The organism is Halomicrobium mukohataei DSM 12286 (assembly GCF_000023965.1).
Lineage (GTDB): Archaea > Halobacteriota > Halobacteria > Halobacteriales > Haloarculaceae > Halomicrobium > Halomicrobium mukohataei.
On the sequence record NC_013202.1, the window covers coordinates 170840 to 612011 of the forward strand.

The window sequence follows — 441172 nt, forward strand, 5'->3', positions numbered from 1 at the left end:
GGCTGGACGAACTCGCCGACGGCCTCGACGACCACGACGCGTTCTCGGTCGCACTGGGCGCGCCAGACGAGACGGAACCGCCTGACGAGTGAGTCACGTGGCTCCGGTCTCGTCTGAGCCGTCGACACCGTTGGCGCTCTCGTCTGAGAGCACCTCGACCGAAGGAGTTCCCAGCGGGTCGTCGACGAATCTGAGCTTCCCGTTCGTCGTCCCGACGTAGACGATCTCCGTCGCGCAGTCGCCGTCGACATCTGCCGTCGTCAGTGGCGCTTTCATCGCACTCACGCCAGTGAGGCGTTCGGTCCCGCCACCGCTCGCTTTGCGGTTGATCAGGATTTCGTTGCTCCCGTCGACCAGGACCACTGCTGGCGTGCCGTCGCCGTCGGCGCGGGAGTCTGTTGGTCAGCCAGGCCGAACAGGAACGTCCCCGCCGCCGCGACCAGCAGGACGACGATCGCGACCACCGCTGAGACGCTCCGGTCGCCGATCCCAGAGAGTCGTGGGTCGCCAATCTCGTACAGGGTAGAGACTCGAACGGCAAAGAAGTCAGTGTTACCTCCGGTCCGGAGAGCGATCAGACCGCTTCCAGCGCGTCCAGCAGATTGCACTTGCGACAGCGATCCCGGCCCGTCGGAGCCCCACAGTTCTCGCACTCGCCGAAGTCGGCGTCGCGGTCGTCTTCGCTACGGTAGGCCTCGGCGGCCAGCGCGGCGAGTTTCTCGTAGCCGGCCATGATCGAGTGGCGCGTGCCGGGGTGGTTCTCTTCGAGGCCGAGCATGAGGTCCTGTATCTCGCCGCGATAGGCCTCCTCGGCGTGGGGACACTCGGTGATGTGGGCCGGCAGCTCCTCGAAGCGAGCGTACAGAGCGACCTCCTTTTCTGGGATGTCACGGAGTGGTTTGGCCCGCGGGATGTGCTGGTCGGTCTCGGGACGCTCTCGGTCGGCGGGTCCGTCGCCGTCGGCGTCGAACGGTCCCAGCGACGAGTCGAAGTGCTGGGCGATCTGGGTCACGTCGCCTTCGAGGACGTTCATCAGCGCGGTCTCGGCCTCGTCGTCGAGGTTGTGGCCCGTCAGCAGCTTGTCGGCGTCGAGTTCGTCGGCGTACTTCGAGAGGAGATCCCGACGAAAGACGCCACAGTACGCACAGGCGGCCATCCCCTCGGGATCGTCCTCGACGACCTCGTCCATGCGCACGTCGAACTCCTCGTCGTAGCTGACGACCTCGTGGCGGATGCCCAGGTCGTCGGTCAGCGTCACCGAGGCGTCGAGGCTCTCGTCGCGGTACCCCTCGATTCCCTCGTGGATCGACAGCGCGACGAGTTCGATCCGCGGGTCCTCGGCGAACACGTCCTGTAAGATCTGCGTGAGGACGACGCTGTCTTTGCCGCCCGAGAGCCCGATCACCCACGTCTCCGGGTCCTCCGGCGTGGCGTCGCGAGGCACCAGCCCGTCCTCGCGGATACGGCGACGGACGCGCTTCTCGACGGTCCGACAGAAGTGCTCTTCGCACATGTGCAGCCCCGAGTAGGCCGCGTGCATCACCGCCGGTGCGCCACACTTGTCACACTCCATCGGGTGTCCGTAGCGGACGTGGCAGGGTCAGGGTTTCGTTACGAGACGACCGCGTCCCGTCCCCGTTCGAGCGCCGACAGCAGCGTCGGGACGTGTTCGTCGCGAGACCGCGAGGAGAACAGTTCGTGGCCGCCGTCGTACAGCACCGTCCGGGCTGCGGGCATCCGCTGGCCGATCGCGCGCGTCGAGACCACGCGATCGGTCAGCGAGCAGAAGACGACCGCCTCGTCGTCGCTCTCGGGGAGCGTTCGGTGCGCCCGTTTCGTCGCCCGGAGGAAGGCCGGCGAGACGCGATCCGGACCGTCGGCCAACTGCTCGTCGGTCGCGTGCTCGCCGATGAGCGATCGATCGCTGACCCCGCTGGGGAGGAGCTTGGCGTTGCCGGGAATCGAGGCGAAGAGATCGACGATCGGCCCCTGACGCGACGGCGGGTCGCCCCACCACGGACTGAGATACGTCGTCGTCACCGCGTCGAGGTCGGCGTGGGCGACGGTGAGACCGCCGGCACTGTGGGCCAGTACGGCGGGATCGTCGAGGTCGGCGGCGTAGGACTCGACCGGTCGGACCCACTGCTCGGACACGTCGGTGACGTGTGGCGGCAGGGTCGCAGTGTGGACTTGCCAGCCGTCGGCGGCGATTCGATCGATCAGCCAGCGGACCGGTTCGTGTGCCGGGCGATTCCCCCAGCCCAGGACGAACAGACAGTCTGGGTCGGACGCCTCCCCGAAGGTGTGAAACTCCATGGACAGACGACGGCCGCCACGGTCAAAAAGCCGGCCGGAGCCCACGGCGAAGCCGTTGTCGGCCGTTTACCGGTCGCCGTCGGCGTGCCACTCGATCCACTGTCCGTGGGGGTGATATCGAGCCAGTCGGTCGGTCGTGAGTGTCCCTGCGACCGAGCGGTGCCAGCGGAGATCGAGTCCGTCGCCCGGATCGTCGAAGGCACCACTACCGGTGAGCCAGTGGAGTTGCCGCTCCCGGGCACGGGTGGCGATCAGGTCCCGGAGGTTCGCTCTGACCTCGTCGGGCAGCTGGTAGAGCACGAGCGTGCTGTAGACGACGACCGGCACGTCTGCCGGGATCGTGTCGAGGATTCTGGGGAGCTCGTCGATTGCGTCTCCCTCAATCAGCCGTGGTGGATCGCGCCGAGCGACCGCGACGGCATCGGAGAGGGCGGCGCGCCGCTGGTCGTGTTCGGGCCAAGTCAACGCCCCGAGCCACTCGACGTCGGCCTCGTCGGTCACGTCCATCGGATTCAGATCGACGCCGACGCGAGAGTGGACACCGGGGGGATCGACCGGCAACGGCGGAGTCCCCTCCTCGACGGTGGCTCGAATCGTCACCGGCGCGTCGGACCGTCCGACCCGGCGAACGTCCTCGTCGAGATCCCTGCCACGGAACGCGTAGCCGTAGCGGTCCAGCGCGAGGTTCAGCCCAGCACTCGGACCGATCTCGACGAGCGCGATCTGGCCCTCAGTCTGGGCTGTGACGTGTGCGATCGCCGGATAGAGGACCGCACAGCGGCCCACCTCGTTCGTCTGTGTCCGACGGTCAGTGAGAAGCGGACGCAGTGCCCCCGCGTACGTCCGGCAGAAATCCCGCAGCGCCGGTCCGAGATCCCCGTCGGGCGGGCGCGGATCGTCGGTCACGCTGGAGTAGTAATTGGCCAGTGGATGGTCGACGCCGCGCCGGACCACACAGTGGACGGCGGCGAGAAAGACGTTCGCGACGGCTCGGTCCGCGGGAACCGTCTCGGCGAGCGTGAGGAGTTCGGGTTCGTCGGCGACAATTCGACAGAGCCGTTCGTACAGCGGCGAAGTGTCGGCAGTCCACTCGGCCAGGTCGAGGAACGGCTCTCGAAGGTCCGTCATACGGGTCGTTCCAGTGGGCCGGACAAGACAGTTGCCGTCGGGTGGGAACGAGCACCACAGCCGTCACTCCTCGCGGACGCGTGGCAGCGTGATCGTGACGGTCGTGCCGTCGTCGACGGTGACCGCGATGGTGCCATCGAGCCACTCGACGACCCACTTGACGACCCACAGCCCGAGGCCCGAACCGTGGTCGGTCGGCGTCTCGACGAACGACTCGGTGAGGACTCGCCGCTCTACGTCGGGCAAACCGGGGCCGTCGTCGTCGACCGTAATCGAGACCCTCTCGGGCGTCGTGGTCACGTCGATCGACACCGTCGGCTCCGCACAGTCGTGGATGATCGCGTTGCGGATCAGTTCGTCGGCGACGACGCTGACGAGGTCCCCGTCGGGGACGAGGGCGGTCTCGGAGGACGACTCCGTCGCGACGGTCGCGTCGGGGTACTCGGCCCGGAGGTCTGCGACCGTCTCCTCGACCAGCGGTCCGATCGGTCTGGGCGGGGACTCCGAGCGGTCCGTCCGGAGCGACGTCTCGACGATCCGTGCGTGATCGGCGAGCTTCAACAGCGACTCGCCGCGGCGTTTGATGAGAGTCGCGTCCTCGATCAGGCGCTCCTCTTCGGCAGACTCCTCGATGCGAGCGGCCGTCCCGGAGACGACCGTCATGGCGTTGCGGAGGTTGTGTCTGAGCACGCGGTTGAGCACCGTCACCTCGACGCGGCGACGCGCCAGGGTCTCGCTGAGCTCGTTGAAGTGTTTGGCGACGTTGGTCCACTCGGTCGGCCCCGACAGGGAGACCGTCGTGCCGTACTCGCCGGCCACCAGCGCGTTCAGCCCGCCCTGGAGACGCTCGAAGTTGGCGACGTACTCCCGATAGAGCCACCACCCGAACACCGACAGCGACGCGAGGACGAGCCCCAGCGTCCCGAGGCCAAGCAGCGTGATCGACTGGAGCTCCGACCGAACGGCGCTCTCGGTCCGTGTCGTCGACACGGTCCAGTCGGTCCGGTCGACGGTCGCGTTGGCGACGGCGACCGCACCCTCGTCGCCCGGCTGTGGGCCCCGCTGGTACAGCGTCGTGCCGTTGGCCGCGACGAGGACGCCGCTCGCGGTGCTTTGCTCCTGGCGGATCGGCGCGAGGAAGTCACCCCGACGAACGTGAAACGCCGCGTTGAACGTCCCGACGATCGACCCATCGGAGTGGATCGGGGCACTGATCGTGACGATCCGGTTGCCACTCTCCGCGGAGACCGGTTCGCTGACGTACGTCTCGCCGGCCATCGCCCGCTGGAAGTACTCCCGGTTGCCAAACTGCTGGCCGACGAGGGCGCGCGACTGAGCAGGCGCAGTTCCCTCGGAGTACAGCGCCGTCATCGTCCCGTTGGCGGCGATGACTGACGCGCCGCTAAAGGAGGTCGACAGGACGAACGACCGGACCGACTCCGCCTGTTCCTGTGAGTGGTGGTCGGCCAGCGCCGGGGTTTCGGTCCACAGACCGACCGTCTGGCCCTTCTCGGTGAGGAGAACGTCGAGCTGGGAGGCCATCGTCTCGCTGACTCGTTCGAGGGCGGCCTCCTCCTGTGCGATCGTCGCATCGCGATACAGCGTGAAGCCGGCCAGCGAGAGCACCGAGAGCACCACCGTCAACACCAGGAACGCGACGAGGAAGCGTCGCCGAAGTCGCATTGTCGGCAGTTTCGCCACGGAACACATAAAGAGTGGGGCCACGACGGCAGACATATTTCCCTGTGACCGGTAGGGTCGGGCGATGAGCGAACTCGCGCGCGAGGCGGCGATCGATCGAGCCGTCGAGATCGTCGACGCCGTCGCCGAGCAGACCATGCCGGTACCGGTACGAGAGGTCTGGGTGTACGGCGACGTGGCACTCGGACTCGATCCGATCGATCGACTCGACGTGTATCTGACGAAGGACATCCTGCTGCGCGACGACGCAGACCGAGAGCCCGAGTTTCGCGAACGACTGGGCGTCGAGGGCGTCGGCAAGACCGTCCGGGCGGCGTGGGCCGACGAGTACCCCGAGTACGTCCGTGCGAACGCCTCGGGCCACGCCGCACCCGAGCAGTGCCTGGCCGCACACCTACTGGAGGCGTCCGAACCGATCCACCTCGAAGTGTGCAACGCCTCGTTCGAGGACAACGTCACCCAGCGCCTGAAGGGTGCCCGCGCACGCGGAAACTACAAACAGCTGCTCGATCCCCGCGGCGTCTGTCTGTGGGCCGAGGGCCAGCGCAGCGACTCGGCCGTCCGCAAGCTCCGAGAGAGCGAACTCGCATTTCCCACGCTGTCTGGCGCACTCGAAACGCTGGGTATGGACCCCGCGGAAGCCGACGAGGCCGCCGACGCCGTCCGAGAGTACCGGGAACGGCAGGACGGACGAACGGTGCGGGGCGACGTGGTCTGATACGGACACACGACCGAGAGATCCCAACAGCAGGTGGCGACAGCCACAGTCGGGCGGTGTTCAGATGAGAGAGAGTAGCGTCATTCAGGCACGGAAAGCCCTCGGCCCGCTAGCCCGATCTGTGGCGGATATTCTCTCTCCGGTCGAATAGTGCCGCCGCAGATCGGGCTACCGAGCCTCGCCCTTCCATCCGCCAGGATTCGGCTGCCTCACAGTCTGAACCCTGGCGGATGAAAGGGCGAGCGGCGTCCGCGGCGCTTGCGCCGCGGGCTCGGAAGAGCGTGCTCTTCCGGCGCTCGATCCCTCCCGGGCGACGGTGAGCCGAGCGGAGCGAAGCGAACGTCGGGAGAGCTTGCTCTCCCGGAACAAGCACGCGAACGTAGTGAGCGCGCGCAGCGAGCCCCGGAGCGGTCGAGCGACGCGAGGGCTTTCGGTGTCTGCAACTCAGCAAGCGCGGTCGCTTCTCTGAACACCACCCACAGTCGACGCCACAGCTATTTTGCGCCGGGCCGTGAACCGCCGACGATGAGTCAGTCCCTCCACCTCGCGATCCGAACCGTCCACGTCCTCGCGATGGCGCTGCTGGTCGGCGGCGCGGCCGGGCTCTGGGCCGCGGCCCGACGGCGCGTCGACGACCTCCACGTGCTGGCGAAACGCTACGAGTGGCTCTTCTGGGCCGCGCTGGGCGTGCTGGTCCTCACGGGCGTCGGCAATCTCGGTGCGCTCGGTGCGCCCGGCCCCGGCACTCGCTGGGGGCAGACGCTGCTCGCGAAGCTCGTGGTCGTCGCTCTGTTCGTCCTCGGCTCGGCCGTCCGAACGCTGGCCCTCACCCGGACCGACCGCTCGACGCCACTCGCCGCCTGGAGTCGGCGGGCGTACGGGCTGACGACGGTGACACTGCTCGCGCTCGTCGTCCTGGCGGAGGTGCTGGCCCATGGCTGAGACCGCGGCCGCGTCCCGGCGCACACGCGAGACGATCGGACGACCGACGACGACGCTCACCGCGTGGACGCTCGCGACCACGAACACGGTGGGATTCGTCCTCGCCGTGCTGGTCCCCGCCTACGCCAGCGGCGGGCTCTCGGACGTGTTACCCTCGCTGAACACGGCGGTCGGCGTCGCGGGGTTTCTCGCGCTCTGGCTGGTCGTCGGAGCGACGACCCACTGGCTGCTGGGCCACGTCGACCCGTCCAGTGACTCCCCGGTTCGGCTGACGCTGTGGGCCGGGAGCTGCGGGGCCCTCGCTGGCATCGTCTTCCTGGTCGGGATCGTCGTCGGTCTCGGTGTCCCGGCGGCAGTCGTCGGCTCGTTCGGACTGCAGACGGTCGTCCTGCTGGCGGCCACCGGGACGCCGGTCGCCGCCATCGTCGGGGCCGTCGTCGGCATCGCGGCGGGACTGCTGGACGTGGTCTTGCTCCGGATCGCCGACCGGGTCACTCCCCCGTCAGACCGACAGTGACGAAGAAGGGGACCGTCTCGGTCCGCTCGTACTCGCCGGCACCCATCTGATCGATCACGTCCCGACCCATCGACCGCCAGGCGTCCCGGAGCCGATCGAACTCGTCGTCGGGGACCGACGCGGCCAGCACGTCGGCCCGGTCTGCCAGCCCCGCGCCCGTCGCCTTTCGCTGTGCCGCGGTGAGTGCGGCCTCCGAGTACGGCGGCGTGACAGTGAGTCGCTGATCGTACCGCCGCGTCGAGACCACGTCCAGCCCGGCGTCGGGAAAGAGATCGGCCGCGCGCGCTCCGAGCGCCACGTCGGTGTCGACGCCGTCGAGGTAGAGCCGGCGCGCCCGTCGGGCCAGCGTCGGTTCGGCGTCGACCGTCGACTCGACGCTGACGGCGCTGTTGTCCGGTTCGATGACGGCGACGCGGTCGCTGGCGACTCTGGCGAACTCCGCGAGTGCCACCGCGGGCTCCGGGAGGTTGATCAGGAGTGCCTGACACACCACGATGTCGACGGCGTCGTCCGCGACTGGCAACCGCGTGGCGTCGCCACGAACGACCGGCTGGGGGACGGTCGACAGCAGCGTCTCGTCGGCGTCGACGCCGATCACGTCGCCGGGCGACTCCTCGCGGAGCACCGCGGTGAGTTCGCCGCTGCCACAGCCGACATCGAGCACTCGCTGAGCGGTGTCGAGTTCGAGATCGGCGAGTGCCTCGCGGGAGTCACCCCACATGCCCCGGCGCGTGCGTTCGAGGTAGTCGGCGTCGAATCTGCGCACGGCCGGGGTTGTCGTGCGACCGGCAAAAGGAGCCCGGTCACGCGCGTCGGAGCGACAGCCGTTCGGCGGCCACGTCCTCCAAAACGGCGTGGGGGCCACCGATCCACTGACGGCCGTCGTCCTCGACGAGGATGGAGTTCTCGATTGGCAGTGAGGAAGACGCGGGATACACCATCCGCTGGTGGACGTTCAGGACGCGACCGTCGACGGTGCGTTTGGCACCGGTCTCCGGATCTCGGCCCGTCGCACGGCATCGGATCGCCACCTCGTCCCGGAGGCACAGCGCGACGTTCGTCACGGCGTGTCGGATGCCGTCGTACGCCACGGGGAGTTCCGGCACTGCCCTGGCGTGGATCTCCGACGCGAACATCCAGAAGTTCGTGACGAAGTCCCGGTAGAGACCATGTGCGACCTCCTGAAAGTCGAACGTGGTGGCGACATCGTCAGAACCGTCGTCGGTGATCGAGGAGCCGTTGCCGATCAGTCCGCGTTCGTTGTCGACACAGCAGAACACGGGCGCGATGTCCTGTGACCTGCGTGCGACCGTCGACCGGCCAGCGAGCGACGGCAGTTCGTGTTTCGAGCGCTCGTCGTGTGGCGGGTCCCAGACCAACACGAGGACGAGCAATCCGCGATCGACGGCCGCCGAGAGCGTCGCATCGAGCTCCGGCAACACCGTGTGGGGCACCGAGAGAGCGACTTCCGACACCGCACTGTCGGCCAGCTCTCGAACCCGGTCGAGAATGGCGTCGCGCTCGAACACCTCGGTGTCGACAGTCATCACCGACAACTGGTACCAGATGCCGATAAAACCACCTATGACCGAGAGTGATAGAGCACACGTTTTTATCGCTTGGATCCGGCAGTTCCCGCATGGACGAGGGGACGACGGTGCTGTACGTGGGGGGGTACGGTAGCACCGAGCCACGAGACCACCTCGAAGCCGCGGGGTTCGAGGTCGAAAGCGTCGTCGGAGCAGCCGACGCGCGGGCCGCCGTCCGAGAGAATCGATCGATCGAGGTCTGTGTCACCAGATACGAGGTCCCGCGGGCCGACGGGATCGAGTTCCAGGGCGGGCTCGCGGTCGTCGACGCGGTCGAGGCCGAGCGGCCCTCGCTCCCGGTGATCCTCTTTACCCGGATGGCCAACCGAGACGTGGCACGCGAGGTCTCTGGACGGGACCTGTTCGACTACATACCGATCCAGTCGGGCGACGCACCCTACGATCGTCTGGTCCGGCGCACTCGAACGGCCGCGAGTCGGTACCGAACCGACCGGCGCGTCGAACAGCTGTCGCGGATCAACGAGATCGTCCGAGACGTGAACCGCGAACTCGTCCGGGCCGACGACCGCGCAGGCGTCGAGCGAGCGGTCTGTGAGGAACTCACACAGCGGGGTGCCTACGAGTTCGCCCGGTTCGAAGGCGGCGAGGAGACCACGGCCCACGGCGACGAGGCGGACGGCGAGACGGTCGACCCGGACGCCCTCGCGAACCACCTCGGGGCGAGCGGGCCGGGCGTCGTCGATCTGGACGAGCGCTGGCAGCCCTACACCGCGGGCATCGTCGTCCCGGTCGCCATAGACGGGGTCGAATACGGCCGGGTGTTGCTGTGTACGACTCGCCCGGACGCCCTCGACGAGACCGAGCAGGAAGTGCTCGGAGAGCTGGGCGAGACGATCGCCGACGCGCTCGACGCCATCGAGACCCAGCAACAGCTGGCCGTCCGCGAGCGGGAGCTCGCAGAGCAGAACCGCCGGCTCGAACGGTTCGCTTCGATCGCCAGCCACGACCTCCGGAACCCCCTCCAGGTCGCCGACGGCTACGTCCAGCAGCTCCGAGAGGAGTCCGACGACGAGCGCCTCGACGAGATCAGCCAGGCGCTGGGACGCATCGGCACCATCATCGACGACGTGCTCGCGCTGGCCCGGACTGGGGACGGTGCGATGACGAAGACGGCTGTCGATCTGACGGCGGCCGTCGAGCGGGCCTGGGAGACGGTCGATACCGGTGGCGCGACCCTGGAGTGTGCGGTGTCGGGGACGGTCCGGGCCGACGAGGACCGCCTCGCGCGGCTCTTCGAGAACCTGTTTCGCAACGCCATGGAGCACGGCTTCACGGCGTCGGCGACCCAGAATCGGCGAGACGGCGAAAGTAGCAGGGATCTGACCGTCCGCGTCGTCCCGACCGAGAACGGCTTCGCGGTCGAGGACGACGGCGTCGGCATCCCGCGAGAGAAGCGAGAGTCCGTCGTCGAGCTGGGCCACTCGGAGGGCGGCGGGACGGGGCTCGGGCTGGCGATCGTGGCCCGAATCGCCGAGGCACACGACTGGACGGTCACTGTCGAGGAGAGCGATGCCGGCGGTGCCCGGTTCGTCTTCGCCGTCGGCGAGCCGGTGTCCGGCGCGTAGGCGTCGGCCGAGCGCACCCCGTCGCGGCTCTCTTCTGTAGTAACAATTGAAACGATTTACACACCGATCGCACTGCAGTCGTGCGATCGGGTGTGCATTGATTTTCAATGGCTACTATAGCAGTGTCAGGCGTTCCCCAGCTCTCTGGCGCGTTCGATGTTCCACTCGAAGCCCCGGCCGTCCTCGGTCGGGGTCTCCAGAACGAAGGGAACGTCTTCGAGGGCTTCGTGGGTCAACAGCGCGGCCATCCCCTCCTCGCCGATGTACCCCTCGCCGAGGTGGGCGTGTTCGTCCTTGTTGGTGCCACACTCGTGTTTCGAGTCGTTGAGGTGGATGCAAGCGAGGTTGTCGAGTCCGACCACGTCGTCGAACTCGGCGATAGTCTCGGCGACGCCGTCGGCCGTCGAGATGTCGTAGCCCGCCGCGAAGGCGTGGGCCGTGTCGACACAGACTTCGAGGTCCTGCTCGGAGCGGTCGAGCACCTCGGCGAGGTGTTCGAACTCGCCGCCGAGTTTCGTCCCGCTGCCGGCGTCGGACTCGACGAGCACCGTGACGCCGTCGGGAATCGTCAGTTCGTCCAGCGCGCTCGCGGCGTTGTCGAGACCGCCCTCGACACCGGCTCCCGTGTGCGCACCGAGGTGGACGTTGACGTACTCGACGCCGAGTGTGTCGGCGGCGTCGACCTCCTTTTGCATCGAGTCGATCGACTTCGCCCGGAGGTCGTCTTTGGGGGTACAGAGGTTGACGAGGTACGACGAGTGGATGACCCACGGGCCGACGCCGTGTTCGTCGCTGCGTTCGCGGAACTGTTCGGCCTCCTCGTCCTCGATGTTCGGGTCCTGCCAGACCTGTGGCGAGTGGCTGAAGATCTGGCCGCAGTTCCCACCGTAGTCGACCTGTTCGTCGACGGCGTTGTACGCTCCGCCGGCGATCGAGGTGTGTGCTCCGACGCGCATACCGGTGGATACGGACGGTCGATCAAAGCACTTCCGAAGGCACCGCCGGGAGTTTTCAACTCGGGGTCCCAAGGTCGAGTGTGCCAGCAGACGCGCTCCCGCCGGACGTGTACGCCGTCCTCGACCAGTTGCTCACCGAGGCCAGTCGAGCGGTCGCCAGCGGCGACCACGAGACCGCGTCCAGCGCCGTCGACAGCGCGGCGACGGTGACCGAGAACAAGGTGCCACCCGGCCCACAGCGGCGGCTGCTCGACCACTGCTGTGAGACGGTGACCGACCTGCTCGAAGCCGAGGACACCGACGCGGCGCTGATCCGAGAGTACCTGCGAGCGACGAGCGAGCGACTCGTCGTCGAGGCCGGCGGCTCCTGATACTGCCGGCTGTAACTTCGTTCAGATATTCCCCTCCCCGAGGTGGCGAAATCCGTGACAGATTTACAGCCGGTAGTATGAGGCTGTCAGGCCGTCGGGTCCGTCCGCTCGTGGGTCCAGGCGTCCGTCTCGAATTTCTCGCTCGCGCGCTCGCGCGCACGCGAACTGATCTCCTCTGGCCACGACGTTTCCGCGACGGTCCCACCGAGCGTCGTCTCGACCCACTCGCGGAGTGTGTCACGGAGCGTCGCGACGGCCGCCGATCGGGAACGGTCGACGTACTCCTCGATACCGCCGACCCGGTCGGCGAACGCGTCCGGTTCCGGCTCGCCGGTGAAACAGGCACAGTGGCGCGCCGGGGTCGTCTCGAAGGTGAGCGAGCCGTGTTGCACGACGGCGTCTCGCTGTCGATACTGGGCGTTGCCGCTGATCTTGCGGCCGTCCGGGCCGACCACGTCGTGTGCCGGGTGTAACGCCCGGAGGTAACAGGCGGGCTGGTACACGGCCGGTCGCTCGTCGGTCGCGAAAGCGGCGTCGACCCCAATTCCCTCGAAGGCATCAAGGATCGGCTCACAGAGCAGTTCGTAACACGCCAGCAGGTCGCCCGGAACGGCGTCGCCCGGCACGACGATCGAGTACGAGATGTCGCCGTCGGTGTCGTGGTAGATCGCACCCCCGCCCGTGGGTCGGCGCGTGACAGTGATCCCCTGGCGCTCACAGTAGTCCCAGTCGATCGTCGCCGGATCCTGGTTGTAGCCAAGCGAGAGCGTGCTGGGCTCCCAGCGGTAGAGCCGAACCGTCGCCAGCCCGCCGTCGGCGACCATCTCGGCGGTGACCTCGTCCAACGCCATGTTCGTCGCCCCGTCGTGTGCGCGTTCGTCGACGAAGCGCCACGACAGGTCCCCTAGGTCGGTCATGGGACGGCCTACGGCCGGAGCCCCGAAAGCGGTTGTGGGCGGCGTCGGCGGCGCACATAAATCGGCCTCGCAATCGAGGCACAACGCCGAGGCCGGTCCCCGGCGTACCGCTCGACATGCAACGAGCCACGAGAGCATCCACAGAGCCGCTGTCGGTGCTCCCCGAGTCAGCCGTCGTCGGAACGGAGGACCACGAGAACGCGCCAGCGATCGTCGTCCGCGCGGACGCCGTCGAGTCGGTCCTCTCGACGCTGAAGACGGAGGCGGGCTACGACCACTGCGCCTGCGTCACGGCACAGGAGTACGGCGATCGCTTCGAGACGATCTATCACCTCCGGACGTACGACGACCCGACCGACGAACTCTCGGTGGTCGTCCCGACGTTGCACGACGACCCCCACTCCGAGAGCGGGGCGGGCGTCTACGAAACGGCGGCGTGGCACGAGCGCGAAGCGTACGATCTGCTCGGCATTACCTACGAAGGACATCCGGATCTGCGACGGATTCTACTGCCCGAGACCTGGCAGGGCCATCCGCTCCGGGAGTCGTACAACCAGGACAAGCCACAGATCGTCCCGTTTCGCGAACACGAGCGCATTCTGGAGGACCGCCGTTCCGGACCGGACACGATGCACCTCAACATGGGGCCACACCACCCCTCGACCCACGGCGTCTTGCACCTGCGCGTGACGCTCGACGGCGAGACCGTCGCGGACGTAACTCCCGAGATCGGGTTCATCCACCGCTGTGAAGAGCAGCTGTGTCAGCAGGGAACTTACCGCCACCAGATCATGCCCTACCCCGACCGGTGGGACTGGAGCGGTGCCGGGCTGCTCAACGAGTGGGCCTACGCGCGCGCCGCGGAGGACCTGATCGGCGTCGACGTGCCCGAGTACGCGCAGGTGATCAGGACGATGAGCGCGGAGCTGTCGCGGATCCTCTCGCACTTCCTGGCGATCGCGGCCTACGGGCTGGACGTGATCTCGGAGTTCACCGCCGTGTTCCAGTACGGCATCCGCGACCGAGAGATCGTCCAGGACATCCTGGAAGACCTCACCGGCCAGCGGCTGATGTTCAACTACTTCCGGCTGGGCGGCGTCGCCTGGGACCTGCCCGAGCCCCGCGAGACGTTCTGCGAGACCGTTCGGTCGTTCCTCGACGACCTGCCCCAGAAGCTCGAAGAGTACCACGACCTGCTCACCGGCAACGAGATCCTCCAGATGCGGACCGTCGACACCGGCGTGCTCCCACCAGAGACGGCCAAGGCATACGGCTGTACGGGGCCGGTCGCGCGTGGCTCCGGCGTCGATTGCGACCTGCGCCGGGACGATCCGTACGGCTACTACGACGAACTCGACTGGGACGTGGTCACCGAAGACGGATGTGACAACTTCTCGCGTGTGCTCGTGCGCCTGCGCGAGATCGAGGAGTCGGCCAAGATCATCGAGCAGTGTGTCGACCTGCTCGAAGAGTGGCCCGAAGACGACCGCACGATTCAGGGCAACGTCCCCAGAACCGTCCGCCCCGACCGCGACGCCGAGATCTATCGGGCAGTCGAGGCCGCCAAGGGGGAACTGGGCATCTACATCCGCTCGGACGGCACCGACACACCAGCACGGTTCAAGATCAGAGGCCCCTCGTTCTCGAACCTCCAATCACTCCCGGAGATGGCAGAAGGCGAGTACATCCCCGATCTGGTCGCCTCCATCGGAAGCCTCGACACGATCATGGGCGAAGTCGACCGGTGAGAGTCCGCGGCAGTCGGCTCGTGCCGCTGCACTCGAACAGTCGGTCGTCGATCACGCCCGCCCGTCGCAACACGCCCAGTCGCACGCCGTTCGGCACCCGGTCGGGTACCGCCAAGTCGGCCGCGTCCAGCAGTTTCTGGAACTTCCGGGACTGGCCGGCCACTTTGCCCGCCAAACTCCCACCGCCGCTCGCCGCCGCCGGCAGGATCGTCCCCGCGCTGTAGCCGAGCGACCACCCCGCCGCGAACTCTGCAAAGTACTGCTCACCCCTGTCGAACGGGTTCCGGTCGGCCTGTTGCTCCCGTATCTGCTGGGCCATCATCGCCGGAATCTGGGCGAGGATCTCCGGCCGTTCGAGGATGGCCTCGCCGAGCTGGACCATCTGGTCGACGAAGCCCAGCGGACACACAGGTTTTGTATCCATAGCACGTACCGGAGAGCGATGAGTGAACCACAGACTGCCACGGTTGCCGGTGGCTGTTTCTGGTGTACCGAGGCCGTGTTCAAACAGATCGAGGGCGTCGAGTCCATCACGTCGGGCTACGCCGGTGGCCACGTCGCGGACCCGAGTTACGACGCCGTCTGTTCGGGCGAGACCGGCCACGCCGAGTGCGTTCAGGTCGAGTACGACCCGGACGTGATCGACTACGGGGACGTGTTGACCGTCTTCTTCGCGACGCACGATCCGACGACGAAGAACCGACAGGGCCCCGACGTGGGCAGCCAGTACCGCTCGGCGGTCTTCTACCACGACGAGGCCCAGCGCGAGACCGTCGAAGCGATGATCGACGACCTCGGCGACCAGTATTCGGATCCGATCGTCACGGAGGTCGAGCCCCTAGAGACGTTCTATCCCGCAGAGCAGTACCACCAGGACTACTACGAGCGCAACCCGGATCAGGGGTACTGCGCGGTCAACATCGATCCGAAGCTCGAAAAGCTCAACGAGCAGTTCCGGGAGCTACTGGCATGAGCTTCGAGTTCACGACGACGGTCGACGTGCGGTACAACGACCTGGACACGTACGGTCACGTCAACAACGCGCTCTACGGGACCTACGTCGAGGAGGCCCGCGTCGACTACCTCGAAACCGTCGTCGGCGGCGCGGCGGCCGATATCACCGGGAGCGGCGAGGAGACCGGGATGGTCGTCGCGAACCTCCAACTGGACTTCGAGCGCCCGATCCGACTGGCAGACGAGGTCACGGTCGGCGTCCGCGTCCCGCGCCTCGGCGAGAAGAGCTTCCCCTTCGAGTACGAGATCCGGACCGCCGACGGCGAGGTGGCCGCGACCGGAGAGACGACGATGGTCGCCTACGACCGCGGGCAGGGTTCGTCGGTCCCGATCCCCGACAGCTGGCGCGAATCGATCGGCGAGTTCGAGGGGCTCTAGGGTTCGAGGACGCGCTCGGTGCCGTCCGTCCCGTGGATGGTCACCGCGTGGTTCGTGTGTCTGACGTGAGTGTGGGCCCACCGCTTTGCCCCACCTTCTTCGATCCGTTCGACCGTCTCCGGACAGTGGCGACACTCGACGCGCCACGTCGCGACGCCGTCGGGGAAGTGGCCGGTGTGATGGCGATGGTCCAGCGCGAACTGCTCGAAGGCCTGGTTGCCGACGGCGTCCAGTTCCTCGCCGAGGTCCCATTCGCGGCCACACCGCCGGCAGCTGATCGTCGGGTCGTTCGACGGCGGTTCGGTGTCGTCGGGTCCGTTCACGGGCCGCCGTTCGGCGGGTAGCGTCATCAACCCCCCGCTCCGGGACCGACGGGGACATGGGGACGGAGCGCGTTGTCGGCGTATGGACGAGCGGTCGAGTCGCTTTCGGGTCTATCGGGTCGTCGAGGCAGTCCCCCACATCAACCTCTTCGACACCGACGGGACGCGACTCTACACGACCTACCAGCAGGGATACGGGGAACGACAGCCCGCGATCGACGGGCTCGAAACGGGCGACCTGATCGAAGGGAGGGTCGCCGGAGATCCCACGGACGAGGAGGAGGCCTGGACGCTGCGCGAGTTCGATCGGATCGACGGCGTCGATATGGGGTTCGCCACCGACGTGGAGCTTCCCCAGATCGCCAGAGAGACCTGGGACACGCAGAGCCGTGGGCCGGCACACAGCGTGATCGAAGCGGACGGGCAGCCGGTCGGGGAGTGCTGGGTGCAGCCCCGCAGTCCACTGCCCGGCGGGAGTTTCGTGCCGTCGGTACTGGCCGGGCTGCTCCCGATGGAAGAGAAGCTGACGACCGTCGTGAGCGCCGACGCGCCGACGACCGACGCCGTCTTCCTCGACCCCGATCCGGTCGACGCCGCGTCGTTCAGCCAGCCCTACGGCGTCTTGCTCCTGTTCTCCGAACGGGCCGGCGCGCGTCGAGAGCGGTATCGCGAGCGCTTCGACTGCCCGCGCGGGACCGACAGCCGGCCCGAATACGACCCGTACGATCCCTCTACCGGCGGTTTCGGGCCGTAACGCGACGCCGCAGAGAAGAGCTCATCGGCTCGCTCCGAGCCGTTCAGAGGACCGCCGGAGATACTGCGGAAACCGGTAGATACACACCCTTAACAGAGAGAGGTTGTACTGACTAGTATGGACAGCACCAACGGCAGAGATATCCTCGGACACGTGCTGGTACCGGTCGCTACCGACGACGACGCGTTGGCGACGGCGAGAGCGCTCGAACCGTACGATCCAGACGACGTGACGGCGCTGCACGTCGTGGAGAAAGGTGATGGTGTGCCGGACAAGACGTCCGTCGAACAGTCCGAAGAGGTGGCCGAAGCGTCGTACGCCGCCGTCCGGTCGGTGTTCCCCGACGCCGACGAGCACACTGCCTACGGACGGGACGTGGTCCAAGCGATCTTCGCGGCCGCCGACGAGGTCGATGCCACCTCGATCGCCTATCGGTCCCGGGGCGGAAACCGACTCATGCAGTTTCTCTCCGGCGATGTGTCGCTGAAGCTGGTGACGAAGGCGACACGTCCCGTCATCGCCCTGCCACACAACGATGAGTGAGGAAGAACTCGCCAAAGACCTCGGACCGCTGGCCGCCCTGACGATCGGCGTCGGGACGATGATCGGCGCGGGCATCTTCGTGCTCCCCGGAGAGGCGATTCTCAAGTCCGGGTCGCTCGCGCCGGTCGCGTTCGTTTTGGGCGGTGTCATCGCGATGTTTACGGCGCTGTCGGCGAGTGAACTCGGCACCGCGATGCCCCGATCCGGCGGGGCCTACTACTACGTCAACCACGCCCTCGGTCCGCTGTTCGGCTCGGTCGCCGGCTGGGCGAACTGGCTCGGGCTCGCCTTCGCCAGCGCGTTCTACATGGTCGGCTTCGGGCGGTACATCGCTCGCATCTTCGGACTCTCGGGCAGCGTCGGCGTCGGTCCGGTCTCGATCACCGTCGTCAAGCTGACCGCGCTGGCCGGTGGTGCGTTCTTCATCCTGATCAACTACGTCGGTGCCAAGGAGACCGGCAGGCTACAGAACGTCATCGTCGTCTTGCTCATCGGAATCCTCACCGTGTTCACGTTTCTGGGAACGCTCCGGGCCGAGCCGTCGAATCTCCCGGCCGCGACCGACGTGGTCACCACACTGGAGACGACGGGTCTCATCTTCGTCTCGTATCTCGGCTTCGTCCAGATCACCAGCGTGGCCGAGGAGATCAAAGACCCCGGAAAGAACCTTCCCCGGGCAGTCATCGGCAGCGTCGTCATCGTGACCGTCATCTATGCACTGGTGTTGGTGATCATGAGCGCGGCCGTCCCACAGGGGTTCATCGCGGACATCATCAGCTCCGACGCCGAGAATCCCATCGCCGTCGTCGAGGTCGGCAACTACATTCAGGGGGCCCTGATGGGCGGGGCACTGCTGTTCGGTGGCCTGCTCGCGACCGCCTCCAGCGCGAACGCGTCGATCCTCGCGTCGTCGCGTATCAACTTCGCCATGGGCCGTGATCGAATCGTCACGCCGGCACTCAACGAGATACACCCACGGTACGGAACGCCATACAGGGCGATCAGCATCACCGGGGGACTCATTCTGCTGTTCATCGTGATCGGCGACATAACGCTGCTGTCGGGTGCCGCGTCCGGACTGCACCTCATCATCTACGGACTGCTGAACCTCGCGCTGATCGTGATGCGCTACGTGAATCCAGAAGAGTACACCCCGGAGTTCGTGGTGCCGCTGTACCCCCTCTTACCGATCCTCGGTGTCGTGTTCTCCTTTGCGTTGCTGGTGTTCGTCGCCGAGGACGCGCTGTTGCTCTCCTTTGGCATCGCCGCGGCAGCGGTCCTGTGGTACGGGCTCTACGCCCGTTCACGCACGGAAAAGCAGGGGATACTCTCGAAGCACATCATTTCGCGCTCCGACGAGATGCCCGACGCGGCAGTCAGTGCAGCCGTCGGGGTCCAACCCGACGGTGGCCAGTACCGCGTGATGGTGCCCCTGGCCAATCCCGAGAACGAGCAAGACCTCATCACCCTCGCGAGCGCGATCGCAAAGCAGCGCGGGGGCACCGTGGTTGCCACGCACATCGTTACCGTTCCCAGCCAGACGGCGCTCGCGGCCGCTGCCGACCGGTCCGACGAGATCGACAAGACATCGGAGCGTCTGCTCGCAAACGCTCGGGAGGACGCCGAGACGTTCGGCGTCGACGTCGAGACCAACACGATCGTCTCGCACAAGTCCTACGAGGCTATCTTCGACGCCGCTCGCTCACAGACCGCGGATCTCGTCGTGATGGGATGGGGCCCGGACGCACACGGTTCGCCGGGGCGGGCCGAGTCAGCCATGGACGAACTCACCGAGTCGGTCCCCTGTGACTTCCTGGTCTTCCGTGACCGCGGGTTCGATCCGTCGCGCATTCTGCTCCCGACAGCTGGCGGTCCGGACTCCGAGCTGTCGGCGACCGTCGCAAAGTTGCTGCAGGCGGAGTACGACTCCGAAGTGACGTTGCTCAACGTCGACGAAAATCGGGAAGCGGGAGCGCAGTTCCTCGAAGAGTGGGCAGTCGAACACGGGTTGACGGACGCCGAACGCCTCGTCAAATCCGGCGACATCGAGACGGCCATCCGCAACGCTGCCGACGACGCGACGCTCCTCCTCATCGGTGCGACCGAGGAAGGCCTACTGCGTCGGCTCGTCTCCAAGTCACTCGTGCTGGACGTTGTCGACGACGTGGAGTGTTCGGTCCTCCTCGCGGAGACCCACCGGGACCGGGGGCTGCTCGAACGGCTGTTCTAAAGGAGTTGGGGGCACAGTAGTTCTCTCGGCCCTCGGACGCTGTCTGCGGTGACTGATACAGCGAGTGATCCGGTTCACAGAACGTCGAAAGTCGTGATACTGCCGACTGTCCATCTGTAACGAATCTCGCGATACGTGATCGCGACTCTCTTGAAACAGTGACAGCCAGCAGTATGAGTCGCCCGGTCCGAGAGCGAGGTTGGAGACGCCACAGTGGTCCAGCCGGCGAGGCCCCGCCGTGGCGTCGACGGCGCGTCTGGTGCCGGAGACCGATAGAGACGAGACGTTGCCCGGTCGTCCAGAAGCAATCTCCTCGAACCGACACTGGTCGTCGAGTGCTCAGTTGCCAGTACGGCAATTCCATATAGCGCTATCTGATTTATTGCCGACTGCACGCCCGACGCGCCGAACTTATACGAGTCGGACGATTACGGGGCGCTAATGGTCCAGAACGTCGCACGCGAGATGGCAGATCTCGAACCCGAGGACTTTCACCTCCTCTCGGGCGTCGAGCAGGGGATGCGCTTCTCGGAGTACGTCGACCGCGAGAAGCTCCCGCAGTTCTCGCGACTGACCGCCGAAGACGTGGACTACCGACTGGACCGCTGTGAAGACCGGGGCTTCCTGGAGCGCAAGACCATGCAGTACGAGGGGTTCAAGCTCACGTTCGAGGGGTACGACGCCCTCGCACTGCACGCGCTGGTCGAGCGGGGGACGATCGAGGGGTTCGGTGCCCCGCTGGGGGTCGGCAAGGAGAGCGACGTGTTCGAAGTCAGCTCCTACAAGCCCATGGCCCTGAAGTTCCACCGCGAGGGGTACACCCAGTTTCGGGAAGTCAACAAGGAACGGGAGTACACCGCCGACCGCGATCACGTCTCCTGGCAGTACACCGCACGGAAGGCCGCCGAGCGCGAGTACGACGCACTGGAGACGCTGTACCCGGACGTACGCGTTCCCCAGCCCATCGACACCAACCGCCACGCGATCGTCATGGAGAAGATCGACGGCGTCGAGCTCTCTCGAACGAAACTCGACGACCAGCAGGTGCGACCCGTGCTGGAACTGATCCTCACAGAGATGGGGACGGCCTACGACGACGGGTACGTCCACGCGGACATGAGCGAGTACAACGTGTTCGTCGGCACCGACGGAATCACGATCTTCGACTGGCCCCAGGCCGTGCCGGCCGACCACGCGAACGCCGACGAGTTGCTGGCCCGCGACGTGGAGAACATCCTCGGGTACTTCCAGCGGAAATACCCCCGGTTCGTCGACGACATCGAGGTCGACGCCGTCGCCGACGCGTTGCTCGCAGGCGAGTTCGAGTCGCTGTCTGACCACGACTGATACGGACGGTTGTAGGCGTTTACCCAGTCGACCGCACGACGGCGTGCGGTCGATCTGGTAAAGACCTACAACTTTCCGTATGAACGACGGATTTCTGCCAGATTGAGACGACGGCCGAGCGAAATCGGAGCGACGGGTGAGGGTAGCGGGCACAGATAAACCACATACCGCGATAGAGAACTAGCCGTTCGGAGAATGACCGGACGGACAGACGGCTATTCAGTCTGTTCCGGAACCTCGGATGAAAGCCTTCGTCGCCGGCACGACGGGTACGGCAAGCGACTGGTCGGGCTGTGCACCGCGCACGGCCACCGTAGTCAGTTTGCCCCGAGCGAGGCGACAAAATCGTGGGAGCCGCCGCCGTCCAGACCGCACGACCGAATCGGCCGCCGATGCGGAGAACACCGCGGTGGCGCTGAACGGGGGTCAGGAAGCCGTCCCACGCCGTCGACGAGCGGTCACGCTGGCCGACTTCCTCGAACCGTTCTCGACCACCTCGACGCCGAACAGCCAGTCGGATGGCCGGCTGGGAGCCCGAGTATCCGACGTACGAAGACGGTCTCGACGCCGTCGCTACCGGTTTCGGGGAGACGAGCAGAGACGCGAACGCTCGCTACCGCGAGCCCGAGACCAGGAACTCGATCAGATTCCCGATCAACACTTCGTTGTCGGCAGTGTAGGCGTAGTCCGTGCCGAGCAACGATCGATCGCCCAGCGCGACGGCGTTGCCCTGGCGGGCGAGCACCGAGTACCGCGCCTGGCGACGGGTCGTCGAGAGCGCGGTCGATTCGTTGGTGTCGAGCAGCGAGGAGCCACCGACGACCGGGCGAGCGGTGTACGCCGTGACTCGGTCGACACCCTCCGTCAGCGCCGTCTCGCTCGCTGGGGTCGCGTAGACGGCCCGGTGGTTGGTGTCGTACTCGCGCAGATCGTAGAGGTAGCCGCCGTCGAATCCGAGCCCGAAGACTCCGGCGAGATTCGTCATCGGGGTCGACGCGGTGGCCCCGCGAGCGGCCTGTCGCGGGGGTTCGTTGACCAGCAGCACGCGACCGCCGTCCTCGGCGAACTGCTCGACGCGACGCCGTTCGCTCTCGTTGTACTGGTCGTTCGGAGCGATCACGACGAACGCGTCGGCATCCGAGAGCGTCTCGCCGAGGGACTGGCGGTCGGCCATCGCGTCGGTGTAGAACTGCACGTCGTGACCGGCCGCCGTCAGGCTCGTGACGAGCGGGCTGATGTCGCCGGGCGCGACGCTGTTGTTGTGGCTCTGGTCGATGACGACGGTCTTCTCGCTCGCGGTCGCGTCGGGCTCGATCTCGCCGGCTTCGGCCGACGAGTCCGCGAGGATCGCCTCGGGCTGATGGCTCTGGACGGTCAGGGGCGCGGTCTCGTTCCCGTCGACCGGGACGGGGATCGATCCGAGCCCGGTCAGGGTGGCGACGACCAGGAACACGGCGACGAAGACGCCGGCTTTGAGCGCCGCGTCACGCAGCTCCACTGGCACGCACCTCCCGAGCGGACGTGTTCAGATCGCCCCAGAGCATCAGGTACTGGGGGCGTTCGATGCCACGCGTCGTCAACAGCGACGCGCGATCGACCTGGCCGGCGTCGGTGCTGTTGGCGTCCGATCCGAGCAGCAAAGAGAGCACGCCGGGCGTCGTCGAGCGGTACACCACGTCGTAGGAGTCGAGGCCCGCCTTCTCCGCCGCGGCGGCGATGGCCGTCTCCAGCCCGCCGATCTCGTCGGCGAGTCCGTTGTCGACGGCGGCCGCGCCGGAGTACACCTTCGCGTTCGTCAGCTCCGTGCGCGACAGGGAGAGTCGATCGCCGCGTTCGGCGTACACCGAATCGACGAACGAGCGTTTGAGCGTCTCGACCTGGCCACGGATGTCGTCACCGGTGAGCCCGCCGGCCTTGTCGGGACCGGTCGTCACGGAGCGGGGGACGCCGTCGGGCTGGGGAATCAGGGCGCGTACCCCGACGCTCCCGACCAGTCCGCCCGGCGTCGCGTAGATCTCGTCGCTGGGCAGGGCCGTGTAGTACGCACCCGAGGCCGCGACGCCCCGGACGCTCGTGACGACCGGTTTCTCGCGGGCGAGTCGCTTGACCGCCCGGTACTGTGCTTCACTCGCCGCGACGCTCCCACCGCCGCTGTCGATGCGAAGGACCACGGCGTCGATCGAATCGTCCGTCCGGAGCGTTCGGAGTTGCCGAGTCACCTCGTCGGCGGTGGGGCCGCTGATCGGTCCCTGGATGGTCACGGCGGCTATCGTTCCCTCGTCGTCGCTCTGGAACAGCGCCGACGAGACGGCGGGGCCGACCGCGGCACCGATCAGGAGGGCGACGACGATGATGACCGTGTAGGAGGTCAACAGCGTCTTGACGTAGTTGTCGATCGGATTCGCCATTCGCTAGGGTCGTTGGCGTGCTCGGATAAAAAGCCACGACGACGAGGACGATCAGAGCCAGTCGAGATCAGGGTCGATTCGGTTCGGCGGCGTCTCGCCGTCCAGCGCGGCCGCGACGTTGCGAGCCACGGTCTCGTTGAGCTCCTCGCGCGCCTCGACGGAGTACCAGCCGGCGTGTGGCGTCAGGATGCAGTTGTCGAGCGCGCGCAGCGGGCTGTCGTCGGCCGGGGGCTCGCGGCGGGACACGTCGAGCCCGGCAGCGCCGATCGCGCCGTCCGCGAGTGCGTCGGTCAGCGCCGCCTCGTCGATCAGACCGCCGCGGGCCGTGTTGACGACGATCGCGTGGTCCCGCATGGCCCCGAGCGCGTCGGCGTCGATCAGCCCCTCGGTCTCGTCGGTCAGGGGCGCGTGCAGGGAGACGTGATCCGCCCGCGCGAGCAGCTCCTCGAAGGAGACTCCCTCTACGTCGGCCGCGGCCATCTCCTCGGGATCGACGTAGGGGTCGTACGCGATCACGTCGAGATCGAACCCTCGAACGCGTTCGCGGAGTCGGCGCGCGATCGGGCCGAAGGAGACGAGCCCGAGCGTCGTGTCGGGGAACCGGTGGACCGGCCGCCCGTCCTCCCAGGCCCACTCGCCGGCCGCGGTCGCGCGGTCGTACTCGGCGATCTTTCGCACGCAGTCCAACAGGAGCGCCAGCCCGTGGGTCGCGACCTCGTCGGTACAGTACTCCGGGACGTTGGTGACGACCACGTCGTGTTCGGCCGCGGCCTCGACGTCGACGTTCTCGAAGCCGACGCCCGCGCGAGCGACGATCTGGAGTGCGGGCAGTTGCTCGAAGACGCCCGCGGGCACCGGCGTGTTCACGTCGACCACCAGCGCCGCGGCGTCGCGAGCGGCCTCGACGATCGCGTGCTCGTCGGGCAGCGGTTCGGTTCGGATGGTCGCGTCGGGCAACGCGTCGGCGAGCGCGCTAGGATCGAGCATCGGGTCGTCGCTGACGAGAACTTCGCTCATACCGGCACTGGGGCTCAAGAACGGTAAAAAACCCCGATCGCGTTCCGGGACCGCGATAACGGCGGGTGGCAGGACCGCCGCGGGGTCGGCCGGATAAACCGAGATGCGCGATATCGAATCGCAGATCGCGTGAGACTTCTCGGAGGGGCGGAGTTACGACGGTCGCTCGTGTACGTCGTCGAGATCGTCGACCGTCGGAGCGTTGACGATGCGGACCCGACTTCCAGAGCGAGTGACTCGGAAGGCGTCCCCGAAGGCGTCGGAGTCGGGAACCCGGTAGACGGTCTCGGTCGGTCGCGCCGCGCCCTTGTCGTCGAGAATCGACGTGTAAGCCGCCTCGAACTCCCTGGCGTCGCCCGGCGAGTCCCACTCGATGGTCCAGACGTAGCCGTAGCCACCCGATCCGTCACGGTAGGGGACGATCGAGTCCCCGCCCCAGCCCGCGGAGGCGTCGCTGCGGTACCGGAACCACTGCTCGGGTTCGACGGCGTCGTTGGTGTACAGCATCGCGAAGATCGACGCTTCACCGGCGGTGTCCGCGACCGGCTCGTGGTCGAACCGCTCCCACTCGTCGCTACTGCGGTCGGGGACGGTCACGTTCACCGGCTCCTCGTCGGGGTACCGGTCCGGGTGGATCACCTGCTCGGTGCTGTCGGGCGGGTTCTCGTACAGTCGTTCGACGCCGTCCCAGCGGTTCCGGCCGTACTGCTGGTCGATCAGTCCCGGCCCGGTCGCGTAGGGCTGGTAGATCGTCACGAAGACGCCGTCGGTCGGCGCGCCCCCGCCGGAGCTCTCGCCGCTGCCGTCGCCGCCGGGCGGAGAGAGACACTGCCAGCGGTTCTCACAGCGGTCCTCGTATGTCCACTGGACGTAGTTGGCCTCGCCCTCGGTGACGCTTTGCTGTGCGAGCTGGCGATCCTGGGTCTCCGGGGACGACTCCAGGTTGTCGTACTGGTCTTGCAAGGCGTGGACCAGCTCGTGAGACAGCGTCGAGCGATCGATGGTCGGCGTCGGCGAGTCGCTGACGATCGTGATGTTGTCCGAGGCCGGACTGTAGTACCCCTGGACCGAGGAGTTGTAGGTCTCGCCCATGGCCTCGCTGGTGCCCGAGTCCTCGCCGACCAGCAGCAGTGCTTCCCACACCTGATCGTTCCAGGGATCGTCCGGTCCGGTCCCGCCGGGACCACGCGACTGGTTGCGGTACTCGGCGCGGCTGATCACCTCGACGCTGACGTTGCCGTCGAACTCCCGGTCGCGAATCCGCTCGACGCGGGCCTTGCTCCGGGCCAGGACCGCCGCCCGTTCGCTGGCGTTGAGACCGTCCGCGGTGGTCACCGACACGCTGTCGTCGTACCAGTAGCCGTCTTCCCAGCCGATCTGGTCCTCGTCGGCCTGGCGGTCGCGGTCGGCGGGGTTCAGGTCGTTCACGGCACCGAGACAGCCCGCGAGGACGACCAGCAGGGCGAGAGCTGCGACCCTACGCATCGTGTACCGCCTCCAATGCCGCCGCGTCGGGCGCGTCGACGACCGTCACCGTCGCGCCGGAGCGTTCGATCCTGACGGCGTCGGTGAAGGGACTGTCCTCGCCGATCGTCCAGACGTTCTCCTCGGTTTCCTCGCCGCCCCAGTGGCGGACGACCGCGCTCCAGGTGCTTGCGAACTCGGCCGCCTCGCTCTCGTTGGTCCAGCGGGTCCGCCAGACGTAGCCCGACCGCTCGCCGTTCTCGTAGACGAACAGTTTGCCGCCGGCCCAGCCGCGGGCGGCCGGCACGTCGTAGTTGTACGGATCGTCCCCGTCGACTTTGCCGTCGGCCTCGAAGTTGATCACGTCGCGGGCCCGCACCACGCTGGCGTCTTCGTAGTCGTCGGTAACGGTGTAGGCGAGCGACGCCGCGATGGCGGACTGGCCGACGACGGCGTAGTCGGCGCGTCCCGGCGGTCGGACCCGCTCCCACTCGTCGTTACTGCGGTCGGGCAGGGAGACGGTCGCCGGCTCCCACTCGGGGTACTGTTCGGGGTAGATCACTTCCGTCGCACCGTCGGGCCGGTCCGCGAACGCGGCGTCGACGGCCGCCCAGCCGCCGGCCTCGTAGCGATGCTCGACGAAGCCGGGACCGTCGCTGTAGGGGAAGAACTGGAGGAAGTTCAGCCCGAAGTGACTGTCACCGCCGCCGCTTTGCGTGCTGTCGGCCGAGTCGAGACAGGACCAGGTGGCGCCGCAGTTGGCGGTGTAGCGCCGCTCGACGAAGGAGGCGTCGCCCTCGACGATCCCGTTGCGGCCCTGATAGGCGTCGCGGGTCGTCACGGTCCCGTTGGTCAGGTCGAACTGCTGGTCTTGCAAGGCGTGGACCAGTTCGTGGGCGAGCGTCGCCTCGCCGTCGAGCTGTGGCGTCTCGCTGTCGGCGACGATGACGATCTCGTCGCGGGCCGGACTGTAGTAGCCGAGCACGCTCTGGCTCAGCGCGGCGTTCTGTGCCGCCAGCGCGTCCCTGTCCTCGCCGATCAGGAACAAAGCCTCGAACTTGCCGTTGTCGAAGCGCGCGCTCGTCGCGTTCGACGCGGGGGTAGAGCGGTTCCGGTACGTCGACCGGTCGATCACGCTGACCGGGACCGTCTCGTCGAACTCGCGTTCTCGGACCGACTCGACGCGGGCCATCGAGCGGGCGACGACGGCCTCGCGTTCGCTCTCGTTGAGGCCGTCGCTGTTGGTCACGTCCAGCGATTCGTTGTGCCAGTATCCGTTCTCCCAGCCGATCCGATCCGTCTCGGGATCCGGCGGGCCGTCGTCAGTGTCGACAGATGTGGGCGTGGCCGTCGGCTCGGGGGCGTCGGTCCCCGTCGTCTCGTGTACGGGGGACGCCGCCGACGGGCCGGCCGACGGAGCCTGACAGCCGGCAAGAACGAGCAGCGCAGCGAGCAGGGCGGCGCGATACATGTACCGGAGGCAAGGGCCGCGGCGTGAAAAATGACGCGCAGTACGAGCCACAACACTTTGGGCCGGCCGGTCGTAGCGTCCGCCATGGAGTTCGAGCCAGCACGAACCGCACTCGTCGTCGTCGACATGCAAAACGGCTTCTGTCACCCGGACGGGGCGCTGTACGCGCCCGACAGCGAGGCGGCCATCGAGCCCTGCCGCGAGCTGGTCGAGCGCGCACGCGAGGCCGGTGCCAGCGTCGTCTTCACCCGCGACGTACACCCGCCCGAACAGTTCGAAGACGCACACTACTACGACGAGTTCGACCGCTGGGGCGAGCACGTCATCGAGGGGTCCTGGGAGACGGAGCTGGTCGCACAGCTCGAACCGGCCGAAGACGACCTCGTCGTCGTCAAACACACCTACGACGCCTTCTACGAGACCCAGCTGGAGGGGTGGCTCGACGCCCACGGGATCGACGACCTCGTCGTCTGCGGCACGCTCGCGAACGTTTGCGTGTTGCACACGGCCTCCAGCGCCGGCCTGCGCGACTTCCGCCCGGTGCTGGTCGAAGACGCCATCGGCGCGATCGAGGACGACCACCGCGAGTACGCACTGGACCACGCGGACTGGCTGTTCGGCGAGGTGACCGAGCGCGGCGAGATCACCTTCGCTTGATCACCGGCACTCGACGGTCACGTCCTCGCCCTCTTGGAAGTCGACGCCGTCGCCGACGAGTTTGACGCCGAACCGGTCGCGGGCACAGAACAGCGCCAGCCCGGTGATCGGATCGCCGTTTGCGAGCACCGTCACGTCGTCCCACGCGACGGTCCGGCCCGTCGCCGTCCCGACCGGCGCGCCGGCCACGACGACCGCCCGCTCGGTCGCATCGGACGGCGAGTGCCCGAGTAATCCACCCGCGTCGTAGTGAGCGAGTCCGCCGTCGACGACACCACCTCTCCCGTCATCCGGCCCCCCGTTGGCCAGTCCGACGAAGCGCTCGCCGGGCGCTGGATGGGCCGGTGCGTCGAGTCGAGCCCACGTCGCCCCCGTATCGACGACGGTGCCGGTGCCGTCCCAGGGGAGTGGCTCGACGTCGACCGCGACGGCGAGCGGCTCCGAGCCGTCTGCCCGATACGGATTCGTCTCGTGGTCGCGGTACTCCAGGTGGACGTGATCGGGCACCCACGGCGCGAAAAAGCCCGCTCGCACCGTCTCGCCCAGCGGATCGCCGACGCCCACCTCGTCGCCGGGCACGACGGACGGCTCGACGTGCAGCAGACGAGCCATCCACTCGCCCGTGTCGATCAGGAGGAGATAGTCGTGCTCGGCAGCGTAGGGCTGGGGCGGCGCACGCACCTGCTTCGTCTCGACGACGGTGCCCGCGACCGGCGACGGTGCGACCGCGCCGGAGGGGTAGAGGTCGATCGCGCGGCCGTCGTCGTGGGCCACGAACGGGGAGTTGTACAGCGAGAAGCGGTCGTACTGGTGGCACACGTCGGCGGGCAGTGTGACGGCCATCACCAGCCAGTTGGCGTCGATGGATATGTGCCTGTTGCACGGGTTCGAGAGCCATGAGGGGCCCCAGTACGTGATCCGATAGCCGCTGCGGCGGGATACGCGGAAGTGTGACACGCCCCATCGCGACGCGGTCGCGTTTGCGACTCGCGTTCCGAAGTGCCAATCAGGTTTTAGAAGGCCGCGAAAGCGGAATGTGCCGTTCTATCCCTCCATCCCACTGAACGAGAGTCCCCCCTCTATGTAGCGCTGTGCGAACAGGTAGACGAGCATGATCGGCGTTGCGAACGTCAGTGCGAACGCCGAGAAGCGCGCCCACGGGATTGAGTACTCGTCGATCAGCGCGTACAGGCCAACCGGGAGCGTGTAGTTTTCCGTCGTCAGCAGTGTCTGTGCGACGACGAACTCCGTCCAGCCGGTCAGGAACGTGAAGATCAACACCGTCGCCAGGCCGGCCGTTGAGAGCGGGATGATGACCTCCGTCACGACACGCCACGGCGGCGCGCCGTCGACGACGGCGGCCTCCTCGTACGAGACCGGAATCCCGTCCATGTAGGTCTTCAGCAGCCACGTGTTGAACGGGACGGCTGTCGCCGCGTAGTACACCGCGAGCGCGAGCTTGCTGTCGTTGAGCCCGAACTGGACGTAGATGGCGTACAACCCGATTAGCAGTGCGATACCGAGCCCTCCACCGACCTGCGTCATCAGTACGTAGAGGAACAGGATCTTTCGCCGGAAGATAAACTCCCGCCGCGAGAGGGCGTAGGCCGCCGGCACGATCAGACACATCGAGATGATCACCGTCGGTATCGCGACTGTAACGCTGTTCCAGAGGAAGTGCTTGAACTGGGACGGTCGATCGACTCCGTGGGCCGACGCGTCCAGGAACGTGAGCTCGGGGGTACTGAACACGAGCGACTGTCCGGTCAGCGGGATGTCCACCGTGACGTTGTAGGCGGGAACGACGAGGTCACCGATCACCCAGATGAACGGCTGGAGCGTCGGATCTTCGGGCAACAGCGAGAGCCCATTCGAGGAGTACAGCGACGCACCGGTGCCCGACAGCGCCGCTTGCAGGATCCAGTACACGGGAAACAGTAGTAGCAGGACCAGCAGCAGGGCCCCGACCGTCGCGCCGACCGTCTTCAGGGGGTCCGTTGGTGGGATCTCACCGTTCCGCACACCACGTACCGTATACCTGATGTCTCGGGCCGCCTCGACGGGGGTGAGGAGGACGTTTCTCGTGTCCTCGACGAGCTTCCGGCCGACCGTCGACAGGAGGCTCATTCGTCAGACACCCCGTCAGCGAGCTTGCCACGTTTGACGTTGATCCACATGAACACGCCGATGAAGACGACCGCAATGAGGCTGATCGCTGCCCCGCGGCCGTACTGGGAGAAGGAGAGGGCCTCTCTGTACCCGTAGACGACGATGAGTTCGTTCGCTCGCGCCGGTCCACCCTGGTTGAACACGAAAGGGATCAGGAACTGCTGGAACGACGCGGCGGCCGTCAGAATCGCTGCGAACAGCACTGGCCGCTTGATCGATGGCAGCGTGACGTGGATGAATCGGGCGAGAAAGCCCGCGCCGTCGACCGTCGCCGCCTCGTGCAACTCTTCGGGTACGTCCTGCAGGGCACTAACTGTGATGATTACCATGAACGGGTACGCCAGCCACATCTCCGTGACGTTGTACGCGAAAAAGGCCGGCCATCGGGTCGAGAGCCACGCAACGGGCTCGGCACCGAACTGTTCGAAGAGCTGATTGATCAGTCCGAAATCGGCAGAACTGAACATCGATCGCCAGACGGTGATCGTAAAGATCGCTGGCAGTCCCATCGGGAGGATGATGAGTGACCGCATGATTCGCCGTCCGCGCACCCGATCGCTGGTGACGACCATCGCGACGCTGATGCTCAAGCCGAGTTTCAGGGCGACGCTCGTGGCCACGTACAGCCACGTCACCCCGAAGGAGTTCCAGAACTCGGGATCGGCGAGCACGTCGGTATAGTTCTTGAGTCCGACAAAGGTCGCCTCACCGAAGGTCAACACCGCGAACGACCCCTCACCGGCGAAGAGGTTCGCTGGCGCCGCATCGGTAAACGAGAGGCCGACGAGGTACAGGACGGGGAACAGCATGAACGCTGCGAACACGAACAACCCCGGGAGCACGAACAGGAGCGAGTAGTCCTCCTGCTCGATGAAGGGGATCCGCTCGACTCGTTGTGTGAGGCGTGACACTGTTCTCATTCGTCGAATTACTCCCAGTTACTTCGAGCCTCGTCGGCGGCCCCGGCAAGTGCTTGTGCTGGGCTCTGACTTCCGTTGAAAATCTGGACGACTGGTTCCTCCAGCGCTGCGAACACGTCGCTCATACGAGGATCCGTCGGCATCGGGATACCCTGATCGACGGCCTCCGAGTAGGCCCGGACTGGGCCGGGGAGATCGTCGCTGCCGGCGAGCGACGAGAGGACTGGAATGTGGCCCTGTTCTTCGGCTCTGGTGAGTAGGTGGTCCTCGTTGGTCACGAACCACTCGATGAACTCGCGTCCTGCCGTCGCGTCGACATCTCCCTCTTCCATTGCCTTCGAGAAGTACCACATCTTGATCCCGCTCAGTGGAGTGAACTCACCGCCGTCCATCGACGGGAAGGTCGTCACCTCGTAGTTGATGTCGCTGTCGTTGAGTGTGGCAAGATACCACGGACCGTTGACTGCGAAGGCCGCGTTGCCCTCTGCGAACGTTGCCTGCTGGGGTTCGAAGCCTGGGTCGTTCGGCATATATGGGACGAGATTGTCGAGCATAAACTCGAATCCACGGACCGTCTCCTCAGAATCGAGACCAACCACTGGGTCGCTTTCGGGATCGAAGTAGCGGCCGCCAAACGCCTGTGCGATCCCGCTGATAAAGTAGGGGTTGAACGGCATGGCTAGCCCGTACTTCCCGTTGGCCGAATCGTGGTACGCTTCCATACTTGCTGCCATTTCCTCGAACGTCTCCGGTGGTTTGTCCACGATGTCTGCGTTGTAGATTAGCGTCACCGTCTCCGCCGAAAAGGGGAGCCCGACGATCGCATCGTCGGTCTGGACGGCACCAGCCGCTGCACTGGTGAACTGGTCGAGGTCGACGGACAGCTCGTCACTCTGGTCGACGACGAACCCGCGTTCGTAGTAATCACCGACCCAGTCGTGGGCCCACTGGAACGTTTCCGGTCCCTGTCCGGCAGGGATCGCGCTCGTCGTCCGGTCTTGCATCTCGGCGATATTCCCTCCCTTGATCGTGTGGCTGGACTCCTCGTTGAATGCCGCGATGATGTCTTCGCGGAGTTCGAGCTCCGTGTCGGAGAGGCCGTACCAGGCCGTTGCCGATCCGGCGGGCTCCTCTGTTGTACTGTCGGTACCGTTGCTGCTCTCGCCCCCGCCGGCATCAGCATCTGTTCCCTGTTCCTCGACGCCAACACAGCCGCCGACTGCTGCGATCGTTCCCGTTGCACCAATGTGCTTCAACAGTGTTCTCCGATCGAATCCCATGGATATACGATTGATGAAATAGTCGTACATTCCTTAATGCTTTGCATTCGCCACGAACAAACGTTTAGGTTTCGGGCCGTGGGATACCGGTAGACCCGTGAAACATGGCGGCCGGCCGCCTGCCAGACGACGACAGACGGAGGATCGAACCGGCGTATCAGTCTCGATGCTCCACAAACAAAATCATTATGAAATTGTACCTCATTATTTCCAAAAGGGTTATTATTCGGTCTACCGATCTTCAGTGCATGGCTACGCTTCGCGTGGACTCTCTGCGCAAAGAGTTCGACAACGGTCGTATCGTCGCCGTCAACGACCTCTCTCTGGACGTGGCAGACGGAGAGTTCGTCACGGTCGTCGGCCCGTCGGGATGTGGCAAGTCGACGACCCTACGGATGCTGGCTGGCCTCGAACAGCCGACTGACGGCAAGATCTTCATCGACGGCGAGGACATCACAGACGTGCATGCGCGCAGCCGAGACGTCGCGATGGTGTTCCAGAACTACGCGCTGTACCCGCACAAGACGGTCCGCCAGAACATGGCATTCGGCCTCCGGATGAGCACGGATCTCTCGTCGGACCAGCGCGAGGAGAAGGTCCGTGAGACAGCCGCGATGATGGATATCGAGGAACTACTGGACGACAAGCCCAATGCGCTCTCGGGGGGACAGAAACAGCGCGTCGCGCTCGGCCGTGCCATCGTGCGCGAGCCCGACGTGTTCCTGTTCGACGAACCACTCAGCAACCTCGACGCGAAGCTCCGGACGACGATGCGAACGGAGATTCAGCGACTCCAGGACGAACTGGGAACGACCTCGATCTACGTCACACACGATCAGGAAGAAGCGATGACGATGGGTGACCGGATCGCAATCCTCGACAACGGAATCCTCCAGCAGGTGGGATCACCAAAGCACGTCTACCAGAACCCGGTCAACGAGTTCGTCGGGACGTTCGTGGGCTCCCCGGCGATGAACATGCTCGACGTGAGCGTCAGTACGGGCGACAGCGTATGCTTGACTAACGGCGATCGCTTTGCCTATTCTCTCGACGGGCCCGTTGCACAGGCGGTCGCAGACGCCGAGGTCGACAGCGCTCGGCTCGGGATCCGTCCGGAAGACGTCGCCGTCAGCCGAGAGCCCGCAGAGAGCGACATCCGGGCGGTCGTCGAGGTCGTCGAACCGATCGGAAGCGACAACTACCTCTATCTCGATCTGGGCGAGTCGTTCATCGCGCGCGTCGCCGCCGATATCGAACCGACACGGGGCGACACTGTCGGCGTTCAGTTCGACGAGTCCGATATCCATCTGTTCGATACGTATGGGTTCTCGATTCTCTCCGAGAAAGAGACCGAACGATCCCCCGTCACGGCCTGAGGACACGGTATGGCGGACGCGACCACATCGTCCAGACCAAGAGTCTCCGCTTCGGCCGCTCTCGTCCGTCAGGGCGTACCGCCAAGAGTATTTTTGATGTATTATGTTTTCTCATATCTAAAAGTTGGTTGAGATCCAGAGCGAGACGCGACAGCGCCGGTTTAGTGTTTGGATCCTCGTTCGATTCCTGAGGTTAATTAAGTGAGCAGTGGGTGTGTGCACCTATGGACGACTCGACACTCTCCGAACGGTTAATGCAACTTGGACTGTCCGAAAAGGAAGTAGACACCTATCTCACGGTGCTCGAACAGGGGGAGCTGACGGCAAGCGAGATATCCGACGTGACAGGCGTCTCGAAACGGTACGTGTACAGCATCAGCGAGTCCCTCGAAGAGCGTGGCTTCGTCGACGTCGACGACCACGTCGTCCCGACGAAAGTCCGTGCTCGCAATCCCAGCGAGGTCATCGAGCTCCTCACCGACGAACTGACCGAGATGGAGCCTGCGCTCTCTGAGCGTCACTCGCAGACGGAGCGCAATCTCCAGCGGTTCGACGTCCTTAAATCCCGGCAAACGATGATCAAGCGGATTCGATCGTACATCGCCGACGCCAGTAACGAGATCACCCTCTCGATCTCGTACGAACAGCTCCCGGAGGTCGAAGACGAGCTTCGGGCCGCCGTCGATCGCGGGGTGCTCGCGATGGTACTGGTCACTGGCGTACCGGCGAACTCACTCGAAGCAGCCGCGTTCGACGGGATCGCGACACTGGTCCGGACCTGGGATCAGATTACGCCCCTGACGTTGACTGTCGACCAACAGTACAGCGTCCTCGCGCCAGTCGACATGATGGTCCGTTCGAACTCCGAACTGCGTGCCATCTCGCTCGTACAGCGTCAGCTCGTCCCGATACTAACTGGCTCGTTTTTCGGCAACTACTGGCCGATCGCCGCCGAAGTGTATGTCGATGATCCGCGCTCTTTGCCGGCCGAATATGGGTGTTTCCGCCACGCCGTTCTGGACGCGACGCTCCATCTCCGTGACGACCGTCCGATCAGCATCGACACTGCCGTCACACCCTGTCGAGACACGGAGGATCGACAGTCGATCGAGGGGACCGTGATCGGCACACATCAGGGGCTCGTCGAACCGGCGACGAACGACTTCCCGGTCGAGAATTCGCTCGTCGTGAAAACGAACAACCGGCGCGTCACTGTCGGCGGTCCCGGTGCGATGCTCGAGGACTTCGAGGCGAAAGACACAGTGACGCTGACCGCAGACTGACTGTCGCCACACAGTCTGTTTCGAGAGAACGAACGCATCCCCCGCCAGACAATACTTATGAAGTAATTATTCAAAACACTTTTTGAGGGACGCGGTACCACAACAGATGATGCGAACAGACGAACCAACGCGATCCAGCGCAGCAGAGAGAGTGTGGTGCAGATGACGGTCTGTCGGGAGGCGATTACCCATCGGCCCAAGAGTAACTTCGCGTATGCAGTCGACGAGGAGACCATCCAGCTCCGTCTCCGGAGCAAACGCGGTGATCTCGACGACTGTCAGGTGCTCGTCGCCGACAAGTTCGACTGGCCGAACCGCGAGCGCCTCGATATGCAACTGGTCCGACGCGACGAACGGTTCGACTACTGGCAAGTGGAGGTCGAACCGGAACATCGACGGCTGTGCTACGCGTTCCTGCTCACGGCCGGAGACGAAACTCTCTGGTTCACTGAATGGGGGTTCGAGTCGGCCGACAAGAACGAACTACCGACCGCAGGGACGGACCGATCGCTCCACTACTTCGAGTATCCGTTTCTCCACGCTGGCGACGTGATCGACCCGCCAGACTGGGTGTCAGATGCCGTCTTCTACCAGATATTTCCCGAGCGATTCGCGAATGGAGACCCGGAGATCGATCCCGATGGTGTCGAGGAATGGGGCGGCCGGCCGGCCCACGACTCATTTTTCGGCGGCGACCTGGAGGGTATCATCGACACTCTCGATTACCTCGCGGACCTGGGGATCACGGCGCTCTATCTGACACCGGTGTTTGAGTCCCTGTCGAACCACAAGTACAACACCGCCGACTACGAACAGATCGATCCACATTTCGGTGATACGGAGACGCTCTCGCGACTCGTCGACGCCGCACACGACCGGGGTATTCGCGTGATGCTCGACGCAGTGTTCAACCACTGTGGCCGACAGTTCGAACCGTTTCAGGACGTCATCGAGCACGGCCGGGAGTCGGAGTACGTCGACTGGTTCCACATCCACGAGTTTCCGATCCAGTTCGAACCACGGCCGTCCTACGACACGTTCGGGTTCGAGAGCTATATGCCGAAGCTCAACACCGAGAACCCCGAGGTCCAGTCGTACCTGATCGACGTTGCGACGCACTGGATCGAAGAGACGGATATCGACGGGTGGCGACTCGACGTTGCCGACGAGGTCGATCACCAGTTCTGGCGGGCGTTCCGGCAGGCTGTCAAGGACGTCAAACCCGACGCCTATATTCTCGGTGAGATCTGGCACGACTCTCGGCCGTGGCTCCGCGGTGATCAGTTCGACGCCGTGATGAACTACCCGTTCATGTACGCGGTCGACGGATTCCTGAGTGACGGATCACTCGACGCTGCGACGTTCGCAGACAAGAGCAACCGGTTTCTCGCCCGGTACCCCGACCAGATCAACGAAGTGCTGTTCAATCTGCTGGGGAGCCACGACACGGCCCGTCTCCGCTATCGGTACGACGGGGACGAGCACACCGTTCGACTCGCGCTGTTGCTCCTGTTGACGTTCCGCGGGACGCCCTGTCTCTACTACGGCGACGAGATCGGGATGACTGGTGGCGACGATCCGGACTGCCGGCGACCGATGATCTGGGACGAGGCCCGACAGGACCGAGAACTTCACCAGTACGTGTCTGATCTCATCGGTCTTCGGGCGGATCACCGGCCACTCCGTCGTGGTTCGCTCACTTTTTCACGAGACCGTTGCGGTGACGGTGTCGTCGTCTACCGCCGGTCGGACGAGTCGTCAGACGACTCGCTTACCGTCGCGATCAACCGCGGCGACGCACCGATCTCAGTGCCAATAGCCGGAGACGGCGAGGCGGGGACGGTACTCTTCACCACCGATGGGGACGTGACGGTCGGAGAGAGCGAGATCGAACTCACCGGACAGTCTGGCGCAGTCTGGCGATAGTTCGGTCTATCGGGATCTCCTCACTTACGATCCGTCAAAAATGGTGTCTCTTCCGGTGTCTCTGGTCGCCCTCGGTTGGTCTAGCTTTGCCAGTAGTAGAGCGGCGTATCTTCGGTCTCGGTCGAATCCGTGGGTGACGTGAAGGTCCGGTTGCTCCCGCTTTCCCAGGTCACGTTGTCGCTCTCGTCGATCTTGACGAATTTGAACTCGAAGGTCGTGTCCTTTGGCACGCTCACTGGGAGGAACCACTCCGGATAGTCCGGGTTCATGAAGGATTCGCTGCCCGACAGGGCATCCCAGCTACCCAGTTCCGGTGGATCACCGACGACGTGGATCGTCTCGCCGGGTTCGGTCTCGGCCTCGACGTGGAAGATCACCTGTACCGGCTCGTCCGTGAGGATGTCGTATTTCGCGGCGTTGCTCGTCTGGCCGTTCTTTTCGACGACCACGTCGACGAGTCCGGCGGGCCCATCGGGGACTGTCGCCGTCATACGGGTCGCGCTGTTGGACACGACGTTCGCGGGCGTACCGCCGAACGTGACTGACACGTCGCCGTCGAGACCTGATCCGTAGATGTGGACGGAGTCGCCGGCCTGTCCCATCGTGCTGACCGTCGTTCCGATCTTCGGCGCATTCCCCAGGTCGGGGCTCGCTGTCCAGACGCTGACCTCTCCACCGCCCAACGTGAAGGAGTCCAGTGCACCGCTGTCGACCGAGATGCCCTGTCCGTAGAGGTCCCCCGAGAGGTAGTCGCCGTAACTACCGTCCGGCAGGCTCGTACCGACCGACGGGACGCTCTCGGACTGGTCGGGCTGTCGATTGATCGCCGTCACGACCACGTGATCGTAGAAGGTCCGCTCGTAGACGATCACGTCGTCTGTCGAGTGGAGAATACTCGTCTGACCGTACGCGAGCGCGAGGTTGTCACGCCGGAGCTGTGCGAGGTCGCTGATCAACTGATAGGCCGTGGTCGACGTGTCGAAATCGCTGTCGGTTTGCATGAACAGCCGACCTGCGTTCGCACCGCTCGATCCGGGATTCATGTACTGCTCGGTCCCGTAGTAGATCTTCGGCGTTCCGCGGCAGGTCATCAACGCGGCGATCGCCGCGTGGTACGGCTTGTCGTTTGGCTGGATGTACCGGAACCGAGTGAGGTCGTGATTGTCGACGGCAGTGATCGTCTGGTGTTCGTGCGTGTAGTCGCCGTGGGTCTTGATCAGCATGTCTCCGAAGTCGGACATCGTCTCGGAGAAGTCGCCGAACGCGTTCGTCGCCGCCCGGTTGAACTCGAAGTCGAGGTTGTTGATGCCGGTTCTGTCGGGAAACGTCCGGTACTCCTCGTATTTCGGGTCGGGTCGGCTGATGAAGAACTCCCCGAAGTGCGTGATCGGACCGCCTTGCGAACTGTCGGTCGCGGTCTTGAGGTTCTTTGCGAATGCCGGGTTCATGTGCAACGTTGCGTCGTGACGAATTCCGTCGATCCCTTTCGACTTCCAGAACTGCGTCGCTCGTTCGAGGTGGTCGACGACCCCCCCGTTTTCGTGTGCGAAGTCGGCCAGCGAGCCCAGTTCCTTGTGGCGATAGCCGAACTTCGACGAGTCCCCGTCACGGTCACCCAGTCCGTGGAACCAGCCGTTCACATCGTCGTGTGGATCTGCCAGCAAGTTCTCACCGACGGCGTCCCCGTTCTCGTCGAAGACGTAATTGCCGTCTGCATCCGTGTCCGGTTCGTAGAGTTCTCCTTCCTCGGGCTCGTTGTTCTTCGTCGGATTCCGCCAGCGGCTCGTGTGGTTCGAGACGAAGTCGATGACGAGTTTGATGCCGTTGTTGTGCAACGCGTCGCGCATCGCGTAGAAGTCCTGCATCCCGCCGAAAAACCGGTGGGTCCGGAAGTAGTTGCGCGCGTGGTAGCCGTGATAACTGGTCCAGACGTCGACCGTACCGTCGTCCTGGTAGTCTTCGATCTTGCTCTCTCGGTTGTCGTAGGGTGCGGAAATCCAGACCGCTGTCACACCCATCTCCTCGAGATACGGTATCTTGTCGATGATCCCCTGCCAGTCACCGCCCTGGTACAGCTTGAGGTCCTCTCCACTGCCGTCGTAGAGTGAGGAATCGAAATCCTCGAAGTCGTTGTTGCTCGTGTCGCCGTCGTAGAATCGATCTGTCAGGATCTGATACACCGTATCACGTGGTGTGACCGGACCCAGACGGTTGTCTTCGGTAGCCAGTGTATGATATCCGTTGATCTCTGCCTCGACACTCCGGCTCATTCCGAAGGCCGCTGCAGCGGTCCCAAGCGTTTTCATCCAACTCCGCCGCGTTGTCGAACCCATGCTACTAGTCCTGTTGTTATCTTTCATCGCAGCTATCTAATCGAGACGATATGAAAAAAGTATTTTGTATGGTTGTAGTATATTTACAACATAGTTCGAGAGTGGTGGCACGATAGCTGTCGACCGTCATCACCGATGTTGAACGCGTCTCTGGCCGTTTATACCCTGTTCTCGATATTGACCCGGCAAAATCCGAAAACCGGCGTTGCTCGTCGAGTGATGGCCCCGCCCTTTGGGAGACAGATGGCAGTACGGTCTGGCCGATTGTCGTTGCTTTCACTGCCCGGAGAACTATGTCTGTCCAGCCCGTTTCTCGATCCATGCGAGTCCTCTGTGGCCGTGCCGTCGATCCCGACGCTGACATCGAGCGGACCCGGCGGTTGGCCGACGAGGTCGCCGACAGTCGCGTCCCCGCCCTGCGCGTCTGGCGGCCACACCGACAGGTCGCCTTCGGTCGCCGTGACGCCCGCGAGGACGGCTACGAGCGGGCCCGCGAGATTGCCACGAAACGTGGCTACGCCGTCCTCGAACGCGCGGTCGGCGGGCGAGCGGTCGCGTACACCGGTCGGACCGTCGCGGTCGCGCTCGCGGTGCCGACCGACGGCGGTCGCTCGGGTATCCAGCGTCGTTACGACGCCGCCAGCGACCGGTTCCGAGCGGCTCTCGACACGCTCGGCGTCGACGCCAGCGAGGGAGAGCCACCGGAATCGTTCTGCCCCGGCTCTCACTCCTTGCAAGCGGCGGGAAAGGTCGTCGGCATCGCCCAGCGAGTCCGCCAGCGCGTCGCCGTCGTCGCGGCGATCGTCATCGTGGCTGACCACGGCGAGGTCGCCGACGTGCTCGCGCCGATCTACGACGCGCTCGACGTGTCGTTCGATCCGGACAGCGTCGGCAGCGTCGCCCGTGCAGGCGGGCCGAGCGAGCCCGACAGGGTGATCGACGCCGTCGTCGAGACGTTCGCGGACGGCCACGACACCACCGTCGAGCGCGTGGACTCGACGAGCGGACTCCGAGACACTTAGGGACGGCCACAGCGGAGAGTGGGTATGCTCATTCGGAACGCGACGCTCGCGGACGGACGGACTCGGGACGTGCGCGTCCGCGGAGAGACGATCGACGCCGTGGACGAGGATCTCGACCCGGCGGACGAGGACACCGTCGACGCGGCAGACAGACTGCTCTTGCCCGGAGCGATCGACGCCCACGTCCACTTCCGCCAGCCCGGCTACGGCCACAAGGAGAGCTGGGCCAGCGGTTCGCGGTCGGCCGCGGCCGGCGGCGTCACGACCGTCGTCGACCAGCCCAACACCGACCCGCCGACGGTCGACGGGGCCGCCTTCGATCAGAAGGCCGAGCTGGCCGGCGAATCACTCGTCGACTTCGGCATCAACGGCGGCGTCACGGGCGAGTGGGAGCCCGCGGAACTACTTGACCGGCCCCTGTTCGCACTCGGCGAGGTCTTCCTCGCGGACTCGACCGGCGACATGGGGATCGACGCCGACCTGTTCGAGGACGCACTGGTCGCGGCGGCCCAGCGGGACGTGACCGTCACCGTCCACGCCGAAGACGCCTCGCTGTTCAATCGGGCGGCGAGAGATCGCGACGACGCCGACGCCTGGAGCGCGTTCCGCACCGCCCGCGCGGAAGCCGCCGCCGTCGAGCGAGCCTGCGAGGTCGCGGCCGAACACGACGCCCGGATCCACATTGCACACACCTCCACACCCGAGGGGATCGACACCGCCAGCGACGCCGGGATGACGACCGAGGTCACGCCCCATCACCTCCTGCTCTCGCGGTCGGACCTCGACGAGTTGGGCACGCACGGCCGGATGAACCCGCCGCTGCGCAGCGAGAAACGCCGCCGAGAGGTGTACGACCGCGTCGTCGACGGCACCGTCGACATGATCGCGACCGACCACGCGCCCCACACCCGCGAAGAGAAGGACGCCTCGATCTGGGACGCCCCCTCCGGGGTGCCCGGCGTCGAGACGATGCTCCCGCTCTTGCTGGCCGAGGCCCGGACCGGCGATCTGACCTACGAACGGGTCCGAGATCTCGTCGCCGCGAACCCCGCCGACGTGTTCGACCTGCCGGAGAAGGGCCGGATCGCCGAGGGCAACGACGCCGACCTCGTGCTGGTCGACACCGACGACGTGCGCGAGATCACCGGCGACGGGCTCCACTCGAACTGCGGGTGGACTCCCTTCGAGGGGTTCGAGGGCGTCTTCCCGAAGTGGACGATGGTCCGTGGCACGGTCGTCTACGACCGGTCTGACGACGAATTCACCGATCAGCAGGGCGAGAACGTTCGAGCCTGATCAGACGATCCCGTCTCGGGATCGGTCGATCCGGGAGGTCGGGACGGGCCGGACGACCCCGAACAGTAGTCTGTTCGTCAGGATTCCGCTCCCGACTCCGAACTGCAGTGCCGCGACGGTCGAGACCGGGGGATTGACGACGAAAACGGCCAGGAGACTCGCGGCCACGACGGCGACGGCCACGGCTGTGAACCCCCACGTGGAGTCGTCCGGTGTGTAGCCGCGATCCCCCGCGATGGCGAATCCGGCTGTCCCCAGTGCGGTAGCGACCACGAGCCACCAGTGTTCGACGAGGGTCCCAGTTTCCGCGAGTACCAGCGCCGCGATGATCTGTACGACGCCGAGAAAGCCGTCGAGCAGTACGATTTTCGCCCGAGTGTCCATGGACGGTGTTCCAGCGGCCCGGTGTTAATTGTGCGGGAGAGCCCACTCAAAGGAGTGCCGCTGTCGCGCTGACCCCGAGCATCGCGCCGAACCCGAATCCGGTGACCCGGGCCATCGCGCGCCGGGAGTCGGCCTCGGTCCAGTCGCCCGCCGCGTCGAGGTGTCGTTGCATCGCCTCGACACCGCGGCCGGCGAGGACCGAGCCCGACCAGCCAAGCAGTCCGAAGCCGAACGCGAGCGCTCCGAGGGCGAACGCCTTGCGGGTGCCAAAGAGCGTGCCCTCGGCGTAGAGGGCGAGCACCGCGACCGCAATCGGGCCGGCGAGGGCCCCTGTGGCCAGTGCGGAGCCGACGATCCGGGCCCGCGGGCGTGCCCAGTCGGTCGCGGTCCGGCCGACCGCCATCAGTCGATCGCCTCCCGCATTCGCGGATCGAGCGCGTCCCGCATCCCGTCGCCCAGCAGATTGAACCCCAGCACCGTGACCGCGAGGAAGAGTCCGGGGAAGAAAGAGAGCCACCACCGGCCGGTCAACAGGCCGTTGTCGACGCCCCGAGAGAGCATCAGTCCCCACGACGGCGTGCCGGCCTGAGCACCGAATCCGAGGAAAGAGAGGGCCGCGAGGTCGATGATCGCCAGTCCGAAGTTCAGCGTCGACTGGACCGTGATCGGCGCGAGCGTGTTCGGGAGGACGTGGCGCACGAGCACGCGGGGATCGGTCGCGCCCAGCGCGACCGTCGCGTCGACGTACTCGTCTTCGAGCACCGTCAGCGCAGCTCCCCGGATCACGCGAGCGAAGCGAGGCGTGTACACGAGCGTCAGGGCGGCGACGGCCCGCCAGAGACCCAGTTCCCGCGGGAAGATCGCGACCAGCGCCAGCGCCAGCAAGAGCGGTGGGAACGCCAGCAACACGTCCATCGTCCGCATCACGACGTTGTCGGTCACGTCGCCGTAGTACGCCGCGACGATGCCCAGGCCGACGCCGACCACGGTCGAGGTGCCGACCGTGATCGTGCCGAACTGGAGCGCGAGCCACGCGCCGTAGAGACAGCGCTCGTAGATGTCTCTGGCGGCCGAATCGGTCCCGAACAGGTACTGGTCGGCCGGACCGGTGCCGGTCCAGCCCGGCGGCGCGCGGTCCGGGACCGCCGTCCCCAGTCGCGAACTGGCGAGTGCCTGGGGATCGAGCGTGATGCGTGCGTAGAGTGCGATCGCCAGCATGCCGAGAATGATCGTCAGGCCGACGAGAGCGAGCCGGTTCGACAGGAGCTTCGAGAGGAACGGCGACGCTCGAAGCCGATCGACCGCGCCGCGCCGTCTGGTTTCGGTGCTCATTGTTGAATGCGTGGGTCGAGGTAGCCGTAGGTGATGTCGACGACGAGGTTCACGAGCGTAAACAGCAACGCGAACGTCAGCACGGTGCCCTGGACGACGGGGTAGTCCAGCGCGCCGATGGCGGTGACGATCGTCAGGCCCATCCCGTTGATACCGAAGACCGTCTCAGTGAGGACGGCTCCGCCCAGCAGCGTCCCGAACTGGATCCCGATGATCGTCACCACGGGGATCAGCGCGTTCCGGAAACCGTGTTTCAGAACCGTGATCCGAGCGCCCTGGCCCTTCGCCCGAGCGGTGCGCATGTAGTCCTGGCGCACCACTTCCAGCATCGACGAGCGCATCATCCGCGAAATCAGCGCGGTCGAGTAGATCCCGATCACCAGCGCGGGCAAGAAGAGGTGATGCACCGCGGAGGTAAAGGCCGTCCAGTTGCCCAGCAGGAGCGAGTCGACGGTGACCAGTCCGGTCAGGGGGAGCTCTCGGCCGAGGAGGAGCCAGCTGTCGGGCAGGAACAGCGTCGAGTCGATGCGGCCGCTCGTGGGAAACCAGTCGAGATACGTCGCGAAAGCCAGGATCAACAGCGGTCCGGACCAGAAGATCGGGACCGAGATACCAGTGAGCGCACCGATTCGGGTGACGTGGTCGGTCAGCGAATCCTGGCGGATCGCAGAGAGGATCCCCAGTGGAAGCCCGAGGAAGATGCCCGCCAGCTGGCCGAGAATCGCCAGTTCGAGTGTGACCGGGAGCCGGTCGAGCAGGACCGATCGGACCGGTGCGCCGCGGCTGATGCTGTAGGACTGTCCGAAGTCGAATTGTGCCGCGTCGGCAAGAAAGGAGAGGTACTGTATCCACAGCGGGCGGTGGAGGCCGAGCTCTCGGCGGACCTGTTCGAGTTGCTCCGCGGAGGCTCGCTGGCCGGCGATCACTCTGGCGGGGTCGCCCGGAGCCAGATGCAGGATCGCGAAGACGACCGTCGCGACGCCGAACAGCACCGGGACGAGCAGGGCGATCCGCTTCAGGACGAACCGTATCGAGACCATGTCGAATCGTGGTTACTGCAGTTCGACGGTGTTGAGGTACGGTCCGCCGACGGAGCTCACCGTGTAGGTGTCCTCGACGACGGCCTCGTTGATCGCTCGAAGCGTCTCGGCGTAGTCGACGAACACCCACGGAGCCTCGTCGTGGGCGAGCTTGTTGGCCTCCTGGTACATCGTATCGCGCTCGTTCGTGTCGTAGGTCGACTGAGCCTCCCGGACCAGTTCCATGTACTCGGTGTTGGCCCACGCCGAGACGTTCAGCGTGTTGTACCCGTCAGTGTCGAAGCTGATCCAGTCCTGTCCGTCCGGAACGTCGTCGAGCGGGACCTGTGGGTCGAGCAGGACGTAGAGGAAGTTGTCGGGATCGGCGTTGTCTGTGTACCACCCGAGGAAGCAGGCGTCGTGGCGGCCCTGGTCGGTGTAATCGAGATAGGGGCCGAAGTCCGAGAACTGGTTGATCTCGACAGAGAGACCGATGTCCTGCAGATCGGAACGGACCTGGTTGGCCGTCTGGACCGGACTGGGGTTGTAACCGCGCGGGTTCGAGAACGTCGCTAGCTCGAACTCGAAGCCGTCGCCGTAGCCCGCTTCCTCCAGCAGCGACCGGGCCTCGTCTTTGTCCGTCGGGTAGGGATCGAGACCGTCGTTGTGTCCCAGCACGTCCGGCGGCAGCGGCTGGGAGGCCTGGGTGGCAAAGCCCTGGTAGATCTGGTTGACGATGGCCTCGGTGTTGACCGCGAGCGAGACCGCACGCCGGACTCGGCGATCCCGGAACGGCTCCATCCGTTCCATGTTCATCGCCATGTAGCCGACGTTGATTCCGTTCTTGCGCAGCAGCGTCGCCGTGTCGCTGCTGTCGGCCCGCTGGAAGCCGTCGGAGTCGAGGTTGTCGGTGACGTGTGACGCGCCGTTGATCACGTCCTGAACGCGCGTGCTGTTCTCGGAGATGGTCTTGAAGACGACAGAGCCGACGTTCGGACCGGGACCCCAGAACGACTCGTTGGCCGTCAGGCGGATCCGGTCGTTGGGGTTGTCCAGCTGGTCGAACGCGAAGGGGCCGGTCCCGATCGGTTCGGTGCCGAGCCCGACCTGCGCGTCCGGGCTCGCGTCGAAGCTCTCGATCTGGGCCTTCGAGAGCACCGCCGCCGCGAACATCGCGAGGTTGCGCAGGAAGGGCGCGTAGCGCTGGCTCAGTTCGATCGTCAGTTCGCCGTCCTGGCTGGCGTCGACCGATTCGATCCAGTTGCCGAGCGTGAAGGGGCCGTATCCGGATCGGTTGGCGTCGCCGAGGTAGTAGTCGTATTCGGGATCGGTAAAGCGCCGGAAGGTCGCCTCGAAGTCCTCGGCGGTGAACGGCTCACCGCTGTGGAAGGTCACGTCCTCCCGAAGCGTGAGCGTCGCCGTCGTCCCCTCCAGCGAGTAGTCGGTCGCGAGTCCGGCTTCCAGTTCGCCCCCGCTGCCGGCGGCGAACTGGATCAGCGTGTCGAAGATCTGGTTCGTCACCTTCGCGACCTCGCCGCTCGTGGTCTGCTGGGGGTCGTAGTTCTCCGGGTGGTCCCCACGGGCGTAGACGAGCGTCTGGTCGCCGGCAGTGTCGTCGCCGCCGTCGTCACCTTCGGCGGTGGTCGCGGCCTCGTCGGTCTCCATCTGTTCGTCGCCGCCCTCTGTCGGCGTCTCGTCGTCACCGTCGTCGCCGGCACAGCCGGCGAGCGTTACCGTGACGGCACCAGCACCGGCCGCCCTGAGGAAGTCGCGTCGTCCGAGTGGATCGTCAGACTGCATGCCCCAAAATGACAATAGAACAACTATAATGGTATGTGCGGGCCGACTACCGTTCGAGTCCGATCGGTAGCGACGTAGTTACCACACGCGTACCGAGCGCTCACGATCGGTCGATGTCGCCGTTCTCGACCAGGTGGCAGGCCGCCGGATGGGCGCGGTCGCCGAGTTCGGGATGGGACCGCTCGCAGACGCTCTCGAAGCGGTCACGCAGGACCGTCTCGGCCCCGTCCCAGTCCTCTGTCGCGAGGTGCTCGAACGACTCGGCGACGACCTCGCGGTTCCGGCCCGTCGGCGGGTGCTCGAACAGATCCTCGAACAGCGCGGATTTGAACGCCGAGCGAGACGCTCGCTCGTGGGGCCGCCCCCCGTCCGCGACGGTCGCGCTCGTCTCGCCCGCGGCCGCGTCCCACGCCGCGTCGAGGTCGATCCGTTCGTTTTCGACGCGCTGGCGGTAGTCCATCACCTCGCGGAACGTCGCCTGCTCGATCTCGATGTCCTCGGGCGGGATGACCGACGGACAGCGCGTGTGGAACCGGCAGCCACTGGGCGGGTCGATCGGGCTGGGCACGTCCCCCTTCAGAATGACGCGATCCGAGTCGGCGTCGGGATCGGCCACCGGGATCGCAGACAGCAGCGACTTCGTGTACGGGTGTTTGGGGTCGTCGAACAGGGCCGGCGTGTCGGCGACCTCGACGATCTCGCCGAGGTACATCACGGCGATCCGGTCACAGATGTGACGAACCACGGAGAGATCGTGGGCGATAAAGAGATAGGTGAGGCCGAACTCGCCTTGCAGATCCTCCAGGAGATTGATGATCTGGGCCTGGACGGACACGTCCAGCGCCGAGACGGGCTCGTCACAGACGATGAAGTCGGGATCGACCGCGAGCGCGCGTGCGATGCCGACGCGCTGGCGCTGGCCGCCCGACAGCTCGTGGGGATACCGGTCGAGCTGTGCCACGTCGAGTCCGACGGCCGCGACCAGTTCCTCGACGCGCTCGCGGCGCTGTTGTCGCTTCGACCGCTCGTCGTCCGCGTCGGGCAAGTCGTGGATCTGGAGCGGCTCCGTGATCGTCTGTCGGACAGTCATCCGGGGGTCGAGACTCGACAGCGGGTCCTGAAAGATCATCTGCATGTCTCGGCGCTTCCCGCGCAGCGCGTCCGAGTCGAGGCCGGCCAGATCGTCCCCGGCGAACAGCACGGTGCCGTCGGTCGGCTCCAGCAGCCGGAGTATCGTCCGGCCAGTCGTCGACTTCCCACAGCCCGATTCGCCGACCAACCCCAGGGTCTCCCCCTCGTAGACGTCCAGCGAGACGCCGTCGACGGCCCGCACGGCGTCGGGGACGCGCCCGAGATACTTGTCGAACAGATCCTCCGCCCGCGAGAAGTGCTTTTTCAGGCCGTCGATCTCGACGAGCGTGCGGTCCGTCCGCGTCGTCTCGCTCGCGGCCACGCCGTCCGCGTCGCCGCCGTAAGCGTCGGCGTCGAACGACTCGAAGATGCACTTCGAGCGGTGGTCGACGCCCTCGGGCCCGTGCTGGAGATACGGGATCTCGCCCCGGCGGCAGTCGTCGGTGGCCCACGGACACCGCGGCGCGAAGTGACACCCCTCGGGCATGTCGATCAGGCTCGGCACCGACCCACCGATGGGAGTGAGTCGCTCTGTGTCCGCACGGGGGATCGACTCCAGCAGCGTGTAGGTGTAGGGGTGTGACGGATTGTGGAAGATCTCCCCGACTGGCCCTTCCTCGACGATCTCTCCGGCGTACATCACCGCCACGCGGTCGCAGGTCTCGGCGACGACGCCGAGGTCGTGGGTGATAAAGAGCACCGCCATCCCGAGCTCCGCCTGGAGGTCGTCGATCAGATCCAGAATCTGGGCCTGGATCGTCACGTCCAGTGCCGTCGTCGGCTCGTCGGCGATCAGGAGCTTCGGACGACAGGCCAGCGCGATCGCGATCAGCACCCGCTGGCGCATCCCGCCGGAGAACTCGTAGGGGTACTCGTCGATTCGAGTCGTCGGCTCCGGAATCCCGACGGCATCGAGCAGTTCGAGCACGTCCTCGCGGACCCGTCCCGTCACGGCGTTACCACCGACGACGGGGAGGATCTCGCGGAGCGCGTTGACCCAGGAATCCGATCGCTGTCGGCCGTACCGGTGTAGCAACAGGCTCTCCGCGATCTGCTGGCCGACCGTCAGCGCCGGATTGAGCGAGGTCATCGGATCCTGAAAGATCATGCCCATGTCCCCGCCCCGCACGTCGCGGAGCACCCGCTCGGGGGCGGCCCGGAGATCGACGTAGCCGTCCCGGATCGTGACCGGAGCCGTCCGCAGCTGGGCGGAGTCAGATCCAGTCCCGGAGGGCGTCGTTCCGCGGTCGGTCTCGTGCTCTCCGGTCGAACCGACCGGCCCGAGTGCTGTCGCCGGCTCGCTCCGGACGAACCGCCGGGCCAGTTCGTCGTCGTCGAGCGATCGATCGACGCCGTCGGGGAGTCGCGACCGATCGAGATCGACCGCGTCGAGGTGGAGATAGCCGTCGTGGTCGGCCGTCGCGACGCCGCGGGGATACTGTCGTGCGAGACGGTCGACTGTCTCGACCGCACCGAAGTGCACGTCGCCACCGGCGAGAAAGCCGGGCTCGTCGACGATCCGCATGGCCGACAGCGCCGTCACGGACTTGCCCGACCCGGACTCACCGACCAGTCCGAGCGTTTCGCCCGCACGGACGGACAGATCGATCCCGTCGACGGCGTGTACCGTGCCCCGTTCGGTCTCGAAGTGGGTCTGGAGATTCGAGAGCGTGAGGAGGTCGCGCATCTGTCAGATACTCTCCCGTGTACCGTATTACTATCGTGGCGTTTCGGACAGTAGACTCTCCCTACCAGTCGGTCACCGAAGCGAGAGGAGTGGCTTCGAGTCGGTCGACGATCGCCCACGGTCGTGGTTGATAACTGAAACGAGCCCGGCAGCTAGCAGGCAGCGACTACTATTTGCGTGTCGCTACCACGGTCGAGCAATGAGTGACCCAGCCCAGCGAGCGAACACTCCCTTCGACCGCGTCGTCGGCCCGTGGGAACGGGTGATCGACGAGATGCACGCGACGGCCGAACGACACCGCGAGGACGGAAAACGGGTGATCGACTGTCATCCCGGCGACGTGGCGACGCTCACCGGCGACCCCCGGACGGACGCGGCGTCGACCGGCGACATCGAGCCGGACCGCCGCGTCGGCCTCGACGCCGTCCTCCCGGGATCGGAGTTCGAGGCGGTTCAGGCGGTGCTGAGAGATCGGGACCCGGACCGCGTCGAGGTGTTTCGGGCGCGTGGCAACGGCCTCGTCTTCCTGTTGCTCTCGCTCTCGTGTGGCGACAGCGTCGTCTTGCTCCCGCTGTACTACGAGCGCGAAGACGCGGACGCGCTCCGATCGATCGCCCGTGACAGTGGGTTCCCGGTCCACGTCCGACCGCTGACCGACGGCGAACGCGTGCGCGTGACAGTCGACGATCCCGAGCTCTGTGTGCCGTCTCGCTCGTAGAGCCCGTCGGGCACCGACTCAATCCGGCCGGCGAGGTCTCATACGGTTTATTGTAGTTGCTTACCGGTGATCGTCGCCACGGAGTAGACGATCACCGGTAAATCGCTACAATAATCCGTATCAGTCACCACCCACAGGGCATCACGTCTCCTCACCAACGTCGATATCGTGGCCACACTCCGGGCAGGACACCTCGTCGTGGCGCAGCGCCGCGGAGTGTTCGCGAACGTCGCGCATCACTTCCGAGATCTGGTCTTCGGTCTCCAGTTCCTCCTCGACGCTCAGTTCGACGCCCTCGACCTCCAGCAGAAACTTCGCGACCTCCGTGGCCTCGTACATCACGTCGTCGAGTTCCTCGGCCGTGAAGAAGTCACACATCGCACCATAGAGGAACGTCGCGCCGGCCTTGCGGACCTTCTCCTCGAAGGACGCGCGGGCCTGATTGACCGCCTGTGGCGTGTACGTGTCGGTCATGAACGGGACCAGTTCGGGGAGGTTCTCGCCGATCTTGGTCATCTCGACGCCGGTCTCGGTCCGGAAGTCCGCACAGAGGCGGGCGATCGCCCACTCGCGGGCGGTGACGTAGGTCCGTTCCCGCAGGAACTCGTTGGCCCGGTCGTAGGTCCCGCCGTCGATCTTCTTGAAGCGGTCGTACTTGCGTACGTCGGCCGGAACGTCCGTCTCCAGAGAGTCGCCGTCGGCAGCGTCGAGGGACTCGTCGTCGGCCGGCTCGGACCCGTCGGCCGCGTCCGGTTCGGTCGACGACGGCTCGGCTCGTGAGCGCTGTTCGTCGGTCTCGTCGGGGGACGCGCCGTCTGTCATGCCCCACCCTCTGTTCCGGCAGTGAAAAAGTCTGCCGGCGTCCGCCCGGGCCGCGCGGAGCCGAACACGACGCCGGGACAGACGCCGCCACTTCGGGGAGGTGGCTTTTTCAGGAGTGCCTGCATTGAGCCGTCTATGCACGTCCTACTCGGAGTCGGGGGCAGCGATCTCTCCTATCAGGCCCTCGACGAGACGATCGAACGAGCACGCGAGGCCGGCGACGAGGTGACCGTCGCCGTCTTCGACGGCCACGAGACAGACGCGGGCGGAGACGAAGTCCAGGAACGGGTCCGCGAGCGGCTCGACGAGACCGGCTTCGAGGCCGAGATCAGACTGCTCAGCGGCGATCCGGGAAGTCGACTCGTCGACGTCGCCGAGAGCGAGGGGTTCGACCGGATCGTCCTGGGCAGCGGCGAGCGGTCGACGCTGGGCAAGATCCAGCTCGGTTCGATCGCCGAGTTCGTCCTGCTGAACGCACAGACCCCGGTGACGCTGATCCGATGACGCGACGCTATCCAGACGAGCCGGCCGGTACGTTCCCGGCACCGCCCCGCCAGGTGACCGACCGTGAGGGCCGTTCGATCCAGTTGCGACGCGCGGACGCCACCGACCGGACGGCGCTGATCGAGATGTACAAGCAGTTCGATCCCGCCGACCGCGCCCAGGGCATCCCGCCGGCCCGCGAGACGGCCATCGAGCGGTGGCTGGAGAACATCCTCGATACGGACCGGTACAACGTCGTCGCGAGCCACGAGGGCGATCTGGTCGGCCACGCGACGCTGGTCCCCGACGATGACGACGGGTACGAGCTGGCGATTTTCGTCCTCTCGGCGTACCAGGGAGCGGGAATCGGGACCGAACTCGTCGAGACGCTGCTGGGCCACGGCCAGTCCGAGGGGATCGAGCAGGTCTGGCTCACCGTCGAACGGTGGAACGATCCCGCGATCGCTCTCTACCGGAAGGTCGGCTTCGAAACGTCGAACAGCGAGCGGTTCGAGCAGGAAATGGCGATCCGGCTCGCTTGACCCACGCCGGATCGGTGGAGATGTCGATCCGGCTCGCTTGACTCACGCCGGATCGGTGGAGATGTCGATCCGGCTCGCTTGACTCACGCCGGATCGGTGGAGATGTCGATCCGGCTCGCTTGACTCACGCCGGATCGGTGGAGATGTCGATCCGGCTCGCTTGACTCACGCCGGATCGGTGGAGATGTCGATCCGGCTCGCTTGACTCACGCCGGATCGGTGGAGATGTCGATCCGGCTCGCTTGACTCACGCCGGAGCCGCCTAGACGGAGAGTACGGGCTGGCTGGCGTACTCGATGACGTACAGCGCCGCGCGGCCGATCGCGTCCACCGAGTCGTCGCTGCCCGGCTCGCGGGGGACGACGATGAAGTCGGCGTCGAGATCCTCTGCCACGTCGAGAATGACGCTTCCCGGGGACTGGCGGAGCCGCGTCGGCGAGAAGCCGGCGGCGGTCGAGTGGTTCAGTCCGGCCTCGTGGCCCCGGTCGTCGAGTCGGGACTGCATCTCGGCTGCGAAGACCTGATGCTGGTCGGCGATCGCGTCGGCGTCGACCTCGTCGGCCTCGATCGCGCGAATCAGCGTCTCGTCGAGGACAAAGAGGAGGTGGATCTCGGCGTCGTAGGCGTCGGCGATGGCCAGCGCGTACTCGACGGCCGCCTCGGACTGATTGGAGCCGTCCACCGGCGCGAGCACGAGGTCGATGTCCATACCGGGAGGTGCCACCGGACCAGCAAAAAGCCCGCGGCTTTTTGACGCCCCCCGCGGTAGTACCGGTATGTTCGATACCGTCGTCATCGCGACGGACGGCTCCGCAACGGCCGAGCGGGCCGTCACCGCCGCGCTCGACCTCGCCGGCCAGTTCGACGCGACCGTCCACGCGCTGTACGTCGTCGACTCCGGAGAGGTCGCCGGTTCTCCGGAGGCCGTCCGCGAGGAGTTCGAGCAGGCGCTCGCGACCACCGGCGGCAAGGCGCTGACGTTCGCTCGGGAGGCCGCCGAGGCCGAGGAAGAGGAGGACGCCGTCGTCACGACCGTCCGCGAGGGCGATCCCGCCAAAGAGATCTGCCGCTACGCCGAGGAGATCGACGCCGACGTGATCGCCACCGGGACCCGTGGCCGCCACGGCGAACACGGCTACCTGCTGGGCAGCGTCGCCGAGGGCGTCGTCCGCCGGGCCGAGATGCCCGTGTTGACCGTCCGACAGCTCGAAGAGGCGACGAACGGGCTGTAGACGAGACCGCGACCTTCTTTGGCCGTCGCCCGCTGGAACGGGTATGGACGACTGGCTCATCGACGACGAGCGGCTCTCGCTGGAGCGGAAATCGATCCTCCCGGGGGAGGGATTCTTCCTCCCGGACTCGATCGAAGAGGAAGAGCAGGAACGCGAGGCCGCCGAGCAGATGGAATCGACCGAGGTCGTCGTCATCGCCGACCCGGACGCCGACGGGCTGGCCTGCGTCGCGCTCGTTCGCGAGGCGCTTGGCTCGGGATCGCTGGTCCCCGCCGGTCCGCACGAACTCGACGAGGCGCTCGAATGGGCCGCCGAGTACGTCGAGGCCGACGCCACGCTGGTGATCTGTGATCTCTGTCCCGACAGCGAGAGCGACATCGCCGCTCTCGACGACCTGACCGCTCGCGTCGACGACGTGCGCTGGTACGACCACCACCAGTGGAACGAGGACCTCGGCGCGGCGGTCGACGACAGCGGCGTCGACCGTACCGTCGGCGACTCCGACGAGGTCTGTACCGCGGACGTGGCCCTCGCACAGCTGGAGTACGACTTCGACGACCGTTTCGCCGAACTCGCCGCCGTCACGCGAGACCACGACCTCTGGATCCGCGACGACGAGCGCAGCGACGACCTGGCGGACCTGAGCTACTGGATCGAGCCCGAAGAGTACATCGAGGCCGTCCTCGAACACGGCCCCGACCTCTCGCCGGAGTGGCACGAGTTCATCGAGGAGAAGCGCGTCGAGAAAGAGGCCCTCATCGAGAAGGCCGTCGAGCGCGCCCAGCTGCGCGACGTGGGCGAGTGGACCGTCGGCGTCACCTACGGCCGCTGCTCCCAGAACGAGGTCGCCGAGGCCCTCCGCGAGCAGGGTGCCGACGCCGCCGTCATCGTCAAGCCCGCCGGCTCGGCCTCGATTCGGGGCACCGAGACCTTCGAGCGCTGCCACGAGGTCGCCGCCCAGGTCAACGGCGGCGGCCACCCCCGCGCTGCGGGGTGCAAGCCCGACGTGTACGACGACATGCTCGACTACGCCCATCACTGGAGTACTCGCGGTGCGGTGGCGAAGCAGGCCATCGTGGACGCGTTCAAGAGACTACCCGAAGAGCCAGAAGCGGCGGAGTAGCATACCGCGCCGGAGGCGCGGTTTCACCGGCCTGAACGACGTGAAGGCCGGCTTTTTCGCCACCGGGAGAGCGAGCTCTCCCGAGCCTCACTTCGCTTCGCTCAGTGAGACCACGTTTTTCGAGGAGTGGTGCGCGAGCGCACCCGACGCTGAAAAAGGTGGGTTTGAAGCGAGCGGGAAACGGACAGATAGTCGTATGTCACCTGCCCTCCCTGCGTGGCTGCCAGACCGTCCGGCTATCACCGATTCGCTCACGAGAGCCATCTTCGTCGGTGGTACGCTGTACGTCGTCGAGAGGTCGCTGTCGTACGCTGCCACCGCCGGGCTGGCCTTTCTCGCTTTACAGTTGCTGGCCGACACCGCCGAGAACGTCGTCGGCGACTACGCCGACAGCGTTGTCCTCGGGACGCTTATTCTGGGAGCGACCGGCTACGTGGCCGTGCTGGGATCAGCGTTGGGAACTCTCGTCGGCGGCGTCGCCGCTGGTGGGTGGTTCCTCGCCGACGGCGTCCAGCACCTCCGTCACGGTGTCACGCGAGACGAAGTCGGCGTCCAGTACACACACGAGGGCAGTGCCCTCACCGGACTCCCGAAGGCGCTACTGGCGCGGCTCGCGGAGCCGTTGTTGCTCGAAACGCGCGACCGCCAGTAGGACGGCGCTACTCGCCGATAACCCACTTCTCGGAGTACTTCTCGCCGCAGGGACAGACCGCGTAGGCGTGGATCACGTCGCCGTCCTCGTAGATGCCGCCGACCTCCTCGTTCTGTTCCTCGGCGAAGGCGAAGACGAACTTCGCCGTGTGGTTCTCGTCGGGTTCCTCGTCCTCGTTGGGACAGACACCGCCGGTCAGATCGTCAGCGATCTCGCCGTCGGTGGCCATCGCCTCGCGGGCCAGTCCCATCGGGTCGATGCCGGTGGCCGACTGGAAGGCGCTGCGCCCCTGATCGCCGTCGATCACCAGCACCATGCCGTCCTCGACATCCTCCGCGTACTCCGCGAGGGCGTCGGCGTTGCCGACCGCGTCCTCGTGCAGGAAGAAGGCCACGTCCTCGATGCGCTCGCCCGCCAGGAATTCGGTGCGCTTGCTCATACACTGTGTGTGACCGCTTGCGGGGAAAAGCCTCGCGGCTCGTCCGGCCGAAATGACAGTATCTATTGTGACGCCGCTGTCAGCAATCTCGTATGGTCTTCGAACTGATTGCCGGATTCGTCGCTCTCGTCGCCGCGTCGTACATTGGGACGACGATGGCCCTCCGAGGCTACTTTGGCGCGACGTCGTTCGACCGAGTTCAGCGGCGAGAGTCGGGGGAACCTAACGACGATGATTCGTCAGCGGACGACTGAGGGTTTCCGATGCAGTCGTGTGCAGTTGGCATTCGCGCGAACGAGCGGTCCGAAGGACCCGGCAGTTCGCGCGATTCACTCCGAGCGCGCCGAAGGCGCGGCTCGGAGGTGTTTTTGTACTAAATTTTTGCGAGCGGGGGTGCCCGCAGCGAAGCGAGGACACCCTCCGAAGTAAAAATTTAGATGCCGATAAACTGCGTCACCAGCCACTTGGTGGCGATCGAGGTGACGCTGCCGATCCAGGCCAGCAGGACGAAGTGCATGTAGGTGTTGCCCTTGTGGCCGCCGTCGACGGTGCGGACCATCAGCGCCGACAGCATCGCGCCGAACATGATGATGATGATCAGCAGGAACTCGATCAGCGGGATGTTGTAGACGCTGGTGTTGATCAGGGTGCTGGCGTCGAACCCGGCGTTCGAGGAGAGGTTCAGCGACATCGACGAGAGGATGTTGACGACCTGCAGGCCGATGAAGAAGGCGAACGTCGACGCCGCAGTGATACCGTACAGGAGCCCGATCAGGGTCGTTGCGGCCTGGTTGCGCTGAGTGCGCAGCGCCTGGATCTCGTTCATGTTGGCCGCGATCAGTTCGCCCAGCAGTTTCGGCGAGCCGCCCATCTCGCGGCCGATAAGGTACATCTCCGAGAACGTCTGAATCAGGTACGATCGGCAGTCGGCGGTGAAGTATCGCCAGGCCTCGGCGGGCTCGATGCGCATGTTGAGTCGCTTGTAGAGGTCGTCGACGTTGGGCGACAGCGCGCCGAAGTCCTTCTCTCGGAGCGTTCGCAGGACCATCGAGGTGGTCGACTGCTTCGCGCCTTCGGTCGCGCCCAGCGCGCGGATGAAGCTCGGGAACTGGTCGTCGCGACCCTTGATCCGCTGTTCCTCCTGTCGGATGACGATCCCGGGAATCAGCAGTGGCGTGATCGGGATGGCGGCGTACATCGAGAGCGGGACCCGATCGAGGAAAAAGAGGAGGTCACCCACCGTGATCGGTGAGACGCCGAACATCCCCCCCAGCGAGATGAAGATGAGGACGGCGGTGAGAGCGACACCGACGTAGGTCGCCTTCTCGATGCGGTTCTCGACGTCGGAGGGGTAGTCGTCGGGGTGGAACCACACCGGATCGTAGGGGGCCATCGAGCGGATCGCGAGGTAGAAGCCAGACTGGACGAAGATGTACATGACGATGACGGCGCTGACGGTCATGGTCGGGTCGGTCCCGGTCAACACCGGCAGGACGACGGCGAACACGAGCGCGAACGTCATCGAGAGGACCATCGACAGGTAGAGGTCCTTCATCACTTCGAGGTTGTCCAGCGTCCCCTCGTACACCGTCGTGTAGTTCTGGATGATCTGCTCCTGTTCGCTGAGGAGGTAGTCCTCCAGGGACTGGCCGGCACCGAGCGTGTACGCGAGTCGGTCGAGGAAGTCAGAGACCGCCGCCGAGGGGACTTCCTTGGCGCGGCGGCGGCAGGCGTCGTCGAGGCTCTGGTTCCAGGTGTCGACCAGCTCGACGATCCGGTGCATCTCGTTTGCCAGTTCGCCGTACTCCTCTTCCTGTGCCAGCGTCCGGAACACCTCCATGCGGTCGATCTTCGTCGTCGCCAGCACCGTCATGTGGGTGACCAGCAGGTGAAAGCGGTTGTTGAGCTGGCTGCGACGCTGTGAGATGAGGATCTTGGGGTAGAAGATCGCCGCGGCCATCGCCAGGAACCCCAGCATCGGGATCGGGGCCCGGATCATCATCGGCAGATCGAGCACCAGCGCGGCGACGGCGCTCAGCAGGAAGAAGGCAATCGCCGGCAGCAAAATGAAAAAGAGGTACCGCTGCAGCGGAATGTGCATCTGCCGGTACGCGTCCAGCAGGTCGTCGAAGATCTCGGACAGCGTCAGGTTCAGGGAGTTTTCCGCTTCGTTGGATGCCATCAGTCGGGGCGCGCGATCGTGAAGGGGAGCCCTTCCACGCCGTCACGCTGGAAGTCCTCGATCAGTTGGTTCACTTCGTGGTAGCCGACGATGTTCTCCTGGATCGCCCGGCGGATGATGTTGGCCCGGAACTCCAGTTCGCCGTAGATCTCGCGGGTGTCTTCGTAGCCAAGCAGCGTCGCGATCTGCTCTTCGAGGACGTAGGAGTTGTTCATCGCCTGGAAGTTGATCTCGTCTTCGACAGGGTCCCAATTGAACGCCTGTCGGGTGACGACGCCGTCCATCTCCTTGGAGTAGCCCTCGATCTCCTGGACCGAGGTGACGCGGCGGAGCACGTCGTCGCCTTGCTTGACGCGGTTCTGGAACAGTGCGATGTCGGCCACGTCCATGAACGTCTCCGGGACGTTGATCGGTTCGCCGGTAAAGCGCTGGATCATCGAGACGATGTCGCTGGCGTGGAACGTCAGCATGACCGGGTGGCCGGTCTGTGCGGCCTGGAACGCCATCCGACCCTCCTCGCCACGGACCTCGCCCACGATGATGTAGTCGGGGCGGGAACGCAGCGCGGCCGCCACGAGGTCGAACATGTCGACGCTGGTCCCCTCGTCTTCGCCCTCGCGCGTGAGGAGTTTCTGCCAGGTGTCGTGGGGCGGCAGCACCTCGGCGGTGTCCTCGGCGGTGTAGATCTTCGAGTCCCGCGGGATGAACGACATGATGGAGTTCAGCGTCGTCGTCTTCCCAGAGGCCGTCTCCCCGACGACGAAGACCGTCTGCTCGTTTTCCAGCGCGAGCCAGAGGTACGCCGACAGCTCCGGGGAGAGCGTGTTCCACTTGGTGATCTGGAAGATCGACAGCGGCGTCTCGGTCCCCTGACGGATCGTGAGCGAGGGTCCCTTCGCGCTCACGTCGTCGGAGTAAATCAGGTTCAGACGCGACCCGTCCGGCAGCGTCGAGTCGACGATCGGGTCGGAGTCAGAGACCGGGTCGCCCATCCGCTCGCCCATGTTTCGCAGCCACTGGTCGAAGGCCGCCTCGGACTCCCACTCGACGGTGGTTTCGAGCATGCCGTAGACCTCGTGGTCGACGTGGCACTCCTGGCGACCGATGACGTGGATGTCCTCGTTTGCCGGGTCACGCATCACTGGTTCGAGCGGTCCGAGGCCGACGATGTCGCGGTTGAGCCGATAGAGGATGTTCTCGTACGTGCTCTCGGTGACTTCGACCTGTCCGACGCTACCGAGGTTGGCAATACGGGTCAGGACGCCGTCGTTGCCGTCCTCGTCGCGGATCTTGGTCGACTCCTGGAGCAGTTCCTCGATCCGGTCGTCGTACTCGTTTTCGTTCTGTGGTGCGGGCTTGTTGACGGACTTCTGGAGGAGCTTGTTCCGGACTTTGCTGAAGACGACCGACTCGTCTTCGTCGAGTTCCGGCTCGATGGCGTAGTACTTCATGTCCTGTCCGATGTCGCCGTAGACGTGACAGAAGATGGGGCCACCGACGGGGTAGAGGACGTTTGGCCGGTCGGACTCGTAGTCGTCGTCGGCCTCCTCGATGAACTCGGGGAACTCGCCGGTGATCTGCTTGAACTTCTTCAAGTGGTCTCGCAGGTGTGGTCGTCGCGCCGCTACTTGTCGAAGTTCGTCGGATGGCTTGGGTCGTCCGTGATCTGTCATTAGGCAACACTCCTGGATTCGATGACGATGCCGGTCCCCGACCGCACCGAGAACCCGATGGTGTCACCGACCTGTTCGCCCATCCCGGCGAAGCGTTTGACGCTGACCTGCCGGCGCACGTCGTTGCCGACCTCGACCATCTCCAGTTCGATGAACACGTCGGCGATCGCGCGGAAGGGACCGATCGCTTCTTCGGCCAGCGTCGAGGGGTCGACGGTCAGCATGATGCACTTGCCCCGAGAGATCACGTCCCGGAAGAAGGAGATGATCTCCAGGGCGGCCTGTCGCTCCTCGTTCTGGCGGACCAGCGCCTCGAACTTCGGGTCGTTGCGCAGGATGGCGTCGAACGTGTCGATGATGATCACGTCCGACTCCCACATCACCTCGGCTTCCATCAGTCGACGGAGCAGCTCCTTGCGGTCTTGCTCCTCCTCGTTGCCCGAGAAGGTGTTCCCGTCGCCGATGTCCGCGTGCAAGAACAGCAGGTTCTCGTCGAGGATGTGATCGACCACGTCGTACGACAGCGAGTGCATCTGATCGAGGAAGCTCCCGACGGTCAGCTCCGTCGACAGCATCGTCACGTCGTTTTCCTCCTCACAGAGGCCGTAGCTGAACCGCTGGCTCATGGCCGACTTCCCCGCCCCGTAGTCACCCTCGACGAGGATGATACTGCCCGGGGGGATCCCCCCGCCCAGTTCCTTGTTCAGTCGGTCGTGATCGTCCAGTCCCAGCGAGTACAGATCGTTACGTGCGATACTCATGTTCGGAATTCGAACACCTCCTCGTCGCCGTTGACGACGATCTTCACCCGGTGGTCACCGGGATCGAGCGGTTCCGAGATGTCCAGTCGGACCACGTCACCAGCGCCCCAGACCTCGGCTCCGCCCACCAGAGTCACTTCTACGTCCGTCTGGTAGGCACCGTCGACGAAGATGTCGAGCCGGTCGGCCCTGGCCGGCAGCTGTAACGTTCCGGTGTTCTTGACGTGGAGCGTGATGTTCTGGTTGCCGTCGGCGTCGTAGATCGCGTCGCTACCGCTGTCAGAGATGATCTCGATGTCACTGCGAACGTCTGAGCTCACGTCGACGCCTTGCTCGCTGATGGCGTCGCTGAGCTGGCCGACGCTGTCGGTGAACACCCCGACGACGCTGGCGGCGACCATCATGCTCGCGATGAAGATGATCAGGTGAGACGCGGAGACGCCTGCCATCTCAGACCACCTCCGTCGTCGTCGCCGTGTCGGCGACGCCGGTGCCGGAGACGACCTTGACGCGCCCCGGATCGTCGTCGAGCGCCGTCACGGTGATCGTCAGCTGCTCCTGTGGGAGCCACAGATCGGTGTCATCGTCGCCACCGACCGACGTGTCGTACCCCGACTGGTAGCTGTTGTCGGCCAGTAGATCCACGTCGCTGACCGCCAGCGACTCGGAACCGGTGTTGTTGACCGCGACCGTCAGCGTCCGGCTGGTGGTGTTCCAGGTCGCGCTCGTCACGTCGATGGCCGTGTTCTGCTGGGCCAGGGTTCGGTCGGTCCGATCCTCCTGGGCCTCGGAGACGCGCTCGAAGCCGTTGGTCGTCGCCGTATGGAACATGCCGAAGGCGATGAACATCCCGGCGAAGACGATCGCCGCCGAGCCACTAACGCTGAAGCCCATCGGAACCACCTCCGCGAACCAGCTTCGACAGGGCCACTGCGTCGGCCCCGCTGTCCTCGTCGAGCTGACTGATGTAGTGGAGACTCCGCGTGTGGTGGTCGATCGTCAGCCCGCCCTTGCCGCCGGACTCCTCGAAGCCACGGAGGACCTCGTGGAGGTCGTCGGCGACGGCCTCGTCGATCCAGTCGATCCGCTCGTAGTAGTCGATGGCGCGTGCGGCTTCCCGGTAGCTTGCCTGTTCGAGGAGGTATTCGAGCCACTCGACGACGATCAGGTCGCTTGCGAAGCCGCCGGGAAGCTCCGAGAGGTACGGCTTGCCCCCGTCATCCGCCGACGCGTTCGGCGTCTGCTCTAGCTCGGGTTCCGGCTCCGGTTCCGCAGTGGTCGTCGGCTCTGGTTCCGGCTCCGGTTCCGCAGTGGTCGTCGGCTCCGGCTCTGGCTCCGGTTCCGGCTCGGGCTCTGGCTCCGGTTCCAGCTCTGGCTCCGGTTCCGGTTCCGGCTCGGGCTCTGGCTCCGGTTCGCTCGCGTCCGCTTCGGCCGTGAGGTCCTCGTCGTCGTCCTCGATGACGTCGTCGAACAGATCGTCGTCCGCGAGACCGTCGAGGTCGTCGCCGTCCTCCTCGATGCCCGAGGAGAGTTCGTCGTCTTCGAGGGCCATCTCGTCGTCCCCGTCGTCCTCGTCGAGCGCCATGTCGCCGCCGGGACTGTCCTCTTCTGCCCACTCGGCGTCGCCGGAGTCGTACTCGTCTTTGAGTTCCTGAAACGATTTTCCGCCCTCCCCGTCGCCGTCGCCACCGTCGTCCATGTCCATGCTCATGTCGTCGTCCTCCTCGTCGAAGTCGCCGAGGTCGTCGCCCCCCTCGTCGAAGTCGTCGAAGTCGTCTTCGAAACTGCCGCCGTCGTCCTCGAAACCGCCGTCGTCGCTACCGTCGTCTGCAAACACGTCGTCGACGCTGTCACCGCCGCCGCCCAGATCGTCGCCGTCGTCCTCGACCAGATCCTCGTCGAAGAACCCCTCGGCGTCGGCGTTGGCGATGTCTTCGTCGATGTCCTCCTCTGTCTCGTCGTCATCGTCGTCGAAGAGGCCGAAACCGCCGCCGCCACCCATGCCGCCACCGCCGCCCATACCGGCGTCGATGTCGTCCGCGAAGGGGTTGACGCCACGGGTGACCATCTCGTAGATGTCAAGCAGCTTGCGGACGTTCTCTTCGACTTCTTCGACGGACTCGCTGATCTGCTCGTTTTCGGTCCGGACCGTGTTGACCGTCGACGACAGCGATCCGACCTCGTTTTCGAGCTCGTCGAGGCGGTGTTCGAGTTCGTCGGTGTCCTGGCCGGCGTCGTCCATGTCGCCGAACTCGTCGCCACCGAACCCGTCCATGTCGTCGCCACCCATGCCGCCGAGATCGCCGAACTCGTCGTCACCGCCGTCGTCGGCCATGAGCCCCCCGCCGTCGGCGAGTTCGTCGCCGTCGTCACCACCCGCGTCGTCCGACTCCTCGTCGTCCGAGAGAATGGAGTCGAACATGTTCTTGATGCTCATCCCGACGAGCCCGCCAGTGAGGAGAACGACGAGAGCGGGCGCGAAGATCGATCCCTCCGGGATCGCCACCTGAAGCGTCGGGAAGAGCGCAATGCTACTCATCGTACCTAAAACTGGATGTTCATACCCTTCAATATTCCGTCTACCATATCATATCTGATAACAGACTCGTTAGTTACTGGCCAGAAGTACGGAATAAACCGCAGAGAGGCTGGCGAGATCGTCAGCGAGATCCTTCCGACACGTCGTCGCGGGAAGGATCGTCAGACGAACGGTATCGACCGCGTCTCCGTCCGTCGCGTGTCTGGCATGCGTCAGACGCAGGTACCCGACGACGCCTCGCGCGGGCTACAGCGTCGCGGTGCCCTGACTCGCGCTCTTGACGATCAGATCGCCAGTCGCGGCTTTGAGACGAAGCGAGCGGCCGTAATCGCCGCCGACGTCCTCGCCGAGGATCGGGACGTCGTTCGCCGCGAGCGTCTCGCGGACGATGGCGGCGTTGCGAGAGCCGATGCTGGAGCCGTTCTCCGAGAAGTCGAGCATGTCGCTCCCGCCCGCGATCTTCGCCTCCATGGAGCGACGCTGTGCGCCGGCCCGCTCCATCTCTTCGAGTAACACCTCGACACCGGTGTCGGCGAACTTCGCGCGAGCGCCCTCGCCCTCGTCGTGTCGTGGCAACATAACGTGAACGAGACCCGCGGTGTTCGAGTCCGGGTCGTACAGTGCGACCCCGATACAGGATCCCAGCCCGCTGGTGGTCAGCACCGCCTCGTCCGTCGTCACCGCGTACTCGGCGATACCGACCTTCTTGCGCTCGGGCTGCCCGACCGACTCCTGTTCCGTCTGGCTCCCGTCGTACACTTTCATTGTCAGAATATCTGTTCGACGTCGGCGTCGGTCTGGTCGGCCCTGTCCACTTCGAGTTCCTCGAGCGCCTGGCGGAGCTCTTTCTCGTCGGGGAGGGCGTGGATCTCGCTGCTGAACTCGATCTCGTCGGTCCGCATCTCCGACTCGATGATGAACGAGTGTTCCTGGTGCTGGCCGACCTGTGCCGCGAGCGGGTCGACGATCGCCTGCCCGATGTCGTGGACGAGCTGTGGCGGAGTGTGATCGACCGAGGTCTGGAGGACGTTCGCCCAGCCGTCGACGAAACCACTGGTCATGATGTTGCCCAGTTCTTCGATCGCGGCCTTGTGTTGCTCGGTGAGTCCCTCGCCGTCCGGTTCGGTCGGCATCAGCGCCTCGGCGACGTTCTGGGCCGAGACCTCGTCGAACAACACGAGGAGGTAGCCACTGGGGACGCCGGTGAACTCCACGACCGTGCCGACGTAGGTGTCGTCGCCGATCTGCTTGGGCACGTCTTCGATGGGTGCGAAGCTGATCTGGGTCACTTCCGCCTCCGTCGGGATGCCGGTCATCATCTCGACGTTCTCGGCCGCCTGTTCGGTCCCGCTCGTCGTCATCTCGTTGAACACGCTCAGCTTGTCGATCGGGATGGCGTCGCCGCCCGGCTCCGCGTGGTCGGTCATCAGCTCCGCGAGCGTGTCGTACTCGGGGAGCATGTAGATGTAGAAGTTGAGCGACTCGCCGACCCACTCGATCTGGGACTTGAAGACGAACACCTGCGGCTGGTCGGCCACCGTCGGCGCTGGCGGGAGTACGTCGGCTCCGGTCGCCTCGATGTACTCGGGGGGACTGTGTTCGATCGTCGTCCCGAGGTAGTCGGCCCACCCGTCGATGAAGCCGCTCATCATGATGTTGCCGATCTCCTCGACGCTGCTCTGTGCCATCTCGCCGTCCGCACCGCCGGGCACCAGCGCCTCCGTGATCGGACCGACCGAGTCCGACTCGAAGACGAGCACGGTGTCGCCGTCGAGTGCCCCCTCGAAGTCGAACTGCACGCCGACGAAGTCCTGACCGGCGAGTTCTTCGCCAACGTCGTCCCGGTTCAACAGCGTGATCTTCGTCACGTCGACGACGGCGTCGATGCCGGTCATCTGGGCCAGCGACTGAGTCGCCTGTTCGGCACCCTCGTGTGCGAGCTGGTTGAACGTACCGAGCGACTGAATGTCGACTTTCATCTTACGAGGGGACGACGTCCTCGATAGCCTCCATCACGCTGGGTTTCTGGAACGGCTTGGTGATGTATCCGTCAGCACCGGCTTTGACGGCCTCTTTCATCTTCTCCTCCTGTCCGACGCTGGTACACATGATGACGTTGGCGTCGGGGTTGGAAGTCTTGATCTCGTCGGTCGCCTCGATCCCGTCCCGGATCGGCATCACGATGTCCATCATCACCAGATCCGGTGTCTGTTCTTTGTACACTTCGACAGCTTCGACGCCGTTTTCGACCTCCCCCACGATGTTGTGATCCTCTTCGAGGATCTCGCGCAGGAGGTTGCGCATAAACTCCGAGTCGTCGGCGATCAGTACGTCTGGCATACCTATCACTGCAGTTGTACCGTGAATAGCTAAATAAACCCTTGCACGGAATTATCGGGCTTGATATTCGCTCGACGGCAGCCAGGTTCCGGACGCTCGAAGGGACGATCACAGAATCGGCACAAGACGGGCGATCAGCCCGACGACGTCGAACGCGAACGGGCCGTACGCGAAGTATTCCACCGACGCCAGTGAGAGATAGACGGTCGTCGCGCCACCGGCCACCGCCATCCCGATAGCGACGGATCGGGGTGAGACGCGATCGGGGGCGACGGTCCGACCGACGACGAGGACGGCAGCGACCGCCGCGACACAGAGCCCGAACAGCGCGTGGAACTGGATCGCCTCCCCGAGTGCCGGATCGAGGACGCCGAGGACGACCGCCGCCAGAGCCGGCCCGACCAGGATCGTGCCGGCGTAGACACCAGCGATCGTCCGGGGAGCCCCGGAGATCGCCTCCCGAACCGCAGGGAGACGGAAGGGACAGTACGACGCCAGTGCGATCGCTGGCAGCAGGTACCGGACGGTGAGCTGGCTGAACAGCGGGAGCCGAGGGAGATAGACGAGCGTGAGCACGACGGCGTAGCTCGCGACGAGCAGATCCGTCTGGCGTCGCGGACCCAGCCGGGAGAGGGCGACGCCGTGTCGCCGGATGTGAACGGCGGCGACCGCCGGGAGTGCGAGGAGCGTCCCGACGATCGGCGTCGACTCGACGACCGAGAGATCGATCGTCTCGTAGTCGTTGATTCCGGACAGGGACGCCGAGTTGCCGCGTCGGACGAAGATCTCCCAGAGCCGCTCGTGTTCGCCCGCGGCTGCAACGCCGTCGGAAACCGCAGCAACGGCGTAGTTACCGATGAATACGAGTTGCGCCAGGACCGTCTCGGCGAGCGTCGAGAGCGCGAAAAGCGGCGACAGGAGTCCGAAGAGTTCGTCGAGGAGTGTCCGCTGTGTCTCGTCGCCACCAGTCGGGTCGGCGTCCGCGTCGCCACCGGCCGTTCCCGAAGCCGCGTCACCGTCGCCCGCTTTGGCACCATCGGTCGGTGCGAGTTCGACGCTCTCGGGCCCGACGTTCGGGAGGAGTCGTGGCGGACGGAGCGGATTCCCGTTGATGAGCACGTTCGTGACGGCCATCGGGAGCACGGAGAGCACGAAGATCCCCCCGACGACGGCGAGACGACGGCGGCTCTTCCGGGGTTCGGTGAGGAAGTCGACGGCGAACAGCGCGGCCGTGAGGAAGAACCCCTCGAAGGCGTGGACCCACGCGACCAGCCCGAGCGCACCGTACGCGAGGCCGTGTGCCACGTAGCTCGCCCGGCCGTCCAGTTGCCGGCTCCGTGCGAACGCGAACACGGACCAGAAGACGAGCGCCGTGACCAGCACGTGGCGCTTCGGAATCGTCGCCCAGAAGCCGACCGGCGTCGCGAGCGCGAGGGCGACCCCCGCGGCGACGGCCACGCGCCGGTCGTGGAACGCACCGACGAGCCGGTAGCACGACACCGCGACCACTCCAGCGGCCGCGAGCGTACTGAGCTGGAGCGCGACCAGCGGCAGCTGGGATCGATCGAGCGCCGTCGCGAGAACCACCGCAGCGGCGAACCAGGCGCTCGCGACGGCGACGGCGACGAGACGGAGCCACCGTCGATCGAAGCGGGCGGCCAGCCGTCGCCCGAGGCCGACGACGCCGAGCGCCCACCCACCGGCGAGCACGAGGCGAGGCGGCGCGACGACGCTGGCACCCTCAAGGAGCCAGAGGAATGGCAGCGCGGCCACGACCTGCCCGTAGTTGCGGGCGTAGAACCGACCGCCGTACTCGTGGAGGCCGGGCTGGGTGCCCAGCGTCAGCGAGTACTGGAAGTCCGGCGGTGTCATCGCGAGTCGGCCGTCCGCCAGATTCGCGACGGCGTTGGCGATGGGGTACGTGTCCGTGATGAAGAAGCCGACCCGCCAGGACAGCGCTCCCAGTAACACGACGCCGAGCCACAGCGTCAGGCCGATCGCGTCCCCGAAGACGAACTGTCCCGCGCGGTCCGCGTACCGGGAGAGACGGTCCGACCAGACCGAACGGAACTGGGCGTCGACGCCGCTCGATCGATCACCGTTCATGGACGGACCTCGACGGTTTCGTCGGCCTCGAACACCGTCTGGTCGTACTCGAAGCTCTGGACGCGAACGGTGATCGTGGCTCGGTACCGCTGTTCGGTGACGCCGTCGGGATCGAGGCCGCGATCGCGCATCCCGAGACGGACAGTCTCGGACTGGCCGCCGGAGAGCAGTCGGGTCGTGGTGCGATCGACGCCGAGTTCGGGCACCGACACCCGGTAGACGAGCCGTGGCCGCCCCTCGATATCCGAGACGGAAATGGTCGCGTCGGGGATCCGCAGGTAGTCGACGCCCGTGCCAAAGCGGCCGCCCTCGACGACCAGCGCGCTCGTGTCGAGCCGTTCGACCGTGGCGTTGGCCCGCCCGTCGCCGACGGTCGTCGGATTCCGTGCGGTCGCGTCGACGACGCCGAACGGACCGGTCAGAAGGAGCGTGACCGCGACGACGGCGACGGCGAGCCGTTCGAGACGGGCCACGGAGACCATGCTAACAGAGCTACCGCTACGACCGACATTAAATGATTCGCACCACCTACAGCTGGACGCCGTCCTCGCCCTCGACGGCCGCCAGCAGTTCCGCGATGGAGTCGTCGGGCGAACAGCCACTCGTCTTGACGAGCTCTCGGAGACTCTCGGGCGGGTAGCGGACGGGAACGTTCGACTCGCTCAGGAGAATGCCCAGCACCTCCTCGACCGGCGTCGAGCCGTCGACCTGACGGGCGTACCACAGCATGAGACTCTCGAAGACGGTGATGATGTCGTTCGAGACCATCCGCTGTTGGCTCACGGTGCCGTCGAACTTGGCCGTCACGTCGAAGCCGTAGCGGGAGTTCCCCTCGTCCATGGTCTCCGCGAGCCACTCGTGGACCGTCGCGTCGTCCAGCGTCGGCTCGGGCTCTGGCGTCGGTTCGGGCTCGGGCGTCGGGTCCGGTGCGGGACGGGACGGCGTCGTCGAATCCGTCCGAACGTCGGGCGAGACGACGTACCTGCCCTCGTCGATCTGCTCGACGTGGTCGTCGTCGGAGATGTCGAGCTCTTCGGGCGAGAGGATCTTCCCGTCTTCCGGATTGGGCTCGTCGGGCCCCTCAGACATGTGTAACAGTGTGACACACTCAAATATAAGTCCGTCGCCCCGCGGCGGCGCTGGGCGCTGAGGTGAAAAACAGAGAAGCGTCGGCGTCAGTTAGAGGCTGACCGCAGATTTCCCGGAGAGGGACTCGGGCACGACCAGCGTCGCCGTCGTCTCGCCACCGGCCTGCGTGTTCAGCTTGACCGTTGCGGTCGAACCCTCGCCGAGGTCGGTATCAATCTCGAAGTTCGAATTGGTATTACCATCGCTGTCTTCAACTGTTCGACCGTCGTTGCTGTTGGACACGTCAGTGGTTTCGAAGGTCATCGTAGCGCGGTCAGCAGGATCGTTGAGCACAGAGCTCTCCGTTATCGAATTGTCGTCATCTTGGAACGTTCCGATTCCGAACGCACCACCATGGTTACTCGTAGAAAAGTCATCTCTCGTCGCTGCGACGATGTTGTACGTCCCATCGCTGGAGACCCACTGTGCAGTGGTGGTCTCCAGATCGACGTTGTCGGCACCTGGAGCCTTCTTAACGGTCAGCGTCACGCGAGTAACCTCCGCCGTGTCACTACTAGCTGTGGTGTCATCGATGATTCCGTCACCAACTGCGTCGACGACTTGCAGTCGGTTGGTGACCTGCGCACTGGACTGTTCACCGCTCTCTTCGGCACTGGACTGCAGGAACCCGGCGGTGTTGATCAGCACACCGGCGGCGATCGCCGCGACCAGGACCATCGCGATGAACACGATCAGCGTCCCGATCCCGACCTGCCCGCGGTCGTTTTCCTCGTCGTTGAATAGTTCGATCATGGTTGTGTCGTGTCCCGAGTGCGAGCACTCCGGACGCTACCAGAACGTGACCACTACCCGGTAATAAGGCTAGGCTGCCAATTATCAATTTATGAATCGACAATATCGGAGAGAAGGTCGATTCTTGAAACTGAAAACCGGGCTGGAATCGAAGAGCGGTCGACACGGACGACGCGATCGTCAACATCCCTTCGAGAGAGTTGACCACGCCCGAGCAAAGACATCTTCGGGCAGGGAGGGTCGTGGCTCGATGGCGCCGAGTGATCGCGAGCGCGTCGCTATCGACCCTGACAAAAACAGAGAAACGTCGGCGTCAGTTAGAGGCTGACCGCAGATTTCCCGGAGAGGGACTCGGGCACGACCAGCGTCGCCGTCGTCTCGCCACCGGCCTGCGTGTTCAGCTTGACCGTCGCAGTCGATCCCTCGGAGAGGGAGTCACTAACGAGTGCATCATCGTTACCCCCATCAACAGTTGCACCGCCACTGTTGGTAGAACTCAACTGAGTAGTCTCGAAGGTCATGGTAGCGCGGTCCGCAGGATCATTAAGCACGGTGCTGTCAGAGATAGAAGCGTCATCATCTTGGAATGTCCCGGTCAAGAATGCCGCATCGTGGTTGGTGTTGTCGAATCTAGTGTCCTCGACAATATTGAAGGTCCCACCGTCGGAGACCCACTGTGCGGTAGTAGTTTCCAGATCGACGTTGTCGGCACCCGGAGCTTTCTTAACTGTCAAGATGACACGAGCCACCTCAGCGTCGCCGCTCGTTGAGGAGTCAGCATCGATGATTTCTTCACCAACTGCGTTGACGACTTGCAGTCGGTTGGTGACCTGCGCACTGGACTGTTCACCGCTCTCTTCGGCACTGGACTGCAGGAACCCGGCGGTGTTGATCAGCACACCGGCGGCGATCGCCGCGACCAGGACCATCGCGATGAACACGATTAGCGTCCCGATCCCGACCTGCCCGCGGTCGTTTTCCTCGTCGTCGAATAGTTCGATCATGGTTGTGTCGTGTCCCGAGTGCGAACACTCCGGACGCTACCAGAACATGACCACTACCCGGCAATAAGGCTAGGCCGCCAATTATCAGTCTATGAATTTCCGATTTTGGTGACGATCTCCATTTTTGTAAGTGAAAAACGGGCAGCAGCAGTAGTTCTGAAGCCGGTCGGTGCTGGCCCCATGGCGGTCAAAGACATCCGTCAGTCCAAAATGCGTCTGGCACAGATCTGTTTGTGGAAAGGAACAGCAAACAAAATCGTCGCAAGCGTCTCGCTGTCGACCGTGAAGAAAACAGAAAAATGTCGGCGTCAGTTAGAGGCTGACCGCAGATTTCCCGGAGAGAGACTCGGGCACGACCAGCGTCGCCGTCGTCTCGCCACCGGCCTGCGTGTTCAGCTTGACCGTCGCAGTTGAACCTTCAGTGAGGTCCGCATTGACAGTGCTGACCACTGTATTCCCGTTATTATGTGAATCAGTACGGAACGTCATGGTTGCGCGGTCAGACGGATCATTCAGGACATCACTGTTGCCGATCGAATTATCGTCGTCCTGGAACGTCGAGATTGCGAAGGTAGCATCTCCCGAGGTCCCTCCAGTGCCTGAGGCTGGCTCACTAACGACATTGAATGTCCCATCAGAGGAGACCCACTGTGCAGTCGTAGTCTCGAGGTCGACGTTGTCAGCACCTGGAGCCTTCTTGACGGTAATGTTGACCGTCGTCACCTCGAAACCACTGTCATCGACAATGTCTTCACCAACTGCGTTGACGACTTGCAGTCGGTTAGTGACCTGCGCACTGGACTGTTCACCGCTCTCTTCGGCACTGGACTGCAGGAACCCGGCGGTGTTGATCAGCACACCGGCGGCGATCGCCGCGACCAGGACCATCGCGATGAACACGATCAGCGTCCCGATCCCGACCTGCCCGCGGTCGTTTTCCTCGTCGTCGAATAGTTCGATCATGGTTGTGTCGTGTCCCGAGTGTGAACACTCCGGGCGCTACCAGAACATGACCACTACCCGGCAATAAGGCTATGCCGCCAATTATCACAGTTGAAACGGACATCTCCAGACGAAACGACCGGTTTCAGGGATGAGAAATACGGTGGAGAACCGAACGGAACGGCTGTTTTCAGCGCAGGCCAGTCATCCGGAATCGCGAAGTCCCGAGGATCACTGGCCCAGTCGTCCTAGCTATCGTAGGCGACGAGGCTGTACATCACGAACAGGAACCCGAACGTCGTCAGCCCGCTGTTGACCAGCAGGAGCGACCGGACGCCCTCGAAGTCGTTGACGAACGCGCTGATCATCGTCGCGGCCGCACCGGCGACCGCCAGCGCGAACCCAAGCGAGAGGTGCAACATCGCGTCACGGGACGTCTGGACGTACGCACGCATAGCCATCCCGACCATCGTGAGTCCGGCGACGACGAAGACGAGCGTAGAGATAGCGTACAGGAGTTCTATCATCGGCACTAACGTACGCTATTCCGTTCCAGCTAATAAATCCACCCTCGAAAATATTGTTGCTGATAATCGAACCGAGACGTGATAACGAGACCGTTCGCGCGTGCGAGACTATCCTTCGGAGAGGGTCCGCCAGGCCTCGTCGAGCTTGTTGGTCACTTCCGACCGGTCCTCGACGTGGACGGAGAGCTCGTCGTCGAAGTCGACGGTGATCTCGTCGACGGAACGGCGATAGACCTTGATGCGACGGCGGTCGTCAGAGAGAATGTTGTCGTGGAGTTCGAGCAGGTCGTGTTCGGTCAGCTCGTCGATCCGGCGGTAGCACGTCGCGATCGGGATCCCCAGCTCGTCGCTGAGTTCCTGGGCGGACGCGGGTTCGTCCGTGGCATCCAAGATCTCTGCGCTGTATTTGTTCCCCAGCGTTTGCAGAATATCCACTGAAGCCATCGGTTATCAAATAGTGTATTTTTCGGAGTATAAAGCTATCGCCCGTGATACTGGCCGATATCGGTCGAATTTCGCGGAGAGTCCGATCGGCGGCAAACGAGAAAAACCGCCGCAGTACTGCGTTTTTGTCGATAATAATAGCGACTGGTCAGATCGGAGAGTCCTCTTCGCTCATCATCGAGAACGCGCTCGCGTTTTCGTGGACCTTGATACCACCCCACGAGATCTCCATCGGGTAGATGTCCGTCTCGATGTCCTGTTTGCGCATCTTCGCGACCCAGACGTATCGGTTGACGCCGGTGTCGGTCGGCGTCTGGATCAGGTAGATGTTGCCGTCGGTGAGGTAGTTCTCCAGGCCGATGTCCGTGTCCGGGAACACCGCGCCCTGTTCGTTGGTCAGGAGACTCGTCAATCCGTTGTTGTTGAGGATGTCCGTGAACTTCAGCAGGTACGTGCGTTTTTCTGTCTCGTCTTCGAAGAACAGCTCGAACATCGTCAGCGAGTCCAGCACCAGCCGGTCGTACTTGTCGTCTTCGAGGTCGTCGAGGAGTAGTTCCAGCGAGGAAGAGAAGTCGTTCTCCCGAAGCAAGACCTGCTTGTCGTACACTTTGATGTCGCCGCTCTCGACGAATTCGGGCCACTTGTCGAAGCCGATCGACTCCGCGGCCTCTCTGAGGTCGGATTCGTTCTCTTCGAAGGAGAGATAGATCCCTTTCTCGTCGAACTGCTCGACGCCGTTGTAGATGTACTGGAGGCCGAGAATCGACTTCCCGGCACCGGGGTTCCCACTCACCAGCGTCGTCGAGTTCGTGACGATACCACCGTTCAAAATTGCGTCGAGGCCGTCGATACCTGTCTTTGTGAGTTCGATCATTGTTGCTGTATCCGGGGATGGCGGTACGGAATTGCGTTGAAATCTCGGGGCTGAGTAAAAAAGTCTTGCTCCCTAATTCGAGTGAACGACCCGCGGATCGACCCAGATGACGAAGTCGTCGTCCCGCTTGACGACGCCGCGGATCGACCCGTCGCTGTCGGCGGCCGGCGAGTCGTCGACCTGTTCGTCGGAGATCTGGACCACCTGGTCGACTTCGTCGACGAGCCAGCCGGCGGCGCTCTGGTCTTCGACGATCTCCGGATCGAAGACGATGATTCGCTGTTCGGCACCGCCGTCGCCGATCCCGAACACCGACTTGGGGTTCACGATCGACGTGGTCCGCCCGCGCAGGTCCATCACCCCTTCGACGTGGCGGGGCGCGTTCGGGACTGTCGTCAGGTCGCCCACGTCGACGATCTCCGTGACGTAGTCGATGCTGACGCAGTACGTCTCTTCGCCCAGTTCGAATTCGAGTACCTGACCTTCTGTTGTTGACATACCTGACGACTCCCGGTTATGAGTACCGAGCCGATACGCCGACTTAAGCCTGCCCTCTGTGCTATCAAAGTTGATTACGTGGGCGGAGTCTTTATTTTGGTGCCACGCCCGCCTTTCAGGTAGCAATGGATCTGGCTCGACTGCTAACTGGCGTCGACGTGCGCGGGCACGGGTGACCGATGGCCGGTAGTACACCCCGCGCCGTCGTCGCAGACGACTCTCACTTCATGCGTAGTGTCATCTCCGACATCCTGGACGAGGGTGGTGTCGACGTCGTCGCGGAGGCCAAAAACGGTCGCGAGGCGGTCGCGCTCGTCGACGAACACCGGCCGGACGTCGTGACCATGGACGTGGAAATGCCCGAGATGGATGGCATCAGTGCCGTCGAGCAGATCATGGAACAGTGCCCGACGCCGGTCCTGATGCTGTCGGCTCACACTGACGAGAACGCGGACGTGACCTTCGAGGCGCTCGACGTGGGTGCGGTCGACTTCTTCACCAAACCCGGCGGCGAGGTCTCGATGGAGATGTCGCGGCTGAAAGACCAGCTCCTCGAGATGGTCCTGTCCGTGGCCGACGTGGACGTGTCGGGCACGTCGGGACGGACACCGACTGCGTCGCCGAATCGGTCGCCCACCAGTACGCCCGAGGCGGTCGCGGACGACTACGATGCGAACCCGACGTTGATCATCGGCTCCTCGACGGGCGGACCGAAGATGGTCGAGTCCGTCCTCTCGGAGTTGCCCCTGGCAGCGGACTTTCGCGTGCTGGTCGTCCAGCACATGCCCGGCGGTTTCACCGGACGGTTCGCGCAGCGAATCGACGCCCGGAGCGACTACGACGTGCGGGAAGCCCAGGACGGTGACCGCATCTCGGGCGGCGAGGCGCTGATCGCGGCCGGCGACTACCACCTGCGAGTCAAGAACTACCGGAACGGGCGGCTGCGGGTCAAGCTGTCGGACGATCCACCGGTCAACAGCGTCCGGCCGGCCGTCGACGTGACCATGGAGACGGCCGCGGACGTGATCGACGACCCGCTGGTCGGGGTGATACTCACCGGAATGGGCAACGACGGTGCAGCGGGTATCGAGCGGATCAAAGCGGCCGGCGGACGGACCATCGCACAGGACGAGGCCACGTCGGCGGTCTACGGAATGCCACAGCGAGCGGCCGAGACCGGCTGTGTCGACAGCATCCTGCCGATCGAGGAGATCCCGGCAGGTATCGTCGAGACGATCAAACGAGAGGTGACATAACATGAACGATCAGTACCTCGATGCGTTTATTCGAGAGAGCGAAGAGGCGATCACGGAACTGAACAACTCCCTGCTGGATCTGGAGTCGGATCCGGAGGACACGGAAGCGATGGAGTCCATCTTCCGGACGGCACACACGCTCAAAGGGAACTTCGGCGCGATGGGGTTCGACGACGCGTCGTCGCTGGCCCACGCTATCGAAGACCTCCTGGACGAGATGCGGGACGGTAACATGCCCGTCACGCCGGACGTGATGGACCTGATCTTCGCGGGCGTGGACAAGATAGAGGCCATCGTCAGCGAGATCGAGGAACACGGCGAGTCCGGGACCGACGTAGACGAGATCGTCGACGACCTCCGAACGGTCCTCGAAGAGGGCGTCGACGCCGCCGAGGGCGCGGCCGACGACGCGGACGGTCCGGACGAGGCCCCGGACGATACGACCGACACGGACTCGTCCGGAGACGGAGACGTTGCCGTCGAGACGAACGTCAGTCCCGACACGGCCGACGACAGCATCATCGCCGCGGAGATCGACATCGGCGACTCCGACATGCTGGGCGTCGACGCGATGCTGGCGATCGAGGCCGTCGAGGACTACTTCGACGTGCTCGATGCCGCCCCACAGCGCGAGGCCGTCGAAGACGGGGAGTTCAGCGATACGTTCACCCTGTACCTCGACGCCGAAGACACCGGGACCGTCGACAACACGCTTTCCGGGATCGGCAAGATCGAGAGCGCGGAGACGGCAGACGTGACCGACGCACTCAGCGAGAAAAGCGGGAGCACCAGCGACGAGACCGAACACAAGGTCGACGAGATCAAGTCCGTCCGCGTCGACGTCGACCAGCTCGACGATCTCCACGGACTGGTCGAGCAGCTGGTGACCAGCCGAATCAAGCTCCGCCGTGCCGTCGAGCAGGACGACCTCGACGGAGCCGGCGAGAACCTCAACGAGCTGGACAAGATCACGGCGAACCTCCAGAACACCGTGATGGACATGCGTCTGATCCCGCTGAAGAAGGTCGTCGGGAAGTTCCCGCGGCTGGTTCGGGACCTCTCGCGGGATCTGGGCAAGGAGGTCGACTTCGAGATCGAGGGCGAAGACATCGAACTCGACCGGACGATCCTCACGGAGATCTCCGACCCGCTGATGCACATCCTGCGCAACTCCGTCGACCACGGCATCGAGCCACCGGAGGTCCGCGAGGAGAAGGGCAAGCCACGCACGGGCACGGTCGAACTCAGGGCCTCCCGCGAGCGCGATCACGTCATCATCCAGGTCGAGGACGACGGGGCCGGCCTCGACGTCGAGGCGATCAGAGACAAGGCCATCGAGAAGGGCGTCCGTTCGCCCGAAGAGTTAGAGGCGATGGACGACTCCTCGATCTACGACCTGGTCTTTCACCCCGGCTTCTCGACGGCCGACCAGGTCACCGACACGAGCGGCCGCGGCGTCGGCATGGACGTGGTCCACGACACCGTCACACAACTGGACGGGTCGGTCAACGTCGAGTCGACGCCGGGCGAGGGGACGACGGTGTCGCTTCGCCTGCCGGTGACGATGGCGATCGTCAAGGTGCTGTTCGTCGAGGTCGGCGACGAGGAGTACGGGATCCCGCTGAAGAACGTCGACGAGATCACCCGTGCCGACGACCGCAAGCAGGTCAACGGCAAGGACGTGATCAAGCACAACGACGAGATCTACCCGATCATTCAGCTGGGCGAGACGTTCGACGCGCCCGGCGAGACCGCCAACGGCGACGGGATGCTCGTCCGCGTCCGGGAGTCCGAGCGCCAGGTCGCGTTGCACTGTGACTCGGTCAACAGCCAGGAGGAAGTCGTCGTCAAGCCGCTGGAGGGGATCCTCAGCGGAACGCCCGGCCTGTCCGGGACCGCGGTGCTCGGCGACGGAAACATCGTCCACATCCTCGACGTGGTGACGCTATGAGGGCAGTTCGATGAGCCAGGGCGACCAGCGGCAGTTTCAGGAACTACTGGAGTTCATCGGTGCCGAGATGGACTTCGAGTCGGGGTTCTACAACGACGCGTACCTCGATCGCCGCATCACCGCCCGGATGCGCCGGACCGACATCGACAGCTACCGCGAGTACCGCCGGCAACTGGAGCGAGACGACGACGAGCGAGCGGCGCTGCTCGACTCGCTGTCGATCAACGTCACGGGCTTCTTTCGCAACCCAGAGGCCTGGGAGAGCCTCCGGAGCGTCCTCCGGGACCTGACCGACCAGCACCGCCGCGTGAACCTCTGGAGTGCGCCCTGTGCCGACGGTCGAGAGCCCTACTCCGCGGCGATGCTCGCGCTGGACGACCCGCAGGTCGACGACCGCTCGGTCTCGATACTGGGAACCGACATCAACGAGGACATCCTCCGGGAGGCGCGCGAGGGTACCTACGAGACCTCACACACCACGGACATCGCAGACGAGCTCGCCCCCCTCGACGACTACAGCGAGTACATCGATCGCGACGGCGACTCGTTTCGCATCCGAAAGCGGGTCAGCGACATGGTCGAGTTCGAGCAACACGACCTCATCCGCGGCGCGTCGAAGCGGGACTTCGACCTCGTGTTCTGTCGGAACCTCCTGATCTACATCGACGGCGAGTACAAGGTGCCGATCTTCGAGACGATCGAGGAATCGCTGCGTGAGGGTGGCTACCTGATGATCGGGATGACAGAGACGCTGCCGACCGCCTGCCGAGACAGCTTCGAGGCGGTCGACAAGCAACACCGCATCTACCGGAAGGTATGAGCCTCTACCAGCTGGAACGAGACGGCGAGGTACAGGAGATCATCCGGACGCTCCGGGAGTCGGACAACCCGAAGGTCAGAGCGCGGGCGGCGGAGCTACTCGGGAACTTCCCGAACCACGACGACCGGCGAGACGTAGTCAACGCCCTCGTCGAGGCGGCCCAGGGCGAGGACAGTCGGATCGCCGCGACGGCCGTCGACTCGCTGGACGAGCTGGGCGGAGACGCGATCGAGCAGCTGATCGCCGACATGGCCGGCGTCGACTTCGGCGACGACGGAGCCGAGTGGGTCCGCGCGAAGGCGTTCACGCAGGCCCTCGACGCGGACGTGCCCGAACTCAGGATGGCGGCGGCCAACGGCCTCGGCCAGCTCGAACAGGCAGATACGGTCGGTCCGCTGTCGAACCGCTTCGACGACGACGACCCGCGCGTTCGGGCGCGGGCCGCGCGGGCCTGTGGGAAGATCGGCGATCCACGGGCGGTCGGTCCGCTCGAATCCCTGCTCCGGGATCCGAAGGCGGCCGTCCGCAGGGAGGCCGCCGACGCGCTGGGGTCGATCGGGAACCGACAGGCCCTACAGGCGCTGCTCCCCCTGTACGAGGACGACAACGAGCGCGTCCGACGGATCGCCGTCGGAGCCTTCGGCAACTTCGGCAACGACCGGCCGGTCGACTACCTCGTCGAGTCGCTCACCGACGAGTCCTCCGGCGTCCGCCAGACCGCCGTCTACTCGCTGATCGAACTGCTCTCGAACGTCCCGACAGAGCAGAGCCACGAGATACGGGACACCGTCGTCGAGCGACTCTCCTCGACCGACGACCGCAGCGTGGTCGTGCCGCTGGTCGAGATCCTCGAAGAGAGCACACAGAACGCCCAGCGGCGCAACACCGCGTGGCTGCTGGGCCGGGTCACCGGCGAGCAAGAGCGCGTCCGCGTCATCGAGTCGCTGATCGACGCGCTACACGAGGACGATCAGATGCTCCGGCAGTTCGCCGCGACAAGCCTGGCCGAGATCGACGGCGACGACGTGGAGCGGCGGCTCCTGTCGGTCGTCGATGACGAGGCAGTCGACCCCGATGTTCGCGCACAGGCGATCTTCACGCTCGGGAAGGTCGGGAGCGAGCGCTCGCGCAAGACCCTGGACCGAATCATCGATCAGACCGAGAACGAGACGATCCGCAAGCGAGCGTTCTCGGCGATCTCCAAGCTCGGCGGCCGACGATGAACGCTGGGGCTTCGTCTCGAACGCGGAGATCGACAGACGGATACTGGCCGAAGACCACGGGAGAGACGGGATGAGCGACGGCGAACAGAAGCTGGCCGACGCCAAGGGGAAGTTCGTCCAGGTCGTCAAGGACGGTCGCAAGCGCAACGACATCGACTGGCGAGCGGGCCGGATCATCCTCTCGAACAAGCGACTGGTGCTCGTCAGCAACGAGGGTAAGCGGACAATCCCGCTCTCGAAGATCACCTCGATCACGGGCCGGGACAACGTCAACAAGGCCATCGCGAAGGTGTCGGGCTATCTCTCCTTGCAGGTCGGGTCGAACGTCACGCTGATCGCTCCACAGGACATCGAAGGGTTCGAGTCGAAGCTGTACAGCGCGCTGCTGGACCAGACCGTCGTCCTCGTGAAACACCCGGCCGTCGAGGGCGGCGTCGTCCAGGACACGGAGTGGGAGAAAGGACGACTCAAGATCGACGGCGACAGCGTCGACCTCGCCATCGCGTCGGGGTCGTTCGTCGAGTTGGAGGTCGACGACGTGGGCAGCGCCGAACTCAAAACCAAGACCGTGACGGGCAAGCAGCGACGGGTCGCCGAGATCGAACACACGGTCGAAGGGACCAGCGTCGAGACCCACGTCTCGGGCTCCAAGAGCGACGTGTCCGTGCTCGCCTCGTTCGTGCGACGGGGCGAGCAGGCCGGCGAGGTCGACGTGGAGCTCAGCAAGGAGGAAAACGAGGTCCTGATGGCGCTGTACACCGGCGTCTCTCCGTTCCAGATCCCCGACTTCGTCGGTATGGAGATCGGACAGGTCGAGGAGATTTACGACCGGCTCATCGAGTACGGCATTCTGGAGCCGGTCCGGACTCGCCGCGAGGTCCAGCTAGAGGCCCGTGGTCGCTCGATCGCTGGCGAAGCCGTCGACGATCAGTGACCGGCCGGCGGTCAGGAGTTCACGTCTTCGAGGTGTCGGCTCGCGACGACCTCGCCTTTGGGGGTGAGCTTCGGACCGTCGGACGAGTCCTGGACGAGCCCGTCTTCTTCGAGGTCTCGCAACAGCATCGTCACCGCGGAGCTGTCGGTGCCGACGATGTCTGCCAGTGGCATCCCGTCCATGTCCCCCGTCGAGTAGATGGCGACGAGGATCTCGGTCTTGTCGTCGGTGAGTTCGATGTCTTGCAGATCCTCCATGAGATCGCTGTACTCGATGCGGAGGTAGCGACCCAGGATCGACATCTTGCGCGGCGACGCCATCGCGGCCATGGTCGTGACGGCAGTGCCGTCCATCATGTGCCGGAAGGTCAGCGTCGGGCGGTCGGAACCGGCGATCTCGCGGGTCGTGCGCTGGAAGTCGGTGACGGTGGCCAGATCGACGACGAAAACGCCGTCCGACGACCGGAACTCGACCGACCCGTCCGAGACGAACAGCTTCGCCGTCGAGAACGCATCGTCGGTGACGCGCCCACCGACGCGTGCCCGCTCTTTGACGGTCGTCTCGGTACCGTTGAGAATCGCCTTGAACAACACCGTCGAGAACTTCGAGATCTTGTCGTCGTCGCCCTCGACGACGGCGACGTGTCGACTGTCGTTTCGTTCGAAAGCGACGGTGACCGTCGAGTCGAAGAAGTCCCCCAGGTCCGGCGGCACGTGTCCGACCGCGACGTCGAAGATCGACGACAGCGGAATGGTGAATTTGTCGTTCTCGTTGGCCGCCAACACCAGTCGCTTCTGGCTCAGCAACACCCGCCCCTTGACCGGCTCGGTCGTCGCCATCACCTCCGCGTTGAAGTTGCCGACGAAATCAGCGATGACGGATTCCGACATTGATCACTCACCGAGTGGTACTGCGGGCAGAATCTTATGGGTTTCGAGCGAATATCATTCGAGAGAACGGAGAGTCGCCCCGCTGGCGGTCACTCGCCGAGATCGTCCGCGATACTGGCGAGAGAGTCGTCCGGGGAGTCCGTCGCCGTGTAGACGACTCGAGAGCCCGGCGTCCGCAGCCCGTAGGTGTACCCCGCAGTCACGACGTCGAGGTGGACCGAGCCACCGATCGCGCAGTCGCTGTCGGCGAACCACTCGACGAGTCGGTTCTCGCCGTCGCCCTCGCGGGCCAGTCGCCGATTGTCCGCGGCGTGCTGGAGCATCGGCTCGCCGTCCAGCGTCGTCTCGACGCGGGCGTGGTACTGCTCGCCGTCGAGCACGCACTCGATCACGTCGCCCGCGGCCACGTCGAGGTCCGCCGGCAACTCGATCCGTGGGCGATCGGTGCGGCCGACAGAAGCGACCTCGACGCGGCGGGTCTCGACGGCCTCGTGGTCGCTCGGGAGGCGATCTGCCACGTTACTCGTCGTCGCTCTCGCCCAGTAGATCCGCGACGTCACCGCTGCCCCGTTCGGTGACCTTGGCGTTGATCTGGGCGGTCTCCTCGCTGACCTCGCGGCCGCGGATGGTGATGCGCTTGCGCTCGCCGTCGCGGGTGGGCTTGTAGCCGACGCCGCCGTCGGTGAGGATCGACTTCGTGCCGACGCCGCGCACGTCCGCTCGCATCGGTCGGCCGGCCGTGTCAGAGCCGCCGGTCAGTTCGAGCGTGAAGCCGTCGAGACCGACCGCACTGCCCTCGACCTCGTCGCCGAGTTCGCGGCCCATGAAGCGGTTCGCGTCCTGTCCGTCGACGTCTAGCTGGTAGGTCGTGCCTGTCTCCGGGTCCGAGAGCGCAACGGTGAATTCTGCCATACCCACCGATATTCGACGGCGCTTAAAAAGCGCGTCGGAACCGACTTTCGACGGAACTCGCGAGTGACACGGGGAAAGCCCCGTGCGTGTGCGCCACGGACGGCGTGACGGTCGGACTGCCCGGCAGTGTCACTCCTCGGCGTCGACGATCGTGCTCACGCGGGCGTTCTCCTTGATCGCGACGCCGGCACCGCCGACGGTGATCGGAACGCGGGGGAGAGCGTCGACGTGCAGCGTCGGGTGGCTCAGCCCGCGTTCCAGCAGTTCGGTGCGTGGCTGGAACGTGACCGTCGCCGTCCCCGTCAGGGACTCGTTGTACTCGATCAGGTACTGGCCGGAGCGAAGCTGCCACCACTCGTAGTCGTCCGCGGGATCGCGCTTGGCCGACGTGTGCGGCGTCGTCTGGGCCGGTTCGAGTTCCCCGCCCCCGAAGTCGACTCGACCCGGCGCAACGATCTCGAAGACGTTCGAGACGGTGAGATCGAACCCCGAGTCGGCTGTCTGGGTCGGTTCGTGGACGGCGTCCTCGACGTACTGCTCGTACATACGCGAGCCCTCGGAAGCCGGACACAAAAGCGTCGGCCGTCTCAGCGCTCCCAGCGGAAGCGGCCGTCTTCGAGGACCGTCTCGCCGTCGATCAGCAGTCGGCCGTCCTCGCGGAGGTCGGTGATGAGGTCGACGTGGATCGCGCTGTCGTTACCGCCGTCGGGAACGCAGGCGTCGTAGGCCCGGCCGAGCGCGAGGTGGACGGTCCCGCCCATCTTCTCGTCGAAGAGGATGTTGTCCGTGATCCGGTCGATCCCGCGGTTCATCCCGATCCCGAGCTCGCCCAGTCGGCGAGCGCCCGCGTCGGTTGCCAGCAGTTCGCCGATCGTCGACTCGCCCTGAGCGGCGCTGTAGTCGACGACCTCGCCGTCCTCGAAGACGAGCCGTACGTCTCGCACGCGCGTCCCGTCGACGGTCATGGGCACGTCGAAGGTGACCGTCCCCTCGGTGGCGGTCGGTGCGGTGAACACCTCGCCGGAGGGGAGATTGTGCGAGTCGTAGGCCACGGAGGCCGCGGAGTTGACGGCCACGCGGTCGGCGATCGACATCGTGAGGTCCGTCCCCTCGCCCAGGAGGTGGACCTCGCGGCCCTCGTCCAGCAGCGTCTTGAGCTGGTCCATCTCCTCGGCCAGCGACTCCCAGTCTCGCAGCGTCGCGTCGTAGACGAAGTCACGGTAAGCCTCGGAGGAGAGGCCGGCCTGCTGGGCCATCGCGCGGGTCGGGTGCTGGGTGGAGACCCAGTCGGTGTCCATCCGGGCCGCTCTGATCTCGGTGCGAGCCCGGCGGTAGGACTGCCGACGGTCTCCCGGTACGTCGCTGGCCGCGGCGGTGTTGCGCGATCCGCCCAGCGAGAGGACGCTGTCGGCCCGCTCGTAGAGCGCGCGCTCGAACTCGGGGTCGGCGTCGAAGTCGCCGTCGTGGGCCCGGAGGTAGGCTCGCGTCATCTCGTCGGAGCCGTAGGTCGCGAGCAGGTTCGCTCCGCGCTCGCCCAGCGCCGCCGCGACGGCCACCCCCAGGTCGTGCGCGCCCTCGTCGACCTGGACGATCACGTCGTCGCCCGCTTCGATCCGTGCGCTCCAGTCGACCAGTACGTCGGCGTGTTCCCGAACTCGGTCGTCCATATCCCGGCATCAGTTGGCGTCGATAAAACGCTACTGCCACGGCGCGGCCGCGAGAGCGGGTTCGAAGCGGTGAGCCGCTTACTCGCCGTCCACGGCTGCGGGCTCGCCCGTCTCGGCGCTCTCGTAGAGGGCGTCGATGACGGCCATGTTGTCGACCGTCTCCGTCCGGTCGACGGGCGGCGTCTCGTCGGCCGCGACGGCGTCGGCGAAGCTCTCGACCTGGCGGCGGTAGTGGTCGACGCCGTCGATGGTCTCGGTGTGTCGCTGGCCGTCGACCTGATAGGTGAGCGACACCGACTGGTCGGGGGCCACGTCGAATGCTTCGGGGACGTGGAGCCAGCCGTCCGCCGTCATGATCCGGTACTCGTGGGTCATCGGCGTGTCGAAGCTGCTGGTGATCTGCGCCGTCACGCCGTCGTCGTAGGTCAGCAGGCCCGAGAGCTGGGAGTCGACGCCGGTATCGTAGGTGTCGGCAGCGTGGGCGAACGCGCGGTTCGGCTCGCCCAGCACGTTCCGGACCGCGCTGACGGCGTAGCAGCCGATGTCCATGAGCGAACCGCCGTCCAGTGCCGGATCGAGCCGGATGTCGTCGGTGCGGTCGCCCATCCCGAAGGTGAACGTCGCCTCGACGTGGCGCACCTCGCCGAGTTCTTCGCGGACGATCTCGCGGGCGCGCTCGGTGCGAGGATGGAAGTGGTACATGAACGCCTCCATCAGAGTGACGCCCTGCCGGTCGCAGTAGTCGAAGAGCGCGCGGGCCTGCTCGGCGTCGGGCGTCAGAGGCTTCTCACAGAGGACGTGCAGTCCGTGATCGGCAGCGCGGCGTGTCCACTCCGCGTGGAGGCTGTTCGGTAGCGGGTTGTACACGGCGTCGATCCCCTCGTCGGCCAGCAGCGCCTCGTAGCTGCCGTACGACCGATCGATGTCGAGTTCGTCGGCGACCGACCGGGCGCGCTCGGCGTCGCGTGAAGCGATCGCGCCGACGGCGTGTTCGCTGGCCTGGATCGCCGGGATCACGTCTTCGCGGCCGATCGCCGCCGTACTGAGAACTCCGAATTCCATGCGTGAGAGTGCGATCGGGACGGGCATAAACGCTGAGTTCCGCGGCGACCCGGACGATCCCCGTCAGTGGCCCTCTGTTGTGATAGTAGGTAGCACTCCACATATATTTGGTTAGTCACCCCGCCTATCAAAACAAAAAACGCGGCACGTGGAGTTAAGAGCCGAACTTCTGGTACGTATGAGTATGGACCTGAAGGTAAAGTTGGTCGTGCTGATGTTGGCGATCTCGCTGTTGCCGCTTGGCAGTGTCGGAGCCCTGGCGACACAGAACATGGGGTCGCTCAATCAGGACGCCCAGGATCGGAGCGCACAGGAGTTGCGCGGAGCGATGACCGACGACCTGAACAACAGCGTACGGGCGCGGCAGTCGTCGCTACAGAACCAGTTCGACCAGCGGGAGGTCGACATGCGCTCGCTCGCCCAGTCGGGCGCGATGGACAACTATCAGGCCGCTCGACAGGGGAAGATGCAACTCGTCCAGGAGGCCAGCCAGCGACAGGTCGGCTACACGGCCCTGGAGATGCGCAACGCCATCGAGAGTACGACCCAGACCGTCCTCGATACCGAGTACGACGGGCGCGAGTGGGAGGAGCTGTCCCCCCGCGAGCAGCGCGCGGTCAAGCAGCGCGTCGAGCGGATCATCGCCGGCACCGACGGCGACGGGACGACCGCCGACGGGACGATGGACGAGACGTTCCAGCCCGGCTACATCGGCGAGACCGGCTACGCCTACGTGACCGACCTGGACTCGAACGTCGTGGTCCACCACCGTCTGGAAGACGGGCACAACTTCGCCGACGACTCCGGCGGGAGCCTGACCGTCTTCGACGACATCAAAGCGAACATCGAGTCGACGCCCGCGCTGCGCAACGGCGAGACGTGGGGTGTCGCCGAGTACGAGTGGGAGGACACGACACAGGACGGCAACCCCACGGAGACCCAGCTGGTCGCCTACACCTACTACGAGCCCTTCGACTGGATCGTCGCTCCCAGCGTGTACTACTACGAACTCCAGGAGCGAGCCGTCGCCGACAGCGAGGCGCGGCTGGCAGACTCCTTCGAGCAGTACCTCGAAACGCGGACTGTCAGCGTCAATCGGGAACAGCGCTACGCCTACGACGAGATCATCTTCGTCGACAAGCGGGGCCGAGAGGTCATCAGTGCCACTCGCGAAGGCGAACGGGCAGTGACCGAGCGCGACGGTTCGGGGTGGCACGCCGACAAGAGCTGGTTCACCAGTGCCGGTGCCGTCGCCAACGGCGAAGTCGCGTTCAACCGAATCGAGGAAGAGAACGGCAGTCAGCGGATGTACGTCTCGACGCCGGTGTACCAGGACGGACGGTTCCGGGGCGTCGTCGTGGCCCAGTTCAACTACTCGATCGTCACGGAGATCACGAACGGCGTGTCGGTCGGCGAGACGGGCTATCTCTACGTCGTCAACGACCGCGGCGAGATGGTGAGCCACCCCAACGAGACGAAGGTGGCACAGCGCGTCGACGTGGCCGGGGGTGAGTACGGCGAGGAACTCGGCAACATCACCACCGAACAGATGCTGGCCGCCCGGTCGGGCATGGCCACACACACGCGAACGGTCGGGGGCGAAGAGACGACCCGATACGTCGTGTACGCGCCCCTGCAGGTCGGAGACAGGCAGTTCTCGCTCGTCGGCACCGTTCCCGAGAGCGACATCGAGGGGCCGATCGCGGCGCTGGGAGACGCGCTCCAGCAACGCACCGACGACGCCCGCAACCTCATCCTGTTGCTGTCGGGCATCGCGGCGCTGGTCGTCGTCGCCGCGGGCTACGCCGTCGCGCGTTACGTCGCCAGTCCGATCGAACAGATGCGCGACCGGGCCACGGAGATGGCACAGGGGCGGTTCGACGGCGAACTCGACGTGGACGACCGCGACGACGAGATCGGGGAGATGGTCGAGGCCTTCGAGGAGATGGAGGCGAACCTGACCCGTCAGATAACGGAGATCGAGGCCGTGTCGGCGTCGCTCAGCGAGGGCGAGATCGACGACGACCTCCACACGGACCTGCCGGGCTCGTTCGGCGACATCATGACGGACCTCCAGGACGGCATGACACAGCTGCGGACGAGCTTCGCCCAGATCAGCCGGGCCAGTGAGAACGTCCGGACCGGCAAGCTCGACCAGGAGATCGACAGCGACCTCCCCGGAGAGTACGGCGCGGTGATGGACGAACTCGACGCGGGACTCCAGCAGCTCTCCGAGAGCTTCGACCGGCTCCGGACGGCGAGTACGGCACTCAGCGAGCGCCGGCTCGACGAGGACCTCGGTACCGACCTGCCCGGCGCGTACGGCGACGTGATGACCAACATCGACGCGGGGCTCGACGCCGTCGAGGAGAGCATCGCGCGGGTGCAGTCGATCGCACGGGAGGTGAGTTCGGCCACCGACGACGCCGCGGCCAGCGCACAGGAGGTCGAGCGGGCCAGCCAGGAGGTCGCCGAGTCCGTGCAAGAGATCTCTCACGGCGCGGACCGCCAGTCCGAACAGCTCCAGGAGGCCGCCGCGGAGATGAACGACATGTCTGCGACGGTCGAGGAGGTCGCCTCCTCCGCGGTCGACGTGGCCAACACGTCAGAACGCGCCGCGGACCGCGCCGAGGCCGGGAGCGAGCGGGCGAGCGAGGCCTCCCGCGAGATCGAGGGGATCGAAGCGGAGACCGAGCAGGCGGTCGAACAGGTCGCGGCGCTCGAATCCGAGATCGACGAGATCAGCGAGATCGTGAGTATGATCACCGACATCGCCGAGCAGACGAACATGCTGGCGCTGAACGCCTCTATCGAGGCCGCTAGAGCCGGTGAGGCCGGCGAGGGCTTCGCCGTCGTCGCCGACGAGATCAAGGGGCTGGCCGGCGAGGCCGCCGCGGCGACAGAGGAGATCGACGGTCTCATCACCGAGCTACAGGCGACGACCGGGGAGACCGTCGACGACATCGAGTCGATGCGCGACCGCGTCGAGAACGGTGCCGACACGATCGAGGACGCGATCGCCATGTTCGACGAGATCGCCGAGAGCGCAACCGAGGCCGAGCACGGCGTCCGAGAGATCAGCGAGGCGACCGACGACCAGGCCGCCTCGACCGAGGAGGTCGTCGCGATGGTCGACGAGGTCAGCAGCGTCAGCCAGCAGGCCGCGGCCGAGGCGACAAGCGTCTCCTCGGCGGCGGAGGAACAGGCCGCATCGGTCAACAACATCTCCCAGAACGTCCGCTCCGTCGCCGACATGGCCGACGATCTCGAAGCGCTGGTCGAGGCCTTCGAGGTCCAGCAGTCCGCGGCCGACGGCGACGCGAGCGCAGCGGGAGCCAGCGCCGACGGCGGCTGGTCGCCCGACGACGGCGCGGAGTGACGGCGCGGAGAGACGCCGCGGAGCTGTCAGGACGCGCCTACGGTACGCAACGCGGACACGGGTAGCTTTTTTCTCGGGGCCTCCGAACGTCGGTCAATGACGGAGTCGTTCGACATCGTCTCGCCCGAGCAGATTCGCTCGGGTCGGGCGACCGACGCCTACTTCGACCGGACGATCGAGGCACTGGACCACGCCGGCAAGAACCCACACGTCGTCGCGGAGGTGACCGCAGACCAGTTCCCGACCGGCGAGTGGGAGCTGCTCGCGGGGCTGAAAGACGCGGCCCACCTCTTCGAGGGACGAGGCGTCGACGTGGACGCGATCCCGGAGGGGCGGCTGTTCGACGGCGGTCCGGTCGCACGGATCGAGGGGCCGTACCGGGAGTTCTGTCGGCTGGAGACGGCCCTTCTCGGCTTTCTCTCTCACGCGACCGGCGTCGCCACGCGGGCGCTGGAGGCCCGCCGTGCGGCCCCCGACTCGCAGGTCCTCTCCTTTGGCTCTCGGCACGTCCACCCCTCGATCGGCGCGATGGTCGAGCGGTCGGCGCTGCTCGCCGGCCTCGACGGCATCTCGAACGTCGCAGCTGGCGAGGTGCTGGACCGGGCGGCCGGCGGGACGATGCCCCACGCGCTGGTGATCTGCTTCGGTCGCGGCAATCAGGAAGACGCCTGGCGGGCTTTCGACGAGGCCGTCGACGCCGACGTGCCCCGGATCACGCTGTGTGACACCTACAGCGACGAGGTCGACGAGTCGCTGCGGGCGGCCGCGGCGATCGAGGACTTAGAGAGCGTCCGCATCGACACGACCGGCTCCCGGCGCGGGGACTTCGAGCACATCCTGAAGGAGGTGCGCTGGACGCTGGACGCTCACGGCCACGAGGACGTGGGAATCTTCGCCAGCGGCGGTCTGGGACCGACGGAGCTGGCGCGGCTGTCCGGCGTCGTCGAGGGGTTCGGCGTCGGCGGGTACGTCAGCAACGCCGATCCGGTCGACTTCGCGCTGGACATCGTCGAGGTAGAGGGCGAGCCGGCCGCCAAGCGCGGGAAGCTCACGGGCACGAAGCAGGTGTATCGCACGCCAGACGGCGGCCACCACGTAGGGCTTGCAGACCGAGCGGGGCCGACGGACGGGCAGGCCCTGCTCGAACCGCTCGTGCGCGACGGGACCGTCGTCCGCGAGTTCGATCTGGACGCCGCCGCCCAGCGGGCGGCCGACGACGCCGACGCCGTCGGGTTCGAGCCCGTCGACGGCGGGACGAAGGCTTAATCACGCCCACCGGCTAGGTTCCGGTGGCAGAGGGAGACCGGCTTCCGTGAGCGCACACCGTGCGCGCATGAGGAAAGTCCCCCCACCCGCTGGGCGGGTGACCGGGCGCAAGCCCGGGGCGGGAGACCGTCGGCGCTGGAACAGAAACGAGACCCCTCCACCCGACCGATGAGGCGTGCGAACCCGGACCGACGCGGCGCGAGCCGATAAGGAATGGGGAGTTGACCCGCCGAGGGCCGGGCCGTTCCGCGAAGAACGGCCAACGGGCGGGCGGCGGACGCCGCTGGCCCGCCGCGTCGCGCCTTCCGGCGCGACGCAGACGGTGGAGAACGGATGGAACGGCGAATCCTCACCGGTGCAAGTCCGTGCCGACAGGTAGCCCGGCACCGCGCGAACGCGCTGGGCACGGACGCTGAGCCGAATGCCGAGAGAACAGAAGGGGGCTTACTCCCCTCAGCCACGAACTCGCCAGCGACGCCACCGGCCACCAATCTGTTAGCCAGGTGTCTTATCTGCGAGCGGCATGTTACCACGAGACATGAAAGGACTGCTCAACGAGTCGACTGCGACGGTCCACAAGTACGAGCCACAGCGTGATCGCGGCGTCACCGAGTGCGGTGCGACGACGACGGTCACCCACGATCAGATGCGAGTGCTACCGGTCGAACAGGCCATAGACGAGCGAGACGCGAGCAAGTGCGGTCGTTGCTTCGGCGACGGCGGCGGCTACTGACGGTGTGGGCGACCGAGTGTCCGAACACGAGTCGTCGGAACCGAACGCGGACCGCCAGTACGTTCAAGAGAGTCCAGACTAGAGGGCCGGTGTGGACAGACAGGCACTCGACGAAGCGCTGGCCGATCGCTACGACGCCGACGAGCGGAGCCGGCGGATCGTCTCGCGACAGGCCCAGGACCTCGCGGACTCGTGTCGGATCGCGCGGGATCTTGGCTATCCGCTCTCCGTCGAGGACGTGCTGGCGAACCTCGACGACGCGCCCGAGGGGCACACGCTCGTCGAGCGGTGGAACTGGTGGCTCGGGGCACTGGACCTCTCGCACGGCGGCTACGAACGGTTCCGCGTCCGCCCGGACGTTGCCGGGCTCGATCAGTCCGAGTGAGACGCCGCTCCGCCGTCGGTCGGCGTCGCTCGTCGATTCGGCGTCGAAAAAGCGGTATCGCTGCCAGCGACCTCAGAATACCGAGAGGCCGTGTGCTTCTCGCGCGTGTTCGAGAAGCGCGTCCGTGCTATCGAACTGCTCGCCACAGCTGCACGTGTGATACGTCGGCGTTGTGGTCGACTGGCGTGTCGCCATACCTGTCTAATGGGACGTATCCATAATGAATGTTTATGGAGAATGTGTAACATACGCACGGGTAGCGCTACGTCGACACACGCCGCTCGCCCGCCCGGTCACTCTGTCAGACGGTTGTACTCGTCGGTCGTCAGCTCGATCGTCGAAGCGGCGACGTTCTGTTCGAGGTGGTCGACGCTCGACGTGCCGGGAATCGGGAGCATCACGTCGGAGTGGGCCAGCAGCCACGCCAGCGCGATCTGGTACGGCGTCGCGTCGTGTGCCTGGGCCACGTCCTCGACGACCGACCGCTTCTCGCCGAGGTCGCCGGCCCCGAGCGGGAACCACGGGACGAAACCGACGCCCTTCTGCTCGCAGGCTTCGAGGACCGCCTCGTCCTCGCGGTTGGCGACGTTGTACTCGTTTTGCACCGTCGCGATCTCGACGATCTCCTCAGCAGTTTCGAGTTGCTCGACGGTGACGTTCGAGAGCCCGACGTGGTCGATCAGTCCCTCATCCTTGCACTCTGCGAGTGCAGTCACCGACGCCTCGAACGCCACGTCGGGGTCGGGCCGGTGGAGCTGGTAGAGATCGATCCGGTCGGTGCCGAGCCGGTCGCGGCTACAGAGCACCGCGTTGCGCAGGTAGTCCGGATCGCCGTGCGGGAGCCAGTCGCCGTCGGTGTTGCGCAGCAGGCCGCCTTTCGTCGCGACGACGAGGTCGTCCCGGTCGACGTCCAGGGCCTCGCCGATCAGACGCTCGCTGACGCCGGGGCCGTAGGAGTCGGCCGTGTCGACGAAGTCGACGCCGATCTCGTCGGCGTGTTCGAGCAGTTCGTGAGCAGCGTCCTCGTCGGCCGGCAGGCCGATGATGTCCTCGCCGGTCAGTCGCATCGCGCCGTACCCGAGACGGTTGACCGTCAGCTCGCCGCCGACGTCGAACGTGTCGCTCTCGTTGTGAACCATCGTGTGAACGGTCGTGGGCGAGCCGTTTGAGCGTTCGTCCCGCGACACCCATATTGTGGCCCCGAAGCGCGCGAACGCAACACGAACCAACGGCAGAGAACTCGGCCGTATCGCTCGACAGTCAGTCTGCCGGGTTCACGTACACGTCGAAGCGGTAGAACCGGTCGTCGTACTTCAGGTAGACACCGCTCTCGAACCGGGGGCGCTGGCGCTCGGGGTCGGCGTCCAGCAGGTCGTGGCGCTCCAGGGCCCGGAGCAGGCCGCGGTACTCCTCGGACAGCGGCGTCGTCTCCTCGTACTCGCCCGCGGAGGCCCGCTGGAACAGCCGCCGCTGCTCGTCCGGGAACTGTTCGTCGACGCGAACGTCGACCAGCGCGCCGTCGAGGGCCCGCTCGAAGGCGGCCTCCGTGTCGGCGATCTCGATCGCCATCGCCGTGTAGACCGGTTCTTCGAGGCGTCGGCGAGTGACCGACACCTCCAGGATCGTGTCGTGGACCGAGACGTGCCGGTGGTCCGGGTCGGGAGCCAGCTCGCTCTCGCTGTCGTCGAGGAACCGGTAGACGTAGCCCCCCTCCTCGACGATGTCGTGGGGGTAGCCGCCGCCGTGCTCGCGAGCGCGGGCGACCACGTACGCCGGGAAGACGGCGCGGGCGTCGATCGCCGGGAGGTCCTCGCGCTCGATCGCCGCGGGCGGATCGTCGAGTTCGTCGCGCCGGCCGATCCACTCCAGTCGCAGGACCGACCGCTCGACCTCGCGCAGGTCGGTCGGCGTCGAGTGGAGTTCGTAGTAGGTGCCCTCGTGTTCGACGTAGGTCTGCTCGTCGGGGACCAGATCGTAGCCGACAGTGGTGTATCGCTCGCCGTCGACGACGGCGTCGTAGAGGCGGCGTTGCTCGGCTGCCCAGGGCGCGTCGCCGTCGCCGGGCGACCAGCCGACCCTGTCGAGCAGCGTCTCGCCGATCTCGTCGACCGAGAGCGTGTAGGACAGCTGTGGAGCGTCGGCGGTCGATTCGAGCGCGCCACAGCCGGCCAGCGAACCGACCCCAGCGAGACCGACGGCTGTCAGGAGGGACCGGCGGGACCAATGGGACATACGCGAGTCTGGCACGCCGACCGGCAAATGCGTTGTGACGCGACGGCCGTCAGACCCGTCTCGCTGGCGACGGTTAGTGAGTCGATACGAGTCCGTATTTGCCAGACGTGTCCGTGTCCCGTCGGCGGCCTTGGACACGCAAAGGGGGGGACCGAAGCCCGGAACAGCGGCGTTTCCACCGGTTTCGGCCGCACAGTCCGCTCCGTGTTAGGTTCCGTATACTGACGTGTCGGTCCGCCGTGTAGCGTCACGTATGTTCGAAACTCGCAGCACACTCGCTCTCCTGTGTGCGGGGCTGCTCGTGTCTGGAGGAGCGGTGGGGGCCGCTGGGGGACAGTCAGCAGAGCAGGTGACGTTGACGGTCACCGTCGTCGACAGCGACGGCGAGTCGCTTGGCGGTATCGACCTGACGGCGTCGTGGGACACAGAGGGAGGGGGATCGATCGACGAGACGACTCGGTCGAACGGGCAGGTCCTGATCGACGTGCCCGCGGGAGCCGACGTGACGATCACGGTCGACGACGACCAGTACGTGCGCAACGAGCCCTTCGTGGCCGAGAACGCGACCACCGAGCGCGTCGACGTGCCGGTGACGGTCGCGGGCACCGCCGAGATCGAGGTCGTCGACGCGGACGGCCGGGTCGACAACGCGACCGTCCGGCTCTCGCGGTCCGGCACCACCGTGATGGACGCCCGCACGAACGCGAGCGGCGCGGCCACGTCCCAGATGATCGAACAGGGGACCTACGCACTGAGCGTCTGGACGGACGGCTACCTCCGCAACCGAACGCGACTGACCGTCGACGGAGACGTGACCCGTCGAGTCGAGATCCGGCGGGCGTCGCGGCTGGTGACGTTCTCCGTGACCGACGACCACTTCGCGGAGCCACGCGCGATCGAGAACGCCCAGATCACCGTCGCCGGAAACACCGTCACCACGCTCTCGAACGGCGAAGCGACGATCCGGCTGCCAGTCAACAGCAACTACGAGGTCGAGATCACGAAAGCGGGCTACGAGACAGTCACCCAATCGCTGACGATCCGCGAGTCGGCGGTCCAGCGGAACGTCTCGATCCAGCGTACCGACGCGATCTCGATCGAGTCGGATCAAACGCAGGTCGTCGTGGGACAGTCGGTGCGGGTGACGGTCACCGACGAGTACGGGAGTGCCGTCGAGAACGCGAGCGTCTCGGTCGGCGGCGAAGCTGTCGGTCAGACCGACGGGAGCGGCGAGATCGCCGTCCCGGTCGACGACACGGGCGAAGTCGAGATCGAAGCCGCGAGCGACGACCTCAGTGCGACGACGACCGTGGAGGGAATCGATCCGAACGCGGACGACGAGACGGAAACGACGGACAGTACCGCGACGGCGACCGCCACCGAGCAGACGACCACGGAGCCGACCAGCCTCACCGGACCGGGCTTTACCGGTCTCGGGGCGTTGCTGGCCGGACTCGTCGCCCTCGCGCTGCTCGCACGCCGGCAGTAAGCCGGAGTGCGCCACCCTTAATTCGCCGAGGCACCCACTCTGGAGCAATGACTGTCATCGAGGGCGTTCACGAGGATCGCGGCGCGACGTTCCGGACGGTGGGCGGGAACCGCGTCGTCGCCAACTACGGTCGCCCCGAACGAGTCCACCGGGCGGTCCGGCAGGTCGTCGGCGTGATCGAGATGGGGTACGGCGTCGTCACAGTCACCGGCGACGACCGGATCGACTTCGTCGACAACGCCGTCTCGAACCGCGTCCCGACCGCCGACGGCGACGGGGTCTACTCGCTGCTGCTCGACCCGCAGGGCCACGTCGAGACCGAACTCTACGTCTACAACGCGGGCGAGCGACTGCTGCTTTTCGTCCCGCCGGCCCGCGCCGACCCCCTCGTCGAGGACTGGCGCGAGAAGACGTTCATCCAGGACGTGACGATCGCCGACGCGACCGACGAGTTCGCGGTCTTCGGGGTCCACGGCCCCAAGGCGACGGAGAAGATCGCGAGCGTGCTCAACAAAACCGCGACGCCCGAGACGCCGCTCTCGTTCGTCCGCGGGTCGATGGTCGACGCCGGTGTGACCGTCGTTCGCAGCGACGGGCTGGTCGGCGAAGAGGGGTTCGAGGTCGTCTGCAGCGCCGACGTGGCCCGCGACGTGTACGACACCCTGGAGAACCGCGGTCTCAACGCCGCTCCCTTCGGCTACGACACGTGGGACGCGCTGACCCTGGAGGCGGGGACGCCGCTGTTCGACACCGAGATCGAGGGCCAGATTCCGAACGTCGTCGGCCTCGCGAACGGCGTCGACTTCGAGAAGGGCTGTTTCGTCGGCCAGGAGGTCGTCTCGCGTGTCCACAACCGCGGCCGGCCCTCGAAGCGACTCGTCGGACTCACCTGTGGTGCGGTCCCCGAGTCGGGGGCCGCGGTCTTCGTCGACGACGCCAGCGTCGGCGCGGTGACGCGAGCCGTCGAGAGCCCGACCCGCGAGGAACCGATCGCCCTCGCACGCGTCGACTACGAACTACCCGACGGGACGCCGTCGGTCCGGGTCGACGGCGGCGAAGTGGACGCCGAGCTGGCCGCCCTGCCCTTCGTCACCGGCTCGGACGAGTCCGCGCGACTCCCGCGGTACGAGAGATAGGATCGGACCAGCGGACGACCGGCTGGAGAGAGGAGATCAGTACGACTCGGTTTCGAGGGCAGAGACCCGCTCGAAGTGTTCGTCTCGCGTGACGAGCGACGCCCCGTTGTGTCGGCAGACGCCAGCGATGAGCGTGTCGCCGAGATTGATTCGCTCCCCGGCATCGAGGAGTTCGGCTTCGATCAGAGCGGCTTCTCTCGTCACTGGTTCGGACAACGGGAGCGGTTCGAGCCAGTCGAGCGCGGACGCAACGCGCTCGATCCCGTCGACACCGTCGGTTCGAGCGGCCCCGCGATACACCTCGAAGAGCGCCAGCGACGGCGCGAAAAGGGGCTTGTCTTCGTGGGCTTCGAGGTACGCCCCGGCAGCGTCGACGCCGTCGAGGTAATCCAGGAGAAAACAGGTGTCGAACGCGATCATCGCTCGGATCGTTCTCGGAGGTCGCCATCCAGATCGTCACGCGTCGCCGTGACGGCTTCCCGAAAGCCGTCGACGCCGCTCATCGCCCCGAACCCCTTCATCACGTCGCGATCACTCCCGGTGAGACGGTTGATCACGTCGGTAAAACTCTCGTCCTCGCGTTTGTGTTCCCGTAATCGCTCGTACGCTTCGTCCGTGATCGTGAGACTCTTGGTACCCATAGACGTACGTGTGGGTGTACACCCAGTTATATTTTCCGCGCTCGCACGGCTGGGCAGGCGATGAAAACAGCGGCTATCATACGGACGGTTGTAGGCGTTTACCCAGTCGACCGCACGACGGCGTGCGGTCGATCTGGTAAAGACCTACAACTTTCCGTATCAGTCATGGAGCGCCTTCAGGACCGGGTCAGCAGCGCTTTCAGTTGTTCACGAGAGAACAGCGTCGACGGGCGATCCATGTGGACGCCGATCTCGCCCTCGAAGGCTTTCATGCCCGCCTTCTGGACCACGCCGGGCAGCGAGTAGCCGGCGCGGACGAGGTGTCCCAGACGGATGTCGGTCCGGAGGTCGTCGCGCCAGGCCCGCTCGTAGTCGCCCAGCGTCCCCGGCCTGTCGGGATCGATCTCGCGGGCCGCGTGGTCGGCGGCGGTCATGCCATAGAGGATGCCGCCACCGGTGAACGGCTTCGTCTGGGCCGCAGCGTCGCCGATCAGGAACGAGCGGCGGCCGGTCACGCGCTTCGGTGGCCCGATCGGGATGAGCCCCGAGCAGCGCCGGTCCGTGTCGACGCCGTAGTCCGCGGTGAACGCCTCGAAGCGCTCGCTCACGTCGTGGCCCGGCGGCGTCGCCAGCCCGTACTCGACGCCGGCCTCGCCGCGGGGAATGCGCCACGCGAAGAAGCGCGGCACGGAGAGGTGTACGTCGACGAAGTGCTGGCGGTCGACCGTCTCGGTGAACCCGAGCACCCCGTGGAGGAGTTCGCCGGGTTCGGGCAGGTCGAGTGCGCGCCGGACGCGAGACTGCGGCCCGTCACACCCCGCGACCATCCGCGCGTCGTGGGTCTCCGTCCCGTCGGGACCGCGGACCTCGACGGTGACGTGGTCGGTGCGTTCGGTCACGTCGAGCACCGTGTGCTCCTCCCGCAGATCGACGCCGGCCTCGCGAGCGCAGTCGGCCAGTCGCCGATCCAGCCCGACGCGGTCGATGACGTTCGAGATCGCCTCGTCCTTGTAGAAGCGGTGGGCCTCGCTGTCGGGGCCGCCGCGATGGAACCGGGCACCGCGGATCTCGTTTTGAAAGAGTTCGTCGCGGGCGTCGTCGGGGACGAACTCCCAGATGTCGGTACTGACGTGGCCCGAACAGGCGAGTGGCTCGCCGACGGTCCCCTGCTCGAATGCGAGCACGTCGTGGCCGGCCTCACTCGCCCGCCGGGCGAACCGCGCGCCCGCCGGCCCGCAGCCAACGACGACGAAATCGTGCATACCGACAGGTCGGCCAGCCGAGACAAATACCTTGTCAGTTGCCCTTTTACTGGTCGACTCCCGAAGGCTACACATGGCAGGCTACCAGCCAGGCGTCTGTAACATCGGTCGCGACGAACGACGCAAGCGACGCGTCGCCGGGATCGCCGGCTTCCTCGGCGCGGCGGCCTACGTCGCGGCGGTGCTGTGGTTCGGACTGCCGGACCGCTACGTGCTCGGCAGCTTCGCCTTCCTCTTTGGCGGCTTCGTCGGCGTCTTCCAGGACTACTTTCGCTTCTGCGTCGCCTTCGGAGCCCTGGCACGGTACGACCTCTCCGGGTCGAGCGACGACGCCGGCAGCGTCACCGACGCCGACGCCGTCGCCCGCGACCGGAAACGCGCGGCCCAGCTCCTCACCTACGCCGCCGTCTCGGCGGCCGTCCTGACGGCGCTCGCCTACGCCGCCGTCACCGCCCTGTAGCGACGACCGAACGCCTCAACAGAGAGCCTCGTCTGCGGGGCAGATACTATAAGTGGGATGGCGTGCAACCCTCGTGTATGCTCGGTTCCCGGAGTTCCCGGGACGTCGTCACCTGCATCGCCTGCGGGGAGTCGGTCTCCCGGTCCGACGCGCGCGAGTACGACAAACACGGCGACCGCTGGGACCGCACGGACAAGGAGTTCGAGTACCTGTGCAAGCCCTGTCACAGCGACCTGACCCACCAGCCACGGCCCGGGCTGGAAGACCTCCTCGAAACGGTCGAAGCAGACGCCGACGATCGGGACTCGTTCCTCCGGCGGTACGTCGAACTGGCCGAAGAGAAGCGGCGATAACGGCAGTCGTCCTTTCGAGCGCGCCTCGCTGTTCGCGGATTACCGCTCTGCACTGCACAGTCCCGCTGCTCGCGGTTCACGTCGTTCACCGCTCGCTTTTCCGAGGGTTGCAGTCAACGGTGTGAATCGTGACCCTCGCTGCTCGCGTGTCGCTCACTCCGTTCGCTCCCGCTCGCAATAACGAGGGCCGTCGCTCGCTCTCTCACGGCTCCAGACCGTCGCCGTTCGAGCTTTCCGAGACCCCCCCGCTGCGCTCGGGCTCTCGCTTCGCTCGCGACGCGCCTCGCGGGTCCCTAACGCTCCCCGCTCGACTTTTCCGAGACCCCTCACCCCGCTCGGGCTCTCGACACTCCCTCACAACGCCTATCTGTCCACTCCCCGTATCCGATGTCATGAGTAACGAGGACGCGCAGGCCGAGGCCGGCACGCCGGAGGGGCAAGGCCCCGTCGAGATCGACGAGGAGATGGCCCGCCACATGGCCAACAAGCGCGAGGAGCTGTTCGAGAAGTTCGAGATCCGCGACGCGTTTCCGCCCGAGGTGATGGAGGAGGCCGAAGCGCGAACCACTGACGTGCAGGCCGAGATCGCCGACGAGGTCGACGAGCGCGAGGACCTGCGAGAGATGACGACGTGGACCACGGACCCGATCGACGCGCAGGACTTCGACGACGCCATCTCCGTCGAGGAACGGGACGACGAGTACGTCCTGTGGGTCCACATCGCCGACGTGACCCACTACGTCAACCCCGACACCGCGATGTGGGAAGAGGCCGTCGAGCGGGGCAACACCGTCTACCTGCCCGGCTACACCATCCACATGCTGCCACCGATGCTGGCCGAGACTGTCTGTTCGCTCGTCCCCAACGAGGATCGGCTGGCCCACACCGTCGAGATGCACCTCGACAAGGACGATCTGGGCTACGAGGAGATCGACATCTACAAGTCGGTGATCCGCAGCGACGCCCGGCTCACCTACACCGAGGCCGAGCGCCTGCTCGACGAGCCCGAGACGGCCGAGGAGCTACTCGAAGACCAGCGCGTCGACCTGGCCGAAAAGACCGAACTCATCTGGAACCTCGCGGACGCGATGCACGAGCAACGCAAGGAAGAGGGGTCGCTCGTGCTCAACCCGGCCCGTGACCGCGCCCACACGATCATCGAGGAGTGCATGCTCAAGGCCAACAAAGCCGTCACGCACGAACTCATGTGGGATCGCGGCGTCGAGGCGATGTACCGCGTCCACCCCCAGCCCAGCCCCGAAGAGTGGGACGAGGCCCTCGTCGAGATCCAGGAACTCGACGGCGTCTCGATCCCCGGCGACGCCTGGGACGACCCACGGAAGGCCGTCAACGCGACGCTGGAGCAGGCACCGGGCCGACAGCTGGACAAGATTCAGTGGGCCGTCATGAAGGTGATGCCCCGCGCGAAGTACATGAACGACCCCTTCGGCGGCCACCACGCCCTGAACTTCGAGATCTACGGGCACTTCACCTCGCCGATCCGACGGCTCTCGGACCTGATCAACCACTGGATCGTCTACACGAACGACGTGCCAGAGGACCTGATCGCGCTGTGTGATCGCGCCAGCGACAAGCAGAAGGCAGCCGAGACCTGCGAGCGCGAGTACAAGCAGTTCCTCGAAGAGATCGGTCTCGATCCGTCTGCGGTGAACAATCGCGGGCTGGAAGTAGTGGACGAGGACTGATCGACCCAGCGAGCAATCCGTTGTGCGAGTCGTCGATCAGTGCGACTGAGGACTGATCGACCCAGCGAGCAATCCGTTGTGCGAGTCGTCGATCAGTGCGACTGAGGACTGATCGACCCAGCGAGCAATCCGTTGTGCGAGTCGTCGATCAGTGCGACTGAGGACTGATCGACCCAGCGTGTGCGAGTCGTCGATCAGTGCGATCGCGGACGACGGCTCACTCCGCAGACTCGTCGGTGCGGTCGAGGTATCGCGTGCCCCACTCGTCCATCGCAGTAACGACCTGCTCCAGTTCTTCGCCCCACTCCGTCAGCGAGTACTCCACCCGGACCGGCTTGTCGTCGATGACGGTTCGGTGGACGATATCGCGTTCCTGTAGGTCGTCGAGGCTCTCGGAGAGGACCTTGTCCGAGATGCCGTCCACGCTCTCTTTCAGGTCGTTGAAACCGAGCGGTCCGTCGCGCAGCAACTCGACGACGATACGTGGGTGCCACTTTTTCCCCACGATCGCCGCCGCCGCAGTCAGTGGGCCCATATCGTGTCCCCCGTTGCCCACCGAGTACTCGTCCCCCGTTCTGTCCATGCAGTGTACGGCGGGCCCCCGCCAAATAAATACTGCAGTTCTCGGAGAGTATTTTTCGCGGTTAGAGAGGTGGAACTTCCGTCGGTGGGTGAACGCGAGTCAAATAATATCGGAATTATACGAGAGGTATTCGAGAGTGTGTCGAGTGACCACGTGGTGTGTTCGGAGCGGTTTATCGGCGTAGGATTTTAGTGAGAATCGCGCGTAGAGACACACGAGGAGGTGAATCGTGATGACTGCCAGTACGAAACGGAACGTTCCTCGGAACGGTAATCGAACTGCGCTGTCGCGATACGACCTCGTGCTGGCCGTCATTCCGACGGCCTTCGTCGTTGCGCTGCTGTCGAACGTCCTCTTTGGTATCCCGCTGCGAACGGTGTTGCCGGCCAGTTCGCTGGTCGGCGTCCTCGCACTCGCCGACACGCTGTACGTCAATCCGCCGATCGACGGGAGGTGATACTACCGGCTGTAAATCTGTCACGGATTTCGCCACCTCGGGGTGGCGAATATCTGAACGAAGTGACAGCCGGCAGTATGAAACCGACGGGCGAGTTACCACTGTCTGGCGCGTCGGGATCGCTCAGTGATCGGTACGTCGACGAGGGGGAGACAGACCGCAAGCGAGCACGGACGGAGAACGGTCTCGCCAACCTGGTTGGGCACACGTTTTATCAGTCCGGTTACCGTATATAACAATCACGTGACCATCTCACTCTCGTCGGTCGACCGTTTCAATCCCGACGAGGCAACCGGGTTCGACGACTGGCACCGCTTGCAGATCCAGACAAAATGCACTTCCAATGGTAGACACTGACGATATCAAGGCGAGTAAATCGATTCAACAGCGCACTGGCCGGACCTTCCACCTGGCGACCCGCGTCCTCCCCAAGCGGATCCGCCACGCCACGTACGTCCTCTATGCGTTCTTCCGGGTAGCCGACGACGTGGTCGACCAGCCCGACGGCCCGGGGCCGGCGGTCCAGCACGAGCGCCTCGAAGAGATCCGAGAGGCCGCCCTCGGTCACGCCTCGGCGACGGGCGACGACGCGGCGGTACTGGAAGCGTTCGCGGAGTTGCGCGAGCGTCACGACATCCCCGACGAGGAGGTCAACGTCTTCATCGACGCGATGGAGATGGACATCGCCCGGGCCCGCTACGAGACGTTCGACGACCTCGTGGAGTACATGCGCGGGTCGGCCGTCGCCGTCGGCAACATGATGATGGACGTGATGGACGTCGAACAGCCGGAGACGGCACGGCCACACGCCGCGGCGCTGGCCGAGGCGTTCCAGCTGACGAACTTCCTCCGGGACGTGCGCGAGGACATCCACGAGTACGGTCGAGTTTACCTGCCCCAGGCGACGCTTGCGGAACACGGCGTCACCGAGGACGACCTCGCCGAGGCGACCGTCACCGACGACTTCCGGGCGGTGATGCAGACGGAGCTGGCCCGGACAGAACGACGGTACCACGAGGGTGTCGCCGGAATCAGATACCTCCCCGAGGACAGCCAGTTCGCCGTCCTCCTGTCGGCGGTACTGTACGCCGAACACCACCGACTCATCAGAGCACGGGGCTACGACGTGCTCACCGAGACGCCCGAGCTCACCCGCCGTCGGCGGCTCTGGCTGCTGGCCCGGACCTGGTGGCACTGGCGTCGCCACCACGATCCCGAGGCCGCGTTCTACGCGGTCAGTGCGATCTCCGAGCCGTCGCCCGCCGCGGAGACGCCGGTCGGCGTCCGAGATTCGAGCCAGCCGGCCTGACGCCCGACAATCTACAGCGCCGGTCCGGAGGTTCGACTGCCTCGTTTTACCGGACGCCAGCACGTGAGCGGCCGCTCCTCGTCGGTGGGTTCGGTCGGCGAAAAGAGAGCGGAAAACGAGCGAGCGTTACTTCCCGCGGCCGCGGTTGCTACGGAGGCTCGGGCGGATGTGTTCGGCACCCTTGCCGCGCGTGTCCAGTCCGCGGTTGCGCTTGCCGGCACCGGTCAGGCCGCGTAGCGCGCGGTCGGTGTGGTCGTCGTCTGCGATCCAGCCCAGGTCGTCGTCGTTCTGGATCGCGGGGTGTTCGGGGTCGACGAGGATGATCTCGTGCCACTTCTGGCGGCCGTCTTCTCCGACCCAGTAGCTGTTGAGCACGCGGAGGTTCGGGTACGTGCGGGTGGCCCGTTCCTCGGCGACGCGCTGGATGTCCTTGCGGCGCGTGATGCGGGTGACGCCCTGGCGCTTCGAGCGTCGACCGGCCTTGAATCGCTCCTTGCGAGCCCCGCCCTTGCGGACGGACGTTCGCACGACGACGACGCCTTGCTTTGCCTTGTAGCCCTGCGAGCGGGCCTTGTCGAGGCGGGTCGGGCGTTCGATGCGCTCGATAGCGCCCTCTTCGCGCCAGTCCTGCTGTCGCTGCCACTGGAGTTCGGCGAGCTTGCCGTCGTCCGGGTTCTGCCACGCTTCTCGAATGTAGGAGTACGAACTTCGTGCCATGTGTGTATCACCACGGGCGTTGCGTGGTTCAACGCCGGAATCGTCCGGAGTCACATCCCGACCTGTACGACCCGTCGATCGGTCCATGCAGGTGCCCGCTGGTGCCCGTCGTCCAGCGAGTTACTCACTGCTTCCCGGCTTGCGCCCTTAAGCCATTCGAAGCTGATCGAGACGGGCTCTGCGTGACCACCAACACGCTGATTGCCGGCCGGTCGCAACGGGTGGTATGCGCGTCGTCACGCTGCTGCCGTCGGCGACCGAGATCGTCTACGCGCTCGGCGTCGAGCCGGTCGGCGTCTCCCACGAGTGCGACTATCCCCCGGCGGCCAGCGAGCAGCCGTCGGTGAACCGCTCGCGGGTCGATCCGACGGCCGCGAGCGGCGAGATCAACGAGCAGGTCGCCGCCGCCGAGGAGGAAGGCGTCTACGCCATCGAACGAGAGACCCTGGCGTCGCTCGATCCCGACCTGATCGTCACGCAGGGCGTCTGTGACGTGTGCGCCGTCGACCACGTCGTCGTCGAAGACGCGGTCGCGGAACTCGGTCTCGACGCGGAGGTGCTGACGCTCGACGTACACTCCCTCGACGACCTCTTCGAGTCGATCCAGCGCATCGGAGACGTACTCGGCCGTGGCGAGCGGGCGAGCGAGCTGGTCGGCGACTTGCGCTCGCGGGTGGCCGAGGTCGAGACGACGGCCGGGCGAGCCGAGTCGACGCCGAGCGTCGCCGTCCTCGACTGGACGGAGCCGGTCATGGTCGCCGGCCACTGGGTGCCCGAGATGGTCGCCAGCGCCGGTGGCGAGTACGGGCTGGAGTCGGCAGGCGCACACTCCCGACCGCGCGAGTGGGACGAGATCAGGGCGTACGATCCGGAGCGACTGATCGTCTCGCCCTGCGGGTTCGACCTGGCACAGATCCGCGAAAATCTCACGGACCTGACCGAGCGGCCGGGGTGGGCAGAGCTGTCGGCAGTCCGGAACGGGCACGTCACGCTCGTCGACGGCCACCACTACGTCAACCGGTCGGGACCGCGCCTCGTCGACACGCTGGAGTTCCTCGGCTGGGCGATCCACCCAGATCCGTTCGATCGACCGCCGAGAGACGCCGTCAGTCGCTGACAGACTCCGAGAGCGAGCAGCGGCCGTCGTACTCGGCCTCGGTCACCGACGACAGCGCCGGATCGGAGCCACAGACCGGGCAGTCCGGGTTCGGCGCGATCGGCACCTCGTCGACGCTCATCTCGCTCGCGTCGTACACGAGCAACCGTCCGTCGAGACTCTCGCCCTCGTCGAGGAACCACTTGACGACCTCCGTCGCCTGGAAACAGCCGATCGTCCCCGGCAGCACGCCCAGCACGCCGGCAGTCGCACAGTCCGGCACCGCCCCCTCTGGCGGTGCCGACGGGAACAGGCAGCGATAGCAGGGACCCTCGCCCGAGAACGTCGTCACCTGTCCCTCGAAGCGATAGATCGCGCCGTGGGAGACCGGCGTTCCGGCCAGCGTACAGGCGTCGTTGACCAGGTACCGGGTCCCGAAGTTGTCGGAGGCGTCGACGACGAGGTCGTAGTCGGCGATCACCTCCTCGGCGTTGTCCCGCGTGAGTCGCGTCTCGTAGGCGTCGACGGTCACGTCGGGGTTGCGATCGGCGACGAACTCGCTGGCGCTGTCGACCTTCGGTCGGCCCACGTCGTCGTCGGTGTGAAGCACCTGCCGCTGGAGGTTCGACCGTTCGACCACGTCGTCGTCGACGATGCCCAGCCGTCCGATACCCGCGGCCGCGAGGTACTGCAGCACCGGCGAGCCCAGGCCACCGGCACCGACGACGAGGACGCTGGCGTCCAGCAGTGCCGCCTGGCCGGACGGCCCGACATCGTCCATGATGACGTGGCGCGAGTACCGGTCGAGTTGTTCGGGATCGAGATCGACCATGGCGAACGTGGACCGCCGAGAACAATAAGGCGTGCGCTACCGCTGGGCCTGCCAGTCGGCGACGAGTTCGTCGACGGCGCGGTTGATGTCTGCGATCTGTTCGGTCTGGTCGTCGGCTTCCCCGGCGATGGCGGCGGTCGACTCGGCGATCTCCTCTGCGGCGGCCGTCGCCTGATCGACCATGCTCGCGACTTCCTCAGTAGAGGCGGCCTGCTGGTCGGTCGCGCTCGCGACCTCCGCGATCCCGTCGTTGACCTCCCGGACCGCGTCGCCGATCTCGTCCAAGATCTCGACGGACTCCTCGACGGACTCGATACCCTCGTCGATCTCGGCGTTGGAGGTCTCGAGGCTGTCGACTGCGTTTTCGGTGTTGCCCTGGATGCGACCGACCATCTGCTCGATCTCGCTGGCCTCGGACTGGGCCTGTTCGGCGAGCGACTTGACTTCGTCGGCGACGACCGCGAAGCCTTCGCCGGCTTCACCGGCACGCGCGGCCTCGATGGAGGCGTTGAGCGCCAGCATGTTCGTCTGGTCGGCGATGTCGTTGATCACCTCGACGATCTCGTCGATCTCAGCGACGCTTCGCTGGATCGTTCGGACGTCTTCGGTCACGCTGTCGGCGGCCCCCTGAATCCGCTCCATCGCGCCGTACACGTCCTGTGCGTTCTCCTGGCCCCGATCGGCCAGCGCCGTCGCCTCCTCGGTCGCCGTCGAGACCTGTTCTGAGGAAGACGCGATCTCCTCGACGGCCGCGCTGAGGTTCGACACCTCTTCGGCGATCTGGCTCATCCCCTCGTGCTGTTCGGCGGCCCGGCCGCGGATGTCGTCGACCTCTTGGGCGATATCCTCGGACGACGCCTGCAGTTCGGCGATCGAGGTCTGGATCTCGCTGGCGGCGTCGTTGTCGTAGCCCGCCTGCCGATCCACCCGCTGCTCGATCTGATCGTCGATGTCCGTGTCGAGGTCCTCGTCGAGATCACTGGCTGTCGAGAGGTCCGGCTCCGCCCGGGGCTCGGTGTCTGACATTGGTAACCGTTTATCCAAATCCACTTAAAAATGGTGTGCCCAACAGAATCAAAAGCGATACTGAAGGGAGCAGATGTCGGCCACACCGCCGAAACGAGCGTCTTACCGGTGGCCGTTGCGGTCAGTGTTATAGTAGCCATTGAAAGTCAATGCACACCCGATCGCACGACAGCAGTGCGATCGGTGTGTGAATCGTTTCAATTGTTACTATAGCAGTCGTACAGGTCACGGTACTTCGACTCGGCGTATTCGAGGAAGTAGTCGGCGGTGAAGGGCTCGCCGGTCGCTTCCTCGATGAGGTCGTCGGTCTCGTAGCGTGCGCCGTGGCTGTGGACGTTGTCCGTGAGCCACTCGTGGAGGTCGTCGAACTCGCCGTCGCGGAGCTGTCCGTCCAGATCGCCGATGTCGTCTTCGGCGGCGGCGAACAGTTGTGCGGCGAGCACCGACCCCAGGGAGTACGTCGGGAAGTAGCCGAAGGAGCCGTGGCTCCAGTGGATGTCCTGTAGGCACCCCTCGGCGTCGGTCTCGGGCCGGACTCCGAGGTACTCCTCCATCTTGTCGTTCCAGACCTGCGGTACCTCGCTCACGTCGAGGTCGCCGTGGATCAGGTCCCGCTCGATCTCGAAGCGCAGGACGATGTGCATGTGGTAGGTCAGTTCGTCGGCCTCGACGCGGATGCAGTTGTCCGGGTGGACCGTGTTGGCCGCCTCGTAGTACTCTCGGGGCGTGGCCGACGTGGCGAGGTGGTCCTCGACAGTCGGGGCAAAGCCCTCCCAGAACGGCCGGGAACGCCCGACGTGGTTCTCCCAGAGTCGGGACTGGGACTCGTGGACCGAGAGGTCTCGAGACTCGCCCAGCGGCGTCCCGTAGTGTTCGTCGGGGAGCCCGAGCGTGTACGTCGCGTGGCCGAACTCGTGGATGGTCGAACTGAGCGCACCCAGCGGATCCTCGGGATCGAACCGCGTGGTCACGCGGGCGTCGAACTGCGTCCCGGTCGAGAAGGGATGTGGCGCAGTGTCGAGTCGCCCGCGGTCCCAGTCGTAGCCCAGGTAGTCAAGCGCCGACCGAACGAGGTCCTCCTGTGACGCCTCGTCGTAGCTGCCACCGGCGAAGGGGTCGGCCAGCGTCACGTCGCTGTCTTTGATGTCGTCGATCAGCGGGACGAGCGTGTCGCGGAGGTCTTCGAGTGCCGCTTCGGCGGTGTCGAGCCCGAGGTACGGTTCGTACTCCTCGAACAGGACCGCGTAGGGGTCTCGGTCGGGATCGATCGCCTCGGCGTACTCGCGCTTGAGCTGGACCAGCTCTTCGAGCGTGTCGGCGTAGATCTCGAAGTCGTCCTCGGCCTTGGCTTCCTTCCAGACCGGCAGCGCGTTCGAGGTGGCCTCCGAGATGCGCTGGACGAGGTCGCTGGGCACCTTCGCGGCGCGGTCGTGCTGGCGGCGAATCTCGCGGACGACCGCTTCCCGCTCGGGATCGAGGTCCGATCCCTCCAGTTCGTCCAGCCACTCGGCCACGTCGTCGTCGGTCAGGAGGTCGTGCGAGAGCGTCGACAGCGCCGCCGACTGCTTCGAGCGGGCGGGTGTCCCCTCGTCGGGCATCATCACTTCCTGATCCCACTGGAGGACACCGGCGGCGTCGCCGACGTAGGTCAGCTGCTCGACGTGAGCGCGGAACTGCTCGTAGGTGTCGGGCGTCTCTGCGTCGTCAGCGTCGGCTTCCGTTGCCATGCAACTGTGTTACAACGGCCGTCGTATAATCCCCGCGACGAGGGAAAGATTCACAGCCTCTCTGGTCGGGCCGTCGGTATGGAACGCGAGACCGTCGATAGCGGCACTGAGTGGGAAGCCGAAGTGGGCTACTCTCGCGCCGTTCGCGTCGGCGACCGAATCGAGGTGTCGGGGACGACCGCCACCGACGAGGCGGGCGGGGTCGTCGGCGTCGGCGATCCGTACGCACAGGCAGCGAAGGCGATCGAGAACATCGAGACGGCGCTGGAGACCGCCGGAGCGGGGCTCGAAGACGTGGTCAGGACGCGCATGTTCGTCACGGAGATCGAGAACTACGAGGCCGTCGGTCGTGCCCACCGCGAGGCGTTCGGCGACGTGCGGCCGGCGACGAGCATGTACGAGATCGAGCGCCTCGTCGATCCGGACCTGCTCGTCGAGGTCGAAGCGGTCGCGATCAGCGAGTGAACGCGCCGGCCACGTGACGACGACCCGAGCGAAGCGAGCCCCCTCGACGGCGGTGTCGGTCCCCCAGTTTCACGACCGATAACGAGGGAGGGAGTCGTGGGAAATATCGATTCTGTGTATGGTTTTTGAGTGATGCCTGCTGATACATTTGATGACGCCAGCAGGATCAATGAGATCTGCTGAGCAAGTTCATTGGGGCGAATTACCGCTTGGCTGTCTACAGTTCTATCCCAGCCGTAAGTCTACTGAGGAACGTTCGAAAGCAGAAGCGAAATACCGCGCAGAACGGATTGATATCTGCCCATTTGAGCCCCATCGTCTTCCAACATCTATTTCTAGTAGATTAAAATATTTCCAACTATTCGATACATGTATATGTGTCCACTATTTATGATCATTTGTAATGGCAGATAGTAATAGTGTGAATGAGGTTGACATAGATAAGCGTGAACTATTAAAGGCCATTGGATCAGTGGGTGCAACCGGTGGATTCCTATCATCCACCGCATCAGCAGGACAAATCGAAGAAGAAGAGGTTGATCTGGATGAGTTTGCAACAAAACCAATATATGAGTTAGCTATTGACGTGATTGAGCATCCTAAACACTCAATGCTGGCTTTCACCACGTCAGTGATTGATGAAAGCCTTGGACTTTACATCGCCACGGGTGTGTCTAAGCCAAAGAATTCCTATCTCCCTCGAGAGGGTACCCCACCAGGTCGGCGTGCCACGGAGGTAATCAAAGTAGCGGAAGCCAAGACTGGCGCTATAATGCAACTCGAATGGCACAGCAAGACCGAAATTAGCTACTGGGAAGCTGGTGAGATAATTGCCACTGATGTTTCAGATATAACCAATAAATTAGATACCGGAAATAATGGGCGGCGGTCACACAGGAACAATTCCAAAGGCCCATCGGTGGAAATCCAGTCCCAGCCTTCGGATCGAAAAAAGAGAGTTGTGAGTAAGCAGACTGCTCCAGACTCTCTCCAAGGTATTATCGAAACACAATCCGAAACACCATCTACTGAAATAACTACGCAACAGTTTGATCCATCCCGCTGTAACATTCCAAAGCTACCACAGGTCGGTATTGAAGAGTGTCAGGATGCTGGTGCATTCGGTGAGTTTTGTGCAAAAACTACCTCAATAGGCTGCATGAGAAAGCAATGCTCATGGGGCAAGACACCACCGCTACTTTCAGTCCCTGTGACGATTGCTGAAGGAAATGTTGGTGATGGAAAGGTTTATATTGACATGTGGGCTGGATTGGAGATCACAGATTCAGGAAAATATTGCGTTTGGCTAGGCAGTGAAGCTGCTGGCGTTTGCGTGACGGATTGCTACCGAGACCGTCCTGATACGGCTGAAGCAACTAAGCTTGCAGAAGATTTCGTTCCTGAAATAGATCTTTTTGGGGCCGCCAAATTTGTCGGTGAAGTGATTGTCACTCTGATAGCACTAATTATACTTGCTATCGTTGCAGCGGCGGCAGGGATAACCGGTGTAGGTGCATAGAGAACAAAGACAATATTATTGATCGCAGATCAAACAACCATATATCACATTCCAGAATAATGAGAAAGCTCCTGCTGCTCGCTTTTGCGCATATTGTAATTATAGCAACGATTTGGTTCCCGGAAAATTTTCTAAGTGATGTATTTCAAACTTGGCTGGTGATCGTGGGCTTCACTATTTGCCCAGTTTTAATTTCGGCTATTCTGTGGAATCTGGGTCGAACTGAATGGAAATTCGCCCGTTCAAAAATTCACCCCCCCATCGTTTTACTTGTACTTACTGCTATGATTAATGGAGTTTCTCTTCTAATTACCGTGTCTCGGATAATTGAATTGGTGATTCTTCTCGCTATTCTTCTTTCACTTCTTGCTGAAGCACGAGGTCTTTTTTATGCTTATAAGCAACTGTCGAGGAGGGGTTGATTACGATTAGGGACATTCGACTTCCACTCAGCATGGTCCTGGCCCTCGCCTTCGTCATGCTCGCCCCAGTCGTTCTCACCGCCACAGTCTACGGGATTGCGCTGGCTGCTCTGGGGGAACCACTCCTCGCCGGAGCTGTCGCACTCGTCTGTCGTGCCATGCTCCTCATACTGCCGGCTGTACCTTCGTGAAGATCTTCGCCACCCCGGGGTGGCGAAATCGCTCACAGATTTACAGCCGGTAGTATCAGTACGGAACTCCTGTTCGGCGAGCACTTCTTCGAACGAATTTCGGACGACTCAGACCGAAGAAGAGACGACGAACAGCTGGCACAGGTCATCCAGCACTTCTCTCAGCAACGGGGTATCGCTCCGCCGACGTTGCTCGTCGAGGTCGAAGCCGTCGCGATCAGCGAGTGAACGCGCCAGCCACGTGACGACGACCCGAGCGAAGCGAGCCCCCTCGACGGCGGTGTCGGTCCCCCAGTTTCACGACCGATAACGAAGGGGGCAGTACTATAACTGTTCATCTGATTGGTACTAGGCATGGCACCGCGTCACACAGGCACCTCGCAACTGCTCCACGTCGGCGAGCGCGAGACGTTGCTTCGGGAGGCGAGCGGCGCAGTCGACGCCGGAGGAGGCGACGTGGCGGTGACGACCGTCGACAGTATCGAGGCGGCCGACGAGCGGATCGACCGCGGGAACGTCGACTGCGTCGTCTACGAACACGGTGCCAGCGGAGAGGAACCGGAGTCGCTCCGGAAACTGGCCGATCGAGCGAGCGCGACTCCCTGGCTGTTCCTGACGAGCGACGAGACGGCCGTCGACGACGCCTTGCGGGCCGGTGCGAGCGACGTGGTCGTCCTGCGTGAAAACACCGACCGACGGCTGCTGTCTCGGCGACTGGAACATATCCTCGCCAGACAGCGCCTCGGCGAGAGCGAAACTGGAGCAACGTCGACGATGACCGAAGCGCTGCGATCAGACCGAGCCGCGACGGATCTGCTGCTCGATACGCTCGACGACGTGTTCTACCTCGTCGGCACCGACGGGACGCTCGAACGGTGGAACGAGAGTCTCAAGACCGTCACCGGCTACTCGGACGCGGAGCTGGCGGAGATGAACGCGATCGCTCTCTTCGAGGAGTCGGACCGAAGGCGGGTCGACGAGGCCGTCGCCGAGACGCTCGAAACCGGATCGTCGAGCGTCGAGGCGTCGTTCGTGACCACGGACGGAGAGACGATCCCCTACGAGTTCACCGGTGCGAGACTCGCCGACGACGGCGACGTGCGCGGGCTCGTCGGAATCGGACGCGACATCTCGGAGCGCAAGGCCCTCGAAGCGGAACTCCGACGGAAAGCGAGCCTGCTGGACCACATCTTCAACCAGGTGCCGACCGCGCTGTACGTCAAGGACACCGAGGCCCGTCACGTCCGGATGAGCGAGTTCCACTCCGACGCCGAGGGAACCCTTGGGAAGACGGACCCGGAGATCTACGGAGAGACGGAGTACACCGAGTCGACGTACGCCGACGACATGCGGGTCATCGAGGAGGGCGATCGGATCATCAACCAGGAGGAGTTCAATCCCAGAACCGGCGAGTGGTCGCTCACGTCGAAGGTCCCCTGGCGAACGGAGGACGGCGAGATCCAGGGGCTGATCGGCGTCACCCGCCTCATCACGGAGAAAAAGGAGTACGAACAGAAGCTGAACCTCCGGAACCGGGCGATAGCGGAGGCACCGATCGGAATCACGATCCACGACGCGATGGAACCACCGGGCCGAATCGTCTACGCGAACGACAGCTTCCAGTCGCTGACGGGCTACGACGAGCCGGCGCTCGACGGGGAGGACCTCACGATACTGGCCGGTGCGGAGACGGAGCCCGGCCAGCTCGATCGACTCGACACCGCGTTCCACGACAGCGAGTCGAGGTCGCTCGTCGCACTCCTCTACCGGCGGGACGGAACGCCGTTCTGGGGCCGGATCACCGTCGCTCCAGTGACCGACGACGACGAGGTGACGCACTTCGTCGGGTTCCTCCAGGACGTGACGGAGACCAAAGAGCGGGCAGAAGAGATCGAGCGACGACTCGACGAGTTCGGCGAACTCATCGCAGAGGAGCTACGGACACCGTTAGAGCGTGCCGAGCAGTCCGTCGCGGCGATCGCCGACCCCAGTCAGCAGGCTGCCGTCGAGAACGCAGTCGAGTCGATTCGGCGGGCCGACAAGCTCGTCGACGACCTGGCGGCGGTCCACTCGTTCTCGGTCAAGTCACGCGACGTGTTCGAGACGGCGTCGACGAGCCAGAGCGAGGACCGATGAGACGGTGCGCTCGCCCGAAGACAGCCAGTGACACCTGAGAGAACCACCGATGAACTTCCCGGCAGACAGCGTCGTCGTCTTCGAGGAAAACAGGACGCGCGGAGAGCTGTACTCGCTGTGGCTCGACGAGTACGACGTGGACGTGGCCGCGACCAAACAGGAGGCCGATGCGGAACTGGACGGGGCCGTCGTCGTCGCCGTGCTGAACCAGGGGTTCGCGGACGGTGCCGCCTCGAAGCTGCTGGAGATCGTCCGGTCGCGCGCACCGCTCTGTCGCGTCGTCGCGACACGGGAGCGGTCGGATCCGTTCCCCGACCTCAACGTGGACCACCAGCTCGTCAAGCCGGTGTTCGAAGAAGAGCTGGTCGATCTCGTCGAGACGCTGCTCTGCCGGGCGAACTACCACCTCGCACTGAGCCGGTACTACCAGACGAACGTCGATCTCTCCTCGTTCGAGGTCCACGACGGCGACCACCCGCCCGACAGAACGGAGTACGACGAACTCCAGCAGCGGGCCTCCAAGCTACAGAAGTTCATCGCCAGCCTGACCAAGGAGATGGAACAGGAGGACATCCGCGCAGTCAAGCGCGACATCCTCCTGGAGCGCGACATCGAGGAGACACACAGCACGGAGAAAATCGACAGCAAGTACCGGCCCAGGAAGTGTACGAACTGCGGTCAGCGGTGGGACGGCAACGCCGACGGAGAGCCCGGCGTCACACAGCTCGGTGCATACGTCTGGCGGTGTGGGGGCTGTGGCCACGTCCAGATGGCGGCAGATCCCAGCCACCAGCACGTCAACCGCTGGTAGCCGGCGACACGCGAGAGACGAACGAGAGCCGTTACCGCGCGACCTCACTCGCTACGTCGCGGTAGATCGCCACACAGCGCTCTAGCACGTCGATCGAGACGGACTCGTCTGCGGTGTGGGCCTCGCCGGGCTGGGCCGGCCCGACGACGACGCAGTCGGTCCCAGCGCCCGCGAGGTTACCGGCGTCGGTCGCGTGGGGCTTGACGACGTGTTCGGGCGCGCCGTCCTGTGTGGCGGTGGCCGCGTCCAGCACGAGATCGGCGAAAGCCTCGTCCTCGCAGGCCATCGGCGGGAGGTCCTGATCGACGGTCCACTCGACGCCGTCGATCGCCTCGACGCGTTCGATTGACGCGCGCTCGCCGGGCACCGTCCGTTCGTCGACGGTCACCGCACACGATTCGGGGATGACGTTCCACGCGCTCCCGCCGTCGATCTCCGTGACTGCGACGCTCCCGCGGACCTCGTGGCCCATGACCGTCGTCGACGGGAACGAGAGGTCCCGCACCACGTCGACCGCGTCGCTGGCCCGATAGATGGCGTTCTCGCCGCTCTCGACCTCGCTGGCGTGGGCGGCCGTTCCCGTGGCTTCGATCGTACTGCCACGGCGGCCCTTGTGGGCGACGGCAACGTCCGTGACGCCCTCGGCGGAGTAGCCCGTCGAGCCCTCGCCGACGACGGCGTAGTCGGGCGCGAACCCGTCGTCGATCGCGGCCGTCGAGCCCAGACAGCCAGATTCTTCGGCGACGAACGAGACGAAGACGAGTTCGCAGTCGAGGTCGGTCGCGTCCCGGAAGGACAGCATCGCGGCGGCGACCGCTCCCTTCATGTCGGCGGCCCCGCGACCGTAGAGGCGGCCATCGCGTTGCTCGACGCGGTAGGCACCGTCGTCGTCGACCTGCGACTCGTCCGGCGGCACCACGTCGTGATGGCCCGCCAGCGCGAGCGACGCCCCGCCCGCGCCGTCGCGGGCCACCGAGTCACCCGCGGAATCGACGCCCGGACCCTTGCGCGCGAAGACGTTGCCGTGCTCGTCCCGGAAGACGGCGCTATCGGTGTGCTCTCGGAGCCACTCCTCGATGTAGTCGCCCGCGGCGGCCTCGTCCTCGTGGCTCGGGATCGAGACCAGCTCGCGGGTCAGGTCGGCGACGTGCATACCCGTACAGAGAGTGCCAGCCACAAAAGGCTACACCGCCCCGCCTGGGGACTCCACAAGAGCCATTGTGTGCGTGGTCGAACAGGTGGCCAATGACGACCTCGTCGAGCGAGGCGACGGACTCGGATTTCAGTTCGGTGCCGTCGCTGCGTCGCTGGCTCAAGACGTTCGTGATCGGTCTGTGTATGGGCTCTGCCGACGCGACGCCGGGCATCTCCGGTGGCACTGTCGCACTGATTATGGGCATCTACGAGCGTCTGATCGCCGCGATTACGGCGATCACCCCGGAGCGAGCGAGGCGGTTTCTCCGCGCGCTCACACCGGTCGACGGCGGCGTCTCGCTTCGCCGGGCCGTCGCCGTCCTCGAAGAGGTCGACGTGTGGTTCCTGCTGGCGCTGGTCGGCGGCGTGGGCACCGCCGTCGTGATCGTCGCCCGGATCGTCCACGTCGCCAGCGAGGAGACGCCAGTCCTGCTGTACGGCGCGCTGTTCGGCCTGATCGGCGCGTCCGCGGTGATCCTGCTGCGAGCGCTCAGCATCGAGACCGCGACCCACGCGGTCGCCGCCGCGTCGGGGTTCGTCCTCGCGTTCGTCCTGTCCGGTCCCGCCTCTCCGCTGGGGACCGAGGGACTGCTGGTCGTCTTTCTGGGCGGTGCCGTCTCGGTGAGCGCGATGATCCTGCCCGGCATCTCCGGCTCGCTCTTGCTGGTCGTGCTCGGGCAGTACGAGCGGTTGTCCGGCGCGTTGACGACGTTCGTCGACGGCCTGCTGGCCGTCCTCACCGGGCGACCGGCGGCGGGACTGGTCGACGCCGGGACGGTCGTCGTCACGTTCATCCTCGGCGGGCTGGTGGGCCTGTTCACGATCTCGCGACTGATCCGGCGGGCACTGGACAGGAACCGGGGTGCGACGCTGGCCTTCCTCGTCGCGCTGGTCGTGGGCGCGTTGCGAGCGCCGATCACCGAGCTGTCGACCCGAGAGGCAGTCACCTGGACGACGGAGACGATCGCCGTCTTCGCCGCCGTCGCAGCCGCCGGCGCAGTGGTCGTCCTCGTGCTGGACTGGTACGCCGTCGATCTCGACTTCGAGGCGGTCTGAGCGCCCGACAACCCCACATCACCAACCTGAATTCGGTATTATAGAACGATCCCACAGAGAGATCACCACTTACCACGAAGATCTTCCGATTATGAGAACAATAATTAAGAGTGTGGGAGAGAATGAGACGTTCATGGCGGATCGTTTCAGCTACCGGGAGATTCGCGCGATAGAACGCGAGTACTGCCGCCAGAACGACAACATCGTCGGTTTCTTCGGCGGTGCCGACGAGAGGAGCCCCGAGCGATCCTCGAACGGGGACGACTAGGCCCTCGTACGAGCCGTCGATGTGTACCGAGACATCGCCACGGCCGCCCGTATCAGGCCGCCCCTCGCCGAGTGCCCACCCGTGACAGCGCCACGGCCAGTGCCGCGCCGAGTACCGGGAAGGCCGCCAGCGCGAGGAAGGTGCCGTCGGTGCCGACCGCCGACAGCAGGATGCCGGACAGCGCCGCGCCGGCCGCGCCGACGCCGAAGTTCGCCAGGTAGGTGAACCCATACGAGAGTCCGCGGTCGTCTGGCGGGCTGTACTCCGCGATGGTCGCCTGATAGAGCGGCTGGATGGCGAAGAGCACGAAGCCAAGCACCGCGCTGACAGCGAGCAGCGGACCCAGACCGGCCTGGGCGGCCGGCACGAACAACACCGCGACGACGGCGAGCGCAGCGAACACCCCGATCAGCCCCGTCGTCACCGAGATCCGGTCGGTGAGCTTGCCGCCAGCGTACTGGCCGGCGATGCCGACCGTCAGCAGGCCGGCGTAGACGTAGGAGGCGAGATCGAACTCCTCGGCCATCGGACTGCCGGGATCGAAGAGGCGGACGTAGTCGGTGATCGGCGGGAGAAAGCCACCGAGCACGTCCGGCAGGAAGGTGAGGACGCCGCGGTAGAACACGCCGTTCATCAGCACGACGCAGATCGCCAGCGCGAAGCCCGCCGTAAAGAGCGTCCGCGTGCCGGTGACGAACTCGCCGAGCGAGGACGGTCCGCCGCCACGGCCCTCGTCCGCGCCGCCGTCAGCGCGGACGGCGGCCATCTCGTCGAACTCGGCGGTGACTGCGTACGCGACCGCCAGCGCGGCGGGGATCGAGAGCAGGCCCGCGACGGTTCGCCAGTCGAAGGCCAGCAAGAGCAGCGCGGTCGCCAGCGGTCCGAACGCGATGCCGACGTTGCCGGCCATCCCGTGGTAAGCGAAGCCGGTGCCGCGCTCTGACACGCCCGTCGAGAGCAAGGAGAGGCCGGCCGGGTGGTAGACGCTGGCGGCGACGCCCCACAGCCCCAGCGCGAGGGCGATCGTCGGGATGCCCGGTGCGAACCCGAGCAAGAGGAACGAGCCGCCCATCCCGAGCAGACAGCCGATCACGACGGTCCGAGCGCTCAGGAGGTCGGCGAGCACGCCCCCCGGAAGTGCGCCGATGCCAAAGAGGGCGTAGCCGACGGCGACGATCGTCCCGAGCAGCGCTGTCGTCGTCGAGAACTGCTGGAGCCAGACGACGACGAAGATGGGGATCGACAGCTCGTAGGTGTGGACCGTCGCGTGGGCCAGCATCGCGAAGCCGACGATCGAGCGGTCGTTGTCGTTCATCGACAGCGCGCGACCCCCCAACCGTGCTCGTATCGCCGCTGTGTTCGGGCAGACCGTTCGACTGTCTCGACGCGCGCCGAGGCGACCGGTCCGAGGCCGGTCGCCGGGCCAGCGCTGTCGGTCTCAATCATGCTGTACACCCAGAGATAGAGCATGAAAAACGTTGTTAGACCGGCCCCGGACGAGCGGCGGTTTCATACTACCGGCTGTAAATCTGTGAACGATTTCGCCACCCCGGGGTGGCGAAGATCTTCACGAAGTTACAGCCGGCAGTATCAGAACCCGACGCTACTCCCGTCCTTGCGTGGTTCGGTCGCGCCAGACAGCGTCCCGTCGGGCTCGCGGCGCGCGATCTGGCCGCCACCGAACTGTCGGGGCGGGAGGACGGCCACGTCGTGTTCCCGTCGGGCGAGGTCGGCACCGATCTCGCCGGCCAGCCGTTCCTCCAGCGCGAGGCGGCCGTCCTCCATGTAGCGCCAGCGCGGCGCGTCGAAGGCCCGCTGGAGGGGCATCTCGTCGTCGATGAGGTTGCTGAGGACCTGGACGTGGCCCTGCGGTTGCATGTATCCGCCCATGACGCCGAAGGCCGCCCAGTCCTCGTCGTCGAGTTCGACGAGGCCGGGGATCAGCGTGTGGAACGGCTTCTTGCCCGGTTCGAGCGTGTTGGGGTGGTCCGGATCGAGCGAGAACGACGCGCCGCGGTTCTGGAGGACGATCCCCGTGTCGGGGACGACGACGCCGCTGCCGAAGCCGTTGTACAGCGAGTTGATGAACGAGACGACGTTGCCCGCCTCGTCGGCGACGGTCAGCAAGACCGTGTCGCTGTCCTCGTCGGGGAGACCCGGCCCGCCGACGCTGACCTCGCCAGCGGTCTCGTCGACCGTCGCCGCCCGCTCGCTCGCGTACGCTGGATCGTGAAGATCCGGAACGGACTCGAAGTCGGGGTCGGTGATGTAGTGGTGGCCGTCGTGGAAGGCCCGCTTCATCGCCTCGGCGAAGTAGTGGACGCGCTCGGGCGAGCCCGCGGGGTGGTCGCCAGCGCCCAGCTCCGCGGCGACGTTGAGCGCCTCCAGCGCGATCAGGCCCTGGTTGTTCGGCGGCAGCTCGTAGACGGTCGCGCCGCCGTAGGTCGTCGAGACGGGATCGACCACGTCGGGGGTAAAGCCCGCGAGGTCGTCGGCCGAGAGGAGACCGCCCTCGGCCTGGACGGCCTGGCCGATCCGCTCGGCGATCGCCCCCTCGTAGAAGGCGTCGGCTCCCTCGCGGGCGACGGTCTCGAACGTCTCGCCCAGCCCCGGCAGCGTGACGGTCTGGCCCACGTCCGGTGCCTCGCCGCCGGGCAGGTACGCCTCGCGGCCGGCGTCGCTGACGAACCGCTGGGCACAGGCGGCCCACGCGTCGGCGATGATCTCGCTGACCGGGTACCCCTCGGTCGCGTACTCGATGGCCGGCTGGAGCACGTCGCCGAGCGCGAGCCGACCGTGCGCTTCGACGGTGTGCTCCCAGCCCCGCGCCGCGCCCGGAACCGTGATCGCCAGCGGGCCGAAGTCTGGCATCTCGCCGTCGTCGACGCGGTCCCGGACGGCCTCGCGTGTCGCGCGCTGGGGTGCGCCGCCACAGCTCCGGAGCGCGCCCACCTCGCCGTCGGCCGTGCGATACAGCGCGAACGCGTCCCCGCCGATACCGGTGCTCATGGGCTCGACGACGTTCAGCGCCGCCGCCGTGGCGACGGCCGCGTCGAAGGCGTTACCGCCCTCGCGGAGGAGTCTGACGCCGGCCTGTGCGGCCAGTGGCTGGCTCGTCGAGACGACGCCGCGGTTCGCGTAGACGGTAGAACGGCGCGAGTCGAACCGATCGAGGTCTGGATCCATACTGCTGGCAAACGGAGACAGGGGCAAAAGCGTTGGTCCGGGACAGTAGAGTGTCGACTTCCAGAATCAGTGGCATCAGGACGGGACGGTCGCCCGGAACTGCTCGGGATCCTCGTGGAAACAATCGCCGACGATGATCGCGTCCGCACCAGCATCGAGGATCTCACGGGCGCGACGACGACTATTGATCCCGCCACCGTAGACGAGTGTCGCGTCATCGAGGTGGGATGCCGCCGCTTCGACCTCTTCGGGACCGCCATAGGTACCCGAATATTCCAGATAGAAGATCGGGAAGCCGTAGAACGCTTCCGTTGCGAGAGCCGCACCGGCGACCTGCTCGGTCGTGTACGCCGTCTCGACCCCCGAAACTGTCGCAGCCTTCGATTCGATGTTCTGGATGACGTATCCTTCGCCGACGATCTTGTCTGCCATCCGGGCAACCGCGTCCAACCCTTTCGACGCGATGAGATCGCCGAGCACTGGCAAGCCGGTGCCAAACAGTTCTTCGGGTTTGTTGCCGACTTCGGTGAAGAGATCGAGATGCTTACCCACGAAGTGCTCGCGGTCCCCGTTGTAAACGGCTGGAATCGCCAGAAGGTCCACGGCGTCGATAGTATCAGTCGAGACGTGATCCGAGCTGTACGGTTCCTGAAGGATGGGGATCGACGGGACCGCCTCACCGATCTGCTCAATCACTGCGAGCGTGTTCTCGGCCGTGACGCCGTCGGAACCACCGACGATGATCGCGTCTGTCTCCGACAGCACGCCGATGTCGCGTGGGAGATCCTTCGCGGGATCGATCTTCGTCACGTGGGTGATATCGTCCCAGTCGAGGTTCATAATTGCCGTGCGAAAGCGACGAAGATAATCCTTGCTCTCTCTCGAATTCGAGCGAGTGCCCCACAGTTATTTTCATACACCCGCCGGTCGGGTCGTATCGGCAACAGCGTCCGAGTGCAAAGGCACCGCACAACACCGGAGCGGTTATTCCGAGAACGAACTGGAGCCGACCGGCGGCGTCTCGTGCTGGAACGTCTGGACCTCCACGGTCCGCCCGTCCGGGTCGGTCGCGAAGAACTGGTAGATCCCGAAGTCGTCGTTCGGTTTCGGCGGGCCGCGGGCCACGTCGGCGAGGTCGGCGTGACAGTCGTCGACGGCCGCCTCGTCGTCGAGGACGACCGTGACGATCCCGTCGGTCTCCGTCTCGGTCCCGTCGCAGAAGCCGACGAGGAGGTTGTCGTACGCGAGAATCGTACAGCCGCCGTCCTGTTCGAGCCACACGTCGAAGCCGAGTCGATCGGTGTAGAAGGAGACGGTCTCGGCGCGGTTCTCGGTCCGGAAGAAGACGATCCCAGACATACCGCCACCGAGACGCGCCAGCCACGTGAGCGTGCCGGCTGGCGTCGGCGGCGCTGGACGGGGCCGCGACGACAGCGTGCCCTCATACGGAAAATTGTAGTTGCTTACCGGTGAGCGTCGCCACGGGGTAGACGCTCACCGGTACATTCCTACAACCGTCCGTATCACTGCCGTCGCAGTCGTTCGACCGCTTCCTCGACGCGGACCGGCAGGTCCTCGAAGCCCGCCCGGTCGAACAGTTCGACGACGGTCGGGGGCGCGAGGCCGGCCTCGCGGAGTCGGTCGGTGTCGGTCAACACTTCGCGAGTCGATCCCGTCGCGACGACGCGCCCGTCCCGGCCCAGCAGGACGACCCGGTCGGCCACCGCCGCGACGAGGTCGGTGTCCGGTGTCGACGTGACGATCGTCACGCCGTCGGCCGACAGTTCGTCCAGCAGATCGAGCAGTTCGGCCTCGTTGTTGCCGTCGACGTTCGACAGCGGCTCGTCTAGCAGGAGTACGTCCGGGTCGACCGAGAGCACGCTGGCGATGGCGGCGCGGCGCTGTTCGCCGCCGCTGAGTCGGAACGGCGGGCGATCGAGGAGGTGTTCGAGGTCGAACCGCTCGGCCAGCTCGGCGACGCGCCGGTCGGCTTCGGCGGCCGACAGCCCCAGCTGGGCGGGGCCGTACTCGATGTCTTCGCGCACGGTCGGGTTGAACAGGTACTCGCCGGGGTCCTGCGTGAGCACGCCCAGCCGGTCGCGAACGGCGTCGCCCGGCTGGTCCGTCCCGAAGTAGCGAACGGAGCCGTCGTCGGGCGGTAACAGCCCGCCCAGCAGGAGCAAGAGCGTGGACTTGCCCGCGCCGTTGGGGCCGAGCAGCGCGACCCGTTCGCCGGCCTCGATCGTCAGGTCGACGCCGTCGACGGCGGTGGTGCCGTCCTCGTACCGGTAGGCCAGACCCGACGCTTCGATCACCGGGTCCGCCGTCACGCGGCGATCACCCGAACCACGACGACGACGACGAGCAACAGCGCGAACGCGGCGTCGGCGCGGCCCGGCGACCCGGACCGGTCGTACGGTCGCAGGCGCGTGCCACCGCGGGCGCGGGCGGCTCGCTGGACCCGTTCGCCGCGGTCGAGCGAGCGCAGGAGGAAGGTGCCCAGAAACGAGCCCGACCGCGCCCAGCGACTCCGGAGCGAGCCACGCGAGAACGTGCGGCTCCGGCGAGCGTGTGCCATCCGTTCGAGTTCCCGGAAGAACAACAGCAGCGACCGGTACGTGACCGCGAGGAGGGTGATCGCCAGCGGCGGGAGCCGAAGGCGACGCAGGGCCGTCACCAGCGGGCCGAAGCCGGTCGTCAGCAACAGCACGGACAGCAGTGCGAGCGAGGCCGTCACGCGGACGAGGAAGACCGCGACGTAGCTCAGTCCCGTCGCCGAGAGCGAGAGCGGGCCGAGCGCCGCGACGGTCGGTCCCGGCTGGAGGACCGCCTGTGGCGCGACGACGGCGGCCGAGGCCAGAACCGGCGGTGCGATCCGTCGGCCGAGCCTCAGGGGCGCGATTCGCGAGCCGATCGCCAGTCCCATCGGGAGGGCGGCCAGCCCGCAGAGGATCGCGAGGTCGTCGGTCACGACCGCGACTACGAGAAGCGAGAGGACGCCGACCAGCTTCAGTGCCGGGTCGACGGCCTGCATGAAGCCGTCGCGTCGAGGCGTCCGGGTCGTCACGAGAAACGACTGGGCCTCGTCGCTGACCGCCGCGACGGTGCGGTCGAGCGCGTCCATCAGTCGGCGAGTAGCCGTGCGATCGCCGTGGCGACGACGAGGGTCAGCGCCGTCCCGACGACCGCCGAGACGAACGTCCCCACCAGCGGGTCGAGGCCGGGGATCGCGTAGTCCGGCAGCAGTCCGGGGTTGTATGTCACCTCGTGTGCCATCGCGCCCGTGCGCTCTGCGGCGTTCTCCAGGGGTTCCGCGTATCCGACCCGGCCGGCAGCCCACGCGAACAGCGGCGAGGCGGCGACGATGGCGGCGATCGCGAGCAGACTCCGACGAACCCACGAACGGTCCCAGGCGTCGCTGGCGACGCTCACGCGGCCACCTCCGTCGTCGTCGCGGTCGGGAACAGATCCGGCCGGGCGTCGGCGACGTAGCGGTAGACGACAGCGGTGATTCCGCCCTCGATCAGCCCAAGGAGGAGGTGCCCGACACCCATGATGGAGACGGTCGTCACCAGCTCGTAGGCGAACGCCGAGGAGGCACCGAGCTGGAGCGCGGCGGCCACGGCACCGGCCGTGATCCCCAGCCAGCCGGCGACGAAGGCGGCCACGAACTCGTTGTGGCCGGCCAGCAGCCGGTAGAGACCGTAGCCGACGTACACCTCGACGACGGCCATGTTCAGGACGTTCGCGCCGAGGACGACGAGCCCGCCGTCGCCGAACACGAGCGCCTGGATCGTCACGACGGTGGCGACACAGAGCGCACCGAGGTGGGGACCGAGCAGGATCGCGGCGAACGCGCCGCCGACGAAGTGAGCGCTGGTGCCGCCGGGAATCGGCCAGTTGAGCATCTGTGCGGCGAACAGGCCGGCGGCGACGATACCGAGCACCGGCGCAGTGGTGTCGGTCAGCTCGCCGTCGGCGCGTCGTGCAGCGACGACGAGCGTCCCGCCAGCGAGGGCGGCACAGACGACGGCGATCCACAGATCGAGGAATCCGTCCGGAATGTGCATACGCTCCGGTCCGAGCGCGGACAAATAATACTTTCTCATCTCTCAGTAATACTCGCGGGAGACAGCAGTTGGACACGCTCTTGCCCGCCCCCGTCGTAGCCGGGGACATGAGCGACGATCTGGACCGGATCAGTCTCACGCTCCCGGCGGAGATGACCACGCGGCTCGACGACATCGTCGACGACTGGGAGTACGACAGCCGTTCGGAAGCGATCAGGGACGCCCTGCGTGACTTCTTCGGTGCCTACGAGTGGGAATCGGCCGACGACACCGTCCACCACGGCACCGTCGTCGTCGTCCACGACCACCACGTCGACGGGATCGCCGACCAGCTCCAGACGATCCAACACGAGATGGCCGATCTGATCACGTCGGTCCAGCACATCCACCTCTCGCACGACACCTGCATGGAGACGCTGGTCGTCGAGGGGGCGGGCACTGCGATCACCGAACTGGCGAACCGCCTGCGGGCGATCGGCGGCGTCAATCAGGTCAAGGTCGTCGTCGTCGGCGACTGATCCCGCCCGCCATCGGGCACCGCCGCGTCACCCCAGCCCCGAGCCGCGAACCCACCAAGCTATTACGGCGGCGTGAGCGTACCGTCGCGTATGCCGGCCAAGTCAGGCGCGTCACACTCGACTGGGTACCTCGTCAGCGTCGTCGTCAGCGGACTGTTGATCGAACACATCCTGGCGTTCGCGCCGTCGTTCCGACGCGTGTCTCGGATCGCGGGTGAGCTCCTCACCGCGTACACGAACGTCCCGATCTCCGAGGAGGCCGCCGGAATGCTGCTCGTGACGGCCGTCCTCGTCGGCGTCTGGGGCGTCGGTTACCACCTCTATCGGCACTAACGCTGTCGTGCCGCGAGGGACGGGCTTTTTACCACCTGTCCCGAAGGCAGGATATGGATATTGTACCGGACACGAGCGTGGTCATCGACGGCCGCGTGTCCGAGCGGATCGAAGCCGACGCGGATCCCGACTCCGAGGTCGAGGGGACGGGCTTTGCGGGCGCGACCGTCGTCGTCCCCGAAGCGGTCGTGGGCGAACTCGAAGCACAGGCCAACGACGGCCGAGAGACCGGCTGGGAGGGGCTCGAAGAGCTCCAGCGCCTCGTCTCGCTGGACGAAGACGGCACCATCGACGTGGAGTACGTCGGCCGTCGGCCCGACGCCGTCGAGAAGCGCGAGGCCGGCGAGGGCGAGATCGACGCGCTCATCCGGGACGTGGCACAGGACCGCGGGGCGACGCTGGTGACGAGCGACGACGTGCAGGCCGAGGTCGCCAGCGCGAAGGGCATCCCAGTGGAGTTTCTCGACCCGATCGAGCGGACGATCGATCGCCTGACCATCGAGAACTTCTTCGACGAGGCCACGATGAGCGTCCACCTCAAGGTCGGCGTCGCGCCCTTCGCCAAGCGCGGGTCGATCGGCGACATGGCCTACCAGCCGATCCGAGACGACCCCGCGACCGAGTCCGAACTGCGCGGGTACGCCGCCGACATCGAGGAGGCGGCCCACGCCAGTCCCGAGGGGTTCGTCGAGCTGTCCGAGCCGGGCATGACGATCATCCAGTACCGGGACTTCCGGATCGCCATCGCGCGCCCGCCCTTCTCGGACGCCCTGGAGATCACGGCCGTCAGACCGATCGTCAAGACGGAACTGGACGACTACGAGCACGCCGACGAGCTGCGCGACCGGCTCACCGACCACCAGCGGGGCGTCCTCATCTCGGGCTCGCCCGGTGCCGGGAAGTCGACCTTCGCCCAGGCCGTCGGGGAGTTCCTCGTCGACGCCGACTACGCCGTCAAGACGATGGAAAAGCCCCGCGACCTCCAGGTCGGCGACGAGATCACCCAGTACACCGAGCTGGGCGGTTCGATGGAGAAGACCGCCGACTCGCTGTTGATGGTCCGGCCGGACTACACCATCTACGACGAGGTCCGCAAGACCGACGACTTCGAGGTCTTTGCCGACATGCGACTGGCCGGCGTCGGGATGATCGGCGTCGTCCACGCGACGCGGGCCATCGACGCCCTGCAACGGCTGATCGGCCGTGTCGAACTCGGGCTGATCCCGCAGATCGTCGACACCGTCATCTACATCGAGGCCGGCGAGGTCCACACCGTCTACGACGTGACGACGGAGGTCAAGGTCCCCGACGGCCTGATGGAGGAGGATCTGGCTCGCCCGGTCATCCTCATCCGGGACTTCGAGACCGGCGAACCCAAGTACGAGATCTACACGTTCAACCGCCAGGTCGTCACGGTGCCACTGGACGACGAGGACGGCGGTGGCCCCGGCTCCGACTCGGGCGTCGACCGCATCGCGAAACAGGAGATCGAACGGGAGATCCGCTCGATCGCACACGGCCACGTCGAAGTGGAGCTGAAGAGCCCCGACACCGCCGTCGTCTGGGTCGAAGAGAGCGACATCTCGCAGGTCATCGGCAAGGGCGGCGGGCGCATCACGGACGTGGAGAACCGCCTGGGAATCGACATCGACGTGCGCACGCTGGCCGAGAAGCCGAGCGGCTCCTCGGCGTCGAGCACTGCCGGCGGCGGCGCGAACGCGCCGGGCCAGATCGTCACCCCGGAGATCACCTCCCGACACGTCCAAATCCCGATGGACGGTCATCAGGGCGACACCGTGGAAGTGCAGGCCGACGGCGAGTACCTCTTTACCGCGACGGTCTCGCGGGGCGGCGAGATCCAGGTCTCGCGTGGCTCTGCCATCGCCGAGGAGCTAGAGCAGGCCATCGACCGCGGCAAGACGATCACCGTCGTTCCCTCCTAGACGGACGGAGACGGGACAGAGATGACGTTCGGGATCGAAACCGCGTACGTCGGCTGTGGACGTGCCGGGCGTGCGCTGGTCCGCGACGGGCTCGAAGAGCGGACGGGCGAGGCGGCGACGCCGGACCGGGGACCGGACCCCCGGCTGCTCACCATCGATAGCGGTGCGGACGAACCGGCGGCGGTGCTCGCGGCGTTCGATGTCGTCGTCGTGACCGGAGCTGTCGACAGTCCCGACGCACGGCGACAGATCGCCGAAGTCGGACGGGCGTGTCCGGACGACGCGACCTGTGTCGGTGTCGTCACCGGGACGACGGACCGGGGGATCGAGCGGCTCGGCCGAGCGTGTGACACCGTCGTCCCCGTCGAGACCGACGCGCTCGCACGGGAGTTCGCGACCGACCTGCTGACGTGGGCGAGCGAGCCGATGCTGCTGCGAACGGATTCGTCGCAGGTGTACGACGACCTCGACGGCGCTGGGGTCGCCGCCGTCGACCGTGTGACCGGCGATCGAACGGCACTGCCGGCGCTCGTCGAGCGGGCCAGCGTCGACGAGACCGCGGACGGCCAGCGGCTCTGCTTTGGCTACCTCGCCTTCGGCGTCGACTTTACCCTGGCCGACGACGAGCGGTTCCGGAGGCTCTGTGACCGGCCCGAGGTGGTCACCGGGCGGGCCAGCCTGGCCGAGCCCGACGCGTGTCGGCTGACGGCGGTCCGGCGGGTCCCGGAGTGACGGTCCCGGCGAGTGTGACAGTGACAATCGAAGCGACTCATACGGATTATTGTAGCGATTTACCGGTGATCGTCTACTCCGTGGCGAAGATCACCGGTAAGCAACTACAATAAACCGTATCACACACCGATCGCACGGCCGTCGTTGGATCGAGCGTGCGTCGACTTGCAGTGGCTCCGACGACTACTGGAATCGGACGCCGAGATCGTGGAGGCCGTCGTTGTGTCGGGCAACGTTGATCAGCAGCGGCGTCAGTCCCTCGATCTCCGCGGCGTTGGCCAGCGGGCCGCCGTCGAGCGCGCGCAGTCCCTCGATCGACTCGGCCAACTCGATCACGGTGTCCTTGGCGTCGGTCTCGTCGCCGACGACGACGGTGTCCCAGTCGAGGTCGGCGTCGAGGTCGGCGAGCCGGCCGGCCGCGAGGTTGTGGAACGCGCCGACGACGGGGACGTCGTCGGGGGCAGCGTTGGCCGCCAGCTGCGTGACGCTGCCGACGCCGGGCCGGTTGTAGTGAAAGCCGTCCTCGTCGCGTTTCATACCGACCGCGGGAGAGACGAGCACGTCGTCAGGCGAGAGTTCGTCGGCGATGGACTCGACGGTGTCGGTGAGGTGGTAGGCGGGGACGGCGGTGACGATCACGTCCGCGCGCCGGGCGGCCTCGACGTTGCCCAGCCCCTCGACGCTCGCGTCACGGCCGCGGTCGTCGAGTGCCGTCGCGTACTCCGTCGCTTTCGCTGCTGCGCGCTCCGGATCGCGCGAGCCGACGAGCACGTCGTGGGCGGAGTCCGCGGCCCACCGCAGTGCCAGTCCCTCGCCGATGTCGCCGGTGCCGCCGAGTAGGGCGATTTCCATACCGAAAGGGTGGAGCGAACACCGAATAAGTGTTGTCACACTCCCGCTACTTGCCGATGTCTGGCACTCGTGTGTCGGCTGAAAAGCCGTGGAGAGGGTCGCCTGCCCGGAGTGGCCGGTCGCGACGCAGACCAGCCGGGAGTGTCAGTCGTCGCCCAGCAGCGGCGGTCCCGGCTCGCCCCGGAGCACGATCAGGTACGCGAGGACGAGCGACAGCACGACCCACTGGACGCCGACGAACAGCTGCGAGGCGGGGTCTGGGGGGACGACGAGGACACCGAGTACGAGCCCGAACACGGCGAGGGTCACGGTGAGGCCGACGAACCACAGCAGATCCGTTCGATCCATACCGTTCGATCGGTCCCGAACCGGCAAAAAGAGCGACCCTAACGGTCCGTCGACCGCGGCGAGAGCAGCTCCGGGAGGTCGTCGACGCTCTCGACGACGGCGGCCGCGCCGGCACGGGTGAACTTCTGTCGTCCCGTCTCGCCCGTGAGTCCCCCGGTGAGGACGCCGATACCGTCGTACACTCGGCCGTCGGACTCGTTAGCGTTGACGGCCGTTCGCACGTCGTCGAGCGTGTCCCCGGCGAAGGCGATCCGGTCGGCGTCGAACCGCTCGGCCAGCGTCACCAGCGCGTGGGGATCGGGCTTGCCGGCCTCCCAGTCGTCCATGGTGAAGCGGTGCTCGTCGGCCACGTCGAGACCGGCCCGTTCCAGCGCGATGTCGGCCTCTGGAGCGGGACGGCCGGTGACGACGCCCACGTCGTAGTCGGCCTGCAGGGCCGCGATCGTCTCCGGATCGACGATGACCGGCTCGTCGTTGACGAACCCCGGTTCGGCGATGCGGGGCTCGCGGCCCTCGATCTCGCGGTACAGCTCCGCGCCCAGATAGAGCATCTGGAACACGTCCCGGAGCTGGTCGGGGTCCCAGGCGTCGAAGACGTCCTCGCGGGCGTTCGGCGTCAGCGCCTCCCGGACGATCGCCTCGGCGGCGTCCCGGCCACCGCCCCGCTGGGCGATCCCGTCGGTGAACGCCTCGACCGTCTGGTCGAGTCCCTCGCGGCTCGCGAGCACGTACAGCGCCCCGGCGTGAGTCAGCTCCCAGTCGTTGTTGAACCCGCCAGCGTCCTTGAACGACTGGATCGCCGACCGGTCGATCGTCTCGCCGTACAGCCGCTCGATTGACTCGACGATGGCCCGTCGGTAGGAATCGGCCACGTCGACGAGCACGCCGTCGATGTCCAGGACGACCGCATCCACGTGCATACCACCCGGAACGTGGTGGGCGACTATTTCACTTGCCTTTCGGCCCGTCCTGGCGGACGCGGTACAGCGTCTCGCCGCCGGGCAGTTGCTCGCGGTCGACCGCGACGGCGGGCTGGTCGCCGCCCAGCGTCGTGAAATAACAGACTGCGCCGTGCTCGCGGGCGAGGGCGCGCAGCGGACGGTGCAGTTCGGGCGGGCAGTTCAGCGCGTAGACGGCCTCGGCGTCGGCGTAGACGCTCGGGTCCGGATCGGTCACGTCGTCCAGGACGAAGGCGAGCGCCCGCGGCACGTCCCGCCGAACCACGTCCGTGACGGTCACGTCGACGCCCCGCCGAGCGAGTCGTCGTGCCACGTCCGGCCGTCGGCCGACGCCGACCTCGACGACGCACTCGAAGTCGGCCAATCGATCGACGAGAGGGCTGCGTGGGTCGTTCACGGCGGGATGTTTATGTCACATCGGCACATATGGCTTCGCATGCACGTTGACGTCGTGCCGGTGGGAGACGTCTCGGCACGGGTCAAGCGCGAGGCCTCCAAGGGACTGCGGACCGTCTACGACTGCGAGGTCTCGATGCACGAACCCCAGCCGATCCCCACCGGTGCGTACGACGCCGACCGGGACCAGTACCGGGCCGAGGAGTTCATCGATCTCGCCCAGCGAATCGGGAGCGGCGAGAAGAACATCGCGGTCACGCCACAGGACCTGTACTACCGGCGGCGCAACTACGTCTTCGGTCTGGCCTACCTCAGCGGCAGCGGGAGCGTCATCTCGACACACCGGCTCCAGACCTCCTCTGACGGGGGCTTCTCGAATCGGTCCGCGAGCGACATCTTCGGCGACCGGGTCCGGAAGGAGGTCGTCCACGAGATCGGCCACACGCTGGGCCTGGAACACTGTGACAACGAACGCTGCGTGATGAAGTTCTCCCCCACGGTCCGCGAGGTCGACGTCAAAGAGCAGTCGCTGTGTGGCTCCTGTGCGACACAGGTGACGTAGTCGCTCTCTGCGGTGCGTTCTCGTCGCTGACCCTCGTCTACGAGCGGCCGCTGAAACGACGAGGGACGACGTTGCCAACTCAGTTAGGTATCGTCGTTATTGTGTATGTTAACTTATGGCACGATGCATGAGCAAAACACAGGAGTCCGCCCGCATCGACGAACTCGGAGAGATCTTCGTGTCGGTCACCGGTGACGACGCCGTGACCGAATCACAGGACCGGGCGGCCAAGCGCAGCGACCGCGAACTCCCGGACGACGGCGGCGGCGTCGACATCGAGGACGGGCTCGACGACGCCGTCGACGGAGCAGAGGTCGGAGAGCCCGATCCCGTGTCGTAGTGACCGCTCTCCGGACCCGTTCGCTAACGAGGTGATCGCTCCCGCTGGTCGCGATCACCCTACCTCGCGTGTCGCTACGCTCCCCGTTCGGTTGTTCGGAGATCCCTCACTGCGTTCGGGATCTCCTACGGCGCGTAGTAGTACTCGCCGTCGCGTTTCTGCTGGCGGTCCAGCTGCGATCCCGGTTTGTTGATCCGGGGCCGGGAGGTCCGCTCGTCGCGCCGGAAGGTCACGTCGAGGTTCGAGAGGAACTGGTTCATCCCCTCGCGCATCTCGACGGGCGGGCTGGCGTGGCCCTGCTTTGCCGGCTCGCCGTCGAAGACCAGCAGTCGATCCGAGAGGAGATCGATCATGTAGATGTCGTGGTCGATGACCATCGCCGTCGCGTCGTGGTTCTCCGCGTACCGTCGGATGGCGCTCGTCGCCATCACGCGCTGTTCCACGTCGAGGTGGGCCGAGGGCTCGTCCAGCAGGTAGAGGTCGGCGTCCTCCGAGAGACACGCCGCGATGGCGACCCGCTGGCGCTCCCCGCCAGAGAGATCGGTGAGCTGCTGTTCCATCACCGCGTCGAGCTGGAGGGGCTGGGCGATCTCGGTGTTCCAGTACGACGAGCCGAAGTCGTCCGTGATCGAGGAGAGGAAGGCGTCGACCCGCATCGGCTGGTCGATCTCGATGTACTGGGGCTTGTACGCGATGTCGAGGTCGGCGTCGACGGTTCCCGCGTCGGGTTCGAGCCGCCCGGCCAGCAGCTTCGCGAACGTCGACTTCCCGATCCCGTTCGGGCCGACGACGCCCAGCACCTCGCTCTCGCGGATCTGGCCGGCCTCGACGTCCAGCGAGAACTCGCCGTCGCCGTAGGACTTCGTGAGGTCGGGGTACTCGGCGACCACGTCGCCCGTCGAGACCGAGCGCGGGGCGTGTTCCTCGAACTCGATCTCCTGCTGGCGAAACCGCATGTTCTCGTTGTCGAGATAGCCAGAGAGGTACTCGTTGATGCCGTTTTTCGTCGACTTCGGGCTGGTGATGATACCGTACGCGCCGGGCTCACCGTAGGCGACGTGGAGCGCGTCGGCCAGCAGGTCCAGGATCGCCAGGTCGTGCTCGACGACCAGCATCGACCGGTCCTCGTCCTCGGCCAGTTCCTGGATCAGCTGGGCGGCGGTCATCCGCTGTCCGATGTCCAGGTACGGCGTGATCTCGTCGAGGAAGTAGAAGTCCGCGTCGCGAGCGAGCGTCGCGACCAGCGCGACCCGCTGGAGCTCCCCGCCAGAGAGGTCGTCGATGTGGTTGTCGACGACCGGACCGATCCCCGTCCGCTCGATCAGGTCGTCCAGCGCACCGCGTTCGTCCGTTCGTTCGAGCAACTCGCTGGCCGTCCCGTCGAACTGGTCGGGGATCTGGTCGACGTACTGGGGCTTGCGTGCGACGGTCATGTCGCCCTCGCGCAGGTCTTCGAGGTAGTCCTGCAGTTCGGTGCCCCGATACTCGTCGATGACGGCCTTCCAGGCCGGCTCCTCGTCGAACCGACCGAGGTTCGGCGTCATCTCGTCGGCGAGGATGTGGACGGCCGTCGTCTTCCCGATCCCGTTCGGGCCGAGGATCCCGGTGACCCGGCCCTCCTGGGGAGCTGGCAGTCCGTACAGCGCGAAGGAGTTCTCGCCGTAGCGGTGGACCGGCTCGTCGCCGAGTTCCTGTGGGAGGTTGATGATCTCGATGGCGTCGAAGGGACACTTCTCGACGCAGATCCCGCAGGACTCGCCCAGACAGATCTCCTCTGAGATCCACACCTGGTCGTCGCTGCCGGCGTAGTTGTCGTCCTCGTCGTACGCGTCGCCGCGCTTGACGATGCACTCCTTGCCCGTCCGGTTGGGCGGGCAGAAGTTCATACACTCGTAGTTACAGCGGTCGGGCTGACATCGGTCGAGGTCGACGACCGCGATACTGTCGTCGGCCATGTTAGAGTGCCGCCGTTGTCAGGAGGATTCCCCACGAGACGAACCAGAGCGAGAACGTCATGAACGCGACGAACAGGTAGTCCTTCGCGGAGAAGTCGTCGATGTCGACGCCCAGTACACTCAAGATCGGGAACTGAACGACGATCGCTGCGATCAGCACGGCGACCGCGAGTCGATCACCCGCGCCGGCCGCTATCTCGTTGGCCGCGACACCGGCGGCTAACCCAGAGAGGGCCGCCAGTGTCGTGACAGTGAGCCCGCGCAAGTGCGAACTCATGCCCTCGACCGTGTCCGTTGCCATACGCCATGGTCCGCCGTCGGGGACCAAAAGCCGCCCGGTTCGGGCACGCTCGATGGCACGGTCACGAGTCCCAGCCACGGGTCGGCGTCGAGCGCGGTCGCGAGTCGAACCCCCACCCAGAACGCCCGCGATACGGAGCAGTACGGGCAGCACAGTTCGTTGCTCGGCGTAACTCCTCAATCTTTATGGAGCCCGCGCCACTCGTGACAGGTGATGACCGAAACCGACGGGGAGGCCATCGCGGACCTTCCACCGAGCGCGAAGCTCGTGTACAAGGTTCTGGAGTACGACGGTCCACTCACCCAGAAGGGGATCGTCGAGGAGTCGATGCTCTCGGCGCGGACCGTCCGCTACGCGCTCGAACGCCTCGACGAGGTCGGCGTCATCGAGGAAGACGTCTACTTCGCGGACGCGAGACAGAACCTCTACGAGATCACCGACTCCGGAGCCGAACAGGCCGACGCAGCCGTCTCTGACTGACTCGTTTTCGCGGTCGTGTACGTGAACGGTGAGAACGGGGAGACTACGCCGAAGCCTGCTGGAGGGCGTCTTCGAGATCTTCGCGCTGGGTGACGCCGACGAACCGTTCGACGATGCCGTCGTCGTTCTCGACGATCAGCGTCGGCAGCGAGCGGACCTGGTACTCGTTGGCCACGTCCTGCTCTTCGTCGACGTTGATCTTCTCGAAGCTCACGTCGCCCCAGTCGGCTTCCAGTTCTTCGAGGATCGGATCCTGCGTCTTGCACGGACCACACCAGTCTGCGTAGAAGTCCTTGAGCGTGACTGTCATCGGTACTCGTTGGAGGTAGCCGACGGGCCCAGATAAGGATTGTCACCACGACGGATCCTGCCCGTGGCGGGGGACGAAAGGGAAAGGCTTACTCGGCGGGACCGACGACGCCTCTGTATGAGCAGCAGCGACAGCGGCGGACTGATGTCCAGTGCCGGACTCGTTCGGTACTTCGACGCGGAAGACAGCAACACGATCCGAATGGATCCCCGGTCGGTCGTGGCATTCGGCGTCCTCTTTGGCGTGTTGATCCTCATGCTCAACGCGCTGTTCATCCTGGGCGCGGTGTAACAGCGGGCTTTTCATCGCTCCGTCGCAACGGCCGTCCATGCACTTCAGCCAGCGCGAGCAGCAGGCACTGGCCGAGGCCGGCCTCTCGACCGACGAGATCGCCGCCGCCTCGGAGGCCGTCGTCGCGGCCACCGACGAGGCCGCCACGACGCTAGAGGGCTTTTTCGCCGATCGCGAAACCGTCTACTCCGACATGGAGATGGCACACAGCGCCAGCGACGTACAGGAACACGCCGTCGACTATCTGGACCTCTTTACCCACGCCGACGACATCCGGGGTTACCTCCGCTTTGACTCGTGGGGCGTACCGGTCGAGGGCGGGCGCGTCCTGAGCGAGGACGTGGTCGAACTGACGCTCGGTCCGACCGTCGACGGCCGCGTGCGCTTCGCTCACGACGACGGCGCGCTATGACCGTCCGGATCAGGGGGATCTACACGACCGCACTGACCGAACTGTTCCGAGGCGATCCCGGCGTCGTCCAGCCTTCGCCGCCGATCGTCGACCGGTTCGACGCCGAGTTCACTCACGAGCCGGCGACGGTGACAGTCGAGACGACAGCCGACAGGCAGGGCGTTCGCGTGACCGGCGAGCACGACGCCGTCCAGGCGGTCTGCGAAGAACTCGGGGCAGTCGGGCGAGATGCCTTCGTCTGGCCAGATCCGACTCCCCGTGGCGCGGTCTACGACGGTGCGGTGACCGAGACGCTCGGTGGTGGCGCGATCGTCGATCTGGGAGACGGCGAGGGGTACCTGCCCTACGGCGCGACCGACCGGCGGATCGAGGACGGCGATGGGCTCCGCGTCCAGGTCGACGAACCGAGCCCGCCCTGGAGCGACGACCGGCCGACACTGGACACGACGATCCGGGCCCACGGCTCGCTGGTGACGCTCGTCCGCGGCGAGACGATCGAGCACACTGGGCCGGAACTCGCAGACATCCTCCCGGCCGATCCCGTCGACGGCTGGGGAAGCTCCTGGCACCGCCACAGCGACGACGCCAGTCTCGACGCACTGGGCGATGCGCTCGAACGGGCCAACGACCGCGCGGGGGCGCTTGACGACGCCCTCGCCGACGCGCCGGCACCGGGTGACGACCCGCCGGACCGCCACGCCAGGCCAACGTCGACGGCGTGGGTCTGGTTCGGTCGTGAGAGTCGCTTCGCACTGGACGAGGCGCGGGACGCGGTGACGGCGACGATGCCGGGCCACCACCGGATCAAGGCCGGTTCGCGGAGCGCCTCGGCCGGCGTCGATCTGGCCGAGGCGGTCGCCGACGGCTTCCGGACCGGCGAGCAGGACTTCCCCTTCGCCGCGGTGACGAGCCAGTTCGGACCCACAGCCGGCGACACCGTCCGACTCGACCACGGCAAGCCCGACGGTCGGATGTACACGCTTGGCGACGCGGCGGTCGAGGGAGTCGAGCCCGACGGCACCGTGACCGTCGAGCGAGAGATGTCGCCCGGCGGAACCTACGACGCGCTCGGCGTCGACCGCCGGGCCGGCGACGTGGCGACGACGAAGGTCAAGGAGGGACGCTGGTGGTATCCGACCGTCTACGAGGGCGCGGACGGGACCAAGCGCGGCACCTACGTCAACGTCTGCACCCCAGTCGAGGTGTTCCCCGACGCGGTCCGTTACGTCGACCTCCACGTGGACGTGGTCAAGCACGCGGACGGCCGCGTCGAGCGGGTCGACGACGACGAACTCGACGCGGCAGTCGAGGCGGGCCACGTCTCAGAGGGGCTGGCCGAGAAGGCCCGCAGCGTCGCGAAGGCCGTCAAACACGGCCTTGAGTGATCACTCCGAACGCCGTCGACACCACGCGCCGGCACCGAGCAGTCCGAGCAGACCCGCGCCGACACCAGCGCCGGCTCCCGTCTCGCTGGTGGGCGTCGACGCCCGTCCCGACCGGGTGCCGTCGGTCGTCGTCGCGCCGTCGGCCGGCCGCTGGTCCGGAAACGCGAACAGCGCCGACTCCAGGGGCGAGTCGGCGGCGGTGTTGACACCGAACGCGCCGATGCTGGCCCCCAGGAAGAACTCGCCCGGCGCGGCAAGCTGTGCGGTCCAGAACTTCCCGCGGCCGGCGTCGCGCCAGTGGAACCGCTCGACGGGATCCGTCGCGTCGGTCACGTCGTGGACGGTGACCCCGCCCTGGTACCAGGCGGCGTAACAGCGCCCGTCGACGAGCTCGAAGTTGTGGGCGGTCGTCCAGACGCCGCCGCGGGTGGGATCGGGCGTCGGCGGCGGGTCGATCGCCCCGAGTCGCGTCGGTTCGGCGGGGTCGGTCACGTCGTAGAAGGCGATCCCGCCCGGGCCGGTCGAGCCCGAGGCCGCCGCCCACGATTCGGTCCCGATCCCCAGCAGATCGCCGGTCTCGTCGACGGTGACGAAGTGGTCGTTGCCCGGCGGCTCCGTGCGCTCGCGTCGCCTGTTGGTAACATCGAGGAGCTCGTCGAGTGGCCGACCGCGCACCCGCGAAACGAGCGTCGGCTCGCCGGGGTCGGACACGTCGAGACACCAGGTGCCGGCGTCCCAGTAGGCCAGATACGCGCGGTCGTCGTGGACCCACACGTCGTGGAGGTTCACCATGCCGAAGGGCAGCTCGGCCCAGCGGTCGTCGACGTCGACGACGCTCCAGCGGGCCAGTTCCGTGCCACTCTCGGGATCGGCGACGACCAGGGGCGAGCCGTCCAGACCGCCGCCGGTGAAGTAGCCGACGCCGTCCGCGAGCACGCAGTTGTGGGTGTAGAAGTCGACCTCGTGTTCGGCGAGAAGTTCGGGATCGGCGGGATCGGACACGTCGACGTAGCCAAAGCCACGGACCGAGTCGCGCCCACCGTTTGCCGGGCCGGCCACGAGCAGTCGGTCGCCGTCACAGTGCAGGTCCCAGATCCCAGACAGCGGCCCGTCGGCGTGGTCGGCCAGGAGCCGCTCGCGAGCCAGCACCCGCATCTCGGTCGGATCGCTCACGTCGACGACCGCGAAGCCGTCGACGGTGGCGACGTAGGCGACCGTCCCGTCGGGATTCAGGACCATCTCGCGGACGTTCTCGATCGAGACCGTCCCGAGGGGCTGGCTGTCCGGCGTCTCGGCGGGCGGCGTCCCGTCGCTGGTGGCAGTCGGGTGCCCGCTCGCGAGGCCGGCGCTCCCGAGCGCGAGACCGCTGCCGAGCGTTCGAAGGAGGGGGCGGCGACGCATACGCTCACTGAGGAGCGTGGACGGAGAAGCTTTGCGCTAGTTCCCCTGGATCGCGTCGATGACCATCGCGGCGGCGATGACGGCCTCCTTGGGGACGTTGCTCGCGTCGTCGATGGTGATCTCGTAGCGGTCCCGCAGCGAGAGCTGCCCCTCGATGGAGCCGACGTGGTTGCCGTCCACGTCCGTGATCTCGTACTTGTGGGGAATGATCTCGCCGAACGGGAGGAGGTTGCGAGCGAGCGTCACCGCGGCACCCCGAGAGTCGATCTTCGCGATGGCGCGCTCGTCGCCCGCGTCGCGGAGCGTCCAGGTGTCCTGCATGACCGAGTAGTCGTTGTCGAGGACCACGAGGTCCTCGCCGGTCTGGGCGTCCGAGAGCACGTAGTTGCCGGCCACGTCGATGATGCCGCCGGCTTTGACCGTGAAGACCTCGTTGCCGTCCCCGTCGGTGAAGGGGAACTCCTCTTTCATCTTGAGCATCTTCTGCTTGCCGCGGACGACGACGTCGCCGGCGGCGTCCATCGCCTTGTACTTGTTGCGGACCAGCGACTGTTCGACGGTGTAGCTGTTGTCGGTCAGTTCCAGTCCCTGGATGTCGTACTTCGAGAGGGCACTCATGTCCGGACGCTCACGCGATTTCGACATTAATTTTGTGTCTGGTGGTGACAGAGCCAACGAGTGTCAGCGGCGGACCGACAGCGTTTCACGCACCCAGACCTCAGAGGGCCGTAGATGACACGAGAGTACATCGAGGTCCGCGGTGCGGAGGAACACAACCTCAAGGACATCGATGTTGAGATCCCGCGAGAGGAGTTGACGGTCGTGACGGGGCTGTCGGGATCGGGCAAGTCCTCGCTGGCCTTCGAGACGGTGTACGCTGAGGGACAGCGCCGCTACATCGAGTCGCTGTCGGCCTACGCCAGAAACTTCCTGGGCCAGATGGACAAGCCACAGGTCGAGACCGTCGAGGGGCTGAGCCCGGCGATCTCGATCGACCAGAAGAACGCCGCCAACAACCCCCGATCGACGGTCGGGACCGTCACGGAACTCCACGACTACCTGCGCCTGCTGTACGCCCGAATCGGGACGCCACACTGTCCGGAGTGTGGCCGCGAGGTCGGCGAGCAGTCCGCCCAGAACATGGTCCGTCGGATGCTGGCCCTGCCCGAGGGGACCCGCGCGAAGATCGCCGCACCGGTCGTACGCGACCAGAAGGGTGCCTTCGAGGAGCTGTTCGAGGAGCTGGTGAGCGAGGGGTACGCCCGCGTCGAGGTCGACGGCGAACCGTACGACCTGACGATCGACGACCCCGATCTCGACGAGAACTACGACCACACGATCGACGTGATCGTCGACCGCGTGAGCGTCAGCGCGGACGCCCGCTCGCGGATCACCGACTCCGTCGAGACGGCCCTCGAAGAAGGGGCGGGCATCACGAAGGTGATCCTCCCGGACCCGCCGGAAGGCGTGTCCCTCGGCGGGGCGACGGCGCGCTCGACGGGCGATCTCGCGGGGACCGGCGACAGCGACGACCACAGCGACCGCGAGCGGCTCGTCGTCGAGTTCTCCGAGGAGCTCGCGTGTACCCACTGCGGGATCGACATCTCCGAGATCGAGACCCGCTCGTTCTCGTTCAACAGCCCCCACGGGGCCTGTCCGGAGTGTGAGGGCCTCGGCGAGACCAAGGAGGTCAGCGAGGAGCTCGTCATCCAGGACCGTTCGAAGCCCCTCAAGCACGTCTTCGAACCCTGGAGCTACGACCGCACCTACTACTCGCGACAGCTGGACAACGTCGCGGACCACTTCGGCGTCTCGCTGGAGACGCCCTTCGAGGAGCTGGACGAGTCGATCCAGCACCAGTTCCTCTATGGCACGGACGACCTCGTTCACTTCGAGTGGCAGACCAAGAACGGCACCCGCGAGAAGACCGAGCGCTTCGAGGGCGTCGTCCCGAACCTGGAACGTCGCCACGTCGAGACCGACAGCGACCGCGCCCGCGAACACATCGAGGAGTTCATGGCCGTCACCACCTGTCCCGAGTGTGAGGGCACCCGCCTGAAAGCGGAGTCCCGTCACGTCCTCGTCGACGGGAGTTCCGCGAGCGATGCGAGCGGAACGTCGTCGGAGGTTTCCTCCGACGGTACGTCGATCACCGAGGTCAACCGGATGTCGATCGGCGACGCACTGGAACACTTCGAGGGGCTGGAAGCGTCGCTGGACGAACGCGACACGAAGATCGCCGAGGAGATCCTCAAGGAGATCCGCGCCCGCCTCGGGTTCATGGAGGAGGTCGGGCTGGAGTATCTCACCCTCGACCGGGAGGCGTCGACGCTGTCCGGCGGCGAGAGCCAGCGCATCCGGCTGGCGACCCAGATCGGCTCCGGACTGGTCGGCGTGTTGTACGTGCTCGACGAGCCCTCGATCGGACTCCACCAGCGGGACAACGACCGGCTGTTGAACACGCTGGCTGAGCTGCGCGACCTCGGAAACACGCTCCTCGTCGTCGAGCACGACGAGGAGACGATGCGCCGGGCCGACAACATCATCGACATGGGTCCCGGCCCCGGCAAACGGGGCGGCGAAGTCGTCGTCAACGGCGACATGGACGAGGTGATCGACTGCGAGGACAGCGTCACCGGCGAGTACCTCTCGGGCGAGCGGACGATCCCGGTCCCCGACGACCGCCGAGCGTCGGACACCCACCTCACGATCGAGGGGGCACGCCAGCACAACCTCGCAGATCTGGACGTGGACCTTCCGATCGGCTGTTTCACCGCGATCACGGGCGTCTCTGGGTCGGGCAAGTCGACGCTGATGCACGACGTGCTGTACAAGGGCCTCGTCCGGCGGATGAACGACACCGACGTGAACCCCGGCGAGCACGACGGCATCGAGGGGATCGACGAGATCGAGACCGTCCGCCTCATCGACCAGTCGCCCATCGGCCGCACGCCGCGCTCGAACCCGGCGACCTACACGAACGTCTTCGATCACATCCGCGAGCTGTTCGCCGAGACGAACCTCTCGAAGCAGCGCGGCTACGAGAAGGGACGCTTCTCGTTCAACGTCAAGGGCGGTCGCTGCGAGGCCTGTGGCGGCCAGGGCAACGTCAAAATCGAGATGAACTTCCTCTCTGACGTGTACGTCCCCTGCGAGGAGTGCGACGGGGCGCGGTACAACGACGAGACGCTGGATGTCACCTACAAGGACGCCACCATCTCCGACGTGCTGGACATGAGCGTCGCAGAGGCCTACGACTTCTTCGAGGGCCACACCGGTATCCGCCGCCGCCTGAAGCTCCTGAAAGACGTGGGTCTGGACTACATGCGGCTGGGCCAGCCCTCGACGACGCTCTCCGGCGGAGAGGCCCAGCGGATCAAGCTCGCCGAGGAACTGGGGAAGAAAGACTCCGGCGAGACGCTGTACCTGCTCGACGAGCCCACGACCGGGCTCCACCCCGAGGACGAGCGCAAGCTGATCGACGTGCTCCACCGCCTGACCGACGAGGGCAACACAGTCGTCGTCATCGAGCACGAACTCGATCTGGTGAAGAACGCCGACCACATCGTCGACCTCGGACCCGAGGGCGGCGAGCACGGCGGGACCATCGTCGCCGAAGGCACGCCCGAGGACGTGGCCCGAAACGAGGAGTCCTACACGGGGCAGTACCTCCGCGATCTGCTGCCGAAAGTGGATCTGGAGGGGCCACGCGCCGACCGCGACGTGGCACAGCCAGCGGCGGACGACGACTGAGCCGGCGGAGCGGATCAGAAGAACCCGAGGAGCGGCCTCGACCCGAAGCCGACGGCGTTTTCCGTTCGAACGGGCCTTGAGCCTACTGTGACACTCGCGACGCGACTCCGGGGACTGGCCCGCTTCGATGCGCTCGTGCTGACGGCGTCGCTGTGGTTCATCGGGAAGTTCCTGCGATACGCCTTCCCGCCGCTCTTTGGCACGCTGGGCGAGAGCTACGGCGTCTCGCGGACGGTGCTCGGGACCGCATTCACGGGGTTCATGCTCGTCTACGCCGCGATGCAGTTTCCATCGGGTGCGCTGGCCGACCGGCTCGGCTCCGTTCGGGTGATCGCCGCGGGGGCGGCGCTGGCGGCGACGGGCGCGCTCGTCCTCGTCGTCGACGCACCCTTCGCCGTGCTGGCCGGCGCAATGGTGCTGATGGGGGCAGGGACGGGCGCATACAAGACCGTCGCCGTTCGGTTGCTCTCGGGGGTCTATCCAGACCGAACAGGGCGCGCACTGGGCGTGTTCGACACGGTCGGGGCCTTCGGCGGCGTCGCCGCGCCGGCCGCCGTCGTCGCCGTCGGTGGCGTCTCACTACTCACGGGCGCGCCGTGGCGAACGGTGTTTCTGGCTGGCGGGATCGCGACAATCGTGCTGGCGGCGCTGTTCGTCCGTCGCGTGCCCCAGCGACTCTCGTCGCGGGCCGACGACGATGCGACGGCGACGGACGCGACCGGCGATGGAGTCGCGGTCGGCGACTACCTCACGATGTTCCGCGAATGGCAGTTCGCCGGGTTCGTCGCCGTGACGATCCTGTTTTCGTTCGCCTACAACGGAACGGTCGCGTTTCTGCCGCTGTATCTCGCCGACGAGACAGCGCTGACAGCGGCGACGGCGAACCTCCTCTTTAGCGCGCTCTTCGTCGTCTCGCTCGTCCAGCTCGTGACTGGCGAGGCCAGCGACCGCGTCGGGACCGCACCGATGCTGGTGGTGACACTCGCCGTCGCCACCGCGGGACTGGTCGCAGTCCTCGTGTTCTCGGCGACCGGCGGACCGCTCGCGCTGGGCGGAGCCGTCGTCGCGCTCGGCCTGGGAGCACACGGATATCGGCCGGTCAGGGGTGCGTACCTGATGGCTGTCGTCCCCGAGGACGTGGCCGGCGGGAGCCTCGGGGTCGTCCGAACGCTGCTGATGGGAGCCGGCGCGGTCGCCCCGGCGATCGTCGGCTGGCTCTCGGACGTGGCGAACTTCCAAGTCGCGTTCGGGCTGCTGGCAGCGGCGCTGATCGGCGCGACCGGACTCACGGCGGCGCTGTGGCTGTTCGACCGCTGAGCGGGGAGACTGCCGTGAGCCGAGAGCGCGGTACCTGGCCGGCTCGACGGAACGGGGATCACGTCAGTAGGAACTACGCCAGAGTTTGTTCGTCGAGTATACCATTCGACACACGATTCGGGCGGTATCGACAGTAGCTTCGGTTTTCCAACCTCATTTACATCCTATTTCGGAGTGCTAGAGTGAGAGAATGAAACAGGTGAAGAGTTCGAGCCCTTCATTAGAGTTTTTGGTCGTAGACCAGCTATTCTGTCTACAAAGCAGAGATATGGGTTCCGAATCCACCGTAGGTGCGTGCGTTTGGAGTGTCCAAACGAGAAGGAGAGGCAGAGCGGGACGCGATCGGTCAGTGCGAGCCCGGAACGCTGGCGTCGACCGGTCGACGGGCGTTCGCGGAGATCGATGGGGAACGGTCTTCGCTCGATACCGTTCGGTCAGGCCGAACAGAAGAGATTGCCAGCGGTTCCGTGAACCGACGCCTGAAGCGCGCTTCCAGCCGAGGAGCGGGACCGACGACCCGTTCGGAGAAGGCGGTATAGTAACAATTGAAACGATTTACACACCGATCGCACTGCCGTCGTGCGATCGGGTGTGCATTGATTTTCGATGGCTACTATAACAGACCACTCGTCGGCGGCGTTCAGATAACAACAATACGGTCGTTATGTAAGCGAGCAGTCGGCCGCGTCGCCAGAGAAATCTATGCTCGTATTGTTCGTCTTTCCCGAACACCGCTGTCGTGGAGAACAGCGCGAACGCCCGAAGCGCGGGCCCACGAGTCCAGAACCCGGTGGAGACGGCCAACAGCGGGCCATCTGCGTTCGTCACCACCGAACGGCAGCGAGAGCGACAGACCGTCGTCTCATACTGCCGGCTGTACGTCTGTGAAGCATATCGCGACCTCGTGGTCGCGAAATCTTGAAACAGTTACAGCCAGCAGTATCAGTCGGAAGCTATTTTTCGGCGAGTCGTGATAGCTCGACGCATGGGTACCGGATACACGGCGATGATGTACGACCCGACAGACGTCGAGACCGCGATCAGCGACGTCAGTGCCTGTCGGTACGACGGGATCGAGATCGGCCTCGGGAAGGTCCGCGACAACGACACCGCGACGCTAAAGCGGTGGCTCGCCGACGCGGACGTCGAGCTGTACTGCGTGATGAGCGAGTGGATCGAGAGCGACGAGGCGGTCGAGCGGATCGTCGAAGACGTGCCGACGATCGCCGATCTCGGTGCCGAGTTCCTCGGCTTGCTCCCGCCACAGCGAGGGCGACACGACGAAGCGACGGTCGAGGCGTGGTTGACCCGGGTCAGCGACGCGGCGCTGGACGCCGGCCTGCGTCCGGTCGTCCACCACCACGGCGCGACGGCGGTCGAACGGCCGTCGGAGATCCGCCACTACCTCGACGCCGTCGACGGGCTAGAGTTGCTCTTCGATACGGCACACTACTACCCGTATAGCGACCACTTCCCCGAGGGCGACGTGACCGACGCCGTCGAGCGGTTCGGCGACGACATCGCGTACGTCCACCTCAAGGACGTCGCTCCCGGTCAGGGGTTCGCCGACAACCGGGACGCGCTCACCGACGGGGACTTCCACCTGGACAACGTGATCAACTACTTCCGGTCGTTCACGGACCTCGGCGACGGCGTCGTAGCGTTCGGGGCGCTCGCGGACGCCCTCGACGCGGCGGGGTACGAGGGCCACTACACGATCGAGATCGAGAACCAGACCGAAAAGCCACTCGTCCACGCCAAGGAGAACATCGACCGCTGGAGGGAGCTGTCGGTCGAGAGAGCGGCCGACGGACGATAGCGCCGATCAGTGCTTTCGGTGGTCCTCGACGGCGTCCCAGTCGAGTTCGACGCCGAGGCCCGGTCCGTCGGGCACCCGAATGCGGCCGTCGCGGATGAACGGCTCGTCGCGGACGAGCAGGTCGTCCCACCACGAGACTTCGCGGGCGTGGTACTCCAGGGCCACGAAGTTGGGGACCGTCGCACCGACGTGGACCGTCGCCGCGGTCGCGACGGGACTACCGATGTTGTGGGGGACGAGCGCCTGGTAGTAGGTCTCGGCCAGCTCGGCGATCTTCTTGGTCTCGGCGATGCCCCCGGTCTTCGGAACGTCCGGAGCGAGGAAGTCGACGGCCTGCTCTGCGACCAGGTCGCGGAAGCCGTGACGGCCGTAGCGGTTCTCGCCGGTCAACAGCGTCACGTCGACCCGGCGTTTCAGTTCCCGCATCGCGTCCGTGTTCTCCGGCGGGAGCGGGTCCTCGATCCAGGCCAGATCGTACGGTTCGATCGCGCGACAGAGTCGCTCTGCCGTCTCGGGACTGAAGTTCCAGTGGAGGTCGACCGCGACCTCGGCGTCGTGTCCGATCTCGTCGGTGACGGCCTCGACGACGCGGCGCTTGTGTTCGATCTCCGGCGGGTCGAAGTGCCGCGAGAGCGTGTCGATCTCCCGGCCGGAGGGCACGTCGAGGTCGAACTTCACGATGTCGAATCCGTCGTCGACGGCCCCGCGGGCCGCCCGTGCGTAGGCCTGGGGATCGTACGTCGAGGCCTCCTGTCCCTCCCTGGCGGACTCGACCATCGCCTCGCCAGCGTGACAGTCCGCGTAGACGGCGACCGATTCGCGCAGCTTGCCGCCCAGAAGCTGATAGATCGGCTGGTCGAGGAGTTTCCCCGTGGCGTCCCACAGCGCGATCTCGACGCCGCTGATCGCGATCGTCCCGATCCCCTGCTGTGAGCCGCGCCCGGAGAGGCTCTCGCGCATGAGGTTGTACAGCCGCTCGACGTCGGTCGGGTTCTCGCCGACCAGCACCGGTCGGAGGTAGTCGGTGATGACCTCGTGGACGCCCGGCGACGGGTAGCACTCTCCGATCCCGGTGACCCCCTCGCTGGTCTCGACGGTGACGATCGTCCACGGGAAGTTGCCGTCGACGACCACCGTCTGTACGTCGGTGATCTCGCCCGGCGGACCGTCCGCCCGGCGTGGCTGTTCGTCGAAATCGGCCCACATCGTCGCTGCGAGCGTCGATGCGAAGTCTTCGTACATGTGTTGTCGTGTATCGACGTGTGGTTTCGCTTAGTGGTTTCGGTCCGTCTCGCGTCAGTAATCGCCCAGCAGCGGCGCTCCCTGGATCTGTCGGAACAGATCAGCGATCAGGCGCACGTCGGCCCGTCCCTCTTCGAAGGGGGTCCGGACCTCGGCGTCGCCGCGGATACAGGCGACGAAGTGCTCGACCTCTCGCTTGAAGCTCTCCTCGTAGGCGGGCGTTCGGGTCTCGTCGGAGATCTCGTCGGTACCGCGCTTGACCCGTACCGACGGCGGCGAGTTCCGGATGAACGGGTCGTCGAAGGACAGTTCGATCATCCCCGTCGGCGAATCGACGCGGACGAACTCCTCGAACCACTTGCGGTCCGAGAGCCCGGAATCGAGCGTACACCGCCGGCCGCCCTCGTAGACGAGGTTCGCGGTCGCGTACCGTCCGTCGGCGTACAGGTCGACGTGGTCGATCGACTCGACGCCGCCGAACAGCCCCCGCAGGAGGTTCACGTCGTGACAGATGTGTTCGAGGTGCCAGTGGTAGTCGTCGGCCAGCTCGTCGTCGTCGCTGTCGATCACCTGCTTGCTGTCGGCGAGTTGCTTCTCGCGGGTCGTCTCGACGACCGACTCGGGGACCGCGCCGTCGACGAGATCGTACACCGCCTCGATGTTGCGCCCGTGGTTCGGGTCCACGTCGTAGGCAGTGATCTTGTCGACCCGATCGAGTGCCGCGATCTCCTCGCGGGCGGCCTCGACGGCGGGCGCGTAGCGCTTGTTGTAGGCGACCATCGCGGTCGCGTCGGCCGCCTCGGCCGCCGAGACCATCCGGTCGGCGTCCGCGACGGAGACCGAGAGCGGTTTCTCGACGAGCGTGTCGATCTCCGCGCCCAGCGTCGTCTCGACCACGTCGGCGTGCTGGCTCGGCGGCGTCAACACGATCACGGCGTCGAGTTCGTCGCCGCGTTCGGCGATCATCTCGTCCGCCGACTCGTACCGGTGGGAGACGTTGTAGCGCTCGCCCAGCGTCGTGACCCGCTCGGTGGCGGGGTCGGCCAGCGCGTACAGCTCCAGATCGGGCAGTTCCGTCACGTACGGGATGTGCATGATCTGAGCGATCGTGCCACACCCGATGATACCAAATCGCATATACGCCGTATCCGGACAGTCGGTGTTATAACTTCCGATAGACCGGGTGGCCCCGTCCGCGACCCCGTGATTTATTTGCACTGGCGTCCCAGAGAGGAGACGAAGACACACGGCACAGCGACCGGCGAGTGCCCAGGAGTCGCTGTGTCATCCCCACAAATGACACACGTCAAAGACGCAATCGAGGCCGGAGAGTCGCCGCTCGGGACGTGGATCTCCGTCGGCCATCCCACGATCACAGAGGCGATAGCACAGCTCGACATCGACTTCCTCCTCGTCGACATGGAGCACACGACGATGAGCTTAGAGACCGTCGAGAGCATCGCACGGAGTGTCGACGCCGCCGACGGCGAGACGGAGACGGTCGTCCGGGTCCCGTGGAACGATCCCGTCCGACTGAAGCGCGTCGTCGATATCGGCGTCGCCGGGGTCATGGTCCCGATGGTCGGGACGGCCGAGGAAGCCCGCGAGCTCGTCCGCGCAGTACGATACCCGCCCGACGGGATCAGGGGGATCGCGGGCAGCCGAGCGACAGAGTACGGCCGGAACTTCGAGGAGTACGTCGCGAACGCCAACGGGACGCTCCTCACGATCGCACAGATCGAGACCGAGGAGGGACTGGAAAACGCCGCCGAGATCGCCGCCGTCGACGGCGTCGACGCCCTGTTCGTCGGCCCCGCAGACCTCTCGGGGGCGCTGGGGAAGTTCGCGGAGTGGGACTCCCAGTCGCTCACGACGGCCATGGCGTCGGTCATCGAGGCCGGGAACGACGCGGACGTTCCGGTCGGGACGCTGGTCACCGACCTCGACGACATCGACACACGGGTAGAGCAGGGCCACGACTTCCTCATCGCCGGGAAAGACGTCGCACTGCTGATGGACGGCGTCGACGAAGCCATCGACCGATACGACGACGCCTTCGCGGAGACGACGCCGGCCGAACAGGACTAACGGTCGGCGCGCTCGAACGTCGGCGTTCGAGGCGGACAGCGTCGGACTAGCTGTACCAGCGCTCGATCTCGATCGTCTTGTCCGTGTAGAAGGCGACGGCGTCCTCGCCCTGCGCGTGGAGATCACCGAAGAACGACTCCTTCGTGCCCCCGAAGTGGAAGAACCCCATCGGCGCGCAGACGCCGACGTTGACGCCGATGTTGCCGGCGTCGACCTCGTATCGGTACTGGCGTGCCTCGCCGCCGTCCTCGGTGAAGATCGAGGAGGCGTTGCCGTACTCCGTGCCGTTGACCATCTCGATGGCGTCGTCCAGCGACGGCCGGGCGGCGAGACACAGGACCGGGCCGAAGATCTCGGTCTGGGCGATCTCCATGTCGGCCGTGACGCCCGCCAGCAGCGTCGGCCCCAGGAAGTTCCCGTCGGGGTAGTCGGGGTGTTCGAACCCGCGTCCGTCGACGACGACCTCCGCGCCCTCCGCGACGGCCTCGGCGATCAGTTCCGTGACCCGTTCGCGAGACGCGCCGGTGATGAGCGGGCCGACGTCGGTGTCCTCGTCGAGGCCGCGTCCGACGGTCAGGTCCTCGACCGCATCGACGAGGGCTCCACGCAGCTCGTCGTACACGTCACCGACGGCGACGACCACGTCGTTGGCCAGGCAGCGCTGCCCGGCGTTGGCGTAGCCCGAGCCGACGATGTTTGGCACCGCCCGGTCGAGTTCGGCCGACGGCGTGACGACCGCGAAGTTCTTCGCGCCGCCCTGGGCCTGGACGCGCTTGCCGTGCTGGGCGGCGGTCTCGTAGACGTGTCGAGCGACCGGCGTCGAACCGACGAACGAGACTCCCTCGATACCGTCGTGTTCCAGCAGCGCGTCGACCGTCTCGACGCCGCCGTTGACGAGAGTGACGACGCCGTCGGGGAACTCGACGGCCTCGATCGCCTCGAAGATGAGCTGTGCGGTGAGCGGCACCTTCTCGCTGGGCTTGAGGACGAAGGTGTTCCCCGTCGCGACCGCGTAGGGGAGGAACCACAGCGGGATCATCGCCGGGAAGTTGAACGGCGTGACGGCGGCGAAGGTCCCCAGTGGCTGGCGGACCGCCGTCTCGTCCATCCCGACGGCGACGTCTTCGACGGTCCCGCTGGCCTCGCGGAGCATGTTCGGGATGCCGGTGGCGACTTCGACGTTCTCGATCCCGCGGCGGAGCTCCCCGCGGGCCTCCTCGACGGTCTTGCCGTGTTCCCGAGAGAGCGCGTGCGCGATCTGTTCCTCCCGCGCTTCCAGTTCGTGTTTCAGGTCGAAGAGGTACTGGACCCGCTCGACCGGTGGCGTTCGCCGCCACTCCTCGAAGGCGTCGTTGGCCGTCCGGACCGCTCGGTCGACGTCGTCGGCGCTGGAAAACGGTACGTCGGCGAGGCGCTCTCCCGTGGCCGGATCGACGACCGGCTGGCCATCCGCCGACCCGGACGCCCACTCGCCGCCGACGTAGTTCCGGACGGCGTCGGGGATCGCAGTCGCTGCTGGGGGCTGCTCGTGCTTGCGTGTCATGCGTTGATGGAGTCAGGACGAGACCACATAGATGTTACGACAGCGACGTTCCAGAGCCGGGACCGCCGGCAGCGAGCGGCCGCGGCTTACTCTTCGAGGTCCGCGAGGTCCCACTCGCCGGTGACGATCGCGCCGGAGTCGGGGTTGTCTGGCTCGACGACCGCCTCGACCATCGCGGGCCCGTCGTGGGCGATCGCGTCGTCGAGGACGGCGTCGAGGTTCTCGGGCTTGACGACGCGCTCGGCGTAGCCGAGGTTGAACGAGTCGGCCATCGCCATGTAGTCGACCCCCGAGTCCTCGTCGAACTCCGTGTTGAGGACGCGGTCCCAGCCGTACTTGTCGACCTGGAGGTTCCGGATCGACTTCCAGCCACGGTTGTTGAGGACCAGGTAGGTCACGTCGACGCCGTGTTCGACGGCCGCGGCCACCTCCTGGTTACACATCAGGAAGCTCCCGTCGCCCTCGACGTCGACGACGGGGCTGTCCGGCTTGCCGAGTTTGGCACCGATGGCCGCCGAGACGCCAAAGCCCATCGTCGAGAAGCCGCCACAGGAGACGTTCGTCCGGGGCTCGTACACCGGGAACTCGGGGTTGACCGTCTCCTGGGGCTGGCCGGCACTGGAGACGACGACGCCGTCTCTGGGCAACACCTCGCGCAGCGACGCCAGCACGCGGGAGATGCTCATCGGGACGCTGTCGTCGTCCCAGCGCTCCTGGACCATCGCGGCCCACTCGTCCCACAGCTCCTGTATCTCCGCGTAGTAGTCGTTGTCTTCGGTCGAGACCGGCTCCATCCGCTCGCGCAGTTGCTCGGTGAGCTGGCGAGTGACCACCTTCGCGTCGCCCTGGATGCCGACCTCGATGGGGTAGTTCTTCCCGATCTCCTGGGGGTCGATGTCGACGTGGATCAGCTTGCTCGGCGGGATCTCGAAGCTGACGCCCGCCTCGAACGACGAGGTGTGCATATCGGTGAAGCGACAGCCGACGGCGAGGATCGTGTCGGCGTTGGACGCCAGCTCGTTCCCGGCCGTCGAGCCGATCCACCCCGCGTAGCCGACGAACAGGTCGTGGTCCTCGGGGATGATCCCCTTGGCCTGGAACGTCGGGACGACGGGTGCCTGGAGGTGTTCGGCCAGCGCTTGCACCTCGTCCCAGGCCTCCGCGAGCATCGTCCCGCCGCCGGGAACGATCACCGGCCGGTCGGCCTCGGCAAGCAGCGTCGCGGCCTCCGAGACGGTCTCCGGATCGCCACCGGGGCGACTGTGCGGGCGGTGCTTGGTGGGTTCGGGCAGCGTCACGTCGGCGACAGCGCCCTGTACGTCCATCGGAACGTCGACGTGAACCGGCCCCGGACGACCGGAGCGGGCGATCTGGAAGGCCCGCCGGAGCACGCGGGGGAGGTGCTCGACGGAGGTGACCTCAAAGCTCTGTTTCGTGACCGGCTCCATGACGCTCGGGAAGTCGCCGGGCTTCTGGCGTTCGATCTCCTGGAGGATCCCCTGTCCGTACTCGTGGGTCTGTGGCGCGCCGGTGAAGACGACCATCGGGATCGAGTCGACGTAGGCCGTCGCGACGCCGGTGACCGTGTTGGTCGCACCGGGGCCGATCGAGGTGAAGACGGCCAGCGGTTCGCCGGTCACGCGGGCGTACCCGTCTGCGAGGTGGGCGGCACCTTGCTCGTGACGCGGCTGGACGACCGATACGTCGGAGTCGTTGAAGGCGTCGAGCAGGTTCGTGCTCCCGTGGCCGGGAATCCCGACGAGGTACTCGACGCCCTCCTTCTCCAGATACGTGGCGATAATCTCGCCACCGTTCATTCGAGACATCTCGTCCGTACTGACGGAACCCCAATTATTAAACGTACCTCAAAGCGGACGGCCCGGTCACGCTCACAGCGACGGGATGACCTCGTCACCCATCACCTCGAAGAACCGTTCCGGCTCCGGACTGGTGTTGCCGAGCGCGATCCGGTCGAAGCCCATCTCCGCGTACGCTTCGAGCTGGCCGGCGATCTCGGCGGGGTCGTCGGCGATGAGGAACTTCGCCTCGACCTGTTCGCGCGTGGCCTTCTCCCCCTCGCGCTCGATCTCTTTCGGGTTCGCCAGCGCGCGGTCGAAGACGTCCTGCGTGGTCGCCCACCACGGACGGGTCGATTCGCGGGCCCGCTCGCGGTCCTCGTCGTAGGACGCGATCACGAGCAGCGTCGTCTCGATCTGGTCGGGGTCTCGGCCGGCGTCCGTCGCGTATCGCCTGATCGCCGGGTACATCCGTTCCGTGTACTCCTCGCCGGTCTTGACCGTGATGAATCCGTCCCCGTACTCGCCGGTCAGCGACGCCGTGCTGGGACCGTTGGCCGCGATCTGTACCTCGGGTCGTTCGTCGGGCATCGTGTAGAGGCGGGCGTCGTCGACCTCGTAGTGCTCGCCCTCGTAGCTGTAGAAGCCGTCGTTCTCCCAGAGGCCGTGGACGATCTCCAGGGTCTCTTCGAGGCGGTTGCGCCGGACGCCGTAGTCGGGCCACTCGTGTCCGAGCGGTTTCTCGTTCATCGCCTCGCCGGTCGAGAGCCCGAGGACGACCCGCTCGTCGTGCATCGACTGGAGCGTGGCGAAGGCCTGGGCGACGAGCGCGGGGTGGTAGTGTTCGCCTGCCGGCGTCACGCACGTCCCGACCGGGAGATCGACGCGCTCGATCGCCGCCCCGAGCCACGACCACGCGAACCCCGCCTCCGCGTCCGTGTGAAACCAGGGGTGGAAGTGATCCGACGTCCAGATGAAGTCGAACCCGTTCGCCGCAGCGAGCTCGGAGAACGCCAGTAGCTCCGACGGACTGTACTGCTCCTGGTGGGCCATGTAATCGACTGCGACCATCGTACTCCCGGATTTCGGCGAGAACCGTATAGCCTTTTCCCTGTGAGACGCGGTCGTCGTTGCCCCCCGTCGCCGACCCGGATCCGTTTGGCTACCACGAACGCCCCCAATCGTTCGCACTAGCCGAACGACTATATACCACTGGCCTGTACAGCCGGGCATGGCCAGCGAGCACCAGTCCCGAACGGTGGACGCGGTACAGACGAGCCTGGACATCATCGAGTTCCTCCAGTCGGTCGAGAGCGCCGGGATCACGGAGATCGCCGACGCGGTGGACCGATCGAAAGGGACGGTCCACGGACACATGGCGACGCTCGTCGACAACGAGTACGTCGTGAACGACGACGGCACGTACCGGCTGAGTCTCCAGTATCTCGACCTCGCCGAGACGGTCAAAGGCCGTCTCCAGATCTACGACGTGGTGCGCAAGGAGCTGGACGATCTGGCAGAGGAGTGTGGCGAGCTCGCGCAGTTCGCCACCGAGGAGCACGGAAAGGCGGTGTACATCTACAAGACCGAGGGCGAAGACGCCGTCCAGACCGCGTCGTCGGTCGGCAACCGGGCGCATCTCCACTGTCTCTCGCTGGGCAAGGCGATGCTCGCACGGATGGACGAGAGCCGGGTCGAAGCGATCGTCGACGAGCACGGACTGCCGGGGTTCACCGACGCGACGATCACCACCCGGAGTGAGCTGTTCGAAGAACTCGAAGGGATACGCGAGCGCGGCTACGCCTTCGACCGCGAAGAGCGCATCGAGGGCCTGCGCTGTGTCGCCGCCCCGATCACGATGAACGACGAAGTGATGGGCGCGATCAGCATCTCCGGGCCGGCCAGTCGCTTCAGCGGACCGCTGTACGAAGACGAACTCCCGAACCTGGTGACGCGGTCGGCCAACGTCATCGAGATCAACGCGCAGTTCTCCTGATGCCGTCGGTCGTGCGTCTGTACAGTAGTGCCGTGTCGGAGGCCAGACCGGCCAGGTGTCGAGCGGTAGAGAGTATGGGTTCGTCTCTCGCAAACGATTTGCCGTCGTTCGGTGACCGGCGGTCGTCTCAGCGACGACGCACGGAGTCCATCAGGAATAATCACACTGTTTCGACAATAGAATAACACGAGTACCGTTGATACGGGATTGTTTCGTTCCCGCCGCTTCGCAGAGAACTCGTCGAACGGAATTGCGTTTGGGAGTCGCGAACGTCGCGGTGTCGCGAACGCCGAGAGCGGTACCGAGAGACAGCGAGCGTTTCCTCATCGTCCCACAGTAGAACCGTCGAGACCGCAGATATCGGGCATCGTCTCGCGGGGCTCGCGAGCGGTCGGCCGCGGGCGCTCGACGCGACGGGCGGGGAAACTGCCGACGACGCGGGGCTGTTACGACGGTTTCGTTCGGCCCTCCCGAACAGAGTGGCGGCGACTCGACGCGGTTTCGGACGGGTGCAGGGCGCTGTAGAACAGGGGACTGCGGATGGTTCGCGGTTGCGGTTCGTACCGTGAGCGATCCTGCGAGGTTCGCGACTCGGGGCCGGGGCGTCGTCGCGGCCGTTCAGCCGACCGCCTCGATCACTCCGTCAGGAGGTCCCACCGGTCGACGAACAGTCCATCGACGCCCGCGTCGACGAGTCGTCTCGCGGTCTTCGAGTCGTCGACGGTCCACGTGTTCACCTCGAACCCCTCGGCGTGTGCCCGTTCGACGAAGTCGGTGTCGAGAACGAGGTCGACGCCGGGGTTGACCGCCACGCAGTCCATCTCGTCGGCGAAAGAGAGGCTCCGTTCCGGGGCGTCACTGACGAGGAAGGCGAGTGCGGCGGCGTCGTCGCGCTCGCGAACCTCGCGGAGCGCGTCCGGCGAGAACGACGAGAAGAGGACCTCGTTGTCGCACTCGTCGGCGGCGCTAACGACCTCCGCTGCCATGCCGTCGTGCTTGAGCTCGATGTTGACCGCCGTGTCCGACGGGACCGCCGACAGGAACGCCGAGAGTCGCGGGATGGTCTCCTCGGAGTCGAGGATCGTGAGCTCGCGCAGTTCCTCCCAGTCGGTCGTCGCGACCGGTCCCGTCGCGTCGGTCAGCCGGTCGAGCTCGTCGTCGTGGAACACGACGAGTTCACCGGAGCCACACCGCTGTACGTCGAACTCGATCATGTCGACGTGTGGTGCGGACTGCTCGACGGCGAAGATCGTGTTCTCGGGGTACTGGTCGGCACAGCCGCGGTGACCGATGAGCCGAACGTCGTCCTCCCGAGTGCGCGAAGCCGTCTCGGTTCCGTGACCCGATCCCCCGGTACAGCCCGCGAGGAGCGTGGCGAGACCTCCGAGCCCCGACCGGACGAGTCCGCGCCGTCCCACCGGGAGAGAGAGCGGGCGAGCGGGACTCGCTCCGTCGTGCCAGCCTGCGGTGAGAGAGGCTGCTGGCGCGTCCGCACACGGGGCACCGTTCGCGAATGTCGGCCACATCGTGTTACTCCGTGACCACCGGTTCGGACTTCGTCGCTTCCGGAGCCGTCGAGTGATACAGCGCGTCGCCCGATCGAGCGTCGAAGAGGTGGAGACGGTCCTCGTCGAACCCGACCTCGATGGTCTCGCCCGGCTGGATCTCGCTGCGTGGCTCGACTTTGACGTGGATCTCGTCGTCGCCGAGCTGGCAGTGCAGTAACAGCAGCTCGCCGAGCGGTTCCCTGACCGTGGTCTCGACCGCGAACGTCTCGGCGTCGTCGGGCAGGTTCGAGGCCAGCGAGATGTCCTCCGGTCGAACGCCCATCGACACCGAGGAGTCGCTCGCGGTGTCGAGCCCCTCGCCGTCGGGGAGCGAGATGCTGAAGCCGGCGTGGTCGGCGACGTAGTGTCCGTTGCGCTCGTGGACGTCCACGGGGAACACGTTCATCGCCGGCTCGCCGATGAACTCCGCGACGAACCGGTTGGCCGGGAAGTCGTACAGCTCCTGCGGTGGCGCGACCTGCTGTAGTTCGCCCGCGTCGAGGACGGCGACGCGATCGCCCAGCGTCATCGCCTCGGTCTGGTCGTGGGTCACGTAGACCGTCGAGGAGTCGAGCTCCTCGTGGAGCCTGAGCAGCTCGGCGCGCATCTGGACCCGGAGCTTGGCGTCCAGGTTCGAGAGCGGCTCGTCGAGCAGGAACACCTCCGGCTCGCGGACGATCGCCCGGCCGATGGCCACGCGCTGGCGCTCCCCACCGGAGAGCTCCTTTGGCTTGCGGTCGAGGAGGTCGGCGATGTCGAGTGTCTCGGCGGCCTCCTCGACGCGCTGGTCGATCTCATCGCTGGAGAAGTCGCTGACCGACTTCATGCCGAACTTCATGTTCTCGGCGGCGGTCATGTGGGGGTACAGCGCATAGTTCTGGAACATCATCGCGATGTCCCGGTCTTTCGGCGGCACGTCGTTGACGACCTCGTCGTCGATCCGCAGGGTCCCGGACGTGATGTCTTCGAGCCCCGCGATCATCCGCAGGGTCGTCGACTTGCCACACCCCGACGGACCGACCAGCACGAGGAACTCCCCGTCCTGTGCTTCCAGATCGATACCCTTGACTGCGAGTACGTCGTCGTACTGCTTCTCGAGATCTGTGAGTTGTATCCTTGCCATAGTAATCACTTCCGTTGGACAGCGAACGTCTGCAGGAGCGGCCGGTGAAGCACAATCAAGACGAGCAGTGGCGGCAGCAGGGCGATACAGGCACCCGCCATGATCAGGCCCCAGGGCGTCAGTCCGGCCTGTGCCGACCCCTGAAGGTAGCTGATCCCGACCTGCACCACCTGCGAACTCTTGTCGTTGACCGCGACGAGGGGCCAGAGGAACTGGTTCCACGAGTAGATGTAGGTGATGACACAGACGCCGGCGATCATCCCCTTCGACATCGGGATCAGGACCTTGAACAGGAATGTGGCCGGTCCAATTCCGGACATCCGGGCCGTCTCGACCAGCGAACTCGGGATCGACATGAAGTGCTGGCGGAACAGGAACACGGCGGTCGCACTGGCGATGTACGGACCCGTCAGTGCGAGCATCGTGTTCGTCCACCCCAGGTCCGCCATCAGCTGGAACAGCGGGACGATACGGACCGGTACCGGCAACAGCAGCGTCAGGAGGATGAACATGAACACCGCACGTTCGTAGGGGAGTTCGTAGTAGACCAGCGCCAGCGCCGCCAGCAGCGAGATACCGACCTTGCCGACGACGATGATGATGCTCATCACGAACGAGTTGAGCAGGTACGTGGTGAACTGGTACTCAGAGAGGACCGTCTGGTAGTTCGACAGCCCCTGACTCCCCAGGCCGAGGTTCGTCACCTCGTAGACCTCGGAGGTCGTCTGCGTGCTCATGATGATCGCGAGCAAGAGCGGGGCCGCCATCGCGACGATCGAGAGGATGATCCCGACGTGCATCGCCAGGTTGTCGGGCAGTCGCTGGCTGATCGTCCGTGATTCGTCGACGGGCGTTGAGTCTGTTTCCGTTGTAGTTGCCATCGTAGTCACGCTCCGTACTGTGCGTGGCCCTCGGTGGCCCTGAGCTGGATGTACATCAGGATCGCCACGAGGGCGAACAGGATAACGGACTCGGCGGACGCCAGCCCGTAGTTACTGAACTCGAACGCGTCGCGGTACAGCTTGAAGATCAACAGGTTCGTCGCCCCGCTCGGGCCACCGCTGGTCATCAGATCGACCAGCGGGAACGTCGAGAAGAACGAGTAGATCGTGTTCATCACGACGAGGAAGATCATCGTCGGCGAGATCAGCGGTACGTACACCTTGTACAGCATCTTGAGCCGGCCGACTCCGTCGAGCTGAGCGCTCTCGGTCAGCGTCTCTGGGATGTTGTTGAGCGCGGCGACCATGAAGATGATGTTGTACCCCAGCTGCTTCCAGATGGCGACGATCGCCAGCACGGCAAAGGCCTGTGGCCCGCTGTTGAACCAGTCGAGCGTCCAGGGGGTCAACAGCTCGAGGTAGTGGGTGAAGATCCCGAGGTTCGGGTGAAGCAGGAAGTTCAGCAGGATCGCCGCCACGGCGGGCGGGAGCGCGTAGGGCCAGATCGCCGCGACGAGGTACGACGACGACCCGAGGTCGACGTCGAACAGCATGTAGCTGATCAACAGCGACAACACCAGCGTCCCGATCACGACGACGCCCGCGAACAGGACAGAGACCACGAAGCTGTTGCGGTAGGTCGACGACGTGGCCAGTTCCACGAAGTTACCGATGCCCGTCCACCTGAGATCCTGTCCGAGGAACGCCGACTCGAACAGGCTCAGCCGAAACGTCTCCAGTGACGGGTAGTACAGGAACGCGACGAGCACGACGATCGTCGGCAGTAGCAGCGCCGCTGCCTGGAGCTTGGAATCGAATGGTTTCGTCTGTTCTGCCATAGTTGAGCAATAAAAGTTCGCGCTCGCGGTTACTCCTCTCCGCTGTAGTTGCCGGAGTAGCTCGACAGGGTCTCCTGGACCTGGGTGTCCATCTCCGAGAGGCCCTCTTCGACGCCGACGTCACCGTTGAGGATACTGACCGAGATCTCCGTGTTGATACTCCGCGCTTCCGGGAAGACGCCCATGACCGCGCCACGCGTGGCGGGCGAGTCCTTGGTGTCCTGCAACTGATCGAAGGCCGTACGGAAGTCGGGGTTCTCCTCGAACCAGCCGTCGCTTTCGAGCTGGTCGACGGCACCCTGACTCACCGGGAAGTACCCGCTGTTGCGGTGCCAGCGGGCCTGCTGTTCGGGCTGGACCATGTAGGCGATGAACTTGCCGGCGGCCTCTTTTTTCTCGTCTGCGAGGGCGTCGGGCACCCACAGCGAGCCGCCGCCGATGACGACGCCGTTGTTGGCACCGTCCGGTGCGGGCAGGTACGCCGACCCGAGTTCGAAACCGTTCTCCTCGGCACCGGCCTTCATCGAGACCATGTTCGACGTGGAGTCCCACAGCATCGGGACCTGGCCCGTGAGGAACGCCTGTCGTGCCTCGGACCACGCCTCGATACCCGGGTTCAGGTACAGGTCGTCGTCGGCCATGCCCTTCCACCACTCGTAGACGTTCCGACCGGCCTCGCTGTTGTAGTAGGTCTTGTCGGCACGACCGGCGCGACCGTTCTCCTTGTTGAGCAGCACCTGGTCTTGCTTCGCGAACTGCTGTTCGATCTGCATCCAGGAGTGGTTCGGCCAGGAGATGCCGGCCTCCATGTCGGTCTGGTCGACGATCGTCTCTGCGGCGCTGCGCACGCCGGAGAGGCTCCGTGGCGGATCCTCCGGATCCAGTCCCGCCTCCTCGAACGCCGTCTTGTTGTACAGCATGATCGTGTTCGAGGAGTTGAACGGCATCGAATTGAGCTCGTCGTCGATGCGGTAGTAGCTCGACACCGACGGGAGGAGATCGTCGAAGTCGACCGCACCGTCGGGGATGACCTGCTCGATGGGCGTGAAGGCTCCGCTGTCGAGACACAGCTGTGTCCCGATCTCGAAGATCTGGGCGACGCCCGGTGGGTCACCGGCTCGCGAGGCCTGCAGGGACTGGTTGAGGTTCTGGCGGTAGCCGTCCTTGTTGACCGCGTTGACCGTCACGCCGTCTGTCTCCTCGGAGAACTCCTGAGCGAACTGGCTCAGCGTCTCGCCGAGCTCGTCACCGTGGATGTGCCAGAAGTCGAACGTCACGTCACTGCTTCCGCCGCTGTCGCCGGTCGAAGCGCCGTCGCTGCCGCCGTCACCGCCGTCGCTACCGCCGTCGCCGCCGTCTCCGGAACAGCCTGCGAGTCCGACAATTGTTGCTGCACCGACTCCTCTAACGTAGTCTCTGCGAGTTGGTTTCTTCATCTCCACCCCCAGAGTTGTAGTAATAGAATATAATTCTTTGGTAGGTTTATCATTCATGTTCGATCGTTTAGGTCCCAATTACCCCGCTGGCTACCAGTTACTGGGCCAGTGGTGGGAGGTTGCGTCGACGATGCCTGCGGACCGAACCGGGACAGATGGTGTTGTAGAGTTGTCATAGATCGATCACGTCCGTGGACTCGGGCGACTCGGTACGACGGCGAACGCCGACGATGCTGTCATCACCCGAGAGTGGGCGGGATGGTAGTAAATGGATTTATAATAGGAGTCCCCTATCGGCGCGGTGATTCTATCGGGCAACGAACCGATACGTTCGGGTATTGTTGGGTATAGATCGTCCAGAGCGGAGCGTCGACCGTCCGCGGCAGTCGATCCGTCTCTGTCACAGCGCCGCGAGCAAAGCGTCGTCCGGGAGGCGGACCGCTACAGGAACAGAATCACGATGCCGCCGAAGAAGACGCCGACGGCGATGAGGACGACGTTCCAGATCATCACCGGCCGAACCAGGTCCCAGTCGATCGTCGCAGCGAAGACGACTTTCACCAGGATGCTCGCCAGCGTCCCGGCGATGACGCCCGCAATCGCCAGGTCGCTGCTGATCTGGTCGGTCGCGACGAGCGTCACCGCCGTGGCCGTCGCGGTGCCACTGGAGATCAGGCCGGCGAGGAACGAAGTGGTGAGGAACCCGTTCGCGCCGAAGGTCGCCTCGGCACCCGCAGACACCACGAGCACCGCCAGGAACAGGCCACCGAACACCAGCGCGTTCCGCAGGCTGAAGGGTGAGGTGAGCTGGGCCTCGAAGTCCTGGTCTAGATCGCTGACGAACAGCGACAGCCCGATACCGGTGACGGTGATCGCACCGAGCGGAACGCCGACGATGAGCGCCGTCTCGGGCATGAACGGGACGACGACGAGTGCGTTGCGAAACGCCATCGCGGCGTTGCTGATGAGGATCGCGCCGACCGCGAGGCTGCGCAGCGACGGCTGCTGTTTCGCCCGCTGTGCCATCTCGGCGATCACCGCAGTCGAGTTGACGAGACCGCCGAAAAAGCCCGTCGCAATGAACCCGCGGCCCCGGTATCGCTTGACCAGCACGTAGTTGACCAGCCCGATCCCGCTGACCGCGATGACGAGCAGCCAGACCGTTCTGGGCTCGATGGCGTTCCACGGACCGAACGCCTCGTCTGGCAACAGCGGGTAGACGACGAACGCGAGGATCGCGAACTCGGTGGCGCTTTGCATCTCCTCTTTGGACAGTCCCCACGCGAACTCGTGGAGCTCTCGCTTGAGCACGAGCAACAGCGACGAGAGGACGGCGATCGTCACGCTTTCGATGAGAAAGCCCTGCGTGACGAGGATCCCCACGCCGTAGGCGACGAACATCGAGGCCGACGTGGTCAACGAGAGACTGGCTTCGGACGCGGAGCTGAGGAGACTCTGGACGGCCAGCAGGACGCTCATCGTGATCACGAGCAACGCGCCGGCCACGAGCAAGAGCGGTTCGCCGGTGATCGAGAGGATCGCACCCAGAAGCGTCAGGAGCGCGAACGTCCGAATCCCGGCGTTCTTCTCGGACCACTCGCGTTCGAGCCCGAGGAACATCCCCAGCAGAACCGCGAGGCCCAACTGGACGACTTCGGGGCTGATCTGTTCGAAGGCGAAGCTCTGGCCGTCGAGACCGCCGATCTGCAGGACGGACAGCACGGTTCCGGCGGCGTCTGTCAGTGGTTCCAGCATGGTCCCTATCCGCGATCACTCCGGCTCGGAGACGCCCGCTCGTCGTTCGACCGTTCGATCCAGAGTGGCGCGTCGGCGTCCGAACGTCGCAACGAACGCCGTCGGAGCCCCCGGTTTCGGAGGGGCCCCGGAAGTAAAGCTGCTCGGCGGCGGTATTTTTGACTCATACACTGCCGCTATCAGTATGGATATATATTAACCTTTGTCTATGTTTGTCTCGGGAGACCAATATACCAGTCACCCGACGCACACTCCGCCCCGGTCGACGGATCGCCGCCAGCGGACCGACGGTGAGCGCTCGCGACGGCGGTGGCCGAAAGCGGCCGGCGGACGGACAGCGAGCCCCGATAGAGACCGATCTACGCATGACAGACCACACGAGACGACAGACAGACGCGAACAGGGAACAGCCGACGGCTCCGTCCCGACACCACAGCCGTCGTGGACAGCGCAGCGAGCCACAGCGGTCGCTACCGCGGCCCGCGTCGTCCCGGAGCGGCGGCGACCGGCCGCCCAAGCGTGGAAACGACCGATGAACTTCGAAGACCGCATCCAGCGGCGGTATCGCAGTCAGGCGGGGACCCAGCGCGTCGTCGACCGGGCGGTGCTGTCGCCGACGACTCACCTGGCGGAGCCGACCGGCCGCGGCCCACTGCTGGAGCTCGTCCTCGATCAGCTCGACCCGATCTTCGCCGGTGAACTCCCCCGGGACACGTACGTGTGGGGAGAGCGAGGGACGGGCAAGTCCGCCATACTGGCGGCGCTGGTTCACCATCTCGACAGACACCCGCGCCCGCTGGGCCAGCTGATTCGGACGACCGCAGGCACTCACTCCCCACCGGTCCCCGAACTCGTCTACGTCGATACCCACCGGACTGCGAGCGGGTTCGAGTTCTACGCGACAGTGCTCGACCGCCTCACAGACGAGCCGGCACCACAGCGGGCCGTCGGCATCGAGGCGGTCCGAGAGGAACTCGACGCGGTGCTGGCGGAGCGACCGGTCGTCCCGATCGTCGATCACCTCACGGCGTCCAGACACGTGACCCCGGAGCGAGTGGCGACGCTGTTCGACCGGCTGACCGCAGACGTCGGCTGGGTCGGTGTCGGCCGGTCGCCGCCAGCAGCCCTCGACTGGACGCCGCCGGCCGCGATCGAGTTCACGCCGTACGAGACGAGCACGCTGGTCGACGTTCTCATGACCCGCGCCGACGACGCACTCGGCCAGCACGCGCTGGGCCACGAGCACGCCCAGCGTCTCGCCGAGTGGGCCGACGGCGACGCGAACGACGCGCTCGCGGCGCTGTTCGTCGCCGCGGACGCCGCCCTGCGGGCAGAGAGCGAGCAGATCGAGGACACACATATCACCACCGGCATCGCGGACGTGCCCACTCAAGCGGTCTCGCTCACGCGCGTGTTCGCGCTGTCGGCGGACTGTCTGTCGGTCCTGCGAGAGCTCGTCGCGCTCGACCCCGACCGCCATCCGACCGTCGACGCGGCGGCGGCAGCGATCGCCGACCGGGACCCGATCGACCTCTCGACGAGGACGGTGCGGCGGTTCCTCCGAGAGCTGGCGACGGACGGCGTGCTCGAACGGACGCGCAGTTCGGGCGAGAGCCAGGCGGGAACGCCACCCGAGCTACTCGAACCGCGCTTCTCCCCGATTCTGTTCAAGCGGCTGTACGACCACACGCGGTCGCCCGGCGAGACGACCGCGGCGTCCCAGTCTGACGGGTCGATCACCGCGACAGCACCGTCTCGAACAGAGAGTGAGCGTTAAGTAACGGGATTACAACATCCGAGTATGTCTCTGGATTCGACTGGCTACGCCGCCGTCGCGATGGTCTCGTGGGGCCTGTGGGCGGTGTTCGTCGAGCTCGCGATGTCGCGGTCGAGCCACCGACCGGTCCTGTTGCTCTCGTATGGCTTCGCCGCCGTCCTCGTCGTCGGCTACTCGGCGACGACCGGAGCGGGGTTCGACATCTCGGCGTCGGTGGTGGCGTTGAGCCTCGCTGGCGGCCTGTTTGCCGGCGGTGGAACGCTCGCGTACTATCTCGCGCTGGAGAACGGCGGGGTGGGAACGGCGACGACGATCACCGCACTCTACTTCGTCGTCGCGGCCATCATCGGCGTGACGCTGCTCGACGAACCGCTGTCGGCCTCGAAGGTGGTCGGCATCGGACTGGCGGTCGCGAGCGTGGTCCTGATCTCCTGACGCGGAGCCCCGACGTCGTACTCCCGGCGGCCGAACGTCGTCGTGTGGTCGATCCGGTACGGGCCGACACTACTCCGTCGGGGCCAGAGTGTGATGTCTCTCGCAGTCGAGCTCGCGATCGTACACACTCGACCCCGAAAGCGGCTGTGATCCCGCATCGACGGACAGAGTGAAGCGAAGAGAGGAGATTCGAGAGTCGAATTTCACCGCTCGGTACAGAATCCGGTGTCGAATTTGCTGTTTCCCATATTCGCCCATACGGATGGGATTCTATGCGTAGAACTGCGACAGTGTAGACGTATTCTAGTATACACTCGTATCCCACAGTATTCGGCGGTGAAATGTCCCTTCACACATTCGGCTCTCGAAATCTGCGTGCGTTCTCTCGGGTCGTCCAGAAGTGCGAGTCCCTCAATATCAGCGCGGCGACGTAAACAGCGAATGTGATCACTGTGTCTTGGCGAACTGGTGTAAATGCGACCGCGGTCGGAAGAAAAACATTCGTAGAATTTAACCTGTTGCCGCGAATTAGGTGAAACGATATGGGTGGTCAACAGTTCGTAACGGAGTTCTCGCTGCCGGGGGTCGTCGACGGTGGGATCGAACGGGTGAACGTCGGCTCGTGGATCGGCGATTCGATCGTCGTCCTCGTGTTCTATCCCTCCGACTTCGGGCCGCGGTCCGGACAGAGCGCCGCGCTGTTGCGCGCGGTCGACGAGCTAACGGGCGAGACCGACGCCAGAGCGGTCGGGATCGCGCCCGAGTCGGTGTACAGTCACCGGCGGTTCGCCGCCGAGGCAGACGTGGACGTAGCCCTGGCCAGCGACGCCGACGGGTCGGTCACAGAGGCGTACGGGGTGGCCTCGACCGGCGAGGCCGGCCAGGTCGTCACCGAGCGGTCGCTGTTCGTCGTCGACTATCGCGGTGTCGTCGTCCACGAGTGGGTGGCCTCGGACACCGGCGCGATGCCGGAGTTCGAGCGACTGCGGACGCGGCTGCGCTCGATCACGCCCGACGGGTCCGCACGGGGGTGTTACCGCACCGGCTACGCCCGGTATCGCGAGGGGCGGCGCTACCTCTCTAGCGGGCTCGAACACTGCGAGGCCGGCGACTGGGGGCTCGCCGCCTCCGCGTTCGACGAGGCCAGCGAGGAGTTCGGCGACGCGACCAACCGCTTCACGAAGGGGCAGGGACTGGCCGACGGGGACGATATCAACGAGAACAACAGCCGAGGGCGGGTCGTCGCCACGAAGTACTGGGAGGCCGCCGAGTGGCTCGCCGGTTTCGCCACGGCCGCGAGCAAGGACAACGTCGAGGCCCGCGAGGAGAACCGCGAGGCTGCCGAGCAGGCACTACGGGAGGTCCGAGACGTGACCCTCCCCGAACCGGACGCGGCGTCGAAGACCGCCACCGGGAAACACCACGCGTAGTCGACCCCGCTACTCGACGATCGACACCTCGTCGCCGACGCGGATCCGTCCACCCCGGTCGCGTTCGGGGACCCGCGAAATCAGCATGACCGTGTAGTAGTGATCGAAGGCGTCGGGGTCCGCCCAGTCGGGGAAGGTCGCCTCCCGGCGTTCGACGAATCGCTCGCGGAACTCGGGCGTCGGCTCGCCCGTCTCGGGGTCGCGCTCCGGGACGACACAGCGGCCACACGGCGTCACGCCCTCGAACCGGACGCCCTCTGTCGGCCCAGAACCCGTTTCCGTGTCGCCGGCCCCGCTACTGCCGACCGCGAACGCGGGCGCGTCCGCGCCGACGAAGCGGTCCTCCCAGAAGGGCGGGACGCCGCTGACCTCGACGTTGGCCCGGAGCCGGCGGCGCGCGCCCGCGACAGTCACGTCGTCGAACCACGACGCGACGGTCCGGAGCGTCGCCGTCGAGACGATCGAGGGACCCATGTCTCGTCGGTCGACGTATCCCAGTTCCCGGTCTCGTTCGAGCGTGAACTCGGCGTCGAACATCGACGAGAACCACCGGCTGGCGCGCTCTGGCTCCTCGTCGAGCGCGAACCGCTCGCGCTCCTCGTCGAATTCGACCGCCAGTTCGGACCGTTCCACGTCGAACTCGGTCGCGACATCGTGGACCCGGGCGGTCCGCTTGCCGTTGAGCACGTCGCCCGCCTCGTCGAACAGCGCGAACTCCCGGTCGTGTCTCAGAGTGCCCCCCGGCGTCACGGTCGCCTCCCTGCGGGTGACGCCGTCGAGTCCCTTCACCGGATAGACGGTGAGGCGCTGGATCTGTGCCATGGGTGTGTGATCGGCGACGATCCCCTTGTACGCTTTGTCCCGCCGTGGCAGTCAGCTTTTTGTGACACTCCACTCACCACCCGGCCATGGCACAGTCGACAGCCGACACGCCCGAGTGGGGTATCGGTGGACTCGCGACACAGGCAAACACCGCGTTCGCGGCGGGCGCGGTCGTCGTCCCGCTGGCGGCGCTGGCGGCCGCGCTGGCGAGCAACGACGTGCGGGCGTTGACCTACGTCCACGTGATGGCCGGCGTCCTCTGGACGGGCATCGACATGTTCATGGGTGCGGTGTTGGGTCCGGTCGTCGGCAGTCTCGACCCGAAACAGCGGGCGGACTTCTTCGGGCGGTTCACCCCGAAGATGACGTTCCTGATGCCGGCGCTGGCGGTCGTGACGATAGCCGGCGGGATCGCGCTGGCCCTGCGGCTCACGACCTTCGCCTACGCCGACCAGTGGCTCGCGGTGTTTACCGCCGTCAACACGGTGCCGATCGTCCTCCTGTTGGCCTATCAGTTCGACGCACTCGGCGACCGGCGTGCCCTCGCCGTCCTGGGGGTCGCGGTCGTCGGCTCGGGGGCGTACCTCGCGACGACGCTGCCGGGCACGTCGCTGGTCGCGATGGTCACGACGACCTCGCCGTGGCTGCTCGCGGCGCTGGGTATCGTCACGGTCCTCGGGCTACAGGGCTTTGGCGTCGTTCTCCCCGGCGAGATCCGGATCTACCGACAGATCGCGTCCGAGGAGCCCGACACCGAGCTCATCGGCGAGATCGGTATGCGAAACGCGAAGCTCGGGGGCGTTCAGGGCGTCCTGCAGCTTTCGATCGTCTTCGTGATGGTCGGGCTGCGCTACCTGTCGTAGGTGCACTGCGAAAAATCGCGCTGAAACGGCGGCCGTCTTACTGGCGGACGACGTTGGTCGCGCGGGGGCCTTTGTCGGCCTGTTCGATGTCGAATTCGACGTCAGTACCTTCTTCGAGGTCAGGGCCGCCCACGTCTTCCATGTGGAAGAAAACGTCGTCGTCCGCGTCCTCAGTCTCGATGAATCCGTAGCCGCCTGTGTCGTTGAAGAAATCAACCGTACCGTTTGCCATTACGAATATACGGAGGGGCGGGGGAGGGATAACGCTTGCGAGAGTCGTGGTACCACGACCGTCGGGCCCAAGATCGACGATGTCGCTTCCCAGACGCGTCGAGAAGCGACCGTTCCGCGAGCGGACCGTAGCCCCACGTGCGTACAGAGAGACGATACAGACCGCGAGCCGGCAGTGTAAAGTACATCCCGGCGAAACTGCGGCGTATGCAAGCGACAGTCGGCGAACTCGTCTCCAACCTCGTGACACACTTCACGAACGATCCGCTCGCACTGCTGATGGCGCTGGCCGGCGCAGCGTTCGTCGGCGGCGCGTCGCTGTTTTTCGGCTACCTGACACTCGGCGCGGTGGCAGATTTTATCACGCCAGACGTGTCGAACGAGCCGCCGAGCCGAGCAAACTGATGGCCGTCTCCAGCTCCGGACCCAGCGGGGACGCGAAGACGACGCTGTCGGCGTAGTCGAGCAAGGCGTCGGTGCGCTCGGCCACCGTCTCGGGCGTGCCCGCGATGCAGAACGCGTCGATCATCGCCTCGCTGACGGCGTCGCCGGCCGCCCGGAACTCGCCGGCCGCGATCGCGTCGCCAACTTCTCGTGCCCGCTCGGCGTCGAGGTCGTGGCGGTCTAGGACCGGCGGCGGAGAGCCGGCGGCGATGAAGGCGACGGGGATCCGCGCGGCCTCGCGGGCGGCCGCGCCGTCCTCGGCGACGGAGACGCTGGCGTAGGCCGCCAGGTCGAACTCGCCGCGCGCGTCGGGCCGGTCGGCCTCACCTTTCGCCGCCTGCTCGCTGGCCCATTCGAGGTCGCGGGGGTGTGCGCCGTTGTACAGCGCACCGTCGGCGTGCTTGGCGGCCATCCGGGTCATGTGTGGCCCCTGGGCACCGACGTAGACCGGGATCTCGCCCACGTCGTAGTTCAGACCGGCGTCCCGGGCCTGGAAGGTCCCGTCGTGGTCGACGCGCTCGCCGTCCCACAGTCGCTGTGCCACCTTGAACGTCTCCAGGACCCGCCGGAGCGGCCGGTCGTGGTCGAAGCCGAGGTTCGACAGCGTCGCCTCGTCGCCGGGACCGACGCCGAACAGCGCCCGGCCGCCGCTCACCTCGGAGAGCGTGGCGACCCGAGACGCGAGCGTCACCGGGTGAGTCTCGTAGGGGTTCGCGATGCCGGGACCGACCAGGAGTTCGTCGGTGGCCTGGGCCATCGAGGACAGCGCCATGAACTGGTCGCGGTTGTTGTAGTGGTGGCTGGCCAGCACGGCGTCGAAGCCCTCCGCTTCGGCCTCGACGGCGAGTTCGGTCAACGTCTCGACTGGATGTTCGGGGGTGAGTTCGATTGCGTACATAGCTAGTAGTCCCACTCTCTGAGCGCCTGGCGCACGAAGTCGGTCTCGGGGTCGCGAAACAGTTCGTCGCTGCCGGCGTGCTCGCCGAACGCGAAGTCACGGACGACGGCGACCGGGGTCCCGCCCGCGCCTTCGCCGGTGACGAGGTTGGCCGCACCGGCGAGTTCGTCGACCACGGACTGGACGGTGACGCCCAGTTCCCTGCCGTCGCGGTCGTGTTCGCCCCGCCAGTCTCTGGAGGCGGGGATGCCGGCCCAGCCGAGTGCCACGCCGCGCTGGCCGTGGCGAAACGGCCGGCCCGAGGTGTCGGTGACGACGACGGCCGGGTCGGCGTCGAGTCCGGCACGGAGCCGCTCGGCGCTGGCGGTCGGGTCCGCCGGCAGGAGCAACAGGTCCGCGTCGGGGACGTTCGAGCGGTCGATACCGGCGTTGACCGTCGTGTGGCCGAACCGCGTCACGGCCAGCAGGAACGGCGCTTCGAGGACGAGCTCCTCGCTCTCTTCGAGGACGGCCTGGGCGAAGCGTGGATCCTTCTGTTCGTCGGTCTCGGCGGCGATCCGCTCGGCGATGTCGCGTGCCCGGTCGCCCGCTGGAAACGCCGCCAGGTCTGCCTGACGGCCCTCGGCCTTCGAGACGACCGTGCTGGCGACACAGACCACGTCGTCGTCGCCGATAGCTGCGTTGGCGTCGATCAGCGCTGCCAGGTCGTCACCGGGCCGGATCTCGGGCAGCCCGTCGACCGCGAAGACCTCCATACACTGTCTGTGTGGGGAACCGGAAAAAGCACCGCGATAGGGGAAGACGCTGCCAGCGTCGGCAATCGTTGCCGCTGTCTGATCGAAGCGCTATCTGGTCGTGCCGGGGACGACCGTCGTCCGGCGACGCGGGCTCGTCGCGGGCCGGCGTGGACGGGCGGCTCTGGCGAGGAGCGCGACGATCAGGGCCGCCAGTACGAGGGCGATGCCGGTCAGCGGGGCCGTCGCGATCGCGAGGAGAACGGCCATGACGGCCAGATAACCGAGGAGACCGGCAGCTGTCAGTGACTGTCCGGGATCGGGGCGTCGTCGTTCGTGTGGTGAGTGAGACTTCATCGTATATAGACGGAGGGACCACACCGACATAACAGTAACCAGAATGATATTTCTGTAACGGGGATTACTGAAAATCTCTACACCGACACGTGTCCACAGACGCCAGTCGACGCGGAGATCCTCGCCGGGGGGAGAAACGCCCGTCGGCGCGTCCCGACAACTGTCAGGTCGAGTGAATGTTGGGGCGGCACAGTAGCGAGACGCGCCGTCCCGGACGTGGCCCCCAGTCAGCCGTCCCGCTCGACGGCGACCACGTCGAGTGTCTCGTCGACGACGAGGGTGAGCGTCGCGTCCCCGGCAGTGTACGTCATCGTCGCTCGCACGGGATCGCGCTCGCGGAACCGCGACTGCTCGTGTCCGACGGCGTTGAACGCCCAGAACGGCCGTTCGCGAACGTCGATCCCGTGCTCGTAGAAGAAGCCGCCGACGACGGGATGGTTCAACAGCGCGCCGCCCAGATCCGACGTGATCTCGGAGCCACAGCGCCCGCAGTCGTACCGGGCCATCGGCAGTTCCTCGAACGTCGTCGGGAGGTCGTCGCGGGCGGCACGCGTCTCAGCGGCCGGCACCACGGTCGCCGTGATCGGTCCCTCGCAGTGCCAGCAAAAGCCCTCGCCGACGTGTGCGAGGATCGTCCGGAAGTAGCGGCTCGCGACGGCGGGTATCTCCGAGCGCTCGTGATCGGCGAACACGCCCGGCGGGACGCCGGAGGTCGAGGTGCTCGGACAGTCTCCACACTCGATGCGGACGGTCTCGTCCTCGTAGTACAGCGTTCGCTCGCCGCCACAGGCCCGACAGGGCTCTGCGAGCGGGATCGGCTCGATCGACCCCTCCATGGTGTAGGCACCGACCTGGATCGCGCCGACGATCTGCTCGCCGGCCAGCGTCAGCGTGTAGCCGTCGTCGGTCTGTCTGACGAACCGGTCTCTGAGCTTGTCGAGGTGGTAGTTGAACTGTCCGGAGTCGGCCATCCCCACCTCCTCGCGCAGGTCCGAGAACGTCGCAGATCGGCCGTCCGCGTCCCACAGCGCGAGCAGAATGTCGACGCGTGTCCCATCGGAGAGCGCACCGAACACCGTTTCCGGGTCGGCGGTCTCGACGAGTCCGGGCTCGCTCATGTCGGGGAGATTGAGGGGCACCGTCATAGGCGTGGTGGGGCCAGTAGACCGACACCGCCACGCGAGAGCCGTTCGAGAGCGTGTCAGAGTTCGTGTCGGCGGACGGTGAGGTCGCCGTCCGCCGCGGTGGCGGTCAGCATCGTCGCGCTGGTGGCCGGCGACGCCGCCGTCGCAGAGCCCGGATTCAGCAGGCGAACGCCCCCACGAGTCGTGTCCAGCACCTCGTGTGTGTGGCCCGAGATCCCCACGGCGTCGGTCCCGCCGTGTTCGCGGACGAGGCGGGCGACGCGGTCCTCGTACCCGCGTTTCGATCCGGTGCCGTGCGTGACGACGAACGAGACGCCGCCGAGTTCGACCGTCGCCACCTCCGGCAGCCCGACGGCCGGGTCGGTGTTGCCACGGACGGCCGTCAGCGTGTCCGCGAGGTCCCGTACGTCGGCGACCGTGCTCTCGGCGTCGAAGTCTCCCGCGTGGAGGACGTGGTCTGCCGCGCGGATTCGCTCGCGGAACGGGTCGGGAATCCGCCTGGCGCGGGACGGAACGTGTGTGTCGCTGACGATTGCGATCTCCATACGCGGGCTTGGCTGCGAGCGGCCGAAAAGCCAGTGGTCGCCGGCCCGACGCCCGACCCCGGTCGAAAACGATACACCGACGACGTGCGAACGACCACCACGAGAGATGGTCTCCGCCGTCGGTCCGTGGCTCGACACCGGCGAGGCAGCGGTGCTGTTCGCCGCCCTCGCACTGGCGACGATGGGGACGATCGCGCTCTTTCTGGTGGCGTGTGCGGCCGCCTGGCGGCGTCGAACGACGACGTACCTGCTGGTGACGGCCGCGATCGGACTGCTGGTGTTGCGGTCGATCGTCGGCTTCGGAACGGCGCTGGGCGCGGTGGCGATGCCGGCCCACCACATCGTCGAGCACACCTTCGACTTCCTCATCGCGCTGTTCGTGCTGGGGGCCGCCTACGCCGTGGGCGAGTGATACTCGTCGGCCGTGGTCGCGTCCACCGTCGTCGTAGCGGACGAGCGTTTCGAGGGACGCACCACGAGCGACTTGGTGGGCAGGCGCGTGCGGTGACGTATGGACGCGACCCTATCACGGCGCGAGCTGCTCGGCGCGACGGCGCTGGGGCTGCTCGCCGGCTGCCAGAGCCAGACGACGCCCGAGCCAGTGACACTGGACGGGACGGAGAGCTGCGACCACTGTGGCATGGTGATCGGACAGCAGTCGGGACCGGTCGGCGAGACGTACTACGAGGACAACAGCCCGGCGGGCCACGACCCACCGACTCGGTTCTGTAGCGCGGTCTGTACCTACCGCCACCGCTTCCAGACCGAACAGCGAGGCTGGACGCCGACCGTCACGTATCTGACTGACTACAGCAGCGTCGACGGCGAGGTCGGCGAGACGGACGGAACCGCCCTCCTCACCCGACACCTCGACGCGTCGGCCTTCGCGCCGACGACCGACGTGACCGTCGTCGTCGGGGCCGACGTGGAAGGCGCGATGGGGCCGGCGCTGGTCCCGTTCGGCGAGGCCGACGACGCCACCGCGTTCGCCGAGGAACACGGCGGCCAGACCGTCGCCGCGACGGACCTCTCCAGGGAGGCGGTCGAGCAGGAGTGATCCCGGAAACTGAGAACCGGGGACAGGCAATTTATGCATCGAGACGTACGACGGGACGACACCGAATGTCGACAGTCAGAGAGCAGGTGCGCGAGTCCGTCTCCGCGAACCCCGGGATCCACTTCAACGAACTGACCCGCCGCCTCGACATCGCGACGGGACAGGCCCAGTATCACCTCCGGAAACTCGTCCGAGCCGGCGACATCAACACCGAGGAGATCCGGGGTCGAACGCACTACTTCGACCGGGAGCACGACCCCTGGGAACGGCGCACGATCGCGCTGGTCCGCCGGGAGACGACGCGATCGATCGTCGGACACCTGCTGGAAGACGGCCCGCTGGCGTCGGTCGAACTGGTCGACCGCCTCGACGTGGCCCGCAGCACCGTCTCCTGGCACGTCGAGTCGCTGATCGAGGCCGGCGTCGCCGAGAAGTCCTACGGCCAGCGCGGCCGGGCGGTCGTCGCTCTGACGCGGCCGACCGAGACCCGACGGCTGTTACAGACCGTCGAGCCCTCGCTGGCCGACCGGCTGGTCGATCGGTTCAGCCGACTCGTCGACGACAGCCTCGGTCGGGACGGCTATAGTAACAATTGAAACGATTTACACACCGATCGCACTGCCGTCGTGCGATCGGGTGTGCATTGATTTTCAATGGCTACGATAGCGGAATCCCGCCCACAGCGTCGCCAGCGAGAGGCCACTGGCCCACCAGAACAGCGACGCGACGAGGGCGAGCCCGGTCGGGACGAAGCCGGAACGGCCCTCGAAGGCCACCGAGAGGACGTGTTCGAACACCAGCCCGCGGTACGCGCCCGAGGGTGTCAGGGCGAGGACGGTCCCGAGTGCGGACTCGTCGAGGAGACCGCCCCCGAGCGCGGTGAGGACGGTCACGTCGGTGCCGGCGACGACGAGGAGGAGTCCGAGCAGACCAAGCAGGATCGCCCGGCGGCGGGAGTTTGCGACCGCCGATAGCGCGAGCGCGACGGCGAGTGTGACCAGCCCCAGCAGCGCCGTCAGCGCGACGAAGCGGACGTACAGCGACACCGAGTCGACGCCGCGGTGGCTCGCGAGCACCGTCGTCTCCGGACCCGCGGTCGTCGCGACGTGAGCCCCGAGGGCCAACAGCGGGACGACGACGGCCGCGAGCAACGCGACCGCTCGACCCGCGTACACGCCCGCGACGTAGGTCCACGGCGAGAGCGGGTAGGTTTCCAGTACCGCCGGCTCGCCGCGGGCCGTCGCGTCGGCGAGGGCGCGATAGCCGATCGCGAAGGCGGCGGCCGGAACGAGCAGTTCGACGACGACCAGCACGTCGACGACCGTCGGCACGTACCCGCCCGAGGGGCCGCCGCCAGCGCGGGCGACGCCGAACGCGAGCGCGGCGACGACGGCCGCGAGGACGAACACGACCCGCGTCCGAACCAGTCCCCGCACCTCGCGGCCGAAGACGGTCCAGAAGCGATCGAGCGCGCCGGTCACGACTCGTCACCCCCGTCGACCGCAGTCGTCGGCTCCGACAGCAGATCGGTAAACGTCTCGTGGAGCGGGCCACCCGTCCGCTCGCGCAGCGCGGCCGGCGAGCCCCTCGCCGCGACGCCACCGGCCTCGACGACGACAACGTGGTCCGCCGTCCGCTCGACCAGCGAGAGCGCGTGCGAGGTGAGCAACACGGCCCGCCCGTCCGCCGCCAGCGAGTCGATCACCCCGAAGATCCGATCGCTCATCGCCGGGTCGAGTCCGCTCGCGGGTTCGTCCAGCGCGAGGATCGGCGGATCGCCAGCGAGTGCCTGTGCGATCCCGAGCAGTCGCGTCATGCCGCCAGAGAGCGCCGAGACGCGCCGGTCCGGGACGGTGTCGAGCCCGACGCGTTCGAGCAGCCGGTCCGGGTCGTCCTCGACCAGCGCGGCGTAGAACGCGATCGTCTCCCTGACCGTGTCGTCGGGCCGGAACGTCGGACGCTGCGGGAGATAGCCCACCTGTCGGCGGGCGTCGGACTCGCCGTAGTCGACGGTGCCCGCGTCGGACCGTTCGATCCCCAGCAACACATCCAGCAGCGTCGTCTTCCCGGAGCCGTTCGGGCCGATCAGCGCCGTCACGCCGTCGGTGGGCACGTCGATTGACACGCCGTCGAGAGCGGTCACGTCACCGTAGCTTCGACGGAGGTCCGTCGCCGTGAGCGCAACGTCGTCGGTCACGGCGAGACACCCCCGTCGGTCGTCTCGTTAGTCGCCGTCGCCAGGAGTCTCGGGTTGGCCGGCTCGGTCAGGGGAGCCGTGTCGACGATACTGGCCGACCTGAATCCGGGTGTCGTCCCCCGGAGAGACCGAAGCGCGTGGACGCTGGGTGCCTCGCTCAGCACCACCGCGGCGTCGCTCCGGTGGAGCCGTCGATCGACCGAGTCCGTCGGCGAGTAGGGACGTGACAGCGCCTGACCGCCCTCGTCGAGGTCGTACGCGCCGCTCCAGTAGTTCCCACGACCGTCGTGCGTGTAGATGCGCATGGGTCCGGGCCTGCTCGTGGCGTGGCGATCGTTGGCGACGAAGTCGTTCTCGACGACCCGGTTCGACGGGACGATCGTCGCCGCCGTCACGCCGACCGCGTTGTCGGAGAGGACGTTGTGCTCGTACAGGGACCGACCGGCGTTCGTCGAGAGCCCGCGCTCGGTGCCGACGACGACGTTGTGGCCGACGTAGCTCCTCGAACCCGCGGTGAGGATGCCGCTCCTGGCACGGCGAACGTCGTTGCCGACGATCGCGTTGCCCGAGGGGTCCGTCATGACGACGATCCCCGCGTGGCTCTGGTCGCGCACCTGATTGTCGGCGATCAGTGCGTCGGAGGTGTACATCAGATGCGTACCGAAGCGGTTGCCTCGGAACGTGTTGTTCCGGAGCACGGTCCCGTCGGCCCGGTGTAAGTAGACGCCGTCGCGCCCGTCGGTAAACGTCGAGTGCTGGACGACGATCGGCTCGTCCATTCCGACGACGCCCATGAATCCGTCGCGCCAGTCGTCGGTCCCGTCGACGGTGACGTTCTCGACGACCGCGCCGGGCGTCCCGACGAGGACGAACCCGCTGGCCGGCGTCTCGACGGAGACGTTCGCGACGAAGAGCCCGGAGACGTTCGTCGCCGCGACGGCGGCGTCGCTCTGCCCGTATCCCCGGCGGACCGGTGCGTCCCAGGACGAGTCGGCGTTCGTCGGTTCGCCGACGGTCGCGTTCCCGACGCCGACGATCTCGAAGCCGACGACGCCGACCCGATCGGCGGTCACCCGGAGGACCGTCCCGTCGCCGCCGCCGTCGAGTCGGGTGCCCTCGCCCCGCAGCGTCACCGGTTTGTCGACGGTGACGTTGCCGACGGTGGTCGCCGTCGGGACCCTGATCGTCGTGTTCGGCGGCGCGCGGTCGATCGCGGCCCGTACCGTCGCCACGTCGCGGCCGACGACGACCGAGACCGGACGATCGCGGCGCTCGCGGGCGGCCCCGACCCGCTCGTCGGCTCGCGACGCTCGCTGCTCGACCTGTGCTCGGACCGCCGCGGCGGGGTCGTCTGTCGTCGGCTCCCGAGCGCGGACCGTCTGCCAGTCGACGACTCGGCCGCCACAGTCCCCGGTGAAGGCCTCGGCGTCCGCGCGGTCCTCGAAGGGGACGATCACCGGCCCGGCAGGGCTGCGTGCGTCGCTGTCGACGACGTAGTGGGCGGTTTCGGCCGGCGTCCACTCTGGGGTGGCCGACGCCGAGAGCGAGCCGCCGGCCGAGCAGTCCACCGAGACGCCGCCGTAGTCGGAGACGTACACCGCGAGTGGGAAGCCGAACTGACTGGCGCGGGCTGGCGCGTCCAGCGCACTCACCAGCCGGTCGATGCCGGGGTAGCCGACCACGTACCGGAACTGCGAGTAGAAGACCTCCGCACGGGGGACAGAGGCCCCCTCCGCACGCGCGATCTGTTCGGCTTCCATCGTGAGGCCGACGCCAACCGTCTCGTCGTACGCGACCGGCTCGGGGCGGGCACTGCCGGCGTCGGCGGTAAACGCAGCGGTCACGACGACGGCGGCGACCGCGACGAGGGCGATCGCGAACCATTGCCAGCCAGTCGCCTCAGAGGTGATCATGAACTGGCTGCCGACACGACCCCCAGCCCCAAACGTCGTGTGGTGTGCCCGTCGAAACAGGCGAGAGCAGCGGCCGATCGGTGGCCGGCAGGCCGCAGGGCGACGGTGCGGCGGGCCAGATCGGCGTTTACTCGCCGAGACGGGGACCCGGCTTCCAGGTGTTGCCTTCGAGCACCACCAGGTCGTACCGCTCCAGGACCTGCATCGTCTCGACGACGGCCGCGGCGTCGTAGTCGGCGGCCATCTCGCCGGGCAGTTCGTCGGCGATGGCGCTTCGGGTGCCACCGCCCATGCGCTGGACCGTCTCCAGGAGCGTTTCGAGGTCGCTGGCAAGCGGGGCGAGCGCGTCCGGGCGACTCTCCTCGGATTTCAGCTTCGACACGACCTCTTCGTACCGGCCGGTGATCTCCATCGACACGGATACGTCCTCGTCAGTCGACTCGTCCTCTGACATACCCGAACCGACGGGTAGATAGATCAAAAGCGTTTCCACACGCCGCCATATCGAAACAGGCCGGAGAGATTCGTTTTCACCAGCCCATATTTGTCAGCCACTCGGCGGAATCGAGGGGCAGAGTGAGTGGACGACGCCGGTGGCGTCGGGCATAGCCGAGTCAGCTTCCCGCGTCAGAGGCCGCGTCGACGGCGCTGCCCTCAGGCCCGGAGTGGAAAGCGTCCCGGTGGTCCCCGCGGCGGACTGCGCCACGGAGTCCCGCTTCGGCGATGTTGCCGCCGTGCTCGGCCGTTCGACGGAGGCTATCGAGGACGCGGACGAGTCTGTAGTCGCCGTCCGCGCCGTCGACCAGTCGCCGCTCGATCGCGGTCGCTCGCTCTCTCACGCCGTCGCGACGGTCGAGCACGTCCCGGGCCGCCCCGGCAGCCGTCCGATCGACGACGACGCCGACGCCGTCCTCGACGACCGTCCTGGCCCGTTGGGCGAGGTCGGTGAGCGCGTCGACGGATTCGGCGGGTGGCGCTTCGAGCGCCGCCGCCGTGGTCGCGATCCGCTCTGCGTGGTCCGCGACGCGCTCCAGTTCGCAGGCGGTCCGCCAGCAGTCGAGCAGTTCGGGCCGCCGCTGGCCCAGGGCGTCGACCTCGTCGAGGCGGGCGAGCGCGCGTCCGAAGTGGCGATCGACCATCGCGGCCAGCCGGTCTGCCTGGTCGTCCCGGTCGGCGATGTCCGGGCCGCCGTCGCCGTCCAGGGCAGCCGTCGCGTCGCGGTGCATCGAGAGGGCGACGAAAGCGAGCTGGCGGACGGACTGGGGGATCGACACCTCGGCGGCGTCGACGAGGCTCTGGACCGTGATCTGAGCCGCCGTGCGCTCGTCGATCGTCACCCCGGTCATCGTGCGAGTCACCGACTGGATCCGGCGGGACTGTGCGTCGGTGAACTCGCCGGCAGCCTCGAATCTGACCGTCGACGCGCCAGCGGCGTAGGCCGCCCGAAGCGTCTGTTCGAGGTGGACCGGGCGCTGGTCCTCGACGGCCACCTCGACGCGACCGGCCCCGTCGTCGGTCTCGCGGGCCTCGACGACGAGCACGCCGTCGACGTGCGTGTGGAGGTCGACGACGGAGCCGGCTTCGAGCGACTGTTCCCGTGCCCACGACTTGGGGAGCGAGACGGTGTAGGTGCCGCCGCCGACCGTCTGGATCTTGCGAGAGTCCATGTTACCCGAACTTGCCGGTGATGTAGTCTTCGACGCGCTGGCTCTCGGGATTCTCGAAGATCGTGCCGGTGTCGTCGTACTCGACGAGTTCCCCGCCGGTGAGGAAGACCGCCGTCCGGTCGGAGATACGGGCGGCCTGTTGCATGTTGTGGGTGACGATGACGACCGTGAACTCCTCGGCCAGCTCCTCGATGAGGTCCTCGATCTTCGAGGTCGCGATCGGGTCCAGTGCCGAGGCGGGTTCGTCCATGAGTATCACGTCGGGGTCGACCGCGATCGCTCGTGCGATACAGAGACGCTGCTGTTGCCCGCCGGAGAGGTCCAGGGCCGACTTGTCGAGCTGGTCTTTGACCTCGTCCCAGAGGGCGGCTCGCCTGAGCGACTCCTCGACTTGCTGATCGAGATCGACCTCGCCGTCCCGGCCCTGTACTCGCAGGCCGTAGGCGACGTTGTCGTAGATGCTCTTGGGGAAGGGGTTGGGGTGCTGGAACACCATGCCGATCCGGCGACGGAGCGCGACCGGGTCGATATCTTGCTCGTACACGTCCTGGCCGTCGAAGCGGAGTTCGCCCTCGATACGGGCGCTGTCGACGAGGTCGTTCATCCGGTTGATGCACCGGAGAAACGTCGACTTCCCACAGCCCGACGGCCCGATCATCGCGGTGACCTGTCTGGCGGGAATCGCCATGCTCACGTCGTCGATAGCCTGCAGGTCATCGTAGTACACGTCCAGGTTCCGGGATTCGATGACCGTCTTGCCCGAACTCGCTGAACGACTCCCCGAGCCCTCGACGGAGATATCGTGATCGACCAGTGGGTCCCCCGAGGGATCGAGCGTGTTCGAAGCGGTGTCGGTCGTCGTTGCACCGTCGATGCCGTCGTCGGTAGCGATTTCGTTGTTGCTCATAGGTATCAGGTGTCTCGCTCGTATCGATTCCGGACGATGACAGCCGTCGCGTTCATCACCAGCATCAGGGCCAGCAACACGATGGCGGCCGCCGGCACCACGCCGTGTCTGAACTCCGGCAACGCGCTGGACCTCGCAGCGTAAATCTGGAGCGGCAGCGCGGTCGCCGACGAGAACAGCCCCTCAGGCGGCGTGTACGTCGTCGTCGCCACCGCGATCATGACGAGTGGCGCGGTCTCGCCGATCGCACGAGCCAGCGCCAGAATCGTCCCGGTGAGTATGCTCGGAACCGCTTCGGGGAACACCACGTTGCGAAGCGTCTGCCAGCGGCTTGCCCCCATGCCGTACGAGGCCTCCCGGAGCGAGTCGGGAACGGCCCGGATCGCCTCCTGTGCCGAGACGACCACGATCGGGAGAATGAGGAGCCCGAGTGTCCCCGCGGCGGAGACGACGATCCCGGTTCCGAACCCAAGCGTCCGCCGGAACAGGGCGAGCCCCAACAGGCCGTAGACGACTGACGGAACGCCCGCGAGGTTCGAGATGTTCACTTCGAGCAGCGTCGCGAACCGACTGCCCCAGCCCGATTTCGGGGCGTACTCTTCGAGGTAGACGGCCGCACTGATTCCGACCGGAAAGGCGAGGATCGCCATGAACCCGACGACGACGATCGACCCGACGAGCTGGGGATAGACGCCGGCCTCACTCGCAACCCGCCCGTGCCACGACTCCAAGAGCAGCGTCGGCGTCAGATAGCTCTCCAGACCCTTGATGGCGAGCTGTCGTTCGAGCGTGGCACCCGCGAGCACGCCGCCGATGAGCACGAACGGTCCGAGGACGCCGATTCGACCCTCCGAGTTCGTGCCGACCGTCGAGCCGACGACGTACCCCACCGGGACCACGAACGTCGAAAAGAGCACGACCCAGAACGACGGATCGGTACCGACACCGAGTAGCCCGCCAGCGACCAGGAACGCACTCAGAAGGACGGCCGCTGTGGCCATTATACCATGCCGGGGCGACCAGCGACGCGCCACGACGAAACCGATGATGCCGGCGACCGGAAGCGTCGTGATTCCGAAATACGCGATCCACTGGGCCGCGATACCGACGACCGGGCGAACGAGGCCGTAGAGCAGCGCAGCGACACCGAGGCCGAGCACGGCCGCCACCGGTATCGCGGGACCGGTGTACGTCCGCTCGTCCGTCGTGCGACCGTACACACCGACCAGCAGCGGAGGGATAGCTCCGAACAGCAGGTAGATGAGCACGTCGTACGGACTCACGGAGTCCGCGACGACGTAAGTGACGAGGCTGACAGCCAGCCCGCCGAACACGACGGCGAAGGCCTTCGCGTTCACGGCTCGGACGGCCGTGTCCCGTCTCGCGTACCACGTGAACGCGGCGGTCGGGGCCACCAGCGTCCCGAAGTACAGGAGATACCACTGGGCCGAGGCCGTCAGGGGCTGAAACGTGTCGAACGCGATGTACCCGAACAGGATCAGTAACGACACGATACCGACGAGCGTCGCGCCCAGCAGCGCCGCCTCGAAGAGCTGGCCTTTGAGCTCTCGAAGCCGGGTGCCGCTCGCTTGACGCAGTTGGTCGACGCCCTCGTCTTGGGTCGCCATTATTCGTAGGCCTCCCTGAAGCGGCGACGAACGAGTTCAGCCAGTACGTTCATCGTGAGTGTGATTGCGAACAGTGTCATGCCGAGGGCGAACATCGCTTCGAACGTGGGCCCCGTTCCGAGCGAGTCTGCGCCCGCGATCTGTACCATCGCCGCGGTCATCGTCTGACTCGACTCGGCGAGGTTCTTGAGGACGTTCGGGAAATAGGGCATCTGCGGGCTCATCCCCATCGCCATCGTCACCGCCATCGTCTCGCCGATCGCCCGCGACAGCGCGAGGACGTACGAGGCGACGATGCCCGAGGTCGCAGACGGGACGACGACCTTCGTCGAGACGTCGAACTTCGTCGAGCCGAGCCCGTAGGCCGCTTCGCGGAGGCTGTCGGGAACCGCGCTGAGCGCGTCCTCGCTGATCGAGGAGACCATCGGGATGATCATGATCCCGACGACGATGCTCGCGGACAGCGCGTTGAACGTCCGCAGCGACGGGACGACGAACGTGAACTCCGGGAGGGCGAGGACGAACCCCGAAATCGCCGGAAGCCAGTCGGGAACGGTGAGAATCTGGATTCTCGACGGGATTACCGTGGCGTCGATGGGAAGAAAGCCATCGATCAGCGGCGTCACGTACACGAGCGCCATGTATCCGTAGATGACCGTGGGCACACCGGCAAGGACTTCAAGTGCCGGTTTCAGAATCGACCGCACGCGCTCGCTCGCGTACTCGCTCAGGTAGATCGCGGCCGCCAGCCCGACGGGCAACGCGATGAGCGCCGAGCAGACGGTGACGAGCAGCGTCCCGCTCACGAGCGGCAGCACGCCGTATTCACCGGCGATCTTCGGACTCCAGTTCGTTCCCGTGAAGAAGGCGATCGGTGAGATCTCACTCCAGAACGTGAGCGCGTTCACGGAGAGCGCCAGGATGATACCCACGGTCACGAGGATCGTGAGAACGGCACTCCCCGCGATCAGCCATGCGTACAGTCGCTCCTTGCGGGCGACGAACTGGTTTCGCTGGAGTGAATCAGAGACAGACTGTGATTCGTTGCTCATAATACTGAAATTGGAGTGGATGTTCGGCGCTCTCTTCGACCGATCAGGTCACCTGCTGAACTCGTAGTCGCCAGCGATGCCCGCTTCGAGGTTCGCGAGGTTGTCCTCGACCATCTGGTCGCTGGAGGGGACGTAGCCGACGTCGCTGGCGATGTAATCCTCGTCGGCCTCGTTGACGTAGAAGCGGATGAACTCCTGGAGGTGGGTCTTCTCCTGGAGCTTGTTCATGTTGGCGTAGAAGAACAGCGGCCGGGCGAGCGGGTAGTTCCCGCTCTGTGCGCCTTCGAGACTCGGCTCGACCGGGTCGTTCCCGCCCTCGACGAGGCCGAGCGCCTTGACCGAGTCCGGGTTGTTCGTGTAGTACGCGAAGGGGAGGTACCCGAACGCGTACTCGTTGCCGGAGACGCCCTGTGCGATCAGGTTGTCCTCCTCGGTCCCCTCGAAGTCGCTGCGGATCGGCTGGTCCGACTCGGTCTCGCCGATGACCGCCTCGATGAAGTAGTCGTAGGTTCCCGACGTGCTCGCCGGACCGTACAGGTCGAGCGGCTCGTCCGGCCAGTCAGAGTTGACGTCACTCCACATTTCGGGAGCGGTGTCCGGTGACCAGATGGTCTTGAGATCCTCCAGTGAGATCTCGTCGATGAAGTCGGCGTCGTTGTTGACGACCACGGTGAGCGCGTCCTGAGCGACGTAGAACTCGACCGGTTCGATGCCGTTGTCGCGGCAGCGCTGGAGCTCTTCGTCTTTGATCGGGCGGCTCGCGTTGTTGATGTCGCTGTCGCCCGGGATGAAGACGTTCTCGAAGCCCCCGCCGCTGCCGTCCGGCGTGATGTTGAACCCGACGCCGTCGCCGTACTCCTCGTTCCACAGTCGAGAGACCTCCTCGGCCACCGGGTACACCGTGCTGCTCCCCGAGATTCGGACGTCTCCCGAGAGCGACGCCCGGTCGACGTTCGAGTCGTCGCCGCTACCACCGTCGCCGCCGTCGCCGCTGTCGCCACCGTCACCGCTGTCGCCGCCGTCGCCACCGTTGCCACCGTCACCGCCGTCGCTCTCGGCGTCACCCTGTTCACTTCCGCTGGTACAGCCTGCGAGTCCGGCAGCACCAACCGCGCCAGAGGTCAGTATGAATTTCCGCCGTGATACCAGATCAGACAGTCGCGCTGACTCGCGTGTCATCACCAGAAACCGGACGGAGGATTACTAAACTCGTTTATAATAGGGGTACTTGACGGTACGTTCGTTTCGGTTCGGTACGTACCGATACGATCCCAATAGAGTCCTATATATCGATGGGTACCACCGGGTGGTCGTCTCCGGATGCTGGCGGTACGAACAGGAGACAGACCGCCGAGACGACGGCGTTTTGCAGACGGTTACGGCCAACAGAATCAGTCCGCGATGTCGTCCTGTAGTCGGGCGAGCGCGTTCATCGCTTCGATGGGCGTCATCGTCGCCACGTCCAGCTGTGCCAGCCGCTCGCGGAGCGGGTCGGCGTCAGGTCCGCTCTCGTCACCGGTCGCCGCCTCGACGACGGCGTGGCCGTCGGCCGACGCCGACGGCGGCTCGCTCGCCGGAGCCGACGCCTGGGCCACCGCGCCGTTTTCGGCGTCCGAGGACTCGCTGCGCTCGTCCTCGCCGCCCGCGTGTCGCTCCGCTCCCGCTCTCGTTTCCGAGGACTCGCTTCGCTCGTCCTCGCTGGCCAACACCGTCCGAGAACGCTCGACCACCGAATCGGGCACGCCGGCCAGGGCCGCGACCTCGATCCCGTAGGACGCCGCGGCCGCGCCGGGGGCGACGCTGTGCTCGAAGACGACGCCGTCGCCGTCGTGGCGCGTCTCGAAGTGGCGGTTGCGGACGCCGGGCAGTTCGTCGGCGACGGCCGTCAGCTCGTGGTGGTGGGTCGCAAAGAGCGTGTACGCCCCGATTTCGTCGTGGACGTGTTCGGTGACGGCGCGGGCGATGGCGAGCCCGTCGGCCGTCGAGGTCCCCCGGCCGACCTCGTCCAGCAGGATCAGCGAGTCGCTGGTCGCGCCCTGGAGGATGTCTGCGAGTTCGGTCATCTCGATCATGAACGTCGAGCGCCCGCCGGCGATGTCGTCGCTCGCACCGACGCGGGTGAACACGCGGTCGACGATCGGCAGGTTCGCCTCGCGAGCGGGGACGAAACTCCCGGCCTGTGCCAGCACGCAGATGAGCGCGATCTGGCGCATGTACGTCGATTTCCCGCTCATGTTGGGGCCAGTGAGGATCGTGAAAAACGAGTCCGGAGTGAGGCAGGCGTCGTTGGGAACGAACGACGCCTCGGCGCGCTCGACAACGGGGTGGCGGCCGGCCGTCACGTCGATGGCGTCCCCGCCGACGCTGGGTCGGCAATAGTCGTGGGTCGCCGCCACCTCGCCGAAGGCCACGAGCGCGTCGAGCGTCGCCAGGCGGTCGGCCAGCGCCTGCACGCGCTCGGCCTCGGCCGCGATCGCCGCTCGTACCTCACAGAACAGGTCGTATTCGAGGTCGTCGGCGGCCGTCTCTGCCCGGACGATCTCCTCTTCGCGCTCCCTGAGTTCGGGCGTGACGAAGCGCTCGGAGTTTTTCAGCGTCTGGCGGCGCTCGTAGTCGTCGGGGACGCTGTCGAGGTTGGGGTCGGTCACCTCGATGTAGTAGCCGTGGACGGAGTTGTGCCCGACCTTCAGCGAGTCGATTCCGGTGCGTTCGCGCTCGTTGATCTCCAGGTCGTCGATCCATCGCTTGCCCGACCGCTCGGTCTCGCGCAGCGCGTCGAGGTCGTCGTCGTACCCCTCGCGGATCACGTCACCCTCGGTGACTTCCTGGGGCGGGTCCGGACAGATCGCCGCCTCGATCTCCTCGCGCACGTCCGTCAGCGGATCGAGCCCCTCGTGAAGGTCCGCGAGCAGGGCGCTGTCGGCGTCGGCCAGTTGCTCACGCACGTCGGGGACGACTGCGAGCGTGGCCGCCAGCGAGCGCAGGTCCCGCGCGTTGGCTCGCCCGCGCGAGACGCGAGAGATCAGCCGTTCGAGGTCGTACACGTCCGCGAGCAGGGCGTGGAGTCGCTCGCGGCGCTGGAGCGCTTCGACGAGTTCGGCGACCGCCTCGTGGCGGCGTTCGATTCGGTCGGCGTCGAGCAGCGGCCGACGCAGCCAGTCGCCGAGCCGTCGCCGGCCGAGCGCGCAGGCGGTCTCGTCGACGGTGTCGACCAGCGTGCGCCCCTCGTGGCCCCGCACCGCCCGGCGCTCGAACAGTTCGAGGCTGTCGAGCGCGACGGCGTCCAGCAGCATGTACTCGCGGGGGTCGTAACGCGTGAGGTGCGTGAGATACGTCAGTTGCCCGCCGTCGTCGTCTGCGATCTCGTCGCTCGTGCCCGCACCGCCCCCGCGGGTGTACTCGGCGTACGCAAGCAGCGCGCCGCAGGCTCGCACCTCCAGGTCGTCGGCCAGCAGCGCGTCCGGGTCGCCGAAGTACGTCCGCACTCGGTCGGCGGCGTCCTCGAAGGCGAACACCGACTCGTCGTACGGCGTCACCATCGCCGCCGCCTCGAAGACCCGATCCTCGTCCACGTCGACGCCGGGGCCGACGATCGCCTCCGCGGGTGCGAACCGACCCACCTCGTCGGCGACGGCGTCGACGGCGTCGGCGCTGGTCGCGTAGAAATCGCCCGTGGACACGTCCAGCAGCGCCAGCCCGTAGCGGCGGCCGTCGGCGGTCAGCGCGGCGACGTAGTTGTTGTCCGGCGAGTCGAGCAGTTCGTCCTCGGTCAGCGTCCCCGGCGTGATGATCCGCGTCACCGCCCGGTCGACGACGCCGCTGACCGCGTCGGGGTCCTCGACCTGGTCCGCGATGGCGACGCGGTAGCCGGCGTCGAGCAGCGTCTCGACGTAGCTCTCGGCGTTGTCGATGGGGACTCCGGCCATCGCGTACTGCCCAGTGGAGTCCTCGCGCTTGGTCAGCGTGATCTCACAGAGCCGGGCGACCCGCTCGGCGGCACCGCAGAAGGCCTCGTAGAAGTCCCCGACCTGAAACAGGACCAGCGAGTCGTCGTAGGCCCGACAGAGCTCGTAGTACTGGCGCATCATCGGCGTCAGCTCGTCGGCCCGCTCGGCCATCTTCTCGGGAGGTCCCAGCGCCGCGTCCATACCCGAGAGGGAAGCCCCGCCCGCCCAAATATACTGCGGGTCGGCGCGGTGTCTCGGCCGCCGAGGCGAACGACGGGGACAACCGTATGCGTCTGGGCGACCAAAGAGAGGTATGTCCACGGAGACACAGCCCCGTCCCCACCTGCTCGACTCGAAGCCGGCGCTCGACGACCTGATCGCCAGCGAGGAGCGGCTGCTCGTGGAGTTTCACACGAAAGGCTGTTCGCTGTGCGAGGCGATGGCCCCGGTACTCGACGCGGTCGCGAAGGGGACCGACGCGACGGTCGCGACGATGAATCCCCGCGACGATCCCGTCCTCGTCGACGAGTACGACGTGCGGTCGGTGCCGAAGCTGTTGCTGTTCGTCGACGGCGAACTCGTCGAGACGCTCGAAGACGGGTTCGTCCCGGTCGACGACGTGCGCGCGTTCGTCACCGAAGCCGAGTGATACTGCCGGCTGTCACTGTTTCAGAGCGCGTCGTAGAACCGGTTGCAAACCCAGTCTTTCAGTCGAAAGTGAGTGGATTAGCCGGTAAGTGGGTTTGCTCATTGACCACTGGATTTCCTACCAGGTTTGATGATATTCGGTTCGGCCAGCAAGATACACAGCGCGCATTCAACATGCCGTAACGAGTGAGCGTAAACAGAGAACTGTGAAGTATATTAGCGGTGACTCGGTGGAGAGAGGGTTGATGGAGGATCCGATCAACTCCGATCCCCACACGTATACGAAGACACCGAAGACTTCTACTATCTCTTCAACGCTGAACTGATAGGTACGACCGATAGACGGCCTATACCGAGAGTATAACAGTTTGTGCTTGAAGCCGCACTACCGTGGGAATATCTATCGGCCGGTATCTAAGTCTAGCAGTGGAACAGTGTTCCGAGTTTGTTTTGGATGTCTTCCATGTGTTTCGGTGGGATTTTGCCTAATCTCCACGAATTGCTATCGTCATCATTTGCCTTTACTCGCTCTGCGAATGACACGGTCGTGATGAGATTCAGAATTACTACTGAATCTTCATCTAATCCATTGACAGTACCTGGCAACTGCACCTCTCGAGCCCAACTCTGCCTGTCTCTTGAAGAGACCGGTGCCACAACCACACCCCTATCCTCATCGCTCGGGTGTTGCACGACTACAGCAGGATGTGGGTCCTCAAATTCCCCCGGCGGGGATTCTTCGCTGTCGATGAAATTGACGTGAATGAGGTCTCCATACTCGGGAAAGCTCATTCTTGCGTAACTTCTCCTTCTGCCCTCTTGATAGCTTCTACACCCGTCCGGGAAACCGCATTCAGAAGAGACTCGTCTATAGATTGTTCCTCAGTCTCGCTATTTCCCTGAGGCTCCGACGGTTCTCGATCCGGGTCAAGGTCGGAGTTCCCTCGCCGATCTCGAATTGAGTCAAGCTCATCAACCCAAGATCCGCCCCGGTACGTTTTTACGGTAGCCTCTACGCTGGGCCGAAGGGAGTCAACGTTATCGCCACGCATCGTCTTCAATGAGACCTCCTGTGCAACGAAGTCCCAAATCGTGCTGTAGAATTTCCGAACTGCATTGCTGATGAATGCATCTTGCCCCGAAGATAGTTCTTCCATAGCGTCTGCCTCAGCGATAACGCTGGTGAGGACCTTTTGGTACTCTCTCAGCGGCTCGGTAGTATGCTCTAATTCTTCGTGCTTTGCCACCTCATTGATAACGGGAGTGAACCGCTTCTCTAGTTCGTAGTAGTAGTGTGTGGAGTCCTCGTGCCAACTCTCGTCATCCTTGATTTTGTCGAGAGTCTGCTGAAGACGCGCACTGGCAATATACAGGTCAGTATATCGCGCCGCATATCGGTCCCTTGGGGCGTATTTGGCGTAAAAATCCTCCAGATACTCCTTAGTGTTCTCAGCTGTCACAATCTTATCGAACTCCTCGCCGAGTTCTGAGATGAAATAGTAGGCAAACTCCTCGGTTGAGAGAGAATCTCTTGTCGGTAGCCGAGACTCCTCAAGATGCGAGATCTCGCTCCCCGGTGCTGGCATCAGACTTGCATTATGGTCGGAAGTAACGTCCTCTGGAGCGGGGCCGTATTTATACCAGCCAAAGGTCAGGCCAAGGTCTCGATCTTCGTTGACGATGTACTGAAGCTTGTTTAGACGAATCTTATCGAGCCTGATGTCCTCCTCCGCAAAGCGCCCTCGTTCCTTGCCTAGGAAAAGAGCGTATTGGATTCCCTCTTTAATATCAGCAAGGAGGGATTCCTCGTCGCCGCTAGTGAGCATACCATAGATACGGATCTGAGAGTACTTTATATCTTGCATGTTCTCTCTTTTTGGGAATATGAGAAAATAGCAATTAGAGGGACTAATAGAGCTATTCTAGGTTAGTGGACACACGCAACCCTTCTTTTCTGTGTCGTTCACTACGCCCCGTTTCATCTATTAGTGGATGCAGACCTCTCACGTTCATCGTTCCTGCTTTCCGAACTGATGTCGTGCTGGCTATACCCTCTGTATTGAACAGTGGCCACTCCGCGAGAGGCAACGACAACCACCCGTATGAGACCCGTTCTATGACGGGCTTTATTCGCGGCTCGGGGGTCGCAAAATCCGAGAGAGACGGAGCCGGCAGTATGACGAGCGGGGAGCGGAGAGCCGACCGCGATCAGGTCCCGTCGACGAGCCGTTCGAGCTGTTCCGGGGGGACCGCCCCGCGGGCGGCGTAGCCGTCGTAGACGAAGGTCGGGACGCCGGTGATCCCCTCGCGCTGGGCCTCGGTAAAGCGCGTCGTGACCTCCTCGCGGAGCGTCTCGTCGTCGAGTGCGGCGCGGACCTCGTCGCCGTCCAGACCCGCGCGTTCGGCGAGATCGGCCAGCACGTCCGGATCGCCGATGTCGCGTTCTTCCTGCCACAGCGCCGTGAAGATGCTCGTGTCGAAGTCGAGCCACGTCTCGTAGTCGGCGGTCGTCTTGACGTGGTAGGAGGCGATCTGGGCCGACAGCGAATCCACCTCGCTGGCCAGATCGAGGCTCATCTCCACGCCGTACTCCGCTTGCAGGCGGCGGACGCTCTCCTTTGCCTGTTCGTAGTAGTCGTCGTCTTTGCCGTCGTCGACGGAGTGGTCGATCGAGCCGTCGGGGTTGCGTTTGTTGTGGCGCAGATCGAACGGCCGCCAGTCGATGCGCAACTGCTCGTCCCGATCCGCCTGGAACTGTCTGAGCGACTCGCGACCGAGATAACAGAACGGACAGACGTAGTCGGAGTAGACCGCGATCTCGTCGGTCGTCGGCGACTCCGGCCGGTCGGCGGCGTCGGTGTCGGTCATCCTACCCACGCTTTGCAGTCCGGACGGAAGAGCGTTGGCCGGTCGTGTGTCTTCGGTATCAAGCCGAGGAGGAGTCCCCGCCCACCTCGACGGCGTAGTCCGACTGGATCCAGGCCGCCGAGTTGGTCCGATCGTAGACGATGGTGTCGCCGTCGTCGGTCGTGAACGCGCCGAACTGTTCGTCGGCGCTGGGTTCGTCGTCGGTCGTCGCGTCGGAACTGGTGTCTGATTCGGTCATCGATTGGAATGCGGTACCGATTCACAATGGAATGATGGACATAAGCCTTTCCCGAATACAATAGGGAATGATAATACCATACTATAGTAGCCATTGAAAATCAATGCACACCCGATCGCACGACGGCAGTGCGATCGGTGTGTAAATCGTTTCAATTGTTACTATAGGACTCGCTACTGCCAGAGAGACCGCTGCGACGATCCGGACGACAAAAGCCGCACGCGCCGTGGACGCGTGCGATCGACGGCTACTGCCCACTCAGATCCAGTGCGAAGTCCGACTGGATCCAGGCGTCCGGATTCTCGCGGTCGTAGACCACGAAGTTCCCGTCGCCTGTCACGAACGTCCCGTACTTGTCGCTCTGTTCCCCACCTGTTCGATCGACTGTGCGTGTCATCGTCCCATGCCACCCGGCGACCCGGGTTGACAGACGTACACGACCACATATCATAAATATTATTAATTTCGTGGCGATTCGCAGCGAGACCAGGATCACCATCCATTAGGGCCGGGTCGCCCTGTCCTCACACATGACACGAGAGGCCGCGCCCGTCACGCCACCGGTCGTCCTGTCGATCGCCGGCAGCGACAGCGGCGGCGGTGCGGGGATTCAGGCGGACACGAAGACGATCGAAGCGGGCGGCGCGTTCGCGACGACGGCGATCACCGGCGTCACCGCACAGAACACGCAGGGCGTCCGGGACGTGACCACGCTCGACCCGGCGGCGGTGAGCGAGCAGATCGACGCCGTCGTCGAGGACTTCGACGTGGCGGCGGTCAAGACGGGGATGCTGTCGACGAGCGCGGTCGTCGAGACGGTCACCGAGTACGCCGAGACGCTGCCGGGACTGGTCGTCGACCCCGTCATGGTCGCCGCCAGCGGGGACCGACTGCTCGACCCGGCGGCGGAGGCCGCCTACGAGGACCTGATCGCGGCGGCGGCGCTCGTGACGCCGAACGCCGACGAAGCCGAGGTGTTGACCGACGTCGAAGTGACCGACGCCGACGCGGCGCGGCGCGCGGGCGAGGCGCTCGTGGCGATGGGTGCCGACGCGGCCCTGGTCAAGGGCGGACACGTCCCCAGCGACGCCGTCGTCGACACGCTCGTGACCGACGAGACGGTCCACACCTACCGACACGACCGGATCGATACGGCGGCGACCCACGGCTCGGGCTGTACGCTCTCCAGTGCCGTCGCGACGCGGCTGGCACACGGCGACGAGATGGAGACCGCCGTCGGCGAGGGGATCGCCCTGCTCGCCCGTGCGGTCCGGTACAACGTCGACGTGGGCGAGGGGGCGGGTGCCGTCCATCACACCGTCGAGAGCCGCAACGAGGCCGCACGCAACGAGACCGTCGAGGCCGTCGAGGCCGTCGTCGCCGGGCTGAGCGATGCGAACGCGACCGCGCTGGTGCCACACGGCATCGCCAACGTCGCGGGGGCGACGCCCTACGCCGAATCCCCGGCAGAGGTGGCGGCCGTCGAGGGCGGTATCGGGCTGACCCGAGACGGGATCCGCTCCAATCGCGGCGTCCGTTTCGGCGTCCCGACGCCGCTCGCAGCGACGATCCTCGCCTGCCGGGAGCACGATCCAGCGGTCAGGTTCGCGCTGTCGTGTACGGCCACGTCACCGCTCGTCGACGCGCTGGGGACGCTCGACGGGGAGACCGCGACCGTCGAGAACGACGAGAGCGAGGCCCGCGTACAGGCGGCGTTCGCGGACTGTGAGACGACGCCCGCGGCGATCGTCGACCGCCACGGCGACCGGCTCGTCGTCCTCGCGCCGGAGGCGACCCAGCTCCTCGAACGCGTCCAGACCCTCGTCGCCAGCGTCGAGGCGTGAGCCTACCCCAGTCGACGGCGGAGAGCGACCCACAGCACGGACAGGGCCACGACGAGGGCGACGACACCGGGTCCCGCCCCGTCACCGCGGCTGGTCGCCGTCGCCGTCGGGGTCGCCGTGGCGGTCATCGTCCGGACGCGGTTCGGTCGGACCATCACCTCGACGGAGGGGACGGTGCCGGCACCGAGCGACACCGTGCCCGGACGGGGAAGAGAGATCTCCCGCTCGATGGAGGTCCTGTTGTAGGCCGGCATCGTCACGTGCCGTCGACCGACCTCCTCGGAGTCGCGGGTGAACACGACGGTCGCCTCGCCCGGTCGCGGCTCCCCGTTGTACAGCGTCGCGGTCAGGACGACGGTGTCGCCCTGTTGGGCGGTCGTGGGCTCGACGTCGAGGCTGACGACGTTGGCCCTCACCGGCCGCTGGACGGTGACGTTGATCCGCTCGCCGTCGACGACGACGTGGTAGGTGCCCGGCGTCGGGAACCGGTGGGAAAGCGGGGCCGTCGTCGATTCCCCGGCCTCGATCCGTCCGCTCGTCTCGTCGACGACCGTCCCGTTGACGCGCATCGAGACGTTGTACACGCCCGCAGTGCCCCCGGCGTTGCTGACGAGGGTGTCGACGGTCAGGCGCTCGCCGGTCACCAGTTGGATCGTGTCGTCCGTGACCGTCTCGTTTCGGTAGGGGCCAGTGATCCGGTAGCCGTCGGCGTCGCCGGCCGGCGGTAGCTCGTATCCGACCCGTGCCGGGAGCTGGCCGAAGACGGCGGCGTGGGTCGTCCGATTCCACGTCTCGACCGACGCCGTGGTCTCGGTGTAGGTCTGGCCCTCGTCCAGCACGGACGTTCCCCCGGTCGTCGCCAGCAGTTCGAGGAAGTCGAGCTGTGACACCGGCCGCTGCTGGCCGTTCATCTCACGGAACACGTCCTGCAGAGTCCGCTCGCGGTCGGTCGCGACGCGCAGGCGACGGTCCAGTTCGCCGGCCACGAGCGAGCCCCTGTCGTAGTCGGGCGCACCCTCCCAGGTCGAGACGTTCGAGAGCACGACCCCATCGTAGACCGGATGGGTCCCGCGGGCCAGTCGGTCACGGAACGCCTCGAACGCCACGGACTCCTGTTCGAGCGAGAGCAACGCCGCGTAGTACGACGCCGACGCCTCCGTGAACCAGGCCGTCCGACTCGTGGGCGTGAACGCCTGCCGGGTGTGGACGTACTCGTGGAGCCAGGCGTTGTCCGGCTGGTCGAGCGTCTCGGCGTCCCGGACCCAGGCGTCGGTGTCGCCGGTCTGGACGCCCCGGACGCCCCACTCGACGGAGCCCGTGGGCGCGGCGATCAGGAACACCGTCTCGTCGCGGTCCCCGACCCGCAACGCGTCGGAGCTGTCGGCCAGCGCGTCGAGGATCGCCGACGGCGGCTCCGACAGCGTCGCGGCCGCCGGGACGACCAGCCGGAACCGCTGGCCGTGGGCGGTCCGCTCGTGCAGTTCGTGCTCGCCGAGGTAGACGAGCCACTCCCCGGCCGCGCCGGGACCAGCCGTCGACGAGCCGCGGTCGAACACGATCGGCGTCCCGCCAGTCGCCTCCCAGTAGGTCGGCGTCGGCGGGCGTTCGAACAGCGCCCACTCGCCCGTGCCCGCGTACAGCGCGCGGCCGTCGCTCGCCTGTGGCCCCGTCCGGTCGATGGTCTCGTTGATCCGGTAGTCGTAGGTCAGCGTCGGCTGCTGTGTCGTGGCACGCCAGCGAAAGTGGGTCTCGTTGTCGCGGGCGAATCCCTGCCGGGAGACGAAAGTGGCTCCGTCGGGAAGCGCGGCCCGCATGGAGACGACGCGTGCGGGGACGCTGTAGGTCAGTCGGACCCGAACCGTGCCGGGGCGCTCGGGCAGGCGCTGGAATCGCTGGGTGAGTCCCAGCGTCCCGTCGTCCTGCTGGCCGGTGTCGCTGCCGGCGGTGTCGCCCACGCCGAGACCGAACTGGCCGACGCCGGCAGACAGCTGCTTGGGCGGCGATCCCGATCGGTCCGCCGACGCCGGCACGTCGGTGTCGACGGTCGTCTCGACGGCGGACGAGTCGGCGACGGTGATCGCGGGGGCGATGCTCCCCGAGAGCACCACCACGACCAGCACCGCGACGACACCACGCGTCACCTCGCCCATTTACCACTTGTTGCACACCACCCGACAAATAGCTGACCCGTGGGAACACGGACCAATCTGCGACCCACAACCCTTAGGCACCCGTCGCTCCCAGGGGCGGGTATGACAGAGGCGACGGGTATCGTCGGCGAGTTCCTCTCGCTGAAGGCGGACAGTGACGCGGATCTGCTGGCGATGCAGTGTGGCGACTTCTACGAGTTCTTCGACGAGGACGCCGAGATCGTCGCCGACGAGCTCGACCTGAAGGTGAGTCAGAAGTCCTCCCACGGCGCTTCGTACCCGATGGCGGGCGTGCCGGTCGACGACCTGACCCCCTACGTCTCCGCGCTGGTCGAGCGGGGCTACCGGGTCGCCGTCGCCGACCAGCACGAGACGGCGGACGGACACGCCCGCGAGATCACGCGCGTCGTGACGCCGGGAACCCACCTGGAGACGACCGACGACGCCGCCCAGTACCTCGCTGCCGTCGTCGGTACCGGCGGCGACTCGTCGGACCCAGTGGCGGGAGCCGACGGCAGCTACGGGCTGGCCGTGGCCGACGTGACTACCGGCCAGTTCCACGTGACCCAACTCGACGGCCCGGACGCTCGCACGCGGATTCAGACGGAGCTGTACAAGTTCGACCCCGCGGAGGTGTTGCCCGGCCCCGACCTGCGTGGCGACGACGACTTCCTCGATCGCCTGCGCGAGCGGACCGACGCGGCGCTGACGGTCCACACCGAGGAGTCGTTCGCGCCCGGACGAGCGCGCCACCGCGTTCGCGACCACTTCGGCCCCGAGACCGTCGACAGCGTCGGTATCGCCGACGACGACGCGGCCATCTGTGCCGCCGGTGCCGTCCTGTCCTACGTCGAGGACACCGGCGTCGGGACGCTGGCCTCGATCACGCGCCTGCAGTCCTACGGCGCGACCGACCACGTCAATCTGGACGCGACGACCCAGCGCAACCTCGAACTGACCGAGACGATGCAGGGCGGGACCGACGGCTCGCTGTTCGATACGATCGACCACACGGCGACGGCTGCCGGCGCACGCCTGCTCCGGGAGTGGCTCCAGCGGCCACGCAGAGATCGCGCCGAGCTGACGCGACGCCAGTCCTGTATCGCCGCGCTGACCGAGGCAGCGATGGCTCGCGAACAGCTCTGTGAGACGCTCTCGGACGCGTACGACCTCGAACGACTCGCGTCGAAGGCGGTCTCGGGCAGCGCCGACGCCCGCGACCTGCGCGCGGTCGCGGGGACGCTGTCCCTGCTGGAAACGGTCGAAGACGTGATCGACGAGGACGACCGACTGGCCGACTCGCCGCTGGCCGACGCCCTCGATCGGCTCGACCGCGAGGTCGTCGCCGACCTCGCCGCGGAACTGGACGCCGCCCTCGTCGACGACCCGCCGGGGACGGTCCGCCAGGGAGGCCTCTTCTGCCGGGGGTACGACGAGGAACTGGACGCGGTGATCGAGCGCCACGAGGACGCGCTGGAGTGGCTGGAGACGCTGCCCGACCGCGAGAAAGAGACGACCGGCATCACGCACCTCTCGGTCGACCGCAACAAGACCGACGGCTACTACATCCAGGTCGGCAAGAGCGAGGCCGACGACGTGCCCGACCGCTACGAGGGGATCAAGGAACTGAAGAACTCGAAGCGGTTCACGACCGACGAACTGCAGGAGAGAGAGCGGGCGGTGTTCCGCCTCGAAGAACAGCGCCACGAGATGGAGTACGAACTGTTCGGCGACCTGCGGGAGCGAGTCGCCGAGGACGCCACGCTCCTGCAGGACGCGGGCCGCGTGCTGGCCGAACTGGACGCGGTGGCGTCGCTGGCGATCCACGCCGTCCGCAACGACTGGACGCGTCCGGAACTCACCGACGGCCGCGAACTCGACGTGGAAGCGGGCCGGCACCCCGTCGTCGAGCAGACCACGGAGTTCGTTCCCAACGACCTCCGGATGGACGGGGCGACTTCGCCGCCGGACCAAGAGCGTGCCAGCGGGCACGCGGACGCGGATCGTCAGTTCCTGATCGTCACCGGCCCCAACATGAGCGGCAAGTCGACGTACATGCGACAGGCCGCGCTGATCACGCTGCTGGCACAGGTCGGCAGTTTCGTCCCCGCACGCGCGGCGACGGTCGGACTCGTCGACGGGATCTACACCCGCGTCGGCGCGCTGGACGAACTCGCACAGGGCCGGTCGACGTTCATGGTCGAGATGCAGGAACTCAGCAACATCCTCCACTCCGCGACCGACGACTCGCTGGTGATACTCGACGAGGTGGGCCGTGGCACCGCGACCTACGACGGCATCTCGATCGCCTGGGCGGCGACCGAGTACCTGCACAACGAGGTCCGGGCGAAGACCCTCTTTGCGACACACTACCACGAGCTGACCTCGCTCGCCGACCACCTCGACCGCGTCCACAACGTCCACGTCGCTGCCGACGAGTCCGACGGTGACGTGACCTTCCTCCGGACGGTGCGAGACGGGCCGACCGACCGCTCCTACGGGATCCACGTCGCCGACCTGGCGGGCGTCCCAGAGCCCGTCGTCGACCGCTCCCGGACGGTGCTCGATCGCCTGCGCGAAGAGAAGGCCATCGAGGCGAAAGGCAGCGGGTCGTCCGAACCCGTCCAGACCGTCTTCGACGTGAACGCGGGCGGGTTCAAACGCGCCGACGAGAGCGAGACGGCCACCGCCGACGGTGGAACGGCGGCCGAGGCGTCGGACGGGGGACTGGACCCCGAAACCGAGGCCGTCGTCGAGGAACTGACCGAACTCGACGTCAACGAGACGCCGCCGGTCGAGCTGCTGGCGACGGTCCAGCAGTGGCAAGAGCAACTGGACGACGGCTGACGCGAGCAGCGATCACCTATCGTCGACCGTCTACTCTCGTCCCCACGATCGGGACGTGCTGGTACTCGATTCCGTCCCGGTCGTCCAGTGGTCGACGGAGCCGGAGGATCGCCGTCCTGCGGCCCCGTTCCTCGTAGGGCAGCTCCTCGACCACCTCGAAGCCGAGCTTCTCGTAGAGCCGGCGGGCCGTGCGGTTGTCCGGATCGACGATCAGCGTGAGCGCCTCGCGGTCTGCGACGGCCGCCGCCGCGACGACGTGCTTGCTCAGTTCGGTCCCGATGCCCCGTCCCTGGTAGTCCTGGTGGACGAAGACGGCGAACTCCGGCTCGGCGTCGTCGGTCGGCGTGTACAGCGCGTGGCCGACGATGCCGGTCTCCCCGACCACGAGGAAGTTACACCCCTCGTCGAGCAGGCCGTCGAGCCAGCCGGCGATCCGCGAGCGCTTCCGTGGGGGCAATCCCTGTGCCGCCTGTCCCGGCGCGAAGTCGTCGTACATGTCGACGAGGGCCTCGTGGTCGCCGTCGGCCGCCGGGCGGATCACCCAGGACGAACCCTCCCGGTCGACGAATCGTGGACACCGCGGCGGGCAGTGTCGCGTCCCCTCGCACTCGCCTGGGTCCCAGTACCGGCAGACGCGGTCTGTCTGGTCCATGGCTGACTCTCTGTCGTCCCCAGTTAAAAGGAGGGGACTGCGCTCTCAGTCGCTGGGAATCACTCCTCGACCAGCGCCTTCGCTGCCGCCACGTCCCGGAGGCTGGTCGTCGCGGCGTCCAGCACTCCCGTCAGCGTCTCCAGCGAGATGGGGCGAAAGTCCAGCAGCTCACAGCTCACGTTGACCCGCTGTTCCGCGGGTGCGACGAAGGGGTGGGTCTCCGGGTCGTTGTTGTGGATGTGGCCGTGGATCACCCAGTTGTCCCAGTCGTCGGGCACGTCCTCCGGGCGGTGCGTGCAGTAGAATCGGTAGTCGCCGTGTTCGAGCACACACGAGTCGAGCACCGGGAACGGAGCCGCGGCGGGATCGAGCCCAACGTCGTGGTTGCCCTGCAACAGGAGATCCCCGCCCAGCTGTTGGAAGTACTCGATCGTCTCTCGACCGTCCCGCATATCCATAGCCACGTCGCCGAGGTGGACGAGCAGGTCGTCGGGATCGACCGTCTCGTAGTGGCGATCGAGCAGCGCGCTGTCCATCTCGCCGACCGACGTGAACGGCCGGTCACAGTACTCGATGATGTTCGAGTGTCCGAAGTGATGATCGGAGATGACGTACCGGGCCATGGTCCATAGCGCCGGGCGAGGACCCTAACAGTTCGGGTCGATCGTGGGATGCTACCACGCGTCGACGAGCCGGCACCCTTTCGACGCGGAGCCCCGAAGGGCGTCGTATGCGGATCGGACTGCTCTCAGACGTCCACGGGAACCGCCCGGCTCTCGACGCGGTCCTCGACGATCTGCCGCCCGTCGACGAACTGGTCTGTGTCGGCGACGTGGTCGGCTACAATCCCTGGCCCGCCGAGTGTCTCGAACGGGTCCGCGAGACGTGCTCTGTCGTCGTCCAGGGCAACCACGACCGCACCGTCGAGACTCCAGAGCGGTACGCGCACAACGAGATGGCACGGGCGGGACTCGAACGCGCCAGGCGGGCGCTCGACGACGAGCAACGCGAGTGGCTCGCCGACCGCCCGCCCCGGACGACCATCGACGGCGGACGGTACCGACTGGCCCACAGCCACCCGGACCCGGACCAGCTGGGCACCTACGTCCGCCCGCGGCAGTTCCCGGAACTGCGGCCCTACCTCGACGACCACGACGGCATCGTCGTCGGCCACACCCACGTCCAGCACGAAGCGACGGTCGACGACCGCCTGATCGTCAATCCGGGAAGCGTCGGCCAGCCACGCGACGGAGATCCGCGGGCGGCCTACGCCGTCCTCGACACCGACGACGACAGCGTCGAACTCCGCCGCGTCCAGTACGACATCGACCGAGTCATCTCGAAAGTCGAGGCGCTCGACAGGCCCCGACGACTCGGAATCCGGCTGCTCGACGGATCCTGACACTTCGGCTCTGTGTCTGGGACGCATCTCTCGATCTCGGAGTGGCGAGCGTCTCCAGACAGTGACAGTCAGCGCGACAGAGACAGCCGCGAAAATCGTCGAAACAGTCCCGCGACCGGGCGGCGAGTCGAGCGAGGCAAAGCGGCCTCGTTCTCGGACGGACTACTGTCGCCGTTTGCCCGGTCGATCGGATAAAGGCGGACAATGAGCCGTATCAGTCGGCGGGCATCTCGGTGCGGTCGGCGGCGTCGGTGGCCATCGGCGTGACGAGCTTGTAGGCACCCCAGACGGCCAGCACGAGCAGCGCGGCGATGACGATCCCGGTTCGCAGCGTCGGGTCGATCAGCGGCGTCGCGATCACTTCACCGGCGTCGTTGGTCAGCGCGGTCGGGCTGTAGGGTTTGCCCGCCAGCAGTTCCAGCACGCCCATGACGACGATGCCCAGCACGAACAGGGCACCGCTCAGTCCCAGCGCGATGCGGTCGACGATCGTTGTGGTGTCAGTCATTGTCGGTCACCTCGTTAGCCGAGGATGTAGCGCAGTTTCGGGTGGCGTTGCACCAGTTTCGTCTGCTCGACGATGGCGTCGAGGCCGTAGTACCGGCCCGCGCCCAGCACGATCACGGTCAGGAACAACAGCAGCCCCATCAGGTCGCTGTTGACCAGGCCGTGGCCGAACTCGGCGTTGCCGATCCAGAACAGGGTCATGAAGATGACCCCGCCGATGGACGCCAGTCGCGTCAGCAGGCCGGCCATCAGCGCCAGCCCGATCAGCGTCTCGAACAGCGGGACGCCGGGCGCGATCAACCACGCCAGGTTGTTGCCCATCCAGACCGGGATCGGCCCCAGGGCCGTGCCCGTCATCTCCTGCATGTACATCGGCCCGTAGCTGTAGGCCAGCCCGTCCTCGACGAGCTTGGTCACGCCCGCGTGGAAGAACCACCAGCCCGTGATGACCCGCAGCAGGGCCAGCCAGTAGCTCGTCAGCGGCCCGTCTAACTCGAGCTCGAAGTCCGTCGCCAGTGGGTTCGCCGTGTTGGTTGCCATAATCTCTCCCTCACATGTACGAGTTGGCGTTGATACGAGATATAACAGGCCGCGTGTTCCCAGCGGGTGAAAAGCGCTCTCAGATTCCGAGAGCGGGAAGCGAGTGAGACCGCTCGGGTGCCGTCACTCCTCGCGGTCGCCGTAGGCTACGTCCTCGTCGTCGAAGAAGCCGAAGTCGTCGTCGTCCCGGAGGACGTAGTCGTTTTCCAGCACCTCGGAGACGATCCGGCCCAGCGAGTCGAGCGCCATGTCGATCCCGTCCGGATCGTCGAGAGCGTACTCGTCGGCGGCGTCGTCGGGGAGTTCGGGAGCGCGGTAACCGACCTCGTCGCTGGCGGGGTCCCAGTAGAAGTCGAAGGCCTCGATCAGGTCGAGCCGTTCGACGACCGCGAACTCCGCCGTCGAGAGCCCGGCACTGGTCGTCCACTCCTCGAACGCATCCTGCCAGGTACCGGCCTGGAAGAACCCCTCGACCTCCTCGCGGCGGTAGTCGTCGCTCGTGTCGACGATCTCGTTGTCGATGGCTTCGTACTCGCCTCTGGTCTGTGGCCCGGACAGCGACGGCGGATCTGGAACGGGAACGTCGAGTGCCATAGATAGTTGTTGTCTCTACAACAGTATAGCACCTCCGGCACACAGGCCAGAAGGTTCTCAAGTGGCGACCAGAGAGGGGCATGTATGAGACACGTCGGACTGAAAGCCCGGATGGCGTTCGTGGGGTCGCTGCTGTTTGGCTTCTACGCGGTCGCCGCGGTAGTGCTGATGGGGCTGTTCGGCGAGAGCGCGCTCCCGCTGATCCTCGTCGGGAGCGTCCTCTTCGTCGGCATCCAGTACAAGATCGGTAAGTGGGCGGCCCTGCGCAGCGTCGGCGCGGAGGACCTGCCAGAGGACCGCTTCCCCCAGATCCACAAGCAAGTCGAGTACCTCTCGACGGACATGGGCATCGAGAAACCGCGGCTGATGGTCGCGCGGATGGGCGTGCCCAACGCCTTCGCCGTCGGCCGCAAGGGTGCCGGGACGGTCGTCGTCAGCGAGGAACTGCTCCAGCTCCTCGACGCAGACGAGGTCGAGGGCGTCCTCGCTCACGAGCTGGCTCACATCCGCAACCGCGACGTAGTGATGATGGTGCTTGGCCAGGGGATCGCCTCGATCGTCGCCATCGCCGCCCAGTGGATCGTCCTGCTGACCGGCGACAACGACCTGGCCGACTTCTTCCTGGCTATCGTGGTCGGACAGATCGTCCAGATGATCGTGATGGTGTTCGTGCTGGCGATCTCTCGCTACCGGGAGTACGTCGCCGACAGCGACGCTGCAGCGGAGGTCGGCGGCGAACCGCTGGCCAGCGCGCTGGAGAAGATCTCGCGTGGGAGCGAGCGCGCCCAGGATTCCGCGATCGACGAGCAGGTCAGCGCACTGTGTATCTTCGGCGAGGAGCGCGGCCTGCTGGCCACGCTCTTTGCCTCGCACCCGCCCGTCGAGAAGCGCATCGAGCGGCTCCGCAACTGAGATGGACACCCGTACCGTCCTGGCGGCCGTCCTCGGCGTCGGCCTGGGGCTCGTCTTCCTGGCCGCGCCGGGAGCCGTCCGGACCGCCTACAGCGTCGGACGGAGCCCCCAGGACCGTCGCGGCGAGTACGGCTCGGCCGAGCGTGCTGGGCGTCGGGTCCACTCGCTGATCCGGGCGGTCGGCGCGGCCTTCGTCCTCGTGGGGCTGTACGTCGGCTGGCAGGCGCTCGCGGTCTGAGGTCGGTCCCGCTAGCGGCGCGATCAGTTCTTCTGAACCTCTGTCGGCGGCAGATCGCCCGGTCCGTCGGCCTCGACCCAGTTTTCCTCGGCGAGGACGAGCCGAGAGATCACCGCGGCCACGTCGCGGGCCGTCGCCTCCCGCTGGAAGAAGGAGACGTTGCCGAGTGACGCGCCGATCGACCGGCTCACTTCGACGGTCGCGAGCGCCTCGTCGCCGACGACGTCCTCGACTGTGCGGGTCACGCGCTCGTTGAGTTCCTTGCGCATCGGCTCGGAGAGTTCGTAGCCCGCCGGCAGGAGATCGTAGGTGATCGCGTACCCCTCCTCGTACCGTTCGACGGCGAAGAAGGGCGTCGATTCGGCCTCGGCCTCGTAGTAGGCGTCGTCGCGCGCCTGCTGGTCCTCGTACAGTGGCACGTCGGATGGATCGAATCCTGCTGGCACACGAGAGCGTACTCGATACGGCATTATCAACCTGTTCCCGGCGGGAGACGACGTGGCAACCGGACACCGGAGCCCGCAGGCTCAAGGCGCTCCCGCCAGTACGAGGGGACAATGAGCGAGGGGACAGACACCGAGATTCGACGGCTCGATTCGGCGACCGTCGAGCGCATCGCGGCGGGGGAGGTCGTCGAGCGGCCCGCAAGCGTCGTCAAGGAACTCGTCGAGAACGCGCTGGACGCCGACGCCGACCGCGTCAGCGTCGCCGTCGAGCAGGGCGGTATCGAGGGGATCAAGGTGACCGACGACGGGATCGGGATGAGTCGCGAGGCCGTCGAGCGGGCCGTCGAGGAGCACACGACGAGCAAGATCAGTTCGATCGAGGACCTGGAGCGCGGGGTCGGGACGCTCGGCTTCCGTGGCGAGGCCCTGCACGCGATCGGGGCAGTCTCTCGGACGACGATCACCACGCGCCCGCGAGGAAGGGAGCACCAGGGGACCGAACTCGTCGTCGAGGGCGGCGACGTGACCGCCGTCGAGCCGGCGGGCTGTCCCGCCGGGACGACCATCGAAGTCGACGATCTCTTCTACAACGTCCCGGCTCGCCGGAAGTACCTCAAGCAGACGAGCACGGAGTTCGCCCACGTCAACACCGTCGTCACCAGCTACGCGCTCGCGAACCCCGACGTAGCGGTGACGCTGTCACACGACGGCCGGGAGACGTTCGCGACGACGGGACAGGGCGATCTCGAAGCGACCGTCCTCTCGGTGTACGGCCGCGACGTCGCACAGTCGATGATCGAGGTGGACGACGGCGATCTGCCGGACGGACCCCTGGAGTCGGTGACCGGACTCGTGAGCCACCCCGAGACCAACCGCGCGAGCCGGGACTACCTCTCGACGTACGTCAACGGCCGCTACGTCCGGGCCGACGCGGTGCGGGAGGCGATCGTCGACGCCTACGACACTCAGCTCGCGCCCGATCGGTACCCCTTCGCGGTCCTCTTTTGTGCCGTCGATCCGGCGACCGTCGACGTGAACGTCCACCCCCGCAAGATGGAGGTCCGTTTCGCAGACGACGAGGGCGTCCGTCGACAGGTCGAGCACGCGGTCCAGTCGGCGCTGCTCTCAGAAGGGCTCGTCCGCTCCAGCGCACCGCGGGGCCGCTCGGCCGCCGAGCAGACCGAGATCGCGCCCGAATCCGGGCGGGTGGACGACGAGACAGACGCCACCGGGGCCCGCGAGGAGGCCGACGGGGAGCAGTCCGACGGCGACTCAGCTGGCGAGGCGCGTCGTCGTGACACCCCGGTTTCGGATCGAGCCGCCGACGGAGCGAGTGGCGCATCCGCCGGCGAACGTGGCGACCGCGGACAGCCCGACGCGACGACGGGGATCGACGTGACGGACGACGATGCGACGGCCGACAGCGCGGCGGACACCACCTCGCCGCGGAGTCGGTCGAGCGCGTCCAGCGGACGAGACGAGCCACCGACGAGCGCGCAGTCGACCCGGACGGACGACGCCGACCGCGGTCGTGCCCGCACCGGGCGCGACGCGGACCCAGAGCGGAAGTTCCGCGGCGACGACCGCCAGGCCCGGCTGGGCGGCGAGGAACCGGGCCAGTCGCTCGACTCGCTGCCGGCTCTGCGAATCCTCGGGCAGCTCCACGAGACCTACGTCGTCGCGGAGGCCGACGACGGACTGGTCGTGATCGACCAGCACGCGGCCGACGAGCGGATCAACTACGAACGCCTGAAAGATGCCTTCGAAGGCGAGACGACGACGCAGGCGCTGGCCGAACCGGTCGAACTCGAACTGACGGCGGGGGAGGCCGCGGTGTTCGAAGACCGCGTCGAGGCGCTCGCGCGACTGGGGTTTCACGCCGACCGAACCGGTGACCGGACCGTCGAGGTGCGGACGGTCCCCGGCGTAATCGCCGACGCCGCCGGCCCCGAACTCGTCCAGGACGTGCTGGCGGCGTTCGTCGCGGGCGAGCACGAGGCCGCCGACACGGTGGAGGCCGCCGCCGACGAGCTGCTTGCGGATCTCGCCTGTTACCCCTCGATCACGGGCAACACCTCGCTGACCGAGGGCTCGATCCGGGAGTTGCTCGCCGCGCTCGACGACTGTGAGAACCCCTACGCCTGTCCGCACGGTCGACCGGTCGTCGTCGAGATCGATCGCGGCGAACTCGAAGACCGGTTCGAACGGGACTATCCGGGCCACAGCGGCCGGCGGACCTAACGGCTCCCGCGGAGGGACGCGCCGTTCGCGGTGTCGCGAACCGCCGGAAGACGCCGCCGCAGTCGACCGAAATCGCGCGCCGTAACGCCCGTGGCAACTAAGCCCCCGGCCGTCGATGGCTGGCCCATGAGTCGACTCGTCACGTTCGGAGAGACCTCGTTGCGACTGAGCCCGCCGGACCACGAGCGCCTGGAGACGGCGACCGACGTATCGCTGCACGCGGACGGAACCGAGAGCTCGACCGCCGTCGCGGCCACGCGACTCGGTGCGCCGGCCGTCTGGCTGTCGAAGCTTCCCGACACGGTGCTCGGTCGGCGCGTCGTCGCCGAACTGGAACAGCAGGGCGACGGGCTCCAGACCCAGGTGGTCTGGGACGAAGACGGCCGGCAGGGCCTACAGTTCGTCGAACGGGGGAGCCCACCCAGAGACGACGTGACCGTCCAGGACCGGGGCGACACCGCGCTGGCCACGGTGTCGACCGATGACGTGCGGATGGCGATGGTCCAGAACGCCGACGTGTTCTTCGTCAGCGGCTCGACGCCCGCGCTCTCGCCGACGGCCCGGCGGACCACGGAGGCGCTCTATCGGGCCTGTGAAGGGACCTGCGTGTTCGATCTGGACTACCAGTCCGGCCTCTGGTCGCTGTCGGACGCCCGCGAGGCGCTCCTCTCTCTCCAAGACGCCATCGACGTACTCGTCGCCGACGAAGACGACGCACAGGCGGTGTTCGACCGCTCGGGCAAGGCCCGCCAGCTGGCCCACTCGATCGCCTCCGAGGGCGACTTCGAGCAGGTCGTGATCACCCGCAGCGAGCGCGGGGCCGTCGCCTGGGACGACAACGTCGTCCACGAACAGGACGCCATCGAGACCGAGGTAATCGACGCCAGCGGCACGCACGCCGGGTTCCTCGGCGGGTATCTCCACCAGCTGTACGAGGACGCCCCGACGGAACAGGCGCTTGCCTACGGGACCGCCGCCGCCGCGCTGACCCGGACCGTCCCCGGCCCGCTGCCGACGATCTCGGCGGGCGAGGTCGAAGGCCTCGTCGAGACCGAGCGAGAGCCCACGGGCGAGCGGAGCATCTGAGCGGTCCCGCGGGAGACCGGCGCACGAATCGATGGACAAAAAACGCCAGCGGTGTGACGGGAGATCGATGCAGGTCGAGTTTCTGGGCGGAGCCGACGAGATCGGTCGCAGTGCCGTCCTGATCGACGGGTCGCTCCTGCTGGACTACGGGATGGCCAGCGAGTCGCCCCCGCAGTACCCCGTCGGCGACGTGGACCCGGACGCCGTCGTCGTCTCTCACGGCCACCTCGACCACGTCGGCGCGGTGCCGGCGCTGCTCTCGGGGACCGAACAGCCCACCGTCCACTGGACGCCGCCGACCCGAGAACTCGCGCTGACGCTGGCCGAAGACACGCTCAAACTCCACGGCGGGAGCCCGCGCTGTCCCTTCACCGAGAACGACGTGCGCCGGATCGGGGAGGTCTCGGCGACCCACGGCTACCGCGAGCCGTTCGAGGCGGCCGGCTACGAGGTGACGTTCTACAACGCCGGCCACATCCCCGGAAGCGCTCACGTCCTCGTCAGCGACGGCGAGACGCGGCTCCTCTATACCGGGGACTTCCACACGGACGATCAGCGCCTCGTCTCGGCGACGAGCGACCGCCCCGCTGCCGACGCCGTGATCTGCGAGTCCACGTACTCGGACGTGAGCCACGAGGACCGGGGCGACGTGGAGGCGTCCTTCGTCGAGACGCTGCGCACGACCGTCTGGCAGGGCGGAACCGTCGTCGTCCCGGCCTTCGCCATCGGCCGGACACAGGAGATCATGCTCGTCTGTGCGGCCCACGGCATCGACTGTTACGTCGACGGAATGGGACAGCGAGTCACCGAGCAGTTACGCCACCACCCCGCGTTCCTCCGAGACGCCGACGCCTTCCGTGGCGCGGTCTCGAACGCCCGCTTCGTCGACGGCCGCGACGGTCAGCGCCGACGGATCGCCGACCAGAACGCCGTCGTCGTCACCACGAGCGGGATGCTCTCGGGTGGGCCGGCGATGACCTACGTCCCGGCGATCGCCGACCGGCCGGTCAACACGATCGCCATGACCGGCTACCAGGTCGAGGGGACGCCGGGCAGGGACCTCCTCGAAACTGGCAGCGCCGAGATCGACGGTCGCGTGATGCCCGTCAGCGCACAGGTCGAGGCGTACGACTTCTCTGCCCACGCCGACCGCGAGGGGCTCCTGTCGTTTCTCGACGCGTACCGAGACAGCCGGCTGCTGATCAACCACGGGGACCGCTGCGAGTCGTTCGCCCGGGAGCTGCGGGACGACGGCCACGACGCCAGTGCGCCGACGCTGGGCGAGACGGTGAGGCTGTCCTGATACCGTCGAGGAGACGACGACCAGCGCAGTCCAGAGTGGGCATCCCCAAGACGTTTGTGAGGTGTGGTCGGAGGAGAGAACATGGTCGAGCCCTCCCGCCGCGAGACACTCGCGGCGATCGCAGGCGGAACAGCGGCGGCCCTCGCTGGCTGCCAGTGGAACGCGGAGCCGAGCGACGGCGAGCGCGAGCAGCGGCGACGAGTGACCGACTACGAGGTGGCGTCGGTCCGTCACGCGGACGAGAGAGCGCTGTTCACCGAAGGCGAGCCGCTCTCGACGCCGAGAGAGAGCGACGAGCGGCCGCCGGTGTACGGGCACACCTATCTCACCAGCGGCGACGACCTCGACGACGTGACGTTCGCGGAGACGAGCGAGGCCGAGCGGCTGGCGTCGTTCGCCGCGGCGACGGCGCTCGACGGCGAGGAGTCGGTGTACCTCTTCACGACGGCGGTTCGAGCGTGCTCCGAGGTCCGTCTCCAGTGGGTCGAAGTCGACGGGACGGGGCCGTCGGCGCAGTTCTGCCGGACGCTGCGACCCGCCGACGTGGAGTGTCGGGCCACGGCCTACGAGACGACGGGGTTCGCGATCAGGCTCCCGTTTGCCGGCGAGCGGTTCTCCGGTCACGGCGCGGGCATGAGCAGCAGTTGCGGTCGGCCACCGCGCCCGGAGCCGTTCGATCCCACGGAGGGATCGCCATGAACCGGCTCGGTCGCCGTCGGTTCCTGACGGCGATCGGGGCCGGAACGACCGCGCTGGCGGGCTGCTCGGCGCTCCCGTCGAACGGGGACGACGAACCGGAGCTCGACGACGACGCGATCGCGCGGGCGATTCGAGAACGCGAAGCGCCGTCGGTCCCGGCCACGAATCCGCTGTCTGTTCCGAGCAGTGCGATCGAGGACCACCGGACAGCGGCGCGTGAGACGCTGGAGCGCGTGCCGCCGGAGCTGTCCGTGCCCAACGGCGCGGTGACCGAGAAGCTACGCGAGCAGCGGGCGCGGGTCGCAGACACGCTGGATTCGTCGGCCGAGGGAGCGCCCGTAGAGCGCCTGGCGACGTGGCGCGACCGGCGTGGGGACGCCGTCAACGTCCGGCGAGCGTACGAAGCGGCGAGTGGCGACGCCGACCGCGGGGCGTATCGCGATCGGTGCGACGAGGTTCGGGCCGAGCGTGCGGCCGTCGGGGCAGATCTGGAGTATCGAGCCCCGGAGCCCGTCGCTGCGACGGTCGGGTTCGCGACCATCGAGTCGCTGCTCGACACGGCACGCGGGCGGCTCGACCCGCGGTCGCCGTTCCCCGAAGAGCCTGCCGCCGCCGTCTTCGATGTCGGAGACCGCTGGGAGGCCGTCGAGACCGCCGGAATCGAGACCGCCGACGCGCGTCGGCTGCGAGACGCCTTCGTCGACGCCACCGACGATACCCCCTGGCGGTCGCATCTGGTGGCGACCAGTCATCACCTCGGCCACTCGTTACAGATGACTCGCGATCGGGTCGAAGAGTACGTCGACGCCGAGGCGTCGGTGCTGGACGCCGACGCCGCCACAGAGCCGCCGACTCGGCATCTGTTTCGGCAGGCGTCCGACGGAGTCCACTGGCGTACGGAGCGGGCGGCCCGGGCCCGAGACCGCCACGACCACGCGACGACCGTGATCGAGTTGGGCCGCGGGCTGGTCGCGGCAGAGACGCTGGATCGGATCGTCGCCGAAATCGAGAGCGGCGACTACCGGACCGAACTGACCGAGGAGACGATCCAGTCGGCCCACGCGTCGGCCGTGAGTGCAGTCGAGGACGCCGTCGAGACGACGCCCCAACCGCTGGCCGTCGCGCTGGCGACGCCCGCCATCCAGGTGGTCTCTGGCCTGCGGCGACGGCTCGATGCCTCTCGGTCGAGAGTGACACCCGAGCGACTGCAACCGAGACTCGACTACGTCGTCCGGTACGCCCGCGTCGTGCCGACCGCGACGGCATTCGTCGCGGATCGGCTCGCAGTCGAGACGTGACCGACGGGACGAAACCGATTCGTGGCGTCCGGGACAACGAGCGTGCGTGCGACAGACCCACCTCGACTTCGAGCAGTACTTTTCGGTAGCGATGGAGACCGACGAGGCCCAGGCCGCCGAGATGACCGTCGAGCCGGGCCGGACCGTCGGTGGCCCGGAGAACGTCCACGCCGACAGCGACCAGTGGTGCTACGTCGCCGCGGGCACGGGCGTCGCGACCGTCGACGGCGCGGACAATCGAATCGAGGCCGGCGACCTGCTCCTGATCGAGGCCGGCGAAGCCCACGCGATCGAGAACGACGGCGACGAGCCGCTGCGGACGGTCAACGTCTACACCCCGCCCCGGTCCGATCGGTGAGCCACCGGTCGTTCCTCGACCGGCGGTGTTCAGATAAGAGATCGAGAGTGGCGGAAGTGAAGCACCGAAAGCCCTCTCGGTGCTCGACTACTCCAGGAGCCCAACTGTACGAGGGCTTTCGGCATCTCAATCCCAGCAGTCGCTGCTAAACGAAACACTACCATTGTCGACCCCAGAACAGATTACTAAATGAAAAACAGCCTAAATATGGAGCGGAGGAAGTACCTCGGTGCAATAGCTGTTGGGACTGGTATTGCAGGGCTCATCTACAGTGTGAATGGGATAGCCGAAGATTTTGACATAGAGGAATATATCCCATCCTCTTCAACAGTACAGAGAAAGAGAGCGCAATCCCAACGGCGTCGTTTAAACGAACAAGAGTGGTAGCGTTTACACAGGAACTCAACCTCGGACAAACCTTGGCACCTGGAAAAGAGCGGACCGAAGAACTCGTGACAGTAGACGACCTGACAGTTGATGGCTGCTTCCCCCCGAATACGTATCAATTCAGATCTCAGCAAATATTTAATGATACTTCTGTTTCGTGGACGTGGAAGGTAGCTATTGATCAAATATAAACGCTGATCCGTAGCACATTGTTGATTTCACGATGAGGCTCGAACAGCGCGTTTGAGAGCGTCCCGTCAGAACGGCAGCGAAGACAGATCACACTGTTACGCCAACGAACCTGTTGCAGCAGATCCGGTGCGACCGATTCCGATCCAAACACATCTAGAGAATCATTCCAGTCGGGCACCGCTGCCGCGGTGTCTTTGTCCTCGTCGACACCGCAGCTGCCGCTCAGTAGTATCAGCAATCTCTTACGAAAGAGCGTCGATTCAATAGTAACTCGCGCTACGTCTCGAATCAATCTGCACCAGTCTCGGCTCCATTCTCCGGGTCACTATTCAGTGTATGAATGCCCTGCAGAAGTCTGCCACTAAAGTACAACACTGGAGATACCAAGAAAAGCAGGACAACTCCCTGAAGCGATCCTGCCCGGACTGGATTCGCAGCACCTATTGATAGGACTTGGAGCAGACAAATTCCGAGGCCGAGCGTGGCCGTCGGAAGTGAGGGGACCCTAGAGGAGGTCCCGATATCTGATTGCGTGCGACCGAGGTGGTACAGCGGGATCGCTGCCCACAGACAGATTGCGGCTATAACTGATGTCTCAGCGAGTGGCTGCAACGAAGTATTAATACTCCCCGCCATTTCAACGACTGCACCCGCTGGAACGGAAACTGTGTCCAGAGCCTGCCATAAGTAATACACGTGCGGACTGATTGCGATCCCGATCGCTCCAACGATAGACCACTCTATCTGTTTGTTGCTTACCCGTCCGAGCGGGTAAGCTAATGCAACGGCTATACTCGCGAACGCCCACGAAAGACTCCCTATACTCCTCGGGTCGGACCCGAGTTCCCCAAATACTATGCTACCAATCGGTTGCAGTGCGAGACCCATCGAACCAGCACCCAAGACTGTCACGATCACGATCCAGTGGATCTTCTCATGGGGAATAACCATTCGAACACTCCCCAGTATACAGTAAGCGATACCGAGGTGCAGACCAATCGCGACTAACCAACTCTGCTGTTGTCCTGTAGTAGCTCCCAAAGACGCAAAAGCAATAGAAAAAGCTCCGACCAGAGTCAGTCTACCCCCATTATTGCCCATCATAAATATAGTTAAATAACTCCGAATTGTAAAAGGTGATGTTCAGACTAGCTGATTCCCTGCGAGGCTGAAGGATCTGAGCCAGTCGTCAGCGGTGTCTGGATCGACGACAGCGGACAGCCAATACTGCTCGTCATCGATTTGGATCACTGTTTCGTCAACTGCGACCTGATCCGGAGACCGACCAGACTCTGGCTGTAGCTCGGCCTTGTGAACCCAGTTATGAACGGTGGATCGAGCACGATCGACACCAAATATCTCAAGAACCGAAACAGTAGTCAGAAGGGATAATTCAGCAAGGTATAGCTAAATACTGAGCTTCATCAAAATCGTGGTGTCGCTTCTCGTTCAACAAACTCTCAGTCGATCTGGTCGATATTACCGCTGAGGCGTGTGTTTTCGGGCATGAATCGCTCAGAAAACACACCGCCTCACGATTCAGTCATATCTGAACGCTCCCCCTCGACTACACCCCGTTGCTAAGGTGGTGGCGGTCGAAGCCCGGACCATGACAGATCCGTTCGTCGCGATCGGTGGCGACGCGGCCGGCCTGAGCGCCGCCAGCAAGTGCAAGCGCGAGCAGCCAGAGCGGGACGTGATCGTCTTCGAGAAGGGGTCGTGGGTGTCCTATTCGCACTGCGGGATGCCATACTTCGTGAAGGGAGAGGTCGACCGGCTGGACGATCTACTGTCGCTGTCGCCAGCGGAGATCCGGGAGCGGGGGATCGACCTTCGCCGGGGGCACGAGGTCGTGGCGATCGACAGCGACGCACGCGTCCTCACCGTCGAGACGAGCGCGGGCGACCGTCTCGAACAGCCCTACGGCGACCTCCTGATCGGGACCGGCGCGCGTGCGGTCACGACGCCGATCGAGGGGAGCGACCTCGCGGGGGTTCACACGATGCACGGGCTGGACTCGGCCGCGGCCGTCCGCGCTCACCTGCTCGATCCGGCGGTCGACGCCGTCGCAGACGTGGGCGGCGAGGAGTTCGTCGACCGCGAGCTGGTCGAGCGCCACGCCGCGTTCGAGCCGCCAGAGACCGTGGCGATCGTCGGCGGCGGCTACGTCGGCGTCGAGATGGCGGAGGCGTTCAGCGCCCACGGGCTGGACGTTCACCTCTTCCAGCGTGGCGAGCACGTCCTTCCGCCCTTCGGCGAAGCGGTCGCCGAGGTCGTCGAGGGGGAGCTCGCCGCCGAGGGCGTCACGCTCCACCTCGGCGAGGAGGTCCAGCGCCTCGACGGCGACGACGGCCGAGTCGAGCGCCTCGTCTGCGCCGGCGGCGCGTCGCTGGCGGTCGATCTGGCGCTCGTGGGCATCGGGATCCGTCCCAACACGGACCTCCTCGCGGACACGCCGATCGAGACCGGCGTCGCCGACGCCGTCGCGGTCGACGACTACGGCCGGACGAACGTCGACGGCGTCTACGCGGCGGGCGACTGTGCGACGATGCGCCACGCGGTCACCGGCGAGCGCGACTGGGTGCCGCTCGGCCTGACCGCGAATCGGGCGGGGCGAGCGATCGGCGCGACCGTCGCTGGCGACCCGACGCCCGTGGGCGACATCGCGGGGACCGCCGTCGTCAAGGCCTTCGAGCAGGAGTGTGGCCGGACCGGCCTCGTCGATCACGAGGCGGCCAGCGACGCCGGCTTCGATCCGGTCAGCGAGACGATCACCGCCGGCTCGCGGTCGGGCTACTACCCCGGCGGGGCCGAGACGACGGTGACGCTGATCGCCGACCGGGACAGCGGCCGTCTGCTGGGCGGGACTATCGTCGGCACCGATCGCGCGGCGATCCGGATCGACATCGTCGCGATGGCGCTGGAACAGGACGCGACTGTGGGAGAGCTAGAGCGGTCCGACCTGGCCTACGCGCCGCCGTTCTCGCCCGTCTGGGACCCCGTCCTGACGGCCGCGAAGGTGCTCGGCTCGTCGGTCCAAGAGCGCTACTGACCGAGCACGCGGGCCGACTCGAACCGATCGTCGGTCAGGTAGACCGCGTCGTCGTCGACCGCGACGGCGACCGCGTCGAGCGCGTCGCCGGCACAGGGACCGTGCGTACACGTCCCTTCGCCGCCGGAGAACTGTGCGCCGTGTTTGTGACAGACGAGGTCGTCGCCGCGGACGATCGCGCCGGTCCCCGGATCGAGCGGGACCTCCGGTCGGTGGGGACAGGAGTTGCGCCAGGCGACGACCGCGTCGTCGATTCGCCGCAAGATGCAGTCGACGCCGTGGGACGGGCCGCGGGCCTCGAACCGAACGGTCGAGTCCGTCGGGACCGCGTCGAGGTCGACGATCCGCTTGGGGTCGTCTCCGGCCACCGGGCCGTCGTCTGACGCGCTCTCACCGAGGTTGAATCGGACGGTGGCATCGCCGGCCGAGAGAGCACACTCGCCGTCCGAGAACAGCGCCGTCTCGGTCTCGTCGTCGTGCTCGACCGTCACGCGGAACCGGTCGCTCATCGCCCACACTCGATTCGGCGAGCCTAAAAAATTGCCGATCCGCGGGAGCGCCGCAACGGTGTAGTGTCGTCGGGTCGGACGATTACGTATGGACTCCGAAGACGTCGCCGTCGACGTGGAAGTCGAAGTGGAACTGGACACGGCCGAACTCGAAGCCGAGATCGAGGACGCGACCGAGTACGAGGCGACCCTCGAAGGCGACGGCATCGAGATCGAACTGGAAGCGGCAGTCGAGTTCACCGACGAGGACTGACCGCCAGAGCGAGACACCCGCTCGGTCAGCGTGGGGCCCGTCAGACGATACCTGTCGTCGGCACCCGCGCCGTGTCACTGGACCGGGACGCTCTCCTCGCCCTCCAGCAGGAGGGCGTCGAGCCGGTCGGCGACGATGGGACTGACCGTGTCGACGACCGCGCGGGCCTCTCGCTCTGGCGACTCCAGTTCGAGCACCTCCTCGAAGAACGCCGACAGCGTCCGGTAGGTGTCGTACAGCTCGGTCGCTCGCTCGCGCCCGCGATCGGTCAGCGTGACGCCCTCGTACGGTTCGTAGTCGACGAGTCCGTCGTCCGCGAGGCGCTGGAGCATCTCCGTGGTCGCCGACGGAGAGCGACCCATCGCCCGTGCCACGGTGCCCGGCTCGACCGGCGATCCGTCGGTCCGTTCTCGATCGTAGACGACGACCAGGTACTGAGCGACGCGCTCCATCGGGCTCAGCGGCGCACGTCGACGACGAGGTCCGTCGCGATCCACCCCTCCGTGTTGTCCGACTCGATGAAGGTGCGCGACCCGGGACAGGTCTCGCACACGTCGATCGACGGGCGGTCTGTCGCCGGCTCGCCCGCGCGGTCGTCGGGCGCAGTCGTCGTTGCCATACCCGTATTTTAGGCACGCCTAAAATTAAAGCTTCGGGTGATCGCCGCCGCCGGCAGGCGAGAGTGGCGTCGCTGTTCGACGTTTGTTTAGCTGCGCCTAAAAGAGTGGGGTGTCGGTCGCCGAACGCTTACTGCATCGCGCTCTCGGTGACGAGCGTGTCGTCTTCGAGGTAGTGTTCGATGTGGTGGACCGCGTCCTCCAGCTCGACCAGCTGCTCGCGGAGCATCTGTGCGCTGGCGTGGTCGCCGAGTCCCTCGGTGAGCTCGATGTGGCTCCGGGCGGACTCGATGATCTCGCCGTACACGTCTACGTCGTTGGCCAGCGAGGTGCGGATGTCGTACACGTCCTCGTCCTCGGGCTCGACGGTCGCCTCGGATTCCAGCGTCGCGGCGCTGGCGTGCGGGACACCGCCCAGCGCCTGGACGCGCTCTGCGAGTTCGTCGGCGGCCGCTTCGGCCTCTTCTGCGGCCTCGCCGAGGAACAGATGCAGGTCGCGGAACTCGGCACCCTCGACGTTCCAGTGGTGCTTTCGGAGCTGGTGGTACAGCACGTAGACGTTCGCGAGGTCGGCGTTGAGCGCGTCGACGATCTGCTCGACTTTCTCCTGTTCGAGTCGGAGTGCTTCGCTGGCTTCGACGGTACCGGCCTGCTTCAGGGTCGACTGTTGCTGACTCATACTCGATCGTTCGTCCCCGACCCACTTCAAACTTTTCAAAATTTTTATATTTTTTCGTACCGCCTAAACCGGGCGACGCGTCCGACGGCATCACTCCTCGTCGCGCTCTTTGAGCCACTCGTCCAGGAGGTCGCGGATCGCCGCCTCGCGGTTGTCGCGGTGCTCGGCGAAGGCCTTCTCGTCGATCGCGTCGAGCAGCTCTTCGTCCAGTTCGAGCTCCACGGCTTCCAGATCCAGGTACGCCTCGTCCATCGGGTGGGAGCGACGACCCCCGCAGATAAATAGCCTCGTCAGACGACCGTCTGGCGTTCGTGTGACGCGACGCCGGCCACACCGCCCCTCGGCGGTCGGAACGGTTTCGGCATCGGAGTGCATACGGTAACATATGTCACATAGTGTCGACCGATCAGAGCTGACAGACACCGAACGGGCGGCACTGCACCGCCTGCAACTGGGTGTCGAACACGTCCACCGAGGGTACGGGTCGCTGCTGGCCTGTCATCACAGCATCGGCCACGGGATGGACCACTTCGAGGCCGCCCGCGAACTGCTCTCTGAGGCGGGCCACGAGGCGTACGCCGAGGCACTGAGAGAGGAGATCCTTCCGGCGGGGTTCGTCGACGACCGGTGGACGTACGAACTCGTCGACGCGGCCCGGACCGGGTTCGTCGACGACGTAGCGACGCTCGAAGCGGCGATCCGGGCTGACCTCGCCGACGGCGAACAACACGTCAGCGAGCGACGGCTACAGCGCCGCTGGCGAAGGCGAGCTGCGGGGCGAGACGGAGAGTAGCGACGACGGCGTCACTCGGTGAGGCTCGGGTGGGTCTCCGGTGGCTCCGGATGGGGGTCGGCGAGCGTCTCTCGCAGTCGCGCCCGAGCCCGTTCTTCCCGCCGACGGCGTTCGTCGGCGTCGATCTCCTCACACCCCGGCGGCAGGTCGCGCCCGCGGTCGGTGAAATAGCCCTCGGGGACGACCCAGTCGTGGTAAAACGGCGCGTCGTCGTCGGTCAACAGCGTCACGGCGACCTCGGCCCCGTGGCCGGCACAGACGACGGCCTGGTGGGGTTTCTCGGCCAGCCGACCGGCCGCGTAGAGGCCGTCGACGCCGGTCCGCCCGTGCTCGTCCGTGTCGACGAAGGTCTTGCCCCGGTCGATCAGGCCGACGCCGTCGATCTCGCTCAGATAGCTCGTCTCGTTTTTCGTCGCCGCGATCACGGAGTCGCTCGTGTACCGCTCTCCGGCGTCGGTCTCGACGGTGAAGCCATCGGACCGGTGAGTGACGGTCTCGACGGTCGCCAGCCGCCGCTCGGCCCCCGCCCGCTGGGCCTGTTCGCCCAGCAGATCGAGGAACTGGCGGGCGTCGATCCCGGCCGGAAAGCCGGGGACGTTCTCCAGGTGAGCGTTACGCCGGAGGATCGAGCCGCCGGCATCGAGCACGAGCGTCTGGAAGTCGGCGCGGGCGGTGAAGACGCTGGCCGACAGGCCGGCGACGCCGCCGCCGACGACCACTACGTCGTAGCGTTCGGGCACGTGTCTGGGTCGCGTTCGGAGCGGGTATAGCAGCGTCGAATCGTTCGGTCGGCCGTGGAACGTCTCGGTCGGACACCGCCGATCGACACGTCAGCGCGTGACGATCTCGGCGACTCGCTGGCGGTCGAAGAGCCGTTCGCCCTCGTGGATCTCCGGATAGTGTTCGCCGTCGGTGTAGGCCGGCCACTCGCCGAAGATCTCGGGATACAGTTGCTTCGCGCCCATCTCGATCTGGAAGAGGTTCATGATCGGCCCCTGGTAGCGCATCCCCGCGGGGTAGACGCGGTCGTTCTCGACCGCCGAGAGCCGGCTGCCGGAGGCGCTGTCTTCGAGCCGCGTGCGCGTGTCGGTGATGCTGTAGTTCGGCGTCATCCCCCAGAGGTGGAGGAACACGTCCGGATCGGCTTCTAGCATCGTCTCGTAGTCGACGGTCCCCCAGAGGCCGCCCCAGTCCTGGTCGGCGAAGGCGTCGTTCGCACCGAGCGGGCGCGTGTCGGCAAGCCAGTAGCCGGGCTCGTTGAGGTGGTACGTCCAGAAGGTCTCGCCGTCGCCCGAGAGGGTCGCACGCACCGCGGTCGGCCGGTCCTCGACGGGCGGGAGCTGTGACTGGATCCGCTCGACGAGATCGGCGTGGACGGCGGCCAGCGCCTCGTAGCGTTCGCGCTCTCGAAACACGTCGGCGACCGCGCCGAACAGCTCCCAGAGGTCGTAGTACTGGTAGTCGTCGTACCCCTCGGGCGGCTGGTCGTGGGTCCCGCTGTAGAAGTTCCCGAACCACGGGCCCAGCTGTGTCGCGACCTCGTCGACGTCGTCTGCGCCCCAGTTGTCCTGTGTCGTGACCCACGCCGGATCGGTCAGGTGTACGTCGGCGTCGTGGGTGTACAGCCGTTCTTTCGAGAAGCCGTCACTGAGTGGGTCCGACAGTCGCTCCCAGTCCAGCGAGACGCCGTCGAGATGGTGGTAGTAGTGGTTCATCGTCGGCCCGGACATCTCGGGGACGTAGACGCTCTGGACCGCGTCGCCGTGACCCAGCGCGACGGCCATATCGAGGTACTGTGGGTAGACGGTAAACACGGTCTCGGGGACGGCGTCGAACGACACCGTCCCGGCCGGCGACAGCGTGGCCGTGTGACCGGCGTCGGTCGTCGACTCCGTCTGTGTCCGAGGCCGGGCCGTGTCGTCGGGGGTCGATCCGTCGCTTTCGTCTGCCTCCGTCGCGTCGCTGCCCGCACAGCCCGCGAGAGCCGTCCCGGCGGCGATCGAACTCGCGACGAACCGTCGACGTGTCGAGGAGCGGTCGTCTGCCATTACTTTTCGGCTTGCCTAAAACAGCAAATGCCTTACGGTTTTTAGGCGAGCCGAATAAATCGGAACTGATACAAGTGATGTTAGGGACACCTAAAACAGATATGGCCGGGACCCACCCAACCGACACGCCCACCGAGGTGGGCCACCAGCGCAGTTGGCTCACCGGCCGTCTCGCGGCCTTCTGTCTCGCCAGCGCGGCGATCACAGTGTTCGCGGGGCTGCTACAGGTGAGCTTCGGCTCGTACTCGATGACGATCGCCGAGGCCTGGCGCTCGGTGTTCGACCCCTCGATCGTCTTCGACCCCGCCGTCTGGAACATCCGCCTGCCCCGCGTGCTCGTCGCCGTCGTCACCGGCGCGACGCTTGACGTCTCGGGTGCCATCTTTCAGGCGGTGGCCCGCAACGAACTCGCCAGCCCCTACATCCTGGGCGTCAGCTCCGGTGCGGGGCTGGCCGTCCTGCTGACGCTGGTCGTGTTCAGCGGCCTCACACCGTTCCTGCCGCTGATCGCGGCGGCCGGCGGGACCGTGGCGTTCGCGCTCGTCTACGCGATCGCCTGGAAAGGGGGGACCAGCCCGGTCCGGCTGGTACTTGCCGGCGTCATCGTCGGCACCGTCTTCCAGTCGCTCCAGACCGGCGTGTTCTTCTTCGCGGACGACCTCGTGGTCGTCCAGTCGGCGATCGCCTGGACGACCGGCTCGCTGACCGGCACCGACTGGGAGCAGGTGCGGCTGTCGATCGTCCCGGCGACGTTCGCGATCGTGCTCGCGCAGGCCGCCCGCTTCGCCGACAACCTCGTCGCGATGCGAGACGGCCAGCTGTACGACTGGGGCCCGCCCCGCGAGGTCGTCACCGAGCAGCTCCTCGCAGACGTGTTCGGCGTCGAGGCCCGCATCCAGCACGAACCGGAACTCCAGATCCTCCCCAGCGGGCTCTCTCGGAATGACCTAGCATCGATATTTCCGCGGCTTAATTTCTCAGATCTGGGGATTTATCCCCTGAATCGCTCTCATTCCGGCGTCGAACACACCAGTTAGATTCGCAAACCTTTACTACTTTTAGGCTAGCCTAAAAATTGATGACAGACGAATCACGCCGATCGCAGACACGACGGACCGTGCTGAAGACCGGGGCGACACTGAGCGTGGCCGCACTCGCCGGCTGCACCGAGTCGACCAGCGGTGGAGACGCTGACGAGAGCGCATCGACCACGACGGACGCGCCGGCCGACGCCACGACGACCACGGACGCGGACGCCGAGACGACCGCCGACACCAGCTACTCGGTCTCGATGGAGCCGGTCGGGACCGTCGAGTTCGACGAAGTGCCGGAGACCTGGGTCGCCAACAACGGTAGCTGGGCCGACATGGGGATCGCGCTGGGCCAGCAGCCCCCCGAGGGCGTCTGGCTGCCCGGACGCTACCACACGCAGTACTACGACGACATTCCCGGCGTCAGCGTCGACACAGACGAGATGACCGCGCTGTATCAGGACAGCGTCAGCAAAGAGCTGTTCTACACGCTGGATGGGGACGTACACGTCATCGATCCCAACTTCCTGCTAAATCGGTTCAAGGGCTGGGACCAGATCGATATCGACGAAGTCACCGACAACGTCGCGCCGTTCTTCGGCAACAGCATCTTCTCCGGGGGCTACACCTGGCACGAGGACTACCAGTACTACAGCCTGTACGAGGCCTTCGAGAAGCTCGCGGCCGTGTTCCAGCAGCGGGACCGCTTCGAGGCATTCAGCGCGCTCCACGACGACTTTCAGTCCTCGATCGACGACGTCGTCCCGCCGGAGGGCGAACGGCCCGAAGTCGCCATTATGTGGGCGGGCAGCGACGAACCAACGGAGTTCTCGCCGTATCTCGTCAGTCGGGGAACGAGCTTCAAGCAGTGGCGCGACCTCGGCGTCCGCGACGCGCTGGCCGAAACCGACGTGGAGGACTTCCACGAGAGCCGTGGCCGGATCGACTTCGAGACGCTGTTGAAGATCGATCCCGAGCACATCATGTTCCGCGGCCAGGAAGCAAAGAGCCGCGAGGCGTTCGAGGACACCATCCTCGCCTACATGGAGAACCACGAGGTTGCCAGCCAGCTCACTGCCGTCGAGAACGGCGACGTGTACCGCGGTGGTCCGCTGTACCAGGGTCCGATCACGAACCTCGTGCTCACCGAGCGAGCGGCCCACCAGGTCTACGACATCGACGAACAGCTGTTCGACCGCCAGCGCGTCGCGGACATCGTCAACGGCGAGTTCTGACGGCCCCGGAGAGTAGCGACAATCACAGCACGAACGCGATGGCCAACAGGACGGTCGAAGCCGCGACGATACCCGAAGACAAGGTGCTGGGACATCTCTGTGAACCCGGTCGCCATGTCGGTGTGAAAATTCGCGAGGATATTCTGGAGAAGTAAGAGCGCCGTTACGAGAGGTTGTCGGCGACGGCAGCGAGACCGTCTTCGTGCGTCGAATACGTCGGCACCCAGTCAGTGGCTTCGCGGAACTGTTCGTTCGACGTCGGCATGGAACTGGTGAAAAACCGCACGTTGTCTTTGCCGACGAACAGTTTGGCGAGCCAGCCAGGGATGCGACTCGGCTCGCCAGCGTCGAGGTGCTCGGCGAAGGTCGTGAGGAAGTCGGCCACCGTGACCGGTTCGTCGTCGACGACGTGGTAGGTTCCTTCGAGACCGTCTTCGGCAGCGGCGACGAACGCGTTCGCGGCGTCGTCGATGTGTATCGGAGAGACGACGGCGTCTTTCCGTCCGAACAATCCGCCACCGACGATCGGCATGTCACCGCTTTCGAGGTTCTCCGCGATGGTTCTGGTCTGCTCGGAGTCGGCCGCGTAGAACCAGCCACACCGGAGGACCGTCGCGTCGAACGGGCCGTCCCGTGCCGCAGTCGTAGCGATGTCTTCCGCGTCGGCGGCCGACTCGGTCGTCCGATCCGTGTTTCTGGGTGCGGTTTCGTCGAACGGGGACCCGTCTGGCTGACGGGCGACCCAGACGATACTCTGCTGGACGTACTGGTCCGCATCAACTTCTGCTGCCGCGGTGGTGAGATTCTCGACGCCTTCACGCCGGATCCGGTCGTTTTGCTCCCAGTCCGCTGGACTCGGTTTCGTTTCCGTGGGAATCGCCGTTGCCGCGTGGATCACGACGTCCGCACCGGTCGCCCCGCTCACGAGCGAATCGACGTCGAAGAGGTCTCCTCGATGGGGCTGCCCGCCGCGCTCCCGTACGATCTCGTCACCCTCTTCGTCTCTGGTCAGTCCGACCACCGTGTGATCGTTTGCGGTAAACTGCTCGACGAGCCGTTTCCCGAGGTCGCCCGTCGCACCGGCGATGAACACGTCCATACGGCGTGGAATGTAATGGGTGTAACATACAACTATCCATTCTAGTCTCCGCTGGAAAAATTTCGATCACTCCGTGTGCAGCTCGGCGGTGGACGCCGATTACGATTGCGACGCCGACGTTCCCCAGTTGAATTCCAGATACGCTACCGAGAGACGGCTGAGAGGGAGGGGCGCTCCTGGATCGTCGTCCGCCCCGCCGTATTGCCAGAACATCGACGGTCAGCGTCAGCTCGTCTCTGCGGGACTGTTCGTGCGACCACAGTCTCGAGACACACTCGACCCGATGGCGATCGAAACGATGTGGAGACTGCGACCGCCAGAATGCGACGACCTCCCTTCCAACATACGTGCTCCGATCGCCAAGTCACTGCATCGAGAAGGGGTTCGAGATGGCCGAGACGAACGTCGCACTGACGCTACAGCCGGCCGAGCCGATCGAGACGAGCGTCACACCACGGTAACTGTCCCGTGTGTCAGACGGCTGCCGCCGGCACCTCGAAGTCGTACTCGACGCCGGTCAGGTCCTCGGAGACGTGCCAGAGTCTGCTCGCCGTCGCCGCGTTGTACGAACGGGCGCTCGAATCCTGCACCGCGGGCGCACCGCGCATGTTCAGCAGTCCACCGGGGCCGACGTACTCGCCGCCGGAGATTCCGTCGTGGGTCGCCGCGTACAGCATCGGGAGCGCCCCTCGGGCCGCCGACTGGGCGACGAGGGCGTTGGCGGCCTGTGCGATCACAGCACCGATCGCACCCGCCCCCGCCTCGCCGGCCCGTCGCTGGAGGTCGCTGTCGGCGTAGCCGGGGTGACAGACCGCACTCGTCACGTCGATTCCCGCCTCGTCGGCACGTCGGTCGAGTTCGTAGCCAAAGAGGACGTTCGCGAGTTTGCTCTGTGAGTAGGCCGACCACCGACCGTACGATCGCTCGCCCTGGAGGTCTTCGAAGTCGATCTCGCCGTTCTGGTGGGCACCGCTGGACTGGGTGACGACGCGCGCGCCGTCGGTCGCGGCGAGCGCCTCCATCAGGTGGCCGGTCAGCGTGAAGTGACCCAGGTGGTTGATCCCGAGTTGCCGCTCGAAGCCGTCGGCGGTCTCACCACGGGGCAGCGCCATCACGCCCGCGTTGTTACAGAGCACGTGTAGCTCGCCGTATGCAGACGTAAACGCCTCGGCGAAGTCGGCGACGGTGTCGAGGTCGGCGAGGTCACACGCCATCACGTCGAGGTCGGCGTTGGCGACGCTGCGGTCGATCTCGCGCGCCGCGCGCTCCCCGCGCTCGGTCGAGCGACAGGCCATGACGACGGTCGCGCCCCGGCGGGCGAAGGCCTTCGTGGCCTCGTAGCCGATCCCGCTGTTCGCGCCAGTGACCACGACGGTTCGGTCGTCCAACGACGGCATGTCGCGTGCTGTCCAGTCAGTCATCACTGTCGCTAGCGGGTCGCCACACAGAAAGGTGGTACCAAACGGCGCTGTCGAGTCGACCGACCAACGGCCCGTGTGACACGCTACCTCGTCTCGCCGAATAGTTATCCGTCTCGGGCTCATCCTTATGTTGTGAGCGAGAATTCCGGGCGTCGAAACCTTCGAATGCCCAACGACGACGAGCTGTTCGCCGTAGTGACAGAGCACAACGGCGGCAATCACGTACGCGTGCAGTGCGAGGACGGCAAGGAGCGCATGGGCCGGATCCCCGGCCGCATGAAGTTCCGGACGTGGATCGAGACGGACGACGTGGTGCTGGTGGAGCCGTGGGACTGGCAGGACGAGAAGGCCAACATCGAGTGGCGCTACACCAGTCAGGACGCCGACCAGCTGCGGTCGGAAGGCCACATTCAGTAACGCTTCTCTCGCAGATTTGCCGTACGTGCCTACGCCGACGAGCGTGCGGGCTGTCGAAGTTATCCAGACTCACCGATCAGTTGAACTCAGTTCGGCCTCACTCTCTGACAGCGGCCAGTATGACCTGAAGAATAAGAAACCCCCGACCAGAAGGTAGCTAGCGGCACCGAACTCAACTGCCGACAAATGCCAGTGGACCAGCCACAGGGTTGCCCCAGACCCACCACCGACGATGATGCTGTCGATGACGGACTGAAGGGTGGTCGAGACAGTTCCAGCAGGCAAGATATCGTTAGTTTTCTTTCTTATTTTTTCATATCCGACTAAGATCACGGCCCAGAGCCCACCGACCCCGAACGCGCTCATGGATTCGATCACAGTTCTATTTGCTCACAGTTCTATTTTGCCTGCCGGAAACGTATATCCATTTGTCTGACAGGCCGAAAATATCGTTCGAGCCGTGGTAGACAGTTTTTCTGGACTACTCCGATCCGGTCTGTGCGCCCCACAGCTCCGCGTAGCGCCCGCCCTGCTGGCGGAGCGTGTCGTGGTCGCCCCGCTCGACGACCTCGCCGTCTTCCAGCACCAGAATCGTGTCCGCGCCGATCACCGTCGAGAGACGGTGGGCGACGACGAAGGTGGTGCGGTCCGCGGTCAGCGCGTCGAGACTCGCCTGGATGCGCTGCTCGGTGTCGGTGTCCACGTCGCTGGTGGCCTCGTCGAGGATGAGGATCTCGGGGTCCTGCAGGACGACGCGGGCGATGGCGATGCGCTGGCGCTGGCCGCCCGAGAGCTTGACGCCGCGCTCGCCGACGCGGGTGTCGTAGCCGTCGGGGAGGCGCTGGATGAACTCGTGGGCCTCGGCGGCCTCGGCAGCCTCGCGGACCGCTTCGTCGCTCTCGTCGAAGCGGCCATAGCGGATGTTCTCGCCGATGGTGCCGTCGAAGAGGAACGCGTCCTGGCTGACGTAGCCGACGTGCTGGCGCAGGCTCGCGAGTTCGAGGTCCCTGATGTCGGTGCCGTCGACCGCGACGCGGCCCTCGTCGACGTCGTACAGGCGAAGGAGCAGCCGACAGAGCGTAGACTTTCCGGCACCCGTCGAGCCGACGAAGGCGACGGTCTCGCCGGGCTCGGCCTCGAAGGAGACGTGCTCGATGACGGAGTCGTCGTCTCCCTCGTCACCGTCGAGCGCGGCGAACCCGCCGTCGGTCTCGGTCTCGTCGTCGGGGACGGCCGGGCCGTGGTCGTCGGTCAGCAACTCCGGATAGGAGAAGCACACGTCCTCGTAGGTGACCCGACCCTCGGGGTCGCCGAGACGCTTTGCGTCCTCGCGGTCGGTGATCCGCACCGGGATGTCGGCCAGACCGAACACGCGGGCCGCCGAGACCTTCGCGTTCTGGACCTCGTCGACGATGTTCGAGACCTCCGCCAGCGGCGCGACGAACCGCTGGGTCATGAACACGAAAGTGACGAAGACGCCGACGCTCAGATCGCCCGTCAGCGGCCCCGGCGCATCGAAGAGGATCCAGTAGCCCCCGACGAGGAAGGTCGCGGCGAAGGAGAAGCCGGCGAGCAGTTCCATCCCCGGCCGGTAGAAGTAGGAGAGTTTCAGCACGTCCATCGTCGTCTCGAAGACGCCGTGGGAGGCGTCACGCACCCGGTCGACCTCGTAGTCCTCGCTGCCGGTCACCTTCGCGAGGATCACGCCCGTGATCCCGTTCTCGATGCGCGTGTTAAAGTCCGCCATCGCGGACTGGCGTGCCTCGTAGCGCGGTTCGATCACACGCATGAACCAGACCGTGAAGCCGCCGATCAGCGGGATCGCCACGAGGGTCACCAGCGCGAGTTGCCAGTTGAGCGCGAAGAGGATCGCGGCGATCCCGAGCACCATCACGATCAGGCGCACGCCGTTCATCAGCGCGTTGTCGAGGAACAGTTCGAGGTTCTGGGAGTCGTTGCTCAGAATCGACATCACCTCGCCGGTCTGCTTGTCGTCGAAGAAGGCGGCGTCCAGCCGGAGCATCTTCTCGAAGCTGTCCGATCGCACGGAGTGCATCACGCCGTGGGCGAAGAAGTTTGCCGAGACGCCGTAGATCCAGGTGAACAGGGCCGTCGCGACGAAAGAGCCGGCGATCAGCGCCACCGAGAGCCAGAACTGCGCGACCTCTCCCGGGGGGATCCACGCCCGTGGCAGGAACAACAGCGAGTACTCGCTGGTCTCCTCGCGGAACAGCGCGTCGATGGCGGTCCCGAGCACGACCGGAGGCAACAGCGAGGCCGTCTGGGCCAGCAGGTTCGCGACGAGCCCGATCACGAGCCAGCGCGTCCGCGACGTGCCGTAGTCTGCGAACAACCGGACCAGCGGACGGTCGATCCGCGTCCGGTAGCGATCGAACGGCGTCTGCTCGTCGGTAGACATGTTCGACTGACTATCCAGTCAGGGGGTAAAACGGCGTCGGAACGATTCCGTCGTCCCGTCGTGGCTGTCCGTCGCGACCCTCGTCACCGCTGGCGAGTCGCGTCACGGAGTGAAGCGTCACTCCCGGGCGTCGTCGACGGTCTCGCTCAGCCGACGGGTGGCCGCCGCGGGGTCGTCCGCGGCGGTGATCGCCGTGATGACCGCGACGCCGTCGGCACCCGCGTCGACCACCGGAGCGGCGTTGTCGGGCGTGATACCGCCGATGCCGACGACCGGGATCGAGACGGCGTCTACGATGGTCGCGATCCGCTCGGGGCCGATCGCGTGCTCGTCGTCGTCGATGTCGTCCTTGCTCCCCGTCGCGTACACCGCGCCGACGCCCAGGTAGTCCGCACCGGCGGCCTCGGCGGCGACGGCGTCCTCGACGAACGAGACCGAGCGACCCAGGACGGCGTCCTCACCGAGCAGCTCACGGGCCACCGAGAGCGGGAGGTCGTCGTCGCCCAGATGAACGCCGTCGGCGTCGATCGCCCGGGCCAGATCGATCCTGTCGTTGACGATCAGCGGGACGCCGGCCGCGCGAGTCCGTTCGCGAACTCGACGGCCGATAGCGAGGCGCTCACGCGCGGTGAGATCCTTCTCTCGAAGCTGGACGACATCGACGCCGCCGTCGATCGCCGCCGAGACGATCTCGGGGGTCGACCGCCCGGCGGAGTGGCTGGCCTGCGTGACGAGGTAGACGCCGTAGTCCATGTGGGTGGCGTCGACCTCGGGGAAGTCACCGCTTTCGTTCGTCCCCGGCGAGCAGCGACGCGGCGGCCGAAGATAAAGAGTCAAACGTGGCAATCGGCTGGGGCTCGATATGGACTCGCTGTGGGCGCTCGCGGCCGGCGTCGACCTCGATCTGCTGGGGCGGTTCGCCTACATGCTCGCGCTGGTGGCCGTCGGCTTCGGCGCGCGCCGCCTCGGAGTGCTCACGAACGATCGTAACGAGCGACTCGGACAGGTCGCCTTCTACGTTCTGTTGCCCGCGCTCGTCTTCTCCTCGACCTACGACAAGCGACTGGGCGAGCTGGTCTCGGTCGCGCTCGTGGCGGGACTGGTCGTCGTCATCGGGACGCTGGTTGCCCTCTCGCTGGTGAGCAACCGCGGTGGCGACGACGACGTGCGCAGCGTGGCCGTGATCCAGTCGTACCACGGCAACTTCGGGTACTTCGGCGTGCCCGTCGTGGCGGCGACGCTGGGCTCGACCGCGGCGGCGACCGCGAGCATCATCCTCGGACTGGGGGCACTGATCCAGATTCCACTGACGATCCTCGTCCTCGTCCGGATCAACGAGACCGAGGCCGACTTCCTGGGGGAACTCCGGAACCTCGTGACGAACCCGATCTTGCTGACACTCGGCGTCGGTCTCGTCTTCGCGACGCTGCAACTGGACGTACCGACGGCCGCCGGGACCGGGCTCGACTGGCTGTCGACGCTCGCGCTCCCGGTCGCGCTGCTCGCGGTCGGGGGCTCGCTCGACCCGCGAGGTCCCGAGATTCCGCTGACTCGGACCGCCACGGTGGTCGGGCTGAAGGTGCTGGTGATGCCACTGATCGCGTGGCTCGTGTTCTCCGGGCTCGGAGCCGACGCGATGACGCGCAACGCCGCGCTCGTCATGTTCGGGGCTCCCACCGCCGTCTCCACGTACGTCTACGCCACGGAACTGGGCGGTGACTCCGCGTTTGCCTCCGTCAACGTCTTCGCGACGACGGTCGCCTCGATCGTCTCGCTTTTCTTCCTGTTGCTGGTGATTACGTAGCTGCCGCGGGTGCCTGGGCCAGACGGAAGCGCCGATAGCGGATCGGACACCACCCACTCACTGGCGGTTCAGATAAGAAATCAGGATCAGAAACTCGAAGCACCGAAAACCCTCGTCGCGCTCCGGCATTCTGTGACGGATATCTTCACTTCGTTCAGATAGTGCCGCCACAGAATGCCGGACCACGACTCGCCCTTTCATCCGCCAGGAGAGCACGCTCTCCTGAGCCTGTGCTCACCCTGTTCGCACAGACGCCAGGATTCGGCCGTTGAACCGTCTAGACCCTGGTGGATGAAAGGGCGAGCGCTGCGTGACGGCCTCGCCGTCACGTTATAGCCGGCCGGTCGAACCGGCCGGCCCTTGCGGGAACCCCGACGAAGGTGAGCCGAACGAAGAGAGGCGAACGTCGAGAGAGCTTGCTCTCTCGGAACAAGCACCGACTGGAGCGCAGCGAGTCGCGGGACCGCAACTGCGCGAGGGCTTTCGGTGTCTCCACCACTACGCTGACAGTCGCTTATCTGAACACTACTCACCCACTGGCCCGAAGGTATGTATGTCGTGGGCGTGGACGTTCGGACATGGTACTCGCTGGCCTCGTCGGATCGGTGGTAACGTTCCTCGTCAGCCTGCTGATCGGCGGGCTGGGCATCTACGTCGGTGCGAGAGTGATGACCGGCGACGGCGACTTCGAGCGGGCGGTGTGGACGGCGCTGTTTGCCGCGCTCGGCGTCGGCGTCGTCTCGCTGCTGGTCGGCTGGATCCCGCTGCTGGGTGGGCTCCTGGCGACGGTGCTGGGCTTCCTCGTCTACCTGGGCATCATCAACTGGCGCTATCCCGGCGGGTGGATCGACGCGGCCGGGATCGCGCTGATCGCGTGGCTCGCGTCGGTCATCGTGTTGACGCTCGTCAGCCGGTTGCTACCGGGAGGCGTCGGCGCGCTCGGCGTCGCGGGCGTCTGATCGCGCGACGAACGAAGCGGGGCGACCCGTTGTCGCGACCCAGACACGTATTACTGCGGAGCGACAGCTACCGGTATGCGCTCGTTCAAAGTCGCTCAGGTGTGGGGGATTCCGATCAAGATCCACATCTCGTTGCTCGTCGTGTTGCCGCTGTTCGCGTGGCTGCTGGGCAGCGGTCAGCAGATCGAACTGTACGCCGGCCTCATCGAGGGGCTGACCGGAGCACCGCTCGACACGGACGCGCTCACCGTCGACGGCGCGATCCCCTGGATCATCGGCTCGGCCGCCGCCGTCGGCCTGTTCGCCAGCGTCGCCCTGCACGAGCTGGGCCACGCCTGGGCCGCGCTGCGCTACGATCTGGAAGTCGAATCGATCACGCTGTGGATCCTGGGCGGTCTCGCCAGCCTCAGCGCGATCCCCCGCGAGTGGAACAAGGAGTTCTGGATCGCCGTCGCGGGGCCGGCCACCAGCGTGGTCACGGGACTGGCCTGCTACGGCGCGCTGTTCGTGATCCCGGCCTCCCAGCCGGTAGTCGTCTTCGTGGTCGGCTGGCTGGCGGTCACCAACGTCGTGCTCGCGGTGTTCAACATGGTCCCCGCGTTCCCGATGGACGGCGGCCGAGTCCTGCGAGCGCTGCTGGCCCGGAATCGATCCTACGCCGGGGCGACGCGAACGGCGGCGACCGTCGGGAAGCTGTTCGCGATCCTCTTCGGTGCCGCCGGGCTGCTGGGCGGGTTCAATCCGATGCTCGTCCTGCTGGCGCTGTTCATCTACGGGGCCGCGAGCAGCGAGTCCCGGACCGTCGCGCTGGGTGATCTGCTAGAGGGGCTGACCGTCACCGACATGGCGGCCGCGCCCGACGCCACCATCGAGGCCGACGCCACGGTCTCGGAGCTGGTGACCCGCATGTTCGCCGACCGCCGCACCGAGTTCGCGGTCGTCGAGGACGGGGACGTGGTCGGCGTCATCAGCGGCAACGACTTCCGGGCGGTCGCACCCGAGGAGCGCGAGACGACGACCGTCGCCGACCTGATGGCGACGGACCTGCCGACCTTCGACGGCTCGATGTCGGCCTTCGACGCGCTCGTGGCACTCGATCAGGCGCGGGCCAGCGAGGCGTTCGTCACGACCCCAGAGGGGACCCGCGTCGTCTCGCGGACGGACTTCGCGTCGGCGATGGAGATGCGGAAAGTGCTCGGCCGGGGCGAGCCGCTGTAAGGGGTCCGATACTCGAAAGAGGCGTCACAGCGCGCGCCAGCGGTCGATCCCGCCACCGACGACCAGCACGAGACCCACCAGCGAGAATCCGAGGTGGGCCTCTCCGAACCAGAAGGGCGTCGACGGGACGGCCGCGCGCAACACCGTCATCCCCAGCGAGAGCCCGGGCACGTCCCCGCCCGGCGCGTCCGGCGTCGCCGTCGGCGTCCGACCGTCTGTCTCTCCCGCGGCCTCTCCGCCGGGGTAGCGCTGCCCGCCGACGCGCTCGCCCTCGGGCAACCGTTCGGCCTCGTAGGGGATTGGGGACGTGTCCGGTGTTTCCCTGCTCCAGACGACGGTGCCGTTCGGGCTGATCTCGAAGATGCGGGTGTTGAGCGTGTCGGTCACCAGCGTGTTGCCGTTCGACAGCCGGTCGGCGTCTCGGGGCCAGTCCAGCCGGATACCGCCCGCTCGCTCCAGGGTCCAGGCGGGCTCCCACTCGCCGCTCTCGGTCCGGTGGAGTTCGACGACGCGGTGGTTGTCGCTGTCGGCGACCAGCACCGCGCCGTCGCCGAGCCACTGGGGATTGTGCTGGTGGTTCAACACGTCGGGGTCGCCACAGCGCACGTCGCCGTCGGCGTCGGGGACGAGCTGTTCGCCCCGGACGAGACAGCTGTCGTCGCTGCCGCCGCGGTCGGCGTTGATCACCTCGACGGCACCCGCGCCGCGCTCGACGACGACGAGCTGGTTCGCGTTGCGCACCGAGACGAGGTAGTGGCTCTCGTTGATCACGTCCACGTCGTTGACGTGGAGCCAGTCGCGGCGGGTCGGGTCCTCTGGGGCGGTGTACAGCTCGCTGGCTCGCCACTCCCAGGTCACCTCGCCGTTCCGGACGGCGACGAGGCGCTCGGCGTCCATGTCGGTCATGAGGTACTCGCCCGAGGGGAGTCGTTCCACGTCGTGGACCTCGCTGTTGCCCTGGCTGCGAACCGGGACGGCGTGCTCCGAGACGACCGTCGGACCGCCGTCGGCGTCGGGGTCGATGACCCGAAACCCGGTCTTCGTACAGGGCGTCTCGTAGGGACCACAGCCGTCCTCGTAGCCAGAGTGCATGAACCCGGCCATCACCGACCCGTTCGGGAGCATGGTCACGTCGAAGTAGCTGTCGGCGCTGTCCTCGCGCCAGGCGATCTCGTCGCTGTCGACCAGATAGACGCTGCCGTGGTCGTGCCAGCCGGTGCCACCGCCCTGTGAGCCGACGAGCGTCTGTCGCTCGTCGCCGTCGGTCACGCTCCGGTCGGGCGCGGTCACGGCACCGACGGCGAGTGTGCCGACGATCACCAGCACGCCGAGGCCGACGAGCGCGAGTCCGCGAGCCCTGCGGTCCATTGGGTCGGCGTGCGCGGAGCGCGAGCAAAAGCGTTCCGCCACGGATCCGACAACAGTTAGATCCCCCCGGGAGTGGGTGAGGTATGCTGCAAACGGTACCGGAGCTGTTCGTCCGAGTGGTGGGGACCGATCCGGTAATCCAGGGACTGGCCGGTGGGATCGTCATCGCCGCGATGAACCTCCTGGGAGCGTCGCTCGTGCTCGTGTGGCGCGATCCGTCGGAGCGGGCCTTGGACGGCGCGCTTGGCTTTGCCGCGGGCGTCATGCTGGCGGCGGCGTTCACGAGCCTCATCATCCCCGGCATCGAGCAGTACTCCGGCGGGGACCCGCTCCCGACGCTGGCCGGCGTCGTCCTCGGTGCCCTCTTTCTCGATCAGGCAGACCGGTTCGTCCCCCACGCCCACTACCTCCTGACCGGCAGCCGCCGGACCGACGCCGCGGACCCGACTGATCGGCTCCCCGCCGTCGACGAGCGACTCGGCGCGGTCGTCCTGTTCGTGCTGGCGATCACGCTGCACAACATGCCGGAGGGACTGGCCGTCGGCGTGGGCTTTGGCTCGGGCAACGTCGAAGAGGCGATCCCGCTGATGATCGCGATCGGGATCCAGAACGTGCCCGAGGGGCTGGCCGTCTCCGTGGCCGCGATCAACGCCGGACTGGATCGTCGCGCCTACGCCGTCTTCGCCGGGATCCGGTCGGGCGTGGTCGAGATCCCCCTTGCGGTGATCGGAGCGGTCGCGGTCAGCGTCGTCGCACCGCTGCTCCCCTACGCGATGGGCTTTGCCGCGGGCGCGATGCTGTTCGTCATCAGCGACGAGATCGTCCCCGAGACGCACACGCGAGGGTACGAGCGCGTCGCGACGCTGGGGACGATGGCCGGCGTGGTCGTGATGCTGTACCTCGACATCGCGCTGGGATAGTCGGACAGACTCGCCCGAGCGCCGACGGCGAGGGCTGCGAGCGTGACTCTCTGCCGTGCCGCGAGCGAGCCACGATGCTTTTGTAGCTGACCGGTGTGGGTCTACACATGGGATTTGGTAGCTACGACGAGTCCGAACAGAAGGATCAGGACAACGACATCGACGAGGACGAGGCCGTCAACGTCCACAACAACGACCACGACGGCGACGTCAGCTTCGAGTCCGACGCCGATCAGGACGAGCTGATCGGCCGCCTCGACGAGATGCGCGACGAAGAGTAAAGACCGTTCTCACACTGTCGGCCGCCAGTCTGGGGCGACCGTCGCCATTCGGGCTGGCGACTATCGTGACGCGACGACAGCCGACAGCCGCTGTCATCCGTCCGGGCGCGAGTTCGAGGGAGCCGAAAACCACAATCCATACCACACAGCCCCCGAGAGCTACCGGTATGGAACTCGGTGTTATCGGACTCGGGCGGATGGGACGGATCGTCGTCGACAGGACACTCGCAGCCGGCCACGACGTGGTCGCGTTCGACATCTCCGGGGAGGCCGTCGCCGACGCGGCCGAGGCGGGCGCGACGCCGGCCGACTCGATCGCGGACGTGGCCGACCAGCTCGGCGCGGAGAAGCGCATCTGGCTGATGGTCCCGGCCGGCGACCCGATCGACGCCGCGCTGGACGAACTCGACGGACTGGTCGACGCCGACGACGTGATCGTCGACGGCGGCAACTCGAACTTCCACGACACGCTCCGGCGCGCCGAGCGCACCGACGCCGCCTACGTCGACTGTGGCACCTCCGGTGGCCCCGCCAGCGCCGAAGACGGGTTCTCGCTGATGGTCGGCGGTCCAGAGTGGGCCTACGAGGCACTGGTACCGGTGTTCGACGCGGTCGCGACCGGACCGGCGGGCCACGACCGCATGGGTCCGACCGGCAGCGGCCACTACGTGAAGATGGTCCACAACGGCGTCGAGTACGCCCTGATGCAGGCCTACGGCGAGGGGTTCGAGCTGCTTGCCAACGGACGCTTCGACCTCGATCTCGAATCGGTCGCGCGCACGTGGAACAACGGCGCGGTCATCCGCTCGTGGCTGCTGGAACTCTGTGAGGAGGCCTTCCGCGAGGAGGGCACCGACCTCGGAGACGTGGCCGACCGCGTCGAGGGCGGCTCGACCGGCACCTGGACCGTCCAGGAGGCCCTCGAACAGGAGGTGCCGACGCCGCTGATCTACCAGGCGCTGGCCGAGCGGTTCTCGTCGCGATCGACCGACGGCGACGACCCCGGTCGCTTCGCCCGCCGGCTGGCCAACCGGCTCCGCTACGGGTTCGGTCGTCACGACGTGCCCCGCCGCGAGGAGTAAAGACCGGGACAGTGCAGTCGTGTACCGAGAGGCGGTGAGCTACGAGACCGTGACCGTTACCTCGTGGATCTCGTGGGCGGCCAGCGTCGAAGTCGTGTCCGGCCCGTCGTAGACGACGCTGATGCGGTCGCCCGGCTGTGTGTCGACGGTGATCGAGTCTCCGGCGACCACCTCGCCGTCGTCACCGCTGACGGCACCGCCGCCGTCGGCCCAACCGACGCTCCGCTCGGCGACGACGACCCTGAGCTGGCTCGCCGGGATCGAATCGCCCATCTCGTGACGGATCGTCGTCGTCGTTGTCGAGTCGTCGTAGTCGAAGTCGAACGACACCGTGGGTGTCGTCTGGGCGGCCTCGTCCCCGACGCCGAGGACGAACGACGCGAGCACCGCCGCGAGAACGACCAACACCACGAGCAACACGGCCAAGAGGACGACGCCGACGGCCAGCCCGACCAGTATCTTGCCGCCGGTTCCGAGTTCGTTCCACGACTCGCGTATTCCCATACAGTTGGTCCCGAGAGTTCCTATTTTAATTTTGCTTCTTATAGCGGCGTTTCAGCCGCTTTTTGACAGTAGCTGGCAACCACGAGAGGATGAGCCACACAAGATTGTCGAGACTCTGGCCGTCGGAGTGGGGTGCAGTGCTCCCCCTCACGCGAGGTGCTGGTAGCATCGGGGGCTTAAGAGCTCCCGACTCGCAAGCCCACCGAGGGGTACCCGTTTCAGCTGTTGAGTACCGTCGGAACGAACGAGTACGCGATGACGAGGACGGTGATAATTAGCAGGAAGATATCGAGGCCACTCTCACCTAGTATTCCCATTGTCAGGATCGCGAGACCAATCCCAGCCATGGCAGTCCGGATTGCCCGAAGGTGAGCCTGCAGTGACGCGTCAGATTCCGTCATTGCCGTTTCACTCACTCCCAACAGTTATGAACAGTTCGACTCAGTACCCCGGTAGATCCTTTCTGGGGTCGACCGAGTCTGCGATACTCCAAGCCTTCCTGGCCTCGGTGTTCAGTCCGACGGAAATTCCTCCCTTTCCACCACTGATGTCGCTAATCGCCCCCGAAGGACTGATAGACAGGGTGTGATTATAGGAGCCCCAGAGAGTCGACGGTACTTTGCCATCTCGCAGGCGGAACACGCCGCTAAGGGTCGCTGCAGCTTGCGGGAGTGAGGTTTCTTCTCCCCGACCGTAGTGGTCCTTAATGTTCACAGTACCGGCGAGAGCATCATCTCCGACATCATCTGATGTAAACCGTGCGCTGTGATCCTTGCTTGCCCTGACGACGGGGTTTCCTACAGCCGCCCAATCGGAATTGTTGTATCCAACACCGATTGCGTCATCACACCAGAAGGCATGCCCCGCTGTTAGCTTTTGGTCACGGAGAGCCATGCCGACAGAAACCTTTACTTTGTCGTCACTCCCGTCGACATTGTGCTGACTGACGAACAGTTTGGAATCCGTGTTTTCTGGATCTCCGTATTTGTATTCAGGACTGACGCGGCCTGCATCGTCGTCCTCCTCCGTCAGCGTCTCTGGATCGGTCTGTACGTTGAAGTCGTTGTGCGACTTGACAGTTGGATCCTCGATACCGAGGTCTTCCAGGTTTGCCCGGGCACCAGCAGCACCGTCCTGAATTATGCCCCGGTGAAACGCTTTATTGACCTTCTGTTTGGAGAGTCCGTGTGTACGCCGGGCGGCGCTAACGGTTCCGACGGTACTCAGAGCTGCGATCGATCCTGCTGCCATTCGAATGAAATTCCGTCTATCTCGCATTGCGTCTCCGCAGACGTGTCTATTAATTATATTTTTTTGGTAACACTTTCTAACATTTTCTACCCTCTAATATTAGAAAAGATACTAGTAGTGGCGGGCCCCTGCGGGCTGATACTGCCGGCTGTAAGTCTGTAAAGAATATTGCGACCCCGTGGTCGCGAATATCTTGAAACAGTTACAGCCGGCAGTATGAATAGCCGCTGCGTCGGTCTGTGGAAGGCCATCAGCGAATGGGCCCGAAGCTCTGCTCAGGGAAGCACAAGTGCCGGCAACGACGCGGGCGACAGCGCCGCCACACCAGCGACGCCCCTGAACAGATTAACGTCTCCCTTGCCGTTATGCCTGCTTGCTACTGTCGGGAATCGACCGACGTGCCACTTCAGTGTCGTACGAACTCCTCTCACCTCGTGTGGTTGTCCCGAAGACGGGCACCAGCGGCCAGCCAAAACAACAGCTAAATAAGCCAGTGCTCCAAAGCTTCGCGCATGGTAGAACCAGTGAGTGTCGCCGCTGGGGCCGTGCTCACCATCGTCGTCGTCGCGGTCCACTACAGCTCGGGCACGGGCTGGGAACCGAGCGAGGATATCTCCCAGAACGTGATCGAGAAACGAGCGGCGACGGTGCCGGAGACGGACTTCCCAGAGCCGTACAACCGCTCGATCGGCGGTGGCGGCAGCGCGGCGGCGATCCCGGCGGGCGAAGAGGGCGCAGAGCTCGAAGAGGGCGCAGAGGAGGCAGACGACGGATTCGACCCCGACGAGATCGCCGACGACGAGGTCGAGTACTACGAGATCGAGTTCGCCAAGGAAGGCGAGACGATCGAGGTCGCGAACAACGAGACCATCCTGGACGCTGGCGAAGACGAAGGATGGGACATGCCCTACGCCTGTCGACAGGGCCAGTGTGTCTCCTGTGCCGGCCAGATCACCGACGGTGCCGCCAGCGACTACATCCGCCACAGCCAAAACGAGTCGCTGTTCGACGACGACATGGAAGAGGGCTACTGCCTGACCTGCGTCGCCTACCCGACCGACGAGTTCACCATCGAGACCGGCGAACAGCCCTAACGGGACGCGACACTTCTCCGCGACCGTGCGATTCGAGAGTAACGACTGTCCGAAGCGCGGCCGTAGTGATCAGACCGACAGCTACCCCGAGATACAAGCCTGCGGCGTCCACAGTGACCGGTATGACCGAGTGGATCGGCGAGACGTTCACGAGCGACGCGGGCTGGAGACACCTCACCGAACTGGTCGATACGGGCACCCGGATGGCCGGCAGTGAAGGGGAACGGGCGGCCGCCGAGGCGACGCGGGATGCCCTCGCAGAGTACGCCCGCGACGCCGGGCTGTCCGCGTTCGACATCCAGGGCTGGGAGCGCGAGGCGAGTGCGATCACGGCCGACGGCGAGACCGTCGCCAGCGACGACCGGGCGGTGATCGCGCTCCCGCGCTCGCCGGCCGGTTCGGTGACCGGCCGGCTGGTCGACGCCGGTCACGGCCTGCCCGAGGAGTTCGCCGAGGCGGACTGCGAGGACGCAGTGGTGATCGCGCGCTCGGACGTGCCCGACTGGTACGACCGCTACATCCACCGCCGAGAGAAGTACTATCACGCGGTCGAGGCGGGAGCGGCAGCGTTCGTCTACGTCAACCACGTCGAGGGGATGCTCCCGCCGACCGGCAGCGTCGGCACCCCCGAGGAACCGATCGGCGACGTGCCGGCCGTCGGCGTCGCTCGCGAGACCGGCGCGCGCCTCGCACGCCGATACGAGGGCGAGACGGCGACCGTCAGCGTCGACTGTACGACGCCGGACGCGACGAGCCAGAACGTCCACGCCGAACTCGGCCCCGACACCGACGAGGCGGTGCTCGTGACCAGCCACGTCGACGCCCACGACATCGCGGAGGGGGCGATGGACAACGGCGCGGGGACGGCGACGGTCGTCGAGGTCGCGAAGGCCCTCGCCGCTCGCGAGGGCGAGCTGGACACGCGCGTGGAGTTCGTCGCCTTCGGTGCCGAGGAGGTCGGGCTCGTGGGATCGAGCCGGCTGGCCGACGAGACCGACCTGGAAGACGTGAAGGCGGTCCTGAACCTCGATGGCGTCGTCCGCGGCCGCACGCTCCAGTGTTACACCCACGGCTTCGACGGTCTGATCGAAGCCACCGAGGCCGTCGCCGACCGGCTCGACCACCCGATAACGACCTCGCCGACGATGAACCCCCACAGCGACCACTGGCCCTTCGTCCAGTGGGGCGTCCCCGGCATCCACGTCATGAGCGAGACCGACGGCGAGGGCCGGGGGTGGGGCCACACCCACGCCGACACGCTGGACAAGCTCGAACCCAGGACACTTCGCGAGCAGGCCGTGCTCCTGACGGAACTGGCGGTCGAACTGGCCGACGAGGAGCGGGCGCTACCACGGAGAGACACCGCCGAGATCGCGACGGCACTCGAAGAGCAGGATCTCGCGGAGGGTATGCAGGTTGTCGGCGACTGGCCCTACGACGACTGACAGCGTCGCTACGCACCGATCGACCGCGTCGGGACGGCGAGCAGGAAGAGCACGCCACGGACTATCGGCGTCTCAACTACGGCCACCGAACGGCGAGTACAGCGCTGCGATCGATGCCCTCGTCGTTACGGATCACATCGACAGCGGAATTATATCCTCACTGGGAACCTATATATCGTTCGAGCGAGTTCGTAATATAATGAACGAGCGCACCGGCAAGGCGGTGGCGTTCCTCGGGCTTAGCGGATCAATATCATTTTTGCGGATCGTTCCCACGGTCGAATCCGCCGCGCATCTCTCAGCTATCGCGTGGGTGCCGGAGGTGACTCTCGGTCTGCTGTGGGCAGCGACAGGTGTCGTCGGTGCCCTGGGTGAACTGACCAGTTCGGACGCTGAGTATCGTGACAGCGGTCAGTTGCCGAGTTACGTCTGGGGGTGGGCCAGCCTACTCGTCGCAATGTTCGTCGTCGGCCTCGGGTTCGGCTATCTCACAGAGGATTACCTGCGATTCGGAGCTGAGTTAGTTGCTCCGATCGGTGCTCTGATCACGTACCTCGTGATCCGGCATCGTTGACGCCTGGAGGGGAGCGACCCTCTGGCTGCCCTCTTCATTTCGGCCAGTTCGACGTGTGCGCACAGAATGTTACTCTGCAGTCTCTTTCAGTCGTCGTCCCCGACCTCCGCATCCACCTGCGAGCGGCGTTCGGTGGCGCGCCGGACGAACTCTTCGGGGAGTTCGTCGATCTCGCCGGCCTGGACGGCCCAGAGGTTGGCGTACAGGCCGTCCTCGGCGAGCAGGTCGTCGTGGGAGCCGCGTTCGACGACCGAGCCGTCTTCGAGGACGACGATCTGGTCGGCGTCCTTGACCGTCGAGAGGCGGTGGGCGATGGTGAAGGTGGTTCGGTCGGCGGTGAGCCGGTCCAGCGAGCGCTGGATCAGCATCTCCGTCTCCGTGTCCACGTCGCTGGTGGCCTCGTCGAGGACGAGAATCTCGGGGTCTTTGAGGATCGCACGGGCGATGGCGACGCGCTGGCGCTGGCCGCCCGAGAGCTTGACGCCGCGTTCGCCGACCATCGTGTCGTAGCCGTCGGGGAGGTTCTGGATGTAGCCGTGGGCCTCGGCGGCCTTGGCCGCCTCTCGGATCTCCTCGTCGGTGGCGTCGAAGCTCCCGTAGGCGATGTTGTCACGGACAGTGCCGTGAAAGAGGAACGTCTCCTGGCTGACGTAGCCGATCGCGTCCCGCAGGCTCGGGATGGTCACGTCGCGCACGTCCTGGCCGTCGATCCTGACCGCGCCGTCGTTCACGTCGTACATCCGCATCAGGAGCTTCATCACGGTCGACTTGCCCGCGCCCGTCGGCCCGACGAGTGCGAGCGTGTCGCCGCCGTCGACGGTGAAAGACACGTCGTCGAGGATGACCTCGTCGTCGGCGGGATCGGTTCCCTCCCCGCTCGACTGTTCGGAGACGCTCTGCGTCTCCCCGTAGCCGAAGGTGACCCCGTCGTACTCGACTTCCCCGTCGGTGACCGCCAGCTCCTCGGCGTCGTCGGTCTCCTCGATGAGGCTGGGCGTGTCCATCAGACCGAAGATGCGCTCGGCCGATGCGTAGGCCCGCTGATACATGTTGATGATCTGTCCGAACTGTGCCATCGGCCAGATGAACCGCTGTGAGAGGAGGATGAAGACGACGAACTCTCCCTCGGAGAGCGTCCCGGTGAAGATCCACGGCCCCTCGCCGCTGTACACCCAGAGCCCGCCGACGAGGAAGGTGACGACGAAGCCCACGCCAGCGAGGACGCGCAGTCCCGGGAAGAACTTGATCCGGGTCGTGATCGCGCCCCAGTTCGCGTCGAAGTAGTCGCGGGAGGTGTCCTCGACGCGATCGGACTCGTAGCCTTCGGTGCTGTAGGTCTTGATGACCTGCACGCCGCCGAGGTTGTTCTCCAGCCGGGAGTTGAGCTGGCCGACAGAGGAGCGCACGTCGGCGTACTTGGGCTGGATCGCCTTGATGAATCGGTAAGTGAAGAACGCGATGGCCGGGACGATCACCAGCGTCAGGAGTGCGAGCTGCCAGTTGTAGTAAAAGAGGATCGCCGAGATCCCCAGGACCATCACCGACAGCCGGAACGCCGAGTTCATCCCGTCGTTGAGGAACCGTTCGAGGCGGTTCACGTCGTTCGAGAGGACCGACATCATCTCGCCGGTCTGCTTGTCGGCGAAGAAGTCCATGTTGAGCCGCTGCATCCGGTCGTAGGTGTCGGTCCGGACGGCGTGTTGGATGCGCTGGGCGAAGGCGTTCCACCCCCAGTTTCGGGTCCAGTGAAAGCCAGCGCCGAGGATGAACGCGCCAGCGATGATGCTCGACGCGAGTATCACCTGGGACTCGGGATCAGAGGCGTACGCCGATAGATCGACTGGACCGAGTGCGAACGGGCGGTCGTTCCGAAAGATCGCGTCGACGGCGACGCCGAGCAACACCGGCGGCAACAAATCGAGCAGTCGCGCGGCGATACTACTCAGTAGGCCGACCGTGAACGCGCCGGTGTTGTCCCGGCCGTATTCGGCGAACAGCCGGCGCATCGGGTGATCGACGTTTTCGCGAACGTCCTCGAAGGCGTCGTCGTCCCCGGCGTCGACATCCATGCTCGCTTATCAATGGTGCTGGCCTCAAAAGGTCGTCGTATGGGAGAAAGGCAGCGGGCACAGCAAGCACGTGAGGGGCCACTACGGCAGTCACGCGGAGAAACCAGTGTCACGGTCGTGTGCCCGTTATCATTCGAGATAGAGTGAGGGAACGTGTTAACTTGCTCTTGGGACAACGAAGGGTAATGAATTTGGCACCCGTCGCAACGATTCTCGTTGTCGACGATAGCGATTTCTTCCTCGAAATAACGTCGGAGACGCTCGAAGAGAAACACGGCCTCAACACGCGGACGGCGAGTACCGGATCGGAAGCGTTAGCAGTGATGCGCGACCAGCAGATCGACTGCGTCGTGAGCGATTACGAGATGCCATCGATGGACGGGCTGGAACTCCACAAGGCGATTGACGCGGAGTTCGACGTCCCGTTCATCCTGCTCACCGGTCAGGGTGACGAGACGGTCGCGAGCGAAGCGATCGGTGCCGGGATCGACGATTACCTGTTAAAAACCCGCATCATCGACGGGGAACAGCTCCAGTTACTCGCCAATCGAATCGACAACGTCGTCTCCCAGTATGAGGCCCGCCGCAAGTACGAACAACTGGTCGACAACACGCCGGACGAGATCGTGGAAGTCACGTCCGATGGAATGATCCTGTCCGCGAACACGTCGATGGCCAGTTCACACGGAATGACTCGGGAGCAGGTGATCGGCGAGCGGCTGTCGTCGGTCATCGATCCCGACGTGGCGGCCAGGCGTCTGGAGTACGGCCACCGCGCGACCACTGCCGGAAGCGCCGTAACCTTTCAGGACAATATCGGCGTCCGCCAGTTTCACAATATCGTTACACCACGCAGGGAGACAGCCGATCACGAAACGGTCCAGTTCATCTCCAGAGATATCACCCAGCAGAAGCGACACGAACAGCAACTGGAGACGAAAACCGAAGAGCTGGCACTCATCAATCGCCTCGTTCGTCACGACATCAACAACGATGTCCAGCTTCTCATGGGATGGGCAGGGGCCGTCGCTCCCCACGTCGACGAGGACGGTGTCGAGTATCTCGAACGCATTCAGGACACCTGTGACCACATCGCGGAGCTTACGGCAAACGTCGGTGCGTTCACCGATGCGCTGGAGGAGAGCGGCGCGGTCGATTTCACTCCGATCGAACTCTCCGACGTGATCGCAAGCGAAGTCACCAAGTCCCAGCGCAGGTTCGAAGACGCGACCATCCGTGTAGAGGGGGCGCTTCCAACCGTCACCATCGAGGCGAACGGAGCGGTTCAGGCGGTGTTCGGGAACTTACTCTCGAATGCAGTCCATCACAACGAGACGGACGATCCACATATCACCGTGACCATGACAGTAACGGACACCGTTGCCCGCGTGACTGTTGCGGACAACGGTCCTGGTATCTCGGACGAGTTCAAACCAAGCGTCTTCGACAAAGACGAGATGGGGAAGAAGAGTGACGGAACCGGCATCGGACTGTATCTCGTCGAAACGCTCGTCGAGCAGTACGGGGGCGATATCTGGATCGATGACAACGATCCTCGGGGAGCGGCGTTCACAGTCGAATTGCCGAGATCTGACCTCGCCACCTAGGTTCGAGAACGGCAACAGCGACCGTCGACCCACAGATCACGAGGCGGCGGTGACGTTCGGGAGCCGCAGTCGGTCGCCGACGGAGACGCCGGTCTCGTTGGTCCAGCCGCGATTGACCTCCAGGACGTACTTGCCCTCACCCGGATACCGGCGCTCGTACTCGCCCTCGGGGACCGGCGCGTGGTGGATCCGGGTGACCGTCCCGTTGGCGGCGACGTAGACGATGTCCAGCGGGAACGACATCTCTCGCATCACGAACGCGTGCTCGCCGATTTCGGGAAAGACGAACAGCATCCCCTCGTCGACGGCCAGCGACTCGGTGTCGCTCAGCCCGGTGATGCGTTCGCTGCTGTTGTCTGCGATCGCCACCGAGACGGTCCCCAGCGGCGCACAGTCGTCGTCCAGTGCGGTCACGGTCGCGTTGTCCGGCGACGGCGTCCCCGTCGGCCCTGCGGGACACTCCGGCGTGGATGCCGTCGCCTGCTGATCGCCGGCTGCCTCGTCGCTCACCGCGTCGTCGCTCGTCTCGCCGGAAATCAACAGTCGGTCGCCGACGGAGACGCCGGTCGCGTTGGTCCAGCCGCGATTGACCTCCAGGACGTACTTGCCCTCACCGGAGTACTCCCGCAGGTCGCTCTCGCTGGCTCCGTCGGCCGGTGTTGGCGCGTGGTGGATCCGCGTGATCGTCCCGTTCTCGGCGACGAAGACGATGTCCAGCGGGAACGACATCCGGCGCATCACGTAGCCGTGCTGGTCCTGTCGGTCGTGGACGAACAGCATCCCCTCGTCGACGGCCAGCGAGTCGGTCCGGCTGAGCCCGACGAGTCGCTGCTGCCACGTGTCGGCGATGCGGGCGTCGACCGCGCCGAGTTCCGTCCCGCCCTCGTCGACGACCGTCACCGTCGTCCGCTCGTAGCTCCCCGGATCGACGAACTGGAGCCAGACGCCCGACCAGACGACGAGCGCTCCGACGACGAGGAGCCCGATAGTCCCCCCGACGACCGCTGTCGACCGCTCCATGTTCGACCCCTGGGGTGTGATCCGGGTAACGCTGTCGCCTCCAGAGAGAAAGGGTTATTTCCCCGCATCGTTTCTCTGCCGGTGTCGGGCCCGTGGTCTAGTGGTTATGACGCTTCCCTTACAAGGAAGAGGCCGGTGGTTCAAATCCGCCCGGGCCCATTCTGCTGCGAACGACGGTGAGCAGCGAATGGCAGACGCGAATTTGCACCAGAGAGAGAAGCGACCGTCAGCGAGCGGACCGACCGTGGTTCACATCGCACCGGCGACGCCGCTGCCGATCGCGGCCCCACACTCGCCACAGGCGACGAGGTAGAACCGCTTGGAGGCGGTGAAAAAGCCCGTCGTCGAGTCCATGTCGACGAACTCCACGTCGTCTTGCTGGTCGAGCGTCGCCTCGCACTCGGGACAGTGGGCCATCAGACCGCACCTCCGTTCGACTTCGCACCGGCGACGCCGCTGCCGATCGTCAGCCCGCAGGCGGCGCAGTTGGCCGTGTAGAACCGCTTGGAGGCTTTGATGAATCCGGTCGTCGCGTCGGTCTCGGCGAACTCGATGTCGTCGGCCGTTTCGAGTGGCGTCTGGCATTCAGGGCAGTGTACCATGCGACCGGGCCTGCGCCGGCCTGCGGTAAATACTTCGTGGTGAGTGTCACCACGAGACGTTTGTCCCGCGAAGTCGTAGGGAAGGACATGCCCACCTGCTACGCTGCGCTGGACGATCGGTTGCTGGTGATCGAGGACGACGACTGGATGGCCCGGGAGCGACCCGTGGCGCACTCACTGGAGTGTGTCGCCGCCGCGCCGGAGCGTCCTGAGCGGGTCTTCGTCGGGACCGTCGACGCAGGCCTCCAGTGCAGTACCGACGGCGGCGACAGTTGGACCACCGGGCTGGACACCGGCGACCGGGTGACTGCCGTGACGGTCAGCCCGCACGATCCCGGCGTGATCTGGGCCGGGACCGAGCCCTCGCGGGTGTATCGATCGATCGACGGCGGCGACTCCTGGAGCGAGCGGCCCGGGTTGCAGTCCCTCCCCTCGGCGTCGCGGTGGTCGTTCCCGCCGCGGCCGGACACCCACCACGTACGCTGGATCGCCGTCGACCCGGCCGATCCCGACCGCCTCTACGTCGCCATCGAAGCGGGCGCGCTCGTCCGGACAGACGACGCGGGCGAGAGCTGGGAGGATCATCCGGACGGAGCGCGGCGAGACAACCACACGCTGGGCACGCACCCCGACGCGCCCGAACGCGTCTACACGGCGGCCGGCGACGGCTACGCCGAGTCGCGAGACCGCGGCGATACGTGGTCGTTCCCCCAGTCGGGACTCGATCACCGCTACGTCTGGGGACTGGCAGTCGGCGCGGACCCAGACGACGTCGTGGTGTCGGCGGCCACCGGTGCCCGCGATGCACACAGCACGGAGGGCGAGTCCTCCGTCTATCGGCGGACCGACGACGGCTGGGAGCGGGCGATGTCGGGACTACCAGACCCCGACGGGCTCGCGCGGGCGGTGCTGGCCGCCCACGACGGACAGTTCTACGCCCTGACGAACCACGGGCTGTTCGCGAGCGACGACGGGAGGGCGTGGTCGGCGCTGGGGCTGGCCTGGCCCGACGAGTATCGACAGCTCCCCCGCGGGCTGGCCGTCGTCTGATCGCGACGCACCGAGGGGGCGTCGAAGAGAGGGCCACCACTATGTGTTTGCCACTTGATGATCAAACTGTATGTCAGAAGAGACCATCCACGAGTCCAGCGAGACGCGCAGTCGACGCGGTATCGCGTCGTACTTCCGGCGGCTCGCCCGCAGGTTCGCCACGGGCGAGCCCGCACCGGCCGACGAGGAACAGACGGTGACGGTGTCGGCACCGCCGGAGGCCGACCTGGAGACCGAAGTCGAGCGCGAGGGCGAGCGACTGAACCTCGAAATCGAGGTGGCCTGGACCGAGGACGGTGACGATGTCGACACCGACGCGGCCGCGAGCAAGGCGACGTTCGAGCTGTTCGAGGACAGCGCCGAGGAGTGGCGCTGGCGGCTCGTCCACGACAACGGCAACGTCATCGCCGACGGCGGCGAGGGGTACGCCTCGGCCCAGAAGGCAGAGCAGGGGTTAGAGAGCGTCCGCTCGAACGCGCCGGGCGCGAACGTGATCGACCAGTCGAAAGACGACGAGAGCCAGGACGGCGGGAGCGACGCGACGTTCGAGCTGTTCGCGGACAGCGCCGGCCAGTGGCGCTGGCGGCTCGTCCACGACAACGGGAACATCATCGCGGACGGCGGACAGGGGTACTCCTCGAAGCAGAAGGCCAAGCAGGGACTGCGAAGCGTCAAGCAGAACGTCCGAGGAGCACAGGTCGAGCGCGAAGAGTAGGGCGACCGCCGGGTCCGCTCAGAACGGGAGCCGACGCCGGAGCCCGCCGACGAGTCGCTTGCGCCGTACGATCGCTTCGCCGCCGGCCCAGCTCACCCCGAGCAGGCCCGCCCCAATGAGGAAGGCCGCGTCCCACGAGGAGAGCCAGACCGGACGGAACCACGGCATGTAGTGACCCCACAGCTGTGCGAGGGCGTTCGCGGGCCCGGACAGCAGCGTCCCCGAGAACGTCGCCTGAAGCCGGGACGGGAAGTCGAGGTTGTCGCCGGTACCGGGGCGCAGGCCCGCACTGCCGGAGAGGTCGTAGCTGCCGGTGGCGTTTTGCTGGCGGATCGTCGGGCCGTTGGACTCGTCGCCGGTCCCCAGTCGCTCTGCGTCGTACGGTCCCCAGGTGGCGTAGTACTCCCAGACGATCTCGCCGGTCGGCGTGACCTCGATCACGCGGTGGTTGAGGCTGTCGACGATCAGCGTGTTGCCGTTGGGGAGGCGATCGGCGTCCCGCGGCCACTTGAGCGAGCCCGTCCCGACCTCCCAGGTCCGTTCCCACGAGCCGTTCAGGCGAGCGTACTCGACGACCCGATCGTTGCCGCTGTCGGCGACCAGCATCGTCGGCGTCCCGTTCTCGCCGACGAGGTAGTCGGGATTGTGCTGTTCGGTGAGCACCGAGTAGTCGTCGTCACGACCCAGTCGCCGGACGATCTCGCCGGACCGTCGATCGACGACGATCGCCTGATCGAAGTTGCGCGGCGACAGGAGCAAGCGATGCTCGCCGACCTGGTCCACGTCGTTGAGGTGGCTCCAGTCGGCGTTCATACCGCCGTCGGTGTCGTTGTCGAAGTGCTCGCGGAGCCGCCAGCGCCAGGTGATCTCGTCGGTCGTCAGGTTGTAGACCACCACCTCGTCGTTGCTGACCTCGCTGGTCTCGTTCCAGGCCCGCATGTGGCCGATCACGAGTTCGTCCTCGCTGAGCATGTCGGCGTCGTGGGTGTCTTCGAAGGGGAAGCGCCGTTCCCAGACGCGCTCGTTGGTCTCGGGGTTCAGCTCGTAGATCAGCGTCTCGCCGCTGCGAGGCGAGACGACGAGCAGGTTCCCGTCGTCGAGCGGATCGACGTCGAAGAACCAGGCACCGGACCCCTGACGGCTCTGGTAGGTCCAGTCCGTGCCAGCACGTTCGTCGGCCGCGATCAGTCGAGCGGGCTTCTTGTCGTTGACCGAGCCCTCGAAGGTGTACCCCTGGACGCTGACGATCGTCGTGTTGTCGGCCGGCTGGGTCACCGTCCCGCGCTGGAGAGTGGTGTTGTCTGCCGGCGTGGACGTCGCTACGTTGGCTGCGACGACCGCCAGCAAGAGACAGATCGTCGCCAGCAGCGCGAACCGAATCCAGTCGGCGGCAGTAGCGTTCGCACGCGCTCGTGCGACGCAATCGGTCAGTCCTGTCCCGATCCGTCGACAGGAGGCGAGCAAGCCGTCGGAGAACACGGGGACGCCTACACCGACGGCACGTCTATACCTTTCGACTCCCCCGGCACCTCGCGGTCGCCCTCGGCGGCGATCAGGACAGGAAGCGCTCGGCCGCGTGGTCGAGTTCGCCGACGGGGTCGTCCTGTGATCCGTTCTCGTAGATGCGCCACTCGATGCCGGCGCGTTCGGCGGCGTCGAAGACGGCGTCGTAGTCCACGTCGCCCGTGTCGAAGGCGGCGTGGGCCGGTTCCGCGGCGTCGACGTGCGTGTCCGTGCAGTGCAGCAGGTCGATCCGGTCGGCGTGGCTGTCGATCACCGCGGCCGCGTCGACACCGGCGTAGGTCGCCAGCCCGACGTCGAGTTCGAAGGCGACACTGTCAGTCTCCTCGACGAGCACGTCGAAGGCCGTCCGACCGTCGACCTCGGCGAACTCGGCGTCGTGGTTGTGATACAGGAGCGGGTAGTCGTAGTCCGCGAGCCGGTCGGCGAGCCCGTCGAGGCGGCGGGCCGTCTCGCGGACGCGCTCGACCGTGCCGAACGACTCGCTGTCGAGATAGGGAACCACGAGCCGTTCGGTCCGGAGCGAGCGGTACTGCTCGACGGTCGCCGCCAGATCGTCTTCGAGGGCGTCGACGGGGACGTGTGCGGCCGGCACCGCGAGGCCGGTCTCGTCGAGTGCCGTCCGGACGGCCTCGGGATCCGCCTCGGGGACGCGGTAGGCGTACTCGACGCCGTCGAAGCCGGCCCCGGCGACGCGATCGAGGAGTTCGGGGACGGAACAGTCCATGTCACGGAGCGTGTACAGCTGGATGGCACTGGCCATTGACAGAGAGGAGAGAGGGGATCGCCTTCAGCGTTGGTCTACGTGTCACGCGAGCGACTAGCTCGGCGTCACTCGGCGGGCGTCGCCGGGTCGCGGCGCGTCTCGACGATTTCGAGATCGCCGTCGACGACGACGGCGAGCCGGTCGCCGTCGCGGGTCACGTCGACGCGGAGCCGCCAGGGATCCTCCTCGACGACGGTGACCGGGTGGTCGTCGACACACCAGTCGAGTCGCCAGTAGGGCGTCTGTGCGAGGTCGACGCCGTGGTCCTCGTAGAAGCTCACGACGGGCGACTGGTCGAGGAGCCCCAGTCCGACCGCCGAACAGAGTTCGTGGGCACACTGCCGACAGCGGTGGGTCGCCCGCACCGAGACGCCCAGACAGCAGTCCTCGCCGCGTCCGATCGTCGTCGCCATGCGGCCGTTACACTCCGGACAGACGCCGTCCTTGGCGAGACAGTGGAGGTGGCGCACGCGCTGGTCGAACGCGGACAGGATCTCCGCGTCGGTCCGGTCGTGGAGTCCCCCCGGCGGGAACGGATACTCGCCGTGGCCGTGCTCACACGCCGGGCAGGTGATCGACAGCTGTTCGTCGACGTAGTGAGCCGACAGGGTCGCGCCACAGCGGACGCACGGATCGTCGATCTCGATCTCGCGTTCCGGATGCTGGGTGAACGAGCCGGCGAAGATAGCCTGGACGATCCGCTCGCCCGCGGTCCGGAGCTCGTACCCGTCGTCGGTCTTGCGGACGAACTGGTCGGTCAGCTTCCCGAGGTGGTAGTTGAACTGCGCGCTGTCGGTCATCCCGACTGCTGCCCGGATCTCGGAGAAGGCGGCCGGCTCGTCGAGTCGCCACAGCGCTTCGAGGATCGAGAGGCGCGTCTCCTCGCCGACGATCGCGAAGGCGTCGGCCGGTGCGAGACAGTCCTCACAGTCCCGAAGATCGTCTGCCCTGCTCATACCCGACCGACGAGAGCGACGAAGTAAACTGTTCGCCAAAGCGGTTTTTTGTAGCACAGCTGTCAGGACCCGGGACGGTGCCGCCAGAACAGCGCCGCCCGACGAGGGCGCGGGCCGAGAACGGTCGATTTATCTCCGGTCCCCACGACGATGTGGGCATGAACGTCAAGTCGCGCCACCACCTCAGGGCCGACGAGATCGACGCCATCGAGGAGTCCGTGGCCGCGAACCTCGGCGTGGAGCTGGACGCCGACACCTTCGAGAAAGTGGAGTTCGAGGACAGCGACTGGGACGTGGTGCTGGTCGACGGCGACCCGCTCGTGCTGTACGTCGAAGGCGAGCCGTTCCTCACCGTCGAGGGACTCAACGCGTACCCGCCGACAGACCACGTAGTCACCGTCGACAGCGGCGCGATCTCGTTCGTCTCTGACGGCGCAGACGTGATGCGGCCCGGCATCACCGAGGCCGACGACGGCATCGCTGCGGGCGATCTCGTCGCGATCAACGAGGAATCACACGGGAAGTTCCTCGCCGTCGGGCGCGCGAAGGCGAGCGGCGACGGGATGGTCGGCGACAGCGGGAAGGTCGTCGAGTCGATCCACCACGTGGGTGACGACCTCTTCGAGTTCTCCGTCTGATCCGGACGGTCACGGACGAGCGAAGCGAAACAGAAGCAGTGCCGTCAGTTCGGGGAGCCCCGCAGGTCCGGAGAAGCTATTTCCGCGTCGTGGTCGTGTGCAGCGTATGGAGACAGCGACGCGACTGTACGACCGCATCGACGCGTGGTTGCGGGACCTATCTCGCGTGCCGTACGCGGCGATACTGGGGACGGCGACGGGACTCGGTGTCCTCGTCGTCGGGGCGGTGTTGGGCAGCGGATTGCTCGTCGTACAGGCCGTCACGATGGCAGTCGTCGTGTTCGGGTTAGAGTGTGTGTTCGGGCTCCACCAGACCGACGAGTGACGGAGTCGGGCGTCGTCAGAGAGACCGTCGGGGCGGAGCGACGACCACCGCTGGCGCTCTCGCGGACAGTGGCGACGTGAGCGGCGACCGGGAGCGGCGTCTGAGCGGTAGCTTTATGCAGATGTAAAGTATGCTTTACTGTAAAGGGTGCTTTACACCCTCGATACCCATGAGAGAGGAACTCACCGCCAGACAGCGAGTCGAGAAGCGCGAGCAGTACAGTCAGTGGATCAATAGGTCGGTCGGTTTCGGCGTGCTGAGCTTCTTCGTCGCGACCGCGCTGTGGATGCTGACCGACAGAGCCGTGGTACTCTTCGCGGGACTGGGACTGTACTGGCTGGGCTGTCTCGGGATGGCCGTCGGGTACTGGCAGTCGCCGGTGTCGGTCGGCGACGAACTCGAACGGCGGATGGAGCGCGAGGCGAGTCAGACGACGTTCCTGTTCGTCACCGTCGTGACGATACTCGGTCTACCGGCGGACGTCGTCCTCTCGACGACCGGCGTCTACACCGCTCCCGCCGCCGTCCGGGGTGCCCTCTGGGGGTACCTCCTGTTGATCCTCGTGTTCGGAGCCGTCCACTGGTTCGTGAAGCGACAGTACGAGTGAGCCAACGAGGAGCATGAAAAACGAGATCGCCACCTACCGGGAACAAGAGGGGTTGAGCCAGGGCGAACTGGCAGCAGCCGTCGGTGTCTCACGACAGACGATCAACGCGGTCGAGCGGGAGCGCTACGATCCGTCGCTGGCGCTGGCGTTCACGCTCGCCGCCTACTTCGACTGCCGGGTCGAGGCGCTGTTCGACCCCGACCTGGAGCCGGTCGGGGAGTGAGCGAACGTACTCCCAGAGTGGGGTGGGAGTCGGCGGCCGCCGTCGGCGCAAAAACAGTGTAGGGCGAAGGTTTATTTCCACCATACCACTAGCAGCGGGCGTGGCGTCCCCGTTCGAAGTTCTCGCCGTCGACCCGAACGCGAGCGACGAGGCAATCGAGCGCGCTTACAGGGAGCGAGTCAAAGAGACCCATCCCGACCACGGCGGCTCGCTGGAGGCCTTCCAGTCGGTGCGGGCCGCGTACGAACGGATCCTGTCTGGCGAGGCCGACGGCACCGAGCGACAGCGTGCCGACGACGACAGCGACGACGGCGGCTCGATCCACCCGCGCGTGGAGTATCTCAACTACGAGGTACTGGACGATCACGGCTGGCACGCGGACGACGACGACCTCTTCGAGAAGGCGGCCGGGGCCGGGCTCGACGATGTCGATTACGGGAGCTTCCACGTCTACCCCCGCGAGTCGGTGCTGGAGGCCGCAGAGCGGAACGACTTCGCCTGGCCCTTCGCCTGCCGTGGCGGGGCGTGTGCCAACTGCGCGGTCGTCGTCCTGTCCGGAGCGCTGACGACCCGCGTCGATCACGTGCTGCCCGACGAGATTGTCGACCGGGGCTTTCAGCTGGCCTGCAACGGGATTCCGACGAGCGACGAGCTGCAACTGCTGTACAACGTCAAGCACATGGCCGAACTCGAAGAGCTGCTGTTGCCCCCACGGCCCTTCGAGCAGGCACACTCCGACGACTGATGCTCCCGGCTGTCACGTCGTGCAGATATTCGCCACCCCGGAGTGGCCAAATCCGTGACAGGGTTACAGCCGGTAGTATGAGACCGACGAGCCTCCGTCTGTGACAGAATCGGGCTGAGAGCGTACGTTTCCCAGATCTGGCAAGCCGTATCAGTCCAGTCGGTCGGCCAGCAACTCGCTGACGACCGCGCCGGGCGACGCCCCGTCGAGCGCCGCGCGCCGACGCAGTTCGCGGTACACGGCCGGATCGAGTTCGAGTTCGAGTTCGCCCAGTCGGACTCCTTCGGCTTCGAGCGCGCTGGCGACCGACTGGCCCTCGTTGACGTCGCTCGCGACCGACCGAACCTGTCGGACGGTCAGATCGTGGTCGAGCGCAGCCCAGGCGAGGTGGAGGCGGGCCTCGCCGCCGACCCGAGCGATGTGTTTGGCCGCGGTGGGAGCGATGTGTCCCATGGCGACGTGACGGCGGATCGAGCGCGGGAGGTCGTGGACGCGGGACCACTTGCGGATGAACGAGACGGTGGCGTCGCCCCCAGCGCGTTCGGCGGCGGCCTTGTACGATCCCTCACCCCGGACCAGCGCGGCACAGGCGGCCGCACCGCGGAGCATGTAGACGTTGTCGTCGGCACCAGCAGTGTTCTCTGAGAAAGCCCGGACGGTCCGTGCGGCCAGTTCGAGGCTCTCGGGGTCGTCGGGGTCGAACTCCACGGCCTCCTGGGCGCGCTGGCCGGTCAGGGAAGGGTCACCACGGATGACCGGCTTCCCGACCGGCGACTCGCGCTCGGCGTGGCTGGGGCCGTCGCGGCCATCGGCAGTCATCACTTCCTGTTGGGAACGGTCCGATAAAAGGGTCCGGTCCGACGTGTGTCGGGACACGTCGGGACGCGTCTCACAGCGACTCAGTCGTCTGCGGCAGCGTCGTCTCGGTTCTCCGAGAGGTGCTCCCAGATCTCGGTACAACCGCATCCGTCCTCGACATCGTCGAGGTGGTCGGTCGCTGGCTCTTCGGCTTCGGCGTCTTCGCGTGAACTCTGTTGTGCGTCTGTCATTGGTTTGTGCATCGCGCCAGTGAGCGCGGTGTTTCGGTACTCACCCGTACTACCTACACCCGCATAAAGCCGCTCTCACCCGTAATCCCTTCCACCACTCCCGTTTGCCGGCAATATTTGTGGCCGTCTCCGACGGCGGACCACGAGTGCCGGACAGTGACAGATACCCCCATGGACCGACAGAGGGAGCGGGGATCGTCGCAGTTGCGGCGAAACTTGGCTACGCCGAACGACTGACGTGGCCCGCGAATCTAATGACATCTAATGACGACCGACGTTCACCAGCTCGACGACGGGGCCTGGATCAGCGTCAACGACTCCCGAGAGGTGAACGTCAGCGACCTGTGGTTGCTGGCGGAAAGTGAGTTCTGCGGGTGTGAGCCGACCGATTTCCTCGCCGAAGGATTCGTCGATACGGGCGTCGATCCCCCGAATATTCAGGCCCGTATCGCCGGTCGATGTATCGCCTGTGGAACGGAGGGCGTGACCGACTGGCTCACCGTCGGACGCGTCATCGACCCCGAATCGGGCGAGTTCTACGGTGTCGTCCACGACAGCGTCCACATCCCGGAGAAGCGCCACCGACTGGCCGACCCGAAACAGTAGGCAACATTATCCTGTTGCGGGGAGAGGTGGGGAGCCTTGTCGAGAAGGCGTGTTGTATATGGGTGGGTCCCAAGAATAGAGGTACACTAACCATGCCGACGAAAGTCGAGAACTGGAAGGACGAGGTGTACGGCAACGAGATCCGTGACCACCTCATGGAGTTTGCCGAAGAGGGCTGGGACGCGATTCCCGAGGACGAACACGACGCCTGGTTCGAGCGCTTCAAGTGGTGGGGCCTGTACCACCAGCGCTCCGGGCAAGAGTCGTACTTCATGATGCGGATCGGGACACCCAACGGTGTCATCGAGCCCGGACAGCTGGAAGTGATCGCGGAGGTCGCCGACAAGTACGCCCGCGGCCCCGAGGAGAACCCGGAGTTCGGCGACGCCTACTGTGACTGGACGACCCGCCAGTCGATCCAGCTCCACTGGATCAAGATCGAGGACATCCCCGAAATCTTCGAACTGCTCGAATCCGTCGGTCTCTCGACCCAGCAGGCCTGTGGTGACTCCTGGCGAAACATCGTCGGCTGTCCCGTCGCCGGCAAGGACAAACACGAACACATCGACGCCTGGCCGATCGCCGAAGACCTCCACGAGACGTTCAAGGGCGACGACGACTACGCGAACCTCCCGCGCAAGTGGAAGGTCTCGATCACGGGCTGCGATCAGGGCTGTGGCCAGGGCGACATCAACGACCTCGCCTACGAGCCAGCCGAGAAGGACGGCGAACTCGGCTTCAACGTCCGCGTCGGCGGCGGCCTCTCCCGAAAGGAGCCCCGCCTCGCGCGTGACATCGACGTCTGGGTACCCCCGGAGAAGGCGGCCGACATCGGTCACGGGATGTCCGCACTGTTCCGCGAGTACGGCGACCGCGACGACCGGTTCAACGCCCGCATCAAGTTCCTCATGGACGAGTGGGGTCCCGAAAAGATGCGGTCGGTCCTCCAGGAGGAGTTCGTCGACTTCGAGCTTCCGCGGGCCGGCGAGGACATGCGCGACCAGTACACCTACAACGCCGGGGGCAACGAGCACGGCGACCACGTCGGCGTCCACGAACAGCCCGACGGCAACTACTACGTCGGCCTGGACGTCCTCGTCGGTCGGATGGGCGTCGACGACGTGTACGAACTGGCCGAAATCGCCGAGGAGTACGGCTCCGGCGAGGTCCGGCTGACCCAGCGCCAGAACGTCATCGTCACGGACGTCGACAGTGACCGCCTCGACGCGTTCCTCGACGAGCCGCTGCTGGACGACTACTCGCCCGATCCCCACCCGTTCATGCGGGGCTCGATCGCCTGTACGGGGACGGAGTTCTGTTCGCTGTCGATCGTCGAGACGAAGAACCGACAGGTCCGCTACGCCCGCTGGCTCAAGGACAACGTCTCGCTGCCCGAGGGCGTCGAGGACTTCCACATCCACCTCTCGGGCTGTACGGCCTCCTGTGCCCAGCCCCAGATCGCCGACATCTCGCTGCGGGGCATGAAGACCCGCAAGGACGGCGAGCCGGTCGAGGCATTCGACATCGGCCTGGGCGGCGGACTCGGGGAGAACCCCCAGTTCGCCGACTGGGTCGAGATGCGCGTCGCCGCCGACGAAGTGCCGGGCTACATCGAGAACCTCCTCGACGCCTTCGAGGCCGAACGCGAGGGCGACGAGACCTTCCGCGAGTTCGTCGCGGACCGCGACGAGGAGGCCCTACAGTCCCTGGCAGATCCCGAAGAGACGAGCTACGACGATCCGTACCTGGGCAACACGAAGATGACCTGGTACCCCTACGCCGAGGACAACGACATGCAGTCCTCGCCGGCACCGACCGACGCCAACGACGAGCCGCTGCCGTCCGACGACTGACGGTCGTCGGCGTGTAGGTAGCTCTTTTGTACCGGCCCGCGAACGCTCTCGCATGGCATCTGACGGCGGTCGGAGCAACCTCAAGACGATCGCGCTGGGCCTCGCAGTGCTGTTCGTGCCCGCACTGATCATCGTCGCGACCCTGGAGTTTCTGATTCTCACGGGCGATCTGGTTTTGAACGAGCTGACGCCGCTCGAACTCGTCGAGTTGTATCTCATCGACCTCGTGCTGTTCGCTGGCGGTGCGTACCTCCTCTATCGACTCTTGCTGTACTCGATCGGAGGCCCGCTCGGCGGCACAGACGACGAGGAGTGATACTACCGGCTGTAAATCTGTCACGGATTTCGCCACCCCGGGATGGCGAATATCTCATCGAAGTTACAGCCGGCAGTACGAGCGTCGCCGCGGTCGTGCAGTGTCGGCGACGGATCGGCAGTCACCGACGCTATAAGTTCGAGCCGCTACTGCATAGCATATGGTCGATCGGATCATGCGGGTCAACGCGTACACGACCTTCGATCTGCTGGAAGGACGCGTCAAGGGGCACGGCTTCGATGAAGACGCCTATGCCGTGTTGAACGTCAGTACGGACACGCGCGAGGACCCCGACGCCGTCGAGGTACAGATCGAGATGGACAACACCGAGGTCGACGCCGTCGAGCCCCACGCCGACACCGTGTCGCTGTCGCCGGCCCAGGCCCGCGAGATGGCCGCCGAGTTAGAGAAGTACGCCAGTAAAGTCGACGCCAGCGAGGAGTAGCGCGGGTTGAGCACGGACCGGTAGAACGATCCCGTGGTTCTTTGGTGTGTCGTGACATACCTCGACCTATGTCGACCGATTCGCCAGGGAACCCTGCCTCCCGCGAGCTGGGCTTTTGCCCGTGTTGTGGCTACCGGACGCTGCCGGAAGGCCACCCAGGTTCCTACGAGGTCTGTCCGGTGTGTCACTGGCTCGACGACCCCGTCCAGTTCGGCGACGCCGAGTACGTCAGCGACACTAACCACGTCTCGCTCAGCGACGCCCGCACCAACTTCGAGAAACACGGTGCCTGCACGCCCGAGGCCGCAGACCAGACAAAACGGCCCGCCGACGCGCCACGTGACCCGAACTGGCCCTACGCCGAGGAGTGACCGGCGTCGAGGCCGTGGGACGGTGTCCCGTTCGCTGCATGCGCAACGATTAACACCACGTGTACTCCCATCCTAGACGATGTCCCATCCAACGCGTACGCTCCCGAGCGGTGACGAGCTTCCGATCGTCGGCGTCGGAACCTGGAACATCGACGGCGACACGCTCCGTGATTCGGTCCGAGCCGGACTGGACGCGGGCTACACCCACGTCGACACCGCCGAGGGGTACAAAAACGAAGACGTGATCGGCGACGTGCTGGCCGACTACGACCGCGAGGAACTGTTTCTCACCTCGAAGGTCCTGCCCAAGAACCTCGACTACGAGTCGGTGATCGCCTCGTGTGAGGCCTCGCTGGAGCGACTCGGGACCGACTACCTCGACCTGTATCTCGTTCACTGGCCCAACCCCGCGATCTCGTTGCGCGAGACGATGAACGCGATGGCGACGCTGCACGACCGCGGACTGATCCGGAACGTCGGCGTCTCGAACTTCAGCGCCTACCAGCTCAGCTGTGCTCACCACGTCAGCGACGTTCCCATCGCGGTCAACCAGATCGAGTTCCACCCCTACCTCCAGCGGCCCGATCTCGTCGACTACTGCCGCGAGACCGACACCGTGATCGAGGCCGCCGCACCGCTCGCCCGGACGGAGGTTTTCGACGACCCGGTGATCCAGGAGTTGGCCGAGACCTACGACAAGTCACCGGCACAGATCGTCCTGAAGTGGGCCGTCGAACAGGACGTGGTCGTCCTCCCCAAATCGTCCTCGCCGGAACACGTCCGCCAAAACGGCGCGCTGTTCGACTGGGAGCTGGCCGCCGAGGACCGCGAGCGACTCGACGACCGGGACCGCGACCAACCCGTCTACGACCATCCCGCTCGCGACTGGACCGGCGACACGTACGGCATCTCCCAGTAACGGGCACCACGGGTCGAGCCCACGCCGAGACGAGTCGGAGCCGTCGCACTCTTCTGACCGTCGATCCCAAGCGATAGGTGAGTGGCACCCCCAGCCCACGGTGATGGACGCCGACATCGACACCGCCGCCGAAGACCCACCACTGGGACTACTCGCCGTCGCCGTCGTCGGCCTGCTCCTCACCGCGGCGGGCGCGATCGCCGTCGTCCTCGACCTGGTGGGCACCAGTGACATCGTCCTCGGGGTCGTCCCCGCCCTGACGCCGCTGTTCGATCTGTCGCTGTTCGTCACCGTTCTGGGCGTCGCCCTGTTCCTGTTCGCGATGACCGAGTGGAGCCCGGATCTCGACACCTGATAGCCCCTCTGACCCAGCGGACAGAGAGTGGCCGGAGCGGCGAACCCCGCCACGGACACGCGGCGATGTCAGTACCGGACAGTGTCGTCGACTCGCTTCCACCCGGGTGCGTCGACGAGCGCCCCGAGCGCGTCGTCCAGTTCGGACCGCGTCGCCCCGTAGAATCGCTCTCGTCCCACGGGCGTCCGCACCCGAACGAGATCCGTGTGCTCCGTCACGTGGAACAGCGACAGCGTCCACGGTCTGTTCGTACAGTCCCACCTGCTGTGTACCGTCGCCTCGTCGTCCGCGACGACACGCGCCCCCAGCTCCCAGCTCAGCCGCGTCAGAATCGGGAGCTCGAACGGCACGGCGTCGGGGAGTGTAGCGCTGTCTTCGTCGCCGCGTCGAGCGCTATGAGCAACCATACCACGCTATCGGACAGCTGTGAGTAAAAGCGTAGCTATTCGCCGACGATCGGTAGCACTGTGTCGGACGACGAGAAGCGCTCCTGCAGCGTACAGAATTCGCTCACAGAACGTCGTTCGTTCCACAGAGCCGAAGGTGAAACGTCACCCTGAAGTACGTGAATCCGGCGAAAAACGGACCTTCGAAATGATCCGATATAGCGATGGACTCGCCGGGTGGTAGAGTGGAATTTAACAGACGGCGTGGGGTTGTGTTTGATAATCATCGTATCAGATCTGCTCCAGTTGCTTCTTTCGAACCGCCATCTTCTCCTGATTCGTTCGAACGTCGTAGTGCTCGTAGAGCACTTCCAGCGACACGTCACAACGCCCGCTAACAATCTCCGGAGAGACGTTGCTGTTCAGGTGGTACGTGATACTGCCACGGCGGATGCCGTGGGGTGATCGAGACGACGGGCACTTGCTGAGGGTTGCTCCGGTCCCGAGGGCTTCGCAGGTGGACGGGTCCGATGGGTCGGCGTCGTGGGGACACCCGCCGATCACGCAGGGCCGGGTGAGCTTGTTCACCCACTTGTAGATCGTATCTCCCGTGGGCCGGCCGTGCATCGACGTAATGAGCGGCTCCCGACCGTGGTCGTCAGTGCGCTCGTAGCGGTCGGGGTTGTCGAGGTAGTCGTCGATAACCTGGTAGTTGTTCGGACCGAGGTAGACCCAGCGCTCGCCGTCTTCCCCGTTCTTGAGTCGCGTGCCCTCGTCGATTCGGTGTTCCAACACGAGCGCATTGTCGTCGGGGCGGAGGTCGTCGACGTCCAGCGATCGGAGGGCGGACCGACGCATTGCTGTCTTCCACAGGATCAGGAAGACGACGTGATCCCGGCTCGCGTAGCGGTACTCGTGGAGGTAGTCGAGAATCCGGTGTGCGCGATCTGCCCCGATGTGGACATCCCGACTCTCTGCGCCGTCGGGCAGCTCGGGCGCGTGGACCTTCTCGGCCAGCCCATCGTCAACGCCCTCGATGTCGGCCCAGTACCGCAGGGCTTCACGGATCGTCGAGAGTTGCTTCTGCAGCGTCAGTGCCGCGATGTCGGACCGGCGCCACGCCACGAAGTCGGCTAGATCACGGCCGGTCAGGTGGTTCAGGTTCTCGATGTCCCGCAGCTCGCACCACTCCTCGAAGAACCGGAGCCGGGTTTTCGCGTTGCGCATGGTCGAGTCGCGCACGGACGGCTCGCAGTGCCGGAGGTACCGTTCGATGCCCTCCTCCGGCGAGAGATCCATCAAATCGTCGCTCATGCTCGCCTCCGCTTTCGCTTCCGGTAGCACCCGAGACAGTGCGGCTCGCCGGGGTAGCAGAACTCCTCACAGCCCTCCGTGGCGCACTTGTCCACGTCCTCGATGACGCGGTCGCTCACGCGGACGCACCCCCGCGTGGCGTCGTCGGTCGAATGGCTATACCGCTGGTCGGTGGGCTACTTTCAATAGCCCGCTCTGATTCGTACTTCATGGGTCGTTCAAATCCCTAGTCGGGGAATTCGACCCACCCGGCGTGTACCAGCACGCCGGACCTTTGCAGGTCCTGATGGGCGGGTCAAACGCTGATTAAAGCGCCCTCCTGAAATAGTTTACTGACGATTGTTAAGCAGTAATTGACGACTATGCATGCCTTCAAGTGTACTTGTCGCCAAATACTGCTTATCGGTGATTCTATGAGTCCTGCAACGCGAGATTCGGATAACATGCGCAAACAGGCGGACTGGATGGTTCCCTCGGATAATCGGATTCTCGAACTCATTCGAGAGTACGGGAACCTCACACCGTCTGCAATCGAAGCCAAGGGCGGACCAGTCCGACAACACGCCAGTACTCGATGTAGCGAACTGGCTGAGTACGGACTTCTCCAGCAAGTCCACCGCGGACTTTACGGGATCACCGAGGACGGCATCGCCTACCTCGACGAGGAACTCGACGCCAGCGAACTCGCTCCTGTCGAAGACGCTGAGTGACATTTGCTTAGACCCTCGCCAGTCGTGCCGTCACGTCGTCGGCCCAGTCCGGTAGTTCGAGATCGGCCAGCGTGCCGTCCCGCCAACTCGTCACGATCTCCACGTCGCCGTCGCGGGTCACGTCGACGCGCCACTTTCGCCCATCGTCGGTGGTAATGTCGAAGCGTGCACCGCCGCTGGAGAGCGTCTTCACGTGCTCTACGGTTACCTCTTCGCCAGTGTAGACCTCCATGCTGTCCTGCATACAGATGAGTCAAGGGGTGGATTCGGGTTAAAAAGGTGCTAGATTTCCGAGAGATGTTGGATAATCTCATTTAGCTACTCCTCGGGCGTTAGTTGCCATCTTCTAGAACTATCGAACGAACTGTGGCCGTTTCTTTCCATTTTCAATCCATAATTGGAGAGATCTGAAGATTCGATCGGAAATGTCACTACCTGTAGGTCTGATTCATAGTCTCTGTCAGCAGATCCGCCAAATCTGGTTAAGAATCTATCTTCAACCTTTACTTCATTTATAATACTGTTGACTCCTTGCTCTTCAACAACCACTGGTTGGCCCTCAAAATACACAGATCCATTGTGCAGTAGACTTGTCTCACTCACTCGGTCGTTATATGCTGTTGCGTCTTCTGTCTGATCCACATCAACTAGAATTACCACAAATTGTGTCAGATCTTCTGTAACGTTGTCTCCTGTCAAATCCATAGGAACAACTTCTCCCTCGCCTGTTTCGATTGATCCCGTAGTATACGCCCTTGTAACAGTAATCTCCAAGCCACCGATCTCTTGTGTGTCTCCTATTGAATGAGTTGAATTTTTGACCGCGAAAATCACTGCCCCCAGGCTTAGAGTGCCTACCGAACCAATCAGTATACTTCGACGTGTTGAGCTAATATCTTTGGACCCATCATTAAAACGACTATATTTTTTATAAAAATATTGAATCGCGGCCAAGATAACTGCAATAATCACAGAGATTATAAATGCGACTACAATGCCTGGTCCTAATATTGTGTAAATAAACGCAAAAGGCAGAATTAGGAGTCCTAAGGCATAGAAGAGATGGATGAGAAATCCGATTGGAGTGAATAAATACTTCAGTGACATACCTGTTTAGTGTTGTTTTTTGTTAATAAATATTCCTCCTGGGGTGGGGTAGTAGCAGTCATTGGTGAATGTCTACAATACCTGCAAAAATTCTCGAGATGTCGACGTATTTCAGACGATCAGATTTAGGCTAAATGAAAGTTCAATATCGGTTTCAGTGACTGAATATTTACGATGTCGATTCTCACCTTCCACTTCGATCAACTCGTAATCCTCCAGCTTCGAGAGCTTCAGCCGCCTCGACCGTTCCGAGATCGGCGTCAGCCCACGCCCATGATATACCTCCTCCGCAACCGCCTCGTAGCGGTCGTGCAACTCCCCAGCTTTCAGTCCACTGCCCACACGAATCAGCTCGTACAGTAGCTGATGGTGGAACGGTAGCGACTCCAGATTTTGCTCCAGAATATACCGCTGTGCCCGCTCGTAGGAATCCGCCACATCGTCGGCCCCGATCTCGCTGTGATCCCGTTCCTCGGCCAGCAGCGCCGCCTGCCGCAACGACTGAATGCCCTTCCGAGCGACGCCGGCCACTTCGTCGGCGATCTCCTCCAACTGCTCGCGCGTGACCACACCGGACGGTAGCCCACGGCGCGCTCGTGCTTCGAGGATGTCCGCCAGTTCGTTCACGCCGAAGCGGTCGAGTGCCAGCTCTTTCAGCAACAGTCGTCGACGGAGTTGATTGTCCAGCTGCGAGAGCCACTGCTCTTTGTCGTGGCAGATCGCGACGACCGACAGCCCGTCTACGTCGGCCAGCCGGTCCAGGGCGTCGGTGGCCGGCAAGTCGTCGGCCTCGTCGAGGATGACGATCGTCGGCTGGTCGACGCGCTCGCGTAGCTCGATGCACAGATCTTCGCGTGGTGTGTTCGTCGCCGGGTCACTGCCGGGGAGATCGTGGAGGATCGATCGAACGACGCCGGCCGTGCTCTTGCCGAGGCTCTCGACGTGAGCCGAGTGGATGTCTGCGTGCCTGGTGAGCTTCTGGAGGGCGAAGCGGGCGAGCGACGTTTTCCCGACACCGGAGGGGCCGTGAATCAGTACGTCGTGGGCCTGCTCGCCATCGAGGGCCGGCTCCCACGCACGGGACAGGTGGTCGACGGCGGCTTCACGATGGAGGAGGCGACGCGGCAACTGCTCGTCTTCGAAAACAGCGGAGTCCGTGATCATCTCACCTCGGAGTGACGGCGGACGGGGGTAAAAATTAGTGCGGCATTTCCGGGAGAATTCGACAGGTGGGCTAAGATTAATTCAGAGCAGCTTCCATCGCTGTACGGACCTCAGAGAGCGCCTCTCTGTTGTCATACTCGCCGTTCGTCACAGAGATGAATCCTGTCGATTCCTCCTCTTCCGGAACCCAGATCTGAATGAATCCCTGTGATCCCTCAATTACGGAGTCCTTCGATATCGGCTTCTGCCATAGCTGTGCCTCTCTTCCTCTGTACATGGGATTAACTCCATCTGGCAGTGGTTTCGTGGTCTGGTATCGAAAGTCTGGGTCGTCGTCCAGTACCGAGAGAACATCACCGCTGATGATGGTGTCTCTGGCCGTCTGCTCAACTTCGTCGTAGAAGATGTCTGCGACCTTTCGAATGAGTTTTTCCAGATTCTTTGTGGGGACCAGTCGGTTTACGTCATCCAGAATCTCTGCTTCTTTCTGGGCGGGGGTCGCATTGAGTCCGACGTTGAGTTCCCCATTGCGGGGATCCCTGTAGAACGCAACATGTGCCTGCGCTTTTGATCCGGGCTGATAGGTGTCGGGAATTCCAAGAAGAGCAGCATTCTCCAGTGATTTTACCACATCAAATTCCTTTGCCAGATACGCACGAAGAGCCATCATGTCATCCTTGCCCGGGGAAAGAGAAAGCAGAGAATACAGAGTATCACTGTCTGGATTATCGTCGTCGTAGAAGAATTCGTGTCGAGAATATCCATCGAGGGCTATCCATGTGAGGTGGTTTACCGGGCCATCGTCTGCAAAGATTACGTCTTCAACGCTGTGCTCAACCGCATCAGGGAATTCTTCAACGAAGATGTCTTCCAGTTGCTTGAAATCAGATTCTGGATCAATTTCGTACTCTTCAGGAACGTCTTCCAGCATTCGGTCGCGCTCTGATCCGGGCAGTAAAAAACGGTACGGTATGAAATGTTCCAATCGTAATTGTCAGCCTCATAGTACGTATCCCGTCATACCGTTGGAGACCTGCCTAGTCTGGTCTTCCCTGCTCTGATTCGTAATAACTGCAGGCAGAATTTAGCGGACACGAGGGACAGTCTGGATCTTCTGAAGTACAGACGAGGGCTCCGAGATCCAGAATAGCGAGATTGAAGCTTCGCGCGAGATCTGGATCGTCTGGAGTGAGAGCCTCCATGAGGGCATATACGTCGTCGCTCTTGTGTGGCTGTGATGGCATCTCGTATCCCAGAACTCTTCCAATGACTCGTGCAAAGTTCGAGTCGACAAGTGCCATTGGCTGCTCCCGGGCAAACAACTGGGTTGCCCGGGCCGAGTAGTCTCCAACTCTCCACGGGCGTTTCAGCTTATCTAGAGAACCGGGTACCTCACCACCGAAGTCTTCTGTGAATATCTCTCCCACTTCTGTCAGAGTCCGTGTTCTGTGATTGACGAAACCAAGTGATCGGACCACATCTTCAATTTCCCCTTCCGTAGCCTCTACCAGCGTTTCGGGATCCGGAAACTGGCGGAGAACGTCATCGTATATCTTCTCTACAGCATTACCGCGGGTACGCTGGAGTAGAATTTCGGCGAGATATACTTTCCATGGGTCCGTTGTCTCTCTCCAGAGATAGACTCTGCCGTTGGCTTCGAGCCAGCTCAACAGTTCAGGTACTGTCTCAATGAACTCCTGAATCCTCTCTTCTGGCTGATTTACATTGCCTGTTTTTGCATGTTCTACAGCCAGATCTCTATCGACCAGTGAGTCTATTTCTTCTGCCGAAACCTCTGTTTTACCGAACGGCAATCTGAGACCCATATCTATCGCTTCAGGTCCTCGATCAGTTCGTCACCCTTCTCCGTAGAAGTCCATAGGCGTCCTTTCTTTTTTTCTGGTGTTATACACTCAGCGAGGCCGTGACTATCGAGATCAGATAGAACATTGCTCACATGGCTCAGATAGTAGTCTGTTATTTCGGAGAGTTCCTTTGGAGTTCGGGGTTTCTCGTCCATGGCGAGAAGGAGCTTCTCCCGGTACTCACTCGCCTTCACCCACGAGTATTCCTCAACGTCCATTCAGGCGTGTGGATAGGCCGCAGCAAAGTATTTAACTTGGTTACAATATACACACAAGATAGCCACATGAACCGGATAGGAACTTTAAACGATCACGACTCCATTGGTGACTACAGATGAGCGAAGAACGGCTTACAGCTATCGACCTGTTCTGTGGAGCCGGCGGACTTTCTCAGGGGCTTCACGATGCGGGATTTGAGACACTCTGGGGCATTGATCACGAGGAGAATACCAAGCCAACGTACGAGGCAAACCACGACTGTGAGATGACGGTCGGAGATATCCGGGAAGAAGAACCACCGGATCTCGGACTGGAGGAGGGAGAACTCGATCTCGTCGCAGGTGGGCCGCCCTGTCCGACGTTTTCACTTGTGGGCCGGAGCAAAATCAATTCTATCGAGGGCCGGGACAACCAGAGCGACGATCGTCATCTACTGTACGAAGACTTCCTCCGTTTCGTAGATCACTACCAGCCCAAAGCCTTCCTGATGGAGAACGTCGAAGGGATGCTCTCGGCAGAAAATGAAGACGGAAAGCCGGTCGTCGATACCATCAAGGAACAGATGCGTGGAGAGCGAGAAGTTGCAGATCTTGACCTCGATCTAAATTACAGTGTTCGAGTCCAGCTGCTGGATTCAGCAGACTACGGGATCCCCCAGCACAGAAAACGTCTCTTCTTCATCGGTAACCGTATCGGCGAAGAGAATCCGGACATGACTGAGTGGGAAACCCACCGGAAGCCGAAGAACGAGGAAGAGAAGAAAATCAAATACAAGGAAGACCCATCAGAGCGATCTGAGGAAGACCAGTCCACATTGCACGGGTTTGTGGATGAAGATGGGACCGAAGAGTTCCCTGCCTTCCGCAAAAACAGACAGAGCAAGGAGCCATGGAACACAGTAGCTGATGGCATTCTCGATCTTCCTCCTGTTTCCCCCAGTGGAGATACACCACCGACCAAAGCAGAAGAATACGAGATTGGTCCCGTCTCAGAATTCCAGTACTGGGCACGGAATCTCAGCGAGGAACAGGACTGGGAAGATCAGCCCCTTCTAAATCACGAGTGCCGGGGACACAACATGCGTGACCTCACCCTCTACAAGCTCCTCGGGGAGGGTACCTCGTACATCATCGGAGACATCCCAGAAGAGCACCAGCCGTATCGGACCGACATCTTCCCGGACAAGCTAAAGAAGCAGAACCCGAAAGAACCTGCAACAACGATTGTGGCCCATCTCTACAAGGACGGGCATATGTTCATCCACCCGAACGAGGCTCGATCGATTACGGTGCGGGAAGCTGCTCGACTTCAGTCTTTCAAAGACACCTTCGAGTTCCCGGTCTCACGTACACACGCATTCAAACAGGTCGGTAATGCCGTCCCACCACTTCTGGCACAGGCTTTAGCCACTGCTATCCGAACAGAAATCTTCCATTCCCCAGTAGAGAGAACTGAACCTCGAGAGGCTTATTAAATACACTAACTTTAGTCTTCTCTACTCAGCACCTCTTCGATATTATTGAACGTTAACCGCGGCTGCTCTTCGGTGTAGGTTTCAACTTTGAACGGATGCCACTCTTCTAATATTATCATCTTGTCACGGTCAGTGTGTGCTCTTGCAAATGTATATCCGCCGTCATTCCACTGTGATCCACCAGCCTCATAGATCTCTTTTTGCTTCCAAGCATCACAAACACTGCCAAGTGGGCAGGTCATGCAGAGGGCACCTCGGCGATTACCCAGAGTACTACCGACTGACCACAAGATATGATCCAGCTCTGCTGGTGCTCTGCTAACCTCAGCCGCCAGTTCTTGCCATACTCGCCGACATACTTGATCGAGGTCACTGCGCTGAAGTTCTATTCCCTCTTTAGTGACCTCTTCTTTCTTCCCATCTTTACTAGCTTCGAATGTAACGTCTTCTTTGGCAGTTGTTTCTATCTTTAGTAGTCCGAGATTCAGAGTGACACGGATTATTTGTGCATCTACTGGCAAATTAAAATTTTCAACTTGGTCCCGACTCACGCCGTTGAGAAGATCATATCCACGCTCATTTTTTGTCATTAACGTGAATAGTAAACGGCCAATTTTCTTTGAAAATGAAAACTGTATCCCTATACGATCTCTTGCATCTTCTTTGTCAAATTTTTCAATTTTTGATTGAACCTTCTCTAAGGCATCTGGATCTGAGGTATTGACACCCAATTCGTTTGCAATCTGTTCAAAGAAGGTTCTTGGGTCACCATTACATCGATCCCGTAGATACCGAATCATAGCTATCCAGTCTCCGATTACTCCTTCAAAAGAACGACGCAACAGCCCAGAGATCCGATTTAATATGATTTTTAGAATCTTTTCTCTTTCACCATCACTCATTTCTAACAAAGTGTCCCACTCCTCTGAATCGGGTTGGAAGAGAAATGGATACTTAGACTGAAGGTCCAGTAACTCAGAAATGAATACTTCAGATGGAGCGGTATTTCCATAATCTTGTAATGATCGAATAAACAGGAATGTTGCCTGCTCAACCTCATCTGGTATCTGTTGGACAACTTCTTCTCGTTTCGAGCCGCCTTTCATTTGCTGAATAAATACTTCTGTTTCGTCTGAATCAAATGGATCTATTTCAGCAATCTCCTCTATTTTCTTTTTTGAGATCCTTCCCTTGAACCGGAAATTCTCTCTACTCCTCATCAGCTCAAATTCGCTACCATCTGACTTCCCTACAAATTCAACGTCATATGCTTCGAATGAGTAGCCACTCCAGAGATAGAGAAGATTTTGAAACTTAATTTTAGAATGTTGGACAAGATCTACAGAGTTTGTTGCTTGGGCTATATCAACAAGTAATTTTTCTATTGCACTACTAATATCTGTGTTTATCTGTCCAGATATAGACGCATCATAAAGTCGGACCTTATCTTTTCTGTCGTATGTTGTGATACTATAATTCTTAGCAGTTAGGTCTATGTCCCATCTATCAACTTCATCTAAACATTCACTTACTCTACTTATCACCTGTGTCTTGAGACAATCTGTGTGGTTTTCGATCAGACTATTATCCTGAATGTCCTTTTCTTTTGGAATATCTATGACAAGTTGGATAGAATTCTCGAACGAGCGACCATTAGAGCTGTTCATTTTGATAATTCAGGTATTGTCGGTGAGTCCCGTGAATTCTACAATGTCCTCGATAAACTCGTCTGCTGGACGGAGTGTATACGAGAGATCTGAGTCGTCTTTATAGCGATTCCAGACGAAAGAGTCTCGCGGTACATAGATTCTGCTGCCGTCATTGCTGATGTCCTGTACTTTCTCTCTGGAAACGTCTGCCATGAGTAGCGAAACGAACCAGACCTCGTCAACCCCTATCTCGGCTTCCCGTGAGAGACTCTGGCGAAATCGCTCTCGGAGAGTTCGTTTGCAGGAGAATCCAATGCTGCCCTCTGGTCCTTCGACCATGTTGTCTATTTCGAGATCTCCGAAATGAGCAGGATCGCCTGTGGCGGGAATTCCAAACTGATCGAAGATGTACTGCAGACCGGTCTCAAGCACGTTCCCTGCCGTAGATGCTCGACTCTGTCCCGCACGACGTTCGTATTCCTGAACAATGCCAGAGACAATCCTCGCTACTTCTTTTTCCTCGATCTGTGGGTCCGACCGGAGATCTGCCATCTTCTCATAGATGTAATCAATGAGCGGCTCCCGCTGGGCACCGAGCTGGTAGGCCTCTCCCTCGAAGTCAACGTTGAACAGGGCATCGTAGGTTCTGGCCGGATCTAGGGTCCCAGATTCTGTCTGGAGGGTTTCATCGACTATTTTGATGATCTCTGACTTGCCGAAGCTCGGCGTAGTTTCCAGAATCTCACTGGTTCGGACCACTGCATCTATCGCAATTCGAAATTCGCGGATGTCATCCTCTGTGTCGATCCGTCGAAGGATCCGCTCAACGAGATCTTCGGTTTGTCTGTATCGTTTTGAGACGTCACCGGCATACGTCTTATTGACAGAATCCGTGATCGTATCCCGTATTATGCGCTTTTGCCGGTCGAGAGATGAATCGCCACTGAACCGTTCGTCTTCGAGTTCCTCACCCAGCCGTGTTGAAAGCTGCTTGAGTGTTGGCTTCTCTTTTTTGGCGTAACTCCCGTAACTGGAGGCGATGAGATCTCGCGCAAACCAGTACACCTTGAACTCGGAGGGATCTCCGGAATAATCTGCCATCTATCATCGGCGAGGTGAGATAATCTGAAGAAAATAGATTACATCTTAAGCATAATATACACACATCTCCCCACTCTCGTCCCGCGAAAATAATCTGTAGCTATCTGTAAGTATTAGCGCCAACGACTTTCCACGCTCGTCCGATAGCGTAACCCGATCACGCTCGTGTTGAACCGCTGGATCGTCTCGGGGTCCAGCTCCCCACGCGCGCTGTCGATGTTCTCCTTGCTCTCGACGAGGTGGGTCAGCGCCGCATCCAACACGTCGGACATCGGTGGGTCGTCGTGAGGGGCGCTGGCGACGATCGCGCTGGCTTTGTCGAGGAGTCGCTGCCGTTCGTCGGTGATCTTCAGGCTGGTGCGTCGAGTCATGGTTTAAACTGGTGTATGTACGGGGGGTCGAATCGCATCGCTCGCGAGTGAGCGACTGGGTGGTTCTTGATAAACGGGGGTCGGGGGTCCGGCGTGATCGGTCCGAACCGTCGGCCCGACCGGCTCGAATCTATGCACCGTAGCCCACGGCCCACAGCCCACAGGTGCATACATCGAGGATCGGCGATACATCTGGCTCGAACCCCGTGGGGTCGGGGTCGCATCATGGGCTGACCAGCTCTAATCTGTAGTCGCCCTCGTTGTTCTCGTCGAGGGACTGGACCTTCGCCCAGTGGTCGCCATTCAGCTCGCCATCCTCGTCGACGATCCCGCGTTCGCGAAGATCTTCGATCGGAATCGAGACGGTTACACAGCCGCCCGCCGGAGAGAGTTTGCGCATCTCCATGCTGCCGGCCCTGCAGTCTCGTTACTTTAATCCTCGGGTGAGTCCCGCTAATCCCGTGATTCGGTGCTTTCTAGGAGGTCGACTGCACCCGCCGAACACGGTCGCAATCGGCGGCCGGGTTCCACCATGTACGGAAAGATCGACATCGAAGACGCGCTGTTCGGCACCATCTTCGCCGCCAGTGCGTTCGTGACGAACGGAATCGCGACGATCAACATCCTCGGGAACGACCTGGGCGCGGCGGTGTGGACCGGACAGGGAACGGAGATCACCTTCGCGTTCCTGCTGACGCTGGTGTCGCTGTTCGGAGCCTACGCGACGAATCGCGTGAACCGCTCCAGCGGGAAGTCCTACGAGATCGACACTGACCTGGCGAACATCGCCCGCGGTGAGGCACCGATCGAGACGTACCTCGCCGTCGGAACGGCCCTGCTCGTCCTCGTGACCGGGCTGAACATCCTCGGCGCGCAGGAAGTCATCGCCGGCACCGCCGCGTTCGGCCTGGTCGTCGTCGCCGTCGAGGCCTCGGGCTACTACGTCATCAGCTACATGGGGTGATCCTCGTGAGGCTCGATACACTCCTCGGCTACGGCCTGCTCGGCACTATCGGCGTCTCCGCCTCGACGATCGCCGCCGCTGTCGTCGGCCAGCCCTTCCCCGTCGTCGTCCCGACGATCTTCGCCGCCGCCGTCGTCGCCGCCCACCACGTCCGCACGAAGGACTCCGATCCATCCGACGACCAGCTCGACGACGCGACCGGCGACGCTCCAGCCGTCGCTACTGATGGGGGCCGGCAATGAGAGACCGACAGACGATCACCCGGCGCGGGCTGATAAAGACCGTCGGCGGGACGGCCGCCGTCGGGGCCGGGCTCAGTGCCACCAACGGCACGGCCATCGATCCCGTCGGAGAGGCTGACGCCATCGCGTGTGGCGGTGCTTGTCTCGTCGCGGTCGGCATTGCAGGAGCGGCCGCCGTCGGCATGGTCACTGGTGCGGTTGCCGCGCATCATCTCGGACAAAAGCGTCAGGACGAACTCAGCGGGAGCGAGGAGACTGCCGACCTGCACGCCAATCTTCGCAGCCGACTCACAGCCCTTAAGGCCGCCAACAACAGCGTTCTCACGGGCGTGCAGAACCGCATCAAAGACGCCCGAAACGTCGCCTGGCCCGAGGCGAAGAAGGAGGCCATCAAGGCGTTCAACAATGGGGACGACAAGAGCGCAGTCAAGACCGCCGGCAAAGACCCTGTCGACGCGCACTATGTCACCATCCAGCAGAACATCCTGAACCGCGGGACCGAGTGGGCTAACACTATCCAGTACATCACTGACCTGCACGAGTCCGACTCCGGGCTGTCTCAGCCCGACGGCGGCACCCCGGCGTTCCGCATCACGTCAGAACACAACTACGATGGCTCGTCCCGACAAGTCACCCTGTCGCCACACGAGTTTTCGATGCTGGAGACGACGACAACCCTCGTCGACGGCCAGTCGTTCACGCACAAAATCATCCGGGCTAACGAGTCCGACAACAGCACACCGAATTTCCAACACGAAGTCGACCTCGACCCGACCGGTATCACCGGTCGCATCACCGACGGTTCCTCGTCCTGGGCTGGTGTCGCCTCGGCTACCGTCGATCCGGTCGAGACTGGCTCGACGGCCACCTGGCTGAACCTCGGTGCCTGGGACTCCGCCTGGTCGGCCATCGTCGACGACCACAGCCAGATGGTGAGCAATATCCAGACGTTCGTCGAAACGCTGTTCGAGAACCACAGCCCCGGCGACATCGACGTGAGCGAATACATCGACGCGACCACCCTCGCTAGCGAGTTTGCAACCGACTACGAGAATACCGGATACCGCGCCTACGCGGCCGCTGAGGCCGCAGTCGCAGGGATTCCGGGCAGCATGGACCAATCCATGCAGATCCGTCTCGAAGACTCTGGCATTGAGGTGCGCGGATCGGTCTGGACCGAGTGGCGTCCCTACGACGGATCGTCGACGGCCACCACGACCGAGACCGCAACCGAGACTGCGACCGAGACCGCGACCACGACCGAGACCGAGCCGGCGAACTCGGCCTTCGAAGTCGGCACTACCTACGACCCCAGCAACACGAACAAACTGGTGTTGATGAGCTACGAGTTCCAGGGCGAAGGCTGGATTCAGGGCTCCGATGTGTTCGTGAAAGACGACTCCGACAACTGGACGCAGGACACCAATATTACCAGCGCCGACGGATGGACCGCCCTCGACGGCGAGAAGATCCAAACCGGGTACGGCGAACTGCAACAGCCGTTCACTATCCTCTCGGCACAGGATACTGAGACCGGTGAGGACGTGGACGTGGTCGGGACCGAATCACGCAATCATCAGACGGCTGAGGTGGATCTGACCGAGGAACAACTGCAAATGATCCTCGACTATCGCAAGACGGTGCGTAACAACGACAGCCCTGGCGGTGGAGGCGGCGGGGCCGGCTTCCTCGGCGGTGGCTCAATCGATCCAACAGTTGCCGGCCTCGTCGCGGCCGGGTTGGTTGGCCTCGGTCTCCTTAGTAGGTGATCTGACTATGAGATTTTTCGTATTCATCACGGCAGCAGTCGTATCGCTCGCGCTCCTTACCGTGCCGATCGGGGCGACCCCGACCGACTCGGGCAACGCGTCGACGGCCAGCCCAGACGGCGAGCGGATCGACGGCGCGACCGTGCTGGTCAATTCGGAGTGGAGAGAGGCCCAGAGTGTCGCGCTCATCACGCTCCGGTCCGAGATCAATCAGACCGTGACCCTCACCGACGCGGGAGCGTTTTCCCAGGGCGGCACGGTGCCAGAGCGCACAGTCGAAATCGAGGCCGGCGAGACGACGCACATCGAGATCCCTGTTACCGAGGTGAGCGGGCGTGTCGGCGTCGGTATCTCGACGCGCTATACGCTCTACTCCGAAATCATTGAAAGCGGCTCTGGCGGCGGCCTCGATATCCTCCGCGCACTCTCGTCACTCCAGGCGTGGCTCGCTGGCGCGGCGATCGCCTTCGTCTGGATGGCCATCGCCGGCTACAACGTGATCCGCCGCGAGAACGGCCGGCCGGAGGTGGCCTGAATGCCCGCCCCGACATTCCAGACGAACCGGGACCGACTGACGTGGCTCCTCGGCGAGTACAAGCTGCTCGTCACGGGCATGATCCTCGGCGCGGTCGGGCTGGTGATCTACTACCAGCCACAGCTCCCGACGCCGCCGGCCTGGATCGCTGGCGTCCTCGTCGGCTGGCTCCTACTCGGAGTGCCGTGCTACCTCGTGGGCGCGAAGATCGCTCGGTGGCTCCGGAACCGCAACTGGATCGAGGTTCACCACGTCAACGCAGCCGAAGACACCGTCCAGAAGCACTACGTCCCGCCGCAACTCTGGCGCGAGAAGGAGATCGAAGGGCCAGATCCGTACCCGATCAACGGCGGCAGCGCCTGGGCCGTTCGGGAGTACGAGTACCTCGACGACATCGAACAGGTTCGGGTTCAGGGTGTCTGGCTCGAAGGCTGCCAGGACACCCAGCTCATGACCAGCAAGAAGCAGATGGAGGACATCCACGGCTGGCTCATCGATCGCGCCGAGGAACTCGCTGCCATCCGCGGGCGGTGGTCCCGTGGTGCCGTGGAACTCCAGAAGAAGCTCGTCACCGCCGAGAGCGAAGCGAACGAACGCGGCCAGATGATCCAGAAGACCGCCGCCAAGGACACCTTCGGCGACCTCGTCGACGACGGCGAAGACTTCGACGAAGCGCCGACGATCCACGATCTCGACGACCACGACCCCACCGCCGACGCCGTCGTGGGTGATGGGCCCGCCGACGTGTCAGTTCCCGACCAACAGAACCAGAACCCCCAAATGAACGATGACTGACGATAGTGGCGACCTCTACACCCCGGCACAGTTCCGCGAGTACCAGGACGGCTACGGCCAGCGCGAGCCCGACGAGACCCACGCGCACGCCGGGATCGTTCGCGACGAGAAGCTATCGCGCTATCTCTCGATCCTCGAAACACACTACGATCCACAGCGCTGCGACCGGCCGGCGAAGATGCCCGGTCAGGCAAAGGATCTCCAGCACGTCCGAGATATCGTCCGGATCGAAGGCACCGAGACGGCTCGTCGTGCCCTGGAAAACGGCGACATGCAGTCGCTCAAGCACTTCACCGGCGACGCCGGACAGCGTGCGGACATCTCCGGAATCAAGGCGATCGACCAGCTCCGCGCACAGATGACCGGCCCGGCACCGATGTTCTACGAGTGGGCCGAACCCGGTACGGGGAAGTCGAACTTCGCCTGTCTACTCGGCCAACTCTGGAAGGAGCAGCACCCCGACGGGCTCGTCGCCTCGAACATCCGAACACTGGAGGAAACCGACGAGTGGACCGGCGACGACGGCGACCGACGGGACGGCTGGCTTGCGAACTACGGAGACCTGAACGAGTGGCTGAAACAGGACGGTGACCCGATGCACAACACGCAGTCGCCGAAGCTGTTCATCTTCGACGAGGCATCGAGCAACGCTGGCGGTGGCGGGAAGGACGGCTACGACACGAAGACGAAGCTGGGGCCGCTCACCTACAAGATCCGCAAGTATGGCGGGTCGTTGATCGTCATCGGTCACGACGGCCGCGACGTACACCCGCTCGTTCGTGAGCTTGCCGTGTGCGTCCACAAGGAGGGGCTGAAGGAGGCGACCTTCTACGAAGACGTGAAGGGTCGCTCGGGCGTGAACGAGATCTTCTCCGTGTCGGGAATCCCCGAAACGGACTGGCGATACGACGACAAGGAGCCGACGACGTGGTCGTGGTCAGGCGGTGAGGAAGACGGCGACGAAGTCGATCCCGCCGACCTCTCACGGAAGCTCGCCGTCTACACCGTCATCACTGCCAAGGAGGCAAACCCGGAGAAACCAAACCACGAAATTGCCGATTTCGTTCCCTACAGCGCCGAATGGGTCCGACAACGCTGGAACGAGTACCAGCACGACGGCGACCATCGCAACGTGGTTGGCGACGTGGAGGGACTAACCGCATGACAGCGGCGGTATTCGGGCAAACCAACAACAACCAACCCCCCGGCGTACTCCTACGCGTGGCCCATGGCGCGCTCGCTGCCTGCGAGCGCACGCGAGCCATGGGCAACGGCCGACAACAACCCGGAGGAGTATCTATATATGACGCACGCGAGGCGCGATCGAGATGAATCGCTCCCATCGAGCGAATCACTACGGCACCCTCGTCGAGCGACAAGCGGTCAAGCGGTACAATCTGGAACTGGATCGGTGTAGCTGGCACGACGCCAAACGATCGGACGGCACGCCGGTCGAAATCAAGGCCGCGATGCATCGGCACAGCGATGGCCAGCCTGGTACGTTCAAGCTCTACGATCAGTACCACGAGCAGTTACGGGCTGCGAACGGCTGGTATATCTTCGGTGTGTATCGAATCCGTGGCTCCGGGGTTGAGGTACTACAGTGGGAGATGCGTCACTCGTCTCGGCTGCCGCAGCTTGAATGGCATGGCGGGGGCGATCACCGCGAAGCTCATCAGGCGAAGATTGGGATCAGTCTTCTCACGCAAAACCAGTAGTAGAGGGCTACGCCGTACACACATCGGTTCGCATGGGGGGTGCTGGTCACGGCACAAATTCTCGATCTTCTCCCCAGGAATGAATCCCGATATGATCTGCGACGTTCTTGATTTCGTCGTCGGAAAACGGATGCTTCGAGACGATCAAGATACTGGTGTTGCTGAGTTCTTTGAGTGGTTCAGATATCTTGGTTGTCCGGCCCCACTATAATTCCAAATCTCAAAATAGTGCAGATGACTGGCAAAGGGAATCTCGATTTCAGGGTGTTGGCAATTCTTTATGGGGACACTCTCTACTCCCGACTTCAATGTAAGGTAAATTGTCTTCTTCGTCAGTTCGTTTGTATATCGAGATATCTGTCTGTCCCCCAGAGCAGGGATTGTCGACACGTGCCGTGATGTAGGTGGGCAGTCGGGGGCACTCAAGCACGACCTCGACTTTCGATTGGGACAACGGATCGATCGACCCGACTTGTGCCTCACAGATCACTCCGTCACTATCATACCCGACGAAGGAGACGTTCTCAAACCGCTTCCATTCTTCAGTCCCACTTCGCGCAGTTGCCTCGGCAGTAAACGATATTTGATTCCCGTTGACCGCTGTATCACGTATAGTGAGAGTTCGATAATACGAGCTACCGAAGCAGCCTGCAGTGGCGCTTACGGCGGCTGATACGCTCAACAACCGCCTCCGGCTTATTTTAGTCATCAACACTCGGGATCTCGTCGAAATCTACCGTTGAAATTTCTTCGATGCTAAAGGCCGTCCTATTACCGTCGATATAATAGGCGAAGCCCATAATCGGCCACGCTGGGTTTTCGTAATAATTTATATATTCGGGTGTCGGTTCAGGGTCACCATCTTGAATAATTCCATTTCCGTCGATTCCATACGGACACTGGAGCCCACTATAGCATTCGCCGATCCTGAGCTGTTCGTCATCGGCCGTGCCAGCACCCAGACTGTGCCCAATTTCTTCCATCAGAACTTTATGACGACTTGCATTCGTACTAAACTCTTCGTCAAACATGATTGTGCCGTGTGGCGTTCCGAATCCATTTTCAACGAACGCAACTTGTGCTTCTGATCCCGTATGACCCTCCATCCCCCTGACACTACTCGGTATAAACGAGTCATGGGGTTTGTACATAGGTTTGTCGCTCCCATATTTGTTCGTCCAGAACAAATGGAGCGTTGCTGTATCGTTATGGAATCGATCTTCAACGAGATCTGTCTCCCAGACGTTGAATGAGTCGGGTTCAATACAGTATGTATCTACCGACGGGGCATACAGACCACCGTTACCTGTGGATGCAGCACTACAGACTGACTCTAACTGTGATCGTGACAATTCGTCGCTTTCCACAAATGTGAGGTTGATATCGTACAGTAGATAGTTCCGTCTGGTCGCATCGATTACAGAATTGTTGTTAGAGATATTCATCTGGAACGGATTCCGTCCGGAGAGATAGTCAACCTCAACCGTCAAACTCGTGTCTGGCTGATCTGCGGTTTCTTTTGGGTCAGCCCCCCAGTGCAGTTCACCGATATGCAAGTTCGAGTGGAACTGTCCACTGCGATCGGGGAGTGTGGTGCTCGTTGCCGACGAAGTCATGGGATCGCTGGTCACCTCGTGGACGCCAACCTGCTCGTCGACTATCTCGTCCTCTTGAATGCCACTCGGTGCGCCGTCCCCATCGTCATCCCGCAGGTGTTCTCGGTACAAGATGACGTTTTCAGTCCGGCCGACGCCGTAGACACCGATCCAACCGTCCCAGTAGCCGTCACCGTCGTGGTCGGGATTCGTCGCGTTTGTTCCGAGTCTCTCACCTTCGTGGAGTATCCACTCGGAATTGCCACCTACAACTGAATGTGAGACGAGTCGCGTTGCTTCGGTCAAACCGTGAATCTCTTGACCGTCGGTGAGACCATCGTCGTCAGTGTCAGGGTCCCAGGGGTCGGTGCCCGAGTTAACCTCCTCTCCGTTCGATAGCCAGGTGTCTGACCGGGGTGTTCCGTCGAGTGCTGTGAACACACTCCGCTCACGCGGGCCTTTTACAGAATCATTGAGTACGATGTCAAAGTCATCCGTTTTGTCAGTGAGTTCGAGATCCTGCTGCGGTTCATTGCCACCGGTGACATGCATCAGCTGTAGGAAACTTGACTCACCCTCGAGACCTGTGAGATACTGCTGATGTCGTTCGGTGACAGCGTAGGTCACTGGTGAAGCCGGGTCGGTGTAGGTCACGTTTCGCTCGACGTTGTCCTCGAGACCGTCACCGTCTGTGTCTTCACGGAGCGGGTCAGACGAAACGTTGATATTCTCACTTAGATCACAGCCAGATCCAGTCCAGAGAATATCTCTATCCTCGGTTGATACCCACTCACAGTCAGTGTTGAACTGTACCGGTTTGGAAACACTGGAGCTGTTGATTACGGGTATATCCCAGCCACGGACTTCAATATCGTCGCTCAGACCGTCCCCGTCAGTGTCGACGCGGGTCGGGTTCGAGCGGACAACAGGGGTCCACCGCTTTTCGCCGTCGACGGTCGTCAACTCGAAGTCGACCTCCTCACCGTCGGTCAGTCCGTCGCCGTCGGTGTCTGCCTCGGTGGGTGCCGTACTGGATCTGTGGGCCGTCCAGTCCTGTCCGTAAGGTCTGCTGTTGCTATCCTATGATCCCTCCCGTGGTCATCACGACGGAAGGCTCCGGGATCGATGGATCGTGTTGCAGCTGTGCGGTGTATTTTGGGTAGGTGGCCTTAGCCACACGACTAAGGGGAACCCGGAAGCTCGCTTTCCGGGTTCCCCCTGGTCGCGCGGCTGGGTGACGTGACCGAGAGGGAACGAACCCAGCCGCGCGACGCGCCGGGGTGGGGTGTGAAGGACGATATTGCCGCTAAAATGGTGTGTTGAACAGTGATGCCTCTATCCAGGGGGCGCGCTACCCCCCGGACCACTCATCGGCGGGCGGACACCCGGCAGCCTTCCAGGCTTCGAAGTTGAAACCCTCGTTCCGGCGTTCCTGCTGCTCTCTGGTGATGTACTCGCCGCTCCGTTGGCCCTGGAACACGTTCCGTAGGTCTCGGAAGCGATCACGCGCACCGTCGGCGTAGGTGACGACGACGTGGACACCGTAGACGTTGTTCTCGACAAACTGCGTGTACGCCGTCTTCACTTCGCGCATGATCTCGCGGGCTTCTGCTCGATCCTCTGGCTGGTAGCCCATCTGGAGGAGCTTTCGGCAGTCGTCGCCCTCGCGGACGGTGATCGCGTACTCGCGCCGGAGTCGACTCCAGCGGGTCTTCTCCTGCTCCTCTGCGGCGTCGGCCAGATCCATCACAGCGCTGCCGACAGACTGCTCGAAGCGCTCACCGGCTGCCCTGACGCGCTTGAGTAGCTCCTGCTGGATCTTCTTCGACTCCAGTTCCATCTCACCGTAGGTGTGGTGGATCAACCCTTCCAGGCGGTCGATCACCGTGCGAATCGTCCGGTAGGTGTAGCCCGTCTGCTCGGCCGCTTCCTGTGGCGAGACCTTCCCACCGTCGGTGAGTAGCAGCTCGGTCACGTCCCGGTCGGCCCGGCTCATGTCGCCCCACAGGTGCATCACGCGATGCTCCTGCTCGTCTTCGATCTCCGGCAGCGGGCACTTGACGAGCTTCCGGGCTTCTGTGGTGTCTTCGACCGACCAGTACGGATCAAACTCGACGAATGCACCGCTGTCGGCAGTGGTGGCGATGCCGGTCCACTCCAGACAGTTGAGGATCGTCTCTTCCAGCTCACGCCGAGCGTCGTCGAGGTCGCTCCACCGAACGGTGTCGTCGGTACGACTCGTCTGGTAGGACACCTCGAATTTCGGATGGTACGGCGCGTCACCGGGTTCGTACTCGTCGGGGTGGTTCGGGTAGTAGTGTTTCAACTCCTTGCCGAGCCCATGTCCACGGACCAGCTCGTCGGCCTTCTCGTCTTCGACGGTGGCAGTGACGTAGTAGCCGGGAAGCTTCGTGTTGTCTTCGACGTGTTTCCGGTACCCGCTTCGATCACCCTGAATGAGTGTGTGGCACCGAGCGATCGGGCCATCCGGGGCGTACAGCGGGCCGCTGGCGTCGCGGTACAGTCGGACGTAGTAGGCCAGGTCGCTCACGTGGCTGTCCGGGTGGGGCTGGTCGAAGTAGCGCGATGAGATGCCGTAGGCATCTATCACGCGCTGGACCAGTGTGAGGTACTTCTCGTGAGGAATGTTCGAAGCCTGAACCTGCACGTCGATGTAGGGCTCACCGTAGTCGGGGACCGAGACGGGTTTGCCGTCGGACGTAAGGTTCGGCCAGCGGGGGCGGACGGTGATCGTCCCGCCTTTGATCCGTGGGTCCTGGTCGGCGGGCTCGCCGGAGTAGTGGGGCGAGTCCTTGGCGACGAAGTAGAACTGGAACTCGCGAACTTCCTCGATCTCGAAGCTGGGGTTGTCCCACGGGTCCAGCCCGCTCTTCGAATAGTCGAAGGCCGTCGCCCACTGCTGGCCGTTGAATCCGATGTCACGGGTCGGTTTCCCCTGGGTTTGCCAGCGGTCGCCCCACTCTTTCATCAGGGAGTGCATCGCATAGTAGGGTGCCAGCCCGTGGTCCTGAACGGCTGGATCGGGATGCACGCCGACGGTAAAGCGCACGTCGCCCTCGTGCGGGGCGCACTTGAGGTACCGCGACATGCTTACCTCGCCACTGTATCTCTACCGGGCAGGTTCCCTACAGCCCGCTCGACTTCCTGCTGACTCTCTCTGAGCGGCTGCATCTTCGCCCAGTCGAAACGCAGGGGTTCACTCGCCTCAACGTCGTAGAGACGTGACGCTCGGACGAACTCGCTCATGCTGCGCCACCCCCCAACCGTCGACGAGCCCGTCGGAGCAAATTGCCTACAGTACCAGGCGATCGTCCCGTCTTCCGCGCGTACTCGCGAACCCCATAGCCGTCCTGCTCGACGGCTTCATACACCTCTCGCTCGGCGTCAGAGAGTGGCGACAGGTCCTTTTCGTACTCGAAGAGGTTGGACTGGTAGGTCACCGCCACTCACCCCCGAACGATTCAAGACCAGTCTGCTGTGTCGATCGGAAGGGAATCGCCTCGTCAGGATCGAAGTTCATCACCAGCCGTTCGGTGGCCGGCTCGCGCTGGTCGCCGTTGATGCTGTAGTGGATCTGGTATTGCCGTTTTGACCAGCCGAACTCCTTGATGGCCGATTCGAGTTCATCGGGAAGATCACCGTAGGAACAAATCCACTTCCCCTCGAGTTCGGTGAGCGTCGCGACTAACTTGTCGTGATCGAACTCACCGTCGTGCGTGTATAGATCGTCACCAGGTCCGACGTACGGTGGATCAAAGTACAGCAGTGCCTCAGATCGGTCGTACTTCTCACAGAGACGGTTATAATCGAGGCATTCTAGCGTGACATGCTGGAGCCGATCGGCAACCTGATCCAGTGCATCAGTCGCATTCTGCAGGCGCCGTGCCTCGTTACGGATCGTACTGGCTTTGAATCCAGAGATGCCGTCGAGCTTTCCGCTGTACTGTGTATAGCGCAGGTAGAACCAGCGACCAGCCCGGACTATATCGTCATCTGGACGATGGCCGTCGTAGAATTTCCTGGCCCATCGCCCATGCAGTTCCCGCGAAAAGGGAACGGTCCGAAGCCACTTCTGGAGTTCCTCGCGCTGCTGGCGTAGTACTTGGTAGAAATGGACGACGTCACGGTCGAGATCGTTTAGCACCTCGATGTGACTCGGTGCCTTGTTCAGCAGAATTGACGCCGACCCTCCAAACGGTTCGACGTACAGTTCGTGATCCGGGAAGTACCCCAGAATCTCGTCGACATGGTACGTCTTCCCGCCGGGATACGGAAATGCCGACAGACTCACAGGGACTCACCCCCGTCGGGACGTGCGTCCACACGACCGCCCTGATTCCGCTGGGGCTGGTCCTCAGGGTCTGGATAGTCGAGCTCTTTCCCGGCGGCTGTCCCGCGACAGATCCGCCCCATCGAGTCACACGCTGGGCAGCGATGGGCGACGTTCTCCTCGTCGCCGAAGGTCCGTCGGAAGTCTCGCGAGACGTGAGCGCCACAGTGCTGGCACTCCGACTGATCGGTGGTCGAGAAACAGACAGGTCGATCAGCCAAGGTGAATCACCCCCTCTAAGGAGGTAGACAAATCCTTCGCAAAACCGCCGGACGGCATCCCAAATGATTCGACTTTCTCTTCAATTCGATTTGAGATCGACTTTGTACGGTCGTCTACCGCTGAGAAATATTCCGATAGCGGGCTACAGAAGCCGCTTTTCGGGATAGTTCGCCAGGACGAAGAACCGGTATGGACTCGCCGGGCAGGTTTTCCGCGGTGCAGTCATGCGATTTTGGGTGATTTTGAGCATCGAATTCATTCCGGTAGGTGGTCGGTTCGCACGTCCATTTTCTCGCGCTCGGTTCGGGCGTCGTAGTGCTGGTACAGCACATCGAGCGACACGTCCATGCGCTCGCTCACCGTCTCCGGCGGGGTGTCTTCGGTCAGGTGGTGGGTGATCGCGCCTCGACGAACGGCGTGGGGAGATCGCGACGACGGGCAGTCTGCGACGTTGGCCGTCCTACCCCGAGCATCGCAGGTCTCCGGCGTCCGATCGTGCGGACACTCGCCGTAGGTGCAGGGGTGCAGCGCCCGCATGAGCCACTTGTAGATCGTCTGGGCCGACGGTCGGCCACCGTCTTCTTTGGTGAACAGCGGCCGTCTGCCGTACTCGTCGGTCCCCTGCGGGCGGCCGGGGTTGCTCACGTAGTCGTCGAGAACCTGGAACCACTTCGGGCCGAGATAGACCCACCGCTCGCCGGCTTCGCCGTTCTTGAGCTTCGTACCCTCGTCGATCCGGTGCTCCACTCGGACGGCGTTATCGTCCGGTTGGAGGTCCTCCACGTCGAGCGAGCGGACGGCACCGCGTCGCATCCCCGTCCGCCAGATGAGGGCGATGAGGGCGTGATCCCGGCTCGCGTACTGGTACTGCTCGAAGTACTCCAGCGCGGCCTCGGCCCGCTCGGGATCGAGATGCACGTCTCGACTCTCGGCACCGTCGGGCAGCTCCGGCGCGTGGATCTTCTCGGCCAGTCCCTCCTCGACGGCGTCGATGTCGGCCCACCACCGGCACGCTTGCCGGATCGTGGATAGCTGCTTCTGGAGCGTGATGGGAGCGATGTCGCCCCGTCGCCACGCCACGAAGTCGGCCATGTCCCGACCAGACAGCGTGTTCAGGTCCTCGATCTCGCGCTCCTCGCACCAGTCGAGGAAGTAGTTGAGCCGGGTGTTGGCGTTCTGTAGCGTCGACTCCCGCACGGACGGCTCACGGTGCCGTAGGAACCGCTCGACGCCGTCCTCGGGAGTCAGCGGTTGGAGATCGCTCACGACGCATCACCGCCGTCGACCTTCACCCTCGCTCGGGCCAGCAGGTTGCCGATCGTCCCCGGCGAGCGGCTGGTCTCGTCGGCGTACTCACGGGGTCCGTACTCGCCCTGCTCGATCGCCTCGAAAACGTCCCGCTCGGCGTCGGTGAGGTCCGACAGGTCCGAGCAGGGCTGATGGCTCTCGAAGTGGGCGAGCGACTTCTGGCGTCCCCTCATGCGTCGATCTCGATAGAGTGCCCGTCGACGACGGTCTTCCCGCCCGCGTCGTCCGGTCGGGCCTGTTCTCGTCGCTGCTCGTCGGCCACACGCTTCGTCCGCGTGTAGCGGTCGGTCTCGGGCGCAGGGTCGTAGGTCTCCGTCCGCACCTCACGGACACCGCCGACGCGGTGGGGCGGGAGCTTCGTGCGCGTCCCCCGCCACTCCGTCAGGGAGAGCCACCCGCTCGACAGCGTCTCGTAGTTGGCGACGTAGACCGGTCCCTGACCGCGCACGTCGACGTAGGCCGGCGTGTAGGTGTCCGGCAGCCGCTCGGGGTCGACGCGGTCGCTCTCGGGCTCGATCTCTCCGCCGTCGGGTAGCACCCGCTGCTTGCGCTTGACGATCTTGCCGGCCCGCGAGATCAGCAGGTGTTCGCTGTCGGCCGTCTGCTGGCTCCACGTCTCGCCGCACTCGGAGCACTCGACGGCGGCCTCGTCCTGCTGGAGAGTCCCGTCACACAGCACGCGAGGGCAGTCGTCGCCGTCCCAGATCTTCTGGGTCACCGTCATGGGCCGCTCTCCTCGCTGTCGTCACGCTTTTCGTCGTTGCTGTCGTCACCGGACTTGGGGGCTGCGCTGGCACTGGACATGTTTAGGCGGCCCCCTCGCTTCGTCGATCCTCGATGTTCTCGTGTTCGTCCTTCGTGAGCGTCCCGCGAGGCTCGTCGAAAGGAGTGTCGTGAGCCTGCCGGACGCAGTGCCGGACGTACTCGGCCCGGCTCATGTTGTTCTCGTCGGCGTGGTCGTCTATCTCGACCAACATCTCGGGTGGGAACCCGATCGTGGTGTTTGCAACAGGCATGCACTCAGTCAATGACTACCTTACTACGTAAGTCTTTGCCTACGAGATTATAGTACTACTTTAATCTAATAGCCGCTTCCCAAGCTATTCAATCACTCAATGAGTACCGTACAGTATGAGTACTACCCGACGAGATGGCGGATCGTCAAGGAGCAGCGTTTCGGTCAAAATAGATGATGAATTCTTGGAAGAATTCGACCGTGAATTAAAAAAGGCTCAAATAGAAGGAAAAGTGAAAATGGATGTGTCACGAAGTGAGGCAATACGTCGGTTAATGAAGGCAGGTAAAGACGATATGGATTTAATAAGTGATATGGAGCAGTCGGATGACGGCCCTGACAACGTCCAAGACTCATAGCGGCTAATCTGCGGTGTGCTGCCCGCTCTCTGACGGCATCGTGCCGGGATGGACGATCTCCGTATTTTCGTCGCCACCTTCGAGATATTCCACACGGCCACGCTCTCGCTTGATCGCCTCTGGGGAGAACTCCCCGAGGTAGTGCTGGCGAAACGTCTCCCAGTCCTCCCAACCGCCCCACGACATGACGACGGACGGGATCACGCCCTGTTCCAGTAGGTACGTGCCCCAGGTCCGTCGCAGATCGTGTACATCGAGATACGACCAACCCCTATCGTCGGTCTCGTCTTCGAGGCGCTCGGCAGCTCGGCGCACCCAGCGGTAAACAGTCGATCCAGCAACGCCTATCAGAGGCTCGTCGTCGTCCTGCTGGTACGCGAGTGTCTCCGCGATGGTGACGACTTCGGACGGGACTGGCGGCTCTCTGTACTTGTCACGCTTCGCGTAGTCCTCCCAGATTCGGATGTGATCTCCTGTCGGTCCCTCCACGAGGTCCTCGGGACACACTCCGGTGATCTCCGACCGTCGGAGACCAACCCGACCAGCGAGCAAGAAGGCGAGCCGCTGGTGAGGTGTCTCAGCTTCGTCGATCAACCGAGCCAATTCGTCGTCCGATAGCCACACTCGCTTTCCGTCGTCGTCGTCGTAGTCCTTGAGTCTCATGCACTCGTTTCGCACTTCTATTGCAAAACATCTAGTTTTTTCGGTCGTCCAGGTCGTCTGAAGCTCCGATGAGCGGTGAAAATGCACCAGAATGGGGGATTCTCGGGCGTTCCGAAGACAGTATTTTGAAGCGGGTAGCCGCTGGAACGACGACCAAATGATACCGCAGGCTCTCATCGGTACGTCGCTGGGTCTGGTTGGAGTCGCGTCGCTGGCGTTCCTCTACCTCTGGTTCGAAGCAAAAACGATCTGACGAAGGTCCTGAACGGCTCTATGTGCCGAGAGGCGGACACGCTATCGCGCCGGTTCGGTGACCAGCGATGGGTCGCACCGCACCAGGATCTCGTTGTCGACGCTCACGACTCACCACCGCCATCGTCGACGGCGTCGGCCATCGCCTCCTGCTCGTCGGTCCCCGGCGGCGGTCGGTAGGGCAGCTTCGAGGCGACCGCTCGCCCGAAGCCCTCGACGCGCTCCATCCCGTAGCGAGTCGGGACCGCCATGCCGGCCACCAGCATCAGGACCGCCAGCGCCACCGTCTGCGCGTCGGGCATCGGGAGCGCGGGCAGTGTCGACTGCAACGGGATCACGACCCTTCACCCCCGATCGCGTCGGCGTCCACGTCGTAGGTCGGCCCCTCGTCGTGAACGCCGAAGGCCCGCAGGAGCGCCCTGAGCCGCTTGCGGTTCGACCGCGACCGCTGGGCCGTCCGACGCAGTACCTCCAACTGTGCGAGCTCGATAGCGACCAGCACGGACAGCAGTGCCGCGACCGCCCCGAGACCGATCTGGACACCCATTAGAGCAACCCTCCGATGGCGTCCCCGGCGTCCTCGACCGTGTCGGCCGCGCCGCCGGTCGCCCAGCTAAAGCCGTTACCGGCCGCGTCACCAGCACCCTCGACCGTGTCGGCAGCGCCGCCAAGCCACCAGTCCATCCCGTCGCTGACAACGTCGCCGGTGCCGTCGGCCACGTCCGTCGCACCGTCCCAGCTATCGCCAGCAGCGCCGCCCACGTCATCCGCGGCATCCTGTGCGCCGTCAGCCACGTCGCTGCCGACGGTGACGGCAGTGTACACGTAGTACAGTAGCCCGAGACCGATAACCACCATGAGGATCTGCCCGCCGCGAGACTCCGCGACCTGACGGGCATCGGCGCTGCCCTGCTTGGCAACATCGGCCACCTCGTCGGCGTTATCGGCGAGCGCGCCGCCGGCCGCTGCTGCCGCTGGAGCCGGACTCACCGCGACCACCCCCAGATCGCGACCAGCAGCGCGATCGCCCCAACTGTACCGACTGCCTCGATCGGCACGCCGGCCGGACCGGTCGGTGATCTGTCGTCCGATCCTGGGGAATCCGACGTGTCGGTACCGGGCGTCCCGTCGCCAGGCCAGTCGGTCGAGCCGTCCGGAGCGGTGGTCCCTCGATCCGCCTGACTGGAGTTCGGAGTGCCGTCGGTCCTGCTATCCGGTGTGGTCACCACCGCGTCAGCAGATCCGTCGCCGTCGGTGTCCTCGACGCCCTCAGACGGGCCAACAGTCGTGTCGCTGCTGCCCTCGTTGCGGCCGGAGATGATCGTGTGATCCGAGCCGTTCGTTCCTGAGCCCGCATCTGGGTCCGGGGGCGAATAACCGTCGTCGCGCGAGTCGTCAGTCTGCCGGTCGATGAGGTCCTGTGTCTGCTCCGATCCGCGACTCGACGACGAACTGCTGTCGTCGTCGTTGTCGCCAGCCGTGTAGCTGCCGTCTCCCGCCGAGTCGATCGTATCGTGACGATCGAGATACCGCGTCATCGCGGTGTCGTGGTCGCTCATCGCTCGATACCTCTGGTCTGAGTGTTGTTGCTGTCGATCATGATTGTGTCATAGATGCGCTGCCGGTAGTCGACCGGACCAGGAAGTCGGTCACGCGAGTGGCCCTCCGAGGTTCCCGCCACGGCCGACGCTGAGCCCTTTGAGCTTCACCGGATCGAAATACAGTGTCGCCTCTCGATCCTGTGTCCCGATGGTCTGAGTCCCGTCCACGTCGTCGTCGTCCGCGAGCTGATACCAGACGTAGTCAACCCCAGACCGGTCGCTGGACGCGATCACCACGAACGTCTCGTAGAGTACGTTTAGCAGCCACAGATCCGCTTCTCCGTTGTCGTCGACCCGCGCCGCCGTCGGGAACACTCCTGCAGACTGCACCCAGACGGCGTCGCTGAGGGGCTGTCCGTCCGTATCTTTGAGCGTCACGTGTACCCGTCGGAAGTTACCCGTCGGGATCACGATACCACGACCGGACCCGACTCTGTGAGCCGAAGCTCCGAGCCCGAACAGTCGGCGGTCGTGCCCGCCGTCCGTATCCTCGATACCGTTAGCGGTCCCCGAGAGGGCGAGCGCTCGGCGGTCGTGCCCGCCGTCCGTGAGCGTTGCCGACTGAGCCGCTCGTGTGTAGCTCGCCATGATCGGTCAGTCCATGCGGAGCGCCACGCTCGCGGCGTCCCTGTTCAGGATTGTGTACAGGTCGTTCCCGTCGGCGTCTTGGATCGTGTCCCGGTGAGCGGCGTCTCCGCCGCTCCGCTCTTGGAGGACCATCTCATACCGCCCGATCACGGCGTCCGCGCCAGAGGCGTTGCGGTAGGAGCTCGATCGAGCCACGCCGTCCGTGTACGGGTAGTTGTTGTAGTTCGCGTCTGGGTTCGCGACTCCCTGTGCGTAGTGGTGCGGGCTGGATCCCGACTGTGCCATGCGGCAATCGAGAGCCACCTGTTTGATGGGGTTGTAGTCTATGGAGTCCGCCACGTGCCCGGCGACTCCGAAGATCATGTTCGCCTCGTGAGTGGCGGCGTCGTCGTAGTCCCACAGTTGCGTCACCTCCTCGAAGAAGATCATGCCGTCGCCGTCGTTGCCGTCCGCCTCCTCTCTCTGGAAGTAGAGAGCGAACCCGGAGTCTACGTATTCCAACCAGTACGTCACGGCGTCTCCCTCTTGGATCCCGCCGCCGTCCGACTGGTGAGCCGTGATCTTACCCGTGGTCCCGTCGTTCCGGCCGATCTCCTTCAAACGATTGCCGGGATCGTTCGGGTAGCGATCGTTCCACGAGCTCGAACCGGTGTCCCAGTCCACGCCGTACTCGGGCGTGAGCCCGCGGTTATCTTGGTCCGTGTTCGGTCTGAACCGGATGTACTCGTTGAACGGAGTGGCGATCACGAACCAGTCGTTCGTGGGAACTGAGGCGTCTCCGCCGCCGCTCGAAGTGTCCACCACGCTGTATCCGGTCATGCTCGTGACCTTATCTCTGAGTGCCGCCAGTGCTTTGCCCCACGTCGTCGCGATTGGTCCATCGAAAGTCATTGTTACTTCAGTGCCAACACTTTCAGAGTGGTGTCGGCGTCACTCTCGGTCATCTTTCGGTACCACAGCTTTGAGGCGTTGAGTCCACCGGGTGGGCTGAGCGAAAACGGCGCTTCCGAGGCCGTCAGCGGGATCTCGCGGTTGGTCCCGGTCTGCTGGAACGAGACCAGCACCGGCCCATCGAAGCCCCACACGGTGACCGTATCGGCGGGGAACCCCCAGTCGAGACTCTGCTGGCCGACGCCGTCGACGGCGACCGGCACCTCAGTCACGAAATACGTCGGCTCGTCGCTGGTGCTGGTCTCGCCGAGATACTGGTCGCCACGCTGGTCGAGCAACAGCGCGAGCAGGAGCCGGTCCGTGTCGCTCTCCAGCAGATCCTCGTGCCAGGAGTCGGCACCGAGACTGTATTCGGACAGCACCCGCTCGATGACGCTGTCAGGGCCGACAGTGCTCATTGGCTCATCACCACGTCGTTGCTGTTGTGCCGCCGTTCTGTGGCGGGTTCGTCGTGAATCATATCGTACCGTCCTCCATCGCCGTGTACAGCAGCAGTACGAGCATGCACAGGGTGCTGGCCAGCAGCAGGTCGTCTCGGTTGATCGGACGCCCCCGGAGGATCTCGTCCAGCGCCGAGTCGTCCGGTCCGTACTGTTGGCCGTTTCCCTGACCAGTGCTCGTCGTCGCTGCTGCGGTGCGTGGCTCTCCGGGTTGATTGCGACCGGTGCCAGATGCCTCTCGTCCGGTTGCATCTCGTGTAACAAGTCCGCCGGACGGCACGGCTCTACCTCCGTGCCGCGTCAGTCGCCACTGCCTGCTTCAGCCCGTCGATAGGACCTTCGGCTCCGCGGACGGGCAGGTCAGTGAGCGCGTTCGTTGCGACCACCTCAGTCCCCGATCCGGTCTCCGTAGCGAACGCGACCGTGTACGGGGCCGTGATGGTGAGTGCGAGCGTGAAGTCCGCCGGAACGAACGGATGGAGCGGGGACTGATCGGCGTCGACGGTGATGGGCTCTTTGCCCTGGTCCCGCCGGTGGATCATGCCCATATCCGCCGAAAAGAGAACGTCCGGCGTCCCGTTGGGTGCGACCTTTTGCAACTCCACGAGCGCCTGCGCTCCGCTCGTGTAGTAGGCCGTGAGCGTGTTGTCCGTCCCGTCGTCCGTGTAGTTGAACGAGTCTCCGGCGTAGTCGATCGAGTCGGGCTGAACCCGCTTGTCGCCCTCGTACAGGACGAGCGAGTTGGTGACTACGCTCGAATCGATCAGTTCGTGAGACACGGAGAACGTCTCGCCGTCTCCGGCGTTTCCATCGGTCGTGAACGTCTCGCGAGCCACCAGCGACAGGTCGAACGGACGGGTTGCGTCGACGGACAGCGCCCGCTTGGGCTGGTACTCCGCGACGGTCGTGGGCTGTCCGGGCGATCCCGTCGAGAAGCTGAAGTCACCGTTCGTGATGTTGTCGCGGCTGGTGTTGGCCTCCCGAAGACGCTGCATGATCTGCTCGTTCATGCTGTCAGTCCTCCGCTCGGACGGTCACGGCCTTGCGGTCGATCTCCAGACGCGAGTTGTCCCAGTCGATCTGGGTTGAAGAGTTGATAGCAACCTGCACCTCCTCGAAGTCGAGCACGATCAGGCCGTCACTCTTCAGTTCGGTCCGGGTCTGTTCTCGGTACTCCTCGTTCTGCTGTTCCTTGAGCGAGAGCGTCCGGTACTGTCGGATGTTGCTCAGTCGTTCGCTCACGATCATCGGCTGATCCCGGCTCGGGGTGTCCCACCGCAGGATCACCTCGGTGTCGCGGGGAAGGTCGTTCCCGTCGGCGTCCTTCAGCTCGGCGTAGATCGGGACGCCAGAACCGCCGTACACGTGATTGTCGATCTCGATGACGAGCCCGTCGACGGGCGACCACGTGAGGATCGTGCTGTCGGTGTCTGGGATGTTCGTCTCTTCCGTCGCGTCGACCTTCGCGCTGCCGAGATTGGTCAGGCTCTCCGACATCAGTTACCCTCCGAGACCCGAGCGCGGAGTTCCTCCAGAACGTTGATGCCGCCGCCGATGGCGACCTTCCGGCCAGCGCCGCCGTAGAGCGCGCCGCCAGCGGCGACTGTCGCCCCGTAGGCTTCGTTCGGGAGGTCCCGTCCCATCTTGTCCTCGACTGCGTACTGCACGAGTTCCGGTGCCATGTACCCGCCGCCGATGAGGGCCACGTCCATCACGTAGTCCTCCGAGGCGAGCGTGTCGATTGCATTACTAAATTCCATGCAATCGACCAGTACAGGCCCCAGGAGTATCAAGAACCGACGAATTGAGAACGTCCGAGAAAGCCTGAAACAGCCTCAGACAGTCAGAAACTGGCCATGTCCATGAGCCGGCGCACCGCCTCCGCGTTGCCCGGCTTGCTGCCCGGCTGGTTCTCCGCCATTGCCTCCTGCATCGCATCGAATCGGTCGCTGTCGTCGCCGTACAGGGTGATTTGGGTCCGTGTCATGAGTAGCTGGGCGGGTTCAGGTCGTTGCCTTCGCTACCGTGGTGCGTTGATGCCATCGTGACGTTCTGAGTGTTGACGCGCTTCTTCTCGCCGTCGTCGTCGCTATAGATCCACTCACTACCGATCGTGTTGCCCTCGTCGTCCTCGTGCTTGCGGACCGACGTGGGCCGCTCTCGATCCGGCGGCAGTAACTCGTCTGGGACCGTGCTGGCCGGCGGACTGGTGCCCTTGTTGTGCAGGTTCTCGGGATACTCGATATAGGGCTTGACAGCGTCGAGGTCGCTGCCATCGAGCGCCCCGACCATCCACGCCTGGCACTGGGTCAGGATCGTTTTGTCGATCTCTGCGGGCCGCTGTGTGATCCAGATAGTCGACGTGCCAGCACCGCGTCCGGTGGTCGCCAGTTCCTTGATGGCCTGGGGGAGCTTCTGCTTCTGCGGCGCGATGAAGTGCGCCTCGTCGGCCGCGATGAGCTGGTCCCGATCGAGGCGACGGAGTGCCTTCGAGATGGTCGTACACACGTCCCGCCAGCGGTCGGTGCCGAGGTGCTGTTTGTGCCGTTCCAGCACGATATAGGGGTTCTGACGGAGGAACGTCTGCCACTGCTGGACGCCCCACTGCTCCTCGACCCGCCCGACGATCAGGTGCCGGGCCAGCCCCTCCTTGACGAGTCCCCGGTACTCGGCGCAGTAGTCCAGCACGACCACCGCCTCGTACGCCATCGCGTTGCTCTCCATCCACGCCTGAGCGTGGTAGCTCTTGCCCCAGCCGCTCTGGGCGATGAACGCCAGATTCACCGCCGAGTCCTCCCGAGGTTCGTGAAGTCGTCGTGTCCACAGTTCGGGCAACTGCTGGGTGATAGACAGTCGGGCGGAGCCACCACCACATGACAGTTCTGGCAGGACCAAGCTTGTGTCACTGCTCGCCCTCCTCGCCGTCGCCCTCCTCGACGGGTTCGCCTTCGAGCCGGAGTGTGTCGCCGCCGGTCGTCCTGATACGTCGCTGCTCGCCGTCCCCGATCGCGTCGAGGTCCAGGTCGGTCAGGTAGGCGGAGTCGGGACGGTCGACGTTCATCTCGGTCTGGCTCGATCGGTCGCGTAGCATCTCGGCAATGAGCCACGCGATCCACACCAGGGCCAGCAGCCAGAAGCCCGCTTCGGCCCACTTCTGCATGTCGTAGGCGGATACCGTCATGCGACCACCTCGGTCAGCGACTCGATCGCGTCGACGGTCTCGTCGGTCGGCTCTCCGAGCAGGTCCTCCATCGCTCGCTGGTCGTCTAACTCAACGACGGCCTGCTCGAACCGAGCGAGCGAGACGCCCCAGTGTCCCTGGACGTGCTTGTCGGCCAGCAGCCGGTCGTCGTACCCGTCGAGTCCGTCCTGCTGGTGGCGCACTGTGTCGGCCCACCGAGCGACCTGCCCCTCCCACTCGCCCCGGTCCATCTCCGCGTAGGTGAGGAGAGTCTGCGGGTCGTCGGTCTCGATGTCGTCGGGCAGGCAGTTGGACAGCCACACTTCGATCATCGACGGGCCGCCGGGGACCTTCGCCGCGATCACGTCGCAGAGTTCATCGACGCGGCTCTCGATGTCGAGCGGGTCGGTCTCCGGTTCCATGCCGGCCGTCTCCATCACGTCGATGTACGACTCTCTCGGCCGGTTCTCCATCTCTGCCAGTACCCGAGCGGCTGCCCGGATCTTCTCGGAGTCGTGAGGGTTGTCTAGCTGCTTCTTCATCTCGCGCATCTCGTTGAGCTTCTGCATCATAGGCTGAGGTCCATGTCTTCCGCGATGTCACTGATAGCGTCCTGTGCCATGTCGGTCTCCGTGAGGATCACGACGAGCGCCAGCCCGGCCGTTCCGACGGCCACCTTCGTGCCGGGCGAGGTGTCGGCCCCAATACCGGCATCTTGTAGCCACTCATCCACCGCGTCGTCCATCTCGACCGGCGGTGATCGGGCCAGATCCTCGATGGCCTCGGCGTCCTTGCCGGTCTCGCCGTCGCTCGCCTCGGCGATCTCCCCGAGGAGGAGCGCCAGCATGGTGACGTACTGCTCGCCCCATGATTCGCCGTCTGGTAGCGCCGGCTGTGTGGCCGTCTCGTCGGTTTCTTCGCTGTCGGGGTCGTCGGTGCCTGTCGTCTCGTCGCCGCTGTCGTCGCCGCCCTCGTCGTCGGGAGCGGCCTGCTCCTCAATCGCCTCCGTGTCGAGTTCGAGACCGTCGAGGTCGGCCTGCTCGTCCGGCTCGATGTCCGGCAGGTCCTCCTCGGTCTCCTCTCCCTGCTCGTCGGCCGGCTCCTCCTCGGTCTCCTCTCCCTGCTCGTCGGCCGGCTCCTCCTCGACCGGCTCCTCGGTCTCGCTCACAGTCATACCCACCCCTCGCCCTCCTCGACCGGGTCGGCGTCCGATACCTCGCTCTCGACTTCCATCGGCTCCTGGTCGTCGTCGCTGTCGGTGCCGGTCGCCAGCAGGATAGCCAGCCCGAGGGCCAGCGTAGCACCGAGGATTACCAGCCCTGACGGGCCAGATTGGCCGGTATCTGGCTGGCCTCCCGATTGCTGATTCTGGCCGTCTGACTGGTTCTCCTCGGTGTTCTCGCTGCCCTCCTCGCTGGTCTGTTGCTCGATCTGTTGCTCGTACTCCTCGGTCTGGTCCATTTCTGGCTGGTCTTTCTCGCTGGTTTCCTCGGTCTCTGGTTGCTCTCTGGCCGGATCTTGCTGGCCTTCGTCCTCGTCTCCCTCGGTAGCAGCCGCTCCACCCGTTCCGGGCGGGTCGTCGTCGCTGCTGTCCTCGTTGGTCTCGTCGTCCTGCTGGCCCTCGACGGCGGCCCGGATCTTGGGCCAGTCGTGCTTTCCGTCGGACCCCATCGAGTTGCTGTGAGACCGGAGACCGGCCAGACTGTCGCCGCTGTAGTCGCACCCGTCGATCGGGCAAGTGTAGTTGCTCATGTGTAGTTGAGAATGCCGCCCTCATCGTCTAACGCGGCCTTCTTCGCCTCTGCGGCCGCTACCTGTACCGTCTCGTTTGTCGATTTGAAACCGATCTCGTCGGGGTCGATCAGGTCGACGTACTCCATCGCGACGGCCTCCGCTTCGGGAGCGTCGGGGAGTCCGCTCGCTACGTCGATCGTCCCCGGCGGGCCGTGGAGCCTCACCACCCAGTCGTTGCGGGCCGCTCGGTCGATAGCGACCTTGTACGGCCCCGCTGTCCACGTCGTCCCCTCCCGAGTCCAGGCCGACGGGAGTGGCCCGACCGCGTCGTCCTCGTTCTCCCCGGTGAGCGTCACCTGCCGATCCTCTCCGGGGGTCTCCTCGGGCGACACGCCTGCCGAGAGTTGGGCCTGGCCTTCGCTGGCGAACGTGTCGGCCGTCTCGATCACCTCGGCCGGCTCGTCGTCCCGATCGTCGCCGCGCAGGTCGTCGGGCCGCCGGTCAGCCGGATCGGGCCGGGTCGGCTCTCGCTCTGCGAGCTCGGAGTCGGCGAGTTCGTCCCGATCGCCGCCGGGTTCCTGGGCGAAGTGATCCAGCGTCTTGACGATCGGGACCGAGCCGGGCATCGAGTCGAGCGAGTCGAGCAGGGTATGGAGCCGGTTCGGGTGTAGCTCCGGCTGGCCGTTGGCCTCCCTGATCCGGTTGATGGCCCGCCACGACTGCCGGGCGTCGATCACTGCCTGTCGGGCGTCCGCTATCGCCGTTTCGAGGTCGCCCACGGCGTTCTTGTAGCCGCCCCAGGAACGCCGGAGCGCACCGGCCACCTCGGGCCGTAGCTCCATCTCCGGGTACTCGTCGCCGCCGACCGTGACGAGTTCCGTCTGCTCGCCGTCGTCGGCGTGATCCTCGTCGAGGAACTGCTGCACTTCCTCCTCGTCGTAGCCGCAGGTCTCGGTGAGGAACTCGCAGGCTTCGGGATCACCCGCCTCGCAGTGGCCCCGTGCGTGGTCGCATCGCTCGCCCTTTGCCGTCTGGGCAGCGTCAGCGGCCTTCTCGTCGGCACTCTCCTGCTCGTCGGTGCGCTTGCCGCTCTCGCGGCTGGCGTCGGCCATCACCTCGCGGTGTTCGTCGACAGTCAGAGTGCCGTCGTAGTAGCTCACCCAGTCCTCGACGCCCTCGGACCGAGCGATCCCCTTGACCGCCTTCGCGTGGGGTACCGAGGCGCGTGCCTTCCCGAAGTCGATCCGGTCGCGCTCGCCGTCACTGAGCGGCACCTGACCGGGACCGTCGCTCCCTTCGCCCCGACTGTCCTCGGCTTCGAGTCGTTCGGCGTCGAGCACATGGTCGGGCGTGTCGGCGTCGGAGTAGGCGACGGTCTTCAGCCGACGGTCGTCGTCGGTACACAGATACTCCTCGTGTCGGTCTCTCGCGGCGTCTGCCGCGTCTTTACTCCCGTACTCGATACGTGTCGTCACGGGGGAGATGTCACCACCATACCCAACACTACCGACCTGTCTAGTATAAAATCTGTCAACGAATGGATGAATGAGTGATTGACTGAGACGATGAGGGTCGTCTACCGGTCAGTAGCCGTGTCTACAGCACAGTCGTTTCCGCCGTCCGTAGCCGCAACTAAGGTCGTCTGTTCGGTCACATCGGGCACTTCCCCCGCTACTGGTGCTCCGCCACCTTTTCGATCGACGGAGAGCGCGATATCGTACCCGGACCAGTTCGGGGTGCGGAAGTAGTAGGTAGCGACCCGTTCCCAGCCGTCCCAGCCGTCGAGTCCGTCGGAGTTGTAGCCGAACGTCAGGACGTGGCCGCCGGGCGCGGTAACGTTCGCAATCGCACCTCTGGCCTCCCACTTCCGGCCGACGTGGTTCCCGTCGTAGTGTCGTTCAGCCATCTCAGCGGTGTACGGCGGGTCGTAGACGACGGTGTCGAAGTGGTCGCGATCGAAGTGGTCGTCAATCTCACGAACGTCGAAGTGGGTGTCAACATCCCGATCCTCGTCGATGTCGTTCCGGGTGATCGGGCCGTCGTGGTCGAGGCTCGTCTTTCCGGCGCAGGCGTTCAAAACCTCCCCAGCGAGCCACTTTTCGACGATCGCCCGAATCTGTGGAACCTCGAATGTCCACGGCGAGAGGTGGACCGGCTCGCCGTCCTCGGTCTTCCCGCCGATCTTGATTCGCTCGACCGTCACGCGGACCACCTCCGACCGCAGGTTTCGCAGACCCAGCAATCGCCATCCCAACCGTGGAGAGTGTCACTGACGCAACGGTGGCAGTAGCGGAGCTGCGGCGACTCATCGGACGGGTGTTGTGGCGCTTGCCCGATCCGGTCAGTACTGCTCATGTACTGACCACCTCGAAAACGATGACTTCGACGTTTGTCGCGGGGAGAATCGTTTTTTGATAGTGGCTGTTGACACCATCGACCACCTCGTGGACAGTACTTGAACCGTAGTTTGCACCGAACAGGTCGAGTAGATCAGGGACTTCGACTGCCAGCACACTCGCTGTTCGCTTGATTTTGAGGATGGCGAACTCTAACCCGTCCTGTGTCGTCGCAGGCACATAGCTTCCAACAGCAGGTAACTCCATGTCGTATCGAACGGTCGCTGTCTTCTCCCCACCCAATATCTCACCGGCGTACGCCTCATCGAACTCCAGTTGTTCGGTACTCTCACTCACGGGAACCACCCCAGTCGCGGGCGTCTCGTCGGGTGAGGTGCGTCTGGCAGAGGTCAGTGATCGCGCCGACCCGGCGGCGAGTGTCGTCGTCCTCGATCTCGTCGAGCAGGTCGTCGCGGTTCATGACTCCCACCCCATGAGTTGGTACGACGTGTCTCCGTAGACGTTGTTCTGGCGTCGGAGGTACCCGCGCTTGTGGAGCTTCCGGAGCACCTGCGTCCGGATTTCGCTCTTTGGGATGTTCAGGACCGACGCCAGCAGCGTCAGAGCGACACTGCCCCGGACGTAGCCCTCGGGACTGGCGTGCTCACACAGCCGCTTGTAGGCGGTGCCCAGTCGGTCGTCCTGCGGTGGGGCGAGCGGCGTAGTGTTGTCGTGCTCGGTGTCGCAGGTCTGGGCCATGAGGGTCCGAAGTGCCTCGCTCCGGCTGCCATACTGGGACTCCTCAACCCAGCTATCGAAGGCGTCCACGAGATCGTCGTCGGCGCTGAAGCTGACTGACGCCCCGCCAGCCGTCTGCATCACCACGACCGACCACCTCGATTAATAGATATCGAGGGGTGATTAATCGCAACACGGCGGAGTGGTGAGCAATGCTTAATGATCCCCCATGTAGGGGTCGCTGGGAGAGTCGCGCCGGTGTGCGTGCCCGTGCGCCGCGTCATCGGCGGACCTCCCAGAAGCAGTCCGTACACGTTTCCTCGCCGTCGACGTAGGTACACTCGCCGACGTTGCCGCAGGTACAGCGTCCCTCGAACCAGATTCGGCGGTCAGAGGGTGCTGGTGTCTGCTCGTGGGTCGACATCTACAGGTCACCCCCGAGTTTTTCGCGGGCAGAAGCCAGCAGGTTCCCGATCGTGCCGGGCGATCGGTCGGTTCGGCGGGCGAAGGGGCGAACGCCCGCGTCGGCTACGTCACAGTGCAGGAACGCGTCAAGTTCGGCAGGAGAAAGGTCGTCAAGTGGTCGTGATGGTGGGTCGAAGCGGAGCCATGCTGGTGGCTCTGGGTAGTCTCTCCCGGTGTGAAGGTGCGAGACGACGATCCGACCGCGTACCCACTGCCACCAGAGAGAGGCGACGTGAGCGCACCAGCCGTCGTTGAAGCGGTGTCCTCGACAGTCGCAGTCGGCCAGTAGCGTCTGGCCTTGGAGTGCCCACGTCACTCTGTGAGAGCCTTCACCGCCGCTGAGACGAACCATGCGCTCGGCGTCGTTGATGGGGCCGCCCTGGTCCACCTCGGTCTGTGCGCGTTCCCACGGCGTCGAGCTGGTCAGTTGCTCCGGCATGGAGAAGCTCGACGGCCCGCCGATCTCGTCGGGCAGGTCGTCGCTGGGTTGCCAGCCGGGGCTGGCACGACTCACGCCAGACCACCCCCGTTTTCCTTCGCGAGAGTGCCGGACAGCGGCGGGGTGAATCCCGCGGTGTAAGTAATTCGCTCAGAGAGGGCTGTTCTTTCCGAACAGTCGAGAGCGAAAAGGCTGTTTGAGGTGTGTGAATCCGGCGAAAAACGGACCTTCGAGATGATCCGATATAGCGATGGACTCGCCGGGATTTGAACCCGGGGCCTCTTCCTTGCGAAGGAAGCGATCTGCCACTGATCTACGAGCCCGCGTTGGCCACTCGCGCGCGGAACGGTTTAAACCCTGCGCGTGAGAGTGGCGTTCGGGAAGCCGTCACACAGTGGGTCACTGTCGGACGCCGAACGCTGGTTCGAAGCGGACGCGGTGTCGTAGCCGCGTTCAGTCCCGAAAGACGACGATGCCGTCTTTCGATCCTCGCAAACCGTCGGTTTGCTCAGTTCCGGAGGACGCGTAGCGCCCTCCGACCTTCGGACTCGCTGAGCGAGTCCTCAGTCCTCGAGGACGATCTCGATGGAGACGTCGTTCGGGACCTGGATCCGCATGAGCTGGCGCAGTGCTCGCTCGTCGGCGTCGATGTCGATGAGCCGCTTGTGGACGCGCATCTCCCAGTGTTCCCACGTCGCGGTCCCTTCGCCGTCGGGGGACTTGCGGGTGGGGACTTCCAGCGTCTTGGTCGGTAGCGGGACGGGGCCCGAGAGCTCGACGCCGGTCTTGTTCGCGATCTCGCGAACGTCACCGCAGATGTCGTCGAGGTCCTCGGGACTGGTCCCTGCCAGCCGGACGCGTGCCTGTTGGGACATGCGTTATCGCTCGTTGACGTCGAGGACTTTGCCGGCTGCGATGGTCTGACCCATGTCGCGGATGGCGAAGCTCCCGAGCTCCGGAATCTCGCCCGACGGCTCGATGCTGAGGGGCTTCTGGGGTCGGATGGTGACGACCGCGGCGTCGCCGTTCTGGATGAAGTCCGGGTTCTCCTCGGCGACCTCGCCGGAGGACGGGTCGATCTTCTGGTCGATGGACTCGATCGTACAGGCGACCTGTGCGGTGTGTGCGTGGAAGACCGGGGTGTAACCGGCCGTGATCACGGACGGGTGCTGCATGACGACGATCTGGGCCTGGAAGGTCTCGGCGACCGTCGGCGGGTCGTCGGCCGGGCCACAGACGTCACCGCGGCGGATGTCGTCCTTGCCGATGCCACGGACGTTGAACCCGACGTTGTCGCCGGGCTCTGCCTTGGGCACCTCTTCGTGGTGCATCTCGACGGTCTTGACCTCGCCGCCCACGTCGCTGGGCTGGAAGGAGACGTTGTCGCCGACGTTCAGGATACCGGTCTCGACACGGCCGACCGGCACCGTGCCGATGCCGTCGATCGTGTAGACGTCCTGGATCGGGAGGCGCAGCGGTGCGTCCGTCGGCGGCTCCGGCTCGGGCAGGTCGTTGAGTGCTTCGAGCAGGATGTCGCCGTCGTACCAGTCGGTGTTGTCCGAGCGCTCGGCGATGTTGTCGCCTTCGAACGCGGAGATCGGGATGAAGCTGGCGTCCTCGGTGCCGAAGCGGACCTGCTTGAGCAGGTCCTCGACCTCGGAGACGACCTGTTCGTAGTCGGACTCGTTGTAGTCGACGAGGTCCATCTTGTTGACGCCGACGATGAGCTCGCCGATGCCCAGCGTGCGTGCCAGGAAGACGTGCTCGCGAGTCTGGGGCGCGACACCGTCGTCAGCGGCGACGACGAGGACTGCGTTGTCGGCCTGGCTCGCGCCGGTGATCATGTTCTTGACGAAGTCGCGGTGACCAGGACAGTCGACGATGGTGAAGTCGTAGGCGTCGGTGCTGAACTCCTGGTGAGCGATGTCGATGGTGACACCGCGTTCGCGCTCTTCGGCGAGGTTGTCCATGACGTAGGCGAACTCGAAGCCGCCCTTGCCCTTCTCCTCGGCTTCTTCCTTGTGCTGTTCGATGACGTGCTCGGGGACGGATCCTGTCTCGTAGAGGAGTCGTCCGACGAGCGTACTCTTTCCGTGGTCGACGTGGCCGATGATGGCCAGGTTCTGGTGTCGGTCGCTCATTGTTGTATCTCACGCGCAGAGGCGCTATATCGGAGTCTTTACGCGGTAGTTCATAAAACGATTTCGAAAGCGTCCGTAGGGCGTCCCGACGCCGTCCTGCGATTTGGCACGCGGTGACACGGGCCGAACCGCGTTCGCGGCCCGCTCACACCACCAGAATCGGTGCCGATCGGGGGACAGAGGGGTCCCTGAGGTGCCCAGAGAGCGCGCGCGACACGACCAGCCGGGCCGCGAGAACGGGAGATCGGCTACGCCTCGGGGAGTCGACCGACGTCGGCCAGGACCGCACTCGCCGTCTCGGGGCCGCCGGCACCGCGGCCCGAGATGTTGAGTCGCCCGGCGTGTTCCGTTTCGAGCTGGACGATGTTGCGCGTCCCCGAGACGGAGAGCGCGGCGTTTTCCGGAACCAGCCGCGGGCCGACGCGAACGTCGCCGTCGGCGACCTCGCCGATGAGACGGATCGTGCGGCCGTCTTCCTGTGCGAGTTCGAGGGCGCTGCCGGGGATCGAACTGATCCCCTCGACCGTGGCGTCGTCGAGCGTGTACTCGCGTCGCTCGCCCGCGAGGACGTTCGCGACGATGACACACTTCAGGGCGGCGTCGGTGCCCTCGACGTCGAACGTGGGATCGGCCTCGGCGACGCCGAGATCCTGGGCCTCGGCGAGGACGTGTTCGTAGCCCAGCCCCTCGGCGGCCATCCGCGAGAGGATGAAGTTCGCCGTCCCGTTGAGGACGCCCCGCGCCGCGGTGATGTGTTCGGGGTCGAAGTCGTCGATCGTCGACAGCACCGGCATCGCACCGCCGACGGTCGCCTCGAAGAGCACCTCGCCCGCGCTCTCGCGTTCGAGCGCGCGCACGTCGGCGTAGCGTTCTGCGACGGGACCCTTGTTCGCGAGGACGACGTGACGGTCCCGCTCCAGTGCGGCCTCGACGTGGCCGAAGCCGGGCTCGGCGTCGCCGAGCGTCGTCGGCGTCGCCTCGATGAGGGCGTCGTACTCCGCTTCGAGGGCGGTCTCGGGCCGGGCCGATCCGACCGTCCCGTCGGCCTCTTTGGCAGCGAGGACCGCGTCGACGTCGATCCCGTCGGCGTCGACGACCGCCCCACTGGAGTCGGCCAGCGCGGTCACGGTGTGACCGTAATCGCCCGCCAGTTCCGCGACCGATCGCCCCACTGCACCGGCACCCAGGACTGCGAGTTTCACGCGTCACCACCCGCCGTCAGCGGCTCGACGACAGTCAACTCCTTCTCGGCGGCGATCTCACGGACCGCCGCCAGGGCGTTGTCGGCGTTGCCCGCCTCGGTGGCGAGACGGAGACGTGCGCTCGATACGTCCTCGGTGCCTTCCGGGGCCGACAGCGACAGGTCGGTGACCGTCGCCTCGGTGGCTTCCTGGATGTGCGAGAGCGTGTGAGAGAGGTCCGTGTTCACCAGGTGGCCCGAGAGGACGATCGTCAGCGCCTCGCTGTAGCGCTCTGCGCCGGCCTGGATGATGTTGAAGTTCTCCGCCTGGAGGGCCTCGACGATGTCCTCGAACCGCTCGGGCGTGGCCTCCAGGTCGACCTCCACGGGGATGTGACCCCGTGGCGTCATGTTCCCACGCTCGTGGAAGATAGAGAGGAGGTTGCCGCCGTTGTCGGCGATCGGGTGGAGCGCCCGGAGCAGTTCGCCGGGTTCGTCGACCAGTTCGAGCCGGACTGTGTAGGCTCGAACCTCGTCCTGCGAGTCGCTCATCGACCGCTCACCTCCTTCTGGATGCTACCGCTCATTGTGCAAGCACACGAACTGCGTGCTATAAGAAACCGTCCGTTCGCCGTCGACAGCCAGCGTCCCACCCGGCCAGGGAGAGTCGTGCCGACGGTGAGACAGACGACCGCGATATCGATCTGACGGACAGTGCTGCCAGAATCCGCCGATTCCGGACCGAACACTTGAGGCTTTTGGCAGAACATTCATCATGCTTCTTGGAAACCCTTCACAGGGATGGCGCGAACGACGACCACGGAGAGACGGATCCGAAGTCACGGGCGGGGAGGGAACGGAGACGAATCGACACCACGCGGCCGGCGGCTACGGGAGACAGTGCGATGACGACGGACGACCTCCGGCGGCGGGTCGAGCGACTGGAGGCGATGGTCGCGGCGGCGGACGACGGGCCGGAGGGTGAGGACGGACTGACGCGCCGGACGGTACTGAAGGGGCTGGGACTGGCCGGCGTCGGCAGCTACGCCGTGGGGAAGGCACGAGCAGATCCACAGGGACAGCTCGGGACCGACACGGATCCGGTCGCGACCGTCTACGCCCAGCAGCTCCACGGCGGTCTGACGGGCAACACGGCGGTGAGTTCGCTGCTGGGGCCGGGACTGGGGATCGACAGCGGCTCGCTGTCGGCCGACGTGAGCGGCGCGACGAGTACGGGTTCCGGCACCGACATCTACACCGGGACGACCGACGGCGACCTGCAGTTCCGATCGCTCGTCGGAGGCACGAACGTCTCGCTGTCGAGTGCCAGCGGAGCGGTCACGATCGACGCGACGGCCGGCTCGTCGGTGTGGAGCGATCCGGACGCGGACGACCTCCTCGAACCGACCAGCTCGTACAGAGGGATCGATCTGAGTGGCGTCAGCAATCCGCGGGTCGTGACGCCCTGGATCGGCACCACGACGGCGACGGCCTTCGAGGCCTTCGTCGGCACCACCCGCGTCGCCCGGTTCACACCGACCGGAACCGACGGAAACGCCGAGACGGCCGCGGGAAACGTCCTGCTGGGCCAGTACGCACAGATCGGTGACGGGGCGACCGGCGTCGCGGTCGGCGGCGGCGGTAGTCCGACCAACAGTCACGAGAACGTCGCCTACGACAACTACGGGACGATCAGCGGCGGCCAGAACAACACGGTCGGGAGCGACGACGGCGATCCGGTGACGGCGGCCCACGCGACGATCGGCGGGGGCTACAGCAACACCGCTTCGAGCGTGTACGCGACGATCGCCGGAGGAACGGCAAACACCGCGTCTGCCAAATCCGTGGCCGTCGGTGGCGGTAACGGCAACACCAGTTCGGGCAACTACGCGGCCGTCGCGGGTGGCTACTCCAACAGTGCGCGCAGCCGGTACGGGACGATCGGTGGCGGGTCGACGAACACCGCGTCGGGCCAGCACGCGACGGTCGGCGGCGGGAACAGCAACACGGCCGGCGGCGACCAGTCGACCGTCGGCGGCGGGCAGAACAACAGCGCCACGGGACCGGACGCGGCGGTTCCCGGCGGCCAGAGCAACACGGCCGCTGGGAGCCACTCGCTGGCGGCCGGCCGTCGCGCGGCGGCCAACGACGCCGGGGCGTTCGTCTGGGCGGACAGTCAGGACGCCGACTTCGCGTCCGACGCCGACTACAACGGCTCCGGCGTGACCGGTAACGACACGTTCCACGTCAGGGCGCAAAACGGTGCTCGCATCGTCAACGGGGCCGGAACGACCTACATTCCGAGCGGGTCGACCGGGTGGACGGCGACGTCGACCAGAGCGGCGAAGACGAACTTCCAGCCGATCGATCCCGACAGCGTCCTCGACGGCGTCCGCTCGCTGGACGTGGCTACCTGGGAGTACAAGACCAGAGACGGCGAGGCCGCTGGAGTCGAGCACATGGGTCCGACGGCCGAAGCGTTCGACGACGCCTTCGGTCTCGGAGAGAGCCAACGCCACATCAACTCCATCAACGCCGACGGCGTCGCCCTGGCGGCGATCCAGGGACTCGCGGACCGGGCCGACGAGCTGGCGGCCGAACTCGAACGGAAAGACGAACGCGTCGGCGAGCTCGAAGACCGGCTCGCGGAACGAGACGAGCGAGTCGACGAGCTGGCGGCCGAACTCGAACGGAAAGACGAACGCATCGACGAACTGGAGTCGCGACTGGACGACCTCGAAACGCTCGTACAACAGGGTGAGTGAGACTGCCCGACAGCTGTCCGATCGTTGCAGGGCGGTTGCAGAGTGGTATCTCGATTGATAACAGCAGCCAATGCTTATAACTCCGAACGGACTGGTAGCGACTGAGAGAGCTATCGACGCCGTTGCGGCGTGGTCTCGGGGTGCTGGCCGAGAAAGCCGGCAGGGCCGTCACGGCCGACCAAAGAAAACGCGGGACCGCGGCGGCGAACCACGCCGACCGCAGCGACAGTCGAGATGACCGAACTTCATGAAACCATTCACTCGTCGGGCAGTCGTCGCCGGAACGGTCGTCGCGGTGGTCCTCGTCTGGAGCGGACTCGTCCCGCTATCGGCCGGTGCAGCCGGCGTCTCAGGCCTCGACTGTCAGCCGGGGAGCGAGGGAGCCGTCTTCGCGGCCGACAGCGGCCTCGAAGCGGTGTACGACGGCGAGACGCTGGACGGCAATCCGTTCGTCGACGACACCACGCTCGCGTTCCCGAACGTCACGGTCAGTGCGACCGACACCGCGTCGCTTCGCATCGTCGCGGCGACCGACGACGGCGTCTGCCTGCGCTCTATCGAACCCACCAGTGCACCGGTCCGGGTGACGCCGGACGCCGGTGAGACCGTCGTCGTTCGCGATTCGCTGGTGAACCTGAGCTACGGCTCGTTTCGGTACGCACGCTCGGCCGGCGGCGTCGATCTGGCCTACAACGCCAGCGCGCCCGCCGCGATCACGGTCGAGGACGGCGATCTCTCGGCCGGACGCACCGTCGAGGCCGTCGACGCCGACAGCGGGACGCAACTGACGACCGGAACCGTCAGTGCCGACGACACGGTCGACCTCCAGTTGCCGGCGGGACACCGGAACGTGGATCTGCGGTACGCGTCGACACAGACGGCGACGGCCACGTCGACCGTCCAGCCGGCCGCGGCGACAGCGACGGACACCGCGACACCGACCGCGACGGACACTGCGACACAGACCGCGACGAACGCCACGACACGGACACAGACAGCGACGGAGACCGCGACACCGACCGCGCGGGAGACGCCACCGGACAGCGACTCGGCCACGGGCGGTTCGTCGGCTGGCGACGACACTGCGACGCCGACTCCGACGCCGGACAGAACCCAGACTGCGACTCCGACCGCGACGCCCGCGAACGCCACGGAGTTCACCGTCCCGGAGTGGACCGGCGAGCTGGTGGCCTACGAGCCGACGCCACAGACCCAGCACGTCGGCGGCCTGCTCCCGTTGACGGTGTCGCTGTGGGGACTCGCCCTGTGGCTCGTGGTCGCCCGTCGGGGCCCCGAGACGCGCTTGCTCGCGCTCGTCCTCGTCGTCGCCTCCGTGCGAGCGACGAGCGATCTGACACAGATCGTGCTCGACGGCTTCGTGGGCGTCGAAGCCCCGCTAGCGACGCTCAACCTCCTGCTGGAGTTCGCGACGGCGGTGCTGTTTGCCGGCTTCGCCGTCCAGTACGCCGACATCGGCGAGCGCAGGACCCGACACGCGAAACGGGCCCTCGGTGTGCTCGGGGCAGTCGGAGCCACCGCCGTCCTGACGAACCCCATCCACGGACAGGTCTTTACCGACGCGGCCGTCGCGGCCGGCCCCTTCACCTACGTGACGGCCAGCGTCGGTCCGGTCGGCTGGCTCCTGTTCGCGCTCGCGACCGGGCTGGTCGCTGCCGGGGGCGTGCTCGTCGCTCGAACCTTCGTCGTCGGCTCGCCGCGGGGAGCCTGGCGACCGGTTGCCGTCATCGGGACCGGACTCGCCGTCGCGATCGGCATCGCGGCTCTCGACGTGCTGGAGCTGGGGCCGGTGACCGGCTACGACTACAGCGCGACCGGCGTCAACTACTTCCTCCTCGCGACGACCGTCTCGCTGCTCGGCTACGGCTTCCAGCGGCTCAAGCCCAGCGGGCAGCGCTCGATCGTCGCCGACCTCGACGACGCGATCGTCATCCTCGACGACGCCTGGCGAGTCGTCGAGTGGAACGGGGCCGCCGAAGAGATCGTCCCGGAGCTGTCGACCGGCCGCTCGTTCGACGCCGTCTTCTCCGAGCCGCTGGCACGCCCGACCGTCGACCAGACGGTCACCCGCGAGATGAGCCTGGAGGTCGATCGATGGGTGACCGACAGCGGAACCGACGCCGAGCCGCCGACCGACAGTGACGACCGGACGGACGGAGACTCGAACGGGACGGACGGTCAGGCGGCGGGATCGAGTGAACGCAGCGAGACGACAGAACCCGGAACGAACGGGACAGAGCTGGACGGGGCCGCCGAAGGCCACGGCGAGCCCCTCGACACCGAGCGACGCCACTTCATCGTCAACGCGCGGGCAGTGACCACCGAGACCAGCGACGTGATCGGCTACACGGTCCGGTTCGCCGACGTGACGGCACTGAAGCGCCACATGTCCCAGCTCGAGCGTCGCAACGAGCAGCTCGATCAGTTCGCGGGCGCTGTCACGCAGGACCTCCGCGGCCCGCTGGGCGAGGCACGCGAGGAGACGGAGCGCGTGCGAGCAGTGCTGGAGGACGCCGACGAGCCGGAGGCGGTCGACCGGCGGGCGCTCACGACCGCGCTCGGTTCGATCGACGCCGCGCTGAACCGGATGGCCCGGCTCGTCGAAGACATCCTCGGACTGGCTCGCGACCGAGACTTACAGACCGATCCGGAACCGATCCCGTTCGACGCGATCGTCGAGTCGGTCTGGGACCGCTTCGATCCGAAGGAAGCCACCCTCTCGGTCGAGGCGACCGGCGAGATCAGCGCCGACCGCGAGCACCTCGATCGGCTCCTCGCCGTGCTGGTCCGGAACGCGATCCAGCACGGCGGGGAGGGAGTCACCGTCCGCGTCGGCCTCGACGACGACGGGTTCTACGTGGCCGACGACGGCCCGGGCATCGATCCGTCGGTCCGAGACCGCGCGTTCGAAGCGGGCGTGACGACCCGCGACGCTGCGGCCGGTCTCGGGCTCACGATGGCGCGACAGCGGGCCGCCGCCCACGGGTGGGAGATCGCACTCGACGACGGCGCGACCGGAACGCGTGTCGTCGTCAGCGGTTGTGAAACGGAGGGACCCGACGAATGACCGACGGCGGGCTGTCCAGAGCGGTCGCGACGGCGCTGTCGGAGCTGCGGTTCGACTACGCCCCGTCGCTGCAGACCCAGCACCTCCTGCTGTTTGCCACGATGGCCCTCGTCACCGTCGGTCTGGCCTACTGGATCACGCGAACCCGACAGACGAGGGGGGCCAAGCTATTCGGGCTCACCCTCGTCGTGCTCGGGGCCCGGCTGGCCTCGGACGTCGTCCACGGGCTCGTCGGCGAGCTCTGGCCGCTCCTGGAGGTGCTGGTCGCGCTGAACCCGCTCCTCGAACTGGGGGTGCTGGTGCTGTTCGTGCGCTTTGCCGGCCGCTACGCCGGTGTCGAGCGAGTGGGGTCCGACCGGGCGCGTCGTGCGATGGGCGGCCTCGTCGTCGTGGCGGCGATCGCGATCGCGACCAACCCGGTCCACGGACTGGTGTTCGACGCCGTCCGGCGGGTGTCGATCCCGTTCACCCACGTCGTCGTCGAGCGCGGCGTCCTCGGATTCGGCCTGCTGGGGGTGAACGTCGTCCTGTTGCTCGCCGCCGCCGGCCTGCTCGCGCACGCGGTGACGACGGGGTTCCGGCCGGCGTGGTGGCCGGCGATCGTCCTCTCGATCGCGGTCTCGGTCGCGCTCGTGGTGATCGCCCTCCAGCTTCGCGTCGGCGGAGTGGTCCCCCAGTACGACTACACGGCGATCGGGTACGCCGGGTTCTTCTTCCTGACGACGCTGGCGCTGGTCGAGCACGGCCTGCGCCGCATCGAGGTCGTCGCACGCGAGGAGATCCTCGACGACATCGACGACGCCGTCGTCCTGCTGGACACCGACGGCACCGTCGTCACGACGAACGCCGCCGCCGAGGGACTGTTCGGGACGCTCGACGGAGCGGAGGGGTTCCTGGATCGGTTCGACGAACTCGGGAGCGAACAGCTGGACGGCGACCGAGAACGGACCGCGATCACGATCGATCCCCAGACGACCGAGTGGGACACGCTCCGGAACACGACCGAGACCGCACAGCGGGGACCACGGCACTTCCTCGTCTACACCGAGTACGTCACCACGCGGACGACGCGGGTCATCGGCCACGTCGTCCGGTTCGTCGAGACGACGGAACTCGAACGCCGCTCGCGGGAGCTCGAACGCAAGAACGACCAGCTCGACCAGTTCGCCAGCACCGTCTCTCACGACCTTCGGAACCCACTGAACGTCGCGACGGGGTACCTCCAGATGGCGACCGAGGGCGTCGATCCCGACGACGACGCGGCCTTCGACGTCGCGGCGGCGCTGACCTACCTCGACAAGGTCGAGGTGTCTCTCGACCGGATGGCGACGATCATCGACGACATTCTGGCGCTGATCGACAACACCGACCCGGTGACCGACACCGAGGCCGTCGACTTCGAGTCGGTCGTCTCGGCCGCCTGGTCGACCGTCGACACCCGGTCGGCGACGCTCGAACTGACCGGCGAGGGCACTGTCGATGCCGACGAGACGCGACTCCAGCGCCTGCTGGAGAACCTGTTTCGCAACGCCATCGACCACGTCGGCGACAACGTGACCATCGAGGTGGGGCTGACCGGCGAGGGGTTCTACGTGGCCGACGACGGCCCCGGCATCCCCGAGGACGAACGCGAGCGGATCTTCGAACACGGCTACACGACCGGCGACGGGGGGACCGGGCTGGGCCTGTCGATCGTCCAGCAACTCGCCGAGGCCCACGGCTGGACGGTCTCGCTCGATCCCGACGCCGACGGCGCGGCGTTCGTCGTCGAGGGCTGTGCGACGACACGCCGTCCGGCACAGACGACGGAGTCGACCGAGCCCGAGCGGCGACACCGTTCCCGACGAGAGCGGTGATCGATACCGGTGTCGACAGCCTTTTTTCCCCGGCGCAATGATTGCTGTGCATGACAGAGCTGCAGTTTATTACCTTCGCTTGTGACGCGCCGGAGCGACTGGCGACGTTCTGGGAAGCCGCGCTCGACGGTGAACGCCGCGACACCGAGGTCCCCGAGACGGCACTCGTCGACCGCCCCGGCGACGGCCCGGATCTCCTCTTCAAGCGACTGCAGGCCGGCACGAAGTGGCGGATGGCGATCCACCTCGATCTGTCGGTCGAAGACAGAGCCCAGAGCGTCGAGCGACTCCGCGAACTCGGGGCGACCGTCCGCGAGACGAAGACGGAACACCACGACGGGACGACCGCCGAGTGGACGGTGCTGGAAGATCCCGAAGGCAACGCCTTCTGCGTGTCCGAGTACTGATCAAAGAGTCAGCAAGCAGCAAGCATACCGCGGCCGAAGGCCGCGGTTTCACGCGAATCGCTGCGGCGATTCGCGCTTTTTTCGCCACCGGGAGAGCAAGCTCTCCCGAGCCTTGTCGCTCGAAAGTCTCCGATTTTCGTGATGACGAGAGACGCTACAGCGTCTCTCGAACCACCTCGCCACGCTCGGCAAGACCACGTTTTTGCCGCGAGCGGTTCGCGCAGAGCGCGAACCCGAGCGGGAAAAAGGTGGTAGCTTAGAAGTAGTCGATCGTCTCGGGCAGTTCGAGCTTCATGCCCTTCCGCGTGCGGATCTCGTCGATCTTGTCCGGCTGGAGGTTGTCGGCCATGACCTGGAAGCCGGCGTTCTCGGTGTTCCAGGAGGCGCGGCCCTCGGTGGCCGAGCGGATGTCCGACGAGAAGCCGATCATCTCGTCGACTGGCGCGACGCCCTCGACGACCATCAGGTCGCCTTCCTGGTACATGTCGTCGACGCGGCCACGACGGCCCTGAATCTCGCCGGAGGCCGCGCCCATGTGCGCGTTGGGCACGTCGATGCGGACGTTCTGGATCGGCTCCAGCAGACGGATCTCGGCGTCGATCAGCGAGTTGTGGACGGCCTCGCGCATGGCCGGGATGACCTGTGCGGGACCGCGGTGGATGGCGTCCTCGTGGAGGCGAGCGTCGTGGAGGCGGATGAGCGACCCCTGGACCGGCTCGGCGGCCAGCGGCCCGTCGTTGAGCGCCTCTTCGAGGCCCTCGATCAGCAGCTCCATCGTCTCGTTGAGGTGCTGAATCCCCTTCGTGTCGTCGATGAAGACGTTCGTCCCGTGGATGTGCTCGACGTTCTGTGACGTCTCTTTCTCCATGCCGGCTTCCTGCAGCGCTTCACGGCGCTCCAGTTCGGGCATGTCCATGGAGGCGTCGCCGAGCTTGATGGCGTCGACGATGTCCTGTTCGAGGGGTTCGACGCTGATGTAGAAGCGGTTGTGGCGGTTCGGCGAGATGCCCTCGACCTCGCGGGAGGGCTGCTGGGGTGCCTCGCGGTAGACGACGATCGGTTCGCCGGTGTTGACCGGGATGCCCTGGTTGCGCTCGATCCGCTGGGTCTGGACTTCGAGGTGGAGTTCGCCCTGTCCCGAGATGAGGTGCTCGCCGGTGTCCTCGTTGATCTCGATCTGGATCGTCGGGTCCTCCTTGGAGACCTGTCGGAGCGTCTCGATGAGCTTGGGCAGGTCGTCCATGTTCTTGGCCTCGATGGACTTCGTGATGACCGGCTCGGAGATGTGGTCGATGGACTCGAAGGGAGTCATCTCGACGCTGGAGACGGTCGAACCGGCGATGGCGTCCTTGAGGCCGGTGACGGCGGCGATGTTGCCCGCGGGGACTTCTTCGACTTCCTCGCGCTCGCCGCCCATGTAGATCCCGACGCTCTGGACGCGGTTCTTGCCCGCGGTCCCGGAGACGTACAGCTCCTGGCCCTTCTCCAGGGTGCCGGAGAAGACACGACCGGCAGCGATCTCGCCCGCGTGGGGGTCGACGCCGATGTCGGTGACCATCAGGACGACCTCGCCGTCCTCGTCGACGAACTGCATGCTCTCTGCGACCTCGCTTTCGTCGTCGCCACGCCAGATGCGCGGGATACGACGGGGCTGGGCGTCGATGGGGTTCGGGAAGTGCTCACAGACCATGTCCAGGACCACGTCGGCAAGCGGCGTCCGCTCGTGGAGTTCCTGGCGCTTGTCCGACCGCTCCAGGTCCATGATGTCCCCGAAGTCCATGCCGGTGCGCTGCATCGAGGGCATCGAGACGCCCCACTTGTACAGCGCCGAGCCGAACCCGACGGTCCCCTCCTCGACGGAGACCGTCCAGTCCTCGTCGATGTCGTCCATCTCCTCGGTCATGCCCCGGATGAGCTCGTTCACGTCGGCGATGACACTCATCAGGCGCTTTTGCATCTCCTCGGGTCCCTCCTGCAGCTCGGAGATGAGTCGGTCGACCTTGTTGATGAACAGCGTCGGCTTGACCCCCTCTCGGAGCGCCTGTCGGAGGACGGTCTCGGTCTGGGGCATCGCGCCCTCGACCGCGTCGACCACCACGAGCGCGCCGTCGACGGCGCGCATCGCTCGGGTCACGTCGCCACCGAAGTCGACGTGGCCCGGCGTGTCGATGAGGTTGATGAGGTGGTTGGTGTCCTCGTACTCGTGGGTCATCGAGACGTTCGCCGCGTCGATGGTGATCCCACGCTCTTGCTCGTCCTCTTCGGTGTCCATCGCGAGCTGCTCGCCCGCGGTGTCGTCCGAGATCATCCCGGCACCGGCCAGCAGATTGTCCGTCAACGTCGTCTTCCCGTGGTCGACGTGTGCCGCGATAGCGATGTTCCGGATCTGCTCCGGCGTGTTCATCAGTGTCTCGCACTCCTGTACAATTTTCTTACGTCGGCCCATTATACGGCATAGTATCAACAGCACCGTCAAAAGAGTGCTGTTTCGGTCTGAGTGCGTCAATTCGGAGCACGAAGATCGAAGCCCACCAGCGAGACTGCGACGACGAGACCGAGACGGTGTGTTCCGCCGTCGAAGAGCTGCGGTCGAGAACCGACATGCGCCGGGCGTCGACCCGCGCTGGCGGCGATCGACGAGTTCGGACGGCCGACAGCCTCATACGCCGAGAGTCCGTGTTAGGAGTACACATGGACGTGCACGTTCGGGGTGGTCCAGCCGCGCCGTTTCTCAGTGCCGCCGACCTGTTCGCCACCGAGTACGAGATCGACGGCGACGTGACGGTCCGCGTCTGCGAGGATCCGGACGAACGGACCCGCGTGAGCCACGACGAGGAGAGCCACTGTCTGACGATCTCACGGCAGGCGGCGACGAGCGCGATGGCACGCGAGCTGGCGCTGCACGAATTCGCGCACATGCACCGCTACGAAGAAGCCCACCCCTCACACACCCAATCGACGCGAGAGGCGATTTACCTGGCACTGGCGGGCCAGAGCGTCGAGCGACGCACACTCTCGCACTGCTACCAGATCGCCAACCACATGAAAGACATCTACGCCGACGACGTGTGGCTCGACGTGGTGCCGGCGGACAAGCTCGTCGCCTTCCTCGAATCGAGTCTCGCGGCCGCCGTCGCGGACACCCCGCGAGATCGGGGAGCCTGGGACCGACTGACCCCCGCGACCGACCCCGACATCAACGCCGTCAACGCCGCCTTCGCGCTGGCGCTGGTCGAGCGCCACGACCTCGTCGGCCCGGACCATCCGATCTACGATCTCGCTCACGCCGCCGCCGAGGACGCCCCACACGTCAGTTTCGAGGGGTTCAAACGGCGGTTCCGCACGCTGGCTCGCGACACCGACGAGAGCGAGTACCGCAAGGCGCTGGTCGACGTGACCCGAGCCTACGCGGTCGCGAGCAACGGCGACAGCGCCGCCGACTGAGCGAGCGGCGACAGCGCCAACACGACACCGATCCCGGCGACCGGATAGTCCATCCGACCGAACGTCAGCGCCGGTAGCGTCGGGTTCCAGGCGAAACAGCGGGCCCGCAACGCGACTGCCAGCCGGTCGGAGCGAGCCATCGCCCGATCGATCCCCTGGACCGCGAGTCGTCGTGCCCGGTCCGTCACCGGCCGGTTTGCCCCGCCGCGGGCCACCATCGCCGTCCGGATCCGCCGGAGATCGGACACGACGAGCGGGAAGAACCTGACGACCAGCCCCGTGCCGACGCCGAGCAACTGGCCCGCTCGTCCCGGGACGAGACGCTCGATCGCCGCCCGCGTTCCGCGCACGGGCGTCGTGTGAACGTAGACGGCACTGACGGCCAGCACTGGCGGGACTCTGGCGACGGCCCGAAGCGAGGTCAGGGCCGGTTCGACCCGAAACCACGGCGGTCCGACCGCGATGCCGGCGATCACCGGCCCCAGCGCGAGCACGAGGAAGACGACCCAGTAGGCCCGGACGACCCGCCGGGGATCGAGTCGACCGGCGAGCAGTGCGAGCGCGGCCAGCGCGTAGACGCCAGCCAGCCAGGAGAGAGCCGTGTCCGCGAAGGCGGCGATGGCGAACCCGGCCTGAAAACACAGCTTCGACCGCGGATCGAGCCGGTGGGCGAACGTCTCGCCGGGTCGGTAGCTCAGCATCGCGGATCACGGACGCCGAGTCCATCCAGTTCGTCGAGCACCGCCGAGGGCGGCCCGTCGAGTGCGATCTCGCCGTCGACCAGGGCCACGATGCGGTCCGCTATGTCGGTCAGGTCCCGCAGATCGTGCGTGACGACGACGACGCTGGTCCCGCTGTCGGAAAGCGTTTCGAGATGTTCGAGGACCGAGCGACGCGCCGCCAGATCGAGGCCCGTCAGCGGCTCGTCGAGCACGAGGTGAGCGGGTTCCATCGCGAGCGCCCCGGCGATGGCCACTCGGGCCTGCTGCCCGCCGGAGAGGTCGGCGATCCGCCGCTGGCGCTCGCCGGTGAGTCCCACCGCGGCGAGCGCGCGATCGACGCGGTCGTCGATCTCCGACCGTTCGAGGCCGAGGTTCTCCGGTCCGAAGGCCACGTCCGCGCCGACGGTGGCGGCGACGAACTGGTCGCGGGGGTGCTGGAACACCATGCCGACGCTCGTCCGGGCTGTGACTGGATCGTCGTGTGCGTCGCGGCCGTCGACCTCGACGGTCCCCTCGTCGGGCGTTAACAGGGCGTTGAACTGCCGGACGAGCGTCGTCTTGCCGGAGCCGTTGGGACCCACGAGCAAGACGCTCTCGCCGTCGGCGATCGTCAGGTCGACGCCGTCGAGGACGACCACGTCACCCCGACGAGCGGTCAGGCCCCTGACGGCGATCATTCACGGACGAGGTAGCCACCGCGCACGATCGCGATCGCGACGGCGACCTTCAGGAGGTCGAAGGGAGCGTACGGTGCCATGGTCGCGGCGGCTCGTTGCACCGACAGTCCGAGCGCCCAGGACATCCAGGGGACGCCGACGGCGTAGATGACGACGACCGCGGCCACCAACGCGAGGACCTGTGTCGCCACGCCGATCGTCTCCAGGGACCGGGGCGTGATCTGCCGGTGAGCGATCCCACCGGCGACGACGGCCCCGAGCAGGAACCCCACGAGGAAGCCACCGGTCCCCTGCCCGACGAGGACGTAGCCAAGTCCCGCGTTCGCGTTCGAGAAGACGGGAGCGCCCGCGATACCGACGAGGGTGTACAGCGCGAGTGCCAGCCCGCCCCACAGCGGTCCCAGCAAGAGCCCGGCGAAGAAGGCCCCGAAGGGCTGGAGCGAGAAGGGCGGCAACGATCCCGGCAGCGGGATCGACACCTGTGCTAACGCCGCCGTCAGTGCCGCCAACAGTACCGCCGTCGCGAAGTGCTCGACCGTCTCGTCGCCGACGAGGGCGACAGAATCGTGTTGCTGTGCCATATCGTGCCCTGCTACGTCAACGGAGATATACTCCGTGGTTTACGACGCCGTCGCGACGGTGATCGCCAGTGCTGGCAGCCGTCCGTGACGAGCGTCCCGGCCCCTGCAACGTACACAGCCACGGCTGGCAGTGTAACGGGGCGTGTCAGAGAAAACTGCGCGCAGAGAGGATTACCGGGCTGCGGCCGCGACGCGTTCCTTCTCTTCTTTCTGGTTGACCGCGTACGTCTGGACGTCGTTGTTGGCCGCGCCGATGAGCTGCTGGGCCAGCGCGTCCTCGGCGTCCGTCGTCGTCTTGAACGAGTCGCCGTAGACGCCTTCGGCGAGGAACTTCAGTGCCTGGTCGACGCGGCGCTGGGGCGCGACGTCGACGGCCTTCGGGACGGAGATGCCACCGTACTTCAGGCGGACGGTCTCCTCGCGCGGAGCGCTGTTCTCGACGGCCTCGACGAGCACCTGCACCGGGTTCTCCTCGGTGCGCTCGTGGATCGTCTCGAAGGCGTCCTTGACGATGGTGGTCGCCAGCTGCTTTTTGCCCGTGTTCTCGTCGGTCTGCATCAGGCGGTTGATGAGCCGCTCGACGATGCTGATCTCCGACTTCTTGAACTGCTTTTCGGAGTGGCGGCCCATCGTGTGGGCGATCGGCGTCACCGTCACGTAGCGCTCGGTCGAGGGGTCCGAGAACTCGATCTCGGTCACGTCCCACTCGCCGAACAGCTGTGCGGGGGCGGCCTCGTCGTCGGTGCCGGCAGGTGCGTCCGGCTCGGGAGCGTCGTCTGCCGACATGTTATCGCACCGGCTTCTCCGCGTTACCGCGAACCAGTTCGATGAGCGAGACGCCGTTGACCTTCTCGACCTTGTAGTTGACTCCGGAGATGTCACCCATGGCACGACCCTTCGCGCCACCGATGCCGGCGATCGTCACTTCGTCGTGTTCGTCGATGAAGGAGATCGCACCGTCGCCGGGACAGAACGCCGAGACCTGCTTGCCGTTCTTGATCAGCTGGACCCGGACACACTTCCGGATCGCGGAGTTGGGCTGTTTCGCTTCGATACCGATCTTCTCGAGCACGATCCCTCGACCCTGGGGCGCACCTTCGAGCGGGTCGGACTTCTGGCCCAGCCCGCGCTCGCGGCGCGCGTAGTCAGAGTCGGACCACCGGTGGTTCTGGCGGTCCTTCTTGAGTTTGCGTGCGGCGTATTTGCCGTTCGCCATATAGGCTTGCGTATCCCTCGGAGCTACTTAAGACTCCTCTTTCGTCGGCGCGAAACGGACGGAGAACGGGTGGTAGCGACTCGCACGCGGGCGGTGAAAGAGACGACGCGAGCGGTCGGCTGTCGCGGCTTCTCTAGGTGTCTGACGGTGCCAGCCGACAGCGTCGCCAGAAAACGTCCACGCCCGTGAGACGCGCGTCGTCACCGGCCGAGGCGGATTGGGTCTACGTCAGCTCGATACCGTCCACGTCGAAGTGGCGTTTCGCGAGCCGGCGGGCGGCATCGATGTTCTTCCCGTCGGCACCGATCGCGACGCCGCGGTCCTCCTGTGCGACCTCGACGTAGGCGATGGTGTCGTCGTTCTCCGAGATCGTCACGTTGTACACCGCGGCCGGTGCGAGCGTGTTCGCGACGAAGTTCGCAGCCGTGTCGGCGTCCTCGATCAGCTTGACCGCGCGGTCGAGTTTCGACTCGATGCGGTCGACGACGACGCCGCCGGGACCGATCGCGTCGGCCATCTCGCCGGCCTTGACGACGTAGATTACGCGGTCGTTGTCGTCGTCGATCAGGCAGTCCCGGACAGTCACGTCTGCCTCGGTCTCGAACAGCGCGATCAGCCGGCGCGCTTCGTCCGAGAGTTCGACGGGCATCAGTCCTGGCTCGCACCCATCCGGAGGTCCACGTCGCCGGTGCCGAGCTGGACCGGCTTCCCGACGATCACGTTCTCGATGACGCCTTCGAGCACGTCGACCTCGCCGTGGATCGCGGCGTCTAACAGGTGATTGACCGTCACCTCGTAGGCCGCACGCGCGAGGACGCTCTCTTTGTTGCCCGAGATGCCGTGGCGACCGATCGACTCGATCTCGCCGCGGTTGGTCATGATGTCGGCGACCAGCATCAGGTGCCGGATGTTCACGTCGTCGAGCCCCTGCTCTTCGAGCGTGTGCATCGTCTCGTTGATCAGCGTCTCGCGGGCCGCCTCGATGCCGAGGTTGCGGTAGATCTCGTGGATGTTGTTACACGTCGTCCGGGAGGCGTCGATCCCCTCGATCCCGAGCACGTCGCCGAAGGCCGACCCCTCGGTGTAGAGGACGAACTCCTCGCCCTCGTCGGTCTCTTCTTTCCGGATGACCACGCGGGAGATGTCCTCGATCCCCTTGAAGACGACCTCGCGAAGCTCCTCGACGAGCTGGAGGAGGTCGCGATACGACGGCTCTTCGGGGCCGAACTCGATCATCGTGCCGGCCTGGCGGGTCTGGACGGCCAGCTTCGACTCGATGGTCTCGGCGATCTCCTCGGCCACGTCCTCGACCTGGTCGACGGTGGGCCACCGCTCCATCAGCGTCTCCTCGTTGAGGTCGATCTGGACGAGCATGTCCGCGACGTTGGTCGAGATGTCACCCAGCGCGAGGATGCGCGTGGCCTCGATCTTCCAGACGACCTCGTGGGCCTTCTCCCGATCGGTCGCGTACTCGTCTTCGAGATGGACCGTCATCATCGGCGTGTCGGGCGTTTTCCGGGCGTCGACCAGCTCGATGAGCCGCGGCAGTCCCTGGGTCACGTCGATCTCTGCGACCCCCGCGTAGTGGAACGTGTTCATCGTCATCTGGGTGCCGGGCTCGCCGATCGACTGCGCCGAGACGGTCCCGACCGGGTCCAGCGGATCGACGCGGGTCTCCTGGTAGCGCGACTGGACGGCCTTGGCGATCTGGTCCGCCTCCTCGACGGTCACGTCGCGCTCTTCGATCGTACTGTACACGTCGTCTTTGAGCCGTCGCGGGAGGTCCGTATCCTCCACGATCGCTTCGATGTCGTCGGTTACGTTTGCTCGTGTCATCAGTCGTCACCCTCCGCCATCCACCAGTCGTCGGTGTGTTCCGACAGATTGGTCGGCTCGGTGCGTTCACCGAGGAACTCGCTTTTGATGCTCTCGGACTCGAACTCGGCGTCGAGAACGCTGTCCGCGATCTCCTCGACGTCGACCGGCGTCTCCTCGTTCGAGGAGACCTGTACCGGCGAGGTGCCGTCTTCGCCGAACTCGAACTGGACGATGTTGTCCGAGGTGTCCCGGACGGTGCCGTCGTACTGGGCCTCCAGTTCCGAGAGCGCGTTGATCAGACGGCGCTGGAGGTAACCGGACTTGGAGGTCCGGACCGCCGTGTCGACCAGCCCCTCGCGGCCACCCATCGCGTGGAAGAAGAACTCCTTGGGGTTGAGTCCGGAGCGGTACGACGCCTCCACGAAGCCGTGGGCGTCCGAGGAGAGGTCGTTCTGCTTGAAGTGTGACAGGGTGCGGTCCTCGTAGCCGCGGTTGATCCGCTCGCCACGGACCGCCTGCTGGCCGACACAGCCGGCCATCTGGGTCAGGTTGAGCATCGACCCACGCGCGCCGGACTCGGCCATCACGACAGCCGGGTTGTCGTCGTCGAAGTGGTCTCCGGCGATGTCACCGGCGGAGTCACGGGCCTTGCCGAGCGTCTGCATGATCTTCATTTCGAGGGTCTCGTCGACCGTCCGACCGGGCAGCGACTCCAGTTCGCCCCGATCGTAGGTCTCGATGAGTTCCTCGACGCGGTCGTAGGCGTTGTCGATGGCCTCGGTGATCTGGGCCTCCGCGGCCTCGGGAACGGACTCGTCGTCGATCCCGATCGAGAACCCGAAGTGCATGATCGAACGCATCGCCAGCGCGGCGATCTCGTTGATGAAGATGCGCGCTCGGGTGTTGGAGTACTCCTTGGTGATAGTGTCGACGATCTCGCCGCCGAACCCACCGACCGCGCTGTCGTCGATGGTCCCCTCGACGAGCTGCCCGTCCTCGATGATCACGTCGTCGCCGGCCTCGCTGGTGAACGTCAGATCGAGGTCGTCGGGCAACAGCTCCGAGAAGATGTCGCGACCCGTCCAGTAGGGCGTGCCGTCGTCGTCGACGCCGGATTCGGGCGGGAGCTCGTCGATCCGGGTCGCACGCAGCAGGTCCAGTGCCTGGGTCTCGTTGAACTCCGGATTAGTGTGAGTCAGCAGATAGGTCCCACTGATGTGGTCCTGAATCGCGCCGATGATGTTCTCACCGAAGCGCGGGCTGAGGATCTGCTCCTGGACGCGCATCAGCACGCGAGCCTCGGCACGGGCCTCCTCGTTCTGGAGGGCGTGCATGTTCATCTCGTCGCCGTCGAAGTCCGCGTTGTACGGCGGACAGACCGTCGTGTTGAGCCGGAACGTCTTGTAGGGCATCACCACGACCTCGTGGGCCATGATGGACATCCGGTGCAGCGACGGCTGGCGGTTGAAGATGATGATGTCGCCGTCGATCATGTGACGGGACACTTCCCAGCCCGGTTCGACCTTCTCGGCCAACTCCTCGCAGTTCTTCTCGGTGACCTTCAGTCGGCGACCGTCGGGCCGCTTGACGTAGTTGGCACCGGGGTGGGCCTCGGGCCCGTTGGCGACGTAGCGACGAGCGTTGTCGAGGTTGCGCTCGTTGACGTTCATCGTCTGGGTCATCTCCTTGGCCACGCGGTCGGGGACGCCGACCTCGTTGAGCGACAGGGTCGGGTCCGGGGAGATGACCGTCCGGGCCGAGAAGTTCACGCGCTTCCCGGACAGCGAGCCACGGAAGCGACCTTCCTTGCCTTTCAGGCGCTGAGAGAGGGTCTTCAGCGGCCGGCCAGAGCGGTGTCGGGCCGGCGGCGTGCCGCTGATCTCGTTGTCCATGAACGTGGTGACGTGGTACTGCAGCAGTTCCCAGAGGTCCTCGATGATCAGCTGGGGCGCGCCTGCCTCGCGGTTCTCCATGAACCGCTGGTTGATCCGGATGATGTCGACCAGCTTGTGGGTCAGGTCGTCCTCCGAGCGCTGGCCGTTGTCCAGCGTGATCGACGGTCGCGCGGTGACCGGCGGCACGGGCAGGACGGTGAGAATCATCCACTCGGGGCGAGAACGGGCGGGCTTCATGCCCAGCACCTCGACGTCCTCGTCCGGGATGTCCTCGAACCAGTCCCGGATGTCGCTGGGCATCAGCTTGTTCTCGTCTTCCTCGGTGAGGTCCACGTCCAGCGCCGACTCGATGGCCCGACGGTCGTCCTGTCGGGGTCGGAACTCTCCGGAGATGATCTCCTGGACGCGAGAGGGATCGATACCCGTCTCGTCGGCCAGTTCCGAGGGCGTGGTCCGTTCGCGGCCGGCCTCCTCGTCGGGCTCCATCGCGGCGACGATCCGCTGGGAGTACTCCGAGGAGAGCACGTCCTGGACCTCGTAGTAGGTCGTCGGCTTCTCGTGTTTGATGTCGTACTGGGGCTCGCCACAGAACGGACAGCGGTCCTTCTTGCGGGCCTGCCGGATCGCGGCCTTGGTCACGTCGTTGACGTCCTTGCCCAGCTCCTCGGATCGTTCGAGGCGGTCCTCGAACTCCTCGCGTTCGCGTTCGTCGAGACAGAGCCGCGAGCACTCCCGACAGGTCCCGCGCAGCAGGCGTCGGATGAGCTTGTTGAACCCGACGTGGATGACGGGCGCTGCGAGTTCGATGTGGCCGAAGTGGCCGTTACACGACCCACTGTGCTTGCCACAGGTCTTACACTCCAGGCCGGGGTCGATCACGCCCAGACGCGGGTCCATCAGTCCCATGTCGATCGGGAACCCGTCGTCGTCGTAGGTGTCGGCCGTGATGACCTTCGTGGCGCTCATGTCGCGGTACTCCTCGGGATCCATCAGCCCGAAGCTAATGGAACTGATCGATTTGGGTGTCTGTTGTGCACTCATCGTTAGACTGCGTCTTCCAGTTCGATGCGCGGTGCGATTCCGAGCGCCTTCATCTCGTCGAGCAGGAGCTTGAACGCGTACGGCATCTCGACCTCGTGGATGTCGGTCTCTTCCTCACAGTTGGGGCAGTAGATGCGGCGTTGCTCGACGTTCTCGACGGCGGTCATGCCACACTCGCCACAGATCTTGATCCACTCGCGGTCGGACTCGTCGAGGAGCCGTTCCTTGAGGACCATCGCCGCTCCGTGGCCGATCAGCACGTCCCGTTCCATGTGTCCCACGCGCAGGCCGCCCTCGCGGGCACGCCCTTCCGTCGGCTGACGGGTCAGCACCTGCACCGGCCCGCGTGAACGGGCGTGGAGCTTGTTCGAGACCATGTGGTACAGCTTCTGGTAGAAGATCGTCCCGACGAAGATCTCGGCTTCGACCTTCTCGCCGGTGACGCCGGAGTACATGACCTCCTTGCCCGAGGACTTGAACCCGCGGTCCTCCAGTGCGCCGCGAAGTTCCGCCTCGTCTTCGCCCGTGAAGGCGGTGCCGTCGACGCGCCGGCCTTCGAGTGCGCCGACCTTCCCGCCCAGCATCTCCAGTACGTGGCCGACCGTCATCCGCGACGGCAGGGCGTGTGGGTTGAGGATGAGGTCGGGCACGACGCCGGCCTCGGTGAAGGGCATGTCTTCCTGGGGGGCCAGGTGACCGACGACGCCCTTCTGTCCGTGCCGGGAGGCGAACTTGTCCCCGAGTTCGGGGATCCGCTCGTCACGCACGGAGACCTTCGAGAGCTTCGAGCCGTCCTCGCCTTCCATCAGCGTGACCGTGTCGACGACCCCGCTCTCGCCAGAGCGCATCGTGACGCTCGTCTCGCGGCGCTTCTGGGGGCTGAGACCGCCCATGTCGTCTGGCTCTTCGAGGAACCGCGGCGGCGAGGTCTTGCCCAGCAGGACCTCGTTTTCCTTGACGTTGGTCTCGGGGTTGACCAGTCCGTCCTCGTCGAGGTGGGTGTACGCTTCCTCGCCGCGTGCGCCCCGCACCTCGTCGTCGGGGATCTCGAAGCGGTCCTCCTGACCGCCGGGGTAGCGCCGTTCCTCGCCCTCGTAGGTCCGGAAGAAGTGCGAGCGAGCGAGCGCACGCTCGACCGAGCCCTCGTTCATGACCAGGGCGTCCTCGATGTTGAACCCCTCGTAGCTCATCACGGCGACCGTGAAGTTCTGGGCCGCCGGGCGGTCGTCGTAGCCGATCTGTTCCGTGGTCTGGGTCTTGACCATCGACAGCTGCGGGTAGTGCAGGAGGTGCTGGCGCGTGTCCGGACGAATCCGGTAGTTCGCGCTTGGCAGCCCCAGCGACTGCTTGATCATCCCCGACCCCATCGTAATCCGGGGCGAGGCGTTGTGTTCCGGATACGGGATCATCCCGGCACCGATCCCGAACATCAGCTGTGGGTCCACTTCGAGGTGGGTGTGGTCGTCGGTCACGTCCTCCTCGCTGACTGCGACGAGGATGTCCTCCTCCTCTTCGGCGTCGATGAACTCGACGACGCCGCGTTCGACCAGTTCCTCGAAGCCCAGTTCGCCGTCTTTGACCTGCTGGACCTCCGATTCCGTGATCAGTGGTTCGCCGTCCTCGACGACCAGCAGCGGGCGACGGGCCCGGCCGGCGTCGGCGTTGACGATGACTTCGTCCGTCCGATCCTTGACGGAGACGTTGACCATCTCCGAGACGTCCCCGCGTCGGCGGGCCTGTCGGATCTGATCTGCGAGCTGTTCGGGGTCGGGATGTGTCCCGACCAGACTGCCGTTGACGTACACTTTGGCGTCGCGTCCCTGACTCATGATTTAATCGTCCGCTGGCTGCTCGATTCGCTCGATTCCGGGGATCCCCTGGACCCCCATGTCGGCGAGTTCCTGTTTGAGATCCTGTTCGTCTTCGACGTTCTGAGAGAGTTCCATCGCCTGCGCGAAGTTCTTCACCAGACCACAGTTGGGTCCTTCGGGGGTCTCTGACGGACAGATCCGGCCCCACTGGGTCGCGTGCAGGTCACGCGCCTCGAAGTGTGGCTGGCTCCGAGAGAGCGGCGAACGGAGGCGTCGCAGGTGAGAGAGCACACCCATGTAGTCGGTCCGGTCGACCAGCTGGCTCACGCCGGAGCGGCCGCCGACCCAGTTGCCCGTCGCGATCGGGTGTTCGAGCCGTTCGGTCAGCACGTCCGACCGGACGACCGTCGACACCGAGAGCTGACGGTTGCGCATGTTCGCCCGTTCGAGCTGGTACTTCACGTCGCGTGCCAGCTTGTTCAGCGCGGTCCGGAACAGGTCTTTCATCAGGTCGCCGCTGACCTTCAGGCGCTTGTTGGAGTAGTGGTCCTTGTCGTCCGCGTCGCGCCGACCGAGCGCGAGTTCGAAGCAGGCTTCCGCCATCCGGCAGAGGTAGAAGGCCTTGTTGATGCGTACGTCCTCCTCGTCGACGCCCTCCTCGTGGAGGTGCGGGAGGAGATAGCGGTCGATGACGTAGTTGGCTCGCTTGAGCTGGTAGTTCTTGCCCTGGCCGGAGGCGACTCGCTCGCCCAGCGTCTCGATCGCGCCCTCGGTGGTCTGCACGTCGGCGGCCTCCAGGTTCTCCAGCATGAACTTCACGATCTCCGGGTCGTCGCTGACGCGGTGGACGATCTCCTCGTCGGACTCCAGGCCCAGCGCACGCACGAGGGTCACGAAGTTGATCGAACCCGAGACGCTCGGGAAGGAGACTTCGAGGATGCCGTCTCGCGTTCGTTCACAGAGGACCAGCGCGCGGTAGCCACGGCGCTGGGAGAAAGTCTTGGCGACCTGCACGTCGTCGCCGTACTTGGTGTCGTGTTCCGCGAGGATCTTGTTGGGCGCGAGGTCCTCGCTGGTCATCAGGACTCGTTCCGAGCCGTTGACGACGAAGTAACCGCCGGGGTCGGCCGGGTCCTCGCCGATGTCGATCAGCTCCTCGTCGGTGAAGCCGTCGATGTTGCACTTGTTCGAGCCGACCATGATCGGCATGCGGCCGATCTTGGTCTCGGTCTGGTCGACGACGACCTCCTCTTCCTCGTCGCCGCCCCGAACGATCGCCATCTCCATGAAGACCGGCGCGGAGTAGGTGATGTTTCGCAGTCGGCCCTCCTGTGGGTAGAGCAGTTCCTCGCTGCCGTCGGCCTCGCGGACCCGAGGCGTGACGACGCGCACGTCGCCAAGTTCGACGAAGACTGGCTCTTGGCCCTCCTTGTCGCCGATGTCGGTCTCGATCGTCTCCTTCTCGTCGACGACCTGCTGCATGCCCCGGTCGAGGAAGGAGTTGAACGATCGGAAGTGATGCTCCGCCAGGCGCTCCCGCGAGAAGTACTCCCGAGAGATCGCACGTCGGTCGTTGACGTCCATCAGGACACCACCAGTCGATACACGACTGCCTGATCGGTCGTTCGCGAATTACGGACGATCTTGATCACGTCGCCGACCTCGGCCTCGTCGGGGGTGGCCGGGTCGGTGCGTTTGATCTTCGGCAGGTCCGTCTTTTTGATGTTGTACTCCTCGAGCACGTCGTCGAGAACGTCCTCGTCGACGATGCTGTGGTCTGGAACGAGTTCGTGTTGGCTTACGTCTACCATGTGTGTTGTTGCCGGCGAGTGGAGAAGGTGGCTGTCACGAGATACTACAGGTCGTTATTAGCGGAACGCATTTAACCCTTGCCAAGTCCGTCTGCAGTAGCTATCGAACGCCGGGCCGGTCGTCGCGTCACCAGAAACTATGCGAACGACCTTCATAGTCGTTTGGGTCCGGGCAGATCTGGCTCTCTCCGGACCGCAGACGCCGACAGACGACCGGTCGGGCTGGCGCGACGCCGGGCGCTGACCCCACCACGACACCACAACCCAATGACGGCGCGTTTGGAAAGCCTTAATACTATCACCAGGATACGATGAGATGCGTCGTGCCCGGATGGTGTAGTGGCCCATCATACGACCCTGTCACGGTCGTGACGCGGGTTCAAATCCCGCTCCGGGCGCTTCTGCTGTGAACAGACTGCCGAACAACTGAAAATACGTCGTGCCCGGATGGTGTAGTGGCCCATCATACGACCCTGTCACGGTCGTGACGCGGGTTCAAATCCCGCTCCGGGCGTTCTACGACAGTTCACTCCGCCAGCGAAGCCTCTCGTCGTCGCTCTTCTAGCGAAGTCCCTGCCGTCGAGCAACATCCAGCTATCGCTCGCGAAGTCGGTGGCGTGGAGGGGAAAAGTCCCCTCACCCTGTCATAGGTCCGTCCCACCTCGGGAGGCGGACACGGCTGTGATCGGACGACGGCGATAAATGCTTTGCGGGGGTGGGGAACTGTTTAGTGTCGGCGCACGAATCTCGCCCGTATGGAGGACGTGGACCGCGAAGCGATGCCGCGGGCGATCGTCGAGGAGTTTCTGGCACGCGAACGCGGGACGCGCGCGCTGCTGGACGACCTCGAGAAGTTGGCGATCGAGGGCCGGACCGAGGAGTTGCACGATCGGATCGAGAACCTCGCCGAGAACGACGAGGCGGTCTTCTACACCGTCGCGTTCAGCCTCGCGGACTCGGTGCAGTTCTTCGGCGACGTGGAGGCCCAGCTCGACGTGACCGCGGCCGATCGGCTCCGGGATCTGGCCGAGACGTACCCGACGCTGGCAGAACCGTTCGCCGTCGTTCGAACGGAGCTGTCCGAAGACCGCAAGAACCCGGTGACGAACGTCAGCTACAGCGTCGCCTACCACCGTGGGATCGAGTCGCCGATCGTCACCTACCGCCCGCTGTCGGGCGGGCGAGAACTCTACGAGTCGCGAGCGACGCCGTCGGAAGTGCTGGGCACGGCCGCAGACCTCGTGGCGGCGACGACCGACGCGCTCGACGTGGCCCTGGAGAGCGATCACTCGGTCAACACGGAGGAGCTGAGCGAGCTGATCGACCGCCGAGAGCGACTGGAGACGGAGCTGTCGCGCCTGCGTGACGATCTCGACGAGCTCCGGCGGACGCCGATCGACGGCGAGTAGCGAGGCCACACCGGATGCGTTTATGTGTCCACGGACAGAAGCACGGAGCGAGCACATGGGACTGGACCGACTGGCCGAGCAGGTCGAGAAAGAACGGCGCGACCTCCAGATTCTCGAAGCCGTCATCGAACACGGTCCGATCGGGATCGTCCACCTCGCCGAGGAGGCCGAGGTCCCCGAACACAAGGTGCGGTACTCGCTTCGGATGCTCGAAAACGACGAGCTCGTCCAGCCGACGCCAGAGGGCGCGGTTCCCGCCGACGACATCGCCGCGCGGATCGCGACGATGAACCAGGGGCTAGAGCGACTGCGCGACCGGACCGAGACGCTGAAGACGATTTTCGACGCGGAGTAACACCGGCTGGACGCTTCGACAGCGATATACTCCCTCGCGAGAGCAGACCCATCGACCACGACGGCACCCAGATGTCAGAGAGCACCTCACACCACACGATCGAAACGCTCGCGCTCGTCGGCGTCGGCGGGTTCGGCGGTGCGATCGCTCGATACGTGGCCGGGCAGTTCGTCGCCGGCCCCGCGGGGACCATGCTCGTCAACACCGTCGGGAGTTTCGCGCTCGGCGTCCTCGTCTACGAGGCAGTCCACCTGGGACGGCTCTCCAGTGCGGCGCGGCTGGCCGCGATGACCGGCTTCCTCTCGTCGTTTACCACCTACAGCACCTTCGCCGTCGAGACGGCCGGCCTGGCTCCGGCGTGGGCGCTCGCGAACGTCGTCGGGAGCTACGCGCTGGGTCTTGCCGGCGTGCTCGCCGGGCGCACGCTCGTCCAGAGAGTCGGACGGAGGGGTGGCTGATGGTCGGCATCGAGACCGCGACACTCGTCGGGATCGGCGGGGCGCTCGGCGCACTCTGTCGCCACTGGCTCGCAACGGCCGTCGACAGGGAAGCGGTCCCGCTGGGAACGCTGACCGTCAACGTCGCGGGGAGTTTCGTCCTCGGGCTCGTCACCTTCGCCACGCCGAGCGAAGGCGTCGCACTGTTCGTCGGCGTCGGTGCCTGCGGTGCGTTCACGACGTTCTCCTCGTTCGCGGTCGAGACGGTCCAGCTGTGGGAATCGGGCCGTCCACTCGTCGCGGTCGGCAACGCCGTCGCCAACCTCGTGGGCGCGCTCGCGGCCGTCGGCCTCGCGTGGCTCGTCCTCTCGGTGTGAGGACGGGCGGCCACGGGTTTATGTACCGGGACGGGACCACGACTCGCCATGTTCGTGGAACTGTGGCGCGACGACCGGGCGATCGAAGGGTTGCCGATCAGACTCGTCATCGCCCTCGTCGTCGGCGTCGCGAGCCTGAGCGTCATGATGAACACCATCTCGGGACTGGACACGATGACCGTCAGCGAGATCGACGTCGACCCCTCGAAGGAGGTGGTCGGAGAGGGCGAGACGGACGTGACGCTCACGGTCGTCGATCCGGACGGCCAGCCGGTCTCGGACGCGACGGTCGTCGTCACCGGTGGCACCGCGACGATGGACGGTGCGGTGACCGCGACGACGGACTCCAGGGGCAACGCCACCGTCACGATCACGCCGCAGTTGGGGCCCAACCAGCAGGAGGGGACAGTGACGATCGACGTGAAACCCCCTGCCAGCGGCGGGTACAGCGACCGGCGGCGCAACACCCGAATCCTCGTCGTCGACGACGGTGGCTAGGCCACCATCCGCGAGTCGCCACAGCGACTGGTCGACCCACTCTCGTGGGGCGACCCCGCTGTGTCGGCCGGTAAGCGAGCGTTACGCGCGCCGACGGAGAGAAACGACTCTATAATTATCCGGTCGTGGGCCAACGACCACCGCATGAACCTCGCCGCAATCGGGTTCGGTAACGCGGGTGGCAAGATCGTCGACAGATTCCTCGCCTTCGAGGAGCGGTCTGGGCGGTCGCTCACGACAGAGGCGCTCGCGATCAACTCCGCGGAGATCGATCTGGCGAAGTTGGAGGTGCTCCCGCCGGACCGTCGGCTCATCATCGGCCAGACCGACGAGCGGGTGAAGGGACGGGGCGTCGGTGCCGATCCGGAGCTGGGCTCGGAGATCGCTCGCCAGGACCTCACCGAGATCGAGCGCCAGCTAGACACCGTTCCGATCCACGAGACCGACGGCTTTCTCGTGGTCGCCGGGCTCGGCGGGGGAACCGGGAGCGGTGGCGCGCCGGAGCTGGCCGAGCGGCTCGGTCGGATCTACGAGGAACCGATCTACGGGCTGGGGGTGTTGCCAAGCGCCGACGAGGGCGGTCGTCCCTCGCTCAACGCCGCCCGCTCGCTCCAGGCCTTCGCCGACGCGACGGACAACCTCATGGTGTTCGACAACGACGCCTGGCGACAGACCCAGGGGTCGGTCGCGGCAGGGTACGACCGGACCAACCGAGAGATCGCGCGGCGGTTCGTCACGCTCCTGGCAGCCGGCGAACTCGACGGCTCGCAGGTGTCCGAGTCCGCGATGGACGCCAGCGACATCCGCCGGACGCTGGCGACCGGAGGACTCAGCACGATCGCGTTCAGCCAGGCAGACGTCGAGGCCGAGACGAAATCGAAGCAAGGACTGTTGGGCCGACTGCGATCCAACGGCGAGAGCCACACCGACGAGGGGGACCTGGCGAAGAAGATCCACGGGCTCGTCCGGAAGGCCGTCCAGTCTCGGCTCACCTGTCCGGCAGACGTCGCCTCCGCCGAGCGCGCCCTGGTCGTCGTCTCCGGCCCGCCACGCGAGGTCTCACAGAAGGGGCTCCAGCGGGCCCGCCAGTGGCTCGAACGCGAGACCGACAGCGTCGAGGTGCTGGCCGGCGACGACCCCCGGACCGACGCCGACGCGCTCTCGGTGGCCGTGTTGCTGTCGAACGTCACCGAGGTGCCACGCGTCGACGAGCTACAGGAGCGGGCCGTCACGGCACAGGAAAACAGCCGGCAGCAAGCCGCCGAGCGCAGAGCGGAGATCGACGAGTTGCTCACCGACGAGGAGAACGAGCTCGACCCCCTCTAGTAGTCGTCCCAGTCGATCCACTCTTGCTCCCAGCCCGCCCGCGACTGGGCGGCCTGCTGGGCGCGTTCGCGGTCCTCGCGGTGGGTGCGGTTGCGTTCGACGGTGTCTGCCTGCTCGCCCTCGACGAGCATCGGCTGGAAGGCGACGCCACCGAGGCGGCGCTGACTGCCGTCGGCCGCGACGACCGTCAGCGTCTGCTCGGCCGCACCGAGTGGCATGACCAGGCGACCGTCGTCGGCCAGTTGCTCCCGGAGCGCTCGCGGCGGTTCGACGGCCGCCGCCTCCAGCAGGATCTTGTCGTAGGGCGCGTACTCGGGGAGTCCCTCGGCCCCGTCGCGACGGTCCACGAGGACCGCCTCGTAGCCGGCCGTCGCGAGGTTCGAACGGGCGTCGTACACCAGCCGGCGCGTGATGTCGATGGCGTGGACACGCTCGGGGCCGACGATCTCGGCGACGAGCGCGGCCGTGTAGCCGACGCCGACGCCGACGATCAGCACGTCGTCGTCCGCCTCGGGGGCCAGCGCTTCGAGGAGTCGTGCCGCGGTGCTCGGTGCGAGGACGCGGGTCCCGAACCGCTCGAACGACCGGTCGGAGTAGGCCGCTCGGTCGTCCTCGACGAACGCTTCCCGCGAGACCGTTCGCATCGCGTCCGCGAGACGCGGTGTCTGCAGACAGCCCTTGCTCTCGTGGGTCAGGCTGTCGACCATGTCCTCCCGCAGCACCGCCTGTTCCATACCCGAGGTTCCCGCCGGAAGTATATGAATGGCCCGCCCCGGAGCGGCGCGAGGATCGACGGCAGAGCGAAATCCGGTGAACCGCCGGGGGCCAATCCCGAGGCACTCGCCCCGTTCGTCCGTGGAAAGATTCACCAGTCCATCGGTCGAAGGCGATCACGATGCCGGGCACACCCGAGCCGGTCGTCGGGAGCGCAGTCGTGACCCTGGGGCTCGCGGTCGCAGTCGGGACACTCGTCGCCGTGGTTCCGCTGGTCGTCGGCCGGCGGCCGTCGCCCCGGCGATACGCCGCGGTCGGCGGCGGCGTGTACGCGCTCGCCGTCGGGGGCCTCTGGGCAGTCCCGCGGATCGGCGTCGCCGGGCTAGGGTGTTCGCTGCCCGGAGACGTGGGAACGTGTGGGCCGTTCGCACTGATCGGCGTCGTCGTCCTCGCCGGACAGGGGGCCGTGGCGCTGTACACCTACAGCGAGTACGGCTACGTCGTCCCGCTTGGCGCGACGGCGTCGGCGACGCTGGTGCTGGCGTGGTCGTTCCTGCGGATCGGCGGCGAGAGCGATCCGATGACACTCTACGCGCTCTTTTTCGGGCCGGCGGCGGTGGGCGTCACCTGCGTCCTCGGCGTCTGTGAGGGGATCGTCCGACGGCAGGGAACCACGGTCACTGCATCGTGACGAACCGGACGCTGCCGTGGTGTTCGCGCTCTAGCTCGCCGTCGGCCCGCTTTCGAGCACGGACGAGCGTCTGGGGCCGTCGACCGAGCGGGCCGAGCACCACGCCGCCGGGTCGGAGCTGTTCGACGACGGCTCGGGGAAACCGCACTGGACCACAGGTGAGGTACGCCCGGTCGTACGGCGCATGTTCGGGCCAGCCTCCGCGGCCGTCGCCCGCCCTGATCGCGACGGTGTCGTAGCCGAGATTTGCCAGGCGCTCGCGGGCCGTCTCGGCGAGGGTGGCGTGGTACTCGACGCTGTACACTGTGTCCGCGAGTTCGGCGGTCACGGCCGCGTGATACCCACAGCCGGTGCCGATCTCCAGAACCCGGTCGTCGGGGGCCAGCTCCAGCAGGTCGGCCATGATCGCGACCATGTGCGGTGCGCTGATCGTCTGCCCGTCCCCGATCGGGAGGGGGCGGTCGTCGTAGGCCCGTTCGCGGTGCTGCTCGGGGACGAACTCGTGGCGGGGGACCGATTCGATCGCCGTCAGCACTCGTTCGTCGTCGATGCGGTCGCTCTCGGCGAGGGCCTCGACGAGCGCTCGTCGCCGGGCCGCCCAGTCCATGCTACCACGCCGACCAGGCGGTGGTCGACTCGTCGCGGACGTACAGTCGCTTGATGTCTTTCGCGAGGGCGCTGTCGCGGTCCTGGTCGTACTGTTCGCGGTCGTAGCCGTGGGCGTCGTCCCGGACGTGGAACCCCTCGACGGTGAACTCGTTGTCGCCGAACTCGTCGGTCGCGCCGACGGTGAACTCGTAGTCGCCGGGGACGTTGAGCTTGAAGCTCTCGGTGCTGTCGTGGCGGCCGTCTTTGGGGTGCATCGTCACGTCGACGGCGACGTTCCCGACCGCGCGGGTCCAGATCGTCTCGACGTCCTCGGCGGTCCCCTCGTCGACGCGGCCGCCCTCGTCGAGTTCGACCGCGGTGATTCGAACGGTCATCAGGGCCTCCTCGGCGTCCAGCAGGAACTCTTCGCCCTTGGCCAGTTCCTCCTCGGCCGGCACGTCGACCTGTGCGCTGAACGACTCGCCGTCCTGTGAGACGACGACGCGGCGCTGTACCTCGTCGTCGTCCGGGAGCTGTTCCTTGTGGGTGTGGTCACATTCCGTACAGCGAACCGTCACGTGGCTGCCGGGGCTGAGCACCTCGTGGACGGTCTCGAAGGCCGGCGAACACGCCGGGCACGGCAGGGCGAGGCGATCGCCCGGTGTCGCGTCTGTCATAGACGAGCGTACTCGGGCCGAACGTAAAGGGGCGTCGTCCCGGCCGTCTGGCCGCCTGTGACTGCCGGCCGGGGACGCACAAAACGAGATCGAACCGTACAGAAGGGCCTTACAAACGGCGACCGACGACGGACGTATGGCACCGATACGCCGCCGCCGAGCCCTCCAGCTGGCGGGCGGAAGCCTCAGCGCGCTCGTCGCCGGATGCGTCGGCGGATCACCGTCCGCCGGTACGGACGAGCAGACCGACACACCGACCGACGAACCGACGGAGACGACGACCGACGGACGAACGGAGACGCCCACGTCCGCGACCGAAGTGACCGGGAGCGAGCAGGTCCGGTATCCGTCGGGCCCGTCAGAGCCCGACTGGGCGGGAGCGGACGCCGTCGGGCACGTCGCGCTGGCGGCCTCCCGAGAGCGGGCGCGGGCGCTGCTCGCGCCGTTCGAGCTCCCCGAAGCACGACGCGAGCCGGTGGTCGAGTTGCTCCGGGAGACCGACTTCGAGCGATCGCTGCTGGCGCTGGTCGAGACCGTCGGCCCGAACGGCTGCTACCGGACCGTCGAGGTCTCGAACCTCGCGCTGAGCGGCGACCGACTCGTCGGCGACGCGAGCGCGGTAGACGAGAGCGACGGCGAAACGGCCTGCACCGAGGCGCTGACTTACCCCGCGACGCTCGTGCGGGTCACCTTCGACGGCAGACCGCCGGAACGGGCGACGTTCACGATCACGGACGGCTGGGGCGAGAGTGCCGACGTGACGGGGACAGTCGAGGATCGAATCGGCCCGGACCCCGACGATCTGGCCGGTCACGTCCGCCCGGACGACGACCCCGTCGTCCGAGAGCCGCTGTCCTGTGACCGCGAGGGGTTCCAGCGCCACGGCAGCTGGGTCGACGATCCACCGTGGGGGCTGGCCACCGACGACGACGGAGCGCCGACGTTCGCGCTCCGGGTCGACCGACTCGAAGCCGGCGTCGGTGAGACGGTCACGGTCACGATGACCAACGTCGGCGACGGCGTCCTGAGCACCGGCAACCGCCACAAGTACGGCCTCCAGACCCAGACAGAATCGGGGTGGGAAGACGTTCGCGGCGCGACCGACGGCGACCCCTTGTCCTACACCGACGAGGCGATCGGCCACGCCCCCGGCGACGGCTTCGAGTGGACGCTGGAACTCACCGAGGAGGGTCTCGTCGCGGACCACGTCCACGCCGACCGGCTGGTCGTCTGTCCCGACCTCGAACCCGGTCGCTACCGCTTCGTCTTCTGGGAGCCCGCCGTGGCCGTGGCGTTCGACCTCGTGGAGTAGCCGGGGCGATCACTCTGCCTGTGGCAGTTCCACTGCCACGCCGTCCTCGCGTGTCGCTTCGCTCCCGCTCACTCTGCCTGTGGCAGTTCCACTGCCACACCGTCCGCGAACACGGTCGGCTCTCGCAAGATGCCGTCGAGGTGGATCGGCGCGGTCGTGTCCCCGCCGATCGCGTGGTCGTCGCCGATCGCGATGTGGACGGTGCCACCGGCCTTCTCGTCCAGCAGCACCGAGCCGACGAGATCCCGGACGGCGACGTTGGTCCCGATCCCGAGTTCGGCGAGGTTGTAGGCGGCGTCACCGACGGTTTCGGCGGCCGCCTCGATCTGCTGGCGGACGGCGTCGTCGCCGATCTCGGTGACGAGCCCGTCCTCGACGGTGAACTCCAGCAGTTCCCCCTCCAGTTGGCCGTGGGGCATCATGGTCCCGTCGACGACGAAGGTTCCGTCGGCGGTCGTCGGGCTACAGAACACCTCGCCGGCCGGGAGGTTCGACATCTCGCCGGGCTCGTGGACGATGCCGGTGTCGAGTTGCCACTCGCGGTCGCCCAGCCCGAAGGTGATATCGGTCCCCTGGGGAGAAGTGACTCGGATCTCGTCGGCATCCTCGACCTGTGCGAGGACGTCTCGACAGTGGCCCGCGATCGCCTCGTAGTCGGCGTCCAGCCCCATCAGGAACACGCCTTCGGTGATTCCGGGGAGCGTCGCGACCCGGGCACCGGCCTCGTTGGCCTCGCTGCGGGCCTGCGTGTGGCTCAGGCTCTTGGTCGTCGGCGCGAGTACGACATCCGCGCCGGCCATCGCGGCGGCGACCGGTTCGGGTGGCTCCTCGCCGTGTTGCTCGCCCGGCGGGTACCGGAGGAAGACGGTGTCGTCGCTGATCTCGCTGGCGACGCGGTACAGCGCCTCGCCGATGGCCGTGCGCTTCTCGTCGGTGACGACGGCACAGGACTCCGTCGACTGGAGGTTCAGACACTGCTCGACCGCGGTTCGGGCCGGCTTTCGGAGCGACGAGTTCATGCACGGTAGTGGCCGCCCGACCCACCTAAAGGTACCCGGCCGCGAACAGGGTACTCCGAAGCGAGTACATTTCTATCACTAACAATCATAAAGAATATAGTCGCCACCGGCGAACCTCCGTGTATGCTCCGCGTGGGCATCAACGGCTTTGGCACCATCGGGAAACGGGTCGCCGACGCCGTTCGTGCACAACCAGATATGACGGTCGCCGGAGTCGCCAAACGAACGCCCGACTACGAGGCCGAGATCGCTCGTGATCGGGGCTACTCGCTTTTTGCCGCCGCAGAGACGACGCCGTTTACTGCGGCCGGAATCGACGTTGCAGGCCAGGTCCGCCAGCTCGTGGCTGCGAGCGACGTCGTCGTCGACGCGACGCCGGCCGGCGTCGGCGAGCGAAACCGCGCGCTGTACGAGGAGTTAGAGACGCCAGCGATCTACCAGGGCGGCGAAGACGCGAGCGTCGCGCCGGTCAGCTTCAACGCCAGGGCAAACTACGACGAGGCGGTCGGTGCCGACGCCGTCCGCGTCGTCTCGTGTAACACGACCGGGCTGTCACGTGTCCTGGCACCGCTGGAGGAACGCTACGGGATCGAGAAAGTCCGCGCGACGCTGGTCCGACGCGGCGGAGACCCCTCACAGACCGGACGCGGACCGATCAACGACACGCTGCCGGACCCCGTCTCGATCCCGTCCCACCACGCGCCGGACGTCAAGACGGTCTTCCCGGAGCTGTCGATCGACACCATGGGCATGAAGGTGCCCGCGACGCTGATGCACACCCACGCGATCAACCTCACGCTCCGGGCGACGCCCACCGCCGAGGACGTCCGCGATCTGCTGACCGCCGAGGGGCGACTGCTGGTGATCCCGGAGCGGCTGGGCATCGACGGCGCGGGCAAGCTCAAAGAGTACACCCGTGACGCGGGCCGACCCCGCGGCGACGTGTGGGAGAACTGCATCTGGGCCGAGTCCCTGACCGTCGAACCCCTGTCGGACGGCCGCGCGGACTGTTACCTGTTCCAGGCAATCCACCAGGAGGCCGACGTGGTCCCCGAAAACGTCGACGCCATCCGGGCGATCGCCGGCCTCGCCGACGGTCCCGAGAGCGTCGAGCGCACCAACGAGGCCCTGGGGATCGGCTGCGGGCTCGCGGGGATAGAGCCCGACACGACCGCGCCGGCCCGCGACGCTGCGAGCGACGACTGATACTGCCGGCAGTCACTTCGAGACTCGCCACTGGGGTTGCGAGATCGTTCGCAAACAGCCGACAGTACGCTCAGAGCCGGTGGAACTCGATCTCGCCCGACTCGGTGTCGAGGACGGCGACGTGAAGCGGTTCTGGTGCGGCCTCGATCGGGATGCCACCGGGGTTGATCCGGACGGTGCCACCGTGTTCTTCGAGCACGCGCTCGTGGGTGTGCCCGTGGAGGACGTAGTCGTAGTTGCCACACCCCACCAGCGCGTCGACGATCGCGGGGCTGGTGCCGTGGTAGACGGCCACCTCGACCCCGTCCAGAGTCAGCTCACCCATCTCACCGAGGTAGGTGCCGAACTCGTCGATCTGGGCGGCGAGTGCCCACTCGCCGTCGTTGTTCCCCCGGACCGCGTAGAAGTCGAACGCTCGCTCGAAGGGGGCAGCCGAGAACGGGGCGACGAAGTCACCGCAGTGGACGACGGCGTCGACGCCGACGGCGTCGAACTGCTCGATCGCTGCCGCGACGAGATCCGTGTCGTCGTGCGTGTCCGAGACGATCCCAACGTGCATACAGACAGGCGACGCCGGACCCCCATATTCGTACCGGCTACAGAACCGGGCCATAGAACCGACCGATCGAACAGCTAACTCTATTCCGAGCTCATTGTTTACTTTCTTTTGTACAAGAAATTTAATAGTCGGCGACGTATTTCCGGGTATGAGACGCCCTTCGACCGGCCGTGACAGGACCGACGGTCTCGACGCAGCGTCAGACACTACCGCCGGCGACGTGCCGCAGAGAGAGGACGGCGACTGGGCCGCCCGTCACGGCCGCACGCGTCGCACCTGAGCGGTCCAGCGCTGTTGGCACGAACCAGTCCACCCACCACTCACCCCCCACCATTCTCTCTTTCAGTTCGCGAGCGATCGGACAGTGAGAATGTCCCCAAAGACGCGCCGCAGACGACCGTTCACGAGAAGGATCACCGCGTGACGACCCGAGCGAGCGCCTCGGGATCGTCGACGACCGACAGCACCTTCGTATCGTCGTCCCGGACGAGACGCACCGTCCCAAAGTCGTTCGAGAAGAACGTACTCGCGATTCCGGACCCGACCCGGACGTCTGCGATTTCGTGACGGGCGACGCTCCATTGCGGCGCGTCCAGTCTGCGGTCGTACGCGACAACCACGTCGCCGTAGACGCGATACTCGACCGCCCCGTACGCGAGACGCGCGACGGGAATCTCCAGGACCGCGCGGCCCGCGACGAGCGCGACGACGGTCGAGACGGCGGCGACGAGACCGAACCAGAGGCCGACGCCGACAGAGACGAGCGCGACGAGGAACCCGTACGGCGGGAGCAGCGCTAGGAGCACCCCGAGTCCGAGCGCGTGCAGGACGACGCCGCGATCGTCGGTCCCCACCACCGTGATCGGCTCACCGTCGGGGACCGTGATTGGGTCGTCCGCCTCGACCTCCGGCTGCGCACCGTCGTCGGTCGTGGACGTCACGTCGAGGACGTCTGCGACGAGCTTCGCCGCGACCACGACCGCGAGCGTCGCCGTGAGTCCGACGCCCGCCGAGTCGGCGCCGGCACCGGCGATCGGGAGCAGGAACCCCGCGATGACGACGGCCATCCACCGGCGCCTCGAGAACGTCGACAGCGCGGAGTGGTGCTCGTACCGCTTCGCACGGACGAATTCGGACAGCGTCCCCGCGTGTCGGACGACGACGATCACCGCGCCGACAACGACGCCGGGGAGCACGAGTCCTGCGAGCGAGCCAGACGATCTCGCGTACCCCCACACCAGTATCGCGACGACCCCGAGTCCGAACAGGACCCAGCCGGCGTTCAAGGCGAACGGGAGGTTCCGGGGATAGATCGGCGGCAACCAGTCCACGAGGGTCACGCTGCCGCGTTTCTCACGGAGGCGCTCCAGTGGCACCTGGATGCCGTAGAAGTCGTCGTCGACGGGCCGCGTCGCGAACAGTGCCTCGACTGACGAACGGGTGACGTACGCGACGGCCTCTATCCAGTAGAGCACGAGCACCGGGAGCAGTTCCCAGTCGAACGCGAAGACGCCGACGAGCGGCACGGCGTTCACCAAGAGAGCCAGTGCGACGGTCGAACGCCTGTGCGCCGGATTATCCGCCACCATGCGATAATATTCGTTTATTCAATATAATAAACTTACCGAGACAAGACTGCATCGGGCGCCGGACGTGACGGCTTGCCGGACGGCGAATCCGGTGCTGGCCCTGACGAACCGGCGGGACAGCGAAGCGGGAGTCGCCACGGTGGCGGCTACTCGCCCACAGCGTCGGAGGTGTCAGCAGAATCCTGCCTGTGTCGGGTAGGTGTCCGAGCTACAGATGTCCTTTGCGTCCGGTAGCGCGGAGATGGTGAGCGAACAGATCGCGCCACCCAGGACCGCACACGGCACCGTCCCGAGGCCGAGCGTCGTCAGCGAGAACGCGCCACAGAACGCGGCGACGCCGTACCCGCAGAGCCCGACGTCCAGCGATAGTCGGATGAACGCGACACAGGCGCCACAGTCGTAGTTCTCGTCGCCGATAGCCTCGAACACGCCGCTCCCGACGAGAGAGATCATCGACGAGTACCCGGTGATCCTGAGCTTCCACAGGGCCTTGATTTTGAAGTCGTCGATGAACTTGGTCGCGAGCGACTGGAAGGAGTTGATCGTGTTCGCGACGATCTTGCCACCCGTCACCGCGATCTCGGACGAGGACACGTCGGCGTACTCGATGGCTTCCGCCAGATAGTCGGCACTAACGTCCTGGATGCCGTCAGAGACGTCCTTCAGACCGTCGTAGATATCACCGATCCAGTCGCCCCAGGGGATGGTGGGGATCCAGTCGCCTTGCGTCTCGGGTTGGGTCGTCTCGGGCGCGTCGAACTCGTACGTCTCCGTCGAGAGGCCGGCGGCAGCCGTCGAGAGAGAGCCGACCTCAAGCGTGTCGTGACGGAACTGTTCGATGTTGCCGGCGTCGTTGCGCCACTGGTAGGTGTTCTTGCCGGCGACGACGTCGTCGGTGTCGTGGCGCTTCGTGACGCTGACCGTGCCCTCGTCACCCGTTTCGAGGTCGGTGAGTTTGAACGTCACCGAATCGACCGGGTCGGTCGCCGTGTCGGAGGTGATCGTGTAGAGGCCGTCGGCGTCGTGTCGGATTCGTCCCTCCACCGCCGACGCGAGCTGGTCGTAGGCATCGAGACGCTCGAATTTGGCGGCCATCTGGAGTCTCGCCGAGGACTGCGCGCTCTCGTAGGCCATGTAGTCGAACGACACGGTCATCCGCGCGATGCCGACCGACGTGACGTCGCCGAAGTACTGAATCCGTTCGGTCTCGCCGGCAGCGACGGTGACCGTCGGGTTCTTGTGGACTTCTTCCTCGTAGATGAACGCCTCCGTCGACTCGGTGCTGAACTCGACCGAGCGGTTCTCGGGGGCCGTACAGACCACGCGCTTGGACTCGGGGACGATTTCGACGGTCGCGCCGCTCTCGTGTTCGATACGCTCGACGCGCCCGTCGTAGCGCGCGGTCGTCCCGCGCTGGGTCGAGTAGGCACTGACGCTGCCGTCTTCGACGCTCGCGTGGGCGTGGTCGCTGTCCGCGTCGCCCGACACCTCGACGGTGACGCCCCGTCCATCTCCGGAGATCTCCATCTCGCCGGGGAGCGAGGCCGGCAGTGCGTCGTCGGGTTCGAGTTTCTGGTCGTCCCTGCGGACCCAGACCTGGTCGGAGGCGTCGAAGTACGTGAGTTCCCCCGCGTACGAGATGTCGGTTCGTCCATTGATGGTCCCGCGGACGGTGCGAGCGTTCGGCTTCTCGAGTTCGTCGTCGTCGGCTTCGACACGCCCGCTGGCGGAGATGTCGACGTCGACGTGGCCCGGCGCGATGACGGTGAGTGTCTGCTGGGGGAACGCGTCGGGGTCGACGGAGTCGCCGTCGACGACGACCTCCGCCCCGCCGGAGACGTCGAGTTCGGTGAACTCACCGGAGAAATCGTATGAGTGTGTCTCCCCCTCGATCGTGGCGGTGGCCGCGCCAGCGTCGAGGGATTCGCTCGGAGCGTCGGTCGCGGAGACGAGTCCGGTGACGGAGAACGTGTAACTGGCCTCACCGCTCGCACGGATGGAGACGCTTCGCGTGACCTCACTGGCAGCGAGCGAGGGTGTGCCGCGTTCGGTGATGTCGTTGAGACTCGCGTCGGACGCGGCACCAGCCGTGGAAGCACCGATTGCGGTCGCACCGGCGACAGCAATCCCTCGGAGGACTTCGCGTCGAGACTTGTTCTGATTGTTGTCGTCTGACGACATACAATACCAACTTTTTCCACTGGATAATATAATTTGGTATTAATATTCCAATAAGAATAATTAATCGGGCAGGACGCCAGCGGGTGACGCCCCTCCGAGGACCGGTTGTCAGCACCGCCTCCGAACGGCTACGGGCCCTGGTCGAGGAGTGACTCGACGAGGGAGCGCTGACTCGCGACGAAGCGCTCGGCTCGCGGTCCCGACCAGTACGGCGCCCACGAGAGCGACGCGACGGTCGACAGCAGGAGGTACAGACGGCGTCGCCGCCGGAAGGCCTCGTCGGTGGCCAGCGAGCGTCGATCGCGATACCCTTCGTAGAGCGACGCTCTCACACGCTGTCGTTTGTCACTCCCCAGCGGTGCCCATCCCGAGCAGTACTGTTCGGTCACGGCGAGTTCGAACTCGTCGTGGACGCTCCGTGCACCGCCCCAGTCAAGTACCGCGCGGACCCGACCCGCGCCCTCGTCGACCACGACGTTCCGCGGCTGGTAGTCGTAATGAGCGAGGACCGGATCAACGTCCGGAAGCTCCGGGATCTCACTGTCGAGGACTGACTGGACCGTCGACGCCAGCCCGTCCAGTCGCGTGTCCCCCTCGATTTCCGCGGCGAGTTCCCAGAGCCACGACTGCCACGAGCTAGCCGGGTCAGTCACGGTGAGCGTCCCGTCGTCGACGGTGATCGGACCGAACCCGGACACCGGTCCGCAGTCGTGCAGTGCCGCCAGGTGGCGCCCGGCCTGCCGGACGATGTCGTCGAGTATCCCATCGGGCCACCCGGTATCCCCGTTCTCCCGAGCGCTCGCCTGCGTCGGGGATCCACCCTCGACGTGCTCCATCACGAACGACGGAGCCGGCAGGTCGTCGGGTTGCAGGTGACTGCCATACACGTCGGGGACCGGGATCGAGGTGTGGTCGGCGACGTACCGGAGCAGTGCGGGCTCCCGACGGAGTCCCGTCGCGTCGCCCTCCACAGCGGCCTTGAACACGACGGTCCGCCGGTCACCCTCCTGGTCTCGGACGTCCACACGATACGTCGTCGCCGACCCGGTGCGCAACGGCTCCGCGTCCAGCACCTCACACTCGATGCCGGCGGCGGCGACCATCAGCGCAATCATCTGTTCGGAGAACGGGTCCGGGTCCCGTTCCTGGAGCGACGACGGTTCTCTCATGGGCAAATAGTGTAAAACTACAGTCAAAAAGATGTCGGATAGATCTCCTGGCGACGCTGGGCTCTGGTCTGACATCATCGCTGCCACGTGACGCGACACCGATAGTCGCGCGCGTTATCGAGAACAGCGATGATCGAAAGCGACGCGATCCCCAGACCGAGCGCCTCAGTCCTCGCGCTGGAGGACCTCGACGCCGATCAGCGATGCCCCGGTGAGCGCGCGGATGTACGCCCCGCCCGCGATCGAGACGTGGCCGAAGTCGTCCTCGCTCATGCCGTACATCTCGATCGCCCGAGAGGTGTCGCCGCCACCGACCACCGAGAAGCAGTCGGTCTCGGCGATCGCTTCCAGCACCGACACGGTCCCGACGGAGAAGCGCTCTTCCTCGAAGACACCCAGCGCACCCTTCACGAAGACGGCCTCCGAGTCCCGGATCACGTCGGCGTAGCCCTCGGCGGTGTCGCTACCCACGTCCATGAACGAGACCGTCTTCTCGTCGATGTCGGCCACGTTCGTCTCGGCGCGGTCGCCGTCCTCGTCGGCGTAGGCCATGTCCGTCGCCAGCGTGATCTTCTCGCGGTTCTCTTCGAGGATCCGCTCGATCAGCTCGTGGTTGTCCGCCCACTGGGAGTCGTAGAGATCGAGGTCGGGATCGAGGTCGAAGCCCACGGGCGCGCCGTCGGCCCGCAAGAACAGTTCGCCCGCGATCCCGCCCAGCAGGAAGTCGTCGACCGTGTCGCCGAGGTGGTCCATCACGTCGATCACGTCGGTCGCCTTCGTCCCGCCGACGGCCATCGTCACCTGTCCGTCGAACTCCTTCTGTGCGATGGCGGTGTTTGCCTCGTACTCGGTCTCCATGACGCGGCCGGCGTACGCCGGGAGCACGAGCGGGAAGCCCACCAGCGAGGCGTGCGAGCGGTGGGCCGCCGAGTAGGCGTCGTTGACGTATGCGTCGAACTCCGGGGCGAGCGTCCGGACGAACTCCGTCTCGGCCTTGACTTCGGGGTCTTCCTCGGGCAGTTCCTCGTCACACATCCGGGTGTTCTCCAGCAGGAGCACGTCGCCGCCGCCGAGGTCGTCGATAGCGGCCAGCGCGTCCTCGCCGAAGGTGTCGGCGACGAAGTCCACGTCAGTGCCGATGTGTCCGCTCAGGATGTCGGCGTGCTGTTCGAGCGAGACGAACGTGTCTCGACCGGGGCGGCCCTGGTGGGCCATCAGCACGGTCTCGAAGCCACGGTCGGCGAGTTCCCGAACCGTCTTCGCGTGGCGTTCGAACCGGCGGTTGTCCTGCACCGCGCCGTCCTCGACCGGCGAGTTCAGGTCGAGGCGGACGAGGACGCGCTGTCCGTCTGCGAGGTCGTCGAGCGTCTGGAACGCTGCCATACGCGAGGAGAGAGGCGTCCGGGAGAAAAAACCGCCCGATCCGTCACACACTGTCGGCTGTCAGTCTGTGACGAATTTCGCGACCCCGTATCGCGAACCTCTCGAAACAGTGACAGCCGGCAGTATCAGCGTGTGAGCTTCGCCTCGTGGTTCTCGTCGAGTTCGCGCAGTCGGTCGCCACACGAGCCACACTCCGCGGCGATCACCTCGTGGAGCCCACAGCAGGACTCGACGGTGTCTGCCGTCGTCGTGATCTGGCCGCCACACGCGGGACAGTCGTCCCCCAGCGTCCGTAGTTCCTCGCGGATGGTCGCGCGCTGTTCGACCGGCACGTCGGTCCAGCGGTCGGTCCACGCTGCCATCGCCGCGTCGGTCGCCACGTCCGCGAGCAGCGCGGCCTCGCTTGGCCACTTGCGAATCCGGTTGTCGATCTCGATGGCCGGGTAGTCGCGGTCCGTCGTCGCGACCGAATCGGGAGCGGCGTCGAACAGGGTCGCCAGCGTCGCCGGTTCCCGCAGCGAGTCGCGGTTGGCCTCGACGTGCTCGTCTCGCAGCGCCGCAAAGTCCTCGGTGAAGCGGTCGGTCCCGCCGTCACGAGCGACGACGCCCTCGTCGGCGAGGAACCGTTCGGGGTCGACGGCGTTCTCGCGGTGCTGCTCGATCTTCTGGATCGTCTCCCACTCCTCGTCGTCCGCCTCGTGGTCGTCGAAGCGCGCGCGGATCGACTCGGGGAGGTACCGCTTGGTCAGCGTCGGGGTCCCGGGGACGAGATAGCCACGCAGGTAGATCGACACCAGCGAGAGGGCCAAGACCGCGACGCCGGCCAGCGGGACGACGACGCCGACGAGTGTGCTCGCCACGGCGGCGATGACGACGTTGACGGCGGTACAGGGGACACAGCGGTTCGGACCGGTGTACTCCGGCCGGCGGACGCGCTCGACCACGGAGAACTCTGTCATAGAGGGGATTGGTGGTCAGCCGTCAAAACTGGTCGGGCTCTCACCGCACGAGTCGGACGACACACTCGTCGGCGAGAGAATCCTCGTGACCGTCGACGTTGACGTGTGCGCCGAGGGCGTACTCGCCGGGATCGGCCGGCTCCCACTCGCGCTCTGTCACCCGGAATCGTCCGCTCCACTCGCCGGCAAACTGCTTGCGTTCGCCCCGCTCGAAGTGGAGTTTGCCCTCCTCGTCGGGCGGGTCGTACTGGTCGACGTGGGACGCTTCAGTGAGGCCCTCGACCGTCCAGGCCCACAGCACCGGGGACCGCGTCGTCAGCGTGATCGGGATCGGCAGCGCGTTTTTCATCGTCACGCGAAAGGGGATGGCACTCCCGAGTTCGTACTCGGCCTGGGGCGTCTCGATCGACAGTGAGATCGCCCAGCGGCGGATCGCCCTGGGGACGAGCCACCGGCTCAACAGGCCGCTGTTGACCGAGCGAGCCGACTGTGGTCGGTACTCGTCGTCATCGTCGTCCGGAGTAAAGGGGTCCACGTCGTCTGGCGGTCCCCCACCGAGCAGTCCGCGCATCGACTGTACGGCGGGTCGGAACGAGCAAAAACCTTGGCGTCTCGGCCGCCGTCCAGTCGTGTCCGACCTCGACGGTCACCGCGCGGGCGGCCAGCGAGGTCAGTCGCCAGCGAGCTCGCCGTCACGGAGGACGGCCGGTGGATCCGGATAGTCGTCCTCGTACAGCAGACAGGCGATCTGCTGGCCACCGCGGGTGTGAGTCAACGGCGGGTCCCGTCGTTCACAGGGCGACTCGAAGGCCTCCGCAGCACGGCTGCGTGCGCCGTCCAGATCCGCCTGGGCCAGGTCGTCGACCAGATCGGACAGCACCGACTCGACCTGGGGGTCCCCGACCTGCTCGGGGAGCCCGAACTCCTCGCGGACGAGGCGGTCCAGTTCGTCCCGGCCAGCGTCGTGAGGATCGGTGTCCTCGTCGGCCGGGATCGCCGTCAGAGACTTCAGAGAGTCGGTCCCGGAGAGCCTGATCTTCAGGTCCATGACGGCACGCCACACGGACTGGTCGAGATCGTACTCGTCGGGCTGGATCACCCGCGGACACCGCGTGTGGAACCGACAGCCGCTCGGCGGGTCGATCGGCGACGGGACGCTGCCAGACAGCAGCGTCTGGTCTGCCTCCCACAGCGGGTCCGGTTCGGGAATCGCCGACAGCAGCGCTTCCGTGTAGGGGTGGTGTGGGGGGTTGAACACCGACTCGGTCGGCCCGACCTCGGCGACCTGGCCGAGGTACATCACCGCGATCCGATCCGAGATGTGTTCGACGACGCTGAGGTCGTGGGCGATGAAGACGTAGGAGAGCCCGAACTCCTCCTGGAGGTCTTCGAGCAGGTTCAGAATCTGGGCCTGGACGGACACGTCCAGCGCCGAGACGGGCTCGTCGCAGATGATGACCTCCGGATCGACCGCCAGCGCGCGCGCGATGCCGATCCGCTGGCGCTGACCCCCCGAGAACTCGTGGGGGTACCGGTTGGCGTGACTGGGGTTGAGCCCGACCGTCTCGAGGAGTTCGTAGATCCGCTCCATGCGAGCGTCGCCGCTGGCGATGTCGTGGATGTCCAGGGGCTCGCCGATGATGTCTCCGACGGTCAGGCGCGGGTTCAGGCTCGAAAACGGGTCCTGAAAGATGTACTGGAGGTCGGTACGCAGCGATCGCAGCTTCGAGTTCGAGACCTCGGTGAGGTCGATCTCCTGTTGGCCGTCGTGGTAGTACACCGACCCCTCGGTGGGCTCGACGAGCTGGAGTATCGAGCGGCCCAGCGTCGTCTTCCCGCAGCCACTCTCACCGACGACACCCAGCGTCTCGCCGGCTTCGAGTTCGATATCGACTCCGTCGACGGCTCTGACCAGCTGTGGCTCGCCGAGCAGCCGGTCGACGAAGCCCTCGTCGCTCTCGTAGTACTTCGTGAGCCCCTCGGTTCGGAGGATCGTTCTACTCACGCTGATCACCCGGTGTGATCTGTGGTTCCTCGCCGTCGACTTCGACGGTGTAGTCCAGCCCGCCGGTCAGATCGTCCGTGTACTCCAGGCAGGCGGCGGCGTGTTCGCCCGGATCGCCGCTGGCCTCGTGGCCGGTCTCGGGATCGACGAGCACCGGGTCCTTGCGGGTGCAGGCCTCCTCCGCGTACGGACAGCGGGGGTGGAAGCTACAGCCCGTGGGAACGTCGACGAGGTCCGGCATCGTGCCGGGGATCGTCTGGAGGCGCTCTCGGGTGTCCCCGATCCGGGGAATCGAGCTCATCAGCCCGACCGAGTATGGGTGTTTCGGGTCGTAGTACAGCTCCTCGACCGGTGCCTTCTCGACCGGGCGACCGCCGTACATCACCATCACGCGATCGCACACCTGTGCGATCACGCCGAGGTCGTGGGTGATCAGCTGGATCGACGTGTCGAACTCGTCGGCGAGGTCCTCGAGCTGGTCGAGGATCTTCGCCTCGATGGTCACGTCCAGGGCGGTCGTGGGCTCGTCGGCGATCAACAGGTCGGGATCACAGGACAGCGCCATCGCGATCACCGCTCGCTGTTGCATCCCGCCGGAGAACTCGTGGGGATAGTCCGAGTAGCGCGCTTCCGCCTCGGGGATCCCGACCTCGTCGAGGAGACGGATCGTCCGCTCTTTGGCCTCCTGTTCGCCGTAGTCGAGGTGGTGTCGGATCACCTCGGAGATCTGTTCCCCGACGGTGTAGACGGGGTTGAGCGCGGTCTGGGCGTCCTGGAAGATCATGGCGATCTCGTTGCCGCGGATCGATCGGACCCGCTCTTCGCTCATCTCCAGGAGGTCCTCGCCCTTGAACAGGATCTCGCCGCTCTCGATCTGGCCGGGGTCCTCGATCAGGCGCATCAGCGACATCGCGGTGACGCTCTTGCCGGCACCGCTCTCGCCGACGACGCCGAACTTCTCGCCGCGTTCGATCGTGTACGAGAGGTCGTCGACGGCCCTGACGACCCCCTCTTCCGTGTAGAAGTTCACGGTGAGGTCGTTGATCTCGACGAGGGCCATCAGTTACCGCCTCCCTGTTCGACGTCGACGTTGCTCTGGGCGTCCAGCGCGTCGTTGACGCCGTCACCGATCATGTTCATCGCCATCACGAAGATGAAGATGGCTCCACCGGGGAAGACGGTCGCCCACCACGGGATCGAACCGCCCGGCCCCTGGATGAGCGTCTCGCGGGTCGCGTCCAGCATCGTCCCCCACTCGGGGGTACCCGGCGGGAAGCCCAGACCGAGGAAGCCAAGCGCCGCCACGCCGATGACGACGGTCCCGATCGACAGCGACGCCTGGACGATCAGGGGCGCGATGGCGTTGGGAACGATGTGTCTGAAGATCACCGACCGGTCACGAGCACCGAGCGCCTGGGCGGCCGTGACGTACTGGTTTTGCTTGACCGAGAGTATCTCACCGCGTATCAGCCGTGCGTAGCCGGCCCAGCCGGGGAAGGCGAAGGCCGCGACCAGTTGCCAGTAGCCACCGCCCAGAATGGCGATAATCACCAGCGCCAACACGAGCGCCGGGAAGGCAAAGACCGTGTCGACGATCCGCATCATGACCTCGTCGACCCAGCCGCCGTAGTAGCCCGCGACGGCACCGTAGACGAGCCCGAAGCCGGCAGTGATGAACACGACGACGAAGCCGATCGAGATGCTCGCGCGGCCGCCGACCATCACACGAGAGAACATGTCTCGCCCCGAGGCGTCGGTCCCCATCGGATGGGCCAGCGACGGCGGGTCGTACGCCCCGACGTTCGAACCGGGTTCGAGAAAGAGACTCTTCTGGGGCTCGAAGGGTGCGAGCGAGATCGGCTGGACGGTGATGCCGGCGATCTCGACCGGCCGAGCGAACGTCGTCAACACCACCATGATCGCGACGACCGAGAGCCCGATCATCGCCGTCCGGTTGCTCTTGAACTGCCGCCAGGCGCGTTGCCAGCGACCTTCTGTGCCTCTGTCGGTGCCACCCGCTGTCCAGTCGGACAGTGGCTCCCGTTCGGTCACCTGTTCCGTGTCGAAACCGCTGATCTGTATCCGTCCTCGTTGCGTAGACATAGTTAGTCGTATCTGATCCGTGGGTCCAGCATCGCGTAGACGATGTCTGCGAGTAGGTTCGCGAGCACGAGTGCGACGCCGGTAAACAGCGTGATCGCCAGGATGAGATTGACCTCACGGGAGGTGATCGCCTGGACGAACTCTCGGCCCAGTCCGGGCCAGCTGAAGACGACCTCGACGACGACCGAGCCAGCGACGATGTTGGCGGTCAGGAACGCCGCGACCGTCGTCACCGAGATCAGGGAGTTGCGCAGAACGTGCTTGAGGATCACCGTCTGCTCGGGGAGCCCCTTCGCGCGCGCGGCAGTGACGTACTCTTTGTTGAGCTCCTCGGCCATCGACGAGCGCATGATCCGCATCAGCGTCGAGGCAGAGGCGGTCCCGATCGTGATGCCGGGCATCACGAGGAACCACAGCGTATCCAGACTCAACAGTCCGTTCCGCGGGGGCAAGACCGGCCAGATGTTGAACACCAGCGCACCGAACAGGATCAGCATCAGGCCGAGCCAGAAGTTCGGAACCGAGATGCCCGAGAGGGCGATGAAGCGACTCACGTGGTCGCCCAGGTCGTCCTTGTTGACGGCCGCGTAGATCCCCGTCGGGATGGCGATGACCAGTGCGAACACCCATCCGAACAGCCCGAGCACGATCGTTTCGGGCAGTCGGTTCATGATGACGTCGTTGACGCTGACACCCGAGCGGGTGATGACCGGACCGAGATCTCCCTGTAACACGTTCCCGATCCAGCGGAGATACTGCTCCCAGACCGGGAGGTCGTATCCGTATCGTTCGCGCAACGCCGCCTCTTCGGCCGGACCGACATCCGGGTTGAACGACACCAGCACGTCGATCGGGTCGCCCGGCGTGAGATGTACCATGCCGAACGTGACGATCGAGACACCGAACAGTATCGGGATCGTCAGCAGTACTCGTTTGACGATGAAACGTCGAAGGCCCATACGTTGTCCTCGTTATCTGCTGAGGTACGTAATCTGTTCGTCCTGTGGAGCGAACAGGCCGTATCCGATGATGTCCTGCGTGCTCGGATACGTGTTGAACCCGTTGACGACGGTGTCGTCGACGACACCGACGAGCGTGCTGTGCGTACCGTAGGAGTTGGCGCTGAGTTCGAGGACGCGTTCCCAGACCGCGTTGTACCGCTCCTGTCTGAGTTCGGGATCCTGGGCCACGTCGACGCCGTATCGTGCGTCGCGCAACAGCTGGCTCAGTTCGTCGTCGTTGATGTTCTGGAAGTTACAACACTGAGCGAAGTTGTCCTGTGAGTGGACGGACTTCGCGTAGCCGTGTGGGTTGAAGCCGCCCGAGAGCCCGATGAAAGCGAACTTGCCGTCGTCGTAGTACTCCTCGCTGAGGAGCTGGCCGATGAAGTCGAGGAACTCGTAGGTCTCCAGAGAGGCCTCGAAGTACTCCGACCGATTGAGCGCTTCCTGGATCAGCTCGACGGTACGGACGCGGTCGTCGTTGTCGGAGTTCGTCTCCAGCTGGACCTCGATCGGGGTCTCCCAGCCATTGTCCTCGATTGCCTCTTCGACGAGCTCCGCCGCTCGCTCTTGGTCGTATTCGTTGTACTCGCGGCCGTCCTCGACGAGCTGCTCGTAGTCGTCGGTCCCGGCCCCGGCGGCGACCGGCGGCAGCGGCGTCCAAGCCGGATTTTCCCACCCGGAGAAGATGTTCTGGGCGATATTCTCACGCGGGATGAGGTGGTTGATCGCCTGTCGAACCCGCTTGTCGGTGAAGGGTTCGACCGTGACGGGGTGCTGGAGGAACGTGTAGCCGGCACCGTCGGTCGGGGCCGTCCGGAAGTCTTCGGAGTTCTGGTAGTCGTTGAGCGTGCTCGCAGTCAGCCCGTAGCTCATGTCGATCTCGCCTTCCTGGAGGGCCGCGGACCGTGAAGCGTCCTCCGAGACGAACGATACGTCGACCTCGTCGACGACCGGGCCGTTCGGGAACTCCGAGGAGCCCTCGAACCAGTCTTTCATCTCGGTGTCGAACCAGTAGTCGTCGAAGGCGGTGAACACGACGTACTCGCCTTCCTGGAACTCGTCCAGTTCGAACATTCCGGTCCCCATCGGCGTGTTCCCCTGTCGGGGGTCCATCGCCTCGGGCGGGAGCGTCGCCGACTCGGAGGGGTAGATCGGCGCGTCGCCGAGTTCCAGCACCGCGGCCGCGTCGGGTTCCTGAATGTAGAGGTGGACGGTGTAGTCGCCGTCGGCCTGGATGTCCAGCATCGAGTCGTAGTACTGGCCCGACAGCGTCGAGTTCCGGATGCGCTCGTAGGACTCGACGACGTTGTCGGCGGTCATCTCGTTGCCGTTGTGGAACGTGACACCCTCGTGGAGGTCGAACCGGAAGTGCATCCCGTAGGTGCCATCCGCGACGGCGTCGCCGGCCTCTTCGACGGTCAGAACGCGGGCGTCGTCGCCGGACGCGGGATCGTTGTCCGGGTGTTCCAGGACGATCTGTGCGTCCGTGTCGATGACCATCGCGCCGTCTTCGGTCTCGGTGTAGGGGACGGAGGTCATGTAGTCCGCGTAGTCGGCCGGCGATACGTCCTGTACGTCGACCTGTTCGTACGACTCGGCGAGCCACGGATAGATCTCGCCGCTCGCGTCGGTCGTCACCATCCCCTCGAAGATGAGGTTGTGGAGGATCGAAGCCGAAGCGGAGCTACTGTACGCGAAGTCGAACGAGTCCGGTCCCTCACCGATCGCGGCTCTGAACGTCCCGCCCTCTTCGATGTCGGCGGGATCGACCGTGACACGATCCTGAACGGGGTCGACACCACCGTCGCCGCCGTCGCCACCGTCACCACCACCGCCGAGCTGATCCGAACAGCCCGCAAGTGACATTGCGCTGAGGGCAGCTGCGCTTTGGAGGACCTTACGACGCGAAATACCGGGCAAATTATCGTCCAAATTTAATTTCGACATGTCTGAATCACCAGTGAAAGCCTACCCCACCATCACAGTGGTCATCAAAAAGGGTTGTGGCGTTGTCCCACGCATCAGAGACATAAACCATAAATAATCTTATTTAGTTGCGTAATAATTGTATGTGGGGCAAGTATACTTGCGTCGGCGGTAGTTAACGCTGCTCAACACCCCAGTTCGTAAACAACAATATCGTGGTTTGTCGGAAACTCAAGTATATCGAGAGAGGCGCGAGCTGTCAGTCGGTCGCGTCGAGTGAACCCATCGCAGTCGTCGGCCGATAGCCGCATATCCCGGCCGCCGAGAATTAGCGTCTGTTATGAAATGGCGAGTTGCAGTTAACACGTCGGGACGGCATCCGACGGGCGACGAGAGACCAGAAGGATATTTGCAACGGCATCCCTAGGACCGCCGATGCAACCCACCCAGCGCGGTGTCTCACGGCGCGAGTTCGTCAAGGCGGCCGTGGCCATCGGCGGGTCGGCCGCGCTGTCGGCCTGTCTCGAGCGAGAGTCACCGGACCTGGCGACCGGAGACCCGTCGTCCGTCCCCGACCGCCAGCACGCCTGGGACGAGGCGTTGCCACGAGACGACCACGGAAACGTCCGAATCCCTCGTCACCACGTCCTCCTGCTCGTCGAGTACAGTGAGACCGGCGTCCCCGACGACGACGCGCGCGAGACCGTCGAAGCGGCGTTCCGCTCGCTCGAACGGGCCTACCCGTGGAGCAACGAGGGGCTACTCTTTACCGCGGGCTATGCCCCCGCGTACTTCGACCGATACGACGCCGGCCCCGACGGCGTCGCGCTGCCAGCGCCCACGGCACTGGCCCCGTTCGAAGACCCGGAACTCGACGAACCAGACGCGGTGATACACCTCACCAGCGACTACGGGAGCGTCGTCCTGGGGGCCGAACAGGCCCTGGTGGGCGAACGGTCGACGCTCAACGGCGTCGACGTGTCCGGCTTCGGAGAGGTCTTCGACCGCGTGGACAAGCGAACCGGGTTCGTCGGCGACGGCCTCCCCGCGGAGAACCAGGACGTGGACGGGATTCCGGACGACGAGCCCGTCGACGAGGACGCACCGCTGTTCATGGGCTTCGAGTCCGGCTTCGAGAAGAACCAGGCCAGCGAGGACGGCGTCACGATCGAGAGCGGCCCCTTCGCCGGTGGGACGACCCAGCACCTCTCGAAGATTCGGCTCCACCTCGACCAGTGGTACAATCAGGACAGTCGCTCCCAGCGCGTCGCGAAGATGTTCTGCCCGGCCCACGCGGAGGACGATCGCGTCGAGGGCGTCGGCGAGAACCTCGGCGACGACAATCAGGTCGGCGACTGCGTCGACGACATCGAGGCCGACGCCGGCAGCCACGGGATCGTCGGTCACGCCCAGAAGAACGCCCGCGCACGCGACGAGGACGATACGCCGGTCCTGTTGCGCCGGGACTTCGACTCGACCGACGACGGCGCGGCCGGCGTCCACTTCCTCTCGCTGCAGTCGTCGGTCGCAGACTTCGTCGCGACGCGAGCGGCGATGAACGGCAGCGACGTGAGCGAGGAGTCGAGCGTCGGAACGCGACTCAACAACGGGATCCTCCAGTACATGACCGTCCAGCGGCGGGGCAACTACCTCGTCCCGCCGCGCTCGTCGCGTGCGCTGCCACGGCCCAGCCCGTAGCGTCTTCGACGGTCAGACCACATCGCTATAGAGGGACCAGTGCCAAGCGCCGGTATGGACAGATCGCAGTACACGCGTCGAGCGCTCCTCGGTGGCGTCGCCGGGCTCGGTGCGACCGCGACGGCCGGCTGTTCGGGGCTCCTCGAAAGTCAGGCCGTCGGCGAGCCGCCGGTCGTCGAGGAACGGCCCAACGCGGTCTACTACCCCACACACGTCGAGGGGATGGAGATGATCGGTATGACCGACGCGGGCGACCGTCAGATCGGACTGATGTACTCCTACGCCCACCGGTTCTGGACGATGGACGTGGGCGACACCGCACGCGTCTCCGCCGGTGACGCCGACGCCCACCTGATGGCGAGCGTCTGGGATCCCGACACCGGACAGGTGTTGCCCGTCCGGAGCGGGCTCTCGGTCGCGATCGAACGAGACGGCCAGACGATCGACGAGCGCACGCCCTGGACCATGCTCTCACAGAACATGGGCTTTCACTACGGCGACAACGTCTCGCTCGACGGGGACGGCACCTACACCGTCACGGTCGAGGCCGGCGGACTCGGGATCGACCGGCTCGGCGCGTTCGCAGATCGCTTCGCAGAGCCGGTCACCGCCGAGTTCGAGTGGGAGTTCAGCCGGAGTCGGAGAAACGAGATCAGCTTCCGGCAACTGGACGGTGCCGGCGACCCCGGCGCACTCGACCCGATGGAGATGAAGATGCCCCTCTCGGTCGCGCCCGCTCGCGAGGACCTTCCGGGACGGATCGTCGGAACCGGCGAGACCGGCGACGCGACCCTCGTCGTGGCAGTGACCGACCGCGGCGGAGAGCCGTACCTCGCCGTCGCCCCCCGGACGCCGTACAACCGCTACGTCCTGCCGGCCATGTCGCTGTCCGCGACGCTCACCCGCGAGGGCGAGGCGGTCCTGGACGACTCGCTGTCAGCCGCGATCGACCCAGACCTGGGATATCACTACGGAACCGCAGTCGACGGCGTCGACTCCGGCGACGAGCTGACGATCGCCGTCGATTCGGTCCCGCAGATCGCTCGCCACGAGGGCTACGAGACCGCCTTCCTCTCGATGCCCGACGTGGAGCTGACCGTCGAGTGACGGCCAACGACCGCGGAGCGCGGTCCACCTGCCGTTCACGACCGCTGTGGTGCGCGTGGAAAAGAAATCGTTATAGGTCGCGGCTTCCGACCGTCGAAGTATGCAACGACGAGCCGCGGCGATTTACTTCGTGTTCTTCCTCGTCGTCGGTGCGGGGGCGTATGCCTACATCGGCGTCGCCGAGCAGACAAGCCAGCCACAGTACGACCTCGACGGAACGATGGTCGAGAGCAACGAGACGGTCGCGATCGGCGAGACCGAGTACACGCTCAACGGGATCCACCGGACGGAAGGTGAGCACGGGAGCGGGGGCGAGCTCGTCTCCGAGCTGACCTGGACCAACGACTCCTACGTCGGCACGGGATCGATCTCGCACAACTCGACGACGGAGTATCAAAACGAGAGCTACCGGGTCCTCGTCGCCAACGAGACCGGCGTCTCCGAGTTCACGCTGGAGGCCCAGCAGAACGTCAGCGCGATCTTGCAGGCCGACCCCGCGGTCGAGAACACCACCGCGACGCGTGACGGGACCGAGTACGTCGTCTACCGGAACAACGACACCATCCAGCCACTCGCGGAGTACCTGCCCGAACCCGAGCGCCGGACCGTCTCCGAGGGCGAGACCTTCCCCTACGAGGGCAACGACGCGACCGTCGTCAACGTCACCACCAGCGAGGTCCGCCTCGAATGGGACAGCTCCGAGGAGAACACCGTCGAGCTCATCGAGGGCGGGAACGTCACGCTCGCCGACGGCCAGCAGTACTTCGCCAACTACCACGGCGAAGAGTCGGTCTCGCTGGTCCCGGCCAGCCAGTACAGCGAGTACGTCCAGACGAACAACGAACGCGATAGCTTCCAGACGCGGCTCAACGGTCTGTGGGGAATCGCGATCATCAGCGGACTCGCCGCACTGACCGCCCTCTCGACCGCGTACCTGCCCGTCCGGGGCTAACACGTCCGGCCGTCACTCTTTCGTGAGTGCCACTCTCCGTGTCTCGAGCACTGGCACACAGCCCCCAGCGTGAACAGTCGCCGCCAGAAACGCCGCTTCTCGCTCGCGTTACCGTCCACTCCAGCTGAGCGACGCCAGCGCCGCGCCCAGCGCGATCGTGGCCACGACGCCCAGAATCTGTAGCACCGACACCACCAGACTCCCGTTGGTCGTCCACGGCGTGCCCGCGACAGTTCCGAGTCCGATCAACACGAGCACCACGCCCGTGCCGATTCCGAGCGGTTCCGCGAGGTCGTCGAATCGCTCCGTAAGTGCGTTCATACTCGCCACCTCGGCACTGACCGTGGTAAATCTCGTGGTTCTGGCACGCGCCGTCGGATCTCCGACTCGGAGACACCCCTCATACGGACAGTTGTAGTTGCTTATCGGTGAGCGTCGCCACGGGGTAGACGCTCAGCGCTACATTCCTACAACTGTCCGTATCAGCGTGGTACTCACAGGGAACTGCGACGGGCCGGGAGGGACTTGAACCGGATCCAGACGTGCTCGGCTGCTGCGCGCGACTGGTAGGGTCCAAGCCCACGTGGCCGCTTCGCTCTTCACGTCCGTTCGTCGCAGAAGCGGGCCGGGAGGGACTTGAACCCCCGACCGTCTGGTTAAAAGCCAGACGCTCTGCCAACTGAGCTACCGGCCCTCGATTTGGTGTGAGGGCAGCGAGGGCTAAGGGCTTACGATTACTCGTCGTCGAAGGGGAGCTCGATCTCGTAGCCGACGGCCTCGATAGCGGCGTCGAGCACGCCGTCGACGTTGTCGCCCTCGGTGACGCTCATGTAGTGGTCGGCCTCGACGTCGCGGGTGAGATCTGCCTTGTTCGCGATGGTCAGGACGGGCGCGTCGAAGCGGTCTTCGAGCGCGTCGCGCAGTTCCAGCTGGACCTCGATCGGGTAGCCGCAGTTGCCGCTGGCGTCGAGGAAGACGAGCACGGCGTCGGCGAGGTGCTCGACGGCGCTGACGGCCTGGGACTCGATGTCGTTGCGCTCGGCCTCGGGGCGGTCGAGGAGCCCCGGCGTGTCCACGAGCTGGTAGCGGATGCGGTCGCGTTCGACGTGGCCGACGCGGATCTGTGTCGTCGTGAAGGGGTAGCTCGCAGTTTCGTTGCGGGCGTTCGTGACGAGGTTGACGAACGACGACTTGCCGACGTTGGGGTAGCCGGCGACGACGATGGTCGGTTCGTCGGGGCGGATATCCGGCAGCGTCTTCAGGGCGTCGCGGGCGGCGGAGATGCCGGCGAGGTCGTCTTCGACCTCCTCGACGATGTCCGCCATCCGGGCGAACGCCTGCTTGCGGAGCTTGCGGGCGGTGTCGGCGTCGCCGGTCATCCGACCCTGGTACTCGCTGTGGATGTCCTTGGCCTTGCGAGAGGCCCACTGAACCTCCGAGAGGTGCTGTCGAAGGGCGTCGATGCCGCCCTCGCCCTCGACGTTGCTGGTGATGATCGCGTCGGCGAGTTCGACGTAGAACGGATCGAGCGTGTCGATGTCCGGCCACGCAGTGACGACGTTCTGGAGGTTGTCCGAGACGATGTTCGACGCCGTCTGGAGCATCGACTGCTGGCCCTCGATCCCGGTCTTCGCCTTGCCGGCGCGGGCAGCCCGAGAGAAGGCCTTGTCGATGACTTCCTCGGCGGTCGGCGTCGTCGGAAGATCCTCGAAGGGATGGCTCATTGGAGCGGGATAGACGGCCTGCGCGTAAAAGCACGTTCGTTCGAGCGCGCGTCTCGGAGAGTCGGTGCCCAGCGCCGTCGAATCCCGGCGTCGGGCCGAAGCCAGGGCTACTGTTCCGTGAGCAAGTCACAGTGCCGCCGGAGGGACGACGGCAGTTCCTCGACGTGATCGTGGAGCAGGTCGACGATCGCGGCCGCCTCCGCGAACCGCGGCCCGCGTCTGGTACGCAGTGGCTCTCGGTCCCACTCGATCAGATCGGCCTCCGCCAGCGTCGGCAGGTGTAGGTGTACGAGTTGCCGGTGTAGCAGGTCCCGGTCGCGCTGTGGCGGCGACGAGTGTGCAGCCTCGGGGAGCGCCAGCGTCTCGTCGGCCCGCGCGTCGGCCAGCGCGACGACGAGCCGTCGGCGCGGCTCGGCCGCGAGTACCCGAAACATCGTGTCCCACCGTTCGGTCGACCGTCGTCCGTCGACGGGCCCCGTCATCGTTGCGCTGGAGTTGTAACCCAGTTTACAAAAATTTCTGAAAGTGGGCTGTCAGGAATTGTCGTTCGTTTCGACGCCGCTTTTGTATCGCGTGGGACAACGACGGGTATGTCCGAGATCGACGCCGGAGAGATCCTCCCCAACGAGCACGTCCAGCAGATGGCCGCCGACGGGACGGTCACACAGATGCACCGCGGTCACGCCTACGCCAGCGAAGGCGACACCTTCGTGATCGACGGCCAGCGCTTCGAAGTGACCGACGTGACCCACCGGACGCTGGGGGACCTGACCGACGAGGACGCACGGCGCGAGGGATCGGACGACCTCGAAGCCTACAAGCGCCGCCTCGAACGCGTCCACGACGAATTCGAGTGGGACCCCGAGAGCGACGTGGTGCGCCATCGGTTCGAGCCGGTCGAGGACTGAGGACCGATTCCCGACCGCTCGTCGGGCTCACGCTCGCTCCTACCGACGAGCCGCCAGTTCGTCCCGCAGATCGCTCACGTCCACATCGCTACCACCTTTTTCCGCTTCGGGTGCGCTGTGCGCACCACTCGCGCAAAAACGTGGGCGAAAAAACGAGCGCTCGCAATGCTCGCGCTCGCTCCTACCGCCGCTCGGCCAGTTCGTCCCGCAGATCGCTCACGTCCAGATCTTTCATCGCCAGCATTACCAGCAGGTGGTAGACGATGTCGGCGCTCTCGTGGGCGATCTCCTCGTGGTCGTCGTCTTTTGCCGCCAAAATCAGTTCCGTCGTCTCCTCGCCGAGCTTTTCCAGGACGGCGTTCTCGCCTTTCTCGTGAGTGAACAGCGAGGCGGTGTAAGAGTCTTCGGGCAGGTCGGCCTTGCGCTGCTCGATGACGCTGAACAGTTCGTCGAGAATCTCGTCGGCGTCGGCATCGGTCATATGCAACTCAGCGTGGGCGCGCGTCTTGAGAGCATCGCTCCGTTACGCTGCTCCTGGGTGGTCGTTTGAGAGATATAGTAGCCATTGAAAATCAATGCACACCCGATCGCACGACTGCAGTGCGATCGGTGTGTAAATCGTTTCAATTGTTACTATAGTAGTACGCAGTGAGTGCGCCGTAGTACAGCAGGCCAGCGATAATCGGGAGCAACACGAACGCAATCCAGTGATTCGGAAGGAGGTCTCCGAAGAGCACGGCTGAGACCATCAACGACGCGAACAGGAGGACGACACTGGTACCGAGCGTCAGTGAGCGGGTCATCTGTCGTCGGCGTTTACGGCCTGTAGACTTTTATCTACCGACTGATTGCAGTCGAAAGAACGGCGCTCGTCACAACCCACTTCAAGCTTCCACACTCTCGAAGAACGCCAGATCGTGGAGCCGGGAGTCCTCTGTCAGCTCCGGGTGGAAAGAGGTCCCGACGACGGGGCCCTGTTTGACCGCCACCGGACGGCCGTCCCACTCGGCCAGCACCGCGACGCCCTCGCCCACGGCGTCGATGACGGGCGCGCGGATGAACACCGCCGGGAAGGGCTCGTCGAGGCCGGCCACGTCCAGTGGGGCCTCGAAGCTGTCTTTCTGGCGGCCGAAGGCGTTGCGCTCGACTGTCACGTCGAGCAGGTCGAGTTCGTCGACGCGGTCGTCCTGTGGGTCCGTCGAGGCGACGATCAGGCCGGCACAGGTCGCCAGCATCGGCTTGCCGGCGTCGACGTGGTCGACGATCTCGGCGGCGATGCCCTCGTCGCGGAGCAGGCGGGAGATCGTCGTCGACTCCCCGCCCGGCAGCAGCAACGCGTCACACTCCGGGACGGTCCCCGAGTGGCGGATCTCGTGGATCTCGGCGTCCTCGCCGTGGGCTCGTGCGGCCCGCTCGATGGCGGTCGCGTGCTCGGACACGTCGCCCTGGACGGCGATCACGCCAGCGGTCAGCGTCATGCTCGCCCGTAAGCGACTGGGGGCGAAAAAGCTCTCGTTGTCGTCGACGGACCAACGCTTAGGTACGGGGATTCCCTTGCCGGAGACATGGGAAACAGACGCCGTGATCCGGTTTCGGTCCGCGACGACGGGTCACAGGACCTCTACGACGTTTCAGAGTGGGAAGTCAGGTCGTGGCTCGACCGCGTCGCGTGGCTCTGCTACGCCGCGCTGGTGTACTCGCTGCGCGGGTTCGTCGTGCTCGCGGCGATCGCGATCTTGCTCTCGCAGTTCCTCGTGGGCGGTCTCGGCGCGCTGTCGAATCCGGTACTCGGCGCGTTCACGGTGCTGTCCGCGGTCCCGGCGCTGGCACTGGCCGCCTACGCCTGGCACACCGACGTGACGACCAAAGAGCCACTGGCGTTGCTCGTCGCGACGTTCGTCCTCGGAGTGTTGTTCGCCAGTTTCGCCGGGATCGCCAACAGTGGCCTCGGCCCCGCAGTCCAGGGGATCGGGTCGGGCTTTCTGGCGTCGATCGTCGGCACCGTCCTCTTTTACTTCCTCGTCGTCGGCCCGGTCGAGGAGGGCGTCAAGCTGCTGTCGGTGCGACTGGTCGCCTACCGGAGCGACCGCTTCGACGCCGTCATCGACGGAGCGGTGTACGGTGCAGTCGCCGGACTGGGCTTCGCGACGATCGAGAACGCGCTGTACATCACCCAGAACGCCGACGCTGGCGTGACCGTCGCCAACGCCGTCATGGAAGCCGGCTCGATCACGTTCCTGCGCTCGCTGGCGGGTCCGGGCCACGTGATCTACTCGGCGTTCGCCGGCTACTACCTCGGACTGGCGAAGTTCAACCGCGAACACGCCGGCCCGATCGTCATCAAGGGGCTCATCGTCGCGTCGCTGATCCACGCCACCTACAACACGCTGGTCGGCGTCGTCCCGGCCGTCGTCTCGGTGCTCACCGGCGTCTCGCCGCTGGTCGCCTTCCTCGGCTTCGTCCTCGTCTACGACGGCGTGTTCGGCGCGTTGCTGCTGGGCAAGTTCAACGCCTACGAACGGGCCTACGAGCGGGCACACACCGACGAGGTGCCCGCACCGGAACTAACGGAGTTCGAACCCTGATCAGACCATCCGCTCGACGTACTTCGCGACCACGTCGACCTCCAGGTGGGCCGCGTCGCCGGGGGACTTCTCGGAGAGGGTCGTCACGTCGTAGGTCGTCGGGATGATCGCCACAGAGAAGGAATCCTCGCGGCGGTCGGCGACGGTGAGGCTGATGCCGTCGACGGTGATCGACCCCTTCTCGACGACGTAGCGTTCGATGTCGGCGGGCAGCGAGAAGGTAAAGCGCCAGTCCTCGCCGACGCGTTCGATCTCCTCGACGGTCGCCGTCGCGTCGACGTGGCCCTGCACGATGTGGCCGTCGAAACGGCCGTCCGCCGGCATCGCCCGTTCGAGGTTCAGTTCGTCGCCCTCGGCGATTTCGTCGAAGAAAGTGCGGTCGATCGTCTCCTCGGCCAGGAACACGGAGAACCACTCGCCCGGTTCGAACTCCTCGACGGTGAGACACGCGCCGCTGACGCTGATCGACTGGCCGTGGCTCAGTTCCTCGAACGGCGATCCGATCCGGAGTCGTCGGCCGTCTGCCGTGTCCTCGACCGCCCGCACTTCGCCCGTCGCCTCGACGATTCCCGTGAACATACCACCGCTTTGAACAGCCATCACAAGAGAGTTATGGATAACGGATATGGAACGGCCACAGCGAACGGCTTTTGCCAGACGGTCGCGTACGCTGGCCCATGCCACGCGGGATTCTGGAACTGATCGGCCTCGCCGGCTCGGTCCTGTTCGCGTCGTCAGTGGGGCTGTTCGGTCTCCAGACGGTCACTGACGGCGACACCCTCGCCGGAGTGGGCTATCTGGCCGTCGCGGCGCTGATGGTGCTCGTCCCCTACTACGTGACGACGCCCGACGACGTGGCGGGCAGCGCCGCCGAGCGGGCGGTCGGGTGGGTCGTACGAGACGACGACTAGTCCTCAGCGCGCCAGCGATCTCCCTCGTCCGCGGCGGCCAGGTACTTGGACAGCAGCGACGGGAACGTCCGTCAACGGAAGTACCGTAGGCGAATCCTCGGTCCTGTTGATGATCCTCCGTGGCGACCTGTGGGAATAGGAATAGAATTCACCAATACAAGAAGGTTTATTACATTCAATCATCTGACTTTTATTATGGTGGTTGAGATCTTTGGAGGGATTGTGCTCTTAATTATCCTCCTGCTGCTCGGTGCAATGAGTGCTTGGGTGTATAAAGACGGAAAGCGTCATAACGTAGATTACCCAGTAATATGGGCTCTGGCCACGTTCATCGGTGGTATCGGAGGACTAATTCTCTACATTCTTGCTAGGGAAATGTATTATTGAACCGTGTAAATCATACAGGCATTGTATCAATGGCTATGGAAAATTTTTATACATGGTGTTAGAATAGAAGATTGCAATGGCGAAAGACAAGAATACACCGTGTGATAGTCGTCGGGGCGTACTCAAAAAACAGGATTAGGACTGACAGCACTCTCTGCAGTTCCATCAGGTGTTGTCGCACAGCAACGCAGAAGAAAAGAAAAAGATGCAGAGAAAGTATTTGCCGAAGCTTTTCGAATTGAGAATAAAACTGATCAAGAAGGAGTATATAAAGATTATTTGAGAGAGAATGGTATATCAATTTCTGGTCAAAAGAAGACATATACAGTTCAGGGTTCATCAAATGAAATAACAACAGAATATTTAGATAGAAGGGACTTAAATATTGAAATAGGCATTGGAGCATACGGTGGCGATTACACCGATAACGATGGTGAATACGCAGTCACACTCACCTGGGATTGGTCAGGCGAAGACTTAGACGACTGGGGAGAACCACCGCGGGATATTGTCGGGCTTCACTGGGTAGGAGATGACTGGACCGTAGCAAACGCTGAACATAAGAGTACTAATCATACATACTATAAGAAACACTCTGGAAAGCATATAGACTATCAATTTAATGATAGTCTAGGCGATGGAAGTGATGTTCACTACTTTGTCACCAATTTAGAACCCACTGGTGATTCTGATCCAGATGATCGAGAAGTCGGTGGCGGATACATTCACACATATGATGGTGTCAAAATCGAGAGCGTAACTGCAGGGTTCCCAGCGGGACTTAGCGCCACACTTTCTAACAACAATAAAAAATGGAATACTTCAACCGACTCTGATAGTGATGCACTTATTGTGAGTCAAAGTGATGGACACGCCTAGTTAATAGACTAAGTCATAATCATATATTTATTATTTTAAGAGTGTGGACTAAAGAGCCGATGGTAAAAGCCAATCTCACATACCCAATCTAATTGTTGTTTTTCGTCACTGTTGGTTAGTGTGTATAGTTAAATATATTATCACATACTTACGAGATGGGGAGATATCTGTAGTTTAGCACCCGGTCATTAAAAAGAAAAATTGACGTTATTGATTCAGTCCGACCATATTAATTGACTGTTCTCACCGCGGGAACGACCCCCTCCGCAGAGGCAAATAGTGCGGCTACTGAACAGGCACCTATCAGGGCGTCGGCAGCGGTTCCTGCGCCTCGATCAGAAGCTCCTCGGGGGAATCGGGCCTGGGCTCGTTCTCCAGGATCACGTCGATGGGGAGCGTCGGCGCACCGTCGACGAGGTTCTCCATCAGGACGAGTCGCTCGCGGGCGCGGCTCATGCCGACGTAGAACACGCGCCGTTCGTTGTCGGTCAGGGTCGGGATCGGATCGGTGTGCTTGGTGAACTCCTCGTCGCCCGGCACGTGGCGGTCGTTTTGCTCGACCTGTGCGGCCATCTGCTCGACGACCTTCTCGGTGAGGTCGGTGCCGACGAAGACGTGGTCGGCCTCGCGGCCCTTGGCGGAGTGAATCGTCCCCAGCCGGACCTGATCGGCGTCCATACCGGCGTACTCCCCGTGGAAGTAGGCCTCGACGGTCCGCTCCTGGAAGTTGGTCACCTTCCGGAGCATGTCGGCGGCGGCCCGCGGATCGGGCGCGAACGGTGCGTGTTCGCGGATCACGTCCGGATCCATCTCGATGTCCGCCAGATCGTCTTTCTCGCTGGCGTCTGCGATCTCGTCGAGTTCGTCGAACAGGTCGTCGCGGTCGCCGGTCCCGAAAGCGGAGTCGGCGAGCATGTCCGCGAGCCGGCGACCCTCTAGCACGGAGAGGCGTTCGTCGGCGTCCAGCGCCTCGACGCCGCGAACGTACTCGGTGAGCCGGTCGGTCCACATCCGCTGGTCGGTCAGGCAGGTGAAGGGGATCCCCTCGCCGATGAACTCGTCCATGAACTGGAACATCTGGTACCGCGCCCGAAAGAGGATCATCACGGTTCCCTCGTCGTCGTCGACGGTCCGGCGGATCTCGCGGACCAGATCGAGCATCGAGGGGTTCAACATCGGCAACACCTCGCCGCCCTCCTTGCGCGGGTTGAGGTCTTTCTCCTGGCGCTTCTCGATGTGGCGCACCTCGCGGTTGACCACGTTGAGAATCGAGGACGGCAGTCGGTATGAGTTGGGCAGGACCTCGTCGACGTCGACGTCTTCCTCCAGCAACAGATCGGGGTCGGCACCCTGCCAGGCGTAGACGACCTGGTCGTCGTCGCCCGCGATGAGAATCTTCGTCATGCGGGGTTTCCACTCCTCGTACACGTCGTACTGGAGGGTGGTGATGTCCTGAAACTCGTCGATGATGAGGTACTCGACGTTGGGCAGCAGCGATCGCTGCTTGACCCGTTCGAGCATGTCTGCGAACCCGGTGAGGTCGTTGTCGCCCTTGTAGGTGCGCCAGGCGCGGATCGCTTCGGGCACGTCGAGTCGGTCGTCGTCGCCGGGCCAGGTCGGCGTGTACTTGTTGCCAGTCTGGGCGTTGTCGTCGATCTCGGGCGGAAGCCGGACCTCCTCCTCGTCCCACTTGAAGGGCACGTCGTACCAGTCGGCAACGTCTCGGCGAGTGCGCTGGAGCCACTGGCTCGTGGCGATGACCTTGTTCCCGAGCGTCGTCGAGCGGGCCGACCGACGGCGAGAGCCTTCGTACTCGTCTTCGAACTCCAGCCCGAACTCGTCACAGAAGTCCTCCTTGTCGGACTCGCCGACCACGTCGCCCCGAGAGAGGTCGAGCAGTTCGTACGCCTTCGCGTGCATCGTACAGACGTTCCCCTTCAGAGAACGTGGGTTGATGTCGAGTCGTTCGGCCAGTCGCTCGCGGATCTCGGCGGCGGCCGCACGGGTGTACGAGACGACCAGGATGTCGCGCACGTCGGCGTCGTCCTCGGACAGCAGTTCTTCGACGCGGTCGAGCAGCGCCGTCGTCTTCCCGCTCCCCGGACCACCGAACAGCCGGACCACCTGCGGGCTCGTGTCAGTCATTGCACACAGAAACGGGCCGCTCACTCATAAACGACGTGCTTTCTACGGGGTGGTGTTCGGCGTCGCTGGCGACGCGAGAAGACAGATCGGAGACGACAGCGAAGGCGTCCTACGAGTGTCGGGGAGACCGTGCCTCCCGAACGTCTGCGCCGTCACGGATCATGTCCTCGCAGTCGGGACAGACCCGCGGGTCGGTGTCTTCTTGAGGTGTGAACACGCGTACGTAGTCTTTGGTCACGAACGAACCGCAGTTCTGGCACTTTGGCATGGACTCTCTCCCAACGTAACCCATACTGGTTATCGCTAATATAAGTATCGCCGATTTACATAATGATCGTTCCAGTCGTGGCAGCCACACACTGCTCACACGACTGTGCTGGATCGCACACGGACAGTCGGCACCGTCACCGGTACAGAGAGAGATACAGCATGCTGAAGCCGATGATGAAGGGAATCGTCTCCGCGAACTGGAAGAACAGGCGGGTGGCCTCGCCGGTGTCGCTGACACTGAGCTGGGTGATGACACTCGAAACCGCGACCCCCATACTGATGAACGCGAAGCCGACAAAGGCCGCCTGGAGCCGTTCGGAGGGACGCTTTCGGTAGGCCTGGAAGCTGATCAGGGTAATTCCCAGCGTCAGGCCGAACACGACCATACGTAACAGTGCCAACACCCCACTCGCGATCACGACTCCATCGACCATCCTACCTACCACCTAGTCGGGGTTGAGCTCGTCCCAGAGCTGACTGAAACGGTCTGGGAGGTTCTCTTCGCGGTAGATCCGGACCTTGTACTCGTCGTCTTCCAGCGAGATGACCGTCGACTCGAAGTTCGACTCGTACACCTTGTAGTGGTTCCCGTCGTCGGCGACGAGTGTGCGAGCCGTCACCAGTTCGTACTCGGTGAGCATCTCGATGCGGCGATACACCGTCGGCAGCGACATATCGCACTCCTCGGCGAGTTCCTTCGCCGACTGGGACTCGCGACTGATCGCGGCCAACACCTGCCTGGCGTGCTGGTCACCGATCGTGTCGAGGATCTCTTCGATGCTCTTCTCGTCGTTCACTACCGGATGCTTCTCCTCTCGTCATATAAGCGTTTTCAGCCGACGGGGTTCTTTCAGATCCAGAAAACACTGGTGGGAACTTATGCACGGACCAGCCGTACGTCAGTGTGCGGATCGACTCCAGGTGACCACATGACCGAAGACGAACTCCGTCACGTTCCGACGGGCGATGCAGGACACGCCAGCGCCGACGAGCGCTTGACCCCCCTCGTCGGCGGGCGCGACACCGAGACGTCGTCCGACCGATCGAGCCGTGACGGCGTGCCAGAGACGCTACTATCTTCGGTCGGCGAGACCCTCGCCGATGGCGACGCCGCAATCGACGAGGGTCTCGTGACCCAGAGCCTGGACGAGATCCTCCTCGCGTTGATCGCGTCTTCGACCGATCAAACGCACGGCACAGAGCTGATGGACGAACTGGAGCGGTGTTTCGACGCCCAGTTGAGCCCAGGAACGGTCTACCCCCGACTCCACGAGCTCGACTCCGAGGGACTCCTCGAGATGCACGAGCTCGTCCAGACCAAGCAGTACTCGATCAGCGACGACCCCGCTGCTCGAGACCGCATCGAACGCGCAGTGTATCAACACCTCGCGATCGGCATGTTCCTGCACGCGTCACTCGACGACGCGTAACTCCGTCAGAACTGACCCCCCAACTCTCTCTCCCCCCTCTCGACGTTCGAGAGCGACGGTGACGCTTCGAGCACCACCGGTCGACGTTGCGTGAGGCTGCCGTCGGTCACTACCGCACGAGCTTCGTCACGCTGTGACAGCAGGAGATTTCACGGACAGACAGCCACCGCTACGGAGGACATTGCCACGAGACGAGCCAGCAAACGCCAGTACGACGGACAGTTGGGCGTGTGTGCTGCTGGGGAGTCAGTTAGCGGGTCCCCAGCCACACACCGAGCACTCTGTGGCCGCTCCGTCGTGAAGACCGCCACAATCCGGACACTGTTTCTTGTTGTAGCTTTCTTCCCAGCCGCTCGTTTCGACGTCGTGACCGCGCTGGGACAGGAACTCGTCGATCATGTCGTCGGTACTCGGTGCGGTCGCCATACATGCTATGGTATACCACACCAGTATATAGCTCTATTGGTATCGACCCATGTTGCCAGGACACACGGTACGGAGAGGCGACTGGACACCGTTGGCCCTCACGTCGTCGCGACCGGCGTCCCGACGACGCGGCGACAGTCTACAGAGAGGGTCGGCCGACACTGTCGCTGTGTCGCAGTCTCCCGGCTCAGTGTGGCGACGTTCCGTACCGCCAGTAGCGTGGACGAAGTAGAAAGCATCCGACCGTATCGATGTCACTCGACGGTCGAAAACGGAAAGGAAGGGTGGTGGGGGTGGGTGGTGGGTGCTGGCACCGGGATGGTGCCGTACCTGAAACGAGGAGGTGATGGATGATAAAAACAGTGGCCAGAGTATCACAGACAATAACTGGAACAGGGCAGAGCACGGCAGTGGCGAGGTGCTGGATGTCCCTTTAGTAGCTGGAATCACGTGAGAACATTCGACAGTACGTCGACGAGCGCCTCGAAACCGGCGGCGAGACGAGCAGCGTCGACAAAGAACTCGATGGGCCCTGGCGGATTTGAACCACCGCTCAATCGGTTATGAGCCGATCGCTTTGAACCAGACTAAGCTAAGGGCCCTCGTACGTCCGTATCCCACCGGCCGACAAAATTCTACCGTCTCGTTGCGGCGGCGGCGAGACACTCGCCACGGGCCGCTCGACGGAACTGTGCGGTTAGCTCGGGAGTCGACGACGGGAGAAGCGCCACCGCCAGGGCTCGAACAGGTGCAAGACCGTCCTGCTCACTTCGTTGTGCGGGCTGGGACTCGCGTGCTCGATCCCTGTACGAGGCACGCACTCGGCGCGCTGACGGTTCGCTTTGCTCACCGTGATACGCGCCGAGAGAAGCGCCACCGCCAGGGCTCGAACCTGGGACAACCACGTTAACAGCGTGGTGCTCTACCAACTGAGCTACGGCGGCTCTGTCCCATCATAGCCCGAGTTGTTAAATAGGACTTTCGCTTTCCGTCGTCCATCGACACGCTTTCACGCACTCCTCGCAAAGCCGGGGGCATGAGCGACGAGGTCGACGCCGTGGTCGAGCGGGTTCGCGAGCGGGTGACTCCCGGCGACGACGAGCGCGCGGAGTTGCAGGCGGTCGCAGACAGACTCACCGAGCGGGGCGAGGACGCGATCGCGTCGTTGCCCGTCGACGCGCACGTCGTGCGGGTGGGCTCGACGGCGCGCGGGACGTGGACGGCGGGCGATCGAGACCTGGACCTGTTCGTCTGTTTCCCTCCCGAGCTCGACCGCGAGGAGTTAGAGGAGTACGGGCTCTCGGTCGGCCACGCCGTGTTGCCGGCGGGCCACGAGGAGTACGCTGAGCACCCTTACGTCAAGGGCACCGTCGACGGGTACGACGTGGATCTGGTGCCGTGTTACGACGTCGCCGACGCGGCGTCGATCCAGTCGGCGGTCGACCGGACGCCGTTTCACACGCGCTATCTCGCCGAGCGGCTCGACGAGACGCTGGCGGCGGACGTGCGGGTCTGCAAGCAGTTCATGAAGGCGATCGGCGTCTACGGCAGCGACCTCAGGACGGAGGGGTTCTCCGGTTACCTGACGGAGCTGCTCGTGCTCGAACACGACGGGTTCCGGCCGCTCGTCGAGGCCGCGGCGGCGTGGACGCCGCCGGTCGAGTTCGATCCGGCCGACCACGGACGGGAGAGTTTCGACGATCCGCTCGTCGTGATCGATCCCACGGACCCGGAGCGAAACGTCGCGGCGGTGTTGTCGACAGAGCAACTGGCGACGTTCCAGCACTACGCACGCGAGCTGGCAGCCGAGCCACGAACGGACCTGTTCGAGCCCAGCGAGTCCGAGCCGGTCGACGCCGAGACGGTCCGGGCGTGGTTCGAGCGGCGGGGGACGACGCCGGTCGCGGTGCGGTTCGACGCGCCGGATCTCGTCGACGATCAGCTCTGGCCCCAACTCGAACGGTCGCTGTCGGGAGTGACCGACGCCTTGAATCGGCGCGGGTTCGACGTGCTCCGCTCGGCGGCGTTCGCAGACGAGACGGCCGTCTTGCTCGCAGAACTGGAAGTGGCCGAGCGGCCCGCGGTCGAGCGCCACGAGGGGCCGCCGGTCCACGTCCGGGACCACGCCGAGGGATTCTACGAGACGTACGCAGACAGTGACGCGACGGGACCGTACGTCGACGGCGATCGGTACGTCGTCGAACGCGACCGCGAGTTCGCGACGGCGTCGGCGTTCCTGCGAAGCGACGCGCTGTCGAACGTGGCGCTGGGGACGCACGTCGCGTCGGCGCTCGAATCGGAGTACGAGGTGCTGGTCGGCGAGGAGGTCGCGCCCCTGGCAGGCGAGTTCGGCGTCGAACTCGCAGACTACGTCGATCCGAAGCCCTGATCGACCAGAGCGTCGAGCACGTCGCGGGCGTCCTCGCTGACCGATCCGTCGGGCTGTGAGGGCTGGTAGCCGTCGAAGACCTCGTGGACGGTCGTGAGGCTGTCGGTCAGGGTATCGAGACTGTAGCCGCCTTCGAGAACGAAGCCGAGGCCGGCGTCACAGCGGTCGGTGAGGTCGCGCATCCGCTGGGTGAGGAGTCCGTACCCCTCCGAGGAGACCCGCATCCGGGAGATCGGATCGTGGCGATGGGCGTCGAAGCCGGCGCTGACCAGCAGGAGGTCGGGATCGAACGACTCGATCTCCGGGGCGATCAGCTCGTCGACGGCAGCCAGGTAGTCGACGGTGTCGGCACCGGGATCGTAGGGGACGTTGAGAGTCCTCATCGCGCCGTCACCGGTCCCCGTCTCGTCGACCTCGCCGGTCCCCGGATACAGGCCCTCCTCGTGGATCGACGCGTAGAAGATGTCGTCGCGGTCGTAGCAGATGTCCTGGGTCCCGTTGCCGTGGTGAACGTCCCAGTCGAAGATCGCGACCCCGTCGGCACCCTCGTCGAGGGCCGACTGGGCGGCGACGACGGCGTTGTCGACGAAGCAAAATCCCATCGCGTCGTCCGCGACCGCGTGGTGGCCGGGCGGACGGCCGAGCGCGAACGGCGTCTCGCGACCGTCGTCGCCGTCCAGCGCCGAGAGCGCGGCCCACTCGGCGAGGCCGGCACTGGCGAGTGCGGCCTTCCAGGTGTCCTCGACGGCGACGGTGTCTGCGTCCCAGTTGCCGCCACCCTCCTGGCAGAACGCCTTGATCTCCTCGACGTAGTCGGGATCGTGGACCTTGCAGATCAGTTCCTCGTCGGCGTCGCCCGCGGCGACGTACTCGACGCCGTGGTATTCCGCGAGGCCCCGCCTGATCGCCCGGAGTCGATCGGCACTCTCGGGGTGGCGCGGACCCGTGTCGTGGTCGAGGCAGACCTCGCGGTAGCCGAAGTTCATTCAGTAGTACTGCCGCAGTTCGAAGTACGTCTCGACGTCCTCTGCCTTGATCGTCCGCCGGTCGGCGTGGCGGGCGAGCGTCGCGGCGGCCGCTGCCACGTCGTCGGCGTACGCTTCGAGGATGTCGGCGAGCGCGACCCGGGCGTCCATCGCGACCCGGTAGCTGTCGTCGATGTCGAGCCGTGCGATCCGGTCGACCGGCGCGACCGGCAGCTCCAGTTCGTCTTTGTCTCGGACGCCCTCGGTGTCGAAGTCCTCGGGCATCAAGGTCTTTCGTCCGTCCGCCGTCGCCGTCTCGGCGGCGTCGGCGGCCAGTCGCGCCCCGTACTCCTGGATCCGGCGAGCCAGTTCCTCGGCGGCTTCGGCACTGACACGCAACCCACCCGCGTTCCGCCGGATCACGGAATCGACCGGCGCGAACGGTAGCTCGACGCTCATACACAAAGGCGGGACTGTCGCAGCCTTAAGAGTTTCCGTAACTGCGCTCGGCGCGTCAGAACACGTCGTCGGCGTCGAGTCGGTCGTCTCGGAGGGTCCCGCGAGCCGTGACCTCCTGACCGAGCTGGACGCGTTCGTCCGTCTCGACGCTCATCGTCTCTTCGCCGTCGTCGAGTACGACCGGGTCGCCGGTCTGGACGACCGTCCCGGTGAACTCGATCGTCTCGCCGGTGGTCGCGTCTGCGTCGCCGGCAGTCTCGCTCGCGTCGTCGGTGTGCTCGTCGGCCCCGTCGTCGGCGAAGGCGTCCAGCCCGGCGGACTCGTTCCCGCCGTCGGCGCTTGCGGTCTGCTGGTCACCACCGCCACTCTCCGGAGCACTGGCGGCACCGTCGAGGACGACCACTGTCGACTGCCAGCCCGCAGAGGCTTCCTTGTCGTCTTGCCACCCGTCGTCGATCTCCACGTCGGCGGCGAGGATCTCGTCGCCGGGTGCGATCTCCTTGTCCGCCTTGTCGCCCCAGAGCGCGACGCGGATGTCGCCGGTCGCGTCCTGAATCCGGACGTTACGAACCTGGCCCTCGCTGCCGTCGTCGCGGTCGAAGGTTCGCTTCGGATCGGCCGAGCGAACGACCCCGGCAATGTCGACAGTCTCGCCGATCTCGACGCGCTCGATCGCGGCGGCGTCGGGCTCGAAGGCGACCTCCTCGTCGATCTCGTCGACGGCACCGTGGTCGCCGACGTGGAGTTCGAGACTCCCCTCGCGCTCGCGGACGTAGCCGTCGACGATCTCGACGGCCGTCCCGGGGTCGATCTCCTCTGCGCGGTCGGCCCGGTCGTCCCACAGCGTCACCCGGACTCGCCCGGTCTCGTCGCCGATCGTCAGGTTCGCGACCCGCCCTTCGCTGCCGTCGTCGCGGTCGAAGGTTCGAATCGAGTCGGTGTCGAGGACCACGCCGCGCACGTCGACGTCGGACTGGCCCATGCTCAGGGCGTCGATGGTCGATCCCCCGCCCGGCTCGACGTCGACGGTCGCGTCCGCGTCGGGTTCGGCCTTGTCGACGGAGACTTCCAGCCCGTTGTACCCCTCCTGTGGCCGGCCGGCGACGCGTAACACGTCGCCCACGTCGAGTTGTCCCTCTGCGATGGACTCGGCTTCCTGGTCCCAGAACGCCAGTCGAACCGATCCCGTCTCGTCGGCCGCCTCGACGTTGATCACGCGGCCCTCGTCGGGTTCGTCCTCACCGTCGCCGTCTCGCTCGAAGGTGCGCAGATCGCCGACCGACATCACCTTCGCGATGAACTTCACCTCGTTCATCCCCGGCTCGATGTCGGCGACCGTGTTGACCTCGTTCTCGTTGAGTTCGTGTGCGAGCAACATCGCGGCGGTCTCCTCGTCTGCGAGCCCGCCCATCTGCTCGACCTTCTCCTCGACGGCCTCGCGGAACTCCTCCTCGGAGACCTCGTCCGTCTCGAGGTCCGCGTAGATGTCTCCTATCGCACCCATTGATCTATACGAGGCAAGGTTGGCCGCCGCTTAAGCGTTGTCGTTACGAGAACGCACCGCTCACGTCCGGTGGTTTCCGCCCCTCGGCTCGGTGGCATAGGGGCGATGGGTCGCGTTCACGGATAAACGCACGGACCGCCAGCGGGGTCACGCCGTCGCCGTCGCGACCGTCTCCACGCCCTCGTCGGTCTCGTGTGTGACCGTCACGCTTCCGGGCAGGCCATCCAAGAACGTCGCCGTGACCCGGTACTCGATCTCGGCGATACACTGGACGACCGGACCGCTGTCGTCCCGTGGTTCGACACCGACGGCGACGGTCAGTTCGTCGGCGTCGGCGTCGTAGCTCGCCGCCGACAGGACAGCCGTCCAGCCGGGGTCCGGGGCCCAGATCGTCCCCGAGACGGCCACGTTCTCCGCGAACGACACCGTCGCGTCGCTGGTCGTCTGTCCACAGTCGTTGCGCTGTACCGCGATCGTCGCGTCGTCGAGTGTCGGAGTCATGGCTGTCTGAGTCGTCTTCCGCTGGGGAGGGCCGCCGCCGTCGCTGCCGGACACACAGCCCGCCAGTCCCGCCGTCACGAGCCCGCCGAGCCGGGCCAATATCGTTCTACGCTCCACGTTCCCCGACAGAATCGCTGAAAGTAATTAGCTTGTGGTCGTCCACGCGACGGGAACGGCCCCACCGACGGCAGACCGGCGACACTCGTGGTATCGTCTCGCAGTGCCCGATCGAACCGTAACCCCTTTACAACGCTCCCCCGTTCGTCAATATGAGTCCGGGTAGGGTAGTGGACTATCCTCTTGGCTTGCGGAGCCAGGGACCAGCGTTCAAATCGCTGTCCGGACGTTTTCCTTTCACCACCTGTCGAGTCGCTGGACCGGTCGTCGCACCCCTGGAGCGAACCGAGACTGTCACACGCACCCGGGAAAGTCCTCGCCCCGGATGTGGACGGAGTCGACCCACGGCGGACGCTCCGCGGCCGATTTCGTGAACCGCGAACGGGCGTCCATGTACGACATGATGAGCGCGCGCCGCCACTGGTCGGTCGTGTTGGGCGCGGTGAAGTGAGGGACCAGACAGTGAGCGAACAGCGCGTCGCCCGGTTCCATCGGGACGGGGACGGCGTCGGCCCGGTCCACGTCGCCCTCGGCGATGACGATGTCGGTGTCGTAGTCGGCGGCCTCGTGGCCAAGCAGTCCGTCCGTGTGTGCGCCGGGAACGACGTTCATACAGCCGTTCTCGGTCGTCGCCTCGTCGAGCGCGATCCAGACGGTGACGTGGTCCATCGGCTGGATCGGGTAGTACGCGGCGTCCTGGTGGAACCCCTTCTCGCTCCCGACCGCGGGGGGTTTGAACATCGCGGCGCTGCGCAGGAGCTTCAGGTTCGGCCCGAGCAGTTCGGCGGCCGTGTCGACGATCGTGTCGTCGTCGGCGACCGATCGGAACACGTCGTCGGTCTCGACCATCCCCAGTCCCTCGAACTTCCGCACCGCGTCGCCCGATTCCTCGACATCGACCTCGCCGCGTTCGACGGCCGGCTCGATCTGTGACTGGAACCCCTCGACGGCGCGGTCGCCGTGAGTGTAGGCTCGTAGGCGTCGCTTCACGCGGTCGACCGTCTCGGCGTCGAGGGCGTCCTCGACGACGACGTAGCCGTCTCGCTGGTACTGTTCGAACTGCGTGTCGGTGAGTGTCACGGCCGCAACTGAGTGGTACCAGTGCCTAATTCTTGTGGTCCGGCGACATCGGGATACTGATCGAGGAGTAGTCCCCAGGCGTTTTGCCCGCCGGGACCGAAGCCCGTGTATGCGCGATCCGCTCCGGGCGGGCGTCGCGATCTACAACGAGGGCCGGTACCACGCGGCCCACGACGCCTGGGAGGACCACTGGCTCGACCTGTCTCGGGGGACCGACGACGAGCGGCTGCTCCACGGGCTGATCCAGTTCACCGCGGTCGTCCACCACCTCGACGACGGAAACTACTCCGGGGCCACAGGGCTGGCCGAAAGCGCGGCGGCGTATCTCGCCGACCTGCCGGCGGCGTACCGCGGCGTCGAACTGGACGCCGTCCGGTCGTTCCTCGGTCGCGTCGCGACGGCTCCCCGGGAACTGACGCCGGACGACGCGCCGCCGCTGGTCTACGAGGGCCGGCGGTTGACCTACGACGATCTGGACTTCGAGGCGACGGCCGTCGCCGCGAGAGTGCTGGCCGAGGGCGACGACGAGCACGCCGTCGAGGCCGGCGTCGAATACGCCCGCGAGGAGGTCGCCGCCGACGAGAGCGGCACCTACACCGGACTGGTCTTCGCGTTCGTGCGCGAGCGCGACCGCCGGCCGATCGTCACGACCAGACTCGGCGAGCACGTACAACGGCGCGAACACCGAGAATCGGACGTGAACGGGCTGTTCGAGTGATACTGCCGGCTGGAAGTCCGTACAGAACTTCGCGGCCCCGTGGTCGCGAATGTCTCGAAGCAGTGATAGCCGGCAGTGTGAGACGGGTCACTGTCGCCGCGCTCCCGGTCGACCGCGCACGCTCGTCTCCTTCGAGAAGATTCTTGTGAACCGCCTCGGGGTCAAGCCCCGAGGCTTCCCGTGGTTTAATCAGACACACCCATCCGACCATCGGCCTGATAGCCTCGAACGGTCGAATGGGTCACGGTCGGGGCGTCCACGGCCCCCGATGCCTGCCGTCGCACCTTCCGAACAACGGGAAGGCTGTTGAGAGCAGGCACATTCCAATCGAGTTTCTTCACGCCTTTCACGGCGATGTTGACGCTTGCACTACGGTCGCTGTGGTCTTGATGCTCGCAGGACTTGCACTCGAACCGCTTTTTGTTTCGATTCGCTCGCTCTGTATGCCCACACATCGGACACCGCTGACTCGTATATTCGGGATTGATCCACGCAGTCGGGATACCCTCAAACGACGCCTTGTACGACGTGTAGTATTGGAGGGCGCGGAACGGGAGGTGGTGCAAGCGTCGGTTCATCCGCGTCCCGTAGTCGATACTGTCGCGCATCTCTTTGAGGTCTTCAAAGACAATGCACGACTTCTCGAACTGCTGGCTCCACTCTACGATGTGTCGAGACACCTTGTGGAGGCGGTCGCGGACAAACCGTTCTTCGCGTCCTTCGAGCGTGTCGTGGATGCTGTCCTTCCCCGCGTTCTGGACGCGCTTTCGCATCGTGAAGTAGCGGTGGCGCTCGAACTTGATTTCGGGGAAGTCAATAACCAACGTGCGCTTGACGCCATCTCCGGAAAGTGCGGTGAGAGCCACGTTGTCCTCGTTCACGTCCACACCCACGACAGTCCGTGAGTCTTCCTTGTCCCGAACGGTCTGCTCGGTGTTGGTGACGTTGACGTGCAACTCGGCGTCGTCGTTGTGGAACAGGGCTTCCGCCGTCCCAATTTTCCACTCGTCGCTCGTGAGCGCGGTCTTGAGAATGTCGAGGTGGGCGTCACTCCCGGTGAGAAAGCCCTTGACGTGCTTGTACGGCTCCGTGCTGATACGGAACGCCACGCCGCCATCGTCGGTGAGCGACAGGTTGTACCCCTCCTCATAGTTCGCACGAAGCGGGTACGCGCCGTCCTTGGTGTGGCTGGGTTGGCTGAAGTCGTCGTACTCGTAGTAGTTCTCCATCGCGCCGAGCGCCTTGGCGACGACGCGCTGTGTCGTGTTCTTCACGAGGTCAGCGTCATCAGCCACACAGTCAGGAGTGGTGTCCCAGTCCACGCCTTCTTTCGCGAGGCGGATGGTTTCGTTGTACACCGAGCGGGCTTCAAGCGTGGCGTCGTACAACAGGCTCTCGTTGTCACTCTGGATGTCGAGTTGGAAGTCTAGCGTCTTGACGAGAGCCTGTGCCGTGGTCATTCTTCGTCTTGTTCGGTGGGTTCTGAAGTTCGGACGACTTTCACATCTGCTCCACGCCAGCGTTTAGGGACGGTGACATGGGCGCTGTTCCCGAACGGCTTGACTTCACCGTCGAGAACTTCTTCGCCGTCGATCTCAAAGCGATTCGCCATACCTGCGTATATCCTTTGGATATACTTAACTGTGCTGGTGGAGTAGGTTCGATATGGGTGAGAAGCGGTCGAATCACACGGTGTACAACGTCAACTACCATTTCGTGTGGTGTCCGAAGTCAAGCAAAGCGAAGCTTTGCGTACCTCGCGGGATCGAAGATCCCGCTCAGTATCGCTACACGATTCTCGAACCAATCGAGGATTCGCTGGAAGCGAGTTTCCGCGATGTGTGCGACGAGTACGGTTACGAGATACTATCGCTACATATTTCGCCCGATCACGTACACTTGTTCCTATCAGCTCACCCGAAGTACGGGCCGAGCGAGATTGTACGGACAATCAAGAGCATCACGGCACGGGAGATGTGGGAACAGCACGAACCGTTCTTGGAGGAGTACCTGTGGGGCGGTGGATTTTGGGAGGAATCGTACTACGTGGGGACGGCAGGCGATGTTTCGACCGACACGATTGAGCAGTATATCGAGCGAACGGAACACGTTTAGCGGAGTGTACGGCCTTCACCCTCGGGGTCAAGCCCCGAGGCACTCGGCCTGCTCCGCCTGTAGACTGCCGGTGTAATCGAGACGCTATGTCAGTCCTATCGACAGCAGACGAGGGGAAGTTCCTGATGGACAACGAAGCCGAACAGATCGGCGTCGTCACCGAAGTCGATCCCGACGAGCAGGTGGCCTACGTCGAACCGGAGCCCGGCATCGCCGAGAGCGTGATACAGGGCTTTGGCTTCGGGAGCGCCGACGAAGACGACATCGAGGTACCAGCCGACTCCGTCGAGACGGTCACCGACACGGAGCTTCGGGTCGCGACCGATCTGTGAGGCCATCGAACCCTACAACCGTCCGTATGAGGGGTGCGGCGTTCGAGGTGGAGGCTACTGTGTCCACCTGATTTCGTACTCGAGTTCGTACCGCTGCTCGCCGCTGTCCGAGTCCGTGAGTCGTTCGAGTTCGACCTCGAACCGGGGCTGCTCTGGAACAGTGACGCGCTGTTCCGCCGTGTCGCTCGCTAACGTGACGTGCCCCGAGTCGATCTGATCGGCCGCGTCCCGCAACGCGCGAGCGATTTCGGCTCTCGGGCTCTGTTCCTCGGTTTTGAATAGTTGTTCTTCTGGCATCAGCACACACTACGTCCCCGACCGGCATATAGATGTTCTTAGGTTGATGATTTGTCGGTGGATTTGCGGTCCCGATACCGGCCGCTGTTGACGCCGGAGACAGAGAGCCCGTATCATACGGACCGTTGTAGCGATGTACTGGTCGTCTATCCCGTGGCGACGATCGCCGGTACGCGACGACAACGTTCCGTATCAGCCGTCAGTTTCGACGCGCTCCTCGCCGTCGAAGTGCGCGGAGTTGTCCCGGGGTTCGTAGCCGAGCGCCTCTTTGGCCCGCTCCAGGGAGTAGTACTTGCGATCGTTGTCGGAGACACCGACAGGCTCGCTACGCTCGCCTGTCGAGCCCTCGCTCGCTTCGCTCGCGAGGATGCCGTAGACGATATCGGTACCGGCTGGGATCACGTCGGGTCGGCGACGCGCTCCTCGCCGTCGAAGTGCGCCGAGTTGTCCTGGGGATCGTAGCCCAGAACCTCCTTCGCGCGCTCGATGGAGTAGTACTTGCGATCGTTGTCGGAGACACCGACAGGCTCGCTACGCTCGCCTGTCGAGCCCTCGCTCGCTTCGCTCGCGAGGATGCCGTAGACGATATCGGTACCGGCTGGGATCACGTCGGGTCGGCGACGCGCTCCTCGCCGTCGAAGTGCGCCGAGTTGTCCTGGGGTTCGTAGCCCAGAACCTCCTTCGCGCGCTCGATGGAGTAGTACTTGCGATCGTTGTCGGAGATGCCGTAGACGATCTCGAAGTCGTAGTCGGCGAGGAGGGCTCGCTCGTGGATATGAGCGCAGTCGCGGTAGGAGAGCCACATCGCCTGGCCGCGCTCGTAGTCGATCGGCGGATGGCCCTTCGTGAGGTTGCCGATGCGGACGTTGCACACGTCGATCCCGTACTCGTCGTGGTAGTACCGGCCGATGATCTCTCCGGTGGCCTTCGAGACGCCGTAGAGGTTCCCCGGGCGGGGGAACTCGGAGCCGTCGAGTCGGAAGTCGTCGTGGGTGCGGTACAGGTCGGGCTTGCGCTCGTCCTCGTAGGCACCGACGGCGTGGTTCGAGGAGGCGTAGACGAACCGCTCGACCCCCTCGTCGACGGCCGCCTCGTACATCTTCTGAGTGCCGTCGATGTTGTTCGCCAGCACGGAGTTCCACGGCGCGTCGGGTCGCGGGTCCCCCGCGAGGTGGATGATCGCCCCGACGCCCTCGACGGCGGCCCGAACGTCCTCGTCGTCGGACACGTCGCCGACGACGTAGTCGTGGTCGGGCTCCTCGACCGGCGGACTGTGGAACATGAGCTTCCACTCGTAGTCGTCTTCGAGCCCACCGAGGATGGCCTCCCCAACCGCACCGCCAGCGCCCGTGAGCAGAACAGGCTCGTTCATTCAAGTAGATGCTACGGCGGGGGCGATACGTACCTTGCGGTTTCGGCGCTCTCTCGACAGTCTTTCGTCAGGTCGCCCCCACCGACGGGTATGGACCCGACAGATCCACAGGTCGCGTGCTTCGAGGCGGGCGTGAAGTTCGGCTCGCTGTACCACCAGTTCGCGGGGACGCCGATCAGTCCCGACAGCGCAGACTCGCTGGCGGCGGCGATGGCCGAAGCCATCGAGAACCAGCCCCACTGCGAGGACGTGACCGTCGAGATCCGCGAGGACGCGCTGCGCGCCGAAATCGAGGACCAGTCCGCCGACTACACCGAGTTCACCGGTCGCTTCGCCGAGGTCGAGATGACGGTCGACTACGAGGGCGTCGCCGTCGAGACGAGCATGCGGATGGACGGCGACTATCCGCTGATGGCGGTCGACGACGTGGACGCCCCCGAGTAGCGTCCGGGAGGTGTGTTCGGAAAGCGATAATTTTAGTGCAGTCGTCGCTGTAGCGCAGTACATGGGATACGCTGCCCTGGATGCTATCGACGACGCAATCGACGCCACGAAGGGATTCCTCCTCCCCTTCGACCGCGGAACGTGGCTTCGTCTCGCAGTGATCATGTTTTTCGTCACCGGCGGCGGTGGCGTCCTGAACAACGCTGGCAACGCAGGACAGTTCGCGGGCAACGGTGACCCCGGTACCGCGCCGGGTGCCGGAGCCGGGACCGTGATGCCCGACATCGCGTTCGGTGCAGTCGCGATCGCCGTCGCCGGGTTTGCCGTCCTGTTTGTCTTCCTGATGCTGCTTGCCTCGCCGATCATGGAGTTCGTCTTCGTCGAGTCGCTGTTCGAGCGCGAGGTCCACGTCCGACGGTACTTCTCGCGCAACGTCGGCAACGGCCTCAGACTGCTGGGCTTTCAGATCGCGGTCGTCCTCGCCGCGGGGGTGTTCGTGGTCGGACTGTTCCTGGTTGGACTGCTGGTCGCCGGCGGCCTCGACAGCATCGCGGCGTCGCTGGGCCTGCTCGTGCTGGCGTTCCCGTTGACCGTGCTCCTGGTGATCGCCATCGGGATCGTCAACGGGTTCACGACCGTGTTCGTCGTCCCGATCATGCTGGCAGAGGACCGCGGCCTGCTCTCTGCGTGGAGTCGTCTGTGGTCGTCGATCACCAGTCACCTCGCGGAGTACCTCGTCTACCTCGTCGTCAGCGTGTTGCTGGGGATCGGCGTCGGGATCGTCGGCAGCATCGTCATGCTGTTCGCGCTCGCGCTCGCGGCGATTCCGTTCGGTCTCGTCGCCTTCGGCGTCTACACGTTCGCCGCGTTCAGTACGGCCGGGATCGCGGTCTACGCCGTGCTCGGACTGGGCTTCCTCGTAGTGGCCCTGCTCGTGGGCGGACTCGTACAGGCACCCCTCCAGTCGTTCCTGCGCTACTACGCGATGCTGGTGCTGGGCGGGATCGACGCCGACCTCGACCCGATCCCCGAGATTCGCGAGGGTCTGCGAGACGACGACGCGATGCAATAGCGCCTTTCGGTTTCGCCGGTCACGGTCGGCCGCACGCTTGCGGTTACACTTTCACTTTCAGGCGGGCTTTTAATTCCCCGCCGTGTGAACGTGTGGCTATGAGCCAATCGACGCTCGACGACGACGAACTGTTCGGCGAGGCCGCCTCCGAGATGCGCGAAGACGTCGAGGCCTCGCTCGACGAAGCGCGCGCTGTCCTCCCGGTGGCCGACGACATCTGGAACGTCGAGGCCGACAACACGCTGGGCGTGCTCAACGCGCTGAAGGGCGCGCTCGACGTGGACGACGCCGAGGAACACCTCCGGGACGCCAAGAAGTGGTACACGATGGGCGAGCGCGCCGACGCCTTCGAGGACGCCGATGACCTCGAAGCGGACATCGCCGCGCTCGAAACGCTGCTCGAAGACGTGGAGACGGCCCGCGAGCAGGTGGGCGAGCTGACCAGTACCGTCCCACAGCTCCGGGGCACCCTCGAAGAGTTCGCCGCCGAAGACGCAGACGAGGAGACCGACGACGCGGAGGCCGACGACGACGCGGAGGCCGAGGCGGAAGCCTAGCGGTCCCGCTCTCGAACGCTCGCCAGCACGTCCGCCAGCGCGTCGCTCGCCGCGTCGAGCAGTGCGTCGCCCCGTTCTCGGTTCGCGTCTCTCGGATCGCCGACCGTTCCGTTCTCGCTGAACTCCTCGGTGTCGTAGGCCAGATTCACTCCGTGTTCGAACGCGCCCCACGAGTCGGCCCCATTCGCGGCGCTCGCTTCGAGCCGATCGGTGCGCACGAGCTCCGGAGCCGTCGACAGGAGGAGGCTCGTCTCGACCGGACCGCCGTGGCCCATGTCGGGGGCGTCGACGGCGTCGAACCAGGTCAGCGGGACCGCGTAGGCCGTCCCGTCGCGGGTAACGCGACCGCAGACTTCTCGGAGCGCGTCGACGTTGCCGCCGTGGCCGTTGACGACGACGACCCGATCCCAGCCGTGGCTGGCGAGGCTCGCGACGGTCTCGCGAACGTAGTCCCGGAAAGTGTCCTCGCCGACCCACAGCGTCCCCGCGAAGTGACGGTGCTCCTCGGCGACGCCGACCGGAATCGCGGGCGCGACGACGACCTCGCCGTCGTAGGCCTCGGCCCCGGCTTCGGCGACGGCCTCGGCCGTGAGAACGTCGGTTCCGAGCGGGCCGTGGGGGCCGTGCTGTTCGGTGCTGCCGACCGGCAGGATCGCCAGGTCCGTGTCGAGATCCGCGGCGTCGGTCCAGGTGGCCTCGGAGAGGTGCATACGCGTCCCGTGGCCGGCGAGGGAGACAAGCGTACCGCTCTCGGCCGTCGGGAGGTCAGACGATCGAGCTGGGCCGGCTCTGGAAGTACTCGAAGACGAGTCCGAGGCCGACGCCGTAGACGACGTGTGCCAGCAGCGTCAGGACGGCGTAGCCGACGAGCGCGAGGCCGGACTGGCCGGTGTAAAAGCCCAGCGCGAAGCCGGTCCAGATCGCGAACCCGAAGAACGCGCCGCTGACGGGGTCCCGGCGGCCGGGCAGGTACTCCTTGAGCGAGACGTACAGCAGCGGCCAGGGAACCATCCCACCGGCGAGGAAGATGAGATAGCCCGCGAGGATCGGCGGGACCAGTTCCTCGATGCCGACGAGTTCGGTCAGCAGCGCGAACGCCGACCGTTCGAAGACGCCGAGACTCTCCGCGATGAGGAGGACGACCGTCGACAGCGCCGTCCCGACGAGCCCCCCCGCCGCGCCGACGACGCCGTCGCCGACGATGCCGATCAGGCTGTCGAACTCCTCGGTTTCGCTCAGTTCGTCGACCGGATCGTCGACCGGATCGTCGACGCCGTGCGGTGCGTCAGCCATGTCCCGTTATAGCATACCAAGAGTCAAAAACCTCCCGAAGGTGTTCGGCAAGCAACTGGTTCGAATGCTGGGACCGGCCGTGCGGGCGGCGAGGCGGTCGTTGGGGCGCTCTCGCCCCGGTTGTGGAGTGTTCCCGGCGGCGACGCGTTCCTACTCCGGAACGTCCCCGATGGCGACGAGGCCGTCGCTGCTGCTGGTCGCGAAGAACACGGCCCCGTCGGCGAGGATCGGCGGGATCGAGGGCGTGTGGAAGTCGTCCATCACGTAGTCCCAGCGCGCCTCGCCCGTCTCGCGGTCGAACGCGGTGATCGTCCGGTCGGTGTACTCGCCGCGGTCGGCCATCGCGACCACGGTCTCGGTCCCGACCGAGCAGCCGGCGGTGTACACCCACTCGTCGTACTCCCACCGCGTCGTTCCGTCGGCGATGTCGACGGCGGTGAGTCCGTCGTCGCTGGTCACGAACGCCGTAGTGCCGTCGGTAGCGACCGTCGCGTCGAAGGTCGTCCCGTCGTAGTCGAACGAGTGGCGTTCGCCGCGGCGGTCGCCCGTCTCCCGGTCGTGGACGACGAGCGTTCGGTCGTCGACGACGAGGACGCCGCGGTCGGTCACGACCGGCGCGCTCGGGGACCGACCGTCGAGCGAGCGCGTCCAGCGGACCGATCCGTCGGCGAGCGCGAGCGCGGCGAGAGTGGCCGCCCCGTCGACGCTGCCGACGGCGTAGACCGTCCCGTCGGCGATGGCGGGTGTGACCCGCTGGCCCGGCAGTTCGGGCGCTTTCCAGCGCCGTTGGCCGTCTGTCGCTCCGAATGCCTTGAGGCCGTCGGCGTACGGGACGACGATCGTCCCCGTCGAGCGGTCGACGGCGAGCAGTTCCGCGAACGACGTTTCGAGCCCCTCGACGGAGCGCTCCCAGTCGACGCCTCCCCCCTGTCGGTCGAGGGCGACGAGTCCCGAGTCGTGTGCCACGACGAACCGGCCGTCGACGAGGGCGCGCCCGTGACGACCCTCCCTGTCGAGCGTCGTGCGCCACCGTTCGGTGCCGTCCTGTGCGTCGAGCGCGATGGCGCTGCCGTCGTGGCTGGGGTCGAAGTTCGTGGTGTAGATCGTCCCGTCGGCGATAACTGGGTCCCAGCGCGTGAACGCCGCCGATGTCCAGGCGTGGCTCGCCCGCGAGGGCGCGGCAACGTCCGGGGCGAACGTGTTGGCGGCGTCGGCTCCGTGCTGTGTCCAGGAGCCGCCGGGGACCTCTGGCAGTGGCGTGTTCCCCCCGCTCGTCCACGGAAGCGAGGACAGACACCCAGAGAGGGCCGCCGTTCCGGCACAGGTCGTCGTCAGGAACGTCCGTCGATCCATACTAGCGCTTGAGATAATATTTTGATAAATCCAGCGGAATCGAGCGACCGAGCCGCGACGGCGGGCTGGGCGAGATCGCCGGGAACTGACTGCCTGCGGTGTCGTACGGACGGTCGTCGGAACGTTCCGGTGAGCGTCGCCACGGGGGAGACGCTTACCGATAGGCGGCGACAACTGTCCGTCTCAGGAGAGATCGAACTGCTCTGCGGCCTGTGCCATGTCCTTGTCGCCCCGTCCCGAGAGGTTCACGAGGATCGTCTCGTGGTCGCCGTCCTCGGCCAGTTGCTTCGCGAGCGCGAGGCCGTGGCTCGTCTCCAGTGCGGGGATGATCCCCTCGGACTCGGAGAGTTCGCGGAACGCCCCGAGGGCTTCCTCGTCGGTGATCCCGCGGTACTGGGCACGACCGAGTTCGCGGAACATGGCGTGTTCCGGGCCGACGCCGGGGTAGTCCAGGCCCGCCGAGACGGAGTGGACAGACACGTCGTCGTCGATGACCCGCGTCTTCATCCCGTGGAGGACCCCCTCGGTGCCCGCCGCGAGCGGCGCAGCGTGGCGCTCCGAGTCGGCACCCTCACCGCCGCCCTCGCCGCCGTAGAAGGCCACGTCGTCGTCCCGGAAGGCGTGGAAGAGTCCCATCGCGTTCGAGCCTCCGCCGACGCAGGCGACCGCGGCGTCGGGCAACTCGCCCGTGCGGTCCTGGAACTGCTCGCGGGCCTCCTCGCCGATGACGCTCTGGAAGTCCCGGACCATCCGCGGGAACGGGTCGGGGCCGACGACGCTGCCCACGAGGTAGTGGGTGTCGTCGACGTTGTGCGCGAAGTCCTCCAGAGCGACGTCGACGGCCTCGGCCAGCCCCTCCTCGCCCCGGGTCACTTCGTTGACCGTCGCACCCATCAGGCGCATCCTGAAGACGTTCATCCGCTGGCGCTCGACGTCTTGCTTGCCCATGTAGATCTCCGTGTCGAGGTCCAGCAGCGCACCGGCCATCGCCGTCGCCGTGCCGTGCTGGCCCGCGCCGGTCTCGGCGATCAGTCGCTCCTTGCCGGCCTGCTTGGCAAGCAGCGCCTGCCCGAGCGTGTTGTTGATCTTGTGAGCCCCGCCGTGGAGCAGGTCCTCGCGCTTGAGGAAGATCTCCGCTCCCCAGCTGTCGCTGAGCGTCTCCGCGTGAAACAGGGGTGTCGGTCGCCCGGCGAACGATTCGAGCAGGTCCCGGAGCTCCGTCTGGAACGCCGTCGTCTCTCGAATGTCGTCGTAGGTCGTCGCGAGCTGTTCGAGCGGTGCTACCAGCGGATCGGGGACGTGGCGGCCGCCGTACCCCGCGAAGTCGCCGTCAGACATATGGGGACCCTCTACCGCCCGCGGTCTTAAATCTTCTATCGTGAGACAGCCCGCCGCGACGGCAGCGCCACGCTCACAGCGTCTTCTCGAAGTGGATCAGCTCGTACTCGCCCTGGGTCGAGCGGTCGACCTCGCGATAGCCCGCGGCGGGGTAGAACCGCGCCGCCGCTTCCTGACGGACGGCCGTCGTCGCCAGCAGCGTCTCGAAACCCAGCTGGGCGGCCCGTCGTTCGAGTGTCGCCAGCAGGTCCCGGCCGTGGCCACGGCCCTGCATCGGCGGGGCGACGCGCATCCGATGGAGTTCGCCAGCGCCGGGGACCGTCCGCTCGTCGTCGTGGCCCGACTCCGACGGCAAGAGCCCGCCCATCGCGACCACCGGCCCGTCGAACGTCTCGGGGACGGCGGCGTCGCTCTCGTCCTCGCCGTCCCCGATACCGACCAGAAACTCCCCACCCACGTCGAGGTACCGGCTCTCGATCTCCCGGAGGTCGTCGGTACCGGGCACGTCCGCCGGATCGGTGCCGGCGACACGCATCGCCCACTCGTGGAGCTCCCAGACGGCGTGGGCGTCTCGCGGGTCGTACCGTCGGAGGGTCAGATCGCTCGCCATCGCTCTGTCCGGGAGTGTTCGGCCAGTAGCTTCATACTGCCGGCTGTACCTTCGTTCAGATAGTCGCCACCCCGGGGTGGCGAAGTCCGTGACAGATATACAGCCGGTAGTATCAGAGTGCTGGCTGGCGCTGGACAGTGGTTCACTGCGCGCCCAACAACGCACACAAACGGACGTGCGGTGTCCGAAGCCACTTCCGGGTGCCCGTCGAAGTGAGACCGATGTCAGACACCAACCGCGTCTTCCTGCTTGCCGAGCGACCCGACGGTCGACCCGACGAGGACACCTTCGAGCTGGCAGAGCGCGACCTACCGACGCCAGGCCCCGGCGAAGCGCTCGTCCGAACGCTGTACCTCTCGGTCGACCCCTACATGCGCGGTCGGATGGACGCCCGCGAGTCCTACGCCGATCCGTGGGGCGTCGGCGATCCGATGGAGGCCGCCGTCGTCGGGGAAGTCGTCGAGTCCAACGGCGCGGGTCTCGAAGCGGGGACCGTCGTCACGGGTGAACTCGAATGGGCCGACTACGCAACCGCGCCGGGAACGGAGCTGTACCCCATCGACCCCGAGCTGGCCCCGATCTCGACGGCGCTGGGCGTGCTGGGCATGCCCGGCCGCACGGCGTACTTCGGGACCAAGGAGATCGCACAGCCGACCGCGGGCGACACGTTCGTCGTCAGCGGCGCGGCGGGCGCGGTCGGCTCGGTCGCCGGCCAGATCGCGGGACTCCAGGGCGCTGACGTGGTCGGCTTCGCCGGCTCCGACGAGAAGGTCCAGTTCCTCGAAGACGAACTCGGCTTCGACGCCGGCATCAACTACAAGACGACCGACGACTACGGGGCGGCACTCGACGAGGCGGCCCCCGGCGGCGTCGACGCCTACTTCGACAACGTCGGCGGCCCGATCACCGACGCCGTCTTCACCCGGCTCAACGTCGACGCCCGCGTCGCCGTCTGTGGACAGATCTCCCAGTACAACGCGACCGAGCTCCCGACCGGGCCGCGAAAGCTGGCGACGCTGGTCGAGACGCGCGCCACCGTCGAAGGGTTCCTCGTCGGCGACTACCAGCCGCGCTTCGAGGCCGCGACCCGCCAGCTTGGCGAGTGGGTCCAGCGCGGCCAGGTCCAGTACCGCGAGACCGTCACCGAGGGCCTGGAGAACGCCCCCGACGCCTTCCTCGGCCTCTTCGAGGGCGAGAACATCGGCAAGCAGCTCGTGAAGGTCGCCGAGCGGGACGTAAGGTCACGAGGGCTGTGACTCGCTGAAAAATGTCGCAAATGTCGGAGTAAGAGGGTTCAGATCGGATTCTAATTGAGTTGCAGGGGACTACGCGACAGTGTTGCTGCTCATACTGTCGGCTGTAACTGTTTCAAGATATTCGCGACCACAGGGTCGCAACATTCTGTACAGACTGACAGCCGGCAGTATCATTCGATCGCTCGCAAAAGTGGGAACCATTAAAACCCTCTCATACGGATAGTCAGAGAAGACAATGCCCCAAGAAGATCCGGAGTTCGGTGAGCCAGAGTTCTTGGGGTGGTTACTATTGAAGCGGCTGAAAGAACAGAGCAACGATCAGATTTCGAGATCGAAGTTTCTCAAACTCTGTTGTATCGCTGATCGTCGCCTTATCGAGTCACGTGGTTACGAGGTCGGTCTCCCTCGCTACTGGTATATGTACGGAGAACTCGCAAACGAACACGAGTTCTCGAAGCGATTTTATAATGCGCCGCTTGCCATCGGCTGGGATGGTCAGCAGTATCTCCCGAAGGAACTGCAGGTCGAAGCATTCGACGTATCTGAAGAAGGTCTCGAATCGATTCCGGATGCCGCCAGATGGACGGTTCGAGAATTCGGACGCAAGAACGTCGAAGAGATCAAACAGTATCAGTATGAGAAGCACGCAGAAAACGAGTTTATTCGAAAATACAGCGAACTTCGATGGCTCCTGAGTACGATCGATCTCGGGAGACAGGAACGACTGGAGAACTACAGTAGCGGTGGAGAATCGAACGAGGAGTACCTCAAGCGGCAACTCGATGAAATGATGGCCACATATCCGGACGGTGAGGCCCGTTACGACGATTTGAAGACGCTCTATCTCCGGTGGGACGATACAGTTCGTCTCATGGTGGACCACTCCGTCGAGTACAGCCGAATTGCGGAGTTCCTCGACGATTTTATCCGGACACTCAGTAAGGCTGTACTTCGATTCGCATACAACCAGAACATAACTGACGAACGACTCGAAGACTGGGAGGAAGATGCAGTCGAAGAGCGAGAAAAGTTCACGACTCATCTCACGACCATACGGTCGGAACTCCTTCGAGGCCGGTCACGAAGCACAGAGCTCGATCAGGTCTCGGACGCGTATTCACAGACCATCGACGAACAGATTGAGCGGCTCCTTGCCCGGGAATAGATGGCGGACGCATCGTTTCTGGATACCGGTGTCGTACTGGGATTCTGTTTTCGCGATGACTCACATCATCATCGCTGCCGGGAGTATCTCGATGATCACGACTTCGTGCTGTTCGTTTCCGACCACGTAGAATCGGAGTATCTGAATAGAGAACCGAGTCTTGCGCAGGAGGTTGCAAACGGCATCTTCGATCACATCGATCGACTACACGATTCGGAATTCGAGGGACAGCTTGATTCGATGGACACGTCCCGGATTCGCCAGAATCTGGTCTCAGGTAATAACCCTGCTGGGACAACACTACATACGTTCTACAGCGATGAAGTGCCGAATTTTATCCAAATTACCGACCTGACTGAGCGACTCCGTGACCTCGCACGGGACATCGAACAGATCGCGATTGAGAACAGAGAGACCCTCATGACGAAAGTGGAAGTGTGGGAACGAGATAACGAATATGCCGAGATCGACGACAAGCTCTCGGAAATCCCGTGGGACGACCGCCGTATCTGTCTCGATGCACATGATGTTGCCGAAGTAACAGGTAAACCGACAGAACTGGCCACCACGAATCCGACAGACCTGGTTGACCACGGCTACCGAACGGTAATTCTCGAACGAACGTCCCTCGAAAATGTAGTGTCGCTCGCAGTTCGGTCGTAACCATTACACTCGGAACGGTCCCGTCGGGACCCCCACGCTCTTTCGGGAGTGGCACGTAGGCGAGATCATGTTGCAAGGAGCGACGCCGGAGCCGGCTCCCCAGCCGTCGACGGTGGCGATTATCGACGAGTTCGTCGACGGGATCCTCGCGTCGATTCCGCGGCTGCTGTCGGGACTGCTCTTTCTCGTGCTCGCATACCTGACGATCAAGCTCGTGCTGGCGGTCGTCCGGTCGGTCGTCGATCGGCTCTACCGGGACGAGGAGCAGCTCATCGTCGACCTCGTGGTCACCGTCGTCGGGATCTTCCTGTGGTTCGGCGCGACGCTGGGGCTCCTGAAGGTCGTGGGACTCGGCGACGTGGCCGCCAGCCTGGGCACCGCCAGCGGGTTCATCGGACTGGGCGTCGCGTTCGCGCTCAAGGAGATGATCGCCGACACGGTCGCGGGGGTGTACCTCCTGCAAGACGAGGACTTCTCGGAGGGGGACCGCGTCGAGACCGCGTCGGTGACGGGCCGGCTCGTGAGTATCGATCTCCGGAAGACCCGGATCGAGACCGACGATGGGAACCTCGTGGTCGTCGCCAACCGCGACGTCGAGAAGCGCTGGACGCGCCACGCTCGGGCCGACGAGGCCGCCGAAACGGACGCCTGACTGCGGCAGTGGCGCAGGAGTTCGGTCGAGAAAGGGGGAGGGCAGACGGAGCGGCTACTCGAAGTGCGATTCGGCGTCGGCTTTCGCCCGATCGACGACGAACGCCTCGGCCTGGGTCATCGCCCGCAGCGCCTCGTCGGTGTAGTCGACCGTGATCGACGGGAGCGCGCGTGCCAGCCCGCCCAGCAGGTCGCCGGGGTCGATGTCGATGGTCAGTGCGTAGGCCTCGGGCGAGGCGTGCAGCGGCTCGGTGAAGGCAAACTGGGCGTCGATCAGGTCGGTCGTCGCCTCCCAGTCGTAGGCGGTCGCCGCGGCAGCCCACAGCGAGTCAGCGTCCGCGGCGACCAGCGGCGCGACGGCATCGCCCATGCGTCGCTGGCGAGCCAGCAGCGTCTCGCGGAGCTCGCTTTTGCGGTCCGGTGGGACGTCGGACCGAAGTGCGTCCCAGTAGAGGTCGCGGGCCAGAATCTCGTCGGCGAAGGCCTCGAAGTCGTCGTCACTGGCGGCATAGGAGAGGACCGCGTCGAACTGGTGGAGGATCGCGTCTCGGTAGGACTGCAGTTCTGGCTGGACGATCTTCCGGTCGACCGTTTCGCTGTTCGAGAGGAGGCGATCGATCACCGCCCCCTCCGGACCGGTGGCGCTGCGCAGCGCCCGCGAAATGCTGAAGGCGTCGCTGGTCTCGCTGGCCAGTCCGTTGACGTACCGCTCGAACCCGTCCCTGACGGCAGCGCGTGTCACGTCTTCTCGTGAGGGCCCGATCCCCCTATCGGTTTCGGCGGTTCGGACGTTTTAAGCACCCCCAGAGTAATACCCAGGTATGGCTGAAGGATTATCGACCGAGCGGTCGGACGCGATCGCCGACGCGGGCGAGCGAGAACTCGTCGTCGGCGGCGACCGTCCCATCCGGATCAGCACGGGCCACCGGATCATGCACCACGACGGGAAGTGCAGTCGGCCCCACGGCCACAACTACGAGGTGACGGTCCGAGTGACCGGAGCGCTCACGGCGGAGGGGTGGGTCGTCGACAAGGGCGACGTGACCGACGCCATCGACGAGTGGGACCACCGCTTCCTCGTCGAAGCGGGCGATCCCCTCGTCGACGCCTTCGAGCGCAGCGGCGACGGCGACGCGCTGGTCGTGCTCGATCACCCGCCGACGGCGGAAGTGATGGCGATCGTCCTCGAAGAGCGACTCGCGGAATCACTTCCGGACACCGTCAGCGACGTGGGAGTGACCGTCCGCGAGACGGGCGAACTCGCAGCGGGGCCGTAGATGCCCGTCGACGCCGACCCGGTCGCGGAGCGAGCGGCCGAGACGCCGCCAGAGGCCGACGCCCTACCGATCAACGAGCTGTTTCACTCGCTGCAGGGCGAGGGGAAGCTGGCGGGAGTCCCGTCGGTGTTCGTCCGGACGAGTGGCTGTAACCTCCGGTGTTGGTTCTGTGATTCCTATCACACCTCCTGGGAGCCCAGCCACGCCTGGCTGACGATCGACGAGATCGTCGCCGAGATCGAGGGCTACGACGCCGACCACGTCGTGGTGACCGGCGGCGAGCCGCTGATCCACGAGGAGACCGTCGACCTGCTGGAGCGACTCGACGAGCGAGGGTACCACACCACCGTCGAGACCAACGGGACCGTCGCCGTCGACGCGCCGATCGACCTGGCGAGTGTCAGTCCGAAGCTCGCGTCCTCGACGCCGACGCCCGAGCGGGACCCGACCGGCGAGGGCGACTGGGAGCAACGCCACGAGCAGCGCCGCCTCGACCACGAGGCGCTGGCGACGCTCGTCGAGCGCTACCCGACCCAGCTGAAGTTCGTCGTCACCGGTCCCGACGACGTGGCGGAGATCGACCGGACGGTCGAGGAGCTTCGAGAGCGAACCGAGACGACGATCGACGACGCAGACGTGCTGTTGATGCCCGAGGGGCAGACGCGTTCGGATCTCGACGAGACGCGCGGGGTCGTGGCCGACCTCGCGCTGGAACACGGCTACCGATACACGCCGCGGCTCCACGTCGACCTCTGGAACGACGCCCCGGGCACCTGAGACACATCATGACCGACGAGACAACGATGGAGGACGCGGCCGAGGCGACGAACGCCCCGGCCACAGTCCCCGACGGCGAGGGTATCGACTGGGAGAAAGCACAGGAAGGCACCCGCCTCCTGCTGGAATCGATAGGCGAGGACCCGACCGCGGACGGCCTCGAAGCCACCTGGCAGCGTCGGGTGCCCGCACTGTTCGAGACGTTCAGCGAGGCCAACCGCGAGGCCGAGAAGCCGACGATGCGGACCTTCGAAGCCGATCAGGAGGGACTGGTCGTCAAGACCGGTATCCCGGTGTATAGCCTCTGTGAGCACCACCTGCTGCCCTACCACGGGACGGCACACGTCGCCTACCGACCGGACGAGCGGGTCGTCGGCCTCTCGAAGCTGGTCCGGTACGTCCGCTGGCAGGGCCGCAAGCCCTCGATGCAGGAACGCCTGACGCGCGACATCGCCGACGGACTGGCGGCAGAACTGGACGCGGCGGCCGTGCTGGTCGAGATCGAGGCCACCCACATGTGCGAGGCCATGCGCGGCGTCGAGACCGCGACCACGACGACGACCCGCTCGGTCGTCGGATCGCCGACGACGACCGAACGCGAACGCTTCACCGACGCCGTCAAGAAACATGAGTGACGAACGATCCGCCGCCGCCGACGCACCGAGCGGCGACGACCAGTCGGCCGCAGACGGCCCGACCACCGACGCCCCCCAGACGACTGACGACCCCGATTCGGCGGACGACTCGCCGACGGCCGACAGCGCCGTGATCCTCGCCTCCGGGGGGATGGACAGCGCGACAGCGGCATACGAGGCCGTGGATCGGGGGTACGAGGCGCTGTACCTCCTGCACACGAGCTACGGCCAGGCGACCGAAGAGACCGAGCGCGCGTGTGCCCAGGCGCTCGCCGACCACGTCGACGCGGCCGACTTCCTCCACGTCGAGACCGGCCACCTCGCACAGATCGGGGCCTCCTCGCTGACCGACGAAGAGATGGCCGTAGACGACGCCGATCTGGACAGCGACGAGATCCCGACCTCATACGTCCCCTTCCGGAACGCGAACCTCCTGTCGATGGCCGTCTCCTACGCCGAGGCCAACGACTGCTCGGCGATCTTCATCGGCGCACACAGCGAGGACTTCTCGGGGTATCCCGACTGCCGCCCGCAGTTCTTCGACGCCTTCCAGCAGGTGATCGACGCCGGGACGAAACCCGAGACCGAGATCGAACTGGTCGCGCCCTTCGTCGAGTGGTCCAAGACCGACATCGCCGAGCGCGGCCTCGAACTCGGGGTGCCCTACGAGGACACCTGGAGTTGCTACCGCGAGTCCCCGCCGGCCTGTGGCACCTGTGACGCCTGCGCCTTCCGGCTCCAGGCCTTCCAGAACCTCGGCGAGCGCGACCCCGTCGAGTACGCCGAGCGCCCCGACTACACGGAGTAGGGAGCCAGAGGACCGTCGCGGGATTTTCGTTCGACAGACTGTGGACCGGCCGGTCAGTCGGGGAGCAGACGACCCTTTTCATCGTCGAGTGCCCTCGCTTCGCTCGCCCGGATGCTGTTGCGCCGCGCTTCACCAGGACTGGCTAAAGAAGAGCGTCGATTCGCGCGAACTCGACCCGATTGCGTCGCTTCAGGACTCGACGCCCGTCTCTGTGGCCAAGCCGTCGAGCAGGTACACCGCGCCGGTCTCGGTCGTCGCCAGGGGCACGTCGTGAACGTCACAGATCCGCAGGAGCGCCGAGATGTCCGGTTCGTGTGGCTGGGCGGTCTGGGGATCCCGCAGGAAGACGATGCCGTCGATCCGGCCGTCGACGACCTCGGCACCGATCTGGGTGTCGCCCCCGACCGGTCCCGACTCCTTGCGTTCGACGGTCAGGTTCGTCTCCTCGGTGATGCGCTTGCCGGTGGTGCCGGTCCCGACGAGTTCGAACGTCGAAAGCAGGTCCTCGTACTCCCGTGCCAGGTCGATGATGGCCGGCTTCTTCTCGTCGTGTGCGATGAGCGCGACGCGCGTCATAGCGAGTGGGTGGTACCCCTCGTCTATAGGTGTGATGCACGCCGCCGGGGACTACTCGACGGCCACGTCGCCGTCGCTGGTGACGGTCACGTCGTACCCCTCGACCGCGAAGGTGATCGCCTCGTCGCTGCCGTTGACGACCGCAGCCAGCTCGTCGGCGTCGACGTAGCTCCCGAGATCGTCGATCTCCGCCGCCGTCAAGTCGCTGGCCGAGCGCAGCGACTCGACGATCACGTCTTCGGCCGGCGTCGGACTGACCCACTCGTCCCCGGTGTCCCCACGAATCATGTACACTGTGCTGTCGTCCGAGTCCATACACGGTCGAACGACCCCGACACATATAATCCGGCACCAGTAGTTTCTGGCTCTGAAACAACCGGAAACAACGCCACTCCGCCGTCGGCATCGAGCGTCGTGACTGGGCGAGAGCGAAAATAGGTCGGCCGCGAACAGCGCGTGCCGACCCAGTGACCAGACTGACGAATCCGGGCAGCCGTTCTCGCAGTGTACGGGAGCCGCTGCCCTGGCATCACCTCCGAAGTGATGCAGTTGTGCGGTACACGGCACCGCGTCATAGTTCTTTCGCCGGCCGGCCGGCGTCGGAGTCACGACCGGCCACCAGAGGGACAGCTGGCAATTCCATACTGCCACCTGTCCGTCCAGGTCGAGTCGCAACGACCCGCCACGAAGGGGACAGCTGGCAGTATCAGTCGAGTTTCTCGTGCTGGTAAGAACCCTCGTAGGTCTCCTCGTGGGCGGCCTCAGCGAGGACGAACTGTGCGATCCGGGCGTCCGCTTCGAGTTCGATCTCGTGGTGGACTTCGAGCAGTCCCTCGCCGCGGCCCTCGTAGCCGGCGTCCCAGACCGCAGTGTGGAGCATACAGGAGTTGCGCATCAGCGACGACCGCGGGTAGACGAAGCCGACGTGGCCTTCGGGAACGGCGACCCGTTCACCGTACTCGGCGACGTACGCGCCCGGTTCGAGCCGATAAACGCCGTCGTCGGGATCGATCTCCGTCCGGTCACCGACGTGCTTGTCGCCGCGTTCGATGCGACCCGGCTCGACCTGTTCGGACACCGCCGCGAGCGTCAGGTCGACGCCGTTGGGCTGGACCTGTTCTGGTCGCAGGTCACCCAGCGCCTCGGCGACGAAACGTCCGCTCTTGTACATGCCCCATCGGTCGGTAACCAGCGTGATGAGCCTTCCGAGACCGGCACGTCGAACCGGGGGACGCGAGGCGGATCCGGATGAACAATGGTTCGGATTTCCCGAGCAGTATCGAACGATCGGCAAAGATCGTCGGCGAGAGTCACGAGAAACTGAGCAGATCCGGAAGCAGACCGGCACAAAAGGCCACAATTCGGCAGACACCGCTCGAAAACTCGCGGGAATACGCGGGATTTATACGCGCGCGCCGTCGACTCACGGACGTTATGGGACAGACGCTCACGGAGAAAATCCTCGACGATCACCTCGTCGAAGGCGAACTCACGCCCGGCGAGGAGATCGGGATCGAGATCGATCAGGTGCTGACACAGGACACGACTGGAACGCTCGTGTGGCTCCAGTTCGAAGCGCTGGGACTCGAAGAGGTCCAGACGGAACTGGCCGCACAGTACTGTGACCACCAGACCTACCAGTTCGACTTCAAGAACACGGACGACCACCGCTTCCTGCGCTCGGCCGCTGGGACCTTCGGTGCCCACTTCTCCCGGCCCGGCAACGGTATCTGTCACAACGTCCACAAGGAGAACTTCGCCGCGCCCGGCAAGACGATGCTCGGCTCGGACTCCCACACGCCGACCCCCGGCGGACTGGGCGAGCTCGCGATCGGCTCGGGCGGCCTCGACGTGGCCGTCGCCATGGGTGGCGGTGCCTACTACATCGACATGCCCGAGGTCGTCAACGTCCGCCTGGAAGGCGAGCTGCCCGAGTGGGCGACCGCCAAGGACGTCATCCTCGAACTGCTCCGCCGGCTCTCGGTCAAGGGCGGCGTCGGCAAGGTGCTCGAATACACCGGCCCCGGCGTCGAGAGCCTGACCGTCCCCGAGCGGACGACCATCACCAACATGGGGACCGAGCTCGGCGCGACCACCTCGATCTTCCCGACCGACGAGAACACGGAGGACTACCTCTCGCGCCTCGGTCGCGACGAGGAGTACGTCGAGCTCCAGCCCGACGACGACGCCGAGTACGCCGACGAGATCGTCGTCGACCTCTCGGACCTCGAACCGCTCATCGCACAGCCGTCCATGCCCGACAACGTCGTCCCGGTCGAAGAGGTCGAGGGCGTCGACGTCGAGCAGGTCATGATCGGCTCCTGTACGAACGGTGCCTACGAGGACATTCTGCCCTCGGCGAAGATGCTGGAAGGTCGCAACGTCGACAAGAAGACCGAGATGATCGTCGCGCCCGGCTCCAAGCAGGCCTCCGAGATGCTGGCCCGTGAGGGCTGGACCGCGGAGATGATGGCCGCTGGCGTCAACTTCTCGGAAGCGACGTGTGGTGCCTGTATCGGCATCGGTCACGTCCCGGCTTCGGACTCGGTCTCGCTGCGGACCTTCAACCGCAACTTCGAGGGTCGCTCCGGTATCGAGGACGACTCCGTCTACCTCTGTTCGCCCGAGGTCGCCACCGCGGCGGCACTCAAAGGCGAAATCGTCGACCCGCGCAACCTCGCCGACGAACTCGGCGATCTGGACGCGCCGGGCATCGAACTGCCCGACGAGTACATCGGCAACTCCGAGTCGGACCTCATCGCGCCCGACGAGGCCGTCGACGACGAGCTCATCAAGGGCCCGAACATCGGCGACGTGCCCCTGAAGGACCCGCTCGGGCCGGACATCGAGGGTGAGGCGCTCCTCAAGATGGAGGACAACATCACCACCGACCACATCATCCCGGCGACGGCGGACATCCTCAAGTTCCGCTCGAACATCGACAAGCTCTCTGACTTCACGCTCTCGCGTGTCGACGACACCTTCGCACAGCGCGCGAAGGACAACGACGGCGGCGTCCTCGTCGCAGGCGAGAACTACGGGCAGGGCTCCTCGCGCGAACACGCGGCCCTCTGTCCGATGTATCTCGGCATCGACGCCGTCCTCGCACAGAGCTTCGCCCGCATCCACAAGGCGAACCTCTTCAACTTCGGGATCGTTCCCCTGGAGATCGACGCGGACACCTACGAGCAGATCGAGCAGGGCGACGACATCGAGATCGTCACCGACGTGGCCGACGCCATCCAGTCCGGCGAAACGGAGTTCACCATCCGTGTCAACGACGACTGGGAAGCAAGCGCCACGCTGGACGCCTCCGATCGCGAGCGACGGTTCCTCGCCTCCGGTGGCAAGCTCACCCACACGAAACAGCAGTACGAGGACGACAGCGGCGCTGCGCCCGCGGACGATTAGAGCGAGGGTCTGACCGCAGGGAAGACCCTCGATTAAGCGAACGCAGAGCGAAGCGATGCGTGAGCAGTGAGACGCCGAGCGCGGCGAGGGGTCTCCGACAAAGCCAAGCGGTGTACCGCCGCGGCGAGCGCGACGGCACTCACACTTCGTTTTTCTTTTGGGAGCGCGACCAGGCGCGGGGTTGGCCAGGAGCCCGAATCTTGATACGTGCGGCCTCGACAGTCGGTGTATGGGCACGTTCCGTAGCGTCACCGAAGACGAGCGGGCGACACACCAGCGGATCAAAGATCACGTCTGGGGCGAGGGCGGCGTCCCCGATCCGGACGAGACGGTGCCGCGGGCGCTGGGCGAGCGGTGGGCCTACGTCGAAGACGGGCGGTTCCGCTCGATCTGTGCGCTGCTGGAGATCGACGTGCGTCTCGCGGGGGAATGGCGCACCATCGGCGGGATCAGGGGATTCGTCACGCCGCCGGAGCACCGCGGGCAGGGATACGGACGGCGGCTCCTGCGTGGGGCCGTCGCGGAGTTCGCCGACCGCGGACTGTCCTACGCGGTCCTGTGGCCCGCGTCGATCGACTACTACCGGGAGCGCGGGTGGGGACTGGTCCACACCGAGACGGCCTACGCCTTCCCACCGGAGGCGATGGCAGATCCCGGCCCAGCGGGACGCTTCGAGCGCGTCGGCCCGGACGACTTCGGACGCCTCGAAGCGGTGTGGGAGACCGAAGCCAGCGACTACGAGCTGGCGCTCCGACGGACCGGGCAGTGGTGGCGAGAGCGGGTGCTCGACGATGCATGGGCCTACACCTGGACGCCGGACGGGGACGACGAGCCCGCGGGCTACGTCGTCTACAGGCTCAACCGCGACGCCGAGACGCTGACCGTCGAGGAGCTGGCCGTCCGGAGCGAGCGGGCGCGCCGACAGCTGCTTGGCTTCCTCGAACGCCACGCTCCACAGGCCGACCGCGTGGAGTGGACGTGTCCGCGGGAACGGCGGCTGCTCAGAGAGGCGGCCGATCCCGACGCCGTCGAGGCGTCGGTCGAGCCGGGGGCGAGCGGATACGTCGTCGACGTACCGGCGGCGATCGAGACGCTCCCCGCCGAGCGAGGGCCGGCGAAGGCGGTGACGATCGAGGTGACCGATCCACTCGCGCCCCGCAACGACGGGCAGTTTCGAGTCGAGCCGGACATGACGTGCCGGCCGCTCGAAACCGGAGCGACCATCGACGATCCCGGTCTCGTGGTCGACGCCGCCGTCCTGGCGCAGTTGTACGTCGGAACGCTGTCGATCGAGACGGCGGCGGCCCGCGAGATCGTGACTGCGACCGACGACGCCGTGGCTGCGCTGAGCGAGACGTTCGGAGCGCGGGACGTGTACGTGAGCGATTTCTTCTAGTGGTGTCGGTGGGTACCGGTTCGAGAGAGACGCGACTCGGTGGTCGCGAGAGGGGTCACAGAGAGCGAGTCGCCAAAACGAAAGTGGGGTGGGATGGTTGGGGGGATGTGGGGGTAGCACCCAGTTGGGTGCGTATACTCTTGCGTCCTTGATAGTTAAGAGCTTTTTGGCACGATGTGAGACGTACACGCCGGTCGCAGGAGCGAACATGTCGTGTCTCGGTGATCCCAAGAATAGAGGGTGTATCGATCACCGGGAACCCCGGAGGCCGCCATCCATTAGTGAGCCCGCGACGTAGAGAGAGGCAGTGACGACCGTTCCCGACAGCGATACGGAGCCGCCGACGGTCCGTCCCGCGACGCGGTCGGACCTGCTGGCGGTCCATCGGATCGAGTCGGCCTCGTTCCCACAGCCCTGGCCGTTCTCCGCGTTCGAGAGCTACGTCGGCGAACCCGGCTTCCTGGTCGCCGTCGACGAGCGCGACGACGACCCCGAACTGCTGGGTTACGTCGTCGCCGACACCGTCCCCAACCACGGGACGCCGCTTGGCCACGTCAAGGACCTCGCGGTCGAGGAAGCGTACCGCGGACAGGGGATCGGTCGACGACTGCTCCGGCGTGCCATCGACGTGCTCGAAGACGCCGGAACGGGCTCGGTCAAGCTCGAAGTCCGGGTCACCAACACGGCCGCGCGCTCGCTGTACCGGTCGTTTGGCTTCGAACACCGCCGGACGATCCCCAACTACTACGGCAACGGCGAGGACGCACTGGTGATGATCCGGGCGCTTGACGACGGGTGATCGACAGTTTATACCCGTCTCGGGCACGCTGTCCCCGTATGGGCTATGCCTGCCCCGTCTGCGAGGAGCCACAGGCCGACGCCGGCCACCTGGCGAACCACCTCGCGTTCACGGCGCTGACCGGCGGCGACGACCACGAGGACTGGCTCGACGAACACGTTCCCGAGTGGGGCGAGTTCGGCGAGGACGAACTCGCCGCCGAGGTGATCGAACTGGCCGACGAGACGGAGTTTCCCTTCGAGGCCGACGGCCACGACCACCAGCACGAGCACGATCACGGCCACGAGGTCGACCCCCAGCAGGCCCGTCAGCGCGCCACCGGCGAGCTGGACGACGAGGCCGAGTCGATCCTGCGCGAGGCCCGCGAGATGACCGAGTCGATGCACGACGAGGACGACACGAGCGACGCAGACGAAACCGAGTAGTCCCCGCCAGACCAAGCGGGGGTATGCACACCGAGGGGACGTTTTTACCGGAGACCGCCCGAGAGGCACGCGAGCGCTACGAGGCGCTGGGCTCGACGGCACAGGTCGTCGTCAAGGCCGTCGCCAAGTCGATGGCGTTCGACAGCGAAGAGTACGACGAGCGGGTGACCAGCGACGTCGTCGAGACGGCCCGCGAAGCCATGTTCGGCGAGGAGCTGGCGGTCCGTGTCGGTACCGCGGCGGAGTTCGAGGAGTGGCGCGAGACGGCCGACCACGAGGTCGAGGTCTTCGGTGCCGACAACGTCGACGCCGTCGCCTGGCACGCCCCGCCGTTCGCCGAGACCGCCGTCGCGGCGACGTTCCAGGAGGAGGAAGCGGCCGCCGTCGCGACGCTGCGCCGACAGGCCGTCGCTCGGATCTACCAGGACGTGGTCTGATGCGAACAGTCACCCGGAACCTCCTGCTCGGCATCGGGGTCGTCCTGGTCCTCTTGCTCGCGCTGGGGGCAGCGCCGTCGCTGCTTCGCAGCGGCGACCCCTACTACGTGAGTGCGACGCCGGTCGGCGAGGTCGACGCCAACGAGACGAACGTCACGAGCGGCCCGAACGCGACGGCCGTCGGCGGCGACGCGCTCTCGGAGCGGACCCACCCGTTCACGACGACGGCAATCGCCGACGCGGGCGCGAATCAGACCGGCTACTCCGAGCCCTACTGGCGCGGTCCGGTCGGGATCAAGGGCGCGTTCACGCACTCGCCGTTCGACGAACTGGCGGCGCTACGGCAGCGCAACCCACGGGCGGCCGACGGCGAGTCGGTGCGACTGGCACACAACGGGACGCTTTATCGTATCGGCGTCACACAGGATCGAGCATGAGCCCGGATTCGAACCCCGACCCGAGCCGCCAGCCGAGCCACGAGTGGCCGATCGTCGACTCCGAGACCGAGTACGAGACCGGCTGGTACACCGGCGGCTACGATCGCGTCCAACAGCCGGACGGGAGCGAGAAGTCCTACTACTGGGCGGAGCTGCCCGACGCCGTCGTGGTGGTCGCTCGCAGCGGCGACGAACTGATCCTAGTCGACCAGTACCGGCCGACGATCCGCGAGCAGTGTCTCGAGCTGCCGGCGGGCATCGTCGAGGACGGCGAGTCCTACACCGAGGCGGGCCGGCGCGAACTCCGCGAGGAGACCGGTTTCGATGCCGCCGGCATCTCCCTGCTGGAGGAGTTCTGGTGTTCGACCGGCGTCCTCAGACACCGGCGAGGGATCGTCTTCGCCGAGGGGCTGGAACCGGTCGAGTCGGATCTCGACGACAACGAGTTCCTCACAGTCACGACCGTCCCGATCGCGGACGCGCTGGACGTGGCCCGCCGCGAACCGGCCAACGACGCCACGATCGAGGGGGTCCTGCTCGCGCGAGCGGAGGGGCTGTTGTGAGCCGACGGCATCCCTGGAACCGGCCCGATCCCGAGTGGCCGGTCCACGAAAGCGTCGTCGTCTGGGAGACACCGTTCTTCGAGGCCGGCTACGACACCATCGAGCGGCCCAACGGCGACCTCGCGGACTACTACTGGCTGGAGCCGGCCGACGCCGTCATCGTCGTCGCGCCGACGGCCGAGGACGAGCTCGTCTTCGTCGAGCAGTACCGTCCGCGGTTCCGGATGCGGTCGCTGGGACTCCCGGCCGGCGGGATCGACGACGGCGAAGAACCCATCGAGGCCGCCCACCGCGAACTCCGCGAAGAGACCGGCTACCGCGCCGAGGAACTCAGCTACGTCGACTCGTACGTCCCGTCGGGGTGGACCCGCTACGTCCGGCACGTCTTTTTCGCGACGGGACTGGTGGCGGGTGAGCCCGACCCGGACGAGGGCGAAGTCATCGAGACCCTGACGGTCCCCGTCGACGAGGCCGTCGACGTGTTGCGGTCACGGGAGGGGCCGGTCAACGGCTTCGCGCTCACGCCGATCCTGCTCGCTCGCGAGGACGGACTGCTGTAGTCGTCGGCCACGCGCCCTCCCAGAACAGCCGTACAGTTCGAGTACCGACCGTGAGGCGTAAGGGAGCCCAGCACCCAGCGTTCGGTAATGGACGGGGAAATCGGGCACGAGGAACTGGAAACGATACTGGAAAACGGTGCCGACGCGCGCGTCGTGGACATCCGTTCGCCCGGCGCGTACGAGCGGGGACACATCCCCGGCAGCGAGAACGTCCCGCTCCAGCAACTGGTCGACGACATCGAGCAGTTCGACGGCGCGGAGCGGGTCGTGACGGTCTGCCCGCACGGGAAATCGAGCGTCCAGGCCGCGCGGCTGATCGCCTCCTACGAGGGGTTCTCGGGCCGCGCCGAGAGCTTCGGCCCCGGGCTGGCGTCCTGGGACGGGCCGATCGAGAGCGGACGCGGCGAGGGGGAGGCGGACGAGGACGCGGGAGCGCCCGCCGACGAGGGACCAGACGCGCCGTTCTAGGGCGGCCAGTCAACGGCCGACTTATGTGTTCTGCCCGTCCTACGGTAGGCAATGACTGTTCGACACGACGGGCTCGCCGTCGAGTGGCTCGGCTACGCCACGATCCGGCTCGCGGGCGAGGAGACGGTCGTCTACTTCGATCCGGGGCGGTACGGCGTCCTCACCGGCGAGTGGGAGCCCGACGAGGCGGGACTGAACCACCCGCCGGGACGCGACTACCGGCCGGAAGACGGAGACGTGATCTGTGTGAGTCACGTCCACCACTACGACCCCGACGGCATCGAGCGGGTGGCGAGCGCGGACGCGACCGTCGTCGCCTTCGAGGGGATCGACGGGCAGGATCGAGAGCGCGGGCTCGCGCCGATCACCGAACTGCCCTACGAACTGCGGACGGTCGACGCGACGACGAACCTCACGGTCGACGGCGTCTCCGTCTGGTCGACGCCGGCCCACAACGAGCCGGACGGCCCCCACACGCGCCCGGACGGGACCCCCTACCACCCGGAGGGATTCGGCTGTGGATTCCTCGTCGACGTGGAGGGGACGCGGGCGTTCTGGCCGGGGGACACCGACGTGTTGCCGGGCCATCGCTCGGTCGACGTGTCGCTGTTCTGTCCGCCGATCGGCCAGCGGTTCACGATGGACCGCCGCGAGGCCGCGCGGCTGGCCGCGACCATCGAGCCGAACCTCGTCATGCCGGTCCACTACAACACGTTCTCGACGCTGGCGACGGACTCGCGGGCCTTCGCCGCCGACGTGGCCGCCGCTGGCGTCCCGGTCGTACTCGACGAGCAGTGACGGGTCGTCGCGAGTCGAGAGTGGTGGCTCTGGTGAAAGCTCTCGTCAGAAAGGGCTCAGAGGGGGTAACGTTTCGTCATTGCCACCACCAGCCCGTAGCCGGCCACGGGTGAAAAACGCGTTTATCCGGGACGGCCGAGAGCGAACACCGAAACGATCACCCGATCGACCACCGTAGCGCCCGTATGGACAGATCTGCCGAGTCGTTCGCCGAGGCGCTCGCGTCGGGCGACAGCGACAGCGTGAACGAAGCGATCGACGAGATCGAAGCGGTCGAGTCGGCTCTCCGCGTCGAACAGTACGGGGCGCTGTTCGATGCGTGTCACCCGGTCTACGAGAGCGACGACGGCTACGTCCGCCAATCCGTCGTGCGGTTTCTGCGCGACGCCTACCCGATGCTGGAGCTGACGATCGCCGCAAGCGAGCGAGAGCGCGTCGACGGCTACACGATCGGCGATCTGCGCGAGAACAGGACGCGCCTCGTCGAGTTCCTGCTCGACGCACTCGGAGACGACGACGGACGGGTCCGGAGAGCCGCCGTCGACGGCTTCGACACGCTCGGTGTCGCGATCGATCTGGCAGAGATCGACGCCGAGAAGCGGGTGCTACTCGACGAACTCGACGACCTCGCCGACGATCTCCCCGAGGAGAAAGCCAAACACGCCGAAGAAGCGAGGCAGTCGGTGGCGCGAATGGGATTGGTCGGCAGTCTCGTCGGCGACCTCGATCTCGATGTCCCGCGATGACGAGCGCGACGGCCACGTGAACGGGGAAACTCGCGTCCGGCCTCGATGAGCGGCCGAGGCGCTCACTCCTCGGGCGGTGCCAGCGAGACGAACTCCAGTCCCTTCTGGGCCAGGAGTTCGCGGGCGCGGTCGGTGACCGACGGGGCGACGAGGAGTCCCCGGATCTCGGCCTCGTCGTGGAGGTCGCGCCCGAGCGCCTGGACGTACCGGTCGAGCTGTCCGACCGCGTCTGGCCCGACGCGCCGTCGTTTCAGCTCCACGACGACGGTCCGCCCGTCCGCGTCTTCGCCGTAGATGTCGATCGCACCGGCGGGCGTCGACCGCTCCGTCGCGAGCGGGGTAAACGCGGGTTCGAGGAGGTCGGGATCGTCGAGGATGCGCTCGCGCAGATCCTCTTCGGTACCGGTCAGCGACAGGTCGGTGGCGTCGGTCACGTCGAAGACGCCGACGTGAGACAGCGACTCGAAGGCGATCGAGAGCAGTTCGTCGGGCGAGGATCGCTCGCTCTCGACGACGAACTCGCCGTCGACCACGCGGACCGCGTGCTCACAGCCCGGCGGCTGCCAGTTGACCGGCTGCTGGCCCTCGTCGGTGTGGACCAGCGCCGCCCCGTCGGGTTTGAGCATGACGTGGCGATCGCCGGGACCCAGCGTACTCGTCGCGCGTCCGTCGTAGTCGACCCGGCAGCGGCCAAACAGCGTCACCAGCGCTCCCGCGTCGATCCCCCGCTCGACGAGGTCTCCGGCCGCGTCAAAGTCCGGGTCAGACAGCGTCTCGGTCGCGTCCCCGTGGGTCGTCACGCTCGGCCGTAGTCAGTCGGGTCGTAAAAAGGACGCGTCGTCGATCGGGTACAGCGGTGCCAGTCGCGCGAGCGTCTGCCAGAGCGCACGGCGGGCACGCTCCGGAGACAGTGCCCCGTCGTCGACGCGCTCGCCGAGTCGATCCTTGGCGGTGACCAGCGTCCGACGGAGCCGTTCCTCGTCGGCCGTCGGGCCGGCGACGGCGAGGGGCTCACCGCCGTCGAGACCGAGCGGACAGACGAGGTAGGTGCTGGTCTCGTCGGCGGGTCCGACGACGACGAGCGACTCGATCGTCGGGTCGACGGCTGCCAACACGTCGGCGGGGTCCAGCCGCCGGGCCAGCGGTCGCGGATCGACGCGTGTTCCGACGGCGTCGTCCCGGCTCGAAGCGAGATCGAACTGGTGGGCGATCCGGTCGGGAACGGGCGGGGGCCGCGAGCGGTCCCGTCGGCCACCGAACGGCGTCTCGGGCGTGATCGCAGCGGCCAGCCCCGTCCCCCGGTGTGCGTAGTGGAGACGGTAGCCGTCGCCGTCCCGGTAGGCGACCAGTGCGCGGTGTGCCATGGCGTCGCTGGGCGCGTGTTCGGTGATAAACCCGCGCCGCCGATCGTGACACTGAATGGCACAATCCTCAAGTGCGTACCCGTCGTAGTCGCACGTATGCTGGGGACCGAGTGGGTGTACGCCGCGATCGCGGGCTTGCTCTTCGCGCACCTCCTGACACTGCTGTATGCCTACCGGTCGAACCGGTCCGAGCCGGCCGCCGACAGCGTCTCCGACGCCGCGGCGGTCGAGGTGGCCGATCGAGCCGACCGGAGCGTCTGTCGGTGCCCGGAGTGTGGCACCGAGAACGACCGTGCGTACCGCTTCTGTCGGCAGTGTGTCTCCGAGCTACCGAGTGCGCGGCTCCACGTCGAGCACCCCAGCGAGCAACAACAGCCCTACTGATCGCTGTCCCGAACGTGGCGCTCGAACCGGACCCGAACTGCGGCCGCGTCAACAGACCGGGCGCGGGTCGAGACCCATGGCGTCGAGACGCCGGGCGTAGTCCTCGTACGCGACGGCGATCGTCTCGGCAGCCGCCCGCTGGGCGCGATCCGGTTGGGCTCCGAGTTCGACCACCAGCGCCGCCCCGTCGTCGGCGTCCTCGCCGTAGGACGACCGGACGGTGCGACACGCGTCGGCCGTGGCGTCGTCGCCCTCGTTGACGAAGAAGTTGATCGCCTGGAGGGCCGTCCGATCACCGACGAGACCGGTCGCGACCAGCGCACCCGCCCGCTCGGCGTCGGCCCCGAGCCCTCGCAGGTGCTCGACGACCGGCCACGCCGTCTCCGTCGGCGACTCGTCGAGTTCGGCCGAGAGAGTCCCGTGTCGCGTTGCCGCGCGCTCGCTGGCCCGTTCGAAGGCGTCGGCCGCCGGGCCGTCTGTCTCGCCGGCCCACGCGTCGAAGACCGCTCGGCGACCCGCCTCGCGTCCGGACAGCGTCGCGCGGACGGCGGCGGGTTCGAGAGTCGCGTCCGTCGCCGCGAGCAGTACCTTCTCCGAACCGAGCCGGTCGAGTTTGGTCGCGCTGTCCGCACGGACCCGCTCGACGAACGTGTCGGCGTCCATACCGGAACGACGCGTCGACACACCTTAACGTCCGGGCCCGATCGTGACACCGCTTATGGCTCCCGGGGCCGTACGGACGGCTATGTCCGAGTCCTATCCCGACCCGCCGGTCGAGCCGGCGACGATCACCCCGGAGACGCTGGCCGGACGGCTGGCCGACGGTGAGAGGGTTCGGTTGCTCGACGTGCGCGACCGCGACGAGTACGAGCGATGGCACATCGCCGGGCCGTCGGTGACGGCGACACAGCACTCGTTCGCAAAGGCCCTGCAGGCACAGGTCCGAGGGTCGGTCGACGAGCTGGCCGCACAGGTCGCGGGCGAGGGGCCGATCACGGTCGTCTGTGCCCGGGGGGAGGCGAGTGCCTACGTCGCCGGACTGCTGACGGAGGCCGGCGTCGACGCGCACAACCTCGCGGGCGGGATGGACGGCTGGGCCCGCGTGTACGAGGCACACGAACTCGACGCGGACGAGGCGACGATCGTCCAGTACCAGCGACCGGCCTCGGGCTGTCTGGGCTATCAGATCGTCGCGGACGGCGTGGCGGCCGTCGTCGATCCGCTGCGCGCGTTCGCAGATCGGTACGCCGCGGACGCGACGCGATTAGACGCGACGATCGAGTACGTGATCGACACTCACGTCCACGCCGACCACGTCAGCGGCCTGCGGTCGGTCGCGGCGGCGACTGGCGGCGAGGCGCTGGTGCCGGCGCGGGCTCACGAGCGCGGCGTCGTCGGGACCGTCGGGACGCTGGCCGACGGCGAGACGCGCAGCCTGGGGGAGACGACGCTCCGGGCGGTCGCGCTGCCGGGTCACACGACGGGGATGACCGGCGTCGCGGTCGGCGACGTGCTGCTGACCGGCGACAGCCTCTTTCTGGAGAGCGTCGCCCGCCCGGACCTCGAAGCGAGCGACGACGCGGCGGCGTTCGCCCGAGAACTGTACGCGACGCTGACCGAACGGCTGGACGCGTTCGACGACGAGACCCTGATCGCGCCGGGCCACGTCGGCGAGCGAACGGTGCGAAACGACGACGGCAGCTACGCGGCGACGCTGGGCCAGCTCCGAGAACGGCTGTGGGCCTTCGCGGTCGACGAGGCGACGTTCGTCGAGCGCGTCACGGAGAACGTCCCGCCGCGCCCGGCCAACGCCGAGGCGATCGTCGCAGCCAACCTCGGCCGACGGACGCCGAGCGACGACGACGCCTTCGAGTGGGAACTGGGACCGAACAACTGCGCCGCGACGGCGGAGTGATACGGATTATTGTAGCGATTTACCGGTGATCGTCGCCACGGAGTAGACGATCACCGGTAAGCAACTACAATAAACCGTATGAGACGGGTCGTCGCCGGTCCGCACCGGGTCGATCCCACGGCGATGTGCGGTCGCCCGGGAGAACGCTGACGATAGCCGTATAGTAGGGGCTACAGCGAGAAGCGACGCCGGATCACGTCGACGAGTGACTCCTCGTCGGTGGGTTCGTGCTCGCCGACGACGCCGGACTGGGGCGAGAAGACCGTCCGCTCGCCGTCCCGTGTCACCTCGATGAGCGCGTCCGCCTTCAGTTCGGCGAGGGCGTCCTCCAGGTGGTCGATGTCGGCGTCGACCCGCGACCGGAGTTCGAAGACGGTCATCCCGTCCTCGGGGCGATCTCCGAGGGCATCCAGCACTGCGACCTGCGTGTCGGGACGGTCGCGGTACTCCGGTTTCGCTCTCATACCGGGAGATAGTCGTGGAACCCCCTTGTGTTTGTCCCCGAGCGAGAGAGACCGGCGGTCGGCTCGCGGTCGTCCCAAGCAGTAGGCTTATCACTCGGAGCGGGCCATGTCGTGACAATGAGTCTCAAATGCTCCGTGCTTGGGCACGCGTACGGAGAAACGACTGTCGAGCGCGACCGCGAAGAGCAGGGTAGCGAAGTCGTCATCACGATCCGAGAGGTCGAAACCTGCGAGCGGTGTGGCACCGAGCGCGTCGTCTCCGAGAACAAGGAGGTCACGGCGATCGAAACACCCGACGACACCGAGACGGCAGCGTCGGAGGGCGAAGCGGCGACGACGGACGCCGAAAGCGAGTCCGAGTCCGACACTGCCCGAGAGGAGCCGTCGGACGAGGAGGACGACGTGGAGGACGACGACACCGAGGACGTTCCGGCGGCGGGCGAGGAGCTGTCGGCCTCGGAGATCGTCGGCGGCGAGGAGACGCCGTCGACACCCGAGGCCGAGGCCGAGCCCGATACCGGCGCGGAGATCATCGACGCCGAATCCGACGAGCCGGTGTCCGAAGAGGCCGTCGACGAGGAACTGGCCGACCCCACGGTCGACCCCGAGATCGACGAGCAGGACGGCGACGAGCAACTGGGCGGCGGAGCCCCCGCCGTCGATACCGAGGAGATCGACGCGGACGACCCCGACGCCGACGACGCCATGATCATCGACGAGGACGACGACGATCCCGTCGAGCAGGGGGACCGCCAGCCCGGCGAGTGGCCCGAAGAGCCCGACACGGGCGACGACGAGTGGCAGCCCGATACGATCGGGACGATCGACGAGGACGACGAAGAGCAGGCCACGGAGACGACGACGCTGACGGTCCCCGACGGCCAGTTCCGCTGTCCGGAGTGTGACTTTACGACGCTGGTCGAGTCCTCGTCGCTGCGGCGTGGCGACTTCTGTCCGGAGTGTCACCGCGGCACACTCGTCCACGAGCCAGAAGACGAAACGCGAAAAGAGTAAGGCAGGGCCAGCACAAATCGACTTCTATGCGAGAGTACAAGATGCGACGCGGCGAGCACCTCGAAGATCGGGTTCCCGACATGGAGGCGTTCGTCGAGGACTACTTCGGCGAGATCACCGACACACAAGAGCGCAAGGGGAGCGACCTGCTGGTCGTCGACGACCCCGACAATCCGGTCTTCGAGCGCGTCGTCGCCGGCACCGTCGAGTACAGCGGCAAGAAGGACAAGCTCGCGCTCCACATCGACGAGCGCGACGCCGAGGACGTCATCGCCGAGGGCAACGCCGACGCGGCACAGGAGGCCGTCACGGCCAAGAACGACTTTCTCGAAGAGGCGACCGGCCGCGACGCCAAGGCCCGCCGAGACTCGATGAAGCGCTCCGTCGAAGACGACGCCGACAAGCCCGACAGCGTCTGAGGATCTTCTCAGCTCGTCGCACTCTATCGATCGCGGGCAGCCGCGCCCGCGGCGTTCAGATGAGAAACAGAGATGAGAGTGATTACGCCGCCCGTCAGGTTCAAGTAGACCCGTGACAAAGCGTACCATACGCCACGCCTGGAGGCGGTCGAGAAGTATCCGGGTCACAGCGCACGGTGCGCGTGCGTGGCCGACTGGCGCGGGTAGGGCCAGTCCGCCACGGCCCTGTCATAGTTTGGGGCGTCCCCGTCGATCGACGGGGGCGCTCTTTCTCGTCGCTCCCGAGCCCCTGCCGTGGCCTCCGAGCAGATCACTCGGTGAGCCCGTACCCCCGTTTGAACAGCGCGAGGTCGACGGCGAGGACGGCGACGGCGGCCCCGGTGAGCACGAGCAGCGAGGTCGTGGGCTCGATCTCGGTGACGCCGATCATACCGTACCGGACGCCGTTGACCATGTACACCATCGGGTTGAACAGCGAGACGGTCCGCCACAGCGGCGGGAGCACCTCCAGCGAGTAAAACACCGCGCCGAAGAACACGAGCGGCCGGAGGATGAACTGGTTCATCACCGTCAGGTAGTCGAAGTCGCTGGCCCACAGCCCGCCGATCACGCCGAGTCCGCCAAACAGCGTGGTGATGACCAGGACGAACGCGATCAGGTACAGCGGGTGAGCCACCGAGACCGACGTAAAGACCAGCCCGACGCCGACGATCAACAGCGAGGTGACGATCCCGCGCAGTGCGCTGGCCGAGACGTAGGCGGCGACGACGCTGCGATGGGACATCGGCGAGGTCGTGACGGCCTGGATGTACTCGTTCCAGCGGCCGTGGAAGATCGTGAACGACGCGTTCTCGAAGCTGTCCGAGATCGCGCCGAGGACGACCAGGCCCGGCAGGACGAACTGGATGTAGCTGACGCCCGCGATCTCGCCGATCCGGCTGCCGAGGATGACCCCGAAGACGGCGAAGTACAGCGCGTTCGTGATGATCGGCGGCAGGAAAGTGTTGTACGGCCGCCTGACGAAGCGAAGCACCTCCCGACGCACGAGCGTCAGGAGTTGCGTGGCGGTTCGGTTCACGCGTCGACCTCCATCTCGACCTCGGTGTCGCCGCCGTGGTCCGCCCGCGTCATGTCGACGAACACCTCTTCGAGGGAGGCCCGCCGTACGTCCAGCGACGTGACGGTGTGGCCCGCCGCTTCCAGTTCACGCATGATCGCCGGGGCGAGAGAGCTCCCGCCGGCCGCAGAGACGAGCAGCGTCTCGTCCTCCATGCGGGCGTCTCGCGCGCCCTCGACCGAGAGAGTGGGGGCGGTCGCGGGCGGCGATTCGAGGCCGATCTCGACCGTGTCGGTGCCCCGTTCCATCAGCTCGTCGGGGGTCGCGACCTCGACCTTCCGGCCGTCGTCGACGATCGCCACCCGGTCACAGAGGCGCTCTGCCTCCTCGATGTAGTGGGTCGTCAGCAGGATCGTCGTCCCGCCGTCGTTCATGCGGTTGATGATCTCCCAGAGGTCGTGGCGCAGCTGTACGTCGACGCCCGCCGTCGGCTCGTCGAGGATCAGCAGGTCGGGGTTCGACACCAGCGCGCGGGCGAGCATGAACCGTCGTTTCATCCCGCCGGAGAGCCAGTCGAAACGAGTGTCGCGTTTGTCCCAGATGCCGACGGTCTTCAGGGCGTCCTCGGCCCGCTCCTCGGCCTCGGCCTCGGGGACGCCGTGGTAGCCCGCCTTGTGCTCTAAGACCTCGTGGATGGGGAAAAAGCGGTCGACGTTGTACTCCTGGGGCGCGAGCCCGATGGCGTCGCGCGCCTCGCGGTAGTCGTCCTCGACGTCGTGGCCGAAGACCGTCGCCTCGCCGCCGTCGGCGTCGACCAGTCCGACGAGCGTGTTGATGAACGTCGTCTTCCCGGCACCGTTGGGCCCGAGCAAGCCGAAGAACTCCCCGGACTCGACCGTCAGCGAGAGTCCGGCAAGCGCCTGCACGTCACCGTAGCGTTTCGTCAACTCGCGGGTGCGAATTGCGGGTGCAGTCATTACCGTTTCCAGTCGTTCGAGGCGGTTAAGGGGCGTGAAACGCTCGGTGGCGTAGATCGTACGCGACAGAACGGCGGCGAAAGGAAAGAGAGCGGTGCGAGCCTACTGACCCAGGCGTTCGCGACTGATCGCGACGCCGGCCGGCGTGATGATGAGCTGGTCGTCGTCTTTCTGGACGATGTCGCCCCCGACCTCGTTGACGACCCGTTTGAGTTCGTCGGTGATGTGTTCCATCGTACGGTCCTGCGTGCTGTGGCGCGTGATGTCGGCCACGACGATGTCGCCGTCGTAGACGGCGTCTTTGATCTCGACGACGTCCTGTTTCTCGCCGATGCGTGCGATTCGGACCTGTCGGTCGACCTCGACCGCGTCGTCGAGGTCGTCGGCAGACAGTTCGACGTAGTCCTCGGTGGCCCGCGAAGAGCCCGACTCGCCCAGTATCTTGCTCATCAGTCCCATACCCACTGTGGGGGTCGCCGGTGGTTTAGGCTTTACGTCAGACGGAACGACTCGACCACCCGACTGTCGCCCGACCGCTTTTGCCGTTCGCGACCAACAGGGGCCTGTGACCTTCAGCATCTGCGTCCGCGAAGAGTACACGGACGAGGAGGGCGACGAACAGACCCGCTTTGGCGTCGCGGTGACGACCCGACTGGCCGCGGTCGGGACGCTGTGTCCGTTCGTCAGCGAGAACGGTGCAGTCGCGACACAGAGCCGCGTCAACGTCGACCTCGGGCGACGCGGGATCGACTACGTCGATGACGGGCTGGCCGTCGAAGATGCCTTGCAGTCGCTGCTCGACGCGGACGACGGCAAGGCAGAGCGACAGCTTCACGGCGTCGACGCCGACGGGGAGTTCGCCTTCTCCGGCGGGGAGTGTGGCGAGTGGTTCGGTCACGAGGTCGGCGACGACTACACCGTCGCGGGGAATCTGCTGACCGGTGCCGACGTGCTCACAGCCACCGCCACGGCCTACGAGGAGGGGCGCGACGGCGACGCACCGCTGGCCGAGCGGCTGATCGACGCGCTCGAAGCGGGCCACGCGGCCGGGGGCGACAAGCGTACGGAGCTAGAGGTCCAGAGCGCGGCCCTGCTGGTCGCGACGACCGAGGACCGGCCCGCGGACCCCTACTACGACGACCTGCGAGTCGACGCGACCGAGACGCCGATCGAAGACCTGCGCGAGACGTACGAACTGGCCAGAGAGAGCTACGAGCAGGCGCTGGCGAGAGCAGCGGAGAGGGCGGACGACGAGGACGAGCGTTCCGGCGAGGAGCCGGACGGCGGCGAGTCGTGATCGGTGGCGGAACGGCCGGATGGGCGATCGGACGGCGGCGTCACGCCGACTCGGCGGCCTCGTAGGTGACCTTGACCTGTGCCGTCACCGTGACCGGTCCGCTGTCGATGTCGGTGCTGGCACCGTCTCCGGCCGCGGTCGCCGTCGCTTCGGCGGCGTAGGGCCGGTAGCCCCGGTCGACGGTCGTGACGGTCTCGACGCCCTCGATCGTCAGGTCCGCCCGCTCGGCGATCGTCGTCGCCTTCGTCTCGGCGCGGTCCATCGCGCCCTCCAGGGCCTGTTCTTCGAGTTCGTTACGGCGGTCGGCCGACAGCGTGAACTCGACGTTGTCGACGTCGTTGGCACCGTTCGCGACGGCCGTGTCGATCACGGAACCGGCCTTGCTGGTGTCGTTGATGGTAATCTCGAAGGACTGGCGGGCGACGTATCGGGGCTCGGGGTCCTCCGTTTCGGAGGGCGGGCGGCGGTAGTCCTGCCCGATGTCGTACCCGTTGGTCCGCACCTGTGCGCCCTCGATGTCGGCGAGGGCGTCTCGAAGCTGGGTGACGTTGTCGGCGAGTTGCTGTCGAGCGGTCGCGGCGTCGCCGGCACGCGTCTCGACGCCGACGCGCACGACGGCCTGGTCGGGCTGGGCGCTGACCGCGCCGGTCGCGCCCACGTCGACGGTTCGGTTGTCGGTGGCAGCTGTCTGTGCGCTGTCGCCGGCACCGAGCGCGCCCGTACAGCCACTGAGGAGTACGAGCGTCGCCAGCACGGCGACCGCGGGGAGTGAACGTCGCATACACGGTCACCGACGACCCCCATCTTCAAAGCCCTCGGGGACGGTCAAAACCCAGTTTGAACGATCAGCCGGCCTGATCGACGGTCACGAAACGGATCTCCGTCGTCACGTCGCGGTCCGCGATCCGGTCGGCCACCGCGTCGATGTCGTCTGCGAGCGTCGGGAACGTCTCGCCGGGCGGGACGCCGACCGTGACGACGACGCGGGTCGGCTGCTGGAACACCGCGGTGTTGGTCTGCTGGACTTCGATCTCCAGCATCGTCGCGCCGGCCTCGGCGACGATCTCGCCGGCCTCGGATCGGATCTGTTCTTCGGTGCTGGCCCGTTCGAACGTATCGAGCGTGACGCCGCCGAGAAACGCCGAGAGGACCAGGATGGAGACGACGAGAACGCCGATCCGGGAGGCCGTGGCGCTCTTTGCCTCGTCGGTCCGGAACCACTGGCTCGGCTGGTACCCCTTGTACCACAACACGACGAGCGCCGCGAGGTTGATCGAGAGGACGTTGACGGCGAGCAACACCGCAGAGCCAAGCGAGACCAGGGGTTGGCCCCACGCCATGCCGATGCCGACCGTCGCAGCCGGCGGGATCAGCGCGACGGCGATCATCACGCCCACCAGCGCGGTCGAGACACCAGACGAGAGACTGACGACGCCCGCGACCCCCGCACCCAGCGCGACCACCAGCGAGAGGAAGTCCGGGGCGACGCGCTCGCGGATCTCCGGGATCGACGTGACGTCCGCGAGCGGCGGGATGAGATGGACCGAACGCACGAGGAAGGCAAAGAGGCCGGCGCTGACGACGGCCAGCACGAGCCCGATCAACTGGAGTTTGACGCCCCGTCGGAACATCTCCTGGTCGTCCATGACGGTGCCGACGCTGGTCGCCATCGCCGGGCCGATCAGCGGCGCGATCACCATCGAGCCGACGACGACGGCGGGCGAGTCGAGCAAGAGCCCCGCCGTCGCGATCAGCGCGCTGACGACCGTCATGACGACGTACGTCGAAAAGGCGGGTGCCATGTCGCTGGCTCTGGCAGTCAGTTCCTCGCGAGCGATCCGGTCCTCGTCTTCCTCCTCGTCGTACCGTTCCTGGAGTTCGTCGAACTGGCGGGAGATGACGGTGTTGGCGTCGACGATCACCGTGTACCCGTCCTCGTCGATCCCGACCGCTCGGAGCTGTTCGAGCACCGGCTCGACGGCCGCACTGGGCAGCGGGAAGTACGCGACGCCGGTGTACTCCCGACCGCTCGTCTCGTCGTTGACGACGTAGTCGATCCCCTCGTCGTCCAGTGCCCGGAGGATGGCGTCGCGCTTGCCCGCCGGTATCGTGACCTGTACGAGTCGCACGTCACGTGCTGTGAGCCCGAGGAGCAAAAGACGGTGGGGTCCGAGCGTCGAGCGCGACCGCCGTGGCGTCTAGTTCCCGTAGCGGTTCCGCATGTCGAGTGCGTCGACCAGCTCGGTGTTCTGTTCGAGGCTGTCCATCTGCGTGCGGAATTCGAGGTGCAGCGTGTCGAGCATCACGTCGACCAGATCGTCGACAGGCCAGTCGTACTGGCTGGGACCCGTGACGTTCCCGTAGGTCATCGAGAACTTCTGGTTGGGGTAGAGGACCCGGTACATGTACGGGTTGTCGTGGTGGGTGACACGAATGGCGTACGCCGACAGCGGCGCGTCGGTCCCCTCGAAGGGTCCCGGCTTGGCCCCGTCGGGCAGTGCCACCTCGATCACGTCGCGCTGTGGGTGGCCCACCGAGAAGTTCTTGCGCTGTGCGTTGTCGTACGAGAACTGGTCCAGCCCAGTGGCCTCTTTCGACGGGGCGACGTACCACATGATCGCGCCGTCGATCAGCAGCGGCACCTCGGTGCGGTTCTCGAAGATCAGCGACGTGTCGAACAGCCAGCCGTCGCCGTGGAGTTCGGCGGTCGCTTCCACCGGGGCGTTTGCGGTGAAACCGTCGCCGAGGCTCTCGCCCGTGACCGGGTGGACCTTCTCCGTCGTGGCCTCGATGATCGGGTTGTCGGTGTTGTTGTACTGGCTGTCGCTGACGCCGCTGCTCCACTCGACCCGGTCGGGCTGGAGGTAGTCGTCGTCGAACTGCTCGCCGCTTGGCCAGGCGTCCTGGACCAGCACCGAGGGGTCGTTGTTCGCCGCCACCGGCCCCGCGTCGGCCGTCAGGCCGCCGTCCCGTCCGCCGCCGTCGTTGAACGGGATCGGTTCGGTCTCCTCGGGCAACCCGACGACCCAGGGCATGATCCGGGCGTTGTTCTCTCGGGGCACGCCCGCCGCGTCGAACTGCTTGACCAGTTCGAGCCCGCGGTCGCCCAGCGCTCCGAGTTGCATCGAGCCGTCCCCGGCGTTGTTCTGGATCGCGTCGACGTCGGCCCCGTACTCGCTGGCGTCGCCGTTCAGCTCGTTTTTGAGCAGTCCCTGGACGCCGCCTTCGGTGTAGGTAGGGTTGAAGTCCTCGTCGTACGCGGGGTAGAACTCTTCGAGCGTCGTGCTGGCGGTGATGTCGCTGCCGTCGCCGACCTGGACCGTCGTCGTCGTGGTGGCGGTCGCGCCGCCGTCGTCGGTGACCGTCAGTTCGACGCTGTAGGCCCCCGAACCGGCGTAGGTGTGGGAGGCCGTCTCGCCGGTGGCCGTCGAGTCGTCACCGAACGCCCACTCGTAGGACGCGATCGAGCCGTCCGGATCCGAGGACTCCGAGGCGTCGAAAGAGGCCTGTTCACCGGGTGCCGGCGAAGCGGGATCGACGGAGAACGACGCCGTCGGCCCCTCGTTGACCGAGCCGACCGTGATGTCGGTGCTGGTCACGGCCGACGCGCCGCCGTCGTCGGTGACCGTCAGCTCGACGGTGTACTCGCCCGCCTCGGCGTAGGTGTGAGAGGCCGTCTCGCCGGTGGCCGTCGAACCGTCGCCGAAGTCCCACTCGTAGGACGCGATCGAGCCGTCCGCGTCCGAGGACTCAGAGGCGTCGAAGCTGACTTCCTGGCCGGGGTCCGGATTGGCCGTATCGATCGTCAGGCCCGCCATCGGCGGGGCGTTCCCGTCGATCGCGAGGTCGCCGACCATCGACTCCGGATGGACCGTACAGATGTACTCGACCATCTCCTCGGTGGCCTCGAACTCCAGGGTGCGGCTCTGGCCTTCCTGGCCGACCCGCTCGGTCGCCAGCAGCTCCTCGCCAGCGGCGTTGCGGATCACGAGATCGTGGGGGATCCCGTCGACGTTGTTGTAGGTGAACGCGTAGGACTCGCCGGAGGTCAGCGAGATCGTCGGGTTCCGCTCGCCCTCGATGGCTGCCGGTTCGGCACCGAGCCAGCCGTCGATGCTGCTGTCGATCGTGATCTGGGTCGGGTTGTCGGCGTCGCTGATCGACACCGTCGTCGACGTGCTGTCGGTCGCGCCCGCGTCGTCGGAGACCGTCAGCGTCACGGTGTAATCGCCAGCATCGGCGTAGCCGTGGGTCGCCACCTCGCCGGTGGCCGCCGAGCCGTCGCCGAAGTCCCACTCGTAGGACGCGATCGAGCCGTCCGCGTCCGAGGACTCCGAGGCGTCGAAGGTGATGTCCTCGCCGGGTGCGGGCGCGCTCGCGTCCGTCGTGAACGACGCGGTCGGTGCCTCGTTGGTGTCGCCACAGGCACCCTCGTTCTCCCAGGGACCGTACTCGCTGGAGCCGGGTTCGTCACCCGAGGTCCACCAGCTGGCTTCCCACAGATCGCCGTCGTAGGTGACCTGATCGCCGCCGGTGTAGGTCGCGTCCGCGTCCCAGGCGTCGACGCCGTCACAGCTGCCGCCGTCCGAGCCGGTACCCGAGACCGTGACGGTAGTGTCGTTCGAGTCGCTGGCACCGTCGTCGTCGGTGACGGTCAGCGAGACGGTGTAGTCGTCCGCCGTCTCGTAGGTGTGGGTGACGGACTCGCCGGTGGCCGTGGCTCCGTCGCCAAAGTCCCACTCGAAGCTCGCGAGCGAGCCGTCCGAGTCCGAGGAGCCGGCCGCGTCGAAGCTGACCGTCTCCCCGGTATCGGGCTCGGCCGGATCGACCGTGAACGAGGCGTCGGGTGCCACGTTCGACCCCTCTCCGACGGCGACGGTCTTGGTCGCCGTGGCCGGTGCCTCCTCGTCGTCTCGGACGATCAGCGTGACCGTGTACTCGCCCTCGGCGTCGAAGCTGTGGGTGACGGTCTCGCCCGTCGCGGAGTCGCCGTCGTCGAAGTCCCACTCGTAGGACGCGATCGAGCCGTCCGCGTCCGAGGACGCCGACGCGTCGAAGCTGACCGTCTCGCCCGGTGCGGGCGAGCGTACGTCCATCGTGAACGACGCCGTCGGCTCCTCGTTCTCCTCGTCACAGTCGTGCTCGCGGGTCCAGGCCCCGAGGTCGGCGTCGGGTTCTCGCTGGGTCCACCACTCGGCGGTCCACAGCGCGCCGTCGTAGACGACCTGGTCGCCGCCGCTGTAGGTTGCGCTCGAATCCCAGTCGGGCGCGTCGCAGTGGCCCGAATGTGCTGCTGCGGTCGAGCTCGCACCGAGTGCGAGCGCCGACAGTGCCGATGCTTTCCGTAACAGATCGCGTCGTGTGTGTCTCATAGTATCCCCCAAACTGCGTGCTGATTCCGCTGCGATGCCCCCCACCAACCATCAGCTTCTTTGAACCGGTACCTTTATTCTTCAAGTAGCTACGGAATATTGCTATATATAGATTTATGACTAGTATTTGTGGCCGTTTAATTAAGTCGCGTTGAGACGTGCGGGCCGGTGGCAGCCGGCCCGGCCCGTCACCTCACCGCTCGACGCCGGCCGGACCGGCCGCGAACTCGCCGCGGGCCGGTTCGGGGACGTAGTCGGCGAGGTCGGCGTCGTCGAAGTCGACGCGCTCGCCGCGTTCGGCCGCGAGATACGAGGCCGCGACGAGTTTCGCCACGTCCAGTCCGTCCCGGAGGTCCTCGCGTGCGTTCTCGCCGGCCCGGAACGCCGAGACGACGTGCTCGTTCTGGTCCAGGTAGCCGTAGGTCGCGCCCTCCTGGGGGAGCACCGGCATCTTCCCGCGGTCGGCGGCCTGTTTCTCGACGACGTAGCCCGCGCCCTCGGCCGCGCGGTCGGAGAAGAACACGTCGGTGCCCGATTCCAGCGTGTTGATCGTCCCCGAGTACTCCGGGCCGAGCAGTTCGATCGTGATCCGCAGCCCCGAGCCGACGAAACACCAGGAGTTGGTCGCCTCGCCCACCACGAGGTCGCCCTCGGGGGTCTCGTAGAAGACGCTCGCGGAGGCGTAGTCCTCGCCGGGCGTCTCGTGGTAGTCCACGTCGTACTCCGCGGCCAGCTCGGCGGCGTAGTCGTCCCGGCCCCACTTCAGCGTCGAGATGTCGCAGGTGACCGCGATCGGCTCCAGATCGTCCTCGCCGGGCCGACTGAGGAGGTGCCTGTTGACCTTGTGGGAGTGACACATCATGTCCGAGAGGACGCCGCCACCCTGCCGTTCGGGGTCCCAGAACCACGACGAGTGGGGACCCGCGTGTTCCTCGGCCGAGCGGGCGAGATACGGTCGCCCGGCACCCTCGGCGGAGTCCCACAGCAGCTCCTTCATCCGGTCGACGCCCGGCATGTACACCTGGTTTTCGAGGTAGGCGTGGTTCAGCTCGGTCTCCTCGACCAGGTCGACGATTCGCTGGGCCTCGCCGACAGTGCGGGCGAGCGGTTTCTCCATCGCGATGCCTGCGAGGTCGGCTCCGCCCTGCTGGATCTCCTCGACGATCGCCTCGACCGTCTCGACGCGGGTGTGGTTGGGCGAGGTGACCCAGACCGCGTCCACGTCTTCGTGGCCCACCAGTTCGCGCACGTCCCCCGTCGCGATCGGGTCCCCACTGCCGGCCTCGCGGCAGGCGTCCGCGACCGCCTCGGCCTTGCTGACCGTCGGGTTCATCACGCCCGTCACGTCCGCGTCGCGAATGCGTTCGAAGGTCGCCGCGTGGAACTCCCGTGTGATGAAACCGGCACCCACGAAGCCGACGCCCAGTCTGTTCGTTGCCATGGCACACGGTACGACGGGACGCGGTAAATAGATTCGTTCGATAGTCCAAACAACGGTGGCCGTACCCTACAGGTCGATCGATCGAGACACCGACGCCTCGGCGATCTCCTCGGCGGTGACCTCGCGGCCCCGTTCGGCCGAGAGGTAGATTCCCTCCATCACGAGCATGGAGTTGAGCGCGATCTCGTCGGTCCGGATCTGGTCGACCTCGCCGCGGACGGCCGCGACGAAGTGGTCGTACTGGTTCGGGCGCTCGTCGACCTCGTAGCCGCTCTCGCCCCGAATCAGTCCGTGACGGGTCTCGAAGCCGTCCACGTCGATCTCGACGGTCGTCTCGTAGTCGTTCATCGTCGTCAGGAGTTCGACCGGATCGAAGGCGATCCCGCCCTGGCTGCCGACGACGACGCCGCGCTCGTCTGGCTGGTAGGCGTGCCAGGCGGCCCGCACTTCCAGGCGAGAGCCGTCGGCCAGTCGGGCCGCGCCGGTGCCGGCGTCCTCCACGTCGTGGCCGGACTCTTCGAGACGCTTCCGGTAGAGCTCGGCGTTGTCGCCGGTCAGCTCCTCGCCGAGGCTGTCGTCGGTGTAGTCGAACGTCTGGCCGTTGACGCGCTCGACGGCGGGGTTGCCCAGCAGGTAGAGGTTGCGACCGATCTCGTAGGTGCCGATGTCGAAGACCGGCCCGCCGCCGGCCGACTCCTTCGAGACGAACGCGGGCGTCCCGTAGCCGTCGACGTACGGGCGACCACGCCGCCGAGAGTACACCGACCGGGCGAACGAGACCTCGCCGAGATCGCCCGATTCGACGAAGGTCCGTGCCGCCTGCGTCTCCGGCGTCAGCAACTCGACGTTCTGGACCGCCAGGAGCTTGTCGGCCGCATTGGCCGCGTCGACGATGTTCTCGGCGTCGGTGTAGCTGCCGGCCAGGGGCTTCTCACAGAAGACGTGCTTGTCGGCCTCGAAGGCGGCGACCGCCATCGGCTCGTGGAGGTTGTTGTGGACACAGACGTTGACCACGTCGATCTCCGGATCGTCGAGCATCGCCTCGAAGTCCTCGTAGACGTCCGGAATCCCGAACTCGTCGGCCAGCTCTCCCGCGGCCTCCGTGTCGATGTCCGCGATCGCCTTGACGGTCGCGCCGTCGACGCCTCGATACTTCCGGATGTGTTCTTCGCCTCGATTCCCCGCGCCGATGATGCCGATAGTGACTGTCTCCATGATGGTGTTCGTGTCCGGACTCGGCCGCCACTCGTCGCGACGGCGGCCCGGCGATCAACTGCGAGTGTTCGGAGTATCATCGAAGATACTGTTAAATCCACCGATGGGAACAACAGCAGGTGTTAATGTTGCCGCCGATCCGACGGGATCGGTGCGGCCTGGCTCGCGACCGGCGAGGATTTCAGGCTCCGCCGTCTACCGCGGGTATGTTCGAACAGCGACCGAACCGGGACAGCGAGATCGTCCTGGTGGGCCGGTCCAACGTCGGCAAGTCGACGCTAATGCGCGAGATCACGGGCCACAGCGTCGACACCGGTCAGAAGCCCGGCGTCACCCGCAAGCCCAACCACTTCGACTGGGCCGGTCCGGACTTCATGGTCACCGACCTCCCCGGCTTCGGGTTCATGAACGGCGTCCCCGAGGACGTGCGCGAGCAGATCAAGACCGACGTTGTCCGGTACGTCGAGGCCAACGCCGACAAGATCCTCGTCGGCATCCTCGTCCTCGACGGGAAGGCGGCCGTCGACATCATCGACCGCCACTCCGGTCCCGACGAGATCCCCCACGACGTGGAGCTGTTTCACTTCCTGCGAGACGTCGACGTCGAGCCCGTCGTCGCCGTCAACAAGATGGACAAGGTCGACGACGAGGAAGAGCGGCTAAACGACATCTGCGATCGTCTCGGCCTCTATCCGCCGTGGCAACAGTGGCAGGAGACGATCGCGCCGATCAGCGCCAAGCGGGGCACCGTCGACGCCCTCGACGAGGCCGTCCGCCACCACCTCCACGAGGCCGGGCGAGACGATCTGTTCCAGTTCTTCTAGGACCGTTCTCTGCGTCGGGTGCGCTTCGCGCACCGCTGGCGAGGTCACTCCGGGTCGAGACGCGTGACGGTGAGGTGTTCGACGGTCGACCGGGCCAGTTCTTCGGGCTGGACGCTACAGACCGTGGTGCCGACCCGGACGGGGTCGGTCAGCTCGACGCGGCGCTGGTCGAGTGGCCGCCACGACCGACCGTCCGTCGAGCAGTAGATCGTCAGCGTGTCCCCGACCCGGTCCAGGCGGTACCACGGGGCATCGAGCGACGACTCTTCGAGGTGGCGGGTCGTCCCGCCCTCCCCTCGGCTCGTCCGCCAGTCGATTTTCGTCCCGTGGCCCGCGGTGAGCCCGACGTGTCCGTACGACGCCTCGTCGTCGAGTCCGTCTCTGATCATCAGCCCGGCGGTGCTCCACTCGTTGGCACCGTCGAGGTCGGTGAACTGCCCCTCGATCCGGACCGGCCCGTCGACGCTGGCACAGCGGAAGTGAAACTCGTTCCACTCGCCGTAGATGTTCTTCCCGGAGCCGGAGACGTGCCACTCGTCGCCCTCCAGCGTCGACTCGCCCGCGACGATCACGTCCCCGACATCGATCCCGTCGGTGAGCGAGAACGTCTCTTCGGCGGTCGGCACGACCGAGGGATCGGAGACCACGAGCGCGTTCCGGAGTTCGACGCGGGCCCCACCGGCCCAACTCTCCGTGAGAGAGAGCTCCCAGTTGCGCTGTTCGGCGATGTTCGTGACGATGCTCAGCCCCGTTCCGGTGCCGGTTCTGGTCGTCGTGTACCCGTCTTCGAGGACGCGCTCGCGTTCGGCCTCGGGGATGCCGGGGCCGTCGTCGGCGACGTACAGCCCGCCGGATGGCAGCGGCCCGACGCGGACGGTCACGCCAGAGCAGCCGTGGTCGACCGCGTTCTTGAGCAGGTTTTCGAGGACCGGCCGGATGCTCGACCGAGGCGCGTTGACGACGGCGTCCGCCCCGAACTCGATCTCCAGCGACGCGGCGTCGAAGCCGACCAGTTCCCACACGTCCTCGAGGAGGTCGGACAGCGACACCGGACTCGACTGTCCGACGCCGACCCCCTCGGGCGAGAGCGACGAGTTCTCCAGGACCGTCTGCGTGAGATCGTCGAGGATCTCGTCGATGCGCGTGATCGCCTCGCTGGCCTGTTCGAGCGTCGTCACGTCGCCGGTCTCGCGGGCCAGGGCGATCCGGCCGCTGGCGATCTGAATGGGGCTCTTCACGTCGTGTCGGATCGACCGGACGAACTCCTCCATCCGTTCGTCCTGGCACTTCAGGCGCTCGCGTCGCTCGACGATCTCCGTGACATCGCGAGTCCAGCCGACGAGTCCGACGACCTCGCCGTCGTGTTTCCAGGGCAGTTTCGTCGTCCACGACCAGTGGGTGCCGTCGGGCGTCGTGTAACTCGCCTCCTTGTCGTAGATCGGTTCGCCCTCCTCGATGACCCGGAGATCGTCCTCGTAGGACGCGAGGGTGTTGTCCGACTCTCCGTACACCTCCACGTCGGTTTTGCCGATGAACTCCTCGGAGCTGAAATCGCCCGGACTCGTCGACTTGCGGAGGTGACGAGCCGCGCGGTCCTTGACGTACACCGCGCCCTCGACGCCGTCGAGAATCGCCCTGAACATGCTACTCTCAGCGGCCTGGTCGCGGCGGCGTTCGTACCGGTCGACGGCGGCGGCGAGGCGATCGGGCAGGTCGTCCTCGTCGAGGACGATCTCGCTCGCACCGACCTGCGTGGCGCGTGCTGCCGTCCGACCGGCCGAGTCATCGAGCGACAGGAGGATGGGGCGGTGCTCGTCGACCGCGTGAATCCGTTCACACGCCTCGACGACCGACGCGTCGGTCGGGGCTGCCGTCACCAGCACGCAACCCACGTCGCGGCGGTCCGACAGCGTCGCGAGTGCGGCCTCGACGCTGTCGACGACGACGACGACCTCGTCGAACGAACCCGCCGAGCCAGACCGGACTTGAGCCACCGCCCGCTCGCGTCCGCCGACCACGAGAACCGTGGTCGGGTCACTCAGTAAGTCGTCCATCAGTCACCAGTTCCGAGTGAGAGCACCAGCCGACGCGTCTTAATTCCCAGCTTTTCTTTCGATAATCGGACGTAGTATGAAGGATTCTCGTTCTGAAACGGACCGGAAACGAGGTGCAGCGTCCGTCGATGACGGCCCGGAACGCCGACCCGAATCCGTGACGGCGACAGCGACGCCACTGTGACAGGCAGTGCGAGACGGGCGAAAGACGAGGGCGACCGAGACGGTCGCCACGAACGCACCCGCTGCGCTCGCCGTGCGGGCCCGGCGAGAAGTAGTCCGGTGTCAGGCGACGTTGAATCCCTTATCGCGCAGGAAGTCCTCGACGCGACCCGTGTGGTTCCCCTGGAGTTCGATCTGACCGTCCTCGACGGTCCCGCCGCAGGCGAACTTGGACTTGAGATCCGACGACAGGCTGTCCATGTCCACGTCCGATGGATCGAACCCTTCGATGATCGTTACCTCCTTACCGTAACGGCGCTCGTCGATGCGGATGTTGATCTCCTGAGACTCCTTGGCCACGTCTTCGCAGACGCAGAGTTCCTCAGGGAGCCCGCACGTCGAGCAGACTTCCGACATTACACTGCGGGCTACGAAATCAACGTATTAAATACTGTCGGGGTTATTTCGCCGTGCCACGCGAGCGAACGATCTCGTCGACGAGCGAGACGGCCCGATCGGCCGCCGCCTCGTCGACCGTGCCGGCGTAGCGAGCCCGTTCTCTGATCGATGCCACCTCGCGTGCGCGCTCGTCGGCGTCGACGGCGTCGAGATACGCTCGGACGGTCTCCTCGGCACGGCGCGGCCGGTCGTGTTCGCGCCCCAGATGGTACACGAGCCGCTGAAAGGCCCGCTCGGCGTCTCGCTCGGGGGTCGACCGGGGCTGGTAGTAGAGCCACACGCCCCGGTAGACGCGCCGGCCCAGATCGCTCCGGCGCACGCCGATCACGGTCCCGACGATCGCGAGCAGTCCCAGTGCCGCCTCCCGACGGGACGGCAGCGAACTGGTCGGGCCGGGCCGGTCCGTCGTCGCACCGACAGTGTCGGTGGGGGACTCGCCGACCCGCGTCGCGGTCGAGATGCTGTCTTCCGGGTTGACGCCGGGACGACTCTGGGGACCGAGCGGCGTTCCCCCGGCGTCGGTATCGTTGTCGACCGGCGTGAGCGGCTGTGGGGTCGCCGTCGGCGTCGGCGACCACTCCGGGCCGCCGCTCTCGTTGGTGTCGACGGACGGGCGGTCTCGTTCGCGGGCCGACTCGACGTTCCGGTCGCGGGCGCTCTCTCGGTCGCTGGCCGGCGTCGGGTCGAACCGGACCCAGCCGTACTCTTCGAAGTAGACCTCGACCCAGGCGTGGGCGTTCTGTCCGCGCACGACCCATCGATCCTCGGCGACCCGTTCGCCGGACGTGTAGCCGACGGCCATCCGCGCCGGGATGTCCTGTGTCCGCAGCATCGTCGCCATCGTCGTCGCGTAGTAGGTGCAGTAGCCGGCCGACATCTCGAAGAGGAAGGCGTCGGCGACGTTACCGTCGGGACGGCGCACGTCCAGCGAGTACTCGCGGTTGTTCTCCAGCCAGTTTTCGATCGTCAGCGCCGTCTCGTAGGGCGTACGCGCGTCGCGTGTGAGCCGCTCGGTCCGCTCGCCGACGCGGTCGGGCGTGCTCGCGGGCAGTTGCGTGTACGTCTCGTTGACTCGCGCGGGGTAGGCACGCGTGGTGTCGTTGAGCTGGGCGGGCGTGGCCGCGGGGACGGCACTGGTGACGCGATAGCTGTCGCCCTCTCGAATGGGTGCGCCGGTCGCGAGGCCCCCGTCGCCGCCGACGCGTGTGGCGGGGTTGCCACGGCTCTGGATCGGCTTCCAGGCCGCCGGCATCACCCCGGCGTCCGTTTCGGCCCGGAAGCGCTGCTCGACGATCCGGGTCGGGCCGGGCGGCTCGTCGAGTCGGTCACCGCCGTACGCGCGGCTGTTGGTCTGACTGACCCACCCGTCACCGGTGTACCGGTCGAAGCTCCCGATCCGCCAGTAACGAGGCTCGCTGCTGGTGACGGTAAAGCGGACCTCGGGCGAGAGGCTGATCGAGCCCTGGACCGAGAGCTGGTCGCCGCTCTGGAGGAGACTCGCCTCGACCGTGTCCGAGCCGGTGCCGTCGACGTTCAGCGACAGCCCCGCAGTGGCGGGGACGACCGACACCAGCGACGGGACGACGACCATCAGCGCGGCCGTCACGAGGATCGTCTCGGCGTCGACGATCGGTTCGCCGCGGCGGTCGAAGTCGCCAAAGCCAAGCGCCGCCACCGCGGCGACGACGCCCGACAGCGTCGTCAGCAGGTCGGCGTCGCCGGTCAGGACCAGGAACCCCAGCGTCCCGCCCGCCGCGGCGACGGACAGGGCATAGCGGCGTCGCATCGCGAAGTACCACGTCAGGAAGGTGGGCGCGGGCGTGACACCGAGCACCCACGCCCGAATGTTGGTGATCCGCAGGAGCGTGTTGCCAGTCAGCAAGGAGAGCGTGTCGGTCAGCAACTCCCCGATCCGCGGCGAGCCGCTCAGTTGCTGGACGTACCACCAGAGCCCGACCAACAGGAGGACGCCGCCGAGCGCGACGGCACTGCGCGGGGGCAGGAGACGGGCCAGCACCGTCGCGGCGACCAGCGAGGCGGCGACGACCGCCAGAAACCGCGACGGGAGCCCGACCACGTCGATGAAGAAGTACAGCACTTGCAGCGTCGAGAGGAGCATCGCCGCGACCGCGACCAGCGCCGCAGTCCGGGTCCGTCCGGGGACGCCGTCGACGGCGGGCCAGCCGAGCCCCAGCCGACCTGCCGTGCTCACGAGACACCCTCCGCGACCAGCGGATTGTCGCGCGTGGTCGTCAGTTCCGTCAGTTCGTGGACGGCGTCGCCGAGCGAGACGGTCACGCCCGTGGCGTCGGCACGGACGCGTACGTCGGCCCGGTTCCAGGCGGTCTCGTCGACGTCGCCGCTGCTCGTCCGCGCGAGGAGTTCGAGCGCCCGCTGGCGGTGGCGCTGGCCGCCGCCCGCCTCGATCGAACCGGCCGGGACCGTCATCGCGGTGGTCAGCCCCGCTCGGAGCGCGCCGACGAGGACCGTCGCCGCGCCAGCGGCCATCTCGTCGGCGTGACCCTCGGTCGACCGTGCCGCGATCGAGATCCCCTCGCCGCCGACGGGATCGGAGAACTCCGTCACCAGCAGGTCGTCGTGTTTGGCGCTCGACTTCCAGTGGACGTCTCGCAGCGAGTCGCCGGGCACGTACTCGCGGAGTCGGTCGAACTCGCTGCGCTGGCCGCTGTCCAGTCCCAGCGTCCGCTCGAAGGTCGCGCCGCCCAGTGAGTAGACCGCCGGATAGACGACGACCTCCGTGCGCTCGGTGACCTCGTGGCGCTGTTCGACCAGCCCGAGCACGTCCCGGACGGCGACGGTCGTCCGGGAGAGTTCGTAGACCCCGCGTGCGTCGTACCTGAGGTCGTAGCTGACCGTCGCCGGCAGCGTCCGCTCGAATTCGGCCGCCGCCGACAGGCCGTCGGCGAGCCCCTCGGTGATCGTCGCGACGCCGCGTCCCTCGACCGTCAGCGAGACGGTCCGGGACTCGCCGGGAAAGCCACGACGGGGTTGGCTGCGCTCGACCGTCGGTGCCCCCGCCCGTGTCACCTGGAGCGCGCCGACCGCGAGGGCGATCGACAGCGGCGCGGCGACGGCGTTTAGCGACCGCGGGCCCGACAGCCACGCCATCGTCACTGCCAGTCCCACGACGGCGAGCGTCGCGGCGCCGCGGCGTGTCGGTCTCATTCTTCGATCGGGACAGTGTCGAGAGCCGTCCGGACCAGCCCCGCGCCGGTCTGTTCGGCGGTGTCGGTTCGGATGCGGTGGGGCAACACGACGCGTGCTTCCGCGCGCACGTCGTCGGGGACGACGTAGTCTCTGCCGTCCAGTACCGCGCGGGCCTGTGCCGCCCGCAAGAGCGCGATGCTCCCGCGCGGGCTCACGCCCAGTTGGCCGTGTTCGCGGGTGTAGCGTGCCAGCCGCGTCGCGTACTCGCGAAGCGGCGCTTCGATCGTCACGTCCGAGACCGTCCGCTGAGCCCGGCGAAACTCCTCGACGCTGGCGACCGGCGAGAGGCGCTCGATCGGGTGGTCGCTGACGACGCGAGCGAGCATGGCCGCCTCGTCGTCGGCGCTGGGGTAGCCGAGGTGGAGCTTCTTCATGAAGCGGTCCAGCTCCGCCATCGGGAGCGCGTATGTCCGGTTCTGCTCGACGGTGTTCTGGGTCGCGATGACGGTGAACGGATCTGGCACGTCCCGCGTATCCCCGTCGACCGTGACCTGCTCTTCTTCCATCGCTTCCAGCAGCGCCGACTGGGTCTTGGGCGGCGCGCGGTTGATCTCGTCGCCCAGGACGACGTTCGCGAAGATCGGTCCCTCCTGGAAGGTGAACGTCTCGGTCTGCTGGTTGTACACGTTGACGCCCGTCACGTCCGACGGCAACAGATCCGGCGTGAACTGGACGCGCTTGAAGCTACCGTCGAAGGAGGCCGCGACGGCCTTCGCCAGCATCGTCTTGCCGACGCCGGGAACGTCCTCCAGTAGGATATGGCCCCGCCCCAGCATCGCGGTCAGGATGTGCTCGATCTCCTCGTGGTGGCCGACGATGACCCGCTCGACGTTCTCGATGACCTGGGTCGCGACTCGGTTCGCCTCGCCGAGGGCAGAGTCGGAGTGGGACCCTCGTGATGTGTCGGTATCTGTCATTGTTGTCAGTGTCCACCGCAGGCGCGCTGTCACGGGACCACGCCCCGGCAGTGGCCCCGTCGGCGGACGGCCTGGGACTGCCGTCGCCGGGCGCGATGCCGGTCGTGGCCCCTCCTTAGGGATCAGCGCTTGTAATACTGCTGCCTGTTACCACGACACGCATACGACCGCAGACAGACGACACGGTCCGCCAGACCGTCGAGCTACCACTCCTTGCAGTCGGGACAGACCAGCCCGTCCTCGCCCTGCCAGCGGTACGAAACCGAGGCCCCACACCGGCAGCAGGGCTCGCCGTCGGGCGACCAGGCCGCCGTCGTCACTGCCGGCTCGACGCCGTCCGGTGACACCCGACCGCCGTCGTCGCCCGCCTGCTCGTTCCCACTCGTCGACGACTCGTCTCGGGGCTCGTCGTCCGTGGCGTCGCCGACGAAGTCCGTCAGCGAGGCGTCGTCACTCATACCAACCCGTTGGGACGGGCGAACATTGGACCTGTCGGTGGGGACCGAACCGCGCCCGGACCCGCCGACAGCGATTTCGGCCCCGACGACCTCCGACGAGACGTGCCCGCGACAGTACGTCGAGACGCACTGCTGGCCGCCCTCGCGTCGGCCGGACTGCTCGCGCTGTTGGTCGCCGAACGAGCGGTCGACGCGCTCACCGCCCCGGCGGCGATCGCCAGCGGCGTCGCGGTGGCGCTACTGGTCGAAGTCGCGTTCCTGCGATCGACGGCGGTCGCGCGCCTGTGGACGCGCCCGGCGATCCAGCTGGGCTCGGCGGGCGGGCTCCTCGCCGTTGGACTGGCCGGCTACGCGCTCGCCGGGCCACTCGTCGTGGCGGCGCTGTCCTGGGGACTGGTCACCTACTTCGCCCTGCTCTGTGTGCTCCTGGCGAGCGGTCGCCGTCCGACGACCGAGTGACGGACGGCGGCGGCCGAAAGAGCTTTGTCGTGGTACCGGGTACCACGGGTGATGATCGACGGCTCTACGTGCCCGAACTGCGGCGGCCACGTCTCCACGACCAACGGCACCGACTACGAGTGTGACGACTGCGGGAGCGAGTTCGACACCGCCGACCTCTTTCTGCCCTGATCCCCGACAGTTTTGCCGACGCCCGACCAAGCGATGAGCGATGGTCACGTTCGCCCCGCCGAACACGACGATATCTCGGCGATACAACGCGTCGCCCGAGAAACCTGGCACGCCGCCTACGACCCCGTCCTCGGCCCCGAAGCCGTCGACGCGACGGTCGAGGAGTGGTACGCCGAGTCGGTCGTCGCCGACGGCATCGCGAACGACGCGACCGCCTACCTCGTCGCGGTCGACGACGGCGTCGTCGGGTACGCCTTCGGCGGCCAGATCGAAGCCGACCTCGCCGGCCTGTCGGCGATCTACGTCCAGCCCGACCGCTGGGGCGCGGGCATCGGACACCGACTGTTCGTCGCCCTCACCGACCGGCTCCGAGAGCGCGGCCCCGAACGGCTCCAGATCCGCGTGCTCGCGGCCAACGACCGAGCACGAACGTTCTACGAGCGCCACGGCGCGACCCTCGCCGACCGCCAGCAGATCACGCTCGCCGAGGTTCCTGTCGACAAAGTGACCTACGAACGACCGCTGTGAGTCGCCGCGCGCTTTCGAAATCCTTTTTGATACCCTCGGCGTCGTCCCGAATGCGCGCCGCCTTAGCTCAGACTGGGAGAGCACTCGACTGAAGATCGGGCTGTCCCCGGTTCAAATCCGGGAGGCGGCATTTTCCTGCGACCGAAGGGAGCAGTGAAAATGCTCCCGAGCGGATTTGAACTAGACCGAGATTCTGCGAGCGGAGCGAGCAGGGTCTCGGGCGTAGTTCACAATCCGGGAGGCGGCATACCCTTCTCGGTTTACATGCCGGAACGACATTCCCCCTTAGCCGGGGGTCTGTCCGGGGGTGGTCAGCGTGACCGATTCCGACCCCGTAGAACGCGACGACGGAGTCGATTCTCCCGACGCGAACCTCAGGGAAGAGAGCCTCGAAACTACGGTCAGGCGCTGTCTGCACGGATGGACGCACTCTCGAAGCAAGTCTCGGGGCTCCGCGAGGAACGACACGACGAGCGAGAGCAACGAGACGAGTTAGAGGACGAGCTGGACGCGCGCGACGAGCGAGTCGACGAACTCGAAGCGGAAGTCGCGCGACTGGACGCACGAGCGGTGGTGAAAGAGGAGAGCGACTACGACGATGTCGACGCCGACGAGCACCGCAAGGAGATCGAAGCCATCGCGCTGCAGCTCTTCGGCGGCTGGGCACACGAGTATCCCGACGGAAGCCGCGACCGCGGCGACTGGCACATGCTCCTACTCGGGGACCCCGGCTGTGGGAAGTCCACGTTCCTCCGCTACGTCGATCAGATCGCACCGCGGTCGACCTACGCCTCGGGGAAGGGTGCGACGGCGGCAGGCATGACCGCGGCGGCGGTCGCTGACGACTTCGGAGATACAGAATGGGGGCTGGAAGCCGGTGCGCTGGTGCTGGCCGACGGCGGGATCGCCTGCGTCGACGAGATCGACAAGATGCAGTCCGATGCAGTGTCCTCGATGCACGACGCTCTGGAGAGCCAGCAGGTCCACGTCAACAAGGCGGGGATCAACGCCACGCTGAACGCTCGCACCTCGTTACTGGCGGCAGGGAACCCGAAGAACGGCCGCTTCGAGCGCTACCGTCCGAAGGGCGAACAGATCGACATGGGGCCGACGCTCCTCTCCCGGTTCGACCTGATGTTCATGATGTCCGATCAGCCCGATCGGGAAGACGACGCCGAAGTCGTCGAGTACATGCTCCAGAGTCGGCAGGCTGCCGGTCGGCATACCCGTGGGGAGGAGCTGAGTGACGAGGAACAGCAACGGGTCGAACCGGCGATCGATCGAGCGGTGATGCGGGCCTACGTTGCTTACGCCAAGCAGACCTGCCGTCCGATCATCGAGGATGAGGAGGTTGCGGAGCGACTGAAGCAGTTCTTTGTCGAGTTCCGAGCGAGTGCTGGTGAACAAGATGACGATTCGCCGATTCCGCTGACGTTCAGGAAGGTCGAGGCCATACAGCGGCTGGCAGAGTCCAGTGCACGGGTTCGGCTTTCGGATATCGTGGAGATTGAGGATGTAGAGAGGGCAATTATGCTTGTGACGAAGTCGATGAAGCAGGTGGGGTACAATCCTGAGGAAGGTGAGTTTGATGCAGATATTATCGAGACAGGACAGTCGAAAAGTCAACGAGAACGGCGTGAGACAATTCTGGCTATTGTAGAGGAACTGGATGGGGCGACAGTGGAAGAGATTGCTCAGAGAGTGGAATTCGACCAACAGTTACTCAAGCACGATATTGAAATTCTGAAGGAGGCGGGAAGGATTCATCTAATGGACGGCAAGTTCCGGAAAGCGTAGCAGGCAGTGTGATCGTACTATATCTGAGTTCCTTTTTTATTGTGTCTTGGAATAGATCGCAGGGTGATAAGTTCTCTTAAGTATTATATGCGGTGTCCAATGTTTAGGAGATATGGAGCATAATTACGAACCAGTCAAACTAAAACGGATAGGTACAGGATCAAGTTTTCAATCAAGATATGACCTGACCCGGAATCGATTATCTAATAATAATATTGATTCTTTACAAGATGCTGTCGAAAAGTTGCGCAAGACTATCTCAAAAGCCGGATCATTAAATATCATAAAGGAATTGTCATTACACGAAACGATTCGTTCTGCGATATTGCATTCTCTAAATATTGACACTGGAATCCCGCCAGCAATGGTGGAGTACCTGTTTGGCGTTTGTACAACTATCGAACCGACTTCAGGTAACACTGATATTGGGTTCTATGATGTTATAGATGCGCTCTCGCTTGTGGAGGATAGGCTTCGGTTTGAAAATTTGAAAAATCTGGATGATGCAGAGACAATCGAAGAAAAGCAACAATCATTTATACAAATCCAATTGATGGAAAAAGAAATATCTACGGGTCCATTTGTACATGGTCGGCAAAGACGAGAATATGCTCGGAGAGTTCTGGGGAAGTGCGATAATTATATTGTGGATATATTAGACATATCTGTGACAGACTCTATTCTGTCTGCCGATCTCTTGGGAGAAGTAATGGGGCAGCATATTCAGCAAACAATCCTACAGGCTCTACAAGGACTAATTCAAAAAGGAGCTCAATCAGACATCATCTCTCATTCTGAGGTTCTTAGTAAGCAAAAACCAGATAAAGAATTATTCCGTCTTGTATTGGAATACGATAGACAGAGGTTAGATCCAATCAATAATTCCGATGGCTTTTCTGAAGAGAAGGATGTCCTATTTGGTAATTTATCGTCCCATGTCAAAAAAGTAGGTATCGAAAAAGAAGCTGTGAAGCAAGCGCTGAATTCTAGTACAGTGCCATATGACACTTTCTTGGAAGAATTTGGAATATCGATTGGAGAATACAAGAGTGATCCGGCAGATTTATCTGGTTCCATTAATAAATTTGATTATCCTTTTGACCATAATCCGTTACATGAATATCCAATTCTTGTTGATCGAGAGGGAAAAATATATCATGGACCTTCAAATTCGTTGTATTATTCTCTCTCAACAAGGCCCTATTACGAGCTTTTAGATTCAGAATATAAAGATGAAGCGGATGAACTGATAGGGGAAGGGAACGAAATCTGGGTTCTTGAATGTCTGGACAGAATCTCAGACGAAAATGTGGAAATAATCCATAGTGCCGAATACGATTACAAAGATGGAGAATCAGATTTTGTCTTGATATACGATGATACTTTAGTTGTACTTGAGTGTAAGACTAGAGGTCCAAAATTGGAGACAAGGAAAGGCCCATTCGGGGATTTTAATGAGATTCAAGCAAATCTCTCAGATATTATTTCTGGTCCATATGAGCAGGCTACGAAACTGATTAATGCGATTCGAGAAGGTGAAATAGACGAAATCAAAACTGGCTATGGGACAAGACAGTTGTCGGATGATGATTTTGACTCATATATTCCCGGAGTGATCTTAGCCCGTTCTCTCAACGCAGTTGGAACTACATTATACCCCGACGCTGTAGAGTTCAATAATGAGCTTCCATTTGTCACTGATTTATACAGTTTTCAAACAATATGTCGGCATGTCCAAGGGAGCAGTGGATTTTTGGATTATCTCGAACGTCGAGTGGCCGTAGCAGAGCAGGGACGGGTGTTTAGCGTAGACGAACTGGACTACGTCGGTGCATACCTTGATAGCAATCTTTCATTTCCTGAGGCACCATCAGAATGCCTGATCGATATTATCGATTCAGGTAGTCATCTCGACCGGACTTACGAATCGGATATCGATGGGCTACCCAATGAAGATATTCCTCGCCTTTAAACGTCGATATTAGTACTGCAGTTTTGTCCCAGTTCATCAAGAACCACGACACGCGACCTGCCATATCGCGATAGAGCCCCTCCCTCGAACCCAGACGGTGATTGCTGCTGTCGCAGTGCGTACTGCGAGCGATCCATCCGGTCAAACGCATCGGTTCCGCGCACGTCGGCGGTCCTACGACCGCCGGCCACGAGCGAAGTTTGTATGACGGACGGCCGAAAAGGGACGCGTAATGGGATCGCCGAACGTCTTGCTCGTCGTGCTCGATGCGACCAGGAAGGACCACCTCTCGTGTTACGGTTACGACCGGCCGACGACGCCGGAGCTGGACGCGGTGGCCCAGGCCGGGACCCGCTACGAGCAGGCGATCGCGCCGGCACCGTGGACGCCGCCCTCCCACGCGTCGATGTTCACGGGTCGATATCCGTCCGGGCACGGGAGTTTCGGCACGCAGCCGCTGGGAGAGTACGACGGGGCGACCGTCGCCGAGTTGCTCTCGGCGGCGGGGTACGCGACGTTCGGGTTCAGCAACTCCCACCACACCAGCATCGAGCAGGAGTTCGACCGCGGATTCGACTACTACCACGACATCCTCGCGTTGCCGCGGTTCATGGACACGATGTACGAGCCCAGCCTGGATTTCCTCCGGTTTCTCCCGCGGTACTTCCGGGACGGCTACGACATCTCGGACTTCCAGCGGCGCAAGCTCGAAACGCAGGTTCGGCGAGCCGACGGCCCCTTCTTCGGGTTCATCAACTTCAACGCGACACACGCGCCCTACAGGCCACCCGAGGAGTTCAGAGCGCCGTTCGAGGAGCGCTTCGACGACTGGGACGCGGTCGACGAGACGGCGGCCCGGAAGGTCGGCGACGACGAGGGATACGAGTACATCCTGGGCGACGTGACGATGTCGCCGACCGAGTGGGAGCTCGTGGAGTGCTGGTACGACGCCGAGATCAGGTACGTGGACGCGCTGCTGGGCGAGCTGTTCGACTGTCTGCGACGGCAGGGGGTCTACGACGACACGCTCGTCGTCGTCACCGCGGACCACGGCGAGCACTTCGGCGAGCACGGGCTGGCCTACCACCAGTTTTCGCTGTTCGAGGAGCTGCTCAACGTCCCGCTGCTGGTCAAGTGGCCCGAGGGCGACCGGCCGTCGCCGGCTCCCGGGACGGTGTCGGACCGGCTCGTGTCGCTGGTCGATCTCGTCCCGACGATCTGTGAGTGGGCCGGCGTCGCGGTGCCAGACGAGGTCGACGGCCGGGCACTGACCGGCGACGACGACCGCGACGCGGTCTTCGCGGAGTACGACCGGCCGTATCCGCCGCTGCGCGAGCGGCTCCAGCAGTACGACAGCTTCGAAGCCTACGACAGGGGCTTGCAGGCGGTCCGGACCGAGACGCACAAGCTGATCCGACCGACAGTCGGCGAAGCGACGCTGTATCGCCTGACCGGCGACGGCGAGGTCGAGGTCTCCGACGACGAGCGCGAGGCGGCACTGGCCCAGCGTCTGGACGAGACGCTCGAACCGCTCCCCGATACGAGTCGAACCACGGAGCTGGACGATCACGTCAGCGATCACCTGGAGAAGATGGGGTACCTGTGAGGGCGGGCGGTGTCAGTAGTCCCGGACCGCGGCGACGATCCCCGCGGTCTGGCCGACGCCAGCGACGGCGAGGCCGGCGACCAGCACCAGGGGATCACCGCTCACGACGGTCCCCGCGACGTAGACGATCGCGCCGAGAACGCTCAGGACCGCACCGCCCGTGTACGCCAGCGGCGAGCGGTCGACGTGGCGGCCCGTGTAGGCCAGTCCGGCGGCGGGGACGAGCAGCCAGCCGACGACGGTGAGCCACAGCAGCGACGACGCGGGCGGCGTCTGCAAGAGACCGGTCGTCCCGAGTAGAGTGAGCGCGAGCCCGACGAGCAAGACGAGTCGCCACGCGCGCAAGACGCCGCGGCGCATCTCCGACCACGAGAGCACGGTGAAGGCGACGAGGACGGCGTCCATCACCAGGTGAGCGATCAGGACCGTCCGAAGCGCCAGCACGTCCAGATGTGCGGCGATCGCGAACGTCCAGGCCAGCGGCACGAGGACGACGGGACCGTTCTCGCGGAGGCGACGAAGCATACAGAGTGTATTGTGACCGTCCCACAAGAACGTGGTGTGACACCGGCGCGCACAATCCTTTTGCCGTCCCGCACTGATGATCGAGTATGACATACCGGGTCGTCGGCGCGAACTTCGACCAGATGCACATGAACACGAATCTCGGCTGGGCCCACGACCACCCCGAGATGGAGGTCGTCGCCGTCTGCGACGAGGAGCCGGAGACTTCGACCGGCTCCGTTGAGACGGCCGTCGAAGAGTGCGGGCTCACCGGGGACGACGTCTACGACGATCTGGAGCGGTGTCTCGAAGCGACGGCACCGGACGTGGTGTTTGGCTGCCCGCGCAACTCGAAACACGCCGCGTTCGTCGAGCGGGTCGCGGCCTACGACGTACACCTCGCCATCGAGAAGCCAATGGCCGTCACCCTCGCCGACGCCGACCGGATGCTCGACGCGATGGCCGACACGGACCGGCGCTTCGTCGTCAACTGGCCGGTGATGTGGGACCCCGTGAAACACACCGTCGAGGAGCTCGTCGCCAGTGGCACCGTCGGCGACGTGATCGAGGTCCAGTACTACGGGGGCAACGCTGGCGCGCCCCCGGACGACAGCTGGTTCTACGATCCCGAGGACGGCGGCGGATCGATGCTCGACTACCTCGGCTACGGTGCGACGTTCTCGACGTGGTTTCGCGGCGGAGAGCTCCCCGAGTCGGTGACCGCCGAGCGGTACGTCCCGGAGGGGATGGACGTCGACGTACAGAGCTCGACGATCTGCCGGTACGAGGAGGGGCTGTCGACGCTCCAGACCTCTTGGCGGCTGCTCACCAACCCCTGGGAGATCCAGCCCCAGCCGGTGAAGGGGTACGAGATCGTCGGGACCGAGGGGACCGTCAGCACGCGCCACCCCGACGCGGCGATCCGCGTGACGACCGCAGACCGGCCCAAGGGGTACACCGTCGAGCCGGATCCGCTGCCCGACCGCTTCGAGAACCTGGCGACCTACCTCGTGGACCTGATCGAGACCGACCGGGAGCCGGAGGGGCCGGCCGATCCCGCCTTCTGCCGGGCGGCCCATCGGATCATCGAGACGGCACGGCGGAGCGCAGAGCGAGGCGAGCGACTCGACCTGGTGGAGTGACGCCGAGACCGACGTTACTGGAGGTTCACGGTCAGCAGCCACGCCTGCCCGAAGGCGAGCGCGCCGAGCACGAGGTGGACGAGCGCCTCGTAGTATCGCGGACGGACGGCAGCCTCTAGATCGAGGAGGAGGCGGGTGGATCGAAGGCAGAGGTAGGCCGTGACCGACAGTGCGGGGAGCAGGGTCAGGCCGAGCAGCCGCGGGCCGCGGGTGACCGAGAGTTCGCCGTCGAGGCCGAAGTGCCAGCCGACGATCATCGTCTCCGGGAGCGACGGAGCCAGCAGGAAACCCGACGCGACCGTCGCGAGGACCAGTGCGAGCGACGTGAGCTCGGGGAGGGCGCGCCGAGAGACAGTCACGGCTCGCTCACGACCGTTGGGTCGGCGCTGGCGGGGTCCCGGATCGACGGTGCCGTTCGAGGCTTCGTGTCGGCCGAGTGTCGATCGACGATGGTGGTGTCTGGCATCGGTAGGTCACACTGAGTCCGTCGGGAGTATAGGGACGCGACCAGTGCTTCACGCGCTGAAGCACCGGGAACCTTTTTACGGTCCACTCGTGCGTACCGACAGTCGTGAGTGAGGAGCCCGACGTCGGGACCGTCGCGGGGCTGCTCGAAGACGAGACAGCGCGGCGTATCCTCACGCAAACCAGCCAGGAACCCATGTCAGCGAGTACCCTCGAACAGCGGTGTGACGCGTCAGGACCGACGATCTACCGTCGGCTCGAACAGCTCGAAGCGTCCGACCTGATCGTCGGACAGACCCGGCCCGATCCCGAAGGGGGCCACCATCGGACGGTGTACGAGCCGAACGTCCGGAGCGTGACCGTGGAGCTGGTCGAGGGGGAACTGGAACTGTCGATCGACCGTCGGGAGAACATGGCCGACCGGCTCACGCGGTTCGTGGAGGAGATCTAGATGACGATAGAGACACTCGGGACGGTCGGACTGCTGTTACAGGGCTACGAACTGGTCGGTGCGGCGCTTGGCCTGTTCATCGCCTACCTGGCGTTCAGGGGGTATCGGCGCAACGACAGCCGACCGATGCTGTTCTTCGCGATCGGGTTCGGGATCATTCTGGGGTTGCCCCTCCCCGTCGTCGCGCTGTCGCTGGTGTTCCCGTGGCTGTCCGGTCCGGGAGGACAGGCGATCATCCAGACGTTCGAACTGGTCGGTCTCGTCTGTATCATCTACGCGCTCCGGATGGACCCCTGACGGTCACACCGCCGACAGTCACTCCCGCGCGGGCGGTGGGGTGTATCCCTCCAGATCGGCGTCCCGCAGGTCGACGTCGGCCCCGTCTTCGGCGGCCTTGTACGCGGCCATACAGAGCCGGAGGATCCGGACGCCGTCGGAGAGGTCGAGCGTACCGTTCTCGCCGGCTCGGAACGCCGCCACCGCATCCCGGTTCTCGGCGACGAAACCCGCGGTGACCACGTCGGCGGCGGCGATGGGCATTCGCCCGCTGGTGGCGGTCTGTTTCTCCGCCCACCCCTCGCCCTCGCCCAGCTCGTCCGAGAAGAAGACGCTGGAAGACTCGTCGTCGGACAGCACCTGCCCGGAGTACTCCGGCCCGAGCAGCTCGATCGTCCGACGGACGCCCGAGCCGACGTAACACCACGATCCGGTCGCTTCCGAGACGACGGTCCGGCCGTCCTCGTCCTCGTAACGCACCGTCGTCCGGGCGTAGTCGTCGACCGGGTTCGACCGGAAGTCGATGCCGAAGTCGGCTTCGAGCTGGTCGGCGTAGTCGTCCTGTTGCCACTTGATCGTCTCCGTGTCGGCGGAGACGCTGACCGGTTCGAGGTCGTCCCCGCCGTTCGGGTCCGACAGCAGGAAGTCGTTGCCCGCGAGCGCGTGACACAGCATGTCCGTCAGCGCGCCCCCACCCTGCTTGCGGCCGTCCCAGAACCACCCGGAGTGGGGACCGCCGTGTTCGGCCTGCGATCGGGCGATGTAGGGACGGCCGGCCCCGCGGCCCTGCTCCCACAGCAGCGTCCGGAGCTTGTCGATGTCGGGCTCGTGGGGCCAGTTCTCCAGATAGGCGTGGGGGAGGTCCGCTCCCTCGACGAGGTCGACGATCCGGTTGGCCTCCCGAAGGTTCCGTGCGACCGGTTTCTCCAGGGCGATGCCCTGTAGCTCGGCCCCGTCTTCGAGTGCCTCGACGGCCGCCTCGACCACGTCGACGCGCGTGAAGTTCGGGCTGGTCACCCACAGCCCGTCCACGTCGGGGTCCGCGACGAGGTCGGCGACGGCGTCCTCGCCGTAGACGCTCGGATCGCCCCACCCCTCCTCGCGGCAGGTGTCGGCGAGCGATTCCGCGTTCTCCCGCGTGCGGTTCTGGATCCCCGCGACGTGAACGTCCGGGAGATACCCCACGCTGGGCGCGTGCGATTCGCGCGTGATGAAACCCGCACTGACGAAGCCGATGCCGAAGGAGTCGGTCATACAGGAAGGCAGTGAGCCAACGACTAAAACGCTCAGGGTCGACCGGCCGTTACCAGTTCCAGGGCCCGTGGTCGGCGTCGATGACGCGCTCGCGGCGGTCGATCGAGTCGATCAGGTCGAGATCGTCGTCGTCCAGCTCCAGATCGAGCGCGGCGAGGTTCTGCTCCATGTGCTCGCGACTGCTGGCCTTGGGGATGGCGGCGACGTTGTCGTGGCTGGTGATCCACGCGAGGCTGACCTGGGCGGGCGTGGCGTCGTGTTTCTCGGCGACCTCTCGAATCTCGGGGACGTCGAAGACCGCGCCCTTGGCCAGCGGGGAGTAGGCGACGAACGTGTAGTCGTGTGCCTGGGCGTGGGCGACGAGGTCCGCCTGTGGGAGCAGGGGATGCATCTCGGCCTGGTGGGCGAAAAGCGGCGCGTCGAGCACGTCCATCGCCTCGTCGAGCAGTTCGGGCGTGAAGTTCGACAGCCCGACGTGGCGAGTCTTGCCCGCGTCGTAGGCGTCGTCGTAGGCCGGCAGAACTGTCTCGTGGTCGTAGACGCCGGACGGCCAGTGGACGTACAGCAGGTCGACGGCGTCGACGCCCAGCCTGTCGAGACAGCCGTCGATGGCGTCGGGCACCTGGTCGGCCTCGGGAGGTACGTCGTGGTGGACGGTCTTGGTCGAGAGCCACACGTCGTCGCGATCGACGGCCGACGAGCGCAGTCCCTCACCGACGTACCGCTCGTTCTCGTAGACCTGTGCGGTGTCGATGTGGCGAAAGCCCGCGTCGAGCGCGGTGCGGACGTTGTCGGTCCACTGCTCGCGGTTGTCCTCCGAGTAGGTCCCCAGACCGAGCGGCAGCATGTCGTCTCGTGGCATCACCCGAACCAGCGTCTCCAGCGGCTTTCGTCTGTCGATCAGGCCAGCGGTCACACCTCCTCGTCGGGCGAGGCCAGCAGCTCCGCCTCGTAGGCGGCGACGGCGTCGACGACCGCCGCGGCGTCGTCGGCCGGCACGTCGAAGGCGTCGAGGCTCGCTTCCAGCAGTTCGATGGCGCGTTCGATGTGGGTCGGTTCGAAGGGAACGTCGATGTGAGCCTCGCGGACGGGCACGGCGTCGTAGGTCTCCGGCCCGCCGGCCGCTTCACAGAGGAAGTCGGTCTGTGTCCGACGCAACAGTTCCATGTCCGCGTCAGCGAAGAACGGCCCCAGCTGCTCGTCGGCGATCAGTCGGTCGTAGAAGTCGTCGACGACGGCCCGGATGCCCTCCCGCTCGCCGAGTCGCTCGTACAGTGTTCCCTCTGGCATACCGACCGGTCAGTAAGCGACGGTGAAAACGGTGTCCGTCGGCGCGATTCTCGCCGGTCATTCGGGTTCGACCAGCGCCGCCTCGGCCCGGTAGACGATCTGCATCGGCAGGCCGTTGTCGTCGAGCGGTGGTCGAGGCGGGAGCGAACGCAGCCGTCCCTCGTGGGGAAGTGCCGTGTAGGCCAGTGCCACCGCGTCGAGCACGTCGGCGACGGTGACCGGTGTGTCGTCCATCGCCTCGGCGGCGGACTGGACCGCGGGCGGAGCGTCCCGATCGATCGACGCCAGCGTGCGCAGGCGCTCGGCGTACCCGCCGGCGGTCCGGCGGTCGCGTTCCATGCGCTCGCCCGCGAACGCGAGGAAGGCGACCTCCGGATGGGCGGCGGCGAGGAGATCACGGGCCTCGGAGAACTCCCGGAGCAACTGATCGACCGTCGCGATCGTCTCGCTGAGTTCGAAGGCTCGCTCGGAGAGAGACACCCCGGTCGCGCGCTCGTGCGTGCGGTTCGCGACGGGGTAGCGCCGCTTTCGCAGCGCCTCGCGTGCCGGCGGGGCGACGATCTCGTCGGACCGCGGCCCTACGAGAGTGCGGGCCAGCTCGTCACACTCGCGCTCGCCCTCGGCTTCCTCGACCAGTCCGATCGGCACGTCGACGAGGATCGCGGCCGCGTCGTCCTCGTAGCGAAACCAGAGGTCGCCGATCCCGTCGAAGGTCGCCGCGTGGTCGAACCCCTCTCGGTCGAACGCCACCGCGATCCAGGTCCCGTCGGCGACGTGTGCCCCGACCCAGACGCCGTCGTCTGCCATACCGGTCCCTGGCGGTGAGAACACAAAAACGTACGCCGCGACGGGTAGTGTGTAGTTTCGCAGCGACTGCTGGGGTTGATACTGCCGGCTGTAACTTCGTGAAGATCTTCGCCACTCCGGGGTGGCGAAATCGTTCACAGATTTACAGCCGGTAGTATGAGACATCGAAAGCCCTCGTACAGTTGTGGTCCCGGAATCTACGCTGCGCTCCTGTCGGTACGTACGGGATACGGGTTCCCGCAACTGTACTCGCCTTTTCAGCCACCAGGGCATAGCTGGTGGCACTGACCACGATCCTGGCGGATGAAAGGGCGAGGCGCGCCGAGGGCTTTCGACGTGTACACTGCTCCGATCTCTTGAGTACACGCGATCGACGGCCCGGCACAATAGCGCTCGTGTGGTGGATCGGTGCCGGACCGAACCACCGTCGGCGCGGCGCTGGGGAGGTGAGACGAGCCCCGTCGGAGGCCGTGGTCCGTGGTACACCGACCCTCGGAAGTATTATCCGTCCCCCTCTCATGCGTACAGTCGCAATGGCAACCGGTACTGTTGATTTCTTCAACGACACGGGCGGTTACGGCTTTATCGAAACTGAGGACGCTGACGACGACGTGTTCTTCCACATGGAAGACGTGGGCGGCCCGGACCTCGAAGAAGGCCAGGAGATCGAATTCGACATCGAACAGGCCGACAAAGGCCCCCGCGCGACGAACGTCACCCGACTGTAAGTCGGTCGCTTTCGTCAGCGGTCTCGGAGTGCGCGCTCGGCCGTAATCGCCGTTCTGCGTCTCTCCGGCAATTTTCGTTTCTATGAACCGGCCAGCGACGCCGGAACCGTTCGGTGTCTCACGACCGGTTCGCCAGTGGACTTAACAGCGCGTCGTGAGATCGTTCGAACATGTCCGAACACGTCCGCGCGAGACTGCTGGCGGGAAACCGGGCCCACGTCGAGAGCCGGCCGGCGGGCTACTTCGACGAGGTCCAGGAGGAGCAACACCCGGCGGCCGTCTCGATCTGCTGTGCCGACTCGCGGGTCTCACAGGAGGGGATGTTCGACATCGACGGCCCCGGCTGGCTCTTTACGCCGAGCAACATCGGCAACCAGGCGTGGGACATCGTCGACGGCCAGAAGGTCGTCAACGGCAACCTCCTGTACCCGATCGAGTACACCGGCACGAAGACGATCGCGGTCGTCGGCCACACGGGCTGTGGAGCGGTGACAGCGGCCTACCACGCCGGAACGGGGTCGGGCCACAGCCACCCAAGCGGGATCGCGAAGTGGATCGACACGCTGGGCTCGGTCGTCGCGGACGGTCTGGCGGCCGTCGACACGGACGCCGACGAGGAGACCGTCGTCAACCGACTCGTCGAGTACAACGTCGACCGACAGGTCGCCTTCCTCCAGGACGCCGAGGAGATCCCCGACGACGTGTCGGTGTACGGGTTCGTCTACGACCTCCACGGCGCGTACGACGGCCCGCGCGGGCGGACGTACCTCGTCAACGACGACGGCGAGACGGATCCGGAGGCGGTGCGGGCAGCGCTCGACGAGGGAGACCAGGAGTACGCACAGCGGCTCACTTCGTAGTCGGACGCTCCGTCGGCTCGGCCGCTTCGGACCCGCGGGCGGCGTGTTCGTGGTGCCAGTACACGCAGCCGGCAAAGAGGAGGACGACGCCGACGAGGGGCGGCTGAGCGATCGAGAACAGCGCACGTGCCGTCGCCGCTAGCGTCGCGGCGGTCTCGGGCGAGAGCGGTGCGACGACCAGCAGCTGCTCGACCGACGGATAAGAGACGATCGCGGAGAGTCCGAGCGTCCCGGCGAGAAAGAGCCCGCGGACGCGCCCCGGCGGCAGACGATAGAGGACGACCAGCAGCGGGTAGTACAGCAGCGAGTAGTAGAACGGCTCCAGTGGCAGGTACGCGAGCGCGGCCAGCAGCGTCGCGAGGAGCCCGACCAGGCGGCCGACCTCGCTTCGCAGGTCCCGGAGCGACGCCAGCACGACCGGGACCAACAGCGCCAGTGCGACGCCGGCGAGCGCGTCGGGAGACAGCTCCGGGGCAAGTGCAGCCAGGGGACGCCGAATCGTCACGAACATCGCCGACGGATCGAGACCGCCGGAGAAGGCCTCGGCCTGCCGCTCGCCGGGGAGGACTTCGGTGAAGAAGGTTCGTGTCGGCCCGACGCCGAACACGACCAGACCGGCCGCGATCGTCCCGAGTCCGGTCGCGATCGCAGCGCCGACGGCACGCCAGGACCGCTGGGCCAGGAGCCAGAGCCCGACCACGGCCGGGAACAGCTTCACCGCCCCGGCCAGCGCGAAGGCCGCGCCGGCACGCAGCTCACGGCCACCGGCCAGCAGTCGCGCGCCGACGGCGATCGCCAGGGCCAACTGGAGGTTCACCTGTCCCATCACCAGCACCGGCACCGAGTGGACCGAGGCGAGGACGACCCCGCCCACGAGCAGGCGGTCCCGCCGGGCCAGCGCGACACCGGCGTCCTCGATGGCACGGACGATCACCGCCGCGAGGACGGCAGCCGTCACGAGGGTGAGCGCGGTCTGGAACAGGTACGCACCCAGCGGGCTCCCGGTCAGGACGTGCGGGACGAACGCCAGCAACACCAGCGGCGGATAGATGTAGTGAAAGGTCGGATGGGACGGGGGCGTCACGGCGTAGGGGTCCCCGCCGGCCAGCAGCGTCGTGCCGGCGTGGTAGTACACGTCGGTGGCGACCGCCACCTGTGCGGGGCGAAGCAGCGGCACGGCGAGCAGGTAGACCAGTCCCGCGACGATCGTGGCCGCGAGCGTCGCCCGCACCGCTGTGCGCTCGTCGGTCACTGTGAGTTCTTCGTGAGTTCCGTCAACGGGACGAGTCGGTGCTCGACCGTCGGCTTCGTGTACCCCGCCGACTCCTCGGTAACGCCCGCGGTGTACACCTCGACTTTCTGCTGGAGCACGTGGGGCTCGCCCTGCTTGTTCTTGATGATGTCGACCGACTGCCACGCCTCGGATTCCATGCCCGTTCTGAGAGTGGCGATCTACCTCATACTTGCGGTGGTCACCACCGCCCAGCCGGTCAACGAGTCGGCTCCCAGCGCCAGATGATCGCCGACCCCTCGCGGTCGGGCTCCTGTGGGTCCCAGACCAGACGGATTTCGGCGTCGCTGAGATCGAGGTGCGCACCCGACGACGGAGTCGGTGTCACCTGGTTCGCACCGATCGAGACCGTGTCGCCCGCATCGAGGACCGTGCCGGCCTGTGTCCCCAATGGATCGGCACTCTCGTCGACCGCGACGGACGTGCCCGTCGAGTCGACGGCACCACGGAGCTGCAGCGACAGCTGGCGAGTCTCGATCCGGTCGCCACTCCGGACGGTGAGACGGAAGTACTGACCGTTCGGCGTCGTCCGTTCGTCGTACTGTGCCGTCATCGCGACCGACGGAGCGGGCTCCTGGCCACGGTCACCGAACTGGAGTGCGAAGACGCTGATCGTCGCCGCGAGGATCACCGCGATCGCGACCAGTACCACCACGCCGACGACGGGACTGACGCCTCTGTCACCTCGACCACCCACGGTCGTCATCGTTCCCTCCGTCGGACCCGAACGGGTTAAATCATCGTTCGAGATCGAACGGTGAGACGGTCAGCCGAGGTCAGTCGGCCGTTTCCAGCAGCGACTCGGGCGGCTCGCCGGGAAGTTCGTCGCGGTCGTGGGGCGCGTCGAAGTCGGGCTCGGGGCCGGCCGGGACGATCCGCTTGGGACTCACGTCGGGGTGGGTCGTGTAGTAGTGCTCTTTGATGTGGTCCACGTTCACCGTCTCGCTCACGCCCGGCGTCTGGTACAGGTCGCGCAGATACGGCCAGAGGTTGTCGTACTGCTCGATGAGACGGCGGTTACACATGAAGTGGGTGTGGTACACCTCGTCGAAGCGCACCAGCGTCGTGAACATACAGATGTCGGCCTCCGTGAGGCGATCGCCAGCGAGGTAGCGCTGGTCGGCGAGCACCGCGTCCCAGTGGTCCAGCGCGTCGAACAGTTCGTCGACGGCGTCGTCGTAGGCCGCCTGGCTGTCGGCGAAGCCGGTGCGGTAGACGCCGTTGTTGATCGGCTCGTAGATCTCGTCGATGATGCGGTCGATCTCCTCGCGGTAGCCCTCCGGGTAGAGGTCCACGTCTCGGGTCGCGACCGCGTCGAACTCGGTGTCGAGCATCCGCAGGATCTCTTCGGACTCGTTGTTGACGATCGTCTCCGCTCGTTTGTCCCACAGCACGGGAACGGTCACGCGACCCGTCATCCCCGAGTCGGCGGCCTGGTACACCTCGCGCAGGTAGTCGCTGCCGTTGACGCTGTCCTCGGTACAGCCGGCTTTCTCCGGCGTGAACTGCCAGCCGTCGTCGCCGCGGAACGGATCGACGTAATCGACGGAGATCGCGTCTTCGAGCCCCTTCAGCGACCGGACCAACAGCGTTCGGTGAGCCCACGGGCAGGCCAGACAGACGTAGAGGTGATACCGGCCGGCCTCGGGCTGGAAGCGTGCGTCGGGATCGTCCTCGATACGGTCTCGGAACGACGTGGTGCCCCGCTCGAACTCCCCGTCCTCGTTCGTCGTCTGATAGGCGTCAGTGCGCCACTCCCCGTCTACGAGCATGTTCATCGTACTCTCTCTTGGGGCTACACGTTCAAAAACAGCCCAGTGACACGGGAGTAACCGTGCAACAGCGACACACGGAGCCGCCGGGAGTTCGAAGGCTTAATACGCTCGCTCGGCCACGTATCCGCCAAGAGTATCTATGTCGGACAAGCCAGCCTCGATGTACCGGGAAATCAACAAGCCCTCGTACACGCGCCGCGAGTACATCACGGGCATTCCCGGTTCGAAGATCGCACAGCACCAGATGGGTAACAAGGACGCCGACCCCGAGGACTACCCGGTCCAGATCTCCCTGATCGTCGAGGAAGAGTGCCAGCTGCGCCACGGTTCCATGGAGGCCTCGCGCCTCTCGGCGAACCGCCACCTGATCAAGGAGTTCGGCGAAGGCAACTACAAGATGACGCTGCGGAAGTTCCCCCACCAGGTCATCAGAGAGAACAAACAGGCGACCGGTGCCGGGGCCGACCGTGTCTCCGACGGCATGCGCCAGGCCTTCGGGAAGATCGTCGGCACCGCCGCCCGCGTCCAGGCCAACGAGCGTCTGTTCACGGCCTACTGCGAAGTCGACCAGGCCGAGGAAGTCAAGGAAGCGTTCCGCCGCGCGTACAACAAGATCACGCCCCCGTGCCGGATCAAGGTCGAACGCGGCGAAGAGCAGCTGATCGCGTAGAACAGCGCTGTTCTCTCGGTTCGTTCACTCGGGATCTGACACGGTAACCGAAGCACGCCAGTCGAACGAATTTGCTTTCGGATTCGCGCGGTTGGACGACGCGAAGCACTGGTTCGTGACCGCGTAGGTTCTGCGTGGAAGACACGCGTTGGCGTTCTCCAGGTGGCCCCACACTTCGTAGTGACGGGTGAGCGACTGACCCGCCGGGACAGTGACGACGTGTCGCGTCGCGATGCCTGTCGTGGTCAGGTGGCGACAGCGCCAGCAGCCGCTGTCGGGTAGTTGCTCGTCTTGCAGTCCCGTCTGGGGATGGCACGCGAGCGTGCCAGCGTCGTCGTCCTCGGTCGTATCGGTGTCCGGTTCGGGCATGTCAGTCCGTTCGTCTACTGCTGTCGCAACGCGCGGAATGCGAGTCCCGGTTCGACGCGGTCGCTTTCCGTCGCATGCATCAGTGGTCGGGGACCGACAGTCGAAGAGAGGTACAGGTCGTTCGAGTTGGTATTGCGGAACATGACTTCGAACGCAGCCCGGCCGTCTGAATTCGCAGTTCGGTATCGTATACCGAGGGACAAGGCTGCCCCAGCGATGCCCGACATAGAAACCGACTTAACGCCGATTTCGGCAGGTATACCCCCTGTATCTGCATCTCTGCAAGTTGCACACCTGCGTCACCCACGACACCACCGATTACACTTCCCCCAGAGCCAGTACTACTAGTAGTTGATATGGATCCCAGCGGAGACTTTGATCGCGGGGTGACCTGGGATGCTATTGATCTGAACTAGAGTTAGAGATCATTTAGTTTTTCATCTGTAGAATGTATCTACCGACGTAGCTATGAAGAGTTTTTCAATAGACAAGGTTCGAACCATCTGGGTCGGTATTATTTCTATTGGATGTGCGTTTTCGGTGGCTGCGTGGGTTCTTCCCCAATTATCGGACCTGTACGTCAAAGTGTTCGTCGGCCTCCAGATCGCAATCGCGACACCGCTTGCCGTCAGACACATCGCCAAACGTGTCGAACTTTCTGGTCGCCTCTACAGATTGTATAAAGTTTGGTTCGTTCTCTTACTCCCGCTCTACGTCGCTCTCGGAACAGTCGTTCCGATGGACGCTGTCACGAGTGCCCGCGTCTTCGTCGGTGGATTCGTGATCTCGCTCCTCTTTGCAACCCTCATAGTTGCGCGTGACATCGACGAAGCACTGTGGCGACTCATCGACGAACATACCCCCTAACTGAGTCAATCACACACTTCAGAAAGCGAAGTTCGTACTCCTCACTCAGGCGGCTCGAATAGGTAGCCTTTGTATCATTCCGCTCAAAATAGAGGTATGCTCAAGCTGGCCGTGCCGACGAGAGCCGAGACGTTCGAGCGCATGCGCGAGCCACTGGCCCAGCGTGGAATCGAGGTCTCGCACGTCCGGACCGACGAGCGAACGATCGCCATCGCCGACTCGCCGTTCGACGAGTACGACGCCGGCTTCGTCTTCCCACCGCGGCTCGCGGAAGGCGGCGTCGCCGACGCGCTACTGGGCGTCCCGTGGGTCAACGGCCGCGAGGCGATCTTGCGTTCCCGGCACAAGGGCGAGGCACTCGCCCACCTCTCGCAGGCCGGCGTCCCGACGCCCGAGACCGTCGTCGTCTCCGATCCGGTCGACGAAGCAGATCTCAGAGCAGCCTTCGAGCAGTTCGACCCGCCGGTGGTCGTCAAGCCCAACGCGACGACCCGCGGCGTCGGCGTCGCGAAGGCTCACGACCTCGACTCCTTTCTGGGCGTCTGCGATTACCTGGATCTGGTCCACGACTATCGGGCGACCGGCGACCAGTCGTTTCTCGTCCAGGAGTATCTCCCCGGCGCACGGGACTACCGGGCGATGGTCGTCGACGGCGAGTACGTCGGCGCGGTCGAGCGCCGCCTCCCCGAGGACGCACTTGCCAGCGGCCAGTGGAAGCACAACGTCCACCGCGGGGCCGAGGCCACCGGCGTGACGCTCGCACCCGACGAACGGGAACTGGTACGCCGAGCAGCAGCGGCGCTGGAGATCGACTATCTCGGCGTC

At 65.3% G+C, this 441172-nt stretch carries 479 protein-coding genes, 9 tRNA genes, 1 other RNA gene and 4 pseudogenes (2 of these 493 cut by a window edge); 198 read left to right on the top strand and 295 right to left on the bottom strand.

What is annotated here, in order from left to right:
• Positions 1-92, top strand: the 3' portion of a protein-coding gene (locus HMUK_RS00770) for a HalX domain-containing protein (protein WP_012807703.1). It extends 487 nt beyond the left edge of the window; 92 of the gene's 579 nt are visible here — the last part of the coding sequence; its start codon lies beyond the left edge, outside the window; the stop codon is at positions 90-92.
• 1 nt (position 93) lies between these two features.
• On the opposite strand, the gene HMUK_RS00775 is transcribed toward HMUK_RS00770, so the two are convergent.
• The 6 genes from HMUK_RS00775 to HMUK_RS00795 all read right to left on the bottom strand — a co-directional run bounded on the left by HMUK_RS00775 (position 94) and on the right by HMUK_RS00795 (position 5127).
• Complete coding sequence (locus tag HMUK_RS00775; RefSeq protein WP_012807704.1) at positions 94-363, bottom strand: hypothetical protein; 270 nt, start codon at positions 361-363, stop codon at positions 94-96.
• The gene (locus HMUK_RS17410) at positions 330-464 is read right to left on the bottom strand and encodes a type IV pilin (protein WP_126967047.1); all 135 of its coding nucleotides are present in this window, start codon (positions 462-464) and stop codon (positions 330-332) included. Before HMUK_RS17410 ends, HMUK_RS00775 begins: the two co-directional genes overlap by 34 nt.
• 110 nt (positions 465-574) lie before the next feature.
• Positions 575-1573 carry a tRNA 2-thiolation protein NcsA gene (ncsA, locus tag HMUK_RS00780; protein ID WP_012807705.1) on the bottom strand — a complete coding sequence of 333 codons (999 nt, stop codon included), beginning with the start codon at positions 1571-1573 and terminating at the stop codon, positions 575-577.
• 38 nt (positions 1574-1611) lie between these two features.
• On the bottom strand, positions 1612-2316 hold the full coding sequence (locus HMUK_RS00785) for an alpha/beta fold hydrolase (protein ID WP_012807706.1): 705 nt from the start codon (positions 2314-2316) through the stop codon (positions 1612-1614).
• A gap of 66 nt (positions 2317-2382) precedes the next feature.
• Positions 2383-3444 (bottom strand): DUF2332 domain-containing protein, encoded by a 1062-nt coding sequence (locus tag HMUK_RS00790; RefSeq protein WP_012807707.1) that lies wholly within the window; start codon positions 3442-3444, stop codon positions 2383-2385.
• A 63-nt stretch (positions 3445-3507) separates the two neighbouring features.
• Positions 3508-5127 carry a sensor histidine kinase gene (locus HMUK_RS00795; protein WP_049940701.1) on the bottom strand — a complete coding sequence of 540 codons (1620 nt, stop codon included), beginning with the start codon at positions 5125-5127 and terminating at the stop codon, positions 3508-3510.
• 82 nt (positions 5128-5209) lie between these two features.
• Here HMUK_RS00795 and HMUK_RS00800 point away from each other — a divergent pair, with 82 nt between their 5' ends.
• The 3 genes from HMUK_RS00800 to HMUK_RS00810 all read left to right on the top strand — a co-directional run bounded on the left by HMUK_RS00800 (position 5210) and on the right by HMUK_RS00810 (position 7322).
• Positions 5210-5863, top strand: a complete 654-nt coding sequence (locus HMUK_RS00800) for a DUF7095 family protein (protein WP_012807709.1) — start codon at positions 5210-5212, stop codon at positions 5861-5863.
• 525 nt (positions 5864-6388) lie between these two features.
• A complete protein-coding gene (locus tag HMUK_RS00805) occupies positions 6389-6805 on the top strand; it encodes a CopD family protein (RefSeq protein ID WP_012807710.1) in 417 nt (138 codons plus the stop codon).
• Positions 6798-7322: a hypothetical protein gene (locus HMUK_RS00810; protein WP_012807711.1), complete on the top strand. Its 525-nt coding sequence runs from the start codon at positions 6798-6800 to the stop codon at positions 7320-7322. The genes HMUK_RS00805 and HMUK_RS00810 overlap by 8 nt, the downstream gene beginning before the upstream one ends.
• On the opposite strand, the gene HMUK_RS00815 is transcribed toward HMUK_RS00810, so the two are convergent.
• Entirely contained in the window at positions 7297-8088 is a 792-nt protein-coding gene (locus HMUK_RS00815; RefSeq protein ID WP_012807712.1) for a class I SAM-dependent methyltransferase, read from the bottom strand. The two genes, HMUK_RS00810 and HMUK_RS00815, sit on opposite strands and share 26 nt — an antisense overlap.
• A gap of 37 nt (positions 8089-8125) precedes the next feature.
• Positions 8126-8869: a TrmB family transcriptional regulator sugar-binding domain-containing protein gene (locus HMUK_RS00820; protein WP_012807713.1), complete on the bottom strand. Its 744-nt coding sequence runs from the start codon at positions 8867-8869 to the stop codon at positions 8126-8128.
• 92 nt (positions 8870-8961) lie between these two features.
• On the opposite strand from HMUK_RS00820, the gene HMUK_RS00825 reads away from it, so the two are divergent.
• Positions 8962-10497, top strand: coding sequence for a sensor histidine kinase (locus HMUK_RS00825; protein WP_012807714.1), 1536 nt, complete (start codon positions 8962-8964; stop codon positions 10495-10497).
• Positions 10498-10622: 125 nt separating this feature from the next.
• Here the strand turns inward: HMUK_RS00825 and HMUK_RS00830 are convergent, their stop codons facing one another.
• Entirely contained in the window at positions 10623-11453 is an 831-nt protein-coding gene (locus tag HMUK_RS00830) for a deoxyribonuclease IV (RefSeq protein ID WP_012807715.1), read from the bottom strand.
• 80 nt (positions 11454-11533) lie between these two features.
• Here HMUK_RS00830 and HMUK_RS00835 point away from each other — a divergent pair, with 80 nt between their 5' ends.
• Entirely contained in the window at positions 11534-11824 is a 291-nt protein-coding gene (locus HMUK_RS00835) for a hypothetical protein (protein WP_012807716.1), read from the top strand.
• 86 nt (positions 11825-11910) lie between these two features.
• Here the strand turns inward: HMUK_RS00835 and HMUK_RS00840 are convergent, their stop codons facing one another.
• Positions 11911-12741, bottom strand: a complete 831-nt coding sequence (locus HMUK_RS00840; RefSeq protein ID WP_012807717.1) for a lipoate--protein ligase family protein — start codon at positions 12739-12741, stop codon at positions 11911-11913.
• 116 nt (positions 12742-12857) lie between these two features.
• On the opposite strand from HMUK_RS00840, the gene HMUK_RS00845 reads away from it, so the two are divergent.
• The gene (locus HMUK_RS00845) at positions 12858-14489 is read left to right on the top strand and encodes an NADH-quinone oxidoreductase subunit D (RefSeq protein ID WP_012807718.1); all 1632 of its coding nucleotides are present in this window, start codon (positions 12858-12860) and stop codon (positions 14487-14489) included.
• Here HMUK_RS00845 and HMUK_RS00850 read toward each other — a convergent pair.
• Positions 14467-14913 carry a hypothetical protein gene (locus HMUK_RS00850; RefSeq protein ID WP_012807719.1) on the bottom strand — a complete coding sequence of 149 codons (447 nt, stop codon included), beginning with the start codon at positions 14911-14913 and terminating at the stop codon, positions 14467-14469. The two genes, HMUK_RS00845 and HMUK_RS00850, sit on opposite strands and share 23 nt — an antisense overlap.
• 18 nt (positions 14914-14931) lie before the next feature.
• On the opposite strand from HMUK_RS00850, the gene msrA reads away from it, so the two are divergent.
• Both msrA and HMUK_RS00860 read left to right on the top strand, forming a co-directional pair.
• The gene (msrA, locus tag HMUK_RS00855) at positions 14932-15462 is read left to right on the top strand and encodes a peptide-methionine (S)-S-oxide reductase MsrA (protein ID WP_012807720.1); all 531 of its coding nucleotides are present in this window, start codon (positions 14932-14934) and stop codon (positions 15460-15462) included.
• Positions 15459-15881, top strand: a complete 423-nt coding sequence (locus tag HMUK_RS00860; protein ID WP_012807721.1) for an acyl-CoA thioesterase — start codon at positions 15459-15461, stop codon at positions 15879-15881. The genes msrA and HMUK_RS00860 overlap by 4 nt, the downstream gene beginning before the upstream one ends.
• Here the strand turns inward: HMUK_RS00860 and HMUK_RS00865 are convergent.
• Positions 15878-16231 (bottom strand): hypothetical protein, encoded by a 354-nt coding sequence (locus tag HMUK_RS00865; RefSeq protein WP_012807722.1) that lies wholly within the window; start codon positions 16229-16231, stop codon positions 15878-15880. The genes HMUK_RS00860 and HMUK_RS00865 overlap by 4 nt on opposite strands.
• Before the next feature lie 55 nt (positions 16232-16286).
• Here HMUK_RS00865 and HMUK_RS00870 point away from each other — a divergent pair, with 55 nt between their 5' ends.
• The 4 genes from HMUK_RS00870 (at position 16287) to HMUK_RS00885 (ending at position 21078) form a co-directional block, all read left to right on the top strand.
• A complete protein-coding gene (locus HMUK_RS00870) occupies positions 16287-16958 on the top strand; it encodes a hypothetical protein (protein WP_012807723.1) in 672 nt (223 codons plus the stop codon).
• A 117-nt stretch (positions 16959-17075) separates the two neighbouring features.
• The gene (locus tag HMUK_RS00875; protein WP_012807724.1) at positions 17076-17501 is read left to right on the top strand and encodes a universal stress protein; all 426 of its coding nucleotides are present in this window, start codon (positions 17076-17078) and stop codon (positions 17499-17501) included.
• Positions 17494-19731, top strand: coding sequence for an amino acid permease (locus HMUK_RS00880; protein ID WP_012807725.1), 2238 nt, complete (start codon positions 17494-17496; stop codon positions 19729-19731). The genes HMUK_RS00875 and HMUK_RS00880 overlap by 8 nt, the downstream gene beginning before the upstream one ends.
• 441 nt (positions 19732-20172) lie before the next feature.
• Entirely contained in the window at positions 20173-21078 is a 906-nt protein-coding gene (locus HMUK_RS00885; protein ID WP_012807726.1) for a serine/threonine-protein kinase RIO2, read from the top strand.
• Between the two features lie 613 nt (positions 21079-21691).
• On the opposite strand, the gene HMUK_RS00890 is transcribed toward HMUK_RS00885, so the two are convergent.
• The 5 genes from HMUK_RS00890 to HMUK_RS00910 form a co-directional block, all read right to left on the bottom strand.
• Positions 21692-22576 carry a DUF4350 domain-containing protein gene (locus tag HMUK_RS00890; RefSeq protein WP_012807727.1) on the bottom strand — a complete coding sequence of 295 codons (885 nt, stop codon included), beginning with the start codon at positions 22574-22576 and terminating at the stop codon, positions 21692-21694.
• A complete protein-coding gene (locus HMUK_RS00895) occupies positions 22563-23486 on the bottom strand; it encodes a S49 family peptidase (protein ID WP_012807728.1) in 924 nt (307 codons plus the stop codon). The genes HMUK_RS00890 and HMUK_RS00895 overlap by 14 nt, the downstream gene beginning before the upstream one ends.
• A gap of 51 nt (positions 23487-23537) precedes the next feature.
• Positions 23538-24503 (bottom strand): C-terminal binding protein, encoded by a 966-nt coding sequence (locus HMUK_RS00900; RefSeq protein ID WP_012807729.1) that lies wholly within the window; start codon positions 24501-24503, stop codon positions 23538-23540.
• A 153-nt stretch (positions 24504-24656) separates the two neighbouring features.
• Positions 24657-25988, bottom strand: coding sequence for an Hvo_1808 family surface protein (locus tag HMUK_RS00905; protein ID WP_012807730.1), 1332 nt, complete (start codon positions 25986-25988; stop codon positions 24657-24659).
• The gene (locus tag HMUK_RS00910; protein ID WP_012807731.1) at positions 25981-27438 is read right to left on the bottom strand and encodes an Hvo_1808 family surface protein; all 1458 of its coding nucleotides are present in this window, start codon (positions 27436-27438) and stop codon (positions 25981-25983) included. The genes HMUK_RS00905 and HMUK_RS00910 overlap by 8 nt, the downstream gene beginning before the upstream one ends.
• Before the next feature lie 84 nt (positions 27439-27522).
• Here HMUK_RS00910 and HMUK_RS00915 point away from each other — a divergent pair, with 84 nt between their 5' ends.
• Entirely contained in the window at positions 27523-28095 is a 573-nt protein-coding gene (locus tag HMUK_RS00915; RefSeq protein WP_012807732.1) for a cysteine hydrolase family protein, read from the top strand.
• Here HMUK_RS00915 and HMUK_RS00920 read toward each other — a convergent pair whose 3' ends face one another.
• The 4 genes from HMUK_RS00920 to HMUK_RS00935 form a co-directional block, all read right to left on the bottom strand.
• Positions 28096-28938, bottom strand: coding sequence for a hypothetical protein (locus tag HMUK_RS00920; RefSeq protein WP_012807733.1), 843 nt, complete (start codon positions 28936-28938; stop codon positions 28096-28098). It lies immediately after the preceding gene.
• Positions 28939-29139: 201 nt separating this feature from the next.
• On the bottom strand, positions 29140-30222 hold the full coding sequence (locus HMUK_RS00925; protein WP_012807734.1) for a sugar ABC transporter permease: 1083 nt from the start codon (positions 30220-30222) through the stop codon (positions 29140-29142).
• On the bottom strand, positions 30219-31184 hold the full coding sequence (locus HMUK_RS00930) for a carbohydrate ABC transporter permease (protein ID WP_012807735.1): 966 nt from the start codon (positions 31182-31184) through the stop codon (positions 30219-30221). The genes HMUK_RS00925 and HMUK_RS00930 overlap by 4 nt, the downstream gene beginning before the upstream one ends.
• Positions 31185-31192: 8 nt before the next feature.
• Complete coding sequence (locus HMUK_RS00935; RefSeq protein WP_049940702.1) at positions 31193-32464, bottom strand: extracellular solute-binding protein; 1272 nt, start codon at positions 32462-32464, stop codon at positions 31193-31195.
• Between the two features lie 248 nt (positions 32465-32712).
• Between HMUK_RS00935 and HMUK_RS00940 the strand changes: the two genes are divergently transcribed.
• From HMUK_RS00940 to HMUK_RS00950, 3 genes are all read left to right on the top strand, one after another.
• Positions 32713-33840 carry an ABC transporter ATP-binding protein gene (locus HMUK_RS00940; RefSeq protein ID WP_012807737.1) on the top strand — a complete coding sequence of 376 codons (1128 nt, stop codon included), beginning with the start codon at positions 32713-32715 and terminating at the stop codon, positions 33838-33840.
• 224 nt (positions 33841-34064) lie between these two features.
• Complete coding sequence (locus HMUK_RS00945) at positions 34065-35123, top strand: TrmB family transcriptional regulator (protein WP_012807738.1); 1059 nt, start codon at positions 34065-34067, stop codon at positions 35121-35123.
• A gap of 162 nt (positions 35124-35285) precedes the next feature.
• The gene (locus tag HMUK_RS00950; RefSeq protein ID WP_012807739.1) at positions 35286-37049 is read left to right on the top strand and encodes a glycoside hydrolase family 13 protein; all 1764 of its coding nucleotides are present in this window, start codon (positions 35286-35288) and stop codon (positions 37047-37049) included.
• 80 nt (positions 37050-37129) lie between these two features.
• On the opposite strand, the gene HMUK_RS00955 is transcribed toward HMUK_RS00950, so the two are convergent.
• Positions 37130-39229 carry an alpha-amylase family glycosyl hydrolase gene (locus HMUK_RS00955; protein WP_206501508.1) on the bottom strand — a complete coding sequence of 700 codons (2100 nt, stop codon included), beginning with the start codon at positions 39227-39229 and terminating at the stop codon, positions 37130-37132.
• A 473-nt stretch (positions 39230-39702) separates the two neighbouring features.
• On the opposite strand from HMUK_RS00955, the gene HMUK_RS00960 reads away from it, so the two are divergent.
• Together HMUK_RS00960 and HMUK_RS00965 are read left to right on the top strand one after the other, a co-directional pair.
• Positions 39703-40404, top strand: coding sequence for a lipoyl protein ligase domain-containing protein (locus HMUK_RS00960; RefSeq protein WP_012807741.1), 702 nt, complete (start codon positions 39703-39705; stop codon positions 40402-40404).
• Between the two features lie 24 nt (positions 40405-40428).
• Positions 40429-41700 carry a dihydroorotase gene (locus HMUK_RS00965; protein ID WP_012807742.1) on the top strand — a complete coding sequence of 424 codons (1272 nt, stop codon included), beginning with the start codon at positions 40429-40431 and terminating at the stop codon, positions 41698-41700.
• Here the strand turns inward: HMUK_RS00965 and HMUK_RS00970 are convergent, their stop codons facing one another.
• The 6 genes from HMUK_RS00970 to HMUK_RS00995 form a co-directional block, all read right to left on the bottom strand.
• Entirely contained in the window at positions 41701-42084 is a 384-nt protein-coding gene (locus tag HMUK_RS00970) for a hypothetical protein (RefSeq protein WP_012807743.1), read from the bottom strand.
• Between the two features lie 46 nt (positions 42085-42130).
• Positions 42131-42487, bottom strand: coding sequence for a DUF7268 family protein (locus HMUK_RS00975; RefSeq protein WP_012807744.1), 357 nt, complete (start codon positions 42485-42487; stop codon positions 42131-42133).
• Positions 42487-43416 carry an ABC transporter permease gene (locus HMUK_RS00980; protein WP_012807745.1) on the bottom strand — a complete coding sequence of 310 codons (930 nt, stop codon included), beginning with the start codon at positions 43414-43416 and terminating at the stop codon, positions 42487-42489. The genes HMUK_RS00975 and HMUK_RS00980 overlap by 1 nt, the downstream gene beginning before the upstream one ends.
• Positions 43413-44456, bottom strand: coding sequence for an ABC transporter permease (locus tag HMUK_RS00985; protein ID WP_012807746.1), 1044 nt, complete (start codon positions 44454-44456; stop codon positions 43413-43415). Before HMUK_RS00985 ends, HMUK_RS00980 begins: the two co-directional genes overlap by 4 nt.
• Before the next feature lie 12 nt (positions 44457-44468).
• Positions 44469-46235 carry an ABC transporter substrate-binding protein gene (locus tag HMUK_RS00990; protein WP_012807747.1) on the bottom strand — a complete coding sequence of 589 codons (1767 nt, stop codon included), beginning with the start codon at positions 46233-46235 and terminating at the stop codon, positions 44469-44471.
• Between the two features lie 100 nt (positions 46236-46335).
• Positions 46336-49053 (bottom strand): ABC transporter ATP-binding protein, encoded by a 2718-nt coding sequence (locus tag HMUK_RS00995; protein ID WP_012807748.1) that lies wholly within the window; start codon positions 49051-49053, stop codon positions 46336-46338.
• A gap of 199 nt (positions 49054-49252) precedes the next feature.
• Between HMUK_RS00995 and HMUK_RS01000 the strand changes: the two genes are divergently transcribed.
• Positions 49253-49771 (top strand): DUF7529 family protein, encoded by a 519-nt coding sequence (locus HMUK_RS01000; protein WP_012807749.1) that lies wholly within the window; start codon positions 49253-49255, stop codon positions 49769-49771.
• A gap of 141 nt (positions 49772-49912) precedes the next feature.
• Here the strand turns inward: HMUK_RS01000 and HMUK_RS01005 are convergent, their stop codons facing one another.
• Entirely contained in the window at positions 49913-50593 is a 681-nt protein-coding gene (locus HMUK_RS01005) for a DUF5806 family protein (RefSeq protein WP_012807750.1), read from the bottom strand.
• 135 nt (positions 50594-50728) lie between these two features.
• Between HMUK_RS01005 and HMUK_RS01010 the strand changes: the two genes are divergently transcribed.
• Both HMUK_RS01010 and HMUK_RS01015 read left to right on the top strand, forming a co-directional pair.
• Positions 50729-51097, top strand: coding sequence for a universal stress protein (locus tag HMUK_RS01010; RefSeq protein ID WP_012807751.1), 369 nt, complete (start codon positions 50729-50731; stop codon positions 51095-51097).
• On the top strand, positions 51094-51618 hold the full coding sequence (locus HMUK_RS01015; protein WP_012807752.1) for a GNAT family N-acetyltransferase: 525 nt from the start codon (positions 51094-51096) through the stop codon (positions 51616-51618). Before HMUK_RS01010 ends, HMUK_RS01015 begins: the two co-directional genes overlap by 4 nt.
• A 262-nt stretch (positions 51619-51880) precedes the next feature.
• On the opposite strand, the gene HMUK_RS01020 is transcribed toward HMUK_RS01015, so the two are convergent.
• Positions 51881-52327, bottom strand: a complete 447-nt coding sequence (locus HMUK_RS01020; RefSeq protein ID WP_012807753.1) for a universal stress protein — start codon at positions 52325-52327, stop codon at positions 51881-51883.
• Between the two features lie 67 nt (positions 52328-52394).
• On the opposite strand from HMUK_RS01020, the gene HMUK_RS01025 reads away from it, so the two are divergent.
• The 3 genes from HMUK_RS01025 to HMUK_RS01035 all read left to right on the top strand — a co-directional run bounded on the left by HMUK_RS01025 (position 52395) and on the right by HMUK_RS01035 (position 54625).
• Positions 52395-52850 carry a universal stress protein gene (locus HMUK_RS01025; RefSeq protein WP_012807754.1) on the top strand — a complete coding sequence of 152 codons (456 nt, stop codon included), beginning with the start codon at positions 52395-52397 and terminating at the stop codon, positions 52848-52850.
• Between the two features lie 43 nt (positions 52851-52893).
• Complete coding sequence (locus HMUK_RS01030; RefSeq protein WP_012807755.1) at positions 52894-53973, top strand: DHH family phosphoesterase; 1080 nt, start codon at positions 52894-52896, stop codon at positions 53971-53973.
• Positions 53974-54169: 196 nt separating this feature from the next.
• On the top strand, positions 54170-54625 hold the full coding sequence (locus HMUK_RS01035; protein ID WP_012807756.1) for a hypothetical protein: 456 nt from the start codon (positions 54170-54172) through the stop codon (positions 54623-54625).
• A gap of 7 nt (positions 54626-54632) precedes the next feature.
• On the opposite strand, the gene HMUK_RS01040 is transcribed toward HMUK_RS01035, so the two are convergent.
• The 20 genes from HMUK_RS01040 to HMUK_RS01135 form a co-directional block, all read right to left on the bottom strand.
• Positions 54633-55064: a DUF5807 family protein gene (locus tag HMUK_RS01040; protein WP_012807757.1), complete on the bottom strand. Its 432-nt coding sequence runs from the start codon at positions 55062-55064 to the stop codon at positions 54633-54635.
• Positions 55065-55497: 433 nt separating this feature from the next.
• Entirely contained in the window at positions 55498-57246 is a 1749-nt protein-coding gene (flaJ, locus tag HMUK_RS01045; RefSeq protein WP_012807759.1) for an archaellar assembly protein FlaJ, read from the bottom strand.
• Positions 57246-58919 carry a type II/IV secretion system ATPase subunit gene (locus HMUK_RS01050; RefSeq protein WP_012807760.1) on the bottom strand — a complete coding sequence of 558 codons (1674 nt, stop codon included), beginning with the start codon at positions 58917-58919 and terminating at the stop codon, positions 57246-57248. Before HMUK_RS01050 ends, flaJ begins: the two co-directional genes overlap by 1 nt.
• Positions 58919-59680 (bottom strand): ATPase domain-containing protein, encoded by a 762-nt coding sequence (locus HMUK_RS01055; protein WP_012807761.1) that lies wholly within the window; start codon positions 59678-59680, stop codon positions 58919-58921. Before HMUK_RS01055 ends, HMUK_RS01050 begins: the two co-directional genes overlap by 1 nt.
• The gene (locus tag HMUK_RS01060) at positions 59677-60129 is read right to left on the bottom strand and encodes a flagellin (protein WP_012807762.1); all 453 of its coding nucleotides are present in this window, start codon (positions 60127-60129) and stop codon (positions 59677-59679) included. The genes HMUK_RS01055 and HMUK_RS01060 overlap by 4 nt, the downstream gene beginning before the upstream one ends.
• Before the next feature lies 1 nt (position 60130).
• Positions 60131-60574, bottom strand: coding sequence for a flagellin (locus tag HMUK_RS01065; protein WP_012807763.1), 444 nt, complete (start codon positions 60572-60574; stop codon positions 60131-60133).
• Positions 60558-62219: a FlaD/FlaE family flagellar protein gene (locus HMUK_RS01070; protein ID WP_012807764.1), complete on the bottom strand. Its 1662-nt coding sequence runs from the start codon at positions 62217-62219 to the stop codon at positions 60558-60560. Before HMUK_RS01070 ends, HMUK_RS01065 begins: the two co-directional genes overlap by 17 nt.
• A 246-nt stretch (positions 62220-62465) precedes the next feature.
• Positions 62466-62984: a chemotaxis protein CheD gene (locus tag HMUK_RS01075; RefSeq protein ID WP_012807765.1), complete on the bottom strand. Its 519-nt coding sequence runs from the start codon at positions 62982-62984 to the stop codon at positions 62466-62468.
• Between the two features lie 2 nt (positions 62985-62986).
• Complete coding sequence (locus HMUK_RS01080) at positions 62987-64198, bottom strand: chemotaxis protein CheC (protein ID WP_012807766.1); 1212 nt, start codon at positions 64196-64198, stop codon at positions 62987-62989.
• 1 nt (position 64199) lies between these two features.
• The gene (cheY, locus tag HMUK_RS01085; RefSeq protein WP_012807767.1) at positions 64200-64559 is read right to left on the bottom strand and encodes a chemotaxis protein CheY; all 360 of its coding nucleotides are present in this window, start codon (positions 64557-64559) and stop codon (positions 64200-64202) included.
• Between the two features lie 108 nt (positions 64560-64667).
• Complete coding sequence (locus HMUK_RS01090; RefSeq protein ID WP_012807768.1) at positions 64668-66665, bottom strand: hypothetical protein; 1998 nt, start codon at positions 66663-66665, stop codon at positions 64668-64670.
• Entirely contained in the window at positions 66662-67147 is a 486-nt protein-coding gene (locus HMUK_RS01095) for a hypothetical protein (protein ID WP_012807769.1), read from the bottom strand. Before HMUK_RS01095 ends, HMUK_RS01090 begins: the two co-directional genes overlap by 4 nt.
• A 46-nt stretch (positions 67148-67193) precedes the next feature.
• Positions 67194-67754 (bottom strand): DUF7500 family protein, encoded by a 561-nt coding sequence (locus tag HMUK_RS01100; protein WP_012807770.1) that lies wholly within the window; start codon positions 67752-67754, stop codon positions 67194-67196.
• A gap of 90 nt (positions 67755-67844) precedes the next feature.
• Positions 67845-68546 carry an archaellin/type IV pilin N-terminal domain-containing protein gene (locus tag HMUK_RS01105; RefSeq protein WP_012807771.1) on the bottom strand — a complete coding sequence of 234 codons (702 nt, stop codon included), beginning with the start codon at positions 68544-68546 and terminating at the stop codon, positions 67845-67847.
• 317 nt (positions 68547-68863) lie between these two features.
• On the bottom strand, positions 68864-69550 hold the full coding sequence (locus tag HMUK_RS01110) for an archaellin/type IV pilin N-terminal domain-containing protein (RefSeq protein WP_012807772.1): 687 nt from the start codon (positions 69548-69550) through the stop codon (positions 68864-68866).
• Positions 69551-69862: 312 nt separating this feature from the next.
• A complete protein-coding gene (locus HMUK_RS01115; protein WP_012807773.1) occupies positions 69863-70513 on the bottom strand; it encodes an archaellin/type IV pilin N-terminal domain-containing protein in 651 nt (216 codons plus the stop codon).
• Positions 70514-70740: 227 nt separating this feature from the next.
• Positions 70741-71019 (bottom strand): DUF7521 family protein, encoded by a 279-nt coding sequence (locus HMUK_RS01120; protein ID WP_012807774.1) that lies wholly within the window; start codon positions 71017-71019, stop codon positions 70741-70743.
• A gap of 108 nt (positions 71020-71127) precedes the next feature.
• Entirely contained in the window at positions 71128-71463 is a 336-nt protein-coding gene (locus HMUK_RS01125; RefSeq protein ID WP_012807775.1) for an ArsR/SmtB family transcription factor, read from the bottom strand.
• Between the two features lie 148 nt (positions 71464-71611).
• On the bottom strand, positions 71612-72337 hold the full coding sequence (locus tag HMUK_RS01130) for an RAD55 family ATPase (protein ID WP_012807776.1): 726 nt from the start codon (positions 72335-72337) through the stop codon (positions 71612-71614).
• Between the two features lie 72 nt (positions 72338-72409).
• The gene (locus tag HMUK_RS01135) at positions 72410-72835 is read right to left on the bottom strand and encodes a chemotaxis protein CheW (RefSeq protein ID WP_012807777.1); all 426 of its coding nucleotides are present in this window, start codon (positions 72833-72835) and stop codon (positions 72410-72412) included.
• A gap of 179 nt (positions 72836-73014) precedes the next feature.
• Between HMUK_RS01135 and HMUK_RS01140 the strand changes: the two genes are divergently transcribed.
• The 5 genes from HMUK_RS01140 to HMUK_RS01160 all read left to right on the top strand — a co-directional run bounded on the left by HMUK_RS01140 (position 73015) and on the right by HMUK_RS01160 (position 79019).
• Positions 73015-74091 (top strand): protein-glutamate methylesterase/protein-glutamine glutaminase, encoded by a 1077-nt coding sequence (locus HMUK_RS01140; protein ID WP_012807778.1) that lies wholly within the window; start codon positions 73015-73017, stop codon positions 74089-74091.
• 1 nt (position 74092) lies between these two features.
• Positions 74093-76042: a chemotaxis protein CheA gene (gene cheA, locus HMUK_RS01145; protein ID WP_012807779.1), complete on the top strand. Its 1950-nt coding sequence runs from the start codon at positions 74093-74095 to the stop codon at positions 76040-76042.
• A 10-nt stretch (positions 76043-76052) separates the two neighbouring features.
• Positions 76053-76862: a CheR family methyltransferase gene (locus HMUK_RS01150; protein ID WP_012807780.1), complete on the top strand. Its 810-nt coding sequence runs from the start codon at positions 76053-76055 to the stop codon at positions 76860-76862.
• Positions 76859-78085, top strand: coding sequence for a HEAT repeat domain-containing protein (locus HMUK_RS01155; RefSeq protein WP_012807781.1), 1227 nt, complete (start codon positions 76859-76861; stop codon positions 78083-78085). Before HMUK_RS01150 ends, HMUK_RS01155 begins: the two co-directional genes overlap by 4 nt.
• A 70-nt stretch (positions 78086-78155) precedes the next feature.
• Positions 78156-79019, top strand: coding sequence for a CheF family chemotaxis protein (locus tag HMUK_RS01160; protein WP_012807782.1), 864 nt, complete (start codon positions 78156-78158; stop codon positions 79017-79019).
• Between the two features lie 11 nt (positions 79020-79030).
• Here the strand turns inward: HMUK_RS01160 and HMUK_RS01165 are convergent, their stop codons facing one another.
• The 6 genes from HMUK_RS01165 to HMUK_RS01190 form a co-directional block, all read right to left on the bottom strand.
• The gene (locus tag HMUK_RS01165; RefSeq protein WP_012807783.1) at positions 79031-79909 is read right to left on the bottom strand and encodes a CheF family chemotaxis protein; all 879 of its coding nucleotides are present in this window, start codon (positions 79907-79909) and stop codon (positions 79031-79033) included.
• Positions 79910-79998: 89 nt separating this feature from the next.
• Positions 79999-80427 carry a DUF7112 family protein gene (locus HMUK_RS01170; RefSeq protein ID WP_012807784.1) on the bottom strand — a complete coding sequence of 143 codons (429 nt, stop codon included), beginning with the start codon at positions 80425-80427 and terminating at the stop codon, positions 79999-80001.
• A gap of 1 nt (position 80428) precedes the next feature.
• A complete protein-coding gene (locus HMUK_RS01175; protein WP_012807785.1) occupies positions 80429-80821 on the bottom strand; it encodes a 30S ribosomal protein S6e in 393 nt (130 codons plus the stop codon).
• A gap of 129 nt (positions 80822-80950) precedes the next feature.
• A complete protein-coding gene (locus tag HMUK_RS01180; protein WP_012807786.1) occupies positions 80951-81367 on the bottom strand; it encodes a dCTP deaminase/dUTPase family protein in 417 nt (138 codons plus the stop codon).
• A gap of 41 nt (positions 81368-81408) precedes the next feature.
• Positions 81409-82488, bottom strand: coding sequence for an aminopeptidase (locus tag HMUK_RS01185; RefSeq protein ID WP_012807787.1), 1080 nt, complete (start codon positions 82486-82488; stop codon positions 81409-81411).
• Between the two features lie 78 nt (positions 82489-82566).
• A complete protein-coding gene (locus HMUK_RS01190; RefSeq protein ID WP_049940703.1) occupies positions 82567-83550 on the bottom strand; it encodes a Gfo/Idh/MocA family protein in 984 nt (327 codons plus the stop codon).
• A 184-nt stretch (positions 83551-83734) separates the two neighbouring features.
• Between HMUK_RS01190 and HMUK_RS01195 the strand changes: the two genes are divergently transcribed.
• From HMUK_RS01195 to HMUK_RS01210, 5 genes are all read left to right on the top strand, one after another.
• A complete protein-coding gene (locus HMUK_RS01195) occupies positions 83735-86929 on the top strand; it encodes a methyl-accepting chemotaxis protein (RefSeq protein ID WP_049940704.1) in 3195 nt (1064 codons plus the stop codon).
• 96 nt (positions 86930-87025) lie between these two features.
• A complete protein-coding gene (locus HMUK_RS01200; RefSeq protein ID WP_012807790.1) occupies positions 87026-88195 on the top strand; it encodes a nicotinate phosphoribosyltransferase in 1170 nt (389 codons plus the stop codon).
• Positions 88196-88220: 25 nt separating this feature from the next.
• An RNA gene (gene rnpB / locus HMUK_RS15600) (RNase P RNA component) lies at positions 88221-88654 on the top strand.
• Positions 88655-88733: 79 nt separating this feature from the next.
• Entirely contained in the window at positions 88734-88928 is a 195-nt protein-coding gene (locus tag HMUK_RS01205; RefSeq protein WP_049940705.1) for a hypothetical protein, read from the top strand.
• A 91-nt stretch (positions 88929-89019) separates the two neighbouring features.
• Positions 89020-89313 (top strand): hypothetical protein, encoded by a 294-nt coding sequence (locus tag HMUK_RS01210; protein WP_012807792.1) that lies wholly within the window; start codon positions 89020-89022, stop codon positions 89311-89313.
• Positions 89314-89606: 293 nt separating this feature from the next.
• On the opposite strand, the gene HMUK_RS01215 is transcribed toward HMUK_RS01210, so the two are convergent.
• Both HMUK_RS01215 and HMUK_RS01220 read right to left on the bottom strand, forming a co-directional pair.
• The gene (locus HMUK_RS01215) at positions 89607-90452 is read right to left on the bottom strand and encodes an aldo/keto reductase (RefSeq protein ID WP_012807793.1); all 846 of its coding nucleotides are present in this window, start codon (positions 90450-90452) and stop codon (positions 89607-89609) included.
• A 121-nt stretch (positions 90453-90573) separates the two neighbouring features.
• A complete protein-coding gene (locus HMUK_RS01220; RefSeq protein WP_012807794.1) occupies positions 90574-91545 on the bottom strand; it encodes a hypothetical protein in 972 nt (323 codons plus the stop codon).
• A 253-nt stretch (positions 91546-91798) separates the two neighbouring features.
• Between HMUK_RS01220 and HMUK_RS01225 the strand changes: the two genes are divergently transcribed.
• Together HMUK_RS01225 and ygfZ are read left to right on the top strand one after the other, a co-directional pair.
• Entirely contained in the window at positions 91799-93034 is a 1236-nt protein-coding gene (locus HMUK_RS01225; RefSeq protein WP_012807795.1) for a carboxypeptidase regulatory-like domain-containing protein, read from the top strand.
• A 47-nt stretch (positions 93035-93081) separates the two neighbouring features.
• Complete coding sequence (gene ygfZ / locus HMUK_RS01230) at positions 93082-94170, top strand: CAF17-like 4Fe-4S cluster assembly/insertion protein YgfZ (RefSeq protein WP_012807796.1); 1089 nt, start codon at positions 93082-93084, stop codon at positions 94168-94170.
• Positions 94171-94206: 36 nt separating this feature from the next.
• Here the strand turns inward: ygfZ and HMUK_RS01235 are convergent, their stop codons facing one another.
• The 3 genes from HMUK_RS01235 to HMUK_RS01245 form a co-directional block, all read right to left on the bottom strand.
• Complete coding sequence (locus HMUK_RS01235) at positions 94207-94590, bottom strand: type II toxin-antitoxin system VapC family toxin (RefSeq protein ID WP_012807797.1); 384 nt, start codon at positions 94588-94590, stop codon at positions 94207-94209.
• On the bottom strand, positions 94587-94811 hold the full coding sequence (locus HMUK_RS01240) for an antitoxin VapB family protein (RefSeq protein WP_012807798.1): 225 nt from the start codon (positions 94809-94811) through the stop codon (positions 94587-94589). The genes HMUK_RS01235 and HMUK_RS01240 overlap by 4 nt, the downstream gene beginning before the upstream one ends.
• Before the next feature lie 176 nt (positions 94812-94987).
• A complete protein-coding gene (locus HMUK_RS01245; RefSeq protein ID WP_012807799.1) occupies positions 94988-96073 on the bottom strand; it encodes a geranylgeranyl reductase family protein in 1086 nt (361 codons plus the stop codon).
• A gap of 73 nt (positions 96074-96146) precedes the next feature.
• Here HMUK_RS01245 and HMUK_RS01250 point away from each other — a divergent pair, with 73 nt between their 5' ends.
• From HMUK_RS01250 to HMUK_RS01260, 3 genes are all read left to right on the top strand, one after another.
• A complete protein-coding gene (locus tag HMUK_RS01250; protein WP_012807800.1) occupies positions 96147-96533 on the top strand; it encodes a hypothetical protein in 387 nt (128 codons plus the stop codon).
• 77 nt (positions 96534-96610) lie between these two features.
• On the top strand, positions 96611-96886 hold the full coding sequence (locus HMUK_RS01255; RefSeq protein WP_012807801.1) for a DUF7562 family protein: 276 nt from the start codon (positions 96611-96613) through the stop codon (positions 96884-96886).
• Positions 96887-97278: 392 nt separating this feature from the next.
• The gene (locus HMUK_RS01260) at positions 97279-98592 is read left to right on the top strand and encodes an RNB domain-containing ribonuclease (RefSeq protein ID WP_012807802.1); all 1314 of its coding nucleotides are present in this window, start codon (positions 97279-97281) and stop codon (positions 98590-98592) included.
• A 217-nt stretch (positions 98593-98809) separates the two neighbouring features.
• Here the strand turns inward: HMUK_RS01260 and HMUK_RS01265 are convergent, their stop codons facing one another.
• Positions 98810-99175 carry a winged helix-turn-helix transcriptional regulator gene (locus HMUK_RS01265; protein WP_012807803.1) on the bottom strand — a complete coding sequence of 122 codons (366 nt, stop codon included), beginning with the start codon at positions 99173-99175 and terminating at the stop codon, positions 98810-98812.
• Positions 99176-99407: 232 nt separating this feature from the next.
• Between HMUK_RS01265 and HMUK_RS01270 the strand changes: the two genes are divergently transcribed.
• Both HMUK_RS01270 and HMUK_RS01275 read left to right on the top strand, forming a co-directional pair.
• A complete protein-coding gene (locus HMUK_RS01270) occupies positions 99408-99632 on the top strand; it encodes a hypothetical protein (protein WP_012807804.1) in 225 nt (74 codons plus the stop codon).
• A gap of 343 nt (positions 99633-99975) precedes the next feature.
• Positions 99976-100941 (top strand): phytoene/squalene synthase family protein, encoded by a 966-nt coding sequence (locus tag HMUK_RS01275; protein ID WP_012807806.1) that lies wholly within the window; start codon positions 99976-99978, stop codon positions 100939-100941.
• Positions 100942-101067: 126 nt separating this feature from the next.
• On the opposite strand, the gene HMUK_RS01280 is transcribed toward HMUK_RS01275, so the two are convergent.
• The gene (locus tag HMUK_RS01280; RefSeq protein ID WP_012807807.1) at positions 101068-101658 is read right to left on the bottom strand and encodes a 50S ribosomal protein L15e; all 591 of its coding nucleotides are present in this window, start codon (positions 101656-101658) and stop codon (positions 101068-101070) included.
• Positions 101659-101884: 226 nt separating this feature from the next.
• On the opposite strand from HMUK_RS01280, the gene HMUK_RS01285 reads away from it, so the two are divergent.
• Positions 101885-102775 carry a cobalamin-binding protein gene (locus HMUK_RS01285; protein ID WP_012807808.1) on the top strand — a complete coding sequence of 297 codons (891 nt, stop codon included), beginning with the start codon at positions 101885-101887 and terminating at the stop codon, positions 102773-102775.
• On the opposite strand, the gene ubaA is transcribed toward HMUK_RS01285, so the two are convergent.
• The 3 genes from ubaA to HMUK_RS01300 form a co-directional block, all read right to left on the bottom strand.
• Positions 102765-103586, bottom strand: coding sequence for an SAMP-activating enzyme E1 (gene ubaA, locus HMUK_RS01290; RefSeq protein WP_012807809.1), 822 nt, complete (start codon positions 103584-103586; stop codon positions 102765-102767). The two genes, HMUK_RS01285 and ubaA, sit on opposite strands and share 11 nt — an antisense overlap.
• 36 nt (positions 103587-103622) lie before the next feature.
• Positions 103623-104612 carry a methyl-accepting chemotaxis protein gene (locus HMUK_RS01295; protein WP_012807810.1) on the bottom strand — a complete coding sequence of 330 codons (990 nt, stop codon included), beginning with the start codon at positions 104610-104612 and terminating at the stop codon, positions 103623-103625.
• A 197-nt stretch (positions 104613-104809) separates the two neighbouring features.
• Positions 104810-106339 carry a carboxypeptidase M32 gene (locus tag HMUK_RS01300; RefSeq protein ID WP_012807811.1) on the bottom strand — a complete coding sequence of 510 codons (1530 nt, stop codon included), beginning with the start codon at positions 106337-106339 and terminating at the stop codon, positions 104810-104812.
• 78 nt (positions 106340-106417) lie between these two features.
• Here HMUK_RS01300 and HMUK_RS01305 point away from each other — a divergent pair, with 78 nt between their 5' ends.
• The 5 genes from HMUK_RS01305 to HMUK_RS01315 all read left to right on the top strand — a co-directional run bounded on the left by HMUK_RS01305 (position 106418) and on the right by HMUK_RS01315 (position 111883).
• A complete protein-coding gene (locus HMUK_RS01305) occupies positions 106418-106804 on the top strand; it encodes a RidA family protein (protein ID WP_012807812.1) in 387 nt (128 codons plus the stop codon).
• Between the two features lie 403 nt (positions 106805-107207).
• A complete protein-coding gene (locus HMUK_RS16940; RefSeq protein ID WP_012807813.1) occupies positions 107208-108323 on the top strand; it encodes a hypothetical protein in 1116 nt (371 codons plus the stop codon).
• A 59-nt stretch (positions 108324-108382) separates the two neighbouring features.
• Entirely contained in the window at positions 108383-108745 is a 363-nt protein-coding gene (locus tag HMUK_RS16945; RefSeq protein WP_126967044.1) for a hypothetical protein, read from the top strand.
• Positions 108746-109290: 545 nt separating this feature from the next.
• On the top strand, positions 109291-111072 hold the full coding sequence (locus HMUK_RS01310; RefSeq protein WP_012807815.1) for a PAS domain S-box protein: 1782 nt from the start codon (positions 109291-109293) through the stop codon (positions 111070-111072).
• 49 nt (positions 111073-111121) lie between these two features.
• Positions 111122-111883: a hypothetical protein gene (locus HMUK_RS01315; RefSeq protein ID WP_012807816.1), complete on the top strand. Its 762-nt coding sequence runs from the start codon at positions 111122-111124 to the stop codon at positions 111881-111883.
• A 31-nt stretch (positions 111884-111914) separates the two neighbouring features.
• Here HMUK_RS01315 and HMUK_RS01320 read toward each other — a convergent pair whose 3' ends face one another.
• Positions 111915-113036, bottom strand: coding sequence for a M20 family metallopeptidase (locus HMUK_RS01320; RefSeq protein ID WP_012807817.1), 1122 nt, complete (start codon positions 113034-113036; stop codon positions 111915-111917).
• 92 nt (positions 113037-113128) lie between these two features.
• On the opposite strand from HMUK_RS01320, the gene HMUK_RS01325 reads away from it, so the two are divergent.
• Both HMUK_RS01325 and HMUK_RS17990 read left to right on the top strand, forming a co-directional pair.
• Positions 113129-114133: a DUF368 domain-containing protein gene (locus tag HMUK_RS01325; RefSeq protein ID WP_012807818.1), complete on the top strand. Its 1005-nt coding sequence runs from the start codon at positions 113129-113131 to the stop codon at positions 114131-114133.
• A gap of 133 nt (positions 114134-114266) precedes the next feature.
• Complete coding sequence (locus tag HMUK_RS17990; RefSeq protein WP_262983435.1) at positions 114267-114401, top strand: hypothetical protein; 135 nt, start codon at positions 114267-114269, stop codon at positions 114399-114401.
• A gap of 52 nt (positions 114402-114453) precedes the next feature.
• Here the strand turns inward: HMUK_RS17990 and HMUK_RS01330 are convergent, their stop codons facing one another.
• The 9 genes from HMUK_RS01330 to HMUK_RS01365 form a co-directional block, all read right to left on the bottom strand.
• Positions 114454-115716 (bottom strand): MFS transporter, encoded by a 1263-nt coding sequence (locus HMUK_RS01330; protein WP_012807820.1) that lies wholly within the window; start codon positions 115714-115716, stop codon positions 114454-114456.
• On the bottom strand, positions 115713-115847 hold the full coding sequence (locus HMUK_RS17995) for a hypothetical protein (protein ID WP_262983436.1): 135 nt from the start codon (positions 115845-115847) through the stop codon (positions 115713-115715). The genes HMUK_RS01330 and HMUK_RS17995 overlap by 4 nt, the downstream gene beginning before the upstream one ends.
• A 144-nt stretch (positions 115848-115991) precedes the next feature.
• Positions 115992-117587 carry a gamma-glutamyltransferase gene (ggt, locus tag HMUK_RS01335; protein WP_012807822.1) on the bottom strand — a complete coding sequence of 532 codons (1596 nt, stop codon included), beginning with the start codon at positions 117585-117587 and terminating at the stop codon, positions 115992-115994.
• Positions 117588-117662: 75 nt separating this feature from the next.
• Entirely contained in the window at positions 117663-118427 is a 765-nt protein-coding gene (locus tag HMUK_RS01340) for a geranylgeranylglyceryl/heptaprenylglyceryl phosphate synthase (protein WP_012807823.1), read from the bottom strand.
• 144 nt (positions 118428-118571) lie between these two features.
• Positions 118572-118946 carry a VOC family protein gene (locus HMUK_RS01345; RefSeq protein ID WP_012807824.1) on the bottom strand — a complete coding sequence of 125 codons (375 nt, stop codon included), beginning with the start codon at positions 118944-118946 and terminating at the stop codon, positions 118572-118574.
• A gap of 164 nt (positions 118947-119110) precedes the next feature.
• On the bottom strand, positions 119111-119917 hold the full coding sequence (locus HMUK_RS01350; RefSeq protein WP_049940706.1) for an energy-coupling factor ABC transporter ATP-binding protein: 807 nt from the start codon (positions 119915-119917) through the stop codon (positions 119111-119113).
• Positions 119914-120711: a cobalt ECF transporter T component CbiQ gene (gene cbiQ / locus HMUK_RS01355; protein ID WP_012807826.1), complete on the bottom strand. Its 798-nt coding sequence runs from the start codon at positions 120709-120711 to the stop codon at positions 119914-119916. Before cbiQ ends, HMUK_RS01350 begins: the two co-directional genes overlap by 4 nt.
• On the bottom strand, positions 120711-121019 hold the full coding sequence (locus tag HMUK_RS01360; protein WP_012807827.1) for a PDGLE domain-containing protein: 309 nt from the start codon (positions 121017-121019) through the stop codon (positions 120711-120713). The genes cbiQ and HMUK_RS01360 overlap by 1 nt, the downstream gene beginning before the upstream one ends.
• Positions 121016-121657 (bottom strand): energy-coupling factor ABC transporter permease, encoded by a 642-nt coding sequence (locus HMUK_RS01365; RefSeq protein WP_012807828.1) that lies wholly within the window; start codon positions 121655-121657, stop codon positions 121016-121018. Before HMUK_RS01365 ends, HMUK_RS01360 begins: the two co-directional genes overlap by 4 nt.
• A 107-nt stretch (positions 121658-121764) precedes the next feature.
• Between HMUK_RS01365 and nikR the strand changes: the two genes are divergently transcribed.
• The 4 genes from nikR to HMUK_RS01385 all read left to right on the top strand — a co-directional run bounded on the left by nikR (position 121765) and on the right by HMUK_RS01385 (position 125183).
• Positions 121765-122175 (top strand): nickel-responsive transcriptional regulator NikR, encoded by a 411-nt coding sequence (gene nikR / locus HMUK_RS01370; protein ID WP_012807829.1) that lies wholly within the window; start codon positions 121765-121767, stop codon positions 122173-122175.
• 90 nt (positions 122176-122265) lie between these two features.
• Positions 122266-122508 carry a hypothetical protein gene (locus HMUK_RS01375; RefSeq protein WP_012807830.1) on the top strand — a complete coding sequence of 81 codons (243 nt, stop codon included), beginning with the start codon at positions 122266-122268 and terminating at the stop codon, positions 122506-122508.
• Between the two features lie 53 nt (positions 122509-122561).
• Complete coding sequence (locus HMUK_RS01380) at positions 122562-124451, top strand: PINc/VapC family ATPase (protein WP_012807831.1); 1890 nt, start codon at positions 122562-122564, stop codon at positions 124449-124451.
• 21 nt (positions 124452-124472) lie between these two features.
• A complete protein-coding gene (locus HMUK_RS01385; RefSeq protein ID WP_012807832.1) occupies positions 124473-125183 on the top strand; it encodes a hypothetical protein in 711 nt (236 codons plus the stop codon).
• A 183-nt stretch (positions 125184-125366) separates the two neighbouring features.
• Here HMUK_RS01385 and npdG read toward each other — a convergent pair whose 3' ends face one another.
• The 4 genes from npdG to HMUK_RS01405 form a co-directional block, all read right to left on the bottom strand.
• Positions 125367-126035, bottom strand: a complete 669-nt coding sequence (gene npdG / locus HMUK_RS01390; protein WP_012807833.1) for an NADPH-dependent F420 reductase — start codon at positions 126033-126035, stop codon at positions 125367-125369.
• A gap of 144 nt (positions 126036-126179) precedes the next feature.
• Positions 126180-126383, bottom strand: a complete 204-nt coding sequence (locus HMUK_RS01395) for a hypothetical protein (protein ID WP_012807834.1) — start codon at positions 126381-126383, stop codon at positions 126180-126182.
• Positions 126384-126421: 38 nt separating this feature from the next.
• Positions 126422-127303, bottom strand: a complete 882-nt coding sequence (locus tag HMUK_RS01400; protein ID WP_012807835.1) for a TIGR01548 family HAD-type hydrolase — start codon at positions 127301-127303, stop codon at positions 126422-126424.
• A 28-nt stretch (positions 127304-127331) separates the two neighbouring features.
• Positions 127332-127739: a UPF0146 family protein gene (locus tag HMUK_RS01405; RefSeq protein WP_012807836.1), complete on the bottom strand. Its 408-nt coding sequence runs from the start codon at positions 127737-127739 to the stop codon at positions 127332-127334.
• A gap of 39 nt (positions 127740-127778) precedes the next feature.
• On the opposite strand from HMUK_RS01405, the gene HMUK_RS01410 reads away from it, so the two are divergent.
• Positions 127779-128300, top strand: a complete 522-nt coding sequence (locus tag HMUK_RS01410) for an archaemetzincin family Zn-dependent metalloprotease (RefSeq protein WP_012807837.1) — start codon at positions 127779-127781, stop codon at positions 128298-128300.
• 127 nt (positions 128301-128427) lie between these two features.
• Positions 128428-128640, top strand: coding sequence for a hypothetical protein (locus HMUK_RS01415; RefSeq protein ID WP_049940707.1), 213 nt, complete (start codon positions 128428-128430; stop codon positions 128638-128640).
• 125 nt (positions 128641-128765) lie between these two features.
• Here the strand turns inward: HMUK_RS01415 and HMUK_RS01420 are convergent, their stop codons facing one another.
• Positions 128766-130595, bottom strand: coding sequence for a ribosome biogenesis/translation initiation ATPase RLI (locus HMUK_RS01420; RefSeq protein WP_012807839.1), 1830 nt, complete (start codon positions 130593-130595; stop codon positions 128766-128768).
• Between the two features lies 1 nt (position 130596).
• Positions 130597-130896, bottom strand: a complete 300-nt coding sequence (locus HMUK_RS01425) for an EMC6-like membrane protein (RefSeq protein WP_012807840.1) — start codon at positions 130894-130896, stop codon at positions 130597-130599.
• A 213-nt stretch (positions 130897-131109) separates the two neighbouring features.
• Here HMUK_RS01425 and HMUK_RS01430 point away from each other — a divergent pair, with 213 nt between their 5' ends.
• Entirely contained in the window at positions 131110-131376 is a 267-nt protein-coding gene (locus HMUK_RS01430) for a MarR family winged helix-turn-helix transcriptional regulator (protein ID WP_012807841.1), read from the top strand.
• Positions 131377-131419: 43 nt separating this feature from the next.
• Here the strand turns inward: HMUK_RS01430 and HMUK_RS01435 are convergent, their stop codons facing one another.
• The gene (locus HMUK_RS01435; protein ID WP_012807842.1) at positions 131420-131686 is read right to left on the bottom strand and encodes a thioredoxin family protein; all 267 of its coding nucleotides are present in this window, start codon (positions 131684-131686) and stop codon (positions 131420-131422) included.
• Positions 131687-131803: 117 nt separating this feature from the next.
• On the opposite strand from HMUK_RS01435, the gene HMUK_RS01440 reads away from it, so the two are divergent.
• Genes HMUK_RS01440 through HMUK_RS01450 form a run of 3 tightly spaced genes read left to right on the top strand, consistent with a single transcriptional unit; the run spans position 131804 to position 133774 of the window.
• The gene (locus HMUK_RS01440; RefSeq protein WP_012807843.1) at positions 131804-131977 is read left to right on the top strand and encodes a preprotein translocase subunit Sec61beta; all 174 of its coding nucleotides are present in this window, start codon (positions 131804-131806) and stop codon (positions 131975-131977) included.
• A 37-nt stretch (positions 131978-132014) separates the two neighbouring features.
• The gene (locus HMUK_RS01445) at positions 132015-132389 is read left to right on the top strand and encodes a DUF7532 family protein (RefSeq protein ID WP_012807844.1); all 375 of its coding nucleotides are present in this window, start codon (positions 132015-132017) and stop codon (positions 132387-132389) included.
• The gene (locus tag HMUK_RS01450; protein WP_012807845.1) at positions 132386-133774 is read left to right on the top strand and encodes a DUF402 domain-containing protein; all 1389 of its coding nucleotides are present in this window, start codon (positions 132386-132388) and stop codon (positions 133772-133774) included. The genes HMUK_RS01445 and HMUK_RS01450 overlap by 4 nt, the downstream gene beginning before the upstream one ends.
• Here HMUK_RS01450 and HMUK_RS01455 read toward each other — a convergent pair whose 3' ends face one another.
• Both HMUK_RS01455 and HMUK_RS01460 read right to left on the bottom strand, forming a co-directional pair.
• Positions 133775-135175: an LVIVD repeat-containing protein gene (locus tag HMUK_RS01455; RefSeq protein WP_012807846.1), complete on the bottom strand. Its 1401-nt coding sequence runs from the start codon at positions 135173-135175 to the stop codon at positions 133775-133777.
• A 36-nt stretch (positions 135176-135211) separates the two neighbouring features.
• Positions 135212-135793 (bottom strand): LURP-one-related/scramblase family protein, encoded by a 582-nt coding sequence (locus HMUK_RS01460; RefSeq protein ID WP_012807847.1) that lies wholly within the window; start codon positions 135791-135793, stop codon positions 135212-135214.
• A gap of 114 nt (positions 135794-135907) precedes the next feature.
• Between HMUK_RS01460 and uvrA the strand changes: the two genes are divergently transcribed.
• The 3 genes from uvrA to HMUK_RS01480 all read left to right on the top strand — a co-directional run bounded on the left by uvrA (position 135908) and on the right by HMUK_RS01480 (position 142064).
• Entirely contained in the window at positions 135908-138928 is a 3021-nt protein-coding gene (gene uvrA / locus HMUK_RS01465; RefSeq protein WP_012807848.1) for an excinuclease ABC subunit UvrA, read from the top strand.
• Positions 138929-139015: 87 nt separating this feature from the next.
• Positions 139016-140245 (top strand): MFS transporter, encoded by a 1230-nt coding sequence (locus HMUK_RS01470; RefSeq protein ID WP_012807849.1) that lies wholly within the window; start codon positions 139016-139018, stop codon positions 140243-140245.
• Between the two features lie 985 nt (positions 140246-141230).
• The gene (locus HMUK_RS01480) at positions 141231-142064 is read left to right on the top strand and encodes a sugar phosphate isomerase/epimerase family protein (protein WP_012807850.1); all 834 of its coding nucleotides are present in this window, start codon (positions 141231-141233) and stop codon (positions 142062-142064) included.
• 6 nt (positions 142065-142070) lie between these two features.
• Here HMUK_RS01480 and HMUK_RS01485 read toward each other — a convergent pair whose 3' ends face one another.
• A complete protein-coding gene (locus HMUK_RS01485) occupies positions 142071-143306 on the bottom strand; it encodes a mandelate racemase/muconate lactonizing enzyme family protein (protein WP_012807851.1) in 1236 nt (411 codons plus the stop codon).
• A gap of 54 nt (positions 143307-143360) precedes the next feature.
• Positions 143361-144443, bottom strand: a complete 1083-nt coding sequence (locus HMUK_RS01490) for a Gfo/Idh/MocA family protein (protein ID WP_012807852.1) — start codon at positions 144441-144443, stop codon at positions 143361-143363.
• A gap of 159 nt (positions 144444-144602) precedes the next feature.
• Here HMUK_RS01490 and HMUK_RS01495 point away from each other — a divergent pair, with 159 nt between their 5' ends.
• Positions 144603-145394, top strand: a complete 792-nt coding sequence (locus HMUK_RS01495; protein ID WP_012807853.1) for an HpcH/HpaI aldolase family protein — start codon at positions 144603-144605, stop codon at positions 145392-145394.
• A 46-nt stretch (positions 145395-145440) separates the two neighbouring features.
• Here HMUK_RS01495 and HMUK_RS01500 read toward each other — a convergent pair whose 3' ends face one another.
• From HMUK_RS01500 to HMUK_RS01510, 3 genes are all read right to left on the bottom strand, one after another.
• Positions 145441-146937 (bottom strand): CoA-acylating methylmalonate-semialdehyde dehydrogenase, encoded by a 1497-nt coding sequence (locus tag HMUK_RS01500; RefSeq protein ID WP_012807854.1) that lies wholly within the window; start codon positions 146935-146937, stop codon positions 145441-145443.
• Between the two features lie 86 nt (positions 146938-147023).
• A complete protein-coding gene (locus HMUK_RS01505; RefSeq protein ID WP_012807855.1) occupies positions 147024-148754 on the bottom strand; it encodes a thiamine pyrophosphate-binding protein in 1731 nt (576 codons plus the stop codon).
• A 72-nt stretch (positions 148755-148826) separates the two neighbouring features.
• Positions 148827-149804: a TIGR03557 family F420-dependent LLM class oxidoreductase gene (locus HMUK_RS01510; protein WP_012807856.1), complete on the bottom strand. Its 978-nt coding sequence runs from the start codon at positions 149802-149804 to the stop codon at positions 148827-148829.
• A 160-nt stretch (positions 149805-149964) separates the two neighbouring features.
• On the opposite strand from HMUK_RS01510, the gene HMUK_RS01515 reads away from it, so the two are divergent.
• Complete coding sequence (locus HMUK_RS01515; protein ID WP_012807857.1) at positions 149965-150729, top strand: IclR family transcriptional regulator; 765 nt, start codon at positions 149965-149967, stop codon at positions 150727-150729.
• A 635-nt stretch (positions 150730-151364) separates the two neighbouring features.
• Here the strand turns inward: HMUK_RS01515 and HMUK_RS01520 are convergent.
• The 6 genes from HMUK_RS01520 to HMUK_RS01545 form a co-directional block, all read right to left on the bottom strand.
• Complete coding sequence (locus HMUK_RS01520) at positions 151365-152255, bottom strand: glycerophosphodiester phosphodiesterase (RefSeq protein ID WP_012807858.1); 891 nt, start codon at positions 152253-152255, stop codon at positions 151365-151367.
• A 4-nt stretch (positions 152256-152259) separates the two neighbouring features.
• The gene (locus HMUK_RS01525; RefSeq protein ID WP_012807859.1) at positions 152260-153399 is read right to left on the bottom strand and encodes an ABC transporter ATP-binding protein; all 1140 of its coding nucleotides are present in this window, start codon (positions 153397-153399) and stop codon (positions 152260-152262) included.
• 5 nt (positions 153400-153404) lie between these two features.
• Positions 153405-154280 (bottom strand): carbohydrate ABC transporter permease, encoded by an 876-nt coding sequence (locus tag HMUK_RS01530; RefSeq protein WP_012807860.1) that lies wholly within the window; start codon positions 154278-154280, stop codon positions 153405-153407.
• A gap of 5 nt (positions 154281-154285) precedes the next feature.
• The gene (locus tag HMUK_RS01535; protein ID WP_012807861.1) at positions 154286-155179 is read right to left on the bottom strand and encodes a carbohydrate ABC transporter permease; all 894 of its coding nucleotides are present in this window, start codon (positions 155177-155179) and stop codon (positions 154286-154288) included.
• Between the two features lie 29 nt (positions 155180-155208).
• Positions 155209-156615 carry an ABC transporter substrate-binding protein gene (locus tag HMUK_RS01540; RefSeq protein WP_012807862.1) on the bottom strand — a complete coding sequence of 469 codons (1407 nt, stop codon included), beginning with the start codon at positions 156613-156615 and terminating at the stop codon, positions 155209-155211.
• Between the two features lie 441 nt (positions 156616-157056).
• Positions 157057-158370 (bottom strand): MgtC/SapB family protein, encoded by a 1314-nt coding sequence (locus HMUK_RS01545; protein WP_012807863.1) that lies wholly within the window; start codon positions 158368-158370, stop codon positions 157057-157059.
• A gap of 532 nt (positions 158371-158902) precedes the next feature.
• Between HMUK_RS01545 and HMUK_RS01550 the strand changes: the two genes are divergently transcribed.
• The 3 genes from HMUK_RS01550 (at position 158903) to HMUK_RS01560 (ending at position 162012) form a co-directional block, all read left to right on the top strand.
• Positions 158903-160147 (top strand): AAA family ATPase, encoded by a 1245-nt coding sequence (locus tag HMUK_RS01550; RefSeq protein ID WP_012807864.1) that lies wholly within the window; start codon positions 158903-158905, stop codon positions 160145-160147.
• A 24-nt stretch (positions 160148-160171) separates the two neighbouring features.
• Positions 160172-160582, top strand: coding sequence for an EamA family transporter (locus HMUK_RS01555; RefSeq protein ID WP_012807865.1), 411 nt, complete (start codon positions 160172-160174; stop codon positions 160580-160582).
• A gap of 542 nt (positions 160583-161124) precedes the next feature.
• Positions 161125-162012, top strand: coding sequence for a redoxin domain-containing protein (locus tag HMUK_RS01560; RefSeq protein WP_012807866.1), 888 nt, complete (start codon positions 161125-161127; stop codon positions 162010-162012).
• A 9-nt stretch (positions 162013-162021) separates the two neighbouring features.
• Here the strand turns inward: HMUK_RS01560 and HMUK_RS01565 are convergent, their stop codons facing one another.
• Entirely contained in the window at positions 162022-162834 is an 813-nt protein-coding gene (locus tag HMUK_RS01565; RefSeq protein WP_012807867.1) for an MOSC domain-containing protein, read from the bottom strand.
• A gap of 86 nt (positions 162835-162920) precedes the next feature.
• On the opposite strand from HMUK_RS01565, the gene HMUK_RS01570 reads away from it, so the two are divergent.
• Complete coding sequence (locus tag HMUK_RS01570) at positions 162921-163697, top strand: hypothetical protein (RefSeq protein ID WP_012807868.1); 777 nt, start codon at positions 162921-162923, stop codon at positions 163695-163697.
• Positions 163698-163734: 37 nt separating this feature from the next.
• On the opposite strand, the gene HMUK_RS01575 is transcribed toward HMUK_RS01570, so the two are convergent.
• A complete protein-coding gene (locus tag HMUK_RS01575) occupies positions 163735-163929 on the bottom strand; it encodes a cold-shock protein (RefSeq protein WP_012807869.1) in 195 nt (64 codons plus the stop codon).
• 206 nt (positions 163930-164135) lie between these two features.
• Here HMUK_RS01575 and HMUK_RS01580 point away from each other — a divergent pair, with 206 nt between their 5' ends.
• Positions 164136-164333, top strand: a complete 198-nt coding sequence (locus HMUK_RS01580; RefSeq protein WP_012807870.1) for a hypothetical protein — start codon at positions 164136-164138, stop codon at positions 164331-164333.
• Here the strand turns inward: HMUK_RS01580 and HMUK_RS01585 are convergent.
• The 5 genes from HMUK_RS01585 to HMUK_RS01605 all read right to left on the bottom strand — a co-directional run bounded on the left by HMUK_RS01585 (position 164290) and on the right by HMUK_RS01605 (position 168051).
• The gene (locus tag HMUK_RS01585) at positions 164290-165270 is read right to left on the bottom strand and encodes a 5,10-methylenetetrahydromethanopterin reductase (protein ID WP_012807871.1); all 981 of its coding nucleotides are present in this window, start codon (positions 165268-165270) and stop codon (positions 164290-164292) included. The genes HMUK_RS01580 and HMUK_RS01585 overlap by 44 nt on opposite strands.
• Positions 165271-165272: 2 nt before the next feature.
• A complete protein-coding gene (locus HMUK_RS01590) occupies positions 165273-166025 on the bottom strand; it encodes a coenzyme F420-0:L-glutamate ligase (RefSeq protein WP_012807872.1) in 753 nt (250 codons plus the stop codon).
• Positions 166026-166115: 90 nt separating this feature from the next.
• Positions 166116-166361 carry a hypothetical protein gene (locus HMUK_RS01595; protein ID WP_049940710.1) on the bottom strand — a complete coding sequence of 82 codons (246 nt, stop codon included), beginning with the start codon at positions 166359-166361 and terminating at the stop codon, positions 166116-166118.
• Between the two features lie 227 nt (positions 166362-166588).
• Positions 166589-167479: an ArsR/SmtB family transcription factor gene (locus tag HMUK_RS01600; RefSeq protein WP_126967043.1), complete on the bottom strand. Its 891-nt coding sequence runs from the start codon at positions 167477-167479 to the stop codon at positions 166589-166591.
• An 83-nt stretch (positions 167480-167562) separates the two neighbouring features.
• Positions 167563-168051 carry a metallophosphoesterase family protein gene (locus HMUK_RS01605; protein WP_012807875.1) on the bottom strand — a complete coding sequence of 163 codons (489 nt, stop codon included), beginning with the start codon at positions 168049-168051 and terminating at the stop codon, positions 167563-167565.
• Positions 168052-168157: 106 nt separating this feature from the next.
• Between HMUK_RS01605 and HMUK_RS01610 the strand changes: the two genes are divergently transcribed.
• The 3 genes from HMUK_RS01610 (at position 168158) to HMUK_RS01620 (ending at position 169704) form a co-directional block, all read left to right on the top strand.
• Positions 168158-168463 (top strand): DUF7471 family protein, encoded by a 306-nt coding sequence (locus tag HMUK_RS01610; RefSeq protein WP_012807876.1) that lies wholly within the window; start codon positions 168158-168160, stop codon positions 168461-168463.
• A gap of 99 nt (positions 168464-168562) precedes the next feature.
• The gene (locus HMUK_RS01615; RefSeq protein ID WP_012807877.1) at positions 168563-169108 is read left to right on the top strand and encodes a nitrous oxide reductase accessory protein NosL; all 546 of its coding nucleotides are present in this window, start codon (positions 168563-168565) and stop codon (positions 169106-169108) included.
• Positions 169109-169173: 65 nt separating this feature from the next.
• Positions 169174-169704, top strand: a complete 531-nt coding sequence (locus tag HMUK_RS01620; RefSeq protein WP_012807878.1) for a winged helix-turn-helix transcriptional regulator — start codon at positions 169174-169176, stop codon at positions 169702-169704.
• Positions 169705-169758: 54 nt separating this feature from the next.
• Here the strand turns inward: HMUK_RS01620 and HMUK_RS01625 are convergent, their stop codons facing one another.
• The 10 genes from HMUK_RS01625 to mutS (HMUK_RS01670) all read right to left on the bottom strand — a co-directional run bounded on the left by HMUK_RS01625 (position 169759) and on the right by mutS (HMUK_RS01670) (position 182620).
• Positions 169759-170589 carry a hypothetical protein gene (locus HMUK_RS01625; protein ID WP_012807879.1) on the bottom strand — a complete coding sequence of 277 codons (831 nt, stop codon included), beginning with the start codon at positions 170587-170589 and terminating at the stop codon, positions 169759-169761.
• On the bottom strand, positions 170586-171305 hold the full coding sequence (locus HMUK_RS01630; RefSeq protein ID WP_012807880.1) for an ABC transporter ATP-binding protein: 720 nt from the start codon (positions 171303-171305) through the stop codon (positions 170586-170588). The genes HMUK_RS01625 and HMUK_RS01630 overlap by 4 nt, the downstream gene beginning before the upstream one ends.
• Complete coding sequence (locus HMUK_RS01635) at positions 171302-173218, bottom strand: NosD domain-containing protein (RefSeq protein WP_012807881.1); 1917 nt, start codon at positions 173216-173218, stop codon at positions 171302-171304. The genes HMUK_RS01630 and HMUK_RS01635 overlap by 4 nt, the downstream gene beginning before the upstream one ends.
• A 127-nt stretch (positions 173219-173345) precedes the next feature.
• Complete coding sequence (locus HMUK_RS01640; protein WP_012807882.1) at positions 173346-173672, bottom strand: hypothetical protein; 327 nt, start codon at positions 173670-173672, stop codon at positions 173346-173348.
• A gap of 160 nt (positions 173673-173832) precedes the next feature.
• Positions 173833-174885, bottom strand: a complete 1053-nt coding sequence (locus HMUK_RS01645; protein ID WP_012807883.1) for a phosphate signaling complex PhoU family protein — start codon at positions 174883-174885, stop codon at positions 173833-173835.
• 1 nt (position 174886) lies between these two features.
• Positions 174887-175792, bottom strand: coding sequence for a phosphate ABC transporter ATP-binding protein PstB (gene pstB, locus HMUK_RS01650; RefSeq protein ID WP_012807884.1), 906 nt, complete (start codon positions 175790-175792; stop codon positions 174887-174889).
• Between the two features lie 5 nt (positions 175793-175797).
• Positions 175798-177420 (bottom strand): phosphate ABC transporter permease PstA, encoded by a 1623-nt coding sequence (gene pstA / locus HMUK_RS01655; RefSeq protein WP_012807885.1) that lies wholly within the window; start codon positions 177418-177420, stop codon positions 175798-175800.
• On the bottom strand, positions 177420-178472 hold the full coding sequence (pstC, locus tag HMUK_RS01660; RefSeq protein WP_012807886.1) for a phosphate ABC transporter permease subunit PstC: 1053 nt from the start codon (positions 178470-178472) through the stop codon (positions 177420-177422). The genes pstA and pstC overlap by 1 nt, the downstream gene beginning before the upstream one ends.
• A 48-nt stretch (positions 178473-178520) precedes the next feature.
• Positions 178521-179651 (bottom strand): PstS family phosphate ABC transporter substrate-binding protein, encoded by a 1131-nt coding sequence (locus HMUK_RS01665; RefSeq protein ID WP_012807887.1) that lies wholly within the window; start codon positions 179649-179651, stop codon positions 178521-178523.
• 212 nt (positions 179652-179863) lie between these two features.
• The gene (gene mutS, locus HMUK_RS01670) at positions 179864-182620 is read right to left on the bottom strand and encodes a DNA mismatch repair protein MutS (protein WP_012807888.1); all 2757 of its coding nucleotides are present in this window, start codon (positions 182618-182620) and stop codon (positions 179864-179866) included.
• Positions 182621-182732: 112 nt separating this feature from the next.
• On the opposite strand from mutS (HMUK_RS01670), the gene HMUK_RS01675 reads away from it, so the two are divergent.
• A complete protein-coding gene (locus tag HMUK_RS01675) occupies positions 182733-183068 on the top strand; it encodes a thioredoxin family protein (protein ID WP_012807889.1) in 336 nt (111 codons plus the stop codon).
• Between the two features lie 419 nt (positions 183069-183487).
• Here the strand turns inward: HMUK_RS01675 and HMUK_RS16550 are convergent, their stop codons facing one another.
• The 5 genes from HMUK_RS16550 to HMUK_RS17415 all read right to left on the bottom strand — a co-directional run bounded on the left by HMUK_RS16550 (position 183488) and on the right by HMUK_RS17415 (position 186570).
• Complete coding sequence (locus HMUK_RS16550) at positions 183488-183859, bottom strand: type II toxin-antitoxin system PemK/MazF family toxin (protein WP_079979636.1); 372 nt, start codon at positions 183857-183859, stop codon at positions 183488-183490.
• A complete protein-coding gene (locus HMUK_RS01680; RefSeq protein WP_223270967.1) occupies positions 183856-184893 on the bottom strand; it encodes a hypothetical protein in 1038 nt (345 codons plus the stop codon). The genes HMUK_RS16550 and HMUK_RS01680 overlap by 4 nt, the downstream gene beginning before the upstream one ends.
• A 382-nt stretch (positions 184894-185275) precedes the next feature.
• Positions 185276-185935, bottom strand: a complete 660-nt coding sequence (locus tag HMUK_RS01685) for a DsbA family oxidoreductase (RefSeq protein ID WP_012807891.1) — start codon at positions 185933-185935, stop codon at positions 185276-185278.
• 58 nt (positions 185936-185993) lie between these two features.
• On the bottom strand, positions 185994-186173 hold the full coding sequence (locus tag HMUK_RS01690; RefSeq protein WP_012807892.1) for a DUF7331 family protein: 180 nt from the start codon (positions 186171-186173) through the stop codon (positions 185994-185996).
• A 247-nt stretch (positions 186174-186420) separates the two neighbouring features.
• Positions 186421-186570: a DUF7331 family protein gene (locus HMUK_RS17415; protein WP_164731963.1), complete on the bottom strand. Its 150-nt coding sequence runs from the start codon at positions 186568-186570 to the stop codon at positions 186421-186423.
• Between the two features lie 133 nt (positions 186571-186703).
• Here HMUK_RS17415 and thiD point away from each other — a divergent pair, with 133 nt between their 5' ends.
• On the top strand, positions 186704-188017 hold the full coding sequence (gene thiD / locus HMUK_RS01695; RefSeq protein ID WP_012807894.1) for a bifunctional hydroxymethylpyrimidine kinase/phosphomethylpyrimidine kinase: 1314 nt from the start codon (positions 186704-186706) through the stop codon (positions 188015-188017).
• A gap of 2 nt (positions 188018-188019) precedes the next feature.
• Here the strand turns inward: thiD and HMUK_RS01700 are convergent, their stop codons facing one another.
• Positions 188020-190167, bottom strand: coding sequence for a glycyl aminopeptidase (locus tag HMUK_RS01700; RefSeq protein ID WP_012807895.1), 2148 nt, complete (start codon positions 190165-190167; stop codon positions 188020-188022).
• A gap of 102 nt (positions 190168-190269) precedes the next feature.
• On the opposite strand from HMUK_RS01700, the gene mutS (HMUK_RS01705) reads away from it, so the two are divergent.
• Complete coding sequence (mutS, locus tag HMUK_RS01705) at positions 190270-193014, top strand: DNA mismatch repair protein MutS (RefSeq protein WP_012807896.1); 2745 nt, start codon at positions 190270-190272, stop codon at positions 193012-193014.
• Positions 193015-193030: 16 nt separating this feature from the next.
• Here mutS (HMUK_RS01705) and HMUK_RS01710 read toward each other — a convergent pair whose 3' ends face one another.
• Positions 193031-193666 carry a GNAT family N-acetyltransferase gene (locus HMUK_RS01710; RefSeq protein WP_012807897.1) on the bottom strand — a complete coding sequence of 212 codons (636 nt, stop codon included), beginning with the start codon at positions 193664-193666 and terminating at the stop codon, positions 193031-193033.
• A 59-nt stretch (positions 193667-193725) separates the two neighbouring features.
• Complete coding sequence (locus HMUK_RS01715) at positions 193726-194289, bottom strand: metallophosphoesterase (RefSeq protein WP_012807898.1); 564 nt, start codon at positions 194287-194289, stop codon at positions 193726-193728.
• Positions 194290-194396: 107 nt separating this feature from the next.
• On the opposite strand from HMUK_RS01715, the gene HMUK_RS01720 reads away from it, so the two are divergent.
• A complete protein-coding gene (locus HMUK_RS01720) occupies positions 194397-195068 on the top strand; it encodes a metallophosphoesterase family protein (RefSeq protein WP_012807899.1) in 672 nt (223 codons plus the stop codon).
• 214 nt (positions 195069-195282) lie between these two features.
• Here HMUK_RS01720 and HMUK_RS01725 read toward each other — a convergent pair whose 3' ends face one another.
• The 3 genes from HMUK_RS01725 to HMUK_RS01735 form a co-directional block, all read right to left on the bottom strand.
• Positions 195283-195576: a hypothetical protein gene (locus HMUK_RS01725; RefSeq protein ID WP_012807900.1), complete on the bottom strand. Its 294-nt coding sequence runs from the start codon at positions 195574-195576 to the stop codon at positions 195283-195285.
• Between the two features lie 14 nt (positions 195577-195590).
• Complete coding sequence (locus tag HMUK_RS01730) at positions 195591-196115, bottom strand: DoxX family protein (RefSeq protein WP_012807901.1); 525 nt, start codon at positions 196113-196115, stop codon at positions 195591-195593.
• 123 nt (positions 196116-196238) lie between these two features.
• On the bottom strand, positions 196239-196709 hold the full coding sequence (locus tag HMUK_RS01735) for a hypothetical protein (protein WP_012807902.1): 471 nt from the start codon (positions 196707-196709) through the stop codon (positions 196239-196241).
• 84 nt (positions 196710-196793) lie between these two features.
• Here HMUK_RS01735 and HMUK_RS01740 point away from each other — a divergent pair, with 84 nt between their 5' ends.
• Together HMUK_RS01740 and HMUK_RS01745 are read left to right on the top strand one after the other, a co-directional pair.
• Positions 196794-197621 (top strand): M48 family metallopeptidase, encoded by an 828-nt coding sequence (locus HMUK_RS01740; protein ID WP_012807903.1) that lies wholly within the window; start codon positions 196794-196796, stop codon positions 197619-197621.
• A gap of 1 nt (position 197622) precedes the next feature.
• On the top strand, positions 197623-197859 hold the full coding sequence (locus tag HMUK_RS01745) for a hypothetical protein (protein ID WP_012807904.1): 237 nt from the start codon (positions 197623-197625) through the stop codon (positions 197857-197859).
• 23 nt (positions 197860-197882) lie between these two features.
• Here the strand turns inward: HMUK_RS01745 and HMUK_RS01750 are convergent, their stop codons facing one another.
• Entirely contained in the window at positions 197883-198305 is a 423-nt protein-coding gene (locus tag HMUK_RS01750) for a hypothetical protein (RefSeq protein ID WP_223270968.1), read from the bottom strand.
• A gap of 111 nt (positions 198306-198416) precedes the next feature.
• On the opposite strand from HMUK_RS01750, the gene mutL reads away from it, so the two are divergent.
• From mutL to HMUK_RS01780, 6 genes are all read left to right on the top strand, one after another.
• Positions 198417-200546 carry a DNA mismatch repair endonuclease MutL gene (gene mutL, locus HMUK_RS01755; protein WP_012807906.1) on the top strand — a complete coding sequence of 710 codons (2130 nt, stop codon included), beginning with the start codon at positions 198417-198419 and terminating at the stop codon, positions 200544-200546.
• A gap of 126 nt (positions 200547-200672) precedes the next feature.
• A complete protein-coding gene (locus tag HMUK_RS01760) occupies positions 200673-201632 on the top strand; it encodes a sugar kinase (protein WP_012807907.1) in 960 nt (319 codons plus the stop codon).
• A gap of 67 nt (positions 201633-201699) precedes the next feature.
• Positions 201700-202935 carry an MBL fold metallo-hydrolase gene (locus tag HMUK_RS01765; protein ID WP_012807908.1) on the top strand — a complete coding sequence of 412 codons (1236 nt, stop codon included), beginning with the start codon at positions 201700-201702 and terminating at the stop codon, positions 202933-202935.
• Positions 202936-203016: 81 nt separating this feature from the next.
• The gene (locus HMUK_RS01770) at positions 203017-203634 is read left to right on the top strand and encodes a hypothetical protein (protein WP_012807909.1); all 618 of its coding nucleotides are present in this window, start codon (positions 203017-203019) and stop codon (positions 203632-203634) included.
• Positions 203631-204932: a hypothetical protein gene (locus tag HMUK_RS01775; protein ID WP_012807910.1), complete on the top strand. Its 1302-nt coding sequence runs from the start codon at positions 203631-203633 to the stop codon at positions 204930-204932. Before HMUK_RS01770 ends, HMUK_RS01775 begins: the two co-directional genes overlap by 4 nt.
• A 46-nt stretch (positions 204933-204978) precedes the next feature.
• Complete coding sequence (locus HMUK_RS01780; RefSeq protein ID WP_012807911.1) at positions 204979-205290, top strand: cupin domain-containing protein; 312 nt, start codon at positions 204979-204981, stop codon at positions 205288-205290.
• An 867-nt stretch (positions 205291-206157) separates the two neighbouring features.
• On the opposite strand, the gene HMUK_RS16950 is transcribed toward HMUK_RS01780, so the two are convergent.
• Both HMUK_RS16950 and HMUK_RS16560 read right to left on the bottom strand, forming a co-directional pair.
• Entirely contained in the window at positions 206158-206787 is a 630-nt protein-coding gene (locus HMUK_RS16950) for a hypothetical protein (RefSeq protein WP_126967192.1), read from the bottom strand.
• A gap of 276 nt (positions 206788-207063) precedes the next feature.
• Positions 207064-207377, bottom strand: a pseudogene (locus HMUK_RS16560) (IS6 family transposase); the annotation flags it as partial.
• Between the two features lie 101 nt (positions 207378-207478).
• Here HMUK_RS16560 and HMUK_RS01785 point away from each other — a divergent pair.
• A complete protein-coding gene (locus HMUK_RS01785) occupies positions 207479-208921 on the top strand; it encodes an FAD-dependent oxidoreductase (protein ID WP_012807913.1) in 1443 nt (480 codons plus the stop codon).
• Here HMUK_RS01785 and HMUK_RS01790 read toward each other — a convergent pair.
• Positions 208915-209430 (bottom strand): Rieske (2Fe-2S) protein, encoded by a 516-nt coding sequence (locus HMUK_RS01790; protein WP_012807914.1) that lies wholly within the window; start codon positions 209428-209430, stop codon positions 208915-208917. The genes HMUK_RS01785 and HMUK_RS01790 overlap by 7 nt on opposite strands.
• Before the next feature lie 88 nt (positions 209431-209518).
• On the opposite strand from HMUK_RS01790, the gene HMUK_RS17420 reads away from it, so the two are divergent.
• Positions 209519-209683, top strand: a complete 165-nt coding sequence (locus HMUK_RS17420) for a hypothetical protein (protein ID WP_012807915.1) — start codon at positions 209519-209521, stop codon at positions 209681-209683.
• 74 nt (positions 209684-209757) lie between these two features.
• Here HMUK_RS17420 and HMUK_RS01795 read toward each other — a convergent pair whose 3' ends face one another.
• The 4 genes from HMUK_RS01795 to HMUK_RS16565 all read right to left on the bottom strand — a co-directional run bounded on the left by HMUK_RS01795 (position 209758) and on the right by HMUK_RS16565 (position 211231).
• Positions 209758-210135 (bottom strand): metal-dependent transcriptional regulator, encoded by a 378-nt coding sequence (locus HMUK_RS01795; protein WP_012807916.1) that lies wholly within the window; start codon positions 210133-210135, stop codon positions 209758-209760.
• A 5-nt stretch (positions 210136-210140) separates the two neighbouring features.
• Positions 210141-210302 (bottom strand): hypothetical protein, encoded by a 162-nt coding sequence (locus HMUK_RS17425; RefSeq protein ID WP_012807917.1) that lies wholly within the window; start codon positions 210300-210302, stop codon positions 210141-210143.
• Between the two features lie 128 nt (positions 210303-210430).
• Positions 210431-210979, bottom strand: coding sequence for a DNA starvation/stationary phase protection protein DpsA (dpsA, locus tag HMUK_RS01800; RefSeq protein ID WP_012807918.1), 549 nt, complete (start codon positions 210977-210979; stop codon positions 210431-210433).
• Between the two features lie 90 nt (positions 210980-211069).
• Positions 211070-211231: a ribbon-helix-helix protein, CopG family gene (locus tag HMUK_RS16565; RefSeq protein ID WP_012807919.1), complete on the bottom strand. Its 162-nt coding sequence runs from the start codon at positions 211229-211231 to the stop codon at positions 211070-211072.
• Positions 211232-211364: 133 nt separating this feature from the next.
• Between HMUK_RS16565 and HMUK_RS01805 the strand changes: the two genes are divergently transcribed.
• Positions 211365-211772 (top strand): hypothetical protein, encoded by a 408-nt coding sequence (locus HMUK_RS01805; protein ID WP_012807920.1) that lies wholly within the window; start codon positions 211365-211367, stop codon positions 211770-211772.
• 11 nt (positions 211773-211783) lie between these two features.
• Here HMUK_RS01805 and HMUK_RS01810 read toward each other — a convergent pair whose 3' ends face one another.
• Together HMUK_RS01810 and HMUK_RS01815 are read right to left on the bottom strand one after the other, a co-directional pair.
• Complete coding sequence (locus HMUK_RS01810; protein WP_012807921.1) at positions 211784-212512, bottom strand: NAD(P)/FAD-dependent oxidoreductase; 729 nt, start codon at positions 212510-212512, stop codon at positions 211784-211786.
• Between the two features lie 90 nt (positions 212513-212602).
• Positions 212603-213820 (bottom strand): ABC transporter substrate-binding protein, encoded by a 1218-nt coding sequence (locus HMUK_RS01815; RefSeq protein WP_012807922.1) that lies wholly within the window; start codon positions 213818-213820, stop codon positions 212603-212605.
• Positions 213821-213921: 101 nt separating this feature from the next.
• Between HMUK_RS01815 and HMUK_RS01820 the strand changes: the two are divergent.
• Positions 213922-214590 (top strand): annotated as a pseudogene (locus HMUK_RS01820) (FecCD family ABC transporter permease); the annotation flags it as partial.
• Between the two features lie 308 nt (positions 214591-214898).
• Entirely contained in the window at positions 214899-216086 is a 1188-nt protein-coding gene (locus tag HMUK_RS01825; RefSeq protein ID WP_012807924.1) for an ABC transporter substrate-binding protein, read from the top strand.
• A 163-nt stretch (positions 216087-216249) separates the two neighbouring features.
• On the opposite strand, the gene HMUK_RS01830 is transcribed toward HMUK_RS01825, so the two are convergent.
• Complete coding sequence (locus tag HMUK_RS01830) at positions 216250-217185, bottom strand: NAD-dependent epimerase/dehydratase family protein (RefSeq protein WP_012807925.1); 936 nt, start codon at positions 217183-217185, stop codon at positions 216250-216252.
• A gap of 473 nt (positions 217186-217658) precedes the next feature.
• A complete protein-coding gene (locus HMUK_RS01835) occupies positions 217659-218606 on the bottom strand; it encodes an oxidoreductase (protein WP_012807926.1) in 948 nt (315 codons plus the stop codon).
• Positions 218607-218738: 132 nt separating this feature from the next.
• Here HMUK_RS01835 and HMUK_RS01840 point away from each other — a divergent pair, with 132 nt between their 5' ends.
• Positions 218739-219023 (top strand): translation initiation factor eIF-1A, encoded by a 285-nt coding sequence (locus HMUK_RS01840; RefSeq protein ID WP_079979638.1) that lies wholly within the window; start codon positions 218739-218741, stop codon positions 219021-219023.
• Positions 219024-219092: 69 nt separating this feature from the next.
• Here the strand turns inward: HMUK_RS01840 and HMUK_RS01845 are convergent, their stop codons facing one another.
• The 3 genes from HMUK_RS01845 to thiE form a co-directional block, all read right to left on the bottom strand.
• Positions 219093-219389: a hypothetical protein gene (locus HMUK_RS01845; protein ID WP_012807928.1), complete on the bottom strand. Its 297-nt coding sequence runs from the start codon at positions 219387-219389 to the stop codon at positions 219093-219095.
• A gap of 115 nt (positions 219390-219504) precedes the next feature.
• The gene (locus HMUK_RS01850; RefSeq protein WP_012807929.1) at positions 219505-221442 is read right to left on the bottom strand and encodes an ABC transporter ATP-binding protein; all 1938 of its coding nucleotides are present in this window, start codon (positions 221440-221442) and stop codon (positions 219505-219507) included.
• Between the two features lie 117 nt (positions 221443-221559).
• Positions 221560-222195 (bottom strand): thiamine phosphate synthase, encoded by a 636-nt coding sequence (gene thiE, locus HMUK_RS01855; protein WP_012807930.1) that lies wholly within the window; start codon positions 222193-222195, stop codon positions 221560-221562.
• Positions 222196-222304: 109 nt separating this feature from the next.
• Here thiE and HMUK_RS01860 point away from each other — a divergent pair, with 109 nt between their 5' ends.
• The 3 genes from HMUK_RS01860 to HMUK_RS01870 all read left to right on the top strand — a co-directional run bounded on the left by HMUK_RS01860 (position 222305) and on the right by HMUK_RS01870 (position 225423).
• Entirely contained in the window at positions 222305-223246 is a 942-nt protein-coding gene (locus tag HMUK_RS01860; protein ID WP_012807931.1) for an AEC family transporter, read from the top strand.
• A 578-nt stretch (positions 223247-223824) separates the two neighbouring features.
• Positions 223825-224205, top strand: a complete 381-nt coding sequence (locus HMUK_RS01865) for a hypothetical protein (protein WP_012807932.1) — start codon at positions 223825-223827, stop codon at positions 224203-224205.
• Positions 224206-224280: 75 nt separating this feature from the next.
• Entirely contained in the window at positions 224281-225423 is a 1143-nt protein-coding gene (locus HMUK_RS01870) for a site-2 protease family protein (RefSeq protein ID WP_012807933.1), read from the top strand.
• Between the two features lie 24 nt (positions 225424-225447).
• Here the strand turns inward: HMUK_RS01870 and HMUK_RS01875 are convergent, their stop codons facing one another.
• Positions 225448-226791 (bottom strand): aryl-sulfate sulfotransferase, encoded by a 1344-nt coding sequence (locus HMUK_RS01875; RefSeq protein WP_012807934.1) that lies wholly within the window; start codon positions 226789-226791, stop codon positions 225448-225450.
• Positions 226792-226874: 83 nt separating this feature from the next.
• Here HMUK_RS01875 and HMUK_RS01880 point away from each other — a divergent pair, with 83 nt between their 5' ends.
• The 3 genes from HMUK_RS01880 to HMUK_RS01890 all read left to right on the top strand — a co-directional run bounded on the left by HMUK_RS01880 (position 226875) and on the right by HMUK_RS01890 (position 229074).
• Entirely contained in the window at positions 226875-227711 is an 837-nt protein-coding gene (locus tag HMUK_RS01880) for a ZIP family metal transporter (RefSeq protein ID WP_012807935.1), read from the top strand.
• A gap of 107 nt (positions 227712-227818) precedes the next feature.
• Positions 227819-227992 carry a DUF5786 family protein gene (locus tag HMUK_RS01885; RefSeq protein ID WP_012807936.1) on the top strand — a complete coding sequence of 58 codons (174 nt, stop codon included), beginning with the start codon at positions 227819-227821 and terminating at the stop codon, positions 227990-227992.
• 167 nt (positions 227993-228159) lie between these two features.
• Positions 228160-229074 (top strand): decarboxylating 6-phosphogluconate dehydrogenase, encoded by a 915-nt coding sequence (locus HMUK_RS01890; protein WP_012807937.1) that lies wholly within the window; start codon positions 228160-228162, stop codon positions 229072-229074.
• Positions 229075-229113: 39 nt separating this feature from the next.
• Here the strand turns inward: HMUK_RS01890 and HMUK_RS01895 are convergent, their stop codons facing one another.
• Both HMUK_RS01895 and HMUK_RS16955 read right to left on the bottom strand, forming a co-directional pair.
• A complete protein-coding gene (locus HMUK_RS01895; protein WP_012807938.1) occupies positions 229114-229578 on the bottom strand; it encodes a type IV pilin in 465 nt (154 codons plus the stop codon).
• Positions 229579-230019: 441 nt separating this feature from the next.
• On the bottom strand, positions 230020-230829 hold the full coding sequence (locus tag HMUK_RS16955; protein ID WP_126967191.1) for a hypothetical protein: 810 nt from the start codon (positions 230827-230829) through the stop codon (positions 230020-230022).
• A 512-nt stretch (positions 230830-231341) separates the two neighbouring features.
• Between HMUK_RS16955 and HMUK_RS01910 the strand changes: the two genes are divergently transcribed.
• The 3 genes from HMUK_RS01910 (at position 231342) to HMUK_RS01920 (ending at position 233942) form a co-directional block, all read left to right on the top strand.
• A complete protein-coding gene (locus tag HMUK_RS01910; protein ID WP_012807941.1) occupies positions 231342-231923 on the top strand; it encodes a 2Fe-2S iron-sulfur cluster-binding protein in 582 nt (193 codons plus the stop codon).
• A 122-nt stretch (positions 231924-232045) separates the two neighbouring features.
• On the top strand, positions 232046-233368 hold the full coding sequence (locus tag HMUK_RS01915; protein ID WP_012807942.1) for a M28 family peptidase: 1323 nt from the start codon (positions 232046-232048) through the stop codon (positions 233366-233368).
• A gap of 199 nt (positions 233369-233567) precedes the next feature.
• Complete coding sequence (locus HMUK_RS01920; protein WP_012807943.1) at positions 233568-233942, top strand: hypothetical protein; 375 nt, start codon at positions 233568-233570, stop codon at positions 233940-233942.
• A gap of 86 nt (positions 233943-234028) precedes the next feature.
• Here HMUK_RS01920 and HMUK_RS01925 read toward each other — a convergent pair whose 3' ends face one another.
• The gene (locus tag HMUK_RS01925) at positions 234029-236011 is read right to left on the bottom strand and encodes an ABC transporter ATP-binding protein (RefSeq protein ID WP_012807944.1); all 1983 of its coding nucleotides are present in this window, start codon (positions 236009-236011) and stop codon (positions 234029-234031) included.
• Positions 236012-236130: 119 nt separating this feature from the next.
• On the opposite strand from HMUK_RS01925, the gene HMUK_RS01930 reads away from it, so the two are divergent.
• Entirely contained in the window at positions 236131-237618 is a 1488-nt protein-coding gene (locus tag HMUK_RS01930) for a response regulator (protein WP_226928635.1), read from the top strand.
• Positions 237619-237654: 36 nt separating this feature from the next.
• Here HMUK_RS01930 and HMUK_RS18105 read toward each other — a convergent pair whose 3' ends face one another.
• Positions 237655-238128, bottom strand: coding sequence for a DUF192 domain-containing protein (locus tag HMUK_RS18105; RefSeq protein WP_394324819.1), 474 nt, complete (start codon positions 238126-238128; stop codon positions 237655-237657).
• A gap of 21 nt (positions 238129-238149) precedes the next feature.
• Positions 238150-238638, bottom strand: a pseudogene (locus HMUK_RS18110) (DUF192 domain-containing protein); the annotation flags it as partial.
• Between the two features lie 86 nt (positions 238639-238724).
• On the opposite strand from HMUK_RS18110, the gene HMUK_RS01940 reads away from it, so the two are divergent.
• Positions 238725-238797 (top strand) — tRNA-Val (locus tag HMUK_RS01940).
• 90 nt (positions 238798-238887) lie between these two features.
• On the opposite strand, the gene HMUK_RS17430 is transcribed toward HMUK_RS01940, so the two are convergent.
• Complete coding sequence (locus tag HMUK_RS17430) at positions 238888-239055, bottom strand: hypothetical protein (RefSeq protein WP_012807947.1); 168 nt, start codon at positions 239053-239055, stop codon at positions 238888-238890.
• On the bottom strand, positions 239055-239240 hold the full coding sequence (locus tag HMUK_RS01945; protein ID WP_012807948.1) for a hypothetical protein: 186 nt from the start codon (positions 239238-239240) through the stop codon (positions 239055-239057). The genes HMUK_RS17430 and HMUK_RS01945 overlap by 1 nt, the downstream gene beginning before the upstream one ends.
• 87 nt (positions 239241-239327) lie before the next feature.
• Here HMUK_RS01945 and HMUK_RS01950 point away from each other — a divergent pair, with 87 nt between their 5' ends.
• On the top strand, positions 239328-240290 hold the full coding sequence (locus tag HMUK_RS01950) for a WD40/YVTN/BNR-like repeat-containing protein (RefSeq protein WP_012807949.1): 963 nt from the start codon (positions 239328-239330) through the stop codon (positions 240288-240290).
• A 70-nt stretch (positions 240291-240360) separates the two neighbouring features.
• Positions 240361-241005 (top strand): HVO_2922 family protein, encoded by a 645-nt coding sequence (locus HMUK_RS01955; RefSeq protein WP_012807950.1) that lies wholly within the window; start codon positions 240361-240363, stop codon positions 241003-241005.
• A gap of 18 nt (positions 241006-241023) precedes the next feature.
• Here the strand turns inward: HMUK_RS01955 and HMUK_RS01960 are convergent, their stop codons facing one another.
• The 3 genes from HMUK_RS01960 to HMUK_RS01970 all read right to left on the bottom strand — a co-directional run bounded on the left by HMUK_RS01960 (position 241024) and on the right by HMUK_RS01970 (position 244248).
• Entirely contained in the window at positions 241024-242484 is a 1461-nt protein-coding gene (locus tag HMUK_RS01960; protein WP_012807951.1) for an aryl-sulfate sulfotransferase, read from the bottom strand.
• Positions 242485-242557: 73 nt separating this feature from the next.
• Positions 242558-243289: a sugar phosphate isomerase/epimerase family protein gene (locus tag HMUK_RS01965; RefSeq protein ID WP_012807952.1), complete on the bottom strand. Its 732-nt coding sequence runs from the start codon at positions 243287-243289 to the stop codon at positions 242558-242560.
• A 68-nt stretch (positions 243290-243357) separates the two neighbouring features.
• Positions 243358-244248 (bottom strand): winged helix-turn-helix domain-containing protein, encoded by an 891-nt coding sequence (locus HMUK_RS01970; protein WP_012807953.1) that lies wholly within the window; start codon positions 244246-244248, stop codon positions 243358-243360.
• 158 nt (positions 244249-244406) lie between these two features.
• On the opposite strand from HMUK_RS01970, the gene HMUK_RS01975 reads away from it, so the two are divergent.
• The 5 genes from HMUK_RS01975 to fer all read left to right on the top strand — a co-directional run bounded on the left by HMUK_RS01975 (position 244407) and on the right by fer (position 246786).
• Positions 244407-244886, top strand: coding sequence for an RNA-binding protein (locus HMUK_RS01975; protein ID WP_012807954.1), 480 nt, complete (start codon positions 244407-244409; stop codon positions 244884-244886).
• A gap of 106 nt (positions 244887-244992) precedes the next feature.
• Complete coding sequence (locus tag HMUK_RS01980; protein WP_012807955.1) at positions 244993-245211, top strand: hypothetical protein; 219 nt, start codon at positions 244993-244995, stop codon at positions 245209-245211.
• Between the two features lie 169 nt (positions 245212-245380).
• Positions 245381-245818 (top strand): hypothetical protein, encoded by a 438-nt coding sequence (locus tag HMUK_RS01985; protein ID WP_012807956.1) that lies wholly within the window; start codon positions 245381-245383, stop codon positions 245816-245818.
• Between the two features lie 13 nt (positions 245819-245831).
• Positions 245832-246041, top strand: coding sequence for a helix-turn-helix transcriptional regulator (locus HMUK_RS01990; RefSeq protein ID WP_012807957.1), 210 nt, complete (start codon positions 245832-245834; stop codon positions 246039-246041).
• A gap of 100 nt (positions 246042-246141) precedes the next feature.
• Positions 246142-246786: a ferredoxin Fer gene (gene fer / locus HMUK_RS01995; protein ID WP_012807958.1), complete on the top strand. Its 645-nt coding sequence runs from the start codon at positions 246142-246144 to the stop codon at positions 246784-246786.
• A gap of 150 nt (positions 246787-246936) precedes the next feature.
• Here the strand turns inward: fer and HMUK_RS02000 are convergent, their stop codons facing one another.
• Together HMUK_RS02000 and HMUK_RS17435 are read right to left on the bottom strand one after the other, a co-directional pair.
• Positions 246937-247605, bottom strand: a complete 669-nt coding sequence (locus tag HMUK_RS02000; RefSeq protein WP_012807959.1) for a DUF7119 family protein — start codon at positions 247603-247605, stop codon at positions 246937-246939.
• Positions 247606-247685: 80 nt separating this feature from the next.
• Positions 247686-247835 (bottom strand): hypothetical protein, encoded by a 150-nt coding sequence (locus HMUK_RS17435; protein ID WP_018256640.1) that lies wholly within the window; start codon positions 247833-247835, stop codon positions 247686-247688.
• Between the two features lie 264 nt (positions 247836-248099).
• On the opposite strand from HMUK_RS17435, the gene HMUK_RS02005 reads away from it, so the two are divergent.
• The 7 genes from HMUK_RS02005 (at position 248100) to HMUK_RS02035 (ending at position 252700) form a co-directional block, all read left to right on the top strand.
• Complete coding sequence (locus tag HMUK_RS02005) at positions 248100-248441, top strand: hypothetical protein (RefSeq protein ID WP_012807961.1); 342 nt, start codon at positions 248100-248102, stop codon at positions 248439-248441.
• Between the two features lie 92 nt (positions 248442-248533).
• Entirely contained in the window at positions 248534-250294 is a 1761-nt protein-coding gene (locus tag HMUK_RS02010; RefSeq protein ID WP_012807962.1) for a nitrite/sulfite reductase, read from the top strand.
• Positions 250295-250346: 52 nt separating this feature from the next.
• Positions 250347-250610, top strand: coding sequence for a hypothetical protein (locus HMUK_RS02015; protein WP_012807963.1), 264 nt, complete (start codon positions 250347-250349; stop codon positions 250608-250610).
• Positions 250611-250770: 160 nt separating this feature from the next.
• Complete coding sequence (locus tag HMUK_RS02020; protein WP_012807964.1) at positions 250771-251055, top strand: DUF6360 family protein; 285 nt, start codon at positions 250771-250773, stop codon at positions 251053-251055.
• A gap of 68 nt (positions 251056-251123) precedes the next feature.
• Entirely contained in the window at positions 251124-251426 is a 303-nt protein-coding gene (locus HMUK_RS02025; RefSeq protein ID WP_012807965.1) for a CPCC family cysteine-rich protein, read from the top strand.
• Between the two features lie 79 nt (positions 251427-251505).
• Positions 251506-252345: an aldo/keto reductase gene (locus HMUK_RS02030; protein WP_012807966.1), complete on the top strand. Its 840-nt coding sequence runs from the start codon at positions 251506-251508 to the stop codon at positions 252343-252345.
• Positions 252346-252448: 103 nt separating this feature from the next.
• Positions 252449-252700, top strand: coding sequence for a hypothetical protein (locus tag HMUK_RS02035; protein WP_012807967.1), 252 nt, complete (start codon positions 252449-252451; stop codon positions 252698-252700).
• A gap of 68 nt (positions 252701-252768) precedes the next feature.
• Here HMUK_RS02035 and HMUK_RS02040 read toward each other — a convergent pair whose 3' ends face one another.
• Positions 252769-253107 carry a hypothetical protein gene (locus tag HMUK_RS02040; RefSeq protein ID WP_012807968.1) on the bottom strand — a complete coding sequence of 113 codons (339 nt, stop codon included), beginning with the start codon at positions 253105-253107 and terminating at the stop codon, positions 252769-252771.
• A 270-nt stretch (positions 253108-253377) separates the two neighbouring features.
• Entirely contained in the window at positions 253378-254400 is a 1023-nt protein-coding gene (locus HMUK_RS02045; protein WP_012807969.1) for a tyrosine-type recombinase/integrase, read from the bottom strand.
• A 443-nt stretch (positions 254401-254843) separates the two neighbouring features.
• On the opposite strand from HMUK_RS02045, the gene HMUK_RS02050 reads away from it, so the two are divergent.
• Entirely contained in the window at positions 254844-255110 is a 267-nt protein-coding gene (locus tag HMUK_RS02050) for a hypothetical protein (protein ID WP_012807970.1), read from the top strand.
• 7 nt (positions 255111-255117) lie between these two features.
• Here the strand turns inward: HMUK_RS02050 and HMUK_RS02055 are convergent, their stop codons facing one another.
• The 6 genes from HMUK_RS02055 to HMUK_RS02070 form a co-directional block, all read right to left on the bottom strand.
• Positions 255118-255354, bottom strand: coding sequence for a hypothetical protein (locus HMUK_RS02055; protein ID WP_012807971.1), 237 nt, complete (start codon positions 255352-255354; stop codon positions 255118-255120).
• 74 nt (positions 255355-255428) lie between these two features.
• Positions 255429-256217: a DUF4199 domain-containing protein gene (locus HMUK_RS16960; protein ID WP_012807972.1), complete on the bottom strand. Its 789-nt coding sequence runs from the start codon at positions 256215-256217 to the stop codon at positions 255429-255431.
• Positions 256218-256328: 111 nt separating this feature from the next.
• Positions 256329-257381 carry a Cdc6/Cdc18 family protein gene (locus tag HMUK_RS02060; RefSeq protein ID WP_012807973.1) on the bottom strand — a complete coding sequence of 351 codons (1053 nt, stop codon included), beginning with the start codon at positions 257379-257381 and terminating at the stop codon, positions 256329-256331.
• 76 nt (positions 257382-257457) lie between these two features.
• On the bottom strand, positions 257458-258312 hold the full coding sequence (locus HMUK_RS02065) for a hypothetical protein (RefSeq protein ID WP_012807974.1): 855 nt from the start codon (positions 258310-258312) through the stop codon (positions 257458-257460).
• A 106-nt stretch (positions 258313-258418) separates the two neighbouring features.
• Positions 258419-259207 carry an HhH-GPD family protein gene (locus HMUK_RS16570; protein WP_012807975.1) on the bottom strand — a complete coding sequence of 263 codons (789 nt, stop codon included), beginning with the start codon at positions 259205-259207 and terminating at the stop codon, positions 258419-258421.
• Between the two features lie 2 nt (positions 259208-259209).
• Positions 259210-259464, bottom strand: a complete 255-nt coding sequence (locus HMUK_RS02070) for a helix-turn-helix domain-containing protein (RefSeq protein ID WP_012807976.1) — start codon at positions 259462-259464, stop codon at positions 259210-259212.
• A 116-nt stretch (positions 259465-259580) separates the two neighbouring features.
• On the opposite strand from HMUK_RS02070, the gene HMUK_RS02075 reads away from it, so the two are divergent.
• A complete protein-coding gene (locus HMUK_RS02075) occupies positions 259581-260939 on the top strand; it encodes a DNA cytosine methyltransferase (protein ID WP_012807977.1) in 1359 nt (452 codons plus the stop codon).
• 11 nt (positions 260940-260950) lie between these two features.
• Here HMUK_RS02075 and HMUK_RS16965 read toward each other — a convergent pair whose 3' ends face one another.
• From HMUK_RS16965 to HMUK_RS02095, 4 genes are all read right to left on the bottom strand, one after another.
• The gene (locus tag HMUK_RS16965) at positions 260951-262606 is read right to left on the bottom strand and encodes a hypothetical protein (protein WP_012807978.1); all 1656 of its coding nucleotides are present in this window, start codon (positions 262604-262606) and stop codon (positions 260951-260953) included.
• Between the two features lie 9 nt (positions 262607-262615).
• On the bottom strand, positions 262616-263689 hold the full coding sequence (locus HMUK_RS02085; protein ID WP_012807979.1) for a PDDEXK family nuclease: 1074 nt from the start codon (positions 263687-263689) through the stop codon (positions 262616-262618).
• 113 nt (positions 263690-263802) lie between these two features.
• Entirely contained in the window at positions 263803-264060 is a 258-nt protein-coding gene (locus tag HMUK_RS02090) for a DUF7386 family protein (protein ID WP_012807980.1), read from the bottom strand.
• 223 nt (positions 264061-264283) lie between these two features.
• Positions 264284-264466 carry a hypothetical protein gene (locus HMUK_RS02095; RefSeq protein ID WP_012807981.1) on the bottom strand — a complete coding sequence of 61 codons (183 nt, stop codon included), beginning with the start codon at positions 264464-264466 and terminating at the stop codon, positions 264284-264286.
• 126 nt (positions 264467-264592) lie between these two features.
• Here HMUK_RS02095 and HMUK_RS02100 point away from each other — a divergent pair, with 126 nt between their 5' ends.
• From HMUK_RS02100 to HMUK_RS02130, 7 genes are all read left to right on the top strand, one after another.
• Positions 264593-265024, top strand: coding sequence for a hypothetical protein (locus HMUK_RS02100; protein WP_012807982.1), 432 nt, complete (start codon positions 264593-264595; stop codon positions 265022-265024).
• Positions 265021-265266, top strand: a complete 246-nt coding sequence (locus HMUK_RS02105; protein WP_012807983.1) for a hypothetical protein — start codon at positions 265021-265023, stop codon at positions 265264-265266. Before HMUK_RS02100 ends, HMUK_RS02105 begins: the two co-directional genes overlap by 4 nt.
• A complete protein-coding gene (locus tag HMUK_RS02110; protein WP_012807984.1) occupies positions 265263-267035 on the top strand; it encodes a phosphate signaling complex PhoU family protein in 1773 nt (590 codons plus the stop codon). Before HMUK_RS02105 ends, HMUK_RS02110 begins: the two co-directional genes overlap by 4 nt.
• A 7-nt stretch (positions 267036-267042) precedes the next feature.
• Entirely contained in the window at positions 267043-267570 is a 528-nt protein-coding gene (locus HMUK_RS02115) for a hypothetical protein (protein ID WP_012807985.1), read from the top strand.
• Complete coding sequence (locus HMUK_RS02120) at positions 267571-268365, top strand: hypothetical protein (protein ID WP_012807986.1); 795 nt, start codon at positions 267571-267573, stop codon at positions 268363-268365. It abuts the gene before it with no gap.
• Positions 268358-269530 (top strand): hypothetical protein, encoded by a 1173-nt coding sequence (locus HMUK_RS02125; protein ID WP_012807987.1) that lies wholly within the window; start codon positions 268358-268360, stop codon positions 269528-269530. Before HMUK_RS02120 ends, HMUK_RS02125 begins: the two co-directional genes overlap by 8 nt.
• 163 nt (positions 269531-269693) lie before the next feature.
• Entirely contained in the window at positions 269694-270083 is a 390-nt protein-coding gene (locus tag HMUK_RS02130; RefSeq protein ID WP_012807988.1) for a hypothetical protein, read from the top strand.
• 701 nt (positions 270084-270784) lie between these two features.
• Here the strand turns inward: HMUK_RS02130 and HMUK_RS16970 are convergent.
• The 10 genes from HMUK_RS16970 to HMUK_RS02170 all read right to left on the bottom strand — a co-directional run bounded on the left by HMUK_RS16970 (position 270785) and on the right by HMUK_RS02170 (position 278575).
• Positions 270785-272641, bottom strand: coding sequence for a hypothetical protein (locus HMUK_RS16970; RefSeq protein WP_012807989.1), 1857 nt, complete (start codon positions 272639-272641; stop codon positions 270785-270787).
• Between the two features lie 388 nt (positions 272642-273029).
• On the bottom strand, positions 273030-274787 hold the full coding sequence (locus HMUK_RS02140; RefSeq protein ID WP_012807990.1) for a DUF7845 domain-containing protein: 1758 nt from the start codon (positions 274785-274787) through the stop codon (positions 273030-273032).
• 2 nt (positions 274788-274789) lie between these two features.
• A complete protein-coding gene (locus HMUK_RS17440; protein ID WP_012807991.1) occupies positions 274790-274945 on the bottom strand; it encodes a hypothetical protein in 156 nt (51 codons plus the stop codon).
• Positions 274942-275139 (bottom strand): helix-turn-helix domain-containing protein, encoded by a 198-nt coding sequence (locus tag HMUK_RS16575; RefSeq protein ID WP_079979665.1) that lies wholly within the window; start codon positions 275137-275139, stop codon positions 274942-274944. The genes HMUK_RS17440 and HMUK_RS16575 overlap by 4 nt, the downstream gene beginning before the upstream one ends.
• Positions 275136-275990 carry a DNA adenine methylase gene (locus HMUK_RS02145; RefSeq protein WP_012807992.1) on the bottom strand — a complete coding sequence of 285 codons (855 nt, stop codon included), beginning with the start codon at positions 275988-275990 and terminating at the stop codon, positions 275136-275138. Before HMUK_RS02145 ends, HMUK_RS16575 begins: the two co-directional genes overlap by 4 nt.
• The gene (locus tag HMUK_RS18200; RefSeq protein WP_049940716.1) at positions 275987-276250 is read right to left on the bottom strand and encodes a DUF7563 family protein; all 264 of its coding nucleotides are present in this window, start codon (positions 276248-276250) and stop codon (positions 275987-275989) included. Before HMUK_RS18200 ends, HMUK_RS02145 begins: the two co-directional genes overlap by 4 nt.
• A gap of 256 nt (positions 276251-276506) precedes the next feature.
• On the bottom strand, positions 276507-277517 hold the full coding sequence (locus HMUK_RS02155; RefSeq protein ID WP_012807994.1) for a tyrosine-type recombinase/integrase: 1011 nt from the start codon (positions 277515-277517) through the stop codon (positions 276507-276509).
• Positions 277514-277732 carry an RNA polymerase sigma factor gene (locus HMUK_RS02160; RefSeq protein WP_012807995.1) on the bottom strand — a complete coding sequence of 73 codons (219 nt, stop codon included), beginning with the start codon at positions 277730-277732 and terminating at the stop codon, positions 277514-277516. The genes HMUK_RS02155 and HMUK_RS02160 overlap by 4 nt, the downstream gene beginning before the upstream one ends.
• A complete protein-coding gene (locus HMUK_RS02165; protein WP_012807996.1) occupies positions 277729-278283 on the bottom strand; it encodes a hypothetical protein in 555 nt (184 codons plus the stop codon). The genes HMUK_RS02160 and HMUK_RS02165 overlap by 4 nt, the downstream gene beginning before the upstream one ends.
• Positions 278284-278365: 82 nt before the next feature.
• A complete protein-coding gene (locus HMUK_RS02170) occupies positions 278366-278575 on the bottom strand; it encodes a ribbon-helix-helix domain-containing protein (RefSeq protein WP_012807997.1) in 210 nt (69 codons plus the stop codon).
• Between the two features lie 115 nt (positions 278576-278690).
• Between HMUK_RS02170 and HMUK_RS16580 the strand changes: the two genes are divergently transcribed.
• On the top strand, positions 278691-278933 hold the full coding sequence (locus HMUK_RS16580; RefSeq protein WP_126967189.1) for a hypothetical protein: 243 nt from the start codon (positions 278691-278693) through the stop codon (positions 278931-278933).
• A 3-nt stretch (positions 278934-278936) separates the two neighbouring features.
• On the opposite strand, the gene HMUK_RS02175 is transcribed toward HMUK_RS16580, so the two are convergent.
• The 29 genes from HMUK_RS02175 to HMUK_RS02300 all read right to left on the bottom strand — a co-directional run bounded on the left by HMUK_RS02175 (position 278937) and on the right by HMUK_RS02300 (position 296194).
• Complete coding sequence (locus HMUK_RS02175) at positions 278937-279596, bottom strand: site-specific integrase (RefSeq protein ID WP_012807998.1); 660 nt, start codon at positions 279594-279596, stop codon at positions 278937-278939.
• Between the two features lie 356 nt (positions 279597-279952).
• Entirely contained in the window at positions 279953-280186 is a 234-nt protein-coding gene (locus tag HMUK_RS02180; protein WP_240532178.1) for a hypothetical protein, read from the bottom strand.
• Positions 280183-280395 (bottom strand): hypothetical protein, encoded by a 213-nt coding sequence (locus HMUK_RS02185; RefSeq protein ID WP_012808000.1) that lies wholly within the window; start codon positions 280393-280395, stop codon positions 280183-280185. The genes HMUK_RS02180 and HMUK_RS02185 overlap by 4 nt, the downstream gene beginning before the upstream one ends.
• Complete coding sequence (locus tag HMUK_RS02190) at positions 280395-280838, bottom strand: hypothetical protein (protein WP_012808001.1); 444 nt, start codon at positions 280836-280838, stop codon at positions 280395-280397. Before HMUK_RS02190 ends, HMUK_RS02185 begins: the two co-directional genes overlap by 1 nt.
• Positions 280835-281407, bottom strand: a complete 573-nt coding sequence (locus HMUK_RS02195; RefSeq protein ID WP_012808002.1) for a hypothetical protein — start codon at positions 281405-281407, stop codon at positions 280835-280837. Before HMUK_RS02195 ends, HMUK_RS02190 begins: the two co-directional genes overlap by 4 nt.
• A 90-nt stretch (positions 281408-281497) precedes the next feature.
• The gene (locus tag HMUK_RS02200) at positions 281498-282037 is read right to left on the bottom strand and encodes a hypothetical protein (RefSeq protein WP_012808003.1); all 540 of its coding nucleotides are present in this window, start codon (positions 282035-282037) and stop codon (positions 281498-281500) included.
• Positions 282038-282043: 6 nt separating this feature from the next.
• Positions 282044-282928, bottom strand: a complete 885-nt coding sequence (locus tag HMUK_RS02205; RefSeq protein WP_012808004.1) for a hypothetical protein — start codon at positions 282926-282928, stop codon at positions 282044-282046.
• Between the two features lie 2 nt (positions 282929-282930).
• Positions 282931-283386, bottom strand: coding sequence for a hypothetical protein (locus tag HMUK_RS02210; protein WP_012808005.1), 456 nt, complete (start codon positions 283384-283386; stop codon positions 282931-282933).
• A 326-nt stretch (positions 283387-283712) separates the two neighbouring features.
• Complete coding sequence (locus HMUK_RS02215; RefSeq protein ID WP_012808007.1) at positions 283713-284438, bottom strand: hypothetical protein; 726 nt, start codon at positions 284436-284438, stop codon at positions 283713-283715.
• Positions 284439-284442: 4 nt separating this feature from the next.
• A complete protein-coding gene (locus tag HMUK_RS02220) occupies positions 284443-284925 on the bottom strand; it encodes a hypothetical protein (protein ID WP_012808008.1) in 483 nt (160 codons plus the stop codon).
• Positions 284925-285188 carry a hypothetical protein gene (locus HMUK_RS02225; protein ID WP_012808009.1) on the bottom strand — a complete coding sequence of 88 codons (264 nt, stop codon included), beginning with the start codon at positions 285186-285188 and terminating at the stop codon, positions 284925-284927. Before HMUK_RS02225 ends, HMUK_RS02220 begins: the two co-directional genes overlap by 1 nt.
• A gap of 83 nt (positions 285189-285271) precedes the next feature.
• Entirely contained in the window at positions 285272-285415 is a 144-nt protein-coding gene (locus HMUK_RS17445; RefSeq protein WP_012808010.1) for a hypothetical protein, read from the bottom strand.
• A complete protein-coding gene (locus HMUK_RS02230; RefSeq protein WP_012808011.1) occupies positions 285412-286212 on the bottom strand; it encodes an ATP-binding protein in 801 nt (266 codons plus the stop codon). Before HMUK_RS02230 ends, HMUK_RS17445 begins: the two co-directional genes overlap by 4 nt.
• Positions 286213-286330: 118 nt before the next feature.
• Positions 286331-286609 carry a hypothetical protein gene (locus HMUK_RS02235; RefSeq protein WP_012808012.1) on the bottom strand — a complete coding sequence of 93 codons (279 nt, stop codon included), beginning with the start codon at positions 286607-286609 and terminating at the stop codon, positions 286331-286333.
• Positions 286606-287178, bottom strand: coding sequence for a hypothetical protein (locus tag HMUK_RS02240; protein WP_240532179.1), 573 nt, complete (start codon positions 287176-287178; stop codon positions 286606-286608). Before HMUK_RS02240 ends, HMUK_RS02235 begins: the two co-directional genes overlap by 4 nt.
• Positions 287178-287783 (bottom strand): hypothetical protein, encoded by a 606-nt coding sequence (locus tag HMUK_RS02245; protein ID WP_012808014.1) that lies wholly within the window; start codon positions 287781-287783, stop codon positions 287178-287180. The genes HMUK_RS02240 and HMUK_RS02245 overlap by 1 nt, the downstream gene beginning before the upstream one ends.
• Positions 287780-288361: a hypothetical protein gene (locus tag HMUK_RS02250; protein ID WP_012808015.1), complete on the bottom strand. Its 582-nt coding sequence runs from the start codon at positions 288359-288361 to the stop codon at positions 287780-287782. The genes HMUK_RS02245 and HMUK_RS02250 overlap by 4 nt, the downstream gene beginning before the upstream one ends.
• Entirely contained in the window at positions 288358-289818 is a 1461-nt protein-coding gene (locus HMUK_RS17835; RefSeq protein WP_012808016.1) for a hypothetical protein, read from the bottom strand. The genes HMUK_RS02250 and HMUK_RS17835 overlap by 4 nt, the downstream gene beginning before the upstream one ends.
• 101 nt (positions 289819-289919) lie before the next feature.
• Positions 289920-290546, bottom strand: coding sequence for a hypothetical protein (locus HMUK_RS02260; RefSeq protein ID WP_012808017.1), 627 nt, complete (start codon positions 290544-290546; stop codon positions 289920-289922).
• A gap of 148 nt (positions 290547-290694) precedes the next feature.
• Positions 290695-291036, bottom strand: coding sequence for an ASCH domain-containing protein (locus tag HMUK_RS02265; protein WP_012808018.1), 342 nt, complete (start codon positions 291034-291036; stop codon positions 290695-290697).
• The gene (locus HMUK_RS18000) at positions 291029-291160 is read right to left on the bottom strand and encodes a hypothetical protein (RefSeq protein ID WP_012808019.1); all 132 of its coding nucleotides are present in this window, start codon (positions 291158-291160) and stop codon (positions 291029-291031) included. Before HMUK_RS18000 ends, HMUK_RS02265 begins: the two co-directional genes overlap by 8 nt.
• On the bottom strand, positions 291157-291558 hold the full coding sequence (locus HMUK_RS02270) for a ribbon-helix-helix domain-containing protein (protein ID WP_012808020.1): 402 nt from the start codon (positions 291556-291558) through the stop codon (positions 291157-291159). The genes HMUK_RS18000 and HMUK_RS02270 overlap by 4 nt, the downstream gene beginning before the upstream one ends.
• Before the next feature lie 139 nt (positions 291559-291697).
• Entirely contained in the window at positions 291698-291841 is a 144-nt protein-coding gene (locus tag HMUK_RS17450; protein WP_012808021.1) for a hypothetical protein, read from the bottom strand.
• Positions 291842-292396 (bottom strand): hypothetical protein, encoded by a 555-nt coding sequence (locus HMUK_RS02275; protein WP_049940719.1) that lies wholly within the window; start codon positions 292394-292396, stop codon positions 291842-291844. It lies immediately after the preceding gene.
• A 176-nt stretch (positions 292397-292572) separates the two neighbouring features.
• Positions 292573-292644: transfer RNA gene (locus HMUK_RS02280), tRNA-Ala, on the bottom strand.
• Positions 292645-292884: 240 nt separating this feature from the next.
• Positions 292885-293196 carry a 30S ribosomal protein S10 gene (rpsJ, locus tag HMUK_RS02285; RefSeq protein WP_012808023.1) on the bottom strand — a complete coding sequence of 104 codons (312 nt, stop codon included), beginning with the start codon at positions 293194-293196 and terminating at the stop codon, positions 292885-292887.
• 3 nt (positions 293197-293199) lie between these two features.
• Positions 293200-294462 (bottom strand): translation elongation factor EF-1 subunit alpha, encoded by a 1263-nt coding sequence (gene tuf / locus HMUK_RS02290; protein ID WP_012808024.1) that lies wholly within the window; start codon positions 294460-294462, stop codon positions 293200-293202.
• A 248-nt stretch (positions 294463-294710) separates the two neighbouring features.
• Complete coding sequence (locus HMUK_RS02295; RefSeq protein WP_012808025.1) at positions 294711-295664, bottom strand: homoserine dehydrogenase; 954 nt, start codon at positions 295662-295664, stop codon at positions 294711-294713.
• The gene (locus HMUK_RS02300; RefSeq protein ID WP_012808026.1) at positions 295661-296194 is read right to left on the bottom strand and encodes an amino acid-binding protein; all 534 of its coding nucleotides are present in this window, start codon (positions 296192-296194) and stop codon (positions 295661-295663) included. The genes HMUK_RS02295 and HMUK_RS02300 overlap by 4 nt, the downstream gene beginning before the upstream one ends.
• 353 nt (positions 296195-296547) lie before the next feature.
• Here HMUK_RS02300 and HMUK_RS02305 point away from each other — a divergent pair, with 353 nt between their 5' ends.
• From HMUK_RS02305 to HMUK_RS02320, 4 genes are all read left to right on the top strand, one after another.
• Complete coding sequence (locus HMUK_RS02305; protein ID WP_012808027.1) at positions 296548-298407, top strand: tail fiber domain-containing protein; 1860 nt, start codon at positions 296548-296550, stop codon at positions 298405-298407.
• A gap of 247 nt (positions 298408-298654) precedes the next feature.
• On the top strand, positions 298655-301492 hold the full coding sequence (locus HMUK_RS02310; RefSeq protein ID WP_012808028.1) for an ATP-binding protein: 2838 nt from the start codon (positions 298655-298657) through the stop codon (positions 301490-301492).
• The gene (locus tag HMUK_RS02315; protein ID WP_012808029.1) at positions 301489-303348 is read left to right on the top strand and encodes a sensor histidine kinase; all 1860 of its coding nucleotides are present in this window, start codon (positions 301489-301491) and stop codon (positions 303346-303348) included. Before HMUK_RS02310 ends, HMUK_RS02315 begins: the two co-directional genes overlap by 4 nt.
• Positions 303349-303398: 50 nt before the next feature.
• A complete protein-coding gene (locus HMUK_RS02320) occupies positions 303399-303755 on the top strand; it encodes a VOC family protein (RefSeq protein ID WP_012808030.1) in 357 nt (118 codons plus the stop codon).
• Positions 303756-304011: 256 nt separating this feature from the next.
• Here the strand turns inward: HMUK_RS02320 and HMUK_RS02325 are convergent, their stop codons facing one another.
• Positions 304012-306201, bottom strand: coding sequence for an elongation factor EF-2 (locus HMUK_RS02325; RefSeq protein WP_012808031.1), 2190 nt, complete (start codon positions 306199-306201; stop codon positions 304012-304014).
• Between the two features lie 245 nt (positions 306202-306446).
• On the opposite strand from HMUK_RS02325, the gene HMUK_RS02330 reads away from it, so the two are divergent.
• Positions 306447-307199, top strand: a complete 753-nt coding sequence (locus tag HMUK_RS02330) for a DUF5781 family protein (RefSeq protein WP_012808032.1) — start codon at positions 306447-306449, stop codon at positions 307197-307199.
• Here HMUK_RS02330 and HMUK_RS02335 read toward each other — a convergent pair.
• The 11 genes from HMUK_RS02335 to HMUK_RS02385 all read right to left on the bottom strand — a co-directional run bounded on the left by HMUK_RS02335 (position 307160) and on the right by HMUK_RS02385 (position 318771).
• Positions 307160-307900, bottom strand: a complete 741-nt coding sequence (locus HMUK_RS02335; protein ID WP_012808033.1) for an energy-coupling factor transporter transmembrane component T family protein — start codon at positions 307898-307900, stop codon at positions 307160-307162. The two genes, HMUK_RS02330 and HMUK_RS02335, sit on opposite strands and share 40 nt — an antisense overlap.
• Positions 307894-308598: an energy-coupling factor ABC transporter ATP-binding protein gene (locus tag HMUK_RS02340; RefSeq protein ID WP_012808034.1), complete on the bottom strand. Its 705-nt coding sequence runs from the start codon at positions 308596-308598 to the stop codon at positions 307894-307896. The genes HMUK_RS02335 and HMUK_RS02340 overlap by 7 nt, the downstream gene beginning before the upstream one ends.
• Positions 308595-309179, bottom strand: coding sequence for a biotin transporter BioY (locus HMUK_RS02345; protein ID WP_012808035.1), 585 nt, complete (start codon positions 309177-309179; stop codon positions 308595-308597). Before HMUK_RS02345 ends, HMUK_RS02340 begins: the two co-directional genes overlap by 4 nt.
• A 171-nt stretch (positions 309180-309350) precedes the next feature.
• Positions 309351-309965 carry a 30S ribosomal protein S7 gene (locus HMUK_RS02350; RefSeq protein WP_012808036.1) on the bottom strand — a complete coding sequence of 205 codons (615 nt, stop codon included), beginning with the start codon at positions 309963-309965 and terminating at the stop codon, positions 309351-309353.
• A gap of 1 nt (position 309966) precedes the next feature.
• Positions 309967-310395, bottom strand: coding sequence for a 30S ribosomal protein S12 (locus HMUK_RS02355; protein ID WP_012808037.1), 429 nt, complete (start codon positions 310393-310395; stop codon positions 309967-309969).
• A gap of 223 nt (positions 310396-310618) precedes the next feature.
• Positions 310619-311044 carry a NusA-like transcription termination signal-binding factor gene (locus HMUK_RS02360; protein ID WP_012808038.1) on the bottom strand — a complete coding sequence of 142 codons (426 nt, stop codon included), beginning with the start codon at positions 311042-311044 and terminating at the stop codon, positions 310619-310621.
• The gene (rpoA2, locus tag HMUK_RS02365) at positions 311044-312231 is read right to left on the bottom strand and encodes a DNA-directed RNA polymerase subunit A'' (protein ID WP_012808039.1); all 1188 of its coding nucleotides are present in this window, start codon (positions 312229-312231) and stop codon (positions 311044-311046) included. The genes HMUK_RS02360 and rpoA2 overlap by 1 nt, the downstream gene beginning before the upstream one ends.
• Positions 312231-315149 (bottom strand): DNA-directed RNA polymerase subunit A', encoded by a 2919-nt coding sequence (locus HMUK_RS02370; RefSeq protein WP_012808040.1) that lies wholly within the window; start codon positions 315147-315149, stop codon positions 312231-312233. The genes rpoA2 and HMUK_RS02370 overlap by 1 nt, the downstream gene beginning before the upstream one ends.
• Before the next feature lie 2 nt (positions 315150-315151).
• Positions 315152-316978 (bottom strand): DNA-directed RNA polymerase subunit B, encoded by a 1827-nt coding sequence (rpoB, locus tag HMUK_RS02375; protein ID WP_012808041.1) that lies wholly within the window; start codon positions 316976-316978, stop codon positions 315152-315154.
• A gap of 3 nt (positions 316979-316981) precedes the next feature.
• A complete protein-coding gene (locus HMUK_RS02380) occupies positions 316982-318544 on the bottom strand; it encodes a DNA-directed RNA polymerase subunit B'' (protein WP_012808042.1) in 1563 nt (520 codons plus the stop codon).
• Positions 318544-318771: a DNA-directed RNA polymerase subunit H gene (locus tag HMUK_RS02385; RefSeq protein ID WP_012808043.1), complete on the bottom strand. Its 228-nt coding sequence runs from the start codon at positions 318769-318771 to the stop codon at positions 318544-318546. Before HMUK_RS02385 ends, HMUK_RS02380 begins: the two co-directional genes overlap by 1 nt.
• 325 nt (positions 318772-319096) lie before the next feature.
• Between HMUK_RS02385 and HMUK_RS02390 the strand changes: the two genes are divergently transcribed.
• The 8 genes from HMUK_RS02390 (at position 319097) to HMUK_RS02425 (ending at position 323173) form a co-directional block, all read left to right on the top strand.
• Positions 319097-319169 (top strand) — tRNA-Asp (locus tag HMUK_RS02390).
• A 43-nt stretch (positions 319170-319212) separates the two neighbouring features.
• Positions 319213-319285 (top strand) — tRNA-Asp (locus HMUK_RS02395).
• Positions 319286-319526: 241 nt separating this feature from the next.
• Positions 319527-320180: a hypothetical protein gene (locus tag HMUK_RS02400; protein ID WP_012808044.1), complete on the top strand. Its 654-nt coding sequence runs from the start codon at positions 319527-319529 to the stop codon at positions 320178-320180.
• Between the two features lie 55 nt (positions 320181-320235).
• Positions 320236-320535, top strand: a complete 300-nt coding sequence (locus HMUK_RS02405; protein WP_012808045.1) for a hypothetical protein — start codon at positions 320236-320238, stop codon at positions 320533-320535.
• Between the two features lie 71 nt (positions 320536-320606).
• Positions 320607-320993 (top strand): fluoride efflux transporter CrcB, encoded by a 387-nt coding sequence (gene crcB, locus HMUK_RS02410; protein ID WP_012808046.1) that lies wholly within the window; start codon positions 320607-320609, stop codon positions 320991-320993.
• On the top strand, positions 320993-321349 hold the full coding sequence (crcB, locus tag HMUK_RS02415; RefSeq protein ID WP_012808047.1) for a fluoride efflux transporter CrcB: 357 nt from the start codon (positions 320993-320995) through the stop codon (positions 321347-321349). The genes crcB (HMUK_RS02410) and crcB (HMUK_RS02415) overlap by 1 nt, the downstream gene beginning before the upstream one ends.
• Positions 321350-321397: 48 nt before the next feature.
• Complete coding sequence (locus tag HMUK_RS02420) at positions 321398-321847, top strand: DUF7382 domain-containing protein (RefSeq protein ID WP_012808048.1); 450 nt, start codon at positions 321398-321400, stop codon at positions 321845-321847.
• Positions 321848-321991: 144 nt separating this feature from the next.
• On the top strand, positions 321992-323173 hold the full coding sequence (locus tag HMUK_RS02425) for a tubulin/FtsZ family protein (RefSeq protein ID WP_012808049.1): 1182 nt from the start codon (positions 321992-321994) through the stop codon (positions 323171-323173).
• Here HMUK_RS02425 and HMUK_RS02430 read toward each other — a convergent pair.
• Positions 323170-323907 (bottom strand): protein-L-isoaspartate O-methyltransferase family protein, encoded by a 738-nt coding sequence (locus HMUK_RS02430; RefSeq protein ID WP_012808050.1) that lies wholly within the window; start codon positions 323905-323907, stop codon positions 323170-323172. The two genes, HMUK_RS02425 and HMUK_RS02430, sit on opposite strands and share 4 nt — an antisense overlap.
• Before the next feature lie 161 nt (positions 323908-324068).
• Here HMUK_RS02430 and HMUK_RS02435 point away from each other — a divergent pair, with 161 nt between their 5' ends.
• Positions 324069-324578 (top strand): hypothetical protein, encoded by a 510-nt coding sequence (locus tag HMUK_RS02435; protein WP_012808051.1) that lies wholly within the window; start codon positions 324069-324071, stop codon positions 324576-324578.
• Here HMUK_RS02435 and HMUK_RS02440 read toward each other — a convergent pair.
• Together HMUK_RS02440 and HMUK_RS02445 are read right to left on the bottom strand one after the other, a co-directional pair.
• On the bottom strand, positions 324565-325185 hold the full coding sequence (locus tag HMUK_RS02440) for a protein-L-isoaspartate(D-aspartate) O-methyltransferase (protein ID WP_012808052.1): 621 nt from the start codon (positions 325183-325185) through the stop codon (positions 324565-324567). The genes HMUK_RS02435 and HMUK_RS02440 overlap by 14 nt on opposite strands.
• Before the next feature lies 1 nt (position 325186).
• Complete coding sequence (locus HMUK_RS02445) at positions 325187-325843, bottom strand: HVO_0476 family zinc finger protein (protein ID WP_012808053.1); 657 nt, start codon at positions 325841-325843, stop codon at positions 325187-325189.
• Positions 325844-325979: 136 nt separating this feature from the next.
• On the opposite strand from HMUK_RS02445, the gene HMUK_RS02450 reads away from it, so the two are divergent.
• A complete protein-coding gene (locus HMUK_RS02450) occupies positions 325980-327155 on the top strand; it encodes a hypothetical protein (RefSeq protein WP_012808054.1) in 1176 nt (391 codons plus the stop codon).
• A 68-nt stretch (positions 327156-327223) separates the two neighbouring features.
• Here the strand turns inward: HMUK_RS02450 and HMUK_RS02455 are convergent, their stop codons facing one another.
• Positions 327224-328174 carry an aminopeptidase gene (locus HMUK_RS02455; protein ID WP_012808055.1) on the bottom strand — a complete coding sequence of 317 codons (951 nt, stop codon included), beginning with the start codon at positions 328172-328174 and terminating at the stop codon, positions 327224-327226.
• A 123-nt stretch (positions 328175-328297) separates the two neighbouring features.
• Here HMUK_RS02455 and HMUK_RS02460 point away from each other — a divergent pair, with 123 nt between their 5' ends.
• Positions 328298-329380 carry a type II glyceraldehyde-3-phosphate dehydrogenase gene (locus HMUK_RS02460; RefSeq protein ID WP_012808056.1) on the top strand — a complete coding sequence of 361 codons (1083 nt, stop codon included), beginning with the start codon at positions 328298-328300 and terminating at the stop codon, positions 329378-329380.
• Between the two features lie 70 nt (positions 329381-329450).
• Here the strand turns inward: HMUK_RS02460 and HMUK_RS02465 are convergent, their stop codons facing one another.
• The 12 genes from HMUK_RS02465 to HMUK_RS02520 all read right to left on the bottom strand — a co-directional run bounded on the left by HMUK_RS02465 (position 329451) and on the right by HMUK_RS02520 (position 344198).
• A complete protein-coding gene (locus HMUK_RS02465) occupies positions 329451-329939 on the bottom strand; it encodes a metallophosphoesterase (RefSeq protein ID WP_012808057.1) in 489 nt (162 codons plus the stop codon).
• A 413-nt stretch (positions 329940-330352) separates the two neighbouring features.
• Positions 330353-331528: a DUF6498-containing protein gene (locus HMUK_RS02470; protein ID WP_012808058.1), complete on the bottom strand. Its 1176-nt coding sequence runs from the start codon at positions 331526-331528 to the stop codon at positions 330353-330355.
• 171 nt (positions 331529-331699) lie between these two features.
• Positions 331700-333709 carry a hypothetical protein gene (locus tag HMUK_RS02475; RefSeq protein ID WP_012808059.1) on the bottom strand — a complete coding sequence of 670 codons (2010 nt, stop codon included), beginning with the start codon at positions 333707-333709 and terminating at the stop codon, positions 331700-331702.
• 128 nt (positions 333710-333837) lie between these two features.
• Positions 333838-334878 (bottom strand): phosphotransferase family protein, encoded by a 1041-nt coding sequence (locus tag HMUK_RS02480; protein ID WP_012808060.1) that lies wholly within the window; start codon positions 334876-334878, stop codon positions 333838-333840.
• Positions 334879-335043: 165 nt separating this feature from the next.
• On the bottom strand, positions 335044-336261 hold the full coding sequence (locus HMUK_RS02485) for a phosphoglycerate kinase (protein WP_012808061.1): 1218 nt from the start codon (positions 336259-336261) through the stop codon (positions 335044-335046).
• Between the two features lie 125 nt (positions 336262-336386).
• On the bottom strand, positions 336387-337220 hold the full coding sequence (locus HMUK_RS02490) for a hypothetical protein (RefSeq protein ID WP_012808062.1): 834 nt from the start codon (positions 337218-337220) through the stop codon (positions 336387-336389).
• A gap of 40 nt (positions 337221-337260) precedes the next feature.
• Positions 337261-337791, bottom strand: a complete 531-nt coding sequence (locus HMUK_RS02495) for a hypothetical protein (protein ID WP_012808063.1) — start codon at positions 337789-337791, stop codon at positions 337261-337263.
• Positions 337792-337890: 99 nt separating this feature from the next.
• Positions 337891-339225, bottom strand: coding sequence for an ABC transporter ATP-binding protein (locus HMUK_RS02500; RefSeq protein WP_012808064.1), 1335 nt, complete (start codon positions 339223-339225; stop codon positions 337891-337893).
• Complete coding sequence (locus HMUK_RS02505; RefSeq protein ID WP_012808065.1) at positions 339218-340285, bottom strand: ABC transporter ATP-binding protein; 1068 nt, start codon at positions 340283-340285, stop codon at positions 339218-339220. The genes HMUK_RS02500 and HMUK_RS02505 overlap by 8 nt, the downstream gene beginning before the upstream one ends.
• Positions 340285-341328: an ABC transporter permease gene (locus HMUK_RS02510; protein WP_012808066.1), complete on the bottom strand. Its 1044-nt coding sequence runs from the start codon at positions 341326-341328 to the stop codon at positions 340285-340287. The genes HMUK_RS02505 and HMUK_RS02510 overlap by 1 nt, the downstream gene beginning before the upstream one ends.
• Positions 341329-341330: 2 nt before the next feature.
• Positions 341331-342287, bottom strand: coding sequence for an ABC transporter permease (locus HMUK_RS02515; RefSeq protein ID WP_012808067.1), 957 nt, complete (start codon positions 342285-342287; stop codon positions 341331-341333).
• Positions 342288-342299: 12 nt separating this feature from the next.
• Complete coding sequence (locus HMUK_RS02520; protein WP_012808068.1) at positions 342300-344198, bottom strand: ABC transporter substrate-binding protein; 1899 nt, start codon at positions 344196-344198, stop codon at positions 342300-342302.
• Positions 344199-344693: 495 nt separating this feature from the next.
• On the opposite strand from HMUK_RS02520, the gene HMUK_RS02525 reads away from it, so the two are divergent.
• From HMUK_RS02525 to HMUK_RS02535, 3 genes are all read left to right on the top strand, one after another.
• Positions 344694-345956: a DUF7405 family protein gene (locus HMUK_RS02525; protein ID WP_012808069.1), complete on the top strand. Its 1263-nt coding sequence runs from the start codon at positions 344694-344696 to the stop codon at positions 345954-345956.
• A 54-nt stretch (positions 345957-346010) separates the two neighbouring features.
• The gene (locus tag HMUK_RS02530; protein ID WP_012808070.1) at positions 346011-347063 is read left to right on the top strand and encodes an iron transporter; all 1053 of its coding nucleotides are present in this window, start codon (positions 346011-346013) and stop codon (positions 347061-347063) included.
• Between the two features lie 100 nt (positions 347064-347163).
• The gene (locus HMUK_RS02535) at positions 347164-348015 is read left to right on the top strand and encodes a hypothetical protein (protein ID WP_012808071.1); all 852 of its coding nucleotides are present in this window, start codon (positions 347164-347166) and stop codon (positions 348013-348015) included.
• A gap of 108 nt (positions 348016-348123) precedes the next feature.
• Here HMUK_RS02535 and HMUK_RS02540 read toward each other — a convergent pair whose 3' ends face one another.
• The 4 genes from HMUK_RS02540 to HMUK_RS02555 form a co-directional block, all read right to left on the bottom strand.
• The gene (locus HMUK_RS02540) at positions 348124-348336 is read right to left on the bottom strand and encodes a hypothetical protein (protein WP_012808072.1); all 213 of its coding nucleotides are present in this window, start codon (positions 348334-348336) and stop codon (positions 348124-348126) included.
• Between the two features lie 300 nt (positions 348337-348636).
• Positions 348637-348709: transfer RNA gene (locus HMUK_RS02545), tRNA-Lys, on the bottom strand.
• 40 nt (positions 348710-348749) lie between these two features.
• Entirely contained in the window at positions 348750-349739 is a 990-nt protein-coding gene (locus HMUK_RS02550; RefSeq protein WP_012808073.1) for an NOG1 family protein, read from the bottom strand.
• Between the two features lie 107 nt (positions 349740-349846).
• On the bottom strand, positions 349847-350221 hold the full coding sequence (locus HMUK_RS02555; protein ID WP_012808074.1) for a DUF7344 domain-containing protein: 375 nt from the start codon (positions 350219-350221) through the stop codon (positions 349847-349849).
• Positions 350222-350329: 108 nt separating this feature from the next.
• Here HMUK_RS02555 and HMUK_RS02560 point away from each other — a divergent pair, with 108 nt between their 5' ends.
• Positions 350330-350647: an ASCH domain-containing protein gene (locus HMUK_RS02560; protein WP_012808075.1), complete on the top strand. Its 318-nt coding sequence runs from the start codon at positions 350330-350332 to the stop codon at positions 350645-350647.
• Positions 350648-350828: 181 nt separating this feature from the next.
• Here the strand turns inward: HMUK_RS02560 and hisE are convergent, their stop codons facing one another.
• From hisE to pdxT, 3 genes are all read right to left on the bottom strand, one after another.
• Positions 350829-351128, bottom strand: coding sequence for a phosphoribosyl-ATP diphosphatase (gene hisE / locus HMUK_RS02565; protein WP_012808076.1), 300 nt, complete (start codon positions 351126-351128; stop codon positions 350829-350831).
• Between the two features lie 142 nt (positions 351129-351270).
• The gene (locus HMUK_RS02570) at positions 351271-351450 is read right to left on the bottom strand and encodes a hypothetical protein (protein ID WP_012808077.1); all 180 of its coding nucleotides are present in this window, start codon (positions 351448-351450) and stop codon (positions 351271-351273) included.
• An 81-nt stretch (positions 351451-351531) separates the two neighbouring features.
• On the bottom strand, positions 351532-352125 hold the full coding sequence (gene pdxT / locus HMUK_RS02575; RefSeq protein ID WP_012808078.1) for a pyridoxal 5'-phosphate synthase glutaminase subunit PdxT: 594 nt from the start codon (positions 352123-352125) through the stop codon (positions 351532-351534).
• Between the two features lie 87 nt (positions 352126-352212).
• On the opposite strand from pdxT, the gene HMUK_RS02580 reads away from it, so the two are divergent.
• A complete protein-coding gene (locus HMUK_RS02580) occupies positions 352213-353232 on the top strand; it encodes a PrsW family intramembrane metalloprotease (protein ID WP_012808079.1) in 1020 nt (339 codons plus the stop codon).
• Here HMUK_RS02580 and HMUK_RS02585 read toward each other — a convergent pair whose 3' ends face one another.
• Complete coding sequence (locus HMUK_RS02585; protein ID WP_012808080.1) at positions 353233-353811, bottom strand: riboflavin synthase; 579 nt, start codon at positions 353809-353811, stop codon at positions 353233-353235.
• A 98-nt stretch (positions 353812-353909) separates the two neighbouring features.
• Between HMUK_RS02585 and HMUK_RS02590 the strand changes: the two genes are divergently transcribed.
• The 3 genes from HMUK_RS02590 to HMUK_RS16980 all read left to right on the top strand — a co-directional run bounded on the left by HMUK_RS02590 (position 353910) and on the right by HMUK_RS16980 (position 355409).
• Positions 353910-354143: a DUF7533 family protein gene (locus tag HMUK_RS02590; RefSeq protein WP_012808081.1), complete on the top strand. Its 234-nt coding sequence runs from the start codon at positions 353910-353912 to the stop codon at positions 354141-354143.
• 195 nt (positions 354144-354338) lie between these two features.
• Positions 354339-354530, top strand: a complete 192-nt coding sequence (locus tag HMUK_RS02595; RefSeq protein WP_012808082.1) for a hypothetical protein — start codon at positions 354339-354341, stop codon at positions 354528-354530.
• Positions 354531-354809: 279 nt separating this feature from the next.
• Positions 354810-355409, top strand: a complete 600-nt coding sequence (locus HMUK_RS16980) for a hypothetical protein (protein ID WP_126967168.1) — start codon at positions 354810-354812, stop codon at positions 355407-355409.
• A gap of 303 nt (positions 355410-355712) precedes the next feature.
• Here HMUK_RS16980 and HMUK_RS02605 read toward each other — a convergent pair whose 3' ends face one another.
• The 4 genes from HMUK_RS02605 to HMUK_RS02615 all read right to left on the bottom strand — a co-directional run bounded on the left by HMUK_RS02605 (position 355713) and on the right by HMUK_RS02615 (position 358621).
• Positions 355713-357554: a UvrD-helicase domain-containing protein gene (locus HMUK_RS02605; RefSeq protein ID WP_012808083.1), complete on the bottom strand. Its 1842-nt coding sequence runs from the start codon at positions 357552-357554 to the stop codon at positions 355713-355715.
• 109 nt (positions 357555-357663) lie between these two features.
• Positions 357664-357822 (bottom strand): DUF7563 family protein, encoded by a 159-nt coding sequence (locus tag HMUK_RS17455; RefSeq protein WP_012808084.1) that lies wholly within the window; start codon positions 357820-357822, stop codon positions 357664-357666.
• A 136-nt stretch (positions 357823-357958) separates the two neighbouring features.
• The gene (locus HMUK_RS02610) at positions 357959-358258 is read right to left on the bottom strand and encodes a DUF7521 family protein (RefSeq protein WP_012808085.1); all 300 of its coding nucleotides are present in this window, start codon (positions 358256-358258) and stop codon (positions 357959-357961) included.
• A 12-nt stretch (positions 358259-358270) separates the two neighbouring features.
• Entirely contained in the window at positions 358271-358621 is a 351-nt protein-coding gene (locus tag HMUK_RS02615) for an ArsR/SmtB family transcription factor (protein WP_012808086.1), read from the bottom strand.
• A gap of 132 nt (positions 358622-358753) precedes the next feature.
• Between HMUK_RS02615 and HMUK_RS02620 the strand changes: the two genes are divergently transcribed.
• Positions 358754-359254, top strand: coding sequence for a PadR family transcriptional regulator (locus HMUK_RS02620; protein ID WP_012808087.1), 501 nt, complete (start codon positions 358754-358756; stop codon positions 359252-359254).
• 246 nt (positions 359255-359500) lie between these two features.
• On the opposite strand, the gene HMUK_RS02625 is transcribed toward HMUK_RS02620, so the two are convergent.
• The 3 genes from HMUK_RS02625 to HMUK_RS02635 all read right to left on the bottom strand — a co-directional run bounded on the left by HMUK_RS02625 (position 359501) and on the right by HMUK_RS02635 (position 360624).
• Entirely contained in the window at positions 359501-359680 is a 180-nt protein-coding gene (locus tag HMUK_RS02625; RefSeq protein WP_012808088.1) for an HVO_0416 family zinc finger protein, read from the bottom strand.
• A gap of 526 nt (positions 359681-360206) precedes the next feature.
• A tRNA-Ile gene (locus tag HMUK_RS02630) sits at positions 360207-360282 on the bottom strand.
• A 269-nt stretch (positions 360283-360551) separates the two neighbouring features.
• Positions 360552-360624: transfer RNA gene (locus HMUK_RS02635), tRNA-Asn, on the bottom strand.
• Positions 360625-360716: 92 nt separating this feature from the next.
• On the opposite strand from HMUK_RS02635, the gene cca reads away from it, so the two are divergent.
• Positions 360717-362069, top strand: a complete 1353-nt coding sequence (cca, locus tag HMUK_RS02640; protein ID WP_012808089.1) for a CCA tRNA nucleotidyltransferase — start codon at positions 360717-360719, stop codon at positions 362067-362069.
• Here cca and HMUK_RS02645 read toward each other — a convergent pair.
• The 4 genes from HMUK_RS02645 to HMUK_RS02660 form a co-directional block, all read right to left on the bottom strand.
• Positions 362048-363055: a histone deacetylase family protein gene (locus HMUK_RS02645; protein ID WP_012808090.1), complete on the bottom strand. Its 1008-nt coding sequence runs from the start codon at positions 363053-363055 to the stop codon at positions 362048-362050. The two genes, cca and HMUK_RS02645, sit on opposite strands and share 22 nt — an antisense overlap.
• Positions 363056-363493, bottom strand: coding sequence for a histone (locus HMUK_RS02650; protein WP_012808091.1), 438 nt, complete (start codon positions 363491-363493; stop codon positions 363056-363058).
• A gap of 55 nt (positions 363494-363548) precedes the next feature.
• Complete coding sequence (locus HMUK_RS02655; RefSeq protein WP_012808092.1) at positions 363549-364997, bottom strand: single-stranded DNA binding protein; 1449 nt, start codon at positions 364995-364997, stop codon at positions 363549-363551.
• Between the two features lie 147 nt (positions 364998-365144).
• On the bottom strand, positions 365145-365615 hold the full coding sequence (locus HMUK_RS02660) for a hypothetical protein (RefSeq protein ID WP_223270969.1): 471 nt from the start codon (positions 365613-365615) through the stop codon (positions 365145-365147).
• Between the two features lie 156 nt (positions 365616-365771).
• On the opposite strand from HMUK_RS02660, the gene HMUK_RS02665 reads away from it, so the two are divergent.
• Positions 365772-365844: transfer RNA gene (locus tag HMUK_RS02665), tRNA-Arg, on the top strand.
• Positions 365845-365909: 65 nt separating this feature from the next.
• Here the strand turns inward: HMUK_RS02665 and HMUK_RS02670 are convergent.
• Positions 365910-366695 (bottom strand): phytanoyl-CoA dioxygenase family protein, encoded by a 786-nt coding sequence (locus tag HMUK_RS02670; RefSeq protein WP_012808094.1) that lies wholly within the window; start codon positions 366693-366695, stop codon positions 365910-365912.
• A 109-nt stretch (positions 366696-366804) separates the two neighbouring features.
• Here HMUK_RS02670 and HMUK_RS02675 point away from each other — a divergent pair, with 109 nt between their 5' ends.
• The gene (locus HMUK_RS02675) at positions 366805-367413 is read left to right on the top strand and encodes a DUF309 domain-containing protein (protein ID WP_012808095.1); all 609 of its coding nucleotides are present in this window, start codon (positions 366805-366807) and stop codon (positions 367411-367413) included.
• 185 nt (positions 367414-367598) lie between these two features.
• Here HMUK_RS02675 and HMUK_RS02680 read toward each other — a convergent pair whose 3' ends face one another.
• Complete coding sequence (locus HMUK_RS02680) at positions 367599-368873, bottom strand: RNA-guided endonuclease TnpB family protein (RefSeq protein ID WP_012808096.1); 1275 nt, start codon at positions 368871-368873, stop codon at positions 367599-367601.
• Positions 368870-369025, bottom strand: coding sequence for a DUF2080 family transposase-associated protein (locus tag HMUK_RS16590; RefSeq protein WP_007540613.1), 156 nt, complete (start codon positions 369023-369025; stop codon positions 368870-368872). Before HMUK_RS16590 ends, HMUK_RS02680 begins: the two co-directional genes overlap by 4 nt.
• A 53-nt stretch (positions 369026-369078) precedes the next feature.
• Here HMUK_RS16590 and tnpA point away from each other — a divergent pair, with 53 nt between their 5' ends.
• Together tnpA and HMUK_RS02690 are read left to right on the top strand one after the other, a co-directional pair.
• Positions 369079-369528 carry an IS200/IS605-like element ISHmu3 family transposase gene (gene tnpA, locus HMUK_RS02685; RefSeq protein WP_012808097.1) on the top strand — a complete coding sequence of 150 codons (450 nt, stop codon included), beginning with the start codon at positions 369079-369081 and terminating at the stop codon, positions 369526-369528.
• A gap of 86 nt (positions 369529-369614) precedes the next feature.
• Positions 369615-369860, top strand: coding sequence for a hypothetical protein (locus tag HMUK_RS02690; protein WP_012808098.1), 246 nt, complete (start codon positions 369615-369617; stop codon positions 369858-369860).
• A 54-nt stretch (positions 369861-369914) separates the two neighbouring features.
• On the opposite strand, the gene HMUK_RS02695 is transcribed toward HMUK_RS02690, so the two are convergent.
• From HMUK_RS02695 to azf, 4 genes and pseudogenes are all read right to left on the bottom strand, one after another.
• The gene (locus HMUK_RS02695) at positions 369915-370157 is read right to left on the bottom strand and encodes an amphi-Trp domain-containing protein (protein WP_012808099.1); all 243 of its coding nucleotides are present in this window, start codon (positions 370155-370157) and stop codon (positions 369915-369917) included.
• 192 nt (positions 370158-370349) lie between these two features.
• Positions 370350-370559 (bottom strand): hypothetical protein, encoded by a 210-nt coding sequence (locus HMUK_RS18205; RefSeq protein ID WP_049940724.1) that lies wholly within the window; start codon positions 370557-370559, stop codon positions 370350-370352.
• A pseudogene (locus tag HMUK_RS16995) lies at positions 370556-370678 on the bottom strand (NAD(P)-dependent oxidoreductase); the annotation flags it as partial. The pseudogene HMUK_RS16995 and the gene HMUK_RS18205, both read right to left, overlap by 4 nt.
• An 83-nt stretch (positions 370679-370761) precedes the next feature.
• Positions 370762-371529, bottom strand: coding sequence for an NAD-dependent glucose-6-phosphate dehydrogenase Azf (gene azf / locus HMUK_RS02710; RefSeq protein ID WP_012808100.1), 768 nt, complete (start codon positions 371527-371529; stop codon positions 370762-370764).
• Between the two features lie 90 nt (positions 371530-371619).
• Between azf and HMUK_RS02715 the strand changes: the two genes are divergently transcribed.
• The 3 genes from HMUK_RS02715 to HMUK_RS02725 all read left to right on the top strand — a co-directional run bounded on the left by HMUK_RS02715 (position 371620) and on the right by HMUK_RS02725 (position 373602).
• Positions 371620-371973 (top strand): dihydroneopterin aldolase family protein, encoded by a 354-nt coding sequence (locus tag HMUK_RS02715; RefSeq protein ID WP_015761557.1) that lies wholly within the window; start codon positions 371620-371622, stop codon positions 371971-371973.
• Positions 371974-372034: 61 nt separating this feature from the next.
• Positions 372035-373045, top strand: coding sequence for a DUF7544 domain-containing protein (locus HMUK_RS02720; protein ID WP_015761558.1), 1011 nt, complete (start codon positions 372035-372037; stop codon positions 373043-373045).
• Between the two features lie 98 nt (positions 373046-373143).
• Entirely contained in the window at positions 373144-373602 is a 459-nt protein-coding gene (locus tag HMUK_RS02725) for a DUF5790 family protein (protein ID WP_015761559.1), read from the top strand.
• Here HMUK_RS02725 and HMUK_RS02730 read toward each other — a convergent pair.
• The 5 genes from HMUK_RS02730 to HMUK_RS02750 form a co-directional block, all read right to left on the bottom strand.
• On the bottom strand, positions 373599-374312 hold the full coding sequence (locus HMUK_RS02730) for a creatininase family protein (protein ID WP_015761560.1): 714 nt from the start codon (positions 374310-374312) through the stop codon (positions 373599-373601). The genes HMUK_RS02725 and HMUK_RS02730 overlap by 4 nt on opposite strands.
• 55 nt (positions 374313-374367) lie before the next feature.
• Complete coding sequence (locus HMUK_RS02735) at positions 374368-374895, bottom strand: DUF6789 family protein (protein WP_015761561.1); 528 nt, start codon at positions 374893-374895, stop codon at positions 374368-374370.
• A 150-nt stretch (positions 374896-375045) separates the two neighbouring features.
• Complete coding sequence (locus tag HMUK_RS02740; RefSeq protein ID WP_015761562.1) at positions 375046-376248, bottom strand: outer membrane protein assembly factor BamB family protein; 1203 nt, start codon at positions 376246-376248, stop codon at positions 375046-375048.
• Between the two features lie 183 nt (positions 376249-376431).
• The gene (gene trpB, locus HMUK_RS02745; RefSeq protein ID WP_015761563.1) at positions 376432-377586 is read right to left on the bottom strand and encodes a tryptophan synthase subunit beta; all 1155 of its coding nucleotides are present in this window, start codon (positions 377584-377586) and stop codon (positions 376432-376434) included.
• A 73-nt stretch (positions 377587-377659) separates the two neighbouring features.
• Positions 377660-378196: a GNAT family N-acetyltransferase gene (locus HMUK_RS02750; protein WP_015761564.1), complete on the bottom strand. Its 537-nt coding sequence runs from the start codon at positions 378194-378196 to the stop codon at positions 377660-377662.
• A 221-nt stretch (positions 378197-378417) separates the two neighbouring features.
• Here HMUK_RS02750 and HMUK_RS02755 point away from each other — a divergent pair, with 221 nt between their 5' ends.
• From HMUK_RS02755 to HMUK_RS02770, 4 genes are all read left to right on the top strand, one after another.
• A complete protein-coding gene (locus HMUK_RS02755; RefSeq protein ID WP_015761565.1) occupies positions 378418-379452 on the top strand; it encodes an NADP-dependent oxidoreductase in 1035 nt (344 codons plus the stop codon).
• A 235-nt stretch (positions 379453-379687) separates the two neighbouring features.
• Complete coding sequence (locus HMUK_RS02760) at positions 379688-380617, top strand: hypothetical protein (protein ID WP_015761566.1); 930 nt, start codon at positions 379688-379690, stop codon at positions 380615-380617.
• Positions 380618-381280 carry a hypothetical protein gene (locus HMUK_RS02765; protein WP_015761567.1) on the top strand — a complete coding sequence of 221 codons (663 nt, stop codon included), beginning with the start codon at positions 380618-380620 and terminating at the stop codon, positions 381278-381280.
• Positions 381281-381347: 67 nt separating this feature from the next.
• Positions 381348-381932: a mechanosensitive ion channel family protein gene (locus HMUK_RS02770; protein WP_015761568.1), complete on the top strand. Its 585-nt coding sequence runs from the start codon at positions 381348-381350 to the stop codon at positions 381930-381932.
• 54 nt (positions 381933-381986) lie between these two features.
• On the opposite strand, the gene HMUK_RS02775 is transcribed toward HMUK_RS02770, so the two are convergent.
• Entirely contained in the window at positions 381987-382673 is a 687-nt protein-coding gene (locus HMUK_RS02775) for a hypothetical protein (protein WP_015761569.1), read from the bottom strand.
• A 79-nt stretch (positions 382674-382752) separates the two neighbouring features.
• On the opposite strand from HMUK_RS02775, the gene HMUK_RS02780 reads away from it, so the two are divergent.
• Genes HMUK_RS02780 through queC form a run of 4 tightly spaced genes read left to right on the top strand, consistent with a single transcriptional unit; the run spans position 382753 to position 385428 of the window.
• Positions 382753-383208, top strand: a complete 456-nt coding sequence (locus tag HMUK_RS02780; RefSeq protein WP_015761570.1) for a 6-pyruvoyl trahydropterin synthase family protein — start codon at positions 382753-382755, stop codon at positions 383206-383208.
• Positions 383209-383985, top strand: coding sequence for a 7-carboxy-7-deazaguanine synthase QueE (locus HMUK_RS02785; protein WP_015761571.1), 777 nt, complete (start codon positions 383209-383211; stop codon positions 383983-383985).
• An 8-nt stretch (positions 383986-383993) separates the two neighbouring features.
• Positions 383994-384620: a GTP cyclohydrolase I gene (folE, locus tag HMUK_RS02790; protein WP_015761572.1), complete on the top strand. Its 627-nt coding sequence runs from the start codon at positions 383994-383996 to the stop codon at positions 384618-384620.
• A complete protein-coding gene (queC, locus tag HMUK_RS02795; RefSeq protein WP_015761573.1) occupies positions 384613-385428 on the top strand; it encodes a 7-cyano-7-deazaguanine synthase QueC in 816 nt (271 codons plus the stop codon). The genes folE and queC overlap by 8 nt, the downstream gene beginning before the upstream one ends.
• A 189-nt stretch (positions 385429-385617) precedes the next feature.
• Here the strand turns inward: queC and HMUK_RS02800 are convergent, their stop codons facing one another.
• The 3 genes from HMUK_RS02800 to HMUK_RS02810 form a co-directional block, all read right to left on the bottom strand.
• On the bottom strand, positions 385618-386004 hold the full coding sequence (locus HMUK_RS02800) for a methylglyoxal synthase (RefSeq protein WP_015761574.1): 387 nt from the start codon (positions 386002-386004) through the stop codon (positions 385618-385620).
• A 51-nt stretch (positions 386005-386055) separates the two neighbouring features.
• A complete protein-coding gene (locus HMUK_RS02805) occupies positions 386056-386319 on the bottom strand; it encodes a HalOD1 output domain-containing protein (RefSeq protein WP_015761575.1) in 264 nt (87 codons plus the stop codon).
• A gap of 391 nt (positions 386320-386710) precedes the next feature.
• On the bottom strand, positions 386711-387175 hold the full coding sequence (locus HMUK_RS02810) for a deoxyuridine 5'-triphosphate nucleotidohydrolase (RefSeq protein WP_015761576.1): 465 nt from the start codon (positions 387173-387175) through the stop codon (positions 386711-386713).
• A 263-nt stretch (positions 387176-387438) separates the two neighbouring features.
• Between HMUK_RS02810 and HMUK_RS02815 the strand changes: the two genes are divergently transcribed.
• The 11 genes from HMUK_RS02815 (at position 387439) to HMUK_RS02865 (ending at position 396044) form a co-directional block, all read left to right on the top strand.
• Positions 387439-389415 (top strand): aconitate hydratase, encoded by a 1977-nt coding sequence (locus HMUK_RS02815; RefSeq protein WP_015761577.1) that lies wholly within the window; start codon positions 387439-387441, stop codon positions 389413-389415.
• Between the two features lie 229 nt (positions 389416-389644).
• Positions 389645-390811, top strand: coding sequence for a GNAT family N-acetyltransferase (locus HMUK_RS02820; protein WP_015761578.1), 1167 nt, complete (start codon positions 389645-389647; stop codon positions 390809-390811).
• Positions 390812-391118: 307 nt separating this feature from the next.
• Positions 391119-391610 carry a ribosomal protein S18-alanine N-acetyltransferase gene (rimI, locus tag HMUK_RS02825; protein ID WP_015761579.1) on the top strand — a complete coding sequence of 164 codons (492 nt, stop codon included), beginning with the start codon at positions 391119-391121 and terminating at the stop codon, positions 391608-391610.
• A 38-nt stretch (positions 391611-391648) separates the two neighbouring features.
• Entirely contained in the window at positions 391649-392035 is a 387-nt protein-coding gene (locus tag HMUK_RS02830; protein WP_015761580.1) for a DUF5810 domain-containing protein, read from the top strand.
• A 23-nt stretch (positions 392036-392058) separates the two neighbouring features.
• Positions 392059-392472 carry a DUF5809 family protein gene (locus HMUK_RS02835; protein WP_015761581.1) on the top strand — a complete coding sequence of 138 codons (414 nt, stop codon included), beginning with the start codon at positions 392059-392061 and terminating at the stop codon, positions 392470-392472.
• A complete protein-coding gene (locus HMUK_RS02840) occupies positions 392472-392909 on the top strand; it encodes a hypothetical protein (RefSeq protein ID WP_015761582.1) in 438 nt (145 codons plus the stop codon). Before HMUK_RS02835 ends, HMUK_RS02840 begins: the two co-directional genes overlap by 1 nt.
• A complete protein-coding gene (locus tag HMUK_RS02845; protein ID WP_015761583.1) occupies positions 392906-393472 on the top strand; it encodes an NUDIX hydrolase in 567 nt (188 codons plus the stop codon). The genes HMUK_RS02840 and HMUK_RS02845 overlap by 4 nt, the downstream gene beginning before the upstream one ends.
• Entirely contained in the window at positions 393469-394032 is a 564-nt protein-coding gene (locus HMUK_RS02850) for an NUDIX hydrolase (RefSeq protein ID WP_015761584.1), read from the top strand. The genes HMUK_RS02845 and HMUK_RS02850 overlap by 4 nt, the downstream gene beginning before the upstream one ends.
• An 87-nt stretch (positions 394033-394119) precedes the next feature.
• Entirely contained in the window at positions 394120-394500 is a 381-nt protein-coding gene (locus tag HMUK_RS02855) for a rhodanese-like domain-containing protein (protein WP_015761585.1), read from the top strand.
• A gap of 51 nt (positions 394501-394551) precedes the next feature.
• Positions 394552-395298: an MBL fold metallo-hydrolase gene (locus HMUK_RS02860; protein ID WP_015761586.1), complete on the top strand. Its 747-nt coding sequence runs from the start codon at positions 394552-394554 to the stop codon at positions 395296-395298.
• Between the two features lie 185 nt (positions 395299-395483).
• Positions 395484-396044 carry a hypothetical protein gene (locus HMUK_RS02865; protein ID WP_015761587.1) on the top strand — a complete coding sequence of 187 codons (561 nt, stop codon included), beginning with the start codon at positions 395484-395486 and terminating at the stop codon, positions 396042-396044.
• Positions 396045-396106: 62 nt separating this feature from the next.
• Here HMUK_RS02865 and nucS read toward each other — a convergent pair whose 3' ends face one another.
• Both nucS and HMUK_RS02875 read right to left on the bottom strand, forming a co-directional pair.
• Positions 396107-396844: an endonuclease NucS gene (nucS, locus tag HMUK_RS02870; RefSeq protein ID WP_015761588.1), complete on the bottom strand. Its 738-nt coding sequence runs from the start codon at positions 396842-396844 to the stop codon at positions 396107-396109.
• Between the two features lie 12 nt (positions 396845-396856).
• A complete protein-coding gene (locus HMUK_RS02875; protein WP_015761589.1) occupies positions 396857-397408 on the bottom strand; it encodes a DUF6735 family protein in 552 nt (183 codons plus the stop codon).
• Between the two features lie 96 nt (positions 397409-397504).
• On the opposite strand from HMUK_RS02875, the gene HMUK_RS02880 reads away from it, so the two are divergent.
• On the top strand, positions 397505-397792 hold the full coding sequence (locus HMUK_RS02880) for a DUF7577 domain-containing protein (RefSeq protein WP_015761590.1): 288 nt from the start codon (positions 397505-397507) through the stop codon (positions 397790-397792).
• Positions 397793-397840: 48 nt separating this feature from the next.
• Here HMUK_RS02880 and HMUK_RS02885 read toward each other — a convergent pair whose 3' ends face one another.
• Positions 397841-398455 (bottom strand): hypothetical protein, encoded by a 615-nt coding sequence (locus HMUK_RS02885; RefSeq protein WP_015761591.1) that lies wholly within the window; start codon positions 398453-398455, stop codon positions 397841-397843.
• Between the two features lie 82 nt (positions 398456-398537).
• Between HMUK_RS02885 and HMUK_RS02890 the strand changes: the two genes are divergently transcribed.
• A complete protein-coding gene (locus HMUK_RS02890; RefSeq protein ID WP_015761592.1) occupies positions 398538-399707 on the top strand; it encodes an MBL fold metallo-hydrolase in 1170 nt (389 codons plus the stop codon).
• A 170-nt stretch (positions 399708-399877) separates the two neighbouring features.
• Here HMUK_RS02890 and HMUK_RS02895 read toward each other — a convergent pair whose 3' ends face one another.
• Positions 399878-400171, bottom strand: a complete 294-nt coding sequence (locus tag HMUK_RS02895) for a DUF6432 family protein (RefSeq protein ID WP_015761593.1) — start codon at positions 400169-400171, stop codon at positions 399878-399880.
• A gap of 117 nt (positions 400172-400288) precedes the next feature.
• Here HMUK_RS02895 and HMUK_RS02900 point away from each other — a divergent pair, with 117 nt between their 5' ends.
• Positions 400289-401185, top strand: a complete 897-nt coding sequence (locus HMUK_RS02900; protein WP_015761594.1) for a DUF7093 family protein — start codon at positions 400289-400291, stop codon at positions 401183-401185.
• A gap of 26 nt (positions 401186-401211) precedes the next feature.
• A complete protein-coding gene (locus HMUK_RS02905) occupies positions 401212-401604 on the top strand; it encodes a DUF5611 family protein (protein ID WP_018256747.1) in 393 nt (130 codons plus the stop codon).
• Positions 401605-401914: 310 nt separating this feature from the next.
• Here HMUK_RS02905 and HMUK_RS02910 read toward each other — a convergent pair whose 3' ends face one another.
• The 3 genes from HMUK_RS02910 to HMUK_RS02920 form a co-directional block, all read right to left on the bottom strand.
• The gene (locus HMUK_RS02910) at positions 401915-402682 is read right to left on the bottom strand and encodes an ABC transporter permease (protein WP_015761596.1); all 768 of its coding nucleotides are present in this window, start codon (positions 402680-402682) and stop codon (positions 401915-401917) included.
• The gene (locus HMUK_RS02915; RefSeq protein ID WP_015761597.1) at positions 402679-403638 is read right to left on the bottom strand and encodes an ABC transporter ATP-binding protein; all 960 of its coding nucleotides are present in this window, start codon (positions 403636-403638) and stop codon (positions 402679-402681) included. The genes HMUK_RS02910 and HMUK_RS02915 overlap by 4 nt, the downstream gene beginning before the upstream one ends.
• A gap of 102 nt (positions 403639-403740) precedes the next feature.
• The gene (locus HMUK_RS02920; protein WP_015761598.1) at positions 403741-404097 is read right to left on the bottom strand and encodes a cell division protein SepF; all 357 of its coding nucleotides are present in this window, start codon (positions 404095-404097) and stop codon (positions 403741-403743) included.
• A gap of 106 nt (positions 404098-404203) precedes the next feature.
• Between HMUK_RS02920 and HMUK_RS02925 the strand changes: the two genes are divergently transcribed.
• A complete protein-coding gene (locus HMUK_RS02925) occupies positions 404204-404935 on the top strand; it encodes a DUF1028 domain-containing protein (RefSeq protein ID WP_015761599.1) in 732 nt (243 codons plus the stop codon).
• A gap of 40 nt (positions 404936-404975) precedes the next feature.
• Here the strand turns inward: HMUK_RS02925 and HMUK_RS02930 are convergent, their stop codons facing one another.
• From HMUK_RS02930 to HMUK_RS02950, 5 genes are all read right to left on the bottom strand, one after another.
• The gene (locus tag HMUK_RS02930; protein WP_015761600.1) at positions 404976-405716 is read right to left on the bottom strand and encodes an SIMPL domain-containing protein; all 741 of its coding nucleotides are present in this window, start codon (positions 405714-405716) and stop codon (positions 404976-404978) included.
• A gap of 64 nt (positions 405717-405780) precedes the next feature.
• On the bottom strand, positions 405781-407064 hold the full coding sequence (locus HMUK_RS02935) for a TIGR00341 family protein (protein WP_015761601.1): 1284 nt from the start codon (positions 407062-407064) through the stop codon (positions 405781-405783).
• A 69-nt stretch (positions 407065-407133) separates the two neighbouring features.
• Positions 407134-410307, bottom strand: a complete 3174-nt coding sequence (locus HMUK_RS02940; protein WP_015761602.1) for a PKD domain-containing protein — start codon at positions 410305-410307, stop codon at positions 407134-407136.
• A 193-nt stretch (positions 410308-410500) separates the two neighbouring features.
• Positions 410501-411748 carry a Gfo/Idh/MocA family protein gene (locus HMUK_RS02945; protein ID WP_015761603.1) on the bottom strand — a complete coding sequence of 416 codons (1248 nt, stop codon included), beginning with the start codon at positions 411746-411748 and terminating at the stop codon, positions 410501-410503.
• Between the two features lie 66 nt (positions 411749-411814).
• Positions 411815-412963 (bottom strand): Gfo/Idh/MocA family protein, encoded by a 1149-nt coding sequence (locus HMUK_RS02950; RefSeq protein ID WP_015761604.1) that lies wholly within the window; start codon positions 412961-412963, stop codon positions 411815-411817.
• A 206-nt stretch (positions 412964-413169) separates the two neighbouring features.
• Here HMUK_RS02950 and engB point away from each other — a divergent pair, with 206 nt between their 5' ends.
• On the top strand, positions 413170-413787 hold the full coding sequence (gene engB, locus HMUK_RS02955; RefSeq protein WP_015761605.1) for a GTP-binding protein EngB: 618 nt from the start codon (positions 413170-413172) through the stop codon (positions 413785-413787).
• Between the two features lie 44 nt (positions 413788-413831).
• Here engB and HMUK_RS02960 read toward each other — a convergent pair whose 3' ends face one another.
• The 6 genes from HMUK_RS02960 to HMUK_RS02985 form a co-directional block, all read right to left on the bottom strand.
• Positions 413832-415841, bottom strand: a complete 2010-nt coding sequence (locus tag HMUK_RS02960; RefSeq protein WP_015761606.1) for an ATP-binding protein — start codon at positions 415839-415841, stop codon at positions 413832-413834.
• Between the two features lie 285 nt (positions 415842-416126).
• On the bottom strand, positions 416127-416420 hold the full coding sequence (gene yciH, locus HMUK_RS02965) for a stress response translation initiation inhibitor YciH (RefSeq protein WP_015761607.1): 294 nt from the start codon (positions 416418-416420) through the stop codon (positions 416127-416129).
• A 43-nt stretch (positions 416421-416463) separates the two neighbouring features.
• Positions 416464-418674, bottom strand: coding sequence for a transglutaminase family protein (locus HMUK_RS02970; RefSeq protein WP_015761608.1), 2211 nt, complete (start codon positions 418672-418674; stop codon positions 416464-416466).
• Positions 418671-419648, bottom strand: a complete 978-nt coding sequence (locus HMUK_RS02975; RefSeq protein WP_015761609.1) for a DUF58 domain-containing protein — start codon at positions 419646-419648, stop codon at positions 418671-418673. The genes HMUK_RS02970 and HMUK_RS02975 overlap by 4 nt, the downstream gene beginning before the upstream one ends.
• Positions 419645-420607 (bottom strand): AAA family ATPase, encoded by a 963-nt coding sequence (locus HMUK_RS02980; protein WP_015761610.1) that lies wholly within the window; start codon positions 420605-420607, stop codon positions 419645-419647. Before HMUK_RS02980 ends, HMUK_RS02975 begins: the two co-directional genes overlap by 4 nt.
• A 203-nt stretch (positions 420608-420810) precedes the next feature.
• Positions 420811-421065 carry a DUF7573 domain-containing protein gene (locus tag HMUK_RS02985; RefSeq protein ID WP_015761611.1) on the bottom strand — a complete coding sequence of 85 codons (255 nt, stop codon included), beginning with the start codon at positions 421063-421065 and terminating at the stop codon, positions 420811-420813.
• Between the two features lie 102 nt (positions 421066-421167).
• On the opposite strand from HMUK_RS02985, the gene HMUK_RS02990 reads away from it, so the two are divergent.
• The 6 genes from HMUK_RS02990 (at position 421168) to HMUK_RS03010 (ending at position 427598) form a co-directional block, all read left to right on the top strand.
• Entirely contained in the window at positions 421168-421524 is a 357-nt protein-coding gene (locus HMUK_RS02990) for a hypothetical protein (protein WP_015761612.1), read from the top strand.
• Positions 421525-421728: 204 nt separating this feature from the next.
• Entirely contained in the window at positions 421729-422223 is a 495-nt protein-coding gene (locus HMUK_RS02995; protein ID WP_015761614.1) for a GNAT family N-acetyltransferase, read from the top strand.
• 56 nt (positions 422224-422279) lie between these two features.
• Positions 422280-422353: transfer RNA gene (locus HMUK_RS03000), tRNA-Phe, on the top strand.
• 290 nt (positions 422354-422643) lie between these two features.
• Positions 422644-424020 (top strand): ATP-binding protein, encoded by a 1377-nt coding sequence (locus HMUK_RS03005; RefSeq protein ID WP_015761615.1) that lies wholly within the window; start codon positions 422644-422646, stop codon positions 424018-424020.
• A 112-nt stretch (positions 424021-424132) separates the two neighbouring features.
• Positions 424133-425992, top strand: coding sequence for an NERD domain-containing protein (locus tag HMUK_RS16595; protein ID WP_015761616.1), 1860 nt, complete (start codon positions 424133-424135; stop codon positions 425990-425992).
• Between the two features lie 232 nt (positions 425993-426224).
• Positions 426225-427598, top strand: coding sequence for a sulfatase (locus HMUK_RS03010; RefSeq protein ID WP_015761617.1), 1374 nt, complete (start codon positions 426225-426227; stop codon positions 427596-427598).
• Positions 427599-427610: 12 nt separating this feature from the next.
• Here the strand turns inward: HMUK_RS03010 and HMUK_RS03015 are convergent, their stop codons facing one another.
• Positions 427611-428123 (bottom strand): hypothetical protein, encoded by a 513-nt coding sequence (locus HMUK_RS03015; RefSeq protein WP_015761618.1) that lies wholly within the window; start codon positions 428121-428123, stop codon positions 427611-427613.
• Positions 428124-428209: 86 nt separating this feature from the next.
• Here HMUK_RS03015 and HMUK_RS03020 point away from each other — a divergent pair, with 86 nt between their 5' ends.
• Complete coding sequence (locus HMUK_RS03020; protein WP_015761619.1) at positions 428210-429244, top strand: Gfo/Idh/MocA family protein; 1035 nt, start codon at positions 428210-428212, stop codon at positions 429242-429244.
• Between the two features lie 14 nt (positions 429245-429258).
• Here the strand turns inward: HMUK_RS03020 and HMUK_RS03025 are convergent, their stop codons facing one another.
• A complete protein-coding gene (locus HMUK_RS03025) occupies positions 429259-429603 on the bottom strand; it encodes a hypothetical protein (protein WP_015761620.1) in 345 nt (114 codons plus the stop codon).
• A 212-nt stretch (positions 429604-429815) separates the two neighbouring features.
• Here HMUK_RS03025 and HMUK_RS03030 point away from each other — a divergent pair, with 212 nt between their 5' ends.
• Both HMUK_RS03030 and HMUK_RS03035 read left to right on the top strand, forming a co-directional pair.
• Positions 429816-430160, top strand: coding sequence for a winged helix-turn-helix domain-containing protein (locus tag HMUK_RS03030; RefSeq protein WP_015761621.1), 345 nt, complete (start codon positions 429816-429818; stop codon positions 430158-430160).
• Positions 430161-430457 carry a DUF7521 family protein gene (locus HMUK_RS03035; protein WP_015761622.1) on the top strand — a complete coding sequence of 99 codons (297 nt, stop codon included), beginning with the start codon at positions 430161-430163 and terminating at the stop codon, positions 430455-430457.
• Positions 430458-430475: 18 nt separating this feature from the next.
• On the opposite strand, the gene HMUK_RS03040 is transcribed toward HMUK_RS03035, so the two are convergent.
• Genes HMUK_RS03040 through HMUK_RS03055 form a run of 4 tightly spaced genes read right to left on the bottom strand, consistent with a single transcriptional unit; the run spans position 430476 to position 433787 of the window.
• On the bottom strand, positions 430476-431690 hold the full coding sequence (locus HMUK_RS03040) for a Gfo/Idh/MocA family protein (RefSeq protein WP_015761623.1): 1215 nt from the start codon (positions 431688-431690) through the stop codon (positions 430476-430478).
• 49 nt (positions 431691-431739) lie between these two features.
• Entirely contained in the window at positions 431740-432552 is an 813-nt protein-coding gene (locus tag HMUK_RS03045) for an aldo/keto reductase (protein ID WP_049940864.1), read from the bottom strand.
• Positions 432553-432602: 50 nt separating this feature from the next.
• Positions 432603-432980 (bottom strand): truncated hemoglobin, encoded by a 378-nt coding sequence (locus HMUK_RS03050; RefSeq protein WP_015761625.1) that lies wholly within the window; start codon positions 432978-432980, stop codon positions 432603-432605.
• Positions 432981-433037: 57 nt separating this feature from the next.
• Positions 433038-433787 carry a DUF429 domain-containing protein gene (locus tag HMUK_RS03055; RefSeq protein WP_015761626.1) on the bottom strand — a complete coding sequence of 250 codons (750 nt, stop codon included), beginning with the start codon at positions 433785-433787 and terminating at the stop codon, positions 433038-433040.
• A gap of 533 nt (positions 433788-434320) precedes the next feature.
• On the opposite strand from HMUK_RS03055, the gene HMUK_RS03060 reads away from it, so the two are divergent.
• Together HMUK_RS03060 and HMUK_RS03065 are read left to right on the top strand one after the other, a co-directional pair.
• On the top strand, positions 434321-434515 hold the full coding sequence (locus HMUK_RS03060) for a cold-shock protein (RefSeq protein ID WP_018256778.1): 195 nt from the start codon (positions 434321-434323) through the stop codon (positions 434513-434515).
• A 170-nt stretch (positions 434516-434685) separates the two neighbouring features.
• Positions 434686-435375, top strand: a complete 690-nt coding sequence (locus tag HMUK_RS03065; protein ID WP_015761628.1) for a carbonic anhydrase — start codon at positions 434686-434688, stop codon at positions 435373-435375.
• On the opposite strand, the gene HMUK_RS03070 is transcribed toward HMUK_RS03065, so the two are convergent.
• The 4 genes from HMUK_RS03070 to HMUK_RS03085 all read right to left on the bottom strand — a co-directional run bounded on the left by HMUK_RS03070 (position 435365) and on the right by HMUK_RS03085 (position 438444).
• Positions 435365-436627, bottom strand: coding sequence for a glycosyltransferase family 87 protein (locus tag HMUK_RS03070; protein ID WP_015761629.1), 1263 nt, complete (start codon positions 436625-436627; stop codon positions 435365-435367). The two genes, HMUK_RS03065 and HMUK_RS03070, sit on opposite strands and share 11 nt — an antisense overlap.
• Positions 436624-436806, bottom strand: a complete 183-nt coding sequence (locus tag HMUK_RS03075) for a hypothetical protein (protein ID WP_015761630.1) — start codon at positions 436804-436806, stop codon at positions 436624-436626. Before HMUK_RS03075 ends, HMUK_RS03070 begins: the two co-directional genes overlap by 4 nt.
• Before the next feature lie 59 nt (positions 436807-436865).
• Positions 436866-437372 carry a type IV pilin gene (locus tag HMUK_RS03080; protein ID WP_015761631.1) on the bottom strand — a complete coding sequence of 169 codons (507 nt, stop codon included), beginning with the start codon at positions 437370-437372 and terminating at the stop codon, positions 436866-436868.
• 70 nt (positions 437373-437442) lie between these two features.
• Entirely contained in the window at positions 437443-438444 is a 1002-nt protein-coding gene (locus HMUK_RS03085) for a glutathione S-transferase family protein (protein WP_015761632.1), read from the bottom strand.
• A gap of 136 nt (positions 438445-438580) precedes the next feature.
• Here HMUK_RS03085 and HMUK_RS03090 point away from each other — a divergent pair, with 136 nt between their 5' ends.
• Entirely contained in the window at positions 438581-439111 is a 531-nt protein-coding gene (locus tag HMUK_RS03090) for a 50S ribosomal protein L16 (RefSeq protein ID WP_015761633.1), read from the top strand.
• Positions 439112-439135: 24 nt separating this feature from the next.
• Here HMUK_RS03090 and HMUK_RS03095 read toward each other — a convergent pair whose 3' ends face one another.
• Positions 439136-439480: a hypothetical protein gene (locus tag HMUK_RS03095; RefSeq protein WP_015761634.1), complete on the bottom strand. Its 345-nt coding sequence runs from the start codon at positions 439478-439480 to the stop codon at positions 439136-439138.
• Between the two features lie 468 nt (positions 439481-439948).
• Here HMUK_RS03095 and HMUK_RS03100 point away from each other — a divergent pair, with 468 nt between their 5' ends.
• Positions 439949-440347, top strand: coding sequence for a hypothetical protein (locus HMUK_RS03100; protein WP_015761636.1), 399 nt, complete (start codon positions 439949-439951; stop codon positions 440345-440347).
• Positions 440348-440443: 96 nt separating this feature from the next.
• Positions 440444-441172 carry the 5' portion of an ATP-grasp domain-containing protein gene (locus tag HMUK_RS03105; protein ID WP_015761637.1) on the top strand. The gene runs 138 nt beyond the window's last position, so the window shows 729 of its 867 coding nt (coding positions 1-729); its start codon is at positions 440444-440446; the stop codon falls past the right edge of the window.

Coding starts and splice junctions, on each gene's coding strand:
- ncsA (WP_012807705.1), bottom strand. CDS start 1,573: ATGGAGTGTGACAAGTGTGGCGCACCGGCGGTGATGCACGCGGCCTAC.
- HMUK_RS00785 (WP_012807706.1), bottom strand. CDS start 2,316: ATGGAGTTTCACACCTTCGGGGAGGCGTCCGACCCAGACTGTCTGTTC.
- HMUK_RS00790 (WP_012807707.1), bottom strand. CDS start 3,444: ATGACGGACCTTCGAGAGCCGTTCCTCGACCTGGCCGAGTGGACTGCC.
- HMUK_RS00795 (WP_049940701.1), bottom strand. CDS start 5,127: ATGCGACTTCGGCGACGCTTCCTCGTCGCGTTCCTGGTGTTGACGGTG.
- HMUK_RS00800 (WP_012807709.1), top strand. CDS start 5,210: ATGAGCGAACTCGCGCGCGAGGCGGCGATCGATCGAGCCGTCGAGATC.
- HMUK_RS00805 (WP_012807710.1), top strand. CDS start 6,389: ATGAGTCAGTCCCTCCACCTCGCGATCCGAACCGTCCACGTCCTCGCG.
- HMUK_RS00810 (WP_012807711.1), top strand. CDS start 6,798: ATGGCTGAGACCGCGGCCGCGTCCCGGCGCACACGCGAGACGATCGGA.
- HMUK_RS00820 (WP_012807713.1), bottom strand. CDS start 8,869: ATGACTGTCGACACCGAGGTGTTCGAGCGCGACGCCATTCTCGACCGG.
- HMUK_RS00825 (WP_012807714.1), top strand. CDS start 8,962: ATGGACGAGGGGACGACGGTGCTGTACGTGGGGGGGTACGGTAGCACC.
- HMUK_RS00830 (WP_012807715.1), bottom strand. CDS start 11,453: ATGCGCGTCGGAGCACACACCTCGATCGCCGGCGGAGCGTACAACGCC.
- HMUK_RS00840 (WP_012807717.1), bottom strand. CDS start 12,741: ATGACCGACCTAGGGGACCTGTCGTGGCGCTTCGTCGACGAACGCGCA.
- HMUK_RS00845 (WP_012807718.1), top strand. CDS start 12,858: ATGCAACGAGCCACGAGAGCATCCACAGAGCCGCTGTCGGTGCTCCCC.
- HMUK_RS00850 (WP_012807719.1), bottom strand. CDS start 14,913: ATGGATACAAAACCTGTGTGTCCGCTGGGCTTCGTCGACCAGATGGTC.
- msrA (WP_012807720.1), top strand. CDS start 14,932: ATGAGTGAACCACAGACTGCCACGGTTGCCGGTGGCTGTTTCTGGTGT.
- HMUK_RS00860 (WP_012807721.1), top strand. CDS start 15,459: ATGAGCTTCGAGTTCACGACGACGGTCGACGTGCGGTACAACGACCTG.
- HMUK_RS00865 (WP_012807722.1), bottom strand. CDS start 16,231: ATGACGCTACCCGCCGAACGGCGGCCCGTGAACGGACCCGACGACACC.
- HMUK_RS00870 (WP_012807723.1), top strand. CDS start 16,287: ATGGACGAGCGGTCGAGTCGCTTTCGGGTCTATCGGGTCGTCGAGGCA.
- HMUK_RS00875 (WP_012807724.1), top strand. CDS start 17,076: ATGGACAGCACCAACGGCAGAGATATCCTCGGACACGTGCTGGTACCG.
- HMUK_RS00880 (WP_012807725.1), top strand. CDS start 17,494: ATGAGTGAGGAAGAACTCGCCAAAGACCTCGGACCGCTGGCCGCCCTG.
- HMUK_RS00885 (WP_012807726.1), top strand. CDS start 20,173: ATGGTCCAGAACGTCGCACGCGAGATGGCAGATCTCGAACCCGAGGAC.
- HMUK_RS00895 (WP_012807728.1), bottom strand. CDS start 23,486: ATGGCGAATCCGATCGACAACTACGTCAAGACGCTGTTGACCTCCTAC.
- HMUK_RS00900 (WP_012807729.1), bottom strand. CDS start 24,503: ATGAGCGAAGTTCTCGTCAGCGACGACCCGATGCTCGATCCTAGCGCG.
- HMUK_RS00905 (WP_012807730.1), bottom strand. CDS start 25,988: ATGCGTAGGGTCGCAGCTCTCGCCCTGCTGGTCGTCCTCGCGGGCTGT.
- HMUK_RS00910 (WP_012807731.1), bottom strand. CDS start 27,438: ATGTATCGCGCCGCCCTGCTCGCTGCGCTGCTCGTTCTTGCCGGCTGT.
- HMUK_RS00915 (WP_012807732.1), top strand. CDS start 27,523: ATGGAGTTCGAGCCAGCACGAACCGCACTCGTCGTCGTCGACATGCAA.
- HMUK_RS00920 (WP_012807733.1), bottom strand. CDS start 28,938: ATGGCCGTCACACTGCCCGCCGACGTGTGCCACCAGTACGACCGCTTC.
- HMUK_RS00925 (WP_012807734.1), bottom strand. CDS start 30,222: ATGAGCCTCCTGTCGACGGTCGGCCGGAAGCTCGTCGAGGACACGAGA.
- HMUK_RS00930 (WP_012807735.1), bottom strand. CDS start 31,184: ATGAGAACAGTGTCACGCCTCACACAACGAGTCGAGCGGATCCCCTTC.
- HMUK_RS00935 (WP_049940702.1), bottom strand. CDS start 32,464: ATGGGATTCGATCGGAGAACACTGTTGAAGCACATTGGTGCAACGGGA.
- HMUK_RS00940 (WP_012807737.1), top strand. CDS start 32,713: ATGGCTACGCTTCGCGTGGACTCTCTGCGCAAAGAGTTCGACAACGGT.
- HMUK_RS00945 (WP_012807738.1), top strand. CDS start 34,065: ATGGACGACTCGACACTCTCCGAACGGTTAATGCAACTTGGACTGTCC.
- HMUK_RS00950 (WP_012807739.1), top strand. CDS start 35,286: ATGACGGTCTGTCGGGAGGCGATTACCCATCGGCCCAAGAGTAACTTC.
- HMUK_RS00960 (WP_012807741.1), top strand. CDS start 39,703: ATGCGAGTCCTCTGTGGCCGTGCCGTCGATCCCGACGCTGACATCGAG.
- HMUK_RS00965 (WP_012807742.1), top strand. CDS start 40,429: ATGCTCATTCGGAACGCGACGCTCGCGGACGGACGGACTCGGGACGTG.
- HMUK_RS00970 (WP_012807743.1), bottom strand. CDS start 42,084: ATGGACACTCGGGCGAAAATCGTACTGCTCGACGGCTTTCTCGGCGTC.
- HMUK_RS00975 (WP_012807744.1), bottom strand. CDS start 42,487: ATGGCGGTCGGCCGGACCGCGACCGACTGGGCACGCCCGCGGGCCCGG.
- HMUK_RS00980 (WP_012807745.1), bottom strand. CDS start 43,416: ATGAGCACCGAAACCAGACGGCGCGGCGCGGTCGATCGGCTTCGAGCG.
- HMUK_RS00985 (WP_012807746.1), bottom strand. CDS start 44,456: ATGGTCTCGATACGGTTCGTCCTGAAGCGGATCGCCCTGCTCGTCCCG.
- HMUK_RS00990 (WP_012807747.1), bottom strand. CDS start 46,235: ATGCAGTCTGACGATCCACTCGGACGACGCGACTTCCTCAGGGCGGCC.
- HMUK_RS00995 (WP_012807748.1), bottom strand. CDS start 49,053: ATGCGCGACCTCCTCACGCTCTCGAATCTCCAGACCCACTTCGAGACC.
- HMUK_RS01000 (WP_012807749.1), top strand. CDS start 49,253: ATGAGTGACCCAGCCCAGCGAGCGAACACTCCCTTCGACCGCGTCGTC.
- HMUK_RS01005 (WP_012807750.1), bottom strand. CDS start 50,593: ATGACAGACGGCGCGTCCCCCGACGAGACCGACGAACAGCGCTCACGA.
- HMUK_RS01010 (WP_012807751.1), top strand. CDS start 50,729: ATGCACGTCCTACTCGGAGTCGGGGGCAGCGATCTCTCCTATCAGGCC.
- HMUK_RS01015 (WP_012807752.1), top strand. CDS start 51,094: ATGACGCGACGCTATCCAGACGAGCCGGCCGGTACGTTCCCGGCACCG.
- HMUK_RS01020 (WP_012807753.1), bottom strand. CDS start 52,327: ATGGACATCGACCTCGTGCTCGCGCCGGTGGACGGCTCCAATCAGTCC.
- HMUK_RS01025 (WP_012807754.1), top strand. CDS start 52,395: ATGTTCGATACCGTCGTCATCGCGACGGACGGCTCCGCAACGGCCGAG.
- HMUK_RS01030 (WP_012807755.1), top strand. CDS start 52,894: ATGGACGACTGGCTCATCGACGACGAGCGGCTCTCGCTGGAGCGGAAA.
- HMUK_RS01035 (WP_012807756.1), top strand. CDS start 54,170: ATGTCACCTGCCCTCCCTGCGTGGCTGCCAGACCGTCCGGCTATCACC.
- HMUK_RS01040 (WP_012807757.1), bottom strand. CDS start 55,064: ATGAGCAAGCGCACCGAATTCCTGGCGGGCGAGCGCATCGAGGACGTG.
- flaJ (WP_012807759.1), bottom strand. CDS start 57,246: ATGGCATCCAACGAAGCGGAAAACTCCCTGAACCTGACGCTGTCCGAG.
- HMUK_RS01050 (WP_012807760.1), bottom strand. CDS start 58,919: ATGACAGATCACGGACGACCCAAGCCATCCGACGAACTTCGACAAGTA.
- HMUK_RS01055 (WP_012807761.1), bottom strand. CDS start 59,680: ATGAGTATCGCACGTAACGATCTGTACTCGCTGGGACTGGACGATCAC.
- HMUK_RS01060 (WP_012807762.1), bottom strand. CDS start 60,129: ATGGCAGGCGTCTCCGCGTCTCACCTGATCATCTTCATCGCGAGCATG.
- HMUK_RS01065 (WP_012807763.1), bottom strand. CDS start 60,574: ATGGGCTTCAGCGTTAGTGGCTCGGCGGCGATCGTCTTCGCCGGGATG.
- HMUK_RS01070 (WP_012807764.1), bottom strand. CDS start 62,219: ATGAGTAGCATTGCGCTCTTCCCGACGCTTCAGGTGGCGATCCCGGAG.
- HMUK_RS01075 (WP_012807765.1), bottom strand. CDS start 62,984: ATGAAAGTGTACGACGGGAGCCAGACGGAACAGGAGTCGGTCGGGCAG.
- HMUK_RS01080 (WP_012807766.1), bottom strand. CDS start 64,198: ATGAAAGTCGACATTCAGTCGCTCGGTACGTTCAACCAGCTCGCACAC.
- cheY (WP_012807767.1), bottom strand. CDS start 64,559: ATGCCAGACGTACTGATCGCCGACGACTCGGAGTTTATGCGCAACCTC.
- HMUK_RS01090 (WP_012807768.1), bottom strand. CDS start 66,665: ATGAACGGTGATCGATCGAGCGGCGTCGACGCCCAGTTCCGTTCGGTC.
- HMUK_RS01095 (WP_012807769.1), bottom strand. CDS start 67,147: ATGGTCTCCGTGGCCCGTCTCGAACGGCTCGCCGTCGCCGTCGTCGCG.
- HMUK_RS01100 (WP_012807770.1), bottom strand. CDS start 67,754: ATGTCTGAGGGGCCCGACGAGCCCAATCCGGAAGACGGGAAGATCCTC.
- HMUK_RS01105 (WP_012807771.1), bottom strand. CDS start 68,546: ATGATCGAACTATTCAACGACGAGGAAAACGACCGCGGGCAGGTCGGG.
- HMUK_RS01110 (WP_012807772.1), bottom strand. CDS start 69,550: ATGATCGAACTATTCGACGACGAGGAAAACGACCGCGGGCAGGTCGGG.
- HMUK_RS01115 (WP_012807773.1), bottom strand. CDS start 70,513: ATGATCGAACTATTCGACGACGAGGAAAACGACCGCGGGCAGGTCGGG.
- HMUK_RS01120 (WP_012807774.1), bottom strand. CDS start 71,019: ATGATAGAACTCCTGTACGCTATCTCTACGCTCGTCTTCGTCGTCGCC.
- HMUK_RS01125 (WP_012807775.1), bottom strand. CDS start 71,463: ATGGCTTCAGTGGATATTCTGCAAACGCTGGGGAACAAATACAGCGCA.
- HMUK_RS01130 (WP_012807776.1), bottom strand. CDS start 72,337: ATGATCGAACTCACAAAGACAGGTATCGACGGCCTCGACGCAATTTTG.
- HMUK_RS01135 (WP_012807777.1), bottom strand. CDS start 72,835: ATGTCAACAACAGAAGGTCAGGTACTCGAATTCGAACTGGGCGAAGAG.
- HMUK_RS01140 (WP_012807778.1), top strand. CDS start 73,015: ATGGCCGGTAGTACACCCCGCGCCGTCGTCGCAGACGACTCTCACTTC.
- cheA (WP_012807779.1), top strand. CDS start 74,093: ATGAACGATCAGTACCTCGATGCGTTTATTCGAGAGAGCGAAGAGGCG.
- HMUK_RS01150 (WP_012807780.1), top strand. CDS start 76,053: ATGAGCCAGGGCGACCAGCGGCAGTTTCAGGAACTACTGGAGTTCATC.
- HMUK_RS01155 (WP_012807781.1), top strand. CDS start 76,859: ATGAGCCTCTACCAGCTGGAACGAGACGGCGAGGTACAGGAGATCATC.
- HMUK_RS01160 (WP_012807782.1), top strand. CDS start 78,156: ATGAGCGACGGCGAACAGAAGCTGGCCGACGCCAAGGGGAAGTTCGTC.
- HMUK_RS01165 (WP_012807783.1), bottom strand. CDS start 79,909: ATGTCGGAATCCGTCATCGCTGATTTCGTCGGCAACTTCAACGCGGAG.
- HMUK_RS01175 (WP_012807785.1), bottom strand. CDS start 80,821: ATGGCAGAATTCACCGTTGCGCTCTCGGACCCGGAGACAGGCACGACC.
- HMUK_RS01180 (WP_012807786.1), bottom strand. CDS start 81,367: ATGTACGAGCAGTACGTCGAGGACGCCGTCCACGAACCGACCCAGACA.
- HMUK_RS01185 (WP_012807787.1), bottom strand. CDS start 82,488: ATGGACGACCGAGTTCGGGAACACGCCGACGTACTGGTCGACTGGAGC.
- HMUK_RS01190 (WP_049940703.1), bottom strand. CDS start 83,550: ATGGAATTCGGAGTTCTCAGTACGGCGGCGATCGGCCGCGAAGACGTG.
- HMUK_RS01195 (WP_049940704.1), top strand. CDS start 83,735: ATGGACCTGAAGGTAAAGTTGGTCGTGCTGATGTTGGCGATCTCGCTG.
- HMUK_RS01200 (WP_012807790.1), top strand. CDS start 87,026: ATGACGGAGTCGTTCGACATCGTCTCGCCCGAGCAGATTCGCTCGGGT.
- HMUK_RS01205 (WP_049940705.1), top strand. CDS start 88,734: ATGAAAGGACTGCTCAACGAGTCGACTGCGACGGTCCACAAGTACGAG.
- HMUK_RS01215 (WP_012807793.1), bottom strand. CDS start 90,452: ATGGTTCACAACGAGAGCGACACGTTCGACGTCGGCGGCGAGCTGACG.
- HMUK_RS01220 (WP_012807794.1), bottom strand. CDS start 91,545: ATGTCCCATTGGTCCCGCCGGTCCCTCCTGACAGCCGTCGGTCTCGCT.
- HMUK_RS01225 (WP_012807795.1), top strand. CDS start 91,799: ATGTTCGAAACTCGCAGCACACTCGCTCTCCTGTGTGCGGGGCTGCTC.
- ygfZ (WP_012807796.1), top strand. CDS start 93,082: ATGACTGTCATCGAGGGCGTTCACGAGGATCGCGGCGCGACGTTCCGG.
- HMUK_RS01235 (WP_012807797.1), bottom strand. CDS start 94,590: ATGATCGCGTTCGACACCTGTTTTCTCCTGGATTACCTCGACGGCGTC.
- HMUK_RS01240 (WP_012807798.1), bottom strand. CDS start 94,811: ATGGGTACCAAGAGTCTCACGATCACGGACGAAGCGTACGAGCGATTA.
- HMUK_RS01245 (WP_012807799.1), bottom strand. CDS start 96,073: ATGCACGATTTCGTCGTCGTTGGCTGCGGGCCGGCGGGCGCGCGGTTC.
- HMUK_RS01250 (WP_012807800.1), top strand. CDS start 96,147: ATGGCAGGCTACCAGCCAGGCGTCTGTAACATCGGTCGCGACGAACGA.
- HMUK_RS01255 (WP_012807801.1), top strand. CDS start 96,611: ATGCTCGGTTCCCGGAGTTCCCGGGACGTCGTCACCTGCATCGCCTGC.
- HMUK_RS01260 (WP_012807802.1), top strand. CDS start 97,279: ATGAGTAACGAGGACGCGCAGGCCGAGGCCGGCACGCCGGAGGGGCAA.
- HMUK_RS01265 (WP_012807803.1), bottom strand. CDS start 99,175: ATGGACAGAACGGGGGACGAGTACTCGGTGGGCAACGGGGGACACGAT.
- HMUK_RS01270 (WP_012807804.1), top strand. CDS start 99,408: ATGACTGCCAGTACGAAACGGAACGTTCCTCGGAACGGTAATCGAACT.
- HMUK_RS01275 (WP_012807806.1), top strand. CDS start 99,976: ATGGTAGACACTGACGATATCAAGGCGAGTAAATCGATTCAACAGCGC.
- HMUK_RS01280 (WP_012807807.1), bottom strand. CDS start 101,658: ATGGCACGAAGTTCGTACTCCTACATTCGAGAAGCGTGGCAGAACCCG.
- HMUK_RS01285 (WP_012807808.1), top strand. CDS start 101,885: ATGCGCGTCGTCACGCTGCTGCCGTCGGCGACCGAGATCGTCTACGCG.
- ubaA (WP_012807809.1), bottom strand. CDS start 103,586: ATGGTCGATCTCGATCCCGAACAACTCGACCGGTACTCGCGCCACGTC.
- HMUK_RS01295 (WP_012807810.1), bottom strand. CDS start 104,612: ATGTCAGACACCGAGCCCCGGGCGGAGCCGGACCTCTCGACAGCCAGT.
- HMUK_RS01300 (WP_012807811.1), bottom strand. CDS start 106,339: ATGGCAACGGAAGCCGACGCTGACGACGCAGAGACGCCCGACACCTAC.
- HMUK_RS01305 (WP_012807812.1), top strand. CDS start 106,418: ATGGAACGCGAGACCGTCGATAGCGGCACTGAGTGGGAAGCCGAAGTG.
- HMUK_RS16940 (WP_012807813.1), top strand. CDS start 107,208: ATGGCAGATAGTAATAGTGTGAATGAGGTTGACATAGATAAGCGTGAA.
- HMUK_RS16945 (WP_126967044.1), top strand. CDS start 108,383: ATGAGAAAGCTCCTGCTGCTCGCTTTTGCGCATATTGTAATTATAGCA.
- HMUK_RS01310 (WP_012807815.1), top strand. CDS start 109,291: ATGGCACCGCGTCACACAGGCACCTCGCAACTGCTCCACGTCGGCGAG.
- HMUK_RS01315 (WP_012807816.1), top strand. CDS start 111,122: ATGAACTTCCCGGCAGACAGCGTCGTCGTCTTCGAGGAAAACAGGACG.
- HMUK_RS01320 (WP_012807817.1), bottom strand. CDS start 113,036: ATGCACGTCGCCGACCTGACCCGCGAGCTGGTCTCGATCCCGAGCCAC.
- HMUK_RS01325 (WP_012807818.1), top strand. CDS start 113,129: ATGACGACCTCGTCGAGCGAGGCGACGGACTCGGATTTCAGTTCGGTG.
- HMUK_RS17990 (WP_262983435.1), top strand. CDS start 114,267: ATGGCGGATCGTTTCAGCTACCGGGAGATTCGCGCGATAGAACGCGAG.
- HMUK_RS01330 (WP_012807820.1), bottom strand. CDS start 115,716: ATGAACGACAACGACCGCTCGATCGTCGGCTTCGCGATGCTGGCCCAC.
- HMUK_RS17995 (WP_262983436.1), bottom strand. CDS start 115,847: ATGATTGAGACCGACAGCGCTGGCCCGGCGACCGGCCTCGGACCGGTC.
- ggt (WP_012807822.1), bottom strand. CDS start 117,587: ATGGATCCAGACCTCGATCGGTTCGACTCGCGCCGTTCTACCGTCTAC.
- HMUK_RS01340 (WP_012807823.1), bottom strand. CDS start 118,427: ATGAACCTCGACTGGGACGATATCACCCACGTGACGAAGATCGATCCC.
- HMUK_RS01345 (WP_012807824.1), bottom strand. CDS start 118,946: ATGTCTGGGATCGTCTTCTTCCGGACCGAGAACCGCGCCGAGACCGTC.
- cbiQ (WP_012807826.1), bottom strand. CDS start 120,711: ATGGACGCGCTCGACCGCACCGTCGCGGCGGTCAGCGACGAGGCCCAG.
- HMUK_RS01365 (WP_012807828.1), bottom strand. CDS start 121,657: ATGCACATTCCGGACGGATTCCTCGATCTGTGGATCGCCGTCGTCTGT.
- nikR (WP_012807829.1), top strand. CDS start 121,765: ATGAGCGACGATCTGGACCGGATCAGTCTCACGCTCCCGGCGGAGATG.
- HMUK_RS01375 (WP_012807830.1), top strand. CDS start 122,266: ATGCCGGCCAAGTCAGGCGCGTCACACTCGACTGGGTACCTCGTCAGC.
- HMUK_RS01380 (WP_012807831.1), top strand. CDS start 122,562: ATGGATATTGTACCGGACACGAGCGTGGTCATCGACGGCCGCGTGTCC.
- HMUK_RS01385 (WP_012807832.1), top strand. CDS start 124,473: ATGACGTTCGGGATCGAAACCGCGTACGTCGGCTGTGGACGTGCCGGG.
- npdG (WP_012807833.1), bottom strand. CDS start 126,035: ATGGAAATCGCCCTACTCGGCGGCACCGGCGACATCGGCGAGGGACTG.
- HMUK_RS01395 (WP_012807834.1), bottom strand. CDS start 126,383: ATGGATCGAACGGATCTGCTGTGGTTCGTCGGCCTCACCGTGACCCTC.
- HMUK_RS01400 (WP_012807835.1), bottom strand. CDS start 127,303: ATGCACGTGGATGCGGTCGTCCTGGACATCGACGGCGTGCTCGTCGAC.
- HMUK_RS01410 (WP_012807837.1), top strand. CDS start 127,779: ATGCACGTTGACGTCGTGCCGGTGGGAGACGTCTCGGCACGGGTCAAG.
- HMUK_RS01415 (WP_049940707.1), top strand. CDS start 128,428: ATGAGCAAAACACAGGAGTCCGCCCGCATCGACGAACTCGGAGAGATC.
- HMUK_RS01420 (WP_012807839.1), bottom strand. CDS start 130,595: ATGGCCGACGACAGTATCGCGGTCGTCGACCTCGACCGATGTCAGCCC.
- HMUK_RS01425 (WP_012807840.1), bottom strand. CDS start 130,896: ATGGCAACGGACACGGTCGAGGGCATGAGTTCGCACTTGCGCGGGCTC.
- HMUK_RS01430 (WP_012807841.1), top strand. CDS start 131,110: ATGACCGAAACCGACGGGGAGGCCATCGCGGACCTTCCACCGAGCGCG.
- HMUK_RS01435 (WP_012807842.1), bottom strand. CDS start 131,686: ATGACAGTCACGCTCAAGGACTTCTACGCAGACTGGTGTGGTCCGTGC.
- HMUK_RS01440 (WP_012807843.1), top strand. CDS start 131,804: ATGAGCAGCAGCGACAGCGGCGGACTGATGTCCAGTGCCGGACTCGTT.
- HMUK_RS01445 (WP_012807844.1), top strand. CDS start 132,015: ATGCACTTCAGCCAGCGCGAGCAGCAGGCACTGGCCGAGGCCGGCCTC.
- HMUK_RS01450 (WP_012807845.1), top strand. CDS start 132,386: ATGACCGTCCGGATCAGGGGGATCTACACGACCGCACTGACCGAACTG.
- HMUK_RS01455 (WP_012807846.1), bottom strand. CDS start 135,175: ATGCGTCGCCGCCCCCTCCTTCGAACGCTCGGCAGCGGTCTCGCGCTC.
- HMUK_RS01460 (WP_012807847.1), bottom strand. CDS start 135,793: ATGAGTGCCCTCTCGAAGTACGACATCCAGGGACTGGAACTGACCGAC.
- uvrA (WP_012807848.1), top strand. CDS start 135,908: ATGACACGAGAGTACATCGAGGTCCGCGGTGCGGAGGAACACAACCTC.
- HMUK_RS01480 (WP_012807850.1), top strand. CDS start 141,231: ATGGGTACCGGATACACGGCGATGATGTACGACCCGACAGACGTCGAG.
- HMUK_RS01485 (WP_012807851.1), bottom strand. CDS start 143,306: ATGTACGAAGACTTCGCATCGACGCTCGCAGCGACGATGTGGGCCGAT.
- HMUK_RS01490 (WP_012807852.1), bottom strand. CDS start 144,443: ATGCGATTTGGTATCATCGGGTGTGGCACGATCGCTCAGATCATGCAC.
- HMUK_RS01495 (WP_012807853.1), top strand. CDS start 144,603: ATGACACACGTCAAAGACGCAATCGAGGCCGGAGAGTCGCCGCTCGGG.
- HMUK_RS01500 (WP_012807854.1), bottom strand. CDS start 146,937: ATGACACGCAAGCACGAGCAGCCCCCAGCAGCGACTGCGATCCCCGAC.
- HMUK_RS01505 (WP_012807855.1), bottom strand. CDS start 148,754: ATGAACGGTGGCGAGATTATCGCCACGTATCTGGAGAAGGAGGGCGTC.
- HMUK_RS01510 (WP_012807856.1), bottom strand. CDS start 149,804: ATGGTCGCAGTCGATTACATGGCCCACCAGGAGCAGTACAGTCCGTCG.
- HMUK_RS01515 (WP_012807857.1), top strand. CDS start 149,965: ATGGCCAGCGAGCACCAGTCCCGAACGGTGGACGCGGTACAGACGAGC.
- HMUK_RS01520 (WP_012807858.1), bottom strand. CDS start 152,255: ATGTGGCCGACATTCGCGAACGGTGCCCCGTGTGCGGACGCGCCAGCA.
- HMUK_RS01525 (WP_012807859.1), bottom strand. CDS start 153,399: ATGGCAAGGATACAACTCACAGATCTCGAGAAGCAGTACGACGACGTA.
- HMUK_RS01530 (WP_012807860.1), bottom strand. CDS start 154,280: ATGGCAACTACAACGGAAACAGACTCAACGCCCGTCGACGAATCACGG.
- HMUK_RS01535 (WP_012807861.1), bottom strand. CDS start 155,179: ATGGCAGAACAGACGAAACCATTCGATTCCAAGCTCCAGGCAGCGGCG.
- HMUK_RS01540 (WP_012807862.1), bottom strand. CDS start 156,615: ATGAAGAAACCAACTCGCAGAGACTACGTTAGAGGAGTCGGTGCAGCA.
- HMUK_RS01545 (WP_012807863.1), bottom strand. CDS start 158,370: ATGCTGGAACCACTGACAGACGCCGCCGGAACCGTGCTGTCCGTCCTG.
- HMUK_RS01550 (WP_012807864.1), top strand. CDS start 158,903: ATGAACTTCGAAGACCGCATCCAGCGGCGGTATCGCAGTCAGGCGGGG.
- HMUK_RS01555 (WP_012807865.1), top strand. CDS start 160,172: ATGTCTCTGGATTCGACTGGCTACGCCGCCGTCGCGATGGTCTCGTGG.
- HMUK_RS01560 (WP_012807866.1), top strand. CDS start 161,125: ATGGGTGGTCAACAGTTCGTAACGGAGTTCTCGCTGCCGGGGGTCGTC.
- HMUK_RS01565 (WP_012807867.1), bottom strand. CDS start 162,834: ATGGCACAGATCCAGCGCCTCACCGTCTATCCGGTGAAGGGACTCGAC.
- HMUK_RS01570 (WP_012807868.1), top strand. CDS start 162,921: ATGGCACAGTCGACAGCCGACACGCCCGAGTGGGGTATCGGTGGACTC.
- HMUK_RS01575 (WP_012807869.1), bottom strand. CDS start 163,929: ATGGCAAACGGTACGGTTGATTTCTTCAACGACACAGGCGGCTACGGA.
- HMUK_RS01580 (WP_012807870.1), top strand. CDS start 164,136: ATGCAAGCGACAGTCGGCGAACTCGTCTCCAACCTCGTGACACACTTC.
- HMUK_RS01585 (WP_012807871.1), bottom strand. CDS start 165,270: ATGTACGCAATCGAACTCACCCCCGAACATCCAGTCGAGACGTTGACC.
- HMUK_RS01590 (WP_012807872.1), bottom strand. CDS start 166,025: ATGGAGGTCTTCGCGGTCGACGGGCTGCCCGAGATCCGGCCCGGTGAC.
- HMUK_RS01595 (WP_049940710.1), bottom strand. CDS start 166,361: ATGAAGTCTCACTCACCACACGAACGACGACGCCCCGATCCCGGACAG.
- HMUK_RS01600 (WP_126967043.1), bottom strand. CDS start 167,479: ATGAGCGAGCCCGGACTCGTCGAGACCGCCGACCCGGAAACGGTGTTC.
- HMUK_RS01605 (WP_012807875.1), bottom strand. CDS start 168,051: ATGGAGATCGCAATCGTCAGCGACACACACGTTCCGTCCCGCGCCAGG.
- HMUK_RS01610 (WP_012807876.1), top strand. CDS start 168,158: ATGGTCTCCGCCGTCGGTCCGTGGCTCGACACCGGCGAGGCAGCGGTG.
- HMUK_RS01615 (WP_012807877.1), top strand. CDS start 168,563: ATGGACGCGACCCTATCACGGCGCGAGCTGCTCGGCGCGACGGCGCTG.
- HMUK_RS01620 (WP_012807878.1), top strand. CDS start 169,174: ATGTCGACAGTCAGAGAGCAGGTGCGCGAGTCCGTCTCCGCGAACCCC.
- HMUK_RS01635 (WP_012807881.1), bottom strand. CDS start 173,218: ATGATCACCTCTGAGGCGACTGGCTGGCAATGGTTCGCGATCGCCCTC.
- HMUK_RS01640 (WP_012807882.1), bottom strand. CDS start 173,672: ATGTCAGAGGACGAGTCGACTGACGAGGACGTATCCGTGTCGATGGAG.
- HMUK_RS01645 (WP_012807883.1), bottom strand. CDS start 174,885: ATGGACTCTCGCAAGATCCAGACGGTCGGCGGCGGCACCTACACCGTC.
- pstB (WP_012807884.1), bottom strand. CDS start 175,792: ATGAGCAACAACGAAATCGCTACCGACGACGGCATCGACGGTGCAACG.
- pstA (WP_012807885.1), bottom strand. CDS start 177,420: ATGGCGACCCAAGACGAGGGCGTCGACCAACTGCGTCAAGCGAGCGGC.
- pstC (WP_012807886.1), bottom strand. CDS start 178,472: ATGAGCAACGAATCACAGTCTGTCTCTGATTCACTCCAGCGAAACCAG.
- HMUK_RS01665 (WP_012807887.1), bottom strand. CDS start 179,651: ATGACACGCGAGTCAGCGCGACTGTCTGATCTGGTATCACGGCGGAAA.
- mutS (WP_012807888.1), bottom strand. CDS start 182,620: ATGGACGCGGCGCTGGGACCTCCCGAGAAGATGGCCGAGCGGGCCGAC.
- HMUK_RS01675 (WP_012807889.1), top strand. CDS start 182,733: ATGTCCACGGAGACACAGCCCCGTCCCCACCTGCTCGACTCGAAGCCG.
- HMUK_RS16550 (WP_079979636.1), bottom strand. CDS start 183,859: ATGAGCTTTCCCGAGTATGGAGACCTCATTCACGTCAATTTCATCGAC.
- HMUK_RS01680 (WP_223270967.1), bottom strand. CDS start 184,893: ATGCTCACTAGCGGCGACGAGGAATCCCTCCTTGCTGATATTAAAGAG.
- HMUK_RS01685 (WP_012807891.1), bottom strand. CDS start 185,935: ATGACCGACACCGACGCCGCCGACCGGCCGGAGTCGCCGACGACCGAC.
- HMUK_RS01690 (WP_012807892.1), bottom strand. CDS start 186,173: ATGACCGAATCAGACACCAGTTCCGACGCGACGACCGACGACGAACCC.
- HMUK_RS17415 (WP_164731963.1), bottom strand. CDS start 186,570: ATGACACGCACAGTCGATCGAACAGGTGGGGAACAGAGCGACAAGTAC.
- thiD (WP_012807894.1), top strand. CDS start 186,704: ATGACACGAGAGGCCGCGCCCGTCACGCCACCGGTCGTCCTGTCGATC.
- HMUK_RS01700 (WP_012807895.1), bottom strand. CDS start 190,167: ATGGGCGAGGTGACGCGTGGTGTCGTCGCGGTGCTGGTCGTGGTGGTG.
- mutS (WP_012807896.1), top strand. CDS start 190,270: ATGACAGAGGCGACGGGTATCGTCGGCGAGTTCCTCTCGCTGAAGGCG.
- HMUK_RS01710 (WP_012807897.1), bottom strand. CDS start 193,666: ATGGACCAGACAGACCGCGTCTGCCGGTACTGGGACCCAGGCGAGTGC.
- HMUK_RS01715 (WP_012807898.1), bottom strand. CDS start 194,289: ATGGCCCGGTACGTCATCTCCGATCATCACTTCGGACACTCGAACATC.
- HMUK_RS01720 (WP_012807899.1), top strand. CDS start 194,397: ATGCGGATCGGACTGCTCTCAGACGTCCACGGGAACCGCCCGGCTCTC.
- HMUK_RS01725 (WP_012807900.1), bottom strand. CDS start 195,576: ATGACTGACACCACAACGATCGTCGACCGCATCGCGCTGGGACTGAGC.
- HMUK_RS01730 (WP_012807901.1), bottom strand. CDS start 196,115: ATGGCAACCAACACGGCGAACCCACTGGCGACGGACTTCGAGCTCGAG.
- HMUK_RS01735 (WP_012807902.1), bottom strand. CDS start 196,709: ATGGCACTCGACGTTCCCGTTCCAGATCCGCCGTCGCTGTCCGGGCCA.
- HMUK_RS01740 (WP_012807903.1), top strand. CDS start 196,794: ATGAGACACGTCGGACTGAAAGCCCGGATGGCGTTCGTGGGGTCGCTG.
- HMUK_RS01745 (WP_012807904.1), top strand. CDS start 197,623: ATGGACACCCGTACCGTCCTGGCGGCCGTCCTCGGCGTCGGCCTGGGG.
- mutL (WP_012807906.1), top strand. CDS start 198,417: ATGAGCGAGGGGACAGACACCGAGATTCGACGGCTCGATTCGGCGACC.
- HMUK_RS01760 (WP_012807907.1), top strand. CDS start 200,673: ATGAGTCGACTCGTCACGTTCGGAGAGACCTCGTTGCGACTGAGCCCG.
- HMUK_RS01765 (WP_012807908.1), top strand. CDS start 201,700: ATGCAGGTCGAGTTTCTGGGCGGAGCCGACGAGATCGGTCGCAGTGCC.
- HMUK_RS01770 (WP_012807909.1), top strand. CDS start 203,017: ATGGTCGAGCCCTCCCGCCGCGAGACACTCGCGGCGATCGCAGGCGGA.
- HMUK_RS01775 (WP_012807910.1), top strand. CDS start 203,631: ATGAACCGGCTCGGTCGCCGTCGGTTCCTGACGGCGATCGGGGCCGGA.
- HMUK_RS01785 (WP_012807913.1), top strand. CDS start 207,479: ATGACAGATCCGTTCGTCGCGATCGGTGGCGACGCGGCCGGCCTGAGC.
- HMUK_RS01790 (WP_012807914.1), bottom strand. CDS start 209,430: ATGAGCGACCGGTTCCGCGTGACGGTCGAGCACGACGACGAGACCGAG.
- HMUK_RS17420 (WP_012807915.1), top strand. CDS start 209,519: ATGGACTCCGAAGACGTCGCCGTCGACGTGGAAGTCGAAGTGGAACTG.
- HMUK_RS01795 (WP_012807916.1), bottom strand. CDS start 210,135: ATGGAGCGCGTCGCTCAGTACCTGGTCGTCGTCTACGATCGAGAACGG.
- HMUK_RS17425 (WP_012807917.1), bottom strand. CDS start 210,302: ATGGCAACGACGACTGCGCCCGACGACCGCGCGGGCGAGCCGGCGACA.
- dpsA (WP_012807918.1), bottom strand. CDS start 210,979: ATGAGTCAGCAACAGTCGACCCTGAAGCAGGCCGGTACCGTCGAAGCC.
- HMUK_RS16565 (WP_012807919.1), bottom strand. CDS start 211,231: ATGGACGAGGCGTACCTGGATCTGGAAGCCGTGGAGCTCGAACTGGAC.
- HMUK_RS01805 (WP_012807920.1), top strand. CDS start 211,365: ATGTCACATAGTGTCGACCGATCAGAGCTGACAGACACCGAACGGGCG.
- HMUK_RS01815 (WP_012807922.1), bottom strand. CDS start 213,820: ATGGCAGACGACCGCTCCTCGACACGTCGACGGTTCGTCGCGAGTTCG.
- HMUK_RS01825 (WP_012807924.1), top strand. CDS start 214,899: ATGACAGACGAATCACGCCGATCGCAGACACGACGGACCGTGCTGAAG.
- HMUK_RS01830 (WP_012807925.1), bottom strand. CDS start 217,185: ATGGACGTGTTCATCGCCGGTGCGACGGGCGACCTCGGGAAACGGCTC.
- HMUK_RS01835 (WP_012807926.1), bottom strand. CDS start 218,606: ATGACTGACTGGACAGCACGCGACATGCCGTCGTTGGACGACCGAACC.
- HMUK_RS01845 (WP_012807928.1), bottom strand. CDS start 219,389: ATGAGCGCGTTCGGGGTCGGTGGGCTCTGGGCCGTGATCTTAGTCGGA.
- HMUK_RS01850 (WP_012807929.1), bottom strand. CDS start 221,442: ATGTCTACCGACGAGCAGACGCCGTTCGATCGCTACCGGACGCGGATC.
- thiE (WP_012807930.1), bottom strand. CDS start 222,195: ATGGACTACGGCGTCTACCTCGTCACGCAGGCCAGCCACTCCGCCGGG.
- HMUK_RS01860 (WP_012807931.1), top strand. CDS start 222,305: ATGGACTCGCTGTGGGCGCTCGCGGCCGGCGTCGACCTCGATCTGCTG.
- HMUK_RS01865 (WP_012807932.1), top strand. CDS start 223,825: ATGGTACTCGCTGGCCTCGTCGGATCGGTGGTAACGTTCCTCGTCAGC.
- HMUK_RS01870 (WP_012807933.1), top strand. CDS start 224,281: ATGCGCTCGTTCAAAGTCGCTCAGGTGTGGGGGATTCCGATCAAGATC.
- HMUK_RS01875 (WP_012807934.1), bottom strand. CDS start 226,791: ATGGACCGCAGGGCTCGCGGACTCGCGCTCGTCGGCCTCGGCGTGCTG.
- HMUK_RS01880 (WP_012807935.1), top strand. CDS start 226,875: ATGCTGCAAACGGTACCGGAGCTGTTCGTCCGAGTGGTGGGGACCGAT.
- HMUK_RS01885 (WP_012807936.1), top strand. CDS start 227,819: ATGGGATTTGGTAGCTACGACGAGTCCGAACAGAAGGATCAGGACAAC.
- HMUK_RS01890 (WP_012807937.1), top strand. CDS start 228,160: ATGGAACTCGGTGTTATCGGACTCGGGCGGATGGGACGGATCGTCGTC.
- HMUK_RS01895 (WP_012807938.1), bottom strand. CDS start 229,578: ATGGGAATACGCGAGTCGTGGAACGAACTCGGAACCGGCGGCAAGATA.
- HMUK_RS16955 (WP_126967191.1), bottom strand. CDS start 230,829: ATGGCAGCAGGATCGATCGCAGCTCTGAGTACCGTCGGAACCGTTAGC.
- HMUK_RS01910 (WP_012807941.1), top strand. CDS start 231,342: ATGGTAGAACCAGTGAGTGTCGCCGCTGGGGCCGTGCTCACCATCGTC.
- HMUK_RS01915 (WP_012807942.1), top strand. CDS start 232,046: ATGACCGAGTGGATCGGCGAGACGTTCACGAGCGACGCGGGCTGGAGA.
- HMUK_RS01920 (WP_012807943.1), top strand. CDS start 233,568: ATGAACGAGCGCACCGGCAAGGCGGTGGCGTTCCTCGGGCTTAGCGGA.
- HMUK_RS01925 (WP_012807944.1), bottom strand. CDS start 236,011: ATGGATGTCGACGCCGGGGACGACGACGCCTTCGAGGACGTTCGCGAA.
- HMUK_RS17430 (WP_012807947.1), bottom strand. CDS start 239,055: ATGGCCCACTGTCCCGAGTGCGAGGCGACGCTCGACCAGCAAGACGAC.
- HMUK_RS01945 (WP_012807948.1), bottom strand. CDS start 239,240: ATGGTACACTGCCCTGAATGCCAGACGCCACTCGAAACGGCCGACGAC.
- HMUK_RS01950 (WP_012807949.1), top strand. CDS start 239,328: ATGCCCACCTGCTACGCTGCGCTGGACGATCGGTTGCTGGTGATCGAG.
- HMUK_RS01955 (WP_012807950.1), top strand. CDS start 240,361: ATGTCAGAAGAGACCATCCACGAGTCCAGCGAGACGCGCAGTCGACGC.
- HMUK_RS01965 (WP_012807952.1), bottom strand. CDS start 243,289: ATGGCCAGTGCCATCCAGCTGTACACGCTCCGTGACATGGACTGTTCC.
- HMUK_RS01970 (WP_012807953.1), bottom strand. CDS start 244,248: ATGAGCAGGGCAGACGATCTTCGGGACTGTGAGGACTGTCTCGCACCG.
- HMUK_RS01975 (WP_012807954.1), top strand. CDS start 244,407: ATGAACGTCAAGTCGCGCCACCACCTCAGGGCCGACGAGATCGACGCC.
- HMUK_RS01980 (WP_012807955.1), top strand. CDS start 244,993: ATGGAGACAGCGACGCGACTGTACGACCGCATCGACGCGTGGTTGCGG.
- HMUK_RS01985 (WP_012807956.1), top strand. CDS start 245,381: ATGAGAGAGGAACTCACCGCCAGACAGCGAGTCGAGAAGCGCGAGCAG.
- HMUK_RS01990 (WP_012807957.1), top strand. CDS start 245,832: ATGAAAAACGAGATCGCCACCTACCGGGAACAAGAGGGGTTGAGCCAG.
- HMUK_RS02000 (WP_012807959.1), bottom strand. CDS start 247,605: ATGACTGCCGATGGCCGCGACGGCCCCAGCCACGCCGAGCGCGAGTCG.
- HMUK_RS17435 (WP_018256640.1), bottom strand. CDS start 247,835: ATGACAGACGCACAACAGAGTTCACGCGAAGACGCCGAAGCCGAAGAG.
- HMUK_RS02005 (WP_012807961.1), top strand. CDS start 248,100: ATGACGACCGACGTTCACCAGCTCGACGACGGGGCCTGGATCAGCGTC.
- HMUK_RS02010 (WP_012807962.1), top strand. CDS start 248,534: ATGCCGACGAAAGTCGAGAACTGGAAGGACGAGGTGTACGGCAACGAG.
- HMUK_RS02015 (WP_012807963.1), top strand. CDS start 250,347: ATGGCATCTGACGGCGGTCGGAGCAACCTCAAGACGATCGCGCTGGGC.
- HMUK_RS02020 (WP_012807964.1), top strand. CDS start 250,771: ATGGTCGATCGGATCATGCGGGTCAACGCGTACACGACCTTCGATCTG.
- HMUK_RS02025 (WP_012807965.1), top strand. CDS start 251,124: ATGTCGACCGATTCGCCAGGGAACCCTGCCTCCCGCGAGCTGGGCTTT.
- HMUK_RS02030 (WP_012807966.1), top strand. CDS start 251,506: ATGTCCCATCCAACGCGTACGCTCCCGAGCGGTGACGAGCTTCCGATC.
- HMUK_RS02035 (WP_012807967.1), top strand. CDS start 252,449: ATGGACGCCGACATCGACACCGCCGCCGAAGACCCACCACTGGGACTA.
- HMUK_RS02040 (WP_012807968.1), bottom strand. CDS start 253,107: ATGGTTGCTCATAGCGCTCGACGCGGCGACGAAGACAGCGCTACACTC.
- HMUK_RS02045 (WP_012807969.1), bottom strand. CDS start 254,400: ATGAGCGACGATTTGATGGATCTCTCGCCGGAGGAGGGCATCGAACGG.
- HMUK_RS02050 (WP_012807970.1), top strand. CDS start 254,844: ATGCGCAAACAGGCGGACTGGATGGTTCCCTCGGATAATCGGATTCTC.
- HMUK_RS02055 (WP_012807971.1), bottom strand. CDS start 255,354: ATGCAGGACAGCATGGAGGTCTACACTGGCGAAGAGGTAACCGTAGAG.
- HMUK_RS16960 (WP_012807972.1), bottom strand. CDS start 256,217: ATGTCACTGAAGTATTTATTCACTCCAATCGGATTTCTCATCCATCTC.
- HMUK_RS02060 (WP_012807973.1), bottom strand. CDS start 257,381: ATGATCACGGACTCCGCTGTTTTCGAAGACGAGCAGTTGCCGCGTCGC.
- HMUK_RS02065 (WP_012807974.1), bottom strand. CDS start 258,312: ATGCTGGAAGACGTTCCTGAAGAGTACGAAATTGATCCAGAATCTGAT.
- HMUK_RS16570 (WP_012807975.1), bottom strand. CDS start 259,207: ATGGGTCTCAGATTGCCGTTCGGTAAAACAGAGGTTTCGGCAGAAGAA.
- HMUK_RS02070 (WP_012807976.1), bottom strand. CDS start 259,464: ATGGACGTTGAGGAATACTCGTGGGTGAAGGCGAGTGAGTACCGGGAG.
- HMUK_RS02075 (WP_012807977.1), top strand. CDS start 259,581: ATGAGCGAAGAACGGCTTACAGCTATCGACCTGTTCTGTGGAGCCGGC.
- HMUK_RS16965 (WP_012807978.1), bottom strand. CDS start 262,606: ATGAACAGCTCTAATGGTCGCTCGTTCGAGAATTCTATCCAACTTGTC.
- HMUK_RS02085 (WP_012807979.1), bottom strand. CDS start 263,689: ATGGCAGATTATTCCGGAGATCCCTCCGAGTTCAAGGTGTACTGGTTT.
- HMUK_RS02090 (WP_012807980.1), bottom strand. CDS start 264,060: ATGACTCGACGCACCAGCCTGAAGATCACCGACGAACGGCAGCGACTC.
- HMUK_RS02095 (WP_012807981.1), bottom strand. CDS start 264,466: ATGGAGATGCGCAAACTCTCTCCGGCGGGCGGCTGTGTAACCGTCTCG.
- HMUK_RS02100 (WP_012807982.1), top strand. CDS start 264,593: ATGTACGGAAAGATCGACATCGAAGACGCGCTGTTCGGCACCATCTTC.
- HMUK_RS02110 (WP_012807984.1), top strand. CDS start 265,263: ATGAGAGACCGACAGACGATCACCCGGCGCGGGCTGATAAAGACCGTC.
- HMUK_RS02115 (WP_012807985.1), top strand. CDS start 267,043: ATGAGATTTTTCGTATTCATCACGGCAGCAGTCGTATCGCTCGCGCTC.
- HMUK_RS02120 (WP_012807986.1), top strand. CDS start 267,571: ATGCCCGCCCCGACATTCCAGACGAACCGGGACCGACTGACGTGGCTC.
- HMUK_RS02125 (WP_012807987.1), top strand. CDS start 268,358: ATGACTGACGATAGTGGCGACCTCTACACCCCGGCACAGTTCCGCGAG.
- HMUK_RS02130 (WP_012807988.1), top strand. CDS start 269,694: ATGAATCGCTCCCATCGAGCGAATCACTACGGCACCCTCGTCGAGCGA.
- HMUK_RS02140 (WP_012807990.1), bottom strand. CDS start 274,787: ATGTCGCGGTACCTCAAGTGCGCCCCGCACGAGGGCGACGTGCGCTTT.
- HMUK_RS17440 (WP_012807991.1), bottom strand. CDS start 274,945: ATGAGCGAGTTCGTCCGAGCGTCACGTCTCTACGACGTTGAGGCGAGT.
- HMUK_RS02160 (WP_012807995.1), bottom strand. CDS start 277,732: ATGAGGGGACGCCAGAAGTCGCTCGCCCACTTCGAGAGCCATCAGCCC.
- HMUK_RS02165 (WP_012807996.1), bottom strand. CDS start 278,283: ATGACGGTGACCCAGAAGATCTGGGACGGCGACGACTGCCCTCGCGTG.
- HMUK_RS02170 (WP_012807997.1), bottom strand. CDS start 278,575: ATGCCTGTTGCAAACACCACGATCGGGTTCCCACCCGAGATGTTGGTC.
- HMUK_RS16580 (WP_126967189.1), top strand. CDS start 278,691: ATGAGTACTACCCGACGAGATGGCGGATCGTCAAGGAGCAGCGTTTCG.
- HMUK_RS02175 (WP_012807998.1), bottom strand. CDS start 279,596: ATGAGACTCAAGGACTACGACGACGACGACGGAAAGCGAGTGTGGCTA.
- HMUK_RS02185 (WP_012808000.1), bottom strand. CDS start 280,395: ATGGGTGTCCAGATCGGTCTCGGGGCGGTCGCGGCACTGCTGTCCGTG.
- HMUK_RS02195 (WP_012808002.1), bottom strand. CDS start 281,407: ATGAGCGACCACGACACCGCGATGACGCGGTATCTCGATCGTCACGAT.
- HMUK_RS02200 (WP_012808003.1), bottom strand. CDS start 282,037: ATGGCGAGCTACACACGAGCGGCTCAGTCGGCAACGCTCACGGACGGC.
- HMUK_RS02205 (WP_012808004.1), bottom strand. CDS start 282,928: ATGACTTTCGATGGACCAATCGCGACGACGTGGGGCAAAGCACTGGCG.
- HMUK_RS02210 (WP_012808005.1), bottom strand. CDS start 283,386: ATGAGCACTGTCGGCCCTGACAGCGTCATCGAGCGGGTGCTGTCCGAA.
- HMUK_RS02215 (WP_012808007.1), bottom strand. CDS start 284,438: ATGAACGAGCAGATCATGCAGCGTCTTCGGGAGGCCAACACCAGCCGC.
- HMUK_RS02220 (WP_012808008.1), bottom strand. CDS start 284,925: ATGTCGGAGAGCCTGACCAATCTCGGCAGCGCGAAGGTCGACGCGACG.
- HMUK_RS02225 (WP_012808009.1), bottom strand. CDS start 285,188: ATGGAATTTAGTAATGCAATCGACACGCTCGCCTCGGAGGACTACGTG.
- HMUK_RS17445 (WP_012808010.1), bottom strand. CDS start 285,415: ATGACACGGACCCAAATCACCCTGTACGGCGACGACAGCGACCGATTC.
- HMUK_RS02235 (WP_012808012.1), bottom strand. CDS start 286,609: ATGACGGTATCCGCCTACGACATGCAGAAGTGGGCCGAAGCGGGCTTC.
- HMUK_RS02240 (WP_240532179.1), bottom strand. CDS start 287,178: ATGCAGAAGCTCAACGAGATGCGCGAGATGAAGAAGCAGCTAGACAAC.
- HMUK_RS02245 (WP_012808014.1), bottom strand. CDS start 287,783: ATGACTGTGAGCGAGACCGAGGAGCCGGTCGAGGAGGAGCCGGCCGAC.
- HMUK_RS02250 (WP_012808015.1), bottom strand. CDS start 288,361: ATGAGCAACTACACTTGCCCGATCGACGGGTGCGACTACAGCGGCGAC.
- HMUK_RS18000 (WP_012808019.1), bottom strand. CDS start 291,160: ATGAACCGCGACGACCTGCTCGACGAGATCGAGGACGACGACACTCGC.
- HMUK_RS02270 (WP_012808020.1), bottom strand. CDS start 291,558: ATGCAGACGGCTGGCGGGGCGTCAGTCAGCTTCAGCGCCGACGACGAT.
- HMUK_RS17450 (WP_012808021.1), bottom strand. CDS start 291,841: ATGTCGACCCACGAGCAGACACCAGCACCCTCTGACCGCCGAATCTGG.
- rpsJ (WP_012808023.1), bottom strand. CDS start 293,196: ATGTCCCAACAGGCACGCGTCCGGCTGGCAGGGACCAGTCCCGAGGAC.
- tuf (WP_012808024.1), bottom strand. CDS start 294,462: ATGAGCGACCGACACCAGAACCTGGCCATCATCGGCCACGTCGACCAC.
- HMUK_RS02300 (WP_012808026.1), bottom strand. CDS start 296,194: ATGAGCGACTCGCAGGACGAGGTTCGAGCCTACACAGTCCGGCTCGAA.
- HMUK_RS02305 (WP_012808027.1), top strand. CDS start 296,548: ATGACGACGGACGACCTCCGGCGGCGGGTCGAGCGACTGGAGGCGATG.
- HMUK_RS02310 (WP_012808028.1), top strand. CDS start 298,655: ATGAAACCATTCACTCGTCGGGCAGTCGTCGCCGGAACGGTCGTCGCG.
- HMUK_RS02315 (WP_012808029.1), top strand. CDS start 301,489: ATGACCGACGGCGGGCTGTCCAGAGCGGTCGCGACGGCGCTGTCGGAG.
- HMUK_RS02320 (WP_012808030.1), top strand. CDS start 303,399: ATGACAGAGCTGCAGTTTATTACCTTCGCTTGTGACGCGCCGGAGCGA.
- HMUK_RS02325 (WP_012808031.1), bottom strand. CDS start 306,201: ATGGGCCGACGTAAGAAAATTGTACAGGAGTGCGAGACACTGATGAAC.
- HMUK_RS02330 (WP_012808032.1), top strand. CDS start 306,447: ATGGACGTGCACGTTCGGGGTGGTCCAGCCGCGCCGTTTCTCAGTGCC.
- HMUK_RS02335 (WP_012808033.1), bottom strand. CDS start 307,900: ATGCTGAGCTACCGACCCGGCGAGACGTTCGCCCACCGGCTCGATCCG.
- HMUK_RS02340 (WP_012808034.1), bottom strand. CDS start 308,598: ATGATCGCCGTCAGGGGCCTGACCGCTCGTCGGGGTGACGTGGTCGTC.
- HMUK_RS02345 (WP_012808035.1), bottom strand. CDS start 309,179: ATGGCACAGCAACACGATTCTGTCGCCCTCGTCGGCGACGAGACGGTC.
- HMUK_RS02350 (WP_012808036.1), bottom strand. CDS start 309,965: ATGTCGGCAGACGACGCTCCCGAGCCGGACGCACCTGCCGGCACCGAC.
- HMUK_RS02355 (WP_012808037.1), bottom strand. CDS start 310,395: ATGGCGAACGGCAAATACGCCGCACGCAAACTCAAGAAGGACCGCCAG.
- HMUK_RS02360 (WP_012808038.1), bottom strand. CDS start 311,044: ATGCCCGTCGAACTCTCGGACGAAGCGCGCCGGCTGATCGCGCTGTTC.
- rpoA2 (WP_012808039.1), bottom strand. CDS start 312,231: ATGACACGAGCAAACGTAACCGACGACATCGAAGCGATCGTGGAGGAT.
- HMUK_RS02370 (WP_012808040.1), bottom strand. CDS start 315,149: ATGAGTGCACAACAGACACCCAAATCGATCAGTTCCATTAGCTTCGGG.
- rpoB (WP_012808041.1), bottom strand. CDS start 316,978: ATGAGTCAGGGACGCGACGCCAAAGTGTACGTCAACGGCAGTCTGGTC.
- HMUK_RS02380 (WP_012808042.1), bottom strand. CDS start 318,544: ATGGACGTCAACGACCGACGTGCGATCTCTCGGGAGTACTTCTCGCGG.
- HMUK_RS02385 (WP_012808043.1), bottom strand. CDS start 318,771: ATGGTAGACGTAAGCCAACACGAACTCGTTCCAGACCACAGCATCGTC.
- HMUK_RS02400 (WP_012808044.1), top strand. CDS start 319,527: ATGGAGGACGTGGACCGCGAAGCGATGCCGCGGGCGATCGTCGAGGAG.
- HMUK_RS02405 (WP_012808045.1), top strand. CDS start 320,236: ATGGGACTGGACCGACTGGCCGAGCAGGTCGAGAAAGAACGGCGCGAC.
- crcB (WP_012808046.1), top strand. CDS start 320,607: ATGTCAGAGAGCACCTCACACCACACGATCGAAACGCTCGCGCTCGTC.
- crcB (WP_012808047.1), top strand. CDS start 320,993: ATGGTCGGCATCGAGACCGCGACACTCGTCGGGATCGGCGGGGCGCTC.
- HMUK_RS02420 (WP_012808048.1), top strand. CDS start 321,398: ATGTTCGTGGAACTGTGGCGCGACGACCGGGCGATCGAAGGGTTGCCG.
- HMUK_RS02425 (WP_012808049.1), top strand. CDS start 321,992: ATGAACCTCGCCGCAATCGGGTTCGGTAACGCGGGTGGCAAGATCGTC.
- HMUK_RS02430 (WP_012808050.1), bottom strand. CDS start 323,907: ATGGAACAGGCGGTGCTGCGGGAGGACATGGTCGACAGCCTGACCCAC.
- HMUK_RS02435 (WP_012808051.1), top strand. CDS start 324,069: ATGCCGGGCACACCCGAGCCGGTCGTCGGGAGCGCAGTCGTGACCCTG.
- HMUK_RS02440 (WP_012808052.1), bottom strand. CDS start 325,185: ATGGACTGGGCGGCCCGGCGACGAGCGCTCGTCGAGGCCCTCGCCGAG.
- HMUK_RS02445 (WP_012808053.1), bottom strand. CDS start 325,843: ATGACAGACGCGACACCGGGCGATCGCCTCGCCCTGCCGTGCCCGGCG.
- HMUK_RS02450 (WP_012808054.1), top strand. CDS start 325,980: ATGGCACCGATACGCCGCCGCCGAGCCCTCCAGCTGGCGGGCGGAAGC.
- HMUK_RS02455 (WP_012808055.1), bottom strand. CDS start 328,174: ATGAACTCGTCGCTCCGAAAGCCGGCCCGAACCGCGGTCGAGCAGTGT.
- HMUK_RS02460 (WP_012808056.1), top strand. CDS start 328,298: ATGCTCCGCGTGGGCATCAACGGCTTTGGCACCATCGGGAAACGGGTC.
- HMUK_RS02465 (WP_012808057.1), bottom strand. CDS start 329,939: ATGCACGTTGGGATCGTCTCGGACACGCACGACGACACGGATCTCGTC.
- HMUK_RS02470 (WP_012808058.1), bottom strand. CDS start 331,528: ATGGTGGCGGATAATCCGGCGCACAGGCGTTCGACCGTCGCACTGGCT.
- HMUK_RS02475 (WP_012808059.1), bottom strand. CDS start 333,709: ATGTCGTCAGACGACAACAATCAGAACAAGTCTCGACGCGAAGTCCTC.
- HMUK_RS02480 (WP_012808060.1), bottom strand. CDS start 334,878: ATGAGAGAACCGTCGTCGCTCCAGGAACGGGACCCGGACCCGTTCTCC.
- HMUK_RS02485 (WP_012808061.1), bottom strand. CDS start 336,261: ATGGCAGCGTTCCAGACGCTCGACGACCTCGCAGACGGACAGCGCGTC.
- HMUK_RS02490 (WP_012808062.1), bottom strand. CDS start 337,220: ATGACAGAGTTCTCCGTGGTCGAGCGCGTCCGCCGGCCGGAGTACACC.
- HMUK_RS02495 (WP_012808063.1), bottom strand. CDS start 337,791: ATGCGCGGACTGCTCGGTGGGGGACCGCCAGACGACGTGGACCCCTTT.
- HMUK_RS02505 (WP_012808065.1), bottom strand. CDS start 340,285: ATGGCCCTCGTCGAGATCAACGACCTCACCGTGAACTTCTACACGGAA.
- HMUK_RS02510 (WP_012808066.1), bottom strand. CDS start 341,328: ATGTCTACGCAACGAGGACGGATACAGATCAGCGGTTTCGACACGGAA.
- HMUK_RS02515 (WP_012808067.1), bottom strand. CDS start 342,287: ATGGGCCTTCGACGTTTCATCGTCAAACGAGTACTGCTGACGATCCCG.
- HMUK_RS02520 (WP_012808068.1), bottom strand. CDS start 344,198: ATGTCACTTGCGGGCTGTTCGGATCAGCTCGGCGGTGGTGGTGACGGT.
- HMUK_RS02525 (WP_012808069.1), top strand. CDS start 344,694: ATGCAACCCACCCAGCGCGGTGTCTCACGGCGCGAGTTCGTCAAGGCG.
- HMUK_RS02530 (WP_012808070.1), top strand. CDS start 346,011: ATGGACAGATCGCAGTACACGCGTCGAGCGCTCCTCGGTGGCGTCGCC.
- HMUK_RS02535 (WP_012808071.1), top strand. CDS start 347,164: ATGCAACGACGAGCCGCGGCGATTTACTTCGTGTTCTTCCTCGTCGTC.
- HMUK_RS02540 (WP_012808072.1), bottom strand. CDS start 348,336: ATGAACGCACTTACGGAGCGATTCGACGACCTCGCGGAACCGCTCGGA.
- HMUK_RS02550 (WP_012808073.1), bottom strand. CDS start 349,739: ATGAGCCATCCCTTCGAGGATCTTCCGACGACGCCGACCGCCGAGGAA.
- HMUK_RS02555 (WP_012808074.1), bottom strand. CDS start 350,221: ATGACGGGGCCCGTCGACGGACGACGGTCGACCGAACGGTGGGACACG.
- HMUK_RS02560 (WP_012808075.1), top strand. CDS start 350,330: ATGTCCGAGATCGACGCCGGAGAGATCCTCCCCAACGAGCACGTCCAG.
- hisE (WP_012808076.1), bottom strand. CDS start 351,128: ATGACCGATGCCGACGCCGACGAGATTCTCGACGAACTGTTCAGCGTC.
- HMUK_RS02570 (WP_012808077.1), bottom strand. CDS start 351,450: ATGACCCGCTCACTGACGCTCGGTACCAGTGTCGTCCTCCTGTTCGCG.
- pdxT (WP_012808078.1), bottom strand. CDS start 352,125: ATGACGCTGACCGCTGGCGTGATCGCCGTCCAGGGCGACGTGTCCGAG.
- HMUK_RS02580 (WP_012808079.1), top strand. CDS start 352,213: ATGGGAAACAGACGCCGTGATCCGGTTTCGGTCCGCGACGACGGGTCA.
- HMUK_RS02585 (WP_012808080.1), bottom strand. CDS start 353,811: ATGTTCACGGGAATCGTCGAGGCGACGGGCGAAGTGCGGGCGGTCGAG.
- HMUK_RS02590 (WP_012808081.1), top strand. CDS start 353,910: ATGCCACGCGGGATTCTGGAACTGATCGGCCTCGCCGGCTCGGTCCTG.
- HMUK_RS02595 (WP_012808082.1), top strand. CDS start 354,339: ATGGTGGTTGAGATCTTTGGAGGGATTGTGCTCTTAATTATCCTCCTG.
- HMUK_RS02605 (WP_012808083.1), bottom strand. CDS start 357,554: ATGACTGACACGAGCCCGCAGGTGGTCCGGCTGTTCGGTGGTCCGGGG.
- HMUK_RS17455 (WP_012808084.1), bottom strand. CDS start 357,822: ATGCCAAAGTGCCAGAACTGCGGTTCGTTCGTGACCAAAGACTACGTA.
- HMUK_RS02610 (WP_012808085.1), bottom strand. CDS start 358,258: ATGGTCGATGGAGTCGTGATCGCGAGTGGGGTGTTGGCACTGTTACGT.
- HMUK_RS02620 (WP_012808087.1), top strand. CDS start 358,754: ATGACCGAAGACGAACTCCGTCACGTTCCGACGGGCGATGCAGGACAC.
- HMUK_RS02625 (WP_012808088.1), bottom strand. CDS start 359,680: ATGGCGACCGCACCGAGTACCGACGACATGATCGACGAGTTCCTGTCC.
- cca (WP_012808089.1), top strand. CDS start 360,717: ATGAGCGACGAGGTCGACGCCGTGGTCGAGCGGGTTCGCGAGCGGGTG.
- HMUK_RS02645 (WP_012808090.1), bottom strand. CDS start 363,055: ATGAACTTCGGCTACCGCGAGGTCTGCCTCGACCACGACACGGGTCCG.
- HMUK_RS02650 (WP_012808091.1), bottom strand. CDS start 363,493: ATGAGCGTCGAGCTACCGTTCGCGCCGGTCGATTCCGTGATCCGGCGG.
- HMUK_RS02655 (WP_012808092.1), bottom strand. CDS start 364,997: ATGGGTGCGATAGGAGACATCTACGCGGACCTCGAGACGGACGAGGTC.
- HMUK_RS02675 (WP_012808095.1), top strand. CDS start 366,805: ATGCGCGATCCGCTCCGGGCGGGCGTCGCGATCTACAACGAGGGCCGG.
- HMUK_RS02680 (WP_012808096.1), bottom strand. CDS start 368,873: ATGACCACGGCACAGGCTCTCGTCAAGACGCTAGACTTCCAACTCGAC.
- HMUK_RS16590 (WP_007540613.1), bottom strand. CDS start 369,025: ATGGCGAATCGCTTTGAGATCGACGGCGAAGAAGTTCTCGACGGTGAA.
- tnpA (WP_012808097.1), top strand. CDS start 369,079: ATGGGTGAGAAGCGGTCGAATCACACGGTGTACAACGTCAACTACCAT.
- HMUK_RS02690 (WP_012808098.1), top strand. CDS start 369,615: ATGTCAGTCCTATCGACAGCAGACGAGGGGAAGTTCCTGATGGACAAC.
- HMUK_RS02695 (WP_012808099.1), bottom strand. CDS start 370,157: ATGCCAGAAGAACAACTATTCAAAACCGAGGAACAGAGCCCGAGAGCC.
- azf (WP_012808100.1), bottom strand. CDS start 371,529: ATGAACGAGCCTGTTCTGCTCACGGGCGCTGGCGGTGCGGTTGGGGAG.
- HMUK_RS02715 (WP_015761557.1), top strand. CDS start 371,620: ATGGACCCGACAGATCCACAGGTCGCGTGCTTCGAGGCGGGCGTGAAG.
- HMUK_RS02720 (WP_015761558.1), top strand. CDS start 372,035: ATGGGATACGCTGCCCTGGATGCTATCGACGACGCAATCGACGCCACG.
- HMUK_RS02725 (WP_015761559.1), top strand. CDS start 373,144: ATGAGCCAATCGACGCTCGACGACGACGAACTGTTCGGCGAGGCCGCC.
- HMUK_RS02730 (WP_015761560.1), bottom strand. CDS start 374,312: ATGCACCTCTCCGAGGCCACCTGGACCGACGCCGCGGATCTCGACACG.
- HMUK_RS02735 (WP_015761561.1), bottom strand. CDS start 374,895: ATGGCTGACGCACCGCACGGCGTCGACGATCCGGTCGACGATCCGGTC.
- HMUK_RS02740 (WP_015761562.1), bottom strand. CDS start 376,248: ATGGATCGACGGACGTTCCTGACGACGACCTGTGCCGGAACGGCGGCC.
- trpB (WP_015761563.1), bottom strand. CDS start 377,586: ATGTCTGACGGCGACTTCGCGGGGTACGGCGGCCGCCACGTCCCCGAT.
- HMUK_RS02750 (WP_015761564.1), bottom strand. CDS start 378,196: ATGGCGAGCGATCTGACCCTCCGACGGTACGACCCGCGAGACGCCCAC.
- HMUK_RS02755 (WP_015761565.1), top strand. CDS start 378,418: ATGTCAGACACCAACCGCGTCTTCCTGCTTGCCGAGCGACCCGACGGT.
- HMUK_RS02760 (WP_015761566.1), top strand. CDS start 379,688: ATGCCCCAAGAAGATCCGGAGTTCGGTGAGCCAGAGTTCTTGGGGTGG.
- HMUK_RS02765 (WP_015761567.1), top strand. CDS start 380,618: ATGGCGGACGCATCGTTTCTGGATACCGGTGTCGTACTGGGATTCTGT.
- HMUK_RS02770 (WP_015761568.1), top strand. CDS start 381,348: ATGTTGCAAGGAGCGACGCCGGAGCCGGCTCCCCAGCCGTCGACGGTG.
- HMUK_RS02780 (WP_015761570.1), top strand. CDS start 382,753: ATGGCTGAAGGATTATCGACCGAGCGGTCGGACGCGATCGCCGACGCG.
- HMUK_RS02785 (WP_015761571.1), top strand. CDS start 383,209: ATGCCCGTCGACGCCGACCCGGTCGCGGAGCGAGCGGCCGAGACGCCG.
- folE (WP_015761572.1), top strand. CDS start 383,994: ATGACCGACGAGACAACGATGGAGGACGCGGCCGAGGCGACGAACGCC.
- queC (WP_015761573.1), top strand. CDS start 384,613: ATGAGTGACGAACGATCCGCCGCCGCCGACGCACCGAGCGGCGACGAC.
- HMUK_RS02800 (WP_015761574.1), bottom strand. CDS start 386,004: ATGACGCGCGTCGCGCTCATCGCACACGACGAGAAGAAGCCGGCCATC.
- HMUK_RS02805 (WP_015761575.1), bottom strand. CDS start 386,319: ATGGACTCGGACGACAGCACAGTGTACATGATTCGTGGGGACACCGGG.
- HMUK_RS02810 (WP_015761576.1), bottom strand. CDS start 387,175: ATGTACAAGAGCGGACGTTTCGTCGCCGAGGCGCTGGGTGACCTGCGA.
- HMUK_RS02815 (WP_015761577.1), top strand. CDS start 387,439: ATGGGACAGACGCTCACGGAGAAAATCCTCGACGATCACCTCGTCGAA.
- HMUK_RS02820 (WP_015761578.1), top strand. CDS start 389,645: ATGGGCACGTTCCGTAGCGTCACCGAAGACGAGCGGGCGACACACCAG.
- HMUK_RS02830 (WP_015761580.1), top strand. CDS start 391,649: ATGGGCTATGCCTGCCCCGTCTGCGAGGAGCCACAGGCCGACGCCGGC.
- HMUK_RS02835 (WP_015761581.1), top strand. CDS start 392,059: ATGCACACCGAGGGGACGTTTTTACCGGAGACCGCCCGAGAGGCACGC.
- HMUK_RS02840 (WP_015761582.1), top strand. CDS start 392,472: ATGCGAACAGTCACCCGGAACCTCCTGCTCGGCATCGGGGTCGTCCTG.
- HMUK_RS02845 (WP_015761583.1), top strand. CDS start 392,906: ATGAGCCCGGATTCGAACCCCGACCCGAGCCGCCAGCCGAGCCACGAG.
- HMUK_RS02855 (WP_015761585.1), top strand. CDS start 394,120: ATGGACGGGGAAATCGGGCACGAGGAACTGGAAACGATACTGGAAAAC.
- HMUK_RS02860 (WP_015761586.1), top strand. CDS start 394,552: ATGACTGTTCGACACGACGGGCTCGCCGTCGAGTGGCTCGGCTACGCC.
- HMUK_RS02865 (WP_015761587.1), top strand. CDS start 395,484: ATGGACAGATCTGCCGAGTCGTTCGCCGAGGCGCTCGCGTCGGGCGAC.
- HMUK_RS02875 (WP_015761589.1), bottom strand. CDS start 397,408: ATGGCACACCGCGCACTGGTCGCCTACCGGGACGGCGACGGCTACCGT.
- HMUK_RS02880 (WP_015761590.1), top strand. CDS start 397,505: ATGCTGGGGACCGAGTGGGTGTACGCCGCGATCGCGGGCTTGCTCTTC.
- HMUK_RS02885 (WP_015761591.1), bottom strand. CDS start 398,455: ATGGACGCCGACACGTTCGTCGAGCGGGTCCGTGCGGACAGCGCGACC.
- HMUK_RS02890 (WP_015761592.1), top strand. CDS start 398,538: ATGTCCGAGTCCTATCCCGACCCGCCGGTCGAGCCGGCGACGATCACC.
- HMUK_RS02895 (WP_015761593.1), bottom strand. CDS start 400,171: ATGAGAGCGAAACCGGAGTACCGCGACCGTCCCGACACGCAGGTCGCA.
- HMUK_RS02900 (WP_015761594.1), top strand. CDS start 400,289: ATGAGTCTCAAATGCTCCGTGCTTGGGCACGCGTACGGAGAAACGACT.
- HMUK_RS02905 (WP_018256747.1), top strand. CDS start 401,212: ATGCGAGAGTACAAGATGCGACGCGGCGAGCACCTCGAAGATCGGGTT.
- HMUK_RS02915 (WP_015761597.1), bottom strand. CDS start 403,638: ATGACTGCACCCGCAATTCGCACCCGCGAGTTGACGAAACGCTACGGT.
- HMUK_RS02920 (WP_015761598.1), bottom strand. CDS start 404,097: ATGGGACTGATGAGCAAGATACTGGGCGAGTCGGGCTCTTCGCGGGCC.
- HMUK_RS02930 (WP_015761600.1), bottom strand. CDS start 405,716: ATGCGACGTTCACTCCCCGCGGTCGCCGTGCTGGCGACGCTCGTACTC.
- HMUK_RS02940 (WP_015761602.1), bottom strand. CDS start 410,307: ATGAGACACACACGACGCGATCTGTTACGGAAAGCATCGGCACTGTCG.
- HMUK_RS02945 (WP_015761603.1), bottom strand. CDS start 411,748: ATGGCAACGAACAGACTGGGCGTCGGCTTCGTGGGTGCCGGTTTCATC.
- HMUK_RS02950 (WP_015761604.1), bottom strand. CDS start 412,963: ATGGAGACAGTCACTATCGGCATCATCGGCGCGGGGAATCGAGGCGAA.
- engB (WP_015761605.1), top strand. CDS start 413,170: ATGTTCGAACAGCGACCGAACCGGGACAGCGAGATCGTCCTGGTGGGC.
- HMUK_RS02960 (WP_015761606.1), bottom strand. CDS start 415,841: ATGGACGACTTACTGAGTGACCCGACCACGGTTCTCGTGGTCGGCGGA.
- yciH (WP_015761607.1), bottom strand. CDS start 416,420: ATGTCGGAAGTCTGCTCGACGTGCGGGCTCCCTGAGGAACTCTGCGTC.
- HMUK_RS02975 (WP_015761609.1), bottom strand. CDS start 419,648: ATGAGACCGACACGCCGCGGCGCCGCGACGCTCGCCGTCGTGGGACTG.
- HMUK_RS02980 (WP_015761610.1), bottom strand. CDS start 420,607: ATGACAGATACCGACACATCACGAGGGTCCCACTCCGACTCTGCCCTC.
- HMUK_RS02985 (WP_015761611.1), bottom strand. CDS start 421,065: ATGAGTGACGACGCCTCGCTGACGGACTTCGTCGGCGACGCCACGGAC.
- HMUK_RS02995 (WP_015761614.1), top strand. CDS start 421,729: ATGAGCGATGGTCACGTTCGCCCCGCCGAACACGACGATATCTCGGCG.
- HMUK_RS03005 (WP_015761615.1), top strand. CDS start 422,644: ATGGACGCACTCTCGAAGCAAGTCTCGGGGCTCCGCGAGGAACGACAC.
- HMUK_RS16595 (WP_015761616.1), top strand. CDS start 424,133: ATGGAGCATAATTACGAACCAGTCAAACTAAAACGGATAGGTACAGGA.
- HMUK_RS03010 (WP_015761617.1), top strand. CDS start 426,225: ATGGGATCGCCGAACGTCTTGCTCGTCGTGCTCGATGCGACCAGGAAG.
- HMUK_RS03015 (WP_015761618.1), bottom strand. CDS start 428,123: ATGCTTCGTCGCCTCCGCGAGAACGGTCCCGTCGTCCTCGTGCCGCTG.
- HMUK_RS03020 (WP_015761619.1), top strand. CDS start 428,210: ATGACATACCGGGTCGTCGGCGCGAACTTCGACCAGATGCACATGAAC.
- HMUK_RS03035 (WP_015761622.1), top strand. CDS start 430,161: ATGACGATAGAGACACTCGGGACGGTCGGACTGCTGTTACAGGGCTAC.
- HMUK_RS03040 (WP_015761623.1), bottom strand. CDS start 431,690: ATGACCGACTCCTTCGGCATCGGCTTCGTCAGTGCGGGTTTCATCACG.
- HMUK_RS03045 (WP_049940864.1), bottom strand. CDS start 432,552: ATGCCACGAGACGACATGCTGCCGCTCGGTCTGGGGACCTACTCGGAG.
- HMUK_RS03050 (WP_015761625.1), bottom strand. CDS start 432,980: ATGCCAGAGGGAACACTGTACGAGCGACTCGGCGAGCGGGAGGGCATC.
- HMUK_RS03055 (WP_015761626.1), bottom strand. CDS start 433,787: ATGGCAGACGACGGCGTCTGGGTCGGGGCACACGTCGCCGACGGGACC.
- HMUK_RS03060 (WP_018256778.1), top strand. CDS start 434,321: ATGGCAACCGGTACTGTTGATTTCTTCAACGACACGGGCGGTTACGGC.
- HMUK_RS03065 (WP_015761628.1), top strand. CDS start 434,686: ATGTCCGAACACGTCCGCGCGAGACTGCTGGCGGGAAACCGGGCCCAC.
- HMUK_RS03075 (WP_015761630.1), bottom strand. CDS start 436,806: ATGGAATCCGAGGCGTGGCAGTCGGTCGACATCATCAAGAACAAGCAG.
- HMUK_RS03080 (WP_015761631.1), bottom strand. CDS start 437,372: ATGACGACCGTGGGTGGTCGAGGTGACAGAGGCGTCAGTCCCGTCGTC.
- HMUK_RS03085 (WP_015761632.1), bottom strand. CDS start 438,444: ATGAACATGCTCGTAGACGGGGAGTGGCGCACTGACGCCTATCAGACG.
- HMUK_RS03090 (WP_015761633.1), top strand. CDS start 438,581: ATGTCGGACAAGCCAGCCTCGATGTACCGGGAAATCAACAAGCCCTCG.
- HMUK_RS03095 (WP_015761634.1), bottom strand. CDS start 439,480: ATGCCCGAACCGGACACCGATACGACCGAGGACGACGACGCTGGCACG.
- HMUK_RS03100 (WP_015761636.1), top strand. CDS start 439,949: ATGAAGAGTTTTTCAATAGACAAGGTTCGAACCATCTGGGTCGGTATT.